This is a genomic window from Aeromonas molluscorum (genome assembly GCF_051376105.1).
In the GTDB taxonomy this organism is placed as follows: domain Bacteria; phylum Pseudomonadota; class Gammaproteobacteria; order Enterobacterales; family Aeromonadaceae; genus Aeromonas; species Aeromonas molluscorum.
In genome coordinates this window covers 1,251,716-1,713,088 of sequence record NZ_JBPQCY010000002.1, presented here as the reverse complement: position 1 = coordinate 1,713,088, position 461,373 = coordinate 1,251,716, and the positions used below count along the sequence as shown (strand labels likewise).

The following is a 461,373-nucleotide window of genomic DNA, read 5'->3' as shown; positions in this document are numbered from 1 at the left end:
ACGTCTTTAACCTCTCAAGGCGTAGACACATAAAAACTTGTTCAAACATGTAGTTATTGTTTTGTCCAAATGAGCGACACAAGTTGTAAACGTTTTCCCAATAAAAAATGGAGAGCAAGATCACGTCATGAAACTGTAGCTATTTTGTCTATGTTTTTAGCAAAATAGTTACATATACCTTTTTTGAGGGGCATCACCCTCTGGCATTGACAGCTTAAATATCCATATTTCTAGCAGTCAATTGCTAACCGCCCCTTCCTCTCATCTCCTATGGTTCCTCCCCAGTCCCCTCTCATTGATGGTCAGGAGCACCTATGTCTGAGCACCCTGGATCTGAACAGATCGTCATCGGCCTCGATTTTGGCAGTGACTCGGTCAGAGCCCTCGCCGTGCGTTGTCACGATGGCGCGGAACTCGCAACCCATGTCGTCTACTACCCCCGCTGGCAGGCGGGCCAATATTGCCAGCCGGTCCATAACCAGTTTCGTCATCACCCCCTCGACTACATGGAGTCCATGGAGCAGGCCGTGGTGAACGTGGTTGGCCAGCTCTCCCCTGCCCAGCGCGCCGCGGTGCGCGCCATCGGGGTGGACAGTACCGGCTCGACCCCGGCGCCCATCGACGAAACCGGTCGGGTGCTGGCCCTGCGCCCGGAATTTGCCGACAACCCCAATGCCATGTTCGTGCTGTGGAAGGATCACACCGCCATCGAAGAGGCGGAGGCCATCACGGCGCTCTGCCACGGCGGCCAGTTCCCCGACTACAGCTGCTATATCGGCGGCACCTACTCCTCCGAGTGGTTCTGGGCCAAGATCCTGCACGTTTCACGAGCTGACGCGGCGGTGCGCGCCGCCGCCTGCAACTGGGTCGAGCTGTGCGATTGGGTGCCCGCCATCCTGAGCGGCACCCAGGCCCCGGCCGACATCAAACGCGGGCGCTGCGCCGCCGGGCACAAATCCTTGTGGCACCCGAGCTGGGGCGGCCTGCCCTCTGCCGATTTCCTCAATGCCCTGGATCCCTTGCTGACCCAGGATCTCGACTCCCCACTCTTTAGCGACAGCTGGACCGCCGATCTGCCGGTCGGCACCCTGACCCCGGAGTGGGCCGAGCGTCTGCATCTGAGCTGCGAAGTAGTCATTGCAGGGGGGGCGTTTGATTGCCACATGGGCGCGGTAGGCGCCGGGGCAGGCAAGAATGCCCTGGTGAAGGTGATAGGCACCTCCACCTGCGACATCCTGATCGCCGACGAGGCCACCATAGACGAGCGCGCGATCAAAGGGATCTGCGGCCAGGTCGACGGCAGCGTGGTGCCGGGAATGGTGGGGCTGGAGGCGGGCCAATCGGCCTTTGGCGACATCTATGCCTGGTATCAGCGTCAACTGAGCTGGCCGCTGGATCAGCTTGCCACCCAGTATCCCGAGCTGCGCACCGCCATCGAGACCCAGAAACAGCAGCTGTTGCCCAGCCTGGCCGCCACCTGGGAGCAGCAGCGCGATCTGGCCCATCTGCCGGTGGTGATCGACTGGTTCAATGGCCGGCGCACCCCCTACGCCAACCAGCGCCTGCAAGGCACCATCACGGGACTCAATCTGGGGACGGATGCCCCCGACCTGTTCGGCGCGCTGGTGGCCGCCACCGCCTTTGGTGCCCGCAGCATCATGGAGTGCATGACCCGCCAGCAGGTGCCGGTGGAACAGGTGATTGCCCTTGGCGGCATTGCCCGCAAATCCGCCACCGTGATGCAGACCTGCGCCGACGTGATGAACCGCCCCATCCAGGTGGTGGGCTCGGATCAGTGCTGCGCCCTCGGCGCCGCCATCTTTGCCGCCGTCGCGGCCGGGATCCATGCCGATGTGGCGAAGGCCCAGCAGCACATGGCGAGCGCCATCGAGCGCACCCACCAGCCGGATCCGGTACGGGTCGCCGAATATGAGCGGCTCTATCAGCGCTATCTCGCCTGGGGCGCCGCCGCCGAGCCGCTCTACAACCGGGGGGCCGTCGCATGAACCTCAACACCCTCAAGGAACAAGTACTGACCGCCAACCTGGACTTGCCGCGCCACGGTTTGGTGACCTTCACCTGGGGCAACGTGAGCGGTATCGACCGGGAGCGGGGTCTGGTGGTCATCAAGCCCAGCGGCGTCAGCTACGACAAGATGTGCGTGCAAGACATGGTGGTGCTGGATCTCGCGGGCAAGCAGGTCGAGGGGACCCTGCGACCCTCCTCCGACACAGCCACCCATCTGGTGCTCTATCGCACTTACCCTGAGCTCGGCGGCGTGGTGCATACCCACTCCACCCACGCCACCGCCTGGGCCCAGGCGTGCCGCCCCATCCCGATTTTTGGCACCACCCAGGCCGACTACTTCAATGGCGAGATCCCCTGCTCGCGCCTGCTCACCTCAAGGGAGGTCGAAGAGGATTACGAGGGGCTGACCGGTCATCTCATCGTCGAGACGCTCAAGCAGACCCCTATTCTCACCATGCCGGGGGTGCTGGTGGCCAACCACGGGCCCTTCAGTTGGGGCAAGAGCGCCGAGGATGCGGTGCACAACGCCGTGGTGCTGGAAGAGGTGGCGCGCATGGCGTGGCTCACCGGCCAGATAAACCCCCAGGCTCAGCCCCTGCCCGACTACCTGCTGGAAAAACACTACCAGCGCAAACATGGCAAACACGCCTATTACGGCCAGACAAAGGTCTAAACAGAGGACACCAAGATGGAATTCATGAAACAGCTGGAAGTGTGGTTCCTGGTCGGCAGCCAGCACCTGTATGGCGCCACCACCCTGAAGCAGGTGGCCGATCACGCCCACACCATCACCAGCCAGCTCAACGAGGGGGCCGGGCTGCCCATCAAGATAGTGCTCAAGCCCACCGGCACCACCCTCGATGAAATAAGCAGCGTCGCTCGCGATGCCAACCACAGCGAGCAGTGCGTCGGGCTCATGGTGTGGATGCACACCTTCTCCCCCGCCAAGATGTGGATCCCGGCCCTCAGTCAGCTGCAAAAGCCCCTGCTGCAATTTCACACCCAGTTCAACCGCGATCTGCCCTGGAGCGAGATCGACATGGACTTCATGAACCTGAACCAGACCGCCCACGGCGGGCGCGAGTTCGGTTTCATGGGGGCCCGCCTGCGGCTGCCACGCACCATAGTGGTCGGCCACTGGCAAGATGAAGAGGCCAGGAGCAAGATCGGCAACTGGATGCGCATCGCCGCCGCCATTCACGACAGCCGCCACCTCAAGATCGCCCGCTTTGGCGACAACATGCGCAACGTGGCCGTCACCGAAGGCGACAAGATTGAAGCCCAGATCCAGTTCGGTTATCAGGTGAACTACCACCCGGTCGGCGATCTGGTCAAAGTGATCGACGCCGTGCCCGCCGCCGACATCGAGGCGCTGCTGGTCGAGTATGAACAGACCTATACCCTGAGCGAGGCGGTACAGGTGGGCGGCCCGCAGCGGGGATCCCTCTATGAAGCGGCGCGCCAGGAGCTGGGGATGAAGAAATTCCTCACCGACGGCGGCTTTGGCGCCTTCACCACCACCTTCGAGGATCTCCACGGCCTGCACCAACTGCCGGGGCTGGCCTCTCAGCGCCTGATGCAACAGGGCTTCGGCTTTGGGGCGGAGGGAGACTGGAAGACGGCGGCCCTGCTGCGCACCCTCAAGGTGATGGGGGCAGGCCTGCCGGGGGGGGCCTCCTTCATGGAGGACTACACCTACCACCTGGAGGCGGGCAACAACCTGGTACTGGGATCCCACATGCTGGAGGTGTGCCCCTCCATCGCCGCCGAGAAGCCACTGCTCGATGTCCAGCACCTGGGGATAGGCAAGAAGGCCGCACCGGCCCGCCTGCTGTTTGCAGCCCCTGCCGGCAAGGCGGTCAATGCCAGCCTCATCGATCTCGGCAATCGCTTCCGGCTGGTGGTCAATGAGTTGAACGTGGTGGACTTGCCGCAGGCCATGCCCAAGCTGCCGGTCGCCAGTGCCCTCTGGACCCCTCTGCCGAGCCTGCAGATCAGTGCCGAGGCCTGGATCCTGGCGGGCGCAGCCCACCACTCGGTGTTCACCCAGGCGGTAGATATCGAGCAACTGCGCACCTTCGCCGACATCATGGGCATCGAATGCGTGGTGATTGACGCAGCCACCCAGATCCCGGCCCTCAAACAGGCGCTGCAGTGGAACGAGGTCTACTACAAGCTCTGCCGCTAAGGCCATCCGCCCCCGCTCGCGGGGGCTTCTTTCATCCCATGGTCAGTCAACCCACGCGCGCCAGCCCCCACTCCCTTGCCCCGTTCGAACAGGCCACCGCCACCGGGCAACGGCCCTACTCCCCTGCCCGCGCAACCAGGGCAACCATTCGAGGCGAATGCGACACGCAAACCTGCTGCGCAGCATGTTGTATCACAGCCATTTGAGTCATAATCCCTCTCCCTGTCTTAGCCAAGGAGTGTCCATGGGTCGCTTCAATCTATTGCTTACCAGCAGCCGTCTCATGATGCTGCCTTTCTATATTTGCATGTTGCTCAGCGTATTGCTGTTGATGGTCAAATTTGCCATCAAGCTCTACGAGCTGGGCCGCGATATTTTTACCATCCATTATCTGGATCTGGTGACCGGGGTGCTGACCCTGGTGGATTTTGTGCTGGTGGCCCAGATGTTGATCCTGGTTGCCCTGTGCGGCTATGTGCAATTCATCAAAACCCCGGAGCAGCGCGCCGCCCTTGGCGATAACTGGCTTTACAAGATCAATTTTGCCTCGCTGAAGCTCATCGTCATCAACTCCCTGGTCACCATCGCCGGGATAGAGGTCCTCAAGGCCTTCCTCGAAGATGGGGTCGGCAACGAGACCGAGATGAAGTGGTCGGTCATCGTGTTCCTCGCCTTCTCCACCGCCGCGCTTATCTACGCCATCACGGAGCGGCTGGCGGATCATGACCACAAGCCTGCCAAACCCTGAGCATAACCCCCAGACGCCGCGCTGTTGGCGCCTTCACCAGAGGGGCATTACAGTTGACGAGTCAACCCAACCAAGAGTGATTAGCATATGAAAAGAGTGATCATCACGGCGGCTGGCTTGCTGCTCCTGGCCGCCCCCGCAGCCTACGGGATCAGCACCAAATATCGCCAGCAGCTCGAACAATCCGGTTGTACCCAGATGTCGGAAGCCGAGGGCTGCGACATCAACAAGAGCAAGGCGGAAAATGCCAAGGCTGGCTTCAGTAACCCGGCGGCAGAGAGTGCCCCTGCCAGCCAGAGCCCCCCCTACGCCGGACAGTGGGTGGCCAAGAGCAGCGACGGCAACACAGTGGCGACCATTCGCATCGATGGTAGCGAACACGTCTGGGTCAATGGCAAGAAAGTCAGTGCCAAGCGCAGTGATGGCGCCCTGGAATTTAAGCAAGGCATGATCGTTTACCGTATCCAGGGGGACCGAAACCTGAAGGGCCAGGATACCTGGCACGACACGGACGCCGGCACCAAAGGGCCGATCCAACCCGAATAGCCCATGCATAGAGAGACAGGGCCCGCAAATCCCGTGGCCCTGTCGCTATTTTTCCAGTCATTATTGCAATCTCTCTTCTACTTGCCCTGTCCCTTCCTTCGCAAGTACGGCCTCACTCCGCGTTGCCACGAATGCCAGGAGAGAAGCGCAACGACCTGTATGCTCCAGGCGAGTGCCGTGGTTTTATTCAGCTTCTATTCATTGATTAACGAATTGATAATTCTTTTCATTGCCCTTACCCCATTGTAGACTTGCTGCGCCTGGGGTCATTCCCCGGCAGTGGAGCCGTTATGACCAGTCTTTTCCTCTCACCACGACACCTCTGGCAATGGTTGGCCTATCACCATCAGGCCGCCGAGGGCAGCCTCTATCTGATGTTCTTCTCCGGCCTGCTGTTGTGGGAACCGCTGACCCCTGTCTGGTCGCTGGCGCGCTGGAACCTGTTTCTGCATGTGCTGCTCTCCCTCTCCCTGTTCCCGCTGCTGTTTGGTGCCTTCTGGCTCTCCCATCGCAGCCTGCTGAACAAGAGCCGCAAGCCCTTCTTGCGCACCACTGGCCGCATCATCGAGGGCTTGCTGCTGCTCTGTCTCGGCAGTGGCCTGCTGTTGCTATTGCATGGCACACCGGGCGATCGCCTGGGCTCACTGGCAAGCTGGGCCCATTGGCTTAGCGCTCTGCTTCTCACTCCCCTGGTGCTGCGCCACGCCTGGCGCTGGACCCTGCTCAGATGGCGTTCCTGATCCCATGTTGAAGTGGCTGTTATCTTGCCTGCTCGCGGCGACCTGGCTGATGGGCGCCTCAGGCGCTCATGCCCAGCAGATGGGCAGCGCCCTGACAGCCTATGAAGAGGGGGGGGCCCCCCGCCTCGTCACGGCCAACCTCAGTGGCGGCTCCGTCACCCTGCTCGCACGGGATAGCGGTGAGCGGCTTGAAGAGGTGCACTTTGGCGGGGATCTTCGTCAAGTTGCAAGAGCCGACAACGGTAACCTGCTGGTCACCGACTACAGCGGCGATCGCCTGCTGCTGCTCAATGAGGATCTCCGTCTTGAAAAGGTGATCCCCACCGGTCATCGCCCCTACGGCGTCATCTTCGATCCCAAGCGTCGCTGGTTCTGGGTCACCCTGTTCGAGGCGGGCAGGCTGCAGGCGTATGACAGTGCAGGCAAGCGTCAGCTAGATCTGGACGCTGGCGACACCCCGCGCGGGCTGGCACTCACCGACGATGACCGCTTGCTCCTCACCCGCGCCATGACAGGCCAGCTGGCCATCTACAACCTGGCCAGCCTCAGGACAACCGCCGCAGAGGCCGACTTGGCCAATCCCCACATCATTACCCTGGCCGAGACCCACAGCGACACGCCGAGCGACTCTCAGGGCCTGCCGCGCCTGCTGGACGGCATCAGCCTCTCCCCCGATGGCAGCGAGGCCTGGCTGCCCCACGTGCTCTGGAGTTTCGACCACCCCTTCCAGTTCCAGAGCACCGTCTTCCCGGCGGTCTCCATCATAGATCTCGATGAGGAGAAGGAGCGGGTCGATGAGCGAAAGCAGCTGTTTTTGCAGATCAATTTGCCCAATGTCGGCAACCGCAGCCAGATTGTCTCCAACCCCTTCGCCGCCCGCTTCGCCGCCGATGGCAAGCGGGTCTACTTGACGCTTGCGGGATCCGAAGACCTGCTGGTGTTTGACTTGTCGCGCAGCGGCAAGCAGAACAGCAACCGCCACAGACGCAAGAAGTTCCAGGGGGGCGCCAAGGCGACCCAGTTGCTGCGCCATCTGCCGGGTCAGAACCCCAGAGACCTGCTGGTCGAGGGCGACCATATTCTGGTCCAAAACGCCATGAGCCAGGATCTCACCCGGCTCAATAGCGGCGGTCCCGGCCCCTTCGCCCGCGTCACCGTCGATAATCCCCGTTTCGCCACACTGGTCGAAGCAGATCCACGCCCGACGGCTCTCAAGCGGGGGGAGCGCTTGTTCAACCTGGGCAACACCTTCAGCAACGACGGCGCCAGTCGCCGCTTCCCCATGGCAGGAGACAACTGGATGAGTTGCAACTCCTGTCATCTGGACGGTTTCAACTTCACCAACCGCGCCCTGATGCAGGCCCATCGCCAACATAGCCGTGATAACGCCATCAACGGCCACGCCAATCTTACCAACATGGTGGCGGGGGACTTCATCGGTGAATACCTGCGCATGACCCAGCAGACCCAAGGCGGCATGGGTCATGACAGCCGCGACGGCGCGCAACTTGTCGATCCGGCCAATCCGCCGCCCGAGGTAAAGGCCATGATGGAAGATTTGCACGCCTTCGTGACCTCGGATGGCAACCTGCCCTACCTCGCCAGCTGGCTGCGACTCGATGCGCCGCGCAGGGATCCTGCCAGGGCGCCGACCACCCATCCCAAGGAGTGGCTCAACTCCGCCTCCTGTCAGAACTGCCACCAACAGGCCTTCGCAGACTGGAGCGACAGCAATCACCGGCTGATGGGCAACTCCCACCCCTACTACAAGGTGGTGCAGCAACTGGCCCGGGAAACAGAAGGAGAAGCTTTCGGCCAATGGTGCCAGAGCTGCCACATGCCCCAGCAGGTGATGACCGGCCAGACCGCACTGCCCAAGGGCTCCCACATGTTCGAGCGAGGTGGTGCTTCCCTTGTCAAGGCGCACCAAGCGGGAGAGCCAGTGGTGGAAGAGGGGACCAGCTGTCTGTTCTGTCATCGCATCACCCGGTTGGAAGACGCTGGCGGCAATGGCGCCGTCACGGTGAATCTCAAAGACAGGGAGAGCTATGTGTTCGAAGATGCCCCCGGTGGTAGCGTCCGTCACTGGCTGGCCGAGCGGCAGATCAATGCCCGTCCGGCGATGCACAAGGCCTCCTATCAGAAAGACTTCTATCAGGATGCTGCCCTGTGCAAATCCTGCCACAACGAGTTTGCCCCGGGCACCGGCGCCAACATCGTCAACACCTGGGATGAGTGGCAACAATCGAGCTTTGCCACGGCCAAAGACCCGGCCAAGCGTCGTACCTGCATCGACTGCCACATGAATCCGGATCCTGGCAACGGCGGCGCCCCTGTGGCGGGCCAGTCAACTGAAAACGGCACAGTGAAAGAGCGGCTCTATCGCCACAATTTTACCGGCGCCCAGCACCAGCTGGTGGGGCTGCGCAATGCCGAGCTTGAACAGGAGAGCCTGGCGCTGTTGCGATCCAGCGCGACGCTCTCTGCCCGTATCGAACAGGCTGCCGATGGGCAGCAACTGGTGGTGCGGGTCGCCAATACCGGCGCAGGCCACGCCCTGCCCACCGGGGTCGCCGATTTTCGTGAACTCTGGCTGGAGCTGACCGTCACCGATGCCAGTGGCAAGCTGGTGCTCGCAAGCGGCCAGCCGGTGGATGGCAGCGTCCCCGAGGATGCCAGGCTGTTCAGGAAGGTATTCGGCGATGCCGACGGCAAGCCGGTGGGGCTCAAGTTCTGGCGCTACGCCAAGCTGCTCGAGGATACCCGCATCCCGGCCGATGGCTGGCGCGATGAGCGCTGGATGCTGCCTGCCGGGGCCCAGGGCCCCTTGCGCGCCGACATCAAACTCAATTTCCGCACCTACCCCAAGTGGGTCAACGACGCTGTGCGCGCCACCGAGCCGCAATTGCCCGAGCCCCCAATAGTGCTACTCAACCGGCTACAACTGACCCAGTTGCAGCCCACTCAACTCTCCTCTGTCATGGAGCCTGAACGCTGATGTTTGCAAGTTTTCTCATTACCCTGCGCGAGGGGCTGGAAGCCTTCCTGCTGGTCGGCATCTGCCTCTCCTACCTCGCCAAGCTGGGGGCCAGCCGTTACAACAAGTTCATCTATCTGGGGGTGGGGCTGGGTCTCGTCGCCTCACTGATGGTGGCGTTTCTGTTCCAGGTGGTGGTCAGCCAGTTCGAGAGCGAACGCTACAACCACTTGCTGATGGCCGGGATCCTGATCTTCGCCACCCTGGTGCTGACCTACATGGCGGTATGGATGCAAAAGCAGGCCAAATCCCAGGTGGGGGCCATGACGGCGCGCATCGATGCGGCGATCGATGGTGGCAATCTGCTTGGCCTAGTGCTGCTCGCTTTTCTGGCGGTAATGCGCGAGGGGTTCGAAACCGTGCTGTTCTTCTCGGCCCTGGTCTATTCGGGCCAGGGGGTGGATCTCCATCAAGGGCTGATGGGCGCCCTGGCCGGGCTTGCGCTCTCGGTCATGCTGGTGTGGGGATTGCTGCGATCCACCCGCAAGGTGGCACTCGCCCCCTTCTTCCGTTGGACGGGCCTGCTCATCATCATCATCGCCGCCGGCCTGCTGTCGTCTGCCGTCAACATGCTGCAGGCGGCGGGGGTCATCACCTTCTGGACGACCCCGGTGTTCAACATCAGCCATATCCTCGACGATCAGGGGGTGTTCGGCACCTTCTTGCGCGCACTGTTTGGCTACAATGCCTCACCGGCGGGCTTGCAGTTACTGACGTGGGTCACCTATCTGGTCATCTTCGTCACCCTCTGGCAACGCAGTTACAAGCAGGTCGAAGCGAGCAAGGCATAACCTCTCGTCGTCTGCAACGGGGCCTGCGGGCCCCCTGTTCTCTTTTTCGGATAGGTATTGATGGGCGATAACAGCATTCAAAAAGTTGCCGTACTGGGCGCAGGCCCCGCCGGATTGATGGCCGCCTGGCGCCTGCACCAGGCCGGTTTTGCGGTCACCCTGTTCGAGCAGGAGAGCGACGTGGGTGGCATGTGTGCCACCCAGACCTTCAAGGGGCGCGACGGGGAGTACCGCTTCGATTACGGCGGACACCGCTTCATCACCAAGAACCCCGAGCTGCTCGCCTTCATCGACGAACTGATGGGAGAGGATCTGCTCCACGCCGATCGCAAGAGCGTGATCCGCTTTGGCGGGCGCACCTATGACTACCCCCTGAACCTGACCAACCTGCTCAAAACGGCGCCCCTGCCCCTGATGGCCGGGGCGGTGAAGGATCTGCTGCTGTTGCCCTTCGCCAAGAAGCCGGCGGACTTTGCCAGCGCAAGCTTCGCCGACTGGATCATGAGCCACTTCGGCCGCACCCTCTATCGCCAGTTCTTTGAGGGCTACACCGGCAAACTGTGGGGCATCAACCCGGACCGGCTCTCCGCCGACTGGGCTGGCCAGCGCATCAGCCTCATCGACTTGAAGGACGTGGCGCGCCGCCTGCTGCCAAGGCGCAAGGGCAGCCATTCGGTACGCACCTACGCCCGCAAGTATCGCTATCCCAAGTATGGCTTTGGCCAGATCTTCACCACCCTGGGAGAGCGGCTGGTGGCGGCAGGCGTGGAGCTCAAGACCGGCGCCACCATTACCCGGCTGACTCAAGCCGCTGACCGGATCGATCGGGTTCATTGGCAACAGGATGGCGTTGAACGGAGCGAGTCCTTTGATCAGGTGATCTCCACCCTGCCGCTGCCACTCACCTGCCAGCATCTGGGCTTGCCGTGCGATCTGCACTACCGCGCCCTGCGCTTCATCAACATGCCCCTCAATCAGGAGAACCTGTCGGATAACACCTGGCAGTACCTCTCCGACCCCCATATCCTGGCCACCCGTTTGCAGGAGCCGCGCCGGCGCAGCCCCTTTATGGCGCCGGTAGGCAAGACATCCGTGATGCTGGAAGTGCCCTGTACTCCGGGAGATGAAACCTGGCAGGCCCCGCTTGCCGATCTGCGCGGCCGGATCAGCCAGGATCTGGAGAGTCTCGGGGTAGATACCCGCAAACTGGGGGATGAGACGTTCGAGGCGCGCAGTGAATATGCCTATCCGCTGATGGATCTTGGCTATCAGGGGCGGCGCGATGCCGCCATCCAGGCATTGATGCCGATTGGCAACCTCATCATGAGCGGTCGCCAGGGGACGTTTCGCTACATCTTCACCGACACCGCCATGGAGATGGGGCTGATGGCCGCCGACATGGTGATAGATGGTGTGGACAGACGTCACGCCATCTTCAATCATCGCAACGAGAACACCGTCATCGAGACCCAGAGCGTGGCGTGAGTGGTCCCCTGGGAATGGAGTGAAAGACAATGTGGACGGACGCCTTGTCACCTTCAATCATCGCAACGAGAATACCGTCCTCGGGACCTTGGGTCTGGCCTGAGCGACTCATCGGAACCGCATATTGAACACTAGGTATCGAACCAAGGAGCATAGGATGACCATCCGCCACGGCTTTATCGCCATCTTGTTACTTGCCACTGCGGGGCAGACCCAGGCTTACTCCTACGCGGCGGCAGGCAAGGAGCCCCTGATCGATGCCCGCGAGCAGCTGCTGAGTGCCGCGAGCGAGGGCCTGGATGGCAGCGCCATCTTGGCCGGACTGAGCGAAGAGCTCAGCTATCTGGAGCAGCATCACAAGGTGGTGCTGCAAGCACCCCTCGCCGCCGCCATCGCGGCCAAGGATGCCCAGGGCACGGCCGCCCTGCTCAACCGAGCCTACAAGGCCGAGATTGAACGCCGCCTGGAAGGCGCCAGGCAGAATCTGGGGGATTACCAAACCGCCAAGGTACTGGTCGTCAAGAGCAAACGCTTCCTGGATCTGATCCTGCCCTCCCTGAGTGAGGAGGATCGCACCGCAGCCGATCAGGCGCTGACCCAGGTCCTCGCCGCCATCGGCAACCCTGGGGTGTTCGGGGTCGGCGCCAAGGCTGCCGACAGTCAAGCCTTTGACAGCGCCGAACAGGCATTGATGGAAGTGCTGGCGCCGCTCTGATTGCAGCCATTGACACGATCTCTGTCACCACATCCCCACCCCCTCTCTTGCCGGAGGCGTTGGGGGCACGGAGCCAGCCGCCAGGTTTGGCTGCTGGCCCTGTTGCAAGTGGTTTGGATGGGGTGGCTCCTGGGCTTCCCTGTGGCGCTCGATTCTGACGATGCCCTCAATTTTGCCCACGGGGTGACGCGTTTTAGCGTGCTCGAGTTCGCCCCCCACTTTCCAGGCTACCCCGTCTTCATCTGGCTGGCCCGGCTGCTCAATCTGGGTCTGGCAGACTCCCTTGCAGCCGTGCACTATGCCAGCCTGCTCGGAACTGTTCCTATCCCTCCCCTGCTCGCCTGGCTGGTGGTGCGTCGCTGGCAGGCCCCTGGCTTGCTCGCGCCTTTCTGGTTGCTTGGCCTTGGCCTGCCACTGGTGCCTGCCTTGGGGCTGGCAGGCCTGTCCGATGGCCCGGCGCTGGCCGCTTGGCTTGGCGCCCTGCTCGCGCTGACCCCACGCACCCATGCCACAGCGAGCGCACGCAGGTTGATGCTGGCCGGGGCGCTCATCGGCATCATGCTGGGCCTTCGGCCTTCCTACTTCGTATTGGCCCTGCTGCCACTGCTGCTCGGCTGGCAAGGAGGGCGCACCCGGTGTTTGCTGCTGCCCATCCTGTTGGTGGGCCTGCTCTGCCTGGCCTTTGTCTGGCAGGGAGATGGCTGGGCCTATTTTAGCGAGGGACGCCGTTTCACCAGCGGCCACTTCACCCTGTGGGGCAATACGGCGGCGGCCCATGGGGACCGCCTGCTGAGCTGGTATCAGGCGCTCAATACCCAGTTCAGTCCGCTCTGGCCGCTGGCCTTGCCCCTCCTCTGGCTCGGCATCCGCAACATGGCGACAGCGGGCGGGCGGGCACTGGCCAGCCGCTATGGCCTGAGCTGGCTTGCCCTGCTGCTCTGGACGCTGCTTGCCCAAAATCCGGATAACCCCCGCCATCTCGCCCCCCTGTTGCTGCTCAGCCTGCTGCTGGCTGCCGGCGCCCTGGTCACTCCCGGCGAGACGGACAAAGGATGGTGGCGCCTGCTCGCCTCCCCGCACAGCTCCCCCACTCGCCATGAGACCCTGTCCACGGCCCTGCTCTGTCTGCCCGGTCTCTTGCTGCTCTGCACCACCCTGACCCCGGCCCGGCCACCGGCCCTGCACGCGGCCAGAGTGCTGGCCGAGCAGCAGTGCCCGGCCCTCGTCACCCAATGGGGGGTTCGACTGCTGAGGGAACAGAGCACCTTGGCCATCACGGATGCCTGGTATGAGGGAGATGCCCGTCTGGCGCTCGCCCAGGGGGCCTGCCGGCTAAGCCGTCGCCCCTTGCCCGAGTTCACTCCCCCTGGTCACCCTCTTGTCCCTGTCTGGTTCGCGCCGCGCTTTCGGGCAGAGCCCGGGCTCTGGCTCGGGATAGCGCCCCCTTAACCTGATCTAGGCAACCGGTACGCGCCTGCTCAGGCAAGGCGTCAACTACACTCAGCCCGCATCCCCCCACTACAAGGTCATGCTGGATGAAATATCGCCTTTACCTGGTTCCCCTCACCCTGCTCATGGCGACGGGCGCCCTGCTGATGCCTATCTGGTTGCAGGGGGGATCTCAGGGCCATGATCTCTTCCACCATCTGCTCTCCGGTCACTATTTTGCGGCGCAGCTCTGGCAGGGAGAGATCTATCCTCGCTGGTTGATGGCCATGAATGGCGGCTTTGGCAGCCCGACCTTCTTCTTTTATCCCCCCCTGCCCTACTATGTCAGCGCGATCTTTGCGGGCCCCGCACTTCCACCCCATCAGGCCATCTATCCTCTGCTGGCCAGTGCGACCCTGGCGCTGTTTCTCTCCGGGCTCTTCGCCTATCTCTGGCTATGCCGCTTGACCTCTTGTGGGCGGGCCCTGGCCGTTAGCCTGCTCTACCTCGCCCTGCCCTATCATCTGGCCATCGATCTCTATGCCCGCTTCGCCCTTGCCGAATTCTGGGCCTTCGTCTGGGCACCCTTGCTGCTGCTGGGTCAGGAACTCATCAGCCGCAGCAGGCCCTGGGGGCCACTCTTGCTGGCCCTGGCCGTCGCGCTCCTGGCGCTTTCCCACCTGCCCAGCCTGCTGCTGACCCTGGGGCTAGTCAGCCTGCTGGCGCTGCTGCATGCCCGGCAGACCAAGGCGCTCGGTTCTCTGTGGCAATCCCTGGCGGCTCAGGGGTTGGGGCTGGCCATGGCGGCCATGCTGCTGTTTCCTGCCTTGCTGGATCAAGGGGCCATCTCCATGGAGCTGATGCGCGGTGGCATCTTCGATTTTCGCCGCAACTTCCTCGACCGATTACCCACGGGATGGCATGACTGGTATTTTCGCGGCCACCTGGCCTGGCTGACGCTGTTGACCCTGGGGCTACTGCTGCTCGCCTGGGCCGGAGCGGCAGATCCCGGGCAGGCGAGCTTGCAGCGCTGGGGCGTGCTGGGGGTGCTGGCCTTCCTCATGATGCTGCCATTGAGTCAACCCCTCTGGTGGCTACTGCCGCCACTGCAACAGGTACAGTTTCCCTGGCGCTGCAATCTGATCCTGACCCTGGCCACCCTGGCCGTGGTGGCATCGGCGACACCGGCGCCTGGCCTCTGGCGCTATGGCTGGTGGGGCCTGCTGCTGCTCACCCTGACGTCATCCATCGCCTATGTGCAGCATGCCCCCCTCACCCAGGCTCCCAGCAAGGCGGTGCTGGATGCCGAGTTCGACAGCAAGCGCAGCGCCCGGGAGTACAGACCCCGCCAGGTGCCCAAAGGGGAGTTCACCCCCACAAGGCTTGCCTGGAAGGAGGAGTTTCAGCCCCCCGTCGTCACACAGCAAGCTGATGTCCAATGGCAAATCAGACACTGGCAGGCCCGCCACCTCGAACTCGACGTGACGGCCAAGGCCCCGGCTCGATTGCTGCTGCACCAATATGACTATCCCGGCTGGCAAGCCTGGCTCGATGACCAGATACCTTTGGAGGTGAGTGCCAATCACCAGGGCCTGCTCCAGGTCTGGGTGCCGGCCGGCCATCACACCCTGACCTTGCGTCTGACGGCGCGCTGGCCCGAGCTGGCTGGCTATGGTGTCTCCTTGCTAGCCTGGCTGCTCTGGCTTTACTGGGGCTATCGCCCCCTGTTTCGTGCCTCTTCTTCATCTGAACAGGCCTAGGCCACCCGCAATGAACCGCCATCACCCGGCCTGGATATGGCTGCTGCCCGGGCAAAGCTGCTAGACTCACCCCTTTGCCACGCCGTCATCCCAACCTCGGACTCCCTATGCCACAGACGCCCCTCTCGCCACGCTTCCTGTTTATCCTGCTCGGTGCCCTGGCGGGCCTGACGCCGCTGGCGGTAGACATGTATCTACCCGCCATCCCCAACATCGCCCATGACTTGGGCACCAGCATCGATGGTGCCCAGCTCACCATCAGCGCCTTCCTCGGTGGTTTTGCCATAGGCCAGCTCTTTTATGGCCCCCTGGCCGACAGCTTTGGCCGCAAGCCGGTGATACTGGCGGGTCTGGTGATGTTCTCCATCGCCTCGGTCGGCTGCGCCCTGGCCGATAGCCTGCCCGAGCTGCTGGCGTTTCGCATGCTGCAGGCCGCGGGCGGCGCGGCGGGCTCAGTGGTGGTCAATGCCCTGCTGCGGGACATGTTCGAGAAGGATGCGTTCTCGCGCGCCATGTCGTTCGTGATCCTGGTGATGACGCTGGCCCCCCTGGTGGCCCCCATCATTGGTGGCTATATCAGCGCCCATGCCAGCTGGCGCCTCATCTTCTGGCTGCTGGTCGCCATCAGCCTGCTGATCTGCATGGTGATGCAGTGGAAGATCCAGGAGACCCTCAAGCCCGAGCTGCGCCAACCCCTGCGTCTGGGCCAGATCTTGCGTAACTACTGGGGCGTGCTGAGCCACCGCCGCGCCATGGGCTATGTGCTGTGCGGCGCCCTGTCGAGCTCGGGCATGTTCGCCTTCCTCAGTGGCTCTCCTTATGTCTATATCGAGTATTTCCATGTGCCGACCCAGCACTATGGCTGGCTGTTCGGCCTCAACATCTTGCTGATGATGCTGGTGACCTTTGCCAACAGCCGACTGGTGAAGGGGCTGGGCTCCGAGCGCATGCTGCAATACGGCCTTACTGTGCTGCCCCTGGCCGGTCTCTTGCTGGTCTATAACGCCTGGAGTGAGAGCGGTGGCCTCTGGGGCATCGTCATACCGATAGTGCTCTTCGTCGGCCACATCAGTCTGGTCGGTGCCAATGCCATGACGGGCCTGCTCGGTCACTTTCAGCAGGCCGCGGGGACCGCCTCCGCCCTGGCGGGCACATTGCGATTCGGAATAGGCGCCCTGGTCGGCATCCTGGTCAACCTCGATCCGCCGCAATCTCCCCTGCCCATGGCCATCGCCATCGCCGGATGCGGCCTGGGCGCAACCCTCTGCTACTGGTTGCTGGCAGGCAGGCGCCCCGCCGTGAGCTGAGGCTGATCTCTCCCATGAAAAAGCCCTGTCTGTTCAGACAGGGCTTTTTTGCATCTTGTTTGGCCACCTCTTGGTACTCACAGGCCACATCGGCCAATCCGGCTGCGGGCAGGCGCCCGGCTCAGGTCTCTGCTGTTGCATCCGGCTCAGCGGCCAGCCCGCTGCGCGCCACTATCTCGCTGTCAAACCCGTCCAGGCTGCGCTGGTTCTTCTTGCGCCAATAGGCTTCAATCCCTTGCGTCCCCTGACGCTCGGACCAGTTGGCCAGATCCATCCTGTCGCCCTGATAGCCATACAGCGGCACCGACATGCCGCAAGAGGACTGCACCTGATCGATGTCGAGCAAGAAGATCTGCCGGGCCGCCACGCTGGGAGGAAACAGCGCCATCGCCTCATCCCAGCCCAGGTCGCCACGATGGAGCACCCGCGCCTGACCATAGGCCCGCAGGATCAGGGGTGGCCCCTCGAAGGCGCAGAACATCACCGTCATGCGCGGGTTGCGCAGCACATGGGCCGCCGACTCGTTGCCACTGCCAGTCAGATTGAGCCAGGCCAGGGTGTGAGCATCAATGACCCGCAATGAGTCGCCCCCCTTGGGCGAGAGGTTGACGGTGCCTTGCTCCGCCGCCGTGCCGACAAAATAGATTTTCTGCGCCTCGATAAAGGCAAGATGACGCGGTAAGAGCGCCTCGAATAACTGTCCCATCTGCTTGTTCCCTCAACTTTACCCGGCGATAGCGCAGCGCCCCTTGCGACCAGCCATCCCTCTAAGAGCACTTTTCCTGGCTGGGAGCATATCAAAACAGGGCGCTATTGAGCCACAGATGCGCCCCTATGCTGACCAGATAGCCGAGCAGTATGGCGGGCAACCATTTGAGGTGACCAAAGAAGGTATACATGCCGTGGGCTTGCCCCATCAGCGCCACCCCGGCAGCCGAACCGATGGAGAGCAGACTCCCCCCCACCCCGGCAGTCAGCGTCACCAGCAGCCACTGCCCCAAAGACATGTCCGGATCCATCGACAGCACGGCGAACATCACGGGGATGTTGTCGACGATGGAGGAGAGCAGACCGATGGCGATATTGGCGCTGGTCTGGTTACCCCCCTCGTAGAGGAAGTGGGAGACCAGCTCCAGATAGCCCATGAAGCCGAGCCCGCCGACACACATCACCACCCCGTAGAAGAACAGCAAGGTGTCCCACTCGGCCTTGGCTATCTTGTTGAACACGTCGAATGGCACGACTGAGCCCAGGCGCCGCAAGCGTTCGCTGTCACCGGAGCGCTCATAGCGGGCGCGCTGACGCGCCAGGGATCCGGGCAGCGTTTTGCGCAAATAGAAACCGAAGAATTGCAGATAACCCAGCCCCATCATCATGCCCAGCACCGGGGGCAGGAGCAGGAAGTTATAACAGAGGACGGCGGTCACTATGGTCAGGATAAAGAGCAGCACTATGGTGATGGCCCCCCGCTTGAGCTCCACCACCTCGTTGAGGGCACTGGGTGCATGGCGCGGTACCATCACACTCATCAGCAGGGCGGGCACCAGGAAATTGAGCACCGAGGGGATGAAGAGCGCCAAAAACTGGCCGAACTGCACCTTGCCTGCCTGCCACACCATCAGAGTCGTGATATCGCCAAAGGGGCTGAATGCCCCGCCCGCATTGGCCGCCACCACTATGTTGATGCAGGCCAGATTGATGAAACGGCGATCGCCATTGCCCACCTTGAGCACCACGGCGCACATCAATAGTGCCGTGGTCATGTTGTCCGCCACCGGCGAAATAAGGAAGGCCAGGACTCCCGTGAGCCAGAACAGGGTGCGTAGCCCGAAGCCCGAGCGCACCAGCCAGGCACGCAAGGCATCGAACAGCAGCCGATCCTCCATGGCATTGATATAGGTCATCGCCACCAGCAGGAAGAGCATCAACTCGGCATATTCCAGCAGATTGTGGCGAAACGCATCATGGACCAGGGAACTGAGCCCCTGCTCGGCGTAGACGATGCCAATCAGTATCCAGATGATACCGGCCGCGATCAGCACCGGCTTGGATTTGCGCAGTTGCAGGTACTCTTCGGCCATGACCAGGGCATAGGCAAACACGAAGATGGCCACGGCAAACCAGCCGATGCCGGTATGGGTCAGGGGAATACCGCCACTGTTGGCGACGCTGGTGCAGGAAAACAGACTGAGCCCAAGCAGGGCCATGAGACGTACAAAACCAGACATAACTGCTCTTCCGTTGAGAACTGTCTGGCATTGATGCTAGCAGCCGATACAAAAATAAATTGTATCTATATCAATCTTTTCAGCATTAGCGACCGAAAAAAGCGTCCCCTCTCATGCAAGGAAAAAACCGACAACCAGGCTCCAACGAAGCCCGGCATCATGGCTATTTTTTACCGAAACCGGACTGTTTCAGAGTATGGCCGCTGCTGTTGTGCCAGGCATCCAGACCACTGCGATTATTGCCTGCCACCAGACTGGCAGCCAGACTCGGGCTATTGAACAGCTGGTCCTGGGTGAAGAGGAAACCCTGCTCCTGTGGGGCAAGCACCCCCTTGGCGAGCAGCTCTTCACGCAGCTCGATCACCGCCTCGCGCAGGGAGGCCGCATCCACGCCATTGGCCGTGGAGCCCGCCAATACCAGGAAACCCGGATTTTGCCGCTTGCCGACCGGGTAACCATGCGCTTGTGCCCCCTTGCCGCTGAAATGATAGATTTCCCGCTCGCCCGGCTTGGTATCTGCCAGGGCTTTTTGCAGTGTCATCAACTCGTTATAGATGTCGATGGGCACCACAGCCGCTTGCTTGTTGCCCTTGCCATCGACGATAAAATTGACCTGCTTATGTAACATCCTTGCCATCCTCTAAGCCACGATGCCCTATTCTAACCAGCTCTGCCGGATAGGATCCAGACAGGATCCTGTTCCGTTTTGCTGCCCGGATCACGCCTTGCTCAAGACGAGCGCCACCCCCTTGGCCTATAGTGGCCCCAGACTCGGATAAAGAGCCGCCGAGTCAGCGGGTCCGAGCAGAGTAACACGCCAGGGCTCACGCAGACCCACCCGCAACGAGAGCTAAGGAGGCCAGCCTGTTAAGACTTGTTAAGGTCCACAAAGGGTTCGATGGCGAGGAAGGACGACAACCCCTGCTGCACGGCCTGGATTTTTGTCTGATGCCGGGGGAGATCTGTCTGCTGCTCGGCCAGAGTGGCTGCGGCAAATCGACCCTGCTCAACCTGCTCGCCGGCCTTATCGCGCCAGATAGCGGCGAGATCTGGCTCGGCGATACCCGGCTCGATCGGCTGCCCCCCAGCGAGCTGGCGCGACTGCGAGGCCGCGAATTTGGCATCGTCTATCAGGATTTCAACCTGCTGCCGACCCTGACCGTGGCCGAAAACCTGCGTCTACCCAAGGAGATCAACGGTCAGCCCCAGGATGAGGCGGCGCTGACGCTGTTGCTCGACGAGCTGGGCCTTGGCGCCAAACGCCATGCCTGGCCCGAGCAACTCTCCGGCGGCCAGCGACAGCGGGTGGCGCTGGGCCGGGCACTGATCCACCATCCCTCCTGGTTACTGGCCGATGAACCCACCGGCAGTCTGGATGAGGAGAACGCCGAGCAGATGATGACGCTCATGGTCACGGCGGTACGCGAACGCGGCACCGGGCTGCTGCTGGTGAGCCACAATCCCGCCTACGCGGCCCTCGCCGACCGGGTGCTGCGCCTGAGCGCGGGCCGTTTGCAACCCTTCGAGCGCCAGCAACCCCAACCTGCATCGCCATGCTGAATCTTGTCTCTTCACGGCCGCATAGCCTCCGCCATTCCTGGCTGCTGCGGATAAACTTCAGCGACCCGTTACCCACAGGCGCCTGGCCATGGCGAGAGAAGAAGCCATGCTGATCCTGCTCTCTTTGCTGCGGCTTTATCGCCGCCACCCCTGGCTGCTGTTGATGAGCCTGTGTGGCCTGCTGCTCGGCAGCGCCCTTGTGGTCGCCATCGACCTGCTCAACCAGAGCGCGCGCAGCAACTTCCTCGCAGCCCGCAGCCAGCTCGCGGGCGAGGCCAATTACCGGGTCTCTTCCCCGCCCGGCGCCCTGCTCGATGAGGCCCTCTACGTCAAACTGGTGCGCAGTCTCTCCGGGCTCGACGCCATGCCCCAAACCCGCGACTGGCTCAAGGATGAGCAAGGTCGCAGCCTGCAACTGCTCGGCATGGACTTGTTCAATCCGGGGCCGCTGCGCGCCCTCTTCTCGCCCCAGGGCCAGGCTCAGCCGCAGCCCGACTTCTCCCTAACCCATCAAGGGGAGAACAGCGTCTGGCTGGCCAGCACCGAGGCCAGCCGCCTGGGCTGGCAGATCGGCGAGACGCGCCGTTTTGACCCCTTTGACGAGGGGAAACCGCCACTGCCCCTCACCCTGGCAGGCACCTTTGCCCCCGGCGCACTCCCCATGGAGCAGCTGCTCATCACCGACATCGGCATCGCCCAGCAGCTGACCGGCAAGGGGGGCCACCTCGACGCCATCTTGTTCAAACTCGACGCCTCCCAAGCCGCCGCCGTGCGGGCGTTGCTGCCGGATCCCCTCTGGCTTGCTCCCATCAGCCCCGCCCTGGATGCCAGTCAGCTTGGCGATGCCCTTGGCCTCAATCTCAGCGCCCTCTCCCTGCTCGCCATGGCGGTGGGGCTCTTTCTGGTCTTCAACGCCATGAGCTTCGTGCAGAGCGTGCGCCGCCCGCAACTGGCCCAGTTGCTGATGCTGGGGGCGACCCCCTATCGGCTGCTGCGACTGCTTGCCCTTGAGCTGCTGCTGATAGCATTGGTCGGCACCGGCCTTGGCATAGGGCTGGGCATACTCCTGGCCGACGCACTGATGGGGCAGGTCTCCCGGAGCCTGGCCAGCCTCTACGGCCCCAACCCCATCGAGCTGCTGCGTCTCTCTCCCTGGGTGCCCCTCAAGGCGGCGGGCATCGGTATGGGTGGCGCCCTGCTCGCCGCCCTCCCTGGCTGGTGGCAACTGCTGCGCCAGCCAGCGCTGACCTTGCGCGACAGCCCCCCGCAACCCGCTCGCCATACTCGCTGGCGCCGCACCACGGCCTCGGGGTTACTGTTGCTGTGCGGGCTCTGCGCCGTCTGGCCTGCAACGGGCCTTCTCGGCGCGCTGTTGATGGCGGCGGCCTGGTTGCTGGCCATGGCCCTCTGGCTGCCCGAGGGGCTGCGCTGGCTGCTTGCGCTCATCAGCCATCGCGCCAACCATCGCTCCCCCCCCTGGCCTCTTGCCCTACGTCTGGCCCTGGCCGAGACCCGCTATCACCTGAACCGCACCGCCATCGCCCTGATGGCCCTGCAACTGGCCATTGCCGCCGCCATCGGCATCGGGGTCATGGTGTCGAGCTTTCGCACCAGCGTGGAGCTCTGGCTCGGCCAGCGGCTGGTGGCGGATCTCTATGTCAGTCCCCCCGCCCGGGGCCCGGGAGAGCGCGGCTGGTTTGATGCAGATGAACTGGCCCGCATTCAGGCCCTGCCCGAGCTGGCTCAGTTATCCCGGCGCAGCACCAACCAGGCCCACATCGGCAGCCAGGCTATCGAGTGGGTGGAGATGGACCTGATCCCTCCCATCAGGCAAGCCTATCCCCTGCTGGCGGGCAGCTGGCCCACAAAGGCACATCAGGTACTGGCCAGCGAGCCCTTCGCCAACCACTTTGCCGCCAGCCTCGGCGAGCGGTTGCGAGTCGACACCCCAAGCGGGCCCAGGATGGTGCAGATAAGCGGCATCTATCGCGACTACAGCAGTGACAAGGGCCAACTGCTGCTCCCCTTCGAGCAGGGCCAGGTGCAATCCCTGGCGCTGTTCAGCGCCCAGCCTGATGCCCTTAGCCAGCAGCTGCGCATCCTGGCCCCCGGCGCCAACCTGGTGGCCGCTCCCGCCATTCACCGGGCCGCGCTCAAGGTGTTTGATCAGACCTTTGTGGTGACCGAACTGCTCAAGTTGCTGATCCTGGGGATCGCCTTTATTGGTATCGCCTCTGCCCTCATGGTGTTGGGGCTGGCGCGCGCTCGCGAGTTCCACACCCTGCAAAGCCTGGGTTTCACCGCCGCCCGCTGCCGCCGTTTGCTCATCTTGCAAGGGGCGGGCCTTGGCCTGCTCACCGCCCTGCTGGCGCTGCCGGTGGGCTATGGCCTGGCCTGGATCTTGATTGAGGTGGTCAACCCCCGCGCCTTTGGCTGGACCTTGCGCTTCGAGCCCGCCCCCCTGCACGCCGCCACCGCCCTGCTGATGGCACCGCTTACCTCAGCCCTGGCCGCCTGGCTGGCAGCAAGGAAGGCCATATGAACAACTCCCTCGGCGCAGGCCGACTCATCGCGGGTGGCAAAGAAGGCCATATGAACAACTCCCTCGGCGCAGGCCGACTCATCGCGGGCGGCAAGGAAGGCCATATGAACAACTCCCTCGGCGCAGGCCGACTCATCGCGGGTGGCAAGGAAGACCATATGAACAAGTCCCTCGGTGCAGGCCGACTCATCGCGGGTGGCAAGGAAGGCCATATGAACCAGCCTCTACTCATCGCACTCACAGACGGCAGGAGAGCCCTATGAATCAGCCCCGCAGGCTAATGACACCCGCTGGCGGCGAGAAGAGCCAACTGCCCAAGACCCGCCAGGCACAGCCGCTGGCAGGGCTCATAAAATCGGTGAGCAAGCGGCTTGGCTCAGCCCTGATGGCGCTCTGGCTGGGGTCATTGGCCCCAAGCCCCGTCCGGGCCGATCCGTTAAGGGAGGTGCTCGGCGCACAAGAGGATGGCGCGCTCAAAGTCAAACCGGGGGATAGCGTGCAACTGCCCCGGGATCACGGCGCCCACCCCGACTACCGCTCCGAGTGGTGGTATCTCACCGGCCACCTCAAAGATGAACAGGGGCGCGAATATGGCCTGCAATGGACGCTGTTTCGCCGCGGCATCTCGCGCCAAACCATGTCAGTCAACAGCGGGGGGGCCAGCAGCAACCCCTGGCTCAGCCCCCAACTCTGGCTCGCGCAGTTTGCCATTACGGATCTGGCCACTGGCCGCCATCGGCAAGATGAGCGCAGCAGCCGTCAGGGGCCGGGGCTCGCGGGCGCCAGCAAGGGGGAGTATTGGCTCAGGGAGTGGTCGCTGCGCTCCCCCGCGGCCACCCGAGGGGCCGATCTCTTTCCGGCAACCCTCAGGGTCGATAGCAAGATTGGCCAGCTCGCATTGCAGGTCAGCGCCTTCAAACCCCTGGTATTGCAGGGCAAAGAGGGCTACAGCGAAAAAAGCCCGGGCAACGCCTCCCTCTACTACTCCTACCCCCGACTGGCGCTGACCGGCACCCTGACCCTCGATGGAGAGGCTCGCATCGTGACGGGGCAAGGCTGGTTTGATCACGAATGGAGCAGCTCGGTATTGGCCCAGTGGCAATCGGGCTGGGACTGGTTCTCGCTGCAACTTGCCGATGGTCGCGAGCTGATGCTGTTTCGCCTGCGCACCAAAGCGGGCCGCCCCGAGCCCGAGAACCGCTATGGCATACTGATTGAGCGGGACGGCAGCAGCCGGGTGCTCTCCCCCGAATCCATCGTCCTCACCCCCGGTAAAACCTGGCGAGGCCCCAAGGGGCATGACTACCCCGTCGAGTGGCAACTTAAGGCCGCCGATCTGAACCTCGTTATCAAGGCGCGCCAACCCAATCAGGCCATGACCGGCCGCTTTGACTACTGGGAGGGGGCTGTCACTGTGGGGGGAGATGCCAAGGGGCTGGGCTATCTGGAGATGACGGGGTATTGAGACCTTGAAATCTGATCGGCTTCAAAGAATCATTTAAATTCTATACCTTGGGTTAAATTTCACTCAACAGGCTGACGAGTACTTGATACCATTTCCAACTGGGCCCTTTATAGCTTTATTAAATCTTATTTTTGCCATTGGCTTGCAAAAATTAGGAAAAGTTTGCGCAAGCCCGACTGCGTTTCACTCATCGAATCTACTGGGCTCAGCTTTATATGAGGTTCTGGGGTTTTAAATATATAAACAACCTAATGCAATATGCCTTACTCTCCACTTTTAATATTTTACCATGTGAGAATATATGATTGACTTAGATAAGGTTTACTTTAATAGCAAAGCAGTAGGTAAGTTATCTTCTCAAAACCTGATTGAATTAAAAGATATATTGCATAACATAGACAAAGAGAAAAGTAAGTTACAAGAAAGCTTTTTCGATATAACCAGAAAGATTGAGAGCATAGAATCCAGTCTAGTATGGATTGATTGGTTTCCAGCTAGGCTTTTCTTTAAAAGAAACATGTCATCAAAAAAAGAAGCCTTATTTACTCTAAGAGAAAAATCAAAGAAATTAGATTGCGAAATTAAAAATCACCAACTGAGACTTGAAATAAAAATATCAGATAAGCTTGAAAGCATATTTGGTTCACTAGGTTATCAGTTCAATAACTTAGCATCTATAGATAAAGCGTGGGATGTCACAACGTCTAGAAGGACTGATCGAGTCGTTGAAAGAACGGCAGCCGATAATGTTATAGAGAGAAAGGAAGTGAGGTTAACTCTATCAGATAGCTCAAAAATACTCTGTGACTATCAGGCGCTTAACTTCGGAAATGCCAATGGTGATGACTTACATATCTATCCACAATTTATACTTATGGAAAGCAGCCATGATATTGCTCTAATTGACATACAACATGTGACTATCGATTTCTCATTTGTAAATTTCATTGAGAGTGAAAAAGTGCCTCTAGATTCAAATATAGTTGATTATGCATGGGAAAAATCTAATAAAGATGGAAGCAGAGATAAGCGTTTCACTGACAACTATCAAATCCCTATTGTTCGTTATGGTGAACTTCACCTTAAATCTAAATCAGGTTTGAATGAGGTATACATGTTCAGTAAACCTGAATCTGCCATGACCTTCAAGAAACTATTCGATGAGTATAAATCAGCCTTAATGAAAGATGATGTTTAAGGTTTAGGTGCAGAGCTGTAGATGATAATAACGAAGCGTATTCTGGCGATCATGGATTTAATAATCAAACCATCATCTCCCCGTTAGGCTCCGCAGCCATCTGACTGGACAAAAACGCCAACGACTGGCGGTTAAAGTGCTCCGGCTGCTCCACGTTGCAGACATGGCCGCAGGCTTCAATGATCTCGAGTTGGCTGTAGGGGTCGCGGGCCACCTGCTCGCGCACCGGGGCGAGGAACATGTGATCCTCCTCCCCCATCAGGTAGAGGGTCGGGATCGCCAGGGCGCGCTCGCGAAAATAACGCATAAGAGGGTTCACCTCGGCGGCGAGGCGGAACCAGCGTTTGAACTCCTTCTGGCACAGCTTGCGCGCCTCGCGCACGAACAGGTTGCGGGACTCCTGATGGTGCTGGCGCGGCATGATGATGAAGGCGAACAAGCGGTAGAGCCACATGTAGGGCAGGATGTGCTGGCCGACCCGGCCGAGCTGCACCAGCACCCGGGAGCGAATGTCGAGGCGCAGTATGGCGCCGCCGAGCACCATGCTCTTGACCCGCTCGGGGCCGATCTCCGCCAGATGGCGAATGAGGATGGTGCCAAGGGAGATGCCGACAAAGTGGGCGGAGGGAATGCGCAGGTGATCGAGCAGGCGCAGTATGTCTTCGGTCACGGCTCTAAAGCTGTATTGACCCTTTACCACTTGCTGCAACTGGTGGGATTGGCCATGGCCGCGCAGGTCAAGCAGCAGCACATTGAAGTGCGCCCGATACGCTTTGAGCTGCTTGAACCAGATATTGGAGCTGCCACCGGCGCCGTGCACGAATACGACCCAGTCATGTTCGGGGCCCAGTTCAAAGGTCTTGTGATACAACATCTGACGTGGCCTCTCGCGCTGGTTATACTGGCGCGCATCTTATCAGATCTGCTCGCGCGGGGAAGCCTCACCCCGCGCAGGCCTCACCGGAGCCCGATATGAATCTGACCACCCTGAGAGACTTCCTGCTGAGCCTGCCCGGCACTCAGGAGGACACCCCCTTCGGCCCGGAGATCCTGGTCTATCGTATCGCGGGCAAGATGTATGCCCTGGTCAACTGGCAGGCCGAACCTCTCTCCATCAACTTGAAATGCGCGCCTGAGCTCGCGCTCTTGCTGCGCGAGATCCACCCGCAAGTCAAACCCGGCTGGCACATGAACAAGCAGCACTGGAATACGGTGACCCTGGACAGTCAGCTGGACGAGGCGCTCTGGCAGGGCTGGATCCTGCACTCCTATGAGCGGGTCATCGCCGGGCTGCCCAAGGCCAAGCGGCCCCAGGCGGTGAAACCATGACGGCATCGCAACCATCATCAGGCAGCCAAGAGGCAGATATCCTGCACTGCGTGCCACTTTGCACCGCCCACATCCCGCGCCTCGCAGCGCTGTTCGAGCGCACTGTGCGCGAGCTTGGCCCCGAGCACTACAGCCCGGAGCAGGTTGAGCAGTGGGCGCGGGGGGGACAGCATCCGGGCTTTGCCGACCAGTTGCAGATGCATTACGGCTGGGTGCTGGCGCAGGGTGACGCGCTGCTTGGCTTCATTACCTTGAGCCCGGATGGCCATCTCGGCCTGCTCTATGTGGCGCCTGAGCTGAGCAGGCAGGGGCTGGCCAGCCTGCTCATCCGCCGCCTGGTACAAGAGGCCAGGGCCTTGGGTCTGACCTGGATCGACACCGAGGCGAGCCTGTTCAGCTACCCGCTGTTCCTGCGCCACGGTTTTGAGCTGGACGGATTGGAGCAGGTAAGCCGGGGCGGCGTCAGCTTCACCCGCCATCGCCTGCACTTGAACTTACAGTGATGAACTTGCGCGGACGAGCTTGCCAAGCTGAGCCTGACCACTAAAATACGCCCTGATTTTTTCGATGAGGTAGAGACCCCATGGTGGTTGAGAGTGATGGTTATATAGCGCTGATTGAGTATTTAGTTGAACGGCTCAACCTGTTCGAGAGCCACCAGCAGGGGCATGGGAGCCTGACCATAGAGGATCTGGTCAGCGAGCGAGTCGCCAGCAGCCTGATGGCGCTGTGCGAGCAGAACCCCCAGCTCGATGCCGAATTGCGGTTCGTGATGATGCAGGAGGCCGATGCCGTGGTCGCCGATCTGGAAGAGGTGCTCTCTGCCGTCTGGTTGCAGGCCCCGACCGAGCCGCAACTTGCTTTCTTGAACGAATTTATTGATCTCATCAAGAACCTGTTCGACAGCGCCATCAACTGACCCCGACGCGCTGAGGGGGTCACATGTCAGGGAATCTCTCATCTCCCTTCGCCCCTTACCCAAGGAGGCTTGACCGATACATGCTTCACAAGACATTGATTGATCAGCAGAAATGAGAAGGGCCGCCCCTGGAGGGCGGCCCTGCTTGCTATCATGGTTGGGAGGCTCATCATGTGTCTGGCATCGCGGCCATCCTTGGCTGCTATCTAGTTAGTCCACTGCCCTGCTCGCAAGTTCCTTCTTTTCTGCACTTTATTTCAACTTTTTTGCAACCCCTGACAACAAGTTCCGAAAGGAAACAATCGGCTCGTTAGCGCGCCAAGCTTGGCGGCAGGCAGACACCTATGCCACCGAGGCCGCAATAGCCTTCCGGATTTTTATGCAGATATTGCTGATGATAATCCTCGGCATAGTAGTAAGGGGCCAGGGGCACTATCTGGGTGGTGATGGTGCGCGTATCACCGCTTGCCACCATGGCATCCTGATAGGCGGACAGGCTCGCCTCGGCCAGAGCCTTTTGCTGCTCATCGGCATAGAAGATGACGGATCTATACTGGCTGCCCACATCCCCGCCCTGGCGCATGCCCTGGGCCGGATCATGATGCTCCCAGAACAGACGCAGCAGATCCTGATAGCTTATCTGCGCCGGATCGAACACCAGTTGCACCGTCTCGGCATGACCGGTCTGGCCGCTGCACACCTCTTTGTAGGTCGGGTTGGGGGTATGCCCCCCCTGATAGCCGGCCGTGCTCGAATAAATGCCTGGCTGCTGCCAAAACAGACGCTCGACACCCCAAAAGCAACCCATGCCAAACCAGGCCTGCGCCAGACCCTGGGGCCAGGGGCCTTGGGTCGGGTGACCATTGACCGCGTGCACCTGACCAATCACCATGGCTTCATCGCGGCCCGGCAGGGCCTGATCGGCTGACAACATCTGTTCCATCTGTTCATCCTTAAATAGCGAGGCAGGCCCGCGCCGCTGGCACGTCGCCCGTCCCTGACATCGGCAAGAGCTGTGAAGATAAGGAGTTTGCCCGTTTGGATCAACCGCCCTCGCCTCCATGGCCACTCTCCTTGGCGCCCATCCTGCTCCTCTCATCTCATGTCCCCAGACTCGGCCCCGCCCCTGTACGGGCAATAAATCGCGCCAAATCAATATTTAGTCTTGATTTGTGAATTTATTTTCATATATTGGGCCCATTACTGTTTTTTTATGGATGTATCTCGAGTGCGCGAACGTGAACCCAGCCTGGTCCATGCCTTTCGGCAATCCACCCCCTATGTCAACGTACACAGGGGTGCCACCTTTGTGCTCATGATGGGCGGCGAGTCGGTCGCTCATCCCAACTTTGCCAACATTGTCAGTGACATCGCCCTGTTGCAGACCCTCGGGATCCGCCTCGTGCTGGTATTCGGTGCCCGCCCCCAGAATGATGAGGCCCTGGCCCGCGCCAACATAGAGGCCCAGTACCACAAGCGGATCAGGGTCACGGACGATCAGAGCTTCGCCCTCATCAAGCAAGTCAGTGGCGGTATGCAGTTCGACATCACCGCCAAACTCTCCATGGGCTTGGCCAACACCCCCATGCAGGGCGCCCGGATAAGCGTGGTGAGTGGCAACTTCGTCACGGCCCAGCCGCTGGGGGTCGATGACGGGGTCGACTACTGCCACAGTGGCCGGGTGCGCCGCATCGATGTGGAGGGGATCGTTCGCCAACTCGATCAACAGAACCTGGTACTCATCTCCCCCATCGGCTGTTCGGTCACCGGCGAGAGCTTCAATCTCACCTCCGAAGAGGTGGCCCGCCGCATCGCCGTGGATCTCAAAGCCGACAAGCTGATCTGTTTCAGCTCAAGCCAGGGGGTCATGGACCGCCATGGCCAAGCGGTCTCCGAGCTCTTCCCCGAGCAGGCTGAGGAGTACCTGATTGAGCTGGAGCAGGCGGGTGAGGAGATGTCCGGCACGGCTCGCTATCTGAGAGCGGCCATCGCCTCCTGTCGCGGCGGAGTGCCCCGCTCTCACCTGGTCAGCTACCAGGAAGATGGCGCCATGCTGCAGGAGCTGTTCAGTCGCGAGGGTCTTGGCACCCAGATAGTTCGCGAGAGCGCCGAGCAGGCCCGCGCCGCCACCATAGAGGACATTGGCGGCATTCTGGACCTCATACGCCCGCTGGAAGAGGACGGGATCCTGGTGCGTCGCTCCCGCGAGCAGCTGGAGATGGAGATCGACAAGTTCACCATCATAGAGCGTGACGGCCTCATCATCGGCTGCGCCGCCCTCTACTGCTTCATGGAAGAGGCCATGGCCGAGATGGCCTGTGTGGCCATTCATCCCGAGTATCGCAACTCCAACCGGGGGGATCAGCTGGTCGCCAAGGTGGCTGAACGTGCCAAGCGCCTCGGCATCCGCCAGCTGTTCGTGCTGACCACCCGCTCCATCCACTGGTTTCGGGAGCGCGGTTTCGAGCCTCTGGAGGTCGAGGCCCTGCCGGTGGAGCGTCAGCGGCTCTACAACTGGCAGCGTCGTTCCAAGGTTTTGTCGAAGACTATTTTTTAAGCTGTTGATTTTGTGCTGCCTTCGACAGGAGATTGAACTTTTTTCGAAACTCGATTGACAGTGCAATCCAACGCGGGTTATTTCTAATTGCACTCCATCCCCAGCGGATGGAGCCAGAAGAGGAGCGTTGCCCAGGTAGATCGGAGCAGGACACCAGCGTCCTATGATGCCGATTGAGGGGGAGCAGCGCCGAGATGGTGCAGGAGACTGGTCTCCTCATCATCGGCTACGGGGGCTGAATCCCCCGGGTTGTCATCGGTAGTGTCTATCCAATACCCGCGCCAGACTCTGGTCGGGTACTGGATGGGTTCTACAGGTGGAGCGCTTCTGGCCGGGATCCTTTGCTATTCCTGCCATTTTCTGCCCTCCCCTGTCTATTTCCCCCACGGATCCGGATTTTTGATATTTAGACAGGAGCATGCAATGAACCCTTTCAATGTCGCCAAGTTTGGCGGAACCAGCGTCGCCAATGCCGCCGCCATGAACAACTGCGCCAACATAGTGCTGGCCAACCCGGCAACCCGCTTGGTGGTGCTGAGTGCCAGCTCTGGCGTGACCAACCTGCTGGTCGCCCTGGCCCAGGGCGAGCTCGATGAAGGGGAGCGCGAGGCGCAACTCGGCAAATTGGCCGACATTCAGCAGAGCATATTGCAAGACCTCGGCCAGCCGAGCGAAGCCTCTGCCATCATCCATGGCCTGCTCGGCGACATTCGCAAGATGGCGCTGCAAGCCACCCAGCAGACAGATGCAGAATTGGCCGATCGTCTCATCGCCTGCGGCGAACTCATGTCAACCCGCCTCTTTACCGAGCTATTGTGCCAGCGCGGCGTCAAGGCCCAGTGGCAGGATGCACGCCAACTGCTGCGCACCGACAGCCGCTTTGGCAAGGCAAGCGTTGATCTTGGCGCGAGTCGCGTTCTGTGCCAGCAAGCGCTGGCGCCCCTGCTCGGCGACACCCTGATCATCACCCAGGGCTTTATCGGCGCCGACGGCGATGGCCGCACCACCACCCTCGGCCGGGGCGGCTCGGACTACAGCGCAGCCCTCTTTGCCGAGGCCCTGGACGCCGCCACCATCGAGATCTGGACCGATGTACCCGGCATCTACACCACGGATCCGCGTCTGGTGACCCGCGCTCGTCCCATTCCCGAGATAAGCTTCTCGGAGGCGGCCGAGATGGCGACCTTCGGCGCCAAGGTACTGCACCCCTCCACCCTGCAGCCTGCGGTGCGCCAGGACATTCCGGTGTTTGTCGGCTCGAGCAAGGATCCCCAGGCCGGTGGCACCTGGATCCGCGCCAGCACCCAGAGCAGCCCGCTGTTTCGCGCCGTGGCCCTGCGCCGCCAGCAGGTGCTGGTGACCCTGCACAGCCTCAACATGTTCCACGCCTACGGCTTCCTGGCCGAGGTGTTCGGCATACTCGCCCGTCACCGCATCTCGGTGGATCTCATCACCACCTCGGAGGTGAGCGTGTCGCTCACCCTGGATCACACCGGCAGCCAGAGCAACGGCGAGCCTGTGCTCGGCGACAAGGTATTGGCCGAGCTAGGTCAGCTGTGCAAGGTGAAGGTAGAGACGGGACTCGCCCTGGTGGCCCTCATCGGCAATCGGATGAGCGAGGCAACCGGGGTCGGCAGCCGGGTGTTCGACGCCATGCGCGATCACAATATTCGCATGATCTGTTACGGCGCCAGTGCCCATAACCTCTGCTTCCTGGTCAACGAGGGCGAGGCAAACCAGATAGTGAATCGCCTGCACCAGGAGCTGCTCGACTGAGCCACCTAGGCTTGACGACAACAAGGGCGCCATCAGGCGCCCTTGTTGTTTGTGGCCAGCGCCTCAGATGGGCGGTGTCACGCTGTGACTCACACCCGCTCAGGGGCGAGCTGCCAGCCCTTGGCCTGCTCGCGCTGGCTCGCCAGCAGGGCGAGCAGCTCACTCTGGCTCTGGCTGACCTGAGTGCCCCCGGCAAGCAGCTCCTCATAACAGTGGCCCAGAGCATGCTCCAGCCAATCGAGGCGCTTGAGGGTCAGCAGGGTACAGCTCTGGCCACTGAGGTCGTCTTGGACGTCCAGCCAATGACTGCGGTACATGTCCTTGAGCCAGTTGGCCGCCAGCCCCTCCTCGCTCGCCAGGGCGATGCGCCACTCCTCGCCAAGGGCAGCCAGTCGCGCGAGCACCGCCTCGCAAGCCCCCTCCCGGCCAAGGCGGGCCAACTCCTGTTCGGCCCAGGCCAGAGTCAGGCCGCGCCAGTAGGCAAATTGCGGCAACGGATTGGCGACCCCGAGCCAGAGCCCTGACAGGGTACGGGTCTCGAGCCGCTCCACCACATGAAACTGCGCGTCGCACAGGCCATTGGAGTTGAACTCGAAACGGGGGTCGAAGGGCCACATATAGCCGAAATCGAACACGCTGATCTGCTGGCCGTCATCGAGCAGGTTGCCCGGGCTCGGATCCCAGTCAAACCAGCCCCAGCGCGCCAGTTCGCCCTGCACCGCCAGCATCTGGGCCAGATTGCGTTCATTGAGCTGCTGCACCGGCTCGCCGCGCAACCAGGGGGAGAGCAGTATGCCGGCCCGGGCCGAGCCAAAGCTGGTACAGACCACATTGGCCAAGAGAGTGGGGTGCTGTTCGCGCAGGGCTTCTATCTCCCGTCTGCGCTCCAGCTCGGTGAGAAAGGCGGTCTGACCATCTATGTTGGCCACTCGCGACTCGGGAAGACGGCGCTTGAGGCACCAGTGATGCCCCTCGACCTTGAGGTGGAGTACCTGGGCGGTGAGGCCGCTGTTATGGACCTCGAGTACGGCAGGGTGCCCCTCGTGCAGACTTTGCAACTGCGCGAGGGTCAGAGGGCAATCGCGCTCACGACCGATCTGGATCTCTTCATCACGCTGCAACATCTGCAGCAGTCTCGCCTGACGTCCAACAACCTTAGGATTCATTGCAGCCTCTCCCATCGTTATTGAGAGAGTAGACAGCTCTGTGCTCGGCTCGCCAGCCCCTTGCACTCATGATGCCGCTTTCATCACAGAAAGAGCTGTCGCCAGCGGACCCCGATCACACAAGCGCCATCCAGGCTTCAGCATTAATTCATTTATCTGTCATTAAATTGACAAGCTGGAACAAGCCCAGCACCATCGGGTCAAAATTAACACAAGCCAAGTCTGCCTCGCCACGCTCAAAGGATGAGCCCTTATGTCTTTGTCTCCCCCCGGCCGCCATTCGCCACGGGTTTCCCTGCTGCCAGCCCTGACGCTGGCACTGCTGTTTGTGCTGCTGCTGTTTACCCTGTTGCTGCCAAAGTTAGGTCCGGCCAATCTGCTGAGCCCGGCCGCGCCCTTGATTCTGGGCCCGGCCGACAACCCCATCGCCACCCTGGTGCGCCACTCCCTGCTCTACAAGAGTGATAATCGCGGACTCTATCTGGTGGTGCACAGCCAGTGGCAGCTGAGAAAGCCGCTGCAAGCCGGTGACCGGGTACTGGTCGAGCTGCTCGGCGAGCAGGGGCAGCGCATCGACCAACTGAGCCAGCGGGCCGACAAGAGACAAAAGTGTGGCAAGCAGGGCTGTACTCTCGATATCAACAGCACGCTCAGGGCGCCGGACGATGCCTTGTCTAATCACTATCAGCTGAGGGTCGGCCTGTTGCTGGCGGACAGGGAGGATAGCGGTGAGTTTCGCCAGATCTTGCAACCCCTGCCGGAGCAGGGCTTCAATCTCAGCTACCTGCTGATAAGCCTGGGGCTGGTGCTGCTGATCTGCGCCGCCATCTTGCGCATCTGCCTGCCCTTGCTGCGCAAGAACCTGACATGGCGCCTGCTCGGCTGCCTGCTGCTCGGCAACCTCACCTTCGTGTTGCTCCATGGCTTCGTGGTGTTCCGGGTTGGCGAGTTCCTGCTCTGGTCCGGCTTCAGGCCGGAGCACTATTACCTGGCATGGGGCAGCATGGTATTTGGCTGGGGACTCTGCGCCCTGGCCGGTTTCAATCTCTATATGGGACTGATTTTCACCCTGCTGTGCGCCGTGGGACTGCTCGCCAATTTCATGAAAATTGCCATCTATGGCGTCCCCCTTGGCGGTGACGACCTTGGCAATCTGCTGGCCCTTGCCCGGATCCTGACCGAGCAACACCCTGTGCTGCCCTGGGCGATAGGCCTGGTCCTGATTGGGCTCTGCTGGTATTTCGCCCTGTCGCGTTGGGTGCTGCGCGCCCTGGCCGCCACCGTCGCCTTCTTCGCCCTGTGCGTGTTCGCAACCCAGGCGGGCAACCTGCTGCTCGGTGCCAACATCCGCTACGTGGACAGGGCGGTCAACTATCACAGGGACATCATCCGCTCGGGCCCCGGCCTCTACCTCTTCAATCTGGTCAACGAGATGCTGCAAAGCGGCAATATCTTCCGCTATCCGTTGCAGGCCAATGATCTCACCCCGCAGCTCAGCAAGCTGCCCAATCCAACAGCGCCACGCTGGGATCTGGTGATAGTGCTGCAATACGAATCGCTCTGGCTCGACTGGCAGGCCAACATCTGTGCCCCTGCCCCCACCCTGAACCTGCCCGCCAGCGTGCAGCAGTGGCACAAGACCATCCGCTCCCCCACCACAGGCGGCATGACGGTACTGGCGGAGTTCGAAATGAATACCGGCTTGCCGGTCGGCCTGCTCAAGCAGGGCATAGTGCCTTACTACTACATGCGTGACAGCGTGCCGGGCCTGGCCCAGACCGCCAAAGCGAGCGGCTATCGCACCCTGTTCGCCCACCCCTATACCGAGAAGTTCTGGGGGCGGGAGAAGGCCATTCCTGCGCTTGGCTATGAGGAGCGCTGGTTTGTCGATCGTTTCACCAGCCTGGAGCACAAGGGGCTCTATGTCTCGGACCATGCCCTGGTCAATCATTTGCTCACACGCAGCGAACAAGACAGCCAGCCGCTGTTTGCCTATGCGGTCACCATGCAGGGTCATGGCCCCTTCGATGCGGCCCGCTATCTGGCCCAGGAGCTCGACAAAGCCTGCCCGGACATGAGCCCGGCCCAGCGCCAGCTGCTCAATACCTACTACACCGGGGTGGTCGATGCCATGGCTTCCCTCGAATACCTGCTCAAGGCGCTCGATGGGAGTGACAAGCGTTATCTGGTGCTCGCCTTTGGCGATCATCAGCCCTTCCTGATGTCGGCGAGCAAGGGTATTCATGGCAAGCAAGCCCCCCGGGATGCCAACTACCAGATCCCCATGATGGCCTTCACCCGCAACGATGGCAGCATCGCTCTCGAGCAGCAGTTTGGCGCCGTGCGTCAGCTCTATCAAATGGGTCAGGCGACCCGGTCCCTGCTGGCCGGGGATCTCACGCCGCTGGCCGACAAGCCGCTGCTCCACCCGGTATTGGGGGAAGAGAAGGGGTTCAAGGCCGCCCCCCTGGTGCCGCAGATCCGCGAGAGCTTCCGCCCGGACAGCCTGCCCTGACGACCGGCGCCGTTGCCAAGAGCGAACTCTCACTGCGCGAGTGTGGTTGGGCGCGCCCTCAAACAAGAGGCCGCCCTGTCAGGCGGCCTCTTCATAGGATAAAACGTGCTCAACACCACCAGGGCTCAAGCAGGCGCAACTGCTGGCGGTCAAGGTCCAGCTCGGCCTGAACGCCCAGAGGCAGCGTCAGCATGGGGTGGGTATGGGCACAGTCAAACTCCGCCAAGATGGGGAAGCTCGGCTCGCCAATCACCTCCAGCAGAATGTCGAGGGGGCCCTTGCCGCTCCCCTGATCGTTGAAACCCTCGTGTTTGCCAAGCAATAAAGCGCCAATCCGATTGAAGATGCCGCACAGCTTGAGGTGGGCGAAACTACGCTCCACCGTCTCGGCAGATTTGAGGCTGTCCTCGAGCAACAAGATGTCCCCCTCCTCGATGGCAGGCATATAGGGGGAGCCCCAAATGCCCGCCATGGTATTGAGATTGCCCCCTATCAGCCGACCACGTACCCGACCAGTACCCACCGAGATCAGCTGGTTGGGCCGGCACTGCTTGGCACGGTGCTGGTTTTCCCAATCGAGTCGCTCTTCGCTCCAGAGGGCCGGGGTTGGCAGTAGATAGGGCAAGGAGGAAGTTTGCGCACCGCAGATCGCCAGAAACGCCGCCAGCGTCTCGTCCACCAGCGGGGGCAACTCGCCAAAGGAGGCGACCAGGGCCGGGCCATAGAAGGTGACCAGCCCTGTCCTGGCCTGAATACCGAGCAGCAGCGCCGTCACATCCGAGTAACCGATGATTATCTTGGGATCCCGGCGCAGCGCCTCGTAATCGAGATAGGGCAGCAGAGAATTGGAGTTGCTGCCGCCGATGACCGACATGATTGCGCGCACCTGCGGGTCGCGGATCAGCGCATTGAGCTCATCGGCTCTCGCCGCTATGGTGCCGGCGCGCCAGTGATCCCGCTGGCCGGTGAGCGAGCCCGCCTTGAGCAAAAAGCCCTGCCCCTCAAGATACTCCCTGGCACGGGCGAAGCGGGTCGGCGCCCAGACGGTTGCCGCGCTCGAGGGTGAAAAGAAGCCGATGCAGTCGCCACGCTTGAGTCTGGGAGGGAAAATGGGGCTCATCAGATCACGACAGCGGTGCCGCTGACGCTCACCATCAACATGCTGCCGTTCTGACCGACCACTTCATAGTCGAGATCGATGCCGACCACCGCATTGGCGCCAAGGGCGGCGGCGCGCTCCTTGAGCTCGTCGAAGGCGATCTCCCGGGCCCGGGCCAGCTCTTTTTCATAGGCGCCGGAACGTCCGCCTATGATGTCGCGTATGCCGGCAAACAAGTCCTTGAACACGTTGGCGCCGAGGATCGCCTCACCGACGACGATGCCGCGATACTCGCGAATGACCTTGCCTTCCAGGGTAGGGGTAGTTGAGAGGATCATGACGTCTCCTTGTTGAGCTGATTGAGTGGGTGGAATGCGCGCGGCATGAATGCCGCTACAGCCTAACAGGCAATGGTTGACGAGGTAACCCTGTGCCCCCCGAATGAGCGGCAAGAGGGTTATCCAGGTCACACAAAAGCAACCACTTGATTACCCTGTCAAATCTCTATCTATAATCATGCGGCGCCATTGATTGGCCTTCATTCAGATCCTGTCTGCCCGGGTCGCTGGTTCGCGACGCCCCGGCTGGCTTTGTTTCAGAAGGGACATACATGAAACAACATACATTGCTGCTGCCCCTGTGCCTGCTGGTGACCATCCCCTGCCAGGCCGGTGGCCTCTATTTGTACGAAACGGGCACGGACGATCTCGGTCTGGCCTCCGCCGGCATGGCGGCGAGGGCTCAGGATGCGGCAGTACAGTTCATGAATCCGGCAGGATTGAGCCATCTCAAGGGACGCCACCTGACGGTCGCCGGTCAGTTGCTCTATGGGGATGCACCTTACGATCTCGATGACCCGACGCAAGAGGATGTGGATACGGTGATCGGCTGGTTTCCTGCCGCGTCTTTCTATTACAGTCAGCAGATAGATGATCGCTGGTCCTTGGGCTTTGCCACCTACGGCAACTTCGGGCTGGGGCTGGATTTTGGTGACTGGGCAGGCAAGCAGCTGGTCAAGGAGGCCACGTTGATTGCCCTGACCCTGCAACCGTCAGTGGCCTACCGCGTCGATGAACACTGGTCGCTCGGCGCCGCCCTTGGCATCAACTATGGCCTGTTTTCCCTCAAGCGCGATACGCCCCAGGGCGGGAGCAAGCTCGATGACAGCGATTGGGCCCTCAATGCCAAACTGGGGCTCTTGTATGAGTTTGACCAAGGTACCCGTGTTGGCCTTGGCTATAGCAGTCCGGTCAAGTATCACTTCGACATCAATACCCAGACGACCATCAACAGGCCCAGCCTGCCCGCCATCACGGTCGACCTGCCCCTCTCCGGCCTGGTCAACAGTCCCCAGCAGTTGATGGTCAGCGGCTATCATCAGCTCGCCCCTGACTGGGCCATCATGGCCAACCTCGGCTGGCAGGATTGGAGCGACTACAACAACCAGGTCGCGGTCTTTAATCAGGCCAACGCCTCGAAAAACCTTTATCAGGATACCTACCACCTGGCCCTCGGGCTCCAGCACAACCTGAGTCCCCAACTGACCTTGAACGGGGGTCTCGCCTTCGACTCCAGTGCCTACAGGGATCAGGACAATACATCGCTCATGCTGCCAAGCGGCAACACCCTCAGGGTGGGAACAGGCTTCAAATACGCTCTTAACGAGCAAGATGCCATCGGGGCGGGTTTTGAATATGCCCGTATTGACAGCGCCCGCGTGCAGGAGGATCACCTCTCCGGTCGCTATGACTCTCCCGCGCTCTATTTCTTTGCGGTCAACTACAGCAAGCGTTTCTGATCCGGGCAGGGATGCAGATCGCACAATGAAAAAGGGAGAGGCCTCGGCCTCTCCCTTTCGTCATCGAGTTCCGACGGGACTCAGTGCAACTTCAAGGTCGGTCTCAGTACCCGGTTGATGCGACCCACCAGCATGATGAGGCCGGTCTTGATGTAACCGTGCAGGGCGACCTGGTGCATCCGGTACAAGGAGATGTAAACCAGACGGGCGATATAGCCCTCCACCATCATGGAGCCGCGCATCAGGTTGCCCATCAGGCTGCCCACGGTGGAGAAGCGGCTCAAGGAGACCAGAGAGCCATGGTCGTGGTAGAGATAGGGCTTCAGCTCGCCACCTGCCAGCTTGGCCAGGATGTTCTTGTAAGCCTGGGTCGCCATCTGGTGGGCAGACTGGGCGCGAGGTGGCACAAACTTGCCATCGGGCTGCGGGCAAGCCGCACAGTCCCCGATCACGAAGATGTTTTCGTCACGGGTGGTCTGCAGGGTCTGATGCACCACCAGCTGGTTGATGCGGTTGGTCTCAAGCCCGGCGATATCCTTCATGAAGTCCGGCGCCTTGATGCCCGCGGCCCATACCATCAGATCCGCTTCGATAAGTTCGCCATCCTTGGTGTGCAACCCCTCGCTGGTCGCTTCGGTGATCATGGTGCCGGTGCGCACATCCACCCCCAGCTTGGCCAGCTCCTGATGGGCGGCGCCGCTGATACGCTCTGGCAGGGCAGGCAGAATGCGCGGACCCGCTTCGACCAGGCTCACCTTCAGGCTGTCGGTGGTGAGATTCTTGAAGCCATAGGCATAGAGCTGTTCGACCGCGTTGTAGAGCTCGGCGGAGAGCTCAACCCCGGTGGCACCGCCGCCGACGATGGCAATCTTGACCTTGTCCCCTTCCTTGTATTCAGTCGCGAACTGCAAGAAGCGGTTCATCATCTGATCGTGGAAGCGGTGTGCCTGGGAGGGGCTGTCCAGGAAGATGCAGTGCTCCCGGATCCCCTTGGTGTTGAAGTCGTTGGAAACTGAACCTATTGCCATGACCAGGATGTCGTAGGAGAGCTCGCGCTCGTGCACCACCAGCTCGCCATCCTCATCGTGGATAGGGGACAGCACGATGCGCTTCTCATCACGGTTGATGGCGGTCAGGCTGCCGAGCTGAAAGTCAAAGCCGTGGTTTTTGGCATGGGACTGGTAGCTCAGGGCATCGATGCCCGCATCCATGGAGCCGGTGGCCACTTCGTGCAACAGAGGCTTCCACAGGTGGGTGCGATTGCGGTCCACCAGAGTTACTTGCGCCTTGTTCTTCTTGCCCAGCTTGCGGCCCAGACTGGTAGCCAGCTCCAGTCCGCCAGCCCCGCCGCCGACGACAACGATATTGGTCATGGTGAATTTCCTCAGTCTTATTTAAAGCTAAGGGAGCCGGCGGCTCCCTTGAAGTTGAATCCATGACGTGACTGTTTCAGGCCTCTTTGAAGGCCTTCATCCGCTGCAGGTGGTGAGAGATGTTCTTGAACTTGTGACTCTCTTTCTCATCCCACACGATGTCGTAATAATTCTTCAATTCACGCTCAATGTCCGCATTATTACGCACTTCATCCTGGACGGAAAGGATGCACAGGCAATTTCCTGAGTTTTTATTACGAAATTCTGACACACATTTGGTGCCTATATCCTGATACTCCTCGGGTCGGTCGATGCGCCCTTCCATGTTGATTTCGGGGTGCAAGTTAGGGTTGAAGATGACCTGCTTGATGCCGCACAGGAAACCGATCCGCTCGCTCCAGTACCCCCCGAGGCCAACGCCACAGATGAGGGGTTTGGGATCCGAACTCATGTCGAGCTGTTTCTTCACCTCTTTGAGCAGGTGACTCATGTCGTGACGGGGATGAACGGTGCTGTAATGAACGAAGCGCACATCATCATCGATATACTGCAACTGCAGCACTTTCTCATGATTGCCAAGGCTAGTGGCATCAAAGCCATGCAGATAGATGATCATGGTAAGACCTCAGACTCTGTGTCGGTTCTATCGAAACTACCGCAGCAGACGGGCCCCACGCCACCAAAACATGCAGCTTTCTTGCTTTGGATCACGTCGCTCATCGTCGTCTGCGTCCGGCCTTGCCGTCATAAGTTGCTATTCTTCAAACACAAAAAACCACGGACGGGGTCGGCGTGAACGCCATTGCTCTGAGTTATCTGCTACTGGCGGCCCAGATGGGACTGTATGGGATCCTCTGGTCTCTGACCGCCTGGTTGGTGCGCAGCGAACGGCTTACCGGCCTGCTCGGCGCAGCCTACTCCCTCTGCTGGGCGGGTGCCCTGGCACTGTTTGCCCAGCGCGGCACCCTGCCCCCCTGGCTCAGTTACACGGGCGCCGATGTATTGGTGCTCTGTGGCTTCACCCTGTTGTGGGGCCGGGCCTACTGCTTTGATCAGGGTCGTTTTCCCCTGCGGCGCTGGTCACTGGTGACCCTGCTTGGTGTCTTGCTGCTCATCTGGGCAGGACCTGCGCCAGAGCGCATGGGCCTGCGTCTGCTGCTGCTCGCCCTCTTCTCCGGGGTCAGCAGCTTCCTGATGATCTGCTACTCGGCCCGCTCCTTGCGCCAACAGGTGGGTACGCCGCTGAGCTGGCTGATCTGCATGCTGGGGCTGGCCGCCATGCTGGCCTGGGGGGAGCGGCTCCTGATGGCGCAAAGTCTGCCGATCCCGACCCAGGATTTCGTCTACCAATCGAGCCACAACATAGCGGCACTGCTGGTGATCTGGCTCATCACCATCGCCCTGCAGCTGGGGCAGTTCTTCATGGTGGTATTGCGCAACACCCGCAAGCTCAACGAGCTATCGGTGCGCGACACCCTGACCCAACTCCTCAACCGGCGCGGGTTCGAAGCCCGATGGCAGGAGCTCACCACGCTGCCACGCTCGCTGCTGCTCATCGACGTGGATCACTTCAAGCAGGTCAACGATCGCCACGGCCACGACGTGGGCGACAGGGTGCTATGCCACCTGGCACAGATCTTTCGCAACCACCTGGGCGCACAGGCCTGTCTGGCCCGCGTCGGGGGGGAGGAGTTTGCCATCTTGCTGCCGGGGGAGGACTTGGCCAATGCCCATGGCCGCGCCGAGTACCTGCGCAGCCAGATAGCCGCCACGCCACTGCACAGCGAACAGGGGCCGCTGCATGTCACCGTCAGCATAGGGGTGGCCGCCTGCCAGGGGAGATCTCTCTCCGACCTGCTCAAGCAGGCCGATCTTGCCCTCTATCTCGCCAAGCGGCGTGGTCGCAACCGCGTCGCCTGCCAGCAGGAGCTGGCGGTGCAGATGAGCTGAGCGCCCACGGTCAGCTCACCTTCATGATGACCTTGTCACGTCAGTTGCAGATTCGGCGTGCCACTGGCTCACGTCGGCAAAACGGTCCACCGCCTCCTCGACCCTGTCCAGGCTCTGCTGCCAGAAAGCGGAGGTGCGAATATCCAGCCCCAGATGTTTTGTCACCAGCGCCTCGGCGCTCATGCGCCCCGTGTCGCGCAGCAGGGCGCGATAGGCCTGGGCCACCCCGATCTCCCCTGCCCCCTTGCGCGCCATCAGCTGGCCATAGACCCCCAGGCTGAACAGGTAGCCAAACAGATAGGGGTAGTTGTAAAACCCGAGCCCCGGGATGGCGAAGTGACCCTTGGCGGCCCAGAACAGTGGGAAATACTCCTCCAGGCTCTGCTCGTACCAGCGCCCCCAAGCGTCATCCATCAAGGCCTTGAGTCGGACACTGCCGACATAACCCTGAGCCCGCTCTCGCACCAAAGCCTGTTCGAAGTCGAAGCGAGCCGGAATATTGAGCAGGAAGGTGGCGGCGCTGTCGGCCTCCATCCAGGCAATGGCCTCGCGATCCCCCTCCTCGGCACGCTCGAACAGGGCGCTGCGCACCAGGGTCTCGGCGAAGATGGAGGCCGTCTCCGCCAATGTCATGGGATAGGCGCGCTGGCTCATGGGCAAATCCCGCAGCAACCAGTTGTGCCAGGCGTGGCCCAGCTCATGGGCCAGGGTCACCAGATTTCTCATGCTGCCTTCGTAGGTGAGAAAGACCCTCGGCTCCACGGGATCGGCAAATTTGGTGCAGTAGGCACCGCTCTGGCGATGCGGGCTCGGCGCCGCATCTATCCAGCCGCGCTCGGCCATCATGCGGGCAAAATCCCCCATCTCGGGGTCGAAGCTGGCAAAGGCTTCGGCTATCCAGTCGATGGCCTGGGCAAAGGGGATGCCCTGCCCCGGGCGCGCCACAGCGGGGGCGGCCAGATCCGCGACGCTCATCCGTTTGATGCCAAGCCGACGCCCCATCATGCCCAGCGCGCGCTGGCCCAGCTCGCGTCGCTCATAGCTGGCGTTCATCATGGCGTCCAGGGTGACGCGCTCGATGCGGCTCTGGTGGCAGGAGAGACTCAAGGCATCCAGGGGACGGCCGGACTGGGCACCTCGCTGGCGAGCCAGTTCCAGACGCCAGCCATTGATGGCATTGAGGATGGCGACCACCGTCTCCTGCTCCCCCTCCCAGGCATGGCTGATGGCGCTCTGGGCTTGCTGGCGCAGAGCGCGATCCCCGCTGCTAAGCAGGTTGCTGGCCTGAGCCAGCCCCAGCTCGCGACCTTCGACGCGCAGTCGCAATCGGCCCGCCAATTCGTTATAGAGGTTGCCCCAGGCGTGCAAACCATCGCTGCTAAGACCAATGACCAATTGCTCCGCCACAACGGGCAGCCGTCGATCGGCCAGCCGCCGCTCGTGGCGCAACCGAAATGCCTCTTCACCGAGCAGGGCATCTGCCATCAGGGCGTCGAAGTCGGCGTCCGGCAGGGTGAGCAGCAACTGCTCCATGGGAGCCAGCGTCTTGAACAAATCGGCATTAAGGGCGCGGGCACGGGAAGCCTGGGTTTTTGCCAGAGGATCCTGGGCATTCTGGCTGGCGGCACTGGCGGCCAGCACGGCAATGTTCCAGCCGATGTTGCGAATGCCCTGGGCGCGCTGGCGCACCTTGCGCAGAAATGCCAGGCGCGCCCTGGGTTCCTCACAAGCCGTCGTCAACTCGCCCATGAAATCGGCCAGCTCACCGAGCCGGCGGCGTGCCAGGGCCAAGTCAGCCTCCAGCTCCAGGCTGTCGAGACCGGGATAGATGTGTTGATTGTCCCAGCATTGGGGATAGACGCTCTCTTGGTTCATCTTTTCTCTCTGTGCAGAGTGGGCTCTTTTGACACACATTGTTAGGGAAAGGCTATCCGCAGCAGGGCCGCCGCCGGGCACGGCCCCTCATCAATTGGCAAGGGATTGCGAAGTCAGATCAAGCGCTCGAAGCGCACGATCGCCTCCTCCACGTAATTCAGGCTCTCATGCCAGAAGTCGGGCTCCCGGATGTCCGCCCCCAGGTGCTTGGCAATGAGATCTTCGGCGCTCATCCTGCCCGTGTCGGTGAGCAGGGCGCGATAGGTCTCGGCGAAGCCGCTCCCTTCCCGCACCTTCTGGGCATAGAGACTGAGGGCAAACAGGTAGCCGAACAGATAGGGGTAGTTGTAAAAGCCCACCTCAGAAATGGAAAAATGACCCTTGCTGGCCCAGAACAGATCGTCATGACGGCTGAGGCTGTCACCATACCACTGCTCCATGGCCGATTTCATCAGGCTCCTTAGCTGACTGGCCCCGACATAGCCTTCGCGGCGGGCCGCCACCAGGGAGAGCTCAAAATCAAAGCGCGCGGGGACATCGACCAGCAGCGCCGCGGCACTGTCGGCGTCCATCGAGGCGATGATGCGCCGCTCGCTCACCCCCTGGCTGCGCTCAAACAGGGCGTCGCGCACCAGGGTTTCGGCAAACAGCGAGGCGGTTTCCGCCAGGGTCATGGGGTAGTCCCGCTGCTCCAGAGGCAGGTCACGCAACAACCAGCTGTGCCAGGCGTGGCCCAGCTCATGGGCCAGGGTCGTCAGATTATCCACAGTCCCCTCATAGGTGATGAAGACCCTGGGTTCGGCGGGATTGACGTATTCGGTGCTGTAAGCCCCGGTGCGTCTGTGCTGGCTGGGGGCCGCGTCTATCCAGCCCCGCTCGGCCATCATCAACACGAAGGCCCCCATCTCGGGGTCAAACTCGGCGAAGATCTCCGCAATCAGGGCGATGGCCTGCTCAAAGCCAATCGGCTTGGGTTCACTCACCGGCGCCGGAGCATGGAGATCCCAGGGGCCGTAATCGCGCAACCCCAATGCCAGCGCCTTCGCCTTGAGGGCGCGTCGGCCGAGGCTGCGGCGCTCCCGCGTCACTCTCAAGAGGGTATCCAGGGTCTGGCGACTGATCTGACTCTGGTGACAGGAGAGATCCAGGGCATCGAGCCGGCGCTGCCCTCCCCGCTGGCGAGCGAGCTCCAGGCGCCAGCCATTAATGGCATTGAGGATGGCGGCCACCGTCTCCTGTTCCGCCTCCCAGGCGGCGCGAATGGCAAACCAGGCGGCCTTGCGCCGTGCCTGCTGCGGATGGCTGAGCAGGTTGGTGGCCTGAGCCAACCCCATGCACTCCCCTGCTATCTGTGGCATCAGCTTGGCAACCAGGGTGTCGTAGAGCTCGCCCCAGGCCTGCAGGCCATCAACCGCCAGCCCCTCCAGCAATTGCTCGCAGGCCAGACCCAGCTGCTGATCTTGCAGTTGACGCTGATGGCGCACCTGATGGGCCAGCTCGAACAGTGCCGGATCTTGCAGCAAGGCCTCGACCAACGCGGCATCGGCCTGCAACCAGAACAGAGTCACGGGCTTGGTGACTTGTGCCAGGCGCGACGAGAGCCGGCTGCTACGGGATAGCAAACGCTTGGCTGGCTCGTCGTGACCGTTGCGGCTGAGTCGGTTATAGCCATAGACGCCGCTATTGCGGGCGAGGTCAGTCAGCCCTCTCGTCTGGGCTCGAATGGTGCGCAGCAGCGCACGCAGGGCGGCAGGCTCATGGCAATGGGCCAGCTCGGCTATCAGGCATTCCAGACGGTAGAGGGCGGGCTCGGCATCGGCAAATTGCTGATCCATGGCCGGGCAATCGGGGGCGGCGAAGATGTGATCATCACGCCAGATCATGCGGTTCATAAGGCTCCTTGGTTGTTTCTCTTTGTCTGCATCCATGACACACCTCTTCTAATGAGCGGCTGGTCAGCATGCTAAGAGAAGCCCAGCCCCCTGACCAGCCCCCATATATGAGTGCCACTTGTCACCAAGAAACGCCAGCAAACAGTGCGCCCCGACCAGCGGGGCGCACAGACAGCTTATTGATTAGGGGTTGCTGAGCATGAGGACGCGCAAGAGAAGCAAGCAGCAGTCCGCCTCTCTTTTGGACGGCGCTATTTGGCGGGCTTGAGTCGGCTCACCATGCTCATCAGAACGACCAGGACCAGACCGACCAGGACGCCTATCAAGGCATTGAGCAGTGTCGGTAGCAGGGCACCCAATATGCTGCCCAGGGTTGGCAGGGTCTGCACGCTCGCCGCCGCGCCCTCGACCAGGTGATGGACGAAGGGCCAGCCATGGACCAGGATGCCGCCACCGACCATGAACATGGCAATGGTGCCCACCAGCGCCAACAGGCGCATCAACTTGGGGGCCACCGCCAGCAAACCGCGCCCCACCCCCTGACGCAACAGACTGCCACCCGGTTTCTTCAACAGGTGCAAGCCGATGTCATCGAGCTTGACGATGAGGCCCACCAGGCCATAGACACCGACCGTCATCAGCACGGCGATGCCTGCCACCACGGCGATCTGCAACGCCAGGCTGGTGCCCTGCACTGTGCCAAGGGCAATGACGATGATTTCGGCAGAGAGGATGAAGTCAGTGCGAATGGCTCCCTGCACCTTCTGCTGCTCATAGGCGACCAGATCTTCGATATGAAGATCTGCTGCGGCGTCTCCTTGCGCATCCTCACCCGCCCCATCCCCATGGGGTAAAAACTTGTGCACCAGCTTCTCTGCGCCCTCGAAGCAGAGATAGGCTCCCCCCAGCATCAACAGCGGAGTTATGAGCCAGGGGATCAAGGCGCTGATGGCGATGGCGGCGGGCACCAGGATCAGCTTGTTGCGAAACGACCCCTTGGCCACGGCCCAGACCACGGGCAACTCGCGCTCGGCGCGTACTCCGGAGACTTGCTCGGCATTGAGAGCCAGATCGTCCCCCAGCACGCCCGCGGTCTTCTTGGCGGCCACCTTGGTCATCAGGGCGACATCATCGAGTACGGTCGCAATATCATCTAACAAGGCCAACAGGCTGGTTCCGGCCATATCAGCAACTCCTCATGTCAGTGGCTACGTGGCCCTTGGGCTCACGGCAGCATTTCTTGGCCATCATCTTGCTCATCTGGGCGACATCATCGAGTACGGTCGCAATATCATCTAGCAAGGCCAACAGACTGGTTCCGGCCATATCAGCGACTCCTCATGTCAGTGGCGGGATAAGCCGTCGGTGTACAGGCGCTGTTCTTCACCATCTCCTTGGTCATCTGTACCGCATCGTCGAGCCGTGCCAACAAACTGATCCCGGGCATCATGGAAGCTTCCTCATTTCGGACAAAAGATGGCACAGTGTAACGAGAAGCCGCCGATTCGGCAGCAATCCTGTGTCATTCAGGCCTTGTGTCAGTCTGATTCAAACAACCCCCTCCCAAGGAGTTTCCATGCAACCCTGGCAACCTCTGCTCGATTTCTGGTTTGGCGATGATAGCGATGATGCCAGTCGCGCCAAACGGCAAGCCTCGCTCTGGTGGGGTAAAAACAGCGATACCGATCTCCTGATCCGCCAGCGCTTCGGCGCCCTGGCCGAGGCCGCGAGCACAGCCATGCTGGACCATTGGACCGAGGTGCCCACCGGGCGGCTGGCGTTGATCCTGCTGCTGGATCAGTTGCCGCGCAATATAGCGCGCGGTTTGCCGGAGGCCTTTGCTCAGGATCCCAAAGCCCTGGCCCTCAGCCTGGAGGGCTTGTCGCTGGGGGCAGACAAGGCGCTCTCCCCCCTGGCACGGGTCTTCTTCTACCTGCCCCTTGAGCACTCGGAGCAACCTGAACATCAGGCTCGCAGCGTCGCCCTGTTCGACGCCCTGGCCGCCGAGCAGCCCGGCCCGACCTTCGCAGGCTACCTCGATTTTGCCCGCCGCCATCAGGCGATAGTGGACAGGTTCGGTCGCTTTCCCCATCGCAACGCCCTGCTGGGGCGCCCCAGCACAGCCGAGGAGGCCACCTTTCTCAGCCAGCCGGGCTCGGGCTTCTGACAACGGCACTTCTCACCACAATAGAAAAACGGGCCAAGGGCCCGTTTTTAGTATGCATTGGATTGAACCTCGTTCAGGCCGCCTCGGGCAACGCCTCCTTCTTCTGGTAGGCCGCAGGGCTCAACCCCAGCAGCTCCTGCACGGTGGACGCCACCGTGATGGAGGAGAGGGTGCCGGTCAGAATACCCGCGAACAATGTGAAGGCGAAGCCGTGCAGGGCGTCGCCCCCAAACAGCAGCAGCGCCCCCACGGTAAAGAGCGTGGTGCCTGAGGTGATCATGGTGCGACTGAAGGTCGCCTTGATGGCAATATCGCTGCACTCATGCATCCCCAACCGGGTGCGGGAACTCAAAATGTCCCTCAATCTGTCCGAGATAACGATGCTGTCATTGAGGGAATAACCGATCACGGCCATGAGACCGGCGATCACGTTGAGATCGAACTCGATATGGAACAGGGCAAGCAGCCCCAGCGCCACCACGGCGTCATGCAGCACCGACAGCAAGATGCCGACCGCCTGGCGCCATTCAAAGCGAAACGCCAGATAGACGGAGATGGCGATAGAGGCCACCAGCACCGCCATCATCCCCTGCTGGAACAACTCGGCGCCCACCTGGGGGCCCACTATGGTGGTGCGCAGCAGTTCGACCGGCAGGCCAAGCTGAGTCGCCAGCCGATCGGCCAGCTCCTGGACAGGCATGGTCAGCCCCTCGGGGGGGAGCTTGATCAGCCACTCACCGGGAACGCCGGCCGGTTGCAGACTCACCAGCGCACGCAGAGGTTCCCCGAGCAGGGCATTGATCTCATGGGCATCCTTGAGGGTCTGGATCTTGAACTCCAGCAAGATGCCACCGGTGAAATCCAGTCCCAGTTGCAGGCCGTTGATGGCCAGCAGCCCTAGGCTGGCGAGGGTGAGCAGCACGGAGAGGCCCAGCCCCAGATAACGCCAGCGGGTCAGGCTCATGGAAAAGAAACGATGAAACATGATTAAACCCTCTGCAGCCGTTGGCTGCTCTTGCCCCAGATGGGATTGATAATGGCGCGCGTGCCCCAGATGCCGGTGATCATGCTGGAAACCAGACCCAGGATCAGGGTGATGGAGAAGCCTTGCAGCGGACCTGAGCCGATGGCGTAGAGCACCACGGCACTGATCAGGGTGGTGATGTTGGCATCGAAGATGGTGCTGAAGGCCGAGCGGTAACCAAAGTCAATGGCGCCAGCCAAACTGGCTCCCTCCCGCAACCTGTCCTTGACCCGTTCGAAGATGAGCACATGGGTATCGACCGCCATGCCGACCGTGAGCACCAGACCGGCGATGCCGGGCAAGGTCAATACGGCGCCGGGCAATACCGCCAGCATGCCCACCTGCATCAACAGGTTGGCGATGAGGGCCGAAATGGCGACCCAGCCAAACTTGCGATACCAGCACAGCATGAAGAGCATCATGCCGACCATGCCAAACACCAGGGCGCTAAAGCCCGCCTCTATGTTCTGCATCCCTAGCGTGGGGCCTATGCTGCGCTCCTCCAGGATCTTGAGCGGCGCGGTCAGGGCCCCGGCGCGCAGCAGCATGGCGAGCTCCTGAGCCTCCGGCATGCTGCCAAGCCCGGTGATGCGGAACTGGTTGCCGAGCGCCGTCTGTATGGTGGCCACGTTGATCACCTGACTCTGAGCCCGCAACTTGCCGCTGCTGGCCGTCTTGTACTCGGTGAATACGGTCGCCATGGGGCTGCCCACATGCTGGCGGCTGAACTGGCTCATCTTGCTGCCCCCCAGGGCATCGAGCACTATGCCAACCTGAGGCTGCCCCATCTCTCCCATGCTGGCGCGGGCATCGACGATGTGATCGCCGGTCAACACCGGTTTGCGATCCAGCCCGACGCTGCGTCCCTCCTTGTCGGTCATGACAAAGCGGCTGTCCGGCCTGGCCTGATAGAAGGCCAGCGACGCCGTGGCACCAATGACCTCCTTGGCTTGACGGGGGTTGTGTACCCCGGGCAGCTCGATGCGGATGCCATCCTGGCCCTGACGCTGTACCGAGGCCTCGACGATGCCGAGCTCGTTGATCCGCTTCTTGAGGATCGACAGGTTCTGGGTAACGGCATTGTTGGCGAGCAGGGTCCGCTCGGCCTCGCTCATCTTGAGGGTCAGCTGCTGGTCCGATCGGGTCAGCAGCCACTGCCCCTGGCGCACACCGCCACTCTCCTTGACGAGGCTGAGCCAGGGGGCCTGCTCTGCGCCTTCAGGCAGCACTATGCGCACCTCCCCGGTCGCTACCCGGCTCACACTGCCACCGCGCAAATGGGCTTCCCGCAGGCCGGTACGCAGGTTATCGACCAGATTCTTGGTCTGATTCTCCAGTACAAAATCGAGATCGACCCCGATCAGAAGCTGCGAGCCACCCCGCAAATCCAGCCCCAGCTTGATGGGGGTGGCGCCGAGCTGACTTATCCAGGTCGGCGCCTTGGCATGAAACTCCAGGGTCAGGGCGGCACTGTCATGGCCCTGCTGTTCGAGCAGCTGCTTGGCTCTTTGTTGATCCGCCTGACTGGCAAATACCAGCTCCAGCTTGTCCGCCGAGGCAATGGACTGTTGCAACACTATGTCCTCGCTGGCCAACAGCTTGGCATCGGCGCTGCTCAGGCTCGACTGGCCGTGCAGGCCGAGGGAGGGCTGCTCACCGAAGAAGGTGGGCAGGGAATAGAAACCGAAGGTCAATAACATCAGCAGTAACAAGGCGTACTGCCAGGCGCTGGTGCGGTTGTGCAGCAGGCGCGGTTTTTTTCTCACACTGTTCATGGCAAGGATCCAGATCGAAACAGGCATGGCGATCGCCGCGATACTCGCAGCAGACGCAGAAAATCAATCGAAATGGGGGCTGACGTCCAATGGACGAGCCCGTCGGTCAGCGAGGGCAACTGCCCTGACGTGACCGAAGATCAGCCGTGAACGGCGCTCTGGGAGAAGCGGTATTGCAGGTGTCGGCGGGAGAGCCAGCGGCGATGTATGCCCCTGAACTTGTCTCTGAAGCTGTGTTTTTGATAGAGCAACGGGAGGCAGAGCAACAGCCCCCCCAGCAGTAGCTGGGAGACGACTGCGGACCAATCCTTGATGAGCTGATAGTCGCGATCTTGCCTGTCGCCATTGTTGCGCAGGGAGTGTTCCAGTCGCTGAAGGTGACTCTGGTGGGTCCCGATAAACTTGACGGCCCCCTCCTCGGGCGCACTCACGCCATGGAAGACGCTCTGCGAGAGGGAGTGACTCTGGGGAGCGCCCACGGCATGTCCATCCACTCGAAGAGCAGAAAACAGCAGCATGAAGGCGATGAGCAGGCTCATCACTATCCATTTCACTGTGTTTGGACGATGGGACGACATAAGGCTCCGAAAAAAGTGTGAGCTGGCGCCCACTGCTGGCAAGCTATCACAGGGGCCCGCCAACGGCAAGGGGGACAAGTTCAGGCCCCTTGCGTATGCATCACAAACCAGGCTACTGACCCCGGGTCATCTTCTCAAAGTCGCCTACATAGCCTTTGAGCAAGCTGTAGAGGTGGGCCCGCTGCTTGATGTCGAGGGACTGGCTCAGCTCGCTCAGCCAGTTGACGGTGCGTTGGCGCGACTGTTCGGTGTAGCCGGTGAAGCGGCCATCCATCAGGCCATCTCCCTGGGCCAGCAGCTTGGTGAGCCGCTGCTCGAAGTCGGGGCTGGCACGCTCCCTGAGCAGCTGATCCAGCTCGCCGATCCAGACCCTTTGGTACTCTATCCAGGGAGGCATCATCTCGTATTGCCACTCGACCCAACGTGCCACCAGGGGCGCCTGGGCCGGCTTGACCTCTCCGATCCAGAACACCAGTCGCTTGTTCATCTTCTCGGTCGACTCGCGCAGCACCTTCTCTTTGGGATCCTTGGCAAAATCGTCCTCTCGCTCCTGTTGCCGCGCCAGCCGGTCTTTCATGAAGGTGTTGACCTGGGCATCGGTCAGGGTGCGAGCCAGCCGCACCGCCCGCGGTATGGTGTTTGCCAGGGTACGGGTCAGGCTCTGCTGGGTGGCCGCCAGATGTCGGGAGACCTGCGCGGGCGTCATGGGGCTTGCCACCGCCTTGGCCAGGGCGTCGAGATCCTTGGCATAGCGCGGCAGCTCTTGCTGGCGATGCCAGCTCATCAGCCCCTTCACCTCGTTATCAAGCAGCTTCTTCTGGCTACTGCTCAGGGAGAAATAGTCGTCGAGCTGCCAGACGATAGCCACATCGAGCCAGTAGTAGATGACCCGGGTCGAGCAACCGACCAGCAGCAGACAGGCCAGCCCCGCCAGCCAGAGTCGTGTTTTCTTGCGCCAAGGGTGTGTCATCAAGATGGGTTACTCCAATCGTTGCCGATGATGGGCGACCAGGTCCGCATAGGCCGCATCGGGTGTCTGTTCGGCCATAAGCTGCGCCCACAACAGGGCGATGTAATCGACCCAGGGCAGGAAGGCCGCCCCCTGAAAATCCAGGGGACCTGACGCCCGGCCCTGGCCAAGCCGTTCAATTTCTTCAAGATAGCAGGCTTCAAGCGCTGCCATCTCCTCCAGACCCCAACCATGGGTGCGCACTATGCTGGCCAGCTCGAAACCGGGGTGACCGGCGGCGCCATATTCCCAGTCGATGACCCAGGGTTGTTCCCCCAACAAGTTAGCCGGATTGAGATCGTGATGGCAAGGGAGCCAACAGCCGTCCGGCTCCCGACTGGCGAGCAGGGGCGCCTCCAGCTTGTCGAGCCAGCCAGGGGGAGCCTTGAGCCTCTCGCGATAGCCCCGGGCATGGGCGCGCACCGCCATCCTGACTGTCGGCAGCGGCAGTTGATGAAGCCGAGCCAGCAACCGAGCCAGGGCGGGCAATGCCAGGCTTGGCGGGAGGGGGGCCTGCGCCCAGCTCGGCGCCTCGCACCAGTCGAGCAGCAGTATGCCCCGTTCGGGATCCCCATAATGGCAAGGCAGCGCGAGTCCGGCGGCCATGGCGCCCCGATAGAGCTGCCACTCGGTCGCCCTGTCGATGCCAAGGCGTACCGGATCCGGGTGACCCAGACGCAAAAAGTAACTGCGCCCCGAGGGGAGGCGCAGTCGATAGTTGCAATTGGTCAGCCCTAGCCCCAGTGGCTCGAGCCGCCCTCCTCGCCAGGGAGTGGGCAGGCTCGCCAACAGGCGCTGCTGTTCATCACCAGCCAAAGGTCGATGTCTTCGCCTGTTTGCGGATCTCTTTCTGATCGGCCCACTGCAGCTCGCCGCTCTCCAGATCCATCAGGTTCATGGTCATCTGGTAGTAGACATCCTTCACCTTGCCGTTGTCCTTGACGATGCTGCTGAGGTTGCCATAGACCATGTAGCGGGCGCCGGTCTGCTTGCCCAGCCGTACCATGGCGACGGGATCCACCATGCCGCTGCTCTGCTGATATTCGAGCTGCTGCTTGACCGCGGTCACCTTGCTCATGTCAACGAAACGGAACTTGCCCGAGCGCAGCAACTTGGTGCGCATGGTGTCGGTGATGGCCTCGGTGTCGATATGCTCCGAGGTCTTGTTGCGGATGGAATCCATGAACATCACCGGACGACCGCCTGCGGTGATCTCACTGGTGGCCGGCGAGCTCAGCATGGAGTCCGCCATCTTGTCGGCGATGGCCTGCAGATCGCTCGAGCCATAATCCACCGTGACCGTCTCTGTGGCCGTGGCATCGCCGTAGCTGACCGTGGTGCTGGAACAGCCGCCCAGCAGCAGGCCAGCGGCCAGGATAAGCAAGGCATGATTCATCTTCATCGATTCGTTTCCTCAATCACTAAGTACATGCAAGGTGCCTGCACGCTTGGGCCGACACCTGAGCCACCGCCGACCGACGGCGGGGCTCGTCAGTTCGATTCTTCAATCACTTCACGGACGGAGAGCCGATAACCCTTCACATCCATGGTCGGCGCCAGGGCCGACAGAGTACGCGTCTGCTGACCATGGAGCATGAGCGGCGTCCAGCCGCGCCCGTCAGACGCCACCTCCTGGCCGCTGGCATCATACCAGTAGAACAGGTATTGCAGATGGTTGTCGCCACTGCGCTGATTGGTCAGCTCCACATTGATCTGCATCAGGCCATTTTGCTGGCGCCTGGTCAGCTCGCGCAGGGCCAGATCCAGGCTGCTGTTGTCCACTTGCACCTTGGCCACGCCACCACTTGGCGCCGACAGGGCAACACCGCTGGTGTTGGTGGCACACGCCGACAGCAGCAGGGCGAGGCCGCAAGCCAGAACGATTCGTTTCATCTTCTACTCCTCACATGAATACCTCATCGACCGCCAGAAAACCGGCCGAGTCGGTGCTTTAGAGCGTCATCACTCGCGTATTGAGATTGGCACCGAGCCGGTTGACCCACACCAGGGTGGTGTGGCCGGCGCGCACCTCGATGGGCAAGGTCTTGCTCACGCTGCCCGCTCCCAGATCCAGGCTCTGCCGACCCGCAGGCAGGCTGGTTTCCCAACCAGAGGCCTGGGCTGGCAGGGTCAACCAGCTGCGGGTATCGGCCCGCTCAGACAAGGTGTTGAAGATGCCGACCAGCAGATTGCCCACATCGCCCCCCTCCTTGGCAGCGCTGCGGCGCAGCTGCTCCTTGGCGGCCAGACGCAGCGCCTGACGGCTCAACATGGCGGGCAGCCGCTCCTGCAGATCCTTGGCGGCCAGGGCCTCGAGTCGTACCAGGGGCACCGTGCTGCCCCGGTGATTGCCCACGCCGACCTTGAGGGGCCCCACCTCGGCGCCGCGATTATCGTAGTAGGGAATGGCGACCGTAAAGGTGCGAAAATCCCCGCTTGAGGTAAAAAGTGGCAGCGGCAGAAAGAGTTCGCGCCGAGCCGGGATCAAGCCATCCTCGAACAGCACGACCACCCGGCCCTCCCCCCGCTCCAGGGGAGGTGCCTTGCGGCCGACACGCTGCTCGGTGGCCGCCAGCTCCTGAGGTGAGCCGCGCAGCCGTGCCAGACGCAGCATGGCTTCCTGCAGAGCGGGGTTGTCCGGGGCAATCTCCAGGCCGCGGCCATAATCGACCCAGGCATCGTTGAGATCCCCGCTCGCCTCATAGAGCACCCCGGACAGATAGAAGGTGTAGGCATTCTGGAAGCCATTCTTGACCTGGCCTGTGAGACGGTCGAGATCCGGCGCCCGCGACAGCGCCTGACGCGCATTGGCCTCTTGCTTCGCCTTGGCGACCTCAGCACCCCGCTCGCGCAGCGCCCGCTCCTGCACCTGATTGGCGCGGCGCACCTCAACCAATGCCCCCTCCAGATCCCCGCGCTGCAAATAATCCAGCGCCAGATAGTGGTGCAGCATGGTGCGTTCATAATCCGGCGTCTGATAGCCCAGAGTCTGATCGTTGGTCAGCAGGCTGCCAGCCTGGGCCAGTCCCTGACTCACCCGAAAGCGTGCCTGCTCATCTTCGGCCTGGAGGGCCAGGTCCGCCGCCTCCCAGGCCTTGCGGCTTTGCGGCTCCTGATTGGCGAGCAACGCGATGCGTCCCAGCTCCAGCCGACTGAGCACATAGCCGTCATCGCCGGGCTCCAGTTCACGCACCTCCTCGATGGCATCGAGTGCCTTGCCTTGCAGCAAGGCGTTGCGTACTGGGGTCATCTGTACCGAGTAGGAGACGAACAGGTCTTGCCAGCTGGCGCAGCCACCCAGCCCCAAGACGGCGCAGAGCAGCATGGGCCGCAGCCCGGTTAACCCCATCCTCACAGCGTGAGCAAGGGGCCCAGGGGCTGGCCGCCGACCAGATGCATGTGGATGTGGTACACCTCCTGCCCACCATGGCGGTTGCAGTTCATGATCAGGCGATAGCCATCCTCGGCAATGCCCGCATCAAAGGCCAGCTTGCGGGCCACGGTGAACATGCGACCAAGGGCCAGCTCGTGCTCGGCCTCGACGTCATTTACCGTCGGGATCAGCACATTGGGGATGATGAGGATATGGGTCGGTGCCTTGGGGAAGATGTCGCGAAAAGCGGTGACCAGATCATCCTGATAGAGGATCTCTGCCGGGATCTCCTTGCGGATGATTTTGCTGAAAATGGTTTCATCGGCCATGGATAACTCCTTGCGTTAAAAAGAAAAATTTAGAATGAGACTCCAAGGAACCCCTTTCATCTCACCGGGCTTCGCCAAGTGTGACACAGGGCGATTTTTGCGACAGCCATTGTCACAAAGCCTTCAGTTATTGTTAAAAATACCGATAGCGAGAACGGTAAGGATCCCCCCTCTCCATCACGAAGTCCGTAGGGTAACAAAAGGACGGGGGATTCAGGCAAGGGACTTTTGCATCACAGCGGGACAATAATGAAACTAAGTATGTCTGACCTCTCCATTTTGCAGCGGGTCTATCTCGGGTTTGCCATCCTGGTAGCCGTGATGATAGCCAGTTCTGCCTTCACCTTTCACAGCCAGCGGGCTCTCGGCCAGGCTCTGCATCAGGTCACCCAGCAATCCATGCCCTTGGTGCAGGCCAGCAGCCAGACCCAGATCAGCCTGCTCAGCGCCAACAAACGGCTCAACGATGTGCTGACCGAGCAGGATGCCAAGGCGCTACCCGAGGAGATAAGCGCCCTGGACGCCGCCCAGACCGAAGTCGAAGGGCGCCTCCAGGCCCTGGTCGGCCAGGCCGGTGAAGAACCCCAGCTGCAAGCGCCACTGCGCGCCCTCAAGGAACAGGTCGCCAGCTATCAGGCGTTGACCCAGACCCTGCCCGCCGAACACCAGGCCCTGCTCAGCCAGTTGCACAAGGTCAATCAGGCCAAGGGGCAGTTCCAGGTCACCCTGCCCCAGTTCAAGAAGAACTTGAACGACATGATGGCGGGGCAAGAGGACAGCTTCATCAAGATGCTCTCCGAGAAGCTGACGACCCAGCTCTCCACCATAGAACTCTCCACCATGGATGCCCTCAACCAGTCCATGACAGGCCCCATCGAATCGGCGCTCAAGCGCAACAAGATGCAGATCGGCGGCTTCAACGCCACCATCGCGGATCTGGAAAAAGAGCTGCCCAGCTTCGACAATGACGTCGGTCACAACGTGCGCGCTTTCGTGCGTGACACCACCGCCGGCGACGGTTTGCTCGGCCAGTATCAGGCCCTGATGAAGCAGCAAGCCACCCTGCAGGAGAAGAGCAAGCAGGCCAGCCAGCTCATCATCGCCATCCAGGAACAGCTCGAGGCCATCACCGCCCAGAGCCAGCAGCTGATGAATGCCAGCATTGCCGCATCAGAACAGGTACAGCAGCGCAGCACCCTCTCTCAGGGGGTCAGCATAGTGCTCGCCATCCTGGTCGCCATCCTGGTCGCCCTCACCCTGGGTCGGGCCATCCGCCGCCCGCTCAAGGAGCTGTTGCGGGTGCTGACCCAGGTCACCCAGGGGGACATGACCTTGCGCATCGGCTTCAAGAGCCGCAACGAATTCGGCCAGCTCGGCACCCAGGTCAACCTGCTGATCGCCCAGATGAGCGAGGTCCTCACCCAGCTCTCCCAGGCCTCTACCCAGCTCAATGACGCCGCCCACGGCAACCGCCACACCACAGAGTCGGTGCGCGCGGATCTGGAGACCCAGCGCCAGGAGACCGCCTCGGTCGCCGCCGCCATGACCGAGATGGAGGCCTCGGTACGGGAGGTCGCCCAGGCGGCCAACCAGACCCTGGAGCGGGTGATCGATGTGGAGAAAGCCTCAGAGACCGGGCGCCAGGTTATGGCGGGCAATATCAGCACTACCCACCAGCTGGCGGGCAAGTTGCAGCAGACGGGTGCGGTCATCGCCGACGTCAGCATCATGAGCGGCCAGATTGGCAACATACTCGATGTCATTCGCGGCATCGCCGATCAGACCAATCTGCTGGCGCTCAATGCCGCCATCGAGGCGGCCCGAGCCGGTGAGCAGGGCCGTGGCTTCGCCGTGGTGGCCGACGAGGTGCGCAGCCTGGCAGGGCGCACCTCCCAATCCACCAGCGAGATCCAGACCATGATAGAGAACCTGCAGCAAGGGGTCGCCAAGGCGGTGACTGTCATGCAGGAGTGCTCCAATGAGATGGACAGTTGCATGAGTCAGAGCTCCCAGGCCAACACCGCAATGGAGGAGGTGCAGGGCATAGTGGTGCTGATCAGCGACATGTCGAGCCAGATAGCCTCGGCCGCCGAGCAGCAGCAGGCCACCAGCGCCGACATCGCCACCAATCTCAACCGCATCTCGGACATCTCGGATCTCAACTATCAGGGCATCGCCCGGGTGGCCGAGACCAGTCAGCAGCTCGATGCCCTGGCCGAACAGCAGGAGAGTCTGGTCAAGCGCTTCCGACTCAGCGCCTGAGACCTGGGCCTTGCTATTGAATTGAGGATGGATGAGGGGCCCCTTGGCCCCTCATCCATTGGCATTCCCCGCTGTCGAAGCGGGAAGGCAACATGGAACAGGGAGCCCCTGGGGCTCCCTTTTTGCTGTCTCATCCCTGATGGCAAGCCTGTTGCCCTGTGGGTATCAGGCGTAGGCGATGGCGCCCTTGCCCACCCCTTCATAGGCCACGACTTTCACCAACTTGTCACCCAGCTGCCGTTTCACTTCACGGGCAATATAGTGGGCAAGCAGCTCTATGGTGGTGTCGGTGTCTATCATCTCCACCTCGGCCTTGACCATGGCGAGCTGGAACAGCCCCTGAGGGGCCCTATACTTGAAGCCGATGTGCTGCCCGCCAAGCAGTGGCGCGGCGACGGCGCTCAGGGCAAGCTCGGCCAGGGGAACTTCGTCCTCGGCGGTGCCGAGATAGATGTCGGCCCAACGCTCGGCCCAGTTTTGCTCCAGCTCTTCATCACGCACCCCTTCCACCTCTATCTCGATGGGAGAACGGTGGCCATGGGCGATGCGTTGGCAATTGCCATCATGCTTCTTGAGCCCATGGCTGTAGTGATAGAAGGCGCCAGCAATGGCTTCGTGGCGCAGAGTCAGCGACAGATCCTTGATGTTGCCGGGCAGCTCCTTGGCCAGCACAGCCAGCAGATAGCGGGTGACCGACTCCTTGTCGACCTGAGCTGCGGGAATAAACGCAAAGGCCTCCTCCGGACAGCGCAGGTGGATGGAGCGATCCGGGCGCAGCAAGTCGACGCACTGTTCTCCCCCGGCCAGACTCTCGATGCGCACCAGGGCGCTCTCTGTCGGGACCAGCAGCTTGTGGTCCACTTCGCGGTCGATGATCGCCTTGATAAGCTTCTTCACCCGGCCAAAATCGAGCAGCATGCTCATCTCGTTGAGCTCGCCACCGAGCTCCACGTCCACCAGCCAGCTCTCACCCACCATGCCACGGCGTTCACACAGGTAGCTGGAGTCGATAACGGTCAAATCTCTTACAAATAACTTCATTACTCAGGCCTTGCTACAGAGTAGGGACAGATTGCGCTATTATGACCCGCGCTCACCGACAAAGGAACTGGACCCGCCATGAACACATTGCTTATCAAGAACGCAACCCTGGTCAACGAAGGGCGCATCTACGCCTCCGATGTGCTGATCGAGGGCGAGCGTATCAAAAAAATCGCCCCCCAGATCGATGCCCCGGACGCCATGGTGATCGATGCGGCAGGCCGCCATCTGATCCCCGGCATGATTGACGATCAGGTGCATTTTCGTGAGCCGGGTCTGACCCACAAAGGCACCATAGCGAGCGAGTCCCGCGCCGCCGTGGCCGGTGGCACCACCAGCTTTATGGAGATGCCCAACGTCAACCCCCAGACCACCACCATAGAGGCGCTGGAGGCAAAATACGACATCGCCGCCAAAGGCTCGGCCGCCAACTACAGCTTCTATCTGGGCGCCACCAACGACAACCTGGAAGAGATCAAGAAGCTCGATCCCAAGCAGTCCTGCGGCATCAAAATCTTCATGGGTGCCTCCACCGGCAACATGCTGGTCGACAATCAGGAGACCTTGGCGGCCATCTTCCGGGAGAGCCCGGTGATGATAGTGACCCACTGCGAGGATACCCCCTCCATCAAGGTGCTCGAAGATGAGGCCCGCGCCAAGTGGGGCGAGGATGTGCCTATGCGCGAGCACGGTCGCATTCGCAGCGCCGATGCCTGCTACAAGTCATCCAGCATGGCGGTTGGCCTGGCCAAGAAATACGGCGCCAAGCTGCACGTGCTGCATCTGACCACCGCCAAGGAGCTCTCCTTGTTCACCGCCAGCCCGGATCTGAAGGATCTCAAGGACAAGAACATCACCGCCGAGGTGTGCGTTCATCATCTGTTCTTCAACGAAGCGGACTACGACACCCTGGGCAGCCAGATCAAGTGCAACCCGGCGGTGAAGAGTGCGGCCGATCAGCACGCCCTGCTCGATGCGGTACGCAACGACGTGCTCGACATCATCGCCACCGACCACGCCCCCCACACCTGGGAAGAGAAGCAGAACAGCTACTTCAAAGCGCCGTCCGGCATCCCTCTGGTGCAGCACTCCATGCAGGCCCTGCTCGAGCTCTACCACAACGGCGTCTTCAGCCTGGAGACCATCGTCAAGAAAACCTCCCACGCGGTGGCCGAGCGCTTCCAGGTGCAGGATCGCGGCTACATCCGCGAGGGTTACTTCGCGGATCTGGTACTGCTGGATCTGGGCAAGCCCTATGTGGTCAATGACGACAATCTGCTCTATCTGTGCGGCTGGTCACCCTTCAACGGCTATCGCTTCCAGAGCAGCATAGAGATGACCCTGGTCAACGGTCAGATTGCCTGGCAGAACGGTCAGGTCACCGACCAGGTATTGGGTAAACGGCTGACCTTTAACCGCTGACAGTGAGGGAAGCGATAGCCATTCAAAGGCTGTCGCTCCCAACCCCTTGGCATGAAGATGAGAGACCTATTACCCGGCAAAACAGTCAAGTCACCGACCAGGTATTGGGCAAACGGCTGACCTTTAACCGCTAATTGCGCGCAAAGCAGGCGAACGCGTCAAAGTCGCGGTTTGCAGGTTGACAGGGCTGAGCCATCTCCATAAACTCAGCCCCCGTCAGCCAAGCTGACGCAGTCGGCGTGTAGCGCAGCCAGGTAGCGCACTGTCATGGGGTGTCAGGGGTCGGAGGTTCGAATCCTCTCACGCCGACCATCATTCCCCGAGAAAAGGCCCAATCAGCAGATTGGGCCTTTTCTTTATCCACCATCTCTCCCCCGCCGGTTACCCTTCATGCTGGCTGATGTCGCTCCTTCCCATCCCGTCAGCCTTCCCCTGGCCTCAAATCCGTTGGAGGATTGCCCAAAACCGGCCTCTGTGTTTTGATCGGTCATCGCCTCCGCTCCGGGTTATCTCATGCCATCTTGTCGCCTTTCGCCAACCTGCATCCTGCTTTGCTGCTCCCTGTTGCTGGGCGGCTGCGCGACGCCCTATGACAGCGTGAAATCGATGTGGAATAACCAGACCGGCTTCTCCCAGACCCAGCTCGGCCCGGATCGCTGGCAGATAGAGTTTGTCGGTAACGATCTGGTCGATCGGGAGACAGCGCGCAAATACGTGCTCAAGCGGGCCGGTGAGCTGGCCCACGCCTTGGGCTACGAGTGGATAGAGGTACTGAGTCTGGAGATTGCCCGGGATGCCGTGCGCGCAACCCCTCGTCGCCCCCAGTTTGGCTTCGATGAGTACGAACCTGATGCCTTCATGGAACAGTTGCATGTGGAGCACCGCATCTCTGCCCTGCTTAACCTGCGCATGAGCCACCAGGCTAAGGGCGATGCCAGCCTGTCAGCCGAATATCTCGAAAAAATGCCACTTATTCAGGACAAATAACCACCATCTGATAAATGGCACATTCAATACACCTAATACCAGTGTGAAAAGTGTGACTTGACGCTGGTGTTAGTGCTCGCCTTTGGGCATGCTGCAAAACGTGATCGCCCTCCTCTGGCGATCTGGCACGGCTGTCGTGGCACTCGCCACCCCACACCGACTCCTTGCGTTGCCCGGACCTCTCCCCATGAAAATGAACAAGCTGACCCTCGCTATCTTGATTGCCATGCTGCTTGGCATCGCCACCGGCCAGGGTTATCGACTCTTTGCCCCGAGCGAAGCTCCCGCCTTCGCAGTCAACGTGACCCTGCTCACCGACATCTTCTTGCGACTCATCAAGATGATCATCGCCCCTCTGGTCTTCACCACCCTGGTGGTCGGCATCGCCAAGATGGGGGATACCCGCACCGTTGGCCGGATCGGAGCCAAGACCTTGGGGTGGTTTATGTTCGCCTCCCTGATGTCCCTCTCCCTGGGACTGCTGATGGTGACCTTGATGCAGCCGGGTAGTGGCCTCTCCCTGCCTCTTCCCCCCGAGTCCGCCAGCAGCGGTATCAGAGCCGCCAGTCTGAGCCTGCGCGATTTTATCGCTCACGCCATCCCTAAAAGCCTGGTCGAGGCCATGGCCAACAACGAGATACTGCAAATCGTGGTCTTCTCCCTCTTCTTCGGGCTGGCAGCCGCCGCGCTCGGCGATGCCGCCAAGCCTGTGGTCATGCTGCTGGCAAGCGCCGCCGAGATCATGCTCAAGGTGACGGGTTATGTGATGAACTTCGCCCCCTTTGCCGTGTTCGCCGCCATCTCGGCCATGGTCGCCAAGGAGGGACTAGGCATTCTGGCCACCTACGGCAGCTTCATGGCCCAGTTCTATCTGGCCCTGGCCTGCCTCTGGCTGCTGCTCATCGCCATGGGGAGCCTCTTTCTGCGCCAGCGCACCCCTCGCCTGCTCGCGCTCATCCGTGAACCCGTGCTGCTCGCCTTCTCGACTGCCAGCTCGGAGGCGGCCTACCCCAAGACGTTGCAACGCCTGGAACGGTTTGGCTGCGCCAAGCGCATCGCCAGCTTCGTGCTGCCCATGGGTTACTCCTTCAACCTGGATGGCTCCATGATGTACTGCACCTTTGCGGTCATGTTCATCGCCCAGGCCTATGGCATAGAGCTCTCCTTCGCCCAGCAGGTGACTATGTTATTGCTGCTCATGGTCACCTCCAAGGGAATGGCCGGGGTGCCACGGGCCTCCCTGGTGGTGATTGCCGCCACCCTCAATCAGTTTCATATCCCGGAGGCGGGTGTCTTGCTGCTGCTCGGCATCGACCATTTCCTCGACATGGGCCGCTCCGCCACCAATGTGCTCGGCAACGCCATCGCCGCCTGCGTAGTGGCCAAGACGGAAAATTGTCTGGCAGAGGAGAGCCGGGAACCCGCTTCTGCCTCGAGCGAGGCTCGCCAGCCCGCTTGATGGGTTTAAAGTCTTGTGAACCGTTCAACGCCAAGTCGTGCCCCCTCTCCATCCGAGCGGGGGCACTGCTGCTATTTCCGCCCTGCTTTACCCCGCCTGCCGGTTGCCACCATCGCGAAACTGTGACCTAAAGACGTGCCACAAAGAGCACCATACGATACACTCCCATCCGGGTCCAGATGCCCATTAATCATATAAAAATCAATAATAAGGCCTTGGTGTGCAGCCAAGGCACAACGCGGGCGTTGGCCCCTCAAGGCGCGCTCGCCTCTCCCTCAACAAAACAGGACATCCCATGAACAAGAAAACCCTGCTCGCGACCCTGATCTTCGGTCTGATGGCTGGCCAGGCCGTTGCCGCCCCCTACTTGCCCCAGGCCAACGATCAACGCAATGGCCAGGAATATGCCGCCGCCAATGCCTGGCTGGAAGTGGATCTTGCCGCCTTCGAGCAGAACCTGCAGACCCTCAAGACCCGCCTTGGCGACAAGGGCCCGCAGATCTGCGCCATCATGAAGGCGGATGCCTATGGTCACGGCATCGATCTGCTGGTGCCCTCTGTGGTCACCGCCGGCATTCCCTGCATTGGCATCGCCAGCAACGAAGAGGCCAGGGTTGCACGGGACAAGGGCTTCACCGGTCGTCTGATGCGAGTACGCGCCGCGACTCCGGCCGAGGTTGAGCAGGCGGTGCCTTACAAACTCGAAGAGCTGGTCGGCGGCCTGGAGAACGCGACCCTCATCAGCGAGATAGCCCAGCGCCACCAGACCCAGATCCCGGTACACATAGGCCTCAACTCGGCAGGCATGAGCCGTAACGGCCTGGACCTGCGCGCCCAGGATGCCAAAGGGGAGGCCCTGGCCATACTTGGCCTCAAGGGGATCACCCCGGTCGGCATCATGACCCACTTCCCGGTGGAGGAGAAAGAGGACGTCAAGCTGGGTCTGGCCCAGTTCAAGCTCGACTCCCAATGGCTGATCGAGGCGGGCAAGCTGGATCGCAGCAAGCTGATCCTGCACTGTGCCAACTCCTTCGCGACCCTGGAAGTACCCGAAGCGCATCTGGACATGGTTCGCCCGGGCGGCCTCATCTATGGCGACTCCATCCCCTCCTACACCGAATACAAGCGGGTCATGGCGTTCAAGAGCCAGGTAGCGGCAGTCAGTCACTTCCCGGCGGGCAACACGGTCGGTTACGATCGCACCTTCACCCTCAAGCGGGATTCCGTGCTGGCCAACCTGCCGATGGGCTACTCGGATGGCTATCGCCGCGCCATGAGCAACAAGGCCTCTGTGCTCATCAACGGCCAGAAGGCCCCGGTGGTGGGCAAGACCTCCATGAACACCGTCATGGTCGATGTGACCGACATCAAGGGCGTCAAGCCCGGTGACGAGGTGGTGATGTTTGGCCGCCAGGGAGATAACGAGATCAAACAGGCGGATCTGGAAGAGTACAATGGCGCCCTGCTGGCGGACATGTACACCGTCTGGGGTTACAGCAACCCGCGCATCATCAAGCGTTGATCTTGTTGCCCGTGTGATCGGCAATAAAGACCCATAGAAAAAGGGCTCCCTCGGGAGCCCTTTTGGCATCTCATCACCCGTCGCCCCCCTGGTGCGACAGCGCAGGATCAGCCCGCCGATTTGGCTTGCTTGCGCGTCACCCAGAGGCTGAGACCCATACTCAACACCAGTATGGAGGCCACCACGCCAAGGGCCACCCCGGTCGGGATCTTGAAGATGTCGAGCAACAGCATCTTGACCCCGATAAACATCAGGATGAAGGCCAAGCCGTACTTGAGCAGGCTGAAACGCTCGGCAACCCCGGCCAGCAGGAAGTACATGGCCCGCAGCCCCATGATGGCGAAGATGTTGGAGGTGAGCACGATGAAGGGATCCGTGGTCACCGCGAAGATGGCCGGGATACTGTCCACCGCGAAGATGAGATCGCTCGCCTCCACCAACACCAGGATCAGCAGCAGCGGAGTGGCATAGCGCACGCCGTCACGCCAGACGAAGAAGCGCTCCCCTTCCAGATGCTCGGTCACCTTGAAGCGACGGCGCATCCAGCCGAGCAGCGGGTTGTTGGCAAGATCCGGCTCCTTGTCGGCCACCCACAGCATCTTGGCCCCGGTCAGCAGCAGGAAGGCACCGAACAGATACAAGATCCAGTGGAACTGCTCGATGAGCCAGCTCCCCGCAAACACCATGCCGGCCCGCATCACGATGGCACCCAATACGCCATACAGCAGCACCCTGCGCTGGAGCTCGGCCGGAATGGCGAAGTAGCCAAACAGCATCAGCCAGACGAAGACGTTGTCCACCGCCAGCGCTTTCTCGATGAGATAGCCGGAGAGGAACTCCAACCCCTTCTGGTTCGCCATCTCGCGACCCATATTCACATCAACCCAGTACCAGATGGCCAGGTTGAAGAGCAGTGCCATGCTCACCCAGACCAGAGACCAGGCCCCCGCCTCCTTCAAGGAGACCTTGTGGGACTTGCCACCGCCCACGAAACGTAAATCTACCCAGAGCAGGGTCAACACCAGGGCAAAGAACCCCAGCCACATCCACCATTCACCCATTGCGTCCTCCTTAAAAACGACAAAACCCATGACCGGAGGCATGGGTTCGCGTTTGGAGCAGATACACCTTGCCTCTCGGCAAGGTCTCACTTACAGCCATGGGCTGCCCGGGTGCCGGGTGGCTTGCGTTGCAAACACACCGTAATGACGACAGACCGGCGAGAAGTTACTCCCCTTGTGCCGCGGATACTAACAGGCCCTCATGACGCTGCCAATAGCCTGACCAAGATAAACGCCAGTGCGCAGATAACGCGCCGTGCACACCCCTGATCCTGCCGAGGGACAGGATAGAAATTAAAAAAGGGCGCCCAGAGGCGCCCTTTTATCTGCATGGGTCAGCCTCGTCAGAGCGGGTCTGCCTTGAGGCAAGAGACGGCGTGGTCGAAGTTGCCCTCCAGCACCGGCCGGGTCTTGGCACACTCGGGACCGGCCACCGGGCAGCGGGTCCGGAACACGCAGCCGGACGGCGGATTCATGGGGGACGGCAAGTCCCCTTCCAGGATCTGGATCACCTTGCTGCGTTCCAGATCAGGGTCCGGCACCGGCACCGCCGACATCAACGCCTTGGTGTAGGGGTGCAGAGGATTGGCATAGATCTCCTTGCCCTTGCCCAGCTCCACCGCATTGCCCAGATACATCACCAGCACCCGATCCGAGATATGCTTGACCACGGACAAGTCATGGGCGATGAAGATGAGCGACAGCCCCATCTCCTTCTGGATAGCCTTGAGCAGGTTCACCACCTGAGCCTGGATGGAGACATCCAGCGCCGAGACCGGCTCGTCACAGATAATCATCTTGGGTTCGAGGATCAATGCCCGGGCGATGCCGATGCGCTGACACTGGCCGCCAGAGAACTCATGGGGATAACGGTTCACCAGATTGGGCAGCAACCCCACCTTGGTCATCATGGCGCGCACCTTGCCTTCGACTTCGCTCTTGGAGAGCTTGGGGTAGAAGGTGATGAGCGGCTCGGCGATGATATCCCCTATGGTCATGCGCGGATTCAAGGAGGCAAGCGGGTCCTGGAAGATCATCTGGATCTCCTTGCGCTTCTCCCGCAGGGCCTTCTGATCGAGCTTGGTCAAGTCGTTACCCAGCCAGACCACCTTGCCGTCCGTGGCTGGCACCAGACCAATCAGCGCCCGGGCAAAAGTGGATTTGCCGCAGCCGGACTCCCCCACGACCCCCAGCGTCTCGCCTTCATACAGGCGCAGGGTCACCCCGTCCACCGCCTTCAGGGTCGAGGGTTTGGCCCAGGGCCAGGCTTTTTCACTCTTGATGCTGAAATGGACCTTCAGATCAGACACTTCCAGCAGCAGTTTCTTGTCAGTACCCATTTAGTTTGCCCCCTTGGCCATGGCATCCGATGCCCAGTGGCACGCGCGGGCGCGGCCATCGTTGAAGGGCAGCAAGAGCGGCGACTCCTGGCCGCAGATCTCGCTGGCCCGGTGGCAGCGCTCCTGGAAGGGGCAGCCTTTGGGCAGACGCAGCAGGTTGGGCGGGTTGCCCGGAATGGTCGGCAATATCTCCCCTTCGGTATCGAGACGGGGAATGGCACGCAGCAAACCTTCAGTGTAGGGATGGCTCGGACGATAGAAGATGTCGTTGACCTTACCGTACTCCATGGTGCGGCCGGCATACATCACCAGCACCTTGTCGCAGATCCCCGCCACCACGCCCAAGTCGTGGGTGATCATGATGATGGAGGTGTTGAACTCGCGCTTGAGCTCGTTCATCAGCGTCATGATCTGGGCCTGCACCGTCACATCCAGCGCCGTGGTCGGCTCATCGGCAATAAGCAGCTGTGGACGACACAATAGGGCCATGGCGATCATTACCCGCTGACGCATGCCACCGGAGAACTCGTGCGGGTACATGTTCATCCGCTGGCGCGATTCGGGGATCTTCACCGCATCGAGCATGCGTACCGACTCCTCAAATGCCGCCGCCTTGCTCATCCCCTTGTGCTGTATCAGCACCTCCATCAACTGATCCTTCACCTTCATGTAGGGATTGAGAGAGGTCATGGGGTCCTGGAAGATCATCGCTATCTTCTCGGAGCGGATCTTGTTGAGCTTGGACTCGGACAAGTTGAGGATCTCGTCGCCCTGGAACTTGGCCGAACCGGTAATGATACCGTTCTTGGCGAGCAGCCCCATGATGGCGAAGGCCGTTTGAGACTTGCCTGAGCCTGACTCCCCTACTATTCCCAGGGTCTCACCGGCCGAGAGGGAGAAGTTGAGATCGTTGACCGCAACCACATTGCCGTCCGGGGTCTTGAACTCGACCCGCAGATCTTTTACATCCAGTAATTTCATAAAAATTCCTTATCGATCTTCCGTGACGCTTGTCAATTCTTCGGGATAGGTTGCCTGTTTTCGGCGCTTTTTTATCGATCCTTTGGATCGAGAGCGTCACGCAGACCATCCCCGAGGAAGTTGAAGCAAAACAGCGTCACCACCATGAAACCGGCGGGGAACAGGAGTTGCCAGAGGGCCACTTCCATCGACTTGGAACCTTCATCGAGCAGAGCGCCCCAACTCGTCATGGGCTCCTGTACACCCAATCCCAGGAAGCTCAGGAAAGATTCAAACATGATCATGCCAGGCACCAGCAGGGTCGCGTAGACCGCCACTATGCCAAGCACGTTTGGCACTATGTGCCGGGTGATGATCTTCCACTTGGAGACGCCGCAGACATGAGCCGCCTCGATGAACTCCTTGCTCTTGAGGCTCAAGGTCTGGCCGCGCACGATCCGCGCCATGTCGAGCCAGCTCACCGCGCCGATGGCGATGAAAATGAGCGCCAGGTTGCGGCCGAAGAAGGTCACCAGCATGATCACGAAGAACATGAAGGGGAAGGCATTGAGGATCTCGAGCACCCGCATCATCAGGCTGTCGACCCGACCGCCGATGAAGCCGGATGCCGCGCCATAGAGGGTGCCGATGATGACCGCCACCAGGGCGCCCATGACGCCGACCATCAGCGAGATACGCCCGCCGAGCAGGGTGCGCACGAAGAGATCGCGGCCCAGGCTGTCGGTGCCAAACCAGTGACCCGTCTCCATATCGGGAGCCGACTGCATGGCGCCCCAGTCCGGATCGTCGAAGGTATATGGGGACAGGTGCGGGCCTATGATGACTGCCAGACCAATGATGGTCAGGATGATCAGGCTTACCAGCGCCGCTCTGTTACGCAGGAAACGGCGGCGGGCATCTTTCCACAGGGAGCGTCCCTCAACCACATCCACTTTCTGTGCGAAGGCCTCAAGCACCTCACGCTTTTCACTGTTTACAACCATGATGTACTCCCGGCTTAGTAACGGATCTTGGGATCGATGAAGGCGTACAGAATATCGACCACGGCGTTAAAGGTGATGGTGAGGGCACCGACCAGAATGGTCAGCCCGAGCACCATGGAGTAATCACGGTTCAAGGCGCCGTTGACGAACAGCTGACCTATCCCCGGCAGACCGAAGATGGTCTCGATGACCACGGATCCCGTGATGATGCCGACGAAGGCCGGGCCGAGGTAGGAAACCACCGGCAGCATGGCCGGGCGCAGGGCGTGCTTGAGAATGATGTGATGAAGCGGCAACCCCTTGGCGCGGGCGGTGCGGATGAAGTTGGAATTCATGGTCTCTATCATGCTGCCGCGCATGATGCGCGAGATGGCGGAGATGTAGTACATCATCATGCCAAATACCGGCAGTACCATGAACTGAATGCCGCCGCCCTGCCAGCCACCCGCCGGGAACCAGCCCAGATAGATACTGAAGAAGAGCACCAATAACGGCGCCAGCACAAAGCCCGGTATCACCACCCCGGCCATGGCCGACGACATCAACAGATAATCGATGATGGTGTTCTGTTTCAGTGCGGCAATGGTGCCGAACGTAACCCCCAGCAAGACCGCAAAGAAAAAGGCCGATGCCCCTATCTTGGCGGACACTGGCAACGCCTGGCTCACCAGATCGTTGACGCTGAAGTCCTTGTATTTGAAAGAGGGACCCAGATCGCCCTGTACCAGGTTGCCCAGGTAGGTGAGGTATTGGGTGCCGATGGGTTTATCCAGACCATATTTGGCCTCGATGTTGGCCAGTACTTCCGGCGGCAATGCCCGCTCGCTGGTAAAGGGGTTACCGGGGGCGAAGCGCATCATGAAGAAGGAGACGGTGATCAAGACCAGCAGGGTCGGGATCGCTTCCAATATACGTTTAAGGATGAATTTCAACATAGACATATCCTGTCCTGTACTGCTTCCAAAGGGTCGCGGTTTTAATTTAAAGGCCCGCCGTCTGGCGGGCCTGCTTGTTATGCGACTTTTTATTGTACTCAGTGAGCGATGATGTACATGTCCTTGCTGTACAGGTTGTCCAGCGGGTTGGCCGGGTAGCCGCCCACATAAGGCTTCACCATACGGGAGGTCACGTACTGATAGATTGGCGCTATGGGCATATCCTTGGCCAGGATGTCTTCGGCCTGGACATAGAGCTTGTTGCGCGACGCTGAATCGACCTGATCACGGGACTCGGCCATCAGCTTGTCGAACGTCGGGTTGGAGTACTTGCCGTCGTTGTTGCCATGGGTGGTCTGCATCAGATCCAGCATGGAGGAGGCTTCGTTGTAGTCTGCAATCCAGCCACGACGGGCCACATCGAACTGACCCTGCTTGAGGGTTTCCAGATAAGTCTTCCACTCCTGGTTCACCAGGCTCACCTGCACGCCCAGCTTCTTCCACATGGAGGCGACGGCAACGGCCACTTTCTTGTGGTTGTCATCTGTGTTGTAAAGCAGTTCGAACTTGAGCGGGTTGCCTGGGCCATAACCGGCTTCGGTCAGCAGCGCCTTGGCCTTGGTATCGAGCTCTGCCTGGGTCAGCTTGGACCACTCGGGCGCCACCGGCTTGAAGCCGTCCACGAAATCAGGCACCAGGGCATAGCCCGGCGTCTCACCCTTGCCCATCACCTTCTCCGCAATCACGTTGCGATCGATGGCATAGGTGAGCGCAGTACGTACCCGCACATCGTCATAGGGTTTGCGCTTGGTGTTGAAGGTGTAGTAGTAGGTCCCGACATAGCCACTCACCTGCACCTCACTCGGGTGCTCTTTCTTCATCTGCTTGAAGCGTTCGATGGGCATGTTGTAGGTCAAGTCGAGCTCACCGGCCAGGTAGCGGTTCAGCTCGGCGTTGGTGGACTGGATCGGCAGATAGGTCACCTTGTCGATCACTGTCTTGGCGTTGTTCCAGTAGTTGGGGTTGCGCTCGACATCGACTCGCTCGTTGACCACCCAGTCTTTGAGCTTGTAGGCACCGTTGGATACCATATTTTCCGGCTGGGTCCACTTGTCACCAAACTTCTCTATCACCTTCTTGGGCACGGGATAAGTGGTGGTGTGAGAGAGCATGCTGACGAAATAGGGGATGGCTTTTTCAAGCTGTACTTCGAAGGTGTAGTCATCCGTGGCCTTCACCCCCAGAGTGTCCGCAGGCTGCTTGCCGGCGATGATGGCACTGGCGTTGACTATGGTCGGAATTTCCATGTACCAGGAGTAGGGAGAGCCAGTCTTGGGATCCACCGCGCGCTTGAAGGCAAAAACGAAGTCGTGCGCGGTGACCGGCTCGCCATTGGACCACTTGGCATCTTTGCGCAGGTGGAAGATGAAGTGTTTGTTGTCCTTGGTTTCCCAGGACTCTGCCACACCGGGCAAGGTCTCACCCTTGGGGCCAGAACTGACCAGACCTTCAAACAGATCACGCTGAATATTGGATTCGACCGTTCCTTCGGTCTTGTGCGGGTCAAGGGTGGCGGGTTCGGAACCGTTGCCTTTCACCAGGGATTGCTCGGGGGCGAGCTTGGTGCCGGCGGGGACGTCGGCGGCGTGAGCCAGGGTGGCACCACCGAATAGCGCAGCCAATAAAAGGGTATTAATCATTGTTTTTTTATGAGTCATTTCCATTTACTCCAACAAGAACATTCCATGCGTTTGTCATAAATGCGGGCCTGAGCACGCAGTCAGCATAATTCCCTGTCATTTCTGATAATGCAATAGATATCATCAGAGCGGGTCTGGATTCTTGGTTAAATAAACAGCTTTTAAGCAATTATCCAGCATTTAAATAGGCCGATATGACGCTTTTATATACAAATCCGCTCGATTCTAGGAAATGGTTCACAAAAAAGAAACAATAAAAAGCCGGTCACGGGGACCGGCTGGCACAAAACAGACTCAGCTCACATCAGACTGGGGAAGACTCCCTTGATGCCCGCCACCATGATCTCTATGCCGAGGGACATCATGATGAGGCCCATGATCCGGGTGACCACGTTAATGCCGGTATTGCCCATCAACTTGAACAGCAAGGGAGCTGCACGAAATATCAGCCAGGAGCAGAAGGAGAAAATGGCCACCACCAGCGACATGCCGAGCAGCTGCTGCCAATGGCTCTGACTGGCATAGACGATAACCGACGAGATGGCCCCCGGCCCCGCCATCAATGGCAGCGCCAGTGGCACCACGGCGATAGACTCGCGGGCGGCCAACTCCCCTTTCTCCTGCTTGTTGTGCTTCACCTCCCCCAGCTTGCCCTGCAGCATGGACCAGGCGATCAGAGTAATAAGGGACCCCCCCGCGATGCGAAACGACGCTAACGAGATGCCAAAACCATCGAGGATCAGCTGGCCCATGTACATGGACACCAACAGGATCACCATGACGGCAATATTGGCCGTGGTGTTGGTTCTCATCCGCTCGGCCGGTGTCTGGTGATTGGTCAAGCTGACGAAGACCGGCAAGAGGCCCAGCGGGTTAATGATGGCGATCAGGCCAATGAAGAACTTCAGGTATAAAGAAAAATCGATGTCAGCCACGGAGGTCATCCACACATAAGCGCCCGTTGGGGCCAGCAGGTAAGAAATTGTGCACGAATTTACCTCATAGTTTGTGCGGCCACCAATCAAATAATCTCACGTTTCCCGCCCTCAACAGTTAGTTCTTCTAATGTGTTATCAAATTTCAACACAATAGTTTGTTAAAAAACGTTGTGGCAATTTAACATTTCGGTAAAATCATCTCGAGTTTTATCTTGCCATTGGATCTGGCAACAAGATTTCATCTCACAAAAAGAGGAGTTTTCAATGATAGATATGGACATCACCCTGGATTGGCAACTCGATACCCTGCCAGCCAGGCAAGTTGCCGGGCTGAGTATGTTTTTCGATCAACTTCCACTCGATCCCTATATCAACGGCGATTTTCGCCGTCGCCGCTACGGTCGCTTCGAAAAACAGGGCCAGGGTTTTCATCGCCTCGACAACGGCGTCTTCTTCCAGGCCGCCGCCATCAACAAGTTTCTCGGCGACGTGCCACGCACCTACCCCGATCTGGTGCCCGCCTTCGCCCAGCATGACGCTTTTCAGGCCATGCTCAGCGCCTTCGTACGCCACACAGCGCTGGCCGACGGCCGCGAGATTGGGGTTCATCAGATGCGGATCTGTGCCTCCCTCGGCAGTGAAACGCCTCCCGCCCCCGAGGGCGTGCATCAAGATGGCTTCGATTTCATCGGCGTCTTCTTCTGTGGCAGCCAAGGTGTCACCGGCGGAGCACTGCAGCTTTATCACGGATTAAAAGAACAACCCTTTTTCCAGCAGGAGTTAACAACCGGTGACTATCTGGTGCTGGATGATCGCCGTTTCTACCACAATGCCGCCCCGATCCTTCCCAAAGACCAGCAGGGTCACTGGGATGTCATAGTTCTAACTGCTTGATTTAAATGGCGTGAGATTCGTTCACGCCCCATTCATCCCCCGCACGCTTAACTCCACAAGCCAATAACATGTTGAAAACATGTATTTTGAAATAAAATTTCTTTTGTTCTTTTGTTACACATGATCCAGATCAAGCTTTACTGGCGTGACACGACCCTATAATCGATGTCGAAAGCGGTTCAGTAAGACTTGTAAATACCCCATAGTGGTCAGGCTCTCCTTGACATGGCGTCTATAATTGCCGGGCATTGCCAAGGTCTTACTAAACAGTTTTCAAAATCATCAGGAGATAAACATGGCAGTAACCAATTTGGCTGAACTGGATGCACTGGTTGCCCGCGTCAAAGAAGCCCAGCGTCAATTCGCCAGCTTCTCGCAAGAGCAAGTTGATCAGGTCTTCCGTGCCGCCGCCCTGGCCGCCAGCAATGCCCGCATCCCCCTGGCCCAGATGGCCGTGGCAGAATCAGGCATGGGTATCATCGAAGACAAGGTTATCAAGAACCACTTCGCCTCCGAATACATCTACAACGCCTATAAAGACGAGAAGACCTGCGGCATCCTGAGCCAGGATGACGAGATGGGCACCATGATCATCGCCGAGCCGGTAGGTATCATCTGCGGCATAGTGCCGACCACCAACCCGACAGCTACCGCGATCTTCAAATCTTTGATTTCCCTGAAGACTCGTAACGCCATCATCTTCTCCCCGCACCCCCGCGCCAAAAACTCCACCAATACCGCTGCCAAGCTGGTACTGGATGCAGCCGTTGCGGCTGGCGCACCGAAAGACATCATCGGCTGGATCGACCAACCATCCGTTGAGCTGTCCAACGCGCTGATGAAGCACAACGACATCAACCTGATCCTGGCCACCGGTGGCCCAGGCATGGTGAAAGCCGCTTACTCCTCAGGCAAGCCTGCTATCGGTGTAGGTGCCGGTAACGTGCCAATCGTCATCGACGAAACTGCCGATGTAAAACGTGCCGTCGCCTCCATCCTGATGTCCAAGACCTTCGACAACGGTGTGGTCTGTGCCTCCGAGCAAGCCGTTATCGTCGTTGACGCCATCTACAACCAGGTGAAAGAGCGTTTCTCCAACCACGATGGCTACATCCTCTCCAAAGATGAAGCGGACAAGGTACGTAAAGTGCTGCTGATCAACGGCGCGCTGAACGCAGATATCGTCGGTCAGCCAGCCACCAAGATCGCCGCCATGGCGGGTGTGACTGTGCCTGCCACCACCAAGATCCTCATCGGCGAAGGCCTGGAATTGTGCGCTGAAGATGAGTTCGCTCATGAGAAGCTCTCCCCGACCCTGGGTATGTTCCGCGCCAAGAATTTTGAAGACGCTGTCGAGATGGCCTGCACCATGGTCAACATCGGTGGTATCGGCCATACCTCCGGTCTCTACACCGACCAGGATCGCAACCAGGACCGTATCAGATACTTCGGCGACAAGATGAAGACTGCCCGTATCCTGATCAATACCCCCTCCACCCAGGGTGGTATCGGTGACCTGTACAACTTCGCTCTTGCTCCTTCCCTGACCCTGGGGTGCGGCTCCTGGAGTGGTAACTCCATCTCCGAAAACGTCGGTCCCAAGCACCTGATCAACAAGAAGACAGTCGCAAAACGGGCAGAAAATATGCTGTGGCACAAACTTCCGAAATCCATCTACTTCCGTCGTGGCTCCCTGCCGATCGCCTTGGGCGACCTGGAAGGCAAGAAGCGCGCCATGGTGGTCACCGACCGTTTCCTGTTCAACAACGGCTATGCCGATGACGTAGTTCGTCTGCTCAAGAAGCTGAACATGGAAGTGGAAGTATTCTACGAAGTAGAAGCTGACCCGACCCTGTCCATCGTCCGCAAGGGCGCCGAGATGGCCAACTCCTTCAAGCCGGACGTTATCCTGGCGCTGGGTGGTGGTTCACCCATGGATGCGGCCAAAATCATGTGGGTCATGTACGAGCACCCGGATACTGCCTTTGAAGACCTGGCCATGCGCTTCATGGACATCCGCAAGCGTATCTACAAGTTCCCGAAAATGGGCGTCAAGGCCGAACTGGTCTGTATCACCACCACGTCCGGTACCGGTTCTGAAGTCACTCCGTTTGCGGTCGTGACCGACGATGCCACCGGCATGAAGTACCCGCTGGCCGACTACGAGCTGACCCCGAACATGGCCATCGTCGATGCCAACCTGGTCATGAACATGCCCAAGTCCCTCTGCGCCTTCGGTGGTGTGGATGCGGTGACTCACGCCATGGAAGCCTACGTTTCCGTACTGGCCAACGAGTACTCCGACGGTCAGGCACTGCAAGCCCTGAAGCTGCTCAAAGAGTACCTGCCGTCCAGCTACCAGAATGGTGCCAACGACCCGGTTGCCCGCGAGAAGGTGCACAATGCGGCCACCATCGCCGGTATCGCGTTTGCCAACGCCTTCCTGGGTGTGTGCCACTCCATGGCGCACAAGCTGGGTGCAGAATTCCATATTCCGCACGGCCTGGCCAACGCCCTGCTGATCAGCAACGTGATCCGCTACAACGCCAACGACAACCCGACCAAGCAGACTGCGTTCTCCCAGTACGACCGTCCGCAAGCTCGCCGTCGTTACGCCGAAGTCGCCGACCACCTGGGTCTGACCAACTCCAGCGACCGTACTGCGGCCAAGATCGAGAAGCTGCTGACCTGGCTGGATGAGCTCAAAGCCACCCTGGGCATCCCGGCTTCCATCCGCGAAGCCGGTGTAAACGAAGCCGACTTCCTGGCCAAGGTTGACCAGCTGGCACTGGAAGCCTTCGATGACCAATGCACCGGCGCCAACCCGCGCTACCCGTTGATCTCCGAGCTCAAAGCCATCCTGATGGATACCTACTACGGTCGTCCTTTCAGCGAGGAGATCCGGGTTGCTGCCAAGGTTGAAGCCAAGGTAGAGGCCAAGGTTGAGAGCAAGAAGAAAGCCAAAGCCTGATAAGTCAGAGTGATAACAAGAGCCCGCGCACATGCGCGGGCTTTTTTATTGGTCTATCTGCTTAATTTTGCTAGCTTGTTGATAGGCTTTTTGGCAAACAGGTGTTGCGTATGGCGCTGATACAGGCATCTATCGAGCAGTTACGGATAGGCCATTATGTCCACCTGCCTGTGGGCTGGCAGCAACACCCCTTCCTGTTCAACGCCTTCAAGATCAAAGATCAGCAGCAACTCGATATCATACGCCACCTGGATCTCGCCCTGCTCACCGTCGATACCGACAAGAGTGACCTGCCGCTGGCCCCCTTGCTGCAAGGTGAGGAGCAGGCAGCATCACCCCCTAGCAGTCACATTTCATCCCCAAGTCCCGCCACCAGCGAAACGGCACCTTTTGATGACAAAGCCTGGCGCCGTTCACTGCGCAGTGCCGACAAGGCATTCGGCCAATCCATGTCGGATTTGCGCGAAGCGCTCGGCTCCCTCAACTTGAAACCGGATGAGGGACTGGCCAATGTCGCCCAACTGGTACGCGACGTGGCCGCTCGCCTGCGCGAACATCATGGGCCCCTTGGCCTGCACCTGATCCGCAGTGCCCACAGTGATATCTTGCTGCAACACAGCCTCAACATTGCCTTTATTGCCATGTTGATGGCCCGCGAGTTGGAAATGACGCCACTGGATATCGAAGAGGCGGGCTTGGCGGGACTTGTTCATGACATCGGCGAGTTGAAAGTCCCCAGCCAGATCAGCCAGAAACGGGGCGAACTGACACGCGCCGAACAGAATTACCTGAATATGCACCCTCAATACGGGCTGGAGATGCTCAACCACTGGCAAGCATTCGAACCCAGGATCCGCCAGGTTGCCCATCTTCATCATGAGCGGCTCGATGGCAGCGGTTTTCCCCTTGGGATAAAGGGCGGCGAGATACCGCCACTGGCACGGCTCATCGGTCTGGTGGATTATTTTGATGAACTGCTGCACCCCAGGGGGGCAAGTCAGCCGATAGCCCCCAATCAGGCAATAAGCCAACTCTACAAACTCTCTCAAAAAAAATTCGAGCAACCCTTGGTCAAGTTGCTGATCAAACTGCTCGGGGTCTACCCCCCGGGCTCCATGGTGCAGTTATCGGATGGCAACCTGGCTCTGGTGATCAGCACAGAACCAACCCAACCCTTGAAACCCAAGATCCTGCCCTATGTCAAAGGCCAGCGCAGCGAGGGAGTCACCCTCATCGATCTGCGCGAAGATGAGCGCAGCATCACGGCCTCGGTCAAACCGGAGGAACTGGACGATGCCCAGCGTCACTTTTTCAATCTGGGTCGGCGCTTTTGTTACTACTTTGCATTTTGAGTTATCCCCAGAAGCTGGGGATAACTCATTGGACAAACATGAATAATCGACGGAAGACCCACAAAACGGTTGTCGACTGAGGATGGATAAAAAACGCCCAGTCTCACGACCGGGCGGAGCATGCCACCTCCATGTGGCACATCCTGCGGATGCATTCATGCTCACCTTCTGAATATCAATTGTTTTTCGTTTACACAAATATCAATTTAACACTCTGATTTTATATGGTTTTTACGCTATGTTCTGGCAATATGCCGGCCAGGGCGTCAACCGGACGGCCACAGAACAAGATCCCGATCACAATTGCCGTGGAGCGGTAATCTACTGACCCCCTGGCAATGAGGAACACTTTTTATGCAATTGGTCCTCTCGCTGCTGCAGCAGATGAGCGTCTTCCTGGTCATCGCTTACCTTTTTTCCAAGACGCCGCTGTTTCGGCCACTGACGCATTTCTCGGTACGTCTGCCCCACAAGGTACTCATTTATGTACTGTTTTCCGGTTTCTGCATACTAGGCACCTACGTGGGCCTGGACATCGATGATGCCATCGCCAACACCCGCGCCGTGGGGGCCGTGCTCGGCGGCCTGCTCGGCGGCCCCCTGGTCGGACTGCTGGTCGGGCTGACCGGCGGTCTGCACCGCTACAGCATGGGTGGCTTTACCGATCTGGCCTGCGCCATCTCCACCACCTGTGAGGGGTTGCTCGGCGGTTTGCTGCACTGGCGTCTGGTGCGAGCCGGTCGGACCGATGCGCTGTTTGCCCCCAAAACCGCCTTCTTCGTCACCCTGGTGGCCGAGGTGATGCAGATGGTGATCATCTTGCTGGTCGCCGCCCCCTTCGACAAGGCATTGCTGCTGGTGCGCACCATAGCCACCCCCATGATCTTGGCCAACTCCTGCGGCGCGGCGCTGTTCATCAGCATGATCCGCGATCAGCAGCAGATGTATGAGAAGTTCTCCCGGGTCTTCTCCGCCAAGGCGCTGACCATCGCCAACCGCACCGTCGGCATCATGAGTCAGGGTTTCACTGCCGAGGCAAGTGACAAGATTGCCCATATCGTCAAGGAGGAGACGGGAGTCGGCGCCGTGGCCATCACCGATACTCGCCGGATCCTGGCTTTTATCGGCATAGGAGAAGATCACCACAAGCCAGGTACACCTATCACCTCGCGCCTCACCCAACAGGCCATCAGTGAGAACCGGGTGCTGTTCGCCGATGGCAATAGCCAACCCTATCGTTGCAGTATCTCCTCCCAGTGCGAGCTCGGTTCCGTGCTGGTGATCCCCCTGCAGGGCGACATGGGCGTCATTGGCACCATCAAGCTCTACGAACCCAAGACCCGGCTCTTTCTCAAGATCAACCACACCTTGGGCGAGGGGATCGCCAACCTGCTCTCCCAGCAGTTGCTCAGCGGTCGACTGGAGCAACAGCAGCGTCTATTGATGCAGTCTGAGCTCAAGTTGGTGCATGCCCAGATCAACCCTCACTTCCTGTTCAACACACTCAACACCATCGGCGCCATCACCCGCCGCAACCCGGAACGGGCCCGCGAGCTGTTGCTGCATCTGTCACGCTTCTTTCGCAACAACCTCAAGCGTCAGAGCGGCCTCGCCACCCTGCAAGAGGAGCAGGAGCACTGCCAATCCTATCTGGAGATAGAGCTGGCCCGCTTTGGCGATCGCCTGACCGTGGTCAACGAGATACCCGAACATCTGTCCCAGCTGCGCCTGCCGAGTTTTACCCTGCAACCTCTCATCGAGAATGCCATCAAACATGGTATCTCCACCCTGCTCGACGAGGGACAATTGCGCTTGTTGGCTCAGGAACATGAAGGGTGCGTGACCATCAGCATCGAGGACAACGCCGGCTGCTGGCAACCGGGAGCCAATGGCGATGGACTGGGGATGTCCATTGTCGACAAGCGCCTCAAGAGCGCCCTCGGCCCGCAATATGGCATCAGCATTCACTGTGAGCCCGAGCATTGGACCCGGGTCTCGTTCACCTTGCCCAAGGAGATCACATGAGCCAGCATTGCCCCACGGCTGCCCCTGCTTCAATCCGTACCAAGCACAACCCTCTGCCCCAGGAGACAAGATGATCCGCGTTCTCATCGTCGACGATGAACCTTATGCCCGCGACGAGCTGGCCCTGCTGCTCGGCCAAGATGCAGACATCGACCTCTTGGGGCAGGCGGCCAATGCGATAGAGGCTCTTGGCCTCATCAACCGTCTCAAACCTGACGTAGTCTTTCTCGATATTCAGATGCCCAAGCTCAGCGGCATGGAGCTGGTCGCCATGCTCGATCCCCTGCCCCGCATCGTCTTCGTGACGGCTTATGACAGCTACGCTATTCAAGCCTTCGAGGAGCAGGCATTCGACTATCTGCTCAAGCCGGTCGAGCCAGTCCGGCTGCACAAGACCCTGGCCCGACTAAAGCAGGATATGACCCCACAACCCATGGCGGCCCTGGCACCGGCCATCCACCATATTCCCGGCTATCTCCATAACCGGGTGCGACTGCTGCCCATGGCGCAGGTGGAGTACGCCTTCTCTGATCTGGGCGGGGTACATGTGGCCTGTCAGGGTGAGCTGTTCCACACCCAGCTCACCCTGAAATCCCTAGAAGAGAAGAGCCCGTTGCTGCGCTGCCATCGTCAGTACCTGATCCACCCTGCCGCCATTTTCGAAATAGCCCTGCTCGACAATCAGCTGGCCGAGATAGTCACCCCGAGCGGCGCCCGGGTGCCGGTCAGTCGCCGCTATCTCAAGGCATTGAAAGACCAGTTTGGTCTCAATTAACCGTCCCCCTCAGCCATGCCAAGAGGCCTTGAATAACCGCTCGCCTTTATTCCCCCTGCCAGCTTGCCTGGGATGCTATGCTGGCTTGCTACTCAACCTAGGCTTCAAGCAGACCTTGCCATCAGGCATCAAGCGTGAGACGGATCACAATCCCTCGCCGCTCGGGACGCCAAGACGCCGCTCAGGTTCTTTCACATGAGTTTCACAGCCCGGCCACCTAGACTCCCCAACGCACACCACAATAACAAATGATGGAGCGTTACAATGGTCTGGTTCTTCCTCTGTGTCGGCCTGCTCGTCGCCGGCTATTTCACTTACGGTAAACTCATCGAACGGATTTTCGGCCCCAAACCCGAGCTGAAAACCCCGGCCATCACCATGGCCGATGGCGTGGACTATGTCCCCATGTCCGACAAGAAGATTTACCTGGTTCAGCTGCTCAACATCGCCGGGGTCGGTCCCATCTTCGGTCCCATACTCGGCGCGCTCTATGGCCCGGTCGCCATGCTGTGGATAGTGTTCGGCTGCATCTTCGCCGGCGCCGTCCATGACTACTTCTCGGGCATGCTGTCGGTCCGGGCCAAAGGCGCCTCTGTCCCGACAGTGGTCGGTGAGCACCTGGGCACCGTGGCCAAACACTTCATGAACCTGTTCGCCGTCATCTTGCTGATGCTGGTCGGCGTGGTCTTCGTGCTGAGTCCGGCCGGTCTGCTCTCCAGCCTGACTCACATCGAGATGGTCTACTGGATCGCGGCCATTTTTGCCTATTACATCCTCGCGACCATAGTGCCCATCGACAAGATCATCGGTCGCTTCTACCCCATCTTTGGCGCCCTGCTGGTATTCATGTCCGTCGGTCTGGTCATCGGCCTCATGGTATCTGGCAAGGGTTTCTACAACACAGGGATGGACTTCTCCAACCTGCACCCCACCGACTTGCCGCTCTGGCCGCTGCTGTTCATCACCATCGCCTGTGGTGCCGTCTCGGGTTTTCACGCTACTCAATCCCCGCTGATGGCGCGCTGCATGCAAAATGAGAAGTCCGGTCGCTTCATCTTCTACGGCGCCATGATAGGTGAAGGCGTCATCGCGCTGATCTGGTGCACTCTGGGTCTCTCCTTCTACGAGAGCACGGACGCCCTGAACGCAACCCTGGCCAGCGGTGGCCCCTCTGCCGTGGTCCACGAAGTCTCCACCGGCCTGCTTGGCACCGTCGGTGGCATACTCGCCATCCTCGGCGTGGTGATCCTGCCCATCACCTCCGGCGACACCGCGTTTCGCAGTGCCCGCCTGATAGTGGCGGACTTCCTCAACATGACCCAGAAGCCCATCGTCAAGCGTCTGCTGATCGCCATCCCCATGTTTGTTCTGGGTTACATCATCTCCAAAGCGGAGTTCGGTGTGATCTGGCGCTACTTCGGCTGGGCCAACCAGACCACAGCGGTGATCATGCTGTGGGCCGCTGCCGCCTACCTCGCCAAGGAGGGCAAGTTCCATTGGATTTGCACCATACCGGCCATGTTCATGACCGCCGTGGTCATCACCTATCTGGCCAATGCCCCCATCGGCTTTGGCATGGAGATGCAGATCTCCACCATCATAGGATTGGTTGCCACCGCCCTGCTGACCCTGGCCTTCCTGATCAAATTCAGGCCAGCCCAGATCCGCGAAGTAAAGGAGACCTGACCTCCTCACCTGCCCTGCAATAGCAAAAGGCCCGGCATCGCTGCCGGGCCTTTTCATTTGTAACGCCGCGTGAGACGCGACGCCCATGGCTCAGTTGCCAGGCTCCTGGCCCTTGGGCGCTTCTGCCGGCGCCTGGTACCACTGCTCCCTGGCCACCAGCACAGCCTGCTCGGGCTGGGCAATGAAATTGGGGGACATGATCTGCACCCCGAACTCATTGAACACATCCTGGATGTGGCCATGGAGCTCGGTCTTGACCACGGCGGGCAGCAACCCCGCCTTCATGCGCACCTGCAACTCGTACTCCACATACCAGTCCTGCAAGTTGAGCTGACGTACCAGGGGGGCTTCTTCCTGATTGAGCCGCTCACAGCGCCGGGCCGCCAGCTCCAGCATGGCATGCACCTGACGCCAGGGAGTGTCATAACCTATGGTCACCTTGGTGAGCAGGGCCACCCCCTTCTCCCCGGCAAGGCGGGTGAGATTGACCACCTTGCCGCCCACGACCACGGCGTTGGGCAGGGTTACCTCGTGATCCTGGCGCGTCACCAGCTTGGTCGAAAGGGCGCTGAGTTCGGTCACCATCCCTTCCACTTCTCCTATCTGCACCAGATCACCTGGACGCAGGGCGCGAGAATAGATGAGCACCAGGCCACTCATGGCGTGGTTCATGATCCCTGCCGATCCCAGGGTCACCATGAGACCGAAGAAGACACTCACCCCCTTGAAGGCGTCCGAATTGGCGCCGGGCAGATAGGGGTAGGCCACCGTCAGGGCAAACAGCCAGATCACCACGGAGAGCAGGCGGCGAGTCGCGCCCACCGTCTCGGCATGCAGCCCCTGCATCCGCAACTGACCGCGTTCGACACGATCAAAAATGATGGCCAGCATGCGAATGAAGACTCGGGTCATGACGAATATCAGCATCACTGTCACTAAACCGGGCATGGCGGCCATGATGCCATCCAGCATATCGGCACACAGAGAAAACAGGGAGCTGCCGAGCCGATCGCTCCAGGCCCGAGTTTGGGGGAAGAGGCCCAGCACATAGGTGAGCCAACCATAGGTGAACATGGACACCACCAGCAGACTGACCAGGCCCAGTATTCTCACCTCGACATTGCCCGCGACCTGGCGCCATTGGTGAGGGATCAGCCCTTTTTGCAACAGCAGGCGGTTGGCGAGCCACTTCCTGACTCGGCGATGGCACCATTGCAGCAACCAAATTGCGCCAAAGAACACCAGACTGGCCAACAGGGCCTTGCCTGTGGCCTTGAGCAAATAGGGCGTGGAATGCAGCTCCAGATACTTGAGCCTCACCTCTTCCAACCGTCCCTGTACGCGATCGGCCGCTTGATCCAGAGTCAGTTCATCGAGGTCGTCCAGATCCTTGTCCACCAGCATCAGGACGCGCTTGCCGTTGACCAGGAACTCCCGGGTGTCATAACCGAGTCGCTGACTCGCAACGACGGTAATGGGGGTCTGCAAATCGTCCGCACTCATGGTGTCGAGACGCTCATGAACCCAACGCACCCGATCGGCGCCATCCAGACTCCCCAGCTTGGCCTGGAACATGACGATGGGCTCATGGAGCAGCACTAGGGTCCGGGCCAGCTCTTGTTCGGTGGGCTCTCGCCTGGGCTCTGCCGCCCAGCCTACTCGCACCAACAACAGGAAAGTCAGCAGCAAACCGGTCAACCACAGACTCATTTTGCACAGTATCTTCATCACGCCCCCATCTTCCTGTTTCTCATGCATCCGAATCCATTTCTTGTTTGATTTTACAGAAAAAAACGATTCTGCGTGATTAATAACCTACCAATGAACCTAAGCTGTACCAGTATATTGACTCCGCTCTATGCAGTCTTGCGCCGCGGTAATATGCTGTCATCATGTGCCGCTGACACTGTGGATGCGAGATGAGAGTGTCACCTCGCAATTTAGATGGGAGAAGTTGAAGATGCTTGATTACATTGCCTTGGGGATCTTGGTATTCGTCGTCTTGGTCATGTTCTATGGAATTATCATTATTCACGACATTCCTTATGAAATAGCCAAACACCGCCAGCACCCACATCAGGATGCCATTCACGTGGCGGGTTGGGTCAGTCTGTTCACATTGCATGTGCTTTGGCCATTCCTGTGGATCTGGGCCACGCTCTATCGCCCGGATCGGGGCTGGGGATTCAATCAACGTCTGCAAAAGGACGAAGAGGACATCTCCACGCTCAAGCAAGAACTTGCCGCTTTGCAAGCCCGTATGGCCACGCTCGAACAGACCGAAAACAGGTAATCACTCATGGATTTGCTACTTATTCTTACCTACACGGCCATCTGCGTCGGGATTTTCAAGGTATTCAAGATCCCGCTCAACAAGTGGACTGTGCCAACGGCCGTGCTGGGCGGTATCTTCATCATAGGGGCGCTCATCGTACTGATGAATTACAACCACCCCTATTCGGAGTTGTCACGCAACTACTACGTCTCCACCCCCATAGTGCCTCTGGTCAAGGGACGCGTCAGCGAAGTGGCCGTCAAACCCAATCAGAAGGTGAAAAAGGGCGATGTGCTGTTTCGGATAGAGGCCGAGCCTTTCGAACATAAGGTCGCAAGTCTGACGGCCCGCCTGCTCTCCAACCAGGATTATCTCAAAGCGCTTGATGCCAGGCTGCGTTCTGCCAGCCTGGATCGTGATCGGGCACGGGAGCTTTTGCGTCGGGGTATTGGCAAGCAGCGGGACCTCGATGTAACGCAAGCCAACGTGGATGACATCGGCGCCCAGCAAGATCAGCAAAAAGCAACCATCGATGATCTGCAGGCGCAGCTCAATGAGGCCAAATATACGCTGGAACAGACCGTCGTTTATGCCCCAAGCGATGGCCATATCGTGCAACTGGCGTTGCGCCCCGGCATGATCGCCGCCCCCTTCATGTATCGCCCCGTGATGACCTTCATCCATGAAGATGCCAACTCCTACGTCGGCTGGTTCTGGCAGAACAGCATGCAGCGCCTGAAGGCAGGGGACGAGGCTGAAGTGGTGCTGGACGGCATCCCAGGCCGGATCTTCAAAGCCAAGGTGCAGTCCGTGATCCCCGCCATGGCGCCGGGCAACATTCAGGCTCAGACGGGCCTCATCGACCAGACCACGGCGCAACTGCCGGGTCGCCTGCCCATCGTCCTCGAGATCACCGATCCCGAGTGGGCCAAGTATCAGGTGATCGCCGGCTCCAGTGGCCAGGCCGCCATCTACACCGAACATGTCCACCATGTGGCCATCATGCGTAAAATCCTGATGCGCATGGGTAGCTGGCTCAACTACCTGTTCCCCTTCCATTGATCACCCCAAGCGGGCCAGTCTGACTGGCCCGCTGTCATTTGTGCCCAGGCCCTCCCCTCCCTATAATGCCCGCCAGCCCTTTATCAGCCAGCGTCCCTATCATGTTCGTGCTAAGGCCCTACCAGACAGACGCCGTCAACGCCGTCATCCAGCATTTTCGCAAACACCCGGATCCCGCCGTGGTAGTACTGCCCACCGGGGCCGGCAAGAGTCTGGTGATTGCAGAGCTGGCCCGCAAAGCCAGGGGGCGGGTCCTGGTGCTCGCTCACGTCAAGGAACTGGTGGAACAAAACCACGGCAAATATGAGTCCTGGGGACTGACGGCAGACATCTTCGCCGCCGGGCTGGATCGCAAGGATGCCAAAGCCCAGGTGGTATTTGGCTCAGTGCAGTCTGTGGCGCGCAATCTGGCCGCCTTCGAACCCGCAGCGCCAGCGGCCTCCTCCCCGGTAGAGACAGCCAGTGCTACGGGGGGCTTCTCCCTGCTCATCATCGACGAGTGCCATCGGGTATCACTGGATGATGAGAGCCAATACCATCAGGTGATCGACCATCTTAAAATCGCCAATCCGGCCCTCAAGATCCTCGGGCTCACCGCCACCCCCTACCGACTGGGGTTGGGCTGGATTTACCGGCGCCACTATCACGGCATGGTGCGCAGTCAGGGTGAGCGGCTGTTTGGCGACTGCGTGTTCGAATTGCCGCTGCGCTTCATGGTAAAAAACGGTTATCTCACGCCACCCCGATTGGTTGATGCCCCCATAGTCCACTACGACTTCAGCAAGTTGATTCCCAAGGGCAATGGCCTGTTCAGCGAGGCGGATCTCAATGGCGAACTCAAGCGCCAGCAACGGGTCACTCCTCACATCATCAATCAGGTACTGGAGTACGCAAAAGATCGCCAGGGCGTGATGGTCTTTGCCGCCACCGTCGAACATGCCCGGGAGATCCAGGGCCTGCTTGTTGCAAAGGCACAGCACGCGGCCCTGATCACCGGCGAGACCCCTGGCCCTGAGCGCGATGCCCTCATTCATGGCTTCAAGGCCCGCGACATCAAGTTCCTGGTCAACGTCTCCGTGCTCACCACAGGTTTCGACGCCCCTCATGTCGATCTCATCGTCATGCTGCGCCCCACCGAATCTGTCTCGCTCTATCAGCAGATAGTCGGGCGCGGCCTGCGCCTCTCCCCCGGCAAGACGGATTGCCTGGTACTCGATTACGCCGGCAACAACTTCAACCTGTTCGCCCCGGAGGTCGGAGAGCCCAGGCCCCATGCCGGCACCGAACCTGTGCAAGTACCCTGCCCCGCCTGCGGTTTTGCCAACACCTTCTGGGGCAAGACGGATGAGGATGGCAAGGTGATAGAGCACTATGGCCGACGCTGCCAGGGCTTTTTCGAAGACGAGGAGGGCGCGCGGGAAGAGTGCGACTACCGCTTTCGCGCCAAGATCTGTCCCGGTTGTGGCAGCGAGAACGACATCGCGGCCCGCCGCTGCCACGAGTGTGACCAACTGCTGGTCGACCCGGATGACAAGCTCAAAGCCGCCCTCAATCTCAAGGACTGTATGGTGATCCGCGCCGCCGGGCTGACCCTGGCCGCCGGCCGTGGCAAACAGGGGGAGCGGCTGGAGGTGACCTATCACGATGAGGATGGTTTGACCCTGATGGAGTATTTTTCTTTCCACAGCCCAGGGGCACGACGCTTGTTTCAACGGGCCTTTGTGCGTCATCATTGGCGCGCTCCGGGCCTTGAGCCCGAATTCACCACCCTGAATAGCGTCCTTGCGGCACAGGCCCAGTTTCGTCATCCCGATTTTGTCATCGCGCGCAAGTCTGGACGCTTCTGGCAGGTGAAAGAGAAAATTTTTGATTATGACGGCCGGTACCGCACCGCCAATGACCTTGGCTAACGTCAGACCGACTGGCAGATAAAAGATGAAAATGTTTCGATTCTGAGGAGCGGTACCGCATCGCCGACATCCTCGGCTAACACAGAGGTTTTTATGCAGCGGTTTTTGATAGGTTTTTGTGCTTTCGTTTCCCTGGCGGCCCAGGCTGCCCCGCTGACCCCGCCCCAGGGGGGCCAATATGCCGTGATAGTGCAGGGCAACAATGGCGTCGAGTACGCTCGCCACGCCGATGACATGATAGCCCCGGCCTCCACCATGAAAGTGCTGACGGCCCTGGCGGCCCGACTCGAGCTGGGTGCCGATTTTCGCTTCGCGACCGAGATCCAGGTCAAGCCGGGCAGCAAACAGGGGGATCTCATCAATGGCGACCTCTGGATCAACTTCGTCGGTGACCCCACCCTGTCGCGCATGGATCTGCTCGCCCTGTTCAAGCAACTTGGCGTCACCCGCATCAAGGGTAATGTCCATGTCAATACCGGGGCCTACAACGGCTATGAACGCGGCAACGGCTGGTCCTGGGGGGATCAGACCCTCTGCTTCGCCGCCCCCGTCTCTGCGGTCATCATCGACAAGAATTGTGCTTATGGCACAGTCAGCGCCACCCAGATAGGCGGGCCTGCCACGGGCCATGTCGCCACCGGGGTGCCCATCAGCATCAGCGCCGACAATGTGGACGTGATGACGTATGGGGATATGGCACGCCAGTTCTGCGCACTGGAAGTTGATATGGCCAAGGGAAATCATTACGAACTCAAGGGCTGCATCACCCCGAACAAGGAGCCCCAGGGGCTGCGTTTTGCCATCCACGATGTGGAAGCCTGGGGCTGGGACAACATTCGTTGGGCCATGGACAGGGCCGGGGTCAAGCATGACGGCCTGCTGCGCGTGACCCACAAAGCGCCAGAGGGCGCCGAGACGCTGGCGACCCACTATTCAGCCCCGCTGCCGGTCATGCTGGCCAAGATGCTGAAGAAATCCGACAACACCTATGCCGATACCTTCCTCAAAACCGTGGGACGCCACTACTACAACAAGCCGGGCAGCTATCGCAGCGGTACCATGGCGGTGCGCGCCATCCTGACCAAACAGGGCATAGACTTGGGCAATGCGACCCTGGCCGACGGCTCTGGCCTATCAGCTCACAACCTCATCAGCGCCCGTCAGATGTTGTCAGTGCTGAACTTTATCCAGCGCAACGATGCCCAGCTCGGATTTATCAAGCTACTGCCCAGCTCCCAGGTTGACGGCACTCTGGCGTGGCGGCGCAGCGTCACCGCCCCCATGATGAAGAACAAGGTGCATGCCAAGACAGGCACCATCACCGGCACCTCAAATCTGGCCGGTTTCATCGATACCGCCGGGGGACAGCGCAAAGCCTTTGTGGTATTCCAGCGTGGCCTATCCCAGGATCCCGCCACCCATGAGCGCTATCGCGCCAGCAAGGCGCCCTGGCCATGGACTGTTTTTGAGAAAGGCATACTGGAAGGTATCTACCAGCAGCAGCCACTTCAGATCGTCGATCGTCCGTGAACGGCGAATGTCACCGTGCCAACAGAGCAGGCCTTATCGAACAAGGCGAACGCAGGCATCGACAATTTCCACTTTGACTGACCCGGGGGCACCGCTATGCTGTGCCCTGTCCCATATCAATGCCCTCGTATCAACGGAGAGAGAAGATGTTTGTAGAAATTTATGGTCGTCCCGGTTGCCCCTACTGCGTGCGCGCCAAGATGCTGGCCGAGCAGTTGCACGAGGAGCGAGACGATTTTGACTTCAAATATGTCGATATCCAGGTAGCTGGGCTCACCAAGGATGATCTGGCCGCCAAGGCGGGTAAACCCGTCACCACAGTTCCGCAAATCTTCCTGGACGAGCAGCACATCGGTGGCTGTACCGATTTCGAAGCATATGCCAGAGCCAATCTCGGTCTCAGTCAGTAAGTTCATGTCGACATGAAAAAGGCGCCTGATGGCGCCTTTTTCAGGATTGGGGATCCCGCCCTATGGCTTGGTCCGCCACCGGCGTAAAACGGCTCACCCGCTGCCCCTCAAGAGTTAGCTGCTCCATAAACATGGCAACGGGGCGGGCATAGACAACCCCATCCTGCTCGGATTGATAGATCACCAGCCGTTCCCGGGTTTCGCTGTGCCAGGCCAGGGTGAGCACGCGATAGTAACCTCCCTTGCAATGACGATAACGACCCGGCGCAGGTAACGGGGTCTGGATTTCCGGTGCCATCTTCTCCTCCTAATTGGGTGCCCGTCTGTGGGGGTTGCCAAGCTCTGCTTGAGAACCGATACGCTGTGATGCCAGCCAGGATCCCAAACGACACTTTCTCACTCAAGCTAATCGTGCCACAAGCAAGGGCTAATTCAACACAGTAAAGGTTGATATGCCACCCTGACACCATCTTTCACTGGCAACATGGAATATTATCAAACGAAAATGCTAAAAATAACAAACTGGCAACCCTGTTTTAGAGATAAAAATCAGGGAATTATTCTAAAAAGAGGATTGTTCTGGCATTCAATTCTGTGAAGAATAGGGACAAAGATATTTGATTCTAAGAATGCCTTTTTCGCCAACGCGTCCCAGGGGATTTCAGTCACTATGCTCACCATCGACAAGTCGCACAAGCTCGACGATGTCTGTTACGACATTCGCGGCCCGGTGCATAAAGAGGCTCGCCGTCTCGAAGACGAAGGCCACCGCATCATCAAGCTCAACATCGGCAACCTGGCTCCATTCGGTTTCGAGGCCCCAGAGGAACTCATCAAGGATGTGATCCTCAACATGCCCCAGAGCCAGGGCTACTGCGATTCCAAAGGACTCTTCTCCGCCCGCAAGGCCGTGATGCAGTACTACCAGCAAAAAGGGATGCGCAAGGTCGATGTCGATGACATTTACATCGGCAACGGCGCGAGCGAGCTTATCGTCATGGCCATGCAGGCCCTGCTCAACAACGGCGACGAGATGCTGGTGCCCTCCCCCGACTATCCGCTGTGGACGGCCGCCGTCACCCTCTCCGGCGGCCATGCGGTGCACTATCGCTGCGATGAAGGGGCCGATTGGTATCCGGACCTAGATGATATCCGTGCCCGCATCACCCCGCGCACCCGCGGCCTGGTGTTGATCAACCCCAACAACCCGACCGGCGCCGTCTACGGCAGCGAGTTCCTGCTGGAGCTTATTGAAATCGCTCGTCAGCACAACCTCATCATCTTCGCCGACGAGATCTACGACAAGATCCTCTACGACGACATCTCCCATACCAGCGTCTGCACCCTGTGTGACGATGTGATGGTGGTGACCTTCAATGGTCTATCCAAGGCTTACCGCGCCTGTGGTTTCCGCCAGGGCTGGATGGTCATCACCGGGCCCAAGGGCCGGGCCAAGGGCTACATAGAAGGGTTGGAGATGCTGGCCTCCATGCGCCTGTGTTCCAACGTCCCCATGCAACATGCCATCCAGGCGGCACTTGGTGGCTACCAGAGCATCAACGAGCTGATCCTGCCGGGTGGACGACTGCGCCGCCAGCGGGACAAGGCTTGGGAGCTATTGAACGAGATCCCCGGCGTCTCCTGCGTCAAGCCCAAGGGGGCACTCTACATGTTCCCGCGCCTCGATCCCAAGGTGTACGACATTCGCGATGACCAGAAGATGGTGTTCGACCTGCTGCAGCAGGAGAAGTTGCTGCTGGTGCAGGGCACCGGCTTCAACTGGCCGGCCCCGGATCACTTCCGGCTGGTGTTCCTGCCGCGAGAGGAGGAGCTGGAAGAGGCCATTGGTCGCCTCGCCCGTTTCTTGAAGAGTTACAAGCAGTAAGTCGGTCAAGCGACTCGCAAAGAAGAGGCTCCCACGGGAGCCTCTTGCATTGATGCTATGCCCCCGCGCAAAAGCAGAGTGCCTGCCCCCTCTGACCGCCCATAGCAAAGGGCCCTGTCTGTAGTAGACAGGGCCCTTTCTCATGACGGTATCTCGAGCGGGATTACAGCTCGATCACGTCGAACTTCACGTCGGGATTGACGTCTGCATCGTAATCCACCTCGTCCAGACCGAACCCGAACAGGCGCAGGAACTCCTGCTTGTAGCCGGTGTAATCCGTAAGCTCGGACAGGTTCTCCGTGGTGATGGAGGGCCAGAGATCCCGGCAGGTCTGCTGCACGTCTTCACGCAGTTCCCAGTCATCCATGCGGATGCGGGCCTTGTCATCCAGGGCCAGATCGCCGGTGTAGAGACGGGTGCGCATCAATCTGTCCACCTGCTCCATGCAGCCTTCGTGAATGCCCTTCTCTTTCATGATCTTGAAAGCCATGGAGATATAGAGCGGCATGACCGGAATGGCACTGGATGCCTGGGTCACCACGGATTTGAGCACGGCCACATGGGCGGTGCCACCCTTGGCCGCCAGATCGCCACGGATGGCGGCGGCAGCGCGGTCCAGATCTTCCTTGGCGCGGCCCAGGGTGCCATGCCAGTAGATGGGCCAGGTCAGGTCTGTGCCTATGTAGGAGTAAGCCACGGACTTGGCGCCATCGGCCAGCACGCCGGCATCGCGCAGGGCAGCCATCCACAGCTCCCAATCCTGACCGCCCATGACGGTGATGGTGTTCTGGATCTCTTCCTCGTTCGCCGGCTCGACGGTGGCGGTGATGATTTGATCCTTGTTGGTGTCAATGGCGGTGGTGGTGTAGGTCTCGCCGATGGGTTTGAGGGCGGAGCGCACCACTTCACCGGTATCCGGCATCTTGCGCACCGGTGAGGCCAGGGAGTAGACAACCAGATCGATTTGACCCAGATCGGCTTTGATGAGCTCGATGACCTTGGCGCGGCACTCATGGGAGAAGGCGTCGCCATTGATGCTCTTGGCGTACAAACCCGCCTCTTTGGCCGCCTTGTCAAAGGCGGCGGAGTTGTACCAGCCGGCAGAGCCGGTCTTGGTCTCGGAGCTTGGCTTTTCGAAGAAGACACCTATAGTCGCGGCGTCGGAGCCAAAGGCGGTGGCAATGCGTGAGGCCAGACCGTAACCGGTGGAGGCGCCGATCACCAGCACCTTCTTGGGACCATTGGCAATGGCGCCATTGGCTTTCGTGTAGGCAATCTGACGACGAACATTGGCTTCACAACCGACCGGGTGAGTGGTGGTACAGATAAAGCCGCGAACCTTGGGTTTTATTATCATGGGAGGTCTCGACACCGTTAAAGGAATGAAATCGGGACATAAGATACCTCATTGTGACCCCTTATGGTGCTCTGATGTGTTGAACTGCGGGGAAATCCAGCATGATGACGCCAATTTGAGCGATCAGTCTGGCACAGCCCCATGAAACCGGGTCCCGCATCATGGATGGGCGGCCTGCGATGCAACCCACAGCTCAAGCGGTAGTTGCATCGTGCGGTGCTGATGGCTTTGGGCGAAGAGACCACCATGACCTCTTCGACTGCCACTGCCTGTCTGGGCAAGCCGCCACCGTCATCCGTTTTCAACGTGTCTCGCCGGCGATCCCAGCCGAAACTTACCTTCCCCTCTGAATCGCAATCAGCACCAACGGGTGATCAAGGGAGTACCGGACTGGCCTATCGCTTTTCATTCATTATTTCAGACTGGTTCAACGAGGCGTCTGGCAATGGTGCAGTAAATGATGGATTAAGCATGGTGATTAATATTTGCAGCATCATGGGCATGATGCTGCCGGACCATAAACGGGCGCCTTACCCCAGACGACCGACATTAATGTCAGTCCGTTATTAAAGGAGGTGTGAGTAAGGCTTGTCTCTTGTTGATTGAAAACACCTTGGGCATTGAGCATATTCGGCAAACGACGCTTTTTCTGCGCCTGCCAGTCCTCACAGTCTTTCAACACAAATGGCCTCCTCTCCCCTGTATTACCGCTGGCGATGAGCGCCGCGTCCCTGATAAAGCGATGATCATCATTACCCTCTGCCCAGCACCAATGCACACGGCTGCTTACGGGCCATCCCTGCGTCAACTTCAACTGGGTCTCCCCATGCAGGGAGGGTAAATTCAGCTCAACAAATGAATCATCGATTGAATAAAAATAGCGTTTCCAAGCGCAAGATCCTCCACGCATTAATGCTACTGTCTAATCAGTCAACTTAACTGTCGTTGTCTCACTAGGAGTTCATGGAGGAACACTATTATGTTTTGGAAACACACGGACGATCAGGACAGCATTGAGAAAACGGCACGGATGGCCGACCTGGATGCGTTTTCGCAAGCCATCCAATCTCAGGTTCCCTATATCCAGTTCACCCCCGAAGGCATTGTCACCTTCGTCAACGATATGTTTTTGAATATAGTGGGCTTCAATCGGGATGAGGTAATTGGTCAGCATCACAGCGCCCTCTGTTTCCCCGATGATGTGAAGACGCACGACTATGAGTCCTTGTGGCGAGACCTTCGCAACGGCACCTTTCGCAATGGCCGCTTCATCCGCCAGTCCAAGTCAGGCAAGGCCGTCTGGCTCGAAGCGACCTATTTCCCCATCATGGTCGATGGCAAGGTGGTCAAGGTGGCCAAGGTGGCCTCGGACGTCACTGAGCAGCAGTCGTCACTGGAGCGCACCCAAGCCCTGCTGGCCGCGCTGGACAAGTCCTTGGCCGTCATCGATTTCGAGCCCGATGGCACCGTCATCACCGCCAATCAAAATTTCCTCGATTGCTTCGGCTACCGGCTCGAAGAGGTGACCGGCAAGTCTCATCGCCAATTCTGTGATGAGGATTTTTACAAGAAAAACCCCCATTTCTGGCGCGATCTGGGCTCTGGCGACATCAAAACCGGGCTCTTCATGCGCTTTGGCAAACAAGGACAGAAGATCTGGCTCGAGGCCACTTACAACCCCATCTTCAACCACGAAGGCAAGGTGGTCAAAATCATCAAGCTGGCCAGCGACATCACGGAGCGGGTAGAGAAATCCCTCTCCATCAAGGAAGCCGCCCACACTGCCTGCACCATTGCCGGCGAGACGGTGGCCAGCGCCGCCAAGGGTCGCCAGGTGATCGACCAGGTGTTAACCACATCGAACCATATCAACACTTCCGTCAGTGATGTGGCCAGCCAGATTGAACTGCTCAACCAGCAATCGAGAAGCATCGAAGCCATCATCTCCACCATCAGCAGCATCGCGGATCAAACCAATTTATTGGCGCTGAACGCAGCCATAGAGGCGGCACGCGCCGGCGAACAGGGGCGCGGTTTTGCCGTGGTCGCCGACGAGGTCCGGCAACTGGCAGCCAGAACCAGCACCTCTACCAGCGAGATAGGGGCCGTTATCAAGCAAAACTCCAGCATTACCGCGCGGATCACCCAGACAGTTGGCGTGGTATCCACCAATGCCATTGCGGGTCAGGAGCAGGCAGGCGTCATTTCGGATGTGATCGAGGAGATCATCAAGGATGCCAATTCGGTCTCGGATACCGTCAAGAATCTCTCCTTGTAAGAGGTCGTCGTGACCGCGCTGGCGCATCCAGCGACACCTTGAGAGAAGTGAAGCAATCTGGCGCCATCTGGCGGGAGGAGCTCCCTGCCCGATGGCGCCACCGAGCTGAGGCTATCCATATAAACCACACTGCAATGGCCCTGTTAGACGCTATCCTGCCTTGTCACCTCTTCATCCCCATACCCGCGCGGTGGTCATCCATGGGGTTTTCAGCGACTCTGGAACGAATTCAATAATAACCCTGCGGGCTTGCGGTTGTTTCTGACCCCCTAACATCAGATAATACCGCCCGCCTTCACAGGGGATAATCCAAATCTGATGACTGAGTACCTGCTTTTACTGATTGGCACCGTGCTGGTGAACAACTTCGTGCTGGTGAAATTTCTCGGCCTCTGCCCCTTCATGGGCGTCTCCGGCAAACTGGAAACCGCCATCGGCATGGGGCTGGCAACCACCTTTGTACTGACTCTGGCCAGCGCCTGCTCCTATCTGGTGGAGCACTACATACTGCTGCCACTCTCGGTGGGTTACCTGCGCACCCTCGCCTTTATTCTGGTGATCGCCGTGGTAGTGCAATTTACCGAGATGGTGGTGCGCAAGAGCAGCCCGACCCTCTACCGACTGCTCGGCATCTTCCTGCCGCTCATCACCACCAACTGCGCCGTGCTCGGGGTCGCCCTGCTCAACATCAACGAGCGCCACAACTTCATCCAGAGCATCATCTATGGCTTTGGCGCGGCAGCAGGCTTTGCCCTGGTGCTGGTGCTGTTTGCCGCCATGCGTGAGCGCCTGGTGGCTGCCGACATACCAGCGCCGTTTCGCGGCGTCTCGATTGCCATGATCACCGCTGGCCTGATGTCCCTTGCCTTCATGGGCTTTACCGGCCTCATCAAGATATAGCGCTATGACTCACTTATTGTTTGCCATCCTGGTTCTGGCGCTGTTGGCCCTGGCCTTCGGCCTGATACTGGGATTTGCCGCCGTCAAGTTCAAGGTCGAGGCCGATCCCATCGTCGATCAGCTCGACGCCCTGCTGCCCCAGACCCAATGCGGCCAGTGCGGCTATCCGGGCTGCAAGCCTTATGCCGAGGCCCTCGCCAATGGCGACGCCGTCAACAAATGCGTGCCCGGTGGCGACGCCACCATGCGCAAGATCGCCGATCTCATGGGGGTCGAACCTCTGGCCATGGGGGACGGCCATGCCGCCGTGCCCATCAAGAAGGTCGCCTTCATTCACGAAGATCAGTGCATAGGTTGCACAAAGTGCATCCAGGCCTGCCCGGTGGACGCCATCGTCGGCGCCACCAAGGCGATGCATACGGTGATCACCGACGAGTGCACGGGTTGCGATCTCTGTGTCGACCCCTGCCCCACCGACTGCATCGAGATGATCCCCGTGCCCACCACGGTCGATAACTGGAAGTGGGATCTCAACAGCGTAGTTATCCCGGTCAAGATGGTGGAGTAGTCATGCAATCTATTATTGAACGCATCAAGGCCGGGGCTCTGTGGGATTTTCATGGCGGCATCCATCCCCCGGAGAACAAGCATCAATCCAGTCAGCACCCTGTGGTGCAGGCGGGGCTGCCCCCCGAGCTCATCATACCGGTGCGCCAGCACGCGGGCCTGGCTGGGGAACTGCTGGTCAAGGTGGGAGACAAGGTGAAGAAGGGCCAACCCCTCACCGCCTTCGAGCGTGGCCGCTTCGTGCCGGTCCACGCCAGCAGTTCAGGGGTCATCAGCGCCATAGGGCAACACACTGTCGCCCATCCCTCCGGCTTATCCGATCTTTGCATCACCCTGATCCCGGATGGAGAGGATGCCTGGTGCGAGCGCCAGCCCCAGCCCGACTACTGGAACCTGGACAGGGTCAGTCTGCTTGAGCGCATTCAAGGTGCCGGCATAGCAGGCCTTGGCGGCGCCGTCTTCCCGACCCACAGCAAGCTCGATGGCCATGGCCAGCTCACCGAGATCCTGATCATCAACGGCCTGGAGTGCGAACCCTACATCACCACGGATGACCGGCTAATGCGCGAATACGCCGACGAGATCCTCGACGGCATTCGGGTACTCAAGCACCTGCTCAAGCCCAAGCTCTGCCTGATCGGCATCGAAGACAACAAGCCGGACGCCGCCAATGCCCTGCGCCAGCAGATCAGCGAAGAGGACATCATGGTACGGGAGGTGCCGACCAAATATCCCTCGGGCGGGGCCAAGCAGACCATAGAGCTGCTCACCGGTCGTCAGGTGCCCAAAGGAGGTCGTGCGGTCGACATCGGCATCATGGTGCTCAACGTCGCCACCGTATTCGCCATCAAGCGCGCCGTCATGGATGGCGAGCCCCTGATCGAGCGCATCGTCACCCTCACTGGCGAGGCCTTCAAGCAGCCGGGCAATGCCTGGGTGCGCCTTGGCACCCCGGTACGCTGGCTACTCAAGCGTTTCGAGCTGCAGCCGGAACCGGGCCAGCGGGTGATCATGGGGGGCCCCATGATGGGCTTCACCTTGCCCCATGCCATGGTGCCCGTGGTCAAGGCCACCAACTGCCTGCTCGCGCCAACCCAGGCCGAGCTGCCAGCCCCCGAACCCGAGCAGTCCTGCATCCGTTGCAGCGCCTGCGCCGATGCCTGCCCCGCCACCCTGCTGCCCCAGGAACTCTATTGGTACAGCCGGGCCAAAGAGTATGAAAAGGCCGAGAAGCTCAACCTGTTCGACTGCATAGAGTGCGGCGCCTGTGCCTGGGTCTGCCCGAGCCAGATCCCTTTGGTGCAGTACTACAAGATTGCCAAGGATGATATCCGCGAAGCCCGGGAAGAAGCCGAAAAGGCCGAGCGCGCCCGGTTGCGTTTTGAAGCCAAGCAAGCTCGCTTCGAGCGGGACAAGGCCGCCCGCGAGGCACGCCATGCCGAGGCCGCCGCCCAACGCCGCCAGGCCATGGCCGCCGCCAGTGGCGAAGATCCCGTGGCCGCAGCACTGGCGCGGATCAAGGCCAAGCAGGATGTCCCTCACGTCGGCGCAGAAGCACCGGACAATGTCGCCATGGCCGCCGCCCGCGAGGCGCGCAAGCAAGAAGCGCTAGCCCGCCGCGCCGCCAAGGCAGCCGAGTTGCCAATCTCCCCCTCTACCGTGGCTGACGGTGAACCTGCGCCCGAGACGATGGATCCCAAGAAGGCTGCCATTGCCGCCGCCATCGCCCGTGCCAAGGCCAAGAAGGCGGCAGAGGCCGAGGAGCCAGGGGTCGCCGTCGAAGCCTCTTCCCCAGCCGTGAGTGACAGCGAGCCCGCCCTCGACACTGTGGATCCCAAGAAAGCCGCCATTGCCGCCGCCATCGCCCGAGCCAAGGCCAAGAAAGCGGCAGAGGCCGAGGAGCCGGGGGTCGCCGTCGAAGCCTCTTCCCCAGTCGTGAGTGACAGCGAGCCCGCCCTCGACACTGTGGATCCCAAGAAAGCCGCCATTGCCGCCGCCATCGCCCGTGCCAAGGCCAAGAAAGCGGCAAAGGCCGAGGAGCCGGGGGTCGCCGTCGAAGCCTCTTCCCCAGTCGTGAGTGACAGCGAGCCCGCCCTCGACACTGCGGATCCCAAGAAGGCTGCCATTGCCGCCGCCATCGTCAAGGCCAAAGCGAGAAAGGCCGCGCAAGAAGAAGCTGCTCCCGCAGCAGAGCCAGCACCACCCAGTGCCACCAGCAGTGAGTCTGCCCCCGACACTGCGGATCCCAAGAAAGCTGCCATTGCCGCCGCCATCGCCCGCGCCAAGGCCAAGAAAGCCGAACGGGACACCATTTCCGACAGCAAGATGGATACCTGAGTCATGTTCAATATTGCCAGTGCCCCCTTTGCCCATAACCGCAAGCAGACCCAGACCCTGATGCTGCTGGTTATTCTGGCCTGTGTGCCCGGGCTGGCCGCCCAGCTCTGGTTCTTCGGCTGGGGCTCGCTGATCCAGATAGCCCTGGCCGCTGTCATGGCGCTCGGCTGCGAGGCGCTGGTACTGCGCCTGCGGGCTCGCCCCATCAAGCCAGCCTTGCTCGATGGCAGTGCCCTGCTTACCGCCGTGTTGATAGGGATAGCGCTGCCTCCCCTGCTGCCCTGGTGGATGACCCTGGTCGCGACCGCCTTTGCCATCATCATCGCCAAGCACCTCTATGGGGGTCTGGGTCAGAACCTGTTCAACCCTGCCATGGTGGCCTATGTGCTGCTGCTGGTCTCCTTCCCGGTGCAGATGACCAGCTGGCTGCCGCCCGAGAGCATTCGCGCCTACGGCATCGGCTTTGGTGACGCCGTCTCGACCATCTTTACCGGTTTTAGCCTGGACGGCTACAGCATGGCCCAGCTCAAGCAGGGGGTGGATGGCCTCACCATGGCGACGCCACTCGATACCCTCAAGACGGGGTTGGGCCAGGGACTGACCGCCAGTGAAGTCATGAGCCATGCGGTGTTCGAGGGCTGGGGCGGTATCGGCTGGAGCTGGGTCAATCTGGGTTATCTGCTGGGCGGCCTCTTCTTGTTGCAACAGAAGGTGATTGCCTGGCGGATCCCGGTCGCCGTGCTGGCCAGCCTGTTTGGCGCCGCGACCCTGGGCTATCTCATCAGCCCCGACGTCACCGCCACCCCCATGTTCCACCTGTTCAGCGGCGCCACCATGCTGGGGGCGTTCTTCATCGCCACCGATCCAGTCAGCGCCTCCACCACGGCGCGGGGCCGCCTCGTCTATGGTGCCCTCATCGGTGTGCTTATCTACCTCATCCGCCGGTTCGGGGGCTACCCGGACGCCATCGCCTTCGCCGTGCTGCTGGCCAACCTTTGCGTCCCCATGATTGACAGCCTGACTCGTCCCAAATCTTATGGGGAGCGCCGCAAATGATCCGCACTTTCCACGCCGTTCCAGGCGTGCCGCCATGCCGGCCGGTACGCCCCAAATCGGCCTCGCCCTGGCATGGTTTGCCATGCTCGCCCCTCATGTCCGATGGGGAGACTTGCCAATGAGCCGTTGCCCACGTGCCGTTCAAGGAGTGCCAATATGTTAACCAGCATGCGCAAGAATGGCCTCACGCTGGCCCTCTTTGCCCTGGTCTGCACCAGTCTGGTGGTGGCGACCCATCTGCTCACTCGAGACAAGATTGCCCATCAGCAACAAAGAGAGCAGCTCGCCACCTTGAATGAGCTGATCCCCCCGGGCAGTTATGACAACGATCTGGTGGCCAGCTGCAAGCAGGTGACCAGCCCCATGCTTGGTAGCGAGCAGGCCATGCCGCTCTACACCGCCATGTTGGCAGGCAAGGTGACCGGCTATGCCCTGGAGACAGTCGCCCCCGATGGCTACAGCGGCGCCATCCGCCTCATCGTCGGCACCGATGCCTCGGGCAAGGTGAGCGGGGTTCGGGTGTTGGCGCACAGGGAGACCCCGGGGCTGGGAGACAAGATTGAGCTGAAGAAGTCGAACTGGATCTTGAGCTTCAACGGTCACAGCCTGACCGGAGACAATGCCAATAGCTGGGCAGTCAAAAAGGATGGCGGTGATTTTGATGCCTTCACCGGTGCGACCATCACCCCCAGAGCCGTGGTGAAGGCGGTTGCCAACCTGCTGCGTTTGCAACAGACTCACCCCGAGGTGCTGGCAGATGCCCCCTCTTGTGAACGTGCCGGAGAGAGCCAATGAGCGACGAGAAGCAAGGTAGCGAAATCAAGGAGCTGATGCTCCAGGGGCTCTGGAAGAACAACCCCTCCCTGGTCCAGGTACTGGGGCTCTGCCCGACCCTGGCGGTCTCCTCCACCTTCACCAATGCCCTGGGACTGGGGCTGGCCACCATGGCGGTGCTGATAGGCTCAAACCTGGCGGTTTCCCTGGTTCGTCACTGGGTACCCCGCGATATTCGCATCCCCATCTATGTGATGATCATCGCCTCCCTGGTGACCTGCGTGCAGCTGCTGATGAATGCCTATACCTATGGCCTCTATCAGGCGCTCGGCATCTTCATCGCCCTCATCGTCACCAACTGCGTCATCATAGGGCGGGCCGAGGCCTATGCCTCCAAGCAGCCTCCCCTGCTGGCGGTTCTCGATGGCCTGATGATGGGGTTGGGTTTCACGCTGGTACTGTTACTGCTCGGCGCCATGCGCGAGATCATCGGCATGGGCACCCTGTTTGATGGTGCCGACCTGCTGCTCGGCGACTGGGCCAAGTCCCTGCGCATCGAAATCTTCGCCCCCGGTTCGGCCTTGCTGCTGGCCATCTTGCCGCCCGGCGGCTTTATCGGCCTGGGGCTGCTCATCGCCGCCAAGAATGGCATCAATGACTGGCTAGGCCGCAAGCAGGTGGCAGAGAAGGCCCATTGCAGCGTGCCGGCACCGGGCGCCCGCGCCACCGAGTTATAAATACAACCCGCATGTGAGCGATAGATGAATAATGAGAAACGCCGCCAGATCCTGGCGCGGCTGCGCGAACACAATCCGTCGCCCAAGACCGAGCTCAACTACAGCACCCCCTTCGAGTTGCTCATCGCGGTGCTGCTCTCGGCCCAGGCGACAGATGTCGGGGTCAACAAGGCGACCGACAAGCTCTATCCGGTTGCCAATACCCCGGCCAGCATACTGGCGCTCGGGGTCGATGGCCTCAAGCAGTACATCAAGACCATAGGCCTGTTCAACACCAAGGCCGAGAACGTCATCAAGACCTGCGCCATCCTGCTGGAGCGCCATGGCGGCGAGGTACCGGAGAACCGCGAGGCCCTCGAGGCCCTGCCGGGGGTGGGCCGCAAAACCGCCAATGTGGTGCTCAATACCGCCTTTGGCTGGCCGACCATCGCCGTGGACACCCATATTTTTCGGGTCTCTAATCGCACGGGGTTCGCGCCAGGCAAGAATGTGGATCAGGTGGAGGAGAAGCTGCTCAAGGTGGTCCCCGCCGAGTTCAAGCTGGATGTCCATCACTGGCTGATCCTGCATGGGCGCTACACCTGTCTCGCTCGCAAGCCGCGCTGCGGCTCCTGTATCATTGAAGACTTGTGTGAGTACAAAGAAAAAATCTACCCGGAGAACTGAGCAATGAGAATTCTGCATACCATGCTGCGCGTTGGCGATCTGCAACGCTCCATCGATTTCTACACCCGCGTACTGGGCATGACGCTGCTGCGCAAGAGCGAGAACAGCCAGTACAAGTACACCCTGGCCTTCGTCGGTTATGGGGATGAGAAGGATGAGGCCGTCATCGAGCTGACCTACAACTGGGGCGTGAGCGAGTACGAACTGGGCTCGGCCTACGGTCACATCGCTCTGGAAGCCGACGACATCTATGCCACCTGCGAGGCACTGCGCGCCGCGGGTGCCAAGATCACCCGCGAGCCGGGTCCCGTCATGGGTGGCAGCACCGTCATCGCCTTCGTCGAAGACCCCGATGGCTACAAGATTGAGCTGATCGCCAAGAAAGATGCTGGTCACGGTCTGGGCGAGAGCGTCTGATAGTCCAGGGCTGGCTGCCGGGACGATAACAAAAGGGGGGAGCCATTGGCTCCCCCTCTGCTATTGATAAACCGCCATGTCACAGCAAGCTGGGCTGTCCGTCGAGGAATACCAGCCGCTTGCCCGCCTGATTGGGGGCAACGAAGGGCAACTCGTTGCTGTTGACCACATAGATGCCGTTTTTGAACTGGAAGATAGGCACCGTTGGCAAGGCGCGGGGCACCAGCAGATCCCCCAGGTCGCTGCGTACCGTCAGCACGGTATAACGTCCCGGGGAGAGACCCAGTATGGGGCCAAACTCGCTGCCATCGGCTTCACGTACCGCTTTTACGTAGACGCTGAACTCCTCATAACCCGGCACCAGACACTCGTGGGTATAGGCGCCAATGCTGATCGTCGTCACCAGCAGAGGAGCTTGATAGTCATGACACGTCAGGCCAGCGAGGTTGCCGGAACGCAGCAGGGGTTGCAGCCGGATGGGCTCCTGGCTCACATCGGCAAGGGGTTCGCGGATCTGGTACTGCTCAAGCAGGACGCGGCGCACCACCTCGGCATCATCATAGGCTTCGCCATCCCGCAGGGGCGCCGTTACCACGCTGGCACGGGTCAGCGGATAGGCCTGCACCAGGGAGCCGGGCAGCATGATACCCTTGCCCTCTTGCTCGCTGAGGCTGACTTGTTCGCGATAGGGGTTGTCACGGATCAGATTGGGGTAGCCACCATAGGCGGTGACGTTCCAGGCCCAGCTCATGGTGGGTTCCTGGACATAAGGACCCTGTTGGTCGGGGCTATTGGCGCAACCAGTCAGTGCCAGGGTACATACCAAGCCTGCTAGGGCTGTCAGTTTCATCATCTGGGGGTATCTCTCATCGCATCATGGCGCCAGCATCCCTTATCCGGCACCCGTGAGTCCCAAACTAACAAAAATCAGATGGCTCCGCTACGTCCCATGCTGATCACGACCCGCCGGTTCTTGGCTCGCCCCTCTTCGGTCTCGTTAGAGGCGACATGTTGCTTCTCCCCATGACCTTCCACCGAGATTTTCCCCTCTTCTATCCCCAAATCGAGGAACACCTTCTTGATGGCATCGGCGCGTTTCTCGGAGAGCTTCTGGTTCGGCCAGCGTCCGCCATAACTGTCGCTGTAGGCGTCGATCACCACCACATCAATGGTGCTGTCCGCCTTGATGAACTCGCTGATCATGGCAAGCCGGCGCTTGGAGGAAGCCGACAGGCTGTCGCTGTTCTTGTCATAGGTGAGCACGCTAAAGGCGATGTCATTGAAGCTGTACGGCAAGAGGCCGTTCAGGCAATCCATGAAGGCCTGGTACTTGACCCTGAAGTTGACGTTGGAGAGCGATACCCGTACCGCCCGGTTCTGACGATACCAGTCCCGGTATTGAAAGGTGGGCATGCGACCATTTTCAAGCTCGTCGAGCATGGTCCAGGCCGTTTGGCCATCGACCAGGCCGTCAAATTGCTTGAAGAAGCGGATCTGGCTGATATCTCGCCCGGCGAGGCCCGGACGCCAGTTGGGAGGCATGCTGCCCAGACTCACCGTCTGGGTCTGCGCCTGCTGACGCAGCCCTTTGAGTTCGAAATCGAGATTTATCTTGCGCCCGGCCCGGCTCACAAAGGCACCGGTGCCCCAGCTCGGGATGGGGTGTTCGAGACGACACTCGACCTGGCTGTCTGCGGTCAGGCGCCAGACGGATTGATCCAGGCCGGCGCCAAACTCGGTCACCCCCGCCTGCAAGTGCATGCTCACCGACATGCTGATCAATCCCAAGGTCCACGCCTTCACTCGCCTCTCCTCTGCCAGGTCCGCGCCCATGTCACACGGACACCTTTCATCTTTCTCAAGCCTGTATCGGCATCCGCCGGACAAGCTTTAGGGAGCAGGCGGCAATTCTTTGCCGCTCGAGACCAGAGGGGCGGGCATGGGGCATGGGCAACCTTGAGCGCCTGTCACCCGGGAGCGACCAGATCAGCGGCTGAGTCTGCGGCATGGGCAACCTAGTTGACCTGTCACCCGGGCGCGACAAATGAAGGCTGATTTGCCATAATGCCGCCTCACTTCAAGCCGACCGAGATCCCATGACCGACGCTGTTAACACTCTCAAAGGCCGTTTCCGTGGCTTTTACCCCGTCGTCATCGATGTTGAAACCGCTGGATTCAATGCCAAGACAGATGCCCTGCTCGAAATCGCCGCCTACACCCTCAAGATGGACGAGGCAGGCTGGCTGGTGCCCGACCAAGTCTTTCACTTCCACGTTGCCCCCTTCGAAGGCGCCAACCTGGAGAAGGCAGCCCTCGACTTTACCGGCATAGATCCCTACAACCCGCTGCGCGGTGCCGTGGACGAGAAGGAAGCACTCACCGAGATCTTCAAGGGGATCCGCAAGGGCATGAAGGAGCAGGATTGCAACCGCGCCATCGTCGTGGCCCACAATGCGCCCTTTGATCACGGTTTCGTGATGGCCGCCGCCGAACGTGCGGGCCTCAAGCGCAATCCCTTCCACCCCTTTGCCACCTTCGACACTGCCGCCCTCTCGGGTTTGGCGCTGGGTCAGACGGTCTTGGCCAAGGCGTGTCAGACCGCCCGCATTCCCTTCGATAACAAAGAGGCGCACTCGGCCCTCTATGACACTGAGCGCACCACGCTGCTGTTCTGTCATATCGTCAATCGCTGGAAGGCGCTGGGGGGTTGGCCTCTGCTGGAAAGCGATGAAGCCGTGGACGAGGCGACGGAGCAAGACGTGGCCTCCGAACAGTAGTCATCTATTGCCTTGCGAGAAGGGCTGCCACGGCAGCCCTTCTTTGATATCCGTTCGCGGAAGTGACTGACAGAGCCATTTCTATGAATTTTTACTCGACTTTTGTCCCGTTTTTCGCAAACTAACGCCCTTTCACACGCCAGACAACAACACATCATTATAAGGAAGTCACATGAATCCTGTTGTTATCGCAGTCTCGCTGATGCTCGTGCTCAGCCTGCTGCGGATCAATGTGGTCGTCTCATTGTCGGTCAGCGCCATCGTCGGCGGCCTGGTCGGGGGCCTGTCGCTCTCCGATACCCTCAGTACCTTCAGCGGTGGCTTGGGTGGCGGTGCCGAGATAGCCCTCTCCTACGCCATGCTGGGGGCCTTCGCGGTCGCCATCTCCCGCTCGGGCATCACGGATCTGCTGGCTCGCAAGGTGATCAGTCAACTCGGCAAGGATGCGAGCCAATCGCGGATGCTCTGGGTCAAGACCCTGTTGCTGACCTCAGTGCTGGCGGTGTCCATCTCCTCCCAGAACCTGATCCCGGTCCACATCGCCTTCATCCCCATACTGATACCGCCACTCTTGCACGTCATGGCGCAGATGAAGATGGACAGACGCCAGGTGGCCTGCGTCATCACCTTCGGTCTGACCGCGACCTATATGCTGCTGCCGGTCGGCTTTGGTGGCATCTTCCTCAACAATATCCTTGCCAAGAACCTGATGGATAACGGTGTGACCCTGGTCAACAGCCAGATCCCCCAAGCCATGGCGCTGCCGGTATTTGGCATGTTCCTCGGTCTGCTGGTCGCCGTATTCATCAGCTATCGCAAGCCGCGCCAGTATGATCTGGCCAAGATCCTGGCCGCCGAGCCCGAATCCGTCGAGCTGAACCTGACCCACATCTGGGTCGCCCTGCTCGCCATCGCCGTGGCGCTGGGGCTGCAGCTCTACACCGACAGCATCGTCCTGGGCGCCCTGACCGGGTTCATCATCTTCACCTGCGGTGGCGTCATCAAGTTTCGCGAGAGTCAGGATGCCTTCACCCAGGGCGTGCGCATGATGTCCCTCATCGGCTTCATCATGATCTCCGCCGCCGGTTTCGCCGCCGTGATGAAGGAGACCCAAGGGGTCGAGAGCCTGGTGCAATCCGTTGCCAACCTGATCGGCCACAACAAAGGAGTCGCCGCTTTCCTGATGTTGCTGGTTGGCTTGCTCATCACCATGGGGATAGGCTCCTCCTTCTCCACAGTGCCCATCATTGCGACCATCTACGTGCCGCTCTGTCTGCAATTTGGCTTCTCCCCCATGGCGACCATCGCTCTGATAGGTACAGCCGGCGCCTTGGGTGATGCAGGCTCCCCCGCCTCCGACTCGACCCTCGGGCCCACCTCTGGCCTCAATACCGACGGCCAGCACGACCACATCTGGGACTCCGTGGTACCCACCTTCATTCATTACAACATCCCGCTGATCCTGTTTGGCTGGATTGCCGCCATGGTGCTGTAACAGGTTCCCCGGCGTCATCGTTAAGTAGACAAGCCCTCGCTCCGCGAGGGCTTTTTACTGGGCGCGGGCTAGCGCTGGCCAGCAGGTCAGTGGCTCAGCCCGCGAGATGGGCGATGGCCTATATACTTCAACTGACCAACAAGGAGCTAACCCATGAAACCTGCATATTGGCTGATTGCCCTGCTGTTTAGCACCAGTGCCCTGGCGTTCCACTGCCCGATCGACATGAAACAGATAGACGATGCCCTGGCGGCAGGCCCGGCGCTCAATGCCGAGCAGCTCGCCGAGGTCAAAGCACTCAGGGCCGAAGGCGAAACCCTGCACAAGGCCGGGCGTCATCAGGAGTCCGTCGATACCCTGGACAGGGCCAAGGCGCTGCTCGGCATCGACAAGACCTGAGCCACCTTGCCCTGAAAATCAGGCCGAACCGACGATCCGGCCCTGTCCCTACCCCATAGGTAGAGAGCAAAAGCCCCCGCCACGGCGAGGGCTTTTGCATGATGACGCCAGGAGCCGATGCCTTGGCCCGGTGGCCATATTGGCGCGGCTATCGCGCCTTGCAGACTGCGAGCGCTTGATCCTAGACCCGACCGCTATAGACCAGGGTGCGGTAGTTGAAGGCTATCTGGCCATCGACGGCGCAGCGGGCAAACTCGTGGCGAATAAGCGCCGTCAACCCCTCATAGGCCTCGCTGCCGATGGCGGGCGCATAGGAGGAGGAGTTGAGCCGCCCCAGAACACCTTCGAGGTCGAACATCTGGCAATTATCGAAGCAATCTAGCCGATACTCTCCCTCGAAGAAGGCGTCGAAGTCGGCCTCGCCAAGGTTGCGATGATTGACCTCCTCATAGTCGCTGGAATAGGCACGCAACCCCGCCTCATAGGCCTTGAGAAACGGGGTGTCGGTCAGCCTGTCGTTCCAGATGAGGGCAACCCGGCCACCTGGCTTCAACACTCGGCGACACTCGGCCTTGAAGGCGGCCCGGTCAAACCAGTGAAAGGCCTGGGCCACGGCAACCAGATCCAGACTGGCATCGGCCAGACCGGTTGCCTCCGCACTCCCTGCCTGCCAGCAGATATTGCTGACCCCGGCCAGCAACGCCTCGGCGGCGGCACGCATGTCAGCATTGGGCTCCAGCGCCCAGACTCGGTTCACCCGCGGCGCAAGTTCCGCCGTCAATATGCCGGTACCCGCCCCTACATCGACCACCACGGCGTCTTGTCCCATGCCGAGGCACTGCGTCAGAAAATCCAGCATGGCCGCCGGGTAACCGGGGCGATACTTCACATAAGCCTCAACCCGGGCCGAGAATCGTTGGGTACTGTCCATTACATGCTCCTCTTGCATGATTGTCTCTGGGAGACACAGGGTCAGGCCGTGATGGCATGACCCCGTTGCCTGGCGCCTATCGGCTCGGATTCCCATCCTTGACAGCATCCAGCCAAGTCACCGCCCATCAACCGCTCTACTCGGTCAGCCAATCGATGGCCGCCGCCTCGTCATCAAAGGCCTTCACCTCACCCGAGATAAACCAGTTGCCGACCTGGGCGGCGAGAGTCTGCCAGCCCGGCTGACCATAGAGGGCTATCTTGCCAAACTCGCTGCCATGCTTGAGCCCCAGCTTGAGATCGTCCCAGGCGGCGCGCAGCTCCCACCCCTCCAGCTCGCGGGCATCGAGCAGCACCCTCATCCCCCTGCCCTCGACCCGGCTCAGCGCCGCCTCCAGCATGGGGGTGATGGCCAGATAATCCTCATGGCTCAGTCTGCCAACCGCCTTGATTGAAATAAAGGAGACATCATTCACCCGGGCCAGTCCCAGGGTCAAACCATGTTGTTGCATTGTCATCACCTATCCTCCCCTAAGGAAGGTGCGAATAAGCGGGGAAATTCTTCTCGGCTGACTCAGTCATTTCATTTCTTCATGTTTGAGCCGTTTTTTCTCCCGTAAATGCCTTGAATCAGCCTATTTAGACCGTTTCTTCGCCATTTAAGGCGTTATTCCCAGTTTTTAGTGAGATCTCTCCCACTGACGTATCATTTGGTCCGCCCGAAACAGGTTGGCCAGCGTGAATAACATCGCCAGTTGGTTATCGTTTTTCAGCAACCCCTTGTATCTGGCTTTCACGAAGCCGAACTGTCGCTTGATGATGCGAAATGGGTGCTCCACCTTGGCCCGGATGCTGGCTTTCATGTATTCGATGTTGATGGCCGTTTTGTTCTTGCGTGGATGCTGTTTCAAGGTTCTTACCTTGCCGGGGCGCTCGGCGATCAGCCAGTCCACATCCACCTCGGCCAGCTCCTCGCGCTGTGGCGCCCCTTGGTAGCCGGCATCGGCTGAGACAAATTGCTCCTCTCCATGCAGCAGATTACCCAGCTGATTGAGGTCATGCTCGTTGGCCGCGGTGGTGACTAGGCTGTGGGTCAGGCCACTCTTGGCATCGACACCAATGTGGGCCTTCATGCCAAAGTGCCACTGATTGCCTTTCTTGGTCTGATGCATCTGCGGATCGCGTTGCTGCTCTTTGTTCTTGGTCGAGCTGGGTGCCTCAATGATGGTGGCATCGACCAAGGTGCCTTGAGTCATCATGACGCCTGCTTCGGCCAGCCAGCGATTGATGGTCTTGAACAATTGGCGGGCCAGTTGATGCTGCTCCAGCAGGTGGCGGAAATTCATGATGGTGGTGCGGTCCGGCAAGGCGCTATCCAGGGATAACCGGGCAAACAGACGCATGGAGGCGATTTCGTACAGAGCATCTTCCATCGCGCCATCGCTCAGGTTGTACCAATGCTGCATGCAGTGAATGCGCAGCATGGTTTCCAGCGGATAAGGTCGCCGGCCATTACCAGCCTTGGGATAAAACGGCTCGATGACTTCCACTATGTTTTGCCATGGCAGAATCTGCTCCATGCGGGACAAGAAAATCTCTTTTCTGGTCTGACGGCTCTTACTGCTGAATTCACTGTCGGCGAAGGTGAGCTGATGACTCATGATGAACCCTGTTTCATGGCTCCAAATGACAAATATGATCTCATATCAGGGACTTGTTCGCACCTTCCCCGGGGCCGCCACCGCCATGGGGTATGGCGAAGGTCTTGTGCAGGTTGAGGTGTGACACGTCGGCGCCGATGAAGCCTGGGGCGGTGACGCCGACCTGGGCATTCATGTTGGCACCATCCAGATAGACCTGGCCACCATGCTGGTGAACGATGTCGCACACCTCCTTGATGGTCTCCTCGTACACCCCGTGGGTGGAAGGATAGGTGACCATCAGGCAGGAGAGCCTGTCTCCCACTTCCGCCGCCTTGGCGCGCAGATCGTCAAGATCGACGTTACCGGACTTGTCGCAGGCGGTGACGATCACCTTGAGGCTGGCCATCTGGGCGGAGGCCGGGTTGGTACCGTGGGCAGAAGCCGGGATCAGGCAGACATCGCGATGCCCTTCCCCGCGAGACTCGTGGTACTTCTTGATGGCGAGCAGGCCCGCGTATTCACCCTGGGCACCGGAGTTGGGCTGCATGCAGACCGCATCATAACCGGTGATCTTGACCAGCCAGTTCTCCAGATCCGCCAGCAGCAGCTGATAGCCTTTAGCCTGCGCGAGCGGGGCGAAGGGGTGCAGCTTGCCAAACTCGGGCCAGGTCACCGGGATCATCTCGGCGGTGGCGTTGAGCTTCATGGTGCAAGAACCAAGCGAGATCATGGCGTAGTTCAGAGCCAGATCCTTGGCCTCGAGACGGTGGATGTAGCGCAGCATCTCGGTCTCGGAGTGGTACTTGTTGAACACCTCGTGGGTCAGCACGGCGTCGGTGCGCAACAGCTCGGCCGGGATCCCCTGATGAGCCTGCGCCTTGGCATCCAGGGTCTCGATATCCAGACCGTGATCCTGGCCGAGGAAGAGGTCGAACAGCTCGGCCACATCTTCGCGGGTACTGGTTTCAGACAGGGAGACACCGACGGCGCCATCCAGATCGGCGCGCAGGTTGATGTTCATGGCATCGCCACGGGCAACCAGGGCGGCCTTGTCGGCGGTCAGGACGGTGATGGTGTCGAACCAGCTGTCGTGCTTGAGGGTCAGCCCCTTGGCCTTGAGTCCCAATGCCAGGATGCTGGTCAAACGGTGCACGCGGTTGGCAATGGTTTTGAGGCCAACCGGGCCGTGATAGACGGCGTAGAAGCTCGCCATGTTGGCCAGCAGCACCTGGGCGGTACAGATGTTGGAGTTGGCCTTCTCGCGGCGGATGTGCTGTTCACGGGTCTGCATGGCCATGCGCAGGGCAGACTTGCCACGGCTGTCCTTGGAGACCCCGATGATGCGGCCCGGCATGGAGCGCTTGTAGGCATCGCGGGTGGCGAAAAACGCCGCGTGGGGGCCACCGTAGCCCATGGGCACACCGAAGCGCTGGGCGCTGCCCAGCACCACATCGGCACCCAGCTCGCCCGGGGACTTGAGCAGCAGCAGGGAGAGAATGTCGGCACTGACGCAGGCCAGCCCTTTCTGGGCCTGTACTGCCTTGATCAGGGCGCCCAGATCGCTCACCTCACCGGTGGTCGAGGGGTACTGGAACAGGGCACCAAACACCTCCTCGTTCACCGCCTCGGCGGCCGGGGCCACCACCAGCTCGAAGCCGAAATGGACGGCGCGCTCGCGCACCACGTCGATCACCTGGGGGTGAACGTCATCGGCGACGAAGAAGAGATTGGACTTGGACTTGGCCATGCGCTTGGCCAGGGCCATGGCTTCGGCGGCGGCGGTGGCTTCATCGAGCAGGGAGGCGCTCGCCAGATCCATGCCGGTCAAATCGAGCGTCAGCTGCTGGAAGTTGAGCAGGGCTTCGAGGCGGCCCTGAGCCAGTTCCGGCTGATAAGGGGTATAGGCGGTGTACCAACCCGGGTTTTCCAGCACGTTGCGCAAGATGACGTGGGGCACATGGGTGTCGTGATAACCCATGCCGATGTAGCTCTTGGCGATACGGTTCTGAGCGGCGTAGCCCTTGAGTTTGGCCAGTGCCTCTACTTCCGTCATGGGCGCGCCTATCCCGAGCGGGGCATCGCGACGAATGGCGGCGGGGACGGTCTGGCTGATGAGGTCATCCAGACTCTCGGCACCGACTGTGGCCAGCAGGGCGCGCAGTTCGCTCTCGCCCGGGCCTATGTGGCGACGCAGAAAATTGGTTTTTTGCTCGAGTTCAAACAGTGACTGGGTCATTTCCCTATTTCCTAGTAGATATGCCTGATAGAAGGTATTGCCAAGCTGAGGTGCCACTCGGCGGCTCGCAGGCACTTGCCCACGGCGGATAGACAGGATCCCGCACAGGATAAATCCGCGGGATTAGCCAGGGATGCTAGCCAGTCGGCAAGGCTGCGCGCTCCCCCGGCAAAGCCCCCGCGCCATGCAGAGGCTCATAGCAAAAGGCCCTGCACGCGTGCAGGGCCCAGGGCGACATCAATCTTCGTCGACGACGTTCTGGTAGCCGTCAGCGTCCAGCAGATTCGCCAGCTCCTCGGCGTCGTCCAGCTTGATGCGGAACAACCAGCCGGCGCCATAAGGGTCGGAGTTGACCAGCTCGGGGCTGCCTTCCAGCTCTTCGTTGACGGCGATGATTTCGCCGCTCACCGGGCTGTAAATGTCGGAGGCCGCCTTGACGGACTCGGCCACGGCGCAGTCGTCACCGGCACCGACCTGCTTGCCCACTTCCGGCAAGTCAACGAACACCATGTCACCCAGCAGCTCCTGGGCGTGCTCGGAGATGCCGACCACGGCCTCACCGTTGGCTTCGACACGGATCCACTCGTGGGAAGTGGCATATTTCAGTTCGCTCGGGATATGGCTCATTTGTGCTTCCTTTATTCACTTGAATCATTGAACAGGGTTGGCCCGGGGTGGACCCCGAGCCTGAAACGATAAAAGTTATACCAATTTCTGGCCGTTGCGTACAAAGGCCGGCTTGGTCACCTTCACGGTCACCAGCTTCTTGCGAAGCTCAACCTCGGCGGTCTCGCCGATGTCGCGAGGCACCCGCGCCAGTGCAATGGAGAGTCCCAGGGTCGGCGAGAAGGAGCCTGAGGTGATAACTCCGGTGCGTACTTCGCCTTGGGCATTGGTGAAGCTGACCGGCATGCCGGTACGCAGCACACCCTTCTCTTCCATCAGCAGCCCCACCAGCTTGGGCTGATCCCCGGCGGCCTTCTGGGCTTCCAGGGCCACGCGGCCGATGAAGTCACGATTGCTCGGCTCCCAGGCGATGGTCCAGGCCATGTTGGCGGCCAGCGGGCTGATGCTCTCGTCCATGTCCTGGCCGTAGAGGTTCATCCCGGCCTCCAGACGCAGGGTGTCGCGAGCCCCCAGACCACAAGGTGTCACGCCCGCGTCGAGCAGAGCCTGCCACAGGTCACAGGCCTGATGCTCTGGCACCACGATTTCGTAACCCTCCTCGCCGGTATAGCCAGTAGTGGCAATGAAGAGATCCCCGGCTTGTACCCCAAAGAAGGGTTTCATGCCCGCGACGGCGGCGTTCTGCTCGGCGCTGAACACCTTGGCGGCCAGCGCCTTGGCCTCTGGCCCCTGCACGGCGATCATCGCCAGGGAGGGTTGTTCGGTGACGGTCACCGCAAAGGCGGCGGCGTGCTGGCGGATCCAGGCCAGATCCTTATCGCGAGTGGCGGAGTTGACCACCATGCGATAGAAGCTGTCGTCCAGATAATAGGTAATGAGGTCATCGATAACACCGCCCTCTGGGGTCAGCATGCCGCTATAGAGCGCCTTGCCCGGGGTGATGAGTTTGGCCACGTCATTGGCCAGCAGATGTTGCAGGAAGGCTTTCACCCGCTCGCCGGTCAAGTCGACGATGGTCATGTGAGAGACGTCGAACATGCCCGCCTGGGTGCGCACCACATGGTGCTCTTCCAGTTGAGAGCCGTAGTTGATGGGCATCTCCCAGCCATGAAAATCGACCATTTTGGCGCCGGCTTCCAGGTGCTTGGGGTGCAATACGGTAGTCTGGGTCATCGCTGTTTTTCCTTAAAACCTGGGCCTGCACCAACCCGGTTCCCGGGTGGAGCAGGAGGCCACAGGGCCTGGGCTCGCTCCCGACATCGCCATGGGCGCTACGGGACTGGTTCCTTCTATGGCGCGGATTATAAGACAAGCCTGACGGAGCGCCGCTTAAAAAAAACTAATCCACAACATGCTGATAGCGGCCAAACACTATGATAAATACAGAGGAAAAAACAGTATTGACCGGTACTTTTTAGGGTTAAATTTTGATTTTTACCGTCTCGTCACAATTTACAGGAAAACGTTTCGCTACCTGCCCATATTAAAGGCTGATGCCATAAACAAGCACATCAGCCTCTCGGATTACTTTTATTGTAAAAAATGGCGCCTGGGATTAGTTTTTTTCACCCGGCAGGCCCCTCAAGGCCTCGCCGTTTACCACTCTTCTGGCCAGGAGGGGCAATTCTCCCTCCAGTCCCATGGCGCTGCGGATCAGGCTCTGCTTGAGGGGGGCCATGGCGTCGACCGCACTCAGCCCCAACCCTCGTACCAGTTTTTTCAGCGGATGCCCGCCGCCAAACAGCCGCTTTAACCCCTCCATGGCCGCCAGCATCCTGCTCGCCTCCGTCTTGCGCCAGCGCTCATAACCGCGCAGCCCGGCCAGGGCGCCGATCTCTTGATCCTTGGCGACATTGGCAAGCAGTGTCTGCGCCAAGGCGGCAGCATCCTGCAGCCCCAGGTTGACCCCCTGCCCTGCCAGCGGGTGTATGGTGTGGGCGGCATCCCCGACCAGCACCAGCCGCTCCCGGGCAAAGTCGCGGGCATAACGGGCGGTGAGCGGTATGGCACTGCGGGCACCCTCAACCCGACACAGACCCAGGCGCGCATCGAAGGCGGCGGTGAGCGCGCGGTTGAAGCTCTCTTCATCGCACCCTTGCAGCCGTAGCGCTTCATTCGCAGGGAGAGACCAGACGATGGAGCAGAGATCGGGCTGCCAGAGCGGCAAGAAGGCGAGCGGTCCGGCGGGGCTGAAGATCTGCCGGGCCACGGCGCCATGCCCTTCGGCGGTACGCACTGTGGCGACCAGGGCATGATGGCCATAGTCCCAGCTAGTCAGCGGAATATCGGCCTGTTTGCGCACCCAGGAGTGGGCACCATCGGCGGCGACCACCAGCCTGGTCGAGAGGGTGCGGCCATCTTCCAGAGTCAGCAGGGCGCAGGTTTGTCCCTGCTGCAGGCTCTTTGCCCTGGCCGGGGCCAGCAGGTCGATATGGCGAGCCCCCGATATGGCCTCTTGCAGTGCCAGCTGGATGACCCTGTTTTCGACGATGTGGCCGAGCCAGGGCAACCCCAGACTGGCGGCATCAAACTCGATGCGGGCGAAGCTGTCACGCTCCCATACTTGCATCTGCTCATAGCCTTGCAGGCGGCGGGAGCGGATGCCCTCCCAGGCGCCGACCCCGCGCAGGATCTGCTGGCTGGCGAGGCTCAAGGCGCTGACCCTGTTATCCGGCGTCGCGGCCAGCACGGGATCAGGCAACTGCCCTTCGATAATGGCTATCTTGAGTGAGCTCTGCTTGAGCGCCGCAGCGAGTGCCAGGCCCACCATGCCGCCCCCCACTATGACCAGATCGTATTGCACCATGCTCTGTTGCACGATGCGCTGCTGCACCATGTCATGCTGCTCCATGGCCTACTCCTTAGTGATTGGGGGGACAAAGCCCAGGGTCTGGCGAGCCAGGGGCCCCTTGAGGCAGCTGGCGCGAGCCATCAGGGAGAGCGCCAGGTTACGGCCGGCCACCAGGGGGCCATGGTCGTTGGAAAAGAGCTGGGCCAGGGCCGAGGTGAGCCAGATGGTGGTCTCTTGATCCCCCTGACGCCCCTGCCAGTAACGGCTCAGCACTGGATAGCTGCCAATATCCTCCCCTTGCGCCATGGCGTTGGCCACGGCGTGATAGAGCGCATCGAGGTCACGCATGCCGAGGTTGAAGCCCTGCCCGGCGATGGGGTGCAGCAGATGGGCGGCGTTCCCCACCAGCACGGTGCGTTGTCCCAGAGGATAATCGGCAGCGGTGAGCGCCAGCGGATAGCAGTGGCGCGCCCCGGCGCGCAGGAAGCGGCCAAGTCGCCAGCCAAACGCCTGCTGCAAGCGGGCCAGAAAGGCCTCGTCATCCAGACCCATGACGGTGTCAGCCTCGTCCCCCGGCATGCTCCACACCAGGGAGCTGCGCCCGTGCTGCATCGGCAGCAGCGCCAGGGGGCCGCCTTGGGTAAAGCGCTCGAAGGCGCGCCCGGCAGGATGCTCGGCGGTTTGTACCGTGGCGATCACCGCGTGCTGACCATAGTCATGGCGGCGTACCGGGATCTTGAGCGCTTGGCGCACGAAGGAGTGACCGCCATCGGCCGCGACCAGCAAGGAGGTGGTGATCCGCTCCCCCGTGGCCAGGGTCAGCTCGACGGCTTGCTCGCCGGGAGTGACCCCCGTCAGCTGGACCGGGCAGAGCATGCGAATGTTGATCGTCTGCGCGATGGCCTCTTGCAGGACCTGACCGGCGGCGCCGAGCTCAATCACCTGCCCCAGGGATGACAAGCCATATTCAGCTGCCGTCATGCGGGTCTGACCAAGATGCCCTCGGTCCGAGACGTGGATGTCGGTGATGGGGGTGGCATGGGGGGCCAGTCCCGACCAGAGACCGTGGCGTGCCAGCGCCTCGCAGGTGCCGGCGGCCAGCGCGATGGCACGGGCATCGAAGCCGGGGTGCGCTCCCTGTTCGGGCGCACTCGCCTCGAGCAGCACTATCTGCAATGGTTCGCCATCCGGGCGGCGCAGGGCGGCGAGGGAAAGGGCCAGCACGGCGCCACTCATGCCGCCACCGACCAGGGTGATGTCGGCCTGCAGGGCAGATGAACGGGCGGAGGCAGTCGGATCAGTGTGAGTCATGGGATGGAGAGAATCCGATAAAACGTGGGGCCATGCTATCACAATTGCCCCCGATGGGATGGGAGGTCACGGGCAAAAATGGCGCCTGCCGCTCAACCTTGCAAACAGACGAGGCAGCCATGGCTGCCTCGTCAATACTGCCCAGTTTGTCCCTGCTCAGTGCAGGGTCGGTGGCGCGTCCGGCGTGTCGGGACGCTTGCCAAACTCTTCGAAGGTCATCATGACCCCAAGTTTGACATGCTCATAGAGCACCAGGAAAGCGACCTCGTTCTCCTCGTCCTCCTGATCGAACTCCTCCGAGACCTGAGTGATGTTGGCAATGTCCTGGATCATCTCCTGCAGCTCCTCGGATGCCTTGGAGAGCTCTTGCTGGACCACGCCAAAGCCCGCCAGGAAGGCCTGGGACCAATCCACCAGCCCATCGATACGTTCATCCAGGGGCGCATCATCGTTGGGCAGCAGCAGCTCGACCCCTTTCTGGGCCATCAGCCCCTCGATGGCGTTCTGGTAGAGCTCCGTCATCACCTGGCGCACCTGGGCCGGCAGACCGAAACCTTCGTTTACCAGATCATTGAAGGGAGCTAACCAGCTCTTGTCATCCAGCGGTACGCCACCGCAGATCAGACCACAGATAACACCGTGGGCCTCCACTGCCGTGGCCATCAGCTCGTGCTGGTCCATGAGGTCGGCCAGGGCCGCATAATTGGGGGGGGTTGTCTTGCTCATCGGGGATCCGCTCAAAGTTCAGTCAAATAGCCGGAATTGATGGTCAGGATCCTAGCATTCTCACCCGCCCAGAGCCAGCAAGGCCTTGAAACTTCTGCATCTGCGCTATATAGTCCCGCCCAGTTGTCCACATGGATAAAGGCGGAAATCACCCCCGCCGTATTGAGGAAGGCATGAGCACAGAGGCCGTAGAAATCGTCGTTTTGGGACGTCCCTACAAGGTATCCTGTCCCCCGGGACAGCAGGATGCCCTGCGCCAGGCCGCCGATCAGTTATCCAGCAAGCTTGTCGAGCTGCGTCAACGTTCCAAGGTCTCCAGCAATGAACAGCTGGCTATCATGGCCGCGCTCAATTTCTGTCATGAGCTCTGCCTTGAAAAAGAGAAGAACCACCAATACTCTGAGACCATGGACAAGCGGATCAAGATGCTGCAACGCACCATAGAAGCAGCCCTGATCGAGCATGGACAGTATGGTGACAATGGCGAAGAGGGCAAAAAGCCTTAACTCGCGACCCGTTTTAAAATTCCCTGGAGTGTTTGTCAGCCGGTTCAAGTCCCCGAGCCGATAATCAAACCAAACAGGGGATCGGCCTTCTGGCTATTGTGCATGCTCGGCTCGACCGAGAAGCCTGCGGTCAGACTCGATCTCCGCCTTGAACCTACGGTTCAAGGGCCCAAACCGGCAACGGCATCTCCGGGGTACCAACAGCAAAAGGCCCGTCATCTTGATGACGGGCCTTTTCTCTGTGCTGCCCTGCCTCATTGGCTTATCGCATCCCGGCCTTCCCCGCAACCTGCGCGGCCACCCCCTTTGAACCTGCTCGGGGTCGGTGCTATCCAACATGCCATGCCCATTGACTCCATCTATTGGACGAGAGGCCGCACGGGCATGGCAACGCAGCGTTATGAGCGCTGCAGCAGATTTTCCGATTGGCGGGAGAGCGTGACCAACACAGGGATTGATTTGGAGGTCGGGGTAAAGGATCCCTCCCCTACGCTATCGATGGGCACCAAGGGGTTGGTTTCTGGGTAGTAGGCGGCAATATTTCCCTGGGGAATGTCATAGAGCACCACGCTAAACCCCGTCACTATCCGTTCCCGGCCATCGTTGCAGATGGCCGCCATGTCCACCCTGGCCCCCTCATCCAGACCGAGGTGGCGGGCATCCTGCTCGTTCATGAACACCACGTTGCGCTGACCCTTGATGCCGCGATAGCGATCATCCATGCCATAGATAGTGGTGTTGTACTGATCGTGGGAGCGCAGACTCTGCAGCAGCATCACCGGCTGATCCACCATCTGCTCGGCATGCCGGGTGCACTCGGGCAGCATAGAGACGGGCAGCTGACTGGCTCTGAACTCGGCACTGCCGCTGGCGGTACGCCACATCAACTGCGCGGCCGAGTTGTCCAGGTGAAAACCGCACGGCTGCTGGATGCGCGCATTGAAATCACTGAAGCCGGCGATGGTCTTTTCTATCAAGTCGCGGATGCGGCCGTAATCATCCCGCAGCGCCAACCAGTCAACCCGCTCGCTCCCCAAAGTGGCATGGGCCATGCGCGCCACTATGTCGGTCTCCGACAGGCAGAGCCCGGACACGGGCTCTGCGACCCCGGTCGAGGCATGCACCATGCTGAAGGTATCCTCCACCGTGATCTTCTGACTGCCGCTGCGCTGGATATCGAGCTCGGTACGGCCCAGGCAGGGCAGGATCAGCGCAGCCTTGCCCACCTGCAGGTGGCTGCGGTTGAGCTTGGTGCTGATCTGCACATTGAGTTCTGTGGCTGCCATGGCGGCATAGGTGAAGGCCGTATCCGGCGCAGCCGCCGCCAGGTTGCCCCCCAGGCAGACCAGCACCTTGCTCTGCCCTGCATGCAGCGCCTTGAGCGCCTCGTAGACATTGTGGCCAGGGGCGCGGGGCAAACTCACCTGCAGATGATCCTCGATGCGCTCGATGAAAGCCTGGGTCGGTTTTTCATTGATGCCCATGGTACGGTTGCCCTGCACATTGCTGTGGCCACGTACCGGACAGAGTCCCGCCCCCGGCTTGCCAAGCTGGCCGCGCAGCAGGTGCAGGTTGACTATCTCGCGTATGGTGTCGACCGAATGCAGGTGCTGGGTGATCCCCATGGCCCAGCAACTGATGACACTGCTGCTGGCGGCAAAGACCCTGGCGGCCTGTACTATCTCGGCCTGGGTCAACCCGGACTGCTGCACTATTTCGGCCCAGCCGGTGGCGCGCACCTGCTGCTCATATGCATCGAAATGCTGGGTATGGCGGGTGATAAAGTCGCGGTCCACCGCCTCAGGCGCTTCTTCGAGTATGTACTTGGCCATGCCACGCATGGCGGCCATGTCACCGCCCAACTTGGGGGTCAGGTATTGGTGACTGATGGTGGTGGCCGCCGGGGTCAACAGCTCGAGTGGGCTCTGCGGGCTGGCGAATCGCTCCAGCGCCACCTCCTTGAGGTTATTGAAGCTGACAATCTTGCAACCTTGGCGCGCCGCCTGGCGCAGGGCATTCATCATGCGCGGGTGGTTGGTGCCCGGGTTCTGGCCGTAGACGAAAATGGCATCTGCGCGATCAAAATCATCCAGCTCGACCGTCCCCTTGCCGATGCCAACCGACTGGATCAACGCCACCCCGCTCGCCTCATGACACATGTTGGAGCAGTCGGGAAAGTTGTTGGTGCCAAACAGGCGGCCAAACAGCTGATAGAGGTAAGAGGCTTCGTTGCTGGCACGACCCGAGGTATAGAACTCGACCTGATCCGGGCTATCCAACCCCTTGAGTTGCTCGGCGATCAGTGCAAACGCCTCATCCCAGCTGATCGGCTCGTAGTGATCGGTCGCCGGGTTGTAGCGCATCGGCTCGGTCAGGCGCCCCTGATACTCCAACCAATAGTCGCTCTGAGTGGCGAGCTGGCGCACCGAATGAGTGGCAAAAAAGTCCGCTCCCACCGTCTTGCCCGTCGACTCCCAGGCCACCGCCTTGGCGCCGTTCTCACAGAACTGGAAGGCACCGTGGTCATTGTCCCCCCAGGCGCAACCCGGGCAGTCGAAGCCGTCGGTCTGGTTGACCCGCAACAGATTCTTGATGTTCTGTTTGGTTTTCTGGCTGCGCAACACCTGCTTCATGGTGGACTGCAGGGACGAAAAACCGCCGGCTTTGGCGGGCTTTTCAATATGGCTCATGACATTCTCCGATGGGATCCGACGGACGATGGCTGGAATAGCACACCGGTGCATCAAACTTGGGAATATGGACAACATTCAGGTGGTATTTGAGGGCCAGCCTGACCGCCAGTTGACTGGGGGACGCGAGGCAGACGAGATGACGGGCGCCAAACAGCACAGCCTTTTGGATGAGTTCGCTGCCGCAGCGACTGGTCACCACCAGGGTGTCGCAGGCAAGCTGCCGGCGTAGCAACAGGCCGATCAGTTTATCGAGGGCATTGTGGCGGCCGATATCCTCCCGGCAGTGCACTATCTTGCCCTGCGCATCCAGCGCCAGGGCCGCATGGATGGCCCCATACTGCTGCGCCTTGAGCTGCCATTGGGCAATCTGTGGCCGCAGCCCAACCAACAATCCCGCATCAAGGGGAGGTGTGAGCGGCAAGGGACGCAACTCGGGAAAGGCCTGCTCGACCGCCTCCACCCCGCAGATGCCGCAGCCGGTTGCCCCAGTCAGCCTGCGCCGACGCCGCTGTAGTTGCGCCAGACAACGATTGGCGATGGTCACATCCAGCACGAAACCCAGCTCGGTGGGGGTCACCCGGATATCGTGTACATCGTGGTTGTGATGGATAATCGACTCGCAGAACAGAAAGCCGATGGCAAAATCGTCGAGATCGTCCGGGGTCGTCATCATCACAGCATGGTTGATGCCATTGATATTGATGGAGACAGCCACCTCCTCCACCAGATGAGCCAGGGCAGGCAAGGGCGATGGATTGATTGAGCCGTCGACAGGACAGTGCGCAGACATGGGAGAGTGGCCTAAAAATACAAACTGCATTCAAGTTTAGAGAGCCAACTGCTGTAAAACCAATGAATTAAATCTATATAGTGATAGAACTATTCTATTGAAGATGGACTTTCAATTGATTAGTGTTGGCAGCAACCTCCCCCAGAGCTCCGGCAAGAGCATGATGAACATCAAGCAGCTGCACTACTTTCATGAGCTGGCCCATCACCGGCATTTTGCCAAGGCAGCCAAAGCCTGCCACATCACCCAGCCCACCCTGTCGGCCAGCATCACGGCGCTGGAAAAAAACCTGGGGACAGATCTGGTGGTGCGTACCAGCCAGTTTGTCGCCCTTACCGAGGCCGGGGAACTGGTGCGCCAGTATGCCGAGCGGATGTTGCTGGAGCAGGAAGCACTCAAGCAGGAGCTGACACGCTTTCACGGTGAGCTATCGGGCACGCTGCGCATCGGCATAGTCCCGCAGTCCAATGTCGACATCATGCCGCTCATCGCCAGCTACAAGGCACGCTACCCCGATATCGTCATCCGCCTGTCGGTAATGAGCAACGAAGCCCTGCTAGTGCAGCTGGAGCTGCACCAGTGCGACATTGGTCTGGGCTTTGACGAATCGCTGAGCGCGCCGAACCGGCGCGCCTTTCACCTCTACCCCCAGGGGCACAACCGCATGGCCCTGCTGATGAGCCGCAGCGCGGCGGCCGCCCTCGGTAATGGGGCGCCCATCACCCTGGCCAGCCTGCAAGACAAACCGCTGGTACTGCCCAGCCGGAACATGCAATTTCGCCAATATCTGGATCTCGCCGCCGAGCGCGCAGGCATCAGCCTGAAGATGGTGCTCGAAACCGACTCCCTCTTTCATTTGACCAGCGCAGTCCACCACCAGCTGGGGTGGGCCATCGTCAGCGCCGGCCTCGCCCACTCTGCCAGTCAGCTTTCCGACCTGGACTACCGGCTGCTCGAACCACTCGATGTCGGATGCACCCTCTTCATGACCCGTCAACACAGCATCACTCCCGCCATGCGGGCTTTCCTTGCCCTGGTCACAGAGACAATGCCGTCTCATGACCGCTGCGTTTAGCCCCCACGGCTAACGCCTCCTGGTACGGCCCCTGCCGCTGCGCCCAAACAAAAGCCCGCCAAAGGAGGCGGGCTTGATGGTGCAATGCAGGCAGATCAGGTTGCCAGCTGCTCCCGAGGCGAGCCATGGTGGCGCAGCCAGGCAAAGCTCAGGGCGACCAGCACCACCATCACCGTCATGATGGCACCCAGGCCAAGCTGCCCCTGCATGGGGAAGCTGGCCGCCAGCAGGGTGACCAACCCGGCGCCGAGGTTCTGCATGCCGCCAAGAATGGCGCCGGCGGTGCCTGCCTGACCCGGAAAGGGCTCGATGGCGCAGGTGGTCGCGGTCGGATAGAGGATGCCGCTACCGATGAAGTAGACTGCGGCCCCGCCCACCAAGGACGCTGCGCTGACGATGCCAAACAGACCCGGCAGCAAGATGATCAGTGCCCCCAACGCCAGGAAGAGGATCCCAAGACGCATCAGCTTGCCCGGACTCAGTCGAAAGCTCAGACGAGCCGAGAGCCAGGCGCCGAACAAGTAACCCGGCAGAGGCAGCACGAACAGGACGCTCACCGTCTTGGCATTGAAGCCGAGCACGTCACCGAGCAGCACCCCCGCCGCCGCCTCGAACACGGCAAGTCCTGCGAAGGTCGCCATCAGGCAGAGCAGATTGCCCTGGAATCTGGGGTTGCCCAGCACATGACGATAGGCGGCGCGCACCCGCAGCGGCTGGCGACGCTCTTGAGGCAATGTCTCGGCAAACCAGATCAAGATGGCGATGGTGCTGATGGCGCCAAACCCGAACAGGAACCAGTAACCAGCACGCCAGTTCAACCATTCGGTCAGCCAGCCCCCTAGCACGGGCGCCAGCAGAGGCGAGAAGATGACCCCCATGCTCACCAGGCTGTTGGCGCGGTTGAGCTCGGCCCCCTGATAGCGATCCCGCATCACGGTCCGGCTCATGGCCCCGGCTGCGCCCGTTCCCAGCCCCTGAATGAAGCTGCCCACCAGCAGGGCGCTGGCATTCGGGATCAGCTGGATAACCAGAGTACCGAGCAGAAACACCATCATGCCAATCAGCAGCACGGGGCGACGGCCCCACTTGTCGGAGAGGGGACCATAGATGAACTGGGACAAGCCGTAAGGGATGAGGTAGCAGGCCATCACCGCCTGTAGCGAGGCCGAGCTCACCCCCAGATCCGCCGCCATCACCGGGATGGAAGGCACATACAGGGTCTGGGTCATCTGACCCACGGCGACCATCAGAATGGTCAGGAAAAACAAAGGGTAAAAGCTGTGCCGATTCATAACTGCTCCACGACATCAAAAGCATGGCGCTCCTCACCCTGGAGGGAGGAGTCATTGTCAGATCTGGATGAGTAATCACAGCGCGGAGAACCCGCGTTGATCGGGAGCAGATCAGCTCCCTTATGCTGGCCATGTTAGTGATTCAGATCACAAAACACGAACGAATCTTTGTAATCAGCTTGGCTTAGTTTTTCTAATAATACGGGGCCCGCAGGCCCCGTTTATTGCTCTCTTGTTTCTGCCGCTCGCGGGCTTATCCCTTACCGGGTCACCATCTGCTGAGCCTGCTTGACCAGATCGTCCGGGTTCTCCTTGCGCGGTGGCAACGTGACCCCCTTTTGGCAAGCGGGTCTAGCCTCCATGCGCGCCATCCAGGCTTGCAGATGCTCCAGCCCCTCGATGGAGATGCCGCTCCAGTCATAGATCCGCACCCAAGGCCAGGTGGCGATATCGGCAATGCTGTACTCGTCCGCCAGGTATTCATGATGGGCAAGATGGCCGTCGAGCACCTCAAACAGGCGGCGACCCTCTTTCTGGTAGCGTTCGATCGCGGCCGGGATCTTCTCGGGGAAGTAGCGATAGAAGACATTGGCCTGGCCCATCATGGGGCCGACGCCGCCCATCTGGAACATGAGCCACTGAATGGCCTGGGAGCGACGCTTGGGATCTTGCGGCAGCAACTTGCCCGCCTTCTCCGCCAGATAGATCAGGATGGCTCCGGATTCGAACACGGCAAAATCACCATTGTCCCGGTCAACGATGGCCGGGATGCGGCCATTGGGGTTGATCGCCAGAAAATCGGGCTGCTTCTGCTCCTGAGTCGAAAAATCGAGAGGGATCAAGTTATAAGGCAGGCCCAGCTCTTCGAGAGCGATGGCGACCTTGAAGCCGTTTGGCGTCGCTGCCGTGTAGAAATCAATCATCATCTTCTCCTTGGTTGCCCGGCACACAGCGTGTCGGGCGTCTTGTGACGGGACAGTGACTCAGGCCTGGGCACTGGGCCGGCTTGATACCGCATCGTACCAGCGCTTGAGGGCTATCTGCTCATCGGTTATGTGCAGCGCCAGCGTCCTGGCAGCAAAGTCGATGGCGCACAGGGCGAGAATGTCGGCAATGGTGAAACGGTCTCCGGCAATATAGGCAGATGCTTGCAGCCTTTCCTCCAGCTTGCCAAACCACTGGCCTGTCAACAGCTTGCACTCCTGCCCCCACTCGGGGAAGCACGTTTCACGATCCTGGTAAAAGCCGGTGATGTGGCGAAAGGCCATGCCCGCTGGCTGCCAGAGGTTAAACTCGATGAAGCGGCTCCACATCTCTATCTGGGCCCGCTCCAGGGGGGTCGTGCCAAACAGATTGTTATCAGGATAGAGCTCCTCGAAGTAACGGCAGATGGCGACCGATTCGCTCAGATAGCTGCCATCGTCAAGCGCCAGCACCGGGATTCGCCCGGCCGGATTCTTGGCCAGGAAATCCGGGCTCAAATTCTCTCCGCCGCTCAGGTCGACCTGTTCATAGGCCATGTCGACCCCCTTCTCGGCCAGAAACATCCGGACCCGGCGCGCATTGGGTGCCCGCTTCAATTCATAGACTTTCATCCTGATCTCCATTTCTAAACGAACAGTTAGAAATTAGTCTTATCTAAACGAACGGTCAAGAATTTGTTATAGTGGCAACAGGAGGCACTATGGCCCGAAAAACTGCATTCGATCCAGCCGAAAAGCTGGAGCAAGCCATGACACTGTTCTGGCAAAAAGGCTTTGAGGCAACCTCGATCCAGGATCTGGTCGATGCCTTAGGCATCAATCGGTTCAGCCTCTACAACAGCTTCGGCGACAAACAGACCCTGTTTCAACTGGCACTTGATCACTACATAGACAAGGTCTCGCGCCAGCGCCTTACCCCTCTGCTGTGCGAGCATGGCGGGCTTGCGGCCATCCATGACTGGCTAGATGCCCTGGCACTGCGCCTGACTCAACCCGGCAATCTTGGCTGCTTCTTGCAAAATGCCCAGATCGGCACAGCCATGGATGAACCCAAGGTGCGCGAGCGCATCGCGGCCATGCATCAGGAGTTGCAACAGGCGCTGGCCCATGCACTCAGGGTCGCGATACGAAATGGGGAGTTGGCAGCAAACACTGACGTGGAAGCACTGGCGCGCTTCTTGTTTGTGCATGTACAGGGCTGGGTCTTGCTCGGGAAGGGGGGTGGCAATGGCGACACCTTGCATGCCGACATTGCCACCCTCAAACGACAGCTCGCCCTGTGGCAGGGCGGTCAGCCGACTGGCTAGTTAAGCGCCCCCGGCAGGCTGCGCTGGCGCAGCAGACTCAGGCGTGACAACAGTGGCAGGTAAGAGGCCAGTTTGTCGAGTAGCAGCTGGCTGCTGGTCTGGCTCTCCCACTCGTGACCATCCATCACAATGCCGTTGGAGACGAAATAGTAGCGGGGATCCCGTACATCAGGGCCACGATGCGAGCTGGCCCCTCCCATATCTGCCGCGGTACACATCAACAGCGGCAATACCGGCAATCCAATCGATGCCTCGGTTTCCGCCGCCACAGGTTCCGGCCAGTGGTCCTCATCATCGAGTAGCAAGATGGCGGCCTCATCTCGAGTCGGATTCCATTGACTCGGACTGATCACCACGATGTGATTAAAATAGGTGCCGACGTCAGCGGACTTCTGTAACGCCTGGAGCAACCCGTTGACCGCCATGGACGACGGTTTATGACTGACTAATGACAAGTTCATACGACACATCCCTATGAGTGATGGAGCTTGTTATTACACATGCCAGGGGTCTGGCGAGACAAGACTAGTAAAGTCAGCTATTGGTGCACGCTATCGATTTAGCGCCTTCCTATTGGTGATAAGGCTTGCGGTTCAAAAGTATGCTGCTATAATTTCGCGTCCTTTTATCCCCGTTCTTTAACATCCAGTGGTGAACCTATGCATCCGATGCTGAATATCGCCGTGCGCGCTGCGCGCAACGCCGGTCAAGTAGTAGTAAAAGCCTTCTCCCAGCCCGAAAACATCGAGGCCACTCAGAAAGGCAGCAATGACTTCGTGACCAACGTTGACCGTGAAGCCGAAGCGGCCATCATTCATACCATCAAAAAATCTTACCCGGAACACAGCATCATCGCTGAAGAGTCTGGTGAGATTGCCGGTACCAATCCGGACTACCAATGGATCATTGACCCACTGGATGGCACGACTAACCTCGTCAAGGGCATTCCGCACTTTGCCGTCTCCATCGCCCTGCGCGTCAAGGGCAAGACCGAACAAGCTGTCGTCTACGATCCCATCCGTGATGAGCTCTTTACCGCTACCCGTGGTAATGGTGCCCAGCTGAACGGCTACCGCATCCGTGTCGGCAAAGCCAAAGACCTGTCAGGCACCGTGCTGGCCACCGGCTTCCCGTTCAAGCAAAAGCACCACATCGAGTCTTACCTGAAGATGTTCCAGAGCATGTTCATCGAGTGTGCTGACATCCGTCGTGCCGCTGCTCCTTCCCTGGATCTGGCCTATGTCGCCGCCGGCCGCATCGACGGTTACTGGGAAATCGGCCTCAAGCCTTGGGAAAGTGCCGCCGGTGAGTTGCTGGCCAAAGAGTCCGGTGCCATCGTCACCGATTTCGTGGGTGGTCATAACTACGAAAACTCCGGCAACATGGTGGTTGCCAACCCGCGCGTCCTCAAGGTGATGCTCGGCAAGATCCGCGAGAATCTGCCGGAATCCCTGGCCAAATAAGCCAGTTCCGACTCTTGCACCTTAAACCCGGCTCAGGCCGGGTTTTTTTATATCTGGTTCTTAATAAAGGCAACCAGGGTGCCAGGCCGTCGTGTCCGCAACCATCCCCCGCCCCCTAGAAGCCACTGATACAGACCTCCCAGCCCTGAAATCGGCAGACGTCCCGGATGACTCGATGTGTCATGCTGCCGCCTGATCACATTGCCCCGCGACCACCTCCCAGGCAGCACGCTAAAAACAAACACCCGGCGCCAGGCCGGGTGTTTGGGTTGATAGCATAGAGAAGCACTGGGTCAGCATCAGCCCACCCGGCACAGGCCGCATTACGCCAGGCGGAAACGACCTATGGTCTGCTTGAGCCCGGCCGCCAACTGGCTCAATTCCAGACAGGCCTGGGCCGTGTGCTCGGCACCGGTCGCGACCTCGCGAGAGGAGTCGTTGATCCGCTCGACATTGCGACCCAGCTCATCGGAGACCGCATCCTGCTCGCTGCAGGCACTGGCGATCTGGATGGCCATATCGGCAATCTGGGCCACGGCCTCTTCAATCTGTTGAATGCCCACCCCTGTCTGCTCGCTCTGGCCGACACACTGGCGGATCATGTCACAGCTCTGCCCCGTCACCTTTCGCGCCTGATCCGCTCGGGCCTGCAACGTCTCTATGATGGCAATGATCTCCCCGGTAGAGGCCTGGGTGCGACCCGCGAGGGTGCGTACTTCATCTGCCACCACGGCAAAACCACGGCCCTGCTCACCCGCCCGCGCCGCTTCGATGGCAGCATTAAGCGCCAGCAAGTTGGTCTGATCGGCAATGCCACGGATCACATCGACCACCAGATTGATCTGGGCCGACTCCCGCTCCAGCTCGGTCACCAGGATGCCGGCCTGCTCCATCTCGGCGGCCACCTGATTGATGGCGACCAGGGAGCCCTGCACATCCTGATTGCCGCGACGAGCCAGCTGGTTGGCGGCGCTCGCAGAATCAGAGGCCATCTCGGTATTGCCAGCCACGTCAGCCACCGTCGCCTTCATCTGCGCCATGGCGGTCGCCACCAAGGTGATCTCTTGCTGCTGATGGGCGATCCCCCGTGAAGACTGCTCGGAGACGGCGCTCACTTCCTCGATGGCTGTACCCAGCTGGGTGACGGCGGCCACCACCTCTTCAATGAGCCGACGCAGGTTGTCCTGCATCTGCAACGTGGCCTTGGCAAGCATGCCCAGCTCATCCTTGCCGATGTGCTGGCGATCCAGTCTGTGGGTCAAGTCTCCGGCGGCGATGGCATTGGCCTGACTGACCACGGCCTGCAGTGGTCGGCAGATCTGGCGGGTCAGGAACCAGGTCATGGCGATCATGAACAGCACCAGGGCCCCGATGCTGACGCTGGAGAGGGTAAGCAGGGTGCTGACGCTGCCCAGCAGGCCACCCCGGTTTTCCTGCACGAAGCCCAGGTTGACGTTGATGAGGTTGTTCACCTCCTGCTCCAGACGGCTGTAACGATCATTGGTCTGGAACAACAAGGTGCGTGCCTGTTCCCGGTTGCCCTGGGTCAGCTGGCGCTCAAAATCAGTCACGCTCTGCCGATAATCAAGCCAGGCCTGCTTGGTCCGATTGAATACCTGGCGCTCATTATCGCCACCAACCGTGGCTTCATAGCTGCGCATGGCCCCATCCACCTTGTCGATATTGGCCTGGATCCGGCCAAGTCGCGCCTGCAGATCGGTCGCATCGTCCACCATCAGAATGGCGAACTGGGCACGGCGCACATAAGAAACGTCATACATGAGATTTTCAACCGAGATAACACTCGGCAGGGTGGAGTCGGTAAAATTCAATACGCGATCCCGCACCGTTCTTAATTCACTGGCGAGAAAGAGACCGAATATCATATTAACGATGGCGATCACGGAAAACACCAGAGCAATTTTCTTGCCGATGGAGAGGTCTTTATAAAACATGTTTACCCATATTCCTCAACTGCCGAACGGCAGAGGCTGTTGGTCATCATGTCCTTATGGCATGCGCCGCCCGGAGGTCCTGCTGGGAGGTGTCGATAGGCCGAGAAGCTAAGCTCCCGTCAACGGTCGACTATATCACAGCCCCTTGCTAACCCCGACTGTTCGCACCATGAATATGGCCCAGCCATTAATATCACTGCATTAAACAGCCCATAAATTACTCAAACTGAATTAATTCGTCTGTTTTTTGATCTGTCACTTTTATATATCACCCTTAATAGAGATGACTGTCGTTCATCGTTATAAAAATGCCCTGGTTCTCATGGGCTCCCTTTTACCTGCATAGGGATCTGCTCCTCCTCTGACTCCCGCTGCTACCCCATGCCAGACGGATATTGAGCAGCAGATCATCAGTGACGAATTTTTCCTGCCCAAGGCCAGCCACCATGGTGGGGCCAGCGAGCGAGTTAGGCTATGATGGGCGCCGACCCTGCCCCTATTGCTACCTGCATGTTGTTACAAGGAGCCAACCCATGATCAGACTCGCGGTGATCGGTACTAACTGGATCACAGAAAAATTCATCGAGGCGGCGCTGCTGAGCAAGGCGTTTAAACTGACCGCCGTCTACTCCCGCCAGCGCGCCACCGCAGAAGCATTTGCCGCCCAGTATGACGATCCGGCCTGCTTCGACGATCTGGCCGAGTTTGCCGCCAGTCCCAGCTTCGATGCCGTCTACGTGGCCAGCCCCAACTCCCTGCACTGCCCCCATACGCTGCAACTGCTGGCGGCGGGCAAACATGTGATCTGCGAGAAGCCACTCGGTTCAAATCTGGCCGAGGTCGAGGCCATGTATCAATGCGCCCGTGAGCAGGGCGTCGTCCTGTTCGAAGCCTTCAAGACCGCCTACCTGCCAAACTTCCGCCTGCTGGCCGAGCAGCTGCCCCGACTGGGTCAGGCGCGACGCGCCAGCTTCAGCTATTGCCAGTTCTCCTCCCGTTGGCCCAAGTACCTGGCCGGTGAGCAGCCCAATACCTTCAACCCGGCCTTCTCCAACGGCTCCATCATGGACATTGGCTACTATTGCGTGGCCAGTGCCATCGCCCTGTTTGGTGCACCCGCCCGAGTTACCGCCAGTGGCCAGTTGCTGGAGACCGGGGTCGACATTCAAGGCACAGTGCTGCTGCACTACCCGGATTTCGAGATGGTGATCAGCCACTCCAAGGTCTCCGACTCCTTTATCCCAAGCGAGATCCAGGGCAGCGAAGGCGCCTTCATCATAGAGCACCTCTCCGAGAGTACCGGGCTGACCTGGGTCGGTCGGGACGGCCAGCGGGAAGTCCTGACCCTGCCCCAGTCTGACAACAGCATGATCTACGAGGCCACGGCCTTTGCCGCCCAGATAACCGCAGGCCAGATGGATGAGACTGCTGTCACGCGCTCCATCGACACGGCGCGGGTCATCACCCAGGTACGCCAGCAGGTAGGGGTTCGCTTCCCGGCCGATCAAGCCTGATTGGCAAAGCGCTAAATGGTAAAAAGAGGCCCCGCCCTGCGGGGCCTCTTTTTTTCGTCCTGCCACCACTCACAAGCCCGAGAGGCTCGCGGCCAGCTGATCCGTGCATTGGCAGCCACTGTGAAAACCCATCGCCTCATGCTCCTTGCGGTCAGCCTAGCTCCAATGGCGTACCCAGGCCCGATAACGGGTACCCTCCCCCTCGGAGGTAAAGCTCAGGATCAGCGTCATAAAGGGGCGAGCAGAGGGCTGACAGGGGCGCTCATAAGCGTCGGTCGAGACGATACGCCGTCCCGGCTCCAGCAAAAGATAGTTACCAGGACAGGGGGTCGGCTCACTATTGGGCCCTCCCATCACCACCAGACTGGCCCCGCCGACCTTCACATCCAGCTCGGCACTCAAGGGGCGCCAGGGCTTGGGAGCCAACCTGCGCATCAGCAACTCGGTGTTAACGGTCTCCAGCGCCACACTGTGAAAATTTGCCTGCACCATCGCCCATTTCAGCGGCGTCATTATTGGCCATCTATATCGGGGGGAACATCTCCCATCAGGTAACGGGCACCACTGCCATGACGCGCAGCTTGATCTTGCGGGTTGTAGAGGGCGCAGTGGCGCAGGGAGAGACAACCACAGCCTACACAGGCGCTGAGCTTGCGCCGCATCAGTTGCAGCGCCGCGATGCGGGCATCGAGCAGTGCCTGCCACTCCCGGGTCAAAGCCGCCCAATCCTCCGGGGTCGGTGTGCGTCCCTCGGGCAGCCCGGCCAGGGCCTCTGCTATCCCCTCCAGGCTCAGACCAACCCCTTGCGCCGCACGGATAAAGGCGACACGGCGCAACACATGCTGGGGATAGACTCGTTGCCCCCCTTGGCTGCGAGCACTGCTGATCAGCCCTTTCTGCTCATAGAAGCGCAAGGCACTGGCCTTGACCCCAGCGCGCTTGGCAAGCTGGCCGATGGCAAGCCAGGCACGGCCAAGCTCACCATTCATCATGCTCTGTTCGGGGGCTGAAGGGATTGACCCCTGCCCGGTTTCAATATCGCCCTTGCTCATTGATACCTCCCTGCTTCACCCATCAATGTCCGTTCAGGGATGAAACGCGCGCCCAGTGGCTGTCGCATGCCCTCATCCCTCATCCCTCATCCCTCATCCCTCATCCCTCATCCCTCATGTTCCAGCATCCAAGTCAGCGCCCCCTGGGCAAGAGGCTGAACAGAGTTACTTGACTTAAAGTTAACTTTAACTTGCATGATTCGAGCTCTCACCGTCAAGGAGTCACACTATATGATGTCACTGTACAACCTGCTCGATGCCAACCAGCAGTTCGCCCTCAATGGCCGAGGCACCACCAATCACTGTCCCATGGCGCTCCATGCCCTGGCTGAAATGGGGGCAGATGAGGCGCGCCTTAACGACTTCTTCGCATACTGGCTGCGGGACAAGGCCCTGCCCGCGAGCCCTGTGAGCGGGCTCGCGGATGAGGGGCAGGATCCGGAGGCTCGCTTCAGCCAGCTTAGGGCCGACTTTTCAGGCAAGGTTGCCAAAGAGGGCTGGCAGCCCCTGTTTGCCCAGATAGTGGCTCAGGGGATATCTCCGGCCAGTGGTGCCTTTCACCCAATGATCCGCCTCGCCTGTGCCATCGAAAACGCCCATCAGGGCGAGCAAGCCGCGGCGCTGGCCGCCTGGCATTGCAAACCGCTGCACCTGCCTCAAGGGTTGGGAGCGCCATGCCCGGATCTCCCCGCTCTGCTGGCGCGTCTCCATGAGACTCTGGGGGGCTGGCGCAGTAACCAGCGCTGGATCACGGCGCATCTGCGGCAGGTGGCCGAGATGCCCCGCTTTGTCCAGGCCTTGCCCAACTCGCTGACAAGGCAAGAGCTGACTCAGAAACACGATGGCCCAGATGACTTGCTCGGAACGCTGGCCGAGCTGGCCCTGGCGCTCTATTGGCAGACCCGGGATTTTACCGTATTGCATCTGGTGACCGGCACCCGGGCGGCCAGCCTCATAGCGGCGCAGCTCGGTGAGCCACTGCGCGGTGATTTTATCCGGCTCCTCTGGCAAGGGGTGGCAGCGGCTTATGTGACCGTCGGTGCCCCCGCCCTCGGCGCGCCGCGCTGGCCAGACCTGGGTGCGATCAGCTGGCAGCAGGTCACCACACTGGCCATCGCCAGCGATGACGATCACTGCATCAAGCTGGTGCATACCTGCTGGCGCGAACGAGCCGTCTCCCCCCACTACCTGGCCGTGGCGGCCCGGGAGGTGGGTCTGCTGGCAGATGACTGGCCAGATGACAATCGGGGCCAATCAGGCCCCACTTTTAATGGATAAAGAGGATGATACAGGCTCAGTCGACGATAAAGAGCTTGGCGCCGAGGGGGCTGGCAGAACGATGGGGCTCGGCCTCGTCGGCCACCTGATAGCTGACCCCGGGCGTCAGCACATAACGGCGACCATCGGCCAGTTCGGTATGCAGTTCCCCCTCAAGGCAGAGCAGGATATGGCCCTTGGTGCACCAGTGATCGGCGACATAGCCTGGGCTGTACTCCACCATCCGTACCCGCAGCGACCCGAATTGGCGCGTGCGCCAGCGGGCTTCGCCCTGCTCACCGGGATGAAGGGTCTCTGGAACTTGATGCCAGTCGGTCAGGCCGAATGGCAGATTATCTATCTGCACTGATGCACTCCTTGCGGCTTGTTTGCTTCACGTCGGGAAGAGGGATGATCGGTTCACAGCCCGCATCACTGGGTCTGGGCAGCTGGCGGGGTATCTATTGGCAGACGCTCGAAGCTGATCGGTGGGCACTCAGGGCTGAGTCCCTGTTCATCTTTCAGCAAAGCGGGACGGTAGCTGAGGCGGTAGTGACCGGGTTGGCTCAAGTCATAGACCTGGGTCAATTCGGCCTCGGCCTTGATGCGCTGCTTGGGGCCCACTATCAGGCGATCATCTGCACTGGGAGCACCCCGTTTGGCGAGTGGCCCCTGATAGGGGATAGTCTGCTCGTTCAGGGTCAAGTCGATGGCATCGGCAAACCAGCCTTCGAAGGGGGTAAACCAGCTCAATACCTCCAGGGTATCCTCTCCCTGGTTGCTAAGCGCCATGGCCAGAGCCAGGGGTTCATCGACCCGGCTCTGGGCCTTGACGTTAAGCTCGCACTGCAACGCGCCCAGGCCAAGGACGCTGCCAAGCAAGAGTGACATCATGTTGCCTCCATCAAAAAGGGGGCCAAGGCCCCCTGTCGACTCAGTTTTCGCTCGGGGTATTCTCGGCAAAATATTCGTGGTTGTCGGCGTTGTTGAGCGCCTTCACCGGATCCGTGCTCGCCAGATTGCGGGCATTGCCTTGACCGTAACCCAGATCGTCCGTGCCTGCCACCACATTGAAGTGGGTCAGCTCATGGATGATGGTGCCGGCACGGGAGTCAGATCCCGTGTTGGCCGCGGTCCAAAAACTTTTGCACAGATAGATCTTGTAGGGCTGATCCGGGTAGACGTAGGCAAAGTAGCTCTGCTTGCAGCCGCAGTCGAAGGTCAGCGGTTTCTCTTCTATCGCTTCCTTCACCTTGCTGAAGTGGCCTTCGGCCTGACTCCAGCGGCTCGCCTCATAGGCGCCGAACCAGCTGCGATAACGTTGGCCACCGGGTTTGTCCACCGCCAGATAGCTGAGGGAATCCCCCGCCATCCCTCCGGCGGCATCCAGGGCCGAGACTATCTGGGTCTTCTGGCTGTTGGTGCAGCGACCGGTGAAGCTGACCGAGCCGCCGGTGGCGGCCGGTTCGACGGCGGCGACTTTGGCCAATAGGCGATCATCGCTCGCGACGCCATCGAGCCAGAGGCTGACGGTGTTGGATGCACTGGCTTGTGGCGCCACCTTGCCATTTTCCCGGGCCTTCATCTTGGCCCCCGACTCGCCCGATATCTGCGGCACCCGGTAGCTGATGCTGTACTCCCCCTGAGCACTCATGTCATAGAGGCCGGACACTTCCGCCTCCAGCGTCAGGCTCTCCCCGGCGGACAGCCGCTGGTAGTCGCTACGGCTCGGCTGGCCTCGCTTGATGAGGGCCCCCTGATAGGCCACGGGTTGACCATCCCGCTCGACCAGGAACAGCGGTGCTTCATCCCCGCCCGGCAGTTGCCACTTGAGCACATTGACCGGCCTGTCTCCGTTGTTCGTCAGGGTCACTCGCACCCGCACATCTTCAGTCGCATCATCCGTCAGGGTCAGTCTGGCATCCAGACCCGCGGCACAGAGGGGGGATCCCAGCAGGCCCGCCAAGAGCAGGGCTATCGGTGTGGCTTTCATCTTCTCTCCTTAGAATGGTTGGTTTGCTTCCACGCCCTCTCAGGGGCCAAGCCACCCTAAAGCAGATGAAAAGCCGACACCTACCGCCATATGGGGGAAGCCCCTCCGTATGGGGGGCACACGTGACTCCCCCCAGATGGAGGGCCAAAGAGGATGAGCGGATGCCCCTGGCTAGCCGGTGCAGAGGCGCTGGGATACTGGGCAAGGCGAAGCCGCAAACCCGCATCATCGCCGCGGATGACAAGAAGAGATAAGAGCGCAGATCGCCCTTGCCGGTCGGGTGATCGGCGAGTGAGAAAGAGAGGATGGTGGGACACTGGGCAGACATAAAAAACCCCGACGCAAGATCGGGGTAGGGTCAGCGGCAAGCTCGACAAGGCAAATCCCGGGAGCCCGAGGTCAGCTATCTACCGCCAGCAGCGCGAGGGCAGACAAGGCGTTGCCCGGCATCAGCAGATGGGCCTTGTGGTGCTTCACCCTGACCTGTTTCTTGTTGCCCTGACCAATGAGCAGCCCGTGGCGATAGGCAAAACGGGCCAGCACTTGCTCATCGCCGCGCACATAGAGGGTGAGCGGCTTGACCAGCTCGCCCCCGGCGCAGGCACTGGCCAGCTCGGCGGAACAGATCACGATGGAGGCTTGCCCCTGACTCGCAAGTTTCGCCCGACCATCGATCACGCTCTGGGTGACGCGCAGCCAGCCAGCCTCCTCGCAGTCGTCCAAGAGCGCCATGAGCCGCGCCTCCAGCCCCTGCGTCGCCGCCTGGCTGTAATGACGCACTATGCGCTCGAGCAATCCCTTGAGATCAGCACCTGCCCCTTGGGTGCGCGCCTGTTGCACCCACCCCTTGAGATCCTCCATCACCAGGCGGGAGAAGCGTTTCTCCTTGAGGGAATCCACCAGCCAGAGACTCAGGAAGTGACTCTCCTGAGCAGGAGTACGGGCGGCACGTCCGGCGCCGGTGCGCACGAGCTCAGCCAGACTGGCGGTGGCCATCTCGAGCAGGGCCTGGTTATAGGTTTGCACTTTCACATCGCTCATCACGACTCCTGGGACAAATGGGGAGAGGCGCTGGTATCGGGCCCCACCGCCATCATCAAAAAGGCGCCGAAGCGCCTTTGAAAATAGATTGCCGGGTGCTTAGCAAACCCGGTTTAACCGCCGTGCTGGCCGCTTACTTGTCTTTGCGAACCGTCTTGCGCAGACGAGTGCGCTGACTCTGCAGCTTGGCCTCGGCCATCACCTGGGCGGCGGCATTGTCATCACGCTGGGGCTTCTTGCCAAAGCGGCGACGCTCCTGCAACTGCTTGATCAGCATGTCACGGTTGCTCACCTCATAACCCGGCACCATGACGCGACGGATCTTCTGGCCGATCAGCGCCTCAATGTCGAGCAGGGTTCGCTCCTCTTCGCGGCTGACGAAGGAGATGGCCATGCCGCTCTTGCCGGCACGGCCGGTACGACCGATACGGTGCACATAGTCCTCGGCCAGGAAGGGCAGATCATAGTTGACCACGTATTCCAGGTTCGGAATATCCAGACCACGGGCCGCCACTTCGGTGGAGACCAGTACCCGAACCTTGCCCTCGATGAATTCGCGCAAGGCGCGGCGACGGCTGCCCTGCGCCTTCTCGCCATGCACCACGGCAGACTTGATGCCGTCCAGATTCAGCTCGGCAACCAGCTCGTCGCAGCTCTCGCGAGTACTGGCAAACACCAGCACCTGTGGCCAGTTCTGCTTGCCGATGAGCTCGGAGAGCAGTTCGCGCTTGCGCTTCTGCTCGACCGGATAGACGGTGTGGGTCACGGTATCGGCGGTGGAGTTCTGCTTGTTGACGCTCACTGTCTGCGGCTTGTTGAGCATCACATTGGCCAGCTTCTTGACGCCATCGGAGAAGGTCGCGGAGAAGAGCAGGCTCTGACGATCCTTGTTGACCGCCAGCAGAATTTTTTGCACCTCGGCACTGAAACCCATGTCGAGGATGCGATCCGCTTCATCCAGTACCAGGCACTCAACGTTGGAGAGGCTGAGGTTGCACGCATTGAGGTGCTCAAGCAGGCGGCCCGGGGTCGCCACTATGATGTGGGCACCGGCCTTGAGGCGACGAGCCTGCACGTCCTGCTTGCCGCCACCGCAGATGACCTGCACGCTCAGCTCCAGATACTTGCCAAACTCCTTGATGTTGTCAGCCACCTGCGCCGCCAGCTCGCGGGTCGGCGTCAGGATCAACACCCGGGCGTTGGAAGGAGCGAGCGGCGCCGGGTTATCAATCAGGCGTTGCAAGATAGGCAGCGCGAAGGCGGCGGTCTTGCCGGTGCCGGTCTGGGCACTGGCCAGCACATCCTGACCACGGCGGATTGTCGGGATCGCCTGTTGCTGCACAGGGGTCATCTCCTGATAACCGCACTCCGAGACGGCGCGCAAAATCTCGGGGGCAAAATCGAATGATTCAAATTTCATCATGGGTTTCCTGTGTTCCAGCAAAGCTGTGATTGACTGCGACCCGACCAGGGTGACAGCGGATGCCAGGGATCGGCCTGGCCTGACAGGGTCTGCAGGCGAGCCGGAAAATGGCGGGCGCGGAGTGTAACAAATTTTCGGCGCCAATGCGTCTCAAATAATCTGTCCGACATAAAAGTCCCTCATGCCCTGCCCATGATAAAGGGACGTCATGGATCATGGGATGAGCAATGACAGGAAGAACCGCCTGCGTCCCCTGCTATTGGCGCCAGCACGGCCCGTCCATCGCGATGGACGTTGTTCATGATGATGGACGCCGCTTCATCCTTGGGTAAAATCATCTCATTAGTGCTCGCATGAGTGCTCACATGAACATAAGGTCACCGGGAGGTGGCATGGGGATAATGGCGATGGCCAGCGTAAACAAACGACAACTTGGCCAAGGCAGGCACGATATTGCACCGGGCTCCACCGCGAAGGGTGCCTCCAGGCAGCAACCCCTGCTGCTGCTGGCTTGGCTTGCGAGCGCCTCCCCGGCCATGGCCGCCAACGGCGCCCTTGACGCCCGTTTACAGGAAAAGGCCAACGCCGTGGTCTCCCTGATGACCTTCAACGTGGTGCCCGACATCACCTCCAGCAACCTCGATATCGCATGGGGCAGTGGCCAGCAGGCGGGGCTCAGCATGAGCCAGGTCGGCGGCGGTGCGACCATGAGCAAGGAGGTACCCATCTATCTGGAGGGCAACCTGGGCTACAGCCGTTATGATCCCAAGTTCGTGATAAGCCAGGGCCAGGAGAGTCGGCTTATTCCCGCCAAGTGGAACAGCCTGACCGCCACCGGTGGCATCGGCTGGGACTTCGCCGTCGCCCCCAACTGGGTGCTGCGCCCCATCGCCAATTTTTCGCTGGGCACAGTGGCGAGCGACATCCAGATAGGTAACTGGTATATCAATCGCAAGACTGGCAAGGGCCTCGATTTTCTCGATAACGGCCAGCTCAATGTGTTCGGACTCGGCGGCTCCCTCATGCTCGATTACGAGTTGTTCTCCGATACTCAGGACATTGATGCCGAGTTTCGCTACTCCTACCTCCATCTGCAAAGCACCATTGGTACCAGCCCCAGCGTGAAAGGCGAGGCGAATGCCGAGAATTTCGGCATCTATCTGCGCCGCCGCGCCCCCCTGCTCGACTGGACACTGCTCGATCGGCCGCTGCGCTATGTGCTGGAGGGGGCCCGTACCGAATACCTGGGCGATCAACGGGGTCTGCTCGGCTTCAACGCCCTCAACTCCGTCGGGGTTGGCCTTGAGCTCGACTCGAGTAACTATCAGGTGTGGGTGACTCGCACTCGCCTCATGTACCGCTTGATGTTTGGCAACAACACCAATGGTTATGCCATCGGGCTGGCGATGAGTTTCTAGCGGCGCAAGGCCAAGGGAAAACGAGGTAGCATGATGAATTTGACGAAGGTACAGATTGACGGCTTGCTCGCCACCTTGCAGGTCCGCTTCGAACAACACCGGCATCGCCACGAAGGGATAACCTGGTCACAGGTGCGCGCCAGGCTCGATGCCAACTCGCAGTCATTGCGCTCGATCCATGAGATGGAGAGCAGCGGCGGTGAGCCAGATGTCATCGGCCAGGATCGGCAGACCGGGCAGTTGATCTTCTGTGACTGCAGCGCCGAGAGCCCCAGTGGCCGCAGGAGCCTCTGTTATGACGGCGCGGCACTGGAGGCCAGGAAAGAGAACAGGCCAGCAGGCTGCGCGACCGAGCTGGCCGCGAAGATGGGCATCACACTGCTGACGGAGACCGAGTATCGGGCGCTGCAGACCCTCGGCAACTTCGATGCCAAGACATCGAGCTGGATACAGACTCCCGCCGACATCCGGCGACTCGGTGGTGCCCTGTTCTGCGATCGCCGCTACGACAGCGTATTCCTGTACCACAACGGCGCACAGTCCTACTATGCCGCCAGAGGCTTTCGCGGTCTGTTGCGGGTCTAGAGACGCCGATCGCCAGAGGCAACCGGCCAAGGCCCGGAAGTGCTGACGACATGGCGGCAACTTAGTGGTGATGCCGCGCCCCACTGTCGACGGTTCCTTCAACGCGTCATTTACCCACTTAACTCCCCAGCAGAGTCACATCTTTGGCTATAAATATGTCGAGTGCGCTCACTCACTACCCAGAGACATGTGAAGGTCCCCAGTTACCCAGCATTGAATCGCATCGCGATGCGTTGACAGGAAAAAGCTGAAATGGATTTCATTGCCGTTATTCATCCCTTGCTCAGCCAGCTCTGGTATCTGTTGCCACTGCTGTTGCTGGCGACTCTCGTCAAAAGCCCCTGGTTCAAGGGAATGATGGGAGAGTGGTTTATCAATCTCGGCGTCCAACTCTTTCTCGACAGGCGGGAATATCACCTGCTCAAGAACGTGACCCTGCCCATCGAGCAAGGCACAACCCAGATCGATCATGTGGTCGTCTCCCGCTTCGGGGTATTCGTGATTGAAACCAAAAACATGAAGGGGTGGATATTCGGCGATCCCGCCCATCAACGCTGGACCCAGCAGATCTATCGCCGCAAGTATCGCTTCCAAAATCCCCTGCACCAGAACCACCTGCATATGATGACCCTGAAATCCCTGCTGGGGCTGGCGGATCATCAGCTTCACTCGGTGATCTGCTTCATTGGCGACTGCACCTTCAAGACTCCCATGCCGGACAATGTGATGAACCGTGGGCTGATCCGTTATATCAAGGGAAAAACCACACAGGTATTGACCGCTGCCGAAGTCACCCGAGTGGTCGAGACCATCCAGCATGGACGGCTGGCAGCCAACAGGCAGACCCATCGGCAGCATGTGGCCCAGCTCAAAGCACGCCATCGCGCAGCCCCGGACAAGCCGGAGGTCAGCATCGTCACCCCGCTCAGCCAAACCGGATATTCCCCGCCATTCAAGCAAACGGAGGCATCCGCTGTCCCGCCCCCCTGCCCCCGCTGCGGCGGTGCCATGGTGTTGCGCACGGCGCGCAAGGGGGACAATCAGGGAAGTCCGTTCTGGGGATGCAGCCATTTTCCCAAATGCAGGGCGATTGTGACGCGCTAAATGCTGGTCATGCATGGGGGAGATGTCCATCGAACATCTCGCCACTGCCTGAGCTGTCCACGCCCATGCAGCGCTCCCCCATAGACAAGGGCGGCCACTTGGCCGCCCTTGTCTATGGCTGTCAACGAATGGTCGCCATCTTCTTCACGCAGGCTTGTTCCCTGTCATCCACCCGCTTGGCGAACCAGGCGGTGGTGAGGTTGCGGGTGATCTTGGGGCTTTTCAGCTGGATGCCGGGCAAGATGGCGCGGGGTTGGCGCGTACCCGCCTGCTTGTCGGCCAGGGTAAGGACGCGATGGTAGAGGTCGGTCTGGGCAAAGTCGGCGCTGTCTCCCTTGAGCAGGCTCTGGTGGATGGCCTGCTTGCTCATGTTGACGCGGCTGGCGATGCTGTGCACCGCGAGCTCCGTCTTGCCGGGCTGGTCGGAATCATAACGGACGAGATCCCCGTCCAGGGCCAGGGGCTTGCCGCTGACCCGGCTCACCGCGGCCTGGAAGGCGGCGTTGCGGCTCGCATACCAGCCGGCATTGAAGTCGGCGAAGCGATAGAGGGTATCCGGGTAGTCGGCGGGATAGCCAAACAGGTGCTTGGTGCCGAACCAGATACCGCCCCGGCGGCTGAACACCTCGTGGCGGATGGAGTCCTTGATGGAATAGGGATAGCCACGGGCGTTGGCCTCTGCAAAGGCGATGCTCACCTGCATGGGACCTGCAGTGTGCACCGGGTTGAGGTTGCCAAAGAGCCGCTTGCCCATGGGGGCCATGCCTATCATGTCCTCGAAGATGAGACTCAGCTCCTGCTCGGTACGCGCCTTGTCGAGCCGCTCGGCATAGGACTTGCCAGTGGGGGACTGGATGCCAAGGGCAGTACGCACCACAAAGTCTGGGATATGCAGGCGACCAGATCGGGCGTAGATCTCCTTCCAGGCAATCTTGCCAAGACCGGGTACCACGGGATCGGCCTGATACGTGGCCTCCTGCTCGGCTACCGCCAGCACGGTGCACACGTTGTGATCACTCACCGTCAGGCCCTGGGTGCTGAGCGCCGTCACCACATCATTGGCCCAGCCCGGTTTGTCTTGCACCTGTTTGGGCAAGAAGCGGACGATCCGGGTTTTCATGTCGGCAGGCTTTTGCGGTTGCATGGACGCGGGCAGCTTGGCGATGGCGGCAGCATCCTGCGCAGGGGCAGTCGGCTCGCTGGCACACCCGGCCAGCAGCAGGGCCGCCACCATTGGCAACCCGGTGAACCGCGTCGCAAAGAGGGAAAAGGTCGAGGAGAATATCATCAAGGCATCCGATGCAGGGGGCCAGGCGCGGGGCCTATGGCACACGAGAGTCACGCGCGCGGGGCTGCGGTGGTCAGCGATCCCCGAACGCAAGCAGGTGCCCATTGTAGTGGATTGACTCGCTGGGCTAAAGCCTTGCTCCTTTACGCCTCTGTCGACTCGCTCATGGCACCCGCATGTTGACCAGCCGCGAGTCAAGTTGCCCCTTGATCAGTGCCTGCCTTTTTATATGGAAAACGCCACCCTGAGGTGGCGTTTTCTGTGGCAATAGGTTCAAGATCAGGCCCGTTGACGCTGGGCCTGGGCCTCGATATTGAGCTGGGCGGCGCCATTGATCACCGCCTGCAAGGAGGCGTGAACCACGTCACGACCAATGGCCACCCCGCACATACGGGCGCCATCGACGCTGAGCAGCACATAGGCGACGGCGCGAGACTCGGTGCCGGCGCTCAAGGCATGCTCGGAGTAGTCCAGCACGTCGATGTGCATGCCGGTCTGGCGCTGCCAGCCGTTGACCAGCGCCGTGATGGCCCCCTCCCCTTCACCCTCGAGTTGCAGTGCGCCGTTCGGGGTCTGCAACTCGAGGCGCAGGCTCTCCTGACTGTCGTGGCCAAGCTGGAAGCGGCCGACCCGATAGCCGTGCAGCGGCTCGAGATAATGTTGTTCAAACAGAGCGCGGATCTGCTCGGGGCTGATCTCGCTGCTGCTCGCCTCGGCCTGGGCCTGGACCCGGCGGCTGAAGTCGATTTGCAGCCAGCGTGGCAGTTGCAGACCGAGGTCGCGCTCCAGCAGATAGGTGACGCCCCCCTTGCCTGACTGGCTGTTGATGCGGATCACCGCCTCGTAGCTGCGGCCAAGGTCTGTCGGGTCGATGGGCAGGTAGGCCACGTCCCAGTAGTGATCCGGTTTTTCCGCCACCAGGGACTTGCGGATGGCGTCCTGGTGGCTGCCGGAAAAGGCCGTGTAGACCAGCTCGCCGGCATAGGGGTGGCGCGGGTGCAAGGCTATCTGGGTGCAAGCGCCCACGGTCGCGACTATGGCATCCATGTCCGACAGATCCAGTTCAGGGTCTATCCCCTGGCTATAGAGGTTCATGGCCATGGTGACTATGTCCATGTTGCCGGTGCGCTCGCCGTTGCCAAGCAGGGTGCCCTCGATGCGATCGGCCCCCGCCAGCACCGCCAGCTCGGCGGCAGCGACCCCGCAACCTCGGTCGTTGTGGGTGTGAATGGAGATGCTCACCTCGGGGCGCGCCTTGAGGTGGCGGCAGAACCACTCCACCTGATCCGCAAACACGTTGGGGGTACTCACCTCGACCGTGGCGGGCAGGTTCAGGATCATGGGGCGAGCGGCGGGGCGCCACTCGTCGATCACCGCATCACACACCTCCACCGCAAATTCCACCTCGGTGCTGCTGAAACTCTCCGGCGAATACTGGAAGCTCCACTCTGTGCCCGGATTACGGGCCGCATACTCCCGCACCCAGCGCGCCCCCTGCACGGCGATGGCCTTGACCCCGTCCTTTCCTGAGTTGAACACATAGTTGCGCTGGGTCGGGTTGACCGAGTTGTAGACATGGACGATGGCACGCTTGGCCCCCTTGAGCGCCTCGAAGGTGCGAACAATCAGATCTTCCCGGGCCTGCACCAGCACCTGAATGGTGACATCCTCCGGAATGAGGTTGCGCTCAATCAGCTCGCGCACGAAGTCAAAATCGGGCTGGGAGGCGGCCGGGAACCCCACCTCGATATGCTTGAAACCGACATGAGTCATCAGCGCCCACATCTGCAGCTTCTGGGCCACCGTCATGGGCTCGACCAGCGCCTGATTGCCGTCGCGCAAGTCCACGGCGCACCAGGTCGGGGCCTGCTCCAGCACCCGGTTGGGCCACTGCCTGTCCGCCAGCGCGATCACGGGGGCCGGACGGTATTTGCGATGATCGAAGCTCATATTCAGATTCCCTTGGCTAATGTCCTTGAGGCACGACGCCGTTGCGGGCGATGACGGTAAGCAACGACGCGACTGGGCAGGCAAGCAGGCGGAGTAAGGAGGGGGAAGCAGGCTGGCGCGGTAACGCTGGCCCTGACGGTTGCTGGGGTGGTAACCCCACAGCCGGTTTCCTGTGGTCCCTCTTGATAAGAGGGGCCGGCCTGCGCTGCCGGGTTGGCAGCGGGCCCTGATCCTCTCGCACCCCGCTGTTGCAGGCGCAGACGACCTTATGTGATGAGGGACCAGTATATAGAGGCTATCGGGGTGAGTGATTGCGAAGATACAAGCATTAAGTCAAGGATGCGCAATGATAATCTGTTTAATGATGAATTAAGGGTGTAAATAATCACTACAGCACCAGGGTGTGCCTTTTGTCCCCTTCGCCACGACAACCTTTGAACTTGCCCGCAGTTCCTGTTCGCCATCAAAACAAAAACCCCGCCATCACTGGCGGGGTTTGTCATTACTCATTCGCACTGACGCTCAACTGGCCGGGGAGTCATCCCCTCGACCATTAGCGGTTTTTAACTCTCTCGTGCAGCTCCTGCACCGAGTTCACGTTGGCAGTGGCATCGACGCTGATGGCCATGCACGTCGCGAAACCTGCGTTCAGGGTAGTGGTGTACGCCACCTTGTGCTGCAGGGCGCCACGGCGCAGTTGCTTGGAGTCCTGGATAGCCACCCGCCCTTCGGCGGTGTTGACGATGTAGGTGTACTCACCGTTCTTGATGCGATCCAGAATGTGCGGGCGCCCCTCGTGCACCTTGTTGACCAGGCGCGGGTTGATGCTCGCCTCGCCCAGGGCCACTGCGGTGCCATGGGTGGCATCGAGTTCATAACCCAGTTCCAGCAGCTTGGCGGCGAGATCAACGACCCGTGCCTTGTCGCTATGACGCACTGACAAGAGCGCACGGCCCTCTTTGGGCACGGCATGGCTGGCTCCCAGCTGAGCCTTGGCATACGCCTCGGCGAAGCTGTTGCCCACCCCCATCACCTCACCGGTGGAACGCATCTCAGGCCCCAGCAGCGGATCCACGCCCGGGAACTTGGCGAAGGGCAGTACCACCTCTTTCACCGAGTAGTAAGGCGGGATGATCTCGCTGGTGAAACCTTGGCTCTGCAGCGATTGCCCGGCCATGACGCGGGCGGCGATCTTGGCCAGCGGCGCACCGGTCGCCTTGGAGACGAAGGGCACGGTACGGGCGGCGCGCGGGTTCACCTCGATGAGGTAGATCTCATCATCTTTCACCGCGAACTGCACGTTCATCAGGCCGACCACGCCAAGCTCCAGCGCCAGCTTGCGTACCTGCTCGCGCATCTCGTCCTGGATCTTCTTGGACAAGGTATAGGGCGGCAGGGAGCAGCCGGAGTCACCGGAGTGGATACCCGCCTGCTCGATGTGCTCCATGATGCCGCCGATGACCACATCGACGCCGTCACAGATGGCGTCCACGTCCACTTCGGTTGCATCATCGAGGAATCTGTCCAGCAGGACCGGCGATTCGTTGGAGACGCTCACCGCCTCGGCGAAGTAGCGACGCAGGTCGATTTCGTCATAGACGATCTCCATGGCACGGCCGCCCAGCACGTAAGAGGGGCGCACCACCAGGGGATAACCGATCCGCTCGGCGGTCAGTACCGCCTGCTCCAGGGCAGTGACGGTGCCGTTTTCCGGCTGCTTGAGGCCCAGGCGTTCGACGGCAGTCTGGAAACGCTCGCGGTCTTCGGCGCGGTCGATGGCGTCCGGGCTGGTGCCGATGATGGGCACGCCGTTGGCTTCCAGGGCACGGGCAAGCTTGAGCGGCGTCTGACCACCGTACTGGACGATGACGCCTTTCGGGTTCTCGACGCGCACGATTTCCAACACGTCTTCCAGGGTCACCGGCTCGAAGTAGAGGCGGTCGGAAGTGTCGTAATCGGTGGAGACGGTCTCGGGGTTGCAGTTGACCATGATGGTTTCGTAACCATCTTCACGCAGGGCCAGGGCCGCGTGCACGCAGCAATAGTCAAACTCGATGCCCTGACCGATGCGGTTCGGGCCACCGCCGATGATCATGATCTTGTCACGATTGCTCGGCGCCGCTTCGCACTCCTCGTCATAGCTCGAGTACATGTAGGCGGTGTCGGTGGCGAACTCGGCGGCGCAGGTATCAACCCGCTTGTAGACCGGGAAGATGTTGTGACGGGCGCGCAATTTGCGCACCTCGCCCTCGGCCACACCCAGCAACTTGGCCAGACGGGCATCGGCGAAGCCCTTGCGCTTCAAGGCGCGCAGGAAGTCGGCATCCAGACCGGCCATGCCGCGCTCTTTCACCTCCTCCTCCAGCTTGACCAGATCTTCAATCTGAACCAGGAACCAGGGGTCAATCTTGGTCAGCTTGAAGATGCCGTCCATGGAGAGACCGGCGCGGAACGCATCGGCGATGTACCAGATGCGGTCGCAGCCCGCTTCTTGCAGCTCGTGACGGATGCGGGTCAGGGAGTCCGGGGCATTGAGGTCAACCATGGGGTCGAAGCCGGTTTTGCCGGTTTCGAGGCTGCGCAGCGCCTTGTGCAGGGACTCCTGGAAGTTGCGGCCAATCGCCATCACTTCACCCACGGATTTCATCTGGGTGGTGAGACGGTCGTTGGCACCGGCAAATTTCTCGAAGTTGAAACGCGGTATCTTGGTAACCACGTAGTCGATGGCCGGCTCGAAGGAGGCCGGAGTACGACCACCGGTGATGTCGTTCATCAACTCGTCCAGGGTGTAACCGATGGCGAGTTTGGCGGCAATCTTGGCGATGGGGAAACCGGTCGCCTTGGAAGCCAGCGCGGAGGAACGGGAGACCCGTGGGTTCATCTCGATGATGACCATGCGGCCATCTTTGGGGTTGATACCGAACTGGACGTTGGAGCCACCGGTCTCGACGCCGATCTCGCGCAGCACCGCCATGGAGGCGTTGCGCATCAATTGATACTCCTTGTCGGTCAGCGTCTGGGCTGGCGCGACAGTGATGGAGTCCCCGGTGTGGATACCCATGGGGTCGAAGTTTTCGATGGCGCAGACGATGATGCAGTTGTCATTGCGATCCCGCACCACTTCCATCTCGTACTCTTTCCAGCCGATCAGCGACTCATCGATGAGCAGCTCCTTGGTCGGCGACAAGTCCAGGCCGCGCTCGCAGATCTCGACGAACTCTTCGGTGTTGTAGGCGATGCCGCCACCCGAGCCACCCATGGTGAAGGAGGGACGTATGATGCAGGGGAAGCCGACCATCTGCTGCACGCCCCAGGCTTCTTCCATGTTGTGGGCGATGCCCGCACGGGGACATTCCAGGCCTATGCTCTTCATGGCGATGTCAAAGCGGCGGCGGTCTTCGGCCTTGTCGATGGCATCGGCGGTGGCGCCTATCATCTCGACCCCGAACTCGGCCAGCACACCGTGCTTCTCCAGATCCAGCGCACAGTTCAGTGCCGTCTGGCCACCCATGGTGGGCAGGATGGCATCCGGGCGCTCCTTCTTGATGATCTCGCGCACCACTTCCCAGGTGATGGGTTCGATGTAGGTGGCATCGGCCATCTCGGGGTCGGTCATGATGGTGGCCGGGTTGGAGTTCACCAGGATGACGCGGTATCCCTCCTCGCGCAGGGCTTTGCAAGCCTGGGCGCCGGAGTAGTCAAATTCGCAGGCCTGACCAATGACGATGGGGCCGGCGCCGAGGATCAGGATGCTCTGTAGGTCGTTACGTTTTGGCATGGCTTCTCTTTTCCTCTTAAGCGCGATACTGCTTGATCAATTCAATAAAGTGGTCGAACAGACCGGCACAGTCGTGCGGGCCCGGGCTCGCCTCGGGGTGACCCTGGAAGCTGAAGGCCGGACGGTCGGTACGATGGATGCCTTGCAAGGAGCCATCGAACAGGGAGACGTGGGTGGCACGCAGGCAATCGGGCAGCGAGGTCTCATCCACCGCAAAACCGTGGTTCTGGGCGGTGATCATCACGGTATTGTCATCCAGACTCTTCACCGGGTGGTTGGCACCGTGGTGACCGAACTTCATCTTTGCCGTCTTGGCGCCGGAAGCCAGTCCCAGCAACTGGTGACCCAGGCAGATACCGAACACCGGGGTGTTGGTCTCTAGGAAGGCCTTGATGGCAGTGATGGCGTAGTCGCAGGGCTCGGGGTCGCCGGGGCCGTTGGAGAGGAAGATGCCATCGGGGTTCATGGCCAGCACCTCGGCGGCCGGGGTCTTGGCCGGTACCACAGTCAGGCGGCAGCCACGGTCGACCAGCATGCGCAGGATGTTGCGCTTGACGCCAAAGTCGTAGGCTACCACGTGATATTTGAAGTCGCTTTCGCTCGGGGTGACATGACCCTTGCCGAGCTGCCAGCTCCCTTCGGACCAGGTGTAGGACTCATTTACGGTCACTTCTTTGGCCAGGTCCATCCCCTTGAGGCCGGGGAAGGCGCGCGCTTGGCTCAACGCATATGCCTCATCAACCTGCTTGCCCGCCAGTATGCAACCCGCCTGGGCGCCTTTTTCACGCAGGATGCGAGTCAGTTTGCGGGTATCTATCTCGGCAATGCCGACGATGTTTTGGGACTTGAGGTAATCGGAGAGAGATTGCTGATTGCGGAAATTGGAGGCAAGGATCGGAAGGTCACGGATGATCAGGCCCTGAGCATGGATCCGATCGGACTCTTCATCTTCGTTGTTGGTGCCGGTGTTGCCTATATGTGGATAAGTGAGGGTGACTATCTGACGGGAATATGAGGGGTCGGTAAGGATTTCCTGGTAACCCGTCATCGACGTGTTAAAAACAACCTCACCAACAGAACATCCCTCGGCGCCTATCGACACGCCTTTGAACACAGTTCCATCTTCCAGCACTAGCAATGCAGTGTGATTCAAGACAACCTCCAGTTATTTAGCTTTAAATTCAGCAATTTACCTGGGTGTCGCGGCTCAGAACCTTGTGTGAAACAGGGGGCTGAACCGGCAGATTTCTGGCAAATTGGGCGCATTCTACTCAAAAATGATGTCATTTCAATGTCTTTCAACAAAATAAATGCATCTAAATTCAATAAAAAAGCAATATTACCCATTATCTATGCAGATTTTACCTTTGCAACCCCCACCAACAAAAGAAAACCCCAACATGAGTCCAAAACCCCTTGCCTGACCCACCCTGGCGGCAAAAATTAACATTTAATCAAATAAAAACAGACACTTGAAAAACATCAAAAAATATCTCAATGAAGATAAAAGCTCATTTATCAGTACTTGTTTTTATTGCGGCAAAGGAAAACGTTTTTCTTGCATTGAATTTTTACGCTCTTTTGCATGATGTAAAAAAATCGCAGCAAGGCCCAGAAACAGGGCCTTGTCGTTTACCCTTCGGTGACAACTCATCCGCCCATCATAGGCGTCAGTGGGGAAGAGTGCGTGTTATGGGGTCTTGATTGAAAAAAAGGAGCATAAGCCCTATTTTTTACATATAAAAAACCCCGGTCGCCCGGGGTTATCTGATTCACTTCAGGTTGAGAACGTCCTGCATGTCATACAGGCCCACTGGCTGCCTGCTTAGCCAGGCTGCGGCGCGTACCGCACCGTTGGCGAAGGTGAGTCTGCTGGACGCCTTGTGGCTGATCTCCACCCGCTCGCCGATGTCGGCGAACATGACGGTATGCTCCCCCACCAGATCTCCGGCTCGAATAGTGGCAAAGCCGATAGTGTTGCGATCCCGCTCACCGGTGATCCCCTCGCGGCCATAGACGGCACACTCCTTGAGATCCCGTCCCAAGGTCTTGGCCACCACTTCCCCCATGGAGAGGGCGGTGCCGGACGGTGCGTCCACCTTGTGTCTGTGGTGCCCTTCGATGATCTCGATGTCGGTGTAGTCTCCCATCACCTTGGCGGCCTGCTCCAGCAGCTTGAACACCAGATTGACACCGACCGAATAGTTGGAGGCGAAGACGATGCCTATGTGCTGTGCCGCCTCATGCAGAGCCTGCTTGCCAGCCTCGTCGAAACCCGTGGTACCTATCACCATGGCCTTGCCATGGGCACGAGCGAACGCCAGGTTGGTCAGGGTCACCTCGGGGCGAGTGAAGTCGATGATGAGATCGAAATCCTCGCGCACCTTGTCCAGGCTGTCGCTGATAGCCACGCCAAAGTGACCCAACCCATTGAGCTCGCCCGCATCCAGACCGATCACGACAGAGCCCGGTCGCTCCAGCGCTGCACCGACCACCACGCCCTCGGCGTTGGCGATGGCCTCCAGCAGCACCTTGCCCATACGACCATTACAGCCCATCACGGCCACACGGATCGGATTGTCCATCTCCACCCTCTCATCTGTTGTCATGTTTTCTGGAAAGGGACAGTTCTACCAGCCCTGACGCCCTTTGAAAAGCCCCATGAACCACCCGGATCATCGCCGACATATATACGGGCAATTAGAAAATTACAGAATATACATCGACATTTTCCGACATGGCAGAATCGCTCTACACGAAAGTTTATCCATCTGGACGTCTATCTTGACTCGAGAGAGGCAAATCACTAGGGTGTGGGCCCAGAGTGGCAGGATGCCAGCCGCCCAACGCGGTTCATATGACAGGAGTCATGTTCCACGCATCCGAGGCCCTCATGCACCAACGCGTCCCCAATCCCATCGCCCTGCTTCCCCTGCTGCTGTTTCTGGCCATCTTCATTGGCACCGGCACCTGGCTCACCCTGCAGGGGGTCGAGTTCGCCTTCTACCAGTTGCCTGCCCCTGTTGCCGTATTACCGGCGGTGATCCTGGCCCTGTTGCTTGGCAAGGAGAGCTTCAACCAGAATCTGGAGACCTTCTTCAAGGGGATTGGTGACAGCAACATCATGGCCATGTGCCTGATTTATCTGCTGGCGGGGGCCTTTGCCACCGTGGCCAAGGCCACCGGCGGCGTGGATGCCACCGTCTCCCTCGGCCTGTCGCTGATCCCCGGCTGGTGCCTGCTGCCAGGGCTCTTTCTTATCTGCGCCTTTATTGCCACGGCCATGGGAACGTCCATGGGGACCATAGGGGCCGTGGCACCGGTGGCGCTCGGCGTCGCCCAGGCGGCGCACATAGATCCCGTACTGATGGCGGGAACCATACTCTCGGGCGCCATGTTCGGCGATAACCTCTCCATCATCTCGGACACCACCATAGCCGCGACCCGCAGCCAGGGCTGCGAGATGAAAGACAAGTTTCGCGAGAATTTCAAGATTGCCGCTCCCGCCGCCTTGCTGGTGATCCTGATCTACCTCACTCTGGGCAATGTGGGCGACGCACCGGCCCCCCATGGCAACCCGGACTTGTTCAAGGTGATGCCTTATCTGCTGATCCTGGGGCTGGCCCTGGCGGGGGTGAACGTGTTCGTGGTACTCGGCCTGGGCATACTGGCCGCCGGCATGGTCGGTCTGTTCGGGGGGTACTCTCTCAGCCAATTTAGCAAGGACATCTATCAGGGCTTCACCGGCATGCAGGAAATTTTCCTGCTCTCCATGCTGATCGGCGGCCTGGGTGCCCTGATGGAGCGTCAGGGGGGATTGGCCTGGGTGGGCGATCGCATCGGAGCCCTCATCCGCCGCTTTACTCGCCAGCATGACGGCGAGCAAAACGAGAAGGCGGCAGAACTCGGCATCGCCGGCGTGGTGGGCCTCACTAATCTGTGCACCGCCAACAACACTGTCGCCATCATAGTAGCCGCCAAGGTCTCCCGGGATCTGGCCGAGCTGCATGGGGTCACCCCGCGCCGCGCCGCCTCCATGCTGGATATTTTCTCCTGCGTGGTGCAGGGCCTGATCCCCTGGGGAGCCCAGGCTTTGCTGCTCGGCTCCGTGTTCGCCCTCTCGCCCATCGCAGTGGTGAGCATGAGTTTCTATCCCATGGCACTGGCGGTGTCTGCCCTGGCTGCCGTCTTTATCAAGCATCAACTGCGCAGAGATTGAGCCCAACCCTCCGCCAAGCCGGGCCCAGTGCCCGGCTTTTTTGGCGCTGGTCGTTTGCCCCATACGTTCCCCTTGTTAAGGTAGAAGCACTCAATCCAACCCGGAGCCCCCCATGTCGGACAGACAATCCCTGCGCCAACTCATTCGCCAGCGCAGACGCGCCCTGAGCCAGACCGAGCAACAGATCGCGGCGCAGCAACTGCTGGCGCAGTGCCAGCAGCATCCTGGTATGCTTGCCGCCAAGCGCATCGCCCTCTACCTTGCCAACGACGGTGAACTCAGTACCCTGCCACTCATCCACTGGCTCTGGGCGCAGCACAAGGAGGTCTATCTGCCGGTGCTACACCCCTTCAACCCGGGCCACCTCCTGTTCTTGCGTTATACGGCGACCAGCCCCATGACCCAGAACCGCTTTGGCATCGCCGAACCCGAGCTCGATGTGCTGCAGGTTTTGCCCCACACCAACCTGGATATCATTTGCACGCCTCTGGTTGCCTTCGATGAGACAGGCAACCGGCTCGGCATGGGGGGCGGCTATTACGATCGCACCCTGGCCGCCTGGCAACAGCACAGATTGGGACCCAAGCCGTTGGGCATCGCCCATGACTGCCAGCAAGTCGACGCCATTCCCTGCCAGAGCTGGGACGTGCCACTGCCGGAGATCCTTACCCCGAGCAGACGCTGGCGCTTTGAGGTGAGCTGAGCTTGCCCGCCAGAGTCATGATGCCAGCGACCCACAAGGCATGAGTTGCATGGGTCGCCTGGGTCCCCACCACCTCCCCCATCGACCTTTCCCAACGACATGGGCGGCAGTTTGCCCAACAAACAGGCAAACGATTTACATCTTGTGCTTTTTATCCTCATAACGTGAGCGACACTGTCGCCCCCGGGGGCACTCTTGGCTATAATGCGCCCGCTTTTTCCCCTAAGGATCTACCATGACCCAAGATGACATGAAGAAGGCGGCCGGCTGGGCTGCGCTCAAATACGTAGTGCCCGGCACCATAGTCGGCGTAGGCACCGGCTCCACCGTCAACCACTTTATCGACGCCCTGGCGACCATGAAGGGTGAGATCAAAGGGGCCGTCTCCAGCTCCGTGGCCTCCACCGAGCGCCTCAAGGGCTTCGGCATCCAGGTGTTTGACCTCAACGACATCGACGCCCTCTCCGTCTATGTGGATGGCGCCGACGAGATCAATGCCAGTCGCGACATGATCAAGGGCGGTGGCGCAGCCCTCACCCGGGAAAAGATCGTCTCCGCCGTGGCTGACAAGTTCATCTGCATCATCGACAACACCAAGACTGTGGACGTGCTGGGTAAATTCCCGCTGCCGGTCGAGGTGATCCCCATGGCCCGCGAGTACGTGGCACGGGAGATCCGCAAGCTCGGTGGCAATCCGGTCTGGCGTGAAGGCGTCATCACCGACAATGGCAACGACATACTGGACGTCAAAGGCATGGCCATCACCGATGCCAAGGGTCTGGAAAGCCAGCTCAATGCCATCGTTGGCGTCGTCACCAACGGACTGTTCGCTCACCGCGGCGCGGACGTAGTACTGATCGGTACGCCCGATGGCGTCATCACCCAATAATCGGGTGATGACATCGATAACGGCGCCTGATGGCGCCGTTTTTTATTGTCTGTCAGTCCCTTGCCATCAACGGCTTACAACTATCGTTGATAACTTCAAAGAATTTGACTTTCGTCACAAATATTCCCTCTGCCTGTTGTTTTTGCTACTTTACGGTTTTCTTCACACACCATACCTGCACTGATTTAGAGGGATCGCCATGACCGTCAAGTTCTCGCTCGACAAGGATAAGATCAAGGTACTGCTGCTGGAGGGGGTACACCCCAACACGGTAGAGACCTTCCGGGCCGCTGGTTACACCAATGTGGATTACCTGAAAACCTCCCTGAGCGAAGAGGATCTGATCGAGCGGATCCGTGATGTCCACTTCGTCGGTCTGCGCTCTCGCACCCAGCTCACCGACAAGGTGCTGGATGCCGCCCAGAAGCTGTTTGCCATCGGCTGCTTCTGCATCGGTACCAATCAGGTTGATCTGAAAGCCGCAGAGCTACGCGGCATTCCCGTCTTCAACGCGCCTTTCTCCAACACCCGTTCGGTCGCCGAACTGGTATTGGGCGAAATACTGCTGCTGATGCGCGGTATTCCCGAGAAGAATGCCAAATGCCATCGGGGTGTGTGGGAAAAACTGGCTAACCGCTCGGTAGAAGCGCGTGGCAAGAAACTCGGCATCATAGGTTATGGCCACATTGGTACCCAGCTTGGCATCATCGCCGAGAGTATCGGTCTCAAGGTCTACTACTACGACATCGAGAACAAGCTCTCCCTGGGCAATGCCATCCAGGTGCCGAGCATGGCGGAGCTGCTCAACATGTCTGACGTTATCAGTCTGCACGTGCCAGAGACCGCCTCCACTCAGGATCTGATCGGCGCCGAGCAACTGCGCATGATGAAACCGGGCGCCATCTTGATCAACGCATCACGCGGCACTGTGGTTGACATCGATGCCTTGGCCGATGTCCTCAAGAGCGGTCATTTGAGTGGCGCCGCGATCGACGTCTTCCCAAGCGAGCCAAAATCCAACGATGAAGAGTTCATCACCCCGCTGCGCGGCCTGGACAATGTGCTGCTCACCCCGCACATCGGTGGCTCGACCCAGGAAGCCCAGGAGAATATCGGCCTGGAAGTGGCCAGCAAGCTGGTCAAGTACTCGGACAACGGCTCCACCCTCTCCGCCGTCAACTTCCCGGAAGTCTCCCTGCCCGGCCACAAAGGCTCCAGCCGCCTGTTGCACATTCACCGCAACCAGCCTGGGGTCATGAACCAGATCAACCAGATCTTCGCCGAAGAGGGGATTAACATCGCCGGTCAATACCTGCAAACCAGCAGCGAGATTGGTTACGTGGTGATCGATGTGGAGACTGAGCACAGCGAGAAGGCCCTGACCAAACTCAAAGAGATCAACGGCACACTGCGTGCCCGCATCCTGCACTGAGCATCAGCCTGCAACGTCATGAAAAAGGGCTCCTATGGGAGCCCTTTTTATTTGTTGCGCTGAATGAGCCGACTCAATCGATCAGGAATACAGCCTCCACATTGTCTGTGATGCTGATCTCCTGCTGCTCGTAGCTGGCATCGGCCGCTTCGGGAGCCGCCGCCATGGCAGCCATTTTCAGGCCACGACCATACACCGGCATAGGCGCAGCATTGCGATACTCTATGCTGTACACCTTGCCCAGGGTCACACCAAACGCCTTGGCCAGGGACTCCGCCTTGGCACGGGCATCTTGCACCGCACTCACTCTGGCTTGCTCGCGAGCAGCCTGGGGATCTTTCAAGCCAAATTCAATCTGGGAAACGGACTCTAGCCCGGATTTGAGGGCGGTATCCATCAGCTGGCTGAGTTTGTCGAGCTGGTAGAGTTTGACAGCCAGCTGGCGTTGGGCGCGGTAGCCGACCAGTTCGGGTTTACGGTTCTGCGGATATTGATACTCGGGGGAGATGACCAGATTGCCCGCCTCCACATCGCTGCGCTTGATACCCAGCCCCTCAAGTTGGCCAAAGAAGGCCGCTACCCGCTTGTCGACTTGCTGCTTGGCATCTATGCCTTTCTTCTCCAGCGCCGTCACGGCCACACGCAGAGTCAACATGTCGGGCTCCACCTTCTGTTCGGCATTACCGCTCACCAACAGATGCGGGGCTTGGGGCACCTCGATAGCCATGGTGGCTGCACTCGTACAAAACAGACACAGGGAAAGGATGGAACGCCACATAAATAACACCTCAATCAGAATGATTGCGGCATTATGCACGGGCTAGGCACGGATTCATATCTCGTGGCTGGGGGGGATAAAGTCCAGCACATGATTACTCATATCCAGACTGATACTGATCTCGTTAACCGCCAGTGCTGACGGCTGGGACAGACCGGGGGTAGCGGCCAGCTCTGGCAGCCGATCGGCCTCGTCGAAGTGGAATGAGTCCCACGACAGAATGTGTCCCTCACCAGGGGAAATCACCTCAACGGCCGCGACGCAATCGCTCCAGGAGTCCCATCCCAGAGGATCGGCACTTGCCAATAAATCGTGCAAGGAAGCCGTGATGCTCTGCAACGAACACTCTTGCTGACTCTGACCATCGCCGCAGAGCAGCACCATGTGGGGAGATTCGACGCCGACATAGGGTACAAAAGAGAGCTGCATAGCGGCAAAGTCGACGTTCAATACCCCGGCGGCCTCACCATCTTCATTCTCTATCTCAAGCCCGGTCAGTCTGCTGCCATCGAGCTGAGTTTGATAGGCAAAGCGACCGGAACAACTGATGCTGCCCTGCCCGTCCCAGCTATAGCGAATGCCATCAATGTCGATCCAGTTAAAGGGCCCCATATCTTCCTCACTACGTCAATGTTGCCTATCTTAACGTCCTTCCCGATTAAACAACAGAGGCAGGCAAGCCTGCCTCTGTGCATGTCATCTACGGATGTGGATCAACCTTGAGGTTACCATCGTCGAGCAGTTGCTTGATGATATCCTGGTTGGTACTAAGGGTTCCGCCATGGCTCAAGTCTGGTGCATTCTGGAACAGCACAGTCAATTGATCGCCGCCAGCCGTGCCACCATTGGTGTCTATGGTCAGCTTGTTATTGGCCGTATCGAAGGTCAGATAACTGTTGAGCGCGTTGGCCAGTACACTGTTGTTGGCACTGGCTGGCACGTCGACCAGCAACTGAGAGAGATCCAGCACATCACTATTGGCATTGCTGCCACTCGACCCCAGAGTGAAGTCGGTGATCTTGTCGATGTTGCCATCGGCCTCACCCGCCAGCCACTTGAAGGTATCGTGCCCAGCACCACCAGTCATGGTATCCGCCCCCAGCCCGCCAATCAGGGTATCATTGCCCAAGCCGCCATCCAGAATATCGGTACCGGCTCCGCCCAGCAGAGCATCATTGCCAGCGTCGCCATACAGGGTATCATTTCCGGCCCCACCTTCTATATGGTCATTACCTCCGTTGCCATGAATGGTGTCATTACCGCCATAACCAAGCAGCACGTCGTCACCCCCTGTCCCATTGAGCGCGTCATTGCCACTAGTCCCCTCAATTGGGGCGGGTATAGCCGCAGCAGTGGCGCCAATGTTGATGGTCAATTGCGCCGTATCCTGATCCCCATCATTTTGCATGACCTGATAGGTAAAGACATCCGATTGACCAACATTGCTCAGGTTCGAGTTAGGGGTGTAGGTGTAAGCACCATCACTGTGGATTTCGAGTGAACCATAGAGCCCGGCAACCGTCTGACTGGTGGTCACAGAGGTATAACTGCTGCCATTCCAGATCTTGAGTATCGAGCTTTCGCTGCCCAACGAATCGACAGCCCCCCAAGGATCGCTACTGTACGGGTTGTGATTGGGGTCGGTCAGCACATTGCCCTGGGCGGCCATGATGGCAATGGCCGTCGTGGCAGCGGCCGTGATGTTGAGCCTGATGTTGTCCAGCTCCAGGCGAGAGTCATTGCTGCTGCCACTCCCCCCTCCATCGAGCACAGAGAAGTGGATGCGATAACGGGTGCCCGCCTCGAGCTCGCCCGTGGTGAGGCTGGTGGTAGATCCCGGATCCGTCGACAGGAAACCGCTGTAACCCGTGCCGGTCTGTTGTACCCAGCTGGTACCGTCAAACTTGTACAGGCTCCAGGTCACCACATCGTTGCTGTTCACGTTGGCCCTGTCGTAATCGAAGCTGAGGGTGGTGGTACCGCTTGCGCTGGTCACGAACTCCGGCGTCAGCATCTCGACGCCCCCCGCCGATGAGCCATTGTTATCGACCAGGCGTAATTCATCACTGCTGGTGTTGACGGTGGCATCCAGGTAGGAAAGACCTGTCCCGCCCTGGGTACTTACTATCCACTTGTCACCATTGTTCACAATGGCGCTGGCGATCGTATTCCCCCCCAGATCGATCACGCTGTTACCAGTCCCTGAGGTGTCATAAATCCAGGGGTTATAACCACTCCCGCTATTGGATGAGTTGGTAATGTCTTCGAAATCCGCCAGCATAGTGGTCGTCGTTGCTCCCGGCACAGAGATCTCGTACACCAGCGCCTCATTGCTGTTGTCATAGACGATAACGTCGCTCGAATCCGTGGTGATCAGGTTCAGCACCCCTGTCTTCACATCCCCATCGGCGTCGCTGATGGTGTAATGGAAGGTCTCGGTGTAGTCATCTGCCACATCCAGCGACAGGCTGTAGCTGTAAGCCCCTGTCAACAAGTTGACCGAGAGGGTGCCCCCGCCATGGGTAGGAATGGTCAGCACGTGGGTCACGGGGTTATAGCCGGAGTATGCCGTGGTGTAGACGACATCCGGCGTCGCCGGATTGCCATCGGCATCGTGGGAGATGCTGGTGATGGGCAAGGCGGCAGGACCATCGGCACCAAAGACCACCCCCGCATCGACCAGCAGATTGCCCGTGGTCGGCACCTGCACAGTCCCCGAGAGAGTGCTGGCCAGCTGGCTCAGATCCGTCACTATGATGGCCGGCTGTTCTGCTCCGGTGGCGCCGTTGTAGGAAATGGGCTCCAATGCTGGCGCCGTTGCACCAGTCCCCATGCCAAGGGCGTAGGCTTTGATCTCATTGTCAGTCAGGAAGGTTTGCCAGGCAGCCTGCTCGGCTCCATTGATACCATCACTACCCGAACCGACCACTCCAGGCCAGCTGGTGCTCTCGGTCGGCTCACCATCGGACAGGAAGTAAAGCACGCCCTGTCCTCCAATGATCTTGCCAGCCGAATTGTAGGCCGACATGGCCTTGATCAGCGCATCATCGTAGTCTGTACCACCGTTGCCCAGAGTATCGGTGATGGTGTTGATGACATTCAGTGCCTGGGTAGCCGTCAACCAGATATCACCTGAGCCCAGGAAGTTGGTGGTCGCCGTGCTTGCAAAGCCAACCAGTCTGACCATGACGTTGCCGACGTTATCGTAGTCATTGATCAACTGCAGAATGGATGCTCTGGCAATGGCCATCCGAGTTGCATAACCGGCGACACCCGATGCTGAGTCCATACTCCCCGAGGTATCCAGAATGATCATCAGGTTGGTGCCAGGGTTAGAGAACTCCTCAACTCTGGTATTCAGATCCGCAGGCTGGACTGGCACGTCGTCGACTATCTGCACGCTCAGGGTGTTGTTGGCCGTGTCGCCATCGCTGTCCACCAGGGTCACCGCGAAGTCTTCAAACAGGCTGTTGTTGCCATTGCCATTGGCGTGCGCTTCGTTGTCCAGCAGGCTATAGCTGTAACTCACCAGCCCCGTCGCCGCGTTGTAGCCCGTGATGGTCAGGGTGTTGCCCAGCGGGGTCGCCACGCTCTGCGGCAAGCCAGCCACCACCCCGCCACTCACCAGGTTGATACCGCCCACGCTCAGGGTCTGCACCCCGTCCGGCGCGCTGATGTTGAAGCTGCCGGTGACCGTGGTCGACTCCTTGGTCGTGTCCGACCCCGCCGATTCGTTCGGGCCCCGGCTCGCCAGCAGGTCGTCCTCGTACACGATGGCGTCGCCACCCTCGCCTTTCGGGGTCAGGTTGGTGATGCTCACCCCGTCATCGTCGTTCTTGATGGTCAGGGTCAGGGTCGCCGTGCTCACGTCCCCGTCCCCGTCGGTCAGGGTGTAGGTGAACACTTCGCTCCCCATCCCGCCCCCGGTCAGCGCCTTGAAGTCCGCATCGTTGGGGTTGAGGGTGTAGGTGTAGGTACCATTGGCATTGAGCACCAGGCTGCCGTAAGTCCCATTCAGGTTGGCCGCCGTCACCGCCGCGCCATCGGCACCCTGCACGTCATTGCTGATGACGTTGCCATTGAGGACAAGGTGGTTCTCGCTCGCCGTCACCGGGTCGATGTCGTTCACCGCCGTCGGCACGTCGTCGACTATCTGCACGCTCAGGGTGTTGTTGGCCGTGTCGCCATCGCTGTCCACCAGGGTCACCGCGAAGTCTTCAAACAGGCTGTTGTTACCATTGCCATTGGCGTGCGCTTCGTTGTCCAGCAGGCTATAGCTGTAACTCACCAGCCCCGTCGCCGCGTTGTAGCCCGTGATGGTCAGGGTGTTGCCCAGCGGGGTCGCCACGCTCTGCGGCAAGCCAGCCACCACCCCGCCACTCACCAGGTTGATACCGCCCACGCTCAGGGTCTGCACCCCGTCCGGCGCGCTGATGTTGAAGCTGCCGGTGACCGTGGTCGACTCCTTGGTCGTGTCCGACCCCGCCGATTCGTTCGGGCCCCGGCTCGCCAGCAGGTCGTCCTCGTACACGATGGCGTCGCCACCCTCGCCTTTCGGGGTCAGGTTGGTGATGCTCACCCCGTCATCGTCGTTCTTGATGGTCAGGGTCAGGGTCGCCGTGCTCACGTCCCCGTCCCCGTCGGTCAGGGTGTAGGTGAACACTTCGCTCCCCATCCCGCCCCCGGTCAGCGCCTTGAAGTCCGCATCGTTGGGGTTGAGGGTGTAGGTGTAGGTACCATTGGCATTGAGCACCAGGCTGCCGTAAGTCCCATTCAGGTTGGCCGCCGTCACCGCCGCGCCATCGGCACCCTGCACGTCATTGCTGATGACGTTGCCATTGAGGACAAGGTGGTTCTCGCTCGCCGTCACCGGGTCGATGTCGTTCACCGCCGTCGGCACGTCGTCGACTATCTGCACGCTCAGGGTGTTGTTGGCCGTGTCGCCATCGCTGTCCACCAGGGTCACCGCGAAGTCTTCAAACAGGCTGTTGTTACCATTGCCATTGGCGTGCGCTTCGTTGTCCAGCAGGCTATAGCTGTAACTCACCAGCCCCGTCGCCGCGTTGTAGCCCGTGATGGTCAGGGTGTTGCCCAGCGGGGTCGCCACGCTCTGCGGCAAGCCAGCCACCACCCCGCCACTCACCAGGTTGATACCGCCCACGCTCAGGGTCTGCACCCCGTCCGGCGCGCTGATGTTGAAGCTGCCGGTGACCGTGGTCGACTCCTTGGTCGTGTCCGACCCCGCCGATTCGTTCGGGCCCCGGCTCGCCAGCAGGTCGTCCTCGTACACGATGGCGTCGCCACCCTCGCCTTTCGGGGTCAGGTTGGTGATGCTCACCCCGTCATCGTCGTTCTTGATGGTCAGGGTCAGGGTCGCCGTGCTCACGTCCCCGTCCCCGTCGGTCAGGGTGTAGGTGAACACTTCGCTCCCCATCCCGCCCCCGGTCAGCGCCTTGAAGTCCGCATCGTTGGGGTTGAGGGTGTAGGTGTAGGTACCATTGGCATTGAGCACCAGGCTGCCGTAAGTCCCATTCAGGTTGGCCGCCGTCACCGCCGCGCCATCGGCACCCTGCACGTCATTGCTGATGACGTTGCCATTGAGGACAAGGTGGTTCTCGCTCGCCGTCACCGGGTCGATGTCGTTCACCGCCGTCGGCACGTCGTCGACTATCTGCACGCTCAGGGTGTTGTTGGCCGTGTCGCCATCGCTGTCCACCAGGGTCACCGCGAAGTCTTCAAACAGGCTGTTGTTACCATTGCCATTGGCGTGCGCTTCGTTGTCCAGCAGGCTATAGCTGTAACTCACCAGCCCCGTCGCCGCGTTGTAGCCCGTGATGGTCAGGGTGTTGCCCAGCGGGGTCGCCACGCTCTGCGGCAAGCCAGCCACCACCCCGCCACTCACCAGGTTGATACCGCCCACGCTCAGGGTCTGCACCCCGTCCGGCGCGCTGATGTTGAAGCTGCCGGTGACCGTGGTCGACTCCTTGGTCGTGTCCGACCCCGCCGATTCGTTCGGGCCCCGGCTCGCCAGCAGGTCGTCCTCGTACACGATGGCGTCGCCACCCTCGCCTTTCGGGGTCAGGTTGGTGATGCTCACCCCGTCATCGTCGTTCTTGATGGTCAGGGTCAGGGTCGCCGTGCTCACGTCCCCGTCCCCGTCGGTCAGGGTGTAGGTGAACACTTCGCTCCCCATCCCGCCCCCGGTCAGCGCCTTGAAGTCCGTATCGTTGGGGTTGAGGGTGTAGGTGTAGGTACCATTGGCATTGAGCACCAGGCTGCCGTAAGTTCCATTGAGGTTGGCCGCCGTCACCGCCGCGCCATCAGCACCCTGCACATCATTGCTGATGACGTTGCCATTGAGGACAAGGTGGTTCTCGCTCGCCGTCACCGGGTCGATGTCGTTCACCGCCGTCGGCACGTCGTCGACTATCTGCACGCTCAGGGTGTTGTTGGCCGTGTCGCCATCGCTGTCCACCAGGGTCACCGCGAAGTCTTCAAACAGGCTGTTGTTACCATTGCCATTGGCGTGCGCTTCGTTGTCCAGCAGGCTATAGCTGTAACTCACCAGCCCCGTCGCCGCGTTGTAGCCCGTGATGGTCAGGGTGTTGCCCAGCGGGGTCGCCACGCTCTGCGGCAAGCCAGCCACCACCCCGCCACTCACCAGGTTGATACCGCCCACGCTCAGGGTCTGCACCCCGTCCGGCGCGCTGATGTTGAAGCTGCCGGTGACCGTGGTCGACTCCTTGGTCGTGTCCGACCCCGCCGATTCGTTCGGGCCCCGGCTCGCCAGCAGGTCGTCCTCGTACACGATGGCGTCGCCACCCTCGCCTTTCGGGGTCAGGTTGGTGATGCTCACCCCGTCATCGTCGTTCTTGATGGTCAGGGTCAGGGTCGCCGTGCTCACGTCCCCGTCCCCGTCGGTCAGGGTGTAGGTGAACACTTCGCTCCCCATCCCGCCCCCGGTCAGCGCCTTGAAGTCCGCATCGTTGGGGTTGAGGGTGTAGGTGTAGGTACCATTGGCATTGAGCACCAGGCTGCCGTAAGTCCCATTCAGGTTGGCCGCCGTCACCGCCGCGCCATCGGCACCCTGCACGTCATTGCTGATGACGTTGCCATTGAGGACAAGGTGGTTCTCGCTCGCCGTCACCGGGTCGATGTCGTTCACCGCCGTCGGCACGTCGTCGACTATCTGCACGCTCAGGGTGTTGTTGGCCGTGTCGCCATCGCTGTCCACCAGGGTCACCGCGAAGTCTTCAAACAGGCTGTTGTTACCATTGCCATTGGCGTGCGCTTCGTTGTCCAGCAGGCTATAGCTGTAACTCACCAGCCCCGTCGCCGCGTTGTAGCCCGTGATGGTCAGGGTGTTGCCCAGCGGGGTCGCCACGCTCTGCGGCAAGCCAGCCACCACCCCGCCACTCACCAGGTTGATACCGCCCACGCTCAGGGTCTGCACCCCGTCCGGCGCGCTGATGTTGAAGCTGCCGGTGACCGTGGTCGACTCCTTGGTCGTGTCCGACCCCGCCGATTCGTTCGGGCCCCGGCTCGCCAGCAGGTCGTCCTCGTACACGATGGCGTCGCCACCCTCGCCTTTCGGGGTCAGGTTGGTGATGCTCACCCCGTCATCGTCGTTCTTGATGGTCAGGGTCAGGGTCGCCGTGCTCACGTCCCCGTCCCCGTCGGTCAGGGTGTAGGTGAACACTTCGCTCCCCATCCCGCCCCCGGTCAGCGCCTTGAAGTCCGCATCGTTGGGGTTGAGGGTGTAGGTGTAGGTACCATTGGCATTGAGCACCAGGCTGCCGTAAGTCCCATTCAGGTTGGCCGCCGTCACCGCCGCGCCATCGGCACCCTGCACGTCATTGCTGATGACGTTGCCATTGAGGACAAGGTGGTTCTCGCTCGCCGTCACCGGGTCGATGTCGTTCACCGCCGTCGGCACGTCGTCGACTATCTGCACGCTCAGGGTGTTGTTGGCCGTGTCGCCATCGCTGTCCACCAGGGTCACCGCGAAGTCTTCAAACAGGCTGTTGTTACCATTGCCATTGGCGTGCGCTTCGTTGTCCAGCAGGCTATAGCTGTAACTCACCAGCCCCGTCGCCGCGTTGTAGCCCGTGATGGTCAGGGTGTTGCCCAGCGGGGTCGCCACGCTCTGCGGCAAGCCAGCCACCACCCCGCCACTCACCAGGTTGATACCGCCCACGCTCAGGGTCTGCACCCCGTCCGGCGCGCTGATGTTGAAGCTGCCGGTGACCGTGGTCGACTCCTTGGTCGTGTCCGACCCCGCCGATTCGTTCGGGCCCCGGCTCGCCAGCAGGTCGTCCTCGTACACGATGGCGTCGCCACCCTCGCCTTTCGGGGTCAGGTTGGTGATGCTCACCCCGTCATCGTCGTTCTTGATGGTCAGGGTCAGGGTCGCCGTGCTCACGTCCCCGTCCCCGTCGGTCAGGGTGTAGGTGAACACTTCGCTCCCCATCCCGCCCCCGGTCAGCGCCTTGAAGTCCGCATCGTTGGGGTTGAGGGTGTAGGTGTAGGTACCATTGGCATTGAGCACCAGGCTGCCGTAAGTCCCATTCAGGTTGGCCGCCGTCACCGCCGCGCCATCGGCACCCTGCACGTCATTGCTGATGACGTTGCCATTGAGGACAAGGTGGTTCTCGCTCGCCGTCACCGGGTCGATGTCGTTCACCGCCGTCGGCACGTCGTCGACTATCTGCACGCTCAGGGTGTTGTTGGCCGTGTCGCCATCGCTGTCCACCAGGGTCACCGCGAAGTCTTCAAACAGGCTGTTGTTACCATTGCCATTGGCGTGCGCTTCGTTGTCCAGCAGGCTATAGCTGTAACTCACCAGCCCCGTCGCCGCGTTGTAGCCCGTGATGGTCAGGGTGTTGCCCAGCGGGGTCGCCACGCTCTGCGGCAAGCCAGCCACCACCCCGCCACTCACCAGGTTGATACCGCCCACGCTCAGGGTCTGCACCCCGTCCGGCGCGCTGATGTTGAAGCTGCCGGTGACCGTGGTCGACTCCTTGGTCGTGTCCGACCCCGCCGATTCGTTCGGGCCCCGGCTCGCCAGCAGGTCGTCCTCGTACACGATGGCGTCGCCACCCTCGCCTTTCGGGGTCAGGTTGGTGATGCTCACCCCGTCATCGTCGTTCTTGATGGTCAGGGTCAGGGTCGCCGTGCTCACGTCCCCGTCCCCGTCGGTCAGGGTGTAGGTGAACACTTCGCTCCCCATCCCGCCCCCGGTCAGCGCCTTGAAGTCCGTATCGTTGGGGTTGAGGGTGTAGGTGTAGGTACCATTGGCATTGAGCACCAGGCTGCCGTAAGTCCCATTCAGGTTGGCCGCCGTCACCGCCGCGCCATCGGCACCCTGCACGTCATTGCTGATGACGTTGCCATTGAGGACAAGGTGGTTCTCGCTCGCCGTCACCGGGTCGATGTCGTTCACCGCCGTCGGCACGTCGTCGACTATCTGCACGCTCAGGGTGTTGTTGGCCGTGTCGCCATCGCTGTCCACCAGGGTCACCGCGAAGTCTTCAAACAGGCTGTTGTTACCATTGCCATTGGCGTGCGCTTCGTTGTCCAGCAGGCTATAGCTGTAACTCACCAGCCCCGTCGCCGCGTTGTAGCCCGTGATGGTCAGGGTGTTGCCCAGCGGGGTCGCCACGCTCTGCGGCAAGCCAGCCACCACCCCGCCACTCACCAGGTTGATACCGCCCACGCTCAGGGTCTGCACCCCGTCCGGCGCGCTGATGTTGAAGCTGCCGGTGACCGTGGTCGACTCCTTGGTCGTGTCCGACCCCGCCGATTCGTTCGGGCCCCGGCTCGCCAGCAGGTCGTCCTCGTACACGATGGCGTCGCCACCCTCGCCTTTCGGGGTCAGGTTGGTGATGCTCACCCCGTCATCGTCGTTCTTGATGGTCAGGGTCAGGGTCGCCGTGCTCACGTCCCCGTCCCCGTCGGTCAGGGTGTAGGTGAACACTTCGCTCCCCATCCCGCCCCCGGTCAGCGCCTTGAAGTCCGCATCGTTGGGGTTGAGGGTGTAGGTGTAGGTACCATTGGCATTGAGCACCAGGCTGCCGTAAGTCCCATTCAGGTTGGCCGCCGTCACCGCCGCGCCATCGGCACCCTGCACGTCATTGCTGATGACGTTGCCATTGAGGACAAGGTGGTTCTCGCTCGCCGTCACCGGGTCGATGTCGTTCACCGCCGTCGGCACGTCGTCGACTATCTGCACGCTCAGGGTGTTGTTGGCCGTGTCGCCATCGCTGTCCACCAGGGTCACCGCGAAGTCTTCAAACAGGCTGTTGTTACCATTGCCATTGGCGTGCGCTTCGTTGTCCAGCAGGCTATAGCTGTAACTCACCAGCCCCGTCGCCGCGTTGTAGCCCGTGATGGTCAGGGTGTTGCCCAGCGGGGTCGCCACGCTCTGCGGCAAGCCAGCCACCACCCCGCCACTCACCAGGTTGATACCGCCCACGCTCAGGGTCTGCACCCCGTCCGGCGCGCTGATGTTGAAGCTGCCGGTGACCGTGGTCGACTCCTTGGTCGTGTCCGACCCCGCCGATTCGTTCGGGCCCCGGCTCGCCAGCAGGTCGTCCTCGTACACGATGGCGTCGCCACCCTCGCCTTTCGGGGTCAGGTTGGTGATGCTCACCCCGTCATCGTCGTTCTTGATGGTCAGGGTCAGGGTCGCCGTGCTCACGTCCCCGTCCCCGTCGGTCAGGGTGTAGGTGAACACTTCGCTCCCCATCCCGCCCCCGGTCAGCGCCTTGAAGTCCGTATCGTTGGGGTTGAGGGTGTAGGTGTAGGTACCATTGGCATTGAGCACCAGGCTGCCGTAAGTTCCATTGAGGTTGGCCGCCGTCACCGCCGCGCCATCAGCACCCTGCACATCATTGCTGATGACGTTGCCATTGAGGACAAGGTGGTTCTCGCTCGCCGTCACCGGGTCGATGTCGTTCACCGCCGTCGGCACGTCGTCGACTATCTGCACGCTCAGGGTGTTGTTGGCCGTGTCGCCATCGCTGTCCACCAGGGTCACCGCGAAGTCTTCAAACAGGCTGTTGTTACCATTGCCATTGGCGTGCGCTTCGTTGTCCAGCAGGCTATAGCTGTAACTCACCAGCCCCGTCGCCGCGTTGTAGCCCGTGATGGTCAGGGTGTTGCCCAGCGGGGTCGCCACGCTCTGCGGCAAGCCAGCCACCACCCCGCCACTCACCAGGTTGATACCGCCCACGCTCAGGGTCTGCACCCCGTCCGGCGCGCTGATGTTGAAGCTGCCGGTGACCGTGGTCGACTCCTTGGTCGTGTCCGACCCCGCCGATTCGTTCGGGCCCCGGCTCGCCAGCAGGTCGTCCTCGTACACGATGGCGTCGCCACCCTCGCCTTTCGGGGTCAGGTTGGTGATGCTCACCCCGTCATCGTCGTTCTTGATGGTCAGGGTCAGGGTCGCCGTGCTCACGTCCCCGTCCCCGTCGGTCAGGGTGTAGGTGAACACTTCGCTCCCCATCCCGCCCCCGGTCAGCGCCTTGAAGTCCGCATCGTTGGGGTTGAGGGTGTAGGTGTAGGTACCATTGGCATTGAGCACCAGGCTGCCGTAAGTCCCATTCAGGTTGGCCGCCGTCACCGCCGCGCCATCGGCACCCTGCACGTCATTGCTGATGACGTTGCCATTGAGGACAAGGTGGTTCTCGCTCGCCGTCACCGGGTCGATGTCGTTCACCGCCGTCGGCACGTCGTCGACTATCTGCACGCTCAGGGTGTTGTTGGCCGTGTCGCCATCGCTGTCCACCAGGGTCACCGCGAAGTCTTCAAACAGGCTGTTGTTACCATTGCCATTGGCGTGCGCTTCGTTGTCCAGCAGGCTATAGCTGTAACTCACCAGCCCCGTCGCCGCGTTGTAGCCCGTGATGGTCAGGGTGTTGCCCAGCGGGGTCGCCACGCTCTGCGGCAAGCCAGCCACCACCCCGCCACTCACCAGGTTGATACCGCCCACGCTCAGGGTCTGCACCCCGTCCGGCGCGCTGATGTTGAAGCTGCCGGTGACCGTGGTCGACTCCTTGGTCGTGTCCGACCCCGCCGATTCGTTCGGGCCCCGGCTCGCCAGCAGGTCGTCCTCGTACACGATGGCGTCGCCACCCTCGCCTTTCGGGGTCAGGTTGGTGATGCTCACCCCGTCATCGTCGTTCTTGATGGTCAGGGTCAGGGTCGCCGTGCTCACGTCCCCGTCCCCGTCGGTCAGGGTGTAGGTGAACACTTCGCTCCCCATCCCGCCCCCGGTCAGCGCCTTGAAGTCCGCATCGTTGGGGTTGAGGGTGTAGGTGTAGGTACCATTGGCATTGAGCACCAGGCTGCCGTAAGTCCCATTCAGGTTGGCCGCCGTCACCGCCGCGCCATCGGCACCCTGCACGTCATTGCTGATGACGTTGCCATTGAGGACAAGGTGGTTCTCGCTCGCCGTCACCGGGTCGATGTCGTTCACCGCCGTCGGCACGTCATCACGGATCATCGCATCCAGACTGGCAGAAGTGGAATCTCCATCCTTGTCTGTGAGCGTGACCTGGAAGCTCTCTGTCAGCTGGATATCATTAGCCGGTTTAACGTGGTTCTCGTTGTCTTGCAGGGTATAGCTATAGGTGACGCTACCTGCACCAGTCACGGGATTAAAGCTGATCGCTGTGATTTGCAGGCTATTGCCCAGAGGAGTGACAAGCGACTGGGGGAGGCTCATAACAGCCCCATTTGTGATCAATTGCAGACCAGCGATGCTGAGAGTCTGCACGCCATCTGGTGCATTAAAGCTAAAAATACCGCCCTGGGTCAGGGCACCCGGATTAGGAGTACTGCCATCAGGCAGACTGGCATCGCTGACCACTATTTCAGCGCCGACCACATTCAGTCCAGTCAAGCTAACCCCTTCGTCAACGGGGGCAATGGTAATGGTCAACGTAGAATTTACGACATCGGTACCATCGGTCACGCTGTAATTTACAGGCGGAACAGGACCGTTGTAGTTCAATGCGGGGGTAAAGCTGTAATCACCGTTACCGCTCACCGTGAGAGTACCCACCCCCGAGATGGTAACCGTTGAGCCCGCAGGAACATTATTGCTGCTACCCCAACTGAACAGCGTCACGCTGGCGGCATCGGGGCCATCAGGGTTGCTGGTATTATCGAGGAGATTACCATTGACCTGAACGTCCTCCGGCACACTCACCTGCTCATTTTCATCACTCAATTCATTTTCAAGATCTGGCAGATCTTCTTGCAGACGATCAATGCCGGGTCTTGCACTGTGATCAGTATCGAACCCGGCCTGGGCTATGGTGGCATCTCCCGTGCGAGCTATGGTCACGAAACCGCCATTACCACTGGCACCGGCAACCCCCCCTATTCCGCCGCCACCTCCGGCCGCTGGAGCGCCCCCTGCGGCAGAAGCTTCAAAATTCTTGGTCGGATCGATCCCCTCCAAGATTGATTGTTGCAATGCGGCTATGTCATTGGGATCGAGGGGCTTGTCGGTACCATCAGGCTTGGCCTCATCGGCCACTTTGTCCGCAACATCTGCAGGAATGCTGGCCTCGGGCGCCGCCGATGACCCCTGGGCCAAGGCAGCAGCCTCTTCCGGTGTGAGCAGTGCCAACTTGGCATCGTCGGCCAGTGTCAGCTTGGTACCGGGTGAGAGCGTCTCACCCGCTTGCAATGGGCGCGTACTGCCATCGGCATTAACGACCAGAATGTCCCCTTCCATTGAGGCGACGACGACAGCCTTATCGATCATTTGGGTACGCATAGCCTTGACTCCAACACTGAGGGTTTCGATGTATAAACCCTATGAGCGAAGTGCAGAAACGTCCGTTGCAAAAATGTACTGGATCCACATTGGAAGCGGGGGAACCATGAAACAAATCGAAAGCTGGCTACTTATCTTATTAAAACAACACATTAGATTGTGCCTCAAAAGGGGCCTTATCATTACATGAGCTAATGTTAAGCAGCGGTTACATCAAAAAGTGATAAAAAAAGGCGCCACCTGGGCGCCCTTTTTCAATTACTACTGGTTCAAATAAGAAACGCTGGGTGTACAAAACCCTGATAACCATCGATATGCAAGCCAGACAGCAGTTCAACCTGCTGCTCATTTTCCACCCGGGTAGCTATGGTCAAGACACCGGCATTGTGCGCCGCACGGCATACTGCAGCCAGGAAGGAAGTATCCGCTCCCGGCTCCATGACCTGACTGGTATAACCATGGTCAACCTTGACATAGCTTGGAGCCATCTGCTCCAGATAGCCAAGGGATTGGAAGTGGCGACCATAGTGATCCACACCCCACTGATAGGCGTGCTCACGCAGCACCGCCACCAGCGCTTCAACCTGAGTTTGATGCTTCAAAATGGCGCCTTCCGGGATCTCGAACAGCAATCTGTCCTTTAGCTCAAGGTTGCGGCCCAAGAAGTCACCGAGCCAGAGCAAGAACTCTTCTGAGCAGATAGCCCCGGAGGTGATGTTCACGGCAAGTACCAACTCGGCATCTTGCTGTAGCAGAGGTACTGTGGCCGTGAGGATCGCCTGATCAAACTCGCTACCGAGTTTGAACTGCTCGATAGCCGGCAGGAACTGACCTGCAAAATAGTCATTACCGTCACGATGAATGGCGGCAAACAGCTCGGCATGAAGCCTGAGGCCATTGTCAAAGCGACAGGCAGGCTGCGCCTTGAAGCGCCAGAGTTGACGGGCGATGGCATCTTCCACCAGATCCCGCCAGGCCAGACGCCCCATCATGCCTTGGCTATGGCCACCTTCCATGACCACGGCTCCACGGCGCTCGTTGCGCGCCCGGCCCAGGGCATTATCCGCCTTGGTCAGCAGGCTGGAGAGATCGTCCTGGCTATCTCGCCCGGCGATACCGATCACCGACAATGCATCAGCCTCACCCATAGGGTTGACCACCAGATCGGCGATGCGGTTGTTGATCCGCTCGGCCAGCTCCTGCAAGGTATCAAGATCATTGGTCGGACAGAGCAATGCGTACTCGGTCGCCGAGATGCGGGCAATGGCGGCGCCATCCCATCCGCTCAGTTCATCATTCAGACTCTGGGCAATGGACTTGACCATGTTGTCCCGCGCGGCAAAACCTTCATCCCGATAGATATCATCGAGCATGTCGACAGCCACCAGCATGACGCCACCCTGCCCCGCTTCAGCGATCCAGGCATTGACCTGGCCGACGAAATAGGCGCGGTTGCCCAAACCGGAAACGGCATCCAGGTAGACTCTCTCACGCAGATTCTCAGCTTCCTGTGCCTGCTCCTTGAACTGGGCGGCCAACTTGCCAGAAAGGGTATTAATGGCTTGCACCACCTGCTTGAGCTCCACAGTTCGCGGCTCTGGGATCTCGTGACCAAAATGGTGCTGCTCTATCTCCAGTGCCTGTTCACGGATCTGGTCCAGTGGCTTGAGGAGATAACTGAGGGCTCGCATCAGCAACAGCGTGGTAATGAGAAAACCGACCACAAACCAGCTTGCCAGATTGGTCATCCCTTGCCAGAGCTCGTAATAGGCCTGACCGCTATGGCCGACTACCTTGAGCTTGCCAAGCTGCAACCAGCCTGACGTCAGGATTGACTCATTGGAGATCTCAGGAAACAGATCCAGCCCCATGAACCATGCGGGAACCCCGGCAACATGGTTAGTATTCTCCTGCTCAATCACATCATGGGAGGCCAAGAGATCGAGCCGCACCAAGCGATAGTAGCCACCATCAAACACCGCCTTGATGACTGACTCGGCACTCACCTTGTCGCCATTCTCAAGATAGGGGGTCAATGCCAATCCGAGCGCCGTTGCGGTGTTAATCACAGTCGTCTCTTGCTGCTGCGCAAGGTAGGTGCGGGTCGAATTGAACTGAACCCAATAGGTTACGGCAAACAGAGCCCCGAACAACAACAACATGGTGGCCAGTAATTGTCGATATAGCGTCATAGGTTAATCATCCAAATTCACCACAGGTCGAGCCAATCGCCCTGAAGTCATGCGATTGCGTAAATCATTCCATAATCCCAAACGTGAAGACTGACCGGCCAGTTCTCCCTGGCCACGCGCCTTCATCAACCACAAGTGGCGACCATTGAAGCTGTAGATAGGCAGCAGATCCTTACGGGCAGTTGCCGGACGCAGATCCCCAATCAGGTTGTCGAGAATGAGGGGGACGGATGAAGGGGTTTCATAGTAGGCCACAACCATATGAAACTGGTTGTAGTCCAAGGCTTTGACATACACCATCCGCATCTTCTCATCGTCGATGCCAAGTTCGAGCAGGGTAAAATACTTGGCAATGCTGAAGTCCTCGCAATCTCCCCCTGCCGCCCCCAGAAACTCGAGAGGGCTGGCCCAGTAATCCTTCCTGCGCCACAACTTGCTGTCGTCTATAAAATGCAGCTGATTGAAAAAGCTGTTTACTCTCTCTAGCTTCTGCCGCTCTGACCAGCCTGCGGCCTGCGCCTGCAAGGTGAGCAACCGCCAGCTCGCAGTACGTTTACCTGCCCGCTCACCATAGGTGTCCTTCGCCCGCTTTATCATGGCCAGATCGGCATCCGTCAGCGGCTGGCTCGCCGCCAGCAGGAGGGGAAGCATTGCCAGCCCACACCAGAGCAAGTGTCGCCCCCGGCGGTGGAACGGGTCGAGCCACCGCCCGATACGCCACAATGTCACATCTTTTCCCTAATCAACGGAGCCAACAAATCATGAGATGCAAGATACAGGATATGAGGGCAACATACTTCCCCCCTGATGCTGGGTGTGACGACAATGGTGTTGTCGTCACACCCAAGCCAGCAGCACTAGTTTTTGGCTTGCCATTCAGCAGGTTGTTGCACCTGCATGGCACTGAGCAAGCTGCCAGTGGCATTGAGGATGCGGTAATCAGCCAGCAGGGAGTCATACTCCGCGTTGATGTAGCTGCGGCGGGCTTCAAACAGTTCGTTTTCGGTGTTCAACACGTCTAACAAAGTACGCTGACCCAAGCCGAACTGCTTCTTGTACGCTTGAACAGTGTCATAACTCGCATCAACGTGTTGTTGCAGGTAGATCTTTTGCTGATCCAGAGACTGCTTGGCGTTCCAGGCCAGACGGGTCCCCTCTTCAACCTGACGGAATGCATTCAGATGAATGTCTTTCGCCTGGGAGTAGAGCGCAGAGGTCGCCTTGCTTTCGGCCAGATCGGAACCACCACGGAACAGGTTGTAGCGCATCCGGACCATGGCGGTCAGGTCGTCGTTACGTCCCTTAACAGCGTCTATGTCTTCATTCCAGTTCTGATCCACCTCGATGGCGACATTGGGATAGAAGCCAGATTTGGCACCTTCATTCTGGTATTTGGCCGCTTCAATGTCTTGCAAGGAGGAGAGCAGCGTCGGGTGCACCTCGGTGGCCGTCTTGAGCGCCGTTTCGATTGACGCAGGCATCAGACTGGCATCCGGTACTGGTTGCACCAGATCCTTGGGCATCTCATTGACTACCCGAACATACTCACTCTCGGCATCCCGATAGTTGTTCTCCGCCGCCGCCTGGTTTGAATAGGCACGCGCGACCCGGCCCTCGATCTGGGTCTGGTCTGCCGTGGAGCCCAGTCCTGAATCAGTCCGCTTGCTGATGTCACTGCGGATCTGCTCATGGGTCGCCAGGTTGTCTTTGGACAACTCCAGTATCTCCTGCTGGCGCAGCATATTGAGGTACACCTCGGCAGTGCGCAGCGCCGTGTTTTCGGCTTCAGAGATCATGGCCAGTCGCTGGGCATTGGCCTCTGCTTTGGTTCGTGCCACATTGCTGCTGACATCGAAGCCGTCAAACAGCATCTGGCGCAGACTAAGGCCAGCCTCTTTGCGGGTCATCGAGTCATCGACACCAGGGCCTCCCAGACGGGTAGCGGGACTGTCGGTATTCTCATACCCCACCCCGGCTCTCAGATCGATGGTGGGGTAATAGCCGCCTTTGGCACCATCATGCTGATACATGCGGGCCTGATAAAGATCAAATGCCTCCTTGATCTTGGGATGAGTCGCCAACGCTTGAGCAACGGATTGCTCCAGCGTTTCGGCCTGAACCAGGCCAGGAAGTAATACCGCGCCACTTACAAGCATGGCAACAATCGTCTTTTTCATAGTATCTCCAGTCATATGCTTTTATTGATTGTTGGCTTATCGTTCCCTCAGTGCCGACTGTTTGGCCCGCAATATCGGTTTTAACAAATAGTCTAGAACACTCTTTTTACCAGTGATGATATCTGCACTGGCTAACATACCGGGGATGATGGGTAATGCATTAGTTTCATCGCCCAGAAAACTTTTATCTGTCCTGACTCGCACCATATAGAAGGAATTACCCTCCTCATCTTGAATAGAGTCAGCACTTATCTGTTCTACCTTGCCATGCAAGCCCCCATAGATAGTGAAATCATAGGCAGTGAATTTCACCACGGCTTCCAGCCCAGGTCGCAAAAAAGCAATGTCCTTGGGCGATACCTTGGCTTCAACTAACAGCGTATCTTCAAGTGGCACTATCTCCATCAAATCCATACCCGGCTGGACGACTCCACCCAACGTATTGATCTTCAGCTTTTTGATGGTGCCTTTGAGTGGAGCAACCACGCTGGTTCTATCGACGCGATCTCGCAGCCCCACTTGGCCTGCGGAGAGTTGGCCCAATTTGCCTTGACGCTCGTTCAATTCGGTCTGGGCATCGGCTCGGAATTTCAACGCGATGTCATTACGCTTGGAAATCGCCTCACGCAATCCGGAATTCAACTTGGGAATGACCAGACGATTGCTCTCCAGTTCTCCCTGCATTTCGTTTACCTGGCGTTCGAGTTTGATTAATTCAACCTGAGGAACGATCCCCTCCTTCGCCAATGGTCGACTGATATTCAGCTCTTGACGGGCAAGATCCACACTGCGACCCACGGTACGTATTTTCGAGTTGAGCTCGATTAATTCCTGCTCTTTCTGCTCTATCTGTTGCCCCAGAATATAGAGCTGATTCTGAAGATTGTTGAGTCGGTCATTTTGCACCGACACCTCACGGGCTGCATATTCGGCAAAGACGCTCTCATAACCTTCCGGGAAAACGATGGCTTGTTTGTTAATCGCCACCTGCTCACGCCAGCTGACATTCGGCTCGCTTTTGACGACCACACTACGGATCTCGGCTCGTAAGCGCGCTATGTCCCCCTTGAGGGTGACCAGCTCCTGCTCGCGCTCGCGAAAGTCTGAGCGAAAACGGGTGTCATCGATACGCAGCAAGGTCTGGCCCTTCTCGACGATATCGCCCTCCTTGACGAAAATTTCTTTGACGATCCCCCCCTCCAGATTCTGGATCACCTGCAGTTGGCGGGACGGGATCACCTTGCCCTGACCCACGGTCACTTCGTCGAGCTTGGCCCAGGCGGCCCAGATCAGTGCACTCATGAAAAAGAGAAAACAACACCAGAGCAGCACGCGGGCCCGGGTTGGCGTGCTGAGCAACACGGCGGCGGCACCATCGTCCACGAAAGCCAGATGTTCCTGGGCGGGCAACACATCTTTTTTATGCATTAGATGCCTCCTGAACCCGTACCTTGCCTTCTTTAAGTTGTTGCAGCACCTGAACTTTGGGACCGTCTGCCACTATTTTGCCTTGTTCGATAACGATCACTCGATTCACCACGTCCAGCATCAGAGTCTTGTGGGTAATGACAATCAAGGTCGTCTCAGGGCCGAGCCGGGCCAGCTCCTGCTTGACCTGCTGCTCGGACTGGTTGTCCATGTTGGACGTCGGCTCATCCATCACCAATATGGGCGGATCATTGAGCAACGCCCGAGCCAGCAATATGGCCTGGCGTTGACCACCGGATAGTTGGCGCCCCCCCTCACCTATCTGACGATCCAGACCATTGGGGTCCCGGTTGGTGAAGTTGGTCACTCCGGCCCGTTTGGCCGCGCGCAGCACCCTGGCATCATCAACCAGGGGGTTGCCCAGCATGATGTTGTCCCGCACCGAGCCAAAGAAGAGGGTGACATCCTGGGGTACGCAGCCAATGTTACGGCGCACTGCCGCAGGCGCCAGCTGATCGAGATCGAAACCATCAAGACGCACAGAGCCATCGGTCGGACGATAGAGCCCCATCAGCAATTTCTCCAGGGTCGTCTTGCCCGCACCAATCCGGCCGATGATCGCCACCTTCTCGCCCGGCTCAATCTTGAGACTGATGTCGTGCAAGGTGCTGGTCTCCATGCCCGGGTATTTGAAGGTGACATTCTCGAACTCGATACGTCCCTCGACCACAGGGTGGTGAATATACTGCCGACCCTCTTCTTGCTCACCCGGGGTGCTCATGATCCCCTCGAGAATGGTCAGCGCAGAGCGGGCCTGGTTATAGCGGGTGGCAAGCACCGACAGTTGCACCATGGGCGCGATGGCACGGCTAGACAGCATGACGGCGGCTATCATGCCGCCCATGGTGACCAAGCCATCCGAAATCTGGTAAACACCGACAATCACCAGCCCGACCGTCACCACCTGCTGGATGTAGCTCGCCAGTGAAGACATCGAGTTGGTGATGCGCCGGGTCTGCACCCCCCAGGTGGAGATGTGGGAAACAGCTTGTTCCCAGCGATGCTGGAACATGCTTTCGGCGCCGAAGATCTTGACGGTCTCAAGACCCGCGATACTTTCCACCAGGTTGGCGTTCTTCTGGGAGGCGAGTCGAGAGCCCTCCTCAATCGACTGCTTGAGGGAGCCCTGAATGTAGAAGCTGTAGCCCAGCAGGATCAGCATGGCGATGATGGGCACCACCACCATGACCCCGGCAAACATCCAGATCACGACCAGGAAGAAGACGGCAAATGGCAGGTCGATCAAGGTCGAAACCGTCGCCGATGTGAAGAACTCCCGCACCGACTCAAACTCCTGCAAGTGTTTGGCGAAGGCGCCGGTGGAGGCGGGCCTCGACTCCATCCGCATCCCCATTACCTTGGCAAAAATCTTGGCAGACAGCAGCACATCCGACTTCTTGCCGGCAATGTCGATGAAGTAGCTGCGCAGTTGACGCATCACAAAGTCGAAGGTAAATACCACGACGGCACCTACCGCCAACACCCAAAGGGAATCGAAGGCCAGGTTCGGCACTATCTTGTCATAGACGTTCATGGTGAACAGCGGACTGGCCACCGCAAACAAGTTGATCAAGATGGACGCGACCAGGACATCACGATAGATACCCCGCGATTCCAGCAGGGTGCTCCAGAACCAGTGACCGTCACGAGTCTCCAGCACCTTGGGGGAGCGCTCGTCGAAGCGAAACTGCTTTTTGACGAAAAACAGCCGCCCCAGATACTCATCACCGAGTTGGGCCGCCGTTACCCACTCAGCCGAATCGCCAGCCTGAGGGAAGATGACTTTGGCCTGACTGCGATCCTGATTCCACTCCATCAAAATACAGGCGCCACCATTACGGGTCTGCAAAATACAGGGCAACAGCAGAGAGGATATTTGCTCAATAGGTTGCAGCACCTCCCGGGCAGAGAGGCCAGCGCGTTCTGCGGCACGACTGAACAGCGCCGTGGTCAACCGACCAGACACCAGTGGCAGCCCTGTGGTCAGCGCATCCTTGCTATTGGGAACGCCATAGAAACGGGTCAGGAAGACCAGGCACTCCAACAGCTCATCGATATGGTCGGTTTCTGCTTGCATAAAATCCTGTTCGATAAATAGGCTGAGGGTCAACCTTGCTTATCCATTCTCAGCGCCAAGGCACCGGTTATATGAGGTTTCTGGTAGCCATGATAAGCAAAAAGATACCCATATGATACCCAGATAATTTCTTGATGCCGAAAGGGAAGATCGCCATTGTACGCTGTGGTCGATGTCACCCTTATCACAATAAGGTACCAAACAGGTCACCTCAAGGTTCGGATCTACATCAGCCTGATGACATGGGATTAAGTGGCTTGATAGGTATATCCGAACGGCGCACCTTAACAGTTTAGCGACTTGAGAACTATAGAACAGAGACTGATTTTCATCTAATAACTCACTGTTTTTTTTGCTAAATTTGATAAGTTAGTCAGCTATCGGCCATCCAGTAGGAAGGGAGTTCCCAATCGATTGCCTTGGGAGCCACTCTCCGACAGGCTTGCTGCGATAAGAGTCATTGCTGTCCAGCGATTCTCGCACCAGTCAGGTGCCAGTAGCGTCGGTTTGCGGGCAGAGGCCGCGACCCGGTGATAGACCACGTCCGGTGGCGTGTGCTGGATCATGGCGACAGCCGCCGCCACATACTCAGCCAATGTCGGCACCACCAGCCTCCCCGCCAGCCAGGCTTTGCCCAAGGTACTGCCAGTCACAACATGCAAAGGGTGCAACTTGATCCCCTCGACCCCGGTGTCGACGACTCGCTGCAGCGTCTGCACGCTGTCCATTGCCTGTTCACCCGGCAGGCCGACGATAAGATGGGTACATACCTTGATGCCGCGCAAATGGGCACGACGCACCGCATCGACATACGCCGCGTAGCCGTGACCGCGATTGATACGCCTGAGTGTCTCGTCACTGGCGCTTTGCAGACCCAGCTCCAACCACACCTCATAACCTTGCTGCTGATAACCGGCCAGCAGATCGAGCACCGCATCCGGTACGCAATCGGGCCGGGTGCCGACACAGAGCCCGACCATGTCGCTCACCGAGAGCGCCTCTTCATACATTTGCTTGAGATAGGCCACCTCGGCATAGGTGCTGGTGTAGGCCTGAAAATAGGCGAGATAACGGCGTGCTCGCGTCACTTCCTCGCGCCGAGCTTTGAGCTGGGACACCACGGAGAGCTGCTGGGCCGACTCATCAGCAAAGGAAGAGACATTACAGAAGGTGCAGCCCCCGCGGCCCAGGGTGCCGTCCCGATTCGGACAGGTGAAGGCGCCATGAATGGAGAGTTTGTGGATCTTTTCACCATGACGGCGCTTGAGATCCTGACCCAGGGTATTGACCATTTCATGTAACTGCATGACAACTCCCGATAAAAAGCGAAATTGTACAGGCCCGGCTGGTCACCATGCTGAGCTGGATCAAGAGTCCATCGAGTGTGAAAACATATAAATATTCATCTTGAGTCGAATAAATATCTCCAACCGAGACTTTATCCTGTTCGGTGTTGCGACCATGGTGACAACAGTGCTCGCCGAGGAATGAGATTAGATATCTGTAAGCTTCTGTTTATAAAAACAAATAAATCGGTACTCCAGCGGGAAGTAAAAGCAAGCCGCACAACAGAGAAATGTGATCGAACTCATTCACCAATTGAGCACTTTGGTAAGATTACTACAAGAGGGTCGAGTCGTTACCTCAACTGACAAATCGCAATATTTAGATATAAAAATCCAGATAAAAAGATATAACCAAAATAATAAACTAACACCACCCCCATATATCAACATGCAGCCATATTTTGTTATGCGGATGTAACAAGCAAAACATCTGACTTGTCCAATTGACCTCATGCAAAAATCCCATTAGTTTGGAGATTCGCCACTTCAGGCAGACGGAACCACAAGAGCCAATCGCAATTTATGCAGTTTGCGAATCAAGGCCGAGCAAGGGAGATATGCAATGTCACTATATGATCCAAAGCTGGAGAGGGATAACTGTGGCTTCGGCCTGTTGGCCCACATGGAAGGGGAAGCCAGCCACAAGCTTGTCCGTCTCGCGATGTCAGCATTGGCTCGCATGCAACACCGCGGCGGTATCTCCGCCGATGGTAAAACCGGCGATGGCTGCGGCCTGCTGCTGCAAAAGCCCGACAGCTTCTTTAGAGCCGTGGCCGAGGAGAAAGGCTGGCATCTGGGCCGCAAGTATGCGGTCGGCATGCTGTTCCTCAACCCGGATCCCGTGCTGGCCCAGCAAGCCCGTGACATCATCAACGAAGAGCTCGAGCGCGAGACCCTCAGTCTGGTCGGCTGGCGTCAGGTCCCCATTGATACCCATGTACTGGGCCCCATTGCCAAGGCTTCCCTGCCCAGCATAGAGCAAGTCTTCGTCAACGCCCCTCCCGGCTGGGTCGACAAGGATCTCGAGCGCCGCCTTTATATAGTGCGTCGTCGCATCGAGAAACGCATCAGCGATGACTACTTCTACGTGGTCAGCCTCTCCAATCTGGTAACCGTCTACAAGGGGCTCTGCATGCCCGTGGACCTGCCGCATTTCTACCTGGATCTTGCCGACATCCGTCTGCAATCAGCCATCTGCGTCTTCCACCAGCGCTTCTCCACCAATACCAGCCCGCGCTGGCCGCTGGCACAGCCGTTCCGCTACCTGGCTCACAACGGCGAGATCAACACCATCGCTGGCAACCGCCAGTGGGCCAAGGCGCGTAGCTACAAGTTCGCCACCCCGCTCATTCCGGATCTGCAAGAGGCCGCCCCCTTCGTCAACACCACGGGCTCCGACTCCTCCAGCCTCGACAACATGCTGGATCTCTTCCTGGCCGGTGGCATGGATCTGTTCCGCGCCATGCGCCTGCTGATCCCGCCTGCATGGCAGAAGCACCCTAACATGGACGAGGATCTTCGCGCCTTCTACGACTTCAACTCCATGCACATGGAGCCCTGGGATGGCCCGGCTGGCATCGTCATGACCGACGGTCGCTACGCAACCTGCGCCCTGGACAGAAACGGCCTGCGCCCTGCCCGCTATGTCATCACCAAGGACAAGTTCATCACCCTCGCCTCCGAAGTGGGCACCTGGGACTACACCCCGGATGAGGTGCTGGAGAAGGGCCGGGTCGGCCCGGGTGAACTGTTCGTCATCGACACCAGCAACGGCAAGGTGTGGACCAGCTTCGAGATCGATGACGATCTCAAGAGCCGTCACACCTACAAGCAGTGGATGACAGATCACTGCAAACGCCTGATCCCCTTCGAGCAGATGGACGATGCCAACACCGGCGCCCGCGAGCTGAATGACGATCAGCTCAAGACGTATCAGAAACTGTTTGGCTACTCCTATGAGGAGCTGGATCAGATCATCCGCGTACTCGGCGAGAACGGCCAGGAGGCCGTCGGTTCCATGGGTGACGACACCCCCATGGCGGTGCTCTCTTCCAGGCAACGCACGCTCTATGATTACTTCCGCCAGATGTTTGCCCAGGTGACCAACCCGCCCATCGATCCATTGCGGGAAAACCACGTCATGTCCCTGGCGACCTGTATCGGCAGCGAGCAGAACGTGTTCAACGAGACCTTTGGTCACGCCCACCGAGTGCTGTTCCAATCGCCCATTCTGCTCTACTCCGACTTCCATCAGTTGCTGGCCCTGGAGGGAGATCACTATCGCCACACCCTGATCGACCTCAACTTTGCCCCAAGCGAAGGGCTGGAGGCGGCCGTTAAACGTATCTGCCTGGAGGCCGAGACGGCCGCCCGTGCTGGCACAGTGCTGCTGGTACTCTCGGACAGAAACATCAGTGCCGATACCCTGCCCATCCCTGCCGCCATGGCGGTGGGTGCAGTGCAGCGCACCCTGGTCGACAACAACCTGCGTTGTGACGCCAACATCCTGGTCGAAACCGCCAGTACCCGGGATCCGCACCACTTTGCCGTGCTGCTCGGCTTTGGCGCCACCGCCGTTTACCCCTACCTCGCCTACGAGACGCTGGCCAAGCAGTTGGAGGAGGGCGTGCTCAAGATGAGCCTGCGCCAGGCCATGCTCAACTACCGCAACGGCATCAACAAGGGTCTCTACAAAGTGATGTCCAAGATGGGCATCAGCACCATCGCCAGCTACCGCTGCTCCCAGCTATTCGAGGCGGTGGGTCTGTCCAAATCCATCGTCGAGACCTGTTTCCGCGGCGTCGCCAGCCGCATTCAGGGTGCCGATTTTGAAGATATCCAGCAGGATCAGCACAATCTGGCCCGCACCGCCTGGCTCAAGCGCAAGCCCCTCAATCAGGGCGGCCTGCTCAAGTTCGTTCACGGCGAGGAGTACCACACCTATAACCCGGACGTGGTGCAAACCCTGCAAACCGCGGTGCGCTCCGGCGAATACAGCGACTATTTGCACTACGCCCGCCTGGTCAATGAGCGACCGGTGGCGACCCTGCGCGATCTTATCGGGGTCAAGCAAGGCCAGCAGGCCATCTCCATCGACGAGGTAGAGCCTGCCACCAATCTCTTCAAGCGCTTCGACTCCGCCGCCATGTCCATCGGCGCCCTCGGCCCCGAGGCTCACGAAGCCCTGGCGATTGCCATGAACCGCCTCGGCGGTCAGAGCAACTCAGGGGAAGGCGGTGAAGATCCCAAGCGTTTTGGCACCGAGAAGAACTCGCGCATCAAGCAAGTTGCCTCGGGCCGCTTTGGCGTCACCCCCCACTATCTGATGAATGCGGATGTCGTGCAGATAAAAGTCGCCCAGGGCGCCAAGCCCGGTGAAGGCGGCCAGCTGCCCGGGGACAAGGTGACAGCCCAGATAGCCCAGTTGCGCTATTCCGTGCCTGGCGTGACGCTCATCTCGCCGCCGCCGCACCATGACATCTACTCCATCGAGGATCTGGCTCAGCTCATCTTCGACATCAAGCAGATCAATCCAAGCTGCCTGGTGTCGGTGAAACTGGTCTCCGAGCCCGGGGTAGGCACCATCGCCTGCGGGGTGGCCAAAGCCTATGCCGACTTCATCACCATCTCCGGTTATGACGGCGGCACAGGGGCCAGCCCCATCACCTCGGTCAAGTATGCCGGCTCCCCCTGGGAACTTGGCCTGGCCGAGACCCAGCAAGCCCTGGTCGCCAACGGCCTGCGCCACAAGGTGCGGCTGCAGGTGGATGGCGGCCTCAAGACGGGTCTGGATATCATCAAGGCGGCCATCCTTGGCGCCGAAAGCTTTGGCTTCGGTACTGGCCCCATGGTGGCGCTCGGTTGCAAATACCTGCGTATCTGCCACCTGAACAACTGTGCCACCGGCGTGGCCACACAGGATGAGAAACTGCGCCGTGACCACTTCACCGGTCTGCCGGAGATGGCCATGAACTACTTCAGGTTCGTGGCTCAAGAGACCCGTGAGTTGATGGCCGGGCTTGGTGTCAGCCAACTGACCGACCTCATCGGCCGCACCGAGCTGCTCGAAGCCCTGCCCGGTCTCACCGCCCGTCAGGCCAAGCTGGATCTATCCGGTATCCTGGCCAAGCCGGTGGCTGTGGCAGGCTCCAGCCTGTTCTGCCAGCAGCACAACCCCACCTTCGACAAGGGGCCGCTCAACCTGCGTATGGTCGAAGACCTGCTCGAGGCGGTGGAAACCAAGAGTGGCGGCGAATATCGCTACGACATTCGCAACACAGACCGCTCCATCGGGGCGCGCCTCTCCGGTGAAATCGTCACCCGACACGGCAACCAGGGCATGGCCAGCGACCCGGTGCGGGTCCACTTCAACGGCACCGCAGGCCAGAGCTTCGGCGTCTGGAACGCCGGCGGTCTGGAGCTGATCCTGACCGGTGACGCCAATGACTACGTGGGCAAGGGCATGACCGGCGGCAAGTTGGTGGTCAAACCCCATGTCGGCGTGTCGTTCAAGTCTCATGAAGCAGCTATCATCGGCAACACCTGCCTCTATGGCGCCACCGGCGGCAAGCTCTATGCGGCAGGTACCGCGGGTGAGCGCTTCGCGGTGCGTAACTCTGGCGCCCTGGCTGTGGTCGAGGGCATTGGCGACAATGGCTGCGAATACATGACTGGCGGCATAGTGACTGTACTCGGTGAAACCGGAGTCAACTTCGCGGCGGGCATGACCGGCGGCTTCGCCTACGTGCTCGATTGCGATGGCCACTTTACCAAGCGTACCAACTCCGAACTGGTGGAACTGCTGGAGGTGGCGAGCCTCGCCATTCATCAGGAGCACCTGCGCGGCATCATTACCGAACATCTGAACGAAACCGGCAGCTCACGCGCCGAGGAAATTTTGGCCAACTTTGATTCCTATGTGCCGAAGTTCAAGCTGATCAAACCCAAGTCCAGTGACGTAAAGGCACTGTTGGGCCATACCAGTCGTTCCAGTGCAGAACTCAGAATCCAGGCGCAGTAAGGAGGGAACCTATGAGCCAGAACGTATTCCAATTTGTTGATGTTCAGCGGGTCGACCCGCCGAAGAAGCCATTGAAAATTCGCAAGATCCAGTTTGTGGAGATCTACGAGCCCTTCAACCAGTCTCAGGTCGGCATGCAAGCGGATCGCTGCCTCGATTGCGGCAATCCCTATTGCGAGTGGAAGTGCCCGGTGCACAACTACATCCCCAACTGGCTGAAACTGGCCAACGAGGGGCGCATCCTTGAAGCGGTGGAGCTCTCCCATCAGACCAACAGTCTGCCGGAGGTATGCGGCCGGGTCTGTCCTCAGGACCGACTCTGTGAAGGTGCCTGCACCCTCAACGACAGATTCGGCGCCGTGACCATAGGCAACATCGAGAAATACATCACCGACAAGGCGTTCGAGATGGGCTGGCGCCCGGATCTCTCCAACGTGATCAAGACCGACAAGCGGGTCGCCGTCATTGGCGCGGGCCCAGCTGGCCTGGCCTGTGCCGACGTGCTGGCCCGTGGTGGCGTCAGCGCCGTGGTGTTCGACAAATATCCAGAGATTGGAGGCCTGCTCACCTTTGGCATCCCCTCCTTCAAGCTGGAAAAAGAGGTGATGCAGCGCCGCCGCGAGATCTTCGAGGCCATGGGCATCGAATTCCGGCTTGAGACTGAAGTCGGTAAAGACGTCTCCTTCGCCGATCTGCTCGGCGAGTTCGACGCCGTCTTCCTCGGGGTAGGCACTTACAAATACATGAAAGGCGGCTTCACCAACGAAGAGGCTCCCGGCGTCTATGATGCCCTGCCCTACCTCATTTCCAACGCCAACCGGCTGCTGGGCTTTGAGAAGGCGCAAGCCGATTACATCGACTTCGCCGGCAAGCAGGTGGTGGTACTCGGCGGGGGTGATACCGCCATGGACTGCGTGCGCACCGCTATCCGTCAGGGGGCTGACAAGGTGATCTGCGCCTATCGCCGCGATGCAGAGAACATGCCGGGCTCCAAGCGCGAGGTGCAAAATGCCCGCGAGGAAGGGGTTGAATTCATGTTCAACCTGCAACCCGTTGGGGTCGAACTCGATGCCCATGGTCGCACCTGCGGCATCAAGGTGGTAAGCACCGAACTGAGTGCCCCCGATGCCAACGGTCGTCGCAACCCTGTGGTTATCGCAGGCTCAGAGCAAGTACTGGCCGCCGATGCCGTGGTCATGGCTTTTGGCTTCCAGCCCAACCCGCAGCCCTGGATGAGTGAGTTTGGTATCGAGCTGGATAGTCGCGAGCGGATCCGCGCCCCCGAGCAGTCCGATTTCGCCTTCCAGACCACCAATCCCAAGGTGTTTGCCGGTGGCGATGCGGTGCGCGGTTCGGATCTGGTGGTGACCGCCATCTACGAAGGCCGCAAGGCCGCCGAAGGGATCATGGAGTATCTGGCCGTGTGACCCAAGCCATTAGTCGGACCGGCCTTCTCTGGTCGCACTGACTAACAAACCGACGCCCCCGCCCCTGCGGGGGCGTTTTTTTGTGCAAGCGATCACCCAAGGCCGCCTCGCCTGTAGGCTTGGCGCGGATTTTTGCTATGATTGCCGCAACTTATACGGGCTTGAGCCCCTAGACGAGGTTTCTGATGAAAGTAGGTATTATCGGCGCCATGGAGCAGGAAGTTGCCCTGCTGCGTGGCCAACTGAGCGACATGACCACCACCCAGCTTGGCGGCTGTGAGTTTTATAGCGGCACACTGGCAGGCAAAGAGGTGATACTGACCCGCTCCGGCATCGGCAAGGTCGCCGCCAGCGTCGCCACGTCGCTGCTGCTGGAAAAATTTGCCCCCGACTGCGTGATCAATACCGGCTCTGCCGGCGGTTTCGATCACGCGTTGCGGATAGGTGACGTGGTGATCGCCAGCGAGATGCGCTTTCACGACGTGGACGTAACCGCTTTTGGCTACGAGATGGGCCAGATGGCGCAACAACCCGCCGCTTTCCCCTGCGATGCCCGTCTCATTGCCCTGGCCGAGGAGTGCATCGCCCTGCACGGCAAGCACAAGACCAAAGCGGGACTCATCTGCACCGGCGACCAGTTCATGTGCAAACCGGAGGCTATCGCCCGCGCCCGCGCCGACTTCCCGCAGATGCTGGCCGTCGAGATGGAAGGGGCCGCCATCGGTCAGGTGTGTCATATGTTTGGCGTGCCCTATCTGGTAGTACGCGCCATGTCTGACATTGCAGGCAAGGAGCAAGTGGAATCCTTCGACGCCTTTATCGAGGTTGCCGGTCAGCACTCCGCCGAGGTGATCCTCTCCCTGCTTGGCAAGCTGTGATAACCCTGCCCACCCTCGACACCCTGACCATGATGGCTGCCACCCCGGCGGCCATCATGGTGGGTGCCGCCTTGCTCGAGGCACTGCTGCCAAGACCTGACTGGTTGCGCCTCTCCGCAAGCGAACCCCTGCTCAGCCGGCTGGGCCACCGGGTTCATCGTCCGGACGGCACTCCGAAAGCGCAGTGGCAAGCGGGAATATTGGCGCTGATCGTCGTCTGGCTGCCCTGCGCGGCCGGGCTCTGGGCGGTGCGTAATCTCGCCCTGTCCGAACCGTTGTTCGACCTATTGTTTCTGTTGCTGATGCTGGAATCCCGTCCCCTGCGTACCCTGAGCACGGCATGCGGCGCTTTACTAAAAAGCGATGCTCTGCCGCTGGCTCGATTGCAAGCAGCCCCCTGGCTCAAGCGTGAAACAGGCAAACTCTCTGCCATGGGTCTTGCCAAGGCACTGTGCGAAGCAGGCTCCCTGCGTTTGCTCGGCGGCTGGGCTGGGCCCCTGCTTGGCTTTGCATTAGGTGGCGTGCAGGGCGCCTTGTTGTGGCGCTTGGCCCAGCTGACGCAGTACGCCTGGAGCTGCAAGCAACCGGCTTTCGTGCAATTCGGCCGCCCGGCCGCAGCCCTCCATCAGGGACTAGCGGCTCCCGCAGCCCTGCTGCTGGCGCTGCCCAACCTGTTCCCCAATGTCAAAGAGGGGATGAATGCCCTGCGCAGCGGCTTGACCCGCTGGCCCCATCCGGCCGCTGGCGCCCTGCTTGCCTGCTTGGCGCACCGATGCAAACTGCGCCTCGGTGGCCCCCGTTACTACCAGGGCACGCTAGTGCGACTGCCGGTACTGGGAGATGGGGACGACCCCTCCTGGGAGAGCCCGCGTCGGCTGCTCAGACGGCTCCAGTGTATCGGCTGGGGTTGGCTCGCTCTGGCCTTGCTGCTCACACTTATCGGAGGCCTGCATGGCTAAGTCCTGGCTAGCCGGCGCGCTGCTCTGGCTGCTGGCGGCGATGGGGCAAGCAACCGAGCCGCCCCAGCGCATCATCAGCCTGACCCCCCATCTGACCGAGCTATTGGTCGATATAGGTGCGGAAAGACGCATCGTCGCCACCGATGATGCGTCCGACTATCCGCCACAGGTGCGCGCCCTGCCCCATGTGGCCAATTATCGCAGCATCAATATCGAGGCATTGCTTGCGCAAAAGCCGGATCTGGTGGTGGCCTGGCGTTCGGCCCAGGCACGCATGCTGGCGCCCATCGAACAGCTTGGCATCCCGGTGTTTTACTCTGAACCCACCGATTTTGCCTCCTTGGGCCAAGAGATGCGGGCGCTGGGTGAGCGCTTGGGTTTGCAACAAAATGCCAATGCCCAAGCCGATGCCTATCTCGCCAGACTGGCGACGCTCAAGGCCAAATATGGTCATGGTGAGTCCATCAGCGTCTTCTATCAGCTCTGGAACCCGCCACTGACCAGCGTTAGCGGCTACGCCTGGCCGGCGCAAGCCATCACCCTTTGTGGTGGCCGCAATCTGGTCGATAACGCGGCCAGTCCCTACCCCCAGGTCGGGCTGGAGCAGATCATCAAGGCCAATCCCCAGCTTATCCTCGCTGGCAGCCGGGACACGCATGTGCTGGATCACTGGCAACAGTGGCCCATGCTGGATGCCGTTAAACAACACAGACTCGCCCTGATCAATTCGGATGAGCTGCACAGATTTACCCCGCGGGCACTCAACGCGGTTGAACAGGTGTGCCAGGCCATCGCGGCGGCGCGCTCTCCCCAACCTTGATCCGGAGGTCATCATGGCCCTCTCTCTTCGCCGCATTCCCTTCACCCTGTTATGGGCCACTCTGAGTGGTGCAAGCTTGCTTGGCACCAGCGCCATGGCAGTGGTTCCCATCGACCAGCAGACCCTGCAGAGCTGGCAGAATCAATCGAGCAAGCGACCACTGCTGCTGGATGTGCGGACGAAGGAGGAGTTTGCAGAGGGCCATATTCCTGGCGCCATCAACATCTCCCACGATCAGCTCATCAAGCGTCTGGCCGAGATCGGCGATGACAGAAGGCTGCCGGTGGTGGTCTATTGCCAAAGCGGGCGACGCGCAGCCCTTGCCGAAGCCGAGCTGGAAAAAGCCGGGTTTGACCATGTCTATCACCTCAGCGGCGACTATCAGGGCTGGGTGAAAAGCAAACAGACTGTCATTAAGTAGACAGTGGATGAATTGACCTGTCGGGCCATCATCTGATTATTGTTGGCCCTGATTTTGCATTTAATCTCTCCAGACTCCTCTTCACACGAGATACATCTATGTTCAACGAGAAAACGATCCTGGTTACCGGCGGCACCGGCTCTTTTGGCAAGCGTTTCATCCAGATGGTGTTGGAGCGCTACCAACCGGCTCGTCTTATCGTCTATTCCCGTGATGAATTGAAGCAGTTCGAGATGCAGCAGCACTTCAACCACCCCTGCATGCGCTACTTTATTGGCGACGTGCGCGATGGCGAGCGGCTCGACATGGCCATGCGGGACGTGGATTATGTGGTGCACGCGGCGGCGCTCAAACAAGTACCTGCCGCAGAATACAACCCCATGGAGTGCATCAAGACCAACGTGGGTGGAGCGGAAAACGTCATCAAGGCAGCACTCAACAACGGCGTCAAGAAGGTCATTGCCCTCTCGACCGACAAGGCAGCCAACCCGGTCAACCTCTATGGCGCCACCAAGCTCTGCTCCGACAAGTTGTTTGTCGCCGCCAATAATATGGCGGGCAAGAACCCGACTGTCTTCTCCGTCGTTCGCTATGGCAACGTGGTTGGGTCCCGTGGCTCTGTGGTGCCCTTCTTCGAACAGCTCATCGCCAAGGGGGCTTCGAATCTGCCCATCACCCATGCCGAGATGACCCGCTTCTGGCTGACCTTGCAACAAGGGGTTGAGTTCGTGCTGGCAAACTTTGCCCGCATGAAAGGGGGGGAAGTGTTCGTTCCCAAGATCCCTTCGGTGCGCATCACGGATCTCGCCAGTGCCATGGCGCCCGAGCTGCCGCAAGAGATCATCGGCATCCGCCCGGGGGAGAAGCTGCACGAGGTGATGTGCCCGGCCGATGACTCCTACCATACCTATGAATTCAAAGACTATTACGTCATCGCCCCCAGCATCACCTTTACGAGTCGTAACAATGACTTCGCGATCAATGCCCTGGGGGAGCAGGCGACCCTGGTCGAGCCCGGCTTTGAATACAATTCCCTCAATAATCGCCATTTCCTGTCGATAGAAGAATTGAAAACCATGAACCAGCAGGTGCTAGCCGAATGATCCCCTATGGACGCCAATCCATCACCGATGAAGATATCGATGCCGTCGTTGCCGTACTGAAGTCGGACTATCTCACCCAGGGTGAGATGGTGCCCGCCTTTGAACAGGGGTTGGCCGATTATTGCCAGGTCCCCCATGTGATCGCCTGCAGCAATGGCACCACAGCACTGCATCTCGCCTGCACCGCGCTGGCACTCGGTACGGATGATTGGGTCTGGGTCTCGGCCATCAGTTTCGTCGCCTCGGCCAACTGTGCCCGCTACTGCGGTGCCCAGGTGGACTTCGTCGACGTGGAGCCCGATACCGGCAACCTCTGCGTGGCGGCGCTGCGTGAGAAACTGCACAAGGTTCAGGGTACTCCCCGCCAGCCCAAGGCGCTGATCGCCGTGCATCTGGCGGGCCAACCCTGCGATCTCGCCGAGATTGGCGCCCTGTGCCGGCAATATGACGTGCACCTCATCGAGGATGCCTGCCATGCCCTGGGGGCCAGCTATCAGGGGGACCCCATCGGCAGCTGTGCCCACAGCGACATGACCGTCTTCAGCTTCCATCCCGTCAAACCCATCACCACGGGGGAAGGGGGCGCGGTGACCACCCGCAGTGCCGAGCTGGCGGCCAAGCTTCGCCTCTATCGCAGCCATGGTATCACCCGGGACCCCGAGCAACTGAGCACTCCCAGTCCGGGGGGCTGGTACTACGAGCAGCAGGTACTGGGCTTCAACTACCGGCTGACCGACATCCAGGCGGCGCTGGGCTCAAGCCAGCTCAGTCGCCTGCCCCTGTTTATCGACCAGCGCCAGCAGTTGGCCGCCCGTTACGACGCTCTGCTGACCCGGCTGCCGGTGCAGCCCCTGCGTCAAAGGGATGGCCGCCGCAGCGGCTACCACCTCTATGTGGTCCAGGTCGCCGACCGGGACCGGGTGTTTGCGCAGCTGAGGGAGGCCGGCATCGGCGTCAACGTCCACTACATGCCCATTCCGGCCCAGCCCTATTACCGTGATCTCGGCCATGACCCGGCCGATTACCCCGGTGCCCAGTCCTACTATCGGCAAGCCATCAGCCTCCCTCTTTTCCCAACGCTCTCGCAGGCCGAGCAGGACAAGGTCGTCGAGGCCCTGGAGCGGGTACTATGCGCCTAGCCTTGGGGACTGTGCAGTTCGGGCTCGCCTATGGCATCAGCAATAGCGCGGGCGAGGTAGCGGATGACGAACTCGACACCATACTGGCCCTGGCGCGCAAGCTGGGCGTGGATACCCTGGACACGGCTCAGGCCTATGGCAAGGCAGAGGCGAGGCTCGGGATGCACAGCACCAACGACTTTCAGCTCATCACCAAGCTAGCACCGGGCATCGACGCCAAAGACGTAGACTCCTATGTGGAGTCCAGCCTGCAACGATTGGGACGCCCCAGGCTGGATGGCTTGCTGCTGCATCGCAGCCAGGATGCCAGCCCTGCCCTGTTCGAGGCGTTGGCGACACTGCAGCAAGAGGGCAAGGTGGGCAAGACAGGGGTCTCCGTCTACTCCCCCGAGGAGCTGGCACTGTGGCTGGAGCAGGGTTACCCCCTGGAGCTGGTGCAATTGCCTGCCAACCTGCTCGATCAGCGTTTTTTACGCTCGGGCTGGCTCGACCGATTGCAGAACTTGGGGTGTGAAATCCATGTTCGCTCCCTCTTCCTGCAAGGCCTCTTGTTGATGCAGCCGGACCTGCGTCCCGACCATTTTCACCCCTTCAGCGAACAGTTGGCGCGGCTGGATGGGTGGCAGCCCCACAGCTCCCCCCTCCACAAGGCGCTCTCCCTGATCCCGGCCCTGCCCCAAGTGAGCCGCTTCGTGGTAGGGGTCTGTCATGCCCATGAGCTGGCGGCGATCGCATCGGCCTATGCCCATCTGCATCCGTGCCATGACAACAAGCTGGCTGCCCTCGCCTGTGACGAGCCGGCCCTCATCAACCCTGCACTCTGGAGTTCATCATGATCCTTGGCATTTTACAAGCCAGAGCCAACTCAACCCGGCTCCCAAACAAAGTGCTCAAGCCCCTGCTAGGCGCCCCCATGCTCGCCCGCCAGATTGAACGGCTCAAGCGCTCGGCCAGACTGGATCAGCTGGTGGTTGCCACCAGTGACCAGGCCGATGATCTCGCCATAGCGGCGCTCTGCACAGAGCTGGATGTTCCCTGTTTTCGCGGCCCCCTGGACGACGTGCTGCTGCGCTTTCATCTGGCGGCGCAACCCTTTGGCCCCAGCCAGATTGTCCGGCTCACCGGCGACTGCCCCCTCGCGGATCCCGCCCTCATCGATGCACTCATCGAGCTTCATCTGGCCGGCGGCTACGACTACAGCAGCAACTGCTGGGATCCCAGCTACCCGGACGGACTGGATGCGGAGATCCTGAGCGCCACTACCCTCGACCTGCTGGCCGAACGCGCCCAGAGCCCGGCCGAGCGCGAGCATGTGACCTACTACATCCGCCAGCATGCGGATCAGTTCAAGATAGGGACACTGAGCCGCACCCCCAGCCTGGCCCACCTGCGCTGGACGGTGGACGAGCCCGCCGACTTCGCCCTGGTCGAGCAGATATATCAGCGCCTCTACCCGTCCAACCCGGCCTTTGCCACCGACGACATTCTCGCCTTGCTGGCGCGGGAGCCGGCGCTTGCGACCCTGAACACTCAACATCAACGCAATGAGGGGCTGGCAAGCTCGCTGGCCAAGGAGAACCACTCATGACCTCACGTTATCAGCATTCACTGGCGCTCTCCGCCCGGGCCGAGCAGAGCATTCCTTTAGGCTCCCAGACCTTCTCCAAGAGCCGCCTCTGCTTCCCCTACGGCGCCGCCCCGCTCTTTATCGAGCGCGGCCAGGGTGCCAGGGTATGGGACGTGGATGGCAACGACTATCTGGACTTTGCCAGTGGCCTGCTGGCCATCAGCCTGGGTTACTGCGACCCGGATATAAACCAGGCCGTGCTGGAACAACTCAATCTGGGCTCCATCTTCTCCCTTCCCCATCGGCTGGAAACCGAGGTTGCCGAACAGCTGATCGAGCTTATCCCCTGTGCCGAGATGGTGCGCTTTGGCAAGAACGGCACCGATGCCACCTCCGCCTGCATCCGCCTTTCCCGCGCCGTCACCGGTCGGGAGCGGGTCGCCGTCTGCGGCTACCACGGCTGGCAGGACTGGTACATCGGCTCCACCACTCGCCACCTGGGGGTACCCGAGTGCGTACGCGAACTGACCCATCGCTTCGACTACAACGATCTGGGCTCCCTCAAGGCCCAGCTGGAGGCCCATCCCGGCGAGTTTGCCGCCGTGATCCTGGAGCCCATGAACGTCGCCTGGCCCACTCCCGAGTTCCTGCCCGGGCTGCGCCAGCTCTGCGACGAGCACGGCGCCCTGCTCATCTTCGATGAGACCATCACCGGTTTTCGCTTCCACCTCGGCGGCGCCCAGACCCTGTTCGGGGTCATTCCGGATCTGGCCGCCTTTGGCAAGGGCATGGCCAACGGTTTCCCCATCTCCGCCGTGGTAGGCCGCCGCCAGTACATGGGCCGCATGGAGGATATCTTCTTCTCCGGCACCTTCGGCGGCGATGCCATCGCCCTGGCGGCGGCCAACGCCGTCATCAAGAAGATGCGCCTGCTCGACGTGCCAGCACGACTGGCCGAGCGGGGCCAGCAACTGCTCGATGGGCTCAACGCACTGCTGCAACAAATAAACGCCCCGAGCTGGCTGCAAAGCGCCGGTCACCCGAGCTGGAGCTTCCTGCTGATCGGCGACTCGGCCAACCACTCCAGCTGGCTGCTGAAAAGCTACTTCATCCAGGAGCTGTGCAAACGGGGCATCCTCAGCCTCGGCAGCCACAACCTCAATCTCGCCCACAGCGAGCAGGACGTTCACACCCTGCTGAGCGTCTATGCCGAGGTGCTGCCAGTGCTTATCCGTCTGGATGCCGACAAGGCCATCCATCAATCTCTGGATGGCGAGCCGATCCAGCCGGTGTTCAAGGTGCGCTGAGTGCTGCCCCTATGGATTTTCAGCGAAGGGGACAAGCGTCGGGGTCTGGGTCACCTCAGTCGTTGCAGCGCCTATGCCGCCGCCTGGCGGCAACAGGGCGGCACTGTCCACTGGGTGGTCGAGGGCGATGATCTTGCCAGCGCCATGCTCAAGGAGGAGTCCGTGAACTGGGGCAACTGGCAGCAACAGTCCATCTCCCCGCAGCAGGCGGTCGCTATTGTCGACTCTTATTCGGCGAGCCTGACGACACTGCAGAGCATAGCGGCGGGTTGTGTGCGGGTTATTTACCTCGATGATACCGAGCGCCTGGACTATCCAGAGGGGATGGTGATCCATGCCAGCCCCGGTACCCCAGGCAACAAGTGCGGTGCCGCCACCTGGCAGTGGGGGCCGGGTTGGCAACCCCTGCGCCCTCCGTTCTGGTCCGTTACCGCCCGAACCCGAGTTCCCGAGCGCATCGAGCGCATCCTGATCATCATGGGGGGAACCGACGTGCGCGACCTGACGCCAAGGCTGGTCAGCTGGCTAAGCCAGCACTGTCCGGAGGTGGTGCTGGACGTCGTCATCCGGGAGCACGATCCGCGACTATCGGGCTGCAGGCAACATCACCGCCTCGATGCCAGCCAGATGGCCGCTCTCATGTGTCGTTGCGATCTGGCCATCAGCAGTGCCGGACAGGTGACCTATGAGCTGGCGCGCTGTGGTCTGCCGGGCATCCTTGTCGGCGTTGCCGACAACCAGGCCAGTCAGCTGGCTGGCTGGTGCGGCCCGGACGCCTTCCTCCCCGGCGGCTGGTGGCATGATGCCGGCTTGCTCTCCCAGCTGGAACAAAGGCTGGCAAGACTGGCTGCACCGAACGAACGCACCCGACGAGCACGCAAGCTGCAAACGCTGATGGCAGGAAACGGCACACTGGAGGCGATCTCATGGCTCAACCAGAGATAGATCTGCAGCAGCGCTTCGAGCTGGCAGATGTCACCCTCATCCCTTTCGCCATGCTGAACGAGCAGCAGATAGTGGCGGTCTGGCAGATGCGCAACCATCCGGAGATTGCACGCTGGATGAACACAGGGGGTGACATCAGCCTGGAGGCGCATCGCGCCTTCATGGCACGCCAACACCAGGCAACTCGCAACCTGAACTACCTCTGCCAGGACCCTCAAGGGATCCTCGGGGTACTCTCCCTGCACCGCCTGGACTGGCACAATCGCCTGGCCTGGCTCGGGATCTATCGCAATCCCTGGCGCAGCGAGAAACGGCTTGGCGCGCGCCTGCTGACCGCCGTCAACCGGCTCGCCTTCGAAGTCGCCCATCTGCACACCCTCAAGCTGGAAGTCGCGGCGGACAATGAAAGAGCCATTCAAGCCTATCTGAGAGCAGGCTTTCGCCATGAAGGCGCCTGGCGGGAGGCGGTCTATCGCCCCCAAACAACAAACCATGTCGATCTCGTGCTGATGGGGATCACTGAACAGGAGTGGACACATTCATGATCCAAGCCATGGCTAGCGCCATCAATCCGGACAGGTGCTTCATCATCGCCGAACTGTCTGCCAACCATGGCCACTCCCTGGAGACGGCGCTGGCGACGGTACGCGCGGCCAAGGCATGTGGTGCCGATGCCATCAAGATCCAGACCTACACGGCCGACACCATCACCCTTGATTGTGACAATGAGTATTTCCAGATCAATCAGGGCACCATCTGGGATGGCACCACGCTCCACAAGCTCTATCAGGAGGCTTATACCCCCTGGGAGTGGCATGCCGCCATCCAGGCCGAGGCCCGCAAAGAGGGGCTCGTCTTCTTCTCCACCCCCTTTGATGTCACAGCGGTCGATTTTCTGGAAGACCTTGATGTCCCCCTCTACAAGATCGCCTCGTTCGAAATCACCGACATTCCCCTGATCGAATATGCGGCCAGCAAGGGAAAACCGATGATCATCTCTACCGGCATCGCGACCCTGGCCGACATCGATGCCGCCATGCAGGCCTGCCGCCGCATGGGCAATCATGACATCACCCTGCTCAAGTGCACCTCCTCCTACCCCGCCCCGGTAGAGGAGGCCAACCTGCTCACCATGCCCAATATGCGACAGACATTTGGTGTCAAGGTTGGGCTATCGGACCATACCATGGGGCAGGCCGTCGCCATGGCCGCTGCTGCGCTGGGCGCTCAAGTGATCGAGAAACATTTTATCTTGGATCGTGAATTGGGTGGTCCGGATGCTTCATTCTCCATGACGCCTGCAGAATTTACGCAGATGGTCGAGGGGATAAGGCAAGTAGAGGCTGCCCTGGGTGAGGTCAATTACAGCCTCAGTGCCAAGGCCACCCTGAACCGGCAATTCTCACGTTCACTCTTCGTCTGTCAGGAGATGAAGGCTGGCGAGGAGTTCACTCCGCTTAATCTGCGATCCATTCGACCAGCTCATGGGTTGCCCCCGGTCCACCTCCCCTCCCTGCTGGGACGTCGCGCCAACCAGGATATTCCAGCAGGTACGCCGCTGGACTGGTCATTGGTTTCCTGAGCTGCCAAGGAGCACAACATGAAACAGAAGAGTGTCTTTATGGCGCAAGAAGGGAACGAGTGGTATGAGAGAAACAAAGCCGCCATTCTCGACAAATCGCTCACGAGCGATCCCATCTTCAAGGCGCTGCAATATCTAGGGAGCAAACCCGCCAGGATCCTGGAGATAGGCTGCGCCAATGGCTGGCGACTGGCGCTGCTGGCCGAACATTATGGTGCCTATTGCTATGGAGTGGATCCTTCAAGCAGCGCCATCCAGGATGGACTCTCTCGCTATCCTGGGTTGCACCTCACCGTGGGCACCGCCGATTGCTTGCCCGAGATAGAGCCCGTTGACCTTATCATCTTCGGATTTTGCCTCTACCTTTGCGACCCGCAGGATCTGTTCAAGATTGCCGCTGGCAGTGATGCTTTGCTGGCTGACAGGGGCCTTATGACCATCATGGATTTCAACCCCCCGGCGGGCCACTATCGGAACGACTACCAGCACCACGCCAATCTTTTCAGCTACAAGATGAACTACGGAGAGTTGTTTGGTTGGCATCCTGGCTACCATCGTCTGTTTGAACACGTACAACACCACGATGGCAGTGCTGAACTGGAGCCGGATGCACTGATTTCGGTACAGATATTGCGTAAGGATGCGAGGCTGCTCGCGGCACAGAACCCCTACCCGAAGAGATAAAAAATACCGACCTTCGGGTCGGTATTTTATTTTTTGCTCTTACTTTCTGAATGCTTCTGCTTTTATTTTCTAAACAGTGCCATCACTTCACTATCTATCATGTCGACACTGTCGAGTGCCCTTGGGTACATTTCTCTCGCCTTCGATAAAAACTCCAGCCATAAATCGATAGCCGGTTTCATCAACTCCAGCGTTTCTTCCTCACCTTCGAATGAATAGAGAATGGAGCTCAGCAGAGTAAACACATAATTCATCGAACCTATCATGGTTTGGGAGATATGCTGCTGCCGAGTGGCGGCGATCTGAGCAAGATAGCCAAAGTTACGCAACATCAGCTGATTCAGCTCATTTCGAGATGAGAACTCCTGTCGCCACTCGGCCACCATCTTGTCGATGAAGATATTGAAGAACTCGACGTCAAGCAGCGAAGAGAAGTCTTGCTTGGACAAGGGGATGGGGGCACAGAGCGCAGTGATCTCCGCCAGCAGGGCCGTCTTGTCTACAGGCGAAGAGAGGCTGATCTCAACACTTGGCAAGGCTCTGGTCTTCTCAATCTTGGCGCCATCGCTGCAGTTGAAGCATCGAACATCTTCATTGGTGGCCAGTACTTGTTCGATCACCCGGCGAGAGGTGTCAAACATGGCATTGCTGATAATGGTGCCGCCAAAATTCCCTTCCCGCTGCCATTGGCTATCACCATACATCATGTCACCCAGCGCCCCGGCACTCTCCTCATTGTTATAATAGGAGCTGAGCTTTGAATGATGATGTCCCTTGTTCTTGTAGCCGTTATCAAGACCGAACAGATAAAGGTTTTTAAAACCAAGATGGATGGGAGCGCTGACACCGATATTGCCCACCAGAGGGTTAACACCACCGAGGGCTGCACTAGCGGCCAAGTGCGAGAAGTAATTATGATAGAGCACGACGCCAGGCTCACCAAGTTTGAAGACAAGCGCTGATTGATTGAATAGCGAAGCGCAATCAGGGTGGATCACATCCGTGCTCAGGAACAAGATATCCCGCAGATAATCTGGATCGTTCAAGTTGACCAGGAAGTCATAGACAATCTTGGTCCGCTCCGTTTCAACGTGAATGTCCGGCTTGATACCTATCTTGTGCAAGGCTGATATGGCACTGCCACAAGAGACGATAACGGCCTTGTCTTTATTTTTTTCGAGGGTAGCAATAGCGCTATCCAGCGAAGGGCCATTGGCGACAATAAATATGGGCGTTCGCTGATATTTTGATGAGATTCTGTGCTCTTTTTTCAAGAAAGGGACTGCACGTTCGATATTATTGATGGTATGAGACAGTGCAATCAGGTTGTCGTCAAAGAAACCCCAGCCCATTACCAGCAGATAATATTCTTGCTGTACCTTCTCAATCAGTTTTTTTATCTTGTCGCACTGATAGCCCCACATGATGAAAGCATTGGCGATCAGGAAAGAACCCCGGCTGTGAATAGCCGACGAAAAGTCCTTCACTATGGTTTCTTCATCTTGCCCCAGCAGGATGTGCAGCCCCAGATTCTCCTGGTGCAAGTAAGCCAGTAGTGGTGCCCAGTCAAAGCAAAATAGCGACCCGTAGAATAGGTCCAAATCCGGCTCAAACAGGAAGAGAGTGCCAATCTTGCACCGCTCATAGAGATAACCAAGGTGGTAACCCAGACCTACCCCGAAGATAAGAGCACTTGGTACCTCATTGGGGACATGGCTCAGCATATCTTCCCTGATGGATATCTCGTCCAGGTAAGCATTCAATTTATTGAGGTATTCAACATGCATGAAGCCAAGGGGATTGGCCTCCTGACTGAAAGAGAACTTGGATAACCCCCCTTTTTCCATGAACTCTTGCACCAGCGTCTCGCAAATAAGGTAGGGTTCGGCACCATAAACGGCTACATCATCATCGAGCCAGGCCAGATTGGGTTGACCGTTCTCACTGCAGAAAAATTTGAATGGGCGGGCGGGCTGATAAGCCTCATACATGTCGGCAATGTGGGGAATATATTGCCGAAATGCCGCCATATTCTGTGTAAAGCGAAGAGGCAACGCCACCTTCATGGCGGCTTCCTGCTCTGCTTGCTGCTGCAGTCGTTGCGCCTCCTGTTCAGCTTTTGCCAGGGCCGCATCCATATTGACTGACATCAAAACTCCTTGCTGTTCACGCGATACGCTTGCCCAGCCTTATTGGCTGTGCCAATTTGAGCCAGTTGTTTGAAGACACTCTGATGATGACTGGCAGCCATAGCTTGCATGTGCTCTTCCTGCACGGCAGCCTTGGCGGCCAAGGCTGCAATGTCTTGCTGTTGCATCGGATTCTCTTTGGCTTGCTGCACTAAGCGCGTGATCAACATCAGTCGATCATCCATGCACTGCAGCGCCTCGTCATAGCGCTGCTGTTGCAAGAGCAGCGCCATTAAACGGGCATTTTCCGTTAATGCGTCATCAAGGGAGGTTAGTGTAACTATCACAGCTCGCCCTGCTGTCTTCTCATTTGATAGCCTTGGTTTTTTTCTGCATCAGGCAGTTGATCCCAACCGGACTTGATCGTCACCATCAGGCCCATGACTTCATCGAGCGGTGCGGCATCTCGCCCCAAGCTTGCATCCCAGATACGTTCATCCATATAGGAATAAAGCCCGAGCAAATCTTCGGATATCGTTCCCTGACTCATATCCAGCGCATCCTGCAAGCCATGCAGCAACCCTTGCGCCTTGGAGACGGCAATCGACTTTGCCTCCATGTCATGCCGCTCTATGGCGCCCTTGGCCTGGGCCAGACGCTCGAGAAAACCTTGCATCATCAACTGAATGACACGATGAGGATCGGCAACCGCCAAATCAGCCGCTATGCTGGTCGCCTTATATGCCTTCAGATTACGGTTATACATCAGATGGGTCCTCGCGATATAACTCTCTATCAATTCTTATTGTTGATTTGTAATGACGACAGAGCAGATGCAGAGTTATTCATTTTTACAAGCAATGCATCCAGGCTGCCATATTGAGCACGTAGCGACGCCTCATATTTCACTAGCTGTGCATTGGAGGTGACCTGTTTTTGATTCAGACTACGCAGGTCAGAGTTGAGCGTATCGGTACGCTGCGCCAGCATCCCCCCTGACTTGGTATACTCTTTCAGCCCTTTGCTCAGAGAACCAGCAAGGCCATTTTCATTACCAAATAATGCGACGACCTGATCGAAGTTCTTGTCGACCGCTTCACCAAATTTCTCTTTATCCAGGGACAACTTACCCTTGTTATCCATCTTCATGCCAATCTCGAAGATGGTCGAGTAGGTCGAGCTGCTACTTGAAGGGCTGACCACCAAATTGCTCATATAGGTGTTGATGGCTCGCGTGGTCGAATCCCCGGACAGGGCTCCGCCGTCATCCTGCTTCACTCCCCCTACAAAGCTGCTGCGTTTGCCGAGTGTTCCTATCTTGTCTTGCAAGGCGTTATAACCATCGACAAATTGCTGCACCAGCTCCTGGATGGAGGTCTTGTCAGTGGTGATATCAACCTTGTTGGACTTCAGGTCGCCATTGCCATCCTTGTCGGAGACCCGCAGCACAGTCAGTTTCAAATCCTGAATGGTGTCATCGAAAACATTGGTATCACTCTTGAGGACATTGCCATCGACGACTATCTCGGCACTGCCAGCGGCTTGAGTCTGGCTCATGGCACTGCCCGCGGCGCCGGTCGAGAAGAGATCCAGCTCAGCGTTGTCACCGCTGATGGTCAGATCCTTGCCATCTCCCGACACGCCCGAGTCGATGATGAGCTTGGCCTTGCCGTCTGCGGTATTGACGATGTTGGCGCTAAGCCCGAAGTTATCCCCATTGCTGTTGATGCTCTTGCGGATATCTTGCAGGGTATCGCCCGCTTTCACATCCACCTTGAATGTCTTGTCACCCGCCTTGAACGTCAGCTGACCATCCTGAGTGATCAATGCGGCCGTTGAACTATCGAACACCCCTTCCTGCCGGCTCGTCTGTGCCAACTTATTGACGGTGATATTGTACTGACCGTTGGAGCCACCGCTCTTGCTCTCCATTTTCAGCACAGGATCATCTTTATCCTGCGTGATATTGATGGCGCGTTTGTTGAAAGCGCCAGGGGCACTCAACTTGTCGAGGATATCGGTGAAGGCAGAGATAGAAGACTTGAGCTGGCCGACACCAGACAAGGTGATTTGGGTGCTGTTTTGTTTGGTGATGATCGGCTGCTGCAACTGAGCCTTTCTGGCGGCGACACTCGCCGAGATCACACTTTCAAGATCAATACCCGATCCTGCACCTGCCGAGGTAATCGCCATAACATGCTCCTGTCAATCAGCTTAAAAATACGTTCATACCTGCCCATCAAACAGCAGGCCAGACAGGTTGACCCCATCGTCACCAGCTTGTTCCATGGCCTGTAACCTCTTATTTATCAAGAGGATCTCTTCACTCGGTATCTGGCGAATCACCTGTTTGGTATCGGCATCAATCACCTTGATCACGGGTTGATCGAGCTCAGGCATCAGAGTGAAATCAATGGTCCAGCCTTTTACCTTGCTCAAATTGGCCAGTTTCTCTTGCAATTCCTGGGCCTGTTTCTCTATTTGAGCCTTTTCCATACGCGATGCCGACGCCTTGATGTGCGCTGGCGCCTCCTGCGATGACTTCGCTGTCGGCTCGACACTTGTTTGTTCGACCACATTATCCCCACCAGAGACTGGCGGAGAAACAGACATGGCGACCTGAGGGCCGCCATGTTGAGTTAGCGTCGAAGTAACAGAGGGCATGACTATCGATTCAGTGGCCATCTGCTGCTCCTCCTAATCAGTGTTGGATTGCGGTATCGGCTTAGCCCAACAGTTGCAAGGCTGACTGCGGACGCTGGTTGGCCTGAGCCAGGATGCTGGAGGCAGCCTGTTGCAGGATATTCTGCTTGGTCATGTTGGCAGTCTCAGTCGCGAAGTCCGCATCCCGGATACGGGAGCGCGCAGCACTGACGTTTTCGGAAATGTTGGACTGGTTGCGGATGGTCGAATCCAGGCGGTTTTGCACCGCACCCAACTCGGCACGCTTGCCATCAACAACTTCCAGCATGGCATCGACTGCACCCAGAACATCTTGAGCATTACTCTGGCTACTGATACTGATCCCACCGACAGTGGAACCGCTGGTGAAGATACTTCCGACTGCAGCGCCACCTGATGCAGATACCGCGGTCGCAATGCCTGAAATACTGAAACCACCAGCCTGACTCAAGCTGAAGCCGATGGTCTGGTTAGCATCCGCGCCCACCTGGAAATTCCCCGCGTAAGAACCATCCAGCAGTTTAGTGCCAGCGAAGGTGGTGTCTTGGGAGATACGATTGATCTCGGAACCCAGCTGATCCACTTCTTTTTGAAGTGCCTCACGATCCTTGGCGGAGTTGGAGCCGTTGGCAGATTGCTGGGCCAGAGTGCGCATACGCTGCAGCATGCCGGTCACTTCATCCATGGCCCCTTCAGCGGTCTGCGCCAGGGAGATGCCGTCGTTGGCATTGCGGTTGCCCTGATCCAGCCCATTGACCTGGGAGGTCAGACGGTTGGAGATCTGCAGACCTGCCGCATCGTCCTTGGCGCTGTTGATACGCAAACCCGATGCCAGGCGGGTATAGGAGGTATCCAACGACTTGCTGGTGTTCATCAAATTACGCTGGGCGTTCAATGATGAAGTGTTGGTATTGATAAACATGGCCATAAAAAATTTCTCCTGATGAACAAGAAACTGCGGGCTCTGCTTGTGTCACACAGTCAGGATCCCACCGTTCAGATGGACAGCCTGAACGGGGCTGTACCATCTGGCGGGTCCCTTGTTTGAACGGACATTGGACCCGCAGTTGCGCAAATGTTGGTTTTCCGAACACCCCATCGATTTGCTTCCCCTTCTGTAACGGCAGCCCCATCAGAAGCTTTAGGACATTTATTGCCACCCTAATCAACAAAGAGGCAAGCACCTTCCGCCTTACTGCTCAGAGTGGCAAAGGAAGGCCACCATGATGGCCCGGAAATCCCGGAAATGGAGCATGCCCCTCACAGAGCCCCTCCATGGAGATATTTGCTGACGCTATTGATGCGGGAGATTGCGGGAAATAATGGGGCGCCGTTTTCTGCCGTCAGATATGAGAGCCGCCCATCGTTGGCCGAGGCAGAGATCATTCCCACAAGAACAATCTCGAGGATGACAAGAAGAGCGTTCTGCACAACCCGCGGGAAGTATGAAAAAAATTTCTTTACCAATAGAAAAGGTGTTCATTTGAACACCTTTTTACGCTATCAGAACGGTGAAATCCGCCTGCTTAACCCAGCAGTTGCAGTGCTGACTGCGGACGCTGGTTGGCTTGCGCCAAGATGCTGGAAGCGGCCTGTTGCAGGATGTTCTGCTTGGTCATGTTGGCGGTTTCGGTGGCAAAATCCGCATCACGAATACGGGAGCGTGCAGCCGATACGTTCTCGGAGATATTGGCCTGGTTGCGGATGGTTGAATCCAGACGGTTTTGTACCGCACCCAGCTCAGCACGTTTGCCATCCACCACACCCAGCATGGAATCGACGGCAGCCAAAACGTTCTGAGCGTTACTCTGGCTACTGATACTGATACCACCTGCACTGCCACCGACAAAGATAGCGGAGACCAATACAGTCGCCCCAGTAGCCGTGGTGATTGACGTCCCAGCCGCAGCCGAAATACCGGAGATACTGAAACCAGCAGATTGGTTCAGGCTAAAGCCGATGGTCTGGTTGGCATCGGCACCGACTTGGAAGGACCCAGAATAGCTGCCGTCGAGCAACTTGGTACCGGCAAAAGTAGTGTCAGTAGAGATGCGGTTGATCTCGGACCCCAGCTGATCGACTTCTTTTTGCAGTGCCTCACGATCCTTGGCGGAGTTGGAACCGTTGGCAGATTGCTGAGCCAGGGTGCGCATGCGCTGCAACATGCCGGTCACTTCATCCATGGCCCCTTCGGCGGTCTGCGCCAGGGAGATACCATCATTGGCGTTGCGGTTGCCCTGATCCAGGCCGTTGACCTGAGAGGTCAGACGGTTGGAAATTTGCAGACCCGCCGCATCGTCTTTTGCACTGTTGATGCGCAAGCCTGATGCCAGGCGAGTATATGAGGTATCCAACGACTTGCTGGTGTTCATCAAGTTACGCTGGGCGTTCAATGATGATGTATTGGTGTTGATAAACATGGCCATAAAAGATTTCTCCTGATGAACAAGAAACTGCGGGTTCTGCTTGCGTCAATGCAGCCAGGGACCCACCGTTCAGACGGACAGCTTGAACGGGGCTGTACCATCTGGCGGGTCCCTTGTTTGAACAGACATAGGACCCGCAGTTGCGCAAATGTTGGTTTTCCGAACACCCCATCAATTTGCTTCACACTCTGTAACGGCTGCACAATCGGAAGCTTTAGGTAATTAATTGCCGCCCTGAGGCTTTCAGCGGCAAACACTCTCCTCCTGACCAAGGGAAGAGACAAGACAAGGGGATAGAGGATCAACACAGCAGCGGCCAAGCGCTGGCCATGACGCTGCGCCAATGGAAAGGCATGCCACACGCTCTATCCACTTGATATTGGCATGGTTCATGCTTTCAATTTACAGTCGCCGGTTTTCCGGCGCCCATAAAAAAGGCCGACAGTGTCGGCCAAAGAAGAGCTTACGCTCAGGAGAACAACCTCTGATGTGACAGACCGAACAATCTGCGCGACACTAGAGGGGTAGTACCAATAAGAGATTTTCTCTGTTGATAGAACAAGGCGTATATCCGAACACCCCATTGTTCCATCTTCTTTACCAGGGCGGCCTGAACAACCGCCCTTTTCTTTTGCTTAAAATTTAGTTCTGCAGCAGGGAGAGCGCGGACTGAGGACGCTGGTTAGCCTGTGCCAGGATGCTGGAGGCCGCCTGTTGCAGTATGTTCTGCTTGGTCATATTGGCGGTCTCGGTCGCGAAGTCCGCATCACGGATCCGGGAGCGAGCTGCCGATACGTTTTCCGAGATATTGGCCTGGTTGCGGATGGTGGAATCCAACCGGTTTTGCACCGCACCCAATTCGGCACGCTTGCCATCGACCACTTCCAGCATGGCATCGGCAGCTGCCAGCACTTGCTGAGCATTTCCTTGAGAACTAATACTGATGCCGCCAGCACTGCCACCAGCGAAGATGGCGGATATACCGGTAGGCGTCGAAACACTGCCTGCAGGACCGGATATGACATTAACCGTGGTTCCCGCCGCTGTCGCGATCCCGGAGATACTGAAGCCATCAGCCTGACTCAGGCTGAAGCCGATGGTCTGGTTGGCATCCGCACCGACCTGGAAGGTGCCACCGAAAGAACCATCAAGCAGCTTGGTGCCCGCAAAGGTGGTTGCTGTTGAGATACGGTTGACCTCGGCTCCCAACTGATCCACCTCTTTTTGCAGAGCCTCACGGTCCTTGTCGGAGTTGGAGCCGTTGGCAGATTGCTGCGCCAGGGTGCGCATGCGCTGCAGCATGCCGGTCACTTCATCCATGGCGCCTTCAGCTGTCTGCGCCAGGGAGATACCGTCGTTGGCGTTGCGATTGCCTTGATCCAGGCCATTAACCTGAGAGGTCAGACGGTTGGAGATCTGCAGACCGGCCGCATCGTCTTTTGCGCTGTTGATGCGCAGGCCGGAGGCCAGACGAGTGTAAGAGGTATCCAAGGATTTGGTGCTGTTCATCATGTTACGTTGGGCGTTGAGCGACGAAACGTTGGTATTGATGTACATACTCATAACTATTCTCCTAAGCTATTAAATTTTATCTTTAATTCACTCAGGCTTTATTTTTTTCTGTGCCTGATATGTGCTGGTTAACGGCGCTTTTTCAGAAGACTTTAGCGATTTTTTTTCGCTGTTCGTTCCATTCTCGCCGCTTAACCTATGTATCGGTCCACTCTGGTCAGACTTAAGTAAATAAACGAAAAAAATGACCTCTGAACTCAATTTCTGGTCACGGCGGGCATGTGCCGGGTCAGTCGCCTCCCCCGTCGCCAGCCTGCTATCAGGGTGCTGAGGGCCCAGAAAGCACGGTAGATCTCTCAGTTTCACATGGTCGGACTTGGCGCTTGCTCGTTCAGCCTCTAGAATCTGCGCCCCTCTTTTGTTCGAGTCGATGTTTCTCCATGCAGAGCCTGGTTGATCAGATTGTCTATGTCAGCGACATGTTCGGTACCGCCGTGTTCGCATTTTCCGGCGTGCTGGTTGCGGGCCGATTGAGGATGGACGCCTTTGGCGTGTTGGTACTGGCGGCAGTGACCGCCATCGGCGGTGGCACTATTCGTGACATGATCCTCGGCGCCACCCCGGTATTCTGGGTGCGCGATACCCTCTATATCTGGGTCATATTGCTGACGGCCCTGCTGGGCATGTGGCTGGTTCGCCTGCCCAAGCGCCTGCCCTGGTATGTTCTACCGGTGGCGGATGCCTTTGGCCTGGCGCTCTTTACGGTGATCGGCGCCCAAAAGGCGCTCCATTTTGGCGCATCCGGCCTGATTGCCGTACTGATGGGCACCATGACAGGGGTTGCCGGCGGCATGATCCGCGATGTATTGGCCCGGGAGATCCCCATGGTGCTGCAAAAGGAGATCTACGCCACCGCCTGTATCCTCGGCGGCATCGTCTATACGGTGGCACTCGAGTGCAGTCTGGATAGGGTGCTGGCCATGTTTATCAGCATGGCGGTGGTATTTGGCCTGCGGGTGGCCGCTATCTACTGGCACCTCTCCCTGCCAACCTTCAGTCTGCAACGGGGTTAGCGCTCGGCGCTTGCGCCAGTGTGCATGCCTGAATGACGAAAGCCCGCCTGATTGAACCAAGCGGGCTTTTCTGTTGTCATAGAGAGCAGTCATTATCAGGCAGGAACCTTCATGCAAAAACTCGGGATCATCACCTCGCTGCTGCTCATAGTGACCACCATGGGCGCCAATGCCCAGCTTCTGTTCGGTCGACTGGCCTCCACGCCGGTACAGGAATTCAACCAACAGATCCGGCAGGCGAGCAATAAAAAGCAGACCTGGGTGAATGACTACAGGGCCATTGCCTTGCGCTTCGTGGGCCATGCCGACGTACCGAGCCAGATCCAGGCGCAACAACTGGATAATGATCTGGTGCTCTCGGTTGCCCTTGATGGCAGCAAGAATGACATGCTCTACATCCTTACCCTGTTTCGCAGTGACAACCTCTGGCAGATGCGCCAGGCCCAGATGGGCTGGCGTTGCCAGGGTCAATCCACTTTCACGCCCGTCCCCTGCCCCTGACATGGCGAGTGCAATAAAAAATCCGGCTCATGGCCGGATTTTTTATTGGCGGCATCGCGGGGTGCCGTACCATCCCCGAGCCTGATGCTCAGGGGCGGTAGACCTTGACGTTGTCAAAGCCCTGCTCTTTCAGATAGAGCGCCTGCAGTTTGCTCATCACGCCGCGATCGCAATAGAGCAGATAAGTCTGCTCTTTCGGCAGGTCACCAAAGGCAGTAGCCAGCTTGAAGAAGGGGATGTGCAGCACCTCACGGCCCTCGACCACCAGCGGCTTCTCGTCATGCTCGTCACTCGAACGAATGTCCAGAATGACCTCGTCCGCGGCCAATACTTGCGTGGTCTCCACCTCTTGTACCTGGGCTGACGTCTCTTCGCCTATGCGGCGAATATCCAGATGGCGGGCTTCCTCCACCACCTTGTCCAGGATGCCGAAGTCGAAATTGCCCTCCTCCGCCTCGATATTGGAGAGCACGGCCTTGATGGTCGGCTTCTTGGAGATGACACCGCAATACTCCGGCATGGTCTCAGCGAACTCCAGGGTTCCAATGTGGCGCGCCTGGCTGATGATGTCCGGTTTGTCCCAGGTGATGAGCGGGCGCAGTATCACCTTGTCGGTCACCCGATCGATGACGTTGAGGTTGGTGAGGGTCTGGCTTGATACTTGACCCACGCACTCGCCGGTCACCAGGGCCGGAATCTGGAAGTAATCGGCCACCTGGCCCGCGGCGCGCATCATCATGCGCTTGAGCACCACCCCCATCTGGCCGTTATCCACTTTTTCGAGGATCTCGGCCACCACAGGCTCGAAGTCGATGGCGGTGAAGCGCACCTTGTGGGAGGCGCCGAATTTGCTCCACAGGTAATAGGCCACCTGCTTGACGCCGATCTCATGGGCGGCACCGCCCAGATTGAAGAAGCAGTAATGGACGCGGCAACCGCGCTTGATGAACTGATAGGACGCCACCCCGGAATCGAAACCACCGGAGAGCAGGCTCAGCACGTCTTCCTGGGTCGCCATGGGGAAACCGCCGAGGCCATGGTGCACCGCGCTGATGATGTAGAGCTCATCGTTTTCCACCTCCAGGTTGACCTGCACATCGGGCTTTTTCAGACGCACACCGGCGGTTTCGCAATGCTGGTTGAGGCCGCCGCCCACGTAGCGCTCCAGCTCCAGGGAGCTGAAGTCGTGCTTGCCGACCCGGCGGGCCCGCACGCAGAAAGTTTTGCCCTGGAGGCGATCCCCCCAGACGGCGCGAGTCTGCTCGAAGATGTCATGCAAGTCGGTGAAGGTGCTCAGTTTCACTTCGAGGAAATACTGGATGCCGGGAATACAGGCCAGGGTCTCCAGATAGCGGGCATGGAAGTGATCGTTGCGCGAGCTCACCACCAGCTTGTCCCAATCCATTCGCACGCGGGCGTCCTCGTCGAAACGGCGCAACACATTGCGGATATTGCCCTGCAACATCTTGGTGAAACGCTGACGCACTGACTTGCTCTTGATGGTTATTTCTGGAAACAGCTTGATGATGAACTTCATGTCATTGACTCGGGTGACCTCAACAAAAGGGCGCGAATTATAGCAGAGCTTGCCGCCATCGCCTACCGGCATGGCATAGCGGCCGCCATGGCGGGCCCTGCACCTCTCGCCAGCCCGCGCCGCGATTTGCCGGGCCCGGACGAACTGGGTATATTGCCCCTCCTCTGTTACTGACGACGCAAGCGGCGATCACTTCGAGATGAAGACCTTTATCTATTACCCCGGCATGGAGGTGCGCGATGAGCTCTGGCTCAAGTTCGCACTGCTCTGGCTGGAACGGCTCGCCTTCGTATTCACCCTGAGCGAGCAGAGCCAACTGCCGCCCCTGCTCAATCAACTGGCCCATCGCAGCACTCTGCTGGCGCCACCGCCCAGTGCCGCCGACTTCGATGCCATCACGCCCCAGTTAATAGAACAACTAGGCACCCTGCTCGCCCCGACCTTTATCCGCCACCGGGTATTTGGCAACAAGGCGCTCATCGCCCGCTGGCAACAAGCCGCCAATCACGACTGCTTCTGCCCGTCCCAGGCCGGGTTGACCCATCTGCACCAATACTGCCTGGCCCATCATCTGGCTAGCGAGGAGAAGGGGGGAATTCGCATGGCACGGCGCCTGGCCAATCTCCTCTCCATGTACCTGGCCCGGGAGTGGGCGCTGACCCACGATGGCATTCTCATCACCGACCATGACTACCTGGATCGCCTGCTTCACCTGGCCGAGTCCCGCTATCAGCCTCAAGGTGGTCAGGACTGCTTCCACCTCGAGATAGGCCTGCGCCTGCCAACCAATCTGGCGACACTCTCCTTCGATACCCTGCTCGCCAAGCGCCACAACCCTGGCTTTACTCTGGCCCTGACCGGGTTTCATCAGGCCCTTACCGCCCTTATCAAAGGACTGGAAGAGGGAAGCGCGACCCCGCAGCTGCTGATCGCGTTTACCAAGGCACGGGACCTTCTCGAGGACGACCAGAGCGAAATCGCTATCTCCTCCCCCCAGACTGCCACCATGGCGCCTCTCGTGCTGCCGCTGACCCTGCAAATCAACACGGTTGAGCCGGCTGCAGCCCAGCTCAACCGGCTGCAAGCCACCAATGCGGCATTGGCGCGGCCTCTCGTCTTCCATCCCATCAAGAAAAGCCACTTCCTGCGGCGCAAGAGCCTGCACGGCTTCACCCGCCTAGGCCAAGTCCGCCACGGCTGACCGAGTGGGAAAGAGCAGGGTCCCCCGCTCAGACTCGGCCTTCGCAAGCTATGAGGGGTCGAGCAGGGACGCCATCTGCCAGGTCTTGAAGCCGCCGGAGAGGTTCTTCACCTTGAAACCGTGCTGGCTGAGCAGGCGGCAGGCCACGTGGCCGCGCAAGCCCACCTGGCAGCTGATGAGCAGCTCTTTATCCCTTGGCAGTTCATTCAGGCGACCGCGCAGTTCATCGAGGGGGATGTGCAGGGCTCCGGGGATGCGACCCAGCTTGTCGAGTTCGGGGCCATTGCGCACATCCAGCACCATCTGATGAGAATGACGGGCATTGACCTCGGCGGCGTGGCAAAGGATGGTGTCCCCCTTCAAGTGGTTGCTCGCCACGAAGCCCACCATGTTGACCACATCCTTGGCCGAGCCGAATGGCGGCGCATAGGTGAGCTCCAGATCCTGCAAGTCAAACACCGTCAGCCCGGCGCGCTGGGCCACCGCCAGTACGTCGATTCGCTTGTCGACCCCATCCTTGCCGATGGCCTGGGCACCGTAGATCTTGCCATCGGGGGCGAACAGCAGCTTGAGGCTGACCGGATGGGCGCCCGGGTAGTAACCGGCGTGACTGCCCGGATGCACATAAGCCTTCTCGAACGGCAGGCCCAGCTGCACCAGTCGCTTCTCGTTGAGCCCAGTGCTCGCCACCGCCAGATCGAACAACTTGCAGATGGCGGTGCCCTGGGTCTGCTTGTAGGTTTCGCTTCGCCCCAGCATGTTGTCGGCGGCGATGCGCCCCTGGCGGTTGGCCGGGCCCGCCAGGGGGATCAGCACGGACTCGCCGGTGACGAAGTCGGTCTCCTCCACCGCATCCCCCACCGCATAGATGAAGGGATCCGAGGTACGCATGCCGGCATCCACCTTGATGCCGCCGCGGGGCCCCAGCGCCAGCCCGGCCTTTGCCGCGAGCAGGGTCTCGGGCTTGACGCCGATGGCGAGGATCAAAAGGCCGGTGTCAAGATGTGAGCCATCACTCAGGGTCAGGCGCAGGCCGCCACGTTGGGGAGTCGGCACCTCCGCCGTCTTCTCGGCCTGCACATCCAGACTCTCGATGGCAGAAAGGCCGGTACGCAGGCGCAGGTCGACTCCCTCTTCGCGGATGCGGGCATGGAGCAGGTTGGCCATCTCTTTATCGACCGGCGCCATCACCTGATCGGAGAGCTCCAGCAGGGTGACCGCAAGCTTGCGCTGATGCAGCGCCTCCATCATCTCCAGCCCGATGAAACCGCCGCCAACTACGGTGACATGGCGCGGCTTGTCGTGGTGCAGGGCCGCCAGGATGCGATCCATGTCGGGGATGTTGCGCAGGGTATGGACATGGGGGCTGTCGATGCCGGGGAAAGGAGGACGGATTGGCGCGGCCCCCGGGCTCAGCAGCAGTTGATCGTAAGGCTCGCGCCGCTCTTCACCGGTTTGCAGATTGCGCACCAGCAATGTCTTGCCTGCCCTGTCGATGTCAATCACATCGTGAAAGACCCGGACATCCACATTGAAGCGGCGCTTGAAGCTCTGTGGCGTCTGCAACAGCAGGGCATCCCGCTCCAAGATGTCGCCACCGATATGATATGGCAGACCGCAATTGGCGAAGCTGACAAACTCGCCCCGCTCGAACATTACAATCTCGGCCTCTTCACTCAGGCGACGGGCGCGGGCCGCCGCCGAGGCGCCGCCAGCCACACCGCCAACAATCAGGATCCGTTTCATCAGCAAGACTCCAGTCAACGATAGATTGCCACCACATTAGACTTTGCTAATTTAGATTTCAACGAATTTTTGTTTGCACGCAATATGCAGTATTCTTGGCCCTCCGGCAGTCGCTCAACAGGATGTTTTCCCTCATGTCGTCTATCGCACTTCGTCAACCAGTGCCCACCTCGTCCACGCCCCTCTTCTTTCGCCTGGACGCTCGTAGCCAACGACTGGTTGCCCTGACGGATGTGATGCAAACCCCACTGCACTGGCTCGATGAACCCAGAGCTCCCTGGCCTGCCCAGTTGCCGGAGGCCCTGCGCGGCCCGATAGAGCAGATGCTGACCAACGGCCAAAGCGGTCGGTTGCATCTTCGCTTTGCCGGCATCCTCTGGCAGATTGCCCTCTCCCACGAGCAGGATGCCTTCTGGCTCATCTGCCTGCAGGCTCAGTCCCAGGAAGTCACTGCCGATCTTGCCCTTCACCTGCCCAGATTCAGCCAGATGGCGGGGCAGCAGCAGTTCGCTCCCATGCTCGAAAGCCTGAAAGAAACCCTGGGGGCAGACCGGCTCGCCCTCTGGCATTACCAAGCCAGCGGTAGCTTGGGCGGCGAACAGCTCACGCCCGTCTTCTCTCTCGGATGGGATGGCGCCGATACCGGCACGGCAGCCATGCCGCTTGCGGCCATTCGAGGCGACAGCCGTTACATTCGCGCCCTGCGCACCCGCAAGGCATTGAGCTTCTCCGAAACCGCCCACCAACCCATGCTCAGCCAGCACTACTACCTGAGCGAGGACAATGTCCACTCACGCCTCGATGCCGCCCTGCTTGACCAGGACAAGCTCATCGGCGTGCTCAGCCTGGAGTACCGGACCCCCACGCTGCTCAACGAGGAGATGTTGCAACTGGTGCGCCACTGCGCTCAGCAACTGGGCCACTGGCAACCTCAGGCTGAGGAGATGGGCAGCGAGGCCACCCGGACGCTGTCCCTCCCCGGCGAACTCAGTCTGATGACGGGCATCGACTATTGTGAAACCCTGGTGAGCTGGGCCTGCCACATCAGTGGCGCCAGCCTGGGGTGGGTGGGTGAATACCAACCGAGGGGCAAGGATCTCTGGGTCATACCGCGGCATGTCCGGCTCCAGGGTGAACCGCAACACTGGCCCGCCATGGGACTGGATCCCGGCCCCAGCGCCGAGCTGTTTCACCACGGTCAGGCGCTCTATATCGAAGATCTGGCACTGCGCTATCCCAGAGCCACCAAATTGCTCAGTCACGATGCCAAGGCCTTCATCGGCATTCCCCTGAGCCTGCCGAACCAAGGCCCCATAGGTCAGCTCATCTTGTTGCTTGACCAGCCACTGGCCGATCCCATGCCGCTGCTCGACGTGCTCACCTCCCAGGCCAAGCGGGCCGCCATCGAGCTGCAACGTCTGGCTGCCGACGATGCCCTGCGCCTGGCCGAGGTCGCCTTCAATACCCACGATGGTCTGCTGGTGGCCGACAGCCAAGGCACCATCCTCAAGGTGAACAAATCCTTTTGCCGCATCACCGGCTTTGAGGAGAGAGAGATGGTGGGCCAGCACATTGACCGATTGCGCCCCCCCTATTACGGCGATCGCCTCAAAGAGGAGGTGTGGCAGGCAGTCCGCCGTCAGGAGCTATGGATTGGGGAGGAGCAGTGTCTCAATCAGGCTGGCAACCTGTTCCCGGTCAGATTGATGGTGAGCGGTGTCAGAAATGAGCATGGCGAAATCGGCCACCTGGTCTGCAGCTTCTATGACGTCAGCAAGGAAAAGGAGGCGGCCCGCAATATAGAACAGCTCGCCTACTACGACGATCTGTGCGGCCTTTATAACCGCCGCAGCCTGACCGATGCCCTCAATCGCACCCTGAGCGAACCCAATGGTCAATGGGGAGCCCTGCTGCTGGTCGATCTGGATAACTTCAAGTCAATCAACGACTCCCTGGGCCATGCCTATGGCGACATGTTGCTACAGGCCGTGGTTGTACGCCTCAAGGAGCTGCCCCAGGAAAATCTGGTGCTGGCCCGGACCTCGGGGGACGAGTTCGCCCTGCTGTTCACCGCCCTGGGCCAGGGATATGTGACCGCCAAGATATTGGCAGAGCATTTTGCCCGCGAATTGATGGGCCAATTCCGGGCTCCTTTTGACATCGAATCCCACAAGCTGCATTGCAGCGCCTCGATTGGCATCAGCCTGTTTTCGGGAGAGGACAAGGATCACCTGATCCTGATGCAACAGGCCGATACCGCCGCCCACATGGCAAAGCGCGGTGGACAGGGCAGCTATGTGTTCTTCAGTCAGGCCATGGCCGAAAAGGAGCGCAGCAAGCTTGCCATCAGCAACCAGCTGCGCGATGCCTTGCGCAATCACGAGCTGCTGTTGCACTACCAGCCGCAGTACCGGGTCGACAACGGCGCCCTCTCCGGCATAGAAGCCCTGCTGCGTTGGCAGAGGAGCGACGGCACCATGGTGCCGCCTGGGGAGTTCATTCCCATCGCCGAGGAGACCAGCCTCATCCAGGATATCGGCTACTGGGTGATGAAGACGGCCTGCGCCCAGTACAGTTTCTGGCTCAATCAGGGATACAAGATCCCCCACCTGTCGGTCAACGTCAGTGCCCGCCAGTTCCACACCGCAGGTTTCGTGCAACAGGTGGAGTACATACTGCGCGACACCGGCGTCCCCCCCTCCCGCCTTTTGCTGGAGATAACCGAATCCGTGGTATTGGAGAACAGGCTGGAGAGTATCGCCCGCATGCACCAGCTCAAGGAGCTCGGCATCTTGCTCTCCATCGATGATTTTGGCACCGGCTACTCATCCCTCGCCTATCTGCGCGATCTGCCGGCAGACGAGGTCAAGCTGGATCGCAGCTTCATTCATACCCTGGTGCACAGTGAACAGGACAGAGCCATCGTCAAGGCCATTCTCGATCTGGCCCGGGTGTTTCGCTTCACCGTCACTGCCGAAGGGGTCGAAGAGCAAGAGCAGCTCGACATACTCAAGCATCTTGGCTGCCAGCACTATCAAGGCTTCCTCACCAGTCGCCCACTGCCGGTCAAAGCACTGGAGAGTCTGCTGACTCCTTTGCCAGCCAGCTAAACAAGTATGCTTTATAGGGCTTTTCGTAATAAAATAACGGCCTGCTCGAAACGCTGGAGTACCCTATGTCTGTTATTGGTCGCATTCATTCCGTAGAAACCTGCGGCACCGTCGATGGTCCTGGAATACGCTTCATCGTCTTCATGCAGGGCTGCCTGATGCGCTGCAAGTACTGCCACAACCGCGACACCTGGGACACCCAGGGTGGCCGGGAAGTGACTGTTCCTGAGCTGATGCAGGATCTCACCAGTTACCGCCACTTCATGAATGCCTCTGGCGGTGGCGTGACAGCTTCCGGTGGCGAAGCCATGTTGCAACAGCCTTTCATTGCCGAGCTGTTTGCGGCCTGCAAGGCCCAGGGGATCCACACCTGTCTCGACACTAACGGCTTCGTTCGCCACTACGACGAGATGCTCGACCAGGTACTCGACAACACGGATCTGGTCTTGCTTGATATCAAGCAGATCAATGACGAGAAGCACATTCCCCTGACCCACGTCAGCAATAAGTACACCCTGGAGTTCGCCCGCTATCTTGCCGCCAAGGGCAAGAACATGTGGATCCGCTACGTGGTGGTACCCGGCTGGACCGATGATCCAGAGAGCGCCCATGGCTTGGGTCAGTTCATCAAGGAGCTGGGTGGATCGGTAGAAAAGGTTGAGTTGTTGCCCTACCACGAGCTTGGCAAGCATAAATGGGACGTGCTGGGAGAGACCTACGAACTGACCGGTATTCACCCTCCCAAACGGGAGACCATGGATCAGATCCAGGCCATCCTCGGCCAGTACCATGACAACGTGAAATACTGATCTCCTGATGCGGCCGCGGCCAACCCGCGGCCCCAAGGCAAGGATGCCCCCATGAGTGAAGGCCAGCTCGCGGCCCTGATCCTCTGGTTATTACTATTGGGCGCAAGTGTACATCGCGCGCTCTGGCACAACCTGAGGATGACCTCCCTCTATCAGCATTTGCTGCTCGGCAGCGCCATCACCCTGATCCCGCTCTGGCTGCTGCGCGCTGGCCTCCATGATGGCCTGACCATCCACTTTCTCGGCATCACCAGCCTGACCTTGCTGCTCGGCTGGCGACTGGCACTCTGGGCGCCTTGCCTCACCCTGATGCTGCTCAGCTATGCCGGAATAGAAGAGTGGGCCAACGTTGGCTGGAACGCCCTGATTGGCATAGCACTGCCAGTGGCGGCCAGCTGGTTGCTGTTTCTCGCAAGCTGGGCCTGGCTGCCGCGACACCTGTTCATCTACCTCTTTATCGCCGCCTTCCTCGGCGGGGCGCTTGCCATCTCGGTCAAGGTACTGGCCACCGCCCTGCTGCTTGGACTAAACGGTGACTACAGCTGGCAGATTATCGTCGATGACTACCTCAGCATCTGGCCATTGCTGCTCTTTCCCGAGGCGCTGCTCAACGGCATGACCATGACCCTGCTCGTCATCTACCGACCCCACTGGGTCAGCACCTTCTTCGACCGCACCTATCTGGGCCGCTGAGCCCGATGCCAAGCGAATAAGAACCATAAAAAAGCCCGCAGCTGCGGGCTTTTTTTATGGTTCCTCGGCGATGGTTCAGACTGTGCGGGGGCGCAGATGGGCGTGCCAACGGGACTCCAGCTTCTTGAACAACCAGACGATGATGAAGGTCAGCATCATGTAGAGCAGGCCTGCGGTAATAAAGGCCTCGAACGGGCTGTAGTAGCGGGAGTTGATGATCCGCGCCGCCCCCGTCAAGTCGACGATGGTGATGATGCCTGCCACCGCCGAGCCTTGCAGCATGAAGATCACCTCGTTGCTGTACGCTGGCAATGCCCGACGAAACGAGTTGGGCAAGATGATCCGGGTCAGGGTCTGCCAAGGGCTCATGCCGAACGCCTGGGCCGCTTCAATCTGCCCCTTGGGCATGTTCATCACGGCGCCACGCACTATCTCGGCGGTGTAGGCACCGGTGTTGAGCGTAAATGCCAGCAAGGCACAGAACCAGGCTTCGGCGAACAGTGTCCAGGCCGCGCTGTTTTTCAGCCACTCCCACTGCGCCGCACCGTAATAGATGATGAACAGTTGCACCAGCAGCGGTGTGCCACGGAAGAAGTAGATGTAGGCCCAGATAGGCCCCTTGATCAGCCAGTTCTTGTGGTTACGCAAGATGCCCACCGGCACCGCCAGCATGAGGCCGAGTACCAGTGATGCGGCCACCAGCAGCACAGTGGTGTAGAGGCCCTGCCAATAGGTAGGCCACTCTTTGAGGATTATCGAGAAGTCCATGGCTTACCTCGTCTTCATAACGTAGTGACGCTCGGCGCCCTGGCAACAAGCGGATGCATTCATGGAGGGTGACATGGCCTACCTCGTCTTCATAACGTAGTGACGCTCGGCGCCCTGGCAACAAGCGGATGCATTCATGGAGGGTGACATGGCCTACCTCGTCTTGATGGCGTAATGACGCTCGGCCCACTTCAGTGCCGAGGTGGAGACAGCCGTGAACACCAGGAAGATAAGGGCCACTGCCATGTAAAAAGTGAAGGGCATCTGGGTCGAACCCGCCGCCAGTGACGCCTTACGCACCATGTCATCGAGCCCGATGATGGAGACCAGCGCCGTGGTCTTGAGCAGGACCAGCCAGTTGTTGCCAAAACCCGGCAGGGCATGGCGCATCATCTGCGGAAACAGGATGCGGACAAACACCTGGGTGGCGCGCATGCCGAAGGCACGAGCCGCTTCCAGCTCCCCCTTGTCCACCGCCAGGATGGCGCCGCGGAAGGTTTCTGTCATGTAAGCGCCGAAGATGAAGCCTATGGTGGCCACCCCGGCGGCAAAGGGGCTGATATCGACGTAATCGGGGACCAGGGAGACCCAATCCTGATTGGGATTGCTCGACAGCAACCAGGCGTTGTATTGCTCGTTGATCCAGGTACAGATGCTGTTGATGAGCACCTGGCCGCCGAAGAAGAGCAGCATCATCAGCACCAGATCAGGGATACCGCGAATGAGGGTGGTGTAACCGGTAGCCAGGCCCCGCGCCCACTTATAAGGGGAGAGCTTGGCCAGTGCGCCGAGCAGACCGAGCAGCAGCGCCAGCAGCAGGGAGGCCAGTGCCACCTGCAAGGTGATCCAGGCACCTTCCAGCAGGGAGGCTTCGTATCCTTTCAAATCAAACATGTGCAACTCCATCGCAATCGGGCCCGCCGTTTTCTTGGGAAAAGCCGCGGGCCCGATGACTACTGACTGGGGTCAGCCTGTCGTCCTGTTATTCACCGTACACATCGAAATCAAAGTACTTGTCATTGATCTCTTTGTATTTGCCGTTGGCACGCAGGGCCAGGATGGCGGCGTTGAATTTCTCTTTCAGATCCTTGTCGGCCTTGCGCACCGCGATACCGGCGCCCTCACCAAACCACTTGGCATCGGTCAGTTTCGGGCCAACGAACTCGTAGCCGTCACCACCATCTTTCTTGAGCAAGCCATCGCTGATGGCAGCAGAGTCGGCCATCACGTAATCGACACGGCCGGACTTCAGATCCAGGTAGGCTTCATCGGCGGTGCCGTAACGCTTGATGGTGGCGTTGGGGAAGTTGTCGGTAATGTAGGTATCCATGGACGTAGCGCGCTGCACGGCAATGGTCTTGCCATCCATGAAGGCCTTGTCGAGTTTGACCTCAGTGCCTTTCTTGGCGGCGAAGCGGGCCGGAATGTGCTGGTACTTCTGGGTGAAGTCCACCTTCTTCTTGCGCTCTTCGGTGATGTCCATGGTGGCGATGATGGCGTCATATTTACGCGACAGCAGCGCCGGAATGATGCCATCCCAATCCTGCTTGACCATAGTACACTTGACCTTCATCTCATCGCACAGGGCGTTGGCGATGTCGATGTCAAAACCTTTCACCTCGCCGCTTGGCTCGGTCCAGGAGAAGGGAGGATAGGCGCCTTCTACACCAATCCGTACCTCTTTCCACTCCTTGGCCATCAGGCTACCGGATGCCAGGGTGCTCAGAATGGCCGTGGCCAGTATCAGTTTTTTCATTGTCATCTCTCCTTGATAAAACAATTTGGATAATGGGAAGACTCGTCCATCAATAGATGGAAGATATGAATTGTTTGAAACGCTCTGACTTGGGATGGGCGAAGATCTCTTTCGGATTGCCCTGCTCTTCCACCACCCCCTGGTGCAGGAACATCACCTTGTTCGACACGTCGCGGGCAAAAGACATTTCGTGGGTCACCACCATCATGGTGCGCCCCTCTTCGGCCAGCTCGCGCATCAGGCTGAGTACCTCCCCCACCAATTCAGGATCCAGGGCCGAGGTGGGCTCGTCAAACAGCATCACCTCGGGGTCGACCGCCAGGGCGCGGGCGATAGCGGCCCGCTGCTGCTGGCCGCCGGAGAGGTGGCCGGGATAGTAATCGCGGCGCTCCCAGAGCCCGACCCGGTTGAGCAGGTGCTCCGCCTTGGCGACCGCCTCGGCACGGGGCACCTTCAGCACCTGGATTGGCACCTCTATGATGTTCTGCATGATGGTCATGTGTGACCAGAGATTGAAGCTCTGAAAGACCATGGCGAGGCGACTGCGAATGCGTTCAACCTGGCGCATGTCTTCCGGGGTACGTTCGCCGGTTCGGCTCGTCTTCATCCGGATCAGTTCCCCATGAAGGGATACGCTACCGGAGGAAGGGGTTTCGAGCAGATTGACACAGCGTAGAAAGGTCGACTTCCCCGATCCAGAGGAGCCGATCAGGGAGATGACATCTCCCTTGTGGGCCGTCATATCGATGCCCTTGAGCACTTCGTGGGTGCCAAAGTACTTATGCAAAGCACGAACTTCCAGTGCGGCAACGTCGCTCATCCACTACAACCTTGTCTGTCCCTAGACGCCGCAGGGGCGTGATACCACCATCACTCCATTAACAAAATGTTAACCGATGGCAACCTTCAGCGAAAATATCATCCACATGGTCAAAAAACAATACAGAGTAGAGGTTCTTGGTGTTTTATCTGTATTTTTATTGGCCTTGACAGTATTTTTCAGCACTTTGTATGCATAAAACTCGACTTAATACCGCCAGGGCACCGGCCTGTTTCGCTCCTGATACCTCAGTTAATCCGGCACATCATCGCTTTTTCATCATAACAGCATAAAAGCCTGTTTATTCATACCAGCTGACGATGCAAACTGGCAGTGGATCCATGTGATTTTCTTGGTTTTTTTGGCAAAAAAAGCCCGCGGGGGCAGATGACGCCCTCGCAAAGAGCCTGGACTCCCATAACAGCCGGATAAAAAGAGGGTCGGATGAGCCAAGTTTTCTCACAGATATGTGACACCCGCTTAATAACTAATGATAAGGTGTCGTTTTTGTCATTCTCTTCTTTGAGGCCCCGATGCTGCTGAATGTCTTGCTGATCCTGCTGCCCCTGGTGATCGGCTACCTGGTTCCCCTCTCCTCCAAGCCCCTGCTCAAGCTCGTCAACGGTACCCTCGGCAAGCTGGTCTATCTGATCCTGTTCCTGATGGGACTGGGACTGGCCTTCGTGGAGGATCTGGGCGCTAACCTGCCGCGCATTTTCGTCATTGCGACCCTGATGCTGGCCTGTATCTCCCTGTGCAACTTGGCCGGTCTCTGGTGGCTGGACAGACGCAATCCCCCGGCCCACGATGGCAATGACTCCCAGATGCCGAGCAAGTGGAAGATGTTGTGGGAATCCGTGCAGCTCTGTTTCGTGGTATTGGCGGGGACCGTCATTGGCCTGCTGTTCGAGCCGCGCTTCCTGCCCATCGACAAGTTGAGTGAGTGGGCACTGATGCTGCTGCTGTTTCTCATCGGTGTGCAGATGCGCAACTCGGGCATGCACCTGCGCCAGATCCTGCTCAACCCCTGGGGCATGAAGATAGCGGCTACCGTCATCCTCACCAGCTGGGTGGGCAGCCTGATTGCCTCCCTGCTGCTCGACCTGCCCTTCGCTCACGGGCTGGCCATGAGTTCGAGTTTTGGCTGGTATTCGCTCTCCGGCATCCTGGTCGCCGACAAGCTGGGGCCGGTGCTGGGCTCGGCGGCATTTCTCAACGACCTTGGCCGCGAGCTCATTGCCATCCTCATCATCCCCATGCTGATGCGTCGCCACCCCTCGGCGGCTGTCGGCTATGGCGGCGCCACCGCCCTGGACTTCACTCTGCCGGTGATCCAGCGCTCGGGCGGCATCACCATGGTACCGATCGCCATCGTTTCCGGTTTCATATTGAGTCTGCTCGGCCCCATATTGATACTCGCCTTCCTCGCGATCTGATCCCTTGCCGGGCGCATGGCGGGGCCTTCACCACGCGCCTCTCTGAACTCGGCTAAGGTTCACTCACTCACCCGGCGAGGATCTCATGAACTATCTTGCACACCTGCATCTGGCCAGTCACTGCGACAGCTCGCTTACCGGCAACCTGCTTGGCGACTTCATCAAGGGCCCCTTGCCAAGCGGGTTGGAGCCATCACTGGACGCGGGTATCTGGCTGCATCGCAGAGTCGATGCCTTCACCGATGCCCACCCCGAGCACAGGGCTGCGGTCGGCTGTTTTGCTCCGCCCTGGCGGCGTTTTGGCGCCATCCTGGTCGATATGCTCTACGACCATTGGCTCAGCCTGCACTGGGCCCACTTCAGTCCGGCGCCCCTGCCGCTCTTCTTGCAGCAGAGCTATGCCGCCCTGCTGGCTGATGAGGCTCGCCTGCCCGGCGGCCTGCCCTTGCCGTTAACCGCCATGGTGCGCCAGAACTGGCTCGCCTCCTATGCCGAGCTGGACGGGCTGACACGGGCCCTCAACGGCATAGGTCAGCGGCTGCGCCGCCCGCAACCCCTCGGCCTGGCGCTGGCAACCCTGCTCCCGGCCCAGTGGCACGCCTGTGAACAAGGCTTTCTCGCCTTTTATCCCGATCTGATGCGCTTTACCCAGCAAGAGTGGCAGGCGCGCCCCCACTTTCCGGATATCAATCGCCCATAAAAAAAACGCCCCTAGGGGCGTTTTTTTTATGGGCGGCAACCTAGGGCTGCGTCTCTTTCTTCTTGCGAATGCTCAGCCCCAGCTCGCGGCCGCGCAGGCGGGCGTAATAGATGGTACCGATGAAGGCGAGGATGGTGAACACCAGCTCCACGACCGCCAGCCAGCGCTCCCCTTCATCCGCGGTGATCAGCGTCAGGGAGTGCAGAAAGTAGGGCATCAGCACGAAGTTGCCCCAGGCATGGGTATAAGGATTGCCCTGCACTATGCCCTTGAGGGGAAACAGCAGCGGGACAGTCCAGATCACCGGCAGCAACCAGGGATTGAGCTCCGGGTGCGGAGAGAGCCAGACATGCCAGATAATGACCCAGGCCAGCAGACCAAGGAAGCCGACCAGAGTCAGCAGACGGGCGTGAAACGTGGTCACTTGAGGATCTCCAGCACCTGTTCGGGAGGTCGGCCTATCCGGGCCTGGCCATCCTTGAGGACGATGGGACGCTCGATCAGCTTGGGATGTTGATGCATGGCCTGGATCAGGGCCTCGCCACTCAGATTTGCCAACCCCAGCTCCTTGTAGAGATCTTCTTTGGTGCGCATCAGCTGACGGGGATCCGCGAAGCCAAGCTGAGTCAGCAAACTACGGATCTGGGCTTCGCTCGGTGCTTGCTCCAGATAGAGCACCACCTCGGGCTGGATGCCATGCTGCTCAAGCAGGGCCAGGGTCTCACGGCTCTTCGAGCAGCGCGGATTGTGGTAGATTTGGGTCTCGCTCATGATAACTCCCTGATTTATCGCATGAGAGGGGAAGAAACGGCGCTATTGTATGGCAAAGCCTGAGGCGCGTCTTCCATTGATGGAATGAAACCAGATGGTTATCAAATTGTATGAAGCACCCGCCATTCAGGCCCGAAGAGGTCACTACCTGATGACAGGTCTCAAGGAGAGGCAATGAATGTTATCCATGCCATGGCGCTGACCGCTCTGCTGAGCGCCTGTACCCCGCAACCCGAGTTGACCGACACCCAGGGTGAACCGGTCAGCTTGCAGCGGTTCGCGGGCAAGCCACTGCTGGTCAACTATTTTGCCCAGTGGTGCGCCCCCTGCCTGCGGGAGATGCCCCTGCTCAATGCCTTGCAACGCGAGGGCAGGGTGCAGGTGCTGGCGCTTAGCTTCGACAGCATGAGTGCGCCCGAGCTGGCCGAGCTGGCCCGCCGTCACGATATCCAAGTGCCCATCATGCAGACCAACGGCGAGGCCGGAGCCAGATTACCCTTCCCCCGCCCCGGCCAGCTGCCCACCAGCTATCTGCTCGATGCCGATGGCAAGCTGGTACAGACCCTGGTCGGTGAGCTCAATCAAGCACGACTGGCGGCTCTGATCCAGGCCACGCCGTAATCGCCATCAAATAGCCTGCGCGTCCCTGAGCGAGCAGGCTGTCCATGACGCAGCCAACGCCCGCCAAGTACCTGTCAATAAAAAGGGCGCTGCGGTGGCCCGCTGCGCCCTTGTCTGCCGCAAGACGTGTTACATCTTGAGGCTCTCCAATGCTTTTTTCTCGCGCTCCAACTCGGTGATCCTGGCCTCGATACGCGCCAGGTTCAGCTTGTTGCTGGTGGTGCCACGGGCCACGATCAGTTCATCGATGGCAGCCTGGTAGTCGCCACGCAGGGAGAGGGTCTCGGCCCGGGCCATATGCAGCTCCTCCATCCGGCCCGCCTTGCGATACGCATCGGCCAGCAGGCTCCAGGTCAGGCTGTTCTCTTCGTGATCACGGGCGTAGGGATCCAGCGTGGCGATGGCCTTGGCGGTGTTGCCGCTCTCCAGATAGGCGTTGCCGAGGTTGATCACCACCACTTCATTGTCCGGCATCCGGCGTTTGAACTGTTCGAGGCGGGCGATGGCCTGGGCATTGCGTCCCTTGGCGAGATCGATGTCGGTCTGGCCATCCAGGATGAAGAGATCCTCCGGATGGCGACTGGCCAGCTCCTTCATGATGGTGTCAGCCTCGTCCGCGCGTTTGAGCTGGAGCAGCACCAGGGCCTTGCCATAGAGCGCGGCATCCCTGAGGGGGTAATCGCCCCGGCTCAGGCGCTGTTCGAAAAAGGTGAGCAGGGCAGCCTGACGTTCGGTGCCAAACCGGGTCTGGATCCGCACCTTGGCAAACCAGAAATCCAGGCTGGGGGGCAAGGTGCGTTTGCCGTAACTAGCCGCCCTGGCACGGGCCTCGGCGATCCGGGTCTCGGGCAAGGGGTGAGTCAGCAGCATCTCGGGCGGCTTGCTGGCGTAGCGATACTCCGCCGCCAGTTTTTGGAAGAAGGTCGCCATGCCGCTAGGGTCGAATCCCGCGTCATAGAGGGTCTTCATGCCAATGCGATCCGCCTCGTACTCGTTGTCCCGGGTGTAGTTGATGGCCGACTGCATCGACAATCCGAGGGTGGTCTGCAAGGCGGCGATCCCGGCGGTCGGGTTGATTACCGCCAGGGCGATGGAGCCGACCAGACCGGCCAGGGTCATGGCCGAGCTGCTCGCCTGGGATTCGAGATAACGGGCGATGTGGCGCTGGGTGACGTGGGTAATTTCGTGAGCCAGTACCGAGGCGAGTTCACTCTCGCTGTCGGCATAGAGAAACAGGCCGGTGTGTACCTTGACCCGACCACCGAGGAAAGCCGCCGCGTTGATGCTGGGATCGTTGATCAGGAAGAAGGTGAAGGGGAAACGGACCCCGTCCGCGTTGGTAAGCAGTCGCTGACCCAGATCATCAATGTACTGGCTAAGCACTGGGTCATCGATAACGGGCAAACCGGCACGGGCAAAGCGCATGAAGGCATTGCCATAGCGCACTTCCTGCTCGATAGGTAGCGCAGCCACTCCTGCGGTGCCTATGTCGGGCAACTGGTTGTTGGCCTGGACGGTGAAGCTGGCACTCATCAGGGAGGTCAACAGAGGGATCGTTGCCATCAGGGGGGAAAAACGTGCCACGTTATCTCTATCTCCTTTAGGAAGGGGCCTCGGCAGAATACCCTTGCCCCCGACGGCCCACAAGCGTTGTTTCAGGCAGGCATCACGGCCATAATGACGGCGTCTCGCCTGCTGGAGCCGTTATGGAACACCTGGATCTGACCCCTTATCGCTGCCCTGAGCCACTCATCATGGTCAAGCTCTGGCTGCGCCAGGCTAAAAACGGTCAATCCCTCGCCATCAGCCTGTCCGATCCCGGCTCGCGCCGCGATATCCCGGCCTATCTGACTCGCCTTGGTCATCGCATTCTGGTCTCTGAGCAAACCCCTTCGTGCCTGCACCTGCAATTCACGGTCGGGGAGCCACCCTGTTGTTGAGGAATACTCCATGTTTGAAGTCCTGAGACGCTGGTATCAGACTCGATTCTCCGATCCCAATGCCGTTACCCTGTTCCTGTTGCTGCTGTTTTGTTTCGCCATACTCTGGCTGTTTGGCGACATTCTGGCGCCGCTGCTGGTGGCCCTGGTGATGGCCTATCTGCTGGAGTGGCCGGTGAGTCGCCTGCAACGGTTCGGGCTGGGACGTACCCCCGCCACCGGCCTGGTATTGCTCCTGGTTCTCACCCTGACAGTGCTGGCGCTGCTCGGCCTGATCCCGACCCTGGTCAGTCAGGGGATCAATCTGGCCAAGGAGTCACCCGCCATGCTGGGTCACACCCAGGACTATGTGCGCACCCTGCCCGAAAAATACCCCGAGCTCATCGATGTCAGCCTGGTGGAGACGCTGATCGACAACATACGCCAACGGATCCTGAGCGGTGGCGAGACCCTGGTCAGCGCCTCGCTAAGCTCTCTGGTCAACGTGGTCGCCCTGCTCATCTATCTGATACTGGTGCCCTTGATGGTGTTCTTCATGCTCAAGGACAAGGGAGTGCTGCTGGCGGGCATACGCCGCTTCCTGCCCCGGAACCGCACCTTGGTCAACCGGGTCTGGATTGAGATGAACGATCAGATCATCAACTACATCCGTGGCAAGGTCATCGAGATCCTCATCGTCGGCATCGCCACCTATATCCCCTTCGCCCTGATGGGGCTGCGTTACTCGGTCCTGCTGGCGGTAGCGGTCGGTTTCTCCGTGCTTATCCCCTACATAGGAGCCGCGGCGGTGACGGTGCCTGTGACCATGGTTGCCCTGTTCCAATGGGGGCTGGAGCCTCAATTTGTCTGGCTGATGGTCGCCTATCTGGTGATCCAGGCCCTCGATGGCAATCTGCTGGTGCCGCTGCTCTTCTCCGAAGCCGTCAATCTGCACCCTGTGGTGATCATCATCGCCGTGCTGGTATTTGGTGGCCTGTGGGGCTTTTGGGGGGTCTTCTTCGCCATCCCGCTGGCGACCCTGGTCAAGGCGGTGCTCAATGCCTGGCCCAAGCGGGATGATAACTCCCAGACCATTGCTTGATTGAGAGGGGCCCAGGCCCCTCTTTTTCCCCGGCATCTAGGTGACTTGCCACAAACCGCTGACGCCTCCTTTCAAGCCTCTCGTCATTACAGATCCCCTTGAATACATGCTGAATAAAATAAGCGTTAGCCTGGCTATCGACTTGAATTTACGAAAAAAACAGGCTTCACTGGCAATATTCGTCATGGCACCTGCGCCACCATGAACTCACTCGGCCGCTGACCACAAGGAATCTCTTCATGCCCTCTGCCCACCCCCTGCGCCCAGGTCCCCTTGGCATCGCCGGCTTGCTGGCCCTGCTGCTGACCGGCCCCGCCCGGGCCGACATCGATCTTGGCGCTCTGAGTGCGTTCTCCAGCGACAGTCCAACCAGTCCCATTCCCCAAGGGTTGGTGCTGGGCGGCGCCTTCATCGGTGGCCAGGCTCGCTATCAGCATCAGGATGACACCATGCTGCCCATTCCTGGTGGCCTCTATTTTGGTGAGAACCTGATGTATCTGGGGGACAGGGCCCGTTATTACCTCTCCCGGGATGGCAATCTGTCGACCTATGCGTTCGGGCGACTGCGCTTTGGCAACCTGGATCCCGATGATGATCGCTTCTTCGATGGCATGAACAAACGCAAGGGCGAGTTTGAAGCCGGATTCGGCGCCGATCTCGTGACCCCCTATGCCTTGTTGACCCTGCGGGCCACCAGCGACGTCACTGGTACCAGCAAGGGACAGGAGATCATGGCATGGGCCAACTTCCCCATCATACGGGGACCGCTGCTGATCATGCCGGGAGCCGGCTTGATGCTGCGCAGCCACAACTTGGCCAACTACTACTTCGGTGGCGTATCGGACGATGAGGTGGCACCGGGTCGTCCGCAGTGGAACACGGGCACGACTATCTCCCCCATGGCCTCCATCATCGGCAGTTACCGTTTCAGCCCCAACTGGATTGGCGGATTCGGCGTCAACTACGAGCTCTACGATAACGGCATCGCCGACAGCCCTCTGGTACAACATGATGGCGAACTCTATGCCGGTGTCGGGCTGGGCTATATCTGGTGATCCTGGTGAGCTGCCCTGCACAGCACACAGGAAAGAGGCCCGCATGATGCGGGCCTCTTGTCATTTCGAGGCGCTGCGGATTTACAACTGCGCGAGGAACGCCGCCAGGGCCTGATTGACGAAGGCGGGATTTTCCAGAGACGAGATATGGCCCGCGGCCGGGATCTCCTTGAAGGGGCAGCCCAGTACCTCGGCCATCAGATAGCCTTCCAGTACGGGGCGCGCCTTGTCTTCACAGCCGGTCATCACCAGCGCAGGGACAGCAATCTCTTCCAGCCAGTCGATGCGATCCTCCCGGGTCACGAAGCTGCGACCCACCGCCACCATGGCGGCAATCTTCTCGGCGGGCCAGGTGGCGAGTCGCCCCTTGAAGTCGGCCATCAGCGCCGCATCCGGCTGATTGGCAAAAAACAGCGGCGCTACCTGCTCGACGATGGGAGCGGGTATGCTGCCAAGCTGCCCTATCATGCCCAGCATGCCGAGGTAACGCTCGCAGGTGATCTGTGGCTCCAGGCCGACGAAGCTGTCCATCAGCACCAGTCCCTTGAGACGGTTCGGCGCCATATTGGCCAGCTCCACCCCCCACATGCCGCCGATGGAGAGGCCCACCAGCACGCATTCGTCGATACCTAGGGCATCGAGCAGGGCGAGGTGATCCCGGGCCAGGGTCGCCAGGGTGCAAAGGTCGTCCGGCAATCGGTCGGAATCACCGTGACCCCACAGCTCGGGTACGATGCAGCGGTACTGGCCCTTGAGCGCCTCGACTTGCGGCGCCCACATGGCGCTGTCCCACAGATAGCTGTGACCGAACAGCAGAACCGGGCCCTGCCCCTCGTCCAGATAGGCCATTTGGCGGCCCGCTATCTCCATAAATTGCTTCATGTTTTCTCCTGTTGCCAACTGACGGGGCGGCAGTGTAACACGTCCTCCTTGGCAGTTGAGCTTCCCTGGTGCAAGCTGAAAAGACTCAAAAGAGGGAGAGAGACATGAGCAAGGACACCAAGCTGGGCAAGAAGCAATATGAGAAGGCATTAGTCAATCTGCAGGCAGAACTGGTCAGGCTGCAGGAGTGGGTCAAACAGGAAGGGCTCAAGGTCGTAGTGCTGTTTGAGGGGCGGGATGCCGCCGGCAAAGGTGGCGTCATCAAGGCCATTACAGCCCGACTCAATCCACGGGTGGTAAGGGTCTCCGCCCTCCCGGCGCCCTCCAACCGCGAACGGACCCAATGGTACTTCCAGCGTTACGCTTCCCACCTGCCCGCCGCTGGGGAAATGGTGCTGTTCGATCGATCCTGGTACAACAGGGCTGGGGTCGAGCGGGTAATGGGGTTTTGCGATGATGACGAATACCGTGAATTCCTGCGCGCCTGCCCCGAGTTCGAGCGCATGCTGACCCGCGCTGGCATCACTGTCATCAAATACTGGTTCTCGGTATCGGATGAAGAGCAGGAGAAGCGCTTTCTCGACAGGATCAACACCCCGATCAAACGCTGGAAATTCAGCCCCATGGATCTTGAATCACGCTCGCGCTGGGTCGAATATTCCCGCGCCAAGGATGACATGTTCGTCTACACCGACACCGAGGATTGCCCCTGGTTCGTGGTCGAGGCGGATGACAAGCGCAGTGCCCGCATCAACTGCATCTCCCACCTGCTGGCCCAGATCCCCTACAAGGCCATCAAGTACGACAAGATAACCCTGCCACCGATAGACACCCAGGGTTACGAGCGCCCCGCCCTCGCCACACAGACCTTTGTGCCCGATGTGGCCCATCGGCTGCGCAAGGGCAAAGATCTCAAGGAGTCCAAAGCGGACAAGAAAGCAGCCCCGAAAGAAGCCAGATCAGTGGCCGCAGAGCCACAGACAAGCACGGCGCCAGCCAAGAAAAGGGCAACGTCAGCGGCCAGCAGCGCCCCGGTGAAGAAAGCGACATCTGCAAAGTCTGCAACCAAGAGCCCCCCTGCCCCCGATGCGACACCTGCCGAACTGCCGGCTGAGGCCGCCTTGGCGGTGACTTCCTCTGTCAAGGCGGCTCCGACCGAGAAGCGCCAGGGCAAAGGCAAGGCCCCCGGCACCAAGCAGTAGCGCCCCTTCCCCTAGATTCCCCTGCCAATAAAAAGCCGGTCTCACGACCGGCAAAAGGCATTGAATGAACAATCAGGCCAGACAGCCCCTGGCCCCTCGGGCCGACTGTCAGCCGCGAATATATTTGGCAGTACGCGGGAAAGCCTGCTCCTTGGTATCAAACAGATAGCAGGCCTCGGCCGGGATGCCGACGCTGTAGGATTGGCCGCTACTCACGTCTATGTCCGCATTGGCCTTGACGGTAAAGTCGTGCCCTTCCACATCCATATAGACGAAGGACTCGGCGCCCAGGTGTTCGGCAACTTGCACCAGTCCCGTCACCTTGCTGTGAGCATGGGGGTGATCCAGGGTCACCAGATGCTCGGGACGCACGCCCAGTTCGACCTTGTCGCCCACGGCAGCACGGCGGGCATCGACGCGAGCGCGCACCATATCCCCCGACACCAGCTTGACCAGGCACTCCTGCTCGCCAATCTCGGCCAGCTCGCCGCTGAGGAAGTTCATCTTGGGTGAGCCGATAAAGCCTGCCACGAACTTGTTGTCCGGGTTGTGGTAGAGATCCAGCGGCGTACCAAACTGCTCAAGATTGCTGGTTGCCTCCCCCTTGAGCGGGCTCAGCACCACGATGCGATTGGCGAGGGTCATGGCCTCAATCTGGTCATGGGTCACGTAGATGATGGTGGAGTTGAGTTCTTTGTGCAGCTTGGCTATCTCGATGCGCATCTTGACCCGCAGCGCGGCATCCAGGTTGGAGAGCGGCTCATCGAACAGGAACACCTGCGGCTGCTGGACGATGGAGCGACCGATAGCTACGCGCTGGCGCTGACCGCCGGAGAGCGCCTTGGGTTTGCGCTCAAGCAGGGGCTCCAGGCCGAGGATTTCGGCGGCACGCATCACTCGTTTGTGAATATCGTCCTTGCCCATCTTCTTGATCTTGAGGCCAAAGGCCATGTTCTCGTAGATGTTCATGTGCGGGTAGAGTGCGTAGGACTGGAACACCATGCCGATGTTGCGCTCCACTGGCGGCACGTCGTTCATGTAGCGGCCACCTATGGTCAGCTCGCCGCTGGTGATGTCCTCGAGCCCCGCGATCATCCGCAGCAGGGTCGACTTGCCGCAGCCAGAGGGACCGACGAAGACGATGAACTCTCCTTCCTTGATAGAGAGATTGATGTTGCGCAGCGTGTCCTTGTGGATCGCCGGATCGTAATTTTTGCGAACGTTGTTGAGTACTACTTCAGCCATGACGAGCTCCGCTCTTAAATCTGTGCAAATCGTGATAGCGGGGGCGCCTTGCACCCCGGCCAGAAAGCCAAACCCTGCACACCGCTGGCGATGATGTCAGTCACCGGCGGCGAGACCACCAGCCACCGAGCCAGCTAGTGGCAGGGCACAGGGGAGTCTGCACTCCCCTATATATCAACGAGCAACCTTACCCCTTGACGCCACCGGCGGTGAGGCCACCCACCAGCCAGCGCTGAGCCAGCAGGAACACCAGGGTGATGGGCAAACCGGACAGCACGGCGGCCGCGGCGAAGTCACCCCAGAGGTAGTTCTGTGGATAGAGATATTGCTGGGCCCCGACCGCCAGGGTCAGGTTGTCCACGTCCTGCAACAGGATGGAGGCCATGGGCACCTCGGTGATGGCACCGATGAAGGAGAGAATGAACACCACCGCCAATATGGGGACCGACAGGGGCAGCAGGATCAACCGGAACGCCTGCCAAGGGGTGGCGCCGTCGATGGCCGCAGCCTCCTCCAAGGAGGAGTCGATGGTTTCGAAATAGCCCTTGATGGTCCACACATGCAGCGCTATGCCACCCATGTAGGCCAGGATCAGGCCACCGTGGGTATTGAGGCCAAGCCAGGGAATGTACTCCCCTATCTTGTTAAACAGCGCATAGATGGCCACCAGTGCCAGCACGGCCGGGAACATCTGGAAGATCAGCATGCCCTTCAAGATGGTCTGCTTGCCACGAAAACGCAGGCGGGCAAAGGCATAGGCGCAGGTGGTCGACAGCGTCACTATCATCAGCGCCGTGATGCCGGCCACCTTGATGGAGTTCCACAGCCAGGTCAGCACCGGGAAGGGCGGTGGTGTCACGCTGCCATCGGCATTGGTGATGGTCATGCCCAGCGCCAGCTTCCAGTGATCCAGGGTCGGATTGGAGGGGATGATCTCCCCCACCGAGAAGTTGCCGTTTCGAAACGAGATGGCGATGACCATGATCAGCGGGAAGATGATCACCGCCAGGAAGCCCCACATCACCAGGTGGGTTGCCCACACCCGGTATTTGACAGACTTGGGTTGTACGATAGCCATATAGCTCCCCTTACAGTTGGTCAGCTTTGGAAAGCTTGAGGTTGAGCAGTGCCAATGCCCCGACAATCAGGAAGATGGCGGTAGCGATGGCGCTGGCAAGACCATAGTCCTGGCCACCCGAGCCCTGGAACGCGATCCGGTAGGTGTAGCTCACCAACAAGTCCGTGGTCCCGGCCGGGGTACTGGCCCCTATGATGTCCGGTGCGCCATTGGTCAACAACTGGATTAACACGAAGTTATTGAAGTTGAAGGCAAATGAGGCGATGAGCAGCGGCGTGAGCGGCTTCATCAACAGCGGCACCGTTATCTTGAAGAAGTTCTGCACCGGGCCGGCCCCGTCCATGGCGGAGGCCTCATAGAGATCGTCCGGAATCGCCTTGAGCAGCCCCATGCACAAGATCATCATGTAGGGGTAGCCGAGCCAGGTATTGACGATAAGGATCATCGCCTTGGCCAGGAAGGGATTGGTGTACCAGTCCGGCTTGATGCCGAATGCCGCTTCCAGGAACAGGTTGATCTCACCGAAGTTCTGGTTGAACAACCCCTTGAATACCAGGATGGAGATAAAGGCCGGAATGGCGTAGGGCAGGATCAACATGACCCGATAAAAACCTCGCCCCTTGAGCTGTTCCCACTGCACCAGGCAGGCGACGACCATGCCGATGGCCAGGGTCAACACCACCGAGCAGGTGGAGAACACGACGGTCCAGATGAAGATCTGGAAGAAGGGGCCCTGAATACCCGGGTCGGTCAGGATACGGGTGAAGTTCTTCCAACCAACCGCGACCACGAAGCCGGGTGCCACGCTCTTGCCAACAAACTGCCCCTGCTCGTCGATGTATTGATAAAAGCCCGTATCCTTGTTGGGCATCATCAGCTCGCCGCTCTGGTTATCACGCAGCAGATTGCTCTCCTTGAGCACCACCCCGGATTTCAGCACGGCGCCATCGGACAGCTGGGTATAGAGCGGCTTTTGCGCGGCAAACTTGCGCAGGCTGCTCATGGTGAGCTGGATACCGCCTTCGGGCAGCACCAGGTCCAGCTCGGAGAGGTGGGTCTTGTGGGCGATGATCTCGCGAATAGGCGCCGCCGGCAGGTCAGGCTCCCCTTCGAAGGGCACCAGGGTCACCTGTTGCTCGGCATCGAGCAATGTGCCTTGACCCACGGCCAGGTTACGCGCCTTGTTGTCCATCAGCGCCAGCTGCGGGCTGACAAAATGGTGGCCATCCTGGGTGAGCAGCAGCTGATACTGGTTGTTCTCGCCCTTGAGCAGCGTGAAATCAAACTCGCCACCGGCGACCTTGTAACTCTTCTTGAGATGGTAATTACGCGCCTGCTCGACCGAGAGCAGGTTCGCGCCTGAATAGTTGGTAAACGCTATCCCTATGGTGTAGGCCAGCGGGAAGATGATGAAGACCACCATGCCAGCGACACCCGGAAAGATGTAGCGGTGTGCATAGGTCTTTTTGTTCATGAAGACGTAGAGGCCAACGGAGACCACCAGCAGATCGAGCAGGGCAAACACCCACTCGCCACTGGCATACATCATCACGGCCGCATAGCCGTTGAGAACGGCAATCAGCGCCGCCATGGTCCACTTAAGCCAGGTGTGCTTGTCATTGGGACCGGCATAGGATTCGAGAGAAGGTACAACTTCCATGCCAATTAACCTTATTGCGCCAAGGAGAGAAGAGGTGGGAGGCCCGAAGACCTCCCTGGTACATGCTTACTGAACGATACGCTTGGCAGCGGTATCCAGGGCTTCATCAACGCCCTGACGACCGGAAGTCACGTTCTTGAGGGCAGTTTCAAAGGAAGACCAGAAACGGCTCATCTCGGGCACGGACGGCATAGGCTCACCATTTTGGGCGTTCATCATGGTGGCTTTGATGTTGGCATCAGACTCCAGGGTCTTCTGGAAAGACTTGAGTGCCACGGCGCCAAGGGGCTTGTCAGCATTCACTGAGGCCAGACCCTTGTCGGTCAGCAGGTAGTTCTCCAGGAACTCGACGGCCAGGTCCTTGTTCGGGCTGGCGGCGTTGATGGTGGCCCCCAGTACGCCAACAAACGCCTTGGCCGGCTTGCCGTTCAGGGTTGGCAGCGGCGCGACGCCGTACTTGATGCCGCTCTTGTCCAGGTTGCTCCAGGCCCAGGGACCATTGATCATCATGGCCACTTCACCCTTGTTGAATTTCGCATCCATGACGCCATAGTCGATGCCCTTCTCCAGGTGACCGGACTTGATCATGTCGGCGATGTAGCCCACGCCCGCCTTGGCACCCGCGTTGTTGACGCCAGTGTCTTTCACGTCATAACCGGTGGCGGTCTTCTTGAAGGCGTAGCCACCGTTGGCAGCCACCAGCGGATAGCTGAAATAGGGGGTGTCATAGGCCCACATGATGGCGCGCTTGCCATCCTTCTTGAGGGTCTCGTCGATCTTGGCGATCTCTTCGAAGGTCTTGGGCGGCTCTGGCAGCAGGTCTTTGTTATAGATCAGGCTCACGGCTTCGACAGCAACCGGATAGCCGTAGGTCTTGCCATCAACGGACATGGCATCCCAGGCGAACTGTTCGAACTTGGCTTTCTCATCGGCATTCGGGGTCACGGGCACCAGCAGGCCGGACTTGACCCACTCGCCGTAGCGGTCATGGGCCCACAAGAAGATGTCCGGACCGTTGCCGGTCGCTGCTGCTTGCTGGAATTTCACCTCGACCTGATCCGGGTGAGCCACTGTCACCTTGATGCCGGTTTCGGCTTCAAATTTCTTACCCACTTCGGCCAGACCGTTATATCCCTTGTCACCGTTGATCCAGATAGTCAGCTGACCCTCGTCAATGGCGGCGGTGGCAGAGCAAGCCACACCCAGGGTAGCCAAACCAATCAGAGAGGAGAGTAATGTCTTTTTCATGAGCCTTTCCTTGTTGTTGTTCCGCGCTGCAAGAGCATTGTGTGCGAGATGAATATTATCCCAAGCCTCAGCTACCTCACATGACGCAACTCGCATTTTTGAAATGCAATTACGTATTTCCTTCCGGGAAGTTCTGAAAACATTTTCTTGTTTCAGGGGGTTATCGCATTTTATGGCCATTATTTCTGACCAATGGAGAAATTAAGTTACCTTAATGAAACATAATTACATAAATGAAAGGGTTTTCACCTACCTGAAAACCCTTTCATCGTTGCTTCATTGTTTAATTTGCTAACTAAAGCACTTGGTCAGTTTCTTGCTTCCCCCGCCCGCCAAATAAAAAGGCACCGCAGCGAACGGCGGTGCCTTTTTACCAAAAATCCGGGCTGGATCACATTATGACGACCGGGTCAGCTGATCCTTCAAATTGGGCGGCACGCCGCGGATAGTCAGGGTGTCGGTTTGGGGATCATAGAAGACCCGGCTGCCCAGCAGCTTCTGTTCAAAACTCAGGGTCAGACCGCCACCGGAGCCGACGAACTTGGTCAGCCCCCGCAGGGTGGATCTGTCAGGCGGGAAGCGATCCTCCAACTCATATTCCTTGCCAATAAAGCTATAGAAATCGAGGTCGTTATCGCCGGGTAATTCCGCCGAGAGTTCACGGATCTCGATCTCTTCACCGGCACTGGCCTGTTCGGTGCAATATTTGAAGACCTGCTTCTTGTAATCGTTGCGCTCTTGCGGCTCAAGCTGCTGAGTGGCGCAATAATCCTCTACCGCCTGCAATAACCCTTTATTTTGCAGCTTGGCATCCATGCCTTCACGGGCACCTAATAAGTCGAGGAAGAAATCCCCCAACTTGCGGCCAACCCGCCCCTTGCTGAAGGTGATATACCGATGCGACTCGGGCTGAGTCTTCCATTCGGTCAGATCGATACGCGCCACCAGATTGAGTTTGCCGATATCCAGATACTGGATATGGCTGAGCTCGAGGGCTTCACTCACCGTCACGCTCTCCTTGCCCTCCAGCAGGGCGACCAGCAGATAGTCGACCCCCACATAGTTGTATTTGGCAAACAGCAGTACCCCTTGTTCATCCAGAGCATGGTCGACCAGGGTCTTGACCAGGTGCTGGGTCATGGAGACCGAGAAGGGGACGAAGTCGCTCTGTCCGGCGAGCAGCTGTTCGAGGGCGATGCGAAACAGCGGAGAGGCCGGTTTGGGGGCATCATCCCCCTCGGCCGCCTCTGCCCCCTCCTCGCCCTCGGCAAAGTAACCAAATCCTTTGCCGCCTTTGCCGTTATAGATGCGATGCAGCTCCGCCATCAACCCCTGAACGGCCTCGTCGGGGGTCAGGGTCTGGCTGCGGGTATCGGCCTGGGGCTGACCGCCGCTGCCACTGCGCAGGGAGTGAAGAATGATCTTGTCGATATCGAGACTCATGTCACAAAGCCATAGTGTTAGCCGAAAGGGTGGAGTATTATAAGTCGCTTTGAACTGAGATGAACTGAAGATTATGCCCATCGTATCAAAGTACAATAACGAGCAGTTTGACGCCCTGATGAACGACCTGATCACCGCCCTGGAAAAACACAAGGCGCCGGTGGATCTCAGTCTGATGGTGCTTGGCAACCTGACCACCAATATCATCAATGGTATGGCCCCGGCCCAGCGCCAGGCAATCACCGAAAAATACATCCAGGCGCTCACTGCCTCGGTGGATCATCGTCGCGATGCTCACTGAGTTTCTCCGCATTCTTTGATGTTTTTCAAGTAGATGGATCACTATGGTCGAAACCGGCAACCCCTATCGTGATAACGTTTCCCGCCTGATCACCTGGGGGCATTGGTTCTCCTTCTTCAATATCATTCTGGCCATGCTGATCGCCACCCGTTATCTGGGTGCCATCAGCTGGCCATCGACCACCCTCGGGATCGTCTATCTCATCATCAGCTGGATAGGCCACTTCTCCTTCCTGAGTTTCGTCACCTATCTGTTGACCATATTCCCCTTAAGCTTCGTGCTTCCCAAAGAGAAGCCGCTGCGCTTCGTCTCGGCCATAGTGGCTACCCTGGCGCTGGTGCTCTTGCTCATTGACACTCAGGTGTTCCGGCTGTTCAAGTTCCACCTCAACGGCCAGGTGTGGCAACTGCTACTGGAACAGGCCCAGACCGAAGAGGGCTCTATCTGGAGCATCATCTTCGTGGCGGTGCCCACCATCTTCCTGCTGCAACTGCTGCTGTCAGCCTATGTGTGGCGCAAGATCAACAAGCGCAAGCGTCGTCAATACGGCAACCACGTGGGGCTGGCTCTGCTCGGCTGCTTCATTCTGACCCATGTGGTCAACAGCTGGGCCGATGCGACCTTGTATCAACCCATCACCATGCAAAAAGCCAACTTCCCCCTCTCCTACCCCATGACAGCCAAGAGCTTCCTGGCCAAGCATGGTTGGCTGGATCTGGATCAGTACGAGAAAGAGGCCCAGTCCCAGGGCATAGATGGCGAGAGCCGGCTGCGCTATCCGCTGCGTCCGCTCAGCGTCAACGCGCCCAGTCGTCACCAGAATCTGCTGATCGTGGTGGTGGATTCATTGCGCTATGACATGCTCAACAACATCAACATGCCAACGCTGCAACGCTATGCGGATCAGCACCTCAATTTCCGCCATCACTTGAGCGGTGGCAACGACGACGCTATGGGCATGTTCAGCCTGTTTTATGGCCTGCCCGGTCACTACTACAACGACATTCTCCTCGACAAGACACCGCCGGTTCTGCTGGATGAGATGCTGCGCCAGGACTATGAATTCGGCCTGTTTGGCGCCCTTGATGATGCTGAAAAGTATCGCCGGAGCATACTCGCCGGCCTGCGCAAGCAAGTGTTTGTCTCGCGCCAGCAGGATGATGGCAAGCTGATTGCAGACTGGCAACAGTGGCTGGGCCAGCGTCCGACCGACCGCCCCTGGTTCTCGTTTGTCTATCTATCCAGCCCGGGTGCCTATCAGCTGCCCGCCGAGATCAAGGGCCCCTTCCAGCCCGAACTGACCAAGTTCAACCCGGCCACCGCCTATCGCGCCGAGAACCGTCAGAAGCTGGAAAATCGTTACAAAAATGCGGTCTTCTATACCGATCAACTGCTAGAGCAGATGCTGGATGAGTTGCAGCAAAAAGGGCTCAGCGATGACACCATAGTGGTGATCACCGCCAACCATGGTCAGGAGTTCAACGATACGGATCGCAACAGCTGGGGCTCGGGAAGCAACTATTCCCGCTATCAGGTACAGGTTCCGCTGGTGCTGGCCTGGCCGGGCAAATCGGCTGCCGAGATAAACACCGGCACCAGCCACATGGATCTGGTACCAACCCTGATGCCCAGCATGCTGGGGGTCGCCAATGGTAGCCGGGACTACAGCAGTGGCCGCAACCTGTTCGATCCTGGCCAGCGCAATTGGCTGCTGGCGGGCGATCAGCAGAACTTTGCCATCTATCAGGACAAGACCATTACCCAGTTCAACCGGCAGGGGGATTTCGAACTCCGTGACTGGGACAGCTACCGCCACATCAAGCATGCCACCCCGGACATGGGCGCCATGATCCAGGTGATGAACGAGCTGAACCGCTTCTACCGCGCCCCCTGAGAACCCGCCTCATCGACAGTGCCCGCCTCATGGCGGGCACTGTCGTCTTTGAGCGGAATCGAGCCAGGCCCCGCAAGTCCCCCTCTCATCTCCCCGGCATGCCTCACACGTCATCGCGATGACCATCTGACCTCCTCAGCCAGCACTATCAATCGCCATTGAATTACTGTCATAAACATCAATAATATCAGCCAACTGAAATCTAAGTGATAATTATTATCAATTGTTGATCTACCCTAATGAGTCTGCAATAATCCGCGCCCTTCAGGCTCAAATAAAAATCATTATCAACAATGAAAGCACCACTGCACTACTGGCCCATGCTGCTGTCCGGCACAGCCCTGGCCGCCAGCGATCCGGCCAGGGTCGACTCGGCAGATATCAATCCCTCCCTCAAGGCGCGCGAGACCATAGTGGTCAAGGGCCAGCGGGTTGAACAAAAATTATCCGATGTCTCGGGCTCCATCACCATCATCACTGAGGAGGATCTGGATCGCCAGGTCGCCACCGAACTGACCGATGTGTTCAAGAATGAGCCCGGCGTCTCGGTGACAGGTTCGGCCGGGCGACCGCAAAACATCATCATCCGCGGCATGGGTGGCAACAGGGTGCTGATCATCAAGGATGGCGTGCGGATCAGCGATGGTTTCGGTGCCGACGACCTCAATGACAAGGTCGGCCGCTTCAGCTTCGACCTCGATGACGTCAAACAGATCGAAGTGGCCAAGGGGGCGGGCTCTTCCCTGCACGGCTCCGATGCCATAGGTGGCACCATCGTCATCAGCACCAAGCAACCGGAAGACTACCTGCAGGACCAGGATGCCTATCTGAGCAGCAAGATCCTGCACGATGGCAGCAGCGCCAAACAGAAACTGAGTGCCACAGGCGCCGCTCGTCTGCTGGACACAGAACATCTGCTGCGCCTCTCCGGCTGGCAGGGACACGAGACGGCCAACTATGACGAGAGCCGCATCCCGGCCGATCTGGACGGCCTCAGCGCCTCCACCAGTTCCCGCTTCGAGCTCAATGAGCATCATCTGCTGCGCCTCGAACTCGACTACTTCGAAGACAATGCCCGGCGGGATCAAGGGCCACGTGAAGTGCCCCAGCCCGATGGCAAATGGCAGGTACGCCAATACCGCGAAGATGGATCGCAAAAGACCCAGGGCGGCAAGCTGAGCTGGGAGGCGAGCCGTCTCGACAACCTGCTGGCGGATCAGTTCACCTGGAGCCTGTATGGCAATCACTCCAAGAACAGCGCCAACAAGCGCAGCCTGCTGCAAAACGACCTGCTGAGCGGTTACCCGCGCTATCGCAGCGAGCGGGAGCTGGCCACCTTCATCGAAGAGAGAGTCGGCAGCGAGCTGGATATTCGCCGCGATCTGAGCACTGGCGCCTTCGACCACAAGCTGAGTTACGGCATGGAGCTGGAGCGCACCAACCACGAGCGCCCGGTGGACAAGTTGAGTCTGGAAGAGGGGGTCAACCAGCCTCGACAGTCGGCCCCCTTTAGCCGGGCGCGCACCGACCGAGCCGGAGTCTGGCTGGGGGACGTGGCGACCCTGGGCAGGTGGCAGTTCACCCCGACCCTGCGCATGGATCACCAGTGGCTGGCGCCGATCGATGGCAGCCATGGCGAAAACCACAGCTGGCATATCTCCCCGAGCCTGGCTACCAGCTACCGCTTCAATGACCAGTGGCGCAGTTGGCTCAGCTACGCCAACGGCTTCCGCGCCCCCTCCTACGACAAGGTGTATGGCAATATCCCCCACTATTTTGCCCTGCCGCCGTTCGAGATCATCGCCAATACCGAGCTGCAGGAAGAGACCAGCCATAGCGTCGAGTGGGGCCTTGGTGGCGAGGGAGAGAACTGGCACATCAAACCGGCGATCTTCTACAACCGCTACTACAACTTCATCGACTGGCGGGAAGTGGGACTGCGGATAAGTGACGGGGTCATCTTGCGTCAGTATCGCAACGTGGCCAAAGCCGAGACCTGGGGCGCCGAAGTCGCCGCCAGCTACTGGCTGACCCCGCAGTGGGAACTCGCCACCAAGCTCGGTTGGGTGGATGGGGAAGATAGCGAAGGTGAAGCGCTGCGCACCCTCACGCCACTGGAGGGCAATACTCGCTTCAGCTATCAGGCCAACGATTGGAGTCTGGGCCTGCAGGCAGACTACGCCGCCGCCATGAACCGGGTGCCCAGCTGCGGCAACAGTCTGACGGGCAGCCAGGGTGACTGCCTCAAGAGCACAGGCTGGTTCAGCTTAGCCATGACCGCCGACTGGCTGATCACCGACGCCCTCAAGGTCAACCTCAAGCTGGATAACCTGTTCGACACCCGTTACACCCGCTATCAAGATGTGGCCGGGCTGGAAGCTGGCAGCAATGCAGATCTCTTCACCCAGACGGGTCGCTCCCTGAGCGCCAGCCTGCGCTACACCTTCGTGGGGCTTTGATGCACGGTCTCCTCATCCTGGCCACCCTCCTGGCCACTCCTGCGGCGCAGGCTGTCGACCCCGCGCCGACCATAGCCCGGCGCCCCCTGCTGATGAAGGGCGAGATAGCCCGGATCGATCCCTATGGCGGCTGGCGTGACGACGGCCGCAGCTCACCCGAACTGCTGGCGTTGCTGCGCCAGCAGAATCGCTGGACCGAGCAGCAGCTCAGCGGCCAGCAAGGGCTGACACAACAACTGCTGGCCGAGTGGCAGACCCGGACACGCGGTGAGCCCATGCCGGCCGAATGGCTGAGCCTGGCTGGCAGCCAGTGGCGGATGGAAGCGGACGGCAGCCTGTGGCAACGCAGTGATGAACAGGCCACGGCACGACAACGGCTGGCCCCGCGTCAACCAAGCAGCGGCTACTATGAGCTCGCCAACTGGTCACTGCACCCTGATGGTCGCTGGCTGGCGCTGGCCGAAGACAGCCTGGGCTCCCGGGACTACCGCATCACGCTGCTGGATCTGGCAAGCGGCAAAACGCTCACCACCCTGACTCACCGCGCCAGCGATCTGCTTTGGAGCCTGGATGGTCGCACCCTCTATACCCTGGCCAACGAGCGCCATACTCTGCGTCCCTGGCAACTCTGGGCCTGGCAGGGGGACAAGGAACAGCTGATCCATCAGGAGGCCGACCCCGCCTGGCTGCTCAGCCTCTATCGCACCACGGACCAGCGCCACCTCATCTTGCAGAGCAACAACCACGACAGCTCGGAGCAATACCTGCTGGATGGTGGCAGCACCGCCCTGCTCAAGGCCCGCCAACCCGGTGTCGAGTACTACCTCGATACGCAAGGGGAGCGGGTACTGCTCAAGAGCAACCTCGAGGGGGAACTCGGCCTGTATCAAGCAGCCAGCCTGGCCGAGGTGGGTCAAGGGGCGTGGCAACGGCGCTGGCAGGGCCGGGACCGCACCCTCGAGAAGTGGCGTCTGTTTGCCAACTACACAGTGCTGCAATATCGCAAGGCGGGCGATGACTGGCTCGATGTGCTCGATGCGAACGGCGAACTTCGCCATAGCCTGCCGCTCACGGAAGGGGCAGGCACGGCCTGGATCCAGGGCGCTCATGATCCGGCCAGCCAGCACGTGTTGATCCGCCGCCAGGGCATGGCCGAGGCCCCGCACCAGCGCTGGCTGGATCTCGATTCAGGGCAATGGCTGAATGATGGTGCCCAGGCCAGCCCTACCCCCTATCGGAGCGAGCGGCGCTGGGTGCTGGGCAAAGATGGCGCCCGGATACCCGTCTCCCTGGTGTGGCGCACAGACATCGGCACCCCCAAGGCGCTGCTGCTCTACGGCTATGGCGCTTATGGCACCCCCATGCGCCCCTACTACCAGCCCCAGGTACTGAGCCTGATCGATCGCGGCGTCGTCTACGCCATCGCCCATGTGCGTGGCGGCGGCCTGCTGGGAGATGCCTGGTATCAAGATGGCCGTGGCCAACAAAAGCAGCGCAGCGTGGATGACTTCCTGGCGGTGGCTGATGCCCTGGCCCGGGATCCCGCCATCGATCCCGCCCGCCTGTTCGCCATGGGGGGCAGTGCCGGTGGCCTGCTGGTGGCGGCGGCGCTCAATCAGGCGCCAGCCCGCTTCGCCGGCGCCGTGCTGCAAGTCCCCTTCGTCGACCTGCTCGGCACAATGAACGATCCCGGATTGCCCCTCACCCGCCAGGAGTATGGGGAGTGGGGCAATCCGGCCAAGGCCGCCGACTACGCCGCCATGCGCAGGCTAAGCCCCTATGACAACCTGCACGCCGCCCCCTACCCGCCCCTCTATGTCACGGCCGGACTCCATGACAGCCAGGTACCTTATTGGGAGCCGCTGAAGTGGATGGCTCGGCTGCGGGAGCACAGCACTGGCGCAGGCCCCTATCTGTTGAGTACCGAGCTTGAGGGAGGACATCTCGCCACGCCGCGCACGGCCCAGCAGAAAGCGGCCCGTGAATATGCCTTCCTGCTCAGCCTGGCCGGGGTCACCCGCTGATGCCATGCCTCACTCTTTCCATTCTGCTCTGGAGTCATTTATGAAACCCTCTTCCCTGGCCCTCTGGCTGGCGGCAACCCTGCTCTCCCAGCCCCTCTGCGCGGCCGAGCTGCAGTTTGTCGATGAAGCGCCACTGATCATCACGCCGCAAGCCTGGCTGGAGGCTCGCCTCGGTGTGACCCTTGCCCCCGACTACGACAGGGCCAGCCTGCTCGGCCATCACCATAGCTTCCACATGCTGGTCAACGGCCTGCCGGTGGCCACCACCCAGGCCGCCGTCAGCATCGACTCGGCCGGCAAACCCTGGCGCCTCTACCACAATCTGCGCCCCCTCGCGGCCACGCAGTCATGCGATGCCAGCGGCAATCTGGATCCCTTGCTCACCAGCCTGCGTGATGGAGGTGACAAAATTGACACGCTCGGACCAGTCGAGGCCTGGTACTGGCGTGATGGGGAGACCCTGGTGCCGGCCCTGCGCCAACGGATACGCGAGCACAAGGATGGCAACGCCAAGGCCTCCTATGTGCAGCTGTTTGCCCGCTGCGACGGCACTGAGGAGCTCGGCCGCTGGGGCGACATGGCGACCACCACGGCGCGACAGGCAGCCGATGCCGGTGATGTCTCCGTGCAGGCCCGGGTGTTCGACCCGGATCCCCGCACCCAGTTGCAAGATGCCAGCCTGACTTGGCACGATACCCTGGTGATCGCCGACGCCGCCTATCAGGACAAGGTGGCGCTGCCCGTCACCCTGCTGGGCAGTGACTATCTGCTCAGCGGCCCCCACGCCCGGGTCGTCGATGCCATGGAGCCCAGCACGGCCCCATATAGCGCCGACAACCAGCAAGGGTTTCGTCTGACCCGCGACAGCCTCGGTTTTGCCGACATCAACGCTTACTACCATCTGGACCTGGCCCAGCGCCACCTCAAGGGGCTTGGCTTTGCCGACCTCATCCCCGGCGCCCTCGACATCGATACCGATGCGGGCTATCAGGACAACTCCCTCTACGATCCGTTCGAACGCAGGCTGGAGCTGGGCCGCAGCGGTGTCCCCGATGCCGAGGATCCCATGGTTGTCTGGCATGAGTTTGGCCATGCGGTGCAGCATCACATAGTGCCGGATCTCGGCGATGAGGGAGACTGGGGCGCCATAGGCGAAGGCTTCAGCGACTATCTGGCGGCCAGTCATCGTCAGCGCAGCGAGGCGGGTCGCCAGTTCGAACCGGCCATGGTGTTCAACTGGGATGCCCGCTTCACCGACAGAACCCCGCGCCAGCTTGACGATCTGCGCGCCCGCTACCACCCGGATTACAACTATCCAGCTCACAGAACCATCAACGGCAGCAACGGCGATCAGCTGTGGGGCACACCATTATTTCAGGCGCTGCTGGCGGCGGTAGCCGAACATGGCGAGGTGGCGCGGGACGAGTTTGACCGCCTCGTCATCGAATCCCACTTCGGGCTGGGCCCGGCCATCCGCATGCCGCAGCTGGCCCGCCTCACGGTAGACACGGCCGAGCGGCTCTATCCGGCGCGCCGCTATGGCCGCTTGCTGGAGCAGGCATTCCGCCAGCACGGTCTCTTGCTGGCACCGGTCAACATCGCACTGGCCGACGGCAGCGCCATCGAACTCGGGGAACGCCAATCCGTGGTGCTCAACATCACCAACCCCGGCAACACCCCGGTGACCCTGCACGCGCTGACGCTGGATCTGCCCAGCGGCCTGCAAGCCGCTCCCTATCAGTGGCAAGCCAGCACGCTGGCGGCGGGTGAACGCATGACCACCACCCTGAGGCTGCAGGCACAGAGCCCGCTGGCCTGCGGCGATGTGGCCACATTGTCTGCGGAGCTCAATCTGACCGGCGCCAGCCCGAGTGAGCGGCAATGGCAGCAGCCACTGAGCCTGCCCATCGGTACTCCTGTCATCGGCCGGGCCGATGGCAGGCCCCTGACGCTCAGAGATGCCATCAGCAGCCATGAGAAGGGCTTGAGCGAAACCAGTTTGATGCTGGAAAAAACCGATGCCAGGGTGAGCAATCAGTTGCAACTGACTCTGGACTTGCAACATCAGGCTCTGGACGAACTGGAGATCTGGCTCAACTCCCCCTCCGGCACCCGGGTCCAGATCTGGGACAAGGGCTACAGCCCGCTGCCCCGCCTCAAGGGGGTCTTCCCGACCGAACTGCAATCCCTGCAACCCTTGAGCCTGCTGAACGGCGAGCCGTTGGCGGGCAAGTGGACCCTGGAGCTGGTGGACAATGCGCCTGGCAAACAGGGGCGCCTGAATGGCTGGAGCATCAGCCAGCGCATCGGGGCCCAGTGTGGCAGCCCCGTTGCCCCACCAAAGGACGGCATCATCCACTTCGACACCTCGGACAGCAGCGGTGGCGGTGCCATCAACCTGCTCTGGCTGTTGCCACTCGCCCTCTGGCGCCGACGCCTGCGTCGCGGCTAAGGCAGACCCAATCAATCACAGCGAGGGGCCAAGGCCCCTCTCAGGACAAGAGATGAATCTGAAATTTACCCCGCTGGCCTGCCTGCTGGCGCCCTTGCTCACCGCCTGTGGCGCTGGCGAGTCAGACGAAACGCCTATTGCCATCCCGGCCTACACCCTGACCGTCAATCTGCCCCAGACAGGCACCCTTTGCGTCGACAGCAATCAGAACGACAGCTGCGATGCCGGTGAACTTGAGGTCAGTGGCCCCGCGGGTGCCCGTCAGCTGCAAAGTCAGGCACCCGGCCTGCTGACCAGCCCGCTGCTGTTTATTCCCGGGGATCCGGCAGCGCTTATCCTGATGCACCCCGCAGCCCGCCAAGATGGCCAGCACCTCACCCCCAGTCTACTGAGCAGCCTGTTGCAGAGCCGCATCGCCGAGGGGACGCCGCCCCACCAGACACTCAGCGAACTGCTGGCGGCCCTGGCCCCCCTGCAACCGAACCCGGAGCTGGCCTCCTTGCATCAGCTGCAGGAGTTCAACCTGGCACTCGGGGAGTTGATCATGGCCGTACTCACCCAAAACGGCGCAGTGCCAGCTCCACCTGCCGCCTCGAGCCAGACCAAGGTGTGGCCCGGGCTCTTCATCCTGCTGCCCGAGCTGAGCCGCCACTTTGCCAATGGTGGCGATCTGCTTGACCTGCAGGCCAGGCTCGAAGCCATCTTGCTGCAGCAGCAACCCCGGACGCTGGTCACGGCCAGCGGTGTCTCGACCTACAGTGACGGCACCGACTATCTGCTCACTGACGAGCCTGCCGATCACCCGGGTCAGGATGCCAGCCTCAAACAGCAACCGCTGCGTTATCGCAAGCTCGACAGCCAGGGCCAACCCTTGCCGGACAACGCCTCCCAGTGGGATTGCGTGGAAGATCTCAATACCGGCCTCATCTGGGAGAAAAAACTGGATGATGCCAGCAGTCCCCGCGACCTGCACCGGGTCTTCGCCTGGGAGTTTGGCCCTTATCGTCCGACGCAAGATGAGCTGGACTACGCCTGTCCGAACAGTGAGGCCATCTGCACGACGCAGCAGTACCGCCAATGGCTCAACCAGCAACAGTTGTGCGGTATCGGCCACTGGCGCCTGCCCCATGCCCAGGAGTTGATGAGTCTGCAGCACTACGGCTCACTCCATCAGCAAGGCGGGCAAACAGCCACCCTCGATGTCCGCTACTTCCCCGATCTCGGGACAGGAGCCAATGGCTTTGACGGTTACTACTGGAGCCAGACGCTGACGCCATCCCGCCGCCTGGAGAGCGTCCCTCTTGCCGTCATCACGCCCATCTTCTGGGGGAGCGATGCCGGTACCGACTACCCGACTGCCGTGCAGACCCCCTCCGATGTCAACGCCCTGCAACTGCGCCTTGTCGGCGAGGTAACCCGATGAAAAAACAGATATTGACTCTGCTGCTCACCCTTGGCTGCACCAACGCCATGGCCGCCGCCATCTGCGATGACAACATGCCCAGAACCAGCCCGACCTCCCGCTTTGCCGATCATGGCGATGGTACAGTGACGGATCGCACCACGGGCCTGACCTGGATGCGTTGCCAGTTGGGACAAACCTGGCAGAACCAGAGCTGCAGCGGCGAGCCGACTCGTCTCTACTGGCAGCAGGCGCTGCTGACCGCAGAGCGGATCCGCACCGAATCCAGCCATGGACTGCATGGCTTTGGTGGCCATCAGGACTGGCGCCTGCCCACCATCAAGGAGCTGACCAGCCTGCTGGAGTCCGCCTGCTACAAACCGGCACTGAACGAAACCATATTTCCCCGTGCCATGGCGGGCGAAGGGAAAGAGGTCAACGACGGCTATGTCTATCTCTGGTCTTCGACCCCTTTCCCGGCGGACAAGAGTGTCGCCTATATGGAGATAACCAGTGGGGCCGTCGGCATGCATGCCCCAAGATCCGGGACCAAACAACTCTTGCTGGTTCGCTGAGCCTGCGGGTCTGGCTGACAATGGATGCTATGCGATCTGTTGTCGGCCAGCAGCTCTCAACCAAACAGTACAGTGATTGCACGTACTGTCAGTAAAATAGCCAAATCACGTCATTGTGTGGCCGGACAGGCTGGATTTGCGTGGCAGAGCGCTGGTATGAAGACGGTGAAGCGGTTAGTCTAGCCACGATAGATCAATCCCATGAGGTACAGATGAAAACCGTATTGCGTTTTAGCCTGCTGGGCGCCTTCTTGCTGAGCGGGCATGCCTTCGCCGCCGAACCGAAAAAATTTGATATCAGCATGTTCCCGGCCGCCGAAATAAACCAGGAACGTGTGGTTGTCCGCCTGCCGGAAGTCGAGAATGAAGCCGACATGATGGTCGAGCTGCAAGTCGGCAAAAAGATGCTGGTCGATTGCAATGTGCCGCGCTTCGCCGGCAACCTCGAACAGCACAGCGTCAAGGGGTGGGGCTACAACTACCTGACCCTGGGCAAGGTCTCCGACCCCATCAGCACCCTGATGGCCTGCCCGGAAGGCCAGAAGAAAGAGAGCTTCATCCAGATTTATGGCCAAGGCTTCTTCGTGAACTACAACTCCAAGCTGCCCTTCGTCATCTATATACCCCAGGAGTACGAGGTGCGCTACCGCTTGTGGCGTGCCGATGCCCAGGCGCAACCGGCCATGATTGAATGATATTGGGCAGCCAGTTTGGCTCTCGGAACTGAACCACAAGGGCGCCACTGTGCGCCCTTTTCCTTGCCAAAAATGGGCAAGAAAAATGATAAATGGATGACGTCTTGCGTCATAAGTCCGTTATTTTCTTCACTTTTTGATCAAGTTACCCCGACAATTATCACCAAAGACGGGGGTAAAAAGTTCAATAAGATATTTTTATCAAGATAGTGAGAAAATTGATTTTGCACTATTTAAAAGCCTGATGATACTTGCCCGCAAAGGTCAAACTAACCAGAACAAGAGCACTATGAGCTTCGAATCAGACAAGCGTTTCAACGACTTCAAACATTTTCCCCGTGGCCTGCGTCGCAGTGGTGAATTCACCGTCGCCGAAGCAGACAGTCTGGAAAAATACGGTACCAGCATGCTGGCCATCTACCAGGGCAACCTGGCGCCGCGCGACGAGGTAGAGACCGCCTTCGCCGAGCAACTCAAGGCGGGTGAGCCCGGTAGCAACCCTCACGCCAAGGTATGGTTCAAGTATCTCAAAGTCATAGGCCCGAAGCGGGTTCATCGCCTCTGTACCGTCGCCGGTGGCGCCAGTGACGAGGCTGCTGGCAGCTTCGGCGGAAGTGGCGGCATGGGTGGCGGTGACGAGTCCCTCGACTGATGGATACCGAACTGCTACGTACCTTCATTGAAGTCAGCAAGACCCGTCACTTTGGCCGCGCCGCCGAGAATCTCTATCTGACCCAGTCGGCGGTGAGCTTTCGCATCCGCCAACTCGAGCAGCAACTCGGGGTCAGTCTGTTTGCCCGTCATCGCAACAACATCAGACTGACCGCCTCGGGCGAGCGGTTGCTGCCCTATGCCGACGCCATTCTGCACACCTTGGGCCGTGCCAAGCAGGATGTGGCCCTCTCCCCGGGTTTCAGCCAGCAGCTCGCCATAGGGGCCCCCCCCGTGTTCTGGGAACTGGACTTCAATGACTGGCTCAATCATGTCTACGCCCTGGCGCCCGGTCTGGCAGTAAGGCTCGAGACCGCCTCCCGCGAGCACCTTTGCCGCCAGTTGCTGGAGCGTTCCCTCGACTTGGCGCTGCTCTCCGAGCCGACCAAGATTGACGAGATAGCCCTGCACCCCATCGGCGAGCTGGTGTTCGAGCTGGTGAGCCGGGACCCGGCCGCCAATGCTGACAACCTGATGCAAATGCCCCACATTCATCTCGATTGGGGCACCAGCTTCGAGCCGCAGCCCAGTCGGTTGCAGAGTCTGCAAAAAACCCCTGTGCTCCACTCGAGTTCCGCCAGCATGGCACTGCAGTTCGTGCTCGCCAACGGCGGGGCCGCCTACCTGCCGCGGCGCATGGTGACCCCTTTCCTGGAACAGGGACGTCTGCATCCGGTGGAGGGAGGCCAGCCCCTGCGCCGCCCGCTCTATCTCGCCTATCTGGAAAAATCCGAGCGCCGGGAGCTGATCGATGCGCTGCTCACCCTGCCCCTGGGCTGGGACGGTGCAGAACTCTATTTGCCGACGGCTGACTGAGCCATGGTGCTGTCATCACGCCATAAAAAAGGGGCCCGAGGGCCCCTTTTGCTATCCATGTTAGCGCTCCAATCTTGAGCCGCCTTAGCCGTAGTGACGCCTGTCGTTGGCCTGAGCCAGCAGCATGCGGCTCTCCTTGAGGAACTGATCGGCGTGGGGGCCGAAGAAGCTGGAGACCTGACGAAACGCGGCAATAAAGCCCGCCCTGTCCCCTTGCTCAAGCAGACGCAACACCTCTCCGAAACGCTCGAAGTAACGGCGTACCATGGCCAGATTCTGGGGGGAAGAGAGAATGATGTCGGCGTAAAGCTCGGGATCCTGAGCAAACAGCCGCCCCACCATGGCCAACTCCAGCCGGTAGATAGGCGAGCTAAGTGCCAGCAGTTGCTCCAGATCCGCCTCCTCCTGGGAGAGGTGCCATCCATAAGCGAAGGTGGCAAAGTGGCGCAGCGCCTGAATGAGGGTCATGGCCTCGTCATGGGCCTTGGCCTCCACCTGCTGCAGGCGGGCGCCCCAGATGGTCATCTGATCCAGCAGCCACTGGCTCTGTTCAGGCAACCGCCCCTGACAGCAGACGATCACCTGCTTGGCAAAGCTGGCCACATCCGGACCGAACATGGGGTGCAGTCCCAAGACAGGCCCCTGGTGCACCGCCAGCATGTGCTCGAGCGGCGCTGACTTTACGCTGGTCACGTCCACCAGCAGGCAGTCGGCTGGCAGCTTGCCGAGCCGGTCGATGACTTGGCAGGTGATGTCGATGGGCACGGCCACCATCACCAGACCCGCACCAGCCAGGATATCGTCGGCCCGTGGCCAATCCCCTTGTTCCAAGGTTTCGACGCGGTAGCCCGAGAGCCCGAACATATGGCCAAACAGGCGGCCAAGTTGCCCCTCACCCCCTATGATGACCACCTTGCCAAGCGCCGGATTGATGCACTTGAAGCCAGTGTCTTTCTCGCTGGCATAAGATTCGCGCATCACGCGGCGCAGCACGTCTTCAATCAGATCGCCGGGCACCCCCAGCAGTTCGGCCTCGACCCGGCGACGGGCCAGCATGCTCGCCTCCCTGTCCGGCGCATAGATAGGCAGGCCATGGCGGCTCTTCACTTCACCCACTTCACCCACCAGGACCAGACGCTGGGCCAGCAGATCGAGCAGTTGGCGATCGACGACATCTATCTTGTCCCTGAGGGCGTTCAACTCTTGTGCCATGACATCTTCCTGACGGCGTCGCCGGATGCGACGCCCTATTATTCAACATTTTCACACACAGACTCAATGAGTTAGCCCTGTGCGCGCACCTTGAGCGGGGCCGCCAGCTGCTCATGGCAGCGGGTCAGCAGCTCGGCCGTGGTCTCCCAGTTGATGCAGGCATCGGTAATGGAGACGCCGTAGCGCATCTCGGACTTGGGTTGCTCGCTGGACTGGTTGCCTTCGTTGATATGGGATTCGAGCATCACGCCTATGATGGAGCGGTTGCCCTCCTGGATCTGGTGGATGACGTTGTCGGCCACCTTGGGCTGCAACCTGTGATCCTTGCTGGAGTTGCCATGGCTGCAATCGACCACCAGACCCGGCAGCAGGCCGGCCTTCTCCAGCGCCTCTTCCGCCAGAGAGACATTGACTGAGTCGTAGTTGGGGTGCTTGCCACCGCGCAGGATCACGTGACCGTCCGGGTTGCCCTGGGTCTGCAACAGCGCGACCTGGCCCTGCTGGTTGATCCCCATGAAGGCGTGGGGGCTGGAGGCCGCCTGCAGGGCATTGATGGCGGTGCCGAGGTTACCGTCTGTGCCGTTCTTGAAGCCGACCGGCATGGAGAGGCCGGAAGCCATCTCCCTGTGGGTCTGGGATTCGGTGGTACGGGCGCCGATGGCCGACCAGGAGAAGAGCTCGGCCAGGTATTGCGGGCTGATGGGATCGAGCGCCTCGGTCGCGAGCGGCAACTCCAGCTCGGCCAGCCAGCAGAGCAGTTCCCGGGCCCGGTGCAGTCCCAGCTCGACGTCAAAGGTACCGTCCAGGTCTGGATCGTTGATAAATCCCTTCCAGCCGACTGTGGTACGGGGCTTCTCGAAGTAGACCCGCATCACTATGTAGAGAGAATCTTGATAGGCATCATGCAGCGCTTTGAGTCGGGTTGCGTACTCTTTGGCGGCGTCCATGTCATGAATGGAGCAGGGTCCACAGATCACCAGCAGCCGGTGATCCCGACGGTGAATGATGTCGGCTATGGTATTGCGTGCCCCTTGCACGAAGGCCAGGGCCTGCTCGGAGATGGGCAGTCGCTCCTTGAGCTGGGCCGGGGTGATCATGACCTGTTCGGACTGGATGTGGATGTTGTTCAGGGGATCTCTGTGCATGATGTCATTCTCGCTACTGTCTAAGCCAAAAGGGGTGTGTATTTAAATGTTTACACAAGTTCACCCTTTGTTACGCAACCGCCCCCACCTTACCAAGGAAAAACAAACAATCAAGTGTAACTAGCGGTAAAAGCTGTCAACAGCTGGATAAACAACCAGCTTCATATCAGGAAGATCCATAAGATAGGGTCGGGCACTTGCCAGAAAACCACAAATCGTAAATAAATAATTACACCCAGTAACCATTCAGTCCGACCTCATGATCCCGCCACTGCCATTGACAGTCCCCTCGCCCACCAAGGCGGGTACTTTTCCCCTTCCCCGCAGGCTTGCCGGATCATGCAAACGATCGGGCTTATCGCTTCCCTGTGGCCTGCCCATAACAAAGCGGGGCACCTGGCCCCGCTCGTTCTTCCCTGTTGCGCTGTGGTTTACGCTTTGCCGTGCGCCTTGATGACAGCGACCGCCTTGTCCGGGAAATCGCTGAACACCCCATCCACATCGGCCTGATAGAGGAAGATGTTGAGCAGATCAGTGAAGTCCTTGGCATAGGCCGGGATCTGGCCCTCGTCCTGACGGAAGGTATAAGGGTGTACCTTGAGCCCAGCGGCATGGGCATCCTTGACCATGCTGGTGAACACCGGCTTGCCCGGAGTACCTGGCTCTGTGACTATCATCGGCTTCCAGGGACCTATCCCTTCGGCATAACCGGCTATGGTCTTCATGGCGCCCGGTTTGAACATCCAGTCATAGTCATAAGGAGTTGCCTTGCCCTTGGTGTCGTAGACCATGGTCTCATTCCAATCGGTCTCGGCCATCAACTGGACCAGTTTCAGATCCATGCCGAGGGCCGGCATCAGCTCGCTGTTGATGCGCTTGAGTTCATTGGCATCAAAGCTCTGCAGATAGATCTTGCTCTGCTTATTGGTGTAGCCGTACTCCTTGAGTACCTTGAGCACCGCCTGGGAGATGTCTTTGCCTTCGTGGCGGAAGAACCAGGGCGCCTTGATCTCGGGATAGATACCGACCTGCTTGCCGGTGCTCTTGTTCATGCCCTGGATCATCTCTATCTCTTCCTGGAAGGTGTGGATCCGGAAATCCGATTGCCACAGCGGGAAGCGGGCCGGATAGACGGGCACCTGCTTGCCGTCCACCAGTTGGAAGGGCTCCGTCATGCGCAAGGAGCGCACCTCGGCCAGGGTGAAGTCCACCACATAGTAGCGACCATCTGCACGGGCCCGGCCGGGGAAGCGCGCCGCCACATCGGTGATGCCGTCGAGGAAGTGATCGTGCATTACCACCAGCTGGTCATCCTTGGTCATGACCAGATCCTGTTCGAGATAATCCACCCCCATGGCATAGGCCATGGCCTTGGAGGCCAGAGTGTGCTCGGGCAGATAGCCGGAGGCGCCGCGGTGCGCAATGACGACCTTGCCCTCATCGACGGCCAGTGCAGGCAGAGAGAGGCTGGCGCCGAGGGAGAGGGCAAGAAGGGATAAGGCTACTTGTTTCATCTTGGGTGCTCTTGTTGTTATTGAAGGGTCAGGTAGGTAAGTCAAACTGCCAATCGGTGGCGCAGGTCAACCTTGGGGTCATATGTCAGACCGCCGTCATGGGGCAGGTCATTGTTATAGAGGGAAAGTATGACGAGCAGATGATACCGGCCAGGGCGTGATGGCCATCTGCTCGTGATGACAGGGGCATGCCCGGGGCATGCCCTCATCCTTTACATGGCCTGTGGCAGGGCGTGATGGAACTGTTCAAGCCAGGCTTGCAGGGCGGCTTGTTGCTGGGCATCCAGACGCAACCCCAACTTGCTACGGCGCCACAAGATGTCTTCCAGGCTGTGAGCCCACTCGTTTTCCAGCAGGTAACGCACCTCGGATTCATACAAGCCGGCGCCAAAGTGCTCGCCACGCTCATGCTGCAACCAGAGGCGGGCCTGGCTGCCATAGGCTTCGCTGATGCGCTGGGCGCTGCGCTCGTCGAGCCAGTCGAACTCGAGTCGATAGGCGCGAGCCAGTTCCTGGGTGCTGCAATCAAACTCGCCGCCGGGCAGACGACTGGTCGCGGTCCAATCTTCCCCCATCTGGGCAAACCAGGGCTTGAGCTTGTTGCAGGCAGCCTGGGCCAGCTTGCGGTAGGTAGTGAGCTTGCCGCCAAACACCGAGAGCAGGGGGGCACCATCGGCATCGCCAGAGAGTTCGAGGGTGTAATCCCGAGTAACCGCCTGGGGCGAATCGGACTCATCATCACAGAGCGGACGCACCCCGGAGTAGGTCCAGACCACATCGGACGGCGCTATCTTGCTGGTGAAGTGGGCGTTGACCACGTTGCACAGGTAGTTCACCTCGGCGTCGCTGATGTGAGCGTCGCGGGCATCGCCTCTGTGCTCCACATCGGTGGTGCCGATGAGGGAGAAATCCTGCTGATAGGGAATGACGAAGACGATGCGATGATCCTCGTTTTGCAGGATGTAGGCCTCTTCGCGCTCGTGGATGCGCGGCACTATGATGTGGCTGCCCTTGATGAGGCGGATACCCCGGGGGGATTTCTCGTGCAGCCCCTCGTCATAGAAGGTCTTGACCCAGGGGCCTGCCGCATTGACCAGCCCCTTGCAGGTGACGGTGAAACGCTCACCGCCCTCACGCTCCAGGGTCAGGGTCCATCGCTTGGCATCCCGGGTCGCCTTCACGCAGCGGGTGCGGGTCTGCACCTCGGCTCCCTTGCTGCGCGCCATCATGGCATTGATCACCACCAGTCTGGCGTCATCCACCCAGGCATCGGAATATTCAAAGCCCTTGCTGATCCCCGATCTCAACCCATCTTGCGGCAAGAAGCGCACACCGCAGCTGCCCTTGAGCTTGTCGCGCTTGGCCAGGTTGTCATAAAGGAAAAGACCGGCGCGGATCATCCAGGCCGGGCGCAGATGCGGGCGATGGGGCAAACGAAAACGCATCGGGCGAGCGATATGGGGCGCCATACCAAGCAGTACTTCCCGCTCGGCCAGGGCCTCTTTCACCAGACGAAACTCATAATGCTCCAGATAGCGCAATCCGCCGTGGATCAGCTTGCTGGAGTTGGACGAGGTGGCCGAGGCGAGATCCTGCGCCTCGAACAGCGCCACCTTCAGCCCCCGCCCCGCCGCATCCGCCGCAATGCCGACCCCGTTGATGCCGCCGCCGACGACGACCAGATCATAATGTTCGCTCATGTTCACCTACTTTCTTATATTTGCGTTCGCCAAGGTGGCAATGTTTGATTTCGCTCATATTAGAGCATAAAAAAACTATAAACGAACATTTAGTAATGAAAGTGTGATCGAGATAGAGGCCAAACAGTAAAAAAAAGGATCCGGCTTCGCCCTCCTTGCAGCAGGGGGCAGCCACACCCAAAGACAAAGGATAACCAAGGCCCGGGCAGCCGTTGAAACCATCGCTTGCTACCCAATAGCAAGGATGAAACGACAAGCGAGGCAAAGGGAGAGAGGGCTGCCAACGATCGGATGACCATGGGCAGCTGCCGCAGGCCCGCAATACGGGGGCAAAGAGCCAGCAAAGAGGTCACATGCAGCGATGGCAATCAGAAGAGGGCACAGGATGGCAACGGCAGGAATAGTGCGAAGAGGATGCAACGAGTCATGGCCGGGGTTACCGAGCCGCCCTAAGCGAGCGAGCCATCATCTCTAAAACGGCTGTGGGGCAGCCAGATGCCATAAAACAGCGGGAAGAACCGACCTAGCGCCACCACTGGGGCGGCGCCAGGGTGATCAGCAGATATGACACTCTATCTGATGCTGGGCCATGATGCGCATCAGCTTCTCCGGGGGCGGCTGGTCGGTAAACAGGGCATGCACCTGATTGAGGTGACCCAGGTTGACCATGGCATTGCGGCCGAATTTGGTGTGATCCGCGGCCAGAAACACCTGACGGGAGTGGGCGATGATGGCCTGGGCTATCTTCACCTCGTGATAGTCGAAATCGAGCAATGAGCCGTCGCCATCGATGCCGGAGATGCCGATGACACCGTAATCCATGCGGAACTGACCGATGAAGTCGCGGGTCGCCTCCCCCACTATGCCGCCATCTCTGTTGCGGATCTCGCCGCCGGCGATGATGACGGTGAAGTCATCCTTGGCGGTCAGAATGCTGGCCACGTTGAGGTTGTTGGTCACCACCCGCAACTCGCGGTGATCGAGCAGGGCCCGGGCAATGGCCTCTGTGGTGGTGCCTATATCGATAAAGAGCGAGGAGCCGTCGGGAATGTTGGCAGCCACCTCGCGGGCGATACGCTCTTTCTCCTTGAGCTGCATCACCTTGCGGGCACTGTAGGCAGTATTGACGGTACTCGAATGCAATGAGGCGCCGCCATGGTGGCGACGTATCTTGTTCTGTTCGGCAAGATCGTTGAGATCCCGGCGTATGGTCTGCGGGCTGACGTCGAAATGGCTCACCAGGTCTTCCGTCGAGACAAATCCCTGCCGCGTCAGGACGTCCAGTATTTCCAGATGTCGTTGGGTTTGTTTCACGCTTGCACTCCGATGATGAAACGAAAAAAGGCCCCGGCAGATGCGGGGCCTTTCGGAGTTTACCTTATCCCCTTTGGGATCAATAAGGTCAGGATCACGTTTTATGCCTTATTGGCATCCGCCTTCTTGGCAGCAACGGCAATGTTTTCGTGCTTGAGGGTCATGGCCAGCAACACGATGGAGATCAGGCAAGAAGCCGTCAGCACCATGAAGCCACCGTCCCAGCCGAAGTGATCGACCGTGTAACCCAACATGGCGTTGGCTGCGACTGCGCCGCCCAGGTAGCCGAACAGGCCGGTAAAGCCTGCCGCGGTACCGGCCGCCTTCTTGGGTGCCAGCTCCAGCGCATACAGACCAATCAGCATGACGGGACCGTAGATGAGGAAGCCGATGGCCACCAGCGCCAGCATGTCAACGGTCGGGTTGCCCGCTGGGTTGAGCCAGTAGACCAGCACGGCCACTGTCACCAGCACCATGAACAGGATGCCAGCCGGGGCACGGCGGCCCTGGAACATCTTGTCCGAGATCCAGCCACACAGCAGGGTGCCCGGAATACCGGCCCACTCGTACAGGAAATAGGCCCAGGAAGAGTTATCAACGGTGAAATCCTTGGCCTCTTTCAGGTAGGTCGGTGCCCAGTCCAGCACGCCGTAACGGATCAGATAAACGAAGGCGTTGGCGATGGCGATGTACCACAAGAGCTTGTTGTGCAGCACGTACTTCATGAAGATCTCTTTGGCGGAGAACTCCTTTTCGTGGCTGGCGTCATAGTCCTTCGGATAGTCGTCCTTGTACTCCTCGATGGGTGGCAGGCCGACAGATTGCGGGGTATCACGCATCACGAAGAAGACGATCACCGCGATGGCGGCAGCTGCCGCAGCCGGGACATAGAAGGCACTGCGCCAGTCATTGAACCAACCCATTCCCAGAATGAACAGCGGGCCAATCAAGCCGCCGCCGACGTTGTGCGCCACGTTCCAGACCGCGACCACTTCGCCACGCTCTTTTTGAGACCACCAGTGCACCATGGTACGGCCACAAGGGGGCCAGCCCATACCCTGTACCCAACCGTTCAGGAACAAGAGCACGAACATGATGGCAATGCTGGAGGTTGCCCAGTGCACCGTGCCCATCATGAACATGATGCCGGCCGAGAGCAGCAAGCCCGCCGACAAGAAGTAACGGGCGTTGGATCGATCCGAGACGTTCCCCATCAGGAACTTGGACAGACCATAGGCAATGGACACCCCGGACAGGGCCAAGCCCAGATCGCCGCGAGAGAATCCTTGTTCAATCAGGTAAGGCATCGCCAGGCTGAAGTTTTTGCGGACCAGATAGTAACCGGCATATCCGAAGAAGATACCGAAGAACATCTGCCAGCGCATGCGCTTGTAGAAGGGGTCAACCTTGTCAGCCGGCAGACGCTCGATATGAGGCGCGGGCCTGAAAAAACTAAGCATCTTAGTTTCCTTGTCTTGTTGTTATTTGTTGAGTTTGGGACCTTGCCCAGTGCACACCGCACGATCAGTACAGCTTTGATTCGTAAGCGAGCCGATTATGAGCATTTGAGAACATTTAATCTGTGATGTAACCGAAAATATTACAGATTTATTACAGAAAATGCGCACCAGTGAGCGACAACCAATCAGACCATAGCCATGATAACGAGGGGCTTGCAGACTAACACCTAAGAGATATACCACTTGTTTGGCCTTGCTTTTCGTCACATTTTATTAGCAATGAATGGGATCTTGCCCACATTTCCCAACAGAGGCATGTGGGCTAACAGGCCAGAAAGGTTTACTTTCTCATTCGTCCGAGAACGAGCGAAAACGAGCATAACGTTTGCGCAGACTCAAAAAACAACAAACAGATTCTCGGCGCCAATAGGAATGAAAAATAGAAAAATGGAACATTAAACCTGTCTGTGGGTGGATAAGAGGAATAAAGGAATGAGCATACAAAGACCCAATACCCTGCTTGGCGAATGCATCGCCGAGTTTATCGGCACCGGCCTGCTGATCTTTTTCGGCGTCGGCTGTGTGGCGGCTCTGGTGCTGGCTGGCGCCAACTTCGGCCAATGGGAGATCTCCATCACCTGGGGGATAGGCGTGGCCATCGCCATCTATGTGACCGGCGGCATATCAGGTGCCCACCTGAACCCGGCGGTGACCCTGGCGCTGATGACCTTCGCCGGTTTTGACAAGCGCAAGGTGGTGCCCTTCATCATCGCCCAGATAGCCGGTGCCTTCAGTGCCGCCGCCTTGGTCTACTTCCTCTACAGCAGTCTGTTTACCCAGTGGGAACTGACCCATAACGTGGTGCGCGGCAGCCTGGATAGCCTGGCCACCGCCGGCATCTTCTCTACCTATGCCAACCCGCTGCTCTCCAACCTGCAGGCCTTCGCGGTCGAGCTGGTGATCACCGCCGTCTTGATGCTGGGCATCATGGCACTGGGCGACAACAACAACGGTGCCCCCAAAGGCTTCGCCGCCGCCCTGCTGATCGGCCTTCTTATCGCCGTCATCGGTGCCTCCCTGGGCCCCTTGACCGGTTTCGCCATGAACCCGGCCCGTGACTTTGGTCCCAAGCTGTTTGCCTTCCTGGCAGGCTGGGGTGACGTCGCCATGACCGGTGGTCGTGACAATCCCTACTTCTGGGTCCCTATCCTTGGCCCCATCGTCGGTGCTCAGCTGGGCACAGCCCTCTACGTGAAAGTGCTGGCGCCCTGCGTGCCGGGCAACCGTGTTGCCGCCGCCGAACAAGCCGCCCAAACTGCTAAAGAAGAGGCCGCCGCCTAAGAGCGGTCCCATCCAAACCTGGAGAACATCATGTCTACTGCACAAAAGTACGTCGTCGCCCTGGACCAAGGCACCACCTCTTCCCGCGCTATCGTCTTCGATCAGGACGCCAACATAGTGGCCGTCTCCCAGCGCGAGTTCACCCAGCACTACCCGAATGCGGGCTGGGTCGAGCATGACCCCATGGAGATCTGGGCGACCCAGTCCTCCGTCTTCACCGAGGTGCTGGCCAAGAGCGGCCTGCACAGCGAACAGATAGCCGCCATCGGCATCACCAACCAGCGTGAAACCACCGTCGTCTGGGAAAAAGCGACCGGCAAGCCTATCTACAACGCCATCGTCTGGCAGTGCCGCCGTACCGCCGGCATTTGTGAAGAGCTCAAGGCCCGTGGCCTGGAAGAGTACGTCCGTGACAACACCGGCCTGGTGGTCGATGCCTACTTCTCCGGCACCAAGGTGAAGTGGATCCTCGACAACGTCGAGGGGGCCCGCGAGCAGGCGATGAATGGCGAGTTGCTGTTCGGCACCATAGATACCTGGCTGCTGTGGAAGATGACCAATGGCGAAGTGCATGTCACCGATCCGACCAACGCATCACGCACCATGCTCTACAACATTCGTGATCTGAAGTGGGACGAGCGGATGCTCGACGAGCTGGGCATCCCGGCCTCCATGCTGCCCGAAGTTCGCCCCTCCTCCGAGGTCTATGGCTACACCACCCGTGGCGGCGGTACGCGCATCCCCATCGCAGGCATCGCCGGTGACCAGCAGGCGGCCCTGTTCGGTCAGCTCTGCTTCGAAAAAGGCATGGCCAAAAACACCTATGGCACCGGTTGTTTCTTGCTGATGAACACCGGCACCGAGCCGGTTCGCTCCAACAACGGCCTGCTGACCACCATCGCCATCGGTCCCAAGGGCGATGTCAACTATGCCCTGGAAGGGGCCGTGTTCATGGGCGGCGCGACCGTGCAGTGGCTGCGTGACGAGATGAAGCTCATTCACGATGCCCGCGACACCGACTACTTCGCCACCAAAGTAGGTGACACCAATGGCGTCTACCTGGTACCGGCCTTCGTGGGTCTGGGCGCTCCTTACTGGGATCCCTATGCGCGCGGCACCATGGTCGGCCTGACCCGTGGCACCAACCGCAACCATGTGATCCGCGCGGCGCTGGAATCCATCGCCTACCAGAGCCGCGACGTGCTCGATGCCATGCAGCAAGACTCCGGCATCAAGCTGGCGTCCCTGAAGGTGGACGGCGGCGCCGTGGCCAACGACTTCTTGATGCAGTTCCAGTCCGACATGATGCGCACCCCTGTGGTACGCCCGACCCGCATCGAAACCACCGCCATGGGCGCCGCCTTCCTGGCCGGCCTCGCCGTCGGCTTCTGGAAGAGCGCGGACGAGCTCAAAGACAAGTTCAGTGTGGACCGCGAGTTCACCCCGCAGATGGAAGACGCCCGCCGCGATCGCCTCTACAACGGCTGGCAGAAGGCGGTCGAGCGCTCCCGCCGCTGGGCAGAAGAGGATTAAGAGTCGGGGCGCGGCGCCCCAACCCGACTGGCCAGTCCCTCCTGGGCATCGCCAGCCGGGGGTAGCCGCCAGGGTGGGCCGAGTCTCACTGGATCACCCTCGCGCGCCAGCCGCACATCAATAAAAAGTGCATACAGCGCAAACAACAGAAGAAAAGAGAGACGGGTAATAATCAACGGGCCGACAACAATGTCGGCCCGTTTCTTTGTGGGGTTATCAGGAGGGGCGCAGGAGCCGGGGGGAGTCACGCCCTCCACTGTGCCCCCGGCGCACGACTCAGAGCGAGTGGCGACCTATCTGCTCTTTCAGAAAATCGAGCCAGACCCGCAGCCGGATATCCCGCTGGGCATCGGAATAGAAGACCGCATGAATGGGGCGCGACGCCCCGCTGTTGCTGCGTGCCAGCACTTCCACCAGAGCGCCGCTCTCCCTGTCATCCCCTGTCATGAAGTCCGACAAACAGACGATCCCCTGCCCCTTGAGTGCCAGCTGCCGCAAGGTCTCGCCACTGCTGGCCCGCAAGGTCGGCGTGATGGCAAACCTGTCCCCCTGCTCTGCGCTGAGCAGGGGCCAGTGATTGAGGTGCTCGGGATGCAAAAAGCCCAACAACTCGTGGCCCGCCAGCAAGTCAGCCGGTTGGCGCGGGGTGCCGCGCTCGCTCAGGTAAACGGGGGATGCCAGCAGCCGCAGCCGCGTGCGCCCGAGCGGCAAGGCCCGCAGGGAGGAGTCGCTCAGCTCGCCGATACGGATGGCCATGTCCACCCGCCGCTCCATCAGATTGATGAACCCTTCGGAGCTGTGCAGTTGCAGCTCGATGGCGGGGTAACGCCGACGAAACTCGCCGATGAGTGGCACCAGGCGGTGCAAGATGAAGGGGGTGGCGGCATCGACTCGCAATATCCCCTCCGGCTGCTCTTTTCGGCTGAGCAGATGGCTCTCGGCCTCGCTCATCTCGGTCAATACCCTGACTGCTCGCTGATAGAACCAGCTCCCCTCCTCGGTCAGGCTGACCCGGCGGGTGGTGCGGTTGAGCAGCAGGGTGGCGAGCTTCTCCTCCAGTCGTTTGATGCCGCGGCTCACCACCGAGTTGTCCAGTCCCAGGTTTTCCGCCGCCTGGCGAAAACTGCCCGCCTCTACCACGGCCACAAACAGGGTCAGTTCATCGGAATGGGTCTTCATTGATGTCATCCAAGCAAGAATCTTTACTCTTTATAGGCTAAATGCCGGTTAGTTAGCAAGACAGCGCCCCCCGAGTACGACAATGAGCCCCCCTCGCCATGCCTCCAGCGCCTCGCTGGCAGCGTGCGGGGGACAATGGGCCCAGCAGCCCCCCTCGGTGGAGCATGGCTATACTGATGCGGGCCCTTTGTCCCGTCAGGATCAGGGGCGACCAGGGCACGGGCCTGTTCGGCTCATGGCCCTGACCATATAACGCAAGGAGTCGGGTGATGAAATACAAGGGAAGCTGCCACTGCGGCAGAGTGGTATTCGAAGCCGACGGCGAGCTGACCCAGGCCCTGGCCTGCAACTGCTCCATCTGTCAGCGCAAGGGGTCTCTGCTGTGGTTTATCCCCAGGGACAAGATGACATTGCTGACCCCACCTGAGGCGGCCAGCACCTATACCTTCAACAAACACGTGGTCAAACACAGGTTCTGCCCCGTATGCGGCATGCACCCCTATGGTGAGGGGGTGGATCCCGAAGGCAACCATGTTGCCGCCATCAATATCCGTTGCCTGGAAGGCATAGATCCCGAATCCGTGCCTGTGCATCACTATGATGGTCGGGCTCTGTAGCCAGGCAGACCATCTGACGTTGTCAATCAGGCCGGAGGCGCCTCTCTTCCCTCTGGTCTGTCTCTCAATCTCCAGCCAGCGCCCCCCTCTCCTGCACGGAACCATGTGATCCGGCGCAAACACCCGAGCCAGCAACAAGGCTACAATCGGAGCCCGCACAGGGATATTTTGAGCAGGCGTCTCATCGCCAACCCTGCTCTGCTGTCACACGTAGGAAGCACCATGTTATTTGAACATCGCCTATTCGCCGCCCATAAAGAGCTGGCCAGCAAGGGGGTGCAGACCCTCAACTACAACCCGCCGATCATCTGGCTGCTGCGAAAGGCGGGGTTCACCATCAGACCGCCACACTACGAACGCTTTCTGGTCAACGTCCTTGCCCTGGGACTCCCCATCGGCGCCATCTGGGGGGTGTTGATGTGGTACCTCGGCTGGCAGGATGAGGTGAGCCCGACCTTCGCCCTGCGCCAGAGCTTGCTGTTTGGCATAGGGCTCGGTCTGCTGATGGCGACCTGGCTCTGGTTTCGGCGCAAGCAGCTCAAGCTGACCCCCTGGGACGCCTTGCCCCACTCCACAAGCCGCACACAAAAGCGCTGGCAACCGAAATAATCACCGATATCGACAAGGAGACCCTCATGACCAGGGCCCATGAAAAACTGAACTATGTGGAATTTGCGGCAAGGGATCTCGCCGCGACCAAGGCCTTCTTTCAAGCCGCCTTCGGCTGGCAGTTCGCCGACTACGGCCCCGATTATTGCGCCTTCGAAGGGGAAGGGCTGGATGGCGGCTTCTACCGCGCGGATATGTGCAGTCACAGCCATCAGGGGGGCGCCCTGCTGGTGTTCTACAGCGCCGATATAGCGGCAACCCAGGCCAAGGTGCAGCACCATGGCGGCATCATCAACCGCCCGCTATTCGACTTCCCCGGCGGCCGCCGTTTCCACTTTGTCGAGCCCAGCGGCAACGAATTTGCGGTCTGGTCCGAACCGGCGGCCTGATGGCGAGGGCGTCCCGGCGCCCCCTGCTGCTTCTACCTCCCTGACCTCCTCGCCGGCTCCTCACCCAGCCCATTTATTGCTGCTCTTATCTCAATAGTGTTTTGCGACTGCTGCCCTGTTTCCCCCAGTCTGCCGGGGGCATACTGGCCGTCGTTTTAGCAAAGAGGTGCAGATGTCATCCCCCATCACAGTGATTGCCGAGCTTGAGGCCAAACCCGAATTCGCCGCCCAGTGTCGTGCCGCCCTTGAGCCGCTGATCGCGGCTACCCTGCAAGAGCCCGGGTGCCTCCGCTACCAGTTGCACCAGAGCCTGGAGAGCCCCCACGGCTGGATGATCCACGAGGCATGGGAGAGCGAGGCGGCGCTCAGTGCCCACGAGCAGCAGCCCCATTTTCTCGCCTTCGTGGCCAGCACCCGGGGCTGGTTTGCCAGCACCAGCGTTCGCCGCTATCAACTAGCCTGAATCCAGCTGCGGCCTGCCCCTGCCCGCCCTGGATGCGGGGACGGGCCGACACAATCTTGAGCGTAGAAACAATAACTTGAGGAATTTTATGATGAAGATGCCCAACCTGGGTCTTGGTACCTTTCGCCTGAAAGATCAGCCCCTGCGCGACTCCCTGCTGCAGGGTCTGGAGCTTGGCTATCGCCATATCGATACCGCCCAGATCTATGACAATGAGGCCGAAGTGGGCCGCTTGATGAGCGAAAGCGGCGTGCCCCGCCCGGATATCTACCTGACCACCAAGGTGTGGACCAGCGAGTTCGGCCCGGGCAAGGTGATCCCGAGCCTGGAGCTGAGCCTGGAAAAGCTGGGCACCGACTACCTGGATCTGGCGCTTATTCACTGGCCCTCCCCCCAGGATGAGGTGGCGATGGCGGTCTATCTGGAGCAGCTCGCCGAGGCCAAGGCCCGGGGCCTGACCCGGGAGATAGGGGTGTCCAACTTCACCGTGGCCCAGCTCCAGCAGGCCATCGAGATCCTGGGGCCGGGCGCCATCGCCCACCAGCAGGTGGAGATCCATCCCCTGCTGCAAAACCGCAAGGTGGTTGAGTTCTGCCAGGAGCACGGCATCGCCATCACCGCCTATATGCCGCTCGCCTATGGCAAGGTGCTCGCCGAGCCGCTCCTGATGGAGATCGGCAAGCGCCACGGCGTCTCGGCGGCCCAGGTGTCGCTCGCCTGGCTGCTGGCCCAGGGCATGACGGTGATCCCGAGCTCCACCAAACGGGAGAACCTCGCCGCCAACCTGGCTGCGCTGAAGGTCACACTCAGCCCCGAGGAGATGGCACAGATTGCCACCCTGGATCGAGGGGAGCGCTGCGCCAACCCGGACTTTGCACCGACCTGGGACTGATCCCCCTCATCCCCAGCCCTTCTCCCGCCAGGGGAGAAGGGAGCAAACAGCAGTCCGGGATCTGTCTGTGACCCCAAGCGGGAGGCACTGTGCCTCCCGCTTTTTCTCGTCTTCCCCTCTCTCGCCATCACCATCGCCATCACAGGCATCTGGCACAGGACGCCATCCAGCCCTGCCGCCCGTGCTGCTCCCCCAGAGCCTTCCCTTGCCCCTTTATCCCTTGCCCGGTCTGTACGCTTTGCTGCTGCGCGCTTTGTCTCTGCCTTCCGCTAACTCTGCATAGCCGCTCTTGCTGCCTCAGCCACTCCTCATTCCACGGCACCATTGCTGCTTATTTGGCAAAAGTAATTTGATGTTGCCGTCATTTTTGCCAACAAAGCTCATCGGCATACTGGCGCCATTCTCCCGTCGGGAGCCACTATCCAAGGAGTTTGTATGCCACTGGCGTTATTTGCCCTCACCCTGAGTGCCTTTGCGATCGGCACCACAGAGTTTGTGATCGTGGGGCTGATCCCCACCATAGCCGAGCAGCTCAATGTCTCGCTCCCCTCGGCGGGCCTGCTGGTCAGCCTCTATGCCCTGGGGGTGGCCATAGGCGCACCTGTGCTGACGGCGCTCACCGGCAAGCTGCCGCGCAAATGGCTGCTGGTGGGCCTGATGGCGCTCTTCACCGCCGGCAACCTGCTGGCCTGGCAGGCACCGGGCTACGAGAGCCTGATCGTCGCCCGCATCCTCACTGGCCTGGCCCACGGGGTCTTCTTCTCGGTGGGCAGCACAATCGCCACCGGCCTGGTGGCCAAGGAGAAGGCGGCGAGCGCCATCGCCATCATGTTCAGCGGCCTCACGGTCGCCCTGGTGACCGGCGTACCGCTCGGCACCTGGATTGGTCAACAGTTCGGCTGGCGCGAGACCTTCCTGGTGGTGAGCGCACTCGGGGTCATCGCCATGGCAGGCAGCCTGCTGCTCATCCCCGGCAACCTGCCCAAGGGGATAGCCTCCAGCCTCAGTGAGCAGCTCGCCGTGCTGACCAAGAAGCCCCTGCTGATGGTCTATGCCAAGACGGCTCTGGGCTATGGCGGCGCCTTCACCGCCTTTACCTTCCTCGCCCCCATCTTGCAGCAGGTGAGCGGTTTTGGTGCCAATGCGGTGAGCCTGATCCTGCTGGTGTACGGGGTATCGGTGGCGGTCGGCAATATCTGGGGCGGCAAGCTCGCGGACAAGATGGGCCCGCTGCCCGCCTTGAAGCTGATGTTTGGCGGTCTGGCGTTCATCCTGCTGATGCTCACCTTCACCGCGCCCCATCCGGTGCTGGCGGTGCTTACCGTGCTGGTGTGGGGTGCCTTCGCGTTCGGCAACGTGCCGGGGCTGCAGGTGCTGGTGGTGAAACAGGCCGAAATCCACACCCCCAATGCAGTGGATGTGGCCTCCGGCCTCAACATCGCCGCCTTCAACGTCGGCATAGCGCTGGGATCCGTGGTGGGTGGTTTAGTGGTGGATCACCTGGGTCTGATGCACACCCCCTGGATCGGGGCCCTCATCGTGCTGCTGGCCTATGGCCTGACCCACGTCAGCGAGAGGCGCGAGGCCAAACTGGCGCTGGCGGTTTAACCTCCCACAGACGACAAGGCCGACACCCGGTGTCGGCCTCTTTCATTGGCAAAAAAGTGCGGATCAAGACTCCTTGAGATCCTCGTCGGCGGCCCAGCGCGCCTCCAGCCAGAGCAGATTGACCAGGCCGCACAGCAGCGCAAACCCCAGCCCCAACATCCAGGTGAAATACCACATAGTCGAAACTCCCTTGAAATTGAAGACGGTTAGTAGAGGCTATGGCCCTGCTGGCGCACCTGCTCGGTGCTGATCGATCCCCGCGCCACCCAGTAGACCCAGAGGGTATAGCCGATGTTGATGGGCATCAGCACGGCGACTATGCCCAGCATGATAAGCAGCGTCCGCTCGCTGGAGGTGCCATCCCACAGGGTCAGGCTGCTCGACGGATCCAGGGAGGAGGGCAGCACGAAGGGGAAGAGCGCGATGGCCACGGTCAGCATCATGGCGGCGCAGGCACCGCCACTGGCGACGATGGCGAGCCGCCCCCGGCCAAGGGCACTTGCCAGCGTGCTCAAGAGCGGCAGCGCGAGGCCCAGGGCCGGCACTGCCCAGAGCACGGGGTGTGCCACGAAGTTGCCAAACCAGCCATCCGGCGCCGTCACCACCTGCTTCATCAGGGGGGTGAGGGCGCTGTTGAGATCCCCTATCTCCGCTATCCGGTAACCGCGCATCTGGCTGAGCCAGAAACCGCCGAGGGCAAAGAGAATGCTCGCCAATGGGCCGAGCCAGCGGCTCTGGCGGGCGCAGCGCTGTGCTATCACCCCTTGGGTCTTGCACTGCAGGAAGCTGCAGCCATGGAGCATCAGCAGGGCCAGCGCCGTGCCCATGCAGGTCAACAGCAGCGGCCAGTTGAAATCGAAGGCGCCGTAGTGGATGCGCAGGGCCGAGTCGAAGCGAAACGGCAGCCCTTGCAACAAGAAGCCGAGGGTCGCGCCAAACACCAGGGTCGGCAGCAGGGCCCCCATCACCAGGGCCCTGTCCCACCAGCTGCGCCACAGGGGGTCCGGCAGCTTGCTGCGATAGTCAAACCCCACCGGGCGCAGGAAGAGGCCGAACAGCAGGAACATGAAGGGCACATAGAGCGCCGAGAAGGAGGCGGCGTAGACCAGGGGCCAGGCGGCGAACAGGGTGCCGGCACCGGCGATGAGCCACACCTGGTTGCCCTCCCACACCGGCCCCACGCTGTTGAGCAGCACCCGCCGCTCCTCATCGGTGTTGGCCACCACGGGGAGCAGCATGCCGACCCCGAGATCGAAGCCATCCATCACCACGAAGCCGATGAGCAGGAAGAGCACCAGCCCCCACCAGACGAGTTTCAGGGTTTCGTAATCCATCAGACGGGACTCCCGTTTTTCAACACTTCACCTTGATAACGACCCGTCTGCAGGCTGGCGGGCCCTTTGCGGATCACATGACGCAACAAGAACAGCTCCACCACCAGCAGGCTGCTGTAAATGAGGAAGATGGCGATCAGGCTGAACCAGAGTTGCCCAGGTTGCAGCAAGGAGACGGAGGCCGACACCGGCAGCACGTCGCTGATGGTCCAGGGCTGGCGGCCGAACTCCGCCACGAACCAGCCCGCCTCGATGGCAATCCAGGGCAGCGGTATGCTCCAGAACAGCGCCTTGAGCAGGCGGGTCGATTGCACCAGCTTGCCCCGGCACAGTTGCAGGAAGGCGGCACCAAAGAGCCCGAGCAGCACCACACCTATCCCCACCATCAGCCGGAAGCTCCAAAAGAGCGGCGCCACCTGGGGGATGGAGTCGTCCACCGCCCGGGCTATGGCCCCTTCGTCCGCCTTGCCAATCTCCTTGGCGTAGGGGGTCAGCAGCAGGCCGTAGCCGAGATCCGCGCGGTGGCGCTCGAAGGTGGCGCGGGCCTCGGCATTGCTGCCGTCTGAGCGCAGCGCCTCCAGGGCGTCGTGGGCAAGCATGCCGCTGCGAATGCGCACCTCGTGCTGCGCTTTCAGATCTTTCAAACCCGTCACCTGCTCATCCAGAGAGCGGGTGGCGATGATGCCCATCAGATAGGGTATCTTGACCGCGGCGTGAGTGGTCTCGGCGCGCTGATCCGGCAGGCCGAACAGGGTGAAGGAGGCAGGGGCGGGTTCGGTCTCCCACTCCGCCTCGATGGCAGCCAGCTTGACCTTCTGCACCTCGCCGGAGCGATAGCCCGACTCGTCCCCCAGCACGATGACGGAGAGGATGGCGGCCAGACCAAAACCCGAGGCGATGGCGAAGGATCGCAGGGCGAAGCGCACCTCCATGCGGCGCAGCAGATACCAGCTGCTCACCCCCATCACGAATAGGGAGGCCGCCACATAGCCCGCCGCCACCGTGTGGACGAACTTGACCTGGGCCACCGGGTTGAAGATCACCGCCCCTACGTCCACCAGCTCCATGCGCATCGTCATGGGGTTGAACTCGGCCCCCACCGGGTTTTGCATCCAGCCGTTGGCGATGAGGATCCAGAGGGCGGAGAGGTTGGAGCCGATCGCCACCAGCATGGTCACCAGCAGGTGCTGACCCCGGGAGAGCTTGTCCCAGCCGAAGAAGAACAGGCCCACCAGGGTGGACTCCAGGAAGAAGGCCATCAGCCCCTCCACCGCCAGCGGGGTGCCGAAGATGTCGCCGACATAGTGGGAGTAGTAGGCCCAGTTGGTGCCGAACTGGAACTCCAACGTGATGCCGGTGGTGACCCCCATGACGAAGTTGATACCGAACAGCTTGCCCCAGAAGCGGGTGATGTCCCTGTAGATCACCTTGCCGGTCATCACGTAGGCCGACTCGGCGATCACCAGGATCCAGGACAGCCCCAGGGTGAGGGGCACAAACAGAAAGTGGAACATCGCCGTCGCGCCGAACTGTATTCGGGAGAGGCTGACCACATCATCCAGGCTTATCATGCATGACTCTCTATGTTGCATTTAACAGGCAGGTTTTCGCCCGTTAAGTACAACACGTGCCATGACACCTATAACAGATGCAGTTATAGTGAAATCCACCTATAACAGTTTGAGCCCACCATGTCCCGTTACGGTCAGCTGGCTGCCTTGTTGCAGCAGCAGATAGAGAGCGGCCTCTGGCAGCCGGGGGAGCGCATCCCCTCCATCCGCCAGAGCTGCAAGACACATGGCCTCAGCCCCATGACGGTGCTCCAGGCCTATCAGCTGCTGGAAAGCCGCGGCCTCATCCTGGCCAGACCCAAGTCCGGCTACTACGTCAAGGCCGCCACCTCCCCGCTGCCCGCCGGCACGGCCCAGCAGGCCCGCTACAGCGGCTCGGTGGACATCAACGATCTGGTGTTCGAGGTGTTGCAGGCGAGCAAGTCCCGGAAGCTGGTGCCGCTGGGGCTCGCGGTGGCGGATCCCGCCCTCTTCCCCCACCCCCAGCTCGGCCGGGCCCTGGCAAGCTGCATGCGCCGCCTCGACCCCTTCAGCACGGTGGCAGATCTGCCTCCCGGCAACGAGGCGCTGCGCCGCGCCATCGCCCAGCGTTACGCCAGCGAGGGGATGGCGGTGGATCCCCAGCAGATCATCATCACCACGGGCGCCATGGAGGCGCTCTCCTTAAGCTTGCAGGTGCTGACCGAGCCCGGGGACTGGGTGGTGGTGGAGTCCCCCACCTTCTACGGCGCCCTGCAGGCCATAGAGAGGCTCAAGCTCAAGGTGGTGGAAATACCCGTGATCCCCGGGGTGGGCATCGATCTCGCCCTGCTGGAGGAGGCCCTCGCCCAGCGCCCCATCAAGGCGTGCTGGCTGATGGGCAACGTCCAGCACCCCCTCGGTCACACCATGCCGGATGGCCACAAGCAGGAACTGATGGCGTTGCTCAACGCCCATGAGGTGCCTCTGGTGGAGGACGACGTCTACGCCGAGCTTTACTTCGGGCGCGAGCGGCCAAGGCCCATCACCCATTGGGATGCGCGGGGAGAGAGCCTGCTGTGCGGCTCCTGGACCAAATGCCTGGCGCCGGGCTTTCGGGTCGGCTGGGTGGTGACGAAGCGCCACGCCGAGCGCATCCAGCGGCTGCAGCTGATGTCGACCCTGTCGACCAATGTGCCGAGCCAGCTGGCGCTGGCCGACATGCTGCGCCAGGGCGGGGTGGATGCCCACTTTCGCCGCCTGCGCCACACCCTGGCCCAGCGCCAGCAGCAGATGCGGGCGGCCCTGCTGCGCCTCTTCCAGGACGAAGTGCGCATCAGCGCCCCGGATGGCGGCTACTTCCTCTGGCTGGAATTTGACGCCCGCCTCGATGGCCGTGCGCTCTATGCAAGCGCCATCGAGAGCGGCTTTTCGCTGGCGCCGGGGGCGCTGTTCTCCAGCCAGGGTCAGTACAACCACTGCCTGCGCCTCAACAGCTCCCATCCCTGGAGCCTTGCACTGGAAACCGCCCTCGTCCGGCTGGCGACGCTGGTCCACCAGCAGCTCGCCCCCCAGCAGGATGCCGGAAACGACAAGGCCCCGTGACGGGGCCTTGCGGACAATGCCGTTGAACAGGGAGGGTGCCGGTCAGAGGGCGCTATCTGGCATAGGTCTCGGACTGTCGCTTGAAACCCAGGGACTCGTAGAGCGATCGGGCTCGATCATTGAATGACATGACCTCCAACTTGAGCTGGCTGGCCCCCTTCGCCTTTGCCCAATGGTCACAGTGGACGATCAGCGCCTTGCCGATCCCCCGGGATCTATGGTGTTCATCCACCACCAGGGTGGTGATGCGGCAGACCGGCAGTTTGGTCAGAAACGGAATTGTGTCATTGATGTCGATCCGGGCGCTCAGAAACCCCACCACCACCCCATCCAGCACGGCGACACAAAACTGGCGCCCTTCGCTCTGGATGGCATCCAGCAGAAACGCTCGCTGCTGCGAAGAGGGGGGGCAGAACACCTCGGGAGCCTGCTCGAAGTGGATCTGCCCTATCTGCCGATCCAGTTCGACAATGGCGTCGAGATCCTGCTCGGTTGCCTTGCGTATTTCCACTGTGTGCTCCTTTTGCTGCGGTTGGCTGACAACGTGCCCCTCTGGCCTGGGGAAGGCTCATCATAGGGGGAGTCGACGCCAATATGAAGGGTCAAACGTATCCTTTTTTGGGGCAAGACAACGCGAATGAGCACAAACAACAAGACCCCATGACGGGGCCTTGTGGACAATACTGATGGCAGAGCGGCCTCAGCCCGGCGATCCCAACTGGGCGACCTGTCGCTCTATGCTGGCCTTGAGATTGGCATCCAACCCCAGCGCCCGCGCCAGCTCGTCGAGATAACCGCGCTCCATAAAGTGGTCAACATCGATGGCCAGCAGGGACGCGAGATAGACCTCGGTGGCCTGCTCCATATCCTTGACCTCGCGGGCCAGCAGTTGGGGATCGAGGGGGCGGGCCAGCTCGGCGTCAATCCAGCGGGCGGCATCGGGTTGGCCCTGCTCGGTCAGGTATTGTTGTATCTTCTGGCGCTCATCGGCATCGATGTGGCCGTCGGCCCGGGCGGCGGCCACCATGGCCCGCACCAGCAGGTTGGCGCGGGTATCGAGTTCGGCTCCCGCCAGCTCGTTGAGGGGATGGGGAGCCGCTACCGGCGGAGCACTCTGGTTCTGCTGCCAATCCTGATAAAGCTTGTAGGCCAGACCGCCGAGGGCGGCCGCGCCGCCCACTGCCGCGACCTTGCCGCCATACTTGCGCATCTTCTTGTTGCCCAGCAGCAAGGCCATAGCGCCAGCGGCCAGTCCACCTTGGGCCATCCCCTTCATCTGAGCCTTGCGGCTGTCACCGCCATCGCTGAGCCAGCCCTTGCCAGCTCCCATCAATTGATCCAGCATCTGTTTCATGGGGCCTCCTCATTTGCATGATGTTCCATGCTGTGCCGCCGCCTCTGAACTCAAGGTGAATGGATGCCACTGCCGCGCCTCGTGCTGCTGACCCTGCTGACGCTAATGGCGTTTGCCGCCAATTCTGTGCTCTGTCGTCTCGCTCTGTTCGAAGAGCGGATGGATCCGGCACTCTTCACTCTGCTGCGCCTGACCAGCGGTGCCTTGGTATTGCTGCTGCTCTGTGCCCGTCGCCATGCCCCGCGCCAAGGCGACTGGGGCGGCGCCCTGGCCCTCATCGTCTACGCGGCCGCCTTCTCGTTTGCCTATCTGACCCTGACGGCAGGCACGGGGGCCCTGCTGCTGTTTGCCGCTGTCCAGCTCAGCATGCTGGCTCCGCCCCTGCTGCGGGGAGAACGGCTGCCGCCGCGCCAGTGGGCTGGCCTGCTGCTCGCCATGGCGGGTCTGGTTCTGCTGTTGCTGCCCGGCATCACGGCGCCGGACCCCATGGGGGCGGCATTGATGATGACTGCGGGCATTGGCTGGGCCTGCTATACCCTGCGGGCGCCGCACTTTAGCGATCCCCTCGCTGCCAACGCCGGTCATTTTCTGCGCGCCAGCCTGCCCGCAGCCCTCATTTACCTGCTGCTGGGCCAGCTGCAGGCCAGCCCGGCCGCCATCGGCTATGCCCTGGCCTCGGGGGCCCTCGCCTCCGGGCTCGGCTATGCGCTCTGGTACAAGGTATTGCCCCAGCTTGGTCGCACCCTGGCCGCCAGCGTCCAGCTGCTGGTCCCCCTGCTGGCCGCCCTGGCCGGGCTCATCTGGTTGGATGAGTCATGGTCGCTGCGGCTGTTATTGTCATCCCTGGGCATCTTGGGGGGCATAGCACTGGTCATCTGGGGTCGCCCCCCAGTCAGAGAGACGCCATGAAAAAACACGGGATGAAGGTTGTCACACTGCTGCTCGGTTGCAGTATCTCGACCGGCCTGTCGGCCGCTCTGGAAGATAGGGAGGCTCGTCAACAGACGCTGGATCAGGCCTGCCTCAGCGCCCAGCAGACCTTGATAGATGCAGGCAAGGCCCAGCGTATCAAGGCCTGTGAGGATGAGGGCGGCAGCCAGGCCAAGTGCCAGCAAGCCTTTGCCCGCTTCGGCCAGCGCGAGGGCAACAAGCGCCCGGATTTTAGCCAGGTCCCCGCCTGTTCGCAGGCCGAGCAGTATCGACAAGGCTATCGCCAGTGATGGCGTCCGTATCGCGCCGCGATCCCCTGCCCGATGCCCGCGCTTTTCTACCCCAAACCTCATAAGGACGTACCATGAGTGCTCGTGAACTGACCCTGCAATTTCTCGCCGAACCCGCCGATGTCAACTTCGGAGGCAAGGTCCATGGCGGCATGGTGATGAAGTGGATCGATCAGGCCGGTTACGCCTGCGCCGCCGGCTGGTGCGGCGGCTACGCCGTCACCGTCTATGTGGGAGGCATCCGCTTCCTGCGCCCCATCCAGATAGGCCAGCTGGTCGAGGTTCACGCCAAGGTGATCCACACGGGCACCACCAGCATGCACCTGGCGGTAGACGTCTACAGCCGTCATCCGACCGATCCGGCTCGCCACAAGACCACTCACTGCATCATCATCTTCGTGGCCATGGACGAGCACGGCAAACCGAGCCCCGTCCCCCAGTGGCAACCGGTGAGCGAGCAGGATTTGCAGTTGCAGCAGTACGCCAAGAAGCTGATGGCCCTGCGCGAAGAGCTCGACAAAGAGATGCGCCAGCACATGTGACCGCATGCGTCCCGGCCAGCGGAGCGTGTATTCGCAGCCCGGGCCGCTATAATGGCGATCACTCTTTCGCGTGAGAAACCACGATGTCCCTGGAAAGTGCCCCCGCAGAAGTGCAGCTCGCCGTCGATCTCATCGAGCTGCTGGAAACCAACAAGATAGCCCCAGCCCTGGCCCTGGCGGCACTTGCCATCGTCCGTCAGGACTATGAGCGCAAGCTGGCCACTGGCGCCGAGCACTGAGCTCTCTGTCAAGTCAACGTTACCGGAGAAACCCCATGCAGCCACCGCAACGCATCGAACAGGGCCCCGCCATGCTGCTCGGCGGTCTACGCCGTCATCATGAGTTTCAGCACGCCGATTTTGGCGGCCAGTGGCATGACTTCACGGCCATGGGCCCGCTGCCGGGTCAGTTGGGGGAACATAGCTACGGCGTCATCTGCGGCGCCAACGAAACCGGTTGCGAATACATGTGCGCCGTGGAAGTAGCTGCGCTGGAAGCCATATCGGCGCCCCTCGGCCGGATGCGCATCATGCCCCAGACCTACGCCGTCTTTGTGCATCGGGGCCATGTGTCTGCCATGCCGCAAACCTGGCAACAGGCACTGGAGTGGCTGGCCCAGTCCGATTATCAATCGGCCCACAAGCCCGATTTCGAGCGTTATGGCGCCGACTTTGATCCCCGGACAGGCAGTGGCGGGATCGAGATCTGGCTCGCCGTGGTGCCGCGCCTGGCCATCGCCTGACCGCTGCTGATGGTCAGGGGGACAAGCTGCTTGAGCAAGCATAACAATGAGTTGCCTCAAACAAGGGGATGACGCCACCTCAAGGCAATGCGAAGATGGCTCCCCAATTAACCTTGCCTGAGTGTTGTGATGGACAACCCGCCCAGTACGGCGCCGACGGGGCTCTGGAGCCTCTCTGCCCGCCTCATGACCCTGGCCTGCCTCATCGTGTTCATGGCCCAGATGGCCACCACGGTTTACCTCCCCTCCCTGCCCGTGGTGATGACGGATCTCGCCATGGCCAGAAAAGATGTAGAGCTCTCCATCTCCCTGTTTGTGATTGGCGCCGCACTGCCGCTGCTGTTCTGGGGAGCCGCCGCAGATCGCTATGGCCGCCGGATCCCCCTGGCCCTGTCACTGCTGCTGTTTGTCGGGATCAGCATGCTGCTCTCCATCACCAGCCAAGGGAGCTTGTTGCTCATCTTGCGCACCCTGCAAGGGGTGGCTGCAGGCGGCGCCACCATCATAGCTCGCATCCTGATACGGGATCACTGGCAGGGCGATGAGCTGGCTCGCCGCCTCTCCGTGCTCTCCATCGCCTTCATCACCGCACTCGGTGGCGGCCAATGGATAGGTGGGCTAATCAGTCGCTATGCCCATTGGCAACAGGGGTTCATCCTGGTGGCAGGTGTCGGCATCCTGGCCCTGGCGCTCATGATCCGCCTGCCGCTCCATGGTCCCCGTCCCGCCGCGCAGACCACTGGCATGTGGCAACGCTACGGGCGCCTGCTGCAACGTCCCGGCTTTCTCTGGCCCGCCTGCGCCGGAGGCTTGGGATTCGCTATAACAGTGACCCTGCAAGAGATCAGCCCCTTCGTATTACAGCAGGGCTTCGAACTGGAGGTGACCACCTTTGGCGCCCTGGGGCTACTTATCGGGGTTGCCTATTTCGCGGGCGCCATGGCTGTCAACAGGCAGGTCGCCAGAGTAGGCGGCAAGCAGTTGATGAAGCAGGGAGCGGGGATCATCCTGCTGGCCTCTGCTGGCATGGTGTTGCTGTCGATATTGGCCGAGTTGCAGGGCGCAGGCACTCTAGTGGCCATGATGGGGTTCTACTGCCTCATTATCTTCGGGCAGGCGGTGCTCTTTCCCAACAGCATGGCGCCTATGCCATGGCGTTGTGCGGTTTTTTGCAACAAGGGCTGGCAGGCATCGCCGCGGCGGGTGCCACACTGCTGAGCCATCATGGCGCCTGGGCAGAGGCCATCTTCATCCTGGCATTGATAACGGCGATGATAGTGCGCTTCAAGGTGCGCTGATCCGCGGCTTGCTGCGCGGTCAAGGGAATCGCCTCAGGATGACCCCATCACCTCGTCACACAGCATGGTGAGAGCCTCGGCGAGGCGGGCCAGTGGCTCTCCCCGCTCAGCGCTCACATGCAGGGCCAGCTCGATCGGAGCGAGCGCGGGCCAATGGCTCAGGTTAACCTGCCCCTCCTGCAACAACCGTTGGGGCAACAGGCTGACCCCGATCCCGGCGCTCACCGCCCCCTGCAAACTCGCCAGGCTGGCACTGACATAAGCGATGCGCCAGCGCACTCCCCTGGCGTCCAGCGCCGCCGTCATCTCATCGCGATAGAGCCCTGCGCTTGGAAATGCCACCAGCGGCAAGGGATCCCGTCCCGCCGCGGGCCAGTCGCGGCTATCTACCCACCCGATGGGTTCGGGCCAGACTGCCCTGGGTTGGCCCTGGCCCCGCCGCTGCTTGACCAGCGCCAGATCCAGCTCCCCTGCGGCAAAGCGCTGCCAGAGATCGTGACTGAGCCCGCTCATCACCTCGAGCCGAACCTGGGGATAGTCCCGGGCAAAACGGGCCAGCGCCCGGGTCATGGCGCCGGCGGCGAAATCCTCCGGCACCCCGAGGCAGAGCTGCTGGCTCGCCTCGGCCACCTGCTGTTCGGCCTGGGCAAGCAGGTTGAGAATGCGCCGAGCCGTATCAAGCAGTGTCTCCCCCTGCGCCGTCGCCGTCACCCGGCCACCCTGCCTGTCCAACAAGGTGCAACCGAGCTGAGTCTCAAGCCGCCTCATCTGCTGGCTGATGGTGGATTGGGTGAGATGTACCCGCTCGCCGGCGCGGGTGAAGCTGCCGGTATCGACGATGGCAACGAAGCTGCGCAGCAACAGGGGATCAAGCATGGACTCTCCATTTACAAATTTACTGATATGCATTCAATCATTTAATTTCCCCATGATAGTGCAAGGGGCTAGCCTGTTACCAGACTCCACAAGCGGCCACTTCATATGACAGACGCTTCAACACCGGACATCTCCCTGCCGACCCATCAAGCATGGCTGGTAAAAACGGTCGAACTCGCCCTTAATCACCGACGCCGGGGCGGGCGCCCCTTCGCGGCACTGCTGGTTCGCGATGGTCAACTGCTGGCCAGCGCCGTCAATCTGATGCACCTGGCCGGGGACCCCACCCGCCATGCCGAGCTCGAGGCGCTGCGCACCGCCAGCCAACATGGCCCGCTCAAGGGCGCCGTGGTTTACGCCAGCGGTCACCCTTGCCCCATGTGTCTGAGTGCCCTGGTGATGAACGACATCAGTGCCGTCTACTATGCCTTCGACAATCAGGATGCCGCGCCCTACGGCTTTGATAGCTCGATGAGCTATGCCCGTCTGGGGCTCTCACTGGCACCGCCTCCTCTGCCACTCATCAAGCTGGCAAGCCCCATCAGCGCCGCCACGCTCTATGGGAACATGGATGGCTGCGACCACCATGAGTAGACAGGGCGCCAATGCCCTGCTGGTACTGGTGGTGCTGGCAGGCCTCAACCTGCGGCCCTTTCTCACCGCCATAGGCCCCTTGAGTCTGCGCATCCAGAGCGATCTGGCCATGCCCCTGGCCAGCCTCGCCTGGCTGACCCTGTTGCCGCTCTGGCTCATCGGTATCGGGGTCTTGCTCACCCCGGGCCTGCTGCGCCTGACCAGTCCTCGCATCCTGCTGGCGACGGCCTTGCTGCTGCTTGGCCTTGGCAGTGCGTTGCGTTTCGATGTGACCGGCGGCGCCCTGCTCATCACCAGTGCCGCCCTGTGCGGCCTGGGTTCGGCCCTGGTGCAAGGGGTCTTGCCTGGCCTCATCAAGGGCAGGTTTCACAACCGCGTACCGCTGGTGATGGGGATCTTCTCCGCCTGCTTGATGGGGGGCGGCGCCCTGGGCGCACTGGTCACCCCTGCCTTGAGCAACCTGATCCCCTGGTCTCACGCCCTGGCGCTATGGAGCCTTCCCCTGCTCCTGGCCCTGCTCTGGCTATGGCGGCGGGTGCAACTCCCCCAGGCCGCCGCCATGGCAACTCGTCCGGGAGAAGCCAGTCTCATCCGACAGCCACGCACCTGGCTGCTGATCGGCTGCTTTGGCATCATCAACGGCGGCTATGGCCTGGTGATCGCCTGGCTGGCCCCTGCCTACCTGGCCCTGGGCTGGAATGCAGAGCAGAGCGGCACCCTGGTGGCCTGGTTGGCGCTGGCCCAGACCCTCAGCGGCCTTGGTCTCCCCTTGCTGGCCGCGCATCGCCTGGATCGCCGCCCCTGGATGGGACTCGCCGTTCTTATGCAGATAGTCGGGTTCAGCGGGCTCTGGCTTGCCCCCACCCTGGCCCCGCTGCTCTGGTGCCTGCTATGCGGCGCAGGGCTCGGCGGCAGCTTCTCACTCATCATGGTGATAGCCCTCGATCACCTGCCCGATCCCAGGCGCGCGGGGACACTCAGTTCCCTGATGCAAGGGGTTGGCTTCATGCTGGCGGCAACCGGCCCCTGGGCCGCGGCACGGCTGCATGAGGAGACCGGGAACTTCGGCGCCGCCTGGTTGTGGCAGCTGGGGGGACTGGCGATCATGAGCCTGTTGGTGCTGCGCCTCAATCCCGCCGGTTATCCCCGCGCCATGGGGCAAAGCCCCCCTCTCACGCCTCAGCCCGTAAACGGCTGAGCCAAGATGACAAAACACCGGCCTGGGCCGGTGTTTTGAGGGGGATAGCGAGGGGCTGGAACGGGATCAGCGCCCCTTCTTTTGCCGTCCGGAATGATTGCTACGCGGTTTGCCTGCGACCGGTTTGCCCCCCTTGGGGGCACCCTTGCCAGCGGCGCCCTTGCCCGCCGCCTTGGCAACAACCTTGTTCTCAAACGCCATGGGGCCCGGCACGTTGGGACGCCCGCCAATCTCATGGTCATCCTTGCGGGTCGCTTTGCCCTGGGCGGACTTGCTGCCTTGAGCCTTCGACGGATGGCTGGCCTTGGCAGCCTTGGTCTGCTTGTCTTCGGAAGAGGAGCCCTCGATCAGCTTGAACAGCTCGATCAGTTCATCATCAGTCAGATCGCGCCACTCACCCACCGGCAGCCCCTTGAGGCTGACGTTCATGATGCGCACCCGCTCCAGCTTGGTGACCTCGAAACCGAAGTGCTCGCACATGCGGCGGATCTGGCGATTCAGCCCCTGCACCAGGGTGATGCGAAACACGAAGGGCGCCTCTTTTTTCACCTTGCACTTCTTGGTGACGGCGCCGAGGATCGGCACCCCGGCCCCCATGCCCTTGATGAACTCGTCGGTCACCGGCTTGTCGACGGTCACCAGATACTCTTTCTCATGATCGTTGCCGGCCCGCAGGATCTTGTTGACCAGATCGCCATGGTTGGTCAGAAAGATGAGTCCCTGGGAGTCCTTGTCGAGTCGCCCGATGGGGAAGATGCGGGTACTGTGGTTGACGAAATCGACGATGTTGTCCTTCTCGCCCCCCTCGGTGGTACTGACGATGCCCACCGGCTTGTTGAGCACGATAAAAATCAGGCTGTCGGCCTCGCGCGGCTCGATGATCTGACCGTTGACCTTGACCAGATCGCCAGCCACCACCTGATCCCCCACCTCGGCTCTTTTGCCGTTGAGAAAGACGCAGCCCTGCTCGATGAAGCGATCGGCTTCACGGCGCGAGCAGATGCCGCTCTCGCTGATGTATTTGTTCAAGCGCATGGATTCATCAGCCAGCATGGGTCACCTGCCAGAGTGTTGGGTTGAAGAGGGTCTGCGGCTGGGTCAGCCTGGTCATCGTCGGGTTAGTCTGCATACTGTTCCATCTACAAAAAAGCATCTGCAAAAAGCATTTTCAAACAGGTCAGGGCCTGCGCATTCTTCGAGAAAACGCCGCTACAGTAGCATATTGCCCCCCGTCTTACCCCGGATACTTCTCGCCCGCCCCACCGAATGGCGCGATGGCAGGCCCAATCCCTGGCCCATGAGGGCACAAGTCCCACTGACAGATGGAGCCGAACAAAAAGTACAGGGCATCAGGGCGCAATGAAGGCCGCCGCCCCCCGTCTTTCCCGCAAGAAAAATTCACTGGCTATGTCACCGATTCAATCCTGCGTCATTTGGCGCCAATAAGAACTTGCTATTTATTAATAAAAAATGCATAAAAAGATTTTAGGTCGCGCGAATTATCTTACTGTGGCGCCATGTGAAAACCACTGCTTTCGATAAAAATGGAACATTGTTTTGTAAACAAAAATAAACACGAATATCCACCCGCATTCATCACAACATAAAAAATATTCTTGGATGCCTGGCCTGACTCGCTTGCTGGCAAACGCCTATTTCATCATCCCATACAGGAGTTATCGATGAGTCATTCACTATCCCAGACGGACTTCCTGGCCAATGTAGCCAAACGCAACCCTCACCAGCCCGAGTTCATTCAGGCGGTGAGTGAAGTGATCGCCTCCATCTGGCCTTTCATCGAGCGTCATCCCCGCTACCTGACGCACGGACTGCTGGAGCGGCTGGTTGAGCCGGAGCGCCTCATTCAGTTCCGGGTGAGCTGGGTTGATGACCAGGGGCAGGTGCGGGTCAACCGCGGCTATCGCATCCAGCACAACAGCGCCATAGGTCCCTTCAAGGGCGGCATGCGCTTCCACCCCTCGGTGGATCTCTCCGTACTCAAATTCCTCGCCTTCGAGCAGACCTTCAAAAATGCGCTCACCACCCTGCCCATGGGCGGTGGCAAGGGCGGCAGTGATTTCGATCCCAAGGGCAAGAGCGAGGGGGAAGTGATGCGTTTTTGCCAGGCGCTGATGCTGGAGCTCTATCGCCACCTTGGGGCCAACACCGATGTCCCCGCCGGTGACATCGGCGTCGGCGGGCGTGAAGTGAGCTACATGGCGGGCATGATGAAGAAGCTCACCAACAGCGCCGAATGCGTCTTCACCGGCAAGGGGCTCTCCTTTGGCGGCAGTTTGATCCGCCCGGAAGCCACCGGCTACGGCCTGCTCTATTTCGCCCAGGCCATGCTGGCCCACCGCGGCCAGTCCCTCGACGGCATGCGGGTCTCGGTGTCGGGCTCGGGCAACGTCGCTCAGTACGCCATCGAGAAAGCGATGGCACTCGGCGCCCGGGTCATCACCGCCTCCGACTCCGGTGGCACCGTCTACGATCCGGACGGCTTCACCCCCGAAAAACTGGCCCGCCTGATGGAGCTCAAGAACGAGCAACGTAAACGGGTCGCGGATTACGCCCATGAGCTGGGGCTGGAGTTCTTCACTGGCCGCTCCCCTTGGCACTTGCCGACTCAGGTCGCCCTGCCCTGCGCCACCCAGAACGAGTTGGGAGAAGAGGATGCCGCGGCGCTGATCGCGGGCGGTGTACAGCTAGTGGCGGAAGGGGCCAATATGCCGAGCAGCGCCGCCGCCATTCACGCTTTCCACGAGGCGCGGGTGCTGTTCGCCCCAGGCAAGGCGGCCAACGCAGGGGGCGTTGCCACCTCGGGCCTCGAAATGAGCCAGAACGCCCAGCGCCTCGGCTGGAGCCGGGATGAAGTCGATGCCCGTCTCAAGGAGATCATGGCCAGCATTCACAGCACCTGTGTTAGATACGGACAGGATGAGGAGGGCCATGTGAACTACGAGAGCGGCGCCAATATCGCCGGGTTCGTCAAGGTGGCCGATGCCATGCTGGCCCAAGGGGTCTGCTGACAGAGTCATGGCCGGATAAAATGAACAATGCGGCAGCCCAAGGGCTGCCGCATTGGCTTGTCGCAATATCCTGCCTCAAGAGTGTCGACTCTCTCTTTCTCATTCCACCGATGGGCGATGACGAACCGGATCTTCCACAGACAGAGCAGATTCCATCCATCTCGGCAGTTCTGCCCAACCCATTCCTCCGCCTGCGGCGACAACCAGGGCCCCCAAGTAGTCTCTATCCTTTGGCGCAGCCAGCGGCCTTGAGCACTCGCAGGCTGGAAGCAGGATCGTTAAGCAGTCGTGCCGCCGGGCGGATCGGACGCGCCACCAGATTGCCACCACAGTTGGGGCAGATCCCCCCCAGATGCTGCGCGGCACAATCGATGCAAAAGGTACATTCATAGCTGCAAATAAGCGCCTGCTCCGACTCAGGGGGCAGATCCCGATCACAGCACTCGCAGTTGGGTCTCAATTCCAGCATCTCGACTCCGCCCCCATTGAGGCTCATTGGTTATAAAGACTGGCCTCTCCCTGTTCCATCGCAGGCCATGGCGCAGAGGAGGGTGCCTTGAATTGGCGAAGGCATGCCCTCAGAACAGGCTGTTTGCAAATGCTTCAAGGGGAGCAGACAAGAGATCCTGGGGATGCTCGGCCCCCGGGGTGGCGAGGCCGCTCTGCCCCTCAATCGAAGCGAAACGCAGCGTCCTGGCACTGGCCACCTCGATCAGGGTCAGCTTGACGGTCACCTTGTCGGGACTCGTCTCTCCCGCGCTGCCCCTGTCTTCCCAGTGAAGGATCTCAGGATAACAGATCAGCTCATACCCTCCCTGACGAGCAGTGACCAGGGCCTCATTCACGCTCTCTGGCTGACTGGCCAAGTCGACCCGAGCCAGTCGCCTGCGCAGCGGCGCCGCGATGGCCTGACTTAGCATCAGACCCGAGCCCGGATAGTGGTACTCGCCATAGGCAGCGTCCGTGGCGAGCGCGATATAGAGGCTCTGCCCGGCCTGGAGCTTGGGCGACGACTGCGCCGGGGCGAGCCGAAGCTCATGACTCGCACACCCGGCAAGCAGCGCGGCACCCCATACCAGGGCCAACCAGCCCCCTAACTTGCGGGTTATCGGTTTCATCGGCACTCCTTGCCATCACTATGGCGATGCCCCCCTTCCTGGAGATGCGGATAGACGCTCACCTCGATCAGGTTGGCATCGGGGTCGAGGAAATAGACAGAGCTTATCTCTCCCATGGCGCCGGACTTGACAACCGGTCCCTCGATCAGCGGGATCCCCTGCTCACGCAGATGGCGCATCACCTCATCAAGGGGCCAGTGGCTGATGAGACAGAGATCCCCCGCCCCCACCTGCGCCCGGTTACGCGGCTCCTGCCCCAGCAGTTGCAAGTTGATCTTCTGGTTGCCAAAACGCAGGGCCCGTCGCCCGGCACCAAAGGTGATGGCCTCCATATTGAGCACAGCGCGGTAAAACGCGACGGACCGCTCTATGTCACTCACCGTCAATACCAGATGGTCAATATGGCTGATCATCGCTTCGTCTCGCTTCTGTAGTGAGCCATTCCCTTACCCCTGCCATTATCAAAAGCAACTGTGCCATAGCACCTGCTGTCAGAGAGTTGCCTCAGTATGGCACCCTAGTTCCATTCACCGAATGGCGGAACAAGTCTGATCACGCCGAGCAAGTAAGGTTTCATCCTCACTGTCCATGGCTGCCAGAATGGCCTGATTACAGGCGCGCTCCGCCAGCTTGGCCGGACTCTGCTTAGCATCGCCAATCTCGGCGATCATCGGCCGATAACGGATGGCCGCCGAGCAGTACATGGTGCGAAATTTGGGCAGTTGCCAGCTGCTATCATCCTGCCGGGTCATATCATCGCAGAGCGTCTGAAACAGAGCCGCCGCCTTGACCGTGCACTGACTGAAGCGCCGCACATCTTGCTCGTAGGGACGGCAGACGCTTTTGGGTTGGATCTGCCAGAACTGGAAGGCAAAGGGCACCTGCTCTCCCTCATATTCCACCACCAGCGTCTTGGCCTCGGTGCCATAGATATCCGTCACCTGCTGCTGCACCAAGTTGAGATAAGCCGAAAAAAGATAGGAAACCGGATCCATCACCACCTCCCTGTGGTTGCTACTGCCGAGCTGTATCACGAAAACCGGGGCGATTTTCAAACGAGTAACAGGCGACAACAGCTTACTGATTTGGTTGGAAAAAATGATACTCTTCTCGCCCCCCTCATGTACAACGTTCAAGGCCAGTGTGCGATGCAACAATGCGGTATTTATGAACAACTCATTACTCAACTGCTGACATCTCGACTCGACCGCGAGCGCTTTTACGTAGGGGAACGCCAGCTTGAACCTGTCGAAGCGGCAGTTTGGTTATCCAGATTTCTGAGCCGGGTTTTGGAATATGCTGTGGGTTCGGTAACTGGAGAGGATCAGCTGCAACGGCAGATTGAGCTGGCTAACCAGTTATTGCTTTGGCTAAAGGATCGCACCCAAGACCCAGACTTTATTGGCGAGAACCTCATCGATAGTCAGGGGAAAATTCTGACTGCGCTCTACCAGTTGGATAACCCCATCTCCGCCAATTTAAAGCAATATACCGAGGATATTTTCCCTCTGACCGGTCTGACACAAAGTGAGCTGTTCTGCGGTAGCAATGCGGGTTTGTCGATGGAGTCGGAGATTAAACGGGAGATATTATCTGCAGATAGCATCTGCTGGCTGGTCTCATTTATCAAATGGGCAGGTATCCGTATTTTCCGTCATGAGCTGGAAGAGTTCACTCGCAGCGGCCGTCAATTAAAAGTAATTACTACCTCTTACATGGGGGCAACCGATGCCAAGGCAGTCGAATTTTTAGCCAACCTACCCAACACCGAAGTCAAACTCAGCTACAACACCCAGCGCGAGCGGTTGCATGCCAAGAGCTATCTCTTTTGCCGAAATACCGGCTTTCATACCGGCTATATAGGTTCATCCAACCTCTCTCATTCAGCCCTCACCAGTGGCTTGGAGTGGAACCTAAAAATCACCTCGCAAGAGATCCCGCATATTATCGAGAAATCCCTGAGAACCTTTGAAACCTATTGGGAATCTGATGATTTTGAGCTGTTTGATGGCAGGCTCGAAAGCCGTACAAAATTACAGCATGCGCTGCAAGAGGCCCGTGGCGATGGTAACAAAAATAACCCTGCCTATTTCTTTGATATCACGCCGTTTCTCCATCAACAGGAGATCCTTGAGCAATTGGCGATGGAGCGTGCTTTACACCAGCGCTTTCGTAACTTGGTGGTGGCGGCCACCGGTACAGGGAAAACCCTGATCTCCGCCTTTGATTTTGCTCGTTTCCTGAAAACCAAACCCGACGCCAAGTTCCTGTTTGTCGCCCACAAAGAGGAGATCTTGCGCCAAGCATTGGCCTCGTACCGCGGAGTGCTCAAGCAATCCAATTTTGGCGAACTCTTGGTCGGCGGCGCTGTACCGACCCACTACCGTCAGCTGTTTGCCTCAGTGCAATCCTTGAATAACCAGCTGGCGAATTTGCGTCTTAGCCCAAATTATTTCGATTACATCGTCATCGATGAGGTTCACCATATTGCGGCGGCCAGTTATCGTGGTTTGCTCGCAGCCTTTGATCCTCACATTCTGTTGGGATTGACCGCAACGCCAGAGCGCCATGATGGCGGTGATATTCTTGCGGACTTTTGTGGTGTCATCGCAGCAGAAATCCGCTTGCCCGAGGCCATCAATCGTCGCCATCTCTGTCCGTTCCAATATTTTGGTATCGATGATGATACTGACTTGCGCCAAGTGACTTGGAAAAATGGTCGTTATGACATTAGTGAGCTCACCAATATCTATACCCACAATCAGCAGCGGGTACAGAAGATAGTCCAGAACCTCTATGAGATCGTCACTGATATTACCAAGATCAAAGCGCTGGCATTTTGTGTGAGCCGTGAACACGCTGATTTTATGTGCAAGGCATTTTTATTGAAGGGCATCAAGGCTGACATCCTCACCAGCGATAACCGAGACGAGCGCCATAGCAAACAACAAGATTTGCGTACCGGCGTTATCAATATTCTCTGCGTGGTGGACATCTTCAACGAAGGTGTTGATATCCCGGAAGTCGATACCTTGCTGTTTTTAAGACCAACGGAAAGCCTCACCATTTTCTTGCAGCAATTAGGGCGGGGCCTGCGGCTGGCGCACGATAAAGAGTGCTGCACCGTGTTGGATTTTGTTGGCAATGCTCGCGCAGAGTATGATTTTGCCCAGAAATTCCGGGCTCTGGTGGGTAAAACCAATAAGGCGATCAACCACGAAATCAAACAGGGCTTTCCCCATGCCCCATTGGGTTGCCGCATCGAACTCTCAAAACAGACCCAAGAGTTAATTCTGAGCAATATCAAGAAGGCGACTCTCAATACCGCGCGCCTCATGGGCCTGATCCGCCGTTTCTCACAGGATTGCGATTTACCGCTGACACTGGCGAACTTCTTGAAGTTCTACCCTCACATCAGCCTTGAGGAGATCTACAAGCGAGGTAACTGGAGCGCCTTGGTCAAACAGGCCCACAACCATACCGTTTCTGAAATGAGCGATGAGAAGCTGTCGACCCTCTACACCCGGGCTATCAGAACCCGCCTGTTGGGCTGCGATGCGCTCCATTACTTGAACTTCTTACAAACCTTGGTGGCAGACGCCTTTACCTTAACGGCCGAGCACGATGAACGCATGGCCTTGATGTGCCATTACGACTTCTGGCAACAGAGCGGCCCCAACGCAGGTTTTAGCTCCTTGGCACAAGGCCTGAAACAACTCAATCAACCAGCGTTAAGGGCCGAGCTGGCAGATCTGTTGCCCATGCTTATCAACCGGGTGCAACACGAGCAACGGTCCATGCCTCACCTTCCCGGCAATCCGCTACAACTGCATGCCCGATATGCCAGAGAGCAGGTGCTAGTTGGCTTTGGCGCGACCACCTTCGCGCAACAACCGACTGCTCGCGAAGGGGTGTATGTCATCGCAGAGCAAAATATCGAGTTGTTGTTTGTGACTCTGAATAAAACTGAGCAGCACTTCTCCCCCACCACCCGTTATCACGACTACGCCATCAACGAGTCGCTGTTTCATTGGCAAAGCCAAAACAGCGCTCGCCCCGAGCGGGGTAAGGGTCTGAGTTACATAAACCACAGAGCAGAAGGTAAGCGCTTGTTTCTGTTCGTCCGCGAGCAGAGCAAAGATGAATTTGGCCGTACCCTTGGCTTCGTGAACTTTGGCGAGGTGGAGTACGTGTCTTATAGTGGCAGCCAACCGATGAACATTAAATGGCGTCTCACTACCCCGATGCCGCCCTTTATGTGGAAAGACGCTGCCAAATTGGCGGTTGGCTAGAGAGTGTCATTTCGTTATGCCCCACAGATGGCATGGAGGATATAGGCATAACTTCGAACTGGTCATTCCCTGATTTTCAAGTGGGGGCAATGTGGAACCCAAGTCCGGATAAAGTGCAGGGGGAAGCTGAGAAAATGGATAAATTCAGTCTCGACAAGCAGATCTAAGACCTATTTTGGCACTTATATCAGACCGACTTATGACGGCTCTGGTGTACAATCGCCGGCCAATTTTGCCAGATTACCTTTGCCGTGGCTCAGGCCGGCGATTCATCCCAGGGTTATTAGAAGTGCTTATGACGCCTCCCATGCTCGACAGTTATTACAGCCAGGATCTGGTGTTCTTCTCCATCCTGGTTGCCGTACTCGCCTCTTATACCGCCTTGAACATGACGAGCCGGGTCAGCCAGAGCCAGGGGCGGGCGGCGGCCCTCTGGCTCACGGGGGGGGCCTTCGCCATGGGGTTTGGCATCTGGTCCATGCATTTCATCGGCATGCTGGCCTTCAAACTGCCCATCGCCCTCGGTTACGATCTCACCCTGACTGGCCTCTCCTTCATCGCGGCCGTGGGTTCCTCCGCCTTCGCACTCTGGCTGGTGAGCCGCGCCACCCTGCCCTTGAGCCATATTGCAGGCGGCGCCCTGCTGATGGGATTGGGCATCGCGGCCATGCACTATATCGGCATGGCGGCCATGATGATTACGCCCGGCATTCACTATCTGCCGGGTCTCTTTGCGCTCTCCATCCTCATCGCCGTACTGGCCTCCGGCGCCGCGCTCTGGATAGCCTTTCGCCTGCGCGATCGCACCCAGCGCGCCTTCTTCAGCAAGGCACTGGCCTCTCTGGTGATGGGCGCCGCCATCATCGGCATGCACTACACCGGCATGGCGGCGGCCGAGTTCCCGATCGGCAGCCTCTGTGGCGCCCTCTATACCGGGCTGGATGCCCAGTGGCTGGCCCTGGTGGTCATAGTCGTGACCCTGACGGTGTTTGCCGTCGCCCTCATTCTCTCCATGCTGGATGTGCAAAATGCCCGCCTCTCCTCCTCCTTGCACCAGGCTCACGACGAGCTGGTCAAGCTGGCGCTCCATGACAGCTTGACCCGCCTGCCAAACCGCTTGCTGTTTGCCGACCGGCTGGCGCAGAGCATCAAGCGCTGTCAGCATAGTCGGCAGCGCTTCGCCCTGCTGTTCCTCGACCTGGACGGCTTCAAGATCATCAATGATGCCCACGGCCACCACACCGGCGATCTGCTGCTGCTCGAGGTGACTGAGCGCATCAAGGGGTTGCTCGGCAGCAGCGACACCGCCTCGCGCTTTGGAGGGGACGAGTTCTTGCTGGCTCTGGCGCCGGGGGACATGGCCCAGACCCGCTTGTTTGCCGAGCGACTGCTGGCCGAGATAGCCAGACCCTATCAGCTCGAACATCACAGCCTCCATATCACGGTCAGCATAGGCATCGCCATCTACCCCGATGATGGCACCAGCCTGCACGAACTGACCCTCAACGCCGATGCGGCCATGTATTACGCCAAAGAGCGGGGGCGCAACGACTACTACTTCTTCGACAGCGCCATGAACGCCAATGCCCACCAGCAGTTCCTGTTGCAACAGGATCTGGGCTACGCCCTGGAGCGGGGCGAGCTGGCGCTCCATTATCAACCCAAATACGGAGCCCAGGATGGCCGGGTGGTCGGCGTCGAGGCACTGCTGCGCTGGCAGCACCCGGTCCATGGCGCCATCTCCCCCGCCAGCTTTTTGCCGCTGGCGGAGAAGACCCGGCTCATCATTCCCATCGGCAACTGGGTCATCGATGAAGCCTGTCGCCAGATGCGTGTCTGGCTGGCGGCGGGCCATGATCAGTGGAGTCTGGCGGTAAACCTCTCCACCATACAGCTGGCCAGCCCGGGACTGCTGGGGGTGGTCGAAGAGGCCCTGCACCGTCATCGGTTGGAGGCTCATCACCTGACCCTGGAGATCACCGAGTCCACCGCCATGGAGAATGCCGAGGAGAGTCTGCTCATTCTCAACCGGTTGGCGGAGCTGGGGGTCAAAATATCCATCGATGACTTCGGCACCGGTTACTCCAGCCTGCTCTACCTCAAACGCTTCCCGGCCAATGAGCTCAAAATTGACAAGGGGTTTGTTACCTCCCTCGGCCAGACGGGAGAGGATGCCGCCATCGTCAGCGCCATCATCGCCCTCGGCCACACCCTGGGGATGCGCATAGTGGCGGAAGGGGTAGAGACTGCGCAGCAGCGGGCCCTGCTGGTCCGGCTTGGCTGCGACACCCTGCAGGGCTATCTGCTCGGTCGCCCCATGCCTGCCGATAACTTGCTGGCCCACTGCACCGGCCACGAAGCCTTGCCGGCCTGAGGCTGGCCCCTTGTCCAGACTCGCAACCACGGATCCGCTGCTTGCAGCTTGCTGTGCCATGGGCCAAGTGTTCAGATCATAAAAAAACGGCGCCCAAAGGCGCCGTTTTTTTCATTCCCGTCTTTTTGTTTCCACCGACGGGGCGAACAAACCAGAGGCTTATTCGTCTTCCAGGTAGGCATAACCTTGCAGACCCAGATCCAGCTCGTCGAGCAGGGCCTTGCGGGTCTCGTCATCCAGGGCTGGATGAGAGGCGATGCGCTGATAGCTCTCGCGAATGACGGAAGGATCTATGTTGACGTAACGCAACAGCTGCTCGACGGTATCACCGCGCACCACGTTGCGGATGTCCATCTTGCCTTCGTCGTCCAGCCAGACTTCCGCGCAGTGGGTATCACCGAACAGGTTGTGCAGATCCCCCAGGATCTCCTGGTAGGCACCGACCAGGAAGAAGCCGACATGGCACTCTTCATGCTCGCCATATTCCGGCATCGGCAGCGTGCTCTCCACCCCCAGGCCATCCACATAGTGTTCAACCTGACCGTCGGAATCGCAGGTGATATCCATCAGGATACCGCGGCGGCTCAACGGGCGATCCAGGCCAGCCAGCGGCATCACCGGGAACACCTGACCAATCCCCCAGGCATCGGGCAACGACTGGAACAGGGAGAAGTTGGCGAAACACTTGTCGGCCAGTTTCTCATTCAGGTCATCGGCCAGGGCACGGTGGCTGCGGTTGACCGGATTGAGCTTCTCTTTGAGCTTGAGACAGGTGTTCTGATGCAAGGTTTCGGCCCAGGCGCGCTGCTCCAGATTGAGCATACCCATGGTGTACTGGGCGTTGACGTCGGTCAGATCAGCAAGGGAGTCATGGAACAGCTCCAGCAGCGAGGGATCTTCCTCGTGGTTGAGCTCCTGCCACCCTTTCCACATGTTCTGCAGCAGGGTTGGTGCATCCGCATCAGGCGCATGAACCTCGCTCATCTCGGCCCCTTCGGCGCCAATGATGTTGGTGACCAGCACGGCATGGTGGGCGGTCAGTGCCCGGCCAGATTCGCTGATGATGGTCGGGTGCGGCAGGTCGAACTCACGACAGACATCGCCTATGCCCCACACCACGTTGTTGGCGTACTCGGACAGGCTGTAGTTGGCGGAGCAGTGGCTCTGGGAGCGCGTGCCCTCGTAATCCACACCCAGACCACCGCCCACATCGACCACGTCGATATCGGCGCCCAGACGACGCAGCTCGGCGTAGAAACGGCCGCACTCGCGGATGCCGCCCTGGATGTCACGGATATTGGCAATCTGCGAGCCCAGGTGGAAGTGCAACAGCTGCAAGCAGTCAAGCTGGCCCAGGCCGCGCAGACGCTCGACCAATGCCAGGATCTGGGAGGCGGAGAGACCGAACTTGGACATGGCGCCGCCGCTCGATTCCCACATGCCGGAACCGGTGGAGGCCAGACGGGCACGCACACCTATGTTCGGCTTGATGTTGAGGCGCTTGGCTTCATCGAGCACCAACTCCAGCTCGGAGGGCTTCTCGACCACTATGTAGACCTTGTGGCCCATCAGGTTGCCGAGCAAGGCGTGGCGCACGTATTCACGGTCTTTGTAACCGTTGCAGACGATGACGGAACCGCGATCGTGGTGATGAGACAGGACGGCCAGCAACTCGGGCTTGGAGCCCGCTTCCAGACCCAGACGCGGTTTGTCGCTGTAAGATTGGCTGATGGTTTCGATGACGCGGCGCTGCTGGTTTACCTTGATCGGGTAAACACAGAGGTAGTCGCCCTCATAACCGGACTTCTCGATGGCCTGACCAAAGGCGTTGAACAGGGCATCGACCCGGCTCTTGAGAATGTCGGGGAAACGCAGCAGCACAGGGGTGGTCAAGCCGGATTGACGCAGCTGTTCGATGGCGTCAGACAGCACTATCTGCGCCTCTGGGCGAGTCTTGTCGGGCGAAACGGTCACGTGACCGGCGTCGTTGATATTGAAGAAACCCGCCCCCCAGTAGGGAACGTTGTAAACCTTCAAGGAGTCCTTGCTGGACCAGTTAGTCATGGGCTATGCCTCGCAAATGAGCGGCGTGAAGCCGCCTTCGTTACCCTCAATCACATCCAGACCATTTGCGGCGAGCCAAGGCTGCCTGGTGGATTTTGGGAAGTAACGAGTCTTGATGTGGGGCTTGTGGCTTTACATCAAGCTCAACGGTATGCGGCGCTGGGTGTCAGCTCCGCGGTACTTTGATGGCGCGCAGCATCAGCCACGCCGCGGCTCATCATGGCCTGGCAGTCACAACACCTTGGGAGGAGGATTTCAAGGAAGAGAGGAACGAGGCGTCATCGCAAACGCGAGCACATGACGACAAGATACCGCAGCGCACATTTCCATCCACGACCGCCCATGACAAGGGGATGATGATGAGCCCAAGGGCCCACTCGGTCGCCTGAATGGCCAAAATGCCTGCTGTTCTCCCTGATATCGGAACCTAACCGATATAAAAGAAATCCAATCCCTGCAGTGTCTGTCGTGTCTGCATGCCTCGCCCTATAGGCGGTCGAACTCAAGGGGGATGGGCGGCCTAGCCTGCCCTGGGTTACCCCTTGGATCGGCGCGGAGTTTACACACTTCTGCGCCGGGCTGACAATAAAAAATCTTGTTAAATTTTCGCTTTTTTGAGGCGATCTCAATCTCGCTGCCAGCCAAGCCAGCTCTGGGGTTGGCCTCTGTTGCCCTCCCCCCGTGCCCTGGGGGTTTTTCAACCCCGCGCCCCTGGTACTTTCTCCCGTTTTTAGCACAGGGGTTGCAGGCGGTTTCGCACGACAACCCCTGACCCCTGCTCGATGACCAGGAGCCCATGACGGGGTTAGTCACCAAAAAACTGCGCTGACGCAAGGTGAGGCATCAGGGCTCGGCAGACAATGGGGATTCATCTTCTGTCGAGGCCGTCCCATGGACCAGCTGCTGTCCCGCTTTCTGCACTATCTGAGCTTTCATACCCGATCCAACGCCAACAGCCCCCTCTGCCCGAGCAGCCCGGGCCAACGGCAGTTCGCCCTCGCCTTGCAGCGTGAATTGCAGGCCATGGGCCTGAGCCAGGTGATCCTGGATGAGAACGGCTACCTCACCGCCTGCCTGCCCGGCAATCAACCAGGCGCCCCCGCCATCGGCCTTATCGCCCATATGGACACCGCCGATTACGAGGCCGAGCGGGTCAATCCCCAGCTCATCGAAAACTACCAGGGCGGTGATATCTGCCTGGGCAAGGGGGACGAGGTGCTGAGCACTCGCGAGCACCCCTGCCTCAAGCGTTATCTGGGGCAGGATCTCATCACCACGGATGGCACTACCCTGCTGGGCGCCGATGACAAGGCCGGCATCGCCGAAATCATCACGGCGGTGGCGCGGCTGATGGCAGCCCCGGTCTCGCGCCGAGGAGATCTCTGGCTGGGGTTCACGCCGGACGAAGAGATAGGCCGCGGCGCCGATCTGTTCCCCCTTGCCCGCTTTCCGGCTCGTTGGGCCTACACGGTAGATGGTGGCGAGGTGGGGGAGCTCGAATACGAGAACTTCAATGCCGCCAGCGCCACGGTGCGATTCACCGGCAACAACGTCCATCCGGGCACGGCCAAGGACCAGCTTATCAACAGTCAAACCCTGGCTGCGCGCTTTCACGCCGCCATGCCCCCCGAGCAAACGCCGGAGGCCACCGACGGCTATCAGGGCTTCTTCCACCTGGCACAAATGAGCGGCACCGTGGAGCAGAGCGAGCTGCACTATCTCATTCGCGACTTTGATGATGAGGGCTTTGCCGCTCGCAAGGCCCTGCTCGCCGAGCGCGTCGCAGCCCTGCAGATAGCGGCGCCGGGGGCGCGCATCGACCTCGCTATCCGGGACAGTTATCGCAACATGAAGCAACAGATAGCGCCGCACATGCACATCGTCGAGCTGGCCAGGGCCGCCATGCAGGCGGTGGAGGTGACCCCCAAGATAAAGCCCATTCGCGGTGGCACCGATGGCGCCCGCCTCTCCTTCATGGGCTTGCCCTGCCCCAACCTCTTTACCGGCGGCCACAACTTCCATGGCAAACATGAGTTCATCCCGCTGCAATCCATGGAAAAAGCGGTGCAGACCCTGGTCGCCCTGGTGCATCTGAGCGCCAAATACCAGGAGTGACGCAGCGGGAGTGGCCTGGAGCCGGAATCTGCCCAGCCGCCAGGCTCTCCCACCGCCTGCCGCCCCTTGCCATCAAACTGTCACGGGGCTGCCACGGGGCGGGAACAGAGCGGCGCCATGCTGGGGAAGAACCACAGCCGGAGCCACCCCATGTTCAGCGTCGATGCCATTCTCAGCCAGCACTTTCCCCGCCTCAATCTGCCGGGGCCGGCCCGCCGCGCCCTCAAGTGGTTGTTGCGCGAGCGCGACTTTCAGCAATTCGCCGCCCAGTACCCCCATCTCAAGGGGCTGGATTTCGTCGAACAGGCGCTCTGCCAGCTCGATTTCGATTATCACGTCAGCGAGGCCCAGCTCGAGAACATCCCGGCCGAGGGCCGGGTCATACTGGTGGCCAATCACCCCATCGGCTCCCTCGATGGTCTGGCGCTGCTACGCCTGCTCGGCCGCATTCGCCCGGACGTGAAGATAGTGGCCAACCGCTTGCTGGCCAGCCTGCCCCCCCTGCAATCCCTGCTGCTGCCGGTAGACAACCTGGGGGGCAAGACCGATCGCAGGGCCATACTCGCCATGGGAGAGCATCTGGCCAAGGGGGGCGCCATCATCATATTCCCGGCCGGTGAGGTGTCGCGTCTCGGCCTCAGGGGCATCAAGGATGGTCCCTGGCAGGGGGGATTTATCAAGTTGGCCAAGCGCACCCAGAGCCCGCTGGTGCCCATCCATCTGGGAGCGCGCAACGGCTTGGGCTTTTACCTCGGCTCCTGGCTCAACAAATCCTGGGCAGGCCTGTTGCTGGCCGCCCAGCTATTTCGCCAGCAAGGGGGGCGCATGACCATCACCATAGGGCAACGCATCCCACCCCACGCCTTCGAGGCGCTGCCAGCCAAGCCTGGGGCCAAACTGGTGCGCGAGCATCTCTATCGCATCGGCCTTGGCAAGCAGGGTCGCCTCGCCACCGAGGCGCCGATCGCGCTGCCGGGAGACAGGGCAAGACTCAAGCAGGCGATGGAGGCTTGTGAGCCCCTCGGTCAGACCCCGGATGGGCAGCGGATCTATCTCTATCGCCGCCGTGAGCAGAGCCACTCCGAGATACTGCGCGAACTCGGCCGATTGCGGGAGATCGCCTTTCGGGCCGTGGGGGAAGGGTCGGGGCGACGCCGGGATCTGGACGGTTTTGATGATGATTACCATCACCTCATTCTCTGGGATCCGACCCGGCTCGACATCATAGGTGCCTATCGCTTCGCCCCTGTGCGCGAGATCCTGGCCAGCAAGGGGCTGGCCGGTCTCTACAGTCATACGCTGTTTGGGTTCGAACCGGCGTTGCTGCCTCAGCTGGATCAGGCCATCGAGCTCGGCCGCAGCTTTATCCAGCCCGCCTATTGGGGCAAGCGCGGACTGGATTATCTCTGGTTCGGCATAGGTGCCTACCTGGCCCGCTACCCCCACTACCGCTACCTGTTTGGCCCCGTCTCTATCTCCGGCAGCCTGCCGCCCCAGGGGCGGGATCTGCTGGTGAGTTTCTATCGCCAGCACTTCGCCCCCGCGCAGGGTGGCGAGCTGGGGCCTCTTGCCCCCTCGCGCCGCCCCTACCCGGCCACGGATAACCATTTCGCGGGGCTGGAGTACGGGACAGCCCTGACCGAGCTAAAATCCCGGCTTGGCAACCTGGGCTGCGCCATTCCCACCCTCTACAAGCAATATTCCGAGCTGTGTGAGCCGGGCGGGGTAACCTTCATGGATTTCGGCATAGACCCGGCATTCAACCACTGCATCGATGGCCTGGTCTGGGTCGATGTCAGTCGGATCAAGCCCCACAAGCGGGCGCGCTATATAGACAGTCAATCCCTTGAAAAGCCACCCATTGAAAACCTGCATGCGGCGCCCAACGCCGCGCGAGGCAACCCCTGATCGTCCGTGACGGGCTGACCAGCAAAGAGGGAGGCCATGGCCTCCCTCTTTGCATGCCACCCACCGCCATCATTCACTGGCGAGTTTGCGATCCGAATGGCCGAGGTCGCGCTCAGGGGCGATGATGTCACGCACCCGCTGCTTGATCTCCTTGGCCTCGGGGAAGCCCTCATCCGCCACTCTGTCCCACACCTGCACGCCATTCACCAGGATACGAAACTCCCCCTTGCTGGCGGGTACCAGGGCCACCTCACCGAGATCGCTGTCGAAGGTGGAGAGCAGCTCCTGGGCCAGCCAGGCGGCCCGCAGCATCCAGCGGCACAGGGTGCAGTAGCGGATCTCGATCCGCGGTTTGGGTAAAGAGGACGATAACTCTGTCATTGGATCACTCCCTGAACATCGGTTTGCCCGTGGCGGGCACTGTGTCACTCATCAGGCCTGGCCGTGGCCCGTGCTTAACGAGAAGCCTATTGGCTGACCCCATGAAAATCGGCCAGCCAGTGGCGAGCAATATTACGCATCAGATCCGGCGGCAGATCCCGCAACCCGGGCACCATGGGAAACTCGGCCAGCAACCGCATCCCCTCCATGATCTCTGCCAGAACCAGGTAGACATAGTCCCCTATCACGGCGCCATGAACGAAGTTGACCGCCTCGCCGCGATTGAGCAGAAAGATGACGCTCTCATCGGGACGAGTCAGTGCCAGCACGTGGGGGCACACCTCCTCGCTCGGCCAGGGCAGTTGCGCCAGGCAGAAGGCAAACTCGTCATCGGCCGAGGTGACCGAGGCCAGCATGGCGCCGGGACGCAGCGCCTCGAGATCGGTCAGATTGAGAGAACCATTGCCGGTGGAGCAGACCACCAGCTCAGCCCGGGACAGGGCTTGCTGCTTGTCCACCAGCCGAAAGCCGTGGGAGAGCGCCTCCACCTGGCGCAGTTCATCGGTCTCGACCACATCCAGATGCAGATTGCGGCAGCGCAGCTCGCGGGCGATGCTGCGTCCCACCTTGCCATAGCCGAACAGGGCAGCCTGGCAGACATTGAAGGTGCGATTGAGGGTGCGGGCCAGGGATTCGGCGGAATAGACCACGCTCAGCCCAATCTGGATATCCTCGGCCTGTTTGAGGGGACTGCGCGCCACCGAGAGCACGGGCGCGGACAGCGGTTCCAACTCATAGCGCTGATGACCATTTTCCGTCATCTCCACCACGCCGAGGAAGCGGGGACCGAAAAACTCGGCGAGCTGAGCCTGGGTCCGAGCGAAATAGCCGCCGATGTCCAGAATGATCAATCGCTCATGGGCCGCCACCAGGGGGGCGAGCTGAGCGAGCACCTGCTGAGGGCAGTTACTCCAGTGACGGTTGAGTTCCAACACGGGAAAGTGCTGGTGGGCCCACGCCAGGGTGGGACCATGGACAGACTTGGGTTTGGGCAATATGGCGCCAATACGGCCAATCTGGGCCAGTGCCTGAATGAAGTGGGGCCGATCAGGCAGTAAATGAGTCACCAGTACGATGCAGAGTCCATCTATGGCTCCCTGCTGAATAAAATGGCGAAAAAACAGATGCTCAGATCCTTGACTGCGCAACTGTGGCCTCCTTAGCACGCCGCAAACTGCAGGCAAACAGAAACCCGGCCTTGCCGGGTTTCTGTCAGTGTCCAAATTAGATATAAAGCCTTTTTATCCCAAACGCGATTGAGGCTCAATCTTTATCGGACAAAACTATGCGCCAAGTGGCAATACTGTTCTTAATTGCCTGTTTTACAAACATTAATTGCCATCTTTAATCGAAAAACCCTCAGTAGAGAGACGCCTCTGGCCAGACGAACCACAGGCTGAGCCCGGTACCGATGGCGGCCAGGGCGATGAGCAAGGCCCAACGCACCGGCAGGGAGCGCGATCTCAATAGCCACTCGAGCACAGGCAGCAACCAGACTGGCAACAGGGCCAGCAGCGGCACCTCCACATATTGCCAGGCCAGCATCTGCATGAAGGCCAACGCCAACCCCAGCGGCGCCACCGGCCCCTTGAAGCCGGTCAGGCTGGTCAGCAGCGCCCGCAGCCCGGCAAAGGCGGCCAGGGCGCCAGCAAGCTGGGCGATGAGCAGACTGCCATCGATACCGATGACCAGTGCCAACCAGATGAAGGCCAGGGTGAAGCCCAACCCTTCTCGGCTATCCCCATGGTGATGAGTCCAGCCGAGCCAGAGGAGCGCGGCCAGCAGCGCGGCCCAGAGTTCGGGCACGCCCTGGATAAGGCTGGCGAATCCCAGCCACCAGATGAGGGCACCAAGCAGGGCGAACAGGCCCAGCCCGAGCCAGCGGTTGGGCAACTGGCTGGCCAGCGCCACCGCCGCCAAGGTCAGCGGCAGCCACTGCCAGGCTTTGACCGGCAAGAGATAAGTACCGCCCACCAGAGCGCCCACCAGCCAGAGCGCCAGTGCGCCCCACAGATAGCCGAGCCGTGGCCAGCGCCAGGATAACAAAGCGGCCCCCAGAGGGGCCGCCAGTGTCTGCAGCAGGAGTGCAGCGCCCATTAGCGACGCACGCCTTCGACGAACAGCTTGATCTTCATCTCGTCAGGGATGTTCGGCAGCATGTAATTCACCCCGAAATCGCTGCGCTTGATGGTGGTCACCGCGTTGAAACCGCTGCGATAACCGCCCCAGGGATCCTTGCCTTCACCGATCTTGACCAGATCGAAAGCCACATCCTTGGTGACACCGTGCAGGGTCAGGGAGCCTTTGAGAACCCCTTTATCCTTGGTGCCCTCATAGGCGGTGCTGACGAAGCTCAGCTTGGGATACTGCTTAACATCCAGGAAATCCGGGCTGCGCAGGTGCTTGTCACGGGCCTCGTGGTTGGAGTCCACGCTGGCGGCATCCACCTCGAAGCTGGCCTTGGCGGCAGTCGGGTTGGCATCGTCCATGGCAAAGGTGCCGCTGAAGGTATTGAAACGGCCAACCAGCTCGGAGAAACCAAGGTGGCCCACCTCAAATTGCACCGTGGTGTGCGCTGGATCCACGTCATACTCGGCGGCCATCAGTGGCATCGCCATCAGCAGGCTGGAAGCCAGCAGCATCTTGGTCATCTTCATGTCTCGTTCCTTCATGGGTGGATTCATTAGCATTTGCAAGATACTAACCCACCATGAGAGAGTGATAATCAGTGATTTATTAAAATAATTATTTACTGAGAGTTAACAATGGACCAGATAGCCGCCATGCGTACCTTCATCAAGGTGGTGGAGTGCCAGAGCTTCACCAGGGCCGCCGCCCAGCTTGGCATCTCGGTCGCCATGACCTCCAAGTTGATGCAGCAGCTCGAAGAGTCCCTCTCCACCCGGCTGCTGTCGCGCACTACCAGGCAGGTCAATCCGACCGAAGCGGGTCAGTTTTACTACCAGCGCTCCCTGGCGCTGCTGGCCGAACTGGAAGAGACCCACAGTCAGCTGACCCATAACAACCAGCAACCCCAGGGCACCCTCAAGCTGGCGGTACCCATGGATTTTGGTTACTTGCATCTGGCCCCTGCCCTGCCGCGATTTCGCGAGCGCTTTCCCGAGCTCAAGCTGGAAATAGAGTACAGCGACAGGCGCGTGGCGCTGGTAGAGGAAGGTTTCGATCTGGCGCTGCGTATCGGCAATTTGCCGGACTCCTCCCTGGTGGCTCGGCCTCTGGCAAACATGCGGCTCGAAGTGTGCGCAAGTCCCGGCTACCTGGCCAGACACGGCACACCCCAGCAACCGGAAGACCTCAAGGAGCATGACTGCCTCATCTACACCCTGACCCAACCGGACTGGGTGATGCACAGGGGGGATGAGCGCCAGAGCGTGCGCCCCCAGGGGCCGCTCAGAGCCAACAATGGGGTGGCCCTGACCCGGGCAGCTTGTGATGATCAGGGCATCATATTGCAGCCCACCTTCATCGTCGGTGAGGCGCTGCGCGAAGGGAAACTGGTGTCGCTGCTGCCCGAATGGGACAAGGGAGAGGTGGGGCTGTATGCCCTCTATCCACACCGGCGCTTTGTATCAGCCAAGGTGCGCTGTTTCATCGAGTTCGTACAGGAGCGCTATCTGGCTCCCCATTATTGGGATAATGGCACGCCCTGACGACAGGGCACGGCCACCGTTGTGATGAGAGGGCAAAGGGCCTCGCCCCACACAGGCTAGATGGCGTCGTCCGCCAGCCTGGCCTGCAACTGCACCCCTTCGCATTCGAGCTGCCAGCGCGGCAGGCGGGTGCGGATCTGGGTCAGCTGCTCGGCCTTGAGGACATAGGGCAAGGCCACCGTCAGGGCACGGCAATCATGGAGGGCGGCGATCTGCAGCATCAGGATCAGGTTTGCCTCGTCACGGCGATTGCGATTGATGCGCCGCTCCACGTCGAAGCGAAAATGCTGCTCGGGATCTCCCGTCATCGCCTGCCAGCCGAAGCCGAACATCGGCATGACGGCACTGATGATGCCAAGGGCGGTCAGGGGGCGCTTGGGCGGGTGGTAGAGGACATTGAGGTCGAAGGCGACCGGCTCCTGCATGGGCACGCGATCCCGGGATAAAATATTATTACTCATTGGCCTGACCTCTTGGTTCCTCTAGACTCCCTGACATAGTCGAACTCCTATGCCAACGAGGTGCTGATGCTAAGCGATATCGAGATCTCCCGCCAGTCCCCCCGCCTGCCTGCGACCCTCCTCGCCGAACGCCTCGGCATCGATCCCGCCCATCTCTCGCCTCAGGGCCATCACATGGCCAAGCTGGACCCGGCCTTGCTGGGTCAGGGCAAGCCGCGCGCCGGCAAGCTGGTCCTGGTCAGTGCCATCACCCCGACTCCCCTTGGCGAGGGCAAGACGGTGACCACGATCGGGCTCGCCATGGGACTCAACAAACTGGGCGAATCTTGCATCGCCACCCTGCGCCAGCCGAGCCTTGGCCCGGTATTCGGGGTCAAGGGGGGCGCCGCCGGAGGTGGTTTTGCACAAGTGGTGCCGATGGAGGCGATGAACCTGCACCTGACCGGCGACTTTCATGCCATCAGCGCCGCCCATAACCTGGCCGCCGCCGCCCTGGATGCCCGCCTGTTCCATGAGCGCAGACTCGGCGACCAGTTCACTGCCACGACGGGTCTGGCACGGCTCGAGATTGATCCGGCCAGGATCCTGTGGCCCCGCACCCTGGATATCAATGACAGGGCCCTGCGTCACATCACCGTAGGCCTCGGCGGCGAACTAGATGGTGTCCCCCGCGCCGACAGCTTCGTCATTACCGCCGCCTCCGAGCTGATGGCCATTTTGGCCCTGGCTCGGGATTTACGGGATCTGCGCGCCCGCATCGGCCGCATCCAGCTCGCCCTCAATGACCAGGGCGAGCCCATCACCGCCGAGCAGCTCGAAGTGGCCGGGGCCATGACGGTGCTGCTCAAGGAGGCGCTCAAGCCCACCCTGATGCAAACCACGGAGCAGACTCCTGTGCTGGTCCATGCCGGGCCCTTTGCCAATATCGCCCACGGCAACTCGTCAGTGATAGCCGACCGCCTCGCCCTGCATCTGGCCGACTATGTGGTGACCGAGGCGGGTTTTGGCTCCGACATGGGGTTGGAGAAGTTCTTCAACATCAAGTGCCGTCAATCCGGGCTTGCCGCCGATGCCGTGGTGCTGGTCGCAACCGTCCGTGGCCTCAAGGCCAACAGCGGCCAGGTCAATCTCATCCCGGGCCAGCCACTGCCCGCCAGCTTGCAGCAAGAGGATCTGCCGACCCTGCAACTGGGCTGCGCCAACCTGGTCTGGCACATCCACAATGCTCGCCGCTACGGCGTGCCCGTGGTGGTGGCGCTCAACCGCTTCCCAAGCGACAGCGAGGCTGAACTGGAGATGGTGCTCGCCGCCGCCAGAGCCGCAGGGGCTGAGGCTGCCCTCTCCCAGGCCTTCACCCAGGGCGGTGCCGGGGCCACCGAGCTTGCCAGGGCCGTGGTGATGGCCTGCCAGCAGACCAAACCGCCGGTGGGAGAGTCCCAGCGCCTCTATCCTGACACCCTGCCTCTGGCCGCCAAGCTCGCTACCCTGGTCGAGTGCGGTTATGGCGGGCGCGGCATCCTGCTGTCCGAGCAGGCCAAGGCCCAGCTCGCAGCCCTGTCGGCGGCAGGCTGGGATCACCTGCCGGTTTGCATCGCCAAGACGCCGCTCTCCCTCAGCCATGACCCCAGCCTGAAGGGGGTGCCCACCGACTTCGAACTGCCCATCCGGTCGCTGACCCTGTGCGCAGGAGCCGGTTTCGTCTATGCCCTGGCGGGTCCGGTCATGACGATGCCGGGGCTCGGCACCTTGCCTGCCTATCGACAGATCGATATCGATGAGAGTGGTGACATTGTGGGATTGAGTTGATGACGCAGGCCCCGGCTCCACTATCGACACATCGACAGCGTTGCAAAGGGTGACATCATCGGATCAAGCGGACTCATCCCCCACATGAAAGACCCCGCCAATCGGCGGGGTCTTTCACTGGCGTCAGGGCCATCAATCAGTAGTGGAAACGCCCCAGCTTGGTCATCACCGCCTCGGTCAGGCCGTGCATCTGCCGACTCTGGGCGTCCTGCTCCCTGGCCACCTGGGCCCCGGCCGTCGCCACCTCATGAATGCTGCTGACATTGAGGCTTATCTCCTCGCTCACCTTGGACTGCTGCTCGGCGGCGCTGGCTATCTGGGCCGCCATGTCCTGAATCCGGTCCGCCGCCACCACTATGGTCGCCAGCTCCTGCACCGCCTGCTCGGCATCTTGCAAGGCCAGCGAGCTGAGGTGGCGCCCCTCGGCCATGGTGCCAACGGCCGCACTGGTGGTCTCCCGCAAGCTATTGATCATCTGCTGTATCTCCTGGGTCGAGGCTTGCGTCCTGGATGCCAGGGTACGCACCTCGTCGGCCACCACCGCAAAGCCACGCCCCTGTTCACCAGCTCGGGCCGCTTCGATGGCCGCATTGAGCGCCAGCAGGTTGGTCTGCTCGGAGATGTTGCGGATCACATCCAAAATGGTGCCAATCTGCACCCCCTGTTGCTGCAAGGCGGTGATCTTCTCCGACACCTCCTCCACCTGCCCGCTCAGTTGACGAATGCCGTTGGCCGAAGCACTTACCACCTGTTGGCCCTTGTGCACGGCCTGACGGGTTTCGTCCACCGCCTGGGCCGTGATCTGGGCGCTGCTGGCGACCGAATCCGCCGTGGAGGACATCTCGTGGATGGCGGCAGCCACCAATTCGACCTGCTCGAGCTGATGGCGACTGTTGTTCAGGCCCTGCTGGGCCTGGCGGGCCGAACTCGCGGCCGCCTGCTGCAACTCCTGCACACTGGCGGCGGTATCGGTCACTATGCCTTGCACTGTGGCGACAAACTGATTGATCCCCTCGGCCAAGGCCCCCGTCTCGTCGCGTCTGTCCTGGCGCAATCGCTGGGTCAAATCGCCACCGGCACTGGAGAGGCGTGCCACCATGCGAGCCGTCTCCTGCACCGGCCTTGAGATGGAACCCGCCGCAAACGCGAGGCAGAGCAATCCCACCCCCGCCACCAGCATACCTACCATCAACTGAGTCCAAATGCCCTTGCCAAAGGCCTGGGCCCGCGCCTGCGCCATCAGCTCATATTCGGCGTAGAGGGCGCTGTTGGGTACCTCGATGGCAATCCCCCAGGCCTGCTTGACCTTGTTGAGCCTGATGGGTGCGAAGACGCTCAACTGGTCGCCACTCTCCTCGCTGCCGGCCTGGCCTGCTTGCTGCTGGGCCAGCAGGATCGGGTCCTGCACTCGACGACCTATGCCGCTTCCGTCACGCGAGTCGGCGGCAATGATGCCCATGGGGCTGATGATACGCACCCTCCCCTGACCATCGAACACCCGCTGACTGATGTTAAGGGCGATCTGCTGCAGATAGTTGAGCGAGTAGTCGATCCCCACCATGCCCAGGTATTGATCCCCGTTGAGCACTGGGACGACGAAGGAGGTGAGCAGGGTCGGTTGACCGTTGACCTGATAGACCGAGGGGTCGACTGCACAGGTGGCTTTGTTCTGCTGCGGGCACAGATACCATTCGGAGGCCCGGATCCCGGTCTCGCTCGGTGTCTTGCTATAGAAATCGCCCAGAGGCTTCAAGCTAAAGCCTGCGGGACCACGGCTCCAATAGGGGGCGAAGTTGCCAGAAGCCTGGCTGTGCCGGCCATTGTCGACATGGCTTTCATCCTGGCCGTCGAAGCGGTTGGCCTCCCAGCCGCTGTAGATGCTGAGAAAATCCGGGTTGCGATCGCCAATGTCCTTGAGCAGGGCCGTGACCTCGTCCCGGTTCAGGGGCTCAGGCTGCTGGACATTGCCCGCCAGCAGCGCCGCCAGGGTTTCTCCTGCATCCAGCGCCAGCTCGAAGGAGCGCGCCACCTCGTTCGCCTGACCATCCGCCAGAGTCAGCAACCACTGGCTGGCCTGCTGCCGGGCACTGGTATGGCTCTCCTGCTGGATCTTCTCCTGCAAGCTGGCCAGTGACAGATAGCTGTAACCCACGACGCTGAGGACAGTGGCCAGCAAGATGCAACCGGCAAAGAACATAACCTGGTGTTTGATTGAACGAAACATAACGAAAGCGACGCCTCCTGGGCAAAGAATCAGGGATCATAAGGGGTTGCGGCAGCAACGGTAACCAGCACGGCTTAAATTAATCACCGTTTTGTGAGCGAATTCGAACATTTGCATGCCGCAGCGATAAAATCACACCAAACAGAATCTATCGAGTCTTGGCATAAGGCGTGTTCAAGGCATGCATTAGGGCGCCACAAGCTGTATTGCAAGCCGGGCAAACAACAAGGCCCCGCCAATGAACGGGGCCTTGTTGCTGAAAAGTGCCATCAGGGATTAGAGGGTGAAACGCTGAGTCATATGATGCAGGGAGGTGGCCAGCTTGCTCAGCTCGACACAAGCCTGGGCCGTCTGCTGGGCGCCCAGGGCATTCTCGTCGGCGGCATTGTGGATGTTGACTATGTTGCGGTTGAGCTCCTCGGTCACCGCATTTTGCTCTTCGGTCGCGGTGGCGATCAGGGTATTCATGTCGCTTATCTCGGTCACTGCGCCATTGATGATGTCTATGCTGGTGCCCGCATCCCGTGCCAGACCGACACTCGATTGCATCTGATGACGACTAAGCTGCATGGCATTGCCCGCCTCGGCGGCGCGGCTTTGCAGCAATTCGATCATCTTGCTTATCTCGGCAGTGGAATCCTGAGTGCGCTGGGCCAGGGAGCGTACCTCGTCGGCCACCACCGCAAAGCCACGGCCTTGTTCGCCGGCCCGGGCCGCTTCGATGGCCGCATTGAGCGCCAGCAGGTTGGTCTGGCCGGCGATGTCGCGAATGACGTCCAGCACCATGCTGATGTTGGCGCTGTCGGCCTCCAACTGCGCCACCACGGCGCCAGCCTGTTCAATTTTGACCGACACCTCTTCGATGCTGCCGATGGCGCTGCGCACCACCTGGCTACCCTCGGCCGAGGTGCGCGAGGCCCCCTTGGCGGCGCTCATGGCATCCGTGGTGTTGCGTGCCACCTCAACGACGGTGGATTGCATCTCGTTCATGGCGGTTGCCACCTGGGAGACTTCGTTCTGCTGGCGAGCCATGCCGCTGGCAGATTGTTCGGAGATGGCACTCACCTCTTCCACCGCACTGCTGAGCTGACTGACCGAGCTGGATATCTCGCTCACCAGGTTCGCCAACGCCCCCTGCATCTGGTTGATGGCAGAACCAAGCTGGCCCAGTTCATCCCGGTTGAAGCGCTTGTCCTGGATCCAGGTTTGCAGTTCGCCCTTGCCCAGATCGCCACTGGCGATGCGTTGCGCCTGACGCACCAGCATGATGAGTGGATCGCGGATCTGGCCAGTCAGCACCACAGAGAGCACGACCACCAGCACCATTGCAATGCCCAAGGCAATGGTCACGCTCAGATTGGCTGACTTGTAAGAGGCAACAACGTCCGCACGAGAATCGCTGGCATAGCCATGGTTGATCTGGATGAGATCGGCGACCGATTTATTGAGCGCGGTATAGAGCGGGATCCCTTCTGCCAGAAAGATGCGTTGGGCGTCGGCCATCTGATTGCTGTCTTGCAGCTGCTTGACGCGCTGGTAAAGCGCCGCATAACGATCCCAGTCCGATTTGACCGTGTCGAAAGTGCGGCGTTCGGCCACATCCTCAGCCCAGATGGTCTTGTCATGCGCTGCGATTTGCTGCGAGACCTTGCTGAGATTGCTGTCGGAGATGTCACGATAGTGAGCTCTTTTCTGCGGGTCAGCGGCAACCACGAAGTAGCCCAGCTCATAACGGCGCAGCTCGCTGATGGAATCACCAATCGCACTGGTTCGATTCACGGCAGGGAGGATGCTGTCGGTAAAGCGGATGGCAACATCATTCATGTTGCCAAACTGGACAAGAGCAAAGCCGCCGATAAAGGCGACCATCAAGCCGAGCACGGCAAAGCTGGCAGTGAGCTTCTTGCCTATCGTCATGGTACTGGTCTTCATGGTGTGTCCTGGATGTGGAAAACAGTTGGGTTAGTCCGGTTTACGCCCTCCTGGCGTCTCTCCTCTCGACCACACTCCCTGGTCACTCATCCTTGGCTGCGCAACGCTCCATGACCTGACGCAAACAGGTATGCCGCCTTTCCCCGCCCAGACTCCCCAAGGGGATCAGATGCAAGGCAGTCAAGGCCCATGCTGGCTATATCGACCAGAACGGCCAATACCTTAACGCTGATTGACATAAGGGGAACGCCGCAGTGTGCGGAACAATGCAGGGGATAAGGGGGAAGAGAGGCATGCCGACGGGCATGCCGTGCCACTTAACGTTTGAGACCGGCCAGGAACTCGGCGCGGGTATCTGGCTGGGTCTTGAAGACGCCGCCAAGGGAGGTGGTGGTGGTATAAGAGGTTGAATCCATCACGCCACGCGCCTTCACACAATAGTGGGTGGCGGCAATGCTGATGGCCACATCCTTGGTACCTAGCAGCGTCTGCAGTGCCAGCAATATCTGCTGGGTCAGGCGCTCTTGTACCTGAGGGCGGCGGGCGAAGAACTGCACGATGCGGTTGATCTTCGACAGGCCAATCACCTTGCCACGGGGTATGTAGGCAACATGGGCAAGACCATCGATGGTGACGAAGTGGTGCTCGCAGGTGCTGGTCAAGCTGATGTCCTTGACCATGATCATTTCGTCCACCTTCATCTTGTTCTCGATGACGGTCACCTTGGGGAAGCTGGTGTAGTCGAGGCCGGAAAAAATCTCGTTCACATACATCTTGGCGATGCGATGGGGAGTCTCGGCCAGGCTATCATCGGCCAAATCCAGGCCAAGCGTCTCCATGATGGCACGCATGTGGCCCTCGATACTTTCCTTTTTCTGCTGGTTGCTCAAGGAGTTGGCGACCAAGGGGGTCTCCAGTCCTTCGGCCTCGAGGGCCGCTCTGACCAGCATGGCTTCCTGGCTTAAGCTCATCATCTTGTCTCTCTCCCACACAGAGGGAATATTATGGCCCACAGGGTTTGTGGCGGCATAGTAAACGGCGATTGACGTCATAATTCAAGTCACCCGCACGCCCATGCCCTGACTTTATGTTAATACGAGGTATTTTACTGCCCTAATCGCCTGCCCATTCGGGGGGGATTTTGGGATAATCCCCCCATAACCCAGTTTCCCTTACCAAGAGGTCATGACAATGGGATTTGATAGCGCAGCCCTACTTCCCCTAAACGATGCCCTGGCGAGCATGCTGGAACGGCTCGATTGCTGCTGTGAGGCCGAGTCCGTTCCCCTGCCCCTGGCGCTAGGTCGGATACTGGCCGACGATATTCTCTCTCCTCTGTCTGTGCCTCCGTTCGATAATTCCGCCATGGACGGCTACGCCGTGCGCCTGGCCGATCTCGCCGCCGGTCAGCCGCTCACGCTGGCAGGCAAGGCCTTCGCCGGTCAACCCTATGAGGGTGACTGGCCCGCTGGCCACTGCGTGCGCATCATGACAGGGGCGCCCATCCCCCTTGGTACAGATGCCGTGGTGATGCAGGAAGAGACCAAGGCCGAGGGTGACAAGGTCACTTTTCTGAGCCAACCCATGCAGGGTCAGAACATACGCCGCCGTGGCGAGGACATCGCAGAGGGCGCAAGCGTACTGGGATCAGGCACTCGACTCACCCCCCGGGAACTGCCATTGCTGGCCTCCCTCGGCATCGCTACTCTCGAGGTGCGCCGTCCGCTCAAGGTCGCCATCTTCAGCACCGGTGACGAACTCAAACCGGTGGGGACACCTCTGGCCCACGGCGACATCTATGACTCCAACCGCTACGGCGTCAGGGCCATGCTCGAGCGCATGGGCATAGCTTGTCTGGATCTGGGCATCATCCCCGACGACCCGGCCCAGCTGCGTGCCGCCTTCCTCAAAGCCGAGCAGGAAGCCGATGCTCTGATAACCACAGGTGGCGTCTCGGTCGGCGAGGCAGACTTCACCAAGCAATTGCTGGAGGAGCTTGGCGAGATCGGTTTCTGGAAACTCGCCATCAAGCCGGGCAAGCCCTTTGCCTTTGGTCGTCTGCCAAACGCCTGGTTCTTCGGTCTGCCGGGCAATCCCGTCTCGGCCATGGTCACCTTCGATCAGCTGGTGCAACCGGCACTGGCCAAGCTGGCCGGGCAACGCTGGACCCCGCCCCTGCGCCTCTGTGCCACCACCACTGAGCCGTTGAAAAAATCGCCGGGGCGGCTCGACTTCCAGCGCGGCATCCTGAGCCTGGGCCAGAACGGTCCGGAGGTGCGCAGCACCGGCTCCCAGGACTCCGGCGTGTTCAGCTCACTGTCCCGGGCCAACTGCTACATAGTGCTGGAACAGGAGCGCGGCAAGGTAATGGCCGGGGAGACCGTCACCGTCGAACCCTTCACGGGCCTGCTGCTGTGAGCGAGATCCTCTGTGATGCCGAACTGCTGCGCTACAACCGCCAGATAATCCTGAAGGCCTTCGATTTCGAGGGACAAGAGGCGCTCAAACAGGCCAAGGTGCTGGTGATAGGCGCAGGGGGACTGGGCTGCGCCGCCGCCCAGTATCTCGGGGTGGCTGGTGCGGGCCAGCTGACCCTGGTGGATTTTGACAAGGTGGAGCTCTCCAATCTGCAACGTCAGGTACTGCACTCAGATGCTCGCATCGGTCAATACAAGGTCGACTCGGCGGCAATGAGCCTGCGCGCCCTCAACCCCTGGCTCAAGGTAGAGACCCACGCAGCCCTGGCCGACGAGGTACTGCTCGATGCCCTGCTGCCCGAACATCAGTTGGTGCTCGACTGCACTGACAACGTCGCCGTGCGCAATCTGCTCAACCAGCGTGCCCGCCTTCATGGGGTGCCGCTGGTCTCCGGCGCCGCCATCCGGCTGGAGGGGCAAGTCTGCAGCTTCAGCTGGCAAGCCGATGAACCCTGCTACGCCTGTCTCAGTTCACTGTTTGGCGAGCAAGGGCTGACATGCGTCGAGGCGGGGGTGCTGGCGCCCATGGTCGGCCTGGTGGGCAGCCTGCAGGCCCTCGAAGCCATCAAGCTGCTCGCCGGCATGGGTAAAAGCTACAGCGGCCGTCTGCTAGTCATCGATGGTCTGTCCGGTGGTTTTCGCGAGCTGAAATTGCCCAAGCGGCCAGATTGCCCGATCTGCGCCCAGGCCGTGTCTTGAACCCATAAAAAAATCCCGGCGCGGGCCGGGATGTTTGTTTTATTTCATTGGGTATAACCCCAGGACGAGGCGCTAACGGTATATGGCACGGCCATCTCGACCGCTCCTGCCCTTACATCACGTACAGGGTATCCTGCTATTGCTGGGTGATCGCCTCGACCTGAGGCAGGACATAGCCACCGGACAAGACGCTCTCCTGGGGCTGGTAAAGACGTAACAGCAGATAGAAAGGGCCTGCCGGAGTGGGCATCCATTTGGTGCTCATCCCTCCCGTGGGCATCTCTCGCTGCACATAGAGATCAAATGAACCATCTGCGGCCACCTTGAGCCCCGGTATATCACTTCCCAACTTGTAACGACCTATTTCGTTGTGAACCAACATCTTGTCCACCGCATTATACAGGGTCAGGGACCAAAAGGCGTCGGTCGGCGGGGTGCAGGGAAAGTGCAATACATAGGACTTGTCGCCGTGCAGTTGCTCCCCGCTGGCATCGGTGGAACGTAGCGGGCACATGGCCTCCTTCTCCCCTTGTCCTCCCAAGTAGGGGCCGGACACCAGGGCTCGCAGCGGGTAATCGGTGCAAAAATGATCGAGACCCGTAGCCCAATCCCAGCCGTTGCGTTGCACGGTAGAACTGGCCAGGGCCGAGACGGCGACTTTGGGTCCATCTGCCAGTGCCTTGAGCAATCCTTGACGCTGAGGCGCAACGGGACGCCGGGGATCCAACCCCTTCTCCGTCAGCCCGATGCGAGCAAATTGCCCAAATAACGCGGCATCCCGAGCCGGTACGGCATTCTCTTTGAGCACTGCCGCCAATTGGTGATCGAAGCCCAGACCATCCTTCCCCATCTCGAGCAACGGAGGCAGCGCCTGGGACGGCGCTTGATATTGCGGGTTGTTCATCTGTAAGAGCGGTCGCAGGGTGAAGCCTTTTTGCAGGAGATGGACCGGGGACATATCCTCCCCCTGTTTCACCCTCAGTCGGCCCCACAACCACACTTTGCTGGTTGCCACCTCAAGCGGTGTGTGAATCGCCCCGGCCTTACTGAGTACCTTGCAACAGGCTGCATGCCATTAATTCATATGGTATTGATATCTGCTTTCAAAGATCAAAAACCATATTTCATCTGGCCACGGCAGGTCGCACCATGACCTGAATATCTCATCAACAGACAGACATTGCCATATCAGCATGCTGGCTCATCAGTATCCAACCTCTGTGAACCTTTCATTGCAGACAGATTTAGTGCGGTGATTATGCTGATAGATAATTTTACGAGAGACCGCCCCCACCCACCTGATGGGTCCCACTGCAAAAATTGACAGGTATAAAAAAGCCGAACCTGTAAGGCTCGGCTTATTGGCATGAGTGCCGTCAAGACGCAAGACGGCTTAGAAGAGCCCCTTGGCCTTCACTTTCTTCATATTGGCGACTTGGCTCGAGAGATCCTCGAGCAGGGGGGCAGCCTCCACTCCTGCCGCGACGTGACGGCTAGGTGCACTAGCCAGCCGTTGGATCAGACGAGACTGTTCGCGTATCAGTCTGGATTGCTCATCCAGCTGCCGAGTAAGTCGTTCCATGCTGGCCTGTAGCGGTGCCAGATCCTGCTCAGCCCCTTGTACAGGTAACCGGCCTGCTATCGCATCGGCCAATTGATCATGATCCAGGGCGGTCGGCAGCCCCTGCCTGAGTTCGTCCCACAGCTCCGTTGGTTGCTGCTCGCTGAGCCGGCTCACAATCTCATCTACCAGATTGTCCTGAGTCGGTATCGCTGCAGGCAGGCCCAGACGTTGAACTATCTCATCCACCAGCGCAGCGGTATCACCCTGCCCAGAGAGGGGTACGAGCCTGGCAGCAATCTGATCGAGCATGGCATCCGTCATCGTGGGCACATCCTCCCCCAAATTGAAACCACAGCTGGCAAAGGCATGACGCAAGGTGGTCATACTGACCTGCTCGGGTCCAAGGGCATTGGCGATCACCTTGCACAAATTGGGGGCAAGTACATACATGAACATGCCAGAGAGGTAGATATCCTTGTGGAAACGACTCTTGGAGAAGTCGAACTCATCAGCACCATCCTGGATCTTGCGCGCCCGTTGATACCAGTTCTGCAGCACCCCGACCGCATAGCGATCAGACTCCAGCGCACCCGGATCCATGTAGATGGAGAAGGTCATGCGCTTGAGTTGACTACTCATCAGCCACCTCGGCCATCATGGCCGCTTCCCGGTACACCTCCTCCTCTTCCGTGGTGTAGAGGCAGATCTCCCGGGCCAGAGCAGACTGCGCATCATCCAGTAACTCGACTCTGTCGCCCAGGGTTGGGTAGGCCTGCTTGATAGCTTCGTGAATGAGGGAGGCACCGCCACCAACCAGATAGACCCGGTTCGGATTCTTGGCGAACTTCTTGGCCTCGTGGGCGACCTGGCTACCCAGCTCATCTATCTTATTCTGCATTTTTTCCAGGATCTTGGGGATCTGGGCTTCGTCGTTGACCACATCACGCACGAAGTTGGCATCACCACGGCGCTTGATGAACTCGTTGGCCACCAGATAGCTGGAGTCGCTGTCGGCGGCGGCCAGTGCCTTGCGCACTGCATCCGTTACCATGGAAACGCCAATCTCATTGTTACCATACACATCGGAGACATCATCAAACTCACCAACGATAATCCCCATGTCCAGGGTAGTGCCGCCACAGTCGATCACCAGGGTCTTGGTGAACTCGTTGCAACCGGAACCTATCAGGCGGGATAGGGCCGCAGGCAGACTCTCCGGCATCACTTCGACGCTGACGATATTGAATAGCTCACCCTTGTTGAGGCTGATAGCCCGAAGCAAATTGCGACGCTTCTTCTCTATCTTCTCTTCGTTGCGCTGACAATCGTCCGGCTGGTAAAACTCAGTAATGGGCAGGGTGACGGTGATGGCCACATCACAGGGCACCATCCCGGTCTGCAACAAGGCATGGTGTACCGACAACAGGTTCAAGTCGTCGTACTGATACTCCACGTGGGTGGTGGCCAGCGACTTGTCCGAGGTGGCGTCATAGGTATATTTGGTGTTGCCTATCTCGTAGTTGTAGATCTTCTTGTCTTTGCGCAATGCGGCGCTTTTCCAATCCTTGCGAAAGGAGTTGGGGGAGATGATGGTCTTGAGCGCCTTGTTGTCGATCCAGCTGACTTTGACGTTGGTCGAGCCATCATCGATGGCCATCTTCATTACTTCAGACATATGGGGAATACCTATGGGGAGAGCAGACAACATGGTTCGATTGCCTTGTACTCTGGCAAGCCAAGGCGATCGAACCACTACATACACGTTTATAAAGGCGACAAGTCTAATGTCTTTCTAAAATCCGTTGAAGCAAATCATTGAACGCAGAAGGATTTTCTGCAGGCCAGGCATGATGACCATGGGGATTGTGCACTGTTGCATTGGGGAGGGCGGCAAATTGTTCGACCCGCTTGGCCAATGGCAGGTAATCCTGGGCCGTGGAGATGATGGCCACTGGCTGCCGGATGGCACCGAGTCTGGCCCGCACCGACCAGCCAGGGATGGCACCGAGCAGGGCCTTGTAGACCTTCTTGCGATTACGGCAGAAGCGTTGCCGGAAGGTACAGCGCATCTGGGCAAGCTCCGGGCCTGGGAACAGCTCGCGCCCCAGCCACCAGGCGAGGGGGCGCATGCCAAACCAGCGCAGCCATTTTAAGCGCAGAGCATGGCGATCCTGATCTTTAGGATTATCCAGCAGAAACTCGCTAACGCCATTGATCAACACCAGTCCCCGCACCTTTTCCGGCAGTTGCAAGGCAAGTTCCAGTGCCACCATGGCACCGAGCGACAGCCCCACTATCCAGGCAGGTTCGGCTTGCTCATCGAGCCAGCGCACCACGTCCGCCGCCAGGCTCGCCACATCAAAGGGCCCCTCTTGCAGGCTCTGGCCATGGCCACGCAGATCAATAGCCACCACCCGATAATCGTCGGAGAAATGCTCGAGCTGGGCCTGCCAGTCCAGACTGGACGACCCCAAGCCATGGAGCAAGAGCAGCAAAGGACCCTCCCCGGCACTACGCCAGGCCAGCCCCTGAGACTTCATGATTTGATTGCGACGCATCCATTTTCCCCAAACTCTCTGTTCCAAGCCCCGAGCCCTCTCCCGATGGGTGGAGGGATAGAGCAAGCCAGCCCCACCATCGAGCAACTGACATGGTAGCGCTCCTGAAGGGTTGCCGAGCTTTCCCCCCTTGCCAGCGGCAAGGGGGAAATGGGTGACAACAAAGCCAAAGGGCAGCCTCTTGGTCGCACCATTGAGGCCCCATAGCCTTCACCCCTCCCCGACCAGGCTCACCGCCTTGATATAGGCGTATATTTGCTGACCCTCCGCCAGACCCAAGCGCTGTGCCGAGCGGCTGGTGATCCGGGCCAGCAGTATCTGCTCCCCCAGCGCCAACTGCAACAGCGTCTGCCCTGGCCGCACCTCGCGCATCGCCAGCAAACGGGTGTTTAGGCAGTTGGAGAGGCTGGAGTGTTCGATGGGCGCGGTGGCGATCACCAAATCCCGCCCCGCCACCTTGATCTGCAAGGGGCCACTCTCATCGGGGGCATGGTCCATGGTGACCCTCAGCAACTGCTCGCCCAGCTGCAGACTCGCCATCTGCTCGGCAATATCATAATGGGCCAAGGTGGCATCGAGCATGACGCTCACATCGTCGCGGCTGGCAAGGGACAAGTCAGTGCGTGCGAAGATCTCGCCGGGCCGCCCCTGGGCTTCCACTCGCCCCGCCGCCAGCAGCACCAGGTGATCACAGAGCAGGCTCACCTCCTCCATGGCGTGGCTGACGAAGACCATGGGGATGCGACTCTCTTGCTGTAACCCCTTGAGCACATGGGCTTGATGAATGCGGCTGCGCCTGTCCAGCGCCGAGAAGGGTTCATCGAGCAGCAGCAAGCCGGGTTCGGCCAGCAAGGCGCGCCCCAGTGCCACCCGCTGACGTTGGCCGCCGGAGAGCCCGTGGGCTGGCTGCCCGAGCAGCTCGCTAAAACCGAGCCGCGCAGCCAGCGCCTCGGGTTGCCAGCGCCCCTTTCCCTTGCGTGCCGCCAGTTGCAAGTTGGCCAGCACCGTCATATGGGGAAAGAGTCTCGAGTCCTGAAATACCATGCCGATACGGCGTGACTCGGGCAACAAACTCGCCAACTCCTGCCCCTGCCAGTGCAGTCGATCCTGAGGGGCACGATCCAGCCCGGCCACGATGCGCAGCAGGGTGCTTTTGCCACAACCAGAAGGGCCAAAGAGCCCCAGAATTCCCCCCAGCGGCAGAGCCAGATCGCAATCCAGGGTGAAGGACCCGAACTCACGACGGGCCTTGATATGAAGGCTCATTGGCATAACCGCCACTGAGGATACTGCCATGCTTCCCATAACCAGGATGCCAGCGCGCAGGGTCGGGCATACAACTCGTCACACCACCGTTGATAGCTTTCTAGATGCTGACTCATCCAAACAGTCTCCGCTGCCGACGCTGCAATACGCCATAGACCAGCACCAGCATGATGAGAGAGAAGCCCATCAACCCCCCCGCAAGGATATGAGCATGCTGGTAATCCATCGTCTCCACGTGATCGAACAGGGCGATGGAGAGGACCTGGGTCTCCCCCGGTATGTTGCCGCCAATCATCAGCACCACGCCAAACTCCCCCAGGGTATGGGCAAAGCCCAGTGCCGCGGCCATCACGAAACTGGGCAGCGTCATCGGCAATATGATGTGGAAAAAGCGCTCAAGGGGGCCGAGCCCCAGAGTGGCGGCCGCCTCAAGCTCCTTGTTGCCCATGTTGACGAAGGCGGAGGTGAGCGGTTGCACCACGAAGGGGAGCGAATAGAGGATGGAGGCAAACAGCAGACCAAGGAAGCTGAAGGCCAGCGGCGTCCCGAAGGTCTCCCGCCACCAGGCACCGAGGCCGTACTGCGGCGAGAAGGCGAGCAGCAAATAGAAGCCGAGTACCGTTGGCGGCAGCACCAGTGGCAATGCCACCAGTGCCTCCACCAGCGGCCGCAGCCGATGCTGGCTGCGGGAAAGCCACCAGGCAAGCGGTGGCGACAGCAGCAGCAAGATGCCTGTGGTACAGGCGGCCAGCTTCAGGGTGAGCCAGACAGCCAGCAGATCCCCGTCACTCATGGATGGACTTCCGGCCTGGTTCGCGCAACAGCATGTTTTGCATCCTTATCGTGACGCGGGTTGGCCCTCTGGGCCGGCCAGCTGTCATGCAAGAGTGGACCCGACAATGCCATCAAGGCAGGGCGTAGCCCGCGTCTTGGATGGCACTCTGCCCCGGGCCCTTCAGCCAGGCCACCAGGGCATCGACCGCGGCTCCCTTCTTCAGGATCAATCCCTGCTGTTCGATGGCAGGATAGAGTGCATTTGGCACAGCCCAGGCTTCGCCGGTTTTACCGGCTTCCACCAGATTGGCCCAGGCCACAAAACCCAGCTCGGCATTGCCGGTATCGACGAACTGCCAGGTCTGGCTGATGTTGGCGCCGGTCAGCAGACGGTACTGCTTGGGATCGATGTTGAGCTGCTCAAGGGTCGCCATGGCCGCCGCGCCGTAGGGCGCGGTACGCGGGTTGGCGATGGCAAGATTCCCCTTCCAGCTGCGCAAGGCAGCCTCATCAGGCGCCGGGCCACCTTTTTGCCAGAGCCCAAGTTGACCGATGGCATAGGTGAAACGCTCACTGCCCTTGCCCTCTTTCTCCAGCTTGTCCGGGGTGGCCACATCGGCGGAGAGGAAGAGGTCAAACGGGGCTCCGTGGGTTATCTGGGTATAGAGCACACCCGTGGCGGCCGAGCTGATGACGACGCTGTGACCCGTCTTGGCGGTAAAGTCCTTTCCTATGCGCTCGATGGTGCTCTTGAAGTTCGCGGCCACGGCAACTTTGACCTCATCGGCCTGCACCTCACCGCTGTGCAGCACACCGGCGCACGCGCCCACTAACAACACGGATAACAGCTGTTTCATTCCCTTACTCCTGTGATTGCACCGAGAGCCGGTCTCTGCCAGCCCCAAAGATGGGGGGCATTCCGTCATGGAACGCACTCCCCTTGCGTCCACTTGCTTTACCAGCGGGAAGCGGCGTCGTTGTCGCTCTCCTTGGCCTCGACCCAGCGTTGAACCCCCTCGGCGGTCAGCTCCTTCTTCCAGAACGGCGCCCGGGTTTTGAGAAAATCCATGATGAAGTGGCAGGCATCGAAGGCCGCATCCCTGTGGGCGCTGCTCACCCCGACCAAGACGATCTGATCGCCGAGCCGCAGCTCACCGATACGATGGATCAGGGTGCACTCCTGCAATGGCCAGCGGCAGCGCGCCTGCGCGACGATATCGGCCAGTGCCTTCTCGGTCATGCCGGGATAGTGCTCGAGGGCCAGTCCCTTGACCTCCTCCCCCTGATTGAAGTCGCGCACCTTGCCAACGAAGGTGACGATGGCGCCACTGTCGGGGCGGGTGGCAAGCCGGGCATATTCGTCCGCCAAACAGAAATCCTCCCGCTGTATCAGGATACGATTGGCGGGCTGGGGCACCGGTTCATCCATAGAGTGAGACATGGTCAGCCTCCGGTCACGGGGGGGAAGAAGGCCACTTCGTCGCCATCATTGAGCACTGTGGTGAGCGGTACTAGCGTCTGGTTTACCGCCACCAGCAGCTTGCCCTCCTCCAATGCCAGCGCCCATTTGTCGCCGCGCTCACTCAATGCAATGCGCAGCGCATCGGCGGTGGCATGGTCACACGGCAGGCTGAGCTCATCGCAGGCCACCAGCTCCCGGACTTGGGCAAAAAACAGAACCTTGATCATGCCTTGTCTCCTGCATCCGACCCCAGCTTGAAGTGGCCGGACTTGCCGCCTCTCTTTTCAACCAGTCTGACTTGCTCGATCACCATGTCCTTTTGCAGCGCCTTGCACATGTCATAGATGGTGAGCGCAGCCACCGAGGCGGCGGTCAGCGCCTCCATCTCGACCCCTGTCTTGCCGGACAATTTGCAGAGGGTGCGAACATGGACCCTATTGTGCTCGGGCTGGGGGACAATCTCTACCTCCACCTTGGTGAGCGCCAGCGGATGGCAGAGCGGAATGAGATCGGCGGTCTTCTTGGCCGCCATGATGCCGGCGATGCGCGCGGTGGCAAAAACGTCACCCTTGTGGTGCTGACCGCTCAGGATCAGCGCCAGAGTCGCGGGGGCCATGGTCACAAATGCTTCGGCGCGGGCTTCACGTTCAGTGACCTGCTTGTCGGTCACATCCACCATGTGGGCTTCGCCGCTTTGGTTGAGATGGGTCAAACTCATTGGCTGTTACTCGTCACGGATGGAGCGGTACACCGCCCCGGAAAGAAATGGGTATCGCGGACTACCTGATCAGCTGGGTCGCGAAGTTGCATGGCCGGGTGCGGACATCGAGCTGATCCCGGATAAGCTTCTCCCAGCCCAGTTGGCAGGCACCGGTGGATCCGGGCAAGCAGCAAATAAGGGTGCGATTGGCGAGCCCGGCCAGGGCGCGGCTCTGCATGGCGGAGCCTTTGATCTCGGCAAACGAGAGCTGACGGAACATCTCGCCAAAACCTTGCACTGTGCGTTCGAACAGCACCCCCACCGCCTCAGGGACCCGGTTCTGCTCATTGAAGCCGGTGCCACCGTTGATCAGCACAACCTGCACCTTGTCATCCACGATCCACTGGCTGACCTGAGCCCGCACGCGGAACAGATTGTCGGCGCACAGCGCCCGATCCACCAGCTTGTGTCCCGCTTGGGTCAGTGCTGATGCCAGGTAATCCCCCGAGCTGTCGTCGGCGGCGCCGCGGCTGTCGGACACCGTCAGTACGGCAATGTTGAGGGGAATGAATTCGCTGATGTGTGGTGCCATTGAACAATTCCTGTAAATCATCGAGTACGAGGAGAAGAGGGGTGGGATGCTTTCGATATGCCAGCCAGGGGCAGGGCCAGCCATTTGAATCTGATTGGCAATATCCTCACTGGGAATGGATTCTACCAAAAGTTGTCGGGGTGTGGGGGAATAGGCTCATGAATCTCATCGCCATGCCCACCTTGGGCAAGACAGGCCAGGTTAACCCGGCCTGTATTGCGAGGGAGTACGGATCAGAATCCCTTGACCCCTTTCATGTCGGGCAACTGGTGCGCAATCCCCTTGTGGCAATCGACGCAGGTATTCTCGCCACTGGCCAGGTTGGTGGAGTGCATCTGAGCCGCGCGCCGTCCTTGCAATGAGAAGTCCATGTATTCGAAGTTGTGACAGTTGCGGCACTCCCTCGAATCCGTGTCTTTCATCCGCTTCCACTCCCGCTCCGCCATCTCCCGGCGGTGAGATTCGAACTTCTCGCGGGTATCCACCTTGCCGGTCAACATGCCCCACAGCTCCTTGGATGCCTGTACCTTGCGAATGATCTTGTAGGTCCACTCGTGAGGAACGTGGCAATCGGGGCAACTGGCCCGCACACCGGAACGGTTGGCGTAGTGGATGGTGTCACGATACTCGACGAAGACGTTGTCTTTCATCTCGTGACAGCCGGTGCAGAACTTCTCGGTGTTGGAGGCCTCCATGGCGGTGTTGAAGCCGCCCCAGAAGATGACGCCGCCAAAAAAGCCCATCATCAGCAACACCCAGAGTGCCGCCTTCGAAGGCGACTTGAAGGTGGTCCAGATCCGCTGCACAAAACCGGGTAATTTCATCTACTAACTCCTTAGTTCAGTGCGTCGTTCGAGAATGACTTGAGGGTGATCCATCGCCGCTGCACAACATCAGATCGTTTCATCTATGGTTTCCTCAGTTCAGCGCGTCGACCGGCTTGAAGGTATTGCCCACCAGTGGCTTGGCATCGGTCTGCGGTACATGGCACTGCAAGCAGAAGTAGCGGCGCGGCGAGACCTCACCCAGTGTCAGACCATCTCGCGACTCGAAATGGGTCGGACTTATCTTGGGCGCCTTCATGGCAGTGGCATTCTTGAAGCTATGGCAGGCCAGGCACTTGTTGACCTTTTGATCTATCTCGTAGTTGCGGATGTCATGGGGGATCAGTGGTGGCTGATGCATGTATTGGCGGGTATAGAGATCGCCATCCTTGCGAAAGTTCTTCATCTGGGCGGCCGGGGCCTCGATGGCGAGATCCGCACTGTTGCGCAGTGACTTGACGCCGCCATTATCCGTGGTGATCTGTGGTGCCTCGGCAGCCATCAGACTCCCCGCCATCAGGCAGGCCAACATTGCTCCAATCAGCTTCTTCATTATTTGTTCTCCGAACATATTATCCGCAAGGACCCGCGCCGGGCAGGCCCTTGGGTAGCAAGCGAGCGTCACCCGGCAACCGGGTGCTCATCAATGCCTGTTGCCTCAGGCCTTGGCGACCTTGACCGCACACTTCTTGTAATCCGTCTCTTTGGAGAGCGGATCCGTCGCATCCAGGGTCAACTTGTTGACCAGCTGGCTCGCATCGAAGAAGGGCATGAACACCAGTCCCCTGGGTGGGCGGTTGCGACCACGGGTCTCGACCCGGGTCTTCACCTCGCCGCGGCGGGAAGAGACGATCACCTCCTCGCCCCGACGTACCCCACGAGCCTTGGCATCTTCCGGGTGCATGAAGAGCACGGCATCCGGGAAGGCGCGGTAGAGCTCGGGAACCCGGCGGGTCATGGTACCGGTGTGCCAGTGTTCCAGCACGCGGCCGGTGGAGAGCCAGAGATCGAACTCCTGGTCCGGAGACTCGGCAGCCGCTTCATAAGGCAGCGCGAAGATCACCGCACGACCATCGGGCTTGCCGTAGAAGTTCACCCCCTCCCCCGCCTTCACATAAGGGTCGAAGCCTTCGCGATAGCGCCACAGGGTCTCCTTGCCATCGACCACGGGCCAGCGCAGGCCGCGCTCTTCGTGGTAGCGGTCAAAGGGCGCCAAGTCATGACCGTGGCCGCGCCCGAAGGAGGCATACTCTTCAAACAGGCCCTTTTGCACATAGAAACCGAAGTGCTCTGCCTCGTCGTTGAGATCCCCCTTGCTCTGCGCTTTCGGGAACTGATCGACCTGACCATTGCGATAAAGCACTTCATAGAGGGTCTTGCCTTTGAGCTCGGGTTGCTTGGCGATAAGCTCCGCCGGCCAGACCTCTTCCACGGTGAAGCGCTTGGCGAACTCCATCAGCTGCCACAGATCCGACTTGGCCCCTTCCGGCGCCTTGACTTGCTGATGCCAGAACTGGGTGCGGCGTTCGGCGTTGCCATAGGCGCCCTCCTTCTCCACCCACATGGCGGTGGGCAGGATGAGATCGGCGGCCTGGGCCGTCACTGTCGGGTACGGATCTGACACCACGATGAAGTTGGCCGGGTTGCGATAACCGGGCAGCCCCTCTTCGTTCATGTTGGGGCCAGCCTGCATGTTGTTGTTGCACATCACCCAGTAGGCATTGAGCTTGCCATCCTTGAGCATGCGACTCTGCAGCACGGCGTGATAGCCCACTTTCTCCGGGATGGTACCTTCGGGCAGCTTCCAGATTTTCTCGGCAATGGCGCGGTGTTTGGGGTCTGTGACCACCATGTCGGCAGGCAGACGATGGGCGAAGGTGCCCACTTCCCGCGCCGTACCGCAGGCGGAGGGCTGGCCGGTCAGAGAGAAAGGGCCACTGCCCGGGGTGGAGATCTTGCCGGTCAGCAGGTGAATGTTGTAGCAGAGGTTGTTGGCCCAGACGCCACGGCTGTGCTGGTTGAAGCCCATGGTCCAGTAAGAGACCACTTTCTTGCTTGGGTCGGCATAGATCTGGGCCAGTTTTTCCAGCTTCTCCTTGGGCACGCCGGAAAGCTTGGCCACAGAGTCGACGTCGTAATCCGCCACGAACTTGGCAAAGTCCTCGAAACTCATGGGGGTGGAGTCACCGCTATCCGGGTTCTTGGCTTTTTGCTGGGTCGGATGAGTCGGACGCAAGCCGTAGCCTATGTCGGTGACCCCCTTGCGGAACTGGGTATGCTTGTTGACGAACTCCCAGTTCACCTTGTCATTCTGGATGATGTAGTTGGCGATGTAGTTGAGGATCGCCAGGTCGGTCTGGGGCGTGAACACCATGCCGTTGTCGGCCAGCTCGAAGCTGCGGTGTTCGAAGGTGGAGAGCACATGGACCTGCACCTCTTGATGGGAGAGGCGGCGATCCGAGATCCGTGACCAGAGGATAGGGTGCATCTCGGCCATGTTGGAGCCCCAGAGCACGAAGGCGTCGGCCTGTTCGATGTCATCGTAACAGCCCATGGGTTCATCCATGCCGAAGGTACGCATGAAACCGACCACCGCCGATGCCATGCAGTGACGGGCGTTAGGATCCAAATTGTTGGAGCGGAAACCCGCCTTCATCAGCTTGGCGGCTGCGTAGCCTTCCCATACGGTCCATTGGCCCGAGCCAAACATGCCAACCGCGGTCGGGCCCTTCTCTTTGAGGGTCGCCTTGAATTTCTCGGCCATGATGTCGAACGCCTGATCCCAGCTGATGGGGGCGAACTCACCATTCTTGTCAAACTTGCCATTGGTCATGCGTAGCAGAGGCTGGGTCAGCCTGTCCTCGCCATACATAATCTTGGAGAGGAAATAGCCCTTGATGCAGTTAAGACCGCGGTTGACCGGGGCCTCAGGATCGCCCTGAGTCGCCACTACGCGCCCCGCCTGGGAACCCACCAGCACGGAACACCCTGTGCCGCAGAAGCGGCAGGGCGCCTTGTCCCACTTGATGGCAGTCTGGTCGGTACTGGTGATCAGGTTGGCCGCCAGGGCGGGCGCACTGACACCGGCCACGGCCGCCGCGGCTGCGACCGCGTTGGCCTTCATAAAGTCGCGTCGACTCAGCTTCATGACATTTCCTCACATTGCTTATCGTTATTATCGAACTGATGGTAGATGAGGCCTGCGGAGAGTACCCCCGGCATTCCATTGATAGCGTCTATGGCCGCCATGATGGGACGCTGACTTGGCCCCTCCAGGGTGACAACCAACTTGCCCTCCTCACTGACCACATGCACCTCGGCCCCGTCGAGGGCGCCAATCTGCTCGGCAAGCCGGTGACGCAATGGCGGCTGAGTCAATACCACCAGGCTGGAGACGTGGTATTCCTGCTCCGCAGAGAGATCGACTGGATCCGGTTTCATTCATGCTCCTTCGCGGCCGGGCTGGCCACCTTGATACTGCCGACCGGGCAGTCTGCGACACAGGTGCCACACCCGGTGCAAAGCGCCGCATCCACACTCGGGGTCGGCACCCGACCGAGCATGGGAATAAACCGGATCGCCCTCGCCTCGCAGCTGTCCTGACAGCGCTGGCAATAGACCTGCTGATTGGCCAGGCAGCTATCGGCTATCTGGGCAATATAGTCCCAGGGGGATTGATCCGTCGGGCGAAACAGCTGCTCACTGCAGGCGCTCACACAGTCGCCACAGAAGCTGCATTCACCACGAGTAAAGTCGAGTTCAGGAAAGCCGCCATCCCCTTTGATGATGATCTGTTCGGGACAAGCGGTGAGGCAATCGCCACAACGACTACAATCGGCGACAAAGGCGGGCCAGGGCAGTGACCAGGGCAACTGGGCAGCAGGTGTCACCGCCTTGAAGCGACCGCGCAGCAGGTGTCGGCGTGACAGCTTGACCTCATCGGACATATCCACTCCTTGTGAACCCCGGAAAACCTGGCCTGAACAGGCTAAATCAAGAATGGTATCTGTAATACCTATTCTAATAGTGGGCCTATTTTGCGGACTCAACAAGGTTAGCGATATACCACCAGGGGGATAAACAGGGGGGATTATTGCGCTGGATCAATCCCTTGACGCAAATAGGCAGGGGGGTATCCGTCAGGATACCCCCTAATAGGCAAGCAGGTTGGGGGAGCAGTCTTGTTTGAAACTTACCCGCCGATGGAGGCGAGATGAGGGGTCATGCCGGCATTGCCCTCGTGGAGGTGATGGGTCGCCGCCTTGCCAAGCAGCGCGACTCGAATGCGCTGGATCAGCGCATCCTGCTGCAGGTCGGCATGCAAGAGATCCCGCAGCTCGACGCCATTTTCGCCAAACAGGCACAGGTGCAACTTGCCGACGGAAGAGACCCGCAGCCGGTTGCAACCGGCGCAGAAATCCTTGCTGTAAGGCATGATGAGGCCAATGCTGCCCCGTGAACCCGAGTGCTGAAACACTTGCGCCGGGCCGTCATCCAGCCCTCGCAACTGCTGCAGCCAGCCCTGCTCAAGCAGGTGCGTCTTTATCTGCTCGCCACTGACATGGCGATCGCGAAACAGGCTGTCCATCTCCCCTGTTTGCATCAGTTCGATGAAGCGCAGCTCAATGGGCTTGTCCCGGATCCAGGCCAAGAACTCGGCAAGCTGGCCATCATTGAGCCCCCTGAGCAACACGGCATTGACCTTGACCGAGGGAAAGCCGGCATGGAGCGCAGCCTCTATCCCATCCATGACCTCAGCCAGCTTGTTTTCACCGGTGATCTGGTGGAACTGACGGGGATCCAGACTGTCGACACTGACATTGAGCGCGGTCAGCCCGGCAGCACGCCATTCGGCGGCCCGCTCCTTGAGTCGATAGCCATTGGTCGTCATGGCTATCTTGTCGATGCCCGGTGTAGCCGCCACCGTCTCGATGATCTCGGTAAAATCGCGGCGCAGGGAGGGTTCACCACCAGTCAGACGCACCTTGCGGGTGCCCATGGCAGCAAAACCGGACACTACCCGGCGGATTTCATCGACAGAGAGAAAGGACTTGCGGCCATCGGGGCGATAGCCGTCTGGCAGGCAATAGGTACAACGAAAATTGCACACGTCGGTGACCGACAGGCGCAAATAGTAAAAGCGACGGGAAAAACCATCTTCAAGTGGCAACATAAACACCTTTCCAAATACGGGAGGCCAGGGCATTTCTTTCCTGACCCTTACAGCGCGTATATCGGCTGTCGGCAATTTTCCCCTTATCCAAAGACTTAGGCGAAAATGCTCGGAGTTCATCTAGTTTTTCGATGCTAGCACAAGTTGGAGTACACTCCCACGCAACTTATGGGGTATTTCAGCGGCGCAGAGGCAACATGAGGCAATGGTTCAGGGTTCATTCGGTCAGTAGCGCCATAGGCCGCTCCATGATGCTGATCCTGTTTATGGCGAGCCTGATCGCCCTGGTGGCCATGGTCACCCTCTTCTACTCGGTACCCGATGCCAAGGCCATCAATCTATCCGGATCCTTGCGCATGCAGGCCTATCGCATGGCCTATGAGATTGGTCAGGGGCAGCCAGCCCTCAAGCGGCTGGATCAGTTCGAACAGACGCTCAATGCCCGGGAACTGCAAGAGACCCAGCGCTGGATAACCCCGGCGGCCCTGCGCCTTACCTATGGCGAAGTGCTGCGCCAGTGGCAGTTGATGCGCAGCCACATCGAGCAGTCAACTCCCCAGCGCTACATAGACAACACGGAACAGTTCGTCGCCGCCATCGATGACTTCGTCAACCAGATGCAGTACCACGTCGAGTTCAAGGTACGCATGCTGGCCCTGGCCGAGGGGCTGGGGCTCATCTCCATCATCACCATCGCCTGGTTCACGGTACGCTTCACTCGCCAGCAGGTCGTGGCGCCCCTCAACCAGCTGGTCTATTGTGCCCGCCAGATCCAGCGGCGTGAATTCGACCTCACCCTGCCCCCCCACTGCGATAACGAGTTGGGGGAGTTGTCCGACGCTTTTGGCACCATGGCCACCGAGCTGGGCAAGCTCTACCGGGATCTGGAGAGCAAGGTCGAAGAGAAGACCGCCAAGCTGCAGCAGGCCAACGACACCCTCTCCTTCCTCTATACCACGGCCCAGAAACTGCACGCCGCCCCTCTAAGTGGCCACACCTTGCAAAAGCTGCTCGACCGGGCCGCTGCCCATCAGCAGATAGCGCACATACGCCTGACCCGTTTCGAGCACGATACCATGCCGGTCTACCTGACCGGACGCAGTGGCTGGCCCGGGGATCTCGAGGCCGTGGTGAGCTTCTATTTGCAGATGGATGACAGGGAGTTTGGCCGCCTCGACATCATCAGCCCCCACCCCATCGACGAGCGGTTGATGAAGAACTTTTCCATGCTGCTGGCCCAGGTCCTGCACAAGGATCAGACCCTCTTGCAGCAGCAGCGCTTGCTGCTGATGGAAGAGCGTGCCGTCATCGCCCGCGAGTTGCACGACTCCCTGGCCCAGGCTCTCTCCTACTTGAAGATCCAGTCTACCTTGCTCAAGCGGGCCTTCAGCAAGGGGGACAACGACAAGACACAGGCAGCCATGGAGCAGATAGACGAAGGGCTCAGCAATGCTTACACCCAACTGCGCGAACTGCTCGGCACCTTCAGACTTAGCATCGGAGATGCCAATCTGGGCGAGGCAATCCACGTCATGCTGGAACAACTCAAGCCACAGACTCAGGCCAAGATCCAGCTCCATTACAGCCTGTCCGATACGGATCTGGAAGCGGGCCAACACATCCACATACTGCAGCTCATCCGCGAAGCCGTCCTCAACGCCATCAAACATGCCAACGCGCAACTGATTGATGTTAGCTGTGAGACCCTTGCCGATGGTAACATTCAGGTGCAAATCACCGATGACGGTGTCGGTATCGGCCATGCCCGTTCAGCCATCAACCACTATGGCCTCAGCATCATGGACGAGCGGGCCAGCAAGCTGCATGGCGTGCTGGCTATCAGCGATCTTCACCCCAAGGGCACCCGAGTGCACCTGACCTTTCCCACCAGCCTAACAAGAGATGCCTGATGGACGAGATAAAATACACAGTTCTGGTGGTCGATGATCACCCCCTGATGCGCAAGGGGATAGTGCAACTCCTGGCGCTGGAAGAGAACATGATCGTGTGCGGCGAGGCCTCCAACGGCAGTGACGCCGTCGCCATGGCCAAGGAGGCCGAACCCGACCTGATTTTGCTGGACCTCAACATGAAGGGTCTCTCCGGTCTGGATACCCTCAAGGCACTGCGCGCCGAGGAGATCACCTCCCGCGTGGTGATCCTGACGGTTTCCGATGCCCGTCAGGACGTGGTCGCCCTGCTCAAGGCAGGTGCCGATGGTTACCTGCTCAAGGACACTGAGCCCGACACCCTGCTGGCCCAGCTAAGCGACGTGATGACGGGACAGCAGATCCTGAGCGAGCCGCTGCGCCCTTATCTGGAAAACATCTACGAGCTGGATCATCTGCAGCAGAAACTCGAGAGCCTGACGCGTCGCGAAATGCAAATCCTGCGCGAAATTGCAAAGGGCCTCTCCAACAAGCAGGTTGCCTCGGTGCTCCATATCTCGGAGGGCACCGTCAAGGTGCACGTCAAGAGCCTGCTCAAGAAACTCGAGGCACAGAGCCGGGTCGAGGCTGCCGTGATGTATCTGGAACAGCGCCACTGAGCACAATGAAGCCACCCCAGGGTGGCTTTAATAATTTAGCTAAGTAGATGAAGCAAAAGGATTTGTTTCAGTCAATGTCCACACGTTGACCACATCGAGAGATATTATGCCAAAGCCTCGCCATGCGGGGCTTTGTTATGTCCGGGTATCCCCTGCCGCGCTTCGCTTGCCACCCTACCTAATGAGCAAGACGGAACCCAATGCCTTACTCATCAGGCAGGGCATATAGAGACACAATCCATCACGATTCAATATTATCCGAATGAAATAGTTTTATTATTTTCCTCGCTTCATGTTATTTTCCCCGAAAATATCTCTTTGCTAAACATCGTCAATGGGGACGCTATGACCGAATTTTTGAAAACACTCATGAATGTCCGTAGCCTGCGCGCTGCTCTGCGCGAGCTGTCATTCGAACAGCTGCAAGATGCGAAAGAGAAGTTTGATGCCATCTATATAGAACGCCGTGACTCAACCGAGAAAGAACGCGCCGAGCAGGCAGAGCATCAGCGTAAACTGGCAGAGTTTACTGAAATGCTGAAAGAGGCGGGAATCGACCCGCGCGACTTAGTAAACAATGCCGCGCCAGCAGCCAATGCTGAAAAGGGTAAGAGTAAACGCACTCCCCGTCCCCCAAAGTATAAGTATCAGGAAGATGGGCAGGAAAAGACCTGGACGGGTCAGGGCCGCATGCCTAAGGCGATAGCCGAGCAGATAGCACAAGGCAAAAGCCTCGAACAGTTTGCAATATAAAAGAGACCGCCGAAAGGCGGTTTTTTTTCTACCTTTTTCCTCGGTATCTATAATATAGCGTCACTAATAATATTGATAGAATCATGCAAGATGGCGCTAGGCAGTAGAGAACGAAGTCGAAGAAGTACGCCGCATAGGTCTCACCAACATAGTTTCCAGCCAAGACATACTTTGAATAGATTGAAAATAATGGTTTTGCAACCGTGACCATCGCTAACGCAAGCACCATACAGAACAGAGCAAAGGTGATCAGTGCACGAATCATTATTATGTATCCCGAGTTTGAGTTCACAGCCGCTTAGATAGCAGCCAGTTCACCACTATTGAGGCAGCAAGGCTAATGGGGGTCATAACATATCCAATCACTTTCAATACTTCGTGAAACACTTCATCACCAATGTAAGTGGAGCCTAGGACACTCTGGGTATATATAAAATAAACGGGTTTAGCAAGTAATGACATAGGTATAAGAATAAGCACAAACAAGCCAATTACAGAAAGTGTGAAAAAAGTATATCTGATCATAAATCCTTTCCAGAACATAGCCATGACAGTGTGCTATATAGATTTCACTTAACTCATCATCCGCCGACAAAGGGCTCAGTTGACCTCTATCAGTTCGATACTACCTCTATCCACATGAGCTTTTCAATTTTACACTTTTTCATTTAGCTTGGGCTGGCTACAACACATTGAAAAATAAATGAAATTTCGATTTCATGGACTCATTACCCAAGCACATCACCACAGTGAAATCCTCACAAAAAACTGATAAAAGTCTTTTAAAACAATAAATTGAAGATTTGACGCTGTTCGATGTGGGTATCTGGAAACTGTAATGCAGTGAAAAAATGTTCACTCTTTTCAGTTTGGATTTTAACTGTAAGGCCCAGAGCTGGCGGGCTCTGGGCCTATGGTTTCGCCGTAATCCATTTTTGCAAAAATTTTTTCCCACAGGGCGCGCAGGCGGGAGCGGATGAGCGCGGATTCCTTGATGTTTTTCCATCCGCAGCGTTCAATCTCAATCGTAAGTTTGCTTGATGTGCAGGAAGGTCTAAATAACTGATAGTAATACATCTTTTTTAAGCCACGCTAGAAAGGAGTGCCACAAAAGACTTACATCCTTATACACCGCTCACTTAACCAACATCTCTATTGATATTTTTTCACAATAAAAAGGATTGTGTTTAAACATATCTACAAGAAATAGCCAGCAATCATATAGAATGATAGAAGGCTTCATGTTATGAAGGCTTCATGTTATGAAGCCTTCTAAAAAATCAGCAATAACTCTCAGTTCCATCAGGCAGTAGCTTTAAGATGTTCCTTTTTTTGTGCTTTTATCTCACTTTTAATCTTATTGAATCGTTCTATTTCAAGTTTCAAGTCATCTGTCTCTGGCTTTTTATATGCAAACATATCGCTATGAGTATGACCTTCCATAAACTTGCAGCACAAGCCATAGTTACTAAGCAACTCATCTACTATAGCCTTGGTAAAGGATACTTTAGCTAGGCTGTCAACACTGACTCTCTCATTATAACGTTGAACAACATTACAGAACAGTTCATTTATAACCAGCACCTCATAGCACGTTCTTAACGCAGTAAATCCCTGCCTTAATAAATATTCTCTTTGTTCAGGTGCGCAGGTCGCCTGCTGAGACAATTTAAGATTTTTTTCTGCTGGCTCAGATGTTCTGTATTGTTTTTCATATGAAGGGGCGTTTTTTAAGAAAATATACCCAGGCTTTCCATTTCTTTTCTCTATCCAGTGGCAAACATGCTCTTTATTATTATCTTGGCAATAATCAATTAGGTTTGATACAAAAACAAGGTCGTGTGTAAATATTACCACTTGTTTTTTTTCGGCCTCCTGAGCAAGTCTTAGTGCAATTTTAGTTTTTCTACGCTCATCAAGAGATGTAACCGGATCATCAAAAAACACACCTCGATTGATATTAGAAAGACTCATTTCGGTAATAAAATCAGCTAGGGCAATAACTTTTTGCTCACCTTCACTGAGAATGATGCTGGGCTTTTTTCCTTTAATTTTTAATTGCCTAAACGACTTTCCAGCCGAGCCTGTATGGTCAATTTCAATCCCAAAATTTCCATTTAAATTTTCGCATTCAGCGTTAAAAATGGAAATATACTCTTCATTGAAATGCTTCTTAGATAGAGATTTCTCAGTGGCCGTTATTTTTGTTTTAGCAAAGTCGGCCATTTTGGATTTTTTTAACCAAGCTAAATCATTCCTATATGACATTATCCTCTCTAAGAGAGAGCTCAATTTTTCTTTATGGCATAGGAAAGTTTTTAACTTCAGGGCTTGCTGTAAATCCTTCATAACCCCATCAGCTTCTAGAGATATAATTGACGAATCCAAGGACAATAATATGCTGCTAAGGTGGTCGTCCACACAAGAGGACTCTTGTATATCGAAATTCTCCCTCGATTCAATATATTTAATCAATTTCATTGAAAAAGCCGATACTTTTTCCAAAGAAGAATTCATCATATTAAGTTCTTCTTGATGCTTTTCTTTTAACCAAAGCGTAAGAATATTATCATCTGGAAAAACTATGAAGCTTAATTTATTTAAAGATGCAACTATTTCACTCAATGAACTGCTGGCTTTTCTTTCTAGACTTTCCGCCTCACTTTTTAAAAACCCCCAACAATTATTAATTAATATCCTCGCATCTTCCGAGAGATTTTGTTGGCATAAAAGGCAATGATCTTTCTCTGTGGGGTAATGGTTATGATGCTGTATATTTGAAAATTCTTTTGCTGCAGATAAAAACTGGCGCCATTGAACTGTACTCACCCCATTAATTTTATTAGTTTGAAACTTGCTAGCTCCCTCCTCCTTTGCCACCCGGCTAATTTCTTTGAAACTAGTGATTCGTGAATTTATTTTCTCTAACCGCTCTATGGAGAAGTGTAAGTTCAAGTTGCGAATTGACTCTTGGCTTTTTTGTATCAGTGCCTTTATAGCTTTGAGTTTTTTTATCTCATCATCTTTCGTTCTAGATAACAAAAATATGTTGTCATAAGAATCAGTTGCAGCTTTTTTATTAATTATGTCCTCACTGGAAAATGAGCCATACTCTTTCAACTTTGAAACATCGGTCTGTGCTGATAATGTAGCGACCAACGCCTTTATTTCAGACTCGCCATCGAACAAATCAACATAAACATTTGGCTTATTCCTCTTTAAAGAATCATCATTTAACCTCTTCTCCAAACTTAAAATGGCATCAGTGAATTTTGAAAAAAATGTCAGCCCAACTGGTCTGAATTCAAACTCATTCTTCTCTGCCAGATGCTTAACAACACTTTTCCCATCAAAAACAGAAAACTGTTTGAATTCAGGATTCGTTTCATTCTCAGGGAAATATAATGTTTTTTCCGAAGCGTCACAGTCAAAGGTTATCTTCGCCTTTGTTTTTTTTACTGATAAACCACCGTTTACGTCTGGCTCAATTATTTCCGTAGATTTAGAATGAAACATCCTTTTGAGCAACCTAACATAACCCGATTTTCCTGAACCATTTTCACCATATATAATCGTCAAGTTCGGACTAAATTCAATAAGTTGATCCTCAGATAGCGCATTGACTCCCTCAACATTCTCAAGCTTACGTATCTTCACAACCTCACTGAAATCTAATTTCGAGTCATTGGTTTCGCTTATATTAATTAGAGGCTTTAGCGTTGGAGGATTTAGCCCTAGCTCTTGCAATAAATAATCATACGCAACATTTAAATCCTCTTCTGACATTTCACCATTCAGATATATTTTACTTGCTGTAAACCTTGACCAATAGGGAAGACTATTTATATATGCCCTGACATCTGAGTCAAGGCTAGATTTTATTGGGTGGCCGCCGATAATCATACAACTATCCTACGTTATGGTTGATTTTATCAACATACCACATTGGATTTATTGCTTTTATTGATACATGTCACATTGGAAAAATATTTTCAGGAGTCAACTCGGGTATTTATGCCGGACACATTTTCCAACACGGAAGTTTTTGATGGATAAATGGTTAGGAAACATCGTGTATGCACGTATCCACCTCCAGAAGTACAGTTATTGCCAGAGCTCCAAGGAGCGCAGCTAGCGCCGCTCAATGGCACCTCGCTACGCTCGCCAAACCCTGCTTCGCTTTGCTCGCTCAACACCTCCTCGGCGTGCTCTGCGGGCTCGTCGGTCGCCTTTCGGCGCAGCACCCAGCCATCAGACGGGTTCGCTTAACGGCATGCCAGCGGCCACACCCACGAGCCGGGTTTACATCTTCACCGTACTTGTTCTTGGCAAGGTCAATCAGGCTATGCAGCCGCACCGGCCGCCATCCCGTGGGCACACAGGGCCGCCCATGGAATAGGTAAACTCCTTCCAGTTCGCCGCGTCCGCATAACGGCGGCACTCCTCCATGATCTCGCTTTCAAGCGGGGCCGCGTGCGGCCTTTGCCTTTCTCTTGCACTCGCCCAGGTAGTCGCCGCAGCTCCCGCCATACGCTCACAGACGGCCCGCCCAGCTGTTGAAACTGCCGTAGCCCCCAAAGGGAGGCCCACGCCCTGACGCGCCGCGCGCCTTCACTGGCGGCGGTTTCTGCCTCTTCAGGTCGCCTTCGTCCCAATTTGGTGACCGTCTATGTTGTTTGCGATGTATTTGACGATGTAGCCCACGGCCCCGCCTTCGCTGATCCATCACCTTCCAGTCAAAGCGAGGGGTGATGTCGCTATAGGGCCGTTTGCTCACCGGATGGCGCTTGCGTTCAAGGTCGTCCAGGTCATGACTCAGGGCGTAGCGTTGCATGGTGCTTATCAGCTCATGCTGCTGGGCCGGATTGACGAACAGCAGCAGATGCCAGTGAGGGGTGCCGTCGTGATGGGGCTCGACTACCCCAAAGCCGAAATACTCGATACCACGGCGGGCGAGGGCGGCGCGGCAGCGCTTCCAGAGGGTGCTAGATAGGCGTTGGTGTCGCGGGGCGTGTGGCCCTGATATTTGGGATTCTCGGTGGTGCGGAGGGGCTGGCCATATCCCTGGGGGTTGTCTTCCATGGTGATATTGGCTCGGGGCTGTCCAGGTGAAGACGGCCCACATAGCCCATTTCGTCCGCCGCATCGGAGAAGCCCCGCGCCCTCACCACCAGTTCGTCACGGCGGTTTGACGGGTTGGCCATCGAGCTGGCCACCGCATCGGCCAGCGAGATAGCGATGTAGGTCTTGTTGTAGGCCTCCATGCTCTTTAGCCACTGCTCGGCGGCGAGCTGGCGCTAGTTCAAGGCCCGCAAGGCGTAGCTGGACACGTAGGGCGAGACGCCGCGCCGCACCTTGCCAAGCAAGATGGCGCAGTGTTCCCGGTATTGCTCCCACAGCTTGCGCAGTTTGCGCACCCACCATTGCGGGTCAAGCCAGCGGATCAGGTGGCAGCAATGAAGGTATTGCGGGCCTCAGGTGCCTTTAAAGCGGGGCAGGGTGGGCAGGAAGCCCCAGGGTTTGAGCGGTTGGCCACAGACGCGCCAGAGGTAGGTCGCGGGAACGGTGCTGACGGCCATTCGCGGCGGCATCCAGCAGGCGCTGGACGCGCTCCACGTAGTTCATGGCCAGCCGTTCGCGGTGCTCTTTGCGCTGCAAGAGCTCCAACGGCTCGGCAGGTCGGCTTGCACCTGCCGGAACACTTTCCACCCGGTCGGATAACCACATATTGGCATCCTTGCAGGCTCCCTTTCGATGGCCGGCACTCGGCGCACACAGTAGCCGGTGAACAGCTCGCCGATAAGCTCGTCGGGGAGTTGTACTGACCCACCCCTACCGCGTTTGACGGAGAACATCAGCAGGTGAGCGCCCAATCAAGGTCATAGGCGCTTGGGGGGCCGATGAAGTAGGAGCGAATGACCTCCTCACTGGCTGGGGTGTTGTGGCTGCGCTGGTGAAGGGGCTTGCTGGCTTCGTCGAGCGGGTAGAACGGCAGGCGGTGCAAGCGCAGGATGTGGGTCATCTGGAACCCGTGCCCGCAAGGTGGCGGCGTTGGGCTGACGGCGGGGATGGCCTTGGTGCTGGCACGCTGCGTCAAGGCGTGTTGTGCGTCATCACCTGGCTGGGGGGCTGGCGCGTGGCGCAAGGTCGCGCGAACCGCCCGGCACCGGCGCAAGATGGCCCGGCACTCTGCCTTGATATGCACGCCTCTGGTTCTGCGCAGGATACGAAAGCCGACCAAGCGAGACTGCAAACTCTTCAGGGCGTTCAACTGCGAAACCACGATGCATATCCGCATCAGGCGAGCATGTGCATGGCGCAAGGTGGTGCAGGCCTGCCTGCACTGGAGCAGCAGCACCGGCACCTGGGCTTTGTCACGTAGCCCGCTGACTCGTCGCCGGATACGCAACACGGCAAGGCGTGTTGCAGGGAATAGAGGCGTTGATGGTCGTGGCGTAGGGACTCACCCCAGAATGCGGACAAACGAGTCCCTCCGCTTGCTGGGCGGCATTGAATTTGATACTGTTCATGGGTCTTCTCTATCTGCTCGGATGGATGGACGCTGAGGGGAACCGGTCAGGGTTCCCTTCTTCATTTCTGGTGTTCTGCCTCTACTTCTCTCTCCTTTCCCTTATTTGCCTCTCCCCGTCCGGCCATTTGTCCGGCACGGTCGGCTTTGCTACTCTGCGCCCGCTCGCTCTGTTGTGATAAGCGTGTGGGCACTGAGGGGAGCCGTTATCGGCTCCCCTCTTCCGTACTCGCTTTGCTCTTGGCGCAAGATGTAGCGCTTGCCTGGACTGTCTCACAGCACGAGCAAGTCGCTTGCCCGTGGGCGGGTGAGGGGGCTCAGTGCATCGCGAGCGGCGGGGACGTGTCCCCATCCAGCTCGACTTGCTCATCGACCATGGCCCCCTTGAGGGCGCGGGCCAGCTCGTTTTGAGCCCAGCGCAGCGCCCCCTCGTTGCCCATGATGCTGGCCTTGGCATGGGTCAAGGCCGCCAGTGGCGCCAGCTGCTTACCCAGCGCATTGAGGGTGCCGGGCATCACCTTGTGGTCGAGGTAGCTTTCATAACTTCCGGCAACCATGCTCACGGCGCTATTGAGGGCCACCTGGGTGCGTTGGAGTGGGATAGCCAGCCGCTTCTCTTGCCGCTCGGACAGGCGCTGCGCCTCGTTGGCATCCTCCACCAGTTCACACAGCTCCCGGTACTCCCGGGCCAGCTCCAGCGACACCGCGCCGCCAAGCAGTTGGTTAATGCGCCCTTGGCGCAGTTCCTCTAGCCGAGCCTTGGCGGGCGGAATGCGCTCTTGCAGCACCTTGCGTTGGGCGCGCAAGGTCATCACCTCGCTATCGAGTTCATTGAGACAGGCCAGCTCGCTGTGAAATTGGGCGATGTACTCATCCAGACGCTGAACACGGGGGGATGCGGTGGCAGTGGCGGCAGGTACAACGTGCAGAGTGGGTTGTTGCATGAGGATTTCCTTACTTGGCGAGGGTGATGGCATCAAAAGCGGCGTAGGCGGTCGGGACGCCCAAGGCGTAGGACTGGACACGGTTGTAACGAATGCTCCAACTGGCGAGGTCGTCAATGTTCCCCGCGCTCAGGCGGTGGCTGTGATTGAGAGTGAGCACTTGCAGGTTCTCGACCAGGGTCACGGCCAGATAGGTGCTGGCCATGTGCTGATGCGAGATATAGGAGAGGTCGGCAATCTTCATGCGCTGCTGCTTGTCGCGCACTTGACCGGGAGCGAGGTGCGCTTGCTGGTGCGCTCGCAACAGGTCGCCACCGACCATCACCACCAAGCGCGGGTCGTTGCGGCACTCTTCCGGCAGCTTTGCAATCAGCGCATACACCATGGCATCCAGGTCGGCGTAATGGCCGTTGCCGCTGGTGTCGAACGTCACAGCATCGCGCAGCACCCGCGCCCCCTCGGGGTCAGCCGCCTTAGCCAAGGCAGGCCAGCCCACCATCACATCTTCCCCATTAGGGTTGGCAGCGGGGTCTGTGTTAGTGGCCGCTGACTCCCCCCGAAAGCCAATCCGTATCAGGTCATCCCCAAAGGCGGCCAAGGCCAAATCTTCGAGCAGGTTGTTAGCTTGGCGCTGGTCGAGCCCAGCCAGCATTTGGGCCAGCTGCTGCCACGTCCAGATGGCAGTGCTGTCCAGCTCCTCGTATGTGTGTTCGCGCTTGCCCGGTTGCGCCGGGACAAGGAAACGCCCTTGCGCCTTACGGCCACTGCGCAGCCCTGGCTTAAGGGGGTCAAAGCGAGGCGAGGTGGCATCGTCCACCCCCACAATAGAGACCATCCACAGAAACGGAACGGCCTGCACCAGCGCGGCATTCAGGGCAAGGCTGCCCAACGTGTCGAGATTGCCAAAGCTGGGTTGCGGTGCAGCGATAAAGCTCATGCGCATGTCATGCAGCAGGTCAGAGAGGCTCATCAAGCGGGTTCCTTAGTAGATGTTGTGGGCAGGGGCATCACGGTCGTCAGTGGTGCGGGCAGGCTGCGGGCCGGGGCGGTGTGGCGTGAAGCGCTCCAGCGTTTGGCTAAGCTGGGTCAGCCCGTCAGACAGAGCATTGAGCTTGCTAAACATCTGCTCAGGTTTTGATACCCGGAAGGCGGGGTTGAGGGGCGCTTGCTTGGTTGGCGCAGAAGTGGGTACCAACAAGGGGCGCGCAGGTGCCCGGGCGCTGAACTGCAACTGGGTCAACCCTGTCAGCATCGGCTGGTCAGTGACGGTGACCCCGGACAGATACCATTTACCTGTGCCCGCAAAATTCTCACTGGCCTCTATGGTACAAAAGGCATGGGTGCCGCTGATGTTGAGGTCAATCAGCTCAAGGGTCGGGCACAGCACCGCCAGCAATGTGAGCTGGCCGCCCTGCTCTTGCACCTTCACCGCGTCCACATGCCCGAGCGGGCGAGCGCGCACCCCTTCTGCCCATAAGTTGGCCACGTAAAAGTTCGGGTCATACGTCTCGGCCATCTGGCGCAAACTCTCGGCATTCACTTCGCGTCCATCCAGCGTCGGCCCCGCGCTGGCGATACATATCCAGCCTGTTTTTACCTGACTGCTCATACTGCCCTCCGCAGTGTCACCGTGGGTTTTTCCCGCTCTTGCGCGGCCAGTACATCCAGCTGCTTTTGCCGCTCGTTGACGCTCTCACACAGCGAACCGTGCGCAGATGGCGATAAGCCCCGCGCCAAGCTCATGGCCATGTCAGTCGCTCGTTTTGCCGAGGGGCTCAATGTGTGGCTATATGCCAGCGTGGACACCCAACAGTGACCGCACTCGGCATCCGTGCATTGGCAATAGAGGTTGGCGACCCCCGCAGTCATGCGGTTGGTCTTGGTGATGCGGCCAAGCTGGCCACACTCGTTGCACATTACTCGCATAGGTTCCCCCGAAGTGGATTGACGGGTTGGGGCAGACGCTGCCACAGAGCCCCCCATGCCAAAGCATCGGGGCGCTCAACAGCGGCAAGGTAGTCAGGCAGATGAATGAAGCGCTGGCAGGCAGACCCTGCCAACTTGCGACGTTGCAGCCGCAGGTTGCGCAAGGCGCAGGGGATGGATAACATGATCATCAAATCAAGCCCTCATAAGCTGATTTGGAAACCCCGCTTGGTGTTACAGCACCGTTAAGCGGGGTTTTTCTTTTCCCGTCATTCAGGGTGCGCAGTGCAGCCAGCTTGCGGCCCAGTTGCTGGGCCTTACGAGTTGCGTCTGCCGCCTGTTCGCGCTGCTTTGCCTGCTCTACCGTCTCACGCAGCAGCAGAGCCCCAGCCATATTCAAAGCGCCTTGCATTGACCATTTTTGGCTCATAGCGGGCTCCTCAGTCCCAGCCAGGACAACCAGCCATCCCTGATCTCACGGGGGCGACTCTCAAAGGCGAGCTTCATGCCCTTATTCCAGGCAGGCAGATAAATCCAATACTCTGCGGGAGCGGTAGGATTCAGGGGGTTACGCATTGGCACCACGGGCACCTTGCCCTTCTCAATCATTCCCCGTACCGCGCCCTTGGTCTTGCCTATCATCTTGGCGAACACTTCAATCGGCACGGCATCGGACGTATTGATGATGGGTTCGAGCACGAGCGAAACCCTCGGATCTGCATCCACTTGGTTTGGGGTTGCTGCTGCCATCTGATATTCTCCTTTGTTAGCTATCAATGGGCCATAGTTGGCGATAGTGATTCACAATGGAGTAATAATTACTCCGATTGGGTAAATTCTTTATCTAAGGGGAGATTATGTCAATAGAAACTGCTGAAAAATTGAAGCTGATGAGGGAGTCAGAGCGACTAAATAGAAGGCAACTATCTGAATTAACAGAGATTCCTTATAGCTCTTTATCGAGTTACGAGGGGGGAACAAAGGAGATCAGCATGAAAGCGGTTAAAAAGCTCTTTTCTCTCCCTCAGTTCAGCAAATACATGATGTGGTTCTTAACAGACAAGATTGCACCTGAAGCCGGGCAGATAGCGCCGGTTCTCGCACACTTTGGGCAAGGAAACGAGGACTCATCCCACTCCGCCCAGAAAATTGGTTAACCCTGCATGAGGCGCTTTGTGCCGCAATAGAATCATCATGTTTGGGATACATTGGAGAGCTTCGCTATGTCGATTAAGAAGCTCGATGATGGTCGTTATGAAGTGGACGTTAGACCGCAGGGGCGTTATGGAAAACGTATCCGGCGGAAGTTTGATAGAAAACACGAAGCCACCGCTTTTGAGCGGTATGTGCTGGCGAACCAGCATGACAAAGCCTGGGTAGAGAAACCAAAAGACGCTCGCCCGCTGAGTGAGCTGATCCAACTCTGGTGGCTCTACAATGGGCAGAATATGAAATGGGGCACACCAACACTCAAAGCTTTGCAACTGGTGGATCGGGGCATGGGTAATCCATACGCCTGCCAGATTGATAACCATATGCTGACAGTGTTTAGGTCGCAGTCTCTTAGCCAAGGGATAAAAGCATCCACCATAAACAGACGCCTTATGTCACTCAGTGGCATGTTCAGTTTTCTGATTGATGCAGGCATGTATCACGCACCCCATCCGCTAAAGGGATGCAAGAAACTCAAAGCACTGCCCACAGCCATGAGCTTTTTATCGCAGGCTGAGATCAAAGCTCTGCTAGAGAGGCTGGACGGGGACAATCGAAATGTGGCCGTATTGTGTTTGAGCACAGGGGCTCGCTGGAGTGAAGCCACTGAGCTGATGGCTGAGCACGTCATTAATCGGCGAGTGATGTTTGTCGCAACCAAGAATGGCAAAACACGGGCAGTACCCATTTCAGCTGAGGTATCAATGCAAATGGTTGATGGTAAGTCTGGGAAGCTGTTTCCAAATGCGGACTACTTGGAGATGCGGCAGGTGCTGCGAGAGGTGAAACCTGATTTGCCTCATGGCCAAGCCTCCCATGTATTGCGCCACACTTTCGCCACGCACTTCATGGCGAATGGAGGCAATATCATCACGCTCCAACGAGTGTTAGGGCATAGCACTATTCAGCAAACTATGGCCTATGCGCATTTTGCGCCGGACTATTTGCAAGATGCGATCAACTTTAACCCGTTGCGCGGTGAGGCAGGGATCTGATGACCACATAGTGTCCACGCTAAGGCTAATTTCGTAGGTTAGAGATCAGCCAGAGTAAACGATAAGCTGTTGATTCCCCATGTAGACAGACCTACATGGGGATGAAATCACCACCCCAGGGTGGCTTTTTTCATGGTCTGGCACGGTCGCTGCATTACTCCCTCCAAGCATGAATCAACGGAGGAAGGAACATGAATAACACCACACTGGCACTGTTCCCTTTACCGTCCCACATACTGCCGGGCGGCAAGCTGCCACTGCGACTGTTCGAGCCGCGCCACCTGCAGATGCTCAAAGAGTCGTTCGAACAAGACAAGGGCTTTGGCATCGTCATGGAGGAGTCCACTCCAGCGGGCACCGCCGGGCGCATATTACCGGTTGGCACTCGGGTCAAGGTCACCGACTTCTACACCCTCAATGACGGTCTGCTCGGAGTCACTGTGCTCGGCCTGGATCGCTTCTGCATCCACAGCATGACGACAGACGAGCTGGGATTGCGCCGTGCCGAGGTAGAGCCGCTACCCAACTGGCCCAGCATCCACTCCGACTTCAGTGACGATCTGCTGGCCAACCGACTGCGGGAAGTGTTCGATCAATACCCCGAGCTCGATGAACTCTACCCGGACAAACAGTTCGAGGATGCCACCTGGCTGTGTCAGCGCTGGCTGGAAATACTGCCGATGCCCATCTATGAGAAGCAGATGCTGATTGCCAAGCAGAGCAGCGAAGCAGCACGCCAATTTCTGCGGCGGCTGATCGCCCGCTGACCTCACCAGCGTCGGTGAGCTCGGATGCCACTCTGGCGGTGAAGGGGGATCTAGGCCAATGACTCTGGCATGGCGCTGACCGGATCATTCAGAAGAAGGTAAGCCGCAAGAAGGCAGGGTAAATACTTTGGATTGACATCCCGGCCCCTTGCCAAATCGTTGCAAAATGCGAAAAATATCAATATGCAAAATCACAACTCGCAATTTGCAAAAAAATGTATTCATTAGACACCAACCCTCTCCCACATTGGCCGAAATAAGTGGCTTGAAGAGAATTGAAAAGTTGGCACGTATCTTTCATATAGTTTTATACAACCCGATTTATCCCGTGCTCTCTTCAGTATTTGCTGAAGAAATGGTCAACTAACTAGTTGACCATTTTTTTTACCTGTGTTTTCTCGACTCACCTCGGTTGAGGCTCACAAAACCATCACCAGCATGCCCAGAACATCTCAGGAACTTTGACCGCTCACCATGACAGGGCCATGACACTCAGCAGTGCCGCACCAGGCAATCGCGCAGCCGCGCCAGACTAATGGGCTTGGCTAGAAAGTCCGTCATGCCCCCATCCAGACAACGGGCCCTGTCTTCGGCCATGGCATTGGCGGTCAATGCCACTATCGGCATCTGATAACCAAGCTCGCGCAGCAACCGGGTCGCCTCCAATCCGTCCATCTGCGGCATGCGCATGTCCATCAGGATGAGATCCGGCGCCTGCTCGGCCACCTGGGAGATCGCCTCCAGGCCATTGCCTGCGAGACGCACCCGGCTCACCAGCTTTTGCAACATGAGCGAGACCACGAGCTGATTGACCGGGCTGTCTTCGACCACCAGCACATCCAGAGGGCGCAATGTCAGCTTAGGCGGACTGGCGCGCGCCTCACTCTCGCAGGGCAAGCTGAGCCCCGGCAGACTGAACCAGAAGCGGCTCCCTTCGCCGAGCTGGCTAGCCAGACAGAGCTCCCCCCCCATCAAGGTGACCAGTCGCTTGCTGATGCTCAACCCGAGTCCGGTTCCCGCGCAGTGACGAGTGGCCGAGCTGTCGACCTGGGTAAAGGGTTCAAACAGGCGCGCCTGATCCCCTTCACTGATGCCGATGCCACTGTCTTGCACCTCGATGCACAGCCGTTGCCCATCCCAACCCACCCTGAGTACGACCCGGCCCCGCTCGGTAAACTTGACCGCATTGCCAAGCAGGTTGTTGACTATCTGGGACAGCCGTACCGGATCCCCGAACAGCGCGTCGGGCACGGCATCCTCCAGCTCGCAGTACAAGGTGAGCCCCTTGCCGCTCGCCATGGCGTGCAGCGGTTCCATGATGGCCTGGCAGAGGCTTCGGGGGGAGAAGCGCTCGCAGTGAAGCTCCAGGCTGTGGGCCTCAATTTTGGAAAAGTCGAGCACGTCATCGATGATGGTCTGCAGCAGTCTGGCCGAGTGGGCCGCATGACCCAGCAGAGATTGCTGGGCAGGCGCCAGGGCCTCGTGTTGCAAGAGATCCAGCATGCCCATCACGGCATTCATGGGGGAGCGGATCTCGTGGGTCATCATGGCCAGGAACTGGGACTTGGCACGATTGGCGGCTTCGGCCTGATCCCGGGCCTGGGCCAGTTGCTGCTCTCGGTGGATCTGGGGACCAATGTCGCGAGCCGTCCCGCTGTAACCGCTGAACCTCCCTTGCTGATCGAAGCTGGGCTCGGCGCTCACCTCCATCCAGCGCACTATGCCTCCTGTTTTGATGCGTACCCGCTCCGCCCGAATGGTCTGGCGCCCCTCCACCAGATGACGGAACTTCTCCCAGGGCTCCCCTTCTCGCTCATGGGCAACCTCATAGAGGCTGCGTCCCGTCTCCATGGCCATGACACCGCCCTGATAGCCGGGGGCCGAGACATAGCTGAGCCTGTGATCGGCATCCGTCTCCCAGAACCAATCCGAGGCCATGGCGGCAAAGCGGCGAAACCGGAGCTCGCTCGCCTGCAACTCCCGGGTTTTGAGCGCCACCTGCTGCTGCAACCGGGCCCGGTAAGCAATATTGACCAGCGCCTGGGAAATGAGTGGTCGGCAGCGTGCCAGCACCGCCTTGCTTTGCAGATCCAGTCCCCCTCGGACCGAGTGGCGACACAGCAATATCCCGACAAAACCGGGGGCATGCAGACCGGTCAGCATCAGGCTGGCCCAGCCGGCCTTGCCAGCCACGGCTGCAAACTCGGGCAGTTGGCCCGGGTCATAGATGACGAGGGTCTCCCCCGCCAAGGCGCGCGCGAACAGGGGGGAGCTGTGCCAGCCCCGGCCGCACTCGCCGGGCTCTGTGCTGAGATGGGTGATCCCCGTGCCCTGATCCCAGGCCAGGACATCCGCCTGCTCGAAACCGATAAAAGGTTGCAGGCTGCGGATCAGGCTGTCGAGTACCTGATCCAGAGTGCGGGCCTCGGCCAGGGTACCTAATCCGGCCAACAGGGTCTGCGACTCCTGACGATATTGCTCCTCGCGCGCGCGACAGTGCACCAGCTCCATCAAGGTGGCCTGCAGCTTGTCGTTCAGGGCTTCCAGCTCCTGGTTATCGGCACTTGGAACAGGGGTCATGCGGATTCTCCCAGCAGTATCACGGCGGAAACCATCAGATTGCCGTGAGCCAGCTCGCCATAAGGCAAGCGTCCCTGCTCGCCGAAAGTAAAGGGGGTAATAAAGGGGATGGCACCGAGCTGCGTCTCAAACAGGCTGCCAAATTCCTGGATACGCTCACCGAGAGCCAGTCGGCAACCTGCGCAGAAGATGAGCAGGGCACCGAAGGGACGCACCTCGCGGCAGCGGCCATAGGCAGGCTCTATGTGACCCGCCGCCAGACTACGGGCGAGGAGCCCCTCTTCGCTGCCATACATGAGCGTCAATCGCTCCCCCAGTTCGATATCGGTAAACAACCTCAACCCACCACGGGCCGTCACCGCCTCCGGGTGGGAGAGCTTGTAGTAAGGCACCCCATCCAGGGTGCCTCGCTGACGCGCCAGTGGCGCCAAGGTACTCTCCTTGAGGATAGGGCCGACCGGCAGGGCATTGAGCCCGCGCCACCGGGCATAGACCTGGGCCGCTGGCACGCCATCCAGGGTCAGCACCTCGCGCCCCGCCTTGGCCGTCACCACCCCATGATGGGCGGTGGCAAGGTAGCCGGAGTGAAACTGGAACGCCAGCTCGCAGTCCGGATAGAGCAAGGCCAGTACGACGCCCTGATCGCCCTCCCCCTCTTGCCAGCAGATCTGCCAGTCGCCACTCACCCGATCGTCGGCAGCCGAGCCCCCCACCACTGGGACCTGGCTGCCAAATTCGGCCTCGATGGTCGCCAGTACGGCTTCCTCCTGACCTGGGCTGGCATGCAGCAATATCATGGCTGGCAACTCGCCTGGGCGCGCCGCCTGGGCCATGGCGCCATGCAGCAGGGTACGCATCTCAATCTGCTCACCGAGCGCCCCGGCAACACCATAGCTACCCCGTTCATCGAACAGGGCCGCCACCGCCAGCCCCCAGCCCTCTGCGCTGTGATAACCGGACTGGGTCTGTACGCCATGGCAAGAGCTGCACCCTATGAGGCGCGTGTTGGGATAACGGATCGTCAGCTGAGCACGCAAGATGGCGGCATCGTGGGCCTGGGTGAAGTAGACAAGCAGCAAGGCCGGCTCACCCCGCAGGGTCGTCAGACGCTCGCACACCTCGCGACAAGCGAGCACAGAGCAGGCGGCAAGGGAGTGAGCCGTCAGAAAGTCCACTGCTATCTCCTGTTAAATCTCATTGAGCTATGACCCTTGGGAACACCCGGGATACAGGCCCATTTTTGCATCGTCCCAGACATCACGGAGAGGGCCAAGAAAATCAGGTGCAGCAATCAAGCAAAAGTCATACCCTTTGCGAAAAATTCCGCTGTTGCCGAAAAATCGGCGCAGGGACAAACAACAACATGAGGCCCATGACTACACTGGGCCATCATGAGTCAGCACGGGGATCTGTATGTGGCAGAAAAATATCAATGACTTCCAACATGTTGTCGCCATCGGCGGTGGCCACGGCCTGGGCCGGGTGCTCTCCTCCCTCTCCTTCCTCGGCGAGCGCCTGACTGGCATAGTAACCACCACGGACGATGGCGGCTCCACCGGGCGGCTGCGTCAGGGTCAGGAGTGCATCGCCTGGGGCGATCTGCGCAACTGCCTCAATCAGCTGGTCACCGAACCCAGCATCGGCAGCATGCTCTTCGAGTACCGCTTTGCTGGCCGGGGCGAGCTGGCCGGTCACAACCTCGGCAACCTGATGCTGCTGGCGCTGGATAACCTGTCGGTACGCCCTCTCGATGCGATTCGTCTCATCAGCAACATGCTGAAGATTGAGAGCAAGCTGTTGCCCATGTCGGAGTTTCCCACCGATCTCAGCGCCCGCACCGCCTGTGGCAACCAGATCCTCGGCGAGGTCTCCATCGACCAGCTGGACACTCCGCCCCTCTCCCTCGCCCTCAGCCCCAAGGTGGCGGCAACCCGGGAGGCGGTGCGAGCCATTGACGAGGCCGAGATGATAGTGCTCGGGCCAGGCAGCTTTCTCACCTCCATCATGCCCCCCCTGCTACTGGCCGAGATTGCCCAGGCCATCAGCCAGAGCCGTGCAAAATTGGTCTTTATCACCAATCTGGTGGCGGAGAAGGGGCCGGCTGGCCAGATGGATCTATTGACCCAATGGCGCTGGCTCGAACAGCACATTGGCACGGGACGAGTCGATGCCATCATAGGCCCGGAGGGCCACTACCCGGCTGAGCTGGATGGTCTACTGATGACAGCCCTGCTGGGTGAGGAGGGCCTGCCCCATCGCCATGACAGGGCCAGGCTCAAAGCGGCCCTGGACAGGGCAATTCACTGGCGAAAGCGTCACTGATCCCTGACCCGCAGATTCAGGATGATGGCTGGCAGTAGTGGTTCAACTGATTGAATACCTGGGGCAGGGATTGTTGCAACTGACTGATGAGCAGACCGCTCTCGGCGCTATCCTGACGCTGGCAGGCCAGCTCCAGGGCAACCACTTGCTGCTGACTGAGCCTGGCACCATAACTGGCGCAGGAAGATTTGAGGCTGTGGGCCAGTCGTCCCAGCGCCCGCCACTCAGCCTGCTCATAAAGAGGGGGCAGCTGGGCAAGCTGCTCTCCTACCTCTTCGATAAAGACCCCGATCACCACCGGCATCATCTCTTCACCAATGTCTTCGGCCAACTGGGCCAAAACCGCCTGATCCAACAGTGTCATCTTGCCTCCTGCAAATGGGTATCCAAATAGAACATAGATCAGCGATGGCGAACAGGGGAGTCAAATCATCCCCAGGCATCCGGCGCTGGGGGATCGAAAAAATGTGATCTGGCTCCATTATTGTGAAGCCGCCCACCCCGTACCACCGCAATGGCTTGCAACAAAATTAACATTGAAGCAACAATGCGACCCATGAGAACGAGCTTGGCTCAATAACACCTCATCCCTTTTTGCCTGTATGGCTGCTGCGAAGAACCAGGGTAGATTTCTACCCTGGTATTTTTTATACCGGGTTGTCGATATCGACAAAGATCACCTCGAGCCCGTGCTCAGCAGCCAACCACTCCCCCAGCGCCTTGACCCCGTATCTCTCGGTCGCATGATGGCCTGCGGCGAAAAAGTGCATGCCCATCTCCCGAGCCGTGTGTATGGTCTGCTCCGATGCCTCCCCCGAGATGAACGCATCTATGCCTTGCTCTGCGGCGAGATTGATATAGCTCTGTCCCCCGCCGGTACACCAGGCCACGGTTTCGATGAGGGCAGGCCCGCTTTCGCCGCAATGCAGCGCAGGACGGCCCAGCCGTTCGCCGAGACGAGTGGCCAACGCCTGACCACTCAGGGGCTCATCAAACTTGCCGACCATGGCCACACTCTTCTTGTCCCAAGGCTCCAAACCACGACGCACCTTGATGCCAAGCAACTTGGCCAGCTGGGCATTGTTACCAAGCTCCGGATGGACATCCAGTGGCAGATGATAGGCAAACAGATTGATGTCATGGGTGAGCAGCGTCTTGAGGCGGCGTTGCTTCATGCCGGTGACGACCTCGGATTCCCCCTTCCAGAAGTAGCCATGGTGTACCAGTATGGCGTCAGCGCCCTCGGCCACGGCGGCGTCGAGCAACGCCTGGCTGGCGGTGACCCCGGTGACTATCTTGTGGATCTCGTCGCGTCCTTCGACTTGCAGGCCATTGGGACAGTAATCCTTGATGGCATGGGGCTCGAGCAGCTGATTGAGTATATTGGTGAGTTTTTGACGGCGGATCATAGGCCCCTCTGTGCCCGGGTGGGCGAGATGACAAAGGGCCATGATAATCGAGCCCGCCGACCAAGACCATGGTGACGGGCTCACACTGATTGTCCTCGCGCATCAGCCAGACACTGCACCGGGCCTGACGCCAGAATACACCCGGCTACCTCTGTTGCTGGATGCGCGCTTAGGCGGGCAGCAGGATGCCGGCCTCACGCATCTGCGCCAGCTTGTAGCGCAAAGTGCGCGAGCTGATGCCGAGCCGCTCGGCAACGGCTTTGCGGCTGCCCTTGCAGTCGTGCAAGGTTTCCAGAATGATCTGGTGTTCCTGCTGCTTGAGCTCGCTGCCAAGCCGCTCGCCACTGAAGGCGCGCTCAGTACCGCTCACCTCTCCTGCAGAGTCCGTTGGAGTGAGTCCGACGTCGGCGACGCCCAGCGCGAACGCCCCCACGTCAGCGGGTTCCAGGATCAACTGGGCGACCCCTATCTCTCCATCGGTAGAAAGGATCAGCGCCCGCTGCACCACGTTGTCCAGCTCGCGCACGTTGCCAGGCCAGGGGTGGGCGAGCAACAGCGCCGCCGCCTGAGACCCCAGTGTTGGGGTCGGCAGCCCTTGCTGAACCGCATGGAGTGCGAGCAGGTGCTCGGCCAGAGGCAATATGTCTCCGGGCCGCTCGCGCAGGGCCCGCCAGTGCAGGGGAAACACATTGAGCCGGTAGTAGAGATCTTCACGAAACAGCCCATCTTGCACCGCTTTTTTGAGGTCGCGATTGCTGGTGGCAATGACCCGTACGTCCAGGGGGATCATCTTGCGACTGCCGAGCCGCTCGACCTCTTTCTCCTGCAAGACCCGCAGCAGCTTGGCCTGCAAGGAGAGATCCATTTCGGTTATCTCGTCGAGCAGCAGGGTACCGCCCTGGGCTTGTTCGAACTTGCCGGGACAACCCTGTACGGCGCCGGTGAAGGCCCCCTTGTCGTAACCAAACAGGGTCGCCTCCAGCATGTTTTCCGGAATAGCGGCGCAGTTGATGGCCACAAAGGCTTGCTCACTGCGAGGGGAGTTGTCATGTATGTAACGGGCCAGTACTTCCTTTCCCGTGCCACTGGGCCCGGTCACCATGACGGTGGCCTCGCTTCTCGCGACCCTCGCGGCCAGCTGGAACAACTCGGCGCTGCGCGGATCCCCATGCACCACGGCACGTTTCTCCACTTTCTGGGCCGGCACATAGCGGCTCACCTGGTTGAGCAACACCTCGGGGGAGAAGGGTTTGGCTAGATAGTCGATAGCCCCCTCACGCATGGCCCGTACGGCACCATCGATATTGGCGTAGGCGGTCATCAGCAACACCGGGATCTGGGGATAGGCCTGCCGAATGTTGCCCAGCAGGGTCAGCCCGTCCATGCCCCCCATCTGGATGTCGGAGATGACCATGTCAAAGGACTGGCGCGACAGGGCGAGCAGCGCCCGCTCACCGCTATCGGCCTCACGGCACTCGTAACCACCGAGCAGCAAGGTATCTATTAGCGCCTCGCGCAGGCCGGAATCATCTTCAACGACCAGGATCCGTGCCTGACTCATACTCGTGCTCCCAGAGACTGCACCGTCTCATTTGAATAAAACGTCAGGATGAAAACCGGATCATCACCCAATCGGCAAGGGGCAACACTCATGCGACGACTCCCAGGGCCTGCACGCCCTCATGCAAAGGGAAAGAGAGGGTGAAGCAGCTGCCCTCCCCCGCTACCGAGGTCACCTTGACCTCTCCCTGGTGGGCTCGCACCACGGACTGCACCACCGCAAGCCCCAGACCAGTTCCCTGGCTGCGGGTCGTAAAGAAGGGTTCAAAGATCTGGGCGAGTTGTTGATGGGTCATGCCGTTGCCGTTGTCGAGCACCCTCAGCTCGACCCTGTTGTCGCTGCGCACCGCACTCACCATGAGGGAGTTGGCTCCGGCCTGGGCACCATTGGCTATCAGGTTGTTGATGGCACCAGCCAGGGCATTGCTGTTGGCAAGCAGGCAGAGGTCCGGCTCAGGTGCCTCTATGTGCAGGCTGCACTGCTGCTGATTGCAGAACACCTCGGCTCCCGCCTGCACTTCGCTCAACAACCCCTGTACCGAGATGGGCGCCACCACCTGGCTCTCGCCACTGCGGGCAAACAACAAGATGTCGCTGATCTGTTTTTCCAGATCCTGCAACCTGGCCATCAGCTTTTGCTGAAACAGGACTCGTGATTCCGGCTTGAGGGTGCGGTTGGCCAGGTTGGCGCCATAGAGCATGGCGGCTGACAGGGGGGTGCGGATCTGGTGAGCCAGGGAGGCAGCCATGTTGCCAAGCGCAGAGAGGCGCTTCATGTGGTTGACCCTGTCCTGGAGGCGGCGGGTCTCGGTGAGATCGGTGAGGAACACCAGCTGGCCAGGTTGATCCGGCAACGGCTGGGTAGAAAGCTGTACCCGGCGACCATCTCTCAGGGAGATCTCGTGGCCGTCATCGGCCCTGGGCTCGAAGCAGCGCCCTATGATGGCGCGCCAGCTCAACCCTTCCAGCGGTTCGCCGAGCAGCGCATGGGCCGCCGGATTGGCGCGAGTGATGGCCCCCTGGCCGTCGAGCAGCAGCACCCCGGTCGGCAACGCCGTGAAAATGGCATAGAGCTGACTGACTTCGTGGGACTGGACCGGGTTGTCTTGCTGTTGGCTCGTCATAAACCTGACCTCAAACGGGGAGTACGGTCAGGCTATTCAAGTTCTATGCCAGATAAATTTACTGTTTTAAATCAACCAATTATATGGGTGCGTCAAGGGGTTGACCCTAGGCTTCCTTGCTCATGCCATATTTCTTCATCTTCTCGACCAGGGTAGTGCGACGCATGCCGAGCAGATCGGCGGCCCGTGCGACTACCCCTTCCTGGGATTCCAGAGCCTGACGGATCAGCTCCACTTCCAGATCGGCCAGCATCTCCTTGAGGTTGACCCCCTCCTGGGGCAACTGCATCAGGTTGCCACTGCTCTGGCTAACCAGCAGCTCGGGCGGATCCTGGAACACGGCAGCCAGGGCATCGCGCTCATCCATCTCGGTCAGGCGGGCATCTCTGGGTTCGCAAGGCAGCAGTCGATAACGGCTCGGTAAATCCGAAACATCGACTATCTGCTGGGGATAGAGGATCAGCAAGCGCTCAAGCAGGTTGGAGAGCTCGCGCACGTTGCCGGGCCAGGGGTATTGCAGCAGGGACTCCATGGCACGCTGGGTCAGGCGAATGAAGCCCTGATGCTGCTCGGAGTGACGGTTGAGCAGCTCCTGCAGCAGCAGCGGAATATCGTCGATGCGATCACGCAGGGGCGGCGTCTCTATGGGGAAGACATTGAGGCGGTAGTAGAGATCTTCACGAAACTCCTGAGTGCGGATCATCGCCTCCAGATCCCTGTGGGTCGCCGCTATGATGCGCACATCCGCATGGATGGGTTTGCCGCCGCCAACCCGGTCAAACAGCCGCTCCTGCAACACCCGCAGCAACTTGACCTGCATCGGCATCGGCATGTCGCCGATCTCGTCGAGGAAGAGGGTGCCCCCCTGGGCGAGTTCGAAGCGGCCGCGCCGCGCCGCTATGGCGCCGGTGAAGGCGCCTTTCTCATGGCCGAACAGTTCACTCTCAAGCAACTCTGCCGGAATGGCGCCGCAGTTGATGGGCACGAAGGGGCCGCCAGCCCGGTTGGAGAGTTCATGGATGGCACGCGCCACGACCTCCTTGCCGGTCCCGGATTCGCCCAGGATCAAGACATTGGCATCGGTCTGAGCGACCTGGCTGATGAGACGGCGCACCTCTTGAATGCCCTTGCCCTTGCCCACCAGCAGCCGCAACAGCGTCTGACCCTTGTCATGGACCTGCTGTTTCGGGTGCAAGGAGACAAACGCCTGACAAAAGTGCAGATGTCGGGTGAGGGATTCATAAGAAAATGGCGCCTGGGCCACACCGATAAAGTTGCTATTGGGCAACGCTATCTCGGCCAGGGAGACGAAAGGGGTGCGGGGATATTGCTCGAGCAGCGTGCTCAGGGGACGATCCACCAGTTCGCCGATCAGCACCCCTTGCAAGGGACCCGAGGCTTCGATGGCCATGTCGAGATCCGCTTGGGCGACCTCTTGCCAAGGCATACCCATGAAGGAGAGCACTGTACCCAACTGCTGGCGCCTAGCGACATCCGTATCCACTATCAGCACGCCCATTGCCATCATATTCATCCCTCTTCACCCACTGTTTTTATTCTACCGCCACCACCTCGCAGACGAGGTCAGTGTACAAGGCGCACAAAGTGCCAAAATTCCGGCGCCTTGTCAAAAACTGTCGCGCCAGAATGTGTACTGGCAAGCATAGCCGCAACAGATGTTGCCATTCGAAGGGGATTACCCCAATAACACTCGGTCATTCGAGTCCGATAGGCGGGATCCGACCGGTGACTCAGTGCGGTGACGTCGCCTTCAGGGTTGCGTAGCGGCACTCGGGGAAGCGGGTACAGGTGAGAAACTGCTTGCCGGCATAAGGTCCCTTGCGGGCCTCGCGCTCCAGCAGCGGCGCGGTGCAACGTGGACAAGTATGGGGGTTGGCTGGCGCCACATCGTCCTTGTCAGCGAGCTTGCCAGCCTGGTCAGTGCCCTCCTCATCTTCGTCCTCATCCAGCGGCGTTGCGGTGAACAAGCCATGGGGCATCGCCTCTTGCTCGGCACTCACTGCCAGCGTCTGGGGCACAGATCTCATCATGGGCATATCAAGGGGGAGCTTATCTACCTCTTCCTCCCGGTAATGACGGCGACCAGCCCCTTTGCTGGTGCGCCCACGCGCAGCATCGGCCTGGGGCCGAGTAAGCGGCCTGGGTGTCTCTTCCAGATCAACCGCGCCGAGGGCTTGCGGGTTGAAGGTCGGCTCGCGCCTTGCCCCCCCAGTGAGCGCCGTCTGAGGATCCAGTGCCTCCTCGTCCAGCAACAAGGCCTGCACCTGCTCCTTGAGCTCATCGAGATCGGCCGCCTCTTGCCCCGTGAGAGGGAGCAGGGGCAAGTCAGCCCGTTCACACAGTTGCTGCAACCAGCGGTCCCGGCTCGGGCGGCGTTTGCCTTGTGCCGGCGCGAGCCGCTCGATGGCACAGATGAGGGAGAGATCCTCGGGATGGCAGAGCAGGTAGTCAAACTGGCGATCCCCCATGCTGGCCAGCTGTTTTTGCCATTTTCCCTTGCCGACCCCTTTGCCCGGCAACAGCACGTCTTTGAGCCGCACATGGGTAAAGAGTCGCACCTCCTCTTGCAGCAGTGCCTGCAACGCCTCGAACTCACGATGGCGATCCGGGGTCATAAGTGTCTCTTGCAAGGAGCAGGAAACGCTCCTGGCACGGCGGGCACGCCAAGCCAGCAGGATCAGGACGAGGGCCAGTACTAACAGACCGGGTAACAACAAGCCATTCATGGAGGGGGCAATCCGACAGACGAAAGAGGGGCATAATATTACCACAACCTCCGGTCACAACCGCTATCTGTCACGGCGCCAGCAGCAGACTCTGCCATTGGCAGAATAATTTCGGTTTTGGTTGGGTCAGGGGGTTCATCTCACCTGCAACGGCAGGCACAATGAAGTGGACTCATACACAAGGAGAGCAGGATGCAAAAGCAATTGGTTGTCACCGTAATAGGTGCAGACAGACCCGGCATAGTGGAAGAGTTGGCCGCCCTCATCAGCCAGCATAGTGGCAACTGGCTCGCCAGTTCCATGAGTGAGCTGGCCGGCCAGTTTGCCGGTATCCTCCAGATCAGCGTTGACGATGGTCACTACCGCGGCCTGTGCGAGGCGCTCTCCCTGCTGGCCGGGCTCAAGGTGAGCTTCGCCGAAGGGGTGCTCGGTGCCGAACCCGAACGCCAGCTGATGCTGACGGTCACCGGCAACGACAGACCGGGAATTGTCCATGAAGTTGCGAGCATCTTGCGCCAGCTCGGTGCCAACGTCATCGACCTGACCACGGGCTGCGAGGCCGCCCCCCATTCCGGGGCCCCCCTCTTCTATGCCCATGCGCTGGTCGCCCTGCCCCAGGAACTGGCCCTGCCGACACTTATCGACTCCCTGGAGTCCCTGTCGGACGATCTGGTGGTCGACATAGATCAAGACGTAGAAGATTGATGCCGCTGTCATTAAAGCGTCACAAAACCGTCATCTAATGAGGCCCATTCGTTCCACGGGATTGGATAAACAGAGGCACTGATGAGCACCGACAAGCTGTATGAAGAGAAGGAACTGAGCTGGCTCTCTTTTAACGAGAGGGTGCTGCAGGAGGCGATGGACAAGACGGTGCCGCTCATCGAGCGGATCCGCTTCCTTGGCATTTTCTCCTCCAACCAGGACGAGTTTTTCAAGGTGCGGGTCTCCGAGGTGAAACGGCGCATCCTGATCAATGAAGTCCATGGCGGTGATGATGAGGCCAAGGGGTTGCTGCGCGCCATCCAGCAAAAAGTGATGGCGCTTGGCGAAGCCTTCGACAACACCTACAAGGAGCTGCTGATAGCGCTCGCCCGCCACAACATCTTCCTGGTCAACGAGAACCAGCTCTCCGACAACATACAGCAGTGGATGCGGCTCTTCTTCAAGGACAAGGTGCAACGCCACCTGATCCCCATCTTGCTCAACAAGGAGGTGAACCCGGTCAAGTTCCTCAAGGACGAGTACACCTACCTGGCGGTGGAGATGAAAAAGCAAGGCCAGGTGATCCAGTATGCCCTGGTCGAGGTGCCGACCGACGACTTGCCCCGCTTCGTGCAGTTGCCCGCCGAGGGTACCCGCCGCAAGAAGCAGATCATCATACTCGACAACATCATCCGATCCTGTCTGGACGACCTGTTCAAGGGCTTCTTCGACTATGACGAAATCGCCGCCTACGCGGTCAAGCTGACCCGGGATGCGGAGTACGACCTCTCCGACCAGCTCGATCTCAGCCTGGTTGACAAGATGAGTGACGGCTTGAAGCAGCGGCTCACCGCCATGCCGGTGCGCTTCGTCTATGAGCGGGAGATGCCGGCCGCCATGATAAGCTTCCTCAAGCTCAAGCTGCAGATAAGCAGCTATGACGCCATCATGTCCGGGGGACGTTATCACAACTTCAAGGACTTCATCGGCTTCCCCAACGTGGGGCGTGACTACCTTGAAAACCCCAAGCTGCCCGCCCTGGAGTGCCGGGATTTTGATGGTTTCGTCAATGCCTTCGATGCCATCGCCAAGCAAGACATCTTGCTCTACTACCCCTATCACAAGTTCCACCATTTCACCGAGCTGGTACGTCAGGCGGCCTTCGATCCGGCAGTCAGCGCCATTCGCATCAATATCTACCGGGTGGCCAAGAAATCGCGCATCATCCACTCTCTGGTCGATGCCGCCAACAATGGCAAGAAGGTGACTGTGGTGGTCGAGCTGCGGGCTCGCTTCGACGAGGCGGCCAACATCGACTGGGCCAATGTCTTGACCGACGCCGGGGTCAAGGTAGTGTTCGGGGTGCCCAGTCTCAAGATCCACTCCAAGCTCTGTCTCATTACCCGCCTCGAGCAGGGTGAAGCCGTGCGCTACGCCCATATCGGCACGGGCAACTTCAACGAGAAGACTGCCAAGAGCTACACCGACTTCTCGCTGCTGACCCGCAACCCCGACATCACCGCCGAGGTGGAGGGCGTATTCGAATACATCGAGTACCCCTACCGGCGCTACAAGTTCAACCACCTGCTGGTCTCCCCCATCAACTGCCGTCGCCAGCTCTATCGCCTCATCGACAACGAGTTGGCCAACGCCAAGGCGGGACAGCCCAGCGGCATCACCCTCAAGATCAACAACCTGGTGGACAGGGATCTCATCAATCGCCTCTATGCGGCGGGGCAGGCCGGGGTGCCCATCCAGATGATAGTGCGCGGCATGTGTGCCCTGCGCCCCGGGGTGCCGGGCCTGAGCGACAACATCAGAGTGATCAGCATCATAGATCGCTTCCTCGAGCATCCACGGGTCATGGTGTTTCACAACAAGGGCAATGTGCAGCTCTATATCTCCAGCGCCGACTGGATGAGCCGCAACATTGACGGCCGTATCGAGGTGGGCACCCCCATCTATGACGATCGGCTCAAACAACGCATCCTGGATATACTGGAGTTGCAACTGAGCGACACCACCAAGGCGCGGCTCATCGATGCAGAACAGCAGAACCTGTACGTAAAACGGGGCAACAGGCGCAAGATCCGCTCCCAGGTTGCCACCTATGACTATCTCAAACGCATCGAGTCAGCCCCCCATGGACACTAGCCTCTACGCCGCCGTCGATCTTGGCTCCAACAGCTTTCATATGGTCATCGCCCGTCTCACCGACGGGCGCATGCAGATCATCGACCGGCTCAAGGAGCGGGTTCGACTGGCGGAAGGGATGGATGAACAGCGCAACATGTCGGCCGAGGCCATGGCCCGTGGCCTCGACTGCCTGGCGCTGTTTGCCGAACGGCTCAGCAATATACGCCCGGATCAGATCCGCATCGCCGGCACCTATACCCTGCGCCGGGCCAGCAATGCCCGCGAGTTCGTCGCCAAGGCCGCCAGCCTGCTTCGCCATCCCGTCGAGGTGATCAGCGGCCAGGAGGAGGCGCGGCTCATCTATCAGGGGGTCGCCCATACCCAGCATCTGGAGGGGCAGGTGCTGGTGGTCGACATCGGGGGCGGCAGCACCGAGATCATCATCGGCGAGGGCTTCACTCCCCTGGCCCTCACCAGCCGCAAGATGGGCTGTGTCAGCTTTACCCAGCTGTTCTTTCCGGGAGGAAAAATAGGGAAGACCCAGCTCGACACCGCCATCCTGGCGGCTCATCACCAGCTCGATCCTGTGCTGGCGCAGTACAAGCATCTCGGCTGGCAGAGCTGCCTTGGCAGCTCTGGCTCCATTCGTACCGTGCATGATGTGCTGGTACAGGAGGCGCTGACCGAGGGGGGCATCACCCGTGAGGCGCTGGCCCGTCTGGCAGAACTTATCCTCAGTCACAAGAAAGTATCCGCCCTCAAGTTCAACGGTCTGCCAGCCGAACGTCAGGAGGTGTTCGTCGCCGCCGTCGCCATCCTGATTGCCCTGTTCGAGGCGCTACCCATCGAGCGGATGGACTACTCGGATGGCGCCCTGCGTGAGGGACTGCTCTACGAATTCGAAGAGCGGTTGCAGCATCACGACATTCGCGAGCGGACCGCCCTGGCGCTGGCCAGCCACTATCGCATCGATGGCCGCCAGTCGGCCCGGGTCGAAGAGAGCGCCCTCGCCCTGTTCGACCTGCTGGCCGATGAGTGGCAGCTCGAAGCCGAGCCTTATCGCGCCATCTTGCGCTGGGCCGCCCAATTGCACGAAATTGGGCTCGCCATCAACTATGGTGGCATTCATCGCCACTCGGCCTACATATTGGCCAATACCGACCTGCCTGGCTTCAATCAGGACGATCAAACCCTGCTGGCCACCCTGGCCCGCTTCCACCGCAAGGCCCTCAAACTCGCCGAGCTACCCGCCCTGCCCAATCATGACGAGCAGACGGTACTGCGCTGCATCCGCATCCTGCGACTGGCGGTTGCCGCCAATCACAGGCGGATAGATGGTCTCCTGCCCCCCTGGCAGGTGGCGGTCAAGGACGACGGTCTCACCCTGGCGTTGCCCGCCGCCTGGTGCGATGCGAACCACTTGCTGATGCAGAACCTGGAAAAAGAGCAGACATACTGCGCAGAGCAAGGCTGGCAGCTCGACTTTCAGCTCACCTGATCCGATCCTGGCATGAAAAAAGGCAGCCCCTGGGCTGCCTTTTTTCGTTTCATCGCGCCCGTCAGTTGAGGTCGGGCAGAATTAGCTTGGCTATCTCGAAATAGATAATGAGACCTGTGCCATCGACCAAGGTCGAGATGAAGGGGGCTGATGCCACGGCCGGATCCAGCCGCAAGCGGCGCAGCAACAGCGGAATGATGGAGGCGACAACGGCGCTCCACAGCACGATGGCGATGATAGTCAAAGTCACCACCACGCCCACTTCCACCCCAACCCCGAGACTCCAGGCCCGCACCCAGGCGGCCAGGGCCATGGCCACCGAGACCAGCATGGCGGTCGTGATCTCCTTGCGTAGCACTGTCCCCAGATTGCGAAGACTCACCTCCCCCACCGCCATGGCGCGCACCAGGGTGGTGGTGATCTGGGTGCCACTGTTGCCCCCGGAGCCAATGAGCAGCGGGATGAAGAATGCCAGTGAGATGGCCGCCTCCAGCTGCTCTTCAAAGGCGCGCAGCACAGTGCCGGTATAGGCTTCGGCCACGAACAGAATGAGCAACCAGGCGATGCGTTTACGCCACAACTGCCAAGGGGTGGCATGCAGGTAGGGCACCTCAAGGGGAGATGAGCCCCCCTGCAGTTCGGCATCCTCGGTGGATTCGAGCTCGAGTATGTCGGCCGCATCATCCAGGTGGAAGATACCAAGCAGGCGACCATCGGACTCGACCGGCAGGGAGAGCAGATCCCGCTCCACCACCATCCGCGCCGCCAGCTCCTGATCCATGCGGGCATCAAGACGGATAAGATCTTTATCCATCAGCTCGCATACCGCACGCTCTGGCTCGGCCACCAGCAGTGTCTTGAGGGAGAGATAGCCGAGCAGCTGACCTCTCTCATCCACCACATAGATATCCTGGAACACCTCGGCGTTGTCCCAGGCATCGTGGATCCGCTGCCTGGCGCTGGCAATGGACTCCTCCCCTTTCAGGGTGAAGAAGTCGTGGCGCATGTGCGCCCCCACCGACTCGCTCGGCCAGCTGAGCAACCCTTCGAGTTGGACACTCGCCGCCGGTGGCAGATTCGCCAGCAAGGTGGCGCGATCCCGCTTGCCCAGGCTGCGCAACATGGCAAGCAGCTCCCGGCGCGGGATCTTGTCCTGCACCAGCGTCAGCACACTCGGGTGCAGGCGCAGCAAGAGCCGGGCACCGCTGGTGCGGGCTAGCATGCCAAGCAGGCGGGCCCCGTCGGGCCCCAGAGTGTCAAACAGACAGTTGAGCTCTTCCTGGCGCAGGGCGAACAGTTGGGCGGCCCGCGCATCCGGGGCCAGCTCGTTGTCGAGCCAGGCTTGCAGAGTGGGCAGGTCAAGCAGTTGATGACGGTTCAGTAACAGATGTGTTTTCTTCATCACATATGAGCCTTTGTGATCCCGGCAGGGATGGGCTGATAAGAAAACAGCAATTGATGGACGAGAAAATAGGCAGGAAATGACGCCGTTCGGCGTGTCACCATCCCCACGTACCAGCTTTAGCACTGCATAACGTATCCGGCGAGCCGGAAGCCACTTGGGTTAACACCTTAATCCGATGATAACTGTCCTGAGCTTGGGCGTCTCTCGACGTCGTGAGATCAGTGGCCTGTGTTTATGCAGGAGCCTCGCCTAACGAGATGCTGCGAAAAAAAGCAGGCAGATGCCACGCACCTTGCCTGCCCTGTCATGGTCGGTCAGACCCGCGATGGAGTCAAACGATATGAGTCTTTATTAACAATCCCTTACAACTCTCAGTTCCCGTTAGCGAATATAGTCGAACAGGGTCAGCTTGCTGATGTTGCTAAAGGCTTGCTGCGAGGCACTCATGGCCGCGTTCTCCTTGGAGAGGGTCGAGATCACCTCGTAGAGATCTATCTCGGACACCTTGGCCCTGGCCTGCTGATTGAGGGTATCGAGCCCGGTGTTGGAACTCATGACCTGTTCCAGGCTGTTCATCCGCCCTCCCAGGGCGCCGAGCCCGGTATCCATGCGCTGACGTGCATTGCTGAGGTGGGCCTGGGCATCTTGCGCGCTCAACTGGAAGTCGTCATTGGTGATATTGGGATCACGCAGGGCGCCGATAAAATCGGAAATGCCATTGAGAATATTGTCGTTCTTCGGCTGATCCAGAGAGAACTCCTGCACTGTACCCGCCCCCTGGTCCAGATTGAGGGTGAGGCCGTTGAAATTGATATCCTCCCCTGCCACATAGTCGCCATTTTGCAGCACATTGCCGCCCACGTCCGTGATCTGGTAGCTATCCGGCACCCCCGCCACTGTGGTGACTGTGTATTTGTTGCTGGCCAGGGCACTGTCGTAGTTGGTGCGATAGAAATTGTCGAACTGTCCCTGGGCTCCCACCTTGACCTGGATATTGCCGGTATCGGCACTGGCAGTACGCCGGGTCGGCACCGTCTCGAACAGATCCAGACCCGAATCGTTGGCGGGGATGCGCACCGTGGAGGAGACCTGGATCTCCCGCTGACCGGTATCGCCCTGGAATACATAATTGCCGCCGGGATCTTTCACAAAGGGCTGAGTCTTGCTCTGGTTGCCGCCGAAGATGTACTCCCCTTGTGAGTTCTTGCTGTTCATCAGGTCGAACATCTGCTGCTGCAGCCCTTCCAGCTCCTTGGCCACGGACTCGCGATCCGCCTGGCCCAGGGCCGAGTCGTTCGCTTTTTGCATCAGGGTCTGGGCGCTGAGCATGGCATCGTTGAGGGAGCTGAGTATGGTCTCCTCATGACCCAGGCTGTTCTCCAGCAGGCTGCCGTTGACGCCATACTGCTGGAACAGGTCTATCTCCTTGGTGAGCGCCATCTTCTGGCTCATTCCGGAGGGATCCTGGCCCGCCGTCTTGAACTTGTCGCCGGAGTAGAGCTGTTCATAGGCCGTACTCTGCCGCTCGGCCGCCGCACTCAGGGAGGAGAGGCCGCGGTTGTACATCATGTTGGTGGTGATGCGCATGACTTACCTCACTGAGGACAACAGGGTGTCGAAGATGGTTTTGGCGGTGCTGACCACCTGGGCCGAGGCGGCATAGGCTTGCTGGAAACGAATGAGATTGCCCGCCTCCTCATCCAGGCTGACCCCGGAGACACTCTCGAAGATGGCACTGCTCTGCTCCAGCTTGCCCTTGTTGGCCAACATTTCGGTATTGGCCTGGCTGGTCTTGTTGCCCACCCCGACCACCAGCCCGGTATAGGCCTCGTTAAAGGTCATCTTGTCATTGCCACTGGTTGAGCTGCTGCTTTTGCGGACCAGATCCTTGTTCTGCAACTCGGCCAGGGCCAGGCCGTTGGCGTTGTCGGAGAAGCCGTTCTTGTTGTAGCTCAGGGTGAAGCTGTCATTGCTCTGAACCTGGCCCGTGATGCTGAATTCATAGCCAGGGCTCTGACCCGGATCGGCATACACCTTGGGGCCACCCAGGGGACTCTCGAGGGCGGCCATCAGGTTCTGGCCCTTGCTGCTGGCGGGCGCGACCCCTATGAGCGTGGTGCCATCTTTCTCATAGACCTCATAGTTGCCACTGCCGTCTATCTTGACCACTTGCGGCGCTGCGGGATCCAGGTCATTACCGGTAAAACCTGAGCCTGCCCCCGTGTTGCCTATGGTACCGAGAGATATGATGCCCGAGCCCAGATTCTGGCTGTTTTTATCGGCCTTGAGGGGAGAAGCCAGCGCCAGATCCTCGGCGCGGTTGATCAGCTTCTCAATCCCGGCTGCCGCCTGCTTGGTCGGTTGCAGCAATATCTTGTCCCCTGCCGCTGGCGTGCCGGACAAGTCGATGGAGATGCCATGACCCGGCACCTCGAAACTCGCGGGCGGCGTGCTGCCGGTGGCAATGGAGGAGCGCTTGCCATCACTGCCGATGGAGAAGACCTCAAAGCCAGTGGCACTGCTGAAACTCACCTCATAATCGAGGGCCGTCACCTCGCTCCCCTTGCCGGGCACGAAGTTGACCATGGCCTCCCCCGAACCTGTGTTCTTGGCAAAGGGCAGACCTTCGCTGCTGGGCAAGGAGAAGAGGTCGCCACCGAGTTCGTTGTCGAGATCCATGCCCAAGCGATTCTGCTGGTTCATGGCATCGGACAAGGAGATGGCGAGCTGACCCAGCTCACGCTTGGTCGGTTCGAGATCGCGACGGGCAGAGAAGAGGCCGCCAAGGCCGCCCCCCAGTACCTTGTTGTCTATCTTGGCCTGATTCTTACCGAGATTGAGCTGCAGCTCCTTGTCCCTGGAGTCGGGATCCCCGGGGATGACACTGAACTGGGCCACGGAGCCATCAAGCACCAGCGAGTGGCCCGAACTCATGTTGACCAGCACGCTGCCATTTGGCTGAGTGACGGTGCGGATATCCATCTTCTGTGACAGCTGGGCAATGGCATCATCGCGCTGATCGTAGAGCATCAGGTTCTCTTCCCCTGTGCCCTGGGTGCGCACTATTGCCTTGTTGATCTCGTTGATGTTGCTCAGCAGGCTGTTGACCTGCAGGGTCTCGTCATTGATGCGGTCGTTGATGACATCGCTCTGCTTGTCGAACTGGGACGAGAGCGTATGGAAGCGGTTTACCATGCTGCCAAGCCCGGTGAGGGTGGTATTGCGCGAACCCAGATCCGCCGGCGACTCGTTGGCAGTATGAAACCCCTTGAAGTAGGCGGTGATGGCCGTGCCGACGCTATTGCTGGTATCCCCCAGCAGGCTGTCCACGGTAGAGAGCTGTTCGAAACGCATGGAGGAAGCGCTGAAGGCAGAGGTATCCCGGCGCAGTTCGCCTTGGGCATACTGGTTGATCACCCGCTCGCTCATGCTCTCACCCGTGCCAAAGCCGATGGCATTGGTGTAGATCAGGGTGCGTTCACGGGTATAGCCCTGGCTATTGACGTTGACGATGTTGTTACTGGTGGTTTGCAGCAGTTTCTGATGCGCCAGTACCCCAGATGTTCCTATCCCAAGCAGATCGCTTGCCATGCTTTACAGCTCCGTGTCTGTGTATTGGGCAATGGGTCCACTGCGCAATACCTGTTTCAATTTATTGGCATACTGGGGGTCGGTGGCATATCCGGCCTGCTGCAGCGCCTCAAAATAGCGATCCGGGCTGTCGGCCTTGGCCAAGGCGCCCTTGTAACGGCTCCCGGATGTCAGGAAGTCAACATAGTCATTGAAGCTCTCTTCGAACGAGTCGTAGGAGCGAAACGCCGCCTTCTGGCGAGAGGCGACTCCCTGCTCATACTCCAGCGTGCTGACCACGGCCTTGTCCCCTTGCCAGCGCTGATCGGCCTTGATGCCAAACAGGTTATGGCTCATCTGACCGTCTCCATCCTTGATGACCCGTTTACCCCAACCGCTCTCGAGGGCAGCCTGGGCAACCAGTACAGCCGGATTCAATCCCAGCTTGTCGGCGGCCTTCTTGGCCAGGGGCATCAATTTGCTGACAAAGTCGCTTGGCGAGTCAAAACCGGTGCTCGTCGAGGCATCGCGCAGTCCCTGGGGGGCCTGCTGCCCCATGGCGGGTATGCTGCGATGGCGCTTGCCAACCATGGTACTGCCGGCCAGCGCTCCCGACTCCATGGTCTTTTCAGCAAAATCCTTGCCAACTTTAGAGGCTTCGATCAGACCATGCTCGCTGCCGGTCGGTGCCACATAGGGTTTGTGCGCCCGTTCGGTGCGCTGGGGCAACTTGAGCACACGGCCATCTTCGTGTTTGAAGCTGTCAGGGGAGAACTGCTTGACCACCATGTCGGCCAGCCCCAGCCCCCCTTTCCCTGACATGTCGGAGACCCGTTGCTGGTCGAGCATGCCTTCGTAGAACTGGGTGTAGCTGCTGCTAAAGGGGTTGTCCGCGGTCAATGCCTGGCTCGCCTCGCGCATACCCTTGAACAACATCTGGCTGAAGATGGATTCGAACTGGCGGGCTGCCGACTGGAGTGCCTGCTGCTTACCCTCTTTGGTCAGGCTCATTTGACGCAATTTATCCAGGTTCTGGATATCCTGCACCATGCCCAAATCCACGCCTTTATTGTCGATATTCGCCATCTTGCTTACCTTCTTTGCCGCCTGTGGCAAGCCCTTGCCGGTTGGCTGCCACGGGGCAACCAAGGTTGGAGACTGTTACAAAATAACCAGCTGACCTTCGATGGCACCCGCCTGCTGCAGGGCTTCGAGGATGGCCATGAGATCGCCCGGAGCTATCCCGACCTGATTCACCGCCCGGACCAGATCATCAAGGGTGGCGCCGGTATCGAGCTTGAACATACGCCCCGGCTCTTGTTGCACATTGATGGTGGAGTTGTTGGTGACCGCTGTCTGCCCGCCCGCCAGGGGATTGGGCTGGGAGACTTGCTGGTTCTCGGCAATGGTCACCGTCAGGCCGCCGTGGCTGATGGCCGCAGGCTTGAGCCTGACCTGGCTGCCAATGACAATGGTGCCAGTGCGCGAGTTGACGATGATCTTGGCCGCCTCGGCCCCCGGATCCACTTCCAGGTTCTCTATGGTGGCGAGATAGGAGACTCGCTGACCCGGATCCCGGGGGGCAAACACCTTGACCGAGGTGGCATCCAGTGCCTGAGCGGTATTAGGCCCCACCAGATTATTGATTGATTCTGCCAGGCGACGCGCCGTGGTGAAGTCGGAGCGATTGAGGTTGAACGTAATGGTATCGCCCTGACTGAAGGAGTTGGGCACCTCACGCTCGACGGTGGCGCCATTGGCGATGCGACCCACGGTCGGGGTATTGACCACCACCTTGGAGCCATCGGCCCCCTCGGCGCCGAGACCACCGACCACCAGACTGCCCTGGGCCACCGCATAGACACGGCCATCGAGCCCCTTGAGGAAGGTCTGAAGCAAGGTACCGCCCCGCAGGCTCTTGGCCTCACCGATGGCGGAGACGGTCACGTCTATGGTCTGACCCGGCTTGGAGAAGGGGGGCAGATCGGCGTGAATGGCGACCGGCGCCACGTCTTTTATCTTCGGCTTGATGTTGTCGGGCACCTTGATGCCGAAGTTGTTGAGCATGGTACGAAATGTCTGCTCGGTGAAGGCGTTGTTCTTCTCGCCGGTGCCGGGCAGACCCACCACCAGGCCATAGCCCAGCAGCTGGTTGTTACGTACCCCTTCGACCGAGCTGATGTCCTTGATACGGGCGGCATTGGCCACCAGGGGTAACAGACAGCAGCACAGACAGAGTAGACGGAGTCGTTTCATGGGTTCTCCTCGCACTAGAGCGGCCACCAGGGACCATTGAAGAAGCTGGTCAGCCAGCCTTGTTCCTGGGTATTGGCCAGGTCACCGGTGCCACCGTAGTGGATACGGGCATTGGCCACCTTCTGGGAGGAGACGCTGTTGTCCGAGGTGACATCTTCGGGGCGAATGAGGCCTGTGATGCGAATGTATTCGTTGCCGTTGTTGAGCATGATCCACTTCTCGCCACGCACCACCAGATTGCCGTTACTGAGTACCTTGGCCACGCTGACCGAGATGCTGCCCTGCAAGCTGTTGCTCTGATCCGCCTTGGCCTGTCCCTTGAATGCGGCATTCTGGCCGATGGAGGCGGACAAGTCATAGGCACCGGCCGTGATAGGCACGCCCCCCAGGCTGACCGGATCCAGGTTGAACTTGTTGTCCTTGCCGGTCTGGGTATTGGCCTTCTTGGAGGCTGAGGTCGACTCGGACAGTTCTATGGTGATGATGTCACCGACCTTGTGCGCCTTGATGTCCGAGTAGATGCCATTGACCTGATCGGGCTGAAAGATGGCGCCGGTCGGACGCACGGAGACCGGCTCCGAGTCGCCATAGACGGGGGCGAATTCGGGGTCGTCCGGCTTGGCTGTATTGAGGGTGCTGGTGCAGCCCCCCAGCGCCAGCAGGCTCAGCATCCAGATGGTTTTCATCGTGAGGCTCCCATTACAACCGCTGGGTCAGATAGGACATCATGGAGTCCACCGCCGAGATCACCTTGGAGTTCATCTCATAGACTCGCTGGGCCTGAATGAGGTTGACCAGCTCTTCGGTGACGTTGACGTTAGAGACCTCCAGCATGCCCTGCTTGATGACACCGAGTCCGTCCGCACCGGCCGTGCCTTCGATGGGTGCGCCGCTCGACTGGGTTTCGAGGAACATGTTCTCACCCATGGGTTGCAGGCCGGAGGCGTTGACGAAGTCGCTGATGTTGATCTGGCCAATCACCTGGGACTGACCATCGCCCTTGAGCTGGATGGAGACCTGACCATCTTCGCCTATGGTGACGCTCTGGGCGTTTTCCGGGATCTGGATCTCTGGCTGCAAGGGATAGCCATTGCCCGGGGTGACGATAGTGCCCTCGTCATTGAGGGTAAACTGGCCGTTGCGGCTGTAAGCGCTGCTGCCATCGGGCAGTTGTACTTCGAAGAAACCACGACCATTGATCATCAGATCCAGAGAGTTATCCGTGGTCTGCACGTTGCCCTGACTGAAGCTCTTCTGGGTGGCGACCACCTTGGCCCCCGCCCCCAGCATCAGGCCGGACGGCAGCTCGGTATCGGCCGAGGAGCGCCCCCCCGGCTGATTGATGTTCTGATAGAGCAAGTCTTCGAAGATGGCTCGGGATTTTTTGTAGCCAACGGTACTGGCGTTGGCGAGGTTGTTTGAGGTGACGGCGATATTGGTCTGCTGGGCATCCAGTCCCGTCTTGCCTATCCAAAGTGCAGGATTCATGTCTGGCTCCTAATTAGCTGATACGCAGCAGTTGGGTTTGGGCCTCGTCGTTCTCCTGGGCCGTCTTCATCATCTTGACCTGGGTTTCGAACTGACGTTGCAAACGAATAAGGTTGGTCATCTCGTCGACCACATTGACGTTGCTGTTCTCCAGCGCGCCGGCGATCAGCCCCACATCGGCGGAGGCCGGCTCTGGCTGGCCATCCTTGCGGCGAAACAGGCCATCTTGCCCTTTCTCCACCGCATCCGCAGCCGGTCTGACCAGCTTGATGCGCTGGAAATCCTCCGGCAGGCTGGGGGCAGCCCCTTCCGGGCGACCCGTGATGGTGCCGTCCCTGTTGATTTCCAGCTTCTCGAGGGGCAGCGGCAGCACGATGGGTTTGCCTGCGTCATCCACCACATTGAGCCCGGTACTGGTCTGCAAATTGCCGGTCGCGTTCAACTCCAGATTGCCCATGCGGGTGAAGGCTTCGCCGCCCTTGCCATCCTGTACCGCGATCCAGCCCTGGCCATCCAGCGCCACGTCCAGATCCCGCCCCGTGGTCATCAGGGAACCGTGCTGCAGGTTCTGGCCGGGCCGCTCGGTCATGGCAAATACCCGGGTCGGCAAGCCTTCGCCGAACGCCTGCATGGCGCGAGCCTGCTCGAAGTCAGACTTGAAGCCAGTGGTGTTGGCGTTGGCCAGGTTGTTGCCACGCACAGCCAGGCTGTTCATGTTCTCTTTGGCACCGGACATAGCGATATAAAGCAGGTGGTCCATGGGATCCTCCGTCAAACAGATGACTCTGACGTGGATAAAGCAATTAAGATGCCAACAAGATGACTTCGATTTTAAGATATTGATATATAAAGAAAGGGCGCCGAAGCGCCCTTATATGCCAACCACGAATCGATCAGCGGATCTGCAATATGGTCTGCTGCAGCGAGCTGTTGATTTCCAAAGAACGGGAGTTCGCCTGGAAGTTGCGCTGGGCCGTGATGAGATCCACCAGCTCCGAGGTCAAATCCACGTTGGACTGCTCCAGTGCCGACGACTTGATGGAGCCGAAGGTACCCGAATTCGGGGTACCCGGCAGGCCATCGCCGGAGAGCAGGGATTCGCGCCAGGAGGTATCCCCCACCTGGGTCAAACCTTGCGGGTTGGCGAACTTGGCCATGGCCACCATGGCGACCTTGACGGTGGTGGCGTTGCTGTAGGTCGCAGAGACGATACCGTCATTGGTGATCTCGACCTTGGTCAAGCGGCCTACCGTGGAGCCATCCTGGGTCAATTTATTGACTTCGAAGGGGGACGAGTACTGCGTCACAGTGCCGAATTTTATCTCGATCGCCTGGGTGGGATCGGCGCCATTGTCGATGACACCGGCCCCCGGTGTGCCCAGGGCTTCCGTCTTGACGATGGCCGGGGTGATGGTGTTGACCTTGCCATCGGCATTGAAGGTGATGTTGGCGCTCAGCGGCGGGGTCGCCAGACCAGCCGCGGGGGTGGTCGCGTTGCCGCCGGCGATGTCGATGGGCTTGTCCCCCTCGTACAGATACATGCGCCAGGAGGTCGGGTTCGCCGACTTGGTGGGATCCAGTGGATCGGCATCCTTGACGAAGTACTGAGTGACGGTATGGGGCTCACCAAGGGAGTCGTAAGAAACCACCGATGTCGAGGAGGAGTAGGTAGTCGAGTCCTTGGGATCGAAAGTAGAGGGGTTGATGACCTGAGGGGTGGCGTTGGCTGGCAAGTTGAAGCTGGCCTCGACGGTGGTGGTCTGCTTGGGTTCACCCGCCTTGTCCGGGATCTGGATAGGCTTGGTGGCATTCAGACTCACCGCCTTGGGGGTGCCGTCGGCATTGATCTCGTACCCCTGCAGGAAGCCGCCGGAGTTATTGACCATGTAGCTGTTTTCATTGAGCTTGAAGGCACCGGCCCGGGTATAGCTGCGATCCAGGGCACTGACGCCGTCCGAGGTGACGAAGAAGCCGTTGCCCTGAATGGCGAGATCCAGGGAGTTGTTGGTAAATTGCAAGGCCCCTTGCTGGAACTGCTGCGCGACTGCACCGGTCGCCACACCATTACCTACCTGGGTCTTGGAGTTGACGAAAATGGAGTTGGCATAGACATCGGCAAACTCGGCGCGGGACTCCTTGAAGCCGATGGTATTGACGTTGGCAATGTTGTTCGCGGTGACGTTCAGGTCTTTTTGAGCCGCATTGACGCCACTGAGGGCATTGTTAAATGACATGTCTTTCTCCTTAGATCACTGCGTTGTTGGTTGGGGTGGGCGTCGTGGTCGACTTGCTGCCGGAACCGGAAATTTCCAGCACATCCGTGAGATAGATACCGCCCAATCCTTTGAGTTTCAGGGTGCTGGGCGAGCTGGCCGACCCCAGGGTGACACTCTCCACCTGGGCATAGGTCAGGGCCGGCAGGCTCTCCGACTTGCCCGCCACGGTGGCGCTGGCTTCAATCTGGTACTTGCCTGTCTTGGCCGGGTTGCCGTCCTTGTCCAGGCCATCCCAGTTGAAGGCCACATTGCCCTGGTGATCGCCCTCCAGGGAGAACTCCTTGACCACCTGGCCACTTTCATCTTTCACCGTCACCTTGACGTTACTGCCACCATCACCGGTCGCAATGACCCCAGAAATGTCGCCGCCCTTTTCCAGATAGCCGGTATTGGACGGGATCAACACATCCTGACCAACCAGGGCCGAGGCCTGGAGCGCCTGGCTCGAGGTCATCAGACTGTTGAGGCTCTCCATCTGGGAGGAGAGGTTGTTGATCCCCTCCGAGGTGGACATGGACGTCATCTGGGACAACATCTGCGCGTTGTCCACCGGCTTGAACGGATCCTGATAGGAGAGCTGCATGGTCAGCAGCTTGAGGAACGACTCCTGATCCAACTCCTTTTTCTGGACAGTGCTTGCGGTCTGATTCGACGAAACTCGGTTGACGCCCAGCACGCTGTCATAGGTATCTGCCATTTAATTGCCGCCCCCTATCAGGACTTACCCAGATTGAGCGTCTGCTGCAGCATGCGCTTGGCAGAATCGGCAATCTGGACGTTGGTTTGGTAACTGCGCGAGGCGCTGATCATGTCAGCCATCTCCTCGACCATGTTGACGTTGGGCTTGAAGATGAAGCCATCCTTGTCAGCCATGGGATGATTGGGATTGAACTCCTTGAGCAGCGGAGCCTTGCTCTCAACGATGCCCTTCACCTCGACGCCAACCGACCCCTGTCCATCGGACATGGCCTGTTCAAGCTGAGCGGCAAAAACTGGCCGCCTGGCATGGTAAGTTCCTTCCACGCTGGAGCTGACGCTGTCGGCGTTGGCCATGTTGCTGGCCACGGTATTGAGTCGCACCGACTGGGCACTCATGGCGGAACCTGCGATATCAAAGACCTTGAACAAACTCATTGCTGTGCTCCTTGTTTTGTTGCAAGGCCTGGTCCAGGCCACGGCGTATCTGGTCATTCATGAGGTGGGCGGCTATGTGGCTAAGGAGGCATTCAGGCTGCATCATCCCTGCTCTCCCTTGAGGGCCTTGAGCAGGCCGCTTATCTTGCCGTTCATGAATTCAACCGAGGTCTGGTATTCGAGGCTGTTGCGCAAAAACTCGCTGCGTTCCTGCTGCAGATCGACGGTGTTGCCGTCCCCTGTATCGGGCTGGAGCGGGTTGCGGTACTGGGATGTGCCCGGCTTGTCCATGTTCAAGGCGAAGTGGCGCTCACTGGTCGTGGCCAGACTGAACCCTTGCTGATGCTGCTGCGCCTGGGCCATGGCATCGGCGAAGTTGATGTCCCGGGCCTTGAAACCCGGGGTATCCGCGTTCGCGATATTGCTAGATAGCACCTCGGCACGTTTGGCGCGCACGCTCAACGTGTATTGATGAACACCAAAAGCCTTGTCGAATGAAATTGCCATAACACACCTCCTGCTTGCTGGATTCTTAGCAAGAGGTGTGCCAAAGGAGGAGATAGGGAGGAGTTATTTGACTTTGTAAACAATACCGGGGTTACAGCGGATCATCTCGAACCTGTCGGTGAGACCCGCCAGGGACTCCGAGGCTCCCAGCATCAGGTAACCGCCTGGATTCAGGCTGGCAGCGAACTGGTTGAGGATCTTTGACTTCACTTCAGGGGCAAAGTAGATGAGCACGTTGCGGCAGAAGATGATGTCAAACTTGCCAAGCAAGCTGTAGCTCTCCAGCAGATTCAGGGGGCGGAAGGTTGTCAATTTTCTGACACGGTCCACCACTCGCATCTTGTTGTCACCATGGGGCTCGAAGAACATCTTCTTGCGTTCGGGGGAGAGACCACGGGCCAGTGCCAGGCTGTCGTAGACCCCCTCCTTGCACTGATTGAGCATAGTGCTGGAGATATCTGTGCCTATGATCTGTACCCCGCCCGGCAAGGTGCCAGGACGCTTGACCTGTTGCTCCAGCGCCGACATGGCGATGGAGTAAGGTTCCTGGCCGGAGGAGGAGGCCGCCGACCAGATCTTGATGGGTCGGCCACTCTTGCCAAGCTCGGGAAACAGCTTGTCGGTGAGCAGCTGGAAGGGATAGGCATCCCGAAACCAGAGGGTCTCATTGGTGGTCATGGCATCAACCACCGCCATCTTCAATTCCCGCTCACGCAGGCTCATGGAACGAGTCACCAATTCAGACAGACTCTCGATGCCAAACTGAGCCATCAAGGGGGACAGGCGGCTCTTCACCAGGTATTGCTTGTTGTCACCCAGCACAATTCCGCACTGCAGCGCCAGAAAGCTGCTGAATTGCTTATATAAGTCGTCTGACAGTGTCTTCATGTATGCGTTCTTCTTGTTTTAGAGTGCGCCTTGAACGGCCTTGGCCAACTCATCGGGCTGAAACTTGGCGATAAAATTGTTCGCCCCGACCTTCTGCACCATAGCCTGGTTGAACACCCCACTGAGGGAGGTATGCAGGATAACATGTAAATCCTTCAGGCTGGGATTGTTGCGGATCTCGGCGGTGAAGGTGTAACCATCCATCTCGGGCATCTCTATGTCCGAGATGACCAGGGCGATTTGATCCTTGATCGGGCCATTTTTAGCCATCTCCAACAGCATGTTGAGAGCCTCGCGGCCATCTTTTGCCAGCACGCATTGCACGCCGATGGCATCGAGTGCCCGTTGTACCTGTTTGCGCGCCACCGAGGAGTCATCGGCCACCAGCACGGGGCGCCCCTGGGTGCTGTGCTCTGTGCTCACCGCCACCAGCTCCTGGCTCACTTCCGTCGACACCGGAGAGATCTCGTTGAGGATCCGCTCCACATCAAGGATCTCCACCAGTTCGCCATCGACCTCGGTGACCGCCGTCATGTAGTTGATGCGCCCTGCCCCCTTGGGTGGCGGCAAGATAGATTCCCAGTTCATGTTGATGATTCGTTCGACCGACTGCACCAGGAAGCCCTGGATGGATCGGTTGTATTCCGAGATGATAATGAAGCACTTGGAAAGATCGGCGATGGGCCTATTGCCCATCGCCATGCTGATATCGATCACCGAGATAGTCTGACCACGAATATGCGCCACACCACGAATGCAAGGGTTGAGCTTGGGCATGACAGTCAAGGGAGGACACTGTAGCACCTCACGCACCTTGAAGACGTTGATGCCAAATCGTTGACGCCCATTGAGTCGAAACAGCAACAACTCCAGGCGATTTTGCCCGACCAGTTGAGTCCGTTGGTTTACCGAGTCCAGAATACCGGCCATAAACACTCCCTAAAAAACGCCTGGCATTATTCATGCATGTTGAGCATGCGCCATGTTGACTCGCGCCAGATTTCCAGCGGTTCCAGAAACCCATCTTGGCGCAAGCATAGTGAACAGTTGTCTTATACGTTATCCACTTATCGACCAGCGGACGAAAATGATTAACAGACTTTTCCTCATCCTGTTGCTGCTCAGCGGGGCCAGCCAGGCCTTGGCATCCGATATCAGTGCCGAGCTGCAAGCCCGGGCGGAGGACTTTGTCCGGGATCAGCTCTCCTTGCCCCTCGATGCCCGGGCCGAGGTCAGCGCCGCCAGTATAGATGCCCGTCTACAGCTCACCGCTTGCGAGAGTGATCTCGACATCAGCTTGCCTGCCAAGATGGAGATCAGACGCAACACCACCATCTACCTCAAGTGCAACGAGACGCCGGGCTGGGATCTCTATCTGCCGGTGCGGGTCAGCATTCAAAAGCCCTATATCACCGTCTCGGAAGCCATCGCCAAGGGGGATATCCTCGGTCGCAGCCAGCTGATCCAGGCCTATGAGGATCAGACCCAGATCCGTGGCGACTATATACAGGACATAGAGGCACTGGTCGGCACGCGCAGCAAACGCGAACTCAGACCCGGCCAACCGGTGCGTCTCAACCAGATTTGTGTGATCTGCAAAGGGGATCAGGTTACCCTCATTGCCGAAAACAGCAGCATGCAGATCAAAACCATGGCTCGCGCCTTGCAAGATGGCAGCTTCGGCGACATGATCAAGCTGATTAATATCAGGTCCGGCAGGACGGTGCAGGGCCAAGTGCAGTCAGTCGGCTCCGTTATCGTCAGCTTCTGAACGTTTTTTTGGTAATTTTCCCTAAAGTTCCGGCAGGTTAGACCGATAAACGGGTAAGCAGGCAGCAAAGCGAATTAAGGTAACCCATATGGCTATTAACAATATCAACAACTTGGCAGGTAATCGGGTACAAAATAATACCGGTAACAGCCAGAGCAGCGTGGCCAAGTCGACCAACGGCGGACAAGATGCCCGCGCCACTCAGGTCAAGGTCGATTCAGTCTCCCTGACCAGTGAGGCGCAACAGTTGCAACAAGTACAGAAGAACCTCAACTCGGCATCGACCGGAAATGAGAGTCGGGTGGAGAGCCTGAAGAAAGCCGTGGCCAGTGGCCAGTACCAGGTCAATAACGACGCGGTTGCCAAGAAGATGTTCAGCTTCGAAGCCAAGCTGGAAAAAACCCTGGGATGATGAGTCTGGCTGCACTGCTGCAACAACAGCATGATCAGCTGGCCCAGATGCAGGGTTTGCTGAGCGAGGAGTTTGAACTGCTCAAGCAACGCCGTGCCTTGGAGTTGCCTACGCTGGCCGAGCGTAAACAGCAGTTGCTGGGCGCCATAGAGACGCTGGATAAAAATCTGGCTGAACAGCCTGATCTTCAGGATGGGCTCGCGAGCCAACCGGATATCATGGCCAGGATCGCCGATGCTTTGGCCGTCTGCCAGCAGCAAAACGATACCAATGGTCGCCTGCTGGAACTGAGTATCGTCTCCAATCGTCGCCTCGCCGGATTCCTCAACCAACTGCGGGACAGAAACTCTCTCACTTATGATGCCAAGGGCAACACCCGCTCCGGTACCCGCTCCCCGGGGATCAAGGCCTGACCTCTCCCGTTTTTCCTGCCCTGCACTCTTCAGTGCATCCTTTGTGCCTTGTTTCTCAGCTAATCCCTTTACTGACCCGAACTCGTGATCCATGGTTTTATCGCGTAGCGCACTCAGGCTCACCACCACCTCACGCCTTTCTCGATACAGCCCCCTGATTTACCCCCCTGTCAGGGAGAGTCGTTGTAATACACGACCATCCTGCGCCGCCCGCAGACTCAACTCCCCCGCTTCATAACAGATCAGGCTGGCAGGCAGTTCGCCCCTGGGAAAACAGATCGAGCCCGGATTGACCATGATCCTCCTCAGATCCCCCTCCCCGGTGCATGTCAGCTCGGGCAGGTGGGTATGACCGCTCAGGTAAAGGCTGCCCGGTGGCAGGGGCACGCCATCCGCCTGATAGAGATGACCATGGCTCATGAACCAGCGGCGCCCATCGACCAGCAACTGGTTGTAGGGCGCCATCATGGGAAAATCGAGCAGCATCTGATCTACTTCCGAGTCGCAGTTGCCCCGTACCGCCAGGATGCGGCTCGCCATGGTGTTGAGCCGCTCGGCCAGGGCCGCTGGCTGGTAGCCCTCGGGCACCGGGTTGCGCGGGCCATGGTTGAGCAGATCCCCGAGCAGCAGCAGGTGATCCGGCTGCCAGGGCGCGAGCCAGGCCATGACGCCATCAAACGCGCTCAGGCTGCCATGAAGATCCGAGAGAATGGCAAGTTTCATCGCTCAGCCCTCTCGGGGGCGACGAAATAGAGATCCTTGGTGGCAATGGCCCCCTTGAGATTGGCGGTGGGCAGACCGCGCAACAGGGGATCGACCAGCCGCATCTGGTTGTAGTGATAAAGAGGGATGACGGGCACATCCTGCTCCAGCAGACGCTCAGCCTGCTGATAGAGGTGATTGCGGCGCTGCTCATCCAGGGTCACAACAGCCTGTTCCAGCAGCTGATCATATTGGGGATTGCAGTAACCGCTCTCGTTTTGCGGATCCAGGCAGCGCAGGGCATTGAGCATGGCAGAAGGCTCCACATAATCACCAAACAGGAAGGAGCGCGCCATCATGAAGTCACTGCTGTTCTTGGCCGCCTGATAGGCGTTCCATTCCATGTTGCGCAGTTCGACCTCGACCCCGAGGGGCTTCCACATGCTGGCTACCGCCAGCGCCATGCGCTTGTGGTTCTCCGAGTTGTTGTAGGTGAGGGTCAGGCGCAGAGGATGAGCCTCGTCAATACCTGCTTCCTTGAGGAGTCTGGCGGCCATGGCGCTGCGGATATCCTGGGTGGCGCTCGCCAGCTCAGGGAGGGTGGCGATATAACCCGGCATGTCGGGTAGCAGACTCCAGCTGGGCACCTCCCCCTGAGCACTGACCTTGGCGGTCAGCAGCTGGCGGTCGAGCACCATGCTCAGTGCCTGGCGTACCCGCACGTCCTGCAACTCGGGTTTGTTCAGGTTGAAGCTATAGAGATAGGTGCCAAGCAGCGGCAGGCCCCAGAGCCGTTCGGGGGCACTGGCCTTGATGCGGGCATAGTACTCCTGGGCGACTCTGTTGGTGAGCTGGATCTCTCCCGCCTCGTAACGCAGCCGCTCTGCATGCTGTGAGGCAAGCGGCAGATAGGTGACCTTATCGATGCGGGTGTGGTTGTTGTCCCAATAAGAGGGGTTGCGCTCAGCCTCCAGCCGCTCGTTCATCACCCAGCTGGTGAGCCGGTAGGCCCCATTGCTGATCAGATGAGCGGGCTGGGTCCACCCTTTGCCGAACTCGGCAATCACTTGCCGTGGCACCGGCACGAAAGGACGCTGGCTGATGAGCTGCAAAAAATAGGGAACGGGCCGCTCAAGTGTCACCTTGAGGATCTGATCTCCCTCGGCGGCCACCCCCAACATGTCCAGATCCAGGGCACCGGCATAGATGGAACCCGCATTGTTGATGCCCGTGGCCAGCATCAGTTCCGCCGAAGGAGATGCGAGAGCGGGATCGAGCAGGCGGCGCCAGGCATAGACAAAATCCTCGGCCTTGAGGGGCGTGCCATTGGACCAACTGAGGTTGGGACGCAGGAAGAAGCGCCATTCCAGACCATCCGGACTCTGCTCCCAGCGCATTGCCTGGGCCGGTACTATCTTGCCCTCTCCATTTTCGCTCACCAGTCCCTCGAACAGGTCGACCAGGATGACTTCACCGGGAAAGCCGCTACGCACCAGGGCCGGATCCAGGGACTCCGGCTCGGCACCATTGCCCTTGACCAGGGTCTGGCGGGGGGCGAGGTCCGCGATGGCATCGACGGGCGTAGCGAAGGCGCCCTGACTCAGGGTGCCGCCGCATAGCAAGGCACACAACAGGGAGGAGACCCGACGCAGGACGGGATGGATAGCACGATGACGCATACAACTGACCTCTTTTCGCAATGCTTTATCAACAAGAGGGGAAGGCCGACGGCGCGCCTGATGACGAATGCATGATGCCGTCCTTGTTATCCCCGAAAACGCCCCGTATTGTATCCGGCTCGCCCCTGAGATGGAGTCTTTCGGGCTATTTTTTCCCGCTGTTTGTATGAAGTATGAGCCACTGAGGCAGCTATCGGCCTGATACGGTTTTCCAGTGACTTTTTCCGTTGTTTTATAAAGGTCAAGGGAGTGGCAATGGTGGCCACCTGACACCTTTTTCTGACTGCCTGTTCGGGGGGCTTTATGGGGTACGAGTGGCTGGCGCTGGCTGCAGCCAGTTTATGGGCGGTCGCCGCCCTGATATCGGTCAAACCGGCTCGCCATCTGGGGGCCTTCGCCTACAGTCGCTGGCGCATGTTTCTGGTCAGCCTGATGCTGGGGGGCGCCAGCCTGGCGACAGGGGGCTGGCAGAGCCTGAGTGGCGGGGCCGTGCCTCTGCTGATCCTCTCTGGCCTCATCGGCATCTTTATCGGCGATACCGCCCTGTTCGCCTGCATGAACCGGCTAGGGCCACGTCGCAGCGGCCTGCTCTTCTCCTGCCATGCGCTCTTCTCCGCCCTGCTTGGCCTCTGGCTGTTTGACGAGACGCTGTCTGGCTGGCGGCTGCTTGGCGCCCTGCTGGTGCTCATCGGGGTCATGCTGGCCATACTGTTTGGCCGGCGCGGCCAGTCCCATGACTGGGAACAAGTTCGCGGCCACATCGCCATCGGCATCGGACTTGGCCTGACCGCCGCCCTGTGCCAGAGCCTGGGGGCCATCATTGCCAAGCCGGTGATGGCAGGCAGCGACATAGATCCGGTCAGCGCCTCCGGGGTGCGCATGGCCAGCGCCCTGTTTGCCCATTGCGTGCTGCGTCTGTTGCGGGTGCCCCTCGCCATGCCGCTCAACCCGATCAATCGCTCCATCCTTGCCATGATAGGGATCAATGGCTTCCTGGCCATGGCCCTGGGGATGACACTGATCCTGGTGGCTCTGCGCCAGGGCGATGTGGGCATGGTGGCCATTCTCTCCGCCACCACCCCGGTGGTGCTGCTCCCCCTGCTCTGGTGGCATTCGGGTCAGCGCCCCAGTCTGCCCGCCTGGGCTGGCGCCCTGCTCGCCACCTTGGGCACCATACTGGTACTGGGCATGAGTAACGGCCATTGAGTCGCGCCCCATCGCATGGGGTTGGAGATACGTGGCCCCTGACATTCAGGGATGGGACGATGAATTGATAAAGCGACTGATGCCGACCACAAAAAACGGCGGGGGCCTGTCAGCCCCCGCCGTCTTACCATCCGATATCCTCGAGCCACTCACCGGGCACCCTATTGTTCAACAGCGGATTGCTTACGACAACCTTGCTCAGAACAGGGCAATCTCTTCGGCAGTCAGTTCGCGGTACTCACCAAGTTCCAAGGTCTCATCCAGCATCAGACTGCCGATCTGCTCACGGTGCAGGCCGACTACCTTGTTGCCGATGGAGGCGAACATCCGTTTTACCTGATGGTACTTGCCTTCTTGTATGGTCAGTCTCGCCTCGCACTCGCCCAGCAGTTCGAGCTTGGCCGGGCGTGTTTTATCTGTCTCGTTGCGCAGGAAAACACCATCGGCAAACAGGGATATCGCATCCTGGTGTACCGGATCCGCCAGCCAGACCCGGTAAGTCTTGGCACACTCATGGCGTGGCGAGGTAATGCGATGGGACCACTGGCCATCGTCGCTGATCAGCACCAGGCCAGTGGTATCGAGATCGAGGCGACCCACCACATGCAGCTTGCCGACAGCCGGCTCATCCAGCAGCGCGAACACTGTCGTGTGGTCCGGATCCTCATTGGAGCAGACATAGCCTTCCGGTTTATGCAGCATGAAGTAGCGGTTGCGCCTGTCTAGGCTCAGCGTGACGCCGTCAAACTCGATCTGGCTCTGTTCATTGATATGGAAAGCGGGTTGTTTGACCACAATGCCATCCACTATGACCTCTCCTCGCCTGATCACTCGGCCCGCCAGGGAGCGGGTCAGATCGGAGCAGTCGCAAAGAAATTTATCGAGCCGCATTCACTACCTCAATATTGCCATCGGGAAAAGGGCGACATTATATAGTCCAACCGTGACAACTCCAGCATTAACGCCAGCCCGACCTGTGACGCACTCGGAAACAGGGGTAGACTCCCTCCATCATCGGCCTTAGTTAACCGACACCATAATAAAGGCGGAAACCTATGATCTCAGCCTCCCCCCACCCCGTCATCACTGTCAGTAACCTCAAGCCTGGCATGTTCGTGGTGGGCATCATCAGCCAGCGGGGTGAAATGGAGATTGTCCAGAGCGGGCTGGTCAGCAACGAGCGCCAGATTGCAGCCTTGGTGGCTCGCGGCGTGCTGAGGGTACGGGTCGATCTCAGTCGCAGCCAACTGAGTCAGGACAAGGCCCCGGAGGCGACCGACAAGCCGGGCGCGCCGATCCCGTCGATGCGCGCCATGCAAGAGCCCCGCGTTCAGGGGGAAGGGCGCGAGCTCAAGATCCGCCGCCTTTATCAAGAAGCTCGCGAGCTGCAAGGCAAGTTCATTCGCCATCTCAAGGCCGGCGAACCCATCGACATCACGCCGCTCGCCGCCGTGGCCGAGGAGATGGTCGACACCATGTTCAGCCACGGGGATGCCATGCTCTGCCTGGCGCGCATCCGTGCCAAGGATGCCTACCTGATGGAGCACTCCATGAACGTGGCCATACTGCTCGCCAACTTTGGCCGCTATCTGGGGCTCGAGCGCAACGTGCTCAAGGAGCTGACCCTGGGGGGACTGCTCCATGATGTGGGCAAGATAATGACCCCGGATGCCGTGCTCAACAAACCGGGCAAGCTGACCGATGAGGAGTTTGCCATCATGCGCGAACACGTGGTGCACAGTCACGACATCCTCAAGGCCACCACCGGCATCACCCCCACCATGCTGGAGGTGGCGGCCAATCACCATGAGCGGCTCGATGGCTCCGGCTATCCTCGCTCGCTTCAGGGCGAGCAGCTCTCTCTCTATACGCGCATGAGTGCCATCGTCGATGTCTATGATGCGGTGACGGCAGACCGGGTCTACAAACAGGGGATGCAGCCGACCCAGGCGTTCAGGATCCTGCTCAAGGGGGCGGTCACTCACTTCGATGAGGGACTGGTGACGCGTTTTATCAAGTGCATGGGGGTCTATCCGGTCGGTACCCTGGTGCTGCTCTCCAATCAGCGCTTAGCCCTGGTGATGCAGCGCAACGAACTGACGCCGCTCAAACCCTTGGTCAAGGTTATCTATCACGCCGCCCAACGGCACTATCTGGAAGTACAACTGCTCGACCTTGCCAAACCCGGCGTCAATGAGACCATAGAGAGTACCGTGGATCCCAAGGATTATGGCATCACCCTCGCTAACTTCGTCTGACGACAACCCAGTGCCCTACAGGATCCGACACGGCTCAGCATCAGGCTGGCCGACTGGTGCTATTACCAGGCACGGTCCAGTGGGTGATGAGAAACTCCCCATCAAGAGGAGAGAGATCGAAACGCAGGCAGGCCTCCTCGATGGCGTGGGGGTCATTGGCATGCCCCTCGGCCAACCAACGCACCGCCCGGCGCAGATCCTCGCCATGGGGTAGTAGGGAATGATCGCTCATGGAGTACCTCCGTTTGATCATTGATCGCAACCCGCCCAGCGGGGCTGTCTCCTAGAGTTTAGTCCGCACTGCACCCTCCCGAACAATTCCCTGCTGCGTGAACCGACACGCCAATCAAGGCATGCTTTCAAAGGATCCCCTCTATCACGAACGGCTTCGGGCATCGCCGTTCAAACGCCATATGTTATGCGATCCACCGCCTACCTAAATGAGCCTGACACTGGCGTCCCGGTTGACGCCGGACCCCCTGCCGGGGTTATCCTCGACCACTTGCCTGCCGGTCCTGGCGGGATCATTACCTGTGATGTCAAACAAGGAAGTCTCATGCAAGCCAAGGACAAGTGTCTGGCCGCCCTGGTTATCCTCTGCTGGGGTCTCAATTTTGTGGTGATCAAGTGGGGGCTGGAGGGAATACCTCCGCTGCTGCTCGGTGCGCTGCGTTTTATTGGTGTCGTCTTCCCCGCCATCTTGCTGGTCCCCAAACCCACCATCCCCTGGCGCTGGCTGCTGGCCTATGGCGGAGCCATCAGCCTGGGGCAGTTTGCCTTCTTGTTCAGTGCCATGAAGTTCGGCATGCCCGCAGGCATGGCCTCTCTGGTGCTGCAATCCCAAGTGGTATTTACCCTGCTGTTCGCCATGATCTGGCTGGGGGAGCGCTGGCAACCCCACCACTGGATTGCCCTGCCGCTGGCGGGAGCCGGCCTCTACCTCATCGCCACCCATGGTCAAGGCAACCTGACTCTGCTCGGGTTCATGTTGACCCTGTGCGCCTCCGCTTGCTGGGGACTCGGTAACGTCATCAACCGCCAGATTGGATTGCGCTACCAGACGTCCCTGCCCAGCCTGATTGCCTGGGGAGGCGTGGTACCCATACTGCCGTTTCTCGCTCTCTCCTGGTTGTTCGAAGGGCCGGAACTTATCGTCCACAGCCTGCAACACTTCAGCTGGAAAGGCTTGCTCTGCGTGCTCTATCTCTCACTGGTCGCCACCTGGCTCGGCTACGGGCTATGGGGACGGCTGCTGATGCGCTACCCCGTAGCCCAAGTGGCGCCGCTCTCCCTGCTGGTCCCCTGCGTCGGCATGGTGACTGCCGCCATCTTGCTCGATGAGCATCCAACCCCCTTGCAGTGGCTGGGCTCGGCGCTGGTACTGCTCGGCTTCCTGGTCCACCTGCTGGGAGGACGCCTGGCTCTGTCCAAACCATTGACCCGAGCCTAACTGCCTCTCATGATGGGCTCATGCCAATGGCTCGGCCCGCTATTGTAAGATAAGAACATCAACACGCAGCCACGACAAGGAAGCAAAGGATATGCGACTGAATCATCTGGGGGCCGCCGCCCTCGCCCTGTGCTGGACTCAGCTCGGCTGGAGTGCCACCCTGCCACCGGATCTCAAGTGGGAAAGCAACGATACGGATCCCGTCTATGCCGATCCGGCGGCTCAGCGGGGCGGCACCTTTCGCACCTTCATGACCAGTTTTCCGCTGACCCTGCGCAACTATGGCCCCGATGCCAATGGCGCCTTCGCCGGTTATATGAGGGAGAACCGGCTGCCCCTGCTGGCCAGCCATCCGGATACCGGCAACCCTATTCCCATGCTGGCCAACCAGTGGGCGTTCGGGACCGATCACAAGACCATGTATTTTCGCATCAACCCCAAGGCCCGCTGGTCCGATGGCGTACCGGTCAGCGCAGACGACTTCCTGTTCACCCTCAAGATGCTGCGCAGCAAGCAGATCAATGCCCCCTGGTACAACAACTACTACAGCACCCAGATTGTCGATGTGATCAAGTTCGATGACCACACTCTGGCCATCACCAGCGGCAGCGAGAAGAGCCGGGAAGACTTGCTCGATTCCCTCCCCTTCTCCCCCGAACCCAGTCACGCCATCACACTCGATGACAGCTGGGTACGGGAGTACAACTGGAAGGTATTGCCGGTCACTGGGCCTTATCAACTCACCGAGGTCAAGAAAGGAAAATCCGTCACCTTCAGCCGCATTCCCGACTGGTGGGGTAACAATGAGCGCTACTTCCAGCACAGGTTCAATCCCGACCGCATCCAGATCAAGGTGCTGCGCGATCTCAACATTGCCTGGCAGCACTTTTTGCGCGGCGAACTGGATACCTTCGGCCTGGTGATCCCAAACTGGTGGCACGACAAGACCAAGACCCCCGAATTTGACAAGGGCTACATAGACCGCATCTGGTTCTATACCCAGACGCCGCAATCCCCGACCGGTCTCTACCTCAACATCGACGATCCTTTGCTGAGCGACCTCAATGTCCGGCTCGGCATCCAGTACGCCCTCAACATCGACAAGATGCTGAGTACCTTGCTGCGCGGCGACTACCAGCGTCTCAACAACTATGGATCTGGTCAGGGAGACTTCACCAATAACGCCCTCAAGGCGCGCCCCTTCGACCCTAAAATTGCCCGTGACTATTTTGCCAAAGCGGGTTTCACCCAGGCCGGGCCAGACGGCATATTGCAAGATGCCAAGGGCAGGCCACTGTCACTGAGTGTGATCTACACCACCTCGGAACACTCCCAGCGCCTCACCATGCTGCGTGAAGAGGCCAAAAAAGCGGGTCTTAATCTGGAGCTCAACCTGATGGATGCCTCAGCGGGCTTCAAGGCCATGCTGGAGAAGAAACACCAGAGCGCCTGGATGGCCTGGAGTACGGGGCGTTATCCCGCCTACTGGGAATATTTCCACAAGGTCAACGCCCACAAGCCACAGACCAACAACATCATGAACATCGATGATGACGCCATCACAGCCCTGGTGGAGCAGTACGACAAGGAGTTCGATTTTGCCAAGAAAGCCGAACTGTCACGGCAGATCCAGGCCCGGCTCTATGAGCTGGCCAGCTTCGTGCCCACCTATCAGGTTCCCTATACCCGGGAAGGGGCTTGGCGCTGGATCAAATTGCCCAAGGGTATCGCCACCGCCAAGAGCGAGGTGCTCTATTGGCCCCTTGATGGCTTCAACTCCGGCTACAGCTACGGCGGTCTGTTCTGGATAGATGAGACGGTGAAGAAGGAGACCCTGAACGCCATCAAGCAAGGCACCCGCTTCCCCCCGGTCAATATCCGCGACACCCGCTACCTGCAACCCTGAGCCATCGCCATGCCCAAAATGACACAACCCCGCCAATGGCGGGGTTGTGTTTAGCACAGACGGAGGAATTAACCGCGCTTGGCCTGCTTCTGGGCAACCGCATCGGCCACATCGGCAGGCTCAAGCACGATGCCTTCCTGATCCGGTGTCGGGAAGACGGCCACGCAGAGTTCATCCTGCTCCATGCCTTCAACCCAGCGCTCCAGCCATACCTTGAGGGTGATGGACTGCGGCTTGCACTCGGCCCACTCGCCTTCAGCCCAAGCCTGGGCGTATTCGGGGTGCGGCCACACCGGGATGCAGTCTTCGTCTTCGGTGGTCAGCATCATGACGCCGTGTTCGTCGGTCAGCACGAACAGCTCTTCATGCTCGACCAGCTTGCTGATGAAGTGATCGTAGCGGTAGTCGGCGTTCAGTTGCAGCGCGGCGTTGCGCTCGGTATCGGTCAGTTCATAGCTCATGGTCAAGTCTCTTATGCAGTGCTAAGGATCACGACGGGCCCGGGCTGCCGAGTCTATGAGGACCCGAACCGGGTAGGCTCGCGCAATAAAGGGCGACATGTTCACATCTTGCCGCAGCCTTGTCCAGTGAATGGAGGTCACGTGACCCGTTCGGGTCGCCAGTACACCCATAGTGCGCACCAGATAGGCTTTGGCTAAGCAGAGCGACTCGTACAGAGGGCTGTACTTGGCAAAGCGGACAGGGTCCCTCTACAGAGCGGGAATATGCAGCTCTATCTCGGCCTGCTCACTCAGGCGCTGGCGCAGCCAATAGGCCGCTTCGACCTCGACGAAACAGAGCAGATCCTGCCCCTGGGCCGCCGACATCAACTGCGTAAATCGCAGCTCTTGCTGGCGTTCCCAGGCGTCGGCCAGCTTGGTGCCATGAGCCTCATCCACTACCCCCCTGCGCAGCTCAAACAGATTATCGGTGATCGGGTGATTGATCTTGGCCGCACTGCCCCAGTAGAGCCGCAGGTTATCGAGCATCTCTTCATCATAACTGGCCAAGGCGTCCAGCTCAGGCGTATCACCACTGTCGCTCGCGGCAAAATCACACCAGCCAGTGGCAAGGGAGGCAAACTCGCGTTGTGCTTGCGGGGCTACCTTGGCGCGCAGGGCCGCCACGTCGGGAGTGCTCAGCGGAGGCAACCAGACCTCCCCCTTGTGTTCGCTCAACTGAGGCAAGAGTTGCGCCACCGGATAGATGGGAAACTGGGGCGAAAGGCGATGAAGCAGAGAAATCAATATGATGCGGGTCATGCGGGTTGCCTTGGACAAGGGAATACGGGGATTAGGCCGATGAGGCCCTATCCTATCACGGCGAGCGGCAATGCTCACCGCACTGACTGCCTGAAAAATCACCATACAGCCAGCCCGCCCGCCATAATCGCCAATACTTTGACCCAGCGCCCACTAAACTCCTCCGGGGAGTGCTAATTTGCATACATCATTAGCGTAAGGAGCCTGTCCATGATTGGGATCGACCAGATTTCTGAAGACTTTGTCCATGAACTGAAAGTACTGGCCTGCTTTGATCCAGCGAATTTGAGTGTGGGGATCAAGTTACGTAGTGATATGAGTGATGCTCTCCGCCAGGCGGCAGGACGCCTGCATCAACAGGGTCTGATCAGCACCGAAGATGGCGGCTACCTGACCCCCTTTGGCATGACGATGGTTGAGCACCTTCAACACCTGCTGGTTGCCCTCAGGCCGGTGGCGTAGGCGCCGCCCAGAGCGAGAAGTTCAACAATTCCCAGCGTGCGCCCTGCTGCAGGTGACACGCAAACAGCAAAGGACCTTCGGGTCCTTTTACATTGCCGTCCACCAGCCACTGTTGCTCCCTGTGGGGCACGGGGCGGGTCTCCATGCTGATGGGCGCGATCTTTCCCCCCAGCCGAACATGCAAAAATTGCAGACAAGTGAGGCGCGCCTGCTCGGCGGCGACCAGGTCAGGCGTTGTCTCGGCGACCAGGTCAGCTTGAACATGCGATGGTGGCAAGGCTAATGCCCCACCGGCCGCCAGACAAGCGGCTAACCAAATCCCCCTCTTCATAGACAAACCTGCCGAACAATCCTGTGCCTGTTGATACCTTGTTTTTAACACACTCAGGCGAGATCAAGCACGCTCAACCCGGTATGGCCGCTGTCATTTCATTGATAGCCGCGCAAACAATCATCCCGTGCAGGAGTGGTTATACCGAGAGGAAATAGTCGCCAGATCTGTCTCTGGCATCCGGTTGGCAAAGCCCAGATAGACAAAAAGCCGTGGTACCAGAGGCACCACGGCTTTCTTAAATTCTGTAACAATTACAGAGCGGTTACGTTCTCAGCCTGCGGGCCTTTCTGACCTTGGGTCACGGTGAACTGTACGCGCTGACCTTCAGCCAGGGTACGGAAACCGTTGCCTTGAATGGCGCTGAAGTGTACGAACACATCCGGGCCATTTTCTTGCTGGATGAAGCCGAAGCCTTTGGTTTCGTTGAAGAATTTAACGGTACCGGTGATCATGTTAGACATATCTATTAAACCTGTATTCAAAAATTACTCGTGCCTTGAAAGGCGGATAAAGCTTCGAAAAGAGGAAATGACTTATGGGCACTAGAAGGGGATGTAATACATCGTATTCAGTAACATAAATATTGCCTTTTTCAAGCTCGACTGATTATACGTAGCTTTGCTCATTACGCAAACATATTTGTGCCCTACCAACGGCAGGGCACAAGGCCTAACAGGTGGCGGCTTCCAGCGCCTTGACCAGCGCTTTGAGGAAGCGGGCCGCCTCACCGCCGGTACAGGCTCGGTGGTCAAAGGTCATCGACAGTGGCAGCGCCCTGACCGGTCTGGCCTCCCCTTGCACGAACACCACCTTATCGAACAGTGTCCCCGCCCCAATGATGGCCACCTGGGGCGGGGTCACTATCGGGCTGGCGTAGCGACCAGCGATGGCGCCGAAGTTGGTGAGGGTGATGGTCGCCCCCTGCAGCATCTCCCGCGGCACAGCCCTCGCCTTGACGTCAGCTATCATGCGATCCAGCCCCTGGCGAATGTCGGCAGGCTCGCGTTCGGCCACATTCTCCATCACGGGGACATAGAGTCCATGGCGCGAATCCACCGCGATGGCCACATTGACCTCGGTAAACAGTCGTCGCGACAAGGTCTCACCATCGAACCAGGCGTTCATCGATGGTTCGGCCCGGCAAGCGACGCCGATCGCCTTGACAAGACGCACTGTCACATCTTCATCGACCCGCCAGGCGCGCAGATCGACCTCATCGGTGATGCTGACCGGCACCACTGTGCGATGCGAGTGCTCCATTGCCTTGGCCATGGCCCGGCGAGCCCCCTTGAGAAACTCGTTGCCGCTCTCCTGCTGTGCCTCGAATGCCTGCTGTACATCCAGCTCCAACACCAGACCACCGGCGCCACTGCCCTTGAGACCATTGATGTCGATCCCCAGCTGCTGGGCGAGTTGACGTACCACCGGCATGGCCTGCACCAAGCGGCCACCCGGCGCCAGTACCCCCGCCACGAAGTGATCCTCTATATGCTGCTGACTGCTGCTCATCTTGCCCACGACAGTGCCGTCATCTTCCCCTCCCTCAAACTCCACCAGGGGGGCACCTATATGCAAGATGTCTCCTTCCTTACCACAGAGCCGAGCGATGATGCCATTGACTGGCGAAGGTACATCCACCAGCGCCTTGGCCGTCTCGACCGAGAGCAGTACCTGATCGACCTTGACCTCATCGCCCGCAGCGACTTTCCACTCCACGATCTCCGCCTCGGCCAGCCCTTCGCCCAAGTCCGGCAACTTGAAATATTTCATGACCAGTTCTCCATCCGCGGGGACATCACCAAACGTTGAGACATCTCATGGCTCTTTTGGGCTCGGCGGCCAGAGCACCACAATGTGAAATAGTTCATAGCCACTTGTTCTCCATCAGTTGGTGCGCCATCAGGGCGATATCCTGTTCGGTGATGAGGTAGTGCTCCTCATTGCGGTAATAAGGCACTGCGGCATCGACGCCGGTGAGTCGCTTGGGAGGCGCCTTGAGGCTGGTAAACGCCTCTTCCGTCACCCTTGCCACTATCTCGGCACCCACCCCGAAGCTGCCGCACGCCTCATGGACCACCAACAGGCGGCCGGTCTTGCGTACCGAGGCGAGTATGCTCGCCATGTCGAGGGGCTTGATGGTGGCGAGATCCAGCACCTCGCACTGGATGCCCTCATCACTCAGCGCCTGGCTGGCACGCATCACCTCCAAAATACAGGCTCCCCAGGCCACAATCGTCAGATCATGACCGGTACGCAAGGTGAAACAGACATCCAGCGGCAACCCGATCCCGTCATCCACCACATCGGATTTCATGGCGCGATAGATACGATCCGGCTCGAAAAACATCACAGGATCCGGGCTGCGAATGGCCGAGAGCAACAAGCCATAGGCCCGCTTGGGACTGGATGGGATCACCACCCGCAAGCCGGGAATATGGGCAAACAGCGCCTCCACGCTCTCGCTGTGATGCTCCGGGGAGTGGATACCTGCGCCATAAGGAGAGCGATAGACGATGGGGCAACTGAGCCGGCCCCGGGTGCGGTTTCGCATCCGCGCCGCCTGACAGATGATCTGCTCCATGCCGGGGAAGATGAAGCCCTGAAACTGGAACTCGGCCACCGGCTTGAGTCCCTGGGTCGCCATGCCGACCGCCACCCCGGCGATCAGTCCTTCCGCCAGCGGGGTATCGATCACCCGCTTGAAGCCAAACTTGTCACGCAGGCCGACGGTGGCGCGAAACACCCCGCCGTTGACCCCCACATCCTCCCCCAGCACCACCACATCCGGGTCTCGCGCCATCTCATGATGCAGGGCCAGATTGATGGCCTCGAGCAGTGTCATGTCACTCATGGTGTCGCCCTCCCTGCCCGGCCATAGCCTTGTCGATGATGCGCTGACGCTGACCAAGGTAATCCTGGGGCAGCTCGGCAAACTGGTAATCGATGAGGGACTCCGGCGGTTGCTCCGTCAGTGACTCATAAGCGGCAACAGCGAGATCTACTGCCTTCGCGGCTTCGGCCAGCAGAGCCTGCTCCTGAGCTTCGTCCCACCAGCCTCGCTCGGCCATGAACTGGCGCAATCGCTTGACCGGCTCCTTGGCCCAGGCAGCCTCAACCTCGGCGGCATCGCGGTAGCGGGTCGCATCATCGGCGGTGGTATGGTCGCCGAGCCGGTAGCTGATGGCCTCGATCAGGGTGGGACCCTTGCCGGCGCGGGCCCGTTCCACCGCACTCAGGGTGGCATCGTAGACGGCGAGTACATCATTGCCATCAACCTGAATGCTGGGCACCCCGGCACCAAGGCCCTTCTGGGCCAGGGTCGGCGCGGAAGATTGCAGTTTGCGTGGCACTGAAATCGCCCACTGGTTGTTGTTGATCACCATCACCATGGGCAGGTGCCAGACACCGGCACAGTTGAGCCCCTCCAGAAAATCGCCCTTGGAGGTACCGCCATCGCCGATGGTGACCACGGCGACCCTGGGCTGGTTGCGCAGCTTGAAGGCGGCCGCCACGCCGCAGGCATGGGTCACTTGCGTGGCGATGGGCACGCAGATGGGCAAGTCCTCAGATGGCGTGCCATCTGGCTTGTTGAAGACGCTGCCCCGCTCATCCCCCCCCCAATACTGGAGATTCTTCTCCATGGGTACGCCGCGCACGAACAGGGTGGGCATGTCGCGATAGTAAGGCACATAGACATCCTGGGCCTGCATGGCGAGACCGACGCCAATGCCGACCGCCTCGGCCCCCAGATGGGAGGGGAAGGTCCCCAGCTTGCCGGTGCGTTGCAGGGCGATTGCTTTCTTGTCATAGCTACGCACCATCACCATGTTGCGGTAGAAAGTGTGCAGCAACTCCTTGTCCAGCCAGGTCGGAAGTGTGGCGACCGGGCGCCCCTCCTCATCGAGGTAACGAAGGAAGGGGATGTCGACATGGGTCATAACTGGCTCCTTGCCGTGATTGCGTCACCACCAGCGGCGACCCTTAAAATGTAAACAAGTTGTTAAGCAAAGCGCAATGCGGCAAAAGCAAATAACCCCAGTGATATCCTCTTTATTTAGCTCAATAAGCAGCCAATCGGTCTGACGCGCAGGCAACAAAAAAGGAGCCAATCTCGGCTCCTTTTTCCATCATCTGACCGCCAGGCCCGTCCCGCCAAGGGGACTCGTTGTCAGGGGATCAGGCATCCCACAGCCGGGTTGGCACCACCAGCAGCATGGTTCGCTGGCCGATGGCCACATTGGCATTGGGAAATACCACGGCTTCCCGCTCTTTCTCCACCACATGGCGCAGCGCCCCATCTTCCGCCAAGACAAACCCTTGGGGAAATTCGGTGAAATTGTCGACATCGCTGGCAAACAGGAAGTGAAAATCGGCGCTGCGCTTGTTGATCACCCGATCGATGGCAAAGATGTTGAAATCCTCGGGCCGCCAGGGCTCCAGCGTCACGCTCGCCTCGCACACCAGCTCCTGCAGTGCTTGCCTGGCCTCGATGAAGCGGGTCATGTCATTTTCGCCAAAGGGACGCACCTTGCCGAGCTCCACCGTAAAACCGTAAGCATCATGGTGGCGGACGCTGTAATAGCTGAAGGTGGTGGTTGGTCCGTTGGAGAGCAGTATGGTGCGCACCCCGCAGGCGCCGAGGAAGCGGATCTGCTCCTGGCTGTAGGGGCGATCATGGGGGAAAGGATAAACGGCAAACTTCTCGTGACGGGAGCCGCGAATGGCGGTATGCAGATCATAATGCAGGCGCTCGGCCCCGGGATGCGAGTAGAAGCGGGACACATATTGCTCGAGACGCATGGCGCGGATCCGCTCTCTGTTGCACAGCCCCACCCCCTTGCTGTGGGCGCCGCTAAACAGCCGGTTCATGTTCTCTTCCAGTTCGCGCACCCCCAGATTCATGGCCGCCGGATTGCCAAACAGGAACAACACCCGGTGACGGGCACTCAGCTCGCCACTGAGCAACTTGCCGAGCAGCTGATTGCAGATCTCGATGGGGGCCGTCTCGTTACCATGGATACCGCAGGAGAGCACTATCTCCTTGAGCGGCTCGGCGCGCAATTGGCTGGCCGGTTCGATGCAGAGCACCCCGGTATCCCACACCTGTGCCTGCGCCCCATCGGCCAGGGAAAAGGAGAAGGGATCGAGCTGCCATTCGTGACGGCGGGTCAGCGCCAGGAAATCATGTTGAGGGATCATCCGTTTCACCATCTTGTCAGTGTCGATGGCGCCGATTATACGGGAGCGCTTTGGCTTAAAAACAATTTTTTAAACAAATTCAACCATTAGCATAACAATGCAAGAGGGGCAGGAAAGGATGCAGAGACAAGGGATAAAGGAGTAATTCTGAGCAGAAACGGCAAGAAGGGGGATGATGCTAGCAGCGTGCGGAGGATATGGCAGAGAGGCTCTTGTTGGCACTATTGGCCGGCGGAAGAAAAACGAGGCATCCGTGCCTGGTCAATCAACCACGCCAGAACGGCTTGGTGGTTTCCTGATAGCGATCGGATTCGTTCAGACCGATATCTTTGAGCAGGTAGGCAGGCAACTCGGAGAGTTGACGACGACTGCGACTACGTTCCAACCAGGTCAGGAAGATTTGTTTGGCACGAGCAACCAGATTCAGTTCGCTGGACTGCTGATAACCGGCTTGGGTATAAGTCATGTTGGCCATGATGCGGCTCCTCTTAATTAGTTGCCGCAAGCTTAGGCATTGTATCTCTATGTCTCAATTGACGAATTTTGATACAACGCATTAGTAAAAGTAATATAAGAAAGCCAACAAATAAAAACACTAAGATATTGATTATAAATTAAAAATAAAAAAACAAATGTCTTCTTCAGCCCCCGCAGCAGATTGTGCTTTTAAATGCTGGGTTAACTATTCACTTTATATTTTAGCTTATGCAATACCTGTCATGGCGCAGAGTGTACCTATTTCCGTGAACCCGACCAAATGATCGAAACATGATAAAAAGGTGTTTCTAAAAATAACAATTGAACAATTTCATTACATGGCCCGCGCCCACAAGATCTCCACTCCATTTATCAGCCTGGGCCAATACTGCGCCGGGACAAACACCCAATATGGTTCCTCCGCTTCCCCGTGTGACTCACCTCACGATTCCCATGCAGCGACGGCCAAACTAGGAAATTTTCTTAAGCCCACTAGGGATGGCTCTCACGCCATTTGTGCCGCGCCTCATTACAGTCAGGCTACCTGATGTAGTGACCCAACCGCCGCAGTCGCGCAGGTTAGGGCATGGGTTCAATCGACAGGAGAGCGAGGCGCACACTCCAACCTCTTTCTGTTCTCCTTTCCGTGGCGTGACCTCTGACACCAACCAAAAAGTGAGGGGCGCGGCGGAAATACCGTCTATCTCGCAGAGGATGAACGAAGATGTTGAAATTTCTCCAACAGGTCCGGGTGCCGACCCTGGATCTGCCGGTCGCAGCCCGGCGCAAGCTCTGGTTCAAGCCGTTTATGCAATCCTATCTGGTTGTATTCATTGGCTATCTGACCATGTATCTGATCCGCAAGAACTTCAACATTGCGCAAAACGACATGATCCAGGAGTACGGTCTCTCCATGACCGAGCTCGGCATGATTGGCCTTGGCTTCTCCATCACCTACGGGGTGGGCAAGACGCTGGTCTCCTACTACGCCGATGGCAAGAACACCAAGCAGTTCCTGCCGCTGATGCTGATCCTCTCAGCCCTGTGCATGCTGGGCTTCAGTGCCAGCATGGGCGGCACGGGTTTCAGCCTCTACTTCATGATCTTCTTCTATGCCCTGAGCGGCTTCTTCCAGAGCTGTGGTGGCTCCTGCAGCTACTCCACCATCACCAAATGGACCCCCCGCAACAAGCGTGGCACCTATCTCGGCATGTGGAACCTCTCCCACAACGTGGGCGGGGCTGGTGCGGCCGGGGTGGCGCTGTTCGGTGCCAACTACCTGTTTGATGGTAACGTGCTCGGCATGTTCATCTTCCCGTCCATGATAGCCCTGGTGGTCGGCTTTATCGGCCTGCGTTTTGGCAGCGATTCACCGGAAGCCTATGGTCTGGGCAAGGTGGAGGAGCTGTTTGACGAAGTGGCCAGCGAGGAGGACATCGCCACCGAGGAGCAGAAGCTGACCAAGGGTCAGATCTTCGTCAAGTACGTGCTGATGAACAAGGTGATCTGGCTGCTCTGCTTTGCCAACATCTTCCTCTACGTGGTGCGCATCGGCATCGATCAGTGGTCCACCGTCTACGCTCACCAGGAGCTGGGCTTCTCCAAGGAGATAGCCATTCAGGGCTTTACCTTCTTCGAAGTGGGCGCCCTGGTCGGCACCCTGATGTGGGGCTACCTCTCCGATCTGGCAAACGGTCGTCGCGGTCTGGTGGCTTGCGTGGCACTGGCACTGATTATCGCCACCCTGGGTCTCTACCAGCACGCCACCACCCAGTTCATGTTCCTGGGCTCCCTGTTCACCCTGGGCTTCCTGGTGTTTGGTCCGCAACTGCTGATCGGCGTGGCCGCCGTGGGCTTCGTGCCGAAACAAGGCATCAGCGTGGCCGATGGCGTCAAGGGGACCTTCGCCTACCTCATCGGTGACAGCTTCGCCAAGCTGGGTCTGGGCATGATAGCCGATGGCACTCCCATCTTCGGCCTGACCGGCTGGGACGGCACCTTCGCGGCGCTGGACATGGCCGCCGCCGCCTGCCTGGTGTTGATGGCCTGCGTGGCCGTGGCCGAAGAGCGCAAGATCCGCCGCATCAAGCGCGAGTTGAAAGCTGCCGAGCTGGCGACCCAGTCAGCCTAAGCAACTATCAGCAGGTGCAACCGGGCTGGCGATGCCGTCAGCCCGAGCAAGCATGAGCGGCTAGCCACTGAACGCTTGGTCACCGGGCGCCGCTAGTGTTTAATGCCTCCCTGAGCAGATGTATCTGCTCATCGCCGTGACCCCGCGCACAGCCAAGGCGTCCCTTTCTGGGACGCCTTGGCTGTTATCCTTGCCGGGCACCATTGCTAGAGATATGCCACATACAGACCCCACCAGGAGGCGGGCCCCATGCTCAAGATTGCCCTCATCGACGATCACCAGATAGTCCGCTCCGGTTTTGCGCAGCTCCTCAACCTGGAGCCAGATCTTCAGGTGGTGGCCGAGTTTGGTTCGGCCCGTGATGCCTTGCTAGGGCTGCCCGGCTGCGGAGCCCAACTCTGTGTCTGCGACATTTCGATGCCGGATCAATCCGGGCTCGAGTTGCTCAAGCTGCTGCCCTCAGGCCTCGCCGTGGTGATGCTGTCGGTCCATGACAGTCCGGCGCTGATCGAGCAGGCACTGCAGGCTGGCGCCAAAGGTTTTCTCTCCAAACGCTGCAGCCCCGACGAGCTGATCGCCGCGATACGCACCGCGGCCCACGGCGGCTGCTACCTCACCCCGGATATCGCCCACAAACTCGCCAGCAACAGCCAGGACCCTCTCACCAATCGGGAACGGGAAGTGGCGCAGCTGCTGGCGCGGGGGCTGGAAGTGAAAGCCATCGCCGAACAACTCGGCCTCTCCCCCAAGACGATCCACGTGCACCGCGCCAACCTGATGGACAAACTGAAAGTCAGCAACAACGTGGAGCTGGCCCACCGCATGCTGGACAGCTGGTGATCTCCCGGTTTGCCAGCTATGTCGCCATCGCGCTGGCGGCCAGCTTCATCTTTGCCGCCGGCTGGTTTTGCCTGTGGAGCATCAGCCTGCATCTGGCGGGTTCACCCATACTGGCGGTGTTGCTGTTTCCATTCGGCCTGCGCCTGGGTCTGTTGCTGCAAAGCCCCCTTGCCTACTGGCCGCCCTTGCTGCTCTGTGAATCCCTGCTGCTCTATTGGCTCAATCAGGAGATAGGCCTGCCGCAATGGCCGCTCATTCAGGCGGGCAGCCTGCTTACCCTGCTGCCGCTGCTCATCGCCCGCCGCCAGCAGGTACGCAACGACTGGCAGCAACTGCTGGTATTGCTCGCCACCGTCACGACGGCGGCGCTGCTGCAATCCCTGCTCTGGCATCTGGCCGGGGAAGATGGCCTCACCGCCCTGCTGCTCACCCTGACCGGCGGCCTGACCCTCACCTCCACCTGCATGCTGATCTGGCACTACCTCACCCGCGCTACCTGGGTGCCGCTGGGGCCCGCATTGGTGGATCAGCCGGTGGACTGGCGCTTTCGCCATCTGGTCTGGTATCTGCTGCTGTTCGCGCTGAGCCTCTGGCTGCAGCTCGGCCTGCCGGATTCCCTGGTGCGCTTCACGCCGTTTTGCCTCGCCATCCCCATCATGGCCATGGCCTGGCGTTACGGCTGGCAGGGGGCTCTGCTTGCTACCCTGATGAACACGGTGGCACTGATGGCGAGTCAGGCCTGGCACGAACATCCACTGGATCTGCTGCTCTCCCTGCTGGCCCAGAGCCTGACCGGCCTGCTGCTGGGGGCCGGCATCCAGCGTCAACGTGAGCTCAACCAGGCGCTGACCCGTCAGCTCGCTCACAACCGTCAACTCACAGAACGGTTGCTGGAAACCGAGGAGAGCATCCGCAAGGAGGTAGCCCGCGAGCTGCACGACGACATAGGCCAGACCATCACCGCCATTCGCACTCAGGCAGGCATAGCGCAGCGGCTCGCACCGGACAATGCCGGGGTCGGCCAGAGCAGTGCCCTCATCGATACGCTCTCCCTGGGTATTTACGATGCGGTGCGCGGCCTGCTTGGCAGACTGCGGCCCCGCCAGCTCGATGACATGAGCCTGGAGCAGGCGGTGCGGGGGCTGCTGCGTGAGCTTGAATTGGAACGCCACGGCATCGTCACCCGGCTCGAGTGGCAACTGGCGGATGAGGAGCTCTCCGATGCCCAGCGGGTCACCCTGTTTCGGGTCTGCCAGGAGGGGCTCAACAACGTGGTCAAACATGCCAATGCCAGCTCGGTCCGAATTCGGGCCCATAGACAAGAAGATCGCTTGCACTTGCAACTGGAAGACGACGGCTGCGGCCTTCCCGAACAGGCGCCCCAGGGGTATGGCCTGCTCGGCATTCGCGAGCGGGTGCAGGCGCTGGGTGGCAGCCTGCAGCTCTCCTGCATCCACGGCACCCAGCTGACCCTCAACCTACCCTGGCGCAAGCGGGAAGATCGCCATGCATAACCAACCCCTTGCGAGCCGAATCTTATGTTGAACTTTATGAAAAGCGCGCCGCCCCAGCCGCTCATCCGTGATCAGGCAGAAGTGGACGCCTGTTATCGCCATTGGCGCCTGCACCTGCTGCTGACCATGTATCTGGGTTACGCCGTCTTCTATTTCACCCGCAAGAGCTTCAACTTCGCCATGCCGGACATGCTGGCAGAAGGGATGTTGAGCAAAGCCGACATCGGCATGCTGTGGACCCTGTTCTACCTCACCTACGGCTGCTCCAAGTTCTTTTCCGGCATCATCAGCGACCGGGCCAATCCCCGCTACTTCATGGGGCTGGGGCTGATGGCGACCGGGGTCATCAATATACTGTTCGGCCTGTCATCCTCCCTCTGGCTGTTTGCGGCGCTCTGGGTTGCCAACGCCTTCTTCCAGGGCTGGGGCTGGCCCCCCTGCTCCAAGCTGCTCACCAACTGGTATTCCCGCAGCGAGCGGGGGGTCTGGTGGTCGGCCTGGAATACGGCCCACAACGTGGGCGGGGCGTTGATCCCGCTTATCGTCGGCACCATAGCCCTGCAGCACGGCTGGCGCTACGGCATGATAGTGCCCGGCGTCATCGCCATTCTGGCCGGTTTTTTTCTGTGCTGGCGACTGCGGGACACCCCCAGTGCCATGGGGCTGCCCACGGTCGGCGAGTGGCGCCAGGATGCGCTGGAAATCGCCCAGCAGACCCAGGATGCGGGGCTCTCCCATCGCCAGATCCTGCGCAAATACGTGCTCGGCAACCCCTACATCTGGCTGCTGGCCTGCTGCTACGTGCTGGTCTATGTGGTGCGCACCGCCATCAATGACTGGGGCAATCTCTACATGACGGAGCAGCGCGGCTTCGATCTGATGAGCGCCAACTCCGCCATCTCCATGTTCGAGGTGGGCGGCTTTATCGGTGCCCTGGTGGCGGGCTGGGGATCGGACAAGCTGTTCAACGGCAATCGCGGGCCGATGAACCTCATCTTCGCGGTGGGCATACTGCTGGCGGTGGGGTCGTTGTGGCTGATGCCCTTCTTCAGCTATGTGATGCAGGCAGCCTGCTTCTTCACCATCGGCTTTTTCGTGTTCGGGCCCCAGATGCTGATCGGCATGGCGGCGGCGGAGTGTTCCCATAAACATTGTGCGGGAGCGGCCACCGGCTTCGTCGGCCTGTTCGCCTACATGGGGGCGGCGCTGTCGGGCTATCCGTTGGCCAAAATCATGGAGATCTGGCACTGGAACGGCTTCTTCGTGGTGATCTCGGTGGCGGCCGGGGTCTCGGCTCTGTTGCTGCTGCCGTTCCTGAAAGCCCAGGCTCCTCGCCAACAGGGCACTGCTCCCCTGCTCGGTAACAGTTGACACAAGATAACTGTTTATTTATACAGTAATCTTGTGATGAGCACCTGGCTGCTCGCCCCCTATGTGACCGAGAGTTGAACCATGGAGACCTTTACCCCCAAAGCCGCCTTGCGCCAGCAGATGAGTGAACTGGAAACCTTGTTGGCCAAACTGGCAGAACAGCTCAAGCAGCTGCCCCTGCTGGAGGCCCAGGTCTACCCCTTGCCTCCTGTGCTGCAAGGGCAGGAGCATGATCCCATCAGCCAGATAACAGTGGGACAGCTTTGCGGTGAGGCCGCCCGCGAGGCGGCTATTGCCGCTTATCAATACCATGGCGCCCGCCCTGGCTGCTCGACCAAGTCCACTCAACGTCTGCCTGGCTGGCTGCGTTTTCCCGCCAGTTGCGCAGCGCAGATCAGCACCCTGGTGGAGGAGATCAATCATTGCAAGCAAGGCTTCAAGGCTCAGGTGCAACAAGCGGGGGGGCGGGATGAGAAGTTCGAGCTGGTCCACAACGCCCTGCCCGGGGTCATCACCTTGCAGATATATCGCCAACTCAGCCTGTTGCGCGGGGAGCTGCACTCCCTCGGTTTCACCTGGGCGGACAAGCAGACCATCCGCCGCCTGAGCCGGGAGCAGGTGATCGCCATGCTCGAACGCAGCCGTCACTATGTGCCCATGCTGTCGAACCCGTCGCAGTGGCAGCAGATGGTGGATCAGGAGGTGTACGACATTCGTCGCCTGCCTGCCGACGCACAGCTGCGGATCCGCCGCCCGGTCAAGACTCACCCCATGGTCAACCTGCTGTGGCGCGATCGCGAACCGAGCAAGCAACAGATAAAGGCGAGCCTGCCACTGCTGCTCTGCACCGACAGCGCCCCCCTCATCAAGCCCCTCGGTCACTATCCCCCCAAGCTGCGCCAGCCCAGGCGGGATCGCAAAGGGGGCGAACGCCTCCTCATCGACAGGATGCATCTCTATGTATATGAGCCTCTTGGCTAAGGTTGTTCCGTCCTTAGGGCGCGAGTCGCAAGCCGGAACCAGGCAGCCCTGCAAGCCGCAGACAAGATGAACAGGGAGAGGAGCGGCGACTCGGGCCGCTTGGCATTCTGCCAGGCGGCAAACAACAGGCGGCATAAAAACGCCCCCTTCTCGCAGGAGAAGGGGGCGTAACAGGTAACAAGGCTGAGCGTCAGCCCATCAAGAGGGCACGCAGGCTCTCCACATCCAATCCTCTCACCTCGGACTGGCCGCTGAGCAGACCATCAGCCAGGGCGCGTTTTTCGTCGTGCAGGGCCACTATCTTCTCCTCCACCGTCTGTTCGCACACCAGGCGATAGACGGTCACCGGCTGGGTCTGGCCCATGCGGTGGGCCCGATCGCTGGCTTGATCCTCCACCGCCGGGTTCCACCAGGGATCCAGGTGCAGGACGGTATCGGCCTGGGTCAGGTTAAGACCCGTCCCTCCCGCCTTCAGGCTGATCAAAAACAGCGGTACCGGCTCGTTGCGAAATCTCAGGATGGACTCCTGACGCGACTTGGCGGAGCAACCACCATCCAGGTAGCAGTAATCCCAGCCTCGCTTGCCAATGCGCTCGCGCAGCAGGCTAAGCAAGTCGACGAACTGGCTGAAGACCAGCACCCGATGACCGTTGTCTATGGCCTCGCCAAGCAGGGCCATGGCCTCGTCCAGCTTGCTGTTGCTATAGGCCCACTCCGGCATGATGAGGGAAGGGGAACAGCACAGACGCCGCAACCGGGTCAGCCCGCTCAGCACGTGCATCAGGGCGCGGCCATCGGCACTTTGCACCTGCTGCACCACCTCGCGCCTGGTCGCCTCATAGAGCTGGCGCTCCTCGGCCGACAGGCTGATGTGATGCACTATCTCCGTCTTGTCCGGCAACTCGGTCAACACATGCTGCTTGAGGCGACGCAGGATGAAGGGGCTGATCACGGCTCGCAGCAGCGCCATGTGCTCCGGATCCTTCACCGCCTTGCCGAAGCGACGTTTGAACTCGCCCAGGCTGCCAAGCAGCCCCGGGTTGATAAAGGTAAACAGACTCCACAGCTCCCCCAGATGATTTTCGATCGGCGTGCCCGACAGGGCCAGACGAAAATCGCCATCGAGCTGGAACAGCAACTTGGCACGCTGGGTACCGGCGTTCTTGATTTGCTGGGCTTCATCCAGCACCATGCTTGACCAGCGACGCCCCTTGAGCGCCGCGGCCAGTCCACCCAGCATGCCGTAGTTGACCAGCACCAGCTGACCCGGCCTGGCCTCGGCGATCTGCGCCTCTCTGTCCATGCCCGGCTCGAAGGTCACCACCTCCAGTTCGGGGGCGAAGCGAGCCACCTCCTCCTGCCAGTTGGTGACCACTGACTTGGGTACCACCACCAGGGCGGGGCCCAGGTGCTGGCGCATACGCAGCACGATGAGAGCCTGCAACGTCTTGCCCAGCCCCATGTCATCGGCGAGGCAGGCGCCAAAGCCGTGATGGGCCAGGGTCGCGAGCCAGCGCACCCCATCCTTCTGATAATCCCGCAACGGAGTGAGCAGCTCAGGGGGGCAATCCACCTCCTGCTGCCACTCCGCCTGCAACTCCTGCCAGGCGCTGTCCCCTTGAGTGCTGATCACCGAGAGCAGGCGGGTCAGCGGATAGGCGAGCCGGGTGTTGACCCTCTGCTCTTCGTCGAGCATGGCCCCCAGCATGGTGAGCCGCTCCACCAGCTTGTCGCTCAGCACCAGACTGGTCTGCTCATCGAGCTGGACGGTACGCTGGCCCGGGGTCAACTGGCGCAAAATGAGTCTCAGATCCAGGATTTCATGTTCATCCAGACTGAGGCTGCCCTCAACCTGGAACCAATCCTGGCGCCGCTCGATACGCAGGCTCAGGGCCGCTTCATCCAGACTCTTGAGGCGGGCGCTGTCCTGATGCCAGTGGATGCGTATCTGCTGCTCCACCAGCTCGGGCAGGGCATTGACCAGGGAGAGTGCCTGCTCCCCCTGCAGCAACCATTCGGTACCGGGCAAGTCGATGGGCAGCTGGTTACGCAGGCTCTGGGCCTCCCTCTTCTCCTCAGCCAGGTCCCGCAGCCAGTAGAGTGACTCTTTCATCCCCTGGCGCACCACGGCCTCCCCCTTGCCCAGCGGCAAGGCGGGCATCTCATCGAGCTGAGTGACCAGCCGGACCGCAAGCTGGCCATCCTGCCAGTCGAGCTGGACCGACGCCAATCCGGGCCAGGACTTGAGCTCGACATTGCCTTGGAGCCCAGCCACCTCGCTGTGCCAGGGCAATCCAGGAATGGCGTTGAGTGTCTGTTGCAGGGCAGCCAACCCCTCCCCTGGCAGGGGCGGGATCGACGCCAGAGCGGGCAGCAAGGGCTGCAGGCCGGGCGGCGTCAGCATCAACTGCCACAGATCCTGGGCCAGCGGCACTATGTGCGCACCCTTGCTGGCCTGCGCCGGGCTCAGCACACCGCGCATGCCCGCATCCTCCACCACTATCTGCAGCAAGGGGGCACTCAGGGCAAGCTGCAGCTTCTGCCCCTTGGCATTGAGCAGACGCGGATGCTGGGCGAGCACAGGCCAGAGTTCATCCGGCAAGCGACTCATGTTGCGCGGCAGCAGCCGCACCAGCGCCCAGTCCTCCTCATCGAGCAGGGCTGCATATTGCGTGGAGAGCAGGCCGGGATCGACCCGGCGACCCGCGGTCCACTCTCCCTTGGTGCTCTGTTTCTGGATCTTGCATTCGAGCTCGGGCCCTTCTGCATGTAACAGCCAGACCAGTTGCTCCTTGTTTTTTCGCCCCCCGCTGGCGCGCCCCAGCCCTTGCAGCCAGTTGAGCCAGCTGGCCGATGCCGCCCCCTTGTCATCGTCGTCATTCTCATCTCCGCTCGCTTGTACGTCGAGGACAAGACGATCGAGGGGGCCTTGCCTGGCCGCCTGGCCGAGCAATTGGCGCAACAGATCCTGACAAAACCCCATCAGGCGATGGCGAGGCGCCACGCCGAGCAGCTCGTCCAGATCCCACTTGTGCAAGATGGCGACTTGTGGACTCTGACCACCGTGGCGGGCCAGGGCACAGAGATCGAGCCAGAGGTAGCCCCAGTGCAGTTCGTCGGCGGGCAGTTGCAAGGTATCAAACAGCCCCACCGCCTGACCGTGGCGATCCCCCGCCCATTGGGCGATCAGATCCTGCAGCAAGGGTTGCTGCTGACCCAGGCTGCGCTGCCACAACTTGCGCTGGCTGCTGGCAAGTTCGGGATCCGCCTGCTGCAACCAGCCGAGCCAGAGCAGCGTCATGAAATTATGTGGATACTGACCCTTGCCATGGCGTGACTGCCACTGACTGAGGGCACTCATCAGCGCCTCTGCCAGAGGCGCACTCCCCCCTCGCTCAGCCAGGGTCATCAGCTCTGGCCAGCCATTGGGGTGATCGGGAACCCTGTCTTGTGGCACCGCGCTCTGCTCCCCCCCGTCATCGCACAGCCAGTGCCATTGGGCAGCCAGCTGTTGATAGCAGGGCTGCAACTCGGTCGTCACTGTCACCTCGGCCAGGGGCCAGGGGGACGGTGGACAATCGAGGCTCGTCTGCAGGGCGAAGTGTTCGAGCAGGATACGCTGCCACTGGGGACTGGCTCCGGCGAGCAGGGCGTGGGACTCGGGTACGTCGAGCAGGGCCAGCAGATCGGCACCATTGAGATAGGCTGGCGGCTCGCCGTCAGCCCCCAGACAGAGGGAGCGCACCAGGGCCTGAACGGGATCCTGGCCGGTCAGGCTAGGTACCCGCGACCAGTCAGGCATGGGACAGTGTCCCTGACGAACTCCGAGGATCAGCGCCAGTGTTCCCTCGGCACTCAGACTCCAGAGCTGCTCGCCCCGCAGCCGGATCAGTCCCTCGTCATGCAGCTGCGTCAACTTGTCGATCAACACCTGGCCCAGCGGCAGCTGTTCTTGCAGATAGCGGGTACTCACGGCACGCTGCAACTGCAGCTCGCCGAGCAAGGCATAACAATCTGGAGACAAGGTTGGTGCAGACATCAAGACTCACGCGAAGGAGCAAAAGCGGAATTTTACCGGGAAAGCGCCTTCGGCTCGACCCTTAACCATGAAATAACGCAAATAAAATGGCTTGCCCCGGAAATGCCCGTTCATCCGGATGGGCGTTTTCGCAGCAAAGAGAGGGCGTCAGTGCATGCTGATGAGAAGATAAAGGCGGGAACGTGCGGGGATAACGACTCTTGGGCGCGGCCAGGGCCGGCAGGCAATGAACCAGAGCTGTCTGTCTCTTTCATGACAGCGCCCTGGTTCATCGGGCAGAGAAGGTGCTTAGGACGTCAACTCATCCAGGCGCGCACTCAAGGCCGCCAGCTGGGCACGCAACTCGCTGATTTCCGTCTCCAGGGTTTCGACACGCTCACCGAGCACCGAGTTGAAGGCGCGAGCGCCGCTGCTGCCAGGTTGGCGCCCTGAGTCGGCACTCACTTCGTCACTCGCGACCCCGGTCACCTCGCCACTGAACAGGTGGGCAAAGCGGGATTCCCGTTTACCGGGTTCACGGGCCAGCTTGACCACATAGGGCCCCTGTTCCATCAGCTCATTCAATACGATGTCGACCTGAGTCACATCCTCAAACTGGCAGAGCCTGTTGGTACGAGAGCGCAACTCACCCGGCGTTTGAGGGCCACGCAGCAACAGCTCGCAGACGATACCCAGCGCCTGGGCATCGAACTTGAGATCGCCAAATTCGGTATTGCAGAACCTGTGCTGATAACGCGGCACCCGGGCGTTGAAACCGGCGGTATTGACCACCAGCCGCTTGCGGATCAGCTCGTCGACCACGGCGCGGATCTGCAGCTCTTCGAGCTCCAGCACGGGATCTCTGTTGCTCTTCTGGTTACAGGCATTGACCAGGGCATTGAGAGACAGTGGGTATTGATCCGGCGTGCTGATCTCTTTCTCGATGAGGCAACCTATCACCCGGGCTTCTAATGGGCCTAATACCAACTCCATTGCAGACTCCCTTTATAAACAAGATATTGCGTTCAGTGCCCTATCTTATCCCGCGGGAGCCCCCCGTCCAGCCTGGCGCCCTGATTTTGCGATAAAGCCATGGCCTTGGCGAAACAAACAGCAGCCCCGGCCACATCTCAATCAATCCCTCGCACATCCATGCAGTCGGCGGCGGCCCCCAGCGCCGCTGCCAGCTAAGGCGCCTGTATCGCCGCTGAGCTGGCCGAAACCGCGGGCCGTTTCTCCAGTGCAGTGGCCACAGAGGCCGCCTTGCCCGTCAGCAGGGGATCGGCCGGATAGAGCAGCAATGCTTGCTGGCGCAGGGCCTTGGCCTCCTCCTCTCGCCCCAGGGCATTGAGGGCAACTATCATGTTGGCGTAGATATTGGCTCTCGGGGTATGGCGCACAAACTCCTGACCCCAGTCAAGATAGGCCATCAGCTCCTGCTGGTTGTGGGCTTGCAAGCCCACCAGGAGACGCACCGAGTTGACGTCGAACTCGACTCGGGTCAGCCAGGCGAGGGGATTGACTACTTCCAGCAACAAGGCGGGCTGCTTGTAGCCACCCCGCTCATATTTGGTCACGACCCAGGCGGTGTGAATGGCGGTGAGCATGAAAGGCACGACCAGCAGAGGTATGCCAATGGCCAGAAAACGCAGCAGCAGCCAGGGACGATAGACATGTTCGCGCCAATCAGGCCCTGGCGCTTGCTCCTCCACCTCGCTATCTAGCACGAACAGCAGCAGCAACAAGACCCACCAGAGAACGATGGCGTGGTAGAAGGGATACTCCGTCTGGCTGTGCAGCAATATGGGTGTGACCAGGGCCAGCAGAGCCAGCCCCTGGCGCCAGCGGGTCTGGCTCAGGCGCCACAAGATAGCGCCGCCCATCAACAGCATGCCCAGCATAGGGACTATGCCCCCCTCCACCGCCCAGTAGAGAAACTCGTTGTGGGGGTGATCCAGGTTGTATTCAATCTGCACCATCTCTGGCTGCAGCGCCTTGTCAGCCATGTAGTGATGCAAGAATACCGACTCAAAACTGCCATAACCCCAACCACTCCAGGGGGCCTGCATAATGAGCTTGATGGCATAGGGCCAGTAGATGGATCTCATGCCGCCGGACTGATAGACCTCAAGCCCTCGTTTGGCCCCGGCAACCAACAACTGGGATGCCAAACCCAGCAAGATGCCGAGTGCGACCAGCAGCAATACCCTGGCAGCCAACTTGCGCTCTTTCAGCATGGGCAGCAGCAAGATCACGCCGAGCAAAGCGCCAAGCTGCCCCACCCGAGACTGCAAGACCACCAGCAGCAGGGGGCACGCCAGCATGAGGCCATAACGTAACCCTGTGAGCCAGGGCCCCGCCAGCCGCCCCCTCCCCTCCAACCAGGCCGCCAATACCAGACCGGTCGCCATGAAGCTTGCCATCACATTGGGCTGCTGGAAGATGCCATAGGGGCGATTGTTGCGGGTGTCATAACCGAGCCAGTTGCCCGGCACCAGCAGGTAATACTCTATCAGCCCGAGGAGCGCCTCAATCGCTACGGCGCCCAATACCAGATAGAGCAAGCGCTCACACCTGCTTGCATCCAACGCCCACTGGTAGAGGCAAGAGAGGAACAGCATACCGGCAAAGAGCCCCAGCAAACGGGGAATGGCATAATCCTTTAACTCAAAACCGGGATAGGCCATGGGCAACAGCAGCAGGAGAGCCCCCCCCCAGAACCAGCCCTGCAAAGATGACCAGATTAGCCGCTGACGCAGAGTGACTTGCCAGAGCCCCAGCCCAATGGCCAGGCTGGCAAACATCCAGCCCCAGGCATTGAACGGCAGGTAGAGGCCTGATCCGCCGGGGTTGTGCATGAAGAAATGCATTCCCAACAAAAAATAGAGCGCGAAGAGTCCAAAAAATCCTTTTTCCAGCATCTGGCCAGCATCCTGAGATTGTCTATTCACCCAGCATAACCCTTTGTCTCAAAAAATAAAAAAGAGGGCCTAAGCCCTCTTTCATCATGCAGATATGGTGTTACTTGGCGCTGCCTTGTTCGCGGAAGGCATAACGCACCAGCACTATGCCGACCCCCAGCATGCCACCCAGCAAGGTGGCCAATACCACAATCAAGGGGCGCTTGGGTTTATCGCGAGACAGGGGCTCACTGGGCGATGCCAAATATGCGAAAGAGTGGAATGGCAGCTCTTCGAGCTTGATGGCCTGGAGACTGCTCAATTTCAGGCGCAGATCGCTCAGGGCCGGGTTCAGAATATAGGGGTTGTCGATCTCCTTTAATACCTTGAGCTTCTCGGCCAGGGCGCGGGAACCCCATTCGATGGCGAAGCCATCCCGTGCATTGAGGTTTTCAACCGGAGAGTCTATTCCGGCAGCACGACTGATGCGCAGACTGTATTGGGTGCGAAGGACATCGTCTTGCAACTGCTTGAGGGTGTCGGCCCTGGCACTCTCATACTGGGTCTGCAACGTCTTGAGCCGGTTCTGCCAGATGGTATCCAGTTCCTTGCCCTTGGCGGCAGACTCCAGACTCTGGATAAAGTCGATGTATTGCTCCAGACGCAGCTTGGCCTCTTCTGCCGTGCCCGCAGCGAAGGAGAGGATGATATTCTCGCTCAGCTTGTCCGGGGCCTTGGCATCGATCCCTTCGGCCATCTTCTTGAGCAGCAAGCGCTTGCCTTTTTCCTCCGTCAGCTCGGATTTGGCAGCCTCGGCGTCGAGATAACCCTTTTCTGTCAAAAACTGGCGTTTATTATTGAAACTGTTGAAGTTATTAACAAAATCATCATATAGCGCCTTCTTCTCAAAGGCGGTGAAGGCGGTCTCCGGTACCTGGGCGTTCATCAACTGGTTGATGTTGAGCTCGAGCGACTCTATCTCCTTGAGCGTCGGCTGCTTTATCTCGGCCTGACTGACCCAGACTTGCGGCGCCAGCAAGGCATAGGCGATACCACAAGCCGCAAACAGACCAGCGACACCGAGGATAAGCAGCTTGCTGCGCCAGAGCGTCACGACAAGCTCTCTCAAATCAATCTCATCACTGGCTCGGCTTTGAGACCAACCTGGCGGTAATGCCGTTTGCTGGGTAGACAAGGTAGGATCTTGATTGCTCATGCTGTCACATTTCTCTTATTTGGAAACTGGATGGGTTGATCGGCTACGGCAAGGATTGCAGCGAATTATGCCGATTCAAGCCTGTTGATAGTAACCACGATACCAGTCGATAAAGGTTTTGACACCTGCTGCCACCGTCATCTGTGGCTGATAGCCAACGGCATCGAACAGGCCCCGGGTATCGGCCCAGGTGGCATGTACATCACCGGGCTGCATCGCCATCATATTCTTGATGGCCGGTTTGCCGATGGCCTGCTCCAACGCCTCGATAAAGTCGAGCAGTCGTACCGGGCTGCCATTACCTATGTTGAACAGACGGTAGGGGGCCGAACTCTGATCCCTCGCACCTTGGCTCGTCGTCCACTCAGAGTTGGCAGTCGGCACATGGTCCGCCACCCGCATTATCCCCTCGACGATATCATCCACATGGGTAAAGTCGCGGGACAGCTGGCCCTGGTTATACACATCGATGGGCTCGCCCGCCAGGATAGCCTTGGTGAACTTGAACAGTGCCATGTCGGGTCTGCCCCAGGGGCCATAGACGGTAAAGAAACGCAGGCCAGTGGTGGGAAGGCCATAGAGGTGGGAGTAGCTGTGCGCCATCAGCTCATTGGCCTTCTTGCTGGCCGCATAGAGCGAAATGGGGTGATCCACGCCATCTGTGGTGGCGAAGGGCATCTGATCATTGAGGCCATAGACCGAGCTGGACGAAGCGTAGATTAAATGGCCGATACCATGATGACGGCACCCTTCCAGTACAGTGAGCTGCCCCACCAGATTGCTGTCGGCATAGGCAAAAGGATTATCGAGGGAATAGCGCACGCCCGCCTGGGCAGCCAGATGAACAACCCGTTCGAATCCTTCATCGGCAAACAGCTTGGCCATGCCTGCACGATCGGCAAGATCCAGTCGGATAAATCGAAAACCAGGTAGAGGGGCCAGCTGCGCGAGGCGTGCCTCCTTGAGGCTCACCTCGTAATAATCATTGAGGTTATCGATACCGATCACCTCATGGCCGTCAGCGCAGAGTCGCTGCACCAGATGAAAGCCAATAAAACCAGCGGCGCCTGTGACCAGATACTTCATGGGAACACCTTCAATAGCCTTGGGATAAACCACCTCTACAGCGTGTAGATGTGGCCTCAATCATTGCGTTCTGCTCAGTCGCTACCAAACAGATCCCGGGTATAGACCTTTTCTGCGACATCGCCCAGCTCGCTTGCCATGCGATTGGAGAGGATCACATCGGATATCTGCTTGAACTCTGCCAGGTCTGTGATGACCCGGGAGTTGAAGAAGGTCTGCTCTTTGAGCGCGGGCTCAAACACCACCACCTCGATCCCTTTTGCCTTGATCCGCTTCATCACCCCTTGAATGGCAGAGGCGCGGAAATTATCGGAACCCGATTTCATGATCAAACGATAGACACCGACCACTTTGGGGTTGCGACGAATGATGGAGTCGGCAATGAAGTCTTTGCGGGTGGTATTGGCATCGACAATGGCCCGTACCAGGTTGTTGGGCACATTGTCATAGTTGGCAAGCAGCTGCTTGGTATCCTTGGGCAAACAGTAACCACCATAGCCAAAGGAGGGGTTGTTATAGTGACTGCCGATGCGCGGATCCAGCCCCACCCCTTCGATGATCTGGCGACTGTCCAGACCATGAGCCTGGGCATAGGTATCCAGCTCGTTGAAGTAGGCTACCCTCATGGCGAGGTAGGTATTGGCAAACAGCTTAATTGCTTCCGCCTCGGTGCTGTCCGTCAGCAGTACCGGCACGTCCTGCTTGACGGCGCCGCCCTGCAGCAGGGCGGCGAACCGCTCAGCCCGCTCGGAGCGCTCCCCCACTATGATGCGCGAGGGGTGCAAGTTGTCATGAAGTGCCCGCCCCTCTCGCAAGAACTCTGGTGAAAACATCAAGTTATCACAATCAAGTTCTTCTTTGAGCGCCTTGGTATAACCCACTGGAACGGTAGATTTGATCACCATCACCGCCGTAGGATTGATGGCCATCACATCCCTGATCACCGCCTCGACCGAGCGGGTATTGAAATAGTGGGTATCGGCATCGTAATCGGTCGGGGTCGCTATGATGACAAAATCAGCCCCTTGATAGGCGTGATGCTTGTCCAGGGTGGCCGTCAAATTGAGCGGCTCGTGAGCAAGGTAATGCTCAAGCTCGGCATCGGCGATGGGAGACTTGCCCTGGTTGATCAACTCAACCTTTTGGGCGACCAGATCCAGCGCGACCACTTCATTATGCTGTGCAAGCAACACGGCATTGGACAGACCGACATAGCCGGTCCCCGCTACGGCAATTTTCACCATGGGTTACCTTATTGATTAAATTAAGGTTCTTATTTTGAATCAGCAATTATGCCACAAAATTACGGTCTTCCCCTAATTCAGAATGGCGGGAAAAGAGGTGCAGTAGCATCCTTGTCAGACAGTAGCACCGGGGTATCAGCCAACATTGGCCAAGTAATAGCCAATTCCGGAGAGTTCCAGCGAAAACCACACTCCCCCGTCGGAGAGTAGTAGTCACTGCATCGATAGAGGACATCGGCACCCTCGCTCAATACATAGAAACCATGAGCAAAACCGGGGGGGATCCACATTTGGTCGCCATTCTCCTCTGACAGGAACTGGCCAACCCACTTCCCATATGAAGCTGATCCCTGGCGTACATCGACCGCCACATCGAAGATGATGCCACGAACGACTCTCACCAACTTTCCCTGTGGTTTATCCACTTGGTAGTGAAGTCCACGCAGGGTGCCCTGCTTGGAGTGACTGTGATTATCTTGCACCAGGGTGTAAGCGCCACAGTGGCGCTCAAACTCATCCTGACGCAGGGTTTCCATATAATAGCCTCGTTCATCCCTGTGGCGAGTTGGGCGCAGCAGTTTGACGTCGGGAATAGCAAGGGATTGATACCTCATCTAAGGCTTTAGATAAAGGACGAGGGGCAGTATTACATCAGGATCAACCTAATAACAGGCCATAGACCTTTCTCAAATAGGCAGCAGCTACTTGCGGATTGCCAGCCAGGCCGTCATCTTCTCCTGCCAAGAAGGCAACCCGATACCAAAAACGCTGGAGAACAATCGGCAGTCGAGCCTGGAATTGAGAGGGCGGCGCGCAGCCTGAGGCCAGTGCGCCGAAGAGATGGGGGCAACGTCAACCGGCTGCATCAAGTGCCCAAATCTACACGCTTCTCGCACCAAGGCAGAGGCAAAACCGTGCCAGCTTGTCTCCCCCTGACAGCTCAGATGATACAGCCCTCTCTTGTTCGGCTCTTTCAACACTTGCACCAAGGCAAGCACTACTGCACTTGCCAGCCAATGAACCTGGGTAGGCGCTCCCCATTGATCATCCACCACCTGAAGAGACCCTCCTTCTCTGGCGCGGCGAAGCATGGTCCGGGCGAAATGCCTCCCCTCCCCACCATAGAGCCAGCTGGTTCGAAGGAGCAAGTGGTTAGGACATAGCGCTTTTATTGCCTGCTCACCGGCATACTTGCTGGCGCCATAGACATTGAGAGGGCAAGGTTTGTCCATCTCAGTCCAGGGCTTGCTTCCACTGCCATCGAACACATAGTCGGTAGAGAAATGTACCAGCAAGGCGCCCCGCGCATTTGCCTCCCGGGCAAGGGTTGCCACGGCTGCGTGATTGGTTCGCTCTGCGAGTTCAGGCTCTGATTGCGCAAGATCGACCGCCGTATAGGCCGCCCCATTGATGATGACATCCGGATAATGGCGATCCAGGGTGCTAATCAGGGAGAACGGATCGGCGATATCACACTCGTCTCGCCCTAAAGCAAGAATCTGCCAGTGAGGCTGCTGGATACAGAGAGCAGAAGAAAGGGCTCGTCCCAACTGGCCACGAGCCCCCAACAACAAAATGCGCATCAGGGATTACCGTGCGCCAAAACCAGTCAGTATGGTTCGAATGGTCTTGAACACGATGAGTACATCCAGCCAGAGCGAGAAGTGCTTGATGTAGTAAAAATCATGTTCAATTTTGATGCGGGTATCATCTGCATCAGCGGCATAGCCGTGCACCACCTGTGCCCAGCCACTGATCCCTGGTCGCACTATGTGACGATACATATAGAAAGGGATCTCCCATTCAAACTGATCAACAAAGGTCCGTTGTTCCGGCCTTGGCCCAATCAGACTCATGTCACCTTTCAGTACATTGAAGAACTGGGGCAGCTCATCGATACGCAGCTTGCGGATCACCTTGCCTACCTTGGTGACACGCATGTCCCCATCCTGGGCAAACTGGGCACCATGTTGTTCTGAGTTCTGGCACATGCTGCGAAATTTGTAAATTTGAAAATCCTGATTGCCCTTCCCCACGCGATTTTGCAGGAACATCACGGGGCCCGGGCTCTCCAGCTTGATGAGGATTGCCGTCACCAGCATCAAGGGCGAAAACAGCGGTATCGCAATCACCGCCGCCAGTATGTCCATCCCTCTTTTAACGAAGGCATAAATAGGGGATGGCAGTAGCGAGCCAAGCTGGTTTTCATGGAGGTGGTCTATTTTCACTCGACCAGTGAGGGTTTCGCTGATCTGCTTGATGTGATAGACGGGAATATGGGCCAGGGCACACCGAGCCAGAAAACGCTCCCACTCACCGGCCAGCTTTTCATCCCGCAGATCGGCCACTACAGCGTCATAACGCACGGCGCCCAGATCAGGCTTGTCCAGAAGACGCCACTGCACGCAGGTATGCTGCGTAAGAGGTTGATAGTCTCCAAAGGGCAGCAATGCATACTTGGGTGTCCGGTAACGGCGACCGATAAAATAGGCAAGCCAGCAGCAGAGCAGTGCCACCACATATGACTCGAACAATACCTGCCGGCTGTAAGGCAGGCGCAGGAAGAAGAGAATGCCGACTAGGGCGCCATAGAGGGTGGTCACCGTGGGGATCATATAGGCCACCGGGCTGGCCCCCGGGTAGCGCAAGAAACGTTGGAGCACTATCCCTGTCAGCAGGAAGGCTACAAAGGCACCTGCCAGGGTGTTGACTCTTACGGCATCGAGGTGATGCCAAAACTCCAAGCCCCATCGCTCAATGGCAGGCAGGCAAACCGCAAGCAAAGCCCCGAAGATGAACAAGGCAGGAGGGCTGAATAATACACGCTCATACCAGCGTGAATGACGGCGTTGAAGGCTGTTGATGTTGATCATCCCAAATACTACTCAAAGACTGGGATAGATATAATGGCGACTCTTTACAATATACAGAAAGCAATACTGTGAACAAAATGCCCTCACCTAATCTATTATAGAAACTTAAGATAGCTGATTTTAGCGCAGGATGAAAAATTCAATTAAAGCCAATCAACTCAAGGTAAAAAGACGTCGCCGTTATAAATGGATAAATAACTTTGATATGTATCCATCAACCTTGACTCAAAGTCATCACTTGGGTTAATTTGGGATAGCTTAATAGCCTCTATTATATCAACAACACAGCCAAGAGTTGTTGGGTATATCTTCTCTGGCTGTACTTCATTTATGCCAAAACTGCCTTTCTCACAATTGACAAATTGAGAGAATTGCTTAGCGAGCTCTTTAGAATAACAATAGTTAATTTTAATATCTCTATCATAGACATTAATCTCGATATTATTAATTCTGTTATAAATCCAAGTAGATATTGCCGAGTTATAATTAGGTTTACATCCAGGGCCAAATACATGAGGTAAGCGGAAAAGCCATACTAAAGCTTGGCTTTCCTGCGCATAGTGAGCCAATGCAATTTCAGCGGCCTGTTTACTCTTACCATAAGCATTTTTGGGGTTGATAGCATGAATTGTGGAGGTGAATAAAATAGGGGTAGATTTCCCTGCCATTCTTAATTCTTCAATCAGTGACTCTGTAAGCCCGGCATTACTCGTAATAAATTCGTCATCGGTACAGTTTGGATTAACCTCACCAGCAAAATGAGCAATGAAATCAGCATCCATAACTTTCTCACTCAAAGAGTTGATAGAGCAACTCCGATCAAACTCAATAATATTTACACAGTGATTATCTTGCAGTTCCCTAATAAAGGTACTGCCTAGAAACCCCTTCGAACCAGTTACTAGTATAGTTTTCATATAATCGCCAATTTAATAAAAATAACTTTCAACTCAGCAGAGTAGTATGGAGATATTAGCTTATAATTTTATACCGATGCTACTTTCAAAAAGTTAAGTTATCACGGCCTCTTAAATCGCAGTTTCACTCCATCACGTACACCTGAGTAAATATTATGCCTATACGCAGCTGAATCACTTCGACCAAAACCGAAATAAAAATACTTAATAAAATAAAAAACCAAGTTTCTCACCTTCCACCGGACTGGAACATACGGCCGACCAAGCAAGGTAATATAGTTTCTAACCTGGTAGTAAAGCCTAAATGGGGAAGCAACCTTAATACTAACTAATCCGCCGAGATAACTTTCATCCCCCTCACCAACAGAATGTGTCATTTTCTGACTAGAAATAAGAATTGCATAACCTTTACTCTTAGCTCTCCAGCACCATTCAAAATCGACTACATCAATAAAAAAGTCCTCCTCCATCATACCGATACAATCAAAAACGTTGATGGGGGTTAAACTGCCACTCGCAATAATTTGATCTACAGAAAAGCATCCATTATTGCATTTAGTTCTTTTTTTAGGTATTTCGACTTTACTATTAAAATAATTTACTATAGTCGGACCAATAGAAGCAACCATACCGTCAAAGGAGTTTAATTCTTTGACCATAACCTCAAGAGAAAGCTCGCCTAGTTCAGAATCTTGATCAAACATCCAAACGGCATCTCGCCCAAGATCTCGTGAAAATAGTATCCCCATATTCTGTGCTTGGGCTATACCTTTATTTTCACCATCAGATAGCAGCACCACATTCTCACTTAAAAAAAGCTTACTTTGCAAGTTAAACTCTTTGTTTGAATTATCTACAATGATAATGTCTTTCACTCTAACCAGAAGAGAGTCGATGAGATGCTGCAATCTGTCTATTTCAGGGTTAAAGGAAACTATAACTGCGGATACATTAGAATATGAAACCATTGTATTTAGCCAAATATGTCGCGGACCCAACCAGATAGAGAATATCTGGCCATGATATCAGTTGATATTGGTAGATATTCTTTCTTAAAAAAATCTTCAACCAAACGATGATTCTTGCGTTCAAGAACTAATATGTTCTGAGGATTATAAAAGTCATAGTTCACTATGTCTTTATTTGTAGTAACTAATTTCACCTCTAAACCCAGCGTTTCTATTGCCCTTATTGTCAAACCACTCTGCATTCTATGAGGAATATCAAGTACGCTTATAGAACTGCGTGAAAGAGAAATATAAGATTCAAATTTTATTTTTTTAGTGGATATATATTGTCTATAGTCACTAAATAGAAAAGCCATTCTCTCTCGATATGATGCATATAAATAAGGTTTAAAATTCAACCATGGATTCGATCTCATTATAGATGAAACAATATCCCCCCTTCCATCATGACACCATCCAACAAAGCTTAAGTCATATTTTTTATCACTCTGTTGGCGACTTTTTATTTCATTACGGAAAAACAACGGTCGAAATTTAAAATTATATTTAACACAATCCTCTCGATCAAATGAGTAAATCTCATCGAAAAAGTTGAGGAGCATTTTTGCATTTGGGACTCGGCTAATTGAATCCCATTGGTAAAGGATAAATCGAGCCTTTTTCTGAGTATCTCTGAGATGGCTCATATTCTCTGGTGAGATATATGCTGCTTTTATGACAAAAATAATATCGTAAAAGTCTCTATTTAATTTATCTATTAAAACTTCGTGATGAGATGAGACTGTGTAGTCTTTTATAAATTTGCTTTTAATACGTAATAATCGGCTATTTAATCCCTCAGTAACATAAGTTACATGGGCACCTTGCTCTTGAAGTTCATGCATGATGGCTTGATCATAATCATAAAAACCAATGCCAATGAATAAAATATGTGCACCATGTAAGCTACATTTACCTTTCATTTAAAAAAGCTCCATTACTATCTGTTTTTCGCCATTGCTTTGAGTGAGAGCAATAACGTTTTATGATCTTAGCCGGAGCACCTACAATGACACAATAGTCAGGAAAAGTACCTCTGACAACGGAATTGGCCCCCACAATACATTGTTTACCTAGTAGCGTTCCTGCGTTTATTTTAACACCAGAACCAATAAAACAACCCTCCCCTATCTTCGTTGGATTGACGATCAAGTCTTGTTGCTGTATGTATTGGTCTATCACTCTATATTCATGATCAATATCAGTGATCATTACATCAGATGTTATACAAGTACCTTTTCCAATTTTTATATTTTTTGCGCATGTGAGATGAATTCTTTGTTCTATGGAAACATCGTCTTCAATCTCTATTTTCGGTGTAAAGCAATGCTGCTGATGCTGTCTAATTGCCTCTATTCTGGCATGATGTCCAATATAAACCCGTTTACCAACCCTCGTTGAGTGAAAAGAGAGCTTTATTGGCGATATAATCACAGTTTGAGCACCAAATGCATCGCACAGCTGCCGGTAAAAAACCGCACTTTTTACTCTGTGATACGTATAAAATATCACGTTTATAAAATTAGCCAACTTTATCCTTAATTTCATTTTGGGTCTCGACTTCTCTCTTTAGCTTGAACAGTGAATAATCACACTTAGAAGATAAATAAGCACACAGTATGGTCGATGATAACGACGATAAAGAGAAGGCATAGGCCACACCGAATACTCCATATTCAGCCATGAACAGAACGGAAAATATAACAAAAAGCACCAAATTAAAAAATGTCACTAGTGATATTTTTTTAATCTGCTTTGAAAAGAACATATAGTCCGCAAATATGCCATAAACAAATGTAAAGAAAAAACCGGCTAGCAACCATTTTACCGCAGGAAGAGACTCATGATAACGGATATCAATAAAGATATCATATATGATGATTGATATGGCACCCAGCGCAATATAGATGAAAAAGAAAGCCCCGGTAATAACTAACGTTAAGGTATATAGCTTTCTCTTTTCCTGGGAGCTATTTGAAGATAATATTTTGAAAACATAGGGTTGCCATGCCTGCGTAAATACCGAATTAAGAATTAATGCTATACTAGCGACTTGTGCAGCAACTGCATATGGCCCAACAAAGTTGGAACCCATAAATATCATTATTAAAAACTTATCACCAATACGTATAATTTGATTACCAAGCTCATTGAATACATAAGCTAACCCAGACTTAAAATAATTAAGATAAAACTTTAAGTTAAAATCAAAAACCATCAATTTATTGGATTTTATATAAAAAATCAAATAAGAGGCGATGATAAAAGAAGATAACAAAATCGCGACAACTCGCCCCTGAACACCGTATAAAAGAAAAACAACAAAAGTTATGCTGAAAAACACCTGTAACAGCGAGGTAATTACTTCAACGAAAGCAAATCTATATTGTTGATTGGATACTCTGAAGTACACAGTCATTAGACGATACAAATACCCCAAAAGAGCTGCTAATGGGATAGAAAGAAAAAGGCATGGAGAAAACGCTTCAATATTGAATATCGCATTTACAAAAAAGAATATAAAATATGTAATTAAAAATATGAGCAGAGGTATTAATGATAGACTACCCAACAACCTTCTGTAATCACTCTCTACCATTTTAAAATACTCAATACCTATGTGTACATGCGCCCCCCAGTACATCACCGTCGATAAAAATGTCACCATGACGATATAAATTGAAACCACTCCATATTCAGCTGGAGTTAAATACTTTGTCATTATGGGTAGTAGAAAAAAAGGCACAGCCCTTCCCAGCAAAGATGACATAGTATAGATGGATAACGCCCTAAAAAGATTCATCTAGAGCCACTCTAGTATCAGGTTATTATTAATAGGTTCAAAAAAAACCACGTGGTCATCAATGATCTTTTTATTGTTAATAATATATACGGCCTCTTCCGCACTTTCGATGGCATAATAATTATTGGTTTTTTCAAGTAACGCTGAGTGCACATGGTCTGCTCGCTTGATAGTTATCACCTTCCTATTGGACTGCAATGCCTCAAACACCACTGTGGATTGAATACAGACTACATCAGAAGATTTTTCGATACACATGTTTACTGACATTTCATTTAAAATGACATCAACATTGCTCAAGTGAGATAAACTCTTCTTGATTCTTAAAAAATCACCCATCTGATTAGGATGAAGTTTATATATTATTTCTCTTTCTGTATTCACAGATATATGCGACAAAAAATCGACTAGGATATCATGATGATTATCCCTACTTATGAACAAGATTGCGTTTCCGTTAATACTTTTAATATCAACGAAATCACAACCTAGTATTTTGAACTCTGTTTTTGGTATATAGACCTCCTGATGCCAGAAATCTGAAAATGCCCAAAATTCATTTGGTGTATAAACATACGTAGGTAAGATAGACCGAGGGTATGAATATGCCGGGTGCGTATACCCAACATATCCATGTTGTAACTCTACAACCTGCACATTATTCTTAATGGCAGCATGAAGCAATCCTTTCTGAATCCCATTTTGAACAATAAAGGTCTTTTCTATGGAGCTATACTTATACATTTTTTTATAAAAAGAATACTCAACAATATATTTATTATATGCATTGTTTATTGCTTTGATTAGAACATCTTCTCTGTATAGCGATGGAAAGGTTAACTGCAGAGCAGTTAAAATTTCCTTTAAAAATACTATAGGTAAGGAATGATTGATATCATAAGTAAAAAGATAGCGCTGATTAAAACATCCGCTTGCAAGATGATAAAGTTCAATCTCAAAATATGTATTACTCTTTAATGAGCGGGTTATTGGAGCACTAAAAGGATCGACATATCCAGATTGGATTTTACTTCTTGATGTCTTGCATACTAGTGTTTTTTTTCTAGATAAAACCAGACTAACTAAACATATCGTTTGCAATGATTTAGATATTAATTTTTTTATGAAGATCTTAAGCTTACCTGAACTCTTAAATAATGGAGAATCACTTTGTAGTGCATGAAAAACATCAAACCTCACAACATCCCAAATATATTCACTTTTATACATCTTAGAAAAAAGATTGTGTTCAGTCTCCATTTTATGGAAAGATGACATTAGCCTATTAATATCCATTATATATCTAGCCCCTATATAAATAGCTATAGTTATAATATATGTGGCAAACCTTGAACATCTTATTTATAAATAATGCAGACTCTCATCAGAAATAACCTAAGCATTTTTATCTAGTTTACTTTCTATATCCACTTTTACATAACGATAGGAAAGAGACATCAGCAATATAAGTACCACACAATGATTACTATCAAACATATAAGGGTTTATCAGTGCATAGCCCACATAACATATATATATAAGAGTAATTTTCTTACTTTTTAAGAAGTTAAACACCAACTTTAAATGAAAAATGACTAGAATAACCATACCAACAAAACCAATCTGGTTTAAAATATATAAAAATTGTAACTCAAAATATACATTATCAGCATAATCCCTAGCCATTGTTTTAATATTTATCGTATGCCCTAGCCCATTGCCAAACAAGACACTAAAAATATTACCAGACATATCATTAATAAGTACTCGAGCTTGATCAAAGCGAGTACCAATAGAACTCACATCCCCTGTCGATTTCAGAATTATCATGTTGTACACATAAAACATAAATATGCACATACATAAAAAAACCACAACCATATAAATAAGCGTACTAATAGAAATCTTTATCTTTAAATTACTGTCCAATATATAGAAACCGATAAAAAACACAACCGTGAACAAATAAAAAGCGAGGTTTCCGCAAAAAAATATAGCCAATATATATATGCATACATTCAGAGCACCACCGTCTCCTTTCTTATAAAGAAAGAAATTCAAGAATAATGCAAATGGGATGAGTGCATTGCCAACGATCTGAACTTTATACAAATAACCATTATAAGTATATATATCTCCCCATCCATTGCTAGTAATGAAATGCCTAAAAGGAAGATAAGTATTGAGATCAAATATGAATGGTAATGAAACACCCAATACTATTACTATAATAGCTTGAATAGTAAATATCACGTTGAAAGCTTTTAGATATACACCCTCCTCAAATCTAAGGATTGGTATTATATTTATAAGTAATAATATTATAAAAAAACGTATATTTAAAGATACTTCATTCCCTTGAAAAACTGAATAACTAGAAAGAAAAATCAAAAAAACAAAAAAAATACTGAATGGTTTAATTGATTGCTTATAGACTCCTTTGGCTGATATCACAACACAGGTCAGAATTAACAATGGAGCAATAAGACCTGACAGTATAGAGAATGGTACTTGTCTAGTTAAACAGAGTAAAAGGAGTGAGAATAAAATAAATGATATCGTATTAATGTATCGCCCGTTTATCCGTGTTGATTCTACTGGCGATATGAAAACATTGTTTTCAGCTCTCATTTTATAAACCGATTGAAAAATATATCGCACATCGAAATATATCCTATAAGCGAGGGATAGTGCGAACAAACCTCTGATGTGAGGACATAATCCATTTTTGATCAAAAGTGAGACTCAGTATAAATCACAGACTCACCTTTGCGGATAGCGCGTTGGCGATGCCTTCAAGAGGCTACGATTGTGTAATAAGCTATTTCGATACATAGCACTTTATGGTGACTATATTCACGTCCCGTAATCATTAACTGTGTATATAGTCGCTCTAAGGTCCAGTGTCGTGCCTATCTATAAACGCAATGAGCTATAAACTCATGTCAGCAACAATAATTATCGATATTGGCTGTGGCACGCCATTAATACTAAGAGGAAACGAGTGGTTGTCCACACTGTCGATCCGCTTAACGATGAAAGATCTCATCAATTTCTGGGCCCGTTGGCCTCTTTCCAACTTGGTTTTATTACCAACGATGACTGGAATAGCTACCTCCTCGAAATACATCTAACCGGGAAAATCTTCACACAGCGTATCAAGAATAATAACTTAACAATCAGAATACGCCTCAAGCGGCAGCTAGTGGCTGACTTGTAAAACCATCAGCTTCTCGCTCTGTTACGTTCCACGAGAAAGTCATCGGCACTTATATCAAAGATGCACTAACTAGCCCCATTTGAGGCATCACCAGAAATCATAACATCAGAGCAAAAATGTTATTTTGAGACAACCCAATATTTATGGTGTTCAGTCGCTTGAATCTCTTTCACTTCACTACCCACAATACGCTCAGCCTTGCGGATATCTGTTATAATACGAGTGAAATCACCATTAACCAAGTCAATCGCCACTTCATCAAAGTGAGACCAAGCTACATCGCCAAATTTGACGTGCTTTTCAATCATTTTGGCACCAGCTGCGACCGCCATCATAGAACACAGACTACCAATATCATGGCTGGAAAAGCCCGGGATAATGCGTGGTTCTTTTTTCGATAGATTGTAATAGTGTCTAATCACGCCAATCTGCGTGTCTTCCGTCGGTGTAGGGTAAGCAGATGTACATTGAAGTAGGTAGATATTCCGGGCCTTAGTGAAGCTGTTAAGAATGAATCCTTCATACGCTTCATCAGTATATCCAGTCGAAATAACAACATCTTTGGTAAAATCAGCTGCAACAGCAGCCAAGTAATCTTTATGCTCAGAGATTGTCGATGGCAACTTAATCATATCTGGATCAAACTGCTTGATAAAAACATATGAAGGCATGTCCAAAATCGATGCAAACCAGCCAATGCCGATCTTTTTACAGAACATATCAACAAAAGCAAATTGCTCTTTATTCAGCTCAATACCATGACGGTATTCGCGGAAGGTGGTACCAAAAGGTGAATTATATGGAGAATCTAGCTTTTCTTTGCTGTAGAAACTTTCAACATCACGTTTCTGTAACTTAATATAATCAGCTCCAGCCTGTTTGGCCGCAACAATCATTGACTTTAAGCGGTCCATATCACCAAAATGGTTGGTGGTGATCTCGGCAATGATTTTTACATCATACTTCTGCGTCATATCTTGTGTAGATCTGCTTTTCGGCAGTATTACACCATGATGACGAGCACTAAAGACTTGGTTAAAAGCTTCTACAGAATAGATGCTGTAAGGTTTGTTACCAACGTGGCTGACATTAATGTTCAAACGTGATTTCTCAGCCAACAGCATCTTCAGAAGTTGCTCCTGATTGCTAATGATGCGCTCTTGATATTCAGGCTCTGCATGCATTGCAGCCGTTGGTATTTTGTTGGTAAAACCGTCTTTAGTAGTGAAATCAAACCCAAGCAAGTAAACATTTTTAGTGACTTTTTCTTGCTTAGCAATTTGATTTGCAATCTTTAGTGCCGAGATGACTATGGAACTTTCAATATAGATAGTATCTTCGAAGAAACGATGAATTAGAAAATCTGCTGTTTCTGGAGTATAGGGTACATATTCGGCGGCTAAATGAACAACGTCTTTTGGGAGAACACGATCAGAAACATACAATTTGCACTGAGGTTTTTTCTCATCAAAGATATCCAGAACCCAACCATGGTGAAATACGGCAATATCCCCTGGGTAGATTAGCTCAGAATCATTGGTGTTAATAACCATGCAGTTTTTTAGTAAAGAAAGATCGATTTTGTCAATGCTCGGCCCTTTACCGATAATAACGATATCAAGACCTTTTTTGCTAGCAATTGATTGTTCTAAACTTTGGTTCATGCGATTTCCTTTTGATACTATTTCTTTATGTTTATTTTATATTTTTGGGTAGGAAACAGAATTTGACCTTGATAAGGTTTGCCATCAACGAGTGCTTCGCAACCATGTTCCAATGCAAAATTCAAACCGGGTAAAATATCCCAGCAGTTCACGCCTTTGACATTTTCAAAACTGGCATATGCACCACGGACTGCTGCTAGCATATTATACATTGAGCAACCAATTATTCGGTATTCAAAGCCCTCTTCCAACTGCAGAAGGTCCTGCTTGGTCAGTGAAGAGGAAAGGCCGCGAATACGTGAATGATAATGAGTCATCGGCATACCAGTAATGTGGAAATCATTTAGTTCGGGCAAAAATATACAAGACTCTTGATGTACACCATTCGTATAAATACTGATGCCGATTCCCCACTCTTTAAGTCCTGAAACAAAATTTTCAGTACCATCAATAGGATCCAGCACAACATAATTGCCCTGATCGTTCCAGATTACATCGTTGAATGGAGCCATTTCTTCAGAGATTAACTGGTGCTCTGGTAATACTTTTGTTAAATAGTCTAAGACTAAATGCTGTACTAGCAAATCTCCTTTGCTAACGTAACTTCCATCTGGCTTTTGTGAAAAAAATGAACGAAGGGAGATGATTTTATTCAGCTGAGATGTTAGCAATGCCACAAGTTCTTTAGAGATACTCATTCACTAACTCCGGTGTATTTTCAATAATATTTTTGACAACTTCAAAATCGAAACGATCATCAATATCCAGCCCGCAGATATTGCTTGTTTCTACTGCGTAGACAGAGCGGCCTAAAAAATCAGACCCGAAGTTATTACCTTTGAAACGGAAAACATCAGTGCTAAACACTTTATATTCCGGACGCATATCCTGTCGGCGCATCATGGATTTACCTAAATCATCAAAAGATGGAGTAAGAACTCTACTATCATTAAGATGATAAAGTCGATTCTCTGCTCGCACTACGGTTCTTGCTGCAGTAGCCTGAGTATTGGATCTCAATATCTCAATGCATTGTTCAACATCCGCAACCGAGCGAAAAACAAATGTTGGACGAAGCCAAACCAAAATATCAGGCTCTGCAATATTATGTTCTGAAAACTTTACTCTTAAATCATCAAGAATATGCTCTTCCATTGCTGTATCTGCTGCAGCTTCTCTTGAGCGGAGGAAAGGCACCTCAGCGCCATACATACGAGCAATTTCCGCATATTGTTCAGAATCTGTTGAGCAAATTATTTTTGTAACGCCTGTGATTTTTTTTGCAAATTCAATACTGTAAGCCAATAAAGGTTTCCCTGCTAGCTCTCGAATATTTTTATCAGGAAGACCTTTAGAACCAGACCGCGCAGGTATAATTATATAAATATTCATTTTAGCTCCTAAAATTCAATGCAGGAATAAATATATCAACGCAAAAACTATACAACCATAAAACATTCATGTAGTTATGCACATACTGACCGCAAGCTGCGGGGAAAATATTATTCATAAGGAATGATGTATGGTCACTCACATATATTTACACATTCACTAAACTGGCAGCGCATTTAATAAATATCAAATTAACAACTGTATGCTCAGTATATGTTAGAGATATTGACTTTTTAATGTACGTTACACTAGTTAGAAAACTTCTACGCCGTTTAATGGCAGACTAAGTTTATCTTTTTTAGAAAGACTTGGCAGATCTACTATTGGCCATTCAATAGCTATATCCAGGTCATTCCAAATGATAGAGCGTTCGTGTACTGGCGAGTAATAATCTGTTGTTTTATAAAGAAACTCAGCGGTCTCACTGAGTGTCAAAAAACCATGGGCAAATCCTTCCGGGATCCACAATTGCCGCTTATTATCACCTGATAGATGCACTCCAACCCACAGTCCGAAGGTTGGTGAATGTTTGCGGATATCTACCGCTACATCGAACACTTCACCAGCAACACACCGCACCAGCTTGCCCTGAGCATGGGGAGGCAACTGAAAGTGCAATCCACGCAATACTCCTTGCGATGACTTTGAGTGATTATCTTGGACGAAGGTCACAGGGTATCCTACTGCCTCTTCAAACAGCTTGTGGTTGAAACTCTCAAAGAAAAAACCACGCTCGTCACCAAATACTTTTGGCTCAAAGATAAGTACGTCGGGGATTGCTGTCTTGACTACATTCATTATTATATCCACATTAAATTCAATCTTGATTGAGAGGATAGTCCCCCTCCCCAATATCACATCAGGCTTTCGAGACCATCTTTAACAGATATTGTCCATAGGCATTTTTTGCCAATGGCACAGCCAACTCACGTACTTGGTCGGCAGTAATAAATCTCTGGCGATAGGCGATCTCTTCCGGGCAGGCAACCTTCAACCCCTGACGGGTCTCGATGGTCTGAATAAAGTTGCTCGCTTCAATCATGCTTTCATGGGTCCCAGTATCGAGCCAGGCATAACCCCTCCCCATCATGGCAACCGACAAATTAGCGTTCTCAAGGTAGATGCGATTTACATCGGTGATTTCCAGCTCACCACGGGGAGATGGTTTCAAGCTTTTAGCAATTTCGACCACGTTGTTGTCGTAAAAATAGAGGCCCGTCACCGCATAGTTGCTCTTGGGTGCAAGTGGCTTCTCTTCCAATGAGATAGCCGTTCCTTGACTGTCAAACTCCACTACCCCGTAGCGCTCAGGGTCGTGCACATGGTAAGCAAATACTGTTGCGCCACTCTCTTTGCCTGCGGCAGCCTCCAGCTGTTTCTGCAGATCGTGGCCATAGAAGATGTTGTCGCCCAATACCAGCGCACAGGGGTCTGAGCCGATGAATTCTTCGCCCAGAATAAAGGCTTGTGCCAACCCATCCGGACTTGGCTGCACCTTGTATTGCAAGTTCAGGCCCCACTGGCTGCCATCACCCAGCAATTGTTCAAAACGGGGAGTATCTTGCGGAGTGCTGATGATCAAAATATCGCGAATACCGGCCAGCATCAGGGTGCTTAGCGGGTAGTAGATCATCGGCTTGTCATAGATAGGCAGCAACTGTTTGCTCACTGCCATGGTCACCGGATAGAGGCGAGTGCCTGAACCACCGGCCAGAATAATGCCTTTACGTTTGGTCATGATGCTTATTTCTTGTTGTTAAACTGCAAGGGAAAGGGTGGCAAAATGCTACTCCTTTTATGTTTTATCCCTGCCGACAAAGGCTGTATTCAATACATCTTTTGTCAGTGATTTACTTGTCCAAGATCTCGGTCAACATCCGATCCACGCCGACGGTCCAGTCCGGCAGTACCATATCGAAGGTCTGCTGGAATTTACTGGTATCCAACCGAGAGTTATGGGGACGTTTAGCCGGAGTTGGGAAAGCGCTGGTCGGCACGGCATTGAGTTGCGTGACCGCCAGGTCAACCCCCGCTTCTCTGGCCTTGGCAAACACCCGCTGGACATAGTCAAACCAAGTGGTAGTACCGGAGGCGATCAAATGGTAAAGCCCGGCGACCTCTGGCTTGTTCTGCGCTACGCGAATTGCATGAGCGGTACAATCGGCCAGCAACTCTGCACCAGTTGGGGCGCCAAACTGGTCATTTATAACCGACATTTCCGTGCGCTCCTTGCCAACACGCAGCATAGTCTTGGCAAAGTTGGTACCGCGTGCGGCATATACCCAGCTGGTGCGGAAGATAAGATGGCGAGAGCAAAGCGCAGCAGCATGCTCCCCTGCCAGCTTGGTCTCACCATAGACATTGAGCGGGGCGGTCTGGTCGCTTTCAGTCCAGGGGCGCTCGCCACTGCCATCGAACACGTAATCGGTGGAGTAGTGTACCAGCCAAGCACCCAACGCCTCGGCTTCTTTGGCAATCCCAATTCAGTTCACTACTAATTTTGCTGGTATCAATGGCGTAACGACGGTCATGACCGGGCCTGTCAGCCACATGGGTGATTTTATCCCGATAGCTTTTCACCTTTTTCCCGGACTTTTCTCCCTCAAGAAGGCATGGGGATAAGGGGACCAGTTCGTCGAGCAGATCGCAGATGGTCTGCACCACCTCCAGATTGCGCTTTTCATTGTGACCACCGATGTTGTAGGTCTCTCCCGCCCGCCCTTTGGTCAATACCAGCAGCAGTGCTCTGGCATGATCGTCCACATAAAGCCAGTCGCGGATCTGGTCTCCCTTGCCATAAAGAGGGATCGGCTTGCCAGTCAAGGCGTGGGCGATCGTTTGAGGAATCAGCTTTTCCGCATGTTGCCAGGGCCCGTAATTGTTCGAACAGTTGGTCACCAGCACGGGTAGCCCGTATGTGCGGTGCCAGGCACGCACTAGGTGGTCGCTCGATGCCTTGGCAGCAGAATAGGGACTGCTCGGCGCATACGAGGTGCTTTCGGTAAAGAGCGGCAGATGCGCGCCGGGAGCCAATTCATCCGGGTGGGGCAGATCGCCATATACCTCATCGGTGGATATATGGTGAAAGCGAAATGCTGCCTTGCGCACCTCATCCAGCCCATTCCAGTAAGCACGGGCCGCTTCCAGCAGCATGTAGGTACCGACGATATTGGTCTCGATAAAATCGGCCGGGCCCGAAATGGAGCGATCAACGTGGCTCTCGGCGGCCAGGTGCATCACGGCATCGGGTTGATGGGCTGCAAAGGTGCGGGCCATGGCGCCACTATCACGGATATTGGCATGCTCAAAGTGGTAACGGGGGGAATCGCTACATTCAGCCAAGGCTGCTGGATTGGCGGCATAGGTCAGCGCATCGACATTGACCACCTCATCCTGGGTCTGCCGGATAATATGACGGATAAGCGCCGAGCCGATAAAACCGCATCCACCCGTTACGAGTATCTTCATTTATATGGATATGCTCATGGGATTGCGAGCTTGGCGGTAAGGTAAAAGACATTCATTCTCAATAACGGAGTTCAAAATAAAATAGCCGCTGACTGACCATGATGTTATGTCAAACACCATAGCTACCGCCCCTGGGTTACAGCCCCCAGTTTGCTGCTTTTGACCAGATTGTGTGTGCGCACGGATCATGATGTTGACCTCAGGTGACACTTATAACTGCAAGACAGTGCATCGGGGCTCAGCGATGAGCTGACATGCTATTGATTAGCCATGGGCAAAGAATGCCAAAGATATGCACTGATGGCGCTTAAAATCAGCTTCGGATTCTAGCATCCTCCCTCTCCCAAGAGTACAGAAAAGGAAATTATCAGGGCCCGTTTGGTGGATTAATAGGCAATTAATCAGGCTTCGTTGGAATCTTGCCTTTGAACTAGCCGCTTCATTGCCAACATCTGATCCATCGCTCATCAACTGGCGGTATTGCCTCAATGAAAAAGGCCGCCATCATGTGATGGCGGCCTTTTAATATCAAAACAATCAATAGATTACATCTGGTCGATCATGTCCTGAGCGAACTCGGAGCAAGAGCGCAGGGTCGCGCCTTCCATCAGTCGCTCGAAGTCATAGGTGACCGTCTTGTTGGCGATGGCGCGCTCCATCCCCTTCACGACCAGATCTGCCGCTTCGACCCAGCCCAGGTGACGCAGCATCATCTCGGCGGAGAGGATGAGGGAGCCCGGGTTGACCTTGTCCTGGCCTGCGTATTTCGGCGCAGTGCCATGGGTTGCCTCGAACAGGGCGACGCCGTCGCCGATGTTGGCACCAGGGGCGATACCGATACCACCGACCTGAGCGGCCAGGGCATCGGAGATGTAATCGCCGTTGAGGTTCATACAGGCGATGACGTCATATTCGGCCGGGCGCAGCAGGATCTGTTGCAGGAAAGCATCGGCGATGACGTCCTTGACGATGATGGTCTTGCCGGTTTTCGGGTTCTTGAAGGAGCACCAGGGGCCGCCGTCGATGAGCTGGGCATCGTACTCTTTCTGGGCCAGGGCATAGCCCCAATCCTTGAAGGCACCTTCGGTGAACTTCATGATGTTGCCCTTGTGGACCAGGGTCACGGAGTCGCGATCGTTGTCGATGGCATACTCGATGGCGGCACGCACCAGGCGCTCGGTACCGGCTTTGGACATGGGCTTGATGCCGATGCCGCAAGACTCGGGGAAGCGAATTTTCTTCACGCCCATCTCGTTTTGCAGGAAGGCGATGACCTTTTTGGCCTCCTCGCTATCCGCTTTCCACTCGATGCCGGCGTAGATGTCTTCGGCGTTTTCGCGGAAGATCACCATGTCGGTCAGATCAGGGCGCTTGACCGGGCTAGGAGTGCCTTGGTAGTAACGCACCGGGCGCAGGCAGACATAGAGATCCAGCTCCTGACGCAGGGCCACGTTGAGGGAGCGAATGCCGCCACCGACCGGCGTGGTCAGCGGGCCCTTGATGGCCACGCAGTATTCACGAATGAAATCCAGGGTTTCGGCCGGCAGCCAGGCGCCTTCGCCATAGATGTGAGTCGACTTCTCACCGGTGTAGATTTCCATCCAGGCGATTTTGCGCTCGCCTTTGTAAGCCTTCTCGACCGCGGCATTGACCACGTTCAGCATGGCCGGGGTCACGTCCACACCGATGCCATCCCCTTCGATAAAAGGAATGATGGGATTGTTCGGCACGGTCAGCTTGCCATCGGCTGCCACTGTGATTTTCTGGCCCTGGGTCGGGACTACTACTTTGCTTTCCATCGGCATCTCCTAACTTCCTTTTGTTATCAATCTGTAAGTTGCGCGCGGCCATATTAGCCCATTCATTTACATAATCAAATGGTGAGCAACAAGCGCAAGCCATAGTCGCGCATTGGATCACAATGCATCTCACCACCAGCCAAACCAGCGGCTAAACCTCATGAATAACGGTCACTCCACCAGACTCGCCGACTCTTGGGGCTGGCTCAAATCACGATACTGGGTTGGGGTCAGCCCGGTTTTTTGCTTGAACACCCGGCAGAAGTAATTCACATCGCCGTAGCCGCAGCGATTTGCCACCTCCTCCAGTCGGAATCGGTATTTTTTGAGCATGAACTTGGCCCTGTCGATCCGCACCCAGCTGATGTAATCGGCCAGCCGCATATGGCCCTGCTCCCGAAAGAGATGGGAGAGATGGCTGGCCGAGAGGTTGAAGCGGTGGGCAATGGAGTCACGACTGATGGGGCGATGAAAATTTTCCTGGATGTAGATACAGATCCCATGAAACAGATCGGCTCCCCGCGGCCGCTCGGTCGCCGATGTACCGAGCAGTTGCTGCGCACTGGTCAGCAGCGCCAGCAACAGATGGTTATCGGTGGGAGAGCGCTCAGGATCCTCGGTCAGCACGTTGAGCGCCGCCAAAATATGCTCTGTCACATGACCGGCTCTGGCCATGATGCTGTGTTTTTGCACATCGAAGAAATCGGGTTCTTCCCGGCGCTTGCTCACCAGGCTGAAACCGAGCTGACGCTTGCCAAACAGCAAGCTCAGCACCGAGCAATCCGTGGTCCATTGCGGCTTGTTCCAGCCGTTGGGCGGGATATAGAGCGCCTGTCCCGGCAATATCCGGATCTCCTGGCTGCCCTGCTCCTTGTCCCAGACCTGATTGACATATTCGCCACTGAACACCAGCTCGAGACGAGGGAAGTTGACCTGATAGCTGAAGCTGGGGGGCACCCCTTGCTCGCTGGCAAACCAGACTTGCTCGAAGGGGGCCTGCTCATTGATGGCATCAATGAGCAGTTGCGTGAAAATGAGTGACATGATGATCCCAATCAAGAGAAAAGCAGGCGGTTGCGGCGGCCACGACCGCCCATGTTATAGTCCGGGCCGGACAGTCAATTCCACCCTTTTCTTCAAACGAACCTTTTTCCTCACTCGAACTAAAAGAGGCGTCCCTTATGAGTTGTCGCGATCTGCCCTCCTTGCTGCCCCCTTTCCTCCTGATGAAAAACCCAATCCAGGGTTACGACTGGGGCAGCCGTGACGCCCTGACCAAACTGTTTGGGATCCCGAACCCGGACGGCAAGCCTCAGGCCGAGCTGTGGATGGGCGCACACCCCAACGGCTGCTCAGAGGTGCAGCTCAACAATGGCACTCAGACACTCTCGGCCCTGATAGATTACGACCCGGCCGCCGCGCTGGGCGAAAGCACCCTCGCCCGCTTCGGCAGCTTGCCGTTCCTGTTCAAGGTGCTGTGCGCCGAGAAGGCCCTCTCCATCCAGGTACACCCCAGCAAATCCCAGGCCGAAGCTGGCTTTGCCAAAGAAGAAGCCGCTGGCATCCCCATCAAGGCGGGCAATCGCAACTACAAAGACCCCAATCACAAGCCGGAGTTGGTGTTTGCCCTCACCCCCTATCAGGCGATGAACGGCTTTCGCGCCATCCCCGCCATCCTGGCCCTGTTCGAGCGGGCCAAGCTGGCGGCCATTGCCGCGCTAGTCGCGGACCTTGCCGCCGCTCACGCGGCCAATCAGGGCGAAGCGGGCCTGCAACTCTTCTTCCATCAGCTGCTGATTTTGGACGGTGCCCCCAAGGAGCAGGCACTGGCGGAGCTGCTTGCCTTTGCCGCCAACCATCAGGATGAAGAGACCTTTGCATTGGTCACTAGCCTGTCTGTTCAGTATCCGGGCGATGTGGGGCTGTTTTCGCCACTGTTGCTCAATGTCGTGACCCTTCAGCCGGGCGAGGCCATGTTCCTCGATGCCTGCACCCCTCACGCCTATGTGCGCGGCACCGGCCTCGAGATCATGGCCAACTCCGACAACGTACTGCGCGCAGGCCTGACCCCCAAATATATCGACGTGGCCGAGCTGCTCGATTGCACCCGCTGCGTGGCCAAACCCGATGATCAGATCCTGCTCAGCCCCCGCCTTGAGGGTATGACCGGAAACATGGTGCAGCACTTCGATGTGCCAGTGCCGGATTTCACCTTCAGCGTCTACCCGGCAGGGGAACATCAGCTCACCACTGCCAGCGCCGAGATCCTGTTTGCCATCGATGGCACCGTGACCCTCAAGCAGGGCGATAACGCGCTGCGCCTCGACAAGGGCCAGTCCGCCTTTATTCCGGCCGCCACCGGCCACTACCAACTGCTGAGCGAGGGCCGGGTCGCCCGCGCCGGCAACCGCTGCTAAGCAGAACGATGAGCATCTACATGCACAAGGGCCATCATGGATGGCCCTTGTTTTTATCCCTTGCCTCTCGGCTTGCTCTACCTCCTTCTTGCTGCACGGTTGTGCAGATCTGGTTGCTCAATCCCCAGCGCTAATCGATGCCCGTCAAGGGGCTGCATGCACAACCCAGCGCTGTTTTTGCCAAACCGCTCACATTTCTGGCCATGGTCATGCCGCACAAATCTCCATTCTGTTTTGCCTCTCTGAGTTGCAGCAGGGTTGTCGCCCTTGTCCAATAAAAACATTAACATACTGTTTTTAATTAATATTTCATTTTATTCCCATCCAATGCATGGCCACAAAAAATGCGAGCAGGGTCACAGGCTCCAGGCCTTGGCACAAAAATCCAGTAAAGGGCACATATCTCCGATATCCACACCGAGGCAAGGGCGAAACAATAGGCGGGTCAATTACTTCCCCATCGCAGCGGCTTCATGAAGGAGCCAGGAGACACCTATGCTCACCACCTTGATAGATGAAGGACTGATCTGCCTCGACATCGCGGCCAACGACAAACAGGGGCTCTTTGTCGAGCTGGCCGCCCGGCTCAAAGCCTGCGGCAAGATAGCCGATCAGGATCAGTTCGTGCGCGACCTCTGGGCGCGGGAGAACCTCGACAACACCGGTTTTGAGCAGGGGGTCGCCCTGCCTCATGCCAAGAGCGAGGCGGTGTTGCAACCCGCCATCGTCATCGGTATCAGCCGCCAGGGGATCGACTATGGCGCCGAAGATGGACTGCCCTCCAGACTGTTCTTCATGATTGCCTCCCCGGCGGGGGGCGCCAACCACCATATCGAAGTGCTGGCCGAGCTCTCCACCAAGCTGCTGGAACCGGGCTTTATCCCCCGGATGCAGGCGGCCACCAGCAAGGCCGAGGTGCTCGGGCTGTTGACTAGCCCCCCACCCAACGTCAAGGTGCAGGTAACAGCATCGCATCAGCCCAGCGCGCCAGACCCCCAGGATCGCAGCATCAAGGCCCAGCTCAATACCCTCAAGCAGCACCTGCTGTTTGGCACCTCCCACATGATCCCCTTCATCGTCGCGGGGGGTGTGCTGCTGTCGCTGTCGGTGATGATGAGCGGCAAGGGCGCCGTGCCCGAGGCGGGTGTGCTCAAGGACATGGCCGACATGGGGATCGCGGGGCTGACCCTCTTTACCGCCGTGCTCGGCGGCTACATCGCCTACTCCATGGCGGACAAGCCGGGCTTGGCGCCCGGCATGATCGGCTCCTGGATCGCGGTGCAGCAGTTTCACACCGGTTTTCTCGGCGCCATCCTGGTGGGCTTTATCGCCGGCATCATCGTCAATCAGCTCAAACGCATCAAGCTACCGGACTCCATGAGTTCGCTCGGATCCATCTTCATCTATCCGCTGATCGGCACCTTCCTGGTGTGCGGCATCGTCATGTGGGTGATAGGTGCGCCCATCGCCGCCATGATGGAGGGGATGAACCACTGGCTCTCCAGCATGGCGGGCTCCGGCAAGGTGATGCTGGGGGCCATCCTAGGTGGCATGACCGCCTTCGACATGGGCGGCCCGGTCAACAAGGTGGCCACCCTGTTCGCCCAGACCCAGGTCAACACCCAACCCTGGCTGATGGGGGGCGTCGGTATCGCCATCTGCGTGCCGCCCCTTGGCATGGCGCTGGCGACCCTGCTCTCCCCCCGCCGCTACAAGAAGGAGGAGCGTGAAGCGGGCAAGGCGGCCGCCATCATGGGCATGATCGGTATCAGCGAGGGGGCTATTCCCTTTGCCGCCGCCGATCCGGTGCGGGTCATTCCGGCCATAGTCGCGGGCGGCATCGTCGGCAACATCACCGGCTTCATGATGCACAGCATCAACCATGCCCCCTGGGGCGGCTGGATAGTGCTGCCGGTGGTGGAAGGCAAGATGGGCTATATCCTGGGCACAGTGCTCGGCGCCCTGACCACGGCCCTTATCGTCAACCTGCTGAAAAAGCCGGTGACTGAGGAAGAAGAGGTCAGCACCCCGGATGGCGGCTATGAGGTCATCGAAGCGGAAGGTGAGGCAGAGGTGCTCGCCATCACCGCCTGCCCCTCAGGGGTGGCCCACACCTTCCTCGCCGCCAAGAGCCTGCAAAAGGCGGCCGCCAAGGCCGGGATCAAGTTGAAAGTGGAGACACAAGGCGCCAACGGCATCATCAACCGCATTACCCCCAAAGACGTGGCCAACGCCCGCTGCGTCATCCTGGCCCATGACGTTGCCATCAAGCACCGGGAGCGCTTCAAGGATATCGAGATCATCGATGTGAAGACCAAAGAAGCCATCCACAACCCGGAGGGATTGCTGGCCCGCACCCTGACGGGCAGCAAGGTTGCCTGATCCCGCCAGTCGCAGATCGATCATGTCGAAATAAATAGGGGCCTTTTGGCCCCTTTAGTTATGTTTTCATGCAAGCATCCTCGATGCTCCTCATCACCGAAAAAGGCAGCGACCAAGCTTCGACTCCACCAACAGATGCGGGCAACAGAACCTGTGGACTGAGATCAACAAAGTGCGGAACAATCTGACTGGAAGGAGGTCAGCGATGGATCTGGATATGACGACCCTGCGTAGAAAGTGGCTCAAGAAACATCTGCAAGAGCTGCGGGTTTCAAAGGACGAGGATGAAGAGAAAGGAGACATGCTGGGATTCGTCGGCATTCTGTGCGCGGCTATCCCGCTGCTGACAGCGGCCATTTACGTTGTGGGAGTGCGTTATTACCACGGCTACCTGAGTCAGTTCGGGCTGGATAGCACCGAGTTTTCACTCCCAGCAGACGCCACACTTCTCTACGGTTTTCACCTGCTTATCAAGCTGTTTCTGCCCTATATATTTCCCCTTGTCTTGGCAGTTGGGGCGCTGTTTGTGGTGCTCTCCTTTCTGTTTTTCAAAGTGAAGTGGCGACTGACACTCTCCTGGTGGCTGGTTCGCGTCTTCGTGCTGCTTCCCATCGTGCATAAAGGAGTAAAAATTGCCCGTCGGTATCCCGCGCCCTTTATCTTCAACTGTTTGATTTGGCTGAAAAGTGCCTACTTGAAATTCGCCATTTTTATCCTTCCCTCCTTGCTGGTCATCATGGCGTCTGAACACATCAGACCCATGGGGGAAGAACTGGCCCGCAGCCAGATCACCCGCCTCGAACAAGGCAGCTGGCCGACGACAGAAGCCCATAGCCGGTCACCCTTGCTCGGTGACGAGCCCCATATCCGCATCGCCTGCAATGGCACCCATTGTGCCTATCGCCTCAAGGGGGGCGACACCCTGATCCTGCGCTTCGATCAGATAGAGCAGACCCGCTACCAGCCTGAAAAGGCGACCTCGAAATGAACAAGCCGCCCCGAGGCGGCTTGTTTTATCCGGCGTGCAGCTCCTGCAACGCTGTGATCAGGGCGTCGAGCCCCTTATCCACTTTCTGCCGTGCGCAGCCGACGTTGAGGCGAATATAGCCTTTGCCTTCCGGGCCATAGGTATCGCCGCGCATGATGGCAACCCGGTATTTTTCCACCAGCAAGGTTTGCAGGGCGTCCATTCGCTCGGTCGAGTCGATACCGAGCCCGCGCAAATCTATCCAGGCGAGATAAGTCCCCTCGGGCACTCGATAGTCGATGGCCGGCAAAGCCCCGTTGAGCCGTTCGGCTACCCGCGCCAGATTGCCATGCAGGTGGTTTTTCAGGGCATCGAGCCAGGCCCCCCCCTCTCGATAGGCGCTGATATGGGCCAGTATGCCAAGAATAGGTGGGGAGGAGAGGCCATGGGCTGCCTTGAGCTGCCGAAGATAAGTATCCCGGCTCGCCGCATCGGGAATGAACGCATAAGCCCCGCCAAGGGCCGGGATATTGAAGGATTTGGAACCCGAACTGACCAGCGCCCAACCATCGTCCCGTGCCACCTCGCTCCAGGGCAGATAGGGGACAAAGCTGATGTCCATATGGATGTCGTCCGAGATGACCTTCACCCCGTGGCGCAGGCAGATGTCTGCCATGCGGGAAAGTTCATCCCGGGTCCAGACCCGGCCTGTGGGGTTGTGGGGGCTGCACAGCAGCAGGATGCGACAATCGGGCCGCGCCGCCTGTTGCTCGAAACAGGCCCAGTCGATGTGATAACGCCCCTCCCGCTTTTCTAGCGGACAAGAGAGCAGCCGCCGGTCGTTGGCGGCGAGCATATTGCCGAAGGCATCGTAGGCGGGGGTATGCACCAGCACCCCTTCGCCGGGCGCCGACCAGAGGGCCACCAGCTGGGCAATCACATAGATGACCGAGGGGCCAAAGACCAGGGTCTCGGGGTCGAGGTTGGCACCATGGCGGCGGGCAAACCAGCCGCTCACCGCCCCCTTGAAGTCACTGTGGTTCCAGCGACTGTAGCCAAAGACCCCGTGCTCCAGCCGCTTGGACAGGGTCTTGCGAATGCAGGGGGCTGTCTCAAGATCCATGTCGGAGATGGTGAAGGGGAGCAGGTCGGCATGACCGAAACGGTCGGCCACATAGTCCCACTGGGTGCAATAGGTGCCACGGCGATCGACCTCCCGGTCGAAATCATAACTCTCACACATGCTCTCTACCTCTCCATAAATACAGCGAATGACCCGTCAATGGATAAGGGGGCATCGCGCCCCCCAACACATCGCTCACTGCGGCGCACATCAGGCCCCCATCAGGCTCTGCAACTGGTTTTTCACCAGATGCACCTGCGGGCCTATGACCACCTGCAGGTTGTGCTCGTCGAGCTTGATCACCCCGATGGCACCGTTGGCTTTCAATACCTTGTCATCGACCCGGCTCATGTCCTGCACCGACATCCGCAGCCGGGTGATGCAGTTGTCCAGCGCCAGTATGTTGTCGGCCCCCCCCAGTGCATTGAGGATGATCTCGCCGTTGTAGCCGCTGTTACCCACGGGTTTGCCAGCAGGTTGCGGGGCGTCGTTGCTCTCCAGCTCACGACCCGGGGTTTTCAGGTTGAAGCGCACGATGGCGAAACGGAACACGCTGTAGTAAATGGCAAACCAGATGGCCGCCACGACCGGCACCAGATACCACTTGGTGGCCGTACCTTGCAGCACGCCGAACACCAGAAAATCAATGAGGTTGCCGTCGGTGTTGCCTATGGTGACCCCCAGGAGGCCCATGGTCATAAAGCCCAGACCGGTCAGGGTGGCGTGGATGAAGTAGAGCACAGGCGCCACGAACAGGAACAGGAACTCAAGGGGTTCAGTGATGCCACCGATGACGCAGGCCACCACACCGGAGACCAGCAACGCCTTGATCTTGCCGCGATTTTCCGGACGGGCGCAGTGATACATGGCGAGTGCCGCCCCCGGCAGGCCGCCGAGGAAGGCGGGCATCTTGCCCTGAGACAAGAAAGAGGTCGCAGAGACCGAGAATTGGGTGGTATCGGCGCAGGAGAGCTCGGAATAGAAGATATTGAGGGCGCCGCTCACCTCGTTGCCGCACACAAGCGATGTGCCGCCCGCTTCGGTGAAGCGGATCAGCGCCACCAGAATGTGATGCAGACCGAGCGGCAGCAGCAGACGTTCACCTGTGCCAAACAGGAAGGGACCGAAGGGGCCTGCGTGGGAGATGACGGCGCCGATGCCGTTGATGCCGGCAGCGAACCAGGGCCAGACCAGAGGCACCACCAGACCGACCACCCCCAGTACCAACGCCGTGATGATGGGAACGAAGCGGGCGCCGCCGAAGAAGGCCAGCGCATCCGGCATCCGGTAGGTGTAGAAGCGGGCATGCAACTTGGCGACGATGACCCCGACGATGATGGCGCCCAGAATACCGGTGTCGATGGAGCTGATACCGAGGATGGACTTCACCCCGTAGGCTTTCTCCGCCGCCCCGTCACCGATGACGTTGGCCACGGTGAGGTAGAAGTTGATGGAGAGGTTGAGCGCCGCATAGCCAACGAAACCAGCAAAGGCCGCCACCCCCTTCTCTTCCCGCGCGAGCCCGAGCGGGATGGCCACCGCGAACATCACCGGCAGATAGATGAAGGCCACCAGCCCCACCTTGGTCATCCACAGGAAAAGCAGTTGCAACACCATGTTGTCGAGGAAGGGCATGCTCTGCTTCACCGCATCGCTGGTGAGCGAGCTGCCGACACCGAGCAGGATACCGGAGAAGGCGAGCAGGGCGACCGGCAGCATAAAGGTCTTGCCGAGGCTCTGCAGGAACTCCCATATCGTGGATTTGGCGGGGGACTTGGCCATATGTCTGATCCTTGTGAAGTGAAGGTCATGCCCCGATGCCGCCCTCCACCGCGCTGGTAGCGCGTCGTCAGCAGGAGAGTGGGTTTGCATCAGGTTTTATGAATGATAAAACGTTTTACCAAGTTGCAAGTGCCAACAAGATCACAGAATCACAGGAATAAATGGCGGCCTGTCGCAAATCTGTGAGGCAGATCCATGCCCATGAGATGTAACGTTTCACTTAGGGATATGAGGGGTTATGCTGTGGCTATTCGGTCTCTTGCCCCATGGCTGCAACGCTTTTTCTTATGTCGTCACACTCCATCTCGCCCAAATCGCAACCCGCGAAGCACGCCAAGATCACCGACGTGGCCGAGCTGGCGGGGGTCTCGGTCACCACAGTCTCCATGGTGCTCAACGGCAAGGGACGTATCTCCCCTGCCACAGCAGAGCGGGTGCAGCAGGCTATCAGGCAGCTCGATTATGTGCCCAACAGCGCCGCCGCCAACCTGCGCAATCAACACTCCAATCTGGTCGGCTTGATCCTGCGCGACATCACGGATCCCTTCTATACCGAGGTGACGGCAGGGGTGAGCGAGGTGCTGGAGCAGCAGGGCTACCTGCTGTTTCTGACCCAGTGCGGCCACAGCCCGGAGCGGTTGCAGCAGAGCATCCAGTCCCTGTCACGGCAGGGGGTGGCGGGGATCATCTTCAATCCGGTGCGCGGCGCCGCGGCCAAAACACTGCAAACCCTGCTCGACTCACAGCTGCCGGTGGTGTGCGCCGCCCGCTCCTACTACCGCGACGACGTGGACTTTATCGGCCCCGACAACACCCACGCCGCCAAGCAGGCCACCACCTATCTCATCGAGCAGGGTCATCGCCACATCGCCTACGTGGGCGGACGGGCCGACTCCCTGGCCCGCGCCGAGCGGATCGGCGGCTACTGCGCCAGCCTGCTGCAATATGGCCTGCCCTTCAAACCAGAGTGGATATTGGAGTGCGAACGCACCCAGCGCAGCGCAGCCGACACCATCGCCCAGCTGCTGCACCAGCACCCCAAGGTGACCGCCGTGCTCTGCCACTATCCCGAAGTAGCACTGGGTGGCATCTACGGGGTGGAGGCGAGCGGGCGCACCGTGGGCAAGGACAACTACATAGGTCAGCAGGTGGCGCTGCTCGGCTTTGACGACGTGGCGGAAGCGGAACTCAGCTCCCCCGCCCTCACCTTTATCAGCTCACCGGCCCGCGAAATTGGCCGCCAGGCCGCCCAGCGATTGTTGGCACGGATGCAGCAACCCGATCTCGCTCCCAACCGCCATATCATCACCCCCAGCCTGCAAAAACGAGAGTCGGCCTGAGGCTCCGTCAGGACCTCCAAACTGACTCACCCATTCACTGGCGCCAGCGCGTCATCAGCTGGCCATTCCCGGCCAACCGATCCAGGCAATCCCCCCCATGGGTAAATCCCCCCAGGCAGGGGGTTGAGAGCCAACTGGACAAGTCTATGATGGGCACGCCATCCGCAGCAGAGTCCGCCATCGTGACCACACAACCTAAACAACAGCAACAGACCGAACCACAGAGCGAGCTCCATCGCTGTGACAAATGCCGGGAACGCACCCGCCATATCGTGGTACTGGTGCCACGGGATCACAGCCAGGATGTGATGCCCAAAGACCCGCGCAAGGCCTTCTGGCAAGCCTTTCGCTCCAGCAGCCTGACCAATGCGGTATTCGGCCAGACCCTCGCCTATCAGGCCACCCATGTGCGGCACCTGATTTGCGAGCGCTGCGGCGAGAAGTTTCTCGAGTATTGAGTACCTGTTGCTCCCGGCAGGGGGCGATAGCCTGCCTGCTGCCGTACAAATAAGCCCGCACTCTCACTAATTTGTTGATCCCCGGCCGCTTTCTCGCAAAGGGCCGTTTTACCCCCTTCCACCACAGCTTGCTATGCCCCGCTTGCAACCAGGCTTCCTCGGGATCGCTGCCTGTGCCGCAACAAGGTAATCGAACGGCCATGTCCCGCTATATCACCGGTTGACCGCAGCAGACTGGCAGCTGTCATCACAGGTGGTAGCGTGGTTTTTAGGTTGGCGCAGCGCGTAGAGAAGCCCGACAGGCAAGCATTATTGCGCCAGCCAGAGCGGAATAAACGTGGATACAAGAGATTGGCACACCAGAATTAACGATACATTTCGCGGTAAACCTTGGCTTCACTTCGTTCAGCGCCAGCCCATGATTTTTAGCCCAAGAGACGAGATGGTAATCCCCCCATTTTTTGGAGCACTCAAAAGTAGAGGTCATGCGGCCTGTGCCAAGCGCTGTTTCGGCGTGTAGCCGCCCAGCGCCATATTGGGCCGCTCATGGTTATAAACCCACAGCCAGTTCGTGGCAAATTCCTGTAACTCATTCAGTGACTCAAACAGGTAATGGCCCAACCAGTCGTAACGCACAGTGCGGTTAAATCGCTCTATGTAGGCATTCTGCTGCGGGTTGCCTGGCTGGATATACCTCAGCGCAATCCTCTTCTGCTGCGCCCATTGCTTGAGCTCTTCGCTGATGTATTCCGGACCATTATCACAGCGGATTGCGGCTGGTTTGCCCCGCCACTCGATGACCTGCTCCAGCACCCGTTTGACTCGCGAGGCAGGCAAGGAAAAATCCACCTCGATGCACAGTGCTTCGCGATTGAAGTCATCGATCACATTAAACAACCGCACCGAACGACCATCGCTGAGCTGGTCATGCATAAAGTCCATCGACCAACAGTGAGGGACTGCCAACGGCTCCGGCTTGGCCCGCACTAGCCGCTTCTTGGGTTTTATCCGCAGATTGAGCTCTAGCGCCCGATAGATCCGGTAGACCCGCTTGTGGTTCCAGCCAAAGCCTTTGACGTTACGCAGGTACAGGAAGCACAGTCCGAAACCCCAGTTGCGCTGGTTGGCGGTGAGGCGCAGCAGCCAGTCGGCAATCTCCTGGTTTTCATCAGCCAGCACGGGCTGATAACGGTAGCAACCCTCGCTCACCTTGAACACCTGGCAAGCCAGACGGATAGAAATGGCGTAATGAGCCACAGCCTTGGTCGCCATCTCCCTGCGGGCAGATGGCGTCACCACTTTTTTGCCATCGCCTCGGAGATGATCTCAGCCTTTAGGCGCTCCTCGGCATACATCTTCTTAAGGCGACGATTTTCCTCTTCCAGCTCTTTGAGGCGCGCCATGAGAGAGGCATCCATGCCACCGAATTTGGAGCGCCACTTGTAGAAGGTGGCGGAGCTGATGCCATGCTCACGGCAGAGCTCAGGGACGGGTGAACCAGACTCGGCCTGCTTGAGGATGGCGATGATCTGTGCATCGCTAAAGCGTGATGTTTTCATGTAGAACCTCCTGCGTTCAAGATACGAGAAAATTCTACTTATGAGCACCTCAGTTTTTCGGGGGGATTACCAGATGAGCCATATATCCAACGAGACGGCAATCGAAACGACGGCTCCTTGCCCATGAAGTGCGGGAATTCAGATAATAAGTGCGACACTCATGGATGAATGGCGAGAGGTGGCCAACTGCTGATTGGTGGTACCCTTCTGCTCGCCAAAGTAAAAGCAGTATCACCATGAGCTATCAGCAGTTGACCGAGGGGCAACGATACCAGTTATCGGTGCTTCGCGCACAGGGGATGTCCATCCTTGCCACCGCACGCGCCATTGGCGTTCATCGCTCCACCCTCTACCGGGAGCTGCGTCGTAACGCCGGGCCGCAGGGCTACCAGCCAGACAATGCGCATCAGCACGCCACCCACCGACCAGGGCGGGAGCACACTTTGCTGAATTTTTAACCAAAGAATAACTGTGCCCGATAATTGTCATCCCAACTTGCTTTTTTTAGCTTGTTTCTCTGGCTCGGCGCGCCGCAATCACTCTGTTTTACGATGTTCAGAACAAACCGTCGGAATAGCGCCATATTCTCGACCGCATCCTCCATCGCAATCCTTGATGCATCCTCGTTGAACACCACATCAAGAATGTAATGCTGACTGTTCTCGATCCGCCAATGCTGACGAATATAGTGCCCGAGCAACTTGTGCTTGGGGGATAACGAGCTGACATAGTAGGAGGTATCTACCGTTCCTTTCCCGTTGGCACTACGGTGGCGCTCAACGGCAATGATGCTGCGGATTGTCGGCCATTTCTCCGCCAGCTCTGGCGGTAATTTTGCTTTTAATTGAAACACATAGCGTTCTTCCTGGCGGCCATGCCCACTCTCTTTGTGCTCGACGATAATCTTCTCTTTCTGAGCGTCAAACAGTGCCTGGAATTGTGACTGAACGGCTTGGTACAACTTTGGCTGATTTTTCTTTACCTGTACCACCACATGAGCCTTCTTCTCGCTGATTTTCTCGAGTGTTTCTCTCTGACAATGCAGGGCATCGAGCGTGACAACGGCACCTTTGAGTTCAAGAATGTCCAGCATCTCTTTGACGGTTTCGATTTCCCCCTTCTTGTTAGGGGTTGCTTTCTGGCTTAACACCAGCCCATTTTCGGTATCGTAGGCCGTGACCAACTGCAGAGCATCCTTGGCATTTCCCCGAAAGGAGCCGCGTAGCACCTTGCCATCAAAGGCAATTATGGGTTTTCCCTGATGAGTGCGCTGTTCATTGACCCAGCACAGCAATGCTCAGGGAATCGATGACAATGCAGCGCAGAATGCGGGCAATGGTGTGACGACGCGGGATGCCATTGACGAAGGGGCGATACTGGCGCAGCCAATCGGCCTTTGAATTGCCATAGGTTTCTATGTCCCGCCAGCCCTCGGCACCACTCATGATGGCGCTGATGACAAGAAACATGACATCAACAAGGTCATGTTTACGATTGATGTCAGAGCGAGTTTCTTCGACAAGGGTAAGGTGTTCAATCAAGGTCATAGAGTGCGCCTCCTGCATGGAGGCGTGATTAGATCACAGACGATCAGCCTGTTCAAATTTCATTAACAAAGTGCGATCCCGCCCTGACCCACCGACGGGCCAGTGCGGCCAAATCTCGGCTATCTGCCGATGTCATCCAGTTTGTCGAGCTGACACTCGCCTGGTGGTGGAGCCCGGAGCAGATAAGCGCGGTGGGCAAGCAGATAGGCCTCATGGTGAGTCACGAGTGGATATACCGCCATGTGGCCGCCGACAAAGCCCGGGGTGGCCAGTTGTACCGCCATCTGCGCCAGGGCCACAAGCGCTACCGCAAGGGGGCGAGCAGCCTGCGTTCTCCCATCAAGGAAGCCCGCTCTATTGATGAACGGCCGGCTATCGTCGATAGCCGGGAGCGGCTCGGTGATTGGGAGGCGGACACGGTGCTGGGCAAGCAAGGCACAGGTGCACTGGTCACCCTGGTGGAGCGCAAGAGCCGGCTCTATCTGGTCAAGCGGGTCGCGAGCAAACAGGCTGGGGTGGTGCGGGATGCGATAATCGAGATGTTAACGCCCTACATCGAGCAGGTGCATACCATCACCTTTGACAACGGCGGCGAGTTTGCCGAACACAAGGCGATAGAGGAAGCGCTGGGTGCCGAGACTTACTTTGCGCACCCTTACTCTTCGTGGGAGCGCGGTCTGAACGAGAACAGCAATGGGCTGTTGAGGCAGTTTATCCCAAAGGGAACAGACCTGAGAGAGGTCACGGACGAGGATGTCAGGAGAGCGGAGCAGTGGCTCAACCTACGACCTCGGAAATGTCTCGGATTCAGGCAGCCTGTCAAGGTATTCGAAGAGTACCGTCAGGCGGCATAGGCGAGTGTCGCACTTCGAAGTTGAATTCGCGCCTTACTCGCCCCAATAAAGCTAACTGGATGATACAAGAATGAATCAATACAGACGTCCCCCAAAAAACTGAACCAGATTGTTTGTGAAATTCATATCCAGCCTGGCCATTACGGCGCCACTCGGCTTGACCCCGGAACTTATCCGGCAGGATTTTCATATGGATTTGCTTTAGCGGGCGGTGGGACGCCTCTATCAGATCGTGATCGGTGTCGCGGCAGCAATGGCGGTAATTGGCTGGCCAGTGCATCGCTATCACACCAAGCAACAACAGCCGGAGTCGCTGACAAGCATCCTGAGGATGGGCTCATCGCGCCCACCCTCAGGATGCAATATGCACCGCGACTCCCACCCCTGCCACCGCTATCGGCGGTACAACTCACCTCCGTTCATTACACCCTGTGGTTGCCCCGGAGAGTCCGCTCGCCAAGCCCATTTCTCCAGTTTGTACTCCACCAAGCTACCCTGATGACAACCATTTATGTGCGTTGGCTCACATCTCGCTCCATCATATATCCTCACAAATTTACAGAAGAAGCTTCTCTCTCCCGTCCAGACTGGTAGGGCCACAGCAATATGGCCGCAAGGGCTATACTACTAACATCATGATTTTATATGTAAAAACCAATTTTATTTTCTACTGGTGCCCAACACCTCGCTTTGGGATCAGGCTCACACTCGTGATCTTTCCGCACAAAAATCCAGTCATTCGCACATTTGTCCGATAGGGTGGCGTGTGCCCCGGCGCGATAATAGTCGTGTCAATTTTGTCTGCATGCCGTGTGCACGGCATGCCAACAGGCTCCATCAAGGAGCAGGGAGAACACCATGATCACCACCCTTATCAACGAGCAGCTGATCGCGCTCGATTTAAAGGCCAGCCGCAAGGAGGAGGTCTTCAGCGAAATGGCCCGCTTGCTGGTCGCGCAGGGCAAGGTCAGCGATGAGCAGCAGTTCATCAAGGACCTGTGGGCCCGGGAAGAGCTGGACAACACAGGCTTTGAAGAAGGTGTTGCCCTGCCCCACGCCAAGAGCGCGGCGGTGAGCACCCCGGCAGTGGCCATCGGCATCAGCCGCAGCGGTATCGATTACGGCGCCGAGGATGGCAAACCGTCCCAGCTGTTCTTCATGATTGCCTCTCCGGCTGGCGGCGCCAACCACCATATCGAGGTGCTGGCCGAGCTCTCCGCCAAGCTGATTGAAGAAGGTTTCATTGCCAAGTTGCTGGCTGCCAAGAGCTCGGCTGCCGCGCTGGCGCTGCTGCTGGAACGCAAGGAGGAACAAACCGCGGCCCCGACCACCAGCAAGGGCTTCATCATAGGTGTCACCGGTTGCCCAGCCGGCATCGCCCACACCTATCTGGCGGCAGAGTCGCTGGAGCGTGCCGCCAAGGAGCTCGGTTACGAGGTGAAGGTGGAGACCAACGGCTCCATCGGCGTCAAGAACAGCCCGACCGCGGCCGAGATCGCCCGCGCCAGCGCCATCGTCGTGGCCTGCGACAAGCAGGTGGACATGGCCCGCTTCAACGGCAAGCCGCTCATCAAGACTGGGGTGAAAGCCCCCATCAAGGATGGCAAGGGTCTGATTGAGCAGGCGCTGAAGGCGCCGGCCTATGTGGCAGGCAAAGAGGACAAGAAGGGAGAGGATAAGAGCGCGGGCGGCAGTTCCGATCTCTATCGCTACCTGATGAACGGCGTCTCCCACATGATCCCGTTCGTGGTGACCGGTGGTCTGCTGATCGCGCTGGCACTGGCCATCGGCGGCAACCCGACCCCGAGCGGCATGCAGATCCCGGCAGGGAGCATGTGGAACCAGATCCTCAACGTGGGCGTGGCCGCCTTCACCCTGATGATCCCCATACTGGCGGGCTATATCGCCTACGCCATCGGTGACCGCCCTGCGCTGGCCCCGGGCTTTATCGGCGGCTGGATCGCCAACAACGGCAGCTTCTACGGCGCCGACGCCGGGACCGGCTTTATCGGTGCCATCATCGCGGGCCTGCTGGTCGGTTATCTAGTGCGCTGGATTGCCACCCGTCACTACCACAAGATGGTGCAGCCGCTGGTGCCTATCCTGATCGCACCCATCGTCGGATCGCTCTTTATCGCCGCCGTTTTCATCTTCATCATCGGTGCCCCTATTGCCGACATGATGACAGGCCTGAACGCCATGCTGCTCTCCATGAGCGGTGGCAGTCTGGTGCTGCTGGGTATAGTGCTGGGGGGTATGGCTGGCTTTGATATGGGCGGCCCGGTCAACAAGGTGGCCTTCCTGTTCTCGGTGGGCATGATTGCCTCGGGCCAGACCCAGTTCATGGGGGCCATGGCCTGCGCCATACCGGCCGCGCCGCTCGGCATGTCGCTGGCGACCGTGCTCGGTCGCAAGATGGGGATCTTCGATGCCTCCGAAATCGAAGCGGGCAAGGCCGCCGGGGCCATGGGCCTGGTGGGGATCTCCGAAGGTGCCATTCCGTTTGCCGCCCGTGACCCGCTGGCGGTCATTCCGGCCAACGTGCTGGGCAGCATGACCGCCGCCGTCATGGCCTTCCTGTTTGGCATCACCAACAGCGTGGCCCACGGTGGCCCCATCGTTGCCCTGCTGGGGGCGGTCAACAAGCCGCTGCTGGCCCTGCTCTGCATGATCTGCGGCGCCATCGTCACCGGCGTGGTGGCGGTTGCCCTGAAAAAACTGCGCAAGGGCAACATGGCTGCCGTACCCGCTTAAACAACAGAAGCCCCGAACCACAAAGAGGCCCCCCCTGGGCCTCTTTGTGTTGTCAGCGGCACATCGCAAGCTAGCCGGGCGTATGTGCCCGTTGGACATTTCGAGGTCAGACGTTATCTTGTCCCGGCGCTACCCCATTATTGCGAGGTCCCATGAAAGTCGTTGCCGTTACCGCCTGCCCCACCGGCATTGCCCACACCTACATGGCCGCGGAGGCCCTGCAAAAAGCGGCCGCCCAGCTCGGTCTGAAGATCAAGGTCGAAACCCAAGGCGCCATGGGGCTCGAGAATGTGCTCACCGCCCGGGATATCGCCGGCGCCGATCTGGTGCTGATCGCCTCCGACATCGAGATTGAACAGAAGGAGCGCTTCCTCGGCTGCCCCCAGCGCCAGGTATCACTGGAGTCTGTGCTGCTCAATGCGGTCGCCGTGCTGAGCGCGCCACGCCCCGGCCGCTGATGCTGACCCGCGAGATCACCCTCTACTGCCGCCATGGGCTGAGCATCAGCCAGGCCAGGCAACTGAGCCGCATGGCAGGCCTGTTCAAGTCGCACATCCGCTTGAGCAACCTCAGCCGTCGCCAGACGGCCGAAGCCAGCAGCCTGCTCGCCCTGCTCACCCTGGCCACCCAGCCCGGAGATCTCTGCCAGCTGTTGATTGAAGGACTGGATGCCGAGCTTGCCCACATGGCCTTCAACTGCTGGTGCGTCGAGCTGGGCAAACCCCTTGGCCGCAGTACGACGGCGTACCTCGCCGAGCAGCGCCTGGCCACCCGCCAACCCGATTACCACTTTGCCTTGCCGCAGGTGGCGAGCCTGTCTGCCCCCCCGACCAAACCTCAGGTGCTGGCGCAGCTGACCGGCCTGCTGCCGGGGGAGCTGGTCACAGACAGCCCTAGCCTGCACAGTGAACTCATGGCCCGCGAGCAAGTCAGCGCCACCATCATCCAGGCGGGCATCGCCATGCCCCACGTGCTCAGTGCAGCTATCCGCCAGCCCGCTCTCGCCATGATCTACAGCCCCGATCCTGTCGACTGGGGCTCCAGTCTAGGCGCTGTCCACCACATCATCTTGCTCTGCGCCCCCCGGCAACTGCCCCCCGCTCAGCTCAGACCACTGACCCGGCTGGCCCGGGCCATGATGGACGAGACCCTGACCCATGCCCTGCGCCACGCCAGCAACCCTCAGAGCCGTCACGCCATCGTCATCGAGGGGCTGCTGAGCTAGCCGGCCGAGACCAGCCTGCCCCGTTCAGCTCTCTCTTGGGGAGTCTCAACACCAGGGAGACAGATCCCGCCGCCAGGGTGCTGTGATACACTGTGGCCCCGCCATTATTGATGCCAGATGCCATGAAACCGAGCCGCCCTCTCCTCTCGCCACGACCCTCGTCCCGCCCGGCCGCCCCAGGGCGCAGCGATGTCAAGACAGCCCGCCAGCCCATGGCCGCGCAAGAGCGCAAGTTACTGCTGCTCAACAAACCCTACATGGTGCTGTGCCAGTTCACCGACGAGGCAGGCCGCGAAACACTCAAGGATCATGTCACCGAGCCCGGCATCTATGCCGCAGGCCGACTGGACAGGGACAGCGAGGGGTTGTTGCTGCTCACCAACGATGGCAAGCTCCAGGCTCAGCTCACCCAACCGGGGGAGAAAACCCCCAAGACCTATTGGGTGCAGGTTGAGGGGATCCCGAGTGAGGAGGCACTGGCCGCCCTGCGCGCTGGCGTGGCACTCAATGACGGCATGACGCTGCCCGCCGAGGCGCGCATCATGGCGGAGCCTGAGGTGTGGCCGCGCAACCCGCCCATTCGCGAGCGTCAGGCCATCCCGACCTGCTGGCTGGAGATCAAGATTGTCGAGGGCCGCAACCGCCAGGTGCGGCGCATGACGGCCCATATCGGTCACCCCACCCTGCGCCTCATTCGTTACGCCATCGGTATCTTGACCCTGGATGGTCTGGCCCCGGGCCAGAGCCGCGAGCTGGCCAGCAGCGAGATCCCCGTCGCCCGTCCCCCCCGTCCAGCAAGAGCGGCGCCCAGCAGGGCACCAGCAACGACGTCCGCCAAGGGTCCGTCCCGCTCAGGCGCGAGCGACAACACCAGCCAGGGGGCAAGCGGCAAGGGATCGGGCCGCGCCAGCGCGCGCCGTCCTGCCCGTAAAATCTGACCCTGCCCATGACAACGGGCAGCAGGTGATGAACGGATTGCGAAGCGGTCAGTTCAGCCAAGGACCACCTTCGCGCAAACAAGGACCTTGCCAATGGCCATTTTTCTCTCTCAACATCGGCTGTCGAGGCAAGGCCGCACCCATCGCCCCGGCGCCGATACCCGGGATGACATTCAGCGGGTGACAAACCGGGCCGACCCCCCGATTATCTAAGCGAACTCGAATAGCCCCTTGCACCTTGTTGTGCATATCAGTCCAGGAGCCTTGTTATGGATCACGAATATCTGCCCGCCCGCCTGACGGTCGCCGCTCTGGTGCACTGGCAGGGGCGCTTCTTGCTGGTCGAGGAGGCGATCCGCGGTGAGCTGCGCTTCAACCAGCCAGCCGGTCATGTGGAAGCGGGGGAGACCCTGATTGAGGCGGCGCGGCGCGAACTCAAGGAGGAGACCGGCCTAGAGGCCCAGCCCACGGCCTGGCTCGGCAACTACCTGTTCAAACCCGCCGACAGCGAGGCCACCTTCCTGCGCACCGCCCTGGTGTTTGACCTTCACACCGATCCGGGCCTGCATCGGCCGGAAGATCCCGATGGCGACGTACTCGCCTGCCACTGGTTTACCCTGGCCGAGATAGCACAGCGCAGAGCCGCCCTGCGCAGCCCCCTGGTATGGCAATGCATCCAGGACTACCTGGCAGGCACCCGGTTGCCTTTGTGCGCCCTGCAAGCCTTCATCTAGCGCAGGCTCAAAGAAGCGGGCCCATGAGATCGGCCTGGGCGAGATTGACCTCTTTGGGCCCCATGCTGGACAAACGATTTCGCCGACCCCGATTCAAGCCGGGATCATGATTTGTATATGTGACCGAGGGCGCGAAATGCTGTTAGAATACGCCCCGTTTAAACGAACTGGTAACGACACTCAATGACAGATAACAGCCAAATCAAGGTGATCGTCGGCATGTCCGGCGGTGTGGACTCTTCCGTCTCGGCCTACCTGCTGCAACAGCAGGGTTACCAGGTCGAAGGCTTGTTCATGAAGAACTGGGAAGAAGACGACACGGACGAGTACTGCTCTGCCTCCCAGGATTTGGCCGATGCCCAGGCAGTCTGCGACAAGCTGGGCATGCATCTGCACACCATCAACTTCGCCGCCGAGTACTGGGACAATGTGTTCGAACATTTCCTCGAGGAGTACAAGGCGGGCCGCACCCCGAACCCGGATATCCTTTGCAACAAGGAGATCAAGTTCAAGGCGTTCCTGGAATTTGCCGCCGAGGAGTTGGGCGCCACCTACATCGCCACCGGCCACTATGTGCGCAGGGACGACAGCACAGGCCGCCCGCGCCTGCTGCGCGGCCTGGATGCCAACAAGGATCAGAGCTACTTCCTCTACACCCTGAGCGAAGCCCAGGTGGGTCAGAGCCTGTTCCCGGTCGGCGATCTGGAAAAGCCGGAAGTGCGCCGCATCGCCGAGCAGCTCGATCTCATCACCGCCAAGAAGAAAGACTCCACCGGGATCTGCTTCATCGGCGAGCGCAAATTCAAGGACTTCCTGGCCAAGTTCCTGCCCGCCCAGCCGGGCCCCATCGAAACCGTGGATGGCAAGGTCATCGGCACCCATCAGGGTCTGATGTATCACACTCTGGGCCAGCGCAAGGGGCTCGGGATCGGCGGCATGAAGGATGCGAGTGAAGATGCCTGGTATGTGGTCGACAAAGAGGTCGAGCGCAACACCCTGGTCGTGGCCCAGGGGGATCACCCCCGCCTCTACTCCGACGGCCTCATCGCCAGCCAGCTGCACTGGGTGGATCGCACCCCCCTGCGTGCGCCGCTGCGCTGTACCGTCAAGACCCGCTATCGCCAGCAAGATATTCCCTGCCTCATCCAGCCCATGGATGACGACACCATCAGGGTCATCTTCGACGAGAAACAGGCTGCCGTAACCCCGGGCCAGTCCGCCGTCTTCTACGACGGGGAAAACTGCCTCGGCGGCGGCATTATCGAACAGCGTTTCAACCATCAGGTTTAACCAGACCGATAGGAGGCCGTGATAGATGAACCGTCACATTCAAGACAGCGTCATGGCCTGCTCCGATATCATCGAACAACGTTTTAGCCATAGGGTTTAGACAAAGAGATGGAAGGCACGCAGAGATGAACGATGACGTTCAAGACAGCACCATGGCCTTCTTCGATATCATCGAACAGCGTTTTAGCCATACGGTTTAACCAGACAGATAAGGCAGCACAGTTGAGCGATAAATTTCAAGACAGAACCATGGCCTTTGCCGGCATCTGCCAGGCGGCCTATCTGGTGCAGAAAGTGGCCCGTGATGGCAGCTGTGACGAGGCCGCCCTGCGCGAGAGCCTGCAAAGCGTGCTGGTCACCGACCCCAAGCAGCCCCTGGAAGTGTTTGGCAGCCACCTCGCCATTCGCGACGGCTACCGCGCCCTGGTCGAACAACTCGGCGCCGATGGCAGCCAGAAAAATGCCGAGCTGACCCGCTACGTGGTCAGCCTGATTGCCCTGGAGCGCAAGCTGGCAAAGCGCAAGGATATCCTCAGCATGCTGGGGGAGCGCATCAGCCAGATTGGTCGCCAGCAACAGCATTTCGATCTGCTCGACGAGCAGATCCTGGCCAATATGGCGAGCATCTACAGCGATCTCATCAGCCCGATAGGGCCCCGTATCCAGGTGGCTGGCACGCCGCTGTTCCTGCAACAGCCTCTGGTACAACACAAGGTTCGCGCCCTGCTGCTTGCCGGCATCCGCGCCGCCGTGCTCTGGCGCCAGCTTGGTGGCAGTCGCACCCAGATCATCTTCGCTCGCAAGAAGATGGTGGAATTGGCTAAACGATTTTAATCCCCCACACATCAGGAGTTCACCCCATGGAGTTGTCAGCGCTGACTGCTGTATCCCCGATCGATGGTCGCTACGGTGACAAGGCCGCCGCCTTGCGCCCTATCTTCTCCGAGTTCGGTCTGCTGCGTTTTCGCGTCGAGGTCGAGGTGCGCTGGTTGCAAAAACTGGCCAGCCACGCCGGGATCCCGGAAGTCCCAACCCTGAGTGAGCAGGCCAATGCCGTGCTCGATGCCATAGTCCACGGCTTTAGCGAGGCAGATGCGGCCCGCATCAAGGCCATTGAGCGCACCACCAACCATGACGTGAAGGCCGTTGAGTACTTCCTCAAAGAGAAGGTGGAAGTGAACACCGAACTCGCGGCTGTCAGCGAATTCATCCACTTCGCCTGTACCTCGGAAGACATCAACAACAACTCCCACGGCCTGATGCTCAAGGCGGGCCGCGATGAGGTGATCAAACCCTATTGCGAGCAGTTGATCAGTGAAATCAAGCGCCTGGCCCATGAGTACCGCGACATGCCGCTGCTGTCTCGTACCCACGGCCAGCCGGCAACCCCGAGCACCATGGGCAAGGAGATGGCCAACGTCGCCTATCGCCTGGAGCGTCAGTACAAGCAGATCATGGCGGTCGAGCTGCTCGGCAAGATCAACGGCGCGGTCGGCAACTACAACGCCCACATCTCTGCCTACCCGCTCGTTGACTGGCACCAGTTCGCCGAGGAGTTCGTCACCTCCCTGGGGCTGTCCTGGAACCCCTACACCACCCAGATCGAACCCCACGACTACATCGCCGAGCTGTTCGATGCCATGGCCCGTTTCAACACCATCCTCATCGATTTCGACCGGGATGTGTGGGGTTACATCTCCCTGGGTCACTTCAAGCAGCGCACCATAGCCGGCGAGATTGGCTCCTCCACCATGCCCCACAAGGTCAACCCCATCGACTTCGAGAACTCCGAAGGCAATCTGGGTCTGGCCAATGCGGTGTTCCAGCACCTGGCGAGCAAACTGCCCATCTCCCGCTGGCAGCGAGACCTCACCGATTCGACCGTGCTGCGTAACCTCGGCGTGGCGGTGGGTTACTCGCTGATTGCCTATCAGGCGACCCTGAAGGGCATCTCCAAGCTGGAAGCCAACGCCGCCGCCATGGCCGCCGATCTGGATGCCAACTGGGAAGTGCTGGCCGAGCCCATCCAGACCGTGATGCGCCGCTACGGCATCGAGAAGCCCTACGAGAAGCTCAAGGAGCTGACCCGTGGTCGCCGCGTCGACGCCGAAGGCATGCGCACCTTTATCGACACCCTCGAGCTCCCCGAGCACGTGAAAGTCGAGCTGAAGAAGCTGACTCCGGCCAACTACATTGGCGCCGCCAAGCAGCTGGTTGATGAGCTGAAGTAAGTACCCGCTTGCCAACAGGGGCCCGCCGGGCCCCTGTTGTTTTGGCAACGCACAGTGAACCGCCCCGACGGATGTCCCGATAAGCGCAGCCGCTGCCCTTATCAAGACCTCTGTCTGACCACTTTATTAGGTATGAGAAGCCCCATGTACGAACTCAATCTGGATATCGCCCACTTCCTCGAGCACCATTGGCAAAAACGCCCCCTGCTTATCAAGGGTGGCTTCAAGCAGTTTCAGGATCCCATCAGCCCCGATGAACTGGCCGGGCTGGCCATGGAGAAAGAGATAGAGTCGCGCCTCGTCACCTGCAAAGATGACCAGTGGACCGCCGAGCACGGCCCCTTCGAAGATTACGATCAGCTGGGTGAGCGTGACTGGACCCTGCTTATCCAGGCCTGCAACCATTGGGCTCCCGAGGTCCATGAACTGGCGGTGCCCTTCCAGTTCATCCCGGGCTGGCGTTTCGACGACGTCATGGTGAGCTTCTCCACCCCGGGGGGTGGCGTCGGTCCCCATATCGATCAGTACGATGTCTTCATCACCCAGGGCCTTGGCAAACGCCACTGGCGGGTGGGTGATGCCCAGCAGATCACCGAGTACGCCGCGCACCGTGCCCTGCGTCACTGCGGGCCCTTCGAGGCGATCATCGATGTGGAGATGGAACCCGGCGACATCCTCTATATTCCGCCCGGATTCCCCCACGAAGGCTACGCCATCGAGCCCTCCATGAACTTCTCCGTGGGTTTTCGCGCGCCCGATGCGCGCGATCTGCTCACCTCCTTCGCCGATCACCTGATCGACAACGAGATCCGCACCGAGCGTTACGCCGACCCGGATCTCAAGCCCTGCCGCCACCATGGCGAGATCCAGCAACACGAGCTGCACCGCCTGCGCGAACTGATGCAACAAGCCCTGGATGACGAGACCCTGTTCAAGGAGTGGTTCGGCGCCACTATCTCCGAGGCCAAGCACGACCTGGATGTCATGCCCCTGCCTCAGGACGACGCCCCGGATTACAGCTGCGATGAAGTGGCCGATCTGCTGACCCAGGGCCAGCCTGCGGTGCGGGTGCCTGGTCTGCGCTGCGTCTGGTTCAGTGACGACAGCCAGACCTGCTACATAGATGGCGAGGCCTGGACCCTGGGCGAACCCGATGGCGCCGCCCTCAAGCTGCTGTGCGATCGCGATCTGGTGACCCAGTCCGACATGGTAGATCTCGCGGATCAGGCCGGCTTCCTGCACCTGTTCACCCGACTGGTGAATCGCGGCTATTGGTTCTTCGATTGACCCAGTTCACTCGATTGAGACGATTCAATCGAAGCAAAAAAGGCGCCCCAGGGCGCCTTTTCTTTTCTCATCAGCCATCTTGAGGCCACCTGGTGGCCTTCTGACTCATCTTCCCTGCTCCTGTGCCGCAACATCCTGGCGACCTTTATGCCTCAAAGCTCCGCCCATCCACCCAGTAACCACCTTCTAAATAGGTAAGAGGAGTTGTAGATCGGGCCTGGGAACACCCACGCCGGGTAGACGATGCGGCAAACAGTCAGGTCACTGTTACCATGGATGATGGCGCCTTGAAGGTATGAATACTGTTATGGCAAAACAGGGAGGCGTCACTCCTCAGGCTGCTCGTCAAACAGAGGGTGGTAGAGCACCTCTCCGTGCAACCCTGCCAGGCCACCGGCCTGCAACTCCATGGCCATGAAGTGCTCGCTCGGAACCTCATAGCAGCAGCAGAGGCCGAACTCGCTGGCGGGACGAAACCCGAAGCGACTGTAGTAGCTGGGATCGCCCAGTACCACCACGGCCTTCCAGTCCATCTCCAGCGCAGTATCCAGCCCTTCACGGATGAGCTCCGAGCCGATGCCCTGCCCCTGCCAGTCCGGGTGCACGGCAACGGGCGCCAAGCCGAGCCAGGGGCCTTCCAGACCATTGATGGTGACGGGGCTGAGCAAGAGGTGGCCCATGAACTCGTAGTCTTCCTCTTCCACCTGGGTCACCACGGCGGCGCCGCATTCACGCAGGCGGTTGACCAGTTCGGCCTCATCGGTGCGGCCAAAAGCGGCACTCACCAACTCATAGACGGGTAACATGTCGCCGGGGCGCTCGGTTCTCAGCATTAAGACAGACTCCTGATACAACTTGCCGCCATTATTCCACAGAAATCCCACCGGGCCGGAACACCTTTGACCAGAAATGGGAGCTTTCCCCCAGGAAAACGAAGTGCAGCCGGCCCCCCATCGACATGAGGTCAAGCCCGTGCAGCGCGTCAGGATTGGACGCTGGCACTATATCGAGCAGGCATCGCGCCTCAGGCGCCAGTGCCGCACGACGCAAGCTGAGCGCTCGGTCAGCGGCGCCATCCCCTGATCCGTCATGCCCAATTTGGCCATCACCCTGCCCGAGGCCAGGTTGCCAGCCATGTGGCAGGCACTGACTTCAGGTAAGTGAGCACTCGCAAAAGCGAAGTCTCGTACCAGCGCCCCCGCCCGGGTCGCTATGCCCAGCCCTTGCCAGGGCACACCAACCCACCAGGCCAGCGAGCCCTGACTGCTCAGGGACACCGTGCCCACAGGGGCAGCCCCCCTTTGCGCATCCAGCCAGATGGCCCAGCTCCATGCCAGTCCCAGCGCCTGTTTGCGCCAGCAAAGCTGCAACCACTCATGGGCCGCGTCCTCCGGGTAGGGGTGGGGAATATGGAGGGTGTAACGGGCCATGGCCGGATCCAGGCAGTAATTCTCTATCCAGGATGCATCCGCCGCTACCAGAGGACGCAAGCAGATGGCACTGGTCGGCACGCCTCGCCGGGAATGAGGCGCGGCCGGTGAGCGGGCTGAAAAAGAAACAAGGGTGTCTCGCAGGCAGGGCAGTGTCAGGCGCCTCGCCTGCAGGCGAGTCAGGGCTGGGCCGAGCGCCTGATCCAGCGGTAGCGGCTGATCTGCTCCGCTCGGCCCCAGCGTCAGCAACCCCTGCTCCTTGGCCAGCACCAGCAAGGCAGAGGCGCTGCTCAGCAACACTTGCCGGTGCGCAGCTTGGTCACTTGCCAGTCCCTTGCCCTGCTCAGGTGCCAACCAATCGGCCAGCAGCGCGGATGCATCGAGCAGCCCATCCGGGTAGGACACACTCTCCTGTCCCCTGACGCCACCGCAGAATGCATTGTTATCTCCTCGTCGCCCCAGCAACCACCAGCTGTGCCCGGCGCGCTGCCAGGCCCTCAAGTCGGGGAGCCAGTGCGACTGGAGCAGATCGCCATCGATCAGCAGACGCATGGGGCCTGGTCTCTCCATGTGAGCACGCCAGGCCCCCGAGACATCACTGGGGTGAGTAGTCACTGCTGTCAGGGGGCCAATCTATCTATCTGCCAGCCATCTCCTTCCCGCTGATAGAGGAAGCGATCGTGCAGCCGGTGCTCGCCACCCTGCCAAAACTCGACGCTGTCGATCACCACCCGGTATCCCCCCCAGAAACTGGGCAGCGGCACCTCGCCATTGGCGAACTTTTGCTTCAATTCCATGAACTTGGATTCCAGCACGCCACGGGCACTGATGCGGGAAGACTGCTTTGAGACCCAAGCGGCTATCTGGCTATCCTTGGGTCTGCTGTGGAAATAACGCATCACCTCAAAGGCGCTCAGCTTCTCTACGCGCCCTGTCACATGCACCTGACGGTCCAGCATATGCCAGGGGAAGAGCAGGCTGATGCAGGGATTGCCCGCCAGCTGCACCGCCTTGCGGCTGCCCATGTTGGTGTAAAACAGCATGCCGGCCGCATCATAGTGCTTGAGCAGGACGGTGCGCTGCCAGGGCTGGCCGCTGACATCGACGGTAGCGACCACCATGGCGGTGGGATCCGACAGCTTGGCCTCACAGGCCTGCCCCAGCCATGTCTCGAACAGCGCCAGGGGGTCGGCGGGCAAGTCGGCTCGGTGCAGGCCACCCTTGCTGTATTCACGGCGCAGATCAGCAACATCCATCATCTTGTTGTTCCTTCTTTATTTTTCCCATTACCGCGCAAGATACCAAGACTCGGTATCTGCCTTCTGGCGGCCATGTCCTGACAGGCATTGTGCGACTAGCCCAGCCTCGCGACAAGCCTCAACTGCGAAGGGAGGCCATGGCCCCCCTCCCTTTGTCTGCCATCACGACCAAGTAAGCCTTGGCTCCTTACTTTGCTTTCTCAGCGCGCGGGCAGTGAACCAGCATCTGGCGATTGTAGTCGGCGGCAAAGTCTGTCAACGCCTGCTGCTGCGCCTCCTGCCCCGGCCTCACCAGATCCCCCAGCCCCTCCAGGTAACGCATGCCACAACGTGCCTTGACCGCCTCCTGCTGCTCGGCCGGAATGCCTGGCACCATCTGACCACGGCCAGCACGGATGATCACCCTGTGATCGCCACGAGCCAGATGCTCATCCAGAACCTGTGCCACCCCCGGGGTTTCAACACCGGACGGCATCCCGGCTTGGGGGCTGGCATCGGCTTGGCAACCGGCCAACAGCAGTACTCCCAGCGCGAGCAACAGCTTCATCTGACCGCCGAGCTGCCGCAGCGCGCTCCCCAGCGCGAGCAACAGCAAGGTCCAGAGGCTCAGACTGCCGCCACCGCCTCCGCTGGAATCATCACTGGGCGCTGTTGGCGCCGGACTGACCGCGCCTATGGTGCTGCCACTGCCCGCCAGGCTCAATCTGGGGCTCAGGGCGAAGAAGATGTTGCCATTGCAACTCAGCTTCAGTCGCCCCTGGCTGGTGACAGGCAGGGTCGGCAGCGTCAGCGTGGTGCTGCCACTGTTGGGCATGGCGCTCGCAAGCGGGCTCCAGGCGTGGCCATCATCGGCACTCAAGGCCACATCGACCCTTGAACAAGAGATGGGAGCAGACTGGCTGCCCGCCACCTGCCAGCGAATAGCCAGAGATTGTCCCTCGCTCAGAGTGCCGCTCAATGGGGCTGTCAGCGTGAATGGCGACCCGGTATTCACCACTTGCACCTGCATCTCGTCACTACCCACTCCACCCTTGCCATCACGCGCCGTCAGGCGAAAATGCAGGGTGCGGTTGGTGGTCGGCCAGGCTTCTCCCTTGGCGAGGGTGCCGCTTTGCAATGAACTCAGGCTGGGCAACAGTCGCTGACTCGAGGTGCCGGGCGCCACGAAGGGGAAGATGGGCCTGCTGCCATCATCAACCATGGTCGCCAGGCTGGTAGAGGCCGCGCCGCGATCGAGTTGTTCCCAGTTGTAGATCAGGCTGTCGCCATCGAGATCCGAGCCGCCACCATTGAGCAAGAAAGGGGTACTGGCCGGGATCACATAATCATTGCCTGCCGCAACCTGAGGGGCATTGTTGCTGAGCACCTCACGGATGCCGCAGCTCTGGTAGAGCCCCATGTGTTCGCGCATCTGTTCGATGGATTTGCTGTGAAAATAAGGCAGGCTGCTCTCTTGCAGACTCTCTTCGCCGCACAGACCGGCATAGCCCATGATGGAGCTGCCACTGCCAGGCTCCCAAGCCTGGGCGGCGGTACGGCTGCCGCTGCCACAGTCCCCGGTGGTGCCGTTGAAGGTGTGATCGGCTCCCAGCTGATGACCGAGTTCGTGGGCCACGTAGTCGATGAAGAAGGCATCCCCCACCGGGGTAGTCGAGCCGGTCATCCCCTGGGATTTCAAATTGGCGACGCACAGGCTGCCCAGCATGGCCAACCCCCCTCCTCCGGTGTTGAGCACGTGACCTATATCAAAGGGAGTCGCCCCCAGAGCCGCCGCCTGCACGCTCTGGTTCTTGGTCATGTCACTGCTGTCGTTTTGAAAAGGGTCGGTGGTTGGGTTGGTGTAGATGATGAGATCGTTGTTGGCGACCAGCTGAAAGTTCACCCCGAGATCCCGCTGATAGACCTCATTGACCCGGTTGAGCAGGGTGGCGATGGCCGCCAGCCCCTGGGCCACGCTCCCCCCCTGATATTGGGTATACTCGCCCGATGCCGAGATGGCGATGACGTAGCGCCTGCGCTCGTTGCCACTCACCAGCACGCTGCGGGCCAGGGCCCTGGGTTGCCCCAACACCGCGTCAGCCTGCTGCTCGAGCGGACTCAGGGCATCGCGCTGGTCATAGACGACATAGCCCAACCCATCCCCGAGAGGATCGACGAAGATGAGCCGCCCCTGATAGTGAAACATGCCGTGAAAACCCAGGGGGCCCAGTTCGAAACGGCCGGTATCGCGCTCATCCTGCAGGCTCTGGCCGCTGAAGGTGAGGATCCCGGGATACTTGGCCGCCAATTCGGCCGGCAGCAGATCGTTGAGCGTCAGCATGAAACCGACCTCCCCCCCTTCGGGCAGAGGCAGCACCAGGGTGCGCGCGCCATCGGCCAGGGCGGTCAGCTGCGCACTGGCATCATCGACCTGGCGAAACGCCCGTGCCCGCACCTCGAACCCAGCTTCTTCCTGACCCTTGGCTGCCAGGGTGCGCCAGTGCGGTGCGGACTCCGCCTGGGCCTGACTGGCCAACAGGGGGATCAATAGCAGAAGTGTTCGCATCGACATCATCTGGATATCCTTATCGTCTGGGCCATCATGGCTTGTTGCCCGCACTAGTATGGCGATCTCTGGGGGTGCTGGCCGTCTCTGCACCAATAAATAACGGGATCATGGCCGTTTATAGGGTCACCAGCAAGGGAAAGCGCGAGCACTGCGGTTGCGCCAATCTGGTCTAACCCCTATCATTGCGCGGATTTCATCGGCCAAGGTTAATCTCATGCTCAAATCCCCACTGTTACCCCGTTTCGGGGATCTGGTTGATGCCATTCTTGACGACGTACTGACTCAGGGCCTCACCCTGGATCGTGCCTATGCCCGTCATTTTTCCGGCATCGAACTCAAACCCCAAGAACAGGCAAGGATTGCCCTGGTCACCGGCGATCTGCTGCGTCGCCTCAGCCTCTACTGCAACCTGTCAGGCATTCAGGTGCGCCAAGCCGCCAAGAACGTCTGGCCGCTGCTGCACAGCTGGCATGCGTTTCACAAGATTGATATGCCAAACCACCCCAGCCTGGATCGCTTCAACGAAGAAGCCTTCCGGCGCCGTCTGACCGAAGCCAAGAAGAACCCTGTGCTGATGGATGGTTGCCCAAGTTGGCTGGAAAAGCTTGGTGCCGAGCAGCTTGGCGACGCCTGGCCTGCCGAACGGGCCGCCCTGGCCTGGATGCCCAAGCGCTACTTGCGCGTCAACAGCCTCAAGTGCACCAAAGCGCAGCTGCAAGCCCAGCTCAACAAAGAGCATGTGAGCACCATCCCCGTTGAGGGTGTCGACAGCGCCTTGCAGGTCACCTCTGACTCAGCCCTGTTCCGTACCAAGGCCTTTGCCGATGGCTGGTTCGAGCAGCAAGATGCCGGCTCCCAGCTGGTCGCGGCCGCCCTCGATGTCAAACCGGGCATGAAGGTCATCGATGCCTGCGCCGGTGCCGGCGGCAAAACGCTGCATATTTCTGCCCTGATGGAGGGCAAGGGTCGCCTGCTCGCCATGGATGTGGAAGAGTGGAAGCTGGAAAACCTCAAGCAGCGCGCCCGCCGCGCCGGGGCCCACAACGTGGAAACCCGCCTCATCACCAGCAGCAAGACCGTCAAGCGCCTGAAAGAGAGCGCAGATCGCGTGCTGCTGGACGTGCCCTGCTCCGGCCTTGGCGTGCTCAAGCGCAATCCGGATGCCAAGTGGCGCGACACCGCCGAGCGCCTGCCAATCCTGATGGCGCTGCAAGAAGAGATCCTGCAGCGCTACAGCCAGATGACCAAAATAGGCGGCATGCTGGTCTATGCAACTTGCTCCATACTGCCGTCCGAGAACCGTCAGCAGGTTGACAAGTTCCTGGCCGCCAATGAGCATTTCCGCCTGCTGGACGATCATCATGTCAGCCCGAGCCAAACTGGCTTCGATGGCTTCTATATGGCTCGTCTGGAGCGCATCTCCTGAGGGACTTATCCACACGAGGGGCAGAAGCGCCCATGAAAGAGGGGAGCCAATGGCTCCCCTCTTTTGTATTCTGCACCAGCTAAACCGCAGGATTAATCTGGTGCAAGCGGCAACAGCGCTTATTCGGCGGCGTCTTCCGGCTTGTGTTTGGCGGCAGTCTCTTTAACTAGCGTCTGCAGCTCGCCTGCCTGGAACATCTCAATCATGATGTCGCAGCCACCGACCAGCTCACCATCGACCCACAGCTGGGGGAAGGTGGGCCAGTTGGCGAACTTGGGCAGCTCGGCGCGGATGTCCGGGTTCTGCAAGATGTCCACATAAGCGAAGGGTTCGCCACAAGACATCATGGCCTGGGAGGCCTGGGCAGAGAAACCGCAGCTCGGAAGCTTGGGGGATCCCTTCATGTAGAGAATGATGGGGTTCTCGGCCAGCTGCTGTTTAATCTTTTCAATAGTTTCCATAGGTGCCTCACTAGAGCGATTTCGGCGATCATTCTACTGCAAAGTTAGCCGACCACAAACCGGCAAACCGAAAACGAGTGATTTACATCCGCCTCAATACGCGCCGGGTTGATCCCGATCATGGCGAGAATCAAGAGTTGTGAGCCCATCTTTGATGCTGTTACAATCATTCGGCCCATTGGGCGCCCGTCCGGCTACCTGAGGACGTTCGCCCAATCACGTAAAATAATGCTTTTCTCCTAAGAAAAGCCTATGCAATGTCTTGCAACCGTCGCTTTCGCACGGCCAGCCAATGGAGAGTAGAAAATGGCTTTCGAACTTCCCGCTCTGCCCTACGCAATCAATGCTCTGGAACCGCACATCTCCCAGGAAACCCTGGAATATCACCACGGCAAACACCACAACACCTACGTGGTCAACCTGAACAACCTGGTGCCGGGTACCGAGTTTGAAGGCAAGTCTCTGGAAGAGATCATCAAGACTTCCACCGGCGGCATCTTCAACAACGCAGCCCAGATCTGGAACCACACCTTCTACTGGCACTGCCTCTCCCCGAACGGCGGCAATGAGCCGACTGGCGCCCTGGCCGATGCCATCGCCAAGCAATTCGGCTCCTTCGCCGAGTTCAAGGATGCCTTCACCAAGTCTGCCATCGGCAACTTCGGTTCTAGCTGGACCTGGTTGGTGAAAAAAGCCGACGGCACCCTGGCCATCGTCAATACCTCCAACGCCGGTTGCCCGCTGACCGAAGCCGGTACCACGCCGCTGCTGACCGTCGACCTGTGGGAGCACGCCTACTACATCGATTTCCGCAACATGCGTCCCAAGTACATGGAAACCTTCTGGACCCTGGTCAACTGGGAATTCGTGGCCAAGAACCTGGCTGCTTAATCTGCCGCTTCTTGCCAAAACACCCCGCTCTGCGGGGTGTTTTTTTATGGGCGATTCACACATGAAAAAGGCGCCAACAGGCGCCTTTTTCATTTGATGGGGAGTCGGGCCTACTGGTCGATCTCGTCCAGATACTCGTCCAGATTTCCCTCATCCTGACGGCCGGTCTGGGGTCTGGCCCCATCGCCAAAGGGCACGTTACGCCCCTCGATCTTGCTCTGATCATATTGCAGGTAGAGGCCCTTGGTGAAGGCATAGGGGTCAAGGGAGTTGTCGACGACCCGCTCCTGATCGATGAGCTTGGATCGGGTACCGACCCCATCCAGGGCCCAGTGCACCACCTTCATCGGGAAGGTCAGCAGGGCATAGGGGAAATAGAGGGTATCTATGGTGTCACCAATCAGATCCCGGGTCGTGGTAGGCCCGTAGACGGGGAACATCAGATAGCCCCCCTCACCGATGTCGGCACGGCCGATGAGGGTGCTCATCTCCAGCATGTTGCGCTCCAGTCCCACATGCTTGGCCACATCGAAGATACCAAGCAGACCCAGGGTGGTATTGAGGGTGAAACGGCCCAGGTTGGTCCCTGCGCCAGGCAGATCACCGCTGATCAGGTGGTTGACCATGCTGCTTGGCTCGTCGAAGTTGTTGACGAAGTTGTCTATCCCCTCCTTGACGCTGTCCGGCACATAGTCGGCATAGCTGTGGATCACCGGGCGAGCAACATAAGGCTCGAGCACATCAAAGTTGACCGCCCACATGGCGCGGTTGGCGCCCTGAAAGGGATCCTTGGGATCGTTGGCGGTACTGGTTGCCCCGGGGGCATTGTGATTGCTGAGCCCCACATCAAGGCTCGCGGGTCCCGATTTGGGTGGGCCGCCAGCACAGCCACCGAGCAGCAGTGCCAGTACCCATGCACCTAAACGCACTTGCATACTGATTTACCTTGAGAAAGTCACTTGAACTGTTTGATTATTATAAGCGGCTCGGCCCCAAGGGGGCCGAGTAAAGATGCTATTAGAGGGCGCGATCGATACGGATGTCAATCGGCACTGTCGGAATTGTCGCTGTTGATACCGTTATCGATACCCCTTCGAAGGCCCCCTCCTTGTTCATGACGTTGCCGCCCGCGGAGAGCCTGGCCTTGAACTGCAGCTCGGGGTTCACTTCAAGTTTGCTGCCTTCGATCATGGCATCTCCATCTCCGAGAGAGAGCGTGATCGGCAGTTTGGGATCCCTGATCCGCTTGACTGCAATCGGCATGGGCGGGCCATTGGGCACCACGGCAAACACGAAGAGGTGAGGATCACTTGGCATCTGGATGCCGGGTGCCAGGGTGATGTGGATGGGGAATTCACCCGCCTTCACCGCCAGGCTCGCTCCCGTCAGCTCATCGCCACTCGCCGTCATCGGGGCTATCTGACCGCCCCGCTTGGCCAACTGCTGCTGAGCATACTCGATGGAGCGCTCTATCATCTGATAGCGGCTCGACCCCTTCTCCATCAATGGCAGCATCGCCTGCCAACGGGCGAGGGCCGTCTTGAAGTCCTCTTTTTGCAGTGCCATGAAGGCATAGGTGGAACGCGCTTCAAGATCCTGGGGATCGCTGGCAATGGCCTGCTGCAGCAGCCCATCGGCTTTAACTTCATCGCCGTTCATCATCAACGCCTGGGCATAGGGTACCGTCACCAGACGTCTGTCCGGCGCCATCTTGTAGGCCCGCTCCAGGGAGCTGAGCGCCGTATCCGGATCGTTGCCATCCAGCGCCAGACGTCCGAGCAGCAGCCAGCCACGGTAATCGTCCGGCTCCTCTGCCAAGCGGGTACGCAGCCCCAGCATGAAGTCCTGCAGATCCTGCTCTGTCACATTGCTGTCACGCTCGACCAGAATTTTATTGCTCAGTTCGGACAAGCGAGCATTGACCGATTGCCAATGCATCACCTCTTGCCAGGAACCCAGCTTGGCATAAAGCCCCAAACTCACCACCACCAATACCAGGACACCGGGGATCCAGACCAGGCTGCGACCTGAACTGGCGGTCTGTTCGACATCGGGAATATCGTCCAGCAGGCTGCGTTGCAGCTCCACAAGAGACTCCTTCTCCTCGGCCAAGATCCCCTGATCTCGCTCCTCCCCTATCTCCACCACCCGTTGGCGATAGAGCTGTTTGTTGAGCGCCGAGCGACTGATGGTTTGGCGGCTCTCACCCCGCAGCAGCGGCCGGGCCAGGGTCAGGCTCACCAGCGCCAGCAAGGCGACGATGACAATCCAGAATGCGATCATTGTTTCTCTTCCTCTTTGAGCAGGGCAGCCAGGCGGCGACTCTCCTCATCGTTCAATCCCGGCTGGAGTGCAGTCTCACTCTCGGGCCGCTTGCGGGCGCGGGCCGCCACCACACAGAAACCAATCACTATCACCCCGAATGGCCCCAGCCAGAGGATCAGGGTGGAGGCCATCATCGGCGGGTCATAGAGAATGAAGTTGCCGTAACGCGCCACCATGTAGTCGATGATCTCCTGCTTATCCTTGCCCTGAAGCACCATCAGGTAGGTCTTGTCACGCAAGTCCTTGGCAAGGCCAGCATTGGAGTCGGCGATGTCCTGGTTCTGGCACTTGGGGCAGCGCAACTCCTTGGTCAACTCGCGAAAGGTCTGCTCCTGGGCGTCGCTGTCGAAGCTGTAGACGTCAATGGCCGCCCGGGCAGACCAGGAGGTAGTCAAGGCCAGGGTCAGCAAGAGCGCGAAGAAACCGGATCGCATCATTTCATCCCCTCGTAGATGGGCTTGAGGGTGGATGCCCACACCTGGGCATTGACATCCCCCACGTGGCGATAGCGGATGATGCCCTGGGAGTCGATGAAG

Annotated in this window: 396 protein-coding genes, 1 tRNA gene, 1 other RNA gene, 9 pseudogenes and 3 riboswitches (1 of these 410 running past the window's edge); of the genes and pseudogenes, 178 read left to right on the top strand and 229 right to left on the bottom strand. The window is 58.8% G+C overall.

Annotated elements, in window-relative coordinates:
• Positions 1-314 precede the first annotated feature (314 nt).
• From ACSMDR_RS18410 to ACSMDR_RS18350, 13 genes are all read left to right on the top strand, one after another.
• Positions 315-2,006, top strand: a complete 1,692-nt coding sequence (locus ACSMDR_RS18410; RefSeq protein ID WP_436469189.1) for a ribulokinase — start codon at positions 315-317, stop codon at positions 2,004-2,006.
• Positions 2,003-2,701, top strand: a complete 699-nt coding sequence (locus tag ACSMDR_RS18405) for an L-ribulose-5-phosphate 4-epimerase (RefSeq protein WP_436469188.1) — start codon at positions 2,003-2,005, stop codon at positions 2,699-2,701. The genes ACSMDR_RS18410 and ACSMDR_RS18405 overlap by 4 nt, the downstream gene beginning before the upstream one ends.
• Before the next feature lie 15 nt (positions 2,702-2,716).
• Positions 2,717-4,216: an L-arabinose isomerase gene (araA, locus tag ACSMDR_RS18400; RefSeq protein ID WP_436469187.1), complete on the top strand. Its 1,500-nt coding sequence runs from the start codon at positions 2,717-2,719 to the stop codon at positions 4,214-4,216.
• A gap of 244 nt (positions 4,217-4,460) precedes the next feature.
• Positions 4,461-4,964, top strand: a complete 504-nt coding sequence (locus ACSMDR_RS18395) for a YqhA family protein (protein ID WP_436469186.1) — start codon at positions 4,461-4,463, stop codon at positions 4,962-4,964.
• 87 nt (positions 4,965-5,051) lie between these two features.
• Entirely contained in the window at positions 5,052-5,510 is a 459-nt protein-coding gene (locus ACSMDR_RS18390) for a hypothetical protein (protein WP_436469185.1), read from the top strand.
• Between the two features lie 290 nt (positions 5,511-5,800).
• Complete coding sequence (locus tag ACSMDR_RS18385) at positions 5,801-6,250, top strand: hypothetical protein (protein ID WP_436469184.1); 450 nt, start codon at positions 5,801-5,803, stop codon at positions 6,248-6,250.
• 4 nt (positions 6,251-6,254) lie between these two features.
• A complete protein-coding gene (locus ACSMDR_RS18380) occupies positions 6,255-9,248 on the top strand; it encodes a YncE family protein (protein WP_436469183.1) in 2,994 nt (997 codons plus the stop codon).
• Positions 9,248-10,078 (top strand): FTR1 family iron permease, encoded by an 831-nt coding sequence (locus ACSMDR_RS18375; RefSeq protein WP_436469182.1) that lies wholly within the window; start codon positions 9,248-9,250, stop codon positions 10,076-10,078. Before ACSMDR_RS18380 ends, ACSMDR_RS18375 begins: the two co-directional genes overlap by 1 nt.
• A 60-nt stretch (positions 10,079-10,138) precedes the next feature.
• Positions 10,139-11,563 (top strand): FAD-dependent oxidoreductase, encoded by a 1,425-nt coding sequence (locus tag ACSMDR_RS18370; protein ID WP_436469181.1) that lies wholly within the window; start codon positions 10,139-10,141, stop codon positions 11,561-11,563.
• A 157-nt stretch (positions 11,564-11,720) separates the two neighbouring features.
• The gene (locus ACSMDR_RS18365) at positions 11,721-12,278 is read left to right on the top strand and encodes a hypothetical protein (RefSeq protein ID WP_436469180.1); all 558 of its coding nucleotides are present in this window, start codon (positions 11,721-11,723) and stop codon (positions 12,276-12,278) included.
• Positions 12,279-12,368: 90 nt separating this feature from the next.
• A complete protein-coding gene (locus ACSMDR_RS18360; RefSeq protein ID WP_436469364.1) occupies positions 12,369-13,727 on the top strand; it encodes a hypothetical protein in 1,359 nt (452 codons plus the stop codon).
• Positions 13,728-13,813: 86 nt separating this feature from the next.
• Positions 13,814-15,466 carry a putative glycosyltransferase family protein gene (locus ACSMDR_RS18355; RefSeq protein ID WP_436469179.1) on the top strand — a complete coding sequence of 551 codons (1,653 nt, stop codon included), beginning with the start codon at positions 13,814-13,816 and terminating at the stop codon, positions 15,464-15,466.
• Positions 15,467-15,573: 107 nt separating this feature from the next.
• Entirely contained in the window at positions 15,574-16,773 is a 1,200-nt protein-coding gene (locus tag ACSMDR_RS18350) for a Bcr/CflA family multidrug efflux MFS transporter (protein ID WP_436469178.1), read from the top strand.
• A 121-nt stretch (positions 16,774-16,894) separates the two neighbouring features.
• Here the strand turns inward: ACSMDR_RS18350 and ACSMDR_RS18345 are convergent, their stop codons facing one another.
• The 3 genes from ACSMDR_RS18345 to ACSMDR_RS18335 all read right to left on the bottom strand — a co-directional run bounded on the left by ACSMDR_RS18345 (position 16,895) and on the right by ACSMDR_RS18335 (position 19,629).
• A complete protein-coding gene (locus ACSMDR_RS18345) occupies positions 16,895-17,479 on the bottom strand; it encodes a pyridoxamine 5'-phosphate oxidase family protein (protein ID WP_436469177.1) in 585 nt (194 codons plus the stop codon).
• A 91-nt stretch (positions 17,480-17,570) separates the two neighbouring features.
• Positions 17,571-19,001, bottom strand: coding sequence for a sodium:proton antiporter NhaD (gene nhaD / locus ACSMDR_RS18340; protein WP_436469176.1), 1,431 nt, complete (start codon positions 18,999-19,001; stop codon positions 17,571-17,573).
• Positions 19,002-19,164: 163 nt separating this feature from the next.
• Entirely contained in the window at positions 19,165-19,629 is a 465-nt protein-coding gene (locus tag ACSMDR_RS18335) for a DUF4357 domain-containing protein (protein ID WP_436469175.1), read from the bottom strand.
• A gap of 236 nt (positions 19,630-19,865) precedes the next feature.
• Between ACSMDR_RS18335 and ACSMDR_RS18330 the strand changes: the two genes are divergently transcribed.
• The 5 genes from ACSMDR_RS18330 (at position 19,866) to ACSMDR_RS18310 (ending at position 25,766) form a co-directional block, all read left to right on the top strand.
• Positions 19,866-20,561 (top strand): ABC transporter ATP-binding protein, encoded by a 696-nt coding sequence (locus tag ACSMDR_RS18330; protein ID WP_436469363.1) that lies wholly within the window; start codon positions 19,866-19,868, stop codon positions 20,559-20,561.
• 106 nt (positions 20,562-20,667) lie between these two features.
• A complete protein-coding gene (locus tag ACSMDR_RS18325) occupies positions 20,668-23,103 on the top strand; it encodes an ABC transporter permease (protein ID WP_436469362.1) in 2,436 nt (811 codons plus the stop codon).
• Positions 23,100-23,366, top strand: coding sequence for a hypothetical protein (locus tag ACSMDR_RS18320; protein WP_436469174.1), 267 nt, complete (start codon positions 23,100-23,102; stop codon positions 23,364-23,366). Before ACSMDR_RS18325 ends, ACSMDR_RS18320 begins: the two co-directional genes overlap by 4 nt.
• Positions 23,367-23,488: 122 nt before the next feature.
• Positions 23,489-24,568 carry a lipocalin-like domain-containing protein gene (locus ACSMDR_RS18315; RefSeq protein WP_436469361.1) on the top strand — a complete coding sequence of 360 codons (1,080 nt, stop codon included), beginning with the start codon at positions 23,489-23,491 and terminating at the stop codon, positions 24,566-24,568.
• Positions 24,569-24,869: 301 nt separating this feature from the next.
• Positions 24,870-25,766 carry a hypothetical protein gene (locus tag ACSMDR_RS18310; protein WP_436469173.1) on the top strand — a complete coding sequence of 299 codons (897 nt, stop codon included), beginning with the start codon at positions 24,870-24,872 and terminating at the stop codon, positions 25,764-25,766.
• A gap of 64 nt (positions 25,767-25,830) precedes the next feature.
• Here ACSMDR_RS18310 and ACSMDR_RS18305 read toward each other — a convergent pair whose 3' ends face one another.
• Entirely contained in the window at positions 25,831-26,640 is an 810-nt protein-coding gene (locus tag ACSMDR_RS18305; RefSeq protein ID WP_436469172.1) for an alpha/beta fold hydrolase, read from the bottom strand.
• 98 nt (positions 26,641-26,738) lie between these two features.
• Between ACSMDR_RS18305 and ACSMDR_RS18300 the strand changes: the two genes are divergently transcribed.
• The 3 genes from ACSMDR_RS18300 (at position 26,739) to ACSMDR_RS18290 (ending at position 28,014) form a co-directional block, all read left to right on the top strand.
• Positions 26,739-27,095, top strand: a complete 357-nt coding sequence (locus tag ACSMDR_RS18300) for an MmcQ/YjbR family DNA-binding protein (protein ID WP_436469171.1) — start codon at positions 26,739-26,741, stop codon at positions 27,093-27,095.
• Entirely contained in the window at positions 27,092-27,598 is a 507-nt protein-coding gene (locus ACSMDR_RS18295; protein ID WP_436469170.1) for a GNAT family N-acetyltransferase, read from the top strand. Before ACSMDR_RS18300 ends, ACSMDR_RS18295 begins: the two co-directional genes overlap by 4 nt.
• An 80-nt stretch (positions 27,599-27,678) precedes the next feature.
• Positions 27,679-28,014 (top strand): DUF3802 family protein, encoded by a 336-nt coding sequence (locus ACSMDR_RS18290; RefSeq protein WP_005899008.1) that lies wholly within the window; start codon positions 27,679-27,681, stop codon positions 28,012-28,014.
• A 310-nt stretch (positions 28,015-28,324) separates the two neighbouring features.
• On the opposite strand, the gene msrA is transcribed toward ACSMDR_RS18290, so the two are convergent.
• Complete coding sequence (msrA, locus tag ACSMDR_RS18285) at positions 28,325-28,957, bottom strand: peptide-methionine (S)-S-oxide reductase MsrA (RefSeq protein WP_436469169.1); 633 nt, start codon at positions 28,955-28,957, stop codon at positions 28,325-28,327.
• Between the two features lie 285 nt (positions 28,958-29,242).
• On the opposite strand from msrA, the gene argA reads away from it, so the two are divergent.
• Together argA and lysC are read left to right on the top strand one after the other, a co-directional pair.
• On the top strand, positions 29,243-30,571 hold the full coding sequence (gene argA, locus ACSMDR_RS18280) for an amino-acid N-acetyltransferase (protein WP_005899011.1): 1,329 nt from the start codon (positions 29,243-29,245) through the stop codon (positions 30,569-30,571).
• A gap of 109 nt (positions 30,572-30,680) precedes the next feature.
• Positions 30,681-30,906, top strand: a riboswitch (Lysine riboswitch).
• A gap of 88 nt (positions 30,907-30,994) precedes the next feature.
• Positions 30,995-32,347, top strand: a complete 1,353-nt coding sequence (lysC, locus tag ACSMDR_RS18275) for a lysine-sensitive aspartokinase 3 (RefSeq protein WP_436469168.1) — start codon at positions 30,995-30,997, stop codon at positions 32,345-32,347.
• 89 nt (positions 32,348-32,436) lie between these two features.
• Here the strand turns inward: lysC and ACSMDR_RS18270 are convergent, their stop codons facing one another.
• Positions 32,437-33,513: a protein kinase family protein gene (locus ACSMDR_RS18270; RefSeq protein ID WP_436469167.1), complete on the bottom strand. Its 1,077-nt coding sequence runs from the start codon at positions 33,511-33,513 to the stop codon at positions 32,437-32,439.
• Between the two features lie 253 nt (positions 33,514-33,766).
• Between ACSMDR_RS18270 and ACSMDR_RS18265 the strand changes: the two genes are divergently transcribed.
• Positions 33,767-36,028 (top strand): LTA synthase family protein, encoded by a 2,262-nt coding sequence (locus ACSMDR_RS18265; RefSeq protein ID WP_436469166.1) that lies wholly within the window; start codon positions 33,767-33,769, stop codon positions 36,026-36,028.
• 109 nt (positions 36,029-36,137) lie between these two features.
• Here ACSMDR_RS18265 and ACSMDR_RS18260 read toward each other — a convergent pair whose 3' ends face one another.
• Both ACSMDR_RS18260 and ACSMDR_RS18255 read right to left on the bottom strand, forming a co-directional pair.
• Complete coding sequence (locus ACSMDR_RS18260) at positions 36,138-37,148, bottom strand: S66 family peptidase (RefSeq protein WP_436469165.1); 1,011 nt, start codon at positions 37,146-37,148, stop codon at positions 36,138-36,140.
• A complete protein-coding gene (locus tag ACSMDR_RS18255; RefSeq protein ID WP_005899030.1) occupies positions 37,148-37,465 on the bottom strand; it encodes a heavy metal-binding domain-containing protein in 318 nt (105 codons plus the stop codon). Before ACSMDR_RS18255 ends, ACSMDR_RS18260 begins: the two co-directional genes overlap by 1 nt.
• A 272-nt stretch (positions 37,466-37,737) precedes the next feature.
• On the opposite strand from ACSMDR_RS18255, the gene ACSMDR_RS18250 reads away from it, so the two are divergent.
• Positions 37,738-38,925: an OmpP1/FadL family transporter gene (locus ACSMDR_RS18250; RefSeq protein WP_436469164.1), complete on the top strand. Its 1,188-nt coding sequence runs from the start codon at positions 37,738-37,740 to the stop codon at positions 38,923-38,925.
• Between the two features lie 80 nt (positions 38,926-39,005).
• On the opposite strand, the gene ACSMDR_RS18245 is transcribed toward ACSMDR_RS18250, so the two are convergent.
• Together ACSMDR_RS18245 and ycfP are read right to left on the bottom strand one after the other, a co-directional pair.
• Positions 39,006-40,298, bottom strand: a complete 1,293-nt coding sequence (locus tag ACSMDR_RS18245; RefSeq protein WP_436469163.1) for an NAD(P)/FAD-dependent oxidoreductase — start codon at positions 40,296-40,298, stop codon at positions 39,006-39,008.
• 76 nt (positions 40,299-40,374) lie between these two features.
• Positions 40,375-40,914, bottom strand: coding sequence for an alpha/beta hydrolase YcfP (gene ycfP / locus ACSMDR_RS18240; RefSeq protein ID WP_005899037.1), 540 nt, complete (start codon positions 40,912-40,914; stop codon positions 40,375-40,377).
• A gap of 176 nt (positions 40,915-41,090) precedes the next feature.
• Here ycfP and ACSMDR_RS18235 point away from each other — a divergent pair, with 176 nt between their 5' ends.
• Entirely contained in the window at positions 41,091-42,248 is a 1,158-nt protein-coding gene (locus ACSMDR_RS18235; protein ID WP_436469162.1) for a GGDEF domain-containing protein, read from the top strand.
• Positions 42,249-42,269: 21 nt separating this feature from the next.
• On the opposite strand, the gene ACSMDR_RS18230 is transcribed toward ACSMDR_RS18235, so the two are convergent.
• From ACSMDR_RS18230 to ACSMDR_RS18210, 5 genes are all read right to left on the bottom strand, one after another.
• Positions 42,270-44,123 carry a M3 family oligoendopeptidase gene (locus ACSMDR_RS18230; RefSeq protein WP_436469161.1) on the bottom strand — a complete coding sequence of 618 codons (1,854 nt, stop codon included), beginning with the start codon at positions 44,121-44,123 and terminating at the stop codon, positions 42,270-42,272.
• Between the two features lie 113 nt (positions 44,124-44,236).
• Positions 44,237-46,015 carry a M3 family oligoendopeptidase gene (locus ACSMDR_RS18225; protein WP_436469160.1) on the bottom strand — a complete coding sequence of 593 codons (1,779 nt, stop codon included), beginning with the start codon at positions 46,013-46,015 and terminating at the stop codon, positions 44,237-44,239.
• 251 nt (positions 46,016-46,266) lie between these two features.
• Positions 46,267-47,199 (bottom strand): DUF808 domain-containing protein, encoded by a 933-nt coding sequence (locus tag ACSMDR_RS18220; protein ID WP_436469159.1) that lies wholly within the window; start codon positions 47,197-47,199, stop codon positions 46,267-46,269.
• A 1-nt stretch (position 47,200) separates the two neighbouring features.
• Positions 47,201-47,341, bottom strand: coding sequence for a hypothetical protein (locus ACSMDR_RS18215; RefSeq protein WP_005901466.1), 141 nt, complete (start codon positions 47,339-47,341; stop codon positions 47,201-47,203).
• A gap of 1 nt (position 47,342) precedes the next feature.
• Positions 47,343-47,465 (bottom strand): hypothetical protein, encoded by a 123-nt coding sequence (locus ACSMDR_RS18210; protein WP_269077636.1) that lies wholly within the window; start codon positions 47,463-47,465, stop codon positions 47,343-47,345.
• Between the two features lie 126 nt (positions 47,466-47,591).
• Between ACSMDR_RS18210 and ACSMDR_RS18205 the strand changes: the two genes are divergently transcribed.
• Complete coding sequence (locus ACSMDR_RS18205) at positions 47,592-48,182, top strand: DUF924 family protein (RefSeq protein WP_436469158.1); 591 nt, start codon at positions 47,592-47,594, stop codon at positions 48,180-48,182.
• Positions 48,183-48,255: 73 nt separating this feature from the next.
• Here ACSMDR_RS18205 and secF read toward each other — a convergent pair whose 3' ends face one another.
• From secF to hinT, 9 genes are all read right to left on the bottom strand, one after another.
• Complete coding sequence (gene secF, locus ACSMDR_RS18200; protein ID WP_436469157.1) at positions 48,256-49,167, bottom strand: protein translocase subunit SecF; 912 nt, start codon at positions 49,165-49,167, stop codon at positions 48,256-48,258.
• Between the two features lie 2 nt (positions 49,168-49,169).
• Positions 49,170-50,981 carry a protein translocase subunit SecD gene (secD, locus tag ACSMDR_RS18195; RefSeq protein WP_436469156.1) on the bottom strand — a complete coding sequence of 604 codons (1,812 nt, stop codon included), beginning with the start codon at positions 50,979-50,981 and terminating at the stop codon, positions 49,170-49,172.
• Positions 50,982-51,121: 140 nt separating this feature from the next.
• A complete protein-coding gene (locus tag ACSMDR_RS18190) occupies positions 51,122-51,520 on the bottom strand; it encodes a hypothetical protein (RefSeq protein WP_005901471.1) in 399 nt (132 codons plus the stop codon).
• 151 nt (positions 51,521-51,671) lie between these two features.
• The gene (locus ACSMDR_RS18185; protein WP_436469360.1) at positions 51,672-52,535 is read right to left on the bottom strand and encodes a DUF6279 family lipoprotein; all 864 of its coding nucleotides are present in this window, start codon (positions 52,533-52,535) and stop codon (positions 51,672-51,674) included.
• A gap of 3 nt (positions 52,536-52,538) precedes the next feature.
• Positions 52,539-53,384, bottom strand: coding sequence for a phosphotransferase (locus tag ACSMDR_RS18180; protein ID WP_436469155.1), 846 nt, complete (start codon positions 53,382-53,384; stop codon positions 52,539-52,541).
• Positions 53,374-53,970: a penicillin-binding protein activator LpoB gene (gene lpoB, locus ACSMDR_RS18175; RefSeq protein ID WP_436469154.1), complete on the bottom strand. Its 597-nt coding sequence runs from the start codon at positions 53,968-53,970 to the stop codon at positions 53,374-53,376. Before lpoB ends, ACSMDR_RS18180 begins: the two co-directional genes overlap by 11 nt.
• Positions 53,971-54,059: 89 nt before the next feature.
• Complete coding sequence (locus ACSMDR_RS18170) at positions 54,060-54,461, bottom strand: YcfL family putative periplasmic lipoprotein (RefSeq protein ID WP_005901481.1); 402 nt, start codon at positions 54,459-54,461, stop codon at positions 54,060-54,062.
• Positions 54,462-54,519: 58 nt separating this feature from the next.
• Entirely contained in the window at positions 54,520-55,917 is a 1,398-nt protein-coding gene (locus tag ACSMDR_RS18165; RefSeq protein WP_436469153.1) for a COG3014 family protein, read from the bottom strand.
• A gap of 2 nt (positions 55,918-55,919) precedes the next feature.
• The gene (hinT, locus tag ACSMDR_RS18160; RefSeq protein ID WP_005901483.1) at positions 55,920-56,270 is read right to left on the bottom strand and encodes a purine nucleoside phosphoramidase; all 351 of its coding nucleotides are present in this window, start codon (positions 56,268-56,270) and stop codon (positions 55,920-55,922) included.
• Positions 56,271-56,531: 261 nt separating this feature from the next.
• Here hinT and ACSMDR_RS18155 point away from each other — a divergent pair, with 261 nt between their 5' ends.
• A complete protein-coding gene (locus tag ACSMDR_RS18155) occupies positions 56,532-58,532 on the top strand; it encodes a methyl-accepting chemotaxis protein (protein WP_436469152.1) in 2,001 nt (666 codons plus the stop codon).
• A 165-nt stretch (positions 58,533-58,697) separates the two neighbouring features.
• On the opposite strand, the gene ACSMDR_RS18150 is transcribed toward ACSMDR_RS18155, so the two are convergent.
• Complete coding sequence (locus ACSMDR_RS18150; RefSeq protein WP_436469151.1) at positions 58,698-59,573, bottom strand: 6-carboxytetrahydropterin synthase; 876 nt, start codon at positions 59,571-59,573, stop codon at positions 58,698-58,700.
• A 78-nt stretch (positions 59,574-59,651) separates the two neighbouring features.
• Between ACSMDR_RS18150 and ACSMDR_RS18145 the strand changes: the two genes are divergently transcribed.
• The 5 genes from ACSMDR_RS18145 to alr all read left to right on the top strand — a co-directional run bounded on the left by ACSMDR_RS18145 (position 59,652) and on the right by alr (position 64,963).
• Entirely contained in the window at positions 59,652-60,995 is a 1,344-nt protein-coding gene (locus ACSMDR_RS18145) for a dihydroorotase (protein ID WP_005901489.1), read from the top strand.
• 235 nt (positions 60,996-61,230) lie between these two features.
• Positions 61,231-61,307, top strand: a tRNA-Pro gene (locus tag ACSMDR_RS18140).
• Positions 61,308-61,508: 201 nt separating this feature from the next.
• A complete protein-coding gene (locus ACSMDR_RS18135) occupies positions 61,509-61,982 on the top strand; it encodes a CC0125/CC1285 family lipoprotein (RefSeq protein ID WP_436469150.1) in 474 nt (157 codons plus the stop codon).
• A gap of 187 nt (positions 61,983-62,169) precedes the next feature.
• Positions 62,170-63,441, top strand: coding sequence for a dicarboxylate/amino acid:cation symporter (locus ACSMDR_RS18130; RefSeq protein WP_436469149.1), 1,272 nt, complete (start codon positions 62,170-62,172; stop codon positions 63,439-63,441).
• Between the two features lie 295 nt (positions 63,442-63,736).
• On the top strand, positions 63,737-64,963 hold the full coding sequence (gene alr / locus ACSMDR_RS18125) for an alanine racemase (protein ID WP_436469148.1): 1,227 nt from the start codon (positions 63,737-63,739) through the stop codon (positions 64,961-64,963).
• Positions 64,964-65,070: 107 nt separating this feature from the next.
• Here the strand turns inward: alr and ACSMDR_RS18120 are convergent, their stop codons facing one another.
• The 7 genes from ACSMDR_RS18120 to ACSMDR_RS18090 form a co-directional block, all read right to left on the bottom strand.
• On the bottom strand, positions 65,071-66,024 hold the full coding sequence (locus tag ACSMDR_RS18120) for a TerC family protein (RefSeq protein WP_005906170.1): 954 nt from the start codon (positions 66,022-66,024) through the stop codon (positions 65,071-65,073).
• A gap of 344 nt (positions 66,025-66,368) precedes the next feature.
• The gene (gene oppF / locus ACSMDR_RS18115; RefSeq protein WP_436469147.1) at positions 66,369-67,364 is read right to left on the bottom strand and encodes a murein tripeptide/oligopeptide ABC transporter ATP binding protein OppF; all 996 of its coding nucleotides are present in this window, start codon (positions 67,362-67,364) and stop codon (positions 66,369-66,371) included.
• Positions 67,365-68,345: an ABC transporter ATP-binding protein gene (locus ACSMDR_RS18110; RefSeq protein WP_436469146.1), complete on the bottom strand. Its 981-nt coding sequence runs from the start codon at positions 68,343-68,345 to the stop codon at positions 67,365-67,367.
• A gap of 71 nt (positions 68,346-68,416) precedes the next feature.
• Entirely contained in the window at positions 68,417-69,328 is a 912-nt protein-coding gene (gene oppC / locus ACSMDR_RS18105) for an oligopeptide ABC transporter permease OppC (protein WP_005906175.1), read from the bottom strand.
• Between the two features lie 14 nt (positions 69,329-69,342).
• Entirely contained in the window at positions 69,343-70,263 is a 921-nt protein-coding gene (gene oppB, locus ACSMDR_RS18100) for an oligopeptide ABC transporter permease OppB (RefSeq protein ID WP_005906178.1), read from the bottom strand.
• Between the two features lie 98 nt (positions 70,264-70,361).
• The gene (locus ACSMDR_RS18095; RefSeq protein WP_436469145.1) at positions 70,362-71,981 is read right to left on the bottom strand and encodes an ABC transporter substrate-binding protein; all 1,620 of its coding nucleotides are present in this window, start codon (positions 71,979-71,981) and stop codon (positions 70,362-70,364) included.
• A 281-nt stretch (positions 71,982-72,262) separates the two neighbouring features.
• Positions 72,263-72,898, bottom strand: a complete 636-nt coding sequence (locus ACSMDR_RS18090; protein WP_005906182.1) for a YchE family NAAT transporter — start codon at positions 72,896-72,898, stop codon at positions 72,263-72,265.
• 267 nt (positions 72,899-73,165) lie between these two features.
• Here ACSMDR_RS18090 and ACSMDR_RS18085 point away from each other — a divergent pair, with 267 nt between their 5' ends.
• From ACSMDR_RS18085 to ACSMDR_RS18060, 6 genes are all read left to right on the top strand, one after another.
• Positions 73,166-73,795: a 2OG-Fe dioxygenase family protein gene (locus ACSMDR_RS18085; RefSeq protein WP_436469144.1), complete on the top strand. Its 630-nt coding sequence runs from the start codon at positions 73,166-73,168 to the stop codon at positions 73,793-73,795.
• Positions 73,796-74,090: 295 nt separating this feature from the next.
• Entirely contained in the window at positions 74,091-76,766 is a 2,676-nt protein-coding gene (adhE, locus tag ACSMDR_RS18080) for a bifunctional acetaldehyde-CoA/alcohol dehydrogenase (protein WP_436469143.1), read from the top strand.
• A 110-nt stretch (positions 76,767-76,876) separates the two neighbouring features.
• On the top strand, positions 76,877-78,118 hold the full coding sequence (locus tag ACSMDR_RS18075) for an HD-GYP domain-containing protein (RefSeq protein WP_436469142.1): 1,242 nt from the start codon (positions 76,877-76,879) through the stop codon (positions 78,116-78,118).
• A 354-nt stretch (positions 78,119-78,472) separates the two neighbouring features.
• Positions 78,473-80,143 (top strand): LytS/YhcK type 5TM receptor domain-containing protein, encoded by a 1,671-nt coding sequence (locus ACSMDR_RS18070; protein WP_436469141.1) that lies wholly within the window; start codon positions 78,473-78,475, stop codon positions 80,141-80,143.
• A 70-nt stretch (positions 80,144-80,213) separates the two neighbouring features.
• Positions 80,214-80,918 carry a two-component system response regulator BtsR gene (gene btsR, locus ACSMDR_RS18065; RefSeq protein ID WP_005903000.1) on the top strand — a complete coding sequence of 235 codons (705 nt, stop codon included), beginning with the start codon at positions 80,214-80,216 and terminating at the stop codon, positions 80,916-80,918.
• Positions 80,919-81,182: 264 nt separating this feature from the next.
• Positions 81,183-82,604, top strand: a complete 1,422-nt coding sequence (locus ACSMDR_RS18060; RefSeq protein ID WP_436469140.1) for a carbon starvation CstA family protein — start codon at positions 81,183-81,185, stop codon at positions 82,602-82,604.
• Positions 82,605-82,694: 90 nt separating this feature from the next.
• On the opposite strand, the gene ACSMDR_RS18055 is transcribed toward ACSMDR_RS18060, so the two are convergent.
• Positions 82,695-84,362 carry a mechanosensitive ion channel family protein gene (locus ACSMDR_RS18055; protein ID WP_436469139.1) on the bottom strand — a complete coding sequence of 556 codons (1,668 nt, stop codon included), beginning with the start codon at positions 84,360-84,362 and terminating at the stop codon, positions 82,695-82,697.
• Between the two features lie 202 nt (positions 84,363-84,564).
• On the opposite strand from ACSMDR_RS18055, the gene ACSMDR_RS18050 reads away from it, so the two are divergent.
• The 5 genes from ACSMDR_RS18050 (at position 84,565) to ACSMDR_RS18030 (ending at position 89,791) form a co-directional block, all read left to right on the top strand.
• On the top strand, positions 84,565-84,897 hold the full coding sequence (locus tag ACSMDR_RS18050; protein WP_005902993.1) for a DUF3302 domain-containing protein: 333 nt from the start codon (positions 84,565-84,567) through the stop codon (positions 84,895-84,897).
• 6 nt (positions 84,898-84,903) lie between these two features.
• Positions 84,904-85,941, top strand: a complete 1,038-nt coding sequence (locus ACSMDR_RS18045) for an HlyD family secretion protein (RefSeq protein ID WP_436469138.1) — start codon at positions 84,904-84,906, stop codon at positions 85,939-85,941.
• 101 nt (positions 85,942-86,042) lie between these two features.
• A complete protein-coding gene (radD, locus tag ACSMDR_RS18040; RefSeq protein ID WP_436469137.1) occupies positions 86,043-87,851 on the top strand; it encodes a DNA repair helicase RadD in 1,809 nt (602 codons plus the stop codon).
• A 93-nt stretch (positions 87,852-87,944) separates the two neighbouring features.
• Positions 87,945-89,381, top strand: coding sequence for a D-alanyl-D-alanine carboxypeptidase/D-alanyl-D-alanine endopeptidase (gene dacB / locus ACSMDR_RS18035; RefSeq protein ID WP_436469136.1), 1,437 nt, complete (start codon positions 87,945-87,947; stop codon positions 89,379-89,381).
• A gap of 146 nt (positions 89,382-89,527) precedes the next feature.
• A complete protein-coding gene (locus ACSMDR_RS18030; protein ID WP_436469135.1) occupies positions 89,528-89,791 on the top strand; it encodes a GrxA family glutaredoxin in 264 nt (87 codons plus the stop codon).
• A 40-nt stretch (positions 89,792-89,831) separates the two neighbouring features.
• Here the strand turns inward: ACSMDR_RS18030 and ACSMDR_RS18025 are convergent, their stop codons facing one another.
• Positions 89,832-90,089 carry a DUF1653 domain-containing protein gene (locus ACSMDR_RS18025; protein WP_005902983.1) on the bottom strand — a complete coding sequence of 86 codons (258 nt, stop codon included), beginning with the start codon at positions 90,087-90,089 and terminating at the stop codon, positions 89,832-89,834.
• A gap of 372 nt (positions 90,090-90,461) precedes the next feature.
• On the opposite strand from ACSMDR_RS18025, the gene ACSMDR_RS18020 reads away from it, so the two are divergent.
• Positions 90,462-91,676, top strand: coding sequence for a pyridoxal phosphate-dependent aminotransferase (locus tag ACSMDR_RS18020; protein ID WP_005902980.1), 1,215 nt, complete (start codon positions 90,462-90,464; stop codon positions 91,674-91,676).
• A 163-nt stretch (positions 91,677-91,839) separates the two neighbouring features.
• Here the strand turns inward: ACSMDR_RS18020 and fabV are convergent, their stop codons facing one another.
• Both fabV and ACSMDR_RS18010 read right to left on the bottom strand, forming a co-directional pair.
• Positions 91,840-93,033: an enoyl-ACP reductase FabV gene (gene fabV / locus ACSMDR_RS18015; protein ID WP_436469134.1), complete on the bottom strand. Its 1,194-nt coding sequence runs from the start codon at positions 93,031-93,033 to the stop codon at positions 91,840-91,842.
• Positions 93,034-93,526: 493 nt separating this feature from the next.
• Positions 93,527-93,943, bottom strand: coding sequence for a hypothetical protein (locus tag ACSMDR_RS18010; protein ID WP_436469133.1), 417 nt, complete (start codon positions 93,941-93,943; stop codon positions 93,527-93,529).
• A 69-nt stretch (positions 93,944-94,012) separates the two neighbouring features.
• Here ACSMDR_RS18010 and ACSMDR_RS18005 point away from each other — a divergent pair, with 69 nt between their 5' ends.
• From ACSMDR_RS18005 to gloA, 9 genes are all read left to right on the top strand, one after another.
• The gene (locus tag ACSMDR_RS18005; RefSeq protein ID WP_436469132.1) at positions 94,013-95,311 is read left to right on the top strand and encodes a methyl-accepting chemotaxis protein; all 1,299 of its coding nucleotides are present in this window, start codon (positions 94,013-94,015) and stop codon (positions 95,309-95,311) included.
• Between the two features lie 318 nt (positions 95,312-95,629).
• Positions 95,630-96,211, top strand: a complete 582-nt coding sequence (gene rsxA, locus ACSMDR_RS18000) for an electron transport complex subunit RsxA (protein ID WP_005909250.1) — start codon at positions 95,630-95,632, stop codon at positions 96,209-96,211.
• A 4-nt stretch (positions 96,212-96,215) separates the two neighbouring features.
• Complete coding sequence (gene rsxB, locus ACSMDR_RS17995; RefSeq protein ID WP_436469131.1) at positions 96,216-96,779, top strand: electron transport complex subunit RsxB; 564 nt, start codon at positions 96,216-96,218, stop codon at positions 96,777-96,779.
• A gap of 2 nt (positions 96,780-96,781) precedes the next feature.
• Positions 96,782-99,115, top strand: a complete 2,334-nt coding sequence (gene rsxC, locus ACSMDR_RS17990) for an electron transport complex subunit RsxC (RefSeq protein WP_436469130.1) — start codon at positions 96,782-96,784, stop codon at positions 99,113-99,115.
• A 3-nt stretch (positions 99,116-99,118) separates the two neighbouring features.
• Positions 99,119-100,171: an electron transport complex subunit RsxD gene (gene rsxD, locus ACSMDR_RS17985; protein WP_005900970.1), complete on the top strand. Its 1,053-nt coding sequence runs from the start codon at positions 99,119-99,121 to the stop codon at positions 100,169-100,171.
• A gap of 156 nt (positions 100,172-100,327) precedes the next feature.
• On the top strand, positions 100,328-100,966 hold the full coding sequence (gene rsxG / locus ACSMDR_RS17980; protein ID WP_436469129.1) for an electron transport complex subunit RsxG: 639 nt from the start codon (positions 100,328-100,330) through the stop codon (positions 100,964-100,966).
• A complete protein-coding gene (locus ACSMDR_RS17975) occupies positions 100,963-101,682 on the top strand; it encodes an electron transport complex subunit E (protein WP_436469128.1) in 720 nt (239 codons plus the stop codon). Before rsxG ends, ACSMDR_RS17975 begins: the two co-directional genes overlap by 4 nt.
• A gap of 24 nt (positions 101,683-101,706) precedes the next feature.
• Positions 101,707-102,348: an endonuclease III gene (nth, locus tag ACSMDR_RS17970; protein WP_436469127.1), complete on the top strand. Its 642-nt coding sequence runs from the start codon at positions 101,707-101,709 to the stop codon at positions 102,346-102,348.
• Between the two features lie 3 nt (positions 102,349-102,351).
• Positions 102,352-102,765 carry a lactoylglutathione lyase gene (gene gloA, locus ACSMDR_RS17965; RefSeq protein ID WP_005900964.1) on the top strand — a complete coding sequence of 138 codons (414 nt, stop codon included), beginning with the start codon at positions 102,352-102,354 and terminating at the stop codon, positions 102,763-102,765.
• Positions 102,766-102,844: 79 nt separating this feature from the next.
• On the opposite strand, the gene ACSMDR_RS17960 is transcribed toward gloA, so the two are convergent.
• Entirely contained in the window at positions 102,845-103,618 is a 774-nt protein-coding gene (locus ACSMDR_RS17960) for a hypothetical protein (RefSeq protein ID WP_436469126.1), read from the bottom strand.
• Between the two features lie 74 nt (positions 103,619-103,692).
• Positions 103,693-104,568 carry a flagellar protein MotY gene (locus ACSMDR_RS17955; RefSeq protein ID WP_436469125.1) on the bottom strand — a complete coding sequence of 292 codons (876 nt, stop codon included), beginning with the start codon at positions 104,566-104,568 and terminating at the stop codon, positions 103,693-103,695.
• 293 nt (positions 104,569-104,861) lie between these two features.
• Here ACSMDR_RS17955 and rnt point away from each other — a divergent pair, with 293 nt between their 5' ends.
• The 3 genes from rnt to ACSMDR_RS17940 all read left to right on the top strand — a co-directional run bounded on the left by rnt (position 104,862) and on the right by ACSMDR_RS17940 (position 107,436).
• Positions 104,862-105,542 (top strand): ribonuclease T, encoded by a 681-nt coding sequence (gene rnt, locus ACSMDR_RS17950; RefSeq protein WP_005900959.1) that lies wholly within the window; start codon positions 104,862-104,864, stop codon positions 105,540-105,542.
• A 172-nt stretch (positions 105,543-105,714) separates the two neighbouring features.
• On the top strand, positions 105,715-107,037 hold the full coding sequence (locus ACSMDR_RS17945) for a Na+/H+ antiporter family protein (protein WP_005900957.1): 1,323 nt from the start codon (positions 105,715-105,717) through the stop codon (positions 107,035-107,037).
• 153 nt (positions 107,038-107,190) lie between these two features.
• Entirely contained in the window at positions 107,191-107,436 is a 246-nt protein-coding gene (locus tag ACSMDR_RS17940) for a PA2433 domain-containing protein (protein WP_005900956.1), read from the top strand.
• 181 nt (positions 107,437-107,617) lie between these two features.
• On the opposite strand, the gene ACSMDR_RS17935 is transcribed toward ACSMDR_RS17940, so the two are convergent.
• The 9 genes and pseudogenes from ACSMDR_RS17935 to ACSMDR_RS17895 all read right to left on the bottom strand — a co-directional run bounded on the left by ACSMDR_RS17935 (position 107,618) and on the right by ACSMDR_RS17895 (position 117,700).
• A complete protein-coding gene (locus tag ACSMDR_RS17935) occupies positions 107,618-108,367 on the bottom strand; it encodes a class I SAM-dependent methyltransferase (protein WP_436469124.1) in 750 nt (249 codons plus the stop codon).
• A gap of 136 nt (positions 108,368-108,503) precedes the next feature.
• Positions 108,504-108,884, bottom strand: coding sequence for a SpoIIAA family protein (locus ACSMDR_RS17930; RefSeq protein WP_436469123.1), 381 nt, complete (start codon positions 108,882-108,884; stop codon positions 108,504-108,506).
• Positions 108,885-109,046: 162 nt separating this feature from the next.
• Complete coding sequence (locus tag ACSMDR_RS17925) at positions 109,047-110,027, bottom strand: IS5-like element IS5 family transposase (RefSeq protein ID WP_171006542.1); 981 nt, start codon at positions 110,025-110,027, stop codon at positions 109,047-109,049.
• 61 nt (positions 110,028-110,088) lie between these two features.
• Positions 110,089-112,245: pseudogene (gcvP, locus tag ACSMDR_RS17920) on the bottom strand (aminomethyl-transferring glycine dehydrogenase); the annotation flags it as partial.
• 237 nt (positions 112,246-112,482) lie between these two features.
• Positions 112,483-112,872: a glycine cleavage system protein GcvH gene (gcvH, locus tag ACSMDR_RS17915; protein ID WP_436469122.1), complete on the bottom strand. Its 390-nt coding sequence runs from the start codon at positions 112,870-112,872 to the stop codon at positions 112,483-112,485.
• Between the two features lie 75 nt (positions 112,873-112,947).
• Positions 112,948-114,045: a glycine cleavage system aminomethyltransferase GcvT gene (gene gcvT / locus ACSMDR_RS17910; RefSeq protein WP_436469121.1), complete on the bottom strand. Its 1,098-nt coding sequence runs from the start codon at positions 114,043-114,045 to the stop codon at positions 112,948-112,950.
• Positions 114,046-114,427: 382 nt separating this feature from the next.
• A complete protein-coding gene (locus tag ACSMDR_RS17905) occupies positions 114,428-115,723 on the bottom strand; it encodes an FAD-dependent 2-octaprenylphenol hydroxylase (RefSeq protein WP_436469120.1) in 1,296 nt (431 codons plus the stop codon).
• 3 nt (positions 115,724-115,726) lie between these two features.
• Positions 115,727-116,974 (bottom strand): 2-octaprenyl-6-methoxyphenyl hydroxylase, encoded by a 1,248-nt coding sequence (gene ubiH, locus ACSMDR_RS17900; protein ID WP_436469119.1) that lies wholly within the window; start codon positions 116,972-116,974, stop codon positions 115,727-115,729.
• A gap of 156 nt (positions 116,975-117,130) precedes the next feature.
• Complete coding sequence (locus tag ACSMDR_RS17895; RefSeq protein WP_436469118.1) at positions 117,131-117,700, bottom strand: UPF0149 family protein; 570 nt, start codon at positions 117,698-117,700, stop codon at positions 117,131-117,133.
• Positions 117,701-117,873: 173 nt separating this feature from the next.
• Here ACSMDR_RS17895 and zapA point away from each other — a divergent pair, with 173 nt between their 5' ends.
• Positions 117,874-118,206, top strand: coding sequence for a cell division protein ZapA (zapA, locus tag ACSMDR_RS17890; RefSeq protein WP_005900938.1), 333 nt, complete (start codon positions 117,874-117,876; stop codon positions 118,204-118,206).
• Positions 118,207-118,223: 17 nt separating this feature from the next.
• A non-coding RNA gene (gene ssrS, locus ACSMDR_RS17885) (6S RNA) lies at positions 118,224-118,406 on the top strand.
• A gap of 198 nt (positions 118,407-118,604) precedes the next feature.
• Here the strand turns inward: ssrS and ACSMDR_RS17880 are convergent.
• Positions 118,605-120,896 carry an FdhF/YdeP family oxidoreductase gene (locus ACSMDR_RS17880; RefSeq protein ID WP_436469117.1) on the bottom strand — a complete coding sequence of 764 codons (2,292 nt, stop codon included), beginning with the start codon at positions 120,894-120,896 and terminating at the stop codon, positions 118,605-118,607.
• Positions 120,883-121,689 (bottom strand): formate dehydrogenase accessory sulfurtransferase FdhD, encoded by an 807-nt coding sequence (locus ACSMDR_RS17875; RefSeq protein WP_152436068.1) that lies wholly within the window; start codon positions 121,687-121,689, stop codon positions 120,883-120,885. Before ACSMDR_RS17875 ends, ACSMDR_RS17880 begins: the two co-directional genes overlap by 14 nt.
• A 163-nt stretch (positions 121,690-121,852) precedes the next feature.
• On the opposite strand from ACSMDR_RS17875, the gene ACSMDR_RS17870 reads away from it, so the two are divergent.
• Positions 121,853-122,764, top strand: coding sequence for a LysR family transcriptional regulator (locus tag ACSMDR_RS17870; protein WP_436469359.1), 912 nt, complete (start codon positions 121,853-121,855; stop codon positions 122,762-122,764).
• Between the two features lie 95 nt (positions 122,765-122,859).
• Here the strand turns inward: ACSMDR_RS17870 and emrD are convergent, their stop codons facing one another.
• The 3 genes from emrD to ACSMDR_RS17855 all read right to left on the bottom strand — a co-directional run bounded on the left by emrD (position 122,860) and on the right by ACSMDR_RS17855 (position 125,651).
• The gene (gene emrD, locus ACSMDR_RS17865) at positions 122,860-124,056 is read right to left on the bottom strand and encodes a multidrug efflux MFS transporter EmrD (protein ID WP_005906041.1); all 1,197 of its coding nucleotides are present in this window, start codon (positions 124,054-124,056) and stop codon (positions 122,860-122,862) included.
• Positions 124,057-124,316: 260 nt separating this feature from the next.
• Positions 124,317-124,979: a glutathione S-transferase family protein gene (locus ACSMDR_RS17860; protein WP_436469358.1), complete on the bottom strand. Its 663-nt coding sequence runs from the start codon at positions 124,977-124,979 to the stop codon at positions 124,317-124,319.
• A gap of 60 nt (positions 124,980-125,039) precedes the next feature.
• Positions 125,040-125,651, bottom strand: a complete 612-nt coding sequence (locus ACSMDR_RS17855) for a glutathione S-transferase family protein (RefSeq protein WP_436469116.1) — start codon at positions 125,649-125,651, stop codon at positions 125,040-125,042.
• 89 nt (positions 125,652-125,740) lie between these two features.
• Between ACSMDR_RS17855 and ACSMDR_RS17850 the strand changes: the two genes are divergently transcribed.
• Entirely contained in the window at positions 125,741-126,346 is a 606-nt protein-coding gene (locus tag ACSMDR_RS17850; RefSeq protein WP_436469115.1) for a TetR/AcrR family transcriptional regulator, read from the top strand.
• Here the strand turns inward: ACSMDR_RS17850 and ACSMDR_RS17845 are convergent.
• On the bottom strand, positions 126,343-126,807 hold the full coding sequence (locus tag ACSMDR_RS17845; RefSeq protein ID WP_436469114.1) for a hypothetical protein: 465 nt from the start codon (positions 126,805-126,807) through the stop codon (positions 126,343-126,345). The two genes, ACSMDR_RS17850 and ACSMDR_RS17845, sit on opposite strands and share 4 nt — an antisense overlap.
• Before the next feature lie 198 nt (positions 126,808-127,005).
• On the opposite strand from ACSMDR_RS17845, the gene suhB reads away from it, so the two are divergent.
• Positions 127,006-127,809, top strand: a complete 804-nt coding sequence (gene suhB, locus ACSMDR_RS17840) for an inositol-1-monophosphatase (RefSeq protein WP_005906031.1) — start codon at positions 127,006-127,008, stop codon at positions 127,807-127,809.
• Between the two features lie 323 nt (positions 127,810-128,132).
• Here suhB and ACSMDR_RS17835 read toward each other — a convergent pair whose 3' ends face one another.
• Positions 128,133-129,764 (bottom strand): methyl-accepting chemotaxis protein, encoded by a 1,632-nt coding sequence (locus ACSMDR_RS17835; RefSeq protein WP_436469113.1) that lies wholly within the window; start codon positions 129,762-129,764, stop codon positions 128,133-128,135.
• Positions 129,765-130,297: 533 nt separating this feature from the next.
• On the opposite strand from ACSMDR_RS17835, the gene ACSMDR_RS17830 reads away from it, so the two are divergent.
• Positions 130,298-131,278: a Gfo/Idh/MocA family protein gene (locus ACSMDR_RS17830; RefSeq protein ID WP_436469112.1), complete on the top strand. Its 981-nt coding sequence runs from the start codon at positions 130,298-130,300 to the stop codon at positions 131,276-131,278.
• A 156-nt stretch (positions 131,279-131,434) separates the two neighbouring features.
• On the opposite strand, the gene ACSMDR_RS17825 is transcribed toward ACSMDR_RS17830, so the two are convergent.
• Both ACSMDR_RS17825 and soxR read right to left on the bottom strand, forming a co-directional pair.
• A complete protein-coding gene (locus tag ACSMDR_RS17825) occupies positions 131,435-131,791 on the bottom strand; it encodes an SRPBCC domain-containing protein (protein WP_436469111.1) in 357 nt (118 codons plus the stop codon).
• Positions 131,791-132,267: a redox-sensitive transcriptional activator SoxR gene (soxR, locus tag ACSMDR_RS17820; RefSeq protein ID WP_436469357.1), complete on the bottom strand. Its 477-nt coding sequence runs from the start codon at positions 132,265-132,267 to the stop codon at positions 131,791-131,793. Before soxR ends, ACSMDR_RS17825 begins: the two co-directional genes overlap by 1 nt.
• A 294-nt stretch (positions 132,268-132,561) precedes the next feature.
• Here soxR and ACSMDR_RS17815 point away from each other — a divergent pair, with 294 nt between their 5' ends.
• Entirely contained in the window at positions 132,562-133,608 is a 1,047-nt protein-coding gene (locus ACSMDR_RS17815) for a questin oxidase family protein (RefSeq protein ID WP_436469110.1), read from the top strand.
• Positions 133,609-133,624: 16 nt separating this feature from the next.
• On the opposite strand, the gene ACSMDR_RS17810 is transcribed toward ACSMDR_RS17815, so the two are convergent.
• The 5 genes from ACSMDR_RS17810 to ACSMDR_RS17790 all read right to left on the bottom strand — a co-directional run bounded on the left by ACSMDR_RS17810 (position 133,625) and on the right by ACSMDR_RS17790 (position 138,041).
• A complete protein-coding gene (locus ACSMDR_RS17810) occupies positions 133,625-133,954 on the bottom strand; it encodes a DHCW motif cupin fold protein (protein WP_005899191.1) in 330 nt (109 codons plus the stop codon).
• Between the two features lie 65 nt (positions 133,955-134,019).
• A complete protein-coding gene (locus ACSMDR_RS17805) occupies positions 134,020-134,481 on the bottom strand; it encodes a protease (RefSeq protein WP_436469109.1) in 462 nt (153 codons plus the stop codon).
• A 40-nt stretch (positions 134,482-134,521) separates the two neighbouring features.
• On the bottom strand, positions 134,522-135,580 hold the full coding sequence (locus tag ACSMDR_RS17800) for a M35 family metalloendopeptidase (RefSeq protein WP_436469108.1): 1,059 nt from the start codon (positions 135,578-135,580) through the stop codon (positions 134,522-134,524).
• Positions 135,581-135,979: 399 nt separating this feature from the next.
• Complete coding sequence (locus ACSMDR_RS17795) at positions 135,980-136,612, bottom strand: DUF2913 family protein (RefSeq protein ID WP_436469356.1); 633 nt, start codon at positions 136,610-136,612, stop codon at positions 135,980-135,982.
• A gap of 142 nt (positions 136,613-136,754) precedes the next feature.
• Positions 136,755-138,041 (bottom strand): DEAD/DEAH box helicase, encoded by a 1,287-nt coding sequence (locus ACSMDR_RS17790; RefSeq protein WP_005899199.1) that lies wholly within the window; start codon positions 138,039-138,041, stop codon positions 136,755-136,757.
• Between the two features lie 410 nt (positions 138,042-138,451).
• On the opposite strand from ACSMDR_RS17790, the gene ACSMDR_RS17785 reads away from it, so the two are divergent.
• The 3 genes from ACSMDR_RS17785 (at position 138,452) to ACSMDR_RS17775 (ending at position 141,151) form a co-directional block, all read left to right on the top strand.
• The gene (locus tag ACSMDR_RS17785) at positions 138,452-139,462 is read left to right on the top strand and encodes a hypothetical protein (protein ID WP_436469107.1); all 1,011 of its coding nucleotides are present in this window, start codon (positions 138,452-138,454) and stop codon (positions 139,460-139,462) included.
• A gap of 30 nt (positions 139,463-139,492) precedes the next feature.
• Entirely contained in the window at positions 139,493-140,047 is a 555-nt protein-coding gene (locus ACSMDR_RS17780) for a DUF4256 domain-containing protein (RefSeq protein ID WP_436469106.1), read from the top strand.
• A 252-nt stretch (positions 140,048-140,299) separates the two neighbouring features.
• Positions 140,300-141,151, top strand: a complete 852-nt coding sequence (locus tag ACSMDR_RS17775; protein ID WP_436469105.1) for a nuclease-related domain-containing protein — start codon at positions 140,300-140,302, stop codon at positions 141,149-141,151.
• A gap of 121 nt (positions 141,152-141,272) precedes the next feature.
• Here ACSMDR_RS17775 and ACSMDR_RS17770 read toward each other — a convergent pair whose 3' ends face one another.
• The 4 genes from ACSMDR_RS17770 to carA form a co-directional block, all read right to left on the bottom strand.
• Positions 141,273-142,385 (bottom strand): DUF1615 domain-containing protein, encoded by a 1,113-nt coding sequence (locus ACSMDR_RS17770; RefSeq protein WP_436469355.1) that lies wholly within the window; start codon positions 142,383-142,385, stop codon positions 141,273-141,275.
• Between the two features lie 333 nt (positions 142,386-142,718).
• A complete protein-coding gene (leuA, locus tag ACSMDR_RS17765; RefSeq protein ID WP_436469104.1) occupies positions 142,719-144,389 on the bottom strand; it encodes a 2-isopropylmalate synthase in 1,671 nt (556 codons plus the stop codon).
• A 553-nt stretch (positions 144,390-144,942) separates the two neighbouring features.
• On the bottom strand, positions 144,943-148,167 hold the full coding sequence (gene carB, locus ACSMDR_RS17760) for a carbamoyl-phosphate synthase large subunit (protein ID WP_259235857.1): 3,225 nt from the start codon (positions 148,165-148,167) through the stop codon (positions 144,943-144,945).
• Between the two features lie 16 nt (positions 148,168-148,183).
• Positions 148,184-149,320 carry a glutamine-hydrolyzing carbamoyl-phosphate synthase small subunit gene (gene carA, locus ACSMDR_RS17755; RefSeq protein ID WP_436469103.1) on the bottom strand — a complete coding sequence of 379 codons (1,137 nt, stop codon included), beginning with the start codon at positions 149,318-149,320 and terminating at the stop codon, positions 148,184-148,186.
• Here carA and ACSMDR_RS17750 point away from each other — a divergent pair.
• Entirely contained in the window at positions 149,312-149,614 is a 303-nt protein-coding gene (locus ACSMDR_RS17750; RefSeq protein ID WP_436469102.1) for a hypothetical protein, read from the top strand. The genes carA and ACSMDR_RS17750 overlap by 9 nt on opposite strands.
• Before the next feature lie 325 nt (positions 149,615-149,939).
• Here the strand turns inward: ACSMDR_RS17750 and dapB are convergent, their stop codons facing one another.
• On the bottom strand, positions 149,940-150,752 hold the full coding sequence (dapB, locus tag ACSMDR_RS17745) for a 4-hydroxy-tetrahydrodipicolinate reductase (protein ID WP_436469101.1): 813 nt from the start codon (positions 150,750-150,752) through the stop codon (positions 149,940-149,942).
• A 308-nt stretch (positions 150,753-151,060) separates the two neighbouring features.
• On the opposite strand from dapB, the gene ACSMDR_RS17740 reads away from it, so the two are divergent.
• The 4 genes from ACSMDR_RS17740 (at position 151,061) to serA (ending at position 155,410) form a co-directional block, all read left to right on the top strand.
• Complete coding sequence (locus tag ACSMDR_RS17740) at positions 151,061-152,386, top strand: Na+/H+ antiporter NhaC family protein (protein ID WP_436469100.1); 1,326 nt, start codon at positions 151,061-151,063, stop codon at positions 152,384-152,386.
• Between the two features lie 112 nt (positions 152,387-152,498).
• Positions 152,499-153,089, top strand: a complete 591-nt coding sequence (locus tag ACSMDR_RS17735; RefSeq protein WP_436469099.1) for a 5-formyltetrahydrofolate cyclo-ligase — start codon at positions 152,499-152,501, stop codon at positions 153,087-153,089.
• Positions 153,090-153,324: 235 nt separating this feature from the next.
• Positions 153,325-153,978 (top strand): ribose-5-phosphate isomerase RpiA, encoded by a 654-nt coding sequence (gene rpiA, locus ACSMDR_RS17730; protein ID WP_005899224.1) that lies wholly within the window; start codon positions 153,325-153,327, stop codon positions 153,976-153,978.
• A 199-nt stretch (positions 153,979-154,177) separates the two neighbouring features.
• Positions 154,178-155,410: a phosphoglycerate dehydrogenase gene (gene serA / locus ACSMDR_RS17725; RefSeq protein WP_005899226.1), complete on the top strand. Its 1,233-nt coding sequence runs from the start codon at positions 154,178-154,180 to the stop codon at positions 155,408-155,410.
• Positions 155,411-155,483: 73 nt separating this feature from the next.
• Here the strand turns inward: serA and ACSMDR_RS17720 are convergent, their stop codons facing one another.
• From ACSMDR_RS17720 to mnmL, 9 genes are all read right to left on the bottom strand, one after another.
• Positions 155,484-156,188 (bottom strand): SIMPL domain-containing protein, encoded by a 705-nt coding sequence (locus tag ACSMDR_RS17720; protein ID WP_436469098.1) that lies wholly within the window; start codon positions 156,186-156,188, stop codon positions 155,484-155,486.
• Between the two features lie 54 nt (positions 156,189-156,242).
• Positions 156,243-156,800: a TIR domain-containing protein gene (locus ACSMDR_RS17715; RefSeq protein ID WP_436469097.1), complete on the bottom strand. Its 558-nt coding sequence runs from the start codon at positions 156,798-156,800 to the stop codon at positions 156,243-156,245.
• A gap of 88 nt (positions 156,801-156,888) precedes the next feature.
• Complete coding sequence (locus ACSMDR_RS17710; protein WP_436469096.1) at positions 156,889-169,977, bottom strand: retention module-containing protein; 13,089 nt, start codon at positions 169,975-169,977, stop codon at positions 156,889-156,891.
• A 269-nt stretch (positions 169,978-170,246) separates the two neighbouring features.
• A complete protein-coding gene (locus ACSMDR_RS17705) occupies positions 170,247-172,169 on the bottom strand; it encodes an EAL domain-containing protein (RefSeq protein WP_436469095.1) in 1,923 nt (640 codons plus the stop codon).
• A gap of 3 nt (positions 172,170-172,172) precedes the next feature.
• Complete coding sequence (locus tag ACSMDR_RS17700) at positions 172,173-172,820, bottom strand: transglutaminase-like cysteine peptidase (RefSeq protein WP_436469354.1); 648 nt, start codon at positions 172,818-172,820, stop codon at positions 172,173-172,175.
• Between the two features lie 206 nt (positions 172,821-173,026).
• Positions 173,027-174,346, bottom strand: a complete 1,320-nt coding sequence (locus ACSMDR_RS17695) for a TolC family outer membrane protein (protein ID WP_436469094.1) — start codon at positions 174,344-174,346, stop codon at positions 173,027-173,029.
• Between the two features lie 36 nt (positions 174,347-174,382).
• Positions 174,383-175,774, bottom strand: a complete 1,392-nt coding sequence (locus ACSMDR_RS17690; protein WP_436469093.1) for an HlyD family type I secretion periplasmic adaptor subunit — start codon at positions 175,772-175,774, stop codon at positions 174,383-174,385.
• Positions 175,767-177,911, bottom strand: coding sequence for a type I secretion system permease/ATPase (locus tag ACSMDR_RS17685; RefSeq protein WP_040319342.1), 2,145 nt, complete (start codon positions 177,909-177,911; stop codon positions 175,767-175,769). The genes ACSMDR_RS17690 and ACSMDR_RS17685 overlap by 8 nt, the downstream gene beginning before the upstream one ends.
• A 377-nt stretch (positions 177,912-178,288) precedes the next feature.
• Complete coding sequence (gene mnmL, locus ACSMDR_RS17680) at positions 178,289-179,218, bottom strand: tRNA modification radical SAM protein MnmL/YtqA (RefSeq protein ID WP_436469092.1); 930 nt, start codon at positions 179,216-179,218, stop codon at positions 178,289-178,291.
• A gap of 601 nt (positions 179,219-179,819) precedes the next feature.
• Between mnmL and gltB the strand changes: the two genes are divergently transcribed.
• From gltB to ACSMDR_RS17605, 15 genes are all read left to right on the top strand, one after another.
• Complete coding sequence (gene gltB / locus ACSMDR_RS17675) at positions 179,820-184,277, top strand: glutamate synthase large subunit (RefSeq protein WP_436469091.1); 4,458 nt, start codon at positions 179,820-179,822, stop codon at positions 184,275-184,277.
• A gap of 11 nt (positions 184,278-184,288) precedes the next feature.
• On the top strand, positions 184,289-185,704 hold the full coding sequence (locus ACSMDR_RS17670) for an FAD-dependent oxidoreductase (RefSeq protein ID WP_005907600.1): 1,416 nt from the start codon (positions 184,289-184,291) through the stop codon (positions 185,702-185,704).
• A 185-nt stretch (positions 185,705-185,889) separates the two neighbouring features.
• The gene (gene mtnN / locus ACSMDR_RS17665; protein ID WP_436469090.1) at positions 185,890-186,582 is read left to right on the top strand and encodes a 5'-methylthioadenosine/S-adenosylhomocysteine nucleosidase; all 693 of its coding nucleotides are present in this window, start codon (positions 185,890-185,892) and stop codon (positions 186,580-186,582) included.
• 5 nt (positions 186,583-186,587) lie between these two features.
• A complete protein-coding gene (locus tag ACSMDR_RS17660) occupies positions 186,588-187,541 on the top strand; it encodes a cobalamin biosynthesis protein (protein WP_436469353.1) in 954 nt (317 codons plus the stop codon).
• Positions 187,542-187,581: 40 nt separating this feature from the next.
• Entirely contained in the window at positions 187,582-188,361 is a 780-nt protein-coding gene (locus tag ACSMDR_RS17655) for a cobalamin-binding protein (protein WP_436469352.1), read from the top strand.
• Positions 188,362-188,374: 13 nt separating this feature from the next.
• Entirely contained in the window at positions 188,375-188,782 is a 408-nt protein-coding gene (locus ACSMDR_RS17650) for a rhodanese-like domain-containing protein (RefSeq protein ID WP_005903152.1), read from the top strand.
• Between the two features lie 98 nt (positions 188,783-188,880).
• On the top strand, positions 188,881-189,885 hold the full coding sequence (gene pseB / locus ACSMDR_RS17645) for a UDP-N-acetylglucosamine 4,6-dehydratase (inverting) (RefSeq protein ID WP_436469089.1): 1,005 nt from the start codon (positions 188,881-188,883) through the stop codon (positions 189,883-189,885).
• On the top strand, positions 189,882-191,024 hold the full coding sequence (pseC, locus tag ACSMDR_RS17640; protein ID WP_436469088.1) for a UDP-4-amino-4,6-dideoxy-N-acetyl-beta-L-altrosamine transaminase: 1,143 nt from the start codon (positions 189,882-189,884) through the stop codon (positions 191,022-191,024). Before pseB ends, pseC begins: the two co-directional genes overlap by 4 nt.
• The gene (locus ACSMDR_RS17635) at positions 191,015-191,860 is read left to right on the top strand and encodes an aldo/keto reductase (protein WP_436469087.1); all 846 of its coding nucleotides are present in this window, start codon (positions 191,015-191,017) and stop codon (positions 191,858-191,860) included. Before pseC ends, ACSMDR_RS17635 begins: the two co-directional genes overlap by 10 nt.
• On the top strand, positions 191,857-192,612 hold the full coding sequence (locus ACSMDR_RS17630; protein ID WP_436469086.1) for a cytidylyltransferase domain-containing protein: 756 nt from the start codon (positions 191,857-191,859) through the stop codon (positions 192,610-192,612). Before ACSMDR_RS17635 ends, ACSMDR_RS17630 begins: the two co-directional genes overlap by 4 nt.
• Positions 192,609-193,898 (top strand): aminotransferase class III-fold pyridoxal phosphate-dependent enzyme, encoded by a 1,290-nt coding sequence (locus ACSMDR_RS17625; RefSeq protein ID WP_436469085.1) that lies wholly within the window; start codon positions 192,609-192,611, stop codon positions 193,896-193,898. Before ACSMDR_RS17630 ends, ACSMDR_RS17625 begins: the two co-directional genes overlap by 4 nt.
• Entirely contained in the window at positions 193,899-194,843 is a 945-nt protein-coding gene (locus ACSMDR_RS17620; RefSeq protein ID WP_436469084.1) for a hypothetical protein, read from the top strand.
• Positions 194,825-195,388 (top strand): UDP-4-amino-4,6-dideoxy-N-acetyl-beta-L-altrosamine N-acetyltransferase, encoded by a 564-nt coding sequence (gene pseH, locus ACSMDR_RS17615; protein ID WP_436469083.1) that lies wholly within the window; start codon positions 194,825-194,827, stop codon positions 195,386-195,388. The genes ACSMDR_RS17620 and pseH overlap by 19 nt, the downstream gene beginning before the upstream one ends.
• Positions 195,385-196,425: a pseudaminic acid synthase gene (gene pseI / locus ACSMDR_RS17610; RefSeq protein WP_436469082.1), complete on the top strand. Its 1,041-nt coding sequence runs from the start codon at positions 195,385-195,387 to the stop codon at positions 196,423-196,425. Before pseH ends, pseI begins: the two co-directional genes overlap by 4 nt.
• 18 nt (positions 196,426-196,443) lie before the next feature.
• Positions 196,444-197,109, top strand: a complete 666-nt coding sequence (locus ACSMDR_RS17605) for a class I SAM-dependent methyltransferase (protein WP_436469081.1) — start codon at positions 196,444-196,446, stop codon at positions 197,107-197,109.
• A 62-nt stretch (positions 197,110-197,171) separates the two neighbouring features.
• Here the strand turns inward: ACSMDR_RS17605 and ACSMDR_RS17600 are convergent, their stop codons facing one another.
• The 8 genes from ACSMDR_RS17600 to ACSMDR_RS17565 form a co-directional block, all read right to left on the bottom strand.
• Positions 197,172-199,259 (bottom strand): motility associated factor glycosyltransferase family protein, encoded by a 2,088-nt coding sequence (locus tag ACSMDR_RS17600; protein WP_436469080.1) that lies wholly within the window; start codon positions 199,257-199,259, stop codon positions 197,172-197,174.
• Positions 199,259-199,531, bottom strand: coding sequence for a hypothetical protein (locus ACSMDR_RS17595; protein WP_436469079.1), 273 nt, complete (start codon positions 199,529-199,531; stop codon positions 199,259-199,261). The genes ACSMDR_RS17600 and ACSMDR_RS17595 overlap by 1 nt, the downstream gene beginning before the upstream one ends.
• Before the next feature lie 50 nt (positions 199,532-199,581).
• Positions 199,582-200,004, bottom strand: a complete 423-nt coding sequence (fliS, locus tag ACSMDR_RS17590) for a flagellar export chaperone FliS (RefSeq protein WP_436469351.1) — start codon at positions 200,002-200,004, stop codon at positions 199,582-199,584.
• A 29-nt stretch (positions 200,005-200,033) separates the two neighbouring features.
• Complete coding sequence (gene fliD / locus ACSMDR_RS17585; protein ID WP_005903124.1) at positions 200,034-201,431, bottom strand: flagellar filament capping protein FliD; 1,398 nt, start codon at positions 201,429-201,431, stop codon at positions 200,034-200,036.
• A 33-nt stretch (positions 201,432-201,464) separates the two neighbouring features.
• Complete coding sequence (locus tag ACSMDR_RS17580) at positions 201,465-201,923, bottom strand: flagellar protein FlaG (RefSeq protein ID WP_436469078.1); 459 nt, start codon at positions 201,921-201,923, stop codon at positions 201,465-201,467.
• Between the two features lie 40 nt (positions 201,924-201,963).
• Positions 201,964-202,848, bottom strand: coding sequence for a flagellin N-terminal helical domain-containing protein (locus ACSMDR_RS17575; RefSeq protein ID WP_436469077.1), 885 nt, complete (start codon positions 202,846-202,848; stop codon positions 201,964-201,966).
• Positions 202,849-203,446: 598 nt separating this feature from the next.
• Entirely contained in the window at positions 203,447-204,346 is a 900-nt protein-coding gene (locus ACSMDR_RS17570; protein ID WP_005910942.1) for a flagellin N-terminal helical domain-containing protein, read from the bottom strand.
• Between the two features lie 642 nt (positions 204,347-204,988).
• Positions 204,989-205,909 (bottom strand): flagellin N-terminal helical domain-containing protein, encoded by a 921-nt coding sequence (locus tag ACSMDR_RS17565; RefSeq protein ID WP_436469076.1) that lies wholly within the window; start codon positions 205,907-205,909, stop codon positions 204,989-204,991.
• A gap of 389 nt (positions 205,910-206,298) precedes the next feature.
• Between ACSMDR_RS17565 and ACSMDR_RS17560 the strand changes: the two genes are divergently transcribed.
• Together ACSMDR_RS17560 and ACSMDR_RS17555 are read left to right on the top strand one after the other, a co-directional pair.
• Positions 206,299-206,931: a trimeric intracellular cation channel family protein gene (locus ACSMDR_RS17560; RefSeq protein ID WP_042043537.1), complete on the top strand. Its 633-nt coding sequence runs from the start codon at positions 206,299-206,301 to the stop codon at positions 206,929-206,931.
• A 111-nt stretch (positions 206,932-207,042) separates the two neighbouring features.
• Positions 207,043-207,432, top strand: coding sequence for a hypothetical protein (locus ACSMDR_RS17555; RefSeq protein WP_436469075.1), 390 nt, complete (start codon positions 207,043-207,045; stop codon positions 207,430-207,432).
• Between the two features lie 88 nt (positions 207,433-207,520).
• On the opposite strand, the gene thiI is transcribed toward ACSMDR_RS17555, so the two are convergent.
• Positions 207,521-208,969, bottom strand: coding sequence for a tRNA uracil 4-sulfurtransferase ThiI (gene thiI, locus ACSMDR_RS17550; RefSeq protein ID WP_436469074.1), 1,449 nt, complete (start codon positions 208,967-208,969; stop codon positions 207,521-207,523).
• A gap of 199 nt (positions 208,970-209,168) precedes the next feature.
• Here thiI and ACSMDR_RS17545 point away from each other — a divergent pair, with 199 nt between their 5' ends.
• Entirely contained in the window at positions 209,169-210,170 is a 1,002-nt protein-coding gene (locus ACSMDR_RS17545; protein WP_436469073.1) for a hypothetical protein, read from the top strand.
• Positions 210,171-210,218: 48 nt separating this feature from the next.
• Here the strand turns inward: ACSMDR_RS17545 and ACSMDR_RS17540 are convergent, their stop codons facing one another.
• Positions 210,219-211,916: an FAD-dependent oxidoreductase gene (locus ACSMDR_RS17540; RefSeq protein ID WP_436469072.1), complete on the bottom strand. Its 1,698-nt coding sequence runs from the start codon at positions 211,914-211,916 to the stop codon at positions 210,219-210,221.
• Between the two features lie 134 nt (positions 211,917-212,050).
• On the opposite strand from ACSMDR_RS17540, the gene ACSMDR_RS17535 reads away from it, so the two are divergent.
• The 3 genes from ACSMDR_RS17535 to ACSMDR_RS17525 all read left to right on the top strand — a co-directional run bounded on the left by ACSMDR_RS17535 (position 212,051) and on the right by ACSMDR_RS17525 (position 216,528).
• The gene (locus tag ACSMDR_RS17535) at positions 212,051-215,026 is read left to right on the top strand and encodes a sensor domain-containing phosphodiesterase (protein WP_436469071.1); all 2,976 of its coding nucleotides are present in this window, start codon (positions 212,051-212,053) and stop codon (positions 215,024-215,026) included.
• Positions 215,027-215,091: 65 nt separating this feature from the next.
• Entirely contained in the window at positions 215,092-215,835 is a 744-nt protein-coding gene (gene pflA, locus ACSMDR_RS17530) for a pyruvate formate lyase 1-activating protein (protein ID WP_005901980.1), read from the top strand.
• Positions 215,836-215,886: 51 nt separating this feature from the next.
• A complete protein-coding gene (locus ACSMDR_RS17525) occupies positions 215,887-216,528 on the top strand; it encodes an energy-coupling factor ABC transporter permease (RefSeq protein ID WP_436469070.1) in 642 nt (213 codons plus the stop codon).
• 75 nt (positions 216,529-216,603) lie between these two features.
• On the opposite strand, the gene ACSMDR_RS17520 is transcribed toward ACSMDR_RS17525, so the two are convergent.
• The 4 genes from ACSMDR_RS17520 to ACSMDR_RS17505 form a co-directional block, all read right to left on the bottom strand.
• Positions 216,604-217,296 (bottom strand): ABC transporter permease, encoded by a 693-nt coding sequence (locus tag ACSMDR_RS17520; protein WP_436469069.1) that lies wholly within the window; start codon positions 217,294-217,296, stop codon positions 216,604-216,606.
• Between the two features lie 153 nt (positions 217,297-217,449).
• Positions 217,450-218,190 carry an ABC transporter permease gene (locus tag ACSMDR_RS17515; protein WP_436469068.1) on the bottom strand — a complete coding sequence of 247 codons (741 nt, stop codon included), beginning with the start codon at positions 218,188-218,190 and terminating at the stop codon, positions 217,450-217,452.
• Between the two features lie 88 nt (positions 218,191-218,278).
• A complete protein-coding gene (locus ACSMDR_RS17510; protein WP_436469067.1) occupies positions 218,279-219,052 on the bottom strand; it encodes an ABC transporter substrate-binding protein in 774 nt (257 codons plus the stop codon).
• 49 nt (positions 219,053-219,101) lie between these two features.
• Positions 219,102-219,872 carry an ABC transporter ATP-binding protein gene (locus tag ACSMDR_RS17505; protein WP_005903603.1) on the bottom strand — a complete coding sequence of 257 codons (771 nt, stop codon included), beginning with the start codon at positions 219,870-219,872 and terminating at the stop codon, positions 219,102-219,104.
• A gap of 533 nt (positions 219,873-220,405) precedes the next feature.
• On the opposite strand from ACSMDR_RS17505, the gene ACSMDR_RS17500 reads away from it, so the two are divergent.
• Positions 220,406-221,308, top strand: coding sequence for a LysO family transporter (locus tag ACSMDR_RS17500; RefSeq protein ID WP_436469066.1), 903 nt, complete (start codon positions 220,406-220,408; stop codon positions 221,306-221,308).
• An 85-nt stretch (positions 221,309-221,393) separates the two neighbouring features.
• Positions 221,394-222,008, top strand: coding sequence for an acyl carrier protein phosphodiesterase (locus tag ACSMDR_RS17495; protein ID WP_436469065.1), 615 nt, complete (start codon positions 221,394-221,396; stop codon positions 222,006-222,008).
• Positions 222,009-222,048: 40 nt separating this feature from the next.
• Here ACSMDR_RS17495 and ACSMDR_RS17490 read toward each other — a convergent pair whose 3' ends face one another.
• Positions 222,049-222,432: a DUF2069 domain-containing protein gene (locus tag ACSMDR_RS17490; protein WP_436469064.1), complete on the bottom strand. Its 384-nt coding sequence runs from the start codon at positions 222,430-222,432 to the stop codon at positions 222,049-222,051.
• On the bottom strand, positions 222,429-222,779 hold the full coding sequence (arsC, locus tag ACSMDR_RS17485) for an arsenate reductase (glutaredoxin) (protein WP_436469063.1): 351 nt from the start codon (positions 222,777-222,779) through the stop codon (positions 222,429-222,431). Before arsC ends, ACSMDR_RS17490 begins: the two co-directional genes overlap by 4 nt.
• A gap of 174 nt (positions 222,780-222,953) precedes the next feature.
• Between arsC and ACSMDR_RS17480 the strand changes: the two genes are divergently transcribed.
• Positions 222,954-223,400: a TlpA family protein disulfide reductase gene (locus tag ACSMDR_RS17480; RefSeq protein WP_436469062.1), complete on the top strand. Its 447-nt coding sequence runs from the start codon at positions 222,954-222,956 to the stop codon at positions 223,398-223,400.
• Between the two features lie 129 nt (positions 223,401-223,529).
• Here the strand turns inward: ACSMDR_RS17480 and bepA are convergent, their stop codons facing one another.
• Positions 223,530-224,984 carry a beta-barrel assembly-enhancing protease gene (gene bepA, locus ACSMDR_RS17475; protein WP_005903615.1) on the bottom strand — a complete coding sequence of 485 codons (1,455 nt, stop codon included), beginning with the start codon at positions 224,982-224,984 and terminating at the stop codon, positions 223,530-223,532.
• Between the two features lie 122 nt (positions 224,985-225,106).
• Here bepA and ACSMDR_RS17470 point away from each other — a divergent pair, with 122 nt between their 5' ends.
• The 3 genes from ACSMDR_RS17470 (at position 225,107) to ACSMDR_RS17460 (ending at position 227,476) form a co-directional block, all read left to right on the top strand.
• Positions 225,107-225,340 carry a sulfurtransferase TusA family protein gene (locus ACSMDR_RS17470; protein ID WP_436469061.1) on the top strand — a complete coding sequence of 78 codons (234 nt, stop codon included), beginning with the start codon at positions 225,107-225,109 and terminating at the stop codon, positions 225,338-225,340.
• 10 nt (positions 225,341-225,350) lie between these two features.
• Entirely contained in the window at positions 225,351-226,421 is a 1,071-nt protein-coding gene (locus ACSMDR_RS17465) for an AI-2E family transporter (RefSeq protein WP_436469060.1), read from the top strand.
• A 239-nt stretch (positions 226,422-226,660) separates the two neighbouring features.
• Positions 226,661-227,476, top strand: a complete 816-nt coding sequence (locus tag ACSMDR_RS17460) for a MipA/OmpV family protein (RefSeq protein WP_436469059.1) — start codon at positions 226,661-226,663, stop codon at positions 227,474-227,476.
• Between the two features lie 81 nt (positions 227,477-227,557).
• Here the strand turns inward: ACSMDR_RS17460 and ACSMDR_RS17455 are convergent, their stop codons facing one another.
• Positions 227,558-228,358, bottom strand: coding sequence for an alpha/beta fold hydrolase (locus ACSMDR_RS17455; RefSeq protein WP_436469058.1), 801 nt, complete (start codon positions 228,356-228,358; stop codon positions 227,558-227,560).
• A 104-nt stretch (positions 228,359-228,462) separates the two neighbouring features.
• On the opposite strand from ACSMDR_RS17455, the pseudogene ppk2 reads away from it, so the two are divergent.
• Positions 228,463-229,254, top strand: a pseudogene (ppk2, locus tag ACSMDR_RS17450) (polyphosphate kinase 2); the annotation flags it as partial.
• A 414-nt stretch (positions 229,255-229,668) separates the two neighbouring features.
• Here ppk2 and ACSMDR_RS17445 read toward each other — a convergent pair.
• The 5 genes from ACSMDR_RS17445 to yejK all read right to left on the bottom strand — a co-directional run bounded on the left by ACSMDR_RS17445 (position 229,669) and on the right by yejK (position 236,234).
• Positions 229,669-230,805, bottom strand: a complete 1,137-nt coding sequence (locus tag ACSMDR_RS17445) for an ABC transporter ATP-binding protein (protein ID WP_436469057.1) — start codon at positions 230,803-230,805, stop codon at positions 229,669-229,671.
• A gap of 187 nt (positions 230,806-230,992) precedes the next feature.
• Complete coding sequence (gene malG, locus ACSMDR_RS17440) at positions 230,993-231,883, bottom strand: maltose ABC transporter permease MalG (protein WP_005903630.1); 891 nt, start codon at positions 231,881-231,883, stop codon at positions 230,993-230,995.
• A 10-nt stretch (positions 231,884-231,893) separates the two neighbouring features.
• Complete coding sequence (gene malF, locus ACSMDR_RS17435) at positions 231,894-233,543, bottom strand: maltose ABC transporter permease MalF (protein ID WP_436469056.1); 1,650 nt, start codon at positions 233,541-233,543, stop codon at positions 231,894-231,896.
• A gap of 66 nt (positions 233,544-233,609) precedes the next feature.
• Positions 233,610-234,791, bottom strand: coding sequence for a maltose/maltodextrin ABC transporter substrate-binding protein MalE (gene malE / locus ACSMDR_RS17430; RefSeq protein WP_436469055.1), 1,182 nt, complete (start codon positions 234,789-234,791; stop codon positions 233,610-233,612).
• A gap of 396 nt (positions 234,792-235,187) precedes the next feature.
• Complete coding sequence (yejK, locus tag ACSMDR_RS17425; RefSeq protein ID WP_436469054.1) at positions 235,188-236,234, bottom strand: nucleoid-associated protein YejK; 1,047 nt, start codon at positions 236,232-236,234, stop codon at positions 235,188-235,190.
• 73 nt (positions 236,235-236,307) lie between these two features.
• On the opposite strand from yejK, the gene ACSMDR_RS17420 reads away from it, so the two are divergent.
• From ACSMDR_RS17420 to hdfR, 10 genes are all read left to right on the top strand, one after another.
• On the top strand, positions 236,308-236,535 hold the full coding sequence (locus tag ACSMDR_RS17420; protein ID WP_005901622.1) for a YejL family protein: 228 nt from the start codon (positions 236,308-236,310) through the stop codon (positions 236,533-236,535).
• A 43-nt stretch (positions 236,536-236,578) separates the two neighbouring features.
• The gene (locus ACSMDR_RS17415) at positions 236,579-238,429 is read left to right on the top strand and encodes a DUF3413 domain-containing protein (protein ID WP_005901620.1); all 1,851 of its coding nucleotides are present in this window, start codon (positions 236,579-236,581) and stop codon (positions 238,427-238,429) included.
• Between the two features lie 293 nt (positions 238,430-238,722).
• Positions 238,723-240,888: a TonB-dependent hemoglobin/transferrin/lactoferrin family receptor gene (locus ACSMDR_RS17410; protein WP_436469053.1), complete on the top strand. Its 2,166-nt coding sequence runs from the start codon at positions 238,723-238,725 to the stop codon at positions 240,886-240,888.
• Positions 240,888-242,912, top strand: coding sequence for a prolyl oligopeptidase family serine peptidase (locus ACSMDR_RS17405; RefSeq protein WP_436469052.1), 2,025 nt, complete (start codon positions 240,888-240,890; stop codon positions 242,910-242,912). The genes ACSMDR_RS17410 and ACSMDR_RS17405 overlap by 1 nt, the downstream gene beginning before the upstream one ends.
• A gap of 40 nt (positions 242,913-242,952) precedes the next feature.
• Positions 242,953-245,364 carry a proprotein convertase P-domain-containing protein gene (locus ACSMDR_RS17400; RefSeq protein WP_436469051.1) on the top strand — a complete coding sequence of 804 codons (2,412 nt, stop codon included), beginning with the start codon at positions 242,953-242,955 and terminating at the stop codon, positions 245,362-245,364.
• A 52-nt stretch (positions 245,365-245,416) separates the two neighbouring features.
• The gene (locus ACSMDR_RS17395; protein WP_436469050.1) at positions 245,417-246,787 is read left to right on the top strand and encodes an Lcl C-terminal domain-containing protein; all 1,371 of its coding nucleotides are present in this window, start codon (positions 245,417-245,419) and stop codon (positions 246,785-246,787) included.
• Positions 246,784-247,341: an Lcl C-terminal domain-containing protein gene (locus ACSMDR_RS17390; RefSeq protein ID WP_005901612.1), complete on the top strand. Its 558-nt coding sequence runs from the start codon at positions 246,784-246,786 to the stop codon at positions 247,339-247,341. The genes ACSMDR_RS17395 and ACSMDR_RS17390 overlap by 4 nt, the downstream gene beginning before the upstream one ends.
• Before the next feature lie 212 nt (positions 247,342-247,553).
• Complete coding sequence (eco, locus tag ACSMDR_RS17385; RefSeq protein WP_005901610.1) at positions 247,554-248,036, top strand: serine protease inhibitor ecotin; 483 nt, start codon at positions 247,554-247,556, stop codon at positions 248,034-248,036.
• Positions 248,037-248,325: 289 nt separating this feature from the next.
• Positions 248,326-248,688: a MaoP family protein gene (locus tag ACSMDR_RS17380; RefSeq protein ID WP_040319148.1), complete on the top strand. Its 363-nt coding sequence runs from the start codon at positions 248,326-248,328 to the stop codon at positions 248,686-248,688.
• Positions 248,688-249,563 (top strand): HTH-type transcriptional regulator HdfR, encoded by an 876-nt coding sequence (hdfR, locus tag ACSMDR_RS17375; protein WP_005901605.1) that lies wholly within the window; start codon positions 248,688-248,690, stop codon positions 249,561-249,563. The genes ACSMDR_RS17380 and hdfR overlap by 1 nt, the downstream gene beginning before the upstream one ends.
• Positions 249,564-249,647: 84 nt before the next feature.
• Here the strand turns inward: hdfR and tyrA are convergent, their stop codons facing one another.
• The 6 genes from tyrA to glpT all read right to left on the bottom strand — a co-directional run bounded on the left by tyrA (position 249,648) and on the right by glpT (position 257,908).
• Positions 249,648-250,775, bottom strand: coding sequence for a bifunctional chorismate mutase/prephenate dehydrogenase (tyrA, locus tag ACSMDR_RS17370; RefSeq protein ID WP_436469049.1), 1,128 nt, complete (start codon positions 250,773-250,775; stop codon positions 249,648-249,650).
• A 71-nt stretch (positions 250,776-250,846) separates the two neighbouring features.
• Entirely contained in the window at positions 250,847-251,920 is a 1,074-nt protein-coding gene (locus tag ACSMDR_RS17365; protein WP_005901601.1) for a 3-deoxy-7-phosphoheptulonate synthase, read from the bottom strand.
• A 431-nt stretch (positions 251,921-252,351) separates the two neighbouring features.
• On the bottom strand, positions 252,352-253,434 hold the full coding sequence (gene glpQ, locus ACSMDR_RS17360; RefSeq protein ID WP_005901761.1) for a glycerophosphodiester phosphodiesterase: 1,083 nt from the start codon (positions 253,432-253,434) through the stop codon (positions 252,352-252,354).
• A gap of 212 nt (positions 253,435-253,646) precedes the next feature.
• A complete protein-coding gene (gene glpD / locus ACSMDR_RS17355) occupies positions 253,647-255,134 on the bottom strand; it encodes a glycerol-3-phosphate dehydrogenase (RefSeq protein WP_436469048.1) in 1,488 nt (495 codons plus the stop codon).
• A 555-nt stretch (positions 255,135-255,689) separates the two neighbouring features.
• Positions 255,690-256,448, bottom strand: coding sequence for a DeoR/GlpR family transcriptional regulator (locus ACSMDR_RS17350; protein WP_005901758.1), 759 nt, complete (start codon positions 256,446-256,448; stop codon positions 255,690-255,692).
• Between the two features lie 101 nt (positions 256,449-256,549).
• Entirely contained in the window at positions 256,550-257,908 is a 1,359-nt protein-coding gene (gene glpT / locus ACSMDR_RS17345; protein WP_005901756.1) for a glycerol-3-phosphate transporter, read from the bottom strand.
• Between the two features lie 492 nt (positions 257,909-258,400).
• Between glpT and ACSMDR_RS17340 the strand changes: the two genes are divergently transcribed.
• Positions 258,401-259,249: an MIP/aquaporin family protein gene (locus ACSMDR_RS17340; RefSeq protein ID WP_005901753.1), complete on the top strand. Its 849-nt coding sequence runs from the start codon at positions 258,401-258,403 to the stop codon at positions 259,247-259,249.
• Between the two features lie 30 nt (positions 259,250-259,279).
• On the top strand, positions 259,280-260,782 hold the full coding sequence (glpK, locus tag ACSMDR_RS17335) for a glycerol kinase GlpK (RefSeq protein ID WP_005901751.1): 1,503 nt from the start codon (positions 259,280-259,282) through the stop codon (positions 260,780-260,782).
• 276 nt (positions 260,783-261,058) lie between these two features.
• On the opposite strand, the gene ACSMDR_RS17330 is transcribed toward glpK, so the two are convergent.
• Positions 261,059-261,961, bottom strand: coding sequence for a LysR substrate-binding domain-containing protein (locus ACSMDR_RS17330; protein WP_436469047.1), 903 nt, complete (start codon positions 261,959-261,961; stop codon positions 261,059-261,061).
• Positions 261,962-262,230: 269 nt separating this feature from the next.
• On the opposite strand from ACSMDR_RS17330, the gene ACSMDR_RS17325 reads away from it, so the two are divergent.
• The 6 genes from ACSMDR_RS17325 (at position 262,231) to ACSMDR_RS17300 (ending at position 266,539) form a co-directional block, all read left to right on the top strand.
• Positions 262,231-262,578 (top strand): GFA family protein, encoded by a 348-nt coding sequence (locus ACSMDR_RS17325; RefSeq protein ID WP_436469046.1) that lies wholly within the window; start codon positions 262,231-262,233, stop codon positions 262,576-262,578.
• Between the two features lie 222 nt (positions 262,579-262,800).
• A complete protein-coding gene (locus ACSMDR_RS17320) occupies positions 262,801-263,187 on the top strand; it encodes a DUF6404 family protein (RefSeq protein WP_436469045.1) in 387 nt (128 codons plus the stop codon).
• 26 nt (positions 263,188-263,213) lie between these two features.
• Positions 263,214-263,576, top strand: a complete 363-nt coding sequence (locus ACSMDR_RS17315) for a VOC family protein (RefSeq protein ID WP_436469044.1) — start codon at positions 263,214-263,216, stop codon at positions 263,574-263,576.
• Between the two features lie 172 nt (positions 263,577-263,748).
• Positions 263,749-264,039 carry a putative quinol monooxygenase gene (locus ACSMDR_RS17310; protein WP_436469043.1) on the top strand — a complete coding sequence of 97 codons (291 nt, stop codon included), beginning with the start codon at positions 263,749-263,751 and terminating at the stop codon, positions 264,037-264,039.
• Positions 264,040-264,127: 88 nt separating this feature from the next.
• Positions 264,128-264,931 carry a 2,5-didehydrogluconate reductase DkgB gene (dkgB, locus tag ACSMDR_RS17305; RefSeq protein WP_436469042.1) on the top strand — a complete coding sequence of 268 codons (804 nt, stop codon included), beginning with the start codon at positions 264,128-264,130 and terminating at the stop codon, positions 264,929-264,931.
• Positions 264,932-265,366: 435 nt separating this feature from the next.
• On the top strand, positions 265,367-266,539 hold the full coding sequence (locus tag ACSMDR_RS17300) for an MFS transporter (protein WP_436469041.1): 1,173 nt from the start codon (positions 265,367-265,369) through the stop codon (positions 266,537-266,539).
• A 63-nt stretch (positions 266,540-266,602) separates the two neighbouring features.
• Here the strand turns inward: ACSMDR_RS17300 and ACSMDR_RS17295 are convergent, their stop codons facing one another.
• From ACSMDR_RS17295 to ACSMDR_RS17285, 3 genes are read right to left on the bottom strand one after another with little or no spacing between them, the layout of a single operon-like run.
• Positions 266,603-266,716: a CydX/CbdX family cytochrome bd oxidase small subunit gene (locus ACSMDR_RS17295; protein ID WP_043761643.1), complete on the bottom strand. Its 114-nt coding sequence runs from the start codon at positions 266,714-266,716 to the stop codon at positions 266,603-266,605.
• 29 nt (positions 266,717-266,745) lie between these two features.
• Positions 266,746-267,873 (bottom strand): cytochrome d ubiquinol oxidase subunit II, encoded by a 1,128-nt coding sequence (gene cydB / locus ACSMDR_RS17290; protein WP_436469040.1) that lies wholly within the window; start codon positions 267,871-267,873, stop codon positions 266,746-266,748.
• Entirely contained in the window at positions 267,873-269,444 is a 1,572-nt protein-coding gene (locus tag ACSMDR_RS17285; RefSeq protein WP_436469039.1) for a cytochrome ubiquinol oxidase subunit I, read from the bottom strand. The genes cydB and ACSMDR_RS17285 overlap by 1 nt, the downstream gene beginning before the upstream one ends.
• Positions 269,445-269,564: 120 nt before the next feature.
• On the opposite strand from ACSMDR_RS17285, the gene ACSMDR_RS17280 reads away from it, so the two are divergent.
• Complete coding sequence (locus ACSMDR_RS17280) at positions 269,565-271,007, top strand: aminotransferase-like domain-containing protein (protein WP_436469038.1); 1,443 nt, start codon at positions 269,565-269,567, stop codon at positions 271,005-271,007.
• 52 nt (positions 271,008-271,059) lie between these two features.
• Here ACSMDR_RS17280 and ACSMDR_RS17275 read toward each other — a convergent pair whose 3' ends face one another.
• On the bottom strand, positions 271,060-271,518 hold the full coding sequence (locus ACSMDR_RS17275; protein ID WP_436469037.1) for a GNAT family N-acetyltransferase: 459 nt from the start codon (positions 271,516-271,518) through the stop codon (positions 271,060-271,062).
• Between the two features lie 189 nt (positions 271,519-271,707).
• Positions 271,708-272,361: a tellurite resistance TerB family protein gene (locus tag ACSMDR_RS17270; RefSeq protein ID WP_436469036.1), complete on the bottom strand. Its 654-nt coding sequence runs from the start codon at positions 272,359-272,361 to the stop codon at positions 271,708-271,710.
• A 63-nt stretch (positions 272,362-272,424) separates the two neighbouring features.
• Between ACSMDR_RS17270 and ACSMDR_RS17265 the strand changes: the two genes are divergently transcribed.
• From ACSMDR_RS17265 to ACSMDR_RS17240, 6 genes are all read left to right on the top strand, one after another.
• Entirely contained in the window at positions 272,425-273,270 is an 846-nt protein-coding gene (locus ACSMDR_RS17265) for a DMT family transporter (RefSeq protein WP_436469035.1), read from the top strand.
• Positions 273,267-273,581, top strand: coding sequence for a hypothetical protein (locus ACSMDR_RS17260; RefSeq protein WP_436469034.1), 315 nt, complete (start codon positions 273,267-273,269; stop codon positions 273,579-273,581). Before ACSMDR_RS17265 ends, ACSMDR_RS17260 begins: the two co-directional genes overlap by 4 nt.
• A 74-nt stretch (positions 273,582-273,655) precedes the next feature.
• Complete coding sequence (locus tag ACSMDR_RS17255) at positions 273,656-274,123, top strand: acyl-CoA thioesterase (protein ID WP_005899801.1); 468 nt, start codon at positions 273,656-273,658, stop codon at positions 274,121-274,123.
• A gap of 83 nt (positions 274,124-274,206) precedes the next feature.
• Complete coding sequence (gene rsmS, locus ACSMDR_RS17250) at positions 274,207-274,362, top strand: pleiotropic regulatory protein RsmS (RefSeq protein ID WP_436469033.1); 156 nt, start codon at positions 274,207-274,209, stop codon at positions 274,360-274,362.
• 35 nt (positions 274,363-274,397) lie between these two features.
• Positions 274,398-274,865: a GyrI-like domain-containing protein gene (locus tag ACSMDR_RS17245; protein WP_436469032.1), complete on the top strand. Its 468-nt coding sequence runs from the start codon at positions 274,398-274,400 to the stop codon at positions 274,863-274,865.
• A 129-nt stretch (positions 274,866-274,994) separates the two neighbouring features.
• A complete protein-coding gene (locus tag ACSMDR_RS17240; RefSeq protein ID WP_436469031.1) occupies positions 274,995-276,083 on the top strand; it encodes an MFS transporter in 1,089 nt (362 codons plus the stop codon).
• Positions 276,084-276,196: 113 nt separating this feature from the next.
• Here the strand turns inward: ACSMDR_RS17240 and ACSMDR_RS17235 are convergent, their stop codons facing one another.
• Positions 276,197-277,039: a LysR family transcriptional regulator gene (locus ACSMDR_RS17235; protein ID WP_436469030.1), complete on the bottom strand. Its 843-nt coding sequence runs from the start codon at positions 277,037-277,039 to the stop codon at positions 276,197-276,199.
• 105 nt (positions 277,040-277,144) lie between these two features.
• On the opposite strand from ACSMDR_RS17235, the gene ACSMDR_RS17230 reads away from it, so the two are divergent.
• Positions 277,145-277,633, top strand: a complete 489-nt coding sequence (locus ACSMDR_RS17230; RefSeq protein ID WP_005899808.1) for a nucleoside deaminase — start codon at positions 277,145-277,147, stop codon at positions 277,631-277,633.
• The gene (locus ACSMDR_RS17225) at positions 277,626-278,831 is read left to right on the top strand and encodes an MFS transporter (protein ID WP_436469029.1); all 1,206 of its coding nucleotides are present in this window, start codon (positions 277,626-277,628) and stop codon (positions 278,829-278,831) included. Before ACSMDR_RS17230 ends, ACSMDR_RS17225 begins: the two co-directional genes overlap by 8 nt.
• Positions 278,832-278,897: 66 nt before the next feature.
• Here the strand turns inward: ACSMDR_RS17225 and rluF are convergent, their stop codons facing one another.
• The gene (gene rluF, locus ACSMDR_RS17220; RefSeq protein ID WP_436469028.1) at positions 278,898-279,884 is read right to left on the bottom strand and encodes a 23S rRNA pseudouridine(2604) synthase RluF; all 987 of its coding nucleotides are present in this window, start codon (positions 279,882-279,884) and stop codon (positions 278,898-278,900) included.
• A gap of 629 nt (positions 279,885-280,513) precedes the next feature.
• Between rluF and gdhA the strand changes: the two genes are divergently transcribed.
• On the top strand, positions 280,514-281,860 hold the full coding sequence (gene gdhA / locus ACSMDR_RS17215) for an NADP-specific glutamate dehydrogenase (RefSeq protein ID WP_436469027.1): 1,347 nt from the start codon (positions 280,514-280,516) through the stop codon (positions 281,858-281,860).
• Between the two features lie 223 nt (positions 281,861-282,083).
• Here the strand turns inward: gdhA and ACSMDR_RS17210 are convergent, their stop codons facing one another.
• From ACSMDR_RS17210 to ACSMDR_RS17195, 4 genes are all read right to left on the bottom strand, one after another.
• The gene (locus ACSMDR_RS17210) at positions 282,084-282,329 is read right to left on the bottom strand and encodes a DUF1272 domain-containing protein (RefSeq protein WP_436469026.1); all 246 of its coding nucleotides are present in this window, start codon (positions 282,327-282,329) and stop codon (positions 282,084-282,086) included.
• 109 nt (positions 282,330-282,438) lie between these two features.
• Positions 282,439-282,978: a DUF4823 domain-containing protein gene (locus tag ACSMDR_RS17205; RefSeq protein ID WP_436469025.1), complete on the bottom strand. Its 540-nt coding sequence runs from the start codon at positions 282,976-282,978 to the stop codon at positions 282,439-282,441.
• Positions 282,975-283,391 carry a VOC family protein gene (locus tag ACSMDR_RS17200; protein WP_436469024.1) on the bottom strand — a complete coding sequence of 139 codons (417 nt, stop codon included), beginning with the start codon at positions 283,389-283,391 and terminating at the stop codon, positions 282,975-282,977. Before ACSMDR_RS17200 ends, ACSMDR_RS17205 begins: the two co-directional genes overlap by 4 nt.
• Before the next feature lie 114 nt (positions 283,392-283,505).
• Entirely contained in the window at positions 283,506-283,973 is a 468-nt protein-coding gene (locus ACSMDR_RS17195; RefSeq protein WP_436469023.1) for a hypothetical protein, read from the bottom strand.
• A gap of 153 nt (positions 283,974-284,126) precedes the next feature.
• On the opposite strand from ACSMDR_RS17195, the gene ACSMDR_RS17190 reads away from it, so the two are divergent.
• Positions 284,127-287,270, top strand: a complete 3,144-nt coding sequence (locus tag ACSMDR_RS17190) for a DEAD/DEAH box helicase (RefSeq protein WP_436469350.1) — start codon at positions 284,127-284,129, stop codon at positions 287,268-287,270.
• A gap of 295 nt (positions 287,271-287,565) precedes the next feature.
• Positions 287,566-289,644 (top strand): putative bifunctional diguanylate cyclase/phosphodiesterase, encoded by a 2,079-nt coding sequence (locus tag ACSMDR_RS17185; RefSeq protein ID WP_436469022.1) that lies wholly within the window; start codon positions 287,566-287,568, stop codon positions 289,642-289,644.
• A gap of 159 nt (positions 289,645-289,803) precedes the next feature.
• Here the strand turns inward: ACSMDR_RS17185 and speA are convergent, their stop codons facing one another.
• The gene (speA, locus tag ACSMDR_RS17180) at positions 289,804-291,708 is read right to left on the bottom strand and encodes a biosynthetic arginine decarboxylase (RefSeq protein WP_005899817.1); all 1,905 of its coding nucleotides are present in this window, start codon (positions 291,706-291,708) and stop codon (positions 289,804-289,806) included.
• An 891-nt stretch (positions 291,709-292,599) separates the two neighbouring features.
• On the opposite strand from speA, the gene pepT reads away from it, so the two are divergent.
• Together pepT and olsF are read left to right on the top strand one after the other, a co-directional pair.
• On the top strand, positions 292,600-293,823 hold the full coding sequence (pepT, locus tag ACSMDR_RS17175; protein WP_436469021.1) for a peptidase T: 1,224 nt from the start codon (positions 292,600-292,602) through the stop codon (positions 293,821-293,823).
• Positions 293,824-293,973: 150 nt separating this feature from the next.
• Positions 293,974-295,731: a bifunctional ornithine lipid synthase OlsF gene (olsF, locus tag ACSMDR_RS17170; protein WP_436469349.1), complete on the top strand. Its 1,758-nt coding sequence runs from the start codon at positions 293,974-293,976 to the stop codon at positions 295,729-295,731.
• Positions 295,732-295,800: 69 nt separating this feature from the next.
• On the opposite strand, the gene ACSMDR_RS17165 is transcribed toward olsF, so the two are convergent.
• The 4 genes from ACSMDR_RS17165 to ACSMDR_RS17150 all read right to left on the bottom strand — a co-directional run bounded on the left by ACSMDR_RS17165 (position 295,801) and on the right by ACSMDR_RS17150 (position 298,829).
• Entirely contained in the window at positions 295,801-296,112 is a 312-nt protein-coding gene (locus ACSMDR_RS17165; protein WP_436469020.1) for an Rdx family protein, read from the bottom strand.
• Between the two features lie 86 nt (positions 296,113-296,198).
• Positions 296,199-297,320: an adenosylhomocysteinase gene (locus ACSMDR_RS17160; protein ID WP_436469019.1), complete on the bottom strand. Its 1,122-nt coding sequence runs from the start codon at positions 297,318-297,320 to the stop codon at positions 296,199-296,201.
• A 211-nt stretch (positions 297,321-297,531) separates the two neighbouring features.
• Positions 297,532-298,269: a hypothetical protein gene (locus tag ACSMDR_RS17155; RefSeq protein WP_436469018.1), complete on the bottom strand. Its 738-nt coding sequence runs from the start codon at positions 298,267-298,269 to the stop codon at positions 297,532-297,534.
• Positions 298,269-298,829, bottom strand: coding sequence for a YceI family protein (locus ACSMDR_RS17150; RefSeq protein ID WP_005908089.1), 561 nt, complete (start codon positions 298,827-298,829; stop codon positions 298,269-298,271). Before ACSMDR_RS17150 ends, ACSMDR_RS17155 begins: the two co-directional genes overlap by 1 nt.
• Positions 298,830-298,937: 108 nt before the next feature.
• Here ACSMDR_RS17150 and ACSMDR_RS17145 point away from each other — a divergent pair, with 108 nt between their 5' ends.
• On the top strand, positions 298,938-299,843 hold the full coding sequence (locus ACSMDR_RS17145) for a LysR family transcriptional regulator (protein ID WP_436469017.1): 906 nt from the start codon (positions 298,938-298,940) through the stop codon (positions 299,841-299,843).
• A 56-nt stretch (positions 299,844-299,899) separates the two neighbouring features.
• Here the strand turns inward: ACSMDR_RS17145 and ACSMDR_RS17140 are convergent, their stop codons facing one another.
• Complete coding sequence (locus ACSMDR_RS17140) at positions 299,900-300,304, bottom strand: hypothetical protein (protein WP_040319362.1); 405 nt, start codon at positions 300,302-300,304, stop codon at positions 299,900-299,902.
• Positions 300,305-300,370: 66 nt separating this feature from the next.
• Between ACSMDR_RS17140 and ACSMDR_RS17135 the strand changes: the two genes are divergently transcribed.
• Positions 300,371-302,110 (top strand): formate--tetrahydrofolate ligase, encoded by a 1,740-nt coding sequence (locus tag ACSMDR_RS17135; protein ID WP_436469016.1) that lies wholly within the window; start codon positions 300,371-300,373, stop codon positions 302,108-302,110.
• Between the two features lie 136 nt (positions 302,111-302,246).
• Here ACSMDR_RS17135 and ACSMDR_RS17130 read toward each other — a convergent pair whose 3' ends face one another.
• The 3 genes from ACSMDR_RS17130 to folE form a co-directional block, all read right to left on the bottom strand.
• Positions 302,247-304,334 carry a methyl-accepting chemotaxis protein gene (locus ACSMDR_RS17130; RefSeq protein ID WP_436469015.1) on the bottom strand — a complete coding sequence of 696 codons (2,088 nt, stop codon included), beginning with the start codon at positions 304,332-304,334 and terminating at the stop codon, positions 302,247-302,249.
• A gap of 276 nt (positions 304,335-304,610) precedes the next feature.
• Positions 304,611-306,266, bottom strand: a complete 1,656-nt coding sequence (locus ACSMDR_RS17125) for a methyl-accepting chemotaxis protein (RefSeq protein WP_436469014.1) — start codon at positions 306,264-306,266, stop codon at positions 304,611-304,613.
• A 317-nt stretch (positions 306,267-306,583) separates the two neighbouring features.
• Positions 306,584-307,240 (bottom strand): GTP cyclohydrolase I FolE, encoded by a 657-nt coding sequence (folE, locus tag ACSMDR_RS17120; protein ID WP_040319108.1) that lies wholly within the window; start codon positions 307,238-307,240, stop codon positions 306,584-306,586.
• A gap of 217 nt (positions 307,241-307,457) precedes the next feature.
• On the opposite strand from folE, the gene moeA reads away from it, so the two are divergent.
• Together moeA and ACSMDR_RS17110 are read left to right on the top strand one after the other, a co-directional pair.
• A complete protein-coding gene (gene moeA / locus ACSMDR_RS17115; protein ID WP_436469013.1) occupies positions 307,458-308,684 on the top strand; it encodes a molybdopterin molybdotransferase MoeA in 1,227 nt (408 codons plus the stop codon).
• Positions 308,681-309,442, top strand: a complete 762-nt coding sequence (locus tag ACSMDR_RS17110; RefSeq protein ID WP_436469012.1) for a molybdopterin-synthase adenylyltransferase MoeB — start codon at positions 308,681-308,683, stop codon at positions 309,440-309,442. The genes moeA and ACSMDR_RS17110 overlap by 4 nt, the downstream gene beginning before the upstream one ends.
• Before the next feature lie 136 nt (positions 309,443-309,578).
• Here the strand turns inward: ACSMDR_RS17110 and ACSMDR_RS17105 are convergent, their stop codons facing one another.
• The 17 genes from ACSMDR_RS17105 to moaA all read right to left on the bottom strand — a co-directional run bounded on the left by ACSMDR_RS17105 (position 309,579) and on the right by moaA (position 324,355).
• On the bottom strand, positions 309,579-310,400 hold the full coding sequence (locus tag ACSMDR_RS17105) for a DUF1214 domain-containing protein (protein ID WP_436469011.1): 822 nt from the start codon (positions 310,398-310,400) through the stop codon (positions 309,579-309,581).
• Positions 310,401-310,835: 435 nt separating this feature from the next.
• A complete protein-coding gene (locus tag ACSMDR_RS17100) occupies positions 310,836-311,645 on the bottom strand; it encodes a hypothetical protein (RefSeq protein ID WP_436469010.1) in 810 nt (269 codons plus the stop codon).
• Entirely contained in the window at positions 311,638-312,663 is a 1,026-nt protein-coding gene (gene parM, locus ACSMDR_RS17095; RefSeq protein ID WP_436469348.1) for a plasmid segregation protein ParM domain-containing protein, read from the bottom strand. The genes ACSMDR_RS17100 and parM overlap by 8 nt, the downstream gene beginning before the upstream one ends.
• A gap of 124 nt (positions 312,664-312,787) precedes the next feature.
• A complete protein-coding gene (locus ACSMDR_RS17090) occupies positions 312,788-313,564 on the bottom strand; it encodes an alpha/beta fold hydrolase (protein ID WP_436469009.1) in 777 nt (258 codons plus the stop codon).
• 210 nt (positions 313,565-313,774) lie between these two features.
• The gene (gene modC / locus ACSMDR_RS17085; protein WP_436469008.1) at positions 313,775-314,830 is read right to left on the bottom strand and encodes a molybdenum ABC transporter ATP-binding protein; all 1,056 of its coding nucleotides are present in this window, start codon (positions 314,828-314,830) and stop codon (positions 313,775-313,777) included.
• 112 nt (positions 314,831-314,942) lie between these two features.
• The gene (gene modB / locus ACSMDR_RS17080) at positions 314,943-315,623 is read right to left on the bottom strand and encodes a molybdate ABC transporter permease subunit (RefSeq protein WP_436469007.1); all 681 of its coding nucleotides are present in this window, start codon (positions 315,621-315,623) and stop codon (positions 314,943-314,945) included.
• Positions 315,624-315,735: 112 nt separating this feature from the next.
• On the bottom strand, positions 315,736-316,461 hold the full coding sequence (gene modA, locus ACSMDR_RS17075; protein ID WP_436469006.1) for a molybdate ABC transporter substrate-binding protein: 726 nt from the start codon (positions 316,459-316,461) through the stop codon (positions 315,736-315,738).
• A gap of 98 nt (positions 316,462-316,559) precedes the next feature.
• Complete coding sequence (gene moaE / locus ACSMDR_RS17070) at positions 316,560-317,033, bottom strand: molybdopterin synthase catalytic subunit MoaE (RefSeq protein WP_436469347.1); 474 nt, start codon at positions 317,031-317,033, stop codon at positions 316,560-316,562.
• Between the two features lie 14 nt (positions 317,034-317,047).
• Positions 317,048-317,293, bottom strand: coding sequence for a molybdopterin synthase sulfur carrier subunit (gene moaD, locus ACSMDR_RS17065; RefSeq protein WP_005900408.1), 246 nt, complete (start codon positions 317,291-317,293; stop codon positions 317,048-317,050).
• Positions 317,290-317,784 (bottom strand): cyclic pyranopterin monophosphate synthase MoaC, encoded by a 495-nt coding sequence (moaC, locus tag ACSMDR_RS17060; RefSeq protein ID WP_436469005.1) that lies wholly within the window; start codon positions 317,782-317,784, stop codon positions 317,290-317,292. The genes moaD and moaC overlap by 4 nt, the downstream gene beginning before the upstream one ends.
• A gap of 61 nt (positions 317,785-317,845) precedes the next feature.
• Positions 317,846-318,358, bottom strand: a complete 513-nt coding sequence (gene moaB / locus ACSMDR_RS17055; RefSeq protein ID WP_436469004.1) for a molybdenum cofactor biosynthesis protein B — start codon at positions 318,356-318,358, stop codon at positions 317,846-317,848.
• Between the two features lie 233 nt (positions 318,359-318,591).
• Positions 318,592-319,182, bottom strand: coding sequence for a cytochrome c3 family protein (locus tag ACSMDR_RS17050; protein ID WP_005900403.1), 591 nt, complete (start codon positions 319,180-319,182; stop codon positions 318,592-318,594).
• A 94-nt stretch (positions 319,183-319,276) separates the two neighbouring features.
• Complete coding sequence (locus ACSMDR_RS17045; RefSeq protein ID WP_040319107.1) at positions 319,277-319,735, bottom strand: nitrate reductase cytochrome c-type subunit; 459 nt, start codon at positions 319,733-319,735, stop codon at positions 319,277-319,279.
• A gap of 105 nt (positions 319,736-319,840) precedes the next feature.
• The gene (napA, locus tag ACSMDR_RS17040) at positions 319,841-322,330 is read right to left on the bottom strand and encodes a nitrate reductase catalytic subunit NapA (RefSeq protein WP_436469003.1); all 2,490 of its coding nucleotides are present in this window, start codon (positions 322,328-322,330) and stop codon (positions 319,841-319,843) included.
• Entirely contained in the window at positions 322,327-322,623 is a 297-nt protein-coding gene (locus ACSMDR_RS17035) for a chaperone NapD (protein ID WP_436469002.1), read from the bottom strand. The genes napA and ACSMDR_RS17035 overlap by 4 nt, the downstream gene beginning before the upstream one ends.
• Positions 322,620-323,129 (bottom strand): ferredoxin-type protein NapF, encoded by a 510-nt coding sequence (gene napF, locus ACSMDR_RS17030; RefSeq protein ID WP_005900398.1) that lies wholly within the window; start codon positions 323,127-323,129, stop codon positions 322,620-322,622. The genes ACSMDR_RS17035 and napF overlap by 4 nt, the downstream gene beginning before the upstream one ends.
• A 245-nt stretch (positions 323,130-323,374) precedes the next feature.
• The gene (gene moaA / locus ACSMDR_RS17025) at positions 323,375-324,355 is read right to left on the bottom strand and encodes a GTP 3',8-cyclase MoaA (protein ID WP_005900396.1); all 981 of its coding nucleotides are present in this window, start codon (positions 324,353-324,355) and stop codon (positions 323,375-323,377) included.
• Positions 324,343-324,482, bottom strand: a riboswitch (molybdenum cofactor riboswitch). (Overlaps the previous gene by 13 nt.)
• Positions 324,483-324,552: 70 nt before the next feature.
• Here moaA and narQ point away from each other — a divergent pair.
• The 3 genes from narQ to ACSMDR_RS17010 all read left to right on the top strand — a co-directional run bounded on the left by narQ (position 324,553) and on the right by ACSMDR_RS17010 (position 327,656).
• Positions 324,553-326,265, top strand: coding sequence for a nitrate/nitrite two-component system sensor histidine kinase NarQ (gene narQ / locus ACSMDR_RS17020; RefSeq protein ID WP_436469001.1), 1,713 nt, complete (start codon positions 324,553-324,555; stop codon positions 326,263-326,265).
• Positions 326,265-326,903, top strand: coding sequence for a two-component system response regulator NarL (gene narL / locus ACSMDR_RS17015; protein ID WP_005900393.1), 639 nt, complete (start codon positions 326,265-326,267; stop codon positions 326,901-326,903). The genes narQ and narL overlap by 1 nt, the downstream gene beginning before the upstream one ends.
• A 345-nt stretch (positions 326,904-327,248) precedes the next feature.
• Positions 327,249-327,656 (top strand): H-NS family histone-like protein, encoded by a 408-nt coding sequence (locus tag ACSMDR_RS17010; RefSeq protein WP_259235714.1) that lies wholly within the window; start codon positions 327,249-327,251, stop codon positions 327,654-327,656.
• A 1,302-nt stretch (positions 327,657-328,958) separates the two neighbouring features.
• Here ACSMDR_RS17010 and ACSMDR_RS17005 read toward each other — a convergent pair.
• From ACSMDR_RS17005 to ACSMDR_RS16950, 12 genes and pseudogenes are all read right to left on the bottom strand, one after another.
• A complete protein-coding gene (locus ACSMDR_RS17005; protein ID WP_436469000.1) occupies positions 328,959-331,559 on the bottom strand; it encodes an AAA family ATPase in 2,601 nt (866 codons plus the stop codon).
• Positions 331,560-332,190: 631 nt separating this feature from the next.
• Positions 332,191-332,718, bottom strand: a complete 528-nt coding sequence (locus ACSMDR_RS17000) for a replication endonuclease (RefSeq protein WP_436469346.1) — start codon at positions 332,716-332,718, stop codon at positions 332,191-332,193.
• Positions 332,642-333,100 (bottom strand): annotated as a pseudogene (locus tag ACSMDR_RS16995) (replication endonuclease). Before ACSMDR_RS16995 ends, ACSMDR_RS17000 begins: the two are co-directional and overlap by 77 nt.
• A gap of 40 nt (positions 333,101-333,140) precedes the next feature.
• Positions 333,141-333,383, bottom strand: coding sequence for a hypothetical protein (locus ACSMDR_RS16990; protein WP_436468999.1), 243 nt, complete (start codon positions 333,381-333,383; stop codon positions 333,141-333,143).
• A 127-nt stretch (positions 333,384-333,510) separates the two neighbouring features.
• Positions 333,511-333,678 (bottom strand): hypothetical protein, encoded by a 168-nt coding sequence (locus ACSMDR_RS16985; protein ID WP_436468998.1) that lies wholly within the window; start codon positions 333,676-333,678, stop codon positions 333,511-333,513.
• A gap of 824 nt (positions 333,679-334,502) precedes the next feature.
• The gene (locus tag ACSMDR_RS16980; RefSeq protein ID WP_436468997.1) at positions 334,503-335,129 is read right to left on the bottom strand and encodes a hypothetical protein; all 627 of its coding nucleotides are present in this window, start codon (positions 335,127-335,129) and stop codon (positions 334,503-334,505) included.
• Between the two features lie 10 nt (positions 335,130-335,139).
• Positions 335,140-336,099: a P2 family phage major capsid protein gene (locus ACSMDR_RS16975; RefSeq protein WP_436468996.1), complete on the bottom strand. Its 960-nt coding sequence runs from the start codon at positions 336,097-336,099 to the stop codon at positions 335,140-335,142.
• A gap of 12 nt (positions 336,100-336,111) precedes the next feature.
• On the bottom strand, positions 336,112-336,738 hold the full coding sequence (locus ACSMDR_RS16970; protein WP_436468995.1) for a GPO family capsid scaffolding protein: 627 nt from the start codon (positions 336,736-336,738) through the stop codon (positions 336,112-336,114).
• A complete protein-coding gene (locus ACSMDR_RS16965) occupies positions 336,735-336,998 on the bottom strand; it encodes an ogr/Delta-like zinc finger family protein (RefSeq protein ID WP_404972791.1) in 264 nt (87 codons plus the stop codon). The genes ACSMDR_RS16970 and ACSMDR_RS16965 overlap by 4 nt, the downstream gene beginning before the upstream one ends.
• A gap of 47 nt (positions 336,999-337,045) precedes the next feature.
• A complete protein-coding gene (locus ACSMDR_RS16960; protein ID WP_436468994.1) occupies positions 337,046-337,246 on the bottom strand; it encodes a hypothetical protein in 201 nt (66 codons plus the stop codon).
• Complete coding sequence (locus ACSMDR_RS16955) at positions 337,246-337,485, bottom strand: hypothetical protein (RefSeq protein WP_436468993.1); 240 nt, start codon at positions 337,483-337,485, stop codon at positions 337,246-337,248. Before ACSMDR_RS16955 ends, ACSMDR_RS16960 begins: the two co-directional genes overlap by 1 nt.
• The gene (locus tag ACSMDR_RS16950) at positions 337,482-337,805 is read right to left on the bottom strand and encodes a Cox family DNA-binding protein (RefSeq protein WP_436468992.1); all 324 of its coding nucleotides are present in this window, start codon (positions 337,803-337,805) and stop codon (positions 337,482-337,484) included. Before ACSMDR_RS16950 ends, ACSMDR_RS16955 begins: the two co-directional genes overlap by 4 nt.
• Before the next feature lie 107 nt (positions 337,806-337,912).
• Here ACSMDR_RS16950 and ACSMDR_RS16945 point away from each other — a divergent pair, with 107 nt between their 5' ends.
• The 3 genes from ACSMDR_RS16945 to ACSMDR_RS16935 all read left to right on the top strand — a co-directional run bounded on the left by ACSMDR_RS16945 (position 337,913) and on the right by ACSMDR_RS16935 (position 340,029).
• Positions 337,913-338,212: a helix-turn-helix domain-containing protein gene (locus tag ACSMDR_RS16945; protein WP_259269352.1), complete on the top strand. Its 300-nt coding sequence runs from the start codon at positions 337,913-337,915 to the stop codon at positions 338,210-338,212.
• A 66-nt stretch (positions 338,213-338,278) separates the two neighbouring features.
• Positions 338,279-339,262 (top strand): phage integrase, encoded by a 984-nt coding sequence (locus ACSMDR_RS16940; RefSeq protein WP_436468991.1) that lies wholly within the window; start codon positions 338,279-338,281, stop codon positions 339,260-339,262.
• A 191-nt stretch (positions 339,263-339,453) separates the two neighbouring features.
• On the top strand, positions 339,454-340,029 hold the full coding sequence (locus ACSMDR_RS16935; RefSeq protein ID WP_436468990.1) for an LON peptidase substrate-binding domain-containing protein: 576 nt from the start codon (positions 339,454-339,456) through the stop codon (positions 340,027-340,029).
• 492 nt (positions 340,030-340,521) lie between these two features.
• On the opposite strand, the gene ACSMDR_RS16930 is transcribed toward ACSMDR_RS16935, so the two are convergent.
• Both ACSMDR_RS16930 and ACSMDR_RS16925 read right to left on the bottom strand, forming a co-directional pair.
• Positions 340,522-342,609 carry a PAS domain-containing sensor histidine kinase gene (locus ACSMDR_RS16930; protein ID WP_436468989.1) on the bottom strand — a complete coding sequence of 696 codons (2,088 nt, stop codon included), beginning with the start codon at positions 342,607-342,609 and terminating at the stop codon, positions 340,522-340,524.
• Complete coding sequence (locus ACSMDR_RS16925; protein ID WP_436469345.1) at positions 342,606-343,790, bottom strand: FIST signal transduction protein; 1,185 nt, start codon at positions 343,788-343,790, stop codon at positions 342,606-342,608. Before ACSMDR_RS16925 ends, ACSMDR_RS16930 begins: the two co-directional genes overlap by 4 nt.
• Before the next feature lie 232 nt (positions 343,791-344,022).
• Between ACSMDR_RS16925 and ACSMDR_RS16920 the strand changes: the two genes are divergently transcribed.
• Positions 344,023-344,931, top strand: a complete 909-nt coding sequence (locus ACSMDR_RS16920; RefSeq protein ID WP_005894470.1) for a gluconeogenesis factor YvcK family protein — start codon at positions 344,023-344,025, stop codon at positions 344,929-344,931.
• Positions 344,932-344,947: 16 nt separating this feature from the next.
• On the opposite strand, the gene ACSMDR_RS16915 is transcribed toward ACSMDR_RS16920, so the two are convergent.
• From ACSMDR_RS16915 to ACSMDR_RS16890, 6 genes are all read right to left on the bottom strand, one after another.
• Positions 344,948-345,295, bottom strand: a complete 348-nt coding sequence (locus ACSMDR_RS16915; protein WP_005894472.1) for an Hpt domain-containing protein — start codon at positions 345,293-345,295, stop codon at positions 344,948-344,950.
• 283 nt (positions 345,296-345,578) lie between these two features.
• The gene (locus ACSMDR_RS16910) at positions 345,579-346,340 is read right to left on the bottom strand and encodes a Nif3-like dinuclear metal center hexameric protein (protein ID WP_436468988.1); all 762 of its coding nucleotides are present in this window, start codon (positions 346,338-346,340) and stop codon (positions 345,579-345,581) included.
• A gap of 169 nt (positions 346,341-346,509) precedes the next feature.
• A complete protein-coding gene (locus tag ACSMDR_RS16905) occupies positions 346,510-347,901 on the bottom strand; it encodes a sigma-54-dependent transcriptional regulator (protein WP_436468987.1) in 1,392 nt (463 codons plus the stop codon).
• A gap of 88 nt (positions 347,902-347,989) precedes the next feature.
• Positions 347,990-349,024: a sensor histidine kinase gene (locus tag ACSMDR_RS16900; RefSeq protein ID WP_005894479.1), complete on the bottom strand. Its 1,035-nt coding sequence runs from the start codon at positions 349,022-349,024 to the stop codon at positions 347,990-347,992.
• A gap of 106 nt (positions 349,025-349,130) precedes the next feature.
• The gene (locus ACSMDR_RS16895) at positions 349,131-350,552 is read right to left on the bottom strand and encodes a sigma-54 dependent transcriptional regulator (protein WP_040318919.1); all 1,422 of its coding nucleotides are present in this window, start codon (positions 350,550-350,552) and stop codon (positions 349,131-349,133) included.
• A gap of 223 nt (positions 350,553-350,775) precedes the next feature.
• On the bottom strand, positions 350,776-351,771 hold the full coding sequence (locus ACSMDR_RS16890; RefSeq protein WP_083940354.1) for a DUF2726 domain-containing protein: 996 nt from the start codon (positions 351,769-351,771) through the stop codon (positions 350,776-350,778).
• Between the two features lie 192 nt (positions 351,772-351,963).
• On the opposite strand from ACSMDR_RS16890, the gene ACSMDR_RS16885 reads away from it, so the two are divergent.
• The 3 genes from ACSMDR_RS16885 to ppx all read left to right on the top strand — a co-directional run bounded on the left by ACSMDR_RS16885 (position 351,964) and on the right by ppx (position 356,110).
• Entirely contained in the window at positions 351,964-352,476 is a 513-nt protein-coding gene (locus ACSMDR_RS16885; protein ID WP_005894486.1) for a glycine cleavage system transcriptional repressor, read from the top strand.
• A gap of 81 nt (positions 352,477-352,557) precedes the next feature.
• Positions 352,558-354,630: a polyphosphate kinase 1 gene (gene ppk1 / locus ACSMDR_RS16880; protein ID WP_005894488.1), complete on the top strand. Its 2,073-nt coding sequence runs from the start codon at positions 352,558-352,560 to the stop codon at positions 354,628-354,630.
• Positions 354,620-356,110, top strand: coding sequence for an exopolyphosphatase (ppx, locus tag ACSMDR_RS16875; protein WP_436469344.1), 1,491 nt, complete (start codon positions 354,620-354,622; stop codon positions 356,108-356,110). The genes ppk1 and ppx overlap by 11 nt, the downstream gene beginning before the upstream one ends.
• 61 nt (positions 356,111-356,171) lie before the next feature.
• Here ppx and mgtE read toward each other — a convergent pair whose 3' ends face one another.
• The 14 genes from mgtE to ACSMDR_RS16805 all read right to left on the bottom strand — a co-directional run bounded on the left by mgtE (position 356,172) and on the right by ACSMDR_RS16805 (position 370,564).
• A complete protein-coding gene (gene mgtE / locus ACSMDR_RS16870) occupies positions 356,172-357,512 on the bottom strand; it encodes a magnesium transporter (protein ID WP_436468986.1) in 1,341 nt (446 codons plus the stop codon).
• A gap of 97 nt (positions 357,513-357,609) precedes the next feature.
• A riboswitch (M-box (ykoK) riboswitch) is annotated at positions 357,610-357,779 on the bottom strand.
• Positions 357,780-357,896: 117 nt separating this feature from the next.
• Positions 357,897-359,102 (bottom strand): flagellar hook-associated protein FlgL, encoded by a 1,206-nt coding sequence (gene flgL / locus ACSMDR_RS16865; RefSeq protein WP_436468985.1) that lies wholly within the window; start codon positions 359,100-359,102, stop codon positions 357,897-357,899.
• A gap of 3 nt (positions 359,103-359,105) precedes the next feature.
• Positions 359,106-361,106 (bottom strand): flagellar hook-associated protein FlgK, encoded by a 2,001-nt coding sequence (gene flgK, locus ACSMDR_RS16860; protein ID WP_436468984.1) that lies wholly within the window; start codon positions 361,104-361,106, stop codon positions 359,106-359,108.
• Positions 361,107-361,109: 3 nt separating this feature from the next.
• Positions 361,110-362,171: a flagellar assembly peptidoglycan hydrolase FlgJ gene (gene flgJ / locus ACSMDR_RS16855; RefSeq protein WP_436468983.1), complete on the bottom strand. Its 1,062-nt coding sequence runs from the start codon at positions 362,169-362,171 to the stop codon at positions 361,110-361,112.
• Positions 362,172-362,246: 75 nt separating this feature from the next.
• On the bottom strand, positions 362,247-363,341 hold the full coding sequence (locus ACSMDR_RS16850; protein ID WP_436468982.1) for a flagellar basal body P-ring protein FlgI: 1,095 nt from the start codon (positions 363,339-363,341) through the stop codon (positions 362,247-362,249).
• 14 nt (positions 363,342-363,355) lie between these two features.
• A complete protein-coding gene (flgH, locus tag ACSMDR_RS16845; RefSeq protein ID WP_005894502.1) occupies positions 363,356-364,027 on the bottom strand; it encodes a flagellar basal body L-ring protein FlgH in 672 nt (223 codons plus the stop codon).
• Between the two features lie 13 nt (positions 364,028-364,040).
• Positions 364,041-364,829: a flagellar basal-body rod protein FlgG gene (gene flgG / locus ACSMDR_RS16840; protein ID WP_005894504.1), complete on the bottom strand. Its 789-nt coding sequence runs from the start codon at positions 364,827-364,829 to the stop codon at positions 364,041-364,043.
• 13 nt (positions 364,830-364,842) lie between these two features.
• The gene (locus tag ACSMDR_RS16835) at positions 364,843-365,589 is read right to left on the bottom strand and encodes a flagellar basal body rod protein FlgF (protein ID WP_436468981.1); all 747 of its coding nucleotides are present in this window, start codon (positions 365,587-365,589) and stop codon (positions 364,843-364,845) included.
• A 133-nt stretch (positions 365,590-365,722) separates the two neighbouring features.
• A complete protein-coding gene (gene flgE, locus ACSMDR_RS16830) occupies positions 365,723-367,063 on the bottom strand; it encodes a flagellar hook protein FlgE (RefSeq protein WP_436468980.1) in 1,341 nt (446 codons plus the stop codon).
• A 10-nt stretch (positions 367,064-367,073) separates the two neighbouring features.
• On the bottom strand, positions 367,074-367,802 hold the full coding sequence (locus ACSMDR_RS16825; protein ID WP_005894511.1) for a flagellar hook assembly protein FlgD: 729 nt from the start codon (positions 367,800-367,802) through the stop codon (positions 367,074-367,076).
• A gap of 17 nt (positions 367,803-367,819) precedes the next feature.
• On the bottom strand, positions 367,820-368,239 hold the full coding sequence (gene flgC, locus ACSMDR_RS16820) for a flagellar basal body rod protein FlgC (RefSeq protein WP_005894515.1): 420 nt from the start codon (positions 368,237-368,239) through the stop codon (positions 367,820-367,822).
• A gap of 102 nt (positions 368,240-368,341) precedes the next feature.
• Positions 368,342-368,746 (bottom strand): flagellar basal body rod protein FlgB, encoded by a 405-nt coding sequence (gene flgB / locus ACSMDR_RS16815; protein ID WP_005894518.1) that lies wholly within the window; start codon positions 368,744-368,746, stop codon positions 368,342-368,344.
• 63 nt (positions 368,747-368,809) lie between these two features.
• Positions 368,810-369,634, bottom strand: a complete 825-nt coding sequence (locus ACSMDR_RS16810) for a CheR family methyltransferase (protein ID WP_005894521.1) — start codon at positions 369,632-369,634, stop codon at positions 368,810-368,812.
• Positions 369,635-369,652: 18 nt separating this feature from the next.
• Positions 369,653-370,564 carry a chemotaxis protein CheV gene (locus tag ACSMDR_RS16805; protein ID WP_005894523.1) on the bottom strand — a complete coding sequence of 304 codons (912 nt, stop codon included), beginning with the start codon at positions 370,562-370,564 and terminating at the stop codon, positions 369,653-369,655.
• 157 nt (positions 370,565-370,721) lie between these two features.
• Between ACSMDR_RS16805 and flgA the strand changes: the two genes are divergently transcribed.
• The 3 genes from flgA to ACSMDR_RS16790 all read left to right on the top strand — a co-directional run bounded on the left by flgA (position 370,722) and on the right by ACSMDR_RS16790 (position 372,230).
• A complete protein-coding gene (gene flgA, locus ACSMDR_RS16800; RefSeq protein WP_436468979.1) occupies positions 370,722-371,405 on the top strand; it encodes a flagellar basal body P-ring formation chaperone FlgA in 684 nt (227 codons plus the stop codon).
• Positions 371,406-371,493: 88 nt separating this feature from the next.
• A complete protein-coding gene (flgM, locus tag ACSMDR_RS16795; RefSeq protein WP_436468978.1) occupies positions 371,494-371,817 on the top strand; it encodes a flagellar biosynthesis anti-sigma factor FlgM in 324 nt (107 codons plus the stop codon).
• Positions 371,814-372,230, top strand: a complete 417-nt coding sequence (locus tag ACSMDR_RS16790; protein WP_436468977.1) for a flagella synthesis protein FlgN — start codon at positions 371,814-371,816, stop codon at positions 372,228-372,230. The genes flgM and ACSMDR_RS16790 overlap by 4 nt, the downstream gene beginning before the upstream one ends.
• A gap of 159 nt (positions 372,231-372,389) precedes the next feature.
• Here the strand turns inward: ACSMDR_RS16790 and yfcE are convergent, their stop codons facing one another.
• Positions 372,390-372,953 (bottom strand): phosphodiesterase, encoded by a 564-nt coding sequence (gene yfcE / locus ACSMDR_RS16785; protein WP_436468976.1) that lies wholly within the window; start codon positions 372,951-372,953, stop codon positions 372,390-372,392.
• Positions 372,950-374,611, bottom strand: a complete 1,662-nt coding sequence (locus ACSMDR_RS16780) for a peptide ABC transporter substrate-binding protein (RefSeq protein ID WP_436468975.1) — start codon at positions 374,609-374,611, stop codon at positions 372,950-372,952. Before ACSMDR_RS16780 ends, yfcE begins: the two co-directional genes overlap by 4 nt.
• 303 nt (positions 374,612-374,914) lie before the next feature.
• On the opposite strand from ACSMDR_RS16780, the gene ACSMDR_RS16775 reads away from it, so the two are divergent.
• Positions 374,915-375,817 carry a DMT family transporter gene (locus tag ACSMDR_RS16775; RefSeq protein WP_436468974.1) on the top strand — a complete coding sequence of 301 codons (903 nt, stop codon included), beginning with the start codon at positions 374,915-374,917 and terminating at the stop codon, positions 375,815-375,817.
• A gap of 198 nt (positions 375,818-376,015) precedes the next feature.
• On the opposite strand, the gene rsuA is transcribed toward ACSMDR_RS16775, so the two are convergent.
• Entirely contained in the window at positions 376,016-376,708 is a 693-nt protein-coding gene (gene rsuA / locus ACSMDR_RS16770; RefSeq protein WP_005894536.1) for a 16S rRNA pseudouridine(516) synthase RsuA, read from the bottom strand.
• A 164-nt stretch (positions 376,709-376,872) separates the two neighbouring features.
• Between rsuA and ACSMDR_RS16765 the strand changes: the two genes are divergently transcribed.
• Positions 376,873-378,075, top strand: a complete 1,203-nt coding sequence (locus ACSMDR_RS16765) for an HD-GYP domain-containing protein (protein WP_436468973.1) — start codon at positions 376,873-376,875, stop codon at positions 378,073-378,075.
• Between the two features lie 40 nt (positions 378,076-378,115).
• Here ACSMDR_RS16765 and ACSMDR_RS16760 read toward each other — a convergent pair whose 3' ends face one another.
• A complete protein-coding gene (locus ACSMDR_RS16760) occupies positions 378,116-378,307 on the bottom strand; it encodes a hypothetical protein (RefSeq protein WP_005908302.1) in 192 nt (63 codons plus the stop codon).
• A gap of 324 nt (positions 378,308-378,631) precedes the next feature.
• Here ACSMDR_RS16760 and ACSMDR_RS16755 point away from each other — a divergent pair, with 324 nt between their 5' ends.
• Together ACSMDR_RS16755 and ACSMDR_RS16750 are read left to right on the top strand one after the other, a co-directional pair.
• Positions 378,632-379,525 (top strand): EamA family transporter, encoded by an 894-nt coding sequence (locus tag ACSMDR_RS16755; protein ID WP_436468972.1) that lies wholly within the window; start codon positions 378,632-378,634, stop codon positions 379,523-379,525.
• A gap of 91 nt (positions 379,526-379,616) precedes the next feature.
• Positions 379,617-381,431 carry an extracellular solute-binding protein gene (locus ACSMDR_RS16750; protein ID WP_436468971.1) on the top strand — a complete coding sequence of 605 codons (1,815 nt, stop codon included), beginning with the start codon at positions 379,617-379,619 and terminating at the stop codon, positions 381,429-381,431.
• 68 nt (positions 381,432-381,499) lie between these two features.
• Here the strand turns inward: ACSMDR_RS16750 and ACSMDR_RS16745 are convergent, their stop codons facing one another.
• On the bottom strand, positions 381,500-381,892 hold the full coding sequence (locus ACSMDR_RS16745; protein WP_005908305.1) for a DUF2750 domain-containing protein: 393 nt from the start codon (positions 381,890-381,892) through the stop codon (positions 381,500-381,502).
• 249 nt (positions 381,893-382,141) lie between these two features.
• Positions 382,142-382,693 carry a hypothetical protein gene (locus tag ACSMDR_RS16740; protein WP_436469343.1) on the bottom strand — a complete coding sequence of 184 codons (552 nt, stop codon included), beginning with the start codon at positions 382,691-382,693 and terminating at the stop codon, positions 382,142-382,144.
• A gap of 210 nt (positions 382,694-382,903) precedes the next feature.
• Between ACSMDR_RS16740 and ACSMDR_RS16735 the strand changes: the two genes are divergently transcribed.
• Positions 382,904-383,155 (top strand): TIGR02647 family protein, encoded by a 252-nt coding sequence (locus ACSMDR_RS16735; RefSeq protein ID WP_005908309.1) that lies wholly within the window; start codon positions 382,904-382,906, stop codon positions 383,153-383,155.
• On the opposite strand, the gene ACSMDR_RS16730 is transcribed toward ACSMDR_RS16735, so the two are convergent.
• The 7 genes from ACSMDR_RS16730 to ACSMDR_RS16700 all read right to left on the bottom strand — a co-directional run bounded on the left by ACSMDR_RS16730 (position 383,139) and on the right by ACSMDR_RS16700 (position 389,163).
• Positions 383,139-383,432 (bottom strand): hypothetical protein, encoded by a 294-nt coding sequence (locus ACSMDR_RS16730; RefSeq protein ID WP_436468970.1) that lies wholly within the window; start codon positions 383,430-383,432, stop codon positions 383,139-383,141. The genes ACSMDR_RS16735 and ACSMDR_RS16730 overlap by 17 nt on opposite strands.
• Before the next feature lie 308 nt (positions 383,433-383,740).
• Entirely contained in the window at positions 383,741-383,950 is a 210-nt protein-coding gene (locus ACSMDR_RS16725; RefSeq protein ID WP_042043304.1) for a cold-shock protein, read from the bottom strand.
• A 208-nt stretch (positions 383,951-384,158) separates the two neighbouring features.
• Positions 384,159-385,259, bottom strand: a complete 1,101-nt coding sequence (locus tag ACSMDR_RS16720; protein ID WP_005904432.1) for a dihydrolipoamide acetyltransferase family protein — start codon at positions 385,257-385,259, stop codon at positions 384,159-384,161.
• A gap of 94 nt (positions 385,260-385,353) precedes the next feature.
• The gene (locus tag ACSMDR_RS16715) at positions 385,354-386,340 is read right to left on the bottom strand and encodes an alpha-ketoacid dehydrogenase subunit beta (RefSeq protein WP_436468969.1); all 987 of its coding nucleotides are present in this window, start codon (positions 386,338-386,340) and stop codon (positions 385,354-385,356) included.
• Positions 386,333-387,427, bottom strand: a complete 1,095-nt coding sequence (gene pdhA / locus ACSMDR_RS16710) for a pyruvate dehydrogenase (acetyl-transferring) E1 component subunit alpha (RefSeq protein WP_436468968.1) — start codon at positions 387,425-387,427, stop codon at positions 386,333-386,335. The genes ACSMDR_RS16715 and pdhA overlap by 8 nt, the downstream gene beginning before the upstream one ends.
• Before the next feature lie 238 nt (positions 387,428-387,665).
• Positions 387,666-388,688: a succinylglutamate desuccinylase gene (gene astE, locus ACSMDR_RS16705; protein WP_436468967.1), complete on the bottom strand. Its 1,023-nt coding sequence runs from the start codon at positions 388,686-388,688 to the stop codon at positions 387,666-387,668.
• A gap of 265 nt (positions 388,689-388,953) precedes the next feature.
• Positions 388,954-389,163, bottom strand: a complete 210-nt coding sequence (locus ACSMDR_RS16700) for a DUF1127 domain-containing protein (RefSeq protein WP_436468966.1) — start codon at positions 389,161-389,163, stop codon at positions 388,954-388,956.
• Positions 389,164-389,889: 726 nt separating this feature from the next.
• Here ACSMDR_RS16700 and uhpT point away from each other — a divergent pair.
• The 5 genes from uhpT to ACSMDR_RS16675 all read left to right on the top strand — a co-directional run bounded on the left by uhpT (position 389,890) and on the right by ACSMDR_RS16675 (position 396,002).
• Positions 389,890-391,296 carry a hexose-6-phosphate:phosphate antiporter UhpT gene (gene uhpT, locus ACSMDR_RS16695; RefSeq protein ID WP_005904421.1) on the top strand — a complete coding sequence of 469 codons (1,407 nt, stop codon included), beginning with the start codon at positions 389,890-389,892 and terminating at the stop codon, positions 391,294-391,296.
• 249 nt (positions 391,297-391,545) lie between these two features.
• On the top strand, positions 391,546-392,136 hold the full coding sequence (gene uhpA, locus ACSMDR_RS16690) for a response regulator transcription factor UhpA (protein ID WP_436468965.1): 591 nt from the start codon (positions 391,546-391,548) through the stop codon (positions 392,134-392,136).
• Positions 392,133-393,650 (top strand): signal transduction histidine-protein kinase/phosphatase UhpB, encoded by a 1,518-nt coding sequence (uhpB, locus tag ACSMDR_RS16685; RefSeq protein WP_436468964.1) that lies wholly within the window; start codon positions 392,133-392,135, stop codon positions 393,648-393,650. The genes uhpA and uhpB overlap by 4 nt, the downstream gene beginning before the upstream one ends.
• 24 nt (positions 393,651-393,674) lie before the next feature.
• Entirely contained in the window at positions 393,675-395,021 is a 1,347-nt protein-coding gene (locus ACSMDR_RS16680; RefSeq protein WP_436468963.1) for an MFS transporter, read from the top strand.
• Between the two features lie 81 nt (positions 395,022-395,102).
• Positions 395,103-396,002 carry a DNA replication terminus site-binding protein gene (locus tag ACSMDR_RS16675; RefSeq protein WP_436468962.1) on the top strand — a complete coding sequence of 300 codons (900 nt, stop codon included), beginning with the start codon at positions 395,103-395,105 and terminating at the stop codon, positions 396,000-396,002.
• Between the two features lie 190 nt (positions 396,003-396,192).
• Here the strand turns inward: ACSMDR_RS16675 and ACSMDR_RS16670 are convergent, their stop codons facing one another.
• The 16 genes from ACSMDR_RS16670 to ACSMDR_RS16595 form a co-directional block, all read right to left on the bottom strand.
• A complete protein-coding gene (locus ACSMDR_RS16670; protein WP_436468961.1) occupies positions 396,193-400,041 on the bottom strand; it encodes a DEAD/DEAH box helicase in 3,849 nt (1,282 codons plus the stop codon).
• 288 nt (positions 400,042-400,329) lie between these two features.
• Positions 400,330-401,013: a YceH family protein gene (locus tag ACSMDR_RS16665; RefSeq protein WP_005900681.1), complete on the bottom strand. Its 684-nt coding sequence runs from the start codon at positions 401,011-401,013 to the stop codon at positions 400,330-400,332.
• A 194-nt stretch (positions 401,014-401,207) separates the two neighbouring features.
• Positions 401,208-402,941: a PglL family O-oligosaccharyltransferase gene (locus ACSMDR_RS16660; protein WP_436469342.1), complete on the bottom strand. Its 1,734-nt coding sequence runs from the start codon at positions 402,939-402,941 to the stop codon at positions 401,208-401,210.
• 100 nt (positions 402,942-403,041) lie between these two features.
• The gene (locus ACSMDR_RS16655) at positions 403,042-404,049 is read right to left on the bottom strand and encodes an LPS O-antigen chain length determinant protein WzzB (RefSeq protein ID WP_436468960.1); all 1,008 of its coding nucleotides are present in this window, start codon (positions 404,047-404,049) and stop codon (positions 403,042-403,044) included.
• Between the two features lie 162 nt (positions 404,050-404,211).
• Positions 404,212-405,222, bottom strand: a complete 1,011-nt coding sequence (locus ACSMDR_RS16650) for an NAD-dependent epimerase (protein WP_436468959.1) — start codon at positions 405,220-405,222, stop codon at positions 404,212-404,214.
• Between the two features lie 74 nt (positions 405,223-405,296).
• Positions 405,297-406,466: a nucleotide sugar dehydrogenase gene (locus ACSMDR_RS16645; RefSeq protein WP_436468958.1), complete on the bottom strand. Its 1,170-nt coding sequence runs from the start codon at positions 406,464-406,466 to the stop codon at positions 405,297-405,299.
• A 77-nt stretch (positions 406,467-406,543) separates the two neighbouring features.
• A complete protein-coding gene (gene rfbC, locus ACSMDR_RS16640) occupies positions 406,544-407,080 on the bottom strand; it encodes a dTDP-4-dehydrorhamnose 3,5-epimerase (protein WP_436468957.1) in 537 nt (178 codons plus the stop codon).
• Between the two features lie 87 nt (positions 407,081-407,167).
• A complete protein-coding gene (gene rfbD, locus ACSMDR_RS16635) occupies positions 407,168-408,049 on the bottom strand; it encodes a dTDP-4-dehydrorhamnose reductase (protein ID WP_436468956.1) in 882 nt (293 codons plus the stop codon).
• A gap of 6 nt (positions 408,050-408,055) precedes the next feature.
• On the bottom strand, positions 408,056-409,210 hold the full coding sequence (locus ACSMDR_RS16630) for a sugar transferase (RefSeq protein ID WP_436468955.1): 1,155 nt from the start codon (positions 409,208-409,210) through the stop codon (positions 408,056-408,058).
• Between the two features lie 287 nt (positions 409,211-409,497).
• Entirely contained in the window at positions 409,498-410,256 is a 759-nt protein-coding gene (locus ACSMDR_RS16625; RefSeq protein WP_436468954.1) for an NAD-dependent epimerase/dehydratase family protein, read from the bottom strand.
• A 101-nt stretch (positions 410,257-410,357) separates the two neighbouring features.
• Positions 410,358-411,224 carry a glycosyltransferase family 2 protein gene (locus tag ACSMDR_RS16620; protein WP_436468953.1) on the bottom strand — a complete coding sequence of 289 codons (867 nt, stop codon included), beginning with the start codon at positions 411,222-411,224 and terminating at the stop codon, positions 410,358-410,360.
• A 5-nt stretch (positions 411,225-411,229) separates the two neighbouring features.
• Positions 411,230-412,186 carry a WaaS/CpsH family glycosyltransferase gene (locus tag ACSMDR_RS16615; protein WP_436468952.1) on the bottom strand — a complete coding sequence of 319 codons (957 nt, stop codon included), beginning with the start codon at positions 412,184-412,186 and terminating at the stop codon, positions 411,230-411,232.
• Positions 412,176-412,793, bottom strand: a complete 618-nt coding sequence (locus tag ACSMDR_RS16610) for an acyltransferase (protein WP_436468951.1) — start codon at positions 412,791-412,793, stop codon at positions 412,176-412,178. Before ACSMDR_RS16610 ends, ACSMDR_RS16615 begins: the two co-directional genes overlap by 11 nt.
• Entirely contained in the window at positions 412,786-414,066 is a 1,281-nt protein-coding gene (locus ACSMDR_RS16605; protein WP_436468950.1) for a lipopolysaccharide biosynthesis protein, read from the bottom strand. Before ACSMDR_RS16605 ends, ACSMDR_RS16610 begins: the two co-directional genes overlap by 8 nt.
• Entirely contained in the window at positions 414,067-415,362 is a 1,296-nt protein-coding gene (locus ACSMDR_RS16600) for a capsular polysaccharide export protein, LipB/KpsS family (protein WP_436468949.1), read from the bottom strand.
• A gap of 99 nt (positions 415,363-415,461) precedes the next feature.
• Positions 415,462-415,896: a hypothetical protein gene (locus ACSMDR_RS16595; protein WP_436468948.1), complete on the bottom strand. Its 435-nt coding sequence runs from the start codon at positions 415,894-415,896 to the stop codon at positions 415,462-415,464.
• Between the two features lie 1,111 nt (positions 415,897-417,007).
• Between ACSMDR_RS16595 and ACSMDR_RS16590 the strand changes: the two are divergent.
• A pseudogene (locus tag ACSMDR_RS16590) lies at positions 417,008-417,369 on the top strand (IS1 family transposase); the annotation flags it as partial.
• Between the two features lie 36 nt (positions 417,370-417,405).
• Here the strand turns inward: ACSMDR_RS16590 and ACSMDR_RS16585 are convergent.
• From ACSMDR_RS16585 to ACSMDR_RS16545, 9 genes and pseudogenes are all read right to left on the bottom strand, one after another.
• Positions 417,406-418,950, bottom strand: a complete 1,545-nt coding sequence (locus ACSMDR_RS16585; protein ID WP_436468947.1) for an N-acetylneuraminate synthase family protein — start codon at positions 418,948-418,950, stop codon at positions 417,406-417,408.
• 17 nt (positions 418,951-418,967) lie between these two features.
• Positions 418,968-419,648, bottom strand: coding sequence for an inositol monophosphatase family protein (locus tag ACSMDR_RS16580; protein ID WP_436468946.1), 681 nt, complete (start codon positions 419,646-419,648; stop codon positions 418,968-418,970).
• Positions 419,635-420,342: an acylneuraminate cytidylyltransferase family protein gene (locus ACSMDR_RS16575; protein WP_436468945.1), complete on the bottom strand. Its 708-nt coding sequence runs from the start codon at positions 420,340-420,342 to the stop codon at positions 419,635-419,637. The genes ACSMDR_RS16580 and ACSMDR_RS16575 overlap by 14 nt, the downstream gene beginning before the upstream one ends.
• Positions 420,343-420,594: 252 nt before the next feature.
• Entirely contained in the window at positions 420,595-421,140 is a 546-nt protein-coding gene (gene rfbC / locus ACSMDR_RS16570; RefSeq protein ID WP_436468944.1) for a dTDP-4-dehydrorhamnose 3,5-epimerase, read from the bottom strand.
• Positions 421,141-421,201: 61 nt separating this feature from the next.
• Positions 421,202-422,080, bottom strand: a complete 879-nt coding sequence (gene rfbA / locus ACSMDR_RS16565) for a glucose-1-phosphate thymidylyltransferase RfbA (RefSeq protein WP_436468943.1) — start codon at positions 422,078-422,080, stop codon at positions 421,202-421,204.
• Between the two features lie 112 nt (positions 422,081-422,192).
• A pseudogene (gene rfbD, locus ACSMDR_RS16560) lies at positions 422,193-422,819 on the bottom strand (dTDP-4-dehydrorhamnose reductase); the annotation flags it as partial.
• Positions 422,728-423,810 (bottom strand): dTDP-glucose 4,6-dehydratase, encoded by a 1,083-nt coding sequence (rfbB, locus tag ACSMDR_RS16555; RefSeq protein WP_436468942.1) that lies wholly within the window; start codon positions 423,808-423,810, stop codon positions 422,728-422,730. The gene rfbB and the pseudogene rfbD (ACSMDR_RS16560), both read right to left, overlap by 92 nt.
• Before the next feature lie 545 nt (positions 423,811-424,355).
• Positions 424,356-425,609, bottom strand: a complete 1,254-nt coding sequence (icd, locus tag ACSMDR_RS16550) for an NADP-dependent isocitrate dehydrogenase (RefSeq protein WP_436468941.1) — start codon at positions 425,607-425,609, stop codon at positions 424,356-424,358.
• Positions 425,610-425,780: 171 nt separating this feature from the next.
• A complete protein-coding gene (locus tag ACSMDR_RS16545; protein WP_436468940.1) occupies positions 425,781-426,653 on the bottom strand; it encodes a helix-turn-helix transcriptional regulator in 873 nt (290 codons plus the stop codon).
• A gap of 137 nt (positions 426,654-426,790) precedes the next feature.
• Here ACSMDR_RS16545 and manA point away from each other — a divergent pair, with 137 nt between their 5' ends.
• The 3 genes from manA to ACSMDR_RS16530 all read left to right on the top strand — a co-directional run bounded on the left by manA (position 426,791) and on the right by ACSMDR_RS16530 (position 431,396).
• Complete coding sequence (gene manA / locus ACSMDR_RS16540; protein ID WP_436468939.1) at positions 426,791-428,026, top strand: mannose-6-phosphate isomerase, class I; 1,236 nt, start codon at positions 426,791-426,793, stop codon at positions 428,024-428,026.
• A 495-nt stretch (positions 428,027-428,521) separates the two neighbouring features.
• The gene (locus ACSMDR_RS16535; RefSeq protein WP_436468938.1) at positions 428,522-430,408 is read left to right on the top strand and encodes a PTS fructose transporter subunit EIIC; all 1,887 of its coding nucleotides are present in this window, start codon (positions 428,522-428,524) and stop codon (positions 430,406-430,408) included.
• Between the two features lie 205 nt (positions 430,409-430,613).
• On the top strand, positions 430,614-431,396 hold the full coding sequence (locus ACSMDR_RS16530) for a hypothetical protein (RefSeq protein ID WP_436468937.1): 783 nt from the start codon (positions 430,614-430,616) through the stop codon (positions 431,394-431,396).
• Positions 431,397-431,421: 25 nt separating this feature from the next.
• Here the strand turns inward: ACSMDR_RS16530 and ACSMDR_RS16525 are convergent, their stop codons facing one another.
• Together ACSMDR_RS16525 and malX are read right to left on the bottom strand one after the other, a co-directional pair.
• A complete protein-coding gene (locus ACSMDR_RS16525) occupies positions 431,422-432,618 on the bottom strand; it encodes a MalY/PatB family protein (RefSeq protein WP_436468936.1) in 1,197 nt (398 codons plus the stop codon).
• 90 nt (positions 432,619-432,708) lie between these two features.
• Positions 432,709-434,280 carry a maltose/glucose-specific PTS transporter subunit IIBC gene (gene malX / locus ACSMDR_RS16520; RefSeq protein WP_436468935.1) on the bottom strand — a complete coding sequence of 524 codons (1,572 nt, stop codon included), beginning with the start codon at positions 434,278-434,280 and terminating at the stop codon, positions 432,709-432,711.
• A 287-nt stretch (positions 434,281-434,567) separates the two neighbouring features.
• On the opposite strand from malX, the gene ACSMDR_RS16515 reads away from it, so the two are divergent.
• Positions 434,568-435,620 carry a Mal regulon transcriptional regulator MalI gene (locus ACSMDR_RS16515; RefSeq protein WP_436468934.1) on the top strand — a complete coding sequence of 351 codons (1,053 nt, stop codon included), beginning with the start codon at positions 434,568-434,570 and terminating at the stop codon, positions 435,618-435,620.
• A gap of 34 nt (positions 435,621-435,654) precedes the next feature.
• On the opposite strand, the gene ACSMDR_RS16510 is transcribed toward ACSMDR_RS16515, so the two are convergent.
• Entirely contained in the window at positions 435,655-435,801 is a 147-nt protein-coding gene (locus ACSMDR_RS16510; RefSeq protein WP_436469369.1) for a hypothetical protein, read from the bottom strand.
• On the opposite strand from ACSMDR_RS16510, the gene ACSMDR_RS16505 reads away from it, so the two are divergent.
• Complete coding sequence (locus ACSMDR_RS16505) at positions 435,770-436,078, top strand: hypothetical protein (protein WP_436469341.1); 309 nt, start codon at positions 435,770-435,772, stop codon at positions 436,076-436,078. The two genes, ACSMDR_RS16510 and ACSMDR_RS16505, sit on opposite strands and share 32 nt — an antisense overlap.
• 483 nt (positions 436,079-436,561) lie before the next feature.
• On the opposite strand, the gene ACSMDR_RS16500 is transcribed toward ACSMDR_RS16505, so the two are convergent.
• Positions 436,562-437,637 (bottom strand): IS3-like element ISAs22 family transposase gene (locus ACSMDR_RS16500; protein ID WP_436468933.1). Its coding sequence is split into 2 segments (ribosomal slippage): positions 436,562-437,385 and positions 437,385-437,637, totalling 1,077 coding nucleotides; the frame shifts between segments, so codons are not numbered across the junction.
• 236 nt (positions 437,638-437,873) lie between these two features.
• Between ACSMDR_RS16500 and ACSMDR_RS16495 the strand changes: the two are divergent.
• A pseudogene (locus tag ACSMDR_RS16495) lies at positions 437,874-438,062 on the top strand (helix-turn-helix domain-containing protein); the annotation flags it as partial.
• A gap of 29 nt (positions 438,063-438,091) precedes the next feature.
• Here ACSMDR_RS16495 and ACSMDR_RS16490 read toward each other — a convergent pair.
• Positions 438,092-439,184: pseudogene (locus ACSMDR_RS16490) on the bottom strand (ISAs1 family transposase).
• Positions 439,185-439,270: 86 nt separating this feature from the next.
• On the opposite strand from ACSMDR_RS16490, the pseudogene ACSMDR_RS16485 reads away from it, so the two are divergent.
• From ACSMDR_RS16485 to ACSMDR_RS16440, 10 genes and pseudogenes are all read left to right on the top strand, one after another.
• A pseudogene (locus tag ACSMDR_RS16485) lies at positions 439,271-440,038 on the top strand (IS30-like element ISAs2 family transposase); the annotation flags it as partial.
• An 858-nt stretch (positions 440,039-440,896) separates the two neighbouring features.
• Entirely contained in the window at positions 440,897-442,792 is a 1,896-nt protein-coding gene (locus ACSMDR_RS16480; RefSeq protein WP_436468932.1) for a fructose-specific PTS transporter subunit EIIC, read from the top strand.
• Between the two features lie 152 nt (positions 442,793-442,944).
• Positions 442,945-443,250 (top strand): PTS fructose transporter subunit IIB, encoded by a 306-nt coding sequence (locus ACSMDR_RS16475; protein ID WP_436468931.1) that lies wholly within the window; start codon positions 442,945-442,947, stop codon positions 443,248-443,250.
• Complete coding sequence (locus ACSMDR_RS16470; RefSeq protein WP_436468930.1) at positions 443,250-444,017, top strand: PTS sugar transporter subunit IIA; 768 nt, start codon at positions 443,250-443,252, stop codon at positions 444,015-444,017. Before ACSMDR_RS16475 ends, ACSMDR_RS16470 begins: the two co-directional genes overlap by 1 nt.
• Positions 444,018-444,139: 122 nt before the next feature.
• Entirely contained in the window at positions 444,140-444,955 is an 816-nt protein-coding gene (locus tag ACSMDR_RS16465) for a pseudouridine synthase (RefSeq protein WP_436468929.1), read from the top strand.
• A gap of 269 nt (positions 444,956-445,224) precedes the next feature.
• Complete coding sequence (locus tag ACSMDR_RS16460) at positions 445,225-445,689, top strand: NUDIX hydrolase (RefSeq protein ID WP_436468928.1); 465 nt, start codon at positions 445,225-445,227, stop codon at positions 445,687-445,689.
• 183 nt (positions 445,690-445,872) lie between these two features.
• Positions 445,873-446,979, top strand: coding sequence for a tRNA 2-thiouridine(34) synthase MnmA (gene mnmA, locus ACSMDR_RS16455; RefSeq protein WP_436468927.1), 1,107 nt, complete (start codon positions 445,873-445,875; stop codon positions 446,977-446,979).
• 222 nt (positions 446,980-447,201) lie between these two features.
• Positions 447,202-447,813, top strand: a complete 612-nt coding sequence (gene hflD, locus ACSMDR_RS16450) for a high frequency lysogenization protein HflD (protein WP_040319234.1) — start codon at positions 447,202-447,204, stop codon at positions 447,811-447,813.
• A gap of 26 nt (positions 447,814-447,839) precedes the next feature.
• Positions 447,840-449,210 (top strand): adenylosuccinate lyase, encoded by a 1,371-nt coding sequence (gene purB, locus ACSMDR_RS16445; RefSeq protein ID WP_436468926.1) that lies wholly within the window; start codon positions 447,840-447,842, stop codon positions 449,208-449,210.
• 144 nt (positions 449,211-449,354) lie between these two features.
• Positions 449,355-450,497 carry a ribosomal protein uL16 3-hydroxylase gene (locus tag ACSMDR_RS16440; RefSeq protein WP_436468925.1) on the top strand — a complete coding sequence of 381 codons (1,143 nt, stop codon included), beginning with the start codon at positions 449,355-449,357 and terminating at the stop codon, positions 450,495-450,497.
• Between the two features lie 326 nt (positions 450,498-450,823).
• On the opposite strand, the gene ACSMDR_RS16435 is transcribed toward ACSMDR_RS16440, so the two are convergent.
• The 5 genes and pseudogenes from ACSMDR_RS16435 to ACSMDR_RS16415 all read right to left on the bottom strand — a co-directional run.
• Entirely contained in the window at positions 450,824-451,330 is a 507-nt protein-coding gene (locus ACSMDR_RS16435; RefSeq protein WP_005904496.1) for a GNAT family N-acetyltransferase, read from the bottom strand.
• 168 nt (positions 451,331-451,498) lie between these two features.
• Positions 451,499-452,479 (bottom strand): GNAT family N-acetyltransferase, encoded by a 981-nt coding sequence (locus ACSMDR_RS16430; protein WP_436468924.1) that lies wholly within the window; start codon positions 452,477-452,479, stop codon positions 451,499-451,501.
• Between the two features lie 68 nt (positions 452,480-452,547).
• On the bottom strand, positions 452,548-453,186 hold the full coding sequence (pdxH, locus tag ACSMDR_RS16425) for a pyridoxamine 5'-phosphate oxidase (protein WP_436468923.1): 639 nt from the start codon (positions 453,184-453,186) through the stop codon (positions 452,548-452,550).
• 187 nt (positions 453,187-453,373) lie between these two features.
• The gene (locus tag ACSMDR_RS16420) at positions 453,374-453,661 is read right to left on the bottom strand and encodes a hypothetical protein (RefSeq protein ID WP_436469340.1); all 288 of its coding nucleotides are present in this window, start codon (positions 453,659-453,661) and stop codon (positions 453,374-453,376) included.
• 99 nt (positions 453,662-453,760) lie between these two features.
• A pseudogene (locus tag ACSMDR_RS16415) lies at positions 453,761-455,746 on the bottom strand (reprolysin-like metallopeptidase); the annotation flags it as partial.
• A 202-nt stretch (positions 455,747-455,948) separates the two neighbouring features.
• On the opposite strand from ACSMDR_RS16415, the gene ACSMDR_RS16410 reads away from it, so the two are divergent.
• A complete protein-coding gene (locus ACSMDR_RS16410) occupies positions 455,949-457,160 on the top strand; it encodes an RsmB/NOP family class I SAM-dependent RNA methyltransferase (protein ID WP_436468922.1) in 1,212 nt (403 codons plus the stop codon).
• Between the two features lie 119 nt (positions 457,161-457,279).
• Here ACSMDR_RS16410 and ACSMDR_RS16405 read toward each other — a convergent pair whose 3' ends face one another.
• The gene (locus ACSMDR_RS16405) at positions 457,280-457,621 is read right to left on the bottom strand and encodes a Grx4 family monothiol glutaredoxin (protein WP_005904486.1); all 342 of its coding nucleotides are present in this window, start codon (positions 457,619-457,621) and stop codon (positions 457,280-457,282) included.
• A gap of 306 nt (positions 457,622-457,927) precedes the next feature.
• On the opposite strand from ACSMDR_RS16405, the gene sodB reads away from it, so the two are divergent.
• Entirely contained in the window at positions 457,928-458,512 is a 585-nt protein-coding gene (sodB, locus tag ACSMDR_RS16400; RefSeq protein WP_005904485.1) for a superoxide dismutase [Fe], read from the top strand.
• Between the two features lie 110 nt (positions 458,513-458,622).
• On the opposite strand, the gene ACSMDR_RS16395 is transcribed toward sodB, so the two are convergent.
• From ACSMDR_RS16395 to ACSMDR_RS16380, 4 genes are all read right to left on the bottom strand, one after another.
• On the bottom strand, positions 458,623-459,447 hold the full coding sequence (locus ACSMDR_RS16395) for an MlaA family lipoprotein (protein ID WP_436468921.1): 825 nt from the start codon (positions 459,445-459,447) through the stop codon (positions 458,623-458,625).
• A gap of 82 nt (positions 459,448-459,529) precedes the next feature.
• Entirely contained in the window at positions 459,530-460,795 is a 1,266-nt protein-coding gene (ccmI, locus tag ACSMDR_RS16390) for a c-type cytochrome biogenesis protein CcmI (RefSeq protein ID WP_436468920.1), read from the bottom strand.
• Positions 460,792-461,271: a cytochrome c-type biogenesis protein gene (locus ACSMDR_RS16385; RefSeq protein ID WP_436469339.1), complete on the bottom strand. Its 480-nt coding sequence runs from the start codon at positions 461,269-461,271 to the stop codon at positions 460,792-460,794. The genes ccmI and ACSMDR_RS16385 overlap by 4 nt, the downstream gene beginning before the upstream one ends.
• On the bottom strand, positions 461,271-461,373 hold the 3' end of the coding sequence (locus tag ACSMDR_RS16380; RefSeq protein WP_005907429.1) for a DsbE family thiol:disulfide interchange protein. Its footprint extends 428 nt past the window's final position; the window shows 103 of its 531 coding nt (coding positions 429-531); the start codon falls outside the window, past its right edge; the stop codon is at positions 461,271-461,273. The genes ACSMDR_RS16385 and ACSMDR_RS16380 overlap by 1 nt, the downstream gene beginning before the upstream one ends.

Bases quoted from the DNA above. Each gene is read 5' to 3' on its own strand.
- moaB (WP_436469004.1), bottom strand. From the start codon at position 318,358: ATGGCACCACACATCAGCGAATTCATTCCCCTCAACATTGCCGTACTG.
- ACSMDR_RS16755 (WP_436468972.1), top strand. From the start codon at position 378,632: ATGCAAGCCAAGGACAAGTGTCTGGCCGCCCTGGTTATCCTCTGCTGG.
- ACSMDR_RS18395 (WP_436469186.1), top strand. From the start codon at position 4,461: ATGGGTCGCTTCAATCTATTGCTTACCAGCAGCCGTCTCATGATGCTG.
- ACSMDR_RS16920 (WP_005894470.1), top strand. From the start codon at position 344,023: ATGTGGCAGAAAAATATCAATGACTTCCAACATGTTGTCGCCATCGGC.
- ACSMDR_RS17480 (WP_436469062.1), top strand. From the start codon at position 222,954: ATGAATGTTATCCATGCCATGGCGCTGACCGCTCTGCTGAGCGCCTGT.
- gloA (WP_005900964.1), top strand. From the start codon at position 102,352: ATGAGAATTCTGCATACCATGCTGCGCGTTGGCGATCTGCAACGCTCC.
- ACSMDR_RS16460 (WP_436468928.1), top strand. From the start codon at position 445,225: ATGGATCACGAATATCTGCCCGCCCGCCTGACGGTCGCCGCTCTGGTG.
- ACSMDR_RS16510 (WP_436469369.1), bottom strand. From the start codon at position 435,801: ATGGCGGACTCTGCTGCGGATGGCGTGCCCATCATAGACTTGTCCAGT.
- ACSMDR_RS17835 (WP_436469113.1), bottom strand. From the start codon at position 129,764: ATGTTTTATAAAGACCTCTCCATCGGCAAGAAAATTGCTCTGGTGTTT.
- ACSMDR_RS18255 (WP_005899030.1), bottom strand. From the start codon at position 37,465: ATGATCCTCTCAACTACCCCTACCCTGGAAGGCAAGGTCATTCGCGAG.
- ACSMDR_RS16780 (WP_436468975.1), bottom strand. From the start codon at position 374,611: ATGCGTCATCGTGCTATCCATCCCGTCCTGCGTCGGGTCTCCTCCCTG.
- yfcE (WP_436468976.1), bottom strand. From the start codon at position 372,953: ATGAAACTTGCCATTCTCTCGGATCTTCATGGCAGCCTGAGCGCGTTT.
- ACSMDR_RS18085 (WP_436469144.1), top strand. From the start codon at position 73,166: ATGATAGATATGGACATCACCCTGGATTGGCAACTCGATACCCTGCCA.
- ppx (WP_436469344.1), top strand. From the start codon at position 354,620: ATGGACACTAGCCTCTACGCCGCCGTCGATCTTGGCTCCAACAGCTTT.
- ACSMDR_RS18315 (WP_436469361.1), top strand. From the start codon at position 23,489: ATGGCGCTCTGGCTGGGGTCATTGGCCCCAAGCCCCGTCCGGGCCGAT.
- ACSMDR_RS17495 (WP_436469065.1), top strand. From the start codon at position 221,394: ATGAACTATCTTGCACACCTGCATCTGGCCAGTCACTGCGACAGCTCG.
- ACSMDR_RS18155 (WP_436469152.1), top strand. From the start codon at position 56,532: ATGTCTGACCTCTCCATTTTGCAGCGGGTCTATCTCGGGTTTGCCATC.
- ACSMDR_RS18130 (WP_436469149.1), top strand. From the start codon at position 62,170: ATGAAAATGAACAAGCTGACCCTCGCTATCTTGATTGCCATGCTGCTT.
- ACSMDR_RS17465 (WP_436469060.1), top strand. From the start codon at position 225,351: ATGTTTGAAGTCCTGAGACGCTGGTATCAGACTCGATTCTCCGATCCC.
- ACSMDR_RS17295 (WP_043761643.1), bottom strand. From the start codon at position 266,716: ATGTGGTATTTCACCTGGATGTTGGGGCTGGGGTTTGCGCTGCTGTGC.
- modC (WP_436469008.1), bottom strand. From the start codon at position 314,830: ATGAGCCTTCATATCAAGGCCCGTCGTGAGTTCGGGTCCTTCACCCTG.
- moaA (WP_005900396.1), bottom strand. From the start codon at position 324,355: ATGTTGCCACTTGAAGATGGTTTTTCCCGTCGCTTTTACTATTTGCGC.
- ACSMDR_RS17300 (WP_436469041.1), top strand. From the start codon at position 265,367: ATGCCACTGGCGTTATTTGCCCTCACCCTGAGTGCCTTTGCGATCGGC.
- ACSMDR_RS18250 (WP_436469164.1), top strand. From the start codon at position 37,738: ATGAAACAACATACATTGCTGCTGCCCCTGTGCCTGCTGGTGACCATC.
- rfbD (WP_436468956.1), bottom strand. From the start codon at position 408,049: ATGCGCATTTTGTTGTTGGGGGCTCGTGGCCAGTTGGGACGAGCCCTT.
- ACSMDR_RS18170 (WP_005901481.1), bottom strand. From the start codon at position 54,461: ATGAAACGAATCGTTCTGGCTTGCGGCCTCGCCCTGCTGCTGTCGGCG.
- pepT (WP_436469021.1), top strand. From the start codon at position 292,600: ATGGACCAGCTGCTGTCCCGCTTTCTGCACTATCTGAGCTTTCATACC.
- purB (WP_436468926.1), top strand. From the start codon at position 447,840: ATGGAGTTGTCAGCGCTGACTGCTGTATCCCCGATCGATGGTCGCTAC.
- ACSMDR_RS17780 (WP_436469106.1), top strand. From the start codon at position 139,493: ATGATGAATTTGACGAAGGTACAGATTGACGGCTTGCTCGCCACCTTG.
- pseI (WP_436469082.1), top strand. From the start codon at position 195,385: ATGATCCAAGCCATGGCTAGCGCCATCAATCCGGACAGGTGCTTCATC.
- ACSMDR_RS18230 (WP_436469161.1), bottom strand. From the start codon at position 44,123: ATGAACCAAGAGAGCGTCTATCCCCAATGCTGGGACAATCAACACATC.
- arsC (WP_436469063.1), bottom strand. From the start codon at position 222,779: ATGAGCGAGACCCAAATCTACCACAATCCGCGCTGCTCGAAGAGCCGT.
- uhpA (WP_436468965.1), top strand. From the start codon at position 391,546: ATGCTCAAGATTGCCCTCATCGACGATCACCAGATAGTCCGCTCCGGT.
- ACSMDR_RS17705 (WP_436469095.1), bottom strand. From the start codon at position 172,169: ATGACGCTATATCGACAATTACTGGCCACCATGTTGTTGTTGTTCGGG.
- ACSMDR_RS16765 (WP_436468973.1), top strand. From the start codon at position 376,873: ATGATCTCAGCCTCCCCCCACCCCGTCATCACTGTCAGTAACCTCAAG.
- uhpT (WP_005904421.1), top strand. From the start codon at position 389,890: ATGTTGAAATTTCTCCAACAGGTCCGGGTGCCGACCCTGGATCTGCCG.
- suhB (WP_005906031.1), top strand. From the start codon at position 127,006: ATGCATCCGATGCTGAATATCGCCGTGCGCGCTGCGCGCAACGCCGGT.
- ACSMDR_RS17195 (WP_436469023.1), bottom strand. From the start codon at position 283,973: ATGGATCCGGTTTCCTATCTTTTTTCGGCTTATCTCAACTTGGTGCAG.
- malF (WP_436469056.1), bottom strand. From the start codon at position 233,543: ATGGAAGTTGTACCTTCTCTCGAATCCTATGCCGGTCCCAATGACAAG.
- dacB (WP_436469136.1), top strand. From the start codon at position 87,945: ATGCAGCGGTTTTTGATAGGTTTTTGTGCTTTCGTTTCCCTGGCGGCC.
- rfbA (WP_436468943.1), bottom strand. From the start codon at position 422,080: ATGACCAAACGTAAAGGCATTATTCTGGCCGGTGGTTCAGGCACTCGC.
- ACSMDR_RS16930 (WP_436468989.1), bottom strand. From the start codon at position 342,609: ATGACCCCTGTTCCAAGTGCCGATAACCAGGAGCTGGAAGCCCTGAAC.
- ACSMDR_RS18165 (WP_436469153.1), bottom strand. From the start codon at position 55,917: ATGGGGTTAACCGGGCTGCGGCCCATGCTGCTCTGCGCCGTCTTGGGG.
- olsF (WP_436469349.1), top strand. From the start codon at position 293,974: ATGTTCAGCGTCGATGCCATTCTCAGCCAGCACTTTCCCCGCCTCAAT.
- ACSMDR_RS17825 (WP_436469111.1), bottom strand. From the start codon at position 131,791: ATGACGCCGCTGAAATGGGCGATGGTGCAGGCAAATTTTCACAGTGTG.
- ACSMDR_RS17670 (WP_005907600.1), top strand. From the start codon at position 184,289: ATGAGCCAGAACGTATTCCAATTTGTTGATGTTCAGCGGGTCGACCCG.
- ACSMDR_RS16955 (WP_436468993.1), bottom strand. From the start codon at position 337,485: ATGAGCCAAAAATGGTCAATGCAAGGCGCTTTGAATATGGCTGGGGCT.
- ACSMDR_RS17875 (WP_152436068.1), bottom strand. From the start codon at position 121,689: ATGTCTGCGCACTGTCCTGTCGACGGCTCAATCAATCCATCGCCCTTG.
- ACSMDR_RS17240 (WP_436469031.1), top strand. From the start codon at position 274,995: ATGGACAACCCGCCCAGTACGGCGCCGACGGGGCTCTGGAGCCTCTCT.
- flgK (WP_436468984.1), bottom strand. From the start codon at position 361,106: ATGGCAAGCGATCTGCTTGGGATAGGAACATCTGGGGTACTGGCGCAT.
- ACSMDR_RS18075 (WP_436469142.1), top strand. From the start codon at position 76,877: ATGGCGCTGATACAGGCATCTATCGAGCAGTTACGGATAGGCCATTAT.
- araA (WP_436469187.1), top strand. From the start codon at position 2,717: ATGGAATTCATGAAACAGCTGGAAGTGTGGTTCCTGGTCGGCAGCCAG.
- ACSMDR_RS17420 (WP_005901622.1), top strand. From the start codon at position 236,308: ATGCCCATCGTATCAAAGTACAATAACGAGCAGTTTGACGCCCTGATG.
- ACSMDR_RS17235 (WP_436469030.1), bottom strand. From the start codon at position 277,039: ATGCTTGATCCCCTGTTGCTGCGCAGCTTCGTTGCCATCGTCGATACC.
- ACSMDR_RS16910 (WP_436468988.1), bottom strand. From the start codon at position 346,340: ATGATCCGCCGTCAAAAACTCACCAATATACTCAATCAGCTGCTCGAG.
- ACSMDR_RS16580 (WP_436468946.1), bottom strand. From the start codon at position 419,648: ATGAGTATCTCTAAAGAACTTGTGGCATTGCTAACATCTCAGCTGAAT.
- ACSMDR_RS16505 (WP_436469341.1), top strand. From the start codon at position 435,770: ATGGGCACGCCATCCGCAGCAGAGTCCGCCATCGTGACCACACAACCT.
- ACSMDR_RS17540 (WP_436469072.1), bottom strand. From the start codon at position 211,916: ATGAAACGGATCCTGATTGTTGGCGGTGTGGCTGGCGGCGCCTCGGCG.
- ACSMDR_RS17105 (WP_436469011.1), bottom strand. From the start codon at position 310,400: ATGTCCCCGGTCCATCTCCTGCAAAAAGGCTTCACCCTGCGACCGCTC.
- ACSMDR_RS17285 (WP_436469039.1), bottom strand. From the start codon at position 269,444: ATGATAAGCCTGGATGATGTGGTCAGCCTCTCCCGAATACAGTTCGGC.
- moeA (WP_436469013.1), top strand. From the start codon at position 307,458: ATGGGATTTGATAGCGCAGCCCTACTTCCCCTAAACGATGCCCTGGCG.
- gcvH (WP_436469122.1), bottom strand. From the start codon at position 112,872: ATGAGCCATATCCCGAGCGAACTGAAATATGCCACTTCCCACGAGTGG.
- ACSMDR_RS17100 (WP_436469010.1), bottom strand. From the start codon at position 311,645: ATGAGTAGTCAACTCAAGCGCATGACCTTCTCCATCTACATGGATCCG.
- ACSMDR_RS17960 (WP_436469126.1), bottom strand. From the start codon at position 103,618: ATGATGAAACTGACAGCCCTAGCAGGCTTGGTATGTACCCTGGCACTG.
- cydB (WP_436469040.1), bottom strand. From the start codon at position 267,873: ATGGATTACGAAACCCTGAAACTCGTCTGGTGGGGGCTGGTGCTCTTC.
- ACSMDR_RS16960 (WP_436468994.1), bottom strand. From the start codon at position 337,246: ATGATCATGTTATCCATCCCCTGCGCCTTGCGCAACCTGCGGCTGCAA.
- ACSMDR_RS18310 (WP_436469173.1), top strand. From the start codon at position 24,870: ATGATTGACTTAGATAAGGTTTACTTTAATAGCAAAGCAGTAGGTAAG.
- ACSMDR_RS17150 (WP_005908089.1), bottom strand. From the start codon at position 298,829: ATGAAGATGACCAAGATGCTGCTGGCTTCCAGCCTGCTGATGGCGATG.
- ACSMDR_RS17655 (WP_436469352.1), top strand. From the start codon at position 187,582: ATGGGGCAAGCAACCGAGCCGCCCCAGCGCATCATCAGCCTGACCCCC.
- nhaD (WP_436469176.1), bottom strand. From the start codon at position 19,001: ATGTCTGGTTTTGTACGTCTCATGGCCCTGCTTGGGCTCAGTCTGTTT.
- ACSMDR_RS16575 (WP_436468945.1), bottom strand. From the start codon at position 420,342: ATGAATATTTATATAATTATACCTGCGCGGTCTGGTTCTAAAGGTCTT.
- ACSMDR_RS16670 (WP_436468961.1), bottom strand. From the start codon at position 400,041: ATGTCTGCACCAACCTTGTCTCCAGATTGTTATGCCTTGCTCGGCGAG.
- msrA (WP_436469169.1), bottom strand. From the start codon at position 28,957: ATGGAACAGATGTTGTCAGCCGATCAGGCCCTGCCGGGCCGCGATGAA.
- ACSMDR_RS16595 (WP_436468948.1), bottom strand. From the start codon at position 415,896: ATGATAATTCTGAAATCGACAGGGGATGTGAGTTCTATTGGTACTCGC.
- ACSMDR_RS16980 (WP_436468997.1), bottom strand. From the start codon at position 335,129: ATGCAACAACCCACTCTGCACGTTGTACCTGCCGCCACTGCCACCGCA.
- speA (WP_005899817.1), bottom strand. From the start codon at position 291,708: ATGACTAACTGGTCCAGCAAGGACTCCTTGAAGGTTTACAACGTTCCC.
- rpiA (WP_005899224.1), top strand. From the start codon at position 153,325: ATGACCCAAGATGACATGAAGAAGGCGGCCGGCTGGGCTGCGCTCAAA.
- ACSMDR_RS17315 (WP_436469044.1), top strand. From the start codon at position 263,214: ATGACCAGGGCCCATGAAAAACTGAACTATGTGGAATTTGCGGCAAGG.
- rnt (WP_005900959.1), top strand. From the start codon at position 104,862: ATGACCGACGCTGTTAACACTCTCAAAGGCCGTTTCCGTGGCTTTTAC.
- ACSMDR_RS16525 (WP_436468936.1), bottom strand. From the start codon at position 432,618: ATGTGTGAGAGTTATGATTTCGACCGGGAGGTCGATCGCCGTGGCACC.
- pseC (WP_436469088.1), top strand. From the start codon at position 189,882: ATGATCCCCTATGGACGCCAATCCATCACCGATGAAGATATCGATGCC.
- flgE (WP_436468980.1), bottom strand. From the start codon at position 367,063: ATGTCATTTAACAATGCCCTCAGTGGCGTCAATGCGGCTCAAAAAGAC.
- ACSMDR_RS18225 (WP_436469160.1), bottom strand. From the start codon at position 46,015: ATGAACCGCATGATCTGGCGTGATGATCACATCTTCGCCGCCCCCGAT.
- ACSMDR_RS17605 (WP_436469081.1), top strand. From the start codon at position 196,444: ATGAAACAGAAGAGTGTCTTTATGGCGCAAGAAGGGAACGAGTGGTAT.
- ACSMDR_RS16660 (WP_436469342.1), bottom strand. From the start codon at position 402,941: ATGCTGGAAAAAGGATTTTTTGGACTCTTCGCGCTCTATTTTTTGTTG.
- ACSMDR_RS16395 (WP_436468921.1), bottom strand. From the start codon at position 459,447: ATGCAAGTGCGTTTAGGTGCATGGGTACTGGCACTGCTGCTCGGTGGC.
- ACSMDR_RS16890 (WP_083940354.1), bottom strand. From the start codon at position 351,771: ATGAATGGCTTGTTGTTACCCGGTCTGTTAGTACTGGCCCTCGTCCTG.
- ACSMDR_RS18150 (WP_436469151.1), bottom strand. From the start codon at position 59,573: ATGAAGTTATTTGTAAGAGATTTGACCGTTATCGACTCCAGCTACCTG.
- rfbB (WP_436468942.1), bottom strand. From the start codon at position 423,810: ATGAAGATACTCGTAACGGGTGGATGCGGTTTTATCGGCTCGGCGCTT.
- ACSMDR_RS18370 (WP_436469181.1), top strand. From the start codon at position 10,139: ATGGGCGATAACAGCATTCAAAAAGTTGCCGTACTGGGCGCAGGCCCC.
- ACSMDR_RS18345 (WP_436469177.1), bottom strand. From the start codon at position 17,479: ATGGGACAGTTATTCGAGGCGCTCTTACCGCGTCATCTTGCCTTTATC.
- ACSMDR_RS16950 (WP_436468992.1), bottom strand. From the start codon at position 337,805: ATGGCAGCAGCAACCCCAAACCAAGTGGATGCAGATCCGAGGGTTTCG.
- gltB (WP_436469091.1), top strand. From the start codon at position 179,820: ATGTCACTATATGATCCAAAGCTGGAGAGGGATAACTGTGGCTTCGGC.
- ACSMDR_RS17515 (WP_436469068.1), bottom strand. From the start codon at position 218,190: ATGTTTGATTTGAAAGGATACGAAGCCTCCCTGCTGGAAGGTGCCTGG.
- ACSMDR_RS17155 (WP_436469018.1), bottom strand. From the start codon at position 298,269: ATGGGCGCTGCACTCCTGCTGCAGACACTGGCGGCCCCTCTGGGGGCC.
- ACSMDR_RS17445 (WP_436469057.1), bottom strand. From the start codon at position 230,805: ATGGCTGAAGTAGTACTCAACAACGTTCGCAAAAATTACGATCCGGCG.
- rfbC (WP_436468944.1), bottom strand. From the start codon at position 421,140: ATGAATGTAGTCAAGACAGCAATCCCCGACGTACTTATCTTTGAGCCA.
- gcvT (WP_436469121.1), bottom strand. From the start codon at position 114,045: ATGACCCAGACTACCGTATTGCACCCCAAGCACCTGGAAGCCGGCGCC.
- rsxB (WP_436469131.1), top strand. From the start codon at position 96,216: ATGACTCACTTATTGTTTGCCATCCTGGTTCTGGCGCTGTTGGCCCTG.
- ACSMDR_RS16700 (WP_436468966.1), bottom strand. From the start codon at position 389,163: ATGGCCAACATGACTTATACCCAAGCCGGTTATCAGCAGTCCAGCGAA.
- ACSMDR_RS17365 (WP_005901601.1), bottom strand. From the start codon at position 251,920: ATGCACAGAGATCCCCTGAACAACATCCACATCCAGTCCGAACAGGTC.
- ACSMDR_RS18300 (WP_436469171.1), top strand. From the start codon at position 26,739: ATGAATCTGACCACCCTGAGAGACTTCCTGCTGAGCCTGCCCGGCACT.
- ACSMDR_RS17975 (WP_436469128.1), top strand. From the start codon at position 100,963: ATGAGCGACGAGAAGCAAGGTAGCGAAATCAAGGAGCTGATGCTCCAG.
- moaD (WP_005900408.1), bottom strand. From the start codon at position 317,293: ATGATCAAGGTTCTGTTTTTTGCCCAAGTCCGGGAGCTGGTGGCCTGC.
- nth (WP_436469127.1), top strand. From the start codon at position 101,707: ATGAATAATGAGAAACGCCGCCAGATCCTGGCGCGGCTGCGCGAACAC.
- ACSMDR_RS17130 (WP_436469015.1), bottom strand. From the start codon at position 304,334: ATGTTTCGTTCAATCAAACACCAGGTTATGTTCTTTGCCGGTTGCATC.
- ACSMDR_RS16725 (WP_042043304.1), bottom strand. From the start codon at position 383,950: ATGTCTAACATGATCACCGGTACCGTTAAATTCTTCAACGAAACCAAA.
- ACSMDR_RS17270 (WP_436469036.1), bottom strand. From the start codon at position 272,361: ATGAAACAGATGCTGGATCAATTGATGGGAGCTGGCAAGGGCTGGCTC.
- lysC (WP_436469168.1), top strand. From the start codon at position 30,995: ATGAACCCTTTCAATGTCGCCAAGTTTGGCGGAACCAGCGTCGCCAAT.
- ACSMDR_RS17650 (WP_005903152.1), top strand. From the start codon at position 188,375: ATGGCCCTCTCTCTTCGCCGCATTCCCTTCACCCTGTTATGGGCCACT.
- ACSMDR_RS17850 (WP_436469115.1), top strand. From the start codon at position 125,741: ATGGCCCGAAAAACTGCATTCGATCCAGCCGAAAAGCTGGAGCAAGCC.
- ACSMDR_RS17685 (WP_040319342.1), bottom strand. From the start codon at position 177,911: ATGCAAGCAGAAACCGACCATATCGATGAGCTGTTGGAGTGCCTGGTC.
- ACSMDR_RS17320 (WP_436469045.1), top strand. From the start codon at position 262,801: ATGTTATTTGAACATCGCCTATTCGCCGCCCATAAAGAGCTGGCCAGC.
- ACSMDR_RS18410 (WP_436469189.1), top strand. From the start codon at position 315: ATGTCTGAGCACCCTGGATCTGAACAGATCGTCATCGGCCTCGATTTT.
- ACSMDR_RS17395 (WP_436469050.1), top strand. From the start codon at position 245,417: ATGAATCTGAAATTTACCCCGCTGGCCTGCCTGCTGGCGCCCTTGCTC.
- ACSMDR_RS17935 (WP_436469124.1), bottom strand. From the start codon at position 108,367: ATGGACAGTACCCAACGATTCTCGGCCCGGGTTGAGGCTTATGTGAAG.
- rsxD (WP_005900970.1), top strand. From the start codon at position 99,119: ATGTTCAATATTGCCAGTGCCCCCTTTGCCCATAACCGCAAGCAGACC.
- ACSMDR_RS17815 (WP_436469110.1), top strand. From the start codon at position 132,562: ATGATGTCACTGTACAACCTGCTCGATGCCAACCAGCAGTTCGCCCTC.
- ACSMDR_RS16720 (WP_005904432.1), bottom strand. From the start codon at position 385,259: ATGAAATATTTCAAGTTGCCGGACTTGGGCGAAGGGCTGGCCGAGGCG.
- ACSMDR_RS17225 (WP_436469029.1), top strand. From the start codon at position 277,626: ATGAGTAGACAGGGCGCCAATGCCCTGCTGGTACTGGTGGTGCTGGCA.
- ACSMDR_RS17045 (WP_040319107.1), bottom strand. From the start codon at position 319,735: ATGAAGAAGCTGATTGGAGCAATGTTGGCCTGCCTGATGGCGGGGAGT.
- ACSMDR_RS17930 (WP_436469123.1), bottom strand. From the start codon at position 108,884: ATGACAATGCAACAACATGGTTTGACCCTGGGACTGGCCCGGGTGAAT.
- ACSMDR_RS16985 (WP_436468998.1), bottom strand. From the start codon at position 333,678: ATGACCCACATCCTGCGCTTGCACCGCCTGCCGTTCTACCCGCTCGAC.
- ACSMDR_RS17265 (WP_436469035.1), top strand. From the start codon at position 272,425: ATGCCACTGCCGCGCCTCGTGCTGCTGACCCTGCTGACGCTAATGGCG.
- ACSMDR_RS16825 (WP_005894511.1), bottom strand. From the start codon at position 367,802: ATGGCAGATACCTATGACAGCGTGCTGGGCGTCAACCGAGTTTCGTCG.
- ACSMDR_RS17455 (WP_436469058.1), bottom strand. From the start codon at position 228,358: ATGAAGCAATTTATGGAGATAGCGGGCCGCCAAATGGCCTATCTGGAC.
- glpD (WP_436469048.1), bottom strand. From the start codon at position 255,134: ATGAGCGAACATTATGATCTGGTCGTCGTCGGCGGCGGCATCAACGGG.
- pseB (WP_436469089.1), top strand. From the start codon at position 188,881: ATGTTCAACGAGAAAACGATCCTGGTTACCGGCGGCACCGGCTCTTTT.
- ACSMDR_RS17870 (WP_436469359.1), top strand. From the start codon at position 121,853: ATGAACATCAAGCAGCTGCACTACTTTCATGAGCTGGCCCATCACCGG.
- ACSMDR_RS17510 (WP_436469067.1), bottom strand. From the start codon at position 219,052: ATGAAAAAACTGATACTGGCCACGGCCATTCTGAGCACCCTGGCATCC.
- ACSMDR_RS17400 (WP_436469051.1), top strand. From the start codon at position 242,953: ATGAAACCCTCTTCCCTGGCCCTCTGGCTGGCGGCAACCCTGCTCTCC.
- ACSMDR_RS16475 (WP_436468931.1), top strand. From the start codon at position 442,945: ATGAAAGTCGTTGCCGTTACCGCCTGCCCCACCGGCATTGCCCACACC.
- ACSMDR_RS16675 (WP_436468962.1), top strand. From the start codon at position 395,103: ATGGAGACCTTTACCCCCAAAGCCGCCTTGCGCCAGCAGATGAGTGAA.
- ACSMDR_RS16885 (WP_005894486.1), top strand. From the start codon at position 351,964: ATGCAAAAGCAATTGGTTGTCACCGTAATAGGTGCAGACAGACCCGGC.
- ACSMDR_RS17145 (WP_436469017.1), top strand. From the start codon at position 298,938: ATGGACCAGATAGCCGCCATGCGTACCTTCATCAAGGTGGTGGAGTGC.
- rsxC (WP_436469130.1), top strand. From the start codon at position 96,782: ATGCAATCTATTATTGAACGCATCAAGGCCGGGGCTCTGTGGGATTTT.
- btsR (WP_005903000.1), top strand. From the start codon at position 80,214: ATGATCCGCGTTCTCATCGTCGACGATGAACCTTATGCCCGCGACGAG.
- ACSMDR_RS16850 (WP_436468982.1), bottom strand. From the start codon at position 363,341: ATGAAACGACTCCGTCTACTCTGTCTGTGCTGCTGTCTGTTACCCCTG.
- yejK (WP_436469054.1), bottom strand. From the start codon at position 236,234: ATGAGTCTCGATATCGACAAGATCATTCTTCACTCCCTGCGCAGTGGC.
- ACSMDR_RS18050 (WP_005902993.1), top strand. From the start codon at position 84,565: ATGCTTGATTACATTGCCTTGGGGATCTTGGTATTCGTCGTCTTGGTC.
- ACSMDR_RS16470 (WP_436468930.1), top strand. From the start codon at position 443,250: ATGCTGACCCGCGAGATCACCCTCTACTGCCGCCATGGGCTGAGCATC.
- ACSMDR_RS16435 (WP_005904496.1), bottom strand. From the start codon at position 451,330: ATGCTGAGAACCGAGCGCCCCGGCGACATGTTACCCGTCTATGAGTTG.
- ACSMDR_RS16620 (WP_436468953.1), bottom strand. From the start codon at position 411,224: ATGGTTTCATATTCTAATGTATCCGCAGTTATAGTTTCCTTTAACCCT.
- ACSMDR_RS18245 (WP_436469163.1), bottom strand. From the start codon at position 40,298: ATGACCAATATCGTTGTCGTCGGCGGCGGGGCTGGCGGACTGGAGCTG.
- ACSMDR_RS16745 (WP_005908305.1), bottom strand. From the start codon at position 381,892: ATGAGCTATGAACTGACCGATACCGAGCGCAACGCCGCGCTGCAACTG.
- modA (WP_436469006.1), bottom strand. From the start codon at position 316,461: ATGAAACAGCTGTTATCCGTGTTGTTAGTGGGCGCGTGCGCCGGTGTG.
- malG (WP_005903630.1), bottom strand. From the start codon at position 231,883: ATGGCTATCGTACAACCCAAGTCTGTCAAATACCGGGTGTGGGCAACC.
- ACSMDR_RS16465 (WP_436468929.1), top strand. From the start codon at position 444,140: ATGAAACCGAGCCGCCCTCTCCTCTCGCCACGACCCTCGTCCCGCCCG.
- ACSMDR_RS17695 (WP_436469094.1), bottom strand. From the start codon at position 174,346: ATGAAAAAGACGATTGTTGCCATGCTTGTAAGTGGCGCGGTATTACTT.
- ACSMDR_RS18325 (WP_436469362.1), top strand. From the start codon at position 20,668: ATGCTGATCCTGCTCTCTTTGCTGCGGCTTTATCGCCGCCACCCCTGG.
- icd (WP_436468941.1), bottom strand. From the start codon at position 425,609: ATGGAAAGCAAAGTAGTAGTCCCGACCCAGGGCCAGAAAATCACAGTG.
- ACSMDR_RS18145 (WP_005901489.1), top strand. From the start codon at position 59,652: ATGAACACATTGCTTATCAAGAACGCAACCCTGGTCAACGAAGGGCGC.
- ACSMDR_RS18295 (WP_436469170.1), top strand. From the start codon at position 27,092: ATGACGGCATCGCAACCATCATCAGGCAGCCAAGAGGCAGATATCCTG.
- ACSMDR_RS16895 (WP_040318919.1), bottom strand. From the start codon at position 350,552: ATGATGGCAATGGGCGTGCTGATAGTGGATACGGATGTCGCTAGGCGC.
- ACSMDR_RS16585 (WP_436468947.1), bottom strand. From the start codon at position 418,950: ATGAACCAAAGTTTAGAACAATCAATTGCTAGCAAAAAAGGTCTTGAT.
- ACSMDR_RS16835 (WP_436468981.1), bottom strand. From the start codon at position 365,589: ATGGACCACCTGCTTTATATCGCTATGTCCGGTGCCAAAGAGAACATG.
- rsxG (WP_436469129.1), top strand. From the start codon at position 100,328: ATGTTAACCAGCATGCGCAAGAATGGCCTCACGCTGGCCCTCTTTGCC.
- ACSMDR_RS16760 (WP_005908302.1), bottom strand. From the start codon at position 378,307: ATGAGCGATCATTCCCTACTACCCCATGGCGAGGATCTGCGCCGGGCG.
- ACSMDR_RS17415 (WP_005901620.1), top strand. From the start codon at position 236,579: ATGGTCGAAACCGGCAACCCCTATCGTGATAACGTTTCCCGCCTGATC.
- ACSMDR_RS18320 (WP_436469174.1), top strand. From the start codon at position 23,100: ATGAACAACTCCCTCGGCGCAGGCCGACTCATCGCGGGTGGCAAAGAA.
- ACSMDR_RS18135 (WP_436469150.1), top strand. From the start codon at position 61,509: ATGCCATCTTGTCGCCTTTCGCCAACCTGCATCCTGCTTTGCTGCTCC.
- ACSMDR_RS18260 (WP_436469165.1), bottom strand. From the start codon at position 37,148: ATGAGCCCCATTTTCCCTCCCAGACTCAAGCGTGGCGACTGCATCGGC.
- ACSMDR_RS17380 (WP_040319148.1), top strand. From the start codon at position 248,326: ATGAGCTTCGAATCAGACAAGCGTTTCAACGACTTCAAACATTTTCCC.
- oppC (WP_005906175.1), bottom strand. From the start codon at position 69,328: ATGGTTGTAAACAGTGAAAAGCGTGAGGTGCTTGAGGCCTTCGCACAG.
- folE (WP_040319108.1), bottom strand. From the start codon at position 307,240: ATGATGAGCTTAAGCCAGGAAGCCATGCTGGTCAGAGCGGCCCTCGAG.
- ACSMDR_RS16430 (WP_436468924.1), bottom strand. From the start codon at position 452,479: ATGCGTCTGCTGATCGATGGCGATCTGCTCCAGTCGCACTGGCTCCCC.
- ACSMDR_RS17555 (WP_436469075.1), top strand. From the start codon at position 207,043: ATGCAAAAACTCGGGATCATCACCTCGCTGCTGCTCATAGTGACCACC.
- ACSMDR_RS16740 (WP_436469343.1), bottom strand. From the start codon at position 382,693: ATGACCCGCATCATATTGATTTCTCTGCTTCATCGCCTTTCGCCCCAG.
- flgC (WP_005894515.1), bottom strand. From the start codon at position 368,239: ATGAGTTTGTTCAAGGTCTTTGATATCGCAGGTTCCGCCATGAGTGCC.
- ACSMDR_RS16535 (WP_436468938.1), top strand. From the start codon at position 428,522: ATGCTCACCACCTTGATAGATGAAGGACTGATCTGCCTCGACATCGCG.
- ACSMDR_RS16440 (WP_436468925.1), top strand. From the start codon at position 449,355: ATGTACGAACTCAATCTGGATATCGCCCACTTCCTCGAGCACCATTGG.
- ACSMDR_RS16965 (WP_404972791.1), bottom strand. From the start codon at position 336,998: ATGACTGCGGGGGTCGCCAACCTCTATTGCCAATGCACGGATGCCGAG.
- ACSMDR_RS16410 (WP_436468922.1), top strand. From the start codon at position 455,949: ATGCTCAAATCCCCACTGTTACCCCGTTTCGGGGATCTGGTTGATGCC.
- ACSMDR_RS17135 (WP_436469016.1), top strand. From the start codon at position 300,371: ATGCTAAGCGATATCGAGATCTCCCGCCAGTCCCCCCGCCTGCCTGCG.
- thiI (WP_436469074.1), bottom strand. From the start codon at position 208,969: ATGAAGTTCATCATCAAGCTGTTTCCAGAAATAACCATCAAGAGCAAG.
- ACSMDR_RS17390 (WP_005901612.1), top strand. From the start codon at position 246,784: ATGAAAAAACAGATATTGACTCTGCTGCTCACCCTTGGCTGCACCAAC.
- lpoB (WP_436469154.1), bottom strand. From the start codon at position 53,970: ATGAAGATGAATCATGCCTTGCTTATCCTGGCCGCTGGCCTGCTGCTG.
- ACSMDR_RS18220 (WP_436469159.1), bottom strand. From the start codon at position 47,199: ATGGCCGGAACCAGCCTGTTGGCCTTGTTAGATGATATTGCGACCGTA.
- napA (WP_436469003.1), bottom strand. From the start codon at position 322,330: ATGAAGCTGAGTCGACGCGACTTTATGAAGGCCAACGCGGTCGCAGCC.
- ACSMDR_RS17575 (WP_436469077.1), bottom strand. From the start codon at position 202,848: ATGGCCATGTTTATCAATACCAACACTTCATCATTGAACGCCCAGCGT.
- ACSMDR_RS17535 (WP_436469071.1), top strand. From the start codon at position 212,051: ATGTCGTCTATCGCACTTCGTCAACCAGTGCCCACCTCGTCCACGCCC.
- ACSMDR_RS16940 (WP_436468991.1), top strand. From the start codon at position 338,279: ATGTCGATTAAGAAGCTCGATGATGGTCGTTATGAAGTGGACGTTAGA.
- flgJ (WP_436468983.1), bottom strand. From the start codon at position 362,171: ATGGCGAATATCGACAATAAAGGCGTGGATTTGGGCATGGTGCAGGAT.
- dapB (WP_436469101.1), bottom strand. From the start codon at position 150,752: ATGGACAATCCGATCCGTGTGGCCGTGATGGGCTGTAATGGTCGTATG.
- sodB (WP_005904485.1), top strand. From the start codon at position 457,928: ATGGCTTTCGAACTTCCCGCTCTGCCCTACGCAATCAATGCTCTGGAA.
- emrD (WP_005906041.1), bottom strand. From the start codon at position 124,056: ATGAATCGGCACAGCTTTTACCCTTTGTTTTTCCTGACCATTCTGATG.
- ACSMDR_RS17635 (WP_436469087.1), top strand. From the start codon at position 191,015: ATGCGCCTAGCCTTGGGGACTGTGCAGTTCGGGCTCGCCTATGGCATC.
- malE (WP_436469055.1), bottom strand. From the start codon at position 234,791: ATGAAAAAGACATTACTCTCCTCTCTGATTGGTTTGGCTACCCTGGGT.
- ACSMDR_RS18055 (WP_436469139.1), bottom strand. From the start codon at position 84,362: ATGCATGAGAAACAGGAAGATGGGGGCGTGATGAAGATACTGTGCAAA.
- ACSMDR_RS17185 (WP_436469022.1), top strand. From the start codon at position 287,566: ATGACGCCTCCCATGCTCGACAGTTATTACAGCCAGGATCTGGTGTTC.
- ACSMDR_RS16480 (WP_436468932.1), top strand. From the start codon at position 440,897: ATGATCACCACCCTTATCAACGAGCAGCTGATCGCGCTCGATTTAAAG.
- ACSMDR_RS17805 (WP_436469109.1), bottom strand. From the start codon at position 134,481: ATGATGTCACTCTTGCTTGGCAGCGTCCTTGGCCTGGGCGCGTTGCAG.
- zapA (WP_005900938.1), top strand. From the start codon at position 117,874: ATGAGCACAGAGGCCGTAGAAATCGTCGTTTTGGGACGTCCCTACAAG.
- ACSMDR_RS17595 (WP_436469079.1), bottom strand. From the start codon at position 199,531: ATGGCGCTGCTCTTGCAACAGCAGCGCTATGACGAGGCGCTGCAGTGC.
- flgG (WP_005894504.1), bottom strand. From the start codon at position 364,829: ATGAATCCTGCACTTTGGATAGGCAAGACGGGACTGGATGCCCAGCAG.
- ACSMDR_RS16970 (WP_436468995.1), bottom strand. From the start codon at position 336,738: ATGAGCAGTCAGGTAAAAACAGGCTGGATATGTATCGCCAGCGCGGGG.
- ACSMDR_RS18355 (WP_436469179.1), top strand. From the start codon at position 13,814: ATGAAATATCGCCTTTACCTGGTTCCCCTCACCCTGCTCATGGCGACG.
- pdhA (WP_436468968.1), bottom strand. From the start codon at position 387,427: ATGACCCATGTCGACATCCCCTTCCTTCGTTACCTCGATGAGGAGGGG.
- ACSMDR_RS16405 (WP_005904486.1), bottom strand. From the start codon at position 457,621: ATGGAAACTATTGAAAAGATTAAACAGCAGCTGGCCGAGAACCCCATC.
- narL (WP_005900393.1), top strand. From the start codon at position 326,265: ATGGACGAGATAAAATACACAGTTCTGGTGGTCGATGATCACCCCCTG.
- ACSMDR_RS17740 (WP_436469100.1), top strand. From the start codon at position 151,061: ATGCACCAACGCGTCCCCAATCCCATCGCCCTGCTTCCCCTGCTGCTG.
- ACSMDR_RS16715 (WP_436468969.1), bottom strand. From the start codon at position 386,340: ATGAGTGACATGACACTGCTCGAGGCCATCAATCTGGCCCTGCATCAT.
- ACSMDR_RS17125 (WP_436469014.1), bottom strand. From the start codon at position 306,266: ATGAAGACCAGTACCATGACGATAGGCAAGAAGCTCACTGCCAGCTTT.
- ACSMDR_RS17280 (WP_436469038.1), top strand. From the start codon at position 269,565: ATGTCCCGTTACGGTCAGCTGGCTGCCTTGTTGCAGCAGCAGATAGAG.
- ACSMDR_RS17895 (WP_436469118.1), bottom strand. From the start codon at position 117,700: ATGAGCAAGACAACCCCCCCCAATTATGCGGCCCTGGCCGACCTCATG.
- ACSMDR_RS17200 (WP_436469024.1), bottom strand. From the start codon at position 283,391: ATGATCAGCCATATTGACCATCTGGTATTGACGGTGAGTGACATAGAG.
- ACSMDR_RS17330 (WP_436469047.1), bottom strand. From the start codon at position 261,961: ATGAAGACCCATTCCGATGAACTGACCCTGTTTGTGGCCGTGGTAGAG.
- ACSMDR_RS18390 (WP_436469185.1), top strand. From the start codon at position 5,052: ATGAAAAGAGTGATCATCACGGCGGCTGGCTTGCTGCTCCTGGCCGCC.
- flgH (WP_005894502.1), bottom strand. From the start codon at position 364,027: ATGAAAACCATCTGGATGCTGAGCCTGCTGGCGCTGGGGGGCTGCACC.
- ACSMDR_RS17720 (WP_436469098.1), bottom strand. From the start codon at position 156,188: ATGTGGCGTTCCATCCTTTCCCTGTGTCTGTTTTGTACGAGTGCAGCC.
- ACSMDR_RS17630 (WP_436469086.1), top strand. From the start codon at position 191,857: ATGATCCTTGGCATTTTACAAGCCAGAGCCAACTCAACCCGGCTCCCA.
- ACSMDR_RS16615 (WP_436468952.1), bottom strand. From the start codon at position 412,186: ATGAAAGGTAAATGTAGCTTACATGGTGCACATATTTTATTCATTGGC.
- mnmA (WP_436468927.1), top strand. From the start codon at position 445,873: ATGACAGATAACAGCCAAATCAAGGTGATCGTCGGCATGTCCGGCGGT.
- ACSMDR_RS17470 (WP_436469061.1), top strand. From the start codon at position 225,107: ATGGAACACCTGGATCTGACCCCTTATCGCTGCCCTGAGCCACTCATC.
- ACSMDR_RS18380 (WP_436469183.1), top strand. From the start codon at position 6,255: ATGTTGAAGTGGCTGTTATCTTGCCTGCTCGCGGCGACCTGGCTGATG.
- ACSMDR_RS16790 (WP_436468977.1), top strand. From the start codon at position 371,814: ATGATGAGTCTGGCTGCACTGCTGCAACAACAGCATGATCAGCTGGCC.
- ACSMDR_RS17715 (WP_436469097.1), bottom strand. From the start codon at position 156,800: ATGGGGCCCTTTAACTGGATCGACATTGATGGCATTCGCTATAGCTGG.
- tyrA (WP_436469049.1), bottom strand. From the start codon at position 250,775: ATGGCACAAGAGTTGAACGCCCTCAGGGACAAGATAGATGTCGTCGAT.
- ACSMDR_RS17410 (WP_436469053.1), top strand. From the start codon at position 238,723: ATGAAAGCACCACTGCACTACTGGCCCATGCTGCTGTCCGGCACAGCC.
- ACSMDR_RS16735 (WP_005908309.1), top strand. From the start codon at position 382,904: ATGATTGGGATCGACCAGATTTCTGAAGACTTTGTCCATGAACTGAAA.
- malX (WP_436468935.1), bottom strand. From the start codon at position 434,280: ATGGCCAAGTCCCCCGCCAAATCCACGATATGGGAGTTCCTGCAGAGC.
- ACSMDR_RS17310 (WP_436469043.1), top strand. From the start codon at position 263,749: ATGTCATCCCCCATCACAGTGATTGCCGAGCTTGAGGCCAAACCCGAA.
- ACSMDR_RS17090 (WP_436469009.1), bottom strand. From the start codon at position 313,564: ATGCGTCGCAATCAAATCATGAAGTCTCAGGGGCTGGCCTGGCGTAGT.
- napF (WP_005900398.1), bottom strand. From the start codon at position 323,129: ATGTCCGATGAGGTCAAGCTGTCACGCCGACACCTGCTGCGCGGTCGC.
- rfbC (WP_436468957.1), bottom strand. From the start codon at position 407,080: ATGAGGTATCAATCCCTTGCTATTCCCGACGTCAAACTGCTGCGCCCA.
- ACSMDR_RS18030 (WP_436469135.1), top strand. From the start codon at position 89,528: ATGTTTGTAGAAATTTATGGTCGTCCCGGTTGCCCCTACTGCGTGCGC.
- ACSMDR_RS17775 (WP_436469105.1), top strand. From the start codon at position 140,300: ATGGATTTCATTGCCGTTATTCATCCCTTGCTCAGCCAGCTCTGGTAT.
- radD (WP_436469137.1), top strand. From the start codon at position 86,043: ATGTTCGTGCTAAGGCCCTACCAGACAGACGCCGTCAACGCCGTCATC.
- ACSMDR_RS17340 (WP_005901753.1), top strand. From the start codon at position 258,401: ATGAGCATACAAAGACCCAATACCCTGCTTGGCGAATGCATCGCCGAG.
- ACSMDR_RS17035 (WP_436469002.1), bottom strand. From the start codon at position 322,623: ATGAAACCGGATCCAGTCGATCTCTCTGCGGAGCAGGAATACCACGTC.
- ACSMDR_RS16665 (WP_005900681.1), bottom strand. From the start codon at position 401,013: ATGGAGTTGGTATTAGGCCCATTAGAAGCCCGGGTGATAGGTTGCCTC.
- adhE (WP_436469143.1), top strand. From the start codon at position 74,091: ATGGCAGTAACCAATTTGGCTGAACTGGATGCACTGGTTGCCCGCGTC.
- ACSMDR_RS16810 (WP_005894521.1), bottom strand. From the start codon at position 369,634: ATGAAGACACTGTCAGACGACTTATATAAGCAATTCAGCAGCTTTCTG.
- fliS (WP_436469351.1), bottom strand. From the start codon at position 200,004: ATGTATAACCGTAATCTGAAGGCATATAAGGCGACCAGCATAGCGGCT.
- ACSMDR_RS16805 (WP_005894523.1), bottom strand. From the start codon at position 370,564: ATGGCCGGTATTCTGGACTCGGTAAACCAACGGACTCAACTGGTCGGG.
- ACSMDR_RS17190 (WP_436469350.1), top strand. From the start codon at position 284,127: ATGCAACAATGCGGTATTTATGAACAACTCATTACTCAACTGCTGACA.
- ACSMDR_RS18365 (WP_436469180.1), top strand. From the start codon at position 11,721: ATGACCATCCGCCACGGCTTTATCGCCATCTTGTTACTTGCCACTGCG.
- rsuA (WP_005894536.1), bottom strand. From the start codon at position 376,708: ATGCGGCTCGATAAATTTCTTTGCGACTGCTCCGATCTGACCCGCTCC.
- ACSMDR_RS18110 (WP_436469146.1), bottom strand. From the start codon at position 68,345: ATGAAATTACTGGATGTAAAAGATCTGCGGGTCGAGTTCAAGACCCCG.
- moaC (WP_436469005.1), bottom strand. From the start codon at position 317,784: ATGAGTTTGACCCATCTCAACCAAAGCGGCGAAGCCCACATGGTGGAT.
- ACSMDR_RS16680 (WP_436468963.1), top strand. From the start codon at position 393,675: ATGTTGAACTTTATGAAAAGCGCGCCGCCCCAGCCGCTCATCCGTGAT.
- ACSMDR_RS17205 (WP_436469025.1), bottom strand. From the start codon at position 282,978: ATGAAACCGATAACCCGCAAGTTAGGGGGCTGGTTGGCCCTGGTATGG.
- ACSMDR_RS18060 (WP_436469140.1), top strand. From the start codon at position 81,183: ATGGTCTGGTTCTTCCTCTGTGTCGGCCTGCTCGTCGCCGGCTATTTC.
- ACSMDR_RS17005 (WP_436469000.1), bottom strand. From the start codon at position 331,559: ATGATTATCGGCGGCCACCCAATAAAATCTAGCCTTGACTCAGATGTC.
- ACSMDR_RS18405 (WP_436469188.1), top strand. From the start codon at position 2,003: ATGAACCTCAACACCCTCAAGGAACAAGTACTGACCGCCAACCTGGAC.
- soxR (WP_436469357.1), bottom strand. From the start codon at position 132,267: ATGAATGGTGAGCTTGGCCGTGCCTGGCTTGCCATCGGCCAGCTTGCC.
- flgM (WP_436468978.1), top strand. From the start codon at position 371,494: ATGGCTATTAACAATATCAACAACTTGGCAGGTAATCGGGTACAAAAT.
- ACSMDR_RS17770 (WP_436469355.1), bottom strand. From the start codon at position 142,385: ATGGTGGCGGCCCTGCTGCTGGCCGGGTGTGCCAGCGAGCCGACTGCC.
- ACSMDR_RS18020 (WP_005902980.1), top strand. From the start codon at position 90,462: ATGCTCACCATCGACAAGTCGCACAAGCTCGACGATGTCTGTTACGAC.
- ACSMDR_RS16900 (WP_005894479.1), bottom strand. From the start codon at position 349,024: ATGACGAGCCAACAGCAAGACAACCCGGTCCAGTCCCACGAAGTCAGT.
- ACSMDR_RS17940 (WP_005900956.1), top strand. From the start codon at position 107,191: ATGAAACCTGCATATTGGCTGATTGCCCTGCTGTTTAGCACCAGTGCC.
- ACSMDR_RS16775 (WP_436468974.1), top strand. From the start codon at position 374,915: ATGGGGTACGAGTGGCTGGCGCTGGCTGCAGCCAGTTTATGGGCGGTC.
- ACSMDR_RS16650 (WP_436468959.1), bottom strand. From the start codon at position 405,222: ATGAAGTATCTGGTCACAGGCGCCGCTGGTTTTATTGGCTTTCATCTG.
- ACSMDR_RS17785 (WP_436469107.1), top strand. From the start codon at position 138,452: ATGGCCAGCGTAAACAAACGACAACTTGGCCAAGGCAGGCACGATATT.
- ACSMDR_RS18375 (WP_436469182.1), top strand. From the start codon at position 9,248: ATGTTTGCAAGTTTTCTCATTACCCTGCGCGAGGGGCTGGAAGCCTTC.
- ACSMDR_RS18045 (WP_436469138.1), top strand. From the start codon at position 84,904: ATGGATTTGCTACTTATTCTTACCTACACGGCCATCTGCGTCGGGATT.
- ACSMDR_RS18010 (WP_436469133.1), bottom strand. From the start codon at position 93,943: ATGCGTGGAGGATCTTGCGCTTGGAAACGCTATTTTTATTCAATCGAT.
- ACSMDR_RS17520 (WP_436469069.1), bottom strand. From the start codon at position 217,296: ATGGACTTCTCGATAATCCTCAAAGAGTGGCCTACCTATTGGCAGGGC.
- glpT (WP_005901756.1), bottom strand. From the start codon at position 257,908: ATGCTTAGTTTTTTCAGGCCCGCGCCTCATATCGAGCGTCTGCCGGCT.
- astE (WP_436468967.1), bottom strand. From the start codon at position 388,688: ATGATCCCTCAACATGATTTCCTGGCGCTGACCCGCCGTCACGAATGG.
- ACSMDR_RS17925 (WP_171006542.1), bottom strand. From the start codon at position 110,027: ATGAGTCATCAGCTCACCTTCGCCGACAGTGAATTCAGCAGTAAGAGC.
- carB (WP_259235857.1), bottom strand. From the start codon at position 148,167: ATGCCAAAACGTAACGACCTACAGAGCATCCTGATCCTCGGCGCCGGC.
- rsmS (WP_436469033.1), top strand. From the start codon at position 274,207: ATGTCCCTGGAAAGTGCCCCCGCAGAAGTGCAGCTCGCCGTCGATCTC.
- ppk1 (WP_005894488.1), top strand. From the start codon at position 352,558: ATGAGCACCGACAAGCTGTATGAAGAGAAGGAACTGAGCTGGCTCTCT.
- ACSMDR_RS17860 (WP_436469358.1), bottom strand. From the start codon at position 124,979: ATGATTGATTTCTACACGGCAGCGACGCCAAACGGCTTCAAGGTCGCC.
- ACSMDR_RS17945 (WP_005900957.1), top strand. From the start codon at position 105,715: ATGAATCCTGTTGTTATCGCAGTCTCGCTGATGCTCGTGCTCAGCCTG.
- ACSMDR_RS17500 (WP_436469066.1), top strand. From the start codon at position 220,406: ATGCTGCTGAATGTCTTGCTGATCCTGCTGCCCCTGGTGATCGGCTAC.
- ACSMDR_RS16420 (WP_436469340.1), bottom strand. From the start codon at position 453,661: ATGCCGTCCGGTGTTGAAACCCCGGGGGTGGCACAGGTTCTGGATGAG.
- ACSMDR_RS17845 (WP_436469114.1), bottom strand. From the start codon at position 126,807: ATGAACTTGTCATTAGTCAGTCATAAACCGTCGTCCATGGCGGTCAAC.
- pflA (WP_005901980.1), top strand. From the start codon at position 215,092: ATGTCTGTTATTGGTCGCATTCATTCCGTAGAAACCTGCGGCACCGTC.
- ACSMDR_RS18290 (WP_005899008.1), top strand. From the start codon at position 27,679: ATGGTGGTTGAGAGTGATGGTTATATAGCGCTGATTGAGTATTTAGTT.
- gdhA (WP_436469027.1), top strand. From the start codon at position 280,514: ATGAGTCATTCACTATCCCAGACGGACTTCCTGGCCAATGTAGCCAAA.
- ACSMDR_RS17010 (WP_259235714.1), top strand. From the start codon at position 327,249: ATGACCGAATTTTTGAAAACACTCATGAATGTCCGTAGCCTGCGCGCT.
- ACSMDR_RS16645 (WP_436468958.1), bottom strand. From the start codon at position 406,466: ATGGTGAAAATTGCCGTAGCGGGGACCGGCTATGTCGGTCTGTCCAAT.
- ACSMDR_RS18335 (WP_436469175.1), bottom strand. From the start codon at position 19,629: ATGTTACATAAGCAGGTCAATTTTATCGTCGATGGCAAGGGCAACAAG.
- pseH (WP_436469083.1), top strand. From the start codon at position 194,825: ATGGCTCAACCAGAGATAGATCTGCAGCAGCGCTTCGAGCTGGCAGAT.
- ACSMDR_RS16385 (WP_436469339.1), bottom strand. From the start codon at position 461,271: ATGCGATCCGGTTTCTTCGCGCTCTTGCTGACCCTGGCCTTGACTACC.
- flgA (WP_436468979.1), top strand. From the start codon at position 370,722: ATGATTAACAGACTTTTCCTCATCCTGTTGCTGCTCAGCGGGGCCAGC.
- ACSMDR_RS17830 (WP_436469112.1), top strand. From the start codon at position 130,298: ATGATCAGACTCGCGGTGATCGGTACTAACTGGATCACAGAAAAATTC.
- ACSMDR_RS16545 (WP_436468940.1), bottom strand. From the start codon at position 426,653: ATGTCACTCATTTTCACGCAACTGCTCATTGATGCCATCAATGAGCAG.
- ACSMDR_RS17560 (WP_042043537.1), top strand. From the start codon at position 206,299: ATGCAGAGCCTGGTTGATCAGATTGTCTATGTCAGCGACATGTTCGGT.
- hdfR (WP_005901605.1), top strand. From the start codon at position 248,688: ATGGATACCGAACTGCTACGTACCTTCATTGAAGTCAGCAAGACCCGT.
- parM (WP_436469348.1), bottom strand. From the start codon at position 312,663: ATGGCCATCGATGATGGCTCGACCAACGTCAAAGTCAGCTGGATCGAC.
- ACSMDR_RS17210 (WP_436469026.1), bottom strand. From the start codon at position 282,329: ATGCTGGAATTGAGACCCAACTGCGAGTGCTGTGATCGGGATCTGCCC.
- ACSMDR_RS17505 (WP_005903603.1), bottom strand. From the start codon at position 219,872: ATGAGCGACGTTGCCGCACTGGAAGTTCGTGCTTTGCATAAGTACTTT.
- secD (WP_436469156.1), bottom strand. From the start codon at position 50,981: ATGAACAGTGTGAGAAAAAAACCGCGCCTGCTGCACAACCGCACCAGC.
- narQ (WP_436469001.1), top strand. From the start codon at position 324,553: ATGAGGCAATGGTTCAGGGTTCATTCGGTCAGTAGCGCCATAGGCCGC.
- fliD (WP_005903124.1), bottom strand. From the start codon at position 201,431: ATGGCGATTACCTCGGCAGGTGCAGGATCGGGTATTGATCTTGAAAGT.
- ACSMDR_RS16945 (WP_259269352.1), top strand. From the start codon at position 337,913: ATGTCAATAGAAACTGCTGAAAAATTGAAGCTGATGAGGGAGTCAGAG.
- ACSMDR_RS16990 (WP_436468999.1), bottom strand. From the start codon at position 333,383: ATGTGGTTATCCGACCGGGTGGAAAGTGTTCCGGCAGGTGCAAGCCGA.
- ACSMDR_RS18070 (WP_436469141.1), top strand. From the start codon at position 78,473: ATGCAATTGGTCCTCTCGCTGCTGCAGCAGATGAGCGTCTTCCTGGTC.
- ACSMDR_RS18265 (WP_436469166.1), top strand. From the start codon at position 33,767: ATGTCTTTGTCTCCCCCCGGCCGCCATTCGCCACGGGTTTCCCTGCTG.
- mtnN (WP_436469090.1), top strand. From the start codon at position 185,890: ATGAAAGTAGGTATTATCGGCGCCATGGAGCAGGAAGTTGCCCTGCTG.
- ACSMDR_RS16750 (WP_436468971.1), top strand. From the start codon at position 379,617: ATGCGACTGAATCATCTGGGGGCCGCCGCCCTCGCCCTGTGCTGGACT.
- rsxA (WP_005909250.1), top strand. From the start codon at position 95,630: ATGACTGAGTACCTGCTTTTACTGATTGGCACCGTGCTGGTGAACAAC.
- ACSMDR_RS16530 (WP_436468937.1), top strand. From the start codon at position 430,614: ATGGATCTGGATATGACGACCCTGCGTAGAAAGTGGCTCAAGAAACAT.
- oppB (WP_005906178.1), bottom strand. From the start codon at position 70,263: ATGTTGAAATTCATCCTTAAACGTATATTGGAAGCGATCCCGACCCTG.
- rluF (WP_436469028.1), bottom strand. From the start codon at position 279,884: ATGCTGGCTGATGAATCCATGCGCTTGAACAAATACATCAGCGAGAGC.
- ACSMDR_RS17325 (WP_436469046.1), top strand. From the start codon at position 262,231: ATGAAATACAAGGGAAGCTGCCACTGCGGCAGAGTGGTATTCGAAGCC.
- leuA (WP_436469104.1), bottom strand. From the start codon at position 144,389: ATGAGCTTCGATCATCGCAAATACCGTCCGGCCCCCGTGATCGCGCTG.
- ACSMDR_RS17800 (WP_436469108.1), bottom strand. From the start codon at position 135,580: ATGAAAGCCACACCGATAGCCCTGCTCTTGGCGGGCCTGCTGGGATCC.
- ccmI (WP_436468920.1), bottom strand. From the start codon at position 460,795: ATGATCGCATTCTGGATTGTCATCGTCGCCTTGCTGGCGCTGGTGAGC.
- manA (WP_436468939.1), top strand. From the start codon at position 426,791: ATGAGTTGTCGCGATCTGCCCTCCTTGCTGCCCCCTTTCCTCCTGATG.
- ACSMDR_RS16915 (WP_005894472.1), bottom strand. From the start codon at position 345,295: ATGACACTGTTGGATCAGGCGGTTTTGGCCCAGTTGGCCGAAGACATT.
- ACSMDR_RS17905 (WP_436469120.1), bottom strand. From the start codon at position 115,723: ATGGAGCAGCATGACATGGTGCAGCAGCGCATCGTGCAACAGAGCATG.
- ACSMDR_RS16905 (WP_436468987.1), bottom strand. From the start codon at position 347,901: ATGAGTCAGGCACGGATCCTGGTCGTTGAAGATGATTCCGGCCTGCGC.
- oppF (WP_436469147.1), bottom strand. From the start codon at position 67,364: ATGGGTACTGACAAGAAACTGCTGCTGGAAGTGTCTGATCTGAAGGTC.
- ACSMDR_RS17855 (WP_436469116.1), bottom strand. From the start codon at position 125,651: ATGAAAGTCTATGAATTGAAGCGGGCACCCAATGCGCGCCGGGTCCGG.
- flgB (WP_005894518.1), bottom strand. From the start codon at position 368,746: ATGGCAATTTCATTCGACAAGGCTTTTGGTGTTCATCAATACACGTTG.
- ACSMDR_RS18305 (WP_436469172.1), bottom strand. From the start codon at position 26,640: ATGTTGTATCACAAGACCTTTGAACTGGGCCCCGAACATGACTGGGTC.
- ubiH (WP_436469119.1), bottom strand. From the start codon at position 116,974: ATGACTCACACTGATCCGACTGCCTCCGCCCGTTCATCTGCCCTGCAG.
- ACSMDR_RS16605 (WP_436468950.1), bottom strand. From the start codon at position 414,066: ATGAATCTTTTTAGGGCGTTATCCATCTATACTATGTCATCTTTGCTG.
- glpQ (WP_005901761.1), bottom strand. From the start codon at position 253,434: ATGAAACAAGTAGCCTTATCCCTTCTTGCCCTCTCCCTCGGCGCCAGC.
- ACSMDR_RS18205 (WP_436469158.1), top strand. From the start codon at position 47,592: ATGCAACCCTGGCAACCTCTGCTCGATTTCTGGTTTGGCGATGATAGC.
- mnmL (WP_436469092.1), bottom strand. From the start codon at position 179,218: ATGCAGTTACATGAAATGGTCAATACCCTGGGTCAGGATCTCAAGCGC.
- ACSMDR_RS17565 (WP_436469076.1), bottom strand. From the start codon at position 205,909: ATGAGTATGTACATCAATACCAACGTTTCGTCGCTCAACGCCCAACGT.
- flgL (WP_436468985.1), bottom strand. From the start codon at position 359,102: ATGCGCATCACCACCAACATGATGTACAACCGCGGCCTCTCCTCCCTG.
- ACSMDR_RS17700 (WP_436469354.1), bottom strand. From the start codon at position 172,820: ATGCTTCCCCTCCTGCTGGCGGCGAGCCAGCCGCTGACGGATGCCGAT.
- serA (WP_005899226.1), top strand. From the start codon at position 154,178: ATGACCGTCAAGTTCTCGCTCGACAAGGATAAGATCAAGGTACTGCTG.
- ACSMDR_RS18215 (WP_005901466.1), bottom strand. From the start codon at position 47,341: ATGGCCGGAACCAGTCTGTTGGCCTTGCTAGATGATATTGCGACCGTA.
- alr (WP_436469148.1), top strand. From the start codon at position 63,737: ATGAACAAGAAAACCCTGCTCGCGACCCTGATCTTCGGTCTGATGGCT.
- ACSMDR_RS16600 (WP_436468949.1), bottom strand. From the start codon at position 415,362: ATGGATATTAATAGGCTAATGTCATCTTTCCATAAAATGGAGACTGAA.
- ACSMDR_RS17255 (WP_005899801.1), top strand. From the start codon at position 273,656: ATGAGTGCTCGTGAACTGACCCTGCAATTTCTCGCCGAACCCGCCGAT.
- ACSMDR_RS17050 (WP_005900403.1), bottom strand. From the start codon at position 319,182: ATGAAATTACCCGGTTTTGTGCAGCGGATCTGGACCACCTTCAAGTCG.
- ACSMDR_RS17790 (WP_005899199.1), bottom strand. From the start codon at position 138,041: ATGAAATTTGAATCATTCGATTTTGCCCCCGAGATTTTGCGCGCCGTC.
- ACSMDR_RS17405 (WP_436469052.1), top strand. From the start codon at position 240,888: ATGCACGGTCTCCTCATCCTGGCCACCCTCCTGGCCACTCCTGCGGCG.
- ACSMDR_RS17600 (WP_436469080.1), bottom strand. From the start codon at position 199,259: ATGTCAGTCAATATGGATGCGGCCCTGGCAAAAGCTGAACAGGAGGCG.
- ACSMDR_RS17545 (WP_436469073.1), top strand. From the start codon at position 209,169: ATGAAGACCTTTATCTATTACCCCGGCATGGAGGTGCGCGATGAGCTC.
- ACSMDR_RS18005 (WP_436469132.1), top strand. From the start codon at position 94,013: ATGTTTTGGAAACACACGGACGATCAGGACAGCATTGAGAAAACGGCA.
- ACSMDR_RS17460 (WP_436469059.1), top strand. From the start codon at position 226,661: ATGCCCTCTGCCCACCCCCTGCGCCCAGGTCCCCTTGGCATCGCCGGC.
- ACSMDR_RS18095 (WP_436469145.1), bottom strand. From the start codon at position 71,981: ATGACTCATAAAAAAACAATGATTAATACCCTTTTATTGGCTGCGCTA.
- ACSMDR_RS17690 (WP_436469093.1), bottom strand. From the start codon at position 175,774: ATGCATAAAAAAGATGTGTTGCCCGCCCAGGAACATCTGGCTTTCGTG.
- ACSMDR_RS16935 (WP_436468990.1), top strand. From the start codon at position 339,454: ATGAATAACACCACACTGGCACTGTTCCCTTTACCGTCCCACATACTG.
- hinT (WP_005901483.1), bottom strand. From the start codon at position 56,270: ATGGCCGATGAAACCATTTTCAGCAAAATCATCCGCAAGGAGATCCCG.
- fabV (WP_436469134.1), bottom strand. From the start codon at position 93,033: ATGATAATAAAACCCAAGGTTCGCGGCTTTATCTGTACCACCACTCAC.
- ACSMDR_RS17230 (WP_005899808.1), top strand. From the start codon at position 277,145: ATGACAGACGCTTCAACACCGGACATCTCCCTGCCGACCCATCAAGCA.
- dkgB (WP_436469042.1), top strand. From the start codon at position 264,128: ATGATGAAGATGCCCAACCTGGGTCTTGGTACCTTTCGCCTGAAAGAT.
- ACSMDR_RS18190 (WP_005901471.1), bottom strand. From the start codon at position 51,520: ATGAGCCTGCTCATCGCCTTCATGCTGCTGTTTTCTGCTCTTCGAGTG.
- secF (WP_436469157.1), bottom strand. From the start codon at position 49,167: ATGTTTCATCGTTTCTTTTCCATGAGCCTGACCCGCTGGCGTTATCTG.
- ACSMDR_RS17570 (WP_005910942.1), bottom strand. From the start codon at position 204,346: ATGGCCATGTTTATCAACACCAATACATCATCATTGAACGCCCAGCGT.
- ACSMDR_RS16975 (WP_436468996.1), bottom strand. From the start codon at position 336,099: ATGAGCCTCTCTGACCTGCTGCATGACATGCGCATGAGCTTTATCGCT.
- ACSMDR_RS18210 (WP_269077636.1), bottom strand. From the start codon at position 47,465: ATGATGCCCGGGATCAGTTTGTTGGCACGGCTCGACGATGCGGTACAG.
- glpK (WP_005901751.1), top strand. From the start codon at position 259,280: ATGTCTACTGCACAAAAGTACGTCGTCGCCCTGGACCAAGGCACCACC.
- eco (WP_005901610.1), top strand. From the start codon at position 247,554: ATGAAAACCGTATTGCGTTTTAGCCTGCTGGGCGCCTTCTTGCTGAGC.
- ACSMDR_RS17165 (WP_436469020.1), bottom strand. From the start codon at position 296,112: ATGACAGAGTTATCGTCCTCTTTACCCAAACCGCGGATCGAGATCCGC.
- ycfP (WP_005899037.1), bottom strand. From the start codon at position 40,914: ATGATCATCTATCTGCATGGCTTTGATGCCACTAGCCTTGGCAATCAT.
- ACSMDR_RS17140 (WP_040319362.1), bottom strand. From the start codon at position 300,304: ATGAGTAATAATATTTTATCCCGGGATCGCGTGCCCATGCAGGAGCCG.
- ACSMDR_RS17525 (WP_436469070.1), top strand. From the start codon at position 215,887: ATGAGTGAAGGCCAGCTCGCGGCCCTGATCCTCTGGTTATTACTATTG.
- ACSMDR_RS18350 (WP_436469178.1), top strand. From the start codon at position 15,574: ATGCCACAGACGCCCCTCTCGCCACGCTTCCTGTTTATCCTGCTCGGT.
- ACSMDR_RS18120 (WP_005906170.1), bottom strand. From the start codon at position 66,024: ATGGGTGAATGGTGGATGTGGCTGGGGTTCTTTGCCCTGGTGTTGACC.
- ACSMDR_RS17245 (WP_436469032.1), top strand. From the start codon at position 274,398: ATGCAGCCACCGCAACGCATCGAACAGGGCCCCGCCATGCTGCTCGGC.
- ACSMDR_RS17625 (WP_436469085.1), top strand. From the start codon at position 192,609: ATGACCTCACGTTATCAGCATTCACTGGCGCTCTCCGCCCGGGCCGAG.
- ACSMDR_RS17735 (WP_436469099.1), top strand. From the start codon at position 152,499: ATGTCGGACAGACAATCCCTGCGCCAACTCATTCGCCAGCGCAGACGC.
- ACSMDR_RS16515 (WP_436468934.1), top strand. From the start codon at position 434,568: ATGTCGTCACACTCCATCTCGCCCAAATCGCAACCCGCGAAGCACGCC.
- moaE (WP_436469347.1), bottom strand. From the start codon at position 317,033: ATGGATGAACCGGTGCCCCAGCCCGCCAATCGTATCCTGATACAGCGG.
- ACSMDR_RS17580 (WP_436469078.1), bottom strand. From the start codon at position 201,923: ATGGCCACTGAATCGATAGTCATGCCCTCTGTTACTTCGACGCTAACT.
- modB (WP_436469007.1), bottom strand. From the start codon at position 315,623: ATGAGTGACGGGGATCTGCTGGCTGTCTGGCTCACCCTGAAGCTGGCC.
- ACSMDR_RS17710 (WP_436469096.1), bottom strand. From the start codon at position 169,977: ATGCGTACCCAAATGATCGATAAGGCTGTCGTCGTCGCCTCAATGGAA.
- pdxH (WP_436468923.1), bottom strand. From the start codon at position 453,186: ATGATGGATGTTGCTGATCTGCGCCGTGAATACAGCAAGGGTGGCCTG.
- ACSMDR_RS18385 (WP_436469184.1), top strand. From the start codon at position 5,801: ATGACCAGTCTTTTCCTCTCACCACGACACCTCTGGCAATGGTTGGCC.
- ACSMDR_RS17880 (WP_436469117.1), bottom strand. From the start codon at position 120,896: ATGAGCCATATTGAAAAGCCCGCCAAAGCCGGCGGTTTTTCGTCCCTG.
- ACSMDR_RS17260 (WP_436469034.1), top strand. From the start codon at position 273,267: ATGAAAAAACACGGGATGAAGGTTGTCACACTGCTGCTCGGTTGCAGT.
- ACSMDR_RS16625 (WP_436468954.1), bottom strand. From the start codon at position 410,256: ATGAAAACTATACTAGTAACTGGTTCGAAGGGGTTTCTAGGCAGTACC.
- mgtE (WP_436468986.1), bottom strand. From the start codon at position 357,512: ATGAAGAAAACACATCTGTTACTGAACCGTCATCAACTGCTTGACCTG.
- ACSMDR_RS18270 (WP_436469167.1), bottom strand. From the start codon at position 33,513: ATGAATCCTAAGGTTGTTGGACGTCAGGCGAGACTGCTGCAGATGTTG.
- ACSMDR_RS18025 (WP_005902983.1), bottom strand. From the start codon at position 90,089: ATGGCACCGGAAATCCAGACCCCGTTACCTGCGCCGGGTCGTTATCGT.